The organism is Dysosmobacter sp. Phy (assembly GCF_054476235.1).
This window is the reverse complement of the sequence record NZ_CM136997.1, coordinates 2,698,898-3,142,411: the sequence shown is the minus strand read 5'-3', so window position 1 is coordinate 3,142,411 and position 443,514 is coordinate 2,698,898. Positions and strand designations below refer to the sequence as shown.

459 protein-coding genes, 3 tRNA genes, 4 pseudogenes and 1 other annotated feature (2 of these 467 only partly in view) are annotated in these 443,514 nt (G+C 62.2%); of the genes and pseudogenes, 343 read left to right on the top strand and 123 right to left on the bottom strand.

Annotation, left to right across the window (positions count from 1 at the left end):
* The 3 genes from ACVDHE_RS15720 to ACVDHE_RS15710 form a co-directional block, all read left to right on the top strand.
* Positions 1–283, top strand: the 3' portion of a protein-coding gene (locus ACVDHE_RS15720; protein ID WP_458885131.1) for an SRPBCC family protein. 113 nt of this gene lie to the left of the window's left edge; the window shows 283 of its 396 coding nt (coding positions 114–396); its start codon lies beyond the left edge, outside the window; it ends in the stop codon at positions 281–283.
* A 72-nt stretch (positions 284–355) separates the two neighbouring features.
* Positions 356–865: a helix-turn-helix domain-containing protein gene (locus ACVDHE_RS15715; RefSeq protein ID WP_458885130.1), complete on the top strand. Its 510-nt coding sequence runs from the start codon at positions 356–358 to the stop codon at positions 863–865.
* Positions 866–990: 125 nt separating this feature from the next.
* On the top strand, positions 991–1,848 hold the full coding sequence (locus tag ACVDHE_RS15710; protein ID WP_458885129.1) for an AraC family transcriptional regulator: 858 nt from the start codon (positions 991–993) through the stop codon (positions 1,846–1,848).
* An 84-nt stretch (positions 1,849–1,932) separates the two neighbouring features.
* Here ACVDHE_RS15710 and msrB read toward each other — a convergent pair whose 3' ends face one another.
* Both msrB and ACVDHE_RS15700 read right to left on the bottom strand, forming a co-directional pair.
* On the bottom strand, positions 1,933–2,898 hold the full coding sequence (gene msrB / locus ACVDHE_RS15705; protein ID WP_458886189.1) for a peptide-methionine (R)-S-oxide reductase MsrB: 966 nt from the start codon (positions 2,896–2,898) through the stop codon (positions 1,933–1,935).
* A 257-nt stretch (positions 2,899–3,155) separates the two neighbouring features.
* Positions 3,156–3,308, bottom strand: a complete 153-nt coding sequence (locus tag ACVDHE_RS15700) for a hypothetical protein (RefSeq protein WP_458885128.1) — start codon at positions 3,306–3,308, stop codon at positions 3,156–3,158.
* Between the two features lie 265 nt (positions 3,309–3,573).
* Here ACVDHE_RS15700 and ACVDHE_RS15695 point away from each other — a divergent pair, with 265 nt between their 5' ends.
* Entirely contained in the window at positions 3,574–4,224 is a 651-nt protein-coding gene (locus ACVDHE_RS15695; protein WP_325285255.1) for a Crp/Fnr family transcriptional regulator, read from the top strand.
* Positions 4,225–4,298: 74 nt separating this feature from the next.
* Positions 4,299–4,712 (top strand): DUF3788 domain-containing protein, encoded by a 414-nt coding sequence (locus ACVDHE_RS15690; protein ID WP_458885127.1) that lies wholly within the window; start codon positions 4,299–4,301, stop codon positions 4,710–4,712.
* Positions 4,713–4,832: 120 nt separating this feature from the next.
* Here ACVDHE_RS15690 and ACVDHE_RS15685 read toward each other — a convergent pair whose 3' ends face one another.
* Positions 4,833–5,591 (bottom strand): MerR family transcriptional regulator, encoded by a 759-nt coding sequence (locus ACVDHE_RS15685; protein WP_458885126.1) that lies wholly within the window; start codon positions 5,589–5,591, stop codon positions 4,833–4,835.
* Positions 5,592–5,881: 290 nt separating this feature from the next.
* On the opposite strand from ACVDHE_RS15685, the gene ACVDHE_RS15680 reads away from it, so the two are divergent.
* The 6 genes from ACVDHE_RS15680 (at position 5,882) to ACVDHE_RS15655 (ending at position 11,946) form a co-directional block, all read left to right on the top strand.
* Positions 5,882–6,565, top strand: a complete 684-nt coding sequence (locus tag ACVDHE_RS15680) for a response regulator transcription factor (protein ID WP_458885125.1) — start codon at positions 5,882–5,884, stop codon at positions 6,563–6,565.
* Complete coding sequence (locus ACVDHE_RS15675) at positions 6,562–7,464, top strand: sensor histidine kinase (protein WP_458885124.1); 903 nt, start codon at positions 6,562–6,564, stop codon at positions 7,462–7,464. Before ACVDHE_RS15680 ends, ACVDHE_RS15675 begins: the two co-directional genes overlap by 4 nt.
* A 27-nt stretch (positions 7,465–7,491) precedes the next feature.
* Entirely contained in the window at positions 7,492–8,223 is a 732-nt protein-coding gene (locus ACVDHE_RS15670) for a class I SAM-dependent methyltransferase (RefSeq protein ID WP_458885123.1), read from the top strand.
* Between the two features lie 120 nt (positions 8,224–8,343).
* Entirely contained in the window at positions 8,344–9,012 is a 669-nt protein-coding gene (locus ACVDHE_RS15665; protein ID WP_458885122.1) for an ABC transporter ATP-binding protein, read from the top strand.
* 13 nt (positions 9,013–9,025) lie between these two features.
* Positions 9,026–11,677 (top strand): ABC transporter permease, encoded by a 2,652-nt coding sequence (locus ACVDHE_RS15660; RefSeq protein ID WP_458885121.1) that lies wholly within the window; start codon positions 9,026–9,028, stop codon positions 11,675–11,677.
* A gap of 119 nt (positions 11,678–11,796) precedes the next feature.
* Entirely contained in the window at positions 11,797–11,946 is a 150-nt protein-coding gene (locus ACVDHE_RS15655; protein WP_458885120.1) for a hypothetical protein, read from the top strand.
* Between the two features lie 52 nt (positions 11,947–11,998).
* Here ACVDHE_RS15655 and ACVDHE_RS15650 read toward each other — a convergent pair whose 3' ends face one another.
* The gene (locus ACVDHE_RS15650; RefSeq protein WP_418724639.1) at positions 11,999–12,925 is read right to left on the bottom strand and encodes a DDE-type integrase/transposase/recombinase; all 927 of its coding nucleotides are present in this window, start codon (positions 12,923–12,925) and stop codon (positions 11,999–12,001) included.
* A 481-nt stretch (positions 12,926–13,406) separates the two neighbouring features.
* Between ACVDHE_RS15650 and ACVDHE_RS15645 the strand changes: the two genes are divergently transcribed.
* The 59 genes and pseudogenes from ACVDHE_RS15645 to ACVDHE_RS15355 all read left to right on the top strand — a co-directional run bounded on the left by ACVDHE_RS15645 (position 13,407) and on the right by ACVDHE_RS15355 (position 58,462).
* Entirely contained in the window at positions 13,407–14,522 is a 1,116-nt protein-coding gene (locus ACVDHE_RS15645; RefSeq protein WP_458885119.1) for a hypothetical protein, read from the top strand.
* Positions 14,523–14,536: 14 nt separating this feature from the next.
* Positions 14,537–16,195, top strand: a complete 1,659-nt coding sequence (locus tag ACVDHE_RS15640) for a DUF6138 family protein (protein ID WP_458885118.1) — start codon at positions 14,537–14,539, stop codon at positions 16,193–16,195.
* A gap of 10 nt (positions 16,196–16,205) precedes the next feature.
* Positions 16,206–17,048: a DUF2262 domain-containing protein gene (locus ACVDHE_RS15635; protein ID WP_458885117.1), complete on the top strand. Its 843-nt coding sequence runs from the start codon at positions 16,206–16,208 to the stop codon at positions 17,046–17,048.
* Between the two features lie 31 nt (positions 17,049–17,079).
* The gene (locus ACVDHE_RS15630; protein WP_071432798.1) at positions 17,080–17,358 is read left to right on the top strand and encodes a hypothetical protein; all 279 of its coding nucleotides are present in this window, start codon (positions 17,080–17,082) and stop codon (positions 17,356–17,358) included.
* A gap of 19 nt (positions 17,359–17,377) precedes the next feature.
* On the top strand, positions 17,378–17,611 hold the full coding sequence (locus ACVDHE_RS15625; protein ID WP_057571441.1) for an immunity 17 family protein: 234 nt from the start codon (positions 17,378–17,380) through the stop codon (positions 17,609–17,611).
* A 13-nt stretch (positions 17,612–17,624) separates the two neighbouring features.
* A complete protein-coding gene (locus ACVDHE_RS15620) occupies positions 17,625–17,837 on the top strand; it encodes a hypothetical protein (protein ID WP_055270385.1) in 213 nt (70 codons plus the stop codon).
* The gene (locus ACVDHE_RS15615) at positions 17,834–18,229 is read left to right on the top strand and encodes a hypothetical protein (RefSeq protein WP_458885116.1); all 396 of its coding nucleotides are present in this window, start codon (positions 17,834–17,836) and stop codon (positions 18,227–18,229) included. Before ACVDHE_RS15620 ends, ACVDHE_RS15615 begins: the two co-directional genes overlap by 4 nt.
* On the top strand, positions 18,220–18,807 hold the full coding sequence (locus tag ACVDHE_RS15610) for a hypothetical protein (protein ID WP_458885115.1): 588 nt from the start codon (positions 18,220–18,222) through the stop codon (positions 18,805–18,807). Before ACVDHE_RS15615 ends, ACVDHE_RS15610 begins: the two co-directional genes overlap by 10 nt.
* Positions 18,808–18,823: 16 nt before the next feature.
* Positions 18,824–19,903: an ankyrin repeat domain-containing protein gene (locus tag ACVDHE_RS15605; RefSeq protein WP_458885114.1), complete on the top strand. Its 1,080-nt coding sequence runs from the start codon at positions 18,824–18,826 to the stop codon at positions 19,901–19,903.
* A gap of 4 nt (positions 19,904–19,907) precedes the next feature.
* Positions 19,908–20,528 (top strand): hypothetical protein, encoded by a 621-nt coding sequence (locus ACVDHE_RS15600; RefSeq protein ID WP_458885113.1) that lies wholly within the window; start codon positions 19,908–19,910, stop codon positions 20,526–20,528.
* Between the two features lie 12 nt (positions 20,529–20,540).
* Positions 20,541–21,131 carry a hypothetical protein gene (locus ACVDHE_RS15595; RefSeq protein WP_458885112.1) on the top strand — a complete coding sequence of 197 codons (591 nt, stop codon included), beginning with the start codon at positions 20,541–20,543 and terminating at the stop codon, positions 21,129–21,131.
* Between the two features lie 14 nt (positions 21,132–21,145).
* Positions 21,146–21,985 carry a DUF2262 domain-containing protein gene (locus ACVDHE_RS15590; RefSeq protein WP_458885111.1) on the top strand — a complete coding sequence of 280 codons (840 nt, stop codon included), beginning with the start codon at positions 21,146–21,148 and terminating at the stop codon, positions 21,983–21,985.
* A gap of 10 nt (positions 21,986–21,995) precedes the next feature.
* Positions 21,996–22,358, top strand: a complete 363-nt coding sequence (locus ACVDHE_RS15585) for a hypothetical protein (RefSeq protein WP_117451378.1) — start codon at positions 21,996–21,998, stop codon at positions 22,356–22,358.
* A gap of 12 nt (positions 22,359–22,370) precedes the next feature.
* The gene (locus ACVDHE_RS15580; protein WP_458885110.1) at positions 22,371–22,874 is read left to right on the top strand and encodes a DUF2004 domain-containing protein; all 504 of its coding nucleotides are present in this window, start codon (positions 22,371–22,373) and stop codon (positions 22,872–22,874) included.
* Positions 22,875–22,890: 16 nt separating this feature from the next.
* A complete protein-coding gene (locus ACVDHE_RS15575) occupies positions 22,891–23,301 on the top strand; it encodes a hypothetical protein (RefSeq protein WP_458885109.1) in 411 nt (136 codons plus the stop codon).
* Between the two features lie 32 nt (positions 23,302–23,333).
* Complete coding sequence (locus ACVDHE_RS15570; protein ID WP_458885108.1) at positions 23,334–23,888, top strand: SUKH-3 domain-containing protein; 555 nt, start codon at positions 23,334–23,336, stop codon at positions 23,886–23,888.
* A complete protein-coding gene (locus ACVDHE_RS15565) occupies positions 23,885–24,889 on the top strand; it encodes a DKNYY domain-containing protein (RefSeq protein WP_458885107.1) in 1,005 nt (334 codons plus the stop codon). The genes ACVDHE_RS15570 and ACVDHE_RS15565 overlap by 4 nt, the downstream gene beginning before the upstream one ends.
* A gap of 16 nt (positions 24,890–24,905) precedes the next feature.
* Positions 24,906–25,451, top strand: a complete 546-nt coding sequence (locus ACVDHE_RS15560) for a hypothetical protein (RefSeq protein ID WP_458885106.1) — start codon at positions 24,906–24,908, stop codon at positions 25,449–25,451.
* A gap of 16 nt (positions 25,452–25,467) precedes the next feature.
* Positions 25,468–25,794 (top strand): DUF5713 family protein, encoded by a 327-nt coding sequence (locus ACVDHE_RS15555; protein WP_458885105.1) that lies wholly within the window; start codon positions 25,468–25,470, stop codon positions 25,792–25,794.
* A gap of 5 nt (positions 25,795–25,799) precedes the next feature.
* A complete protein-coding gene (locus tag ACVDHE_RS15550) occupies positions 25,800–26,147 on the top strand; it encodes a hypothetical protein (RefSeq protein ID WP_154041066.1) in 348 nt (115 codons plus the stop codon).
* Positions 26,148–26,183: 36 nt separating this feature from the next.
* Positions 26,184–27,464 carry a DUF4241 domain-containing protein gene (locus ACVDHE_RS15545; RefSeq protein ID WP_458885104.1) on the top strand — a complete coding sequence of 427 codons (1,281 nt, stop codon included), beginning with the start codon at positions 26,184–26,186 and terminating at the stop codon, positions 27,462–27,464.
* A gap of 14 nt (positions 27,465–27,478) precedes the next feature.
* Positions 27,479–28,438 carry an NTF2 fold immunity protein gene (locus ACVDHE_RS15540; protein ID WP_458885103.1) on the top strand — a complete coding sequence of 320 codons (960 nt, stop codon included), beginning with the start codon at positions 27,479–27,481 and terminating at the stop codon, positions 28,436–28,438.
* Positions 28,439–28,460: 22 nt separating this feature from the next.
* Positions 28,461–29,942: a hypothetical protein gene (locus tag ACVDHE_RS15535; RefSeq protein WP_458885102.1), complete on the top strand. Its 1,482-nt coding sequence runs from the start codon at positions 28,461–28,463 to the stop codon at positions 29,940–29,942.
* 12 nt (positions 29,943–29,954) lie between these two features.
* The gene (locus ACVDHE_RS15530; RefSeq protein WP_458885101.1) at positions 29,955–30,554 is read left to right on the top strand and encodes a hypothetical protein; all 600 of its coding nucleotides are present in this window, start codon (positions 29,955–29,957) and stop codon (positions 30,552–30,554) included.
* 10 nt (positions 30,555–30,564) lie between these two features.
* Positions 30,565–31,434 carry an NADAR family protein gene (locus ACVDHE_RS15525; protein ID WP_458885100.1) on the top strand — a complete coding sequence of 290 codons (870 nt, stop codon included), beginning with the start codon at positions 30,565–30,567 and terminating at the stop codon, positions 31,432–31,434.
* The gene (locus ACVDHE_RS15520) at positions 31,422–31,880 is read left to right on the top strand and encodes a C-GCAxxG-C-C family protein (protein WP_458885099.1); all 459 of its coding nucleotides are present in this window, start codon (positions 31,422–31,424) and stop codon (positions 31,878–31,880) included. The genes ACVDHE_RS15525 and ACVDHE_RS15520 overlap by 13 nt, the downstream gene beginning before the upstream one ends.
* A gap of 22 nt (positions 31,881–31,902) precedes the next feature.
* Entirely contained in the window at positions 31,903–32,199 is a 297-nt protein-coding gene (locus tag ACVDHE_RS15515; protein ID WP_458885098.1) for a DUF6881 domain-containing protein, read from the top strand.
* Between the two features lie 15 nt (positions 32,200–32,214).
* Entirely contained in the window at positions 32,215–33,165 is a 951-nt protein-coding gene (locus ACVDHE_RS15510) for a hypothetical protein (protein ID WP_458885097.1), read from the top strand.
* A 2-nt stretch (positions 33,166–33,167) separates the two neighbouring features.
* On the top strand, positions 33,168–33,857 hold the full coding sequence (locus ACVDHE_RS15505; protein WP_458885096.1) for a hypothetical protein: 690 nt from the start codon (positions 33,168–33,170) through the stop codon (positions 33,855–33,857).
* A gap of 9 nt (positions 33,858–33,866) precedes the next feature.
* Complete coding sequence (locus tag ACVDHE_RS15500; RefSeq protein WP_458885095.1) at positions 33,867–34,532, top strand: hypothetical protein; 666 nt, start codon at positions 33,867–33,869, stop codon at positions 34,530–34,532.
* Positions 34,529–35,497 carry a hypothetical protein gene (locus ACVDHE_RS15495; RefSeq protein WP_458885094.1) on the top strand — a complete coding sequence of 323 codons (969 nt, stop codon included), beginning with the start codon at positions 34,529–34,531 and terminating at the stop codon, positions 35,495–35,497. The genes ACVDHE_RS15500 and ACVDHE_RS15495 overlap by 4 nt, the downstream gene beginning before the upstream one ends.
* A gap of 16 nt (positions 35,498–35,513) precedes the next feature.
* Positions 35,514–36,083 (top strand): annotated as a pseudogene (locus ACVDHE_RS15490) (RNA 2'-phosphotransferase).
* A gap of 127 nt (positions 36,084–36,210) precedes the next feature.
* Positions 36,211–37,056 carry a hypothetical protein gene (locus ACVDHE_RS15485; RefSeq protein ID WP_458885093.1) on the top strand — a complete coding sequence of 282 codons (846 nt, stop codon included), beginning with the start codon at positions 36,211–36,213 and terminating at the stop codon, positions 37,054–37,056.
* A 25-nt stretch (positions 37,057–37,081) separates the two neighbouring features.
* Entirely contained in the window at positions 37,082–37,432 is a 351-nt protein-coding gene (locus tag ACVDHE_RS15480; RefSeq protein WP_213039045.1) for a DUF6547 family protein, read from the top strand.
* A 15-nt stretch (positions 37,433–37,447) separates the two neighbouring features.
* Positions 37,448–43,009 carry an immunity protein Imm33 domain-containing protein gene (locus ACVDHE_RS15475; RefSeq protein ID WP_458885092.1) on the top strand — a complete coding sequence of 1,854 codons (5,562 nt, stop codon included), beginning with the start codon at positions 37,448–37,450 and terminating at the stop codon, positions 43,007–43,009.
* Between the two features lie 15 nt (positions 43,010–43,024).
* Positions 43,025–43,888: a CbrC family protein gene (locus ACVDHE_RS15470; protein ID WP_458885091.1), complete on the top strand. Its 864-nt coding sequence runs from the start codon at positions 43,025–43,027 to the stop codon at positions 43,886–43,888.
* A gap of 19 nt (positions 43,889–43,907) precedes the next feature.
* Positions 43,908–45,017: a hypothetical protein gene (locus ACVDHE_RS15465; protein WP_458885090.1), complete on the top strand. Its 1,110-nt coding sequence runs from the start codon at positions 43,908–43,910 to the stop codon at positions 45,015–45,017.
* Between the two features lie 16 nt (positions 45,018–45,033).
* On the top strand, positions 45,034–45,468 hold the full coding sequence (locus tag ACVDHE_RS15460; RefSeq protein WP_458885089.1) for a hypothetical protein: 435 nt from the start codon (positions 45,034–45,036) through the stop codon (positions 45,466–45,468).
* Between the two features lie 25 nt (positions 45,469–45,493).
* The gene (locus ACVDHE_RS15455; protein ID WP_458885088.1) at positions 45,494–46,243 is read left to right on the top strand and encodes an SMI1/KNR4 family protein; all 750 of its coding nucleotides are present in this window, start codon (positions 45,494–45,496) and stop codon (positions 46,241–46,243) included.
* A 64-nt stretch (positions 46,244–46,307) separates the two neighbouring features.
* Positions 46,308–46,934 (top strand): hypothetical protein, encoded by a 627-nt coding sequence (locus ACVDHE_RS15450; RefSeq protein WP_458885087.1) that lies wholly within the window; start codon positions 46,308–46,310, stop codon positions 46,932–46,934.
* 22 nt (positions 46,935–46,956) lie between these two features.
* A complete protein-coding gene (locus ACVDHE_RS15445) occupies positions 46,957–47,529 on the top strand; it encodes a DUF4304 domain-containing protein (protein WP_458885086.1) in 573 nt (190 codons plus the stop codon).
* Positions 47,530–47,559: 30 nt separating this feature from the next.
* A complete protein-coding gene (locus ACVDHE_RS15440; protein ID WP_458885085.1) occupies positions 47,560–48,045 on the top strand; it encodes a DUF2262 domain-containing protein in 486 nt (161 codons plus the stop codon).
* Positions 48,046–48,119: 74 nt separating this feature from the next.
* Positions 48,120–48,635 carry an SF0329 family protein gene (locus tag ACVDHE_RS15435; RefSeq protein WP_458885084.1) on the top strand — a complete coding sequence of 172 codons (516 nt, stop codon included), beginning with the start codon at positions 48,120–48,122 and terminating at the stop codon, positions 48,633–48,635.
* Between the two features lie 18 nt (positions 48,636–48,653).
* On the top strand, positions 48,654–49,013 hold the full coding sequence (locus ACVDHE_RS15430; protein ID WP_458885083.1) for a hypothetical protein: 360 nt from the start codon (positions 48,654–48,656) through the stop codon (positions 49,011–49,013).
* Positions 49,014–49,048: 35 nt separating this feature from the next.
* A complete protein-coding gene (locus tag ACVDHE_RS15425) occupies positions 49,049–50,257 on the top strand; it encodes an RtcB family protein (RefSeq protein WP_458885082.1) in 1,209 nt (402 codons plus the stop codon).
* 36 nt (positions 50,258–50,293) lie between these two features.
* Entirely contained in the window at positions 50,294–50,629 is a 336-nt protein-coding gene (locus tag ACVDHE_RS15420; RefSeq protein WP_458885081.1) for a hypothetical protein, read from the top strand.
* Positions 50,630–50,641: 12 nt separating this feature from the next.
* Complete coding sequence (locus ACVDHE_RS15415; RefSeq protein WP_458885080.1) at positions 50,642–51,001, top strand: hypothetical protein; 360 nt, start codon at positions 50,642–50,644, stop codon at positions 50,999–51,001.
* A gap of 13 nt (positions 51,002–51,014) precedes the next feature.
* Positions 51,015–51,794 (top strand): hypothetical protein, encoded by a 780-nt coding sequence (locus tag ACVDHE_RS15410; RefSeq protein WP_458885079.1) that lies wholly within the window; start codon positions 51,015–51,017, stop codon positions 51,792–51,794.
* An 11-nt stretch (positions 51,795–51,805) separates the two neighbouring features.
* Complete coding sequence (locus tag ACVDHE_RS15405; RefSeq protein WP_458885078.1) at positions 51,806–52,519, top strand: hypothetical protein; 714 nt, start codon at positions 51,806–51,808, stop codon at positions 52,517–52,519.
* Positions 52,520–52,948: 429 nt separating this feature from the next.
* Positions 52,949–53,518, top strand: coding sequence for an SGNH/GDSL hydrolase family protein (locus ACVDHE_RS15400; protein WP_458885077.1), 570 nt, complete (start codon positions 52,949–52,951; stop codon positions 53,516–53,518).
* Positions 53,518–53,928 carry a peptide deformylase gene (locus ACVDHE_RS15395; RefSeq protein WP_458885076.1) on the top strand — a complete coding sequence of 137 codons (411 nt, stop codon included), beginning with the start codon at positions 53,518–53,520 and terminating at the stop codon, positions 53,926–53,928. The genes ACVDHE_RS15400 and ACVDHE_RS15395 overlap by 1 nt, the downstream gene beginning before the upstream one ends.
* Positions 53,925–54,239, top strand: a complete 315-nt coding sequence (locus tag ACVDHE_RS15390) for a TIGR04076 family protein (RefSeq protein WP_458885075.1) — start codon at positions 53,925–53,927, stop codon at positions 54,237–54,239. The genes ACVDHE_RS15395 and ACVDHE_RS15390 overlap by 4 nt, the downstream gene beginning before the upstream one ends.
* A 12-nt stretch (positions 54,240–54,251) precedes the next feature.
* Positions 54,252–54,965: an SDR family oxidoreductase gene (locus ACVDHE_RS15385; RefSeq protein ID WP_458885074.1), complete on the top strand. Its 714-nt coding sequence runs from the start codon at positions 54,252–54,254 to the stop codon at positions 54,963–54,965.
* The gene (locus tag ACVDHE_RS15380) at positions 54,962–55,414 is read left to right on the top strand and encodes a flavodoxin family protein (protein WP_458885073.1); all 453 of its coding nucleotides are present in this window, start codon (positions 54,962–54,964) and stop codon (positions 55,412–55,414) included. Before ACVDHE_RS15385 ends, ACVDHE_RS15380 begins: the two co-directional genes overlap by 4 nt.
* Positions 55,415–55,702: 288 nt before the next feature.
* Complete coding sequence (locus ACVDHE_RS15375; protein ID WP_458885072.1) at positions 55,703–56,161, top strand: metallophosphoesterase family protein; 459 nt, start codon at positions 55,703–55,705, stop codon at positions 56,159–56,161.
* The gene (locus ACVDHE_RS15370) at positions 56,161–56,676 is read left to right on the top strand and encodes a DUF6933 domain-containing protein (RefSeq protein WP_325285245.1); all 516 of its coding nucleotides are present in this window, start codon (positions 56,161–56,163) and stop codon (positions 56,674–56,676) included. The genes ACVDHE_RS15375 and ACVDHE_RS15370 overlap by 1 nt, the downstream gene beginning before the upstream one ends.
* Complete coding sequence (locus tag ACVDHE_RS15365) at positions 56,676–57,365, top strand: alpha/beta hydrolase (protein ID WP_458885071.1); 690 nt, start codon at positions 56,676–56,678, stop codon at positions 57,363–57,365. The genes ACVDHE_RS15370 and ACVDHE_RS15365 overlap by 1 nt, the downstream gene beginning before the upstream one ends.
* Positions 57,344–58,027: pseudogene (locus tag ACVDHE_RS15360) on the top strand (DUF5714 domain-containing protein); the annotation flags it as partial. The gene ACVDHE_RS15365 and the pseudogene ACVDHE_RS15360, both read left to right, overlap by 22 nt.
* Positions 58,019–58,462, top strand: coding sequence for an arsenate reductase ArsC (locus ACVDHE_RS15355; protein WP_458886188.1), 444 nt, complete (start codon positions 58,019–58,021; stop codon positions 58,460–58,462). The pseudogene ACVDHE_RS15360 and the gene ACVDHE_RS15355, both read left to right, overlap by 9 nt.
* Before the next feature lie 57 nt (positions 58,463–58,519).
* Here the strand turns inward: ACVDHE_RS15355 and ACVDHE_RS15350 are convergent, their stop codons facing one another.
* The 3 genes from ACVDHE_RS15350 to ACVDHE_RS15340 all read right to left on the bottom strand — a co-directional run bounded on the left by ACVDHE_RS15350 (position 58,520) and on the right by ACVDHE_RS15340 (position 59,925).
* Entirely contained in the window at positions 58,520–58,726 is a 207-nt protein-coding gene (locus tag ACVDHE_RS15350; protein ID WP_458885070.1) for a hypothetical protein, read from the bottom strand.
* A gap of 177 nt (positions 58,727–58,903) precedes the next feature.
* A complete protein-coding gene (locus ACVDHE_RS15345) occupies positions 58,904–59,389 on the bottom strand; it encodes a DUF7000 family protein (protein WP_458885069.1) in 486 nt (161 codons plus the stop codon).
* Positions 59,389–59,925, bottom strand: coding sequence for a pyridoxamine 5'-phosphate oxidase family protein (locus ACVDHE_RS15340; RefSeq protein WP_458885068.1), 537 nt, complete (start codon positions 59,923–59,925; stop codon positions 59,389–59,391). Before ACVDHE_RS15340 ends, ACVDHE_RS15345 begins: the two co-directional genes overlap by 1 nt.
* Before the next feature lie 154 nt (positions 59,926–60,079).
* On the opposite strand from ACVDHE_RS15340, the gene ACVDHE_RS15335 reads away from it, so the two are divergent.
* Complete coding sequence (locus tag ACVDHE_RS15335; protein ID WP_458885067.1) at positions 60,080–60,529, top strand: helix-turn-helix transcriptional regulator; 450 nt, start codon at positions 60,080–60,082, stop codon at positions 60,527–60,529.
* Between the two features lie 215 nt (positions 60,530–60,744).
* On the opposite strand, the gene ACVDHE_RS15330 is transcribed toward ACVDHE_RS15335, so the two are convergent.
* The 4 genes from ACVDHE_RS15330 to trxA form a co-directional block, all read right to left on the bottom strand.
* Positions 60,745–61,125 (bottom strand): DUF2200 domain-containing protein, encoded by a 381-nt coding sequence (locus ACVDHE_RS15330; RefSeq protein ID WP_458885066.1) that lies wholly within the window; start codon positions 61,123–61,125, stop codon positions 60,745–60,747.
* A gap of 379 nt (positions 61,126–61,504) precedes the next feature.
* Positions 61,505–61,720 (bottom strand): hypothetical protein, encoded by a 216-nt coding sequence (locus tag ACVDHE_RS15325; protein WP_213038816.1) that lies wholly within the window; start codon positions 61,718–61,720, stop codon positions 61,505–61,507.
* Between the two features lies 1 nt (position 61,721).
* Positions 61,722–62,651: a thioredoxin-disulfide reductase gene (trxB, locus tag ACVDHE_RS15320; RefSeq protein ID WP_458885065.1), complete on the bottom strand. Its 930-nt coding sequence runs from the start codon at positions 62,649–62,651 to the stop codon at positions 61,722–61,724.
* 13 nt (positions 62,652–62,664) lie between these two features.
* Positions 62,665–62,988: a thioredoxin gene (gene trxA / locus ACVDHE_RS15315; RefSeq protein WP_325285076.1), complete on the bottom strand. Its 324-nt coding sequence runs from the start codon at positions 62,986–62,988 to the stop codon at positions 62,665–62,667.
* A gap of 191 nt (positions 62,989–63,179) precedes the next feature.
* Here trxA and ACVDHE_RS15310 point away from each other — a divergent pair, with 191 nt between their 5' ends.
* Together ACVDHE_RS15310 and ACVDHE_RS15305 are read left to right on the top strand one after the other, a co-directional pair.
* Positions 63,180–63,737: a TetR/AcrR family transcriptional regulator gene (locus tag ACVDHE_RS15310; protein ID WP_458885064.1), complete on the top strand. Its 558-nt coding sequence runs from the start codon at positions 63,180–63,182 to the stop codon at positions 63,735–63,737.
* Positions 63,738–63,851: 114 nt separating this feature from the next.
* Positions 63,852–64,514 carry a hypothetical protein gene (locus ACVDHE_RS15305; protein ID WP_213038812.1) on the top strand — a complete coding sequence of 221 codons (663 nt, stop codon included), beginning with the start codon at positions 63,852–63,854 and terminating at the stop codon, positions 64,512–64,514.
* 282 nt (positions 64,515–64,796) lie between these two features.
* On the opposite strand, the gene ACVDHE_RS15300 is transcribed toward ACVDHE_RS15305, so the two are convergent.
* Positions 64,797–65,693, bottom strand: a complete 897-nt coding sequence (locus ACVDHE_RS15300) for a LysR family transcriptional regulator (protein WP_213039790.1) — start codon at positions 65,691–65,693, stop codon at positions 64,797–64,799.
* Positions 65,694–65,834: 141 nt separating this feature from the next.
* On the opposite strand from ACVDHE_RS15300, the gene ACVDHE_RS15295 reads away from it, so the two are divergent.
* Genes ACVDHE_RS15295 through ACVDHE_RS15275 form a run of 5 tightly spaced genes read left to right on the top strand, consistent with a single transcriptional unit; the run spans position 65,835 to position 69,467 of the window.
* On the top strand, positions 65,835–66,416 hold the full coding sequence (locus tag ACVDHE_RS15295) for a sugar O-acetyltransferase (protein ID WP_458885063.1): 582 nt from the start codon (positions 65,835–65,837) through the stop codon (positions 66,414–66,416).
* The gene (locus ACVDHE_RS15290) at positions 66,413–66,952 is read left to right on the top strand and encodes a flavodoxin family protein (protein ID WP_213038810.1); all 540 of its coding nucleotides are present in this window, start codon (positions 66,413–66,415) and stop codon (positions 66,950–66,952) included. The genes ACVDHE_RS15295 and ACVDHE_RS15290 overlap by 4 nt, the downstream gene beginning before the upstream one ends.
* Before the next feature lie 18 nt (positions 66,953–66,970).
* Positions 66,971–67,945, top strand: coding sequence for an alpha/beta hydrolase (locus tag ACVDHE_RS15285; protein ID WP_458885062.1), 975 nt, complete (start codon positions 66,971–66,973; stop codon positions 67,943–67,945).
* A gap of 23 nt (positions 67,946–67,968) precedes the next feature.
* Entirely contained in the window at positions 67,969–68,697 is a 729-nt protein-coding gene (locus ACVDHE_RS15280; protein WP_458885061.1) for a cyclophilin-like fold protein, read from the top strand.
* A gap of 14 nt (positions 68,698–68,711) precedes the next feature.
* Entirely contained in the window at positions 68,712–69,467 is a 756-nt protein-coding gene (locus ACVDHE_RS15275; protein WP_458885060.1) for a carboxymuconolactone decarboxylase family protein, read from the top strand.
* Positions 69,468–69,544: 77 nt separating this feature from the next.
* Here the strand turns inward: ACVDHE_RS15275 and nrdG are convergent, their stop codons facing one another.
* The 3 genes from nrdG to ACVDHE_RS15260 all read right to left on the bottom strand — a co-directional run bounded on the left by nrdG (position 69,545) and on the right by ACVDHE_RS15260 (position 73,284).
* Positions 69,545–70,078: an anaerobic ribonucleoside-triphosphate reductase activating protein gene (nrdG, locus tag ACVDHE_RS15270; RefSeq protein WP_325285072.1), complete on the bottom strand. Its 534-nt coding sequence runs from the start codon at positions 70,076–70,078 to the stop codon at positions 69,545–69,547.
* Between the two features lie 200 nt (positions 70,079–70,278).
* A complete protein-coding gene (nrdD, locus tag ACVDHE_RS15265) occupies positions 70,279–72,477 on the bottom strand; it encodes an anaerobic ribonucleoside-triphosphate reductase (protein ID WP_458885059.1) in 2,199 nt (732 codons plus the stop codon).
* A gap of 342 nt (positions 72,478–72,819) precedes the next feature.
* Positions 72,820–73,284 (bottom strand): helix-turn-helix domain-containing protein, encoded by a 465-nt coding sequence (locus ACVDHE_RS15260; RefSeq protein WP_213038805.1) that lies wholly within the window; start codon positions 73,282–73,284, stop codon positions 72,820–72,822.
* Positions 73,285–73,398: 114 nt separating this feature from the next.
* On the opposite strand from ACVDHE_RS15260, the gene ACVDHE_RS15255 reads away from it, so the two are divergent.
* The 3 genes from ACVDHE_RS15255 (at position 73,399) to ACVDHE_RS15245 (ending at position 75,629) form a co-directional block, all read left to right on the top strand.
* Positions 73,399–74,292: a TIGR01212 family radical SAM protein gene (locus ACVDHE_RS15255; RefSeq protein WP_458885058.1), complete on the top strand. Its 894-nt coding sequence runs from the start codon at positions 73,399–73,401 to the stop codon at positions 74,290–74,292.
* Positions 74,293–74,400: 108 nt separating this feature from the next.
* The gene (catA, locus tag ACVDHE_RS15250) at positions 74,401–75,054 is read left to right on the top strand and encodes a type A chloramphenicol O-acetyltransferase (protein ID WP_458885057.1); all 654 of its coding nucleotides are present in this window, start codon (positions 74,401–74,403) and stop codon (positions 75,052–75,054) included.
* A 191-nt stretch (positions 75,055–75,245) separates the two neighbouring features.
* Positions 75,246–75,629 (top strand): hypothetical protein, encoded by a 384-nt coding sequence (locus ACVDHE_RS15245; RefSeq protein ID WP_458885056.1) that lies wholly within the window; start codon positions 75,246–75,248, stop codon positions 75,627–75,629.
* Positions 75,630–75,867: 238 nt separating this feature from the next.
* Here ACVDHE_RS15245 and ACVDHE_RS15240 read toward each other — a convergent pair whose 3' ends face one another.
* From ACVDHE_RS15240 to ACVDHE_RS15225, 4 genes are all read right to left on the bottom strand, one after another.
* Entirely contained in the window at positions 75,868–77,829 is a 1,962-nt protein-coding gene (locus ACVDHE_RS15240) for an oleate hydratase (protein WP_458885055.1), read from the bottom strand.
* A gap of 146 nt (positions 77,830–77,975) precedes the next feature.
* The gene (locus ACVDHE_RS15235; RefSeq protein WP_458885054.1) at positions 77,976–78,536 is read right to left on the bottom strand and encodes a TetR/AcrR family transcriptional regulator; all 561 of its coding nucleotides are present in this window, start codon (positions 78,534–78,536) and stop codon (positions 77,976–77,978) included.
* A 70-nt stretch (positions 78,537–78,606) separates the two neighbouring features.
* Positions 78,607–79,416 carry a YcxB family protein gene (locus tag ACVDHE_RS15230; RefSeq protein WP_458885053.1) on the bottom strand — a complete coding sequence of 270 codons (810 nt, stop codon included), beginning with the start codon at positions 79,414–79,416 and terminating at the stop codon, positions 78,607–78,609.
* Positions 79,417–79,464: 48 nt separating this feature from the next.
* Entirely contained in the window at positions 79,465–80,022 is a 558-nt protein-coding gene (locus ACVDHE_RS15225) for a hypothetical protein (RefSeq protein ID WP_458885052.1), read from the bottom strand.
* Positions 80,023–80,446: 424 nt separating this feature from the next.
* Here ACVDHE_RS15225 and ACVDHE_RS15220 point away from each other — a divergent pair, with 424 nt between their 5' ends.
* Positions 80,447–80,932 (top strand): flavodoxin family protein, encoded by a 486-nt coding sequence (locus ACVDHE_RS15220; protein ID WP_325226014.1) that lies wholly within the window; start codon positions 80,447–80,449, stop codon positions 80,930–80,932.
* Positions 80,933–80,976: 44 nt separating this feature from the next.
* Here the strand turns inward: ACVDHE_RS15220 and ACVDHE_RS15215 are convergent, their stop codons facing one another.
* The 4 genes from ACVDHE_RS15215 to ACVDHE_RS15200 all read right to left on the bottom strand — a co-directional run bounded on the left by ACVDHE_RS15215 (position 80,977) and on the right by ACVDHE_RS15200 (position 83,743).
* The gene (locus ACVDHE_RS15215) at positions 80,977–81,780 is read right to left on the bottom strand and encodes an anti-sigma-I factor RsgI family protein (protein ID WP_458885051.1); all 804 of its coding nucleotides are present in this window, start codon (positions 81,778–81,780) and stop codon (positions 80,977–80,979) included.
* Positions 81,773–82,255 (bottom strand): RNA polymerase sigma factor, encoded by a 483-nt coding sequence (locus ACVDHE_RS15210; protein WP_213038797.1) that lies wholly within the window; start codon positions 82,253–82,255, stop codon positions 81,773–81,775. The genes ACVDHE_RS15215 and ACVDHE_RS15210 overlap by 8 nt, the downstream gene beginning before the upstream one ends.
* 21 nt (positions 82,256–82,276) lie before the next feature.
* Positions 82,277–82,687 carry a hypothetical protein gene (locus tag ACVDHE_RS15205; protein ID WP_458885050.1) on the bottom strand — a complete coding sequence of 137 codons (411 nt, stop codon included), beginning with the start codon at positions 82,685–82,687 and terminating at the stop codon, positions 82,277–82,279.
* A gap of 96 nt (positions 82,688–82,783) precedes the next feature.
* A complete protein-coding gene (locus ACVDHE_RS15200) occupies positions 82,784–83,743 on the bottom strand; it encodes a DUF3658 domain-containing protein (RefSeq protein WP_458885049.1) in 960 nt (319 codons plus the stop codon).
* A 127-nt stretch (positions 83,744–83,870) separates the two neighbouring features.
* Here ACVDHE_RS15200 and yaaA point away from each other — a divergent pair, with 127 nt between their 5' ends.
* Positions 83,871–84,629, top strand: coding sequence for a peroxide stress protein YaaA (gene yaaA, locus ACVDHE_RS15195; RefSeq protein ID WP_458885048.1), 759 nt, complete (start codon positions 83,871–83,873; stop codon positions 84,627–84,629).
* Positions 84,626–85,021, top strand: a complete 396-nt coding sequence (locus tag ACVDHE_RS15190) for a DUF5655 domain-containing protein (RefSeq protein ID WP_458885047.1) — start codon at positions 84,626–84,628, stop codon at positions 85,019–85,021. The genes yaaA and ACVDHE_RS15190 overlap by 4 nt, the downstream gene beginning before the upstream one ends.
* A 46-nt stretch (positions 85,022–85,067) precedes the next feature.
* Here the strand turns inward: ACVDHE_RS15190 and ACVDHE_RS15185 are convergent, their stop codons facing one another.
* On the bottom strand, positions 85,068–85,724 hold the full coding sequence (locus ACVDHE_RS15185) for a YczE/YyaS/YitT family protein (RefSeq protein WP_458885046.1): 657 nt from the start codon (positions 85,722–85,724) through the stop codon (positions 85,068–85,070).
* Positions 85,721–86,173: a MarR family winged helix-turn-helix transcriptional regulator gene (locus ACVDHE_RS15180; RefSeq protein ID WP_458885045.1), complete on the bottom strand. Its 453-nt coding sequence runs from the start codon at positions 86,171–86,173 to the stop codon at positions 85,721–85,723. The genes ACVDHE_RS15185 and ACVDHE_RS15180 overlap by 4 nt, the downstream gene beginning before the upstream one ends.
* 117 nt (positions 86,174–86,290) lie before the next feature.
* On the opposite strand from ACVDHE_RS15180, the gene ACVDHE_RS15175 reads away from it, so the two are divergent.
* Genes ACVDHE_RS15175 through ACVDHE_RS15160 form a run of 4 tightly spaced genes read left to right on the top strand, consistent with a single transcriptional unit; the run spans position 86,291 to position 88,590 of the window.
* Positions 86,291–86,509, top strand: coding sequence for a hypothetical protein (locus tag ACVDHE_RS15175; protein ID WP_458885044.1), 219 nt, complete (start codon positions 86,291–86,293; stop codon positions 86,507–86,509).
* Entirely contained in the window at positions 86,509–86,838 is a 330-nt protein-coding gene (cutA, locus tag ACVDHE_RS15170) for a divalent cation tolerance protein CutA (protein ID WP_325226036.1), read from the top strand. Before ACVDHE_RS15175 ends, cutA begins: the two co-directional genes overlap by 1 nt.
* A gap of 22 nt (positions 86,839–86,860) precedes the next feature.
* Positions 86,861–87,895 carry an alcohol dehydrogenase gene (locus tag ACVDHE_RS15165; RefSeq protein WP_458885043.1) on the top strand — a complete coding sequence of 345 codons (1,035 nt, stop codon included), beginning with the start codon at positions 86,861–86,863 and terminating at the stop codon, positions 87,893–87,895.
* Between the two features lie 32 nt (positions 87,896–87,927).
* On the top strand, positions 87,928–88,590 hold the full coding sequence (locus ACVDHE_RS15160; protein ID WP_458885042.1) for a metal-dependent hydrolase: 663 nt from the start codon (positions 87,928–87,930) through the stop codon (positions 88,588–88,590).
* Positions 88,591–88,648: 58 nt separating this feature from the next.
* On the opposite strand, the gene ACVDHE_RS15155 is transcribed toward ACVDHE_RS15160, so the two are convergent.
* A complete protein-coding gene (locus ACVDHE_RS15155; RefSeq protein ID WP_458885041.1) occupies positions 88,649–89,983 on the bottom strand; it encodes an acetyl-CoA hydrolase/transferase family protein in 1,335 nt (444 codons plus the stop codon).
* Positions 89,984–90,188: 205 nt separating this feature from the next.
* Between ACVDHE_RS15155 and cysK the strand changes: the two genes are divergently transcribed.
* Positions 90,189–91,118 carry a cysteine synthase A gene (gene cysK, locus ACVDHE_RS15150; RefSeq protein WP_458885040.1) on the top strand — a complete coding sequence of 310 codons (930 nt, stop codon included), beginning with the start codon at positions 90,189–90,191 and terminating at the stop codon, positions 91,116–91,118.
* Between the two features lie 71 nt (positions 91,119–91,189).
* On the opposite strand, the gene ACVDHE_RS15145 is transcribed toward cysK, so the two are convergent.
* Positions 91,190–91,984, bottom strand: a complete 795-nt coding sequence (locus tag ACVDHE_RS15145; protein ID WP_458885039.1) for a TIGR04255 family protein — start codon at positions 91,982–91,984, stop codon at positions 91,190–91,192.
* Between the two features lie 70 nt (positions 91,985–92,054).
* Entirely contained in the window at positions 92,055–92,852 is a 798-nt protein-coding gene (locus ACVDHE_RS15140) for a cell wall hydrolase (RefSeq protein WP_325226048.1), read from the bottom strand.
* Positions 92,853–93,042: 190 nt separating this feature from the next.
* On the opposite strand from ACVDHE_RS15140, the gene ACVDHE_RS15135 reads away from it, so the two are divergent.
* The 7 genes from ACVDHE_RS15135 to ACVDHE_RS15105 all read left to right on the top strand — a co-directional run bounded on the left by ACVDHE_RS15135 (position 93,043) and on the right by ACVDHE_RS15105 (position 99,401).
* Positions 93,043–93,378 carry a PadR family transcriptional regulator gene (locus ACVDHE_RS15135; RefSeq protein ID WP_213038782.1) on the top strand — a complete coding sequence of 112 codons (336 nt, stop codon included), beginning with the start codon at positions 93,043–93,045 and terminating at the stop codon, positions 93,376–93,378.
* On the top strand, positions 93,375–94,400 hold the full coding sequence (locus tag ACVDHE_RS15130; RefSeq protein ID WP_458885038.1) for a hypothetical protein: 1,026 nt from the start codon (positions 93,375–93,377) through the stop codon (positions 94,398–94,400). The genes ACVDHE_RS15135 and ACVDHE_RS15130 overlap by 4 nt, the downstream gene beginning before the upstream one ends.
* Positions 94,401–94,449: 49 nt before the next feature.
* Positions 94,450–95,583, top strand: coding sequence for a DUF2812 domain-containing protein (locus tag ACVDHE_RS15125; protein ID WP_458885037.1), 1,134 nt, complete (start codon positions 94,450–94,452; stop codon positions 95,581–95,583).
* A 17-nt stretch (positions 95,584–95,600) separates the two neighbouring features.
* Positions 95,601–96,734, top strand: a complete 1,134-nt coding sequence (locus ACVDHE_RS15120) for a DUF2812 domain-containing protein (RefSeq protein WP_458885036.1) — start codon at positions 95,601–95,603, stop codon at positions 96,732–96,734.
* Positions 96,735–96,750: 16 nt separating this feature from the next.
* The gene (locus ACVDHE_RS15115; protein WP_458885035.1) at positions 96,751–97,935 is read left to right on the top strand and encodes a DUF2812 domain-containing protein; all 1,185 of its coding nucleotides are present in this window, start codon (positions 96,751–96,753) and stop codon (positions 97,933–97,935) included.
* Entirely contained in the window at positions 97,932–99,134 is a 1,203-nt protein-coding gene (locus ACVDHE_RS15110; RefSeq protein ID WP_458885034.1) for a DUF2812 domain-containing protein, read from the top strand. The genes ACVDHE_RS15115 and ACVDHE_RS15110 overlap by 4 nt, the downstream gene beginning before the upstream one ends.
* A 63-nt stretch (positions 99,135–99,197) precedes the next feature.
* The gene (locus ACVDHE_RS15105) at positions 99,198–99,401 is read left to right on the top strand and encodes a DUF6774 domain-containing protein (protein ID WP_458885033.1); all 204 of its coding nucleotides are present in this window, start codon (positions 99,198–99,200) and stop codon (positions 99,399–99,401) included.
* Between the two features lie 77 nt (positions 99,402–99,478).
* On the opposite strand, the gene ACVDHE_RS15100 is transcribed toward ACVDHE_RS15105, so the two are convergent.
* The 3 genes from ACVDHE_RS15100 to ACVDHE_RS15090 form a co-directional block, all read right to left on the bottom strand.
* Complete coding sequence (locus ACVDHE_RS15100; protein WP_458885032.1) at positions 99,479–100,696, bottom strand: NADP-dependent isocitrate dehydrogenase; 1,218 nt, start codon at positions 100,694–100,696, stop codon at positions 99,479–99,481.
* A gap of 1 nt (position 100,697) precedes the next feature.
* Positions 100,698–102,938 (bottom strand): hydratase, encoded by a 2,241-nt coding sequence (locus ACVDHE_RS15095; RefSeq protein ID WP_458885031.1) that lies wholly within the window; start codon positions 102,936–102,938, stop codon positions 100,698–100,700.
* Between the two features lie 237 nt (positions 102,939–103,175).
* Positions 103,176–104,558 carry a sodium-dependent transporter gene (locus ACVDHE_RS15090; RefSeq protein ID WP_458885030.1) on the bottom strand — a complete coding sequence of 461 codons (1,383 nt, stop codon included), beginning with the start codon at positions 104,556–104,558 and terminating at the stop codon, positions 103,176–103,178.
* A 178-nt stretch (positions 104,559–104,736) separates the two neighbouring features.
* On the opposite strand from ACVDHE_RS15090, the gene ACVDHE_RS15085 reads away from it, so the two are divergent.
* Positions 104,737–105,270, top strand: coding sequence for a cysteine hydrolase family protein (locus ACVDHE_RS15085; protein ID WP_458885029.1), 534 nt, complete (start codon positions 104,737–104,739; stop codon positions 105,268–105,270).
* Positions 105,271–105,297: 27 nt separating this feature from the next.
* Here the strand turns inward: ACVDHE_RS15085 and ACVDHE_RS15080 are convergent, their stop codons facing one another.
* Complete coding sequence (locus tag ACVDHE_RS15080; RefSeq protein WP_418725074.1) at positions 105,298–105,555, bottom strand: helix-turn-helix domain-containing protein; 258 nt, start codon at positions 105,553–105,555, stop codon at positions 105,298–105,300.
* A gap of 92 nt (positions 105,556–105,647) precedes the next feature.
* Here ACVDHE_RS15080 and ACVDHE_RS15075 point away from each other — a divergent pair, with 92 nt between their 5' ends.
* Positions 105,648–105,893, top strand: a complete 246-nt coding sequence (locus ACVDHE_RS15075) for a hypothetical protein (RefSeq protein ID WP_458885028.1) — start codon at positions 105,648–105,650, stop codon at positions 105,891–105,893.
* A gap of 903 nt (positions 105,894–106,796) precedes the next feature.
* On the opposite strand, the gene ade is transcribed toward ACVDHE_RS15075, so the two are convergent.
* The gene (gene ade / locus ACVDHE_RS15070) at positions 106,797–108,521 is read right to left on the bottom strand and encodes an adenine deaminase (RefSeq protein ID WP_458885027.1); all 1,725 of its coding nucleotides are present in this window, start codon (positions 108,519–108,521) and stop codon (positions 106,797–106,799) included.
* Between the two features lie 229 nt (positions 108,522–108,750).
* Between ade and ACVDHE_RS15065 the strand changes: the two genes are divergently transcribed.
* Positions 108,751–108,918: a hypothetical protein gene (locus tag ACVDHE_RS15065; RefSeq protein ID WP_458885026.1), complete on the top strand. Its 168-nt coding sequence runs from the start codon at positions 108,751–108,753 to the stop codon at positions 108,916–108,918.
* A gap of 47 nt (positions 108,919–108,965) precedes the next feature.
* Here ACVDHE_RS15065 and ACVDHE_RS15060 read toward each other — a convergent pair whose 3' ends face one another.
* From ACVDHE_RS15060 to serC, 8 genes are all read right to left on the bottom strand, one after another.
* A complete protein-coding gene (locus ACVDHE_RS15060; RefSeq protein WP_458885025.1) occupies positions 108,966–110,519 on the bottom strand; it encodes a hypothetical protein in 1,554 nt (517 codons plus the stop codon).
* Entirely contained in the window at positions 110,516–111,079 is a 564-nt protein-coding gene (locus tag ACVDHE_RS15055; RefSeq protein WP_249539303.1) for an RNA polymerase sigma factor, read from the bottom strand. The genes ACVDHE_RS15060 and ACVDHE_RS15055 overlap by 4 nt, the downstream gene beginning before the upstream one ends.
* Before the next feature lie 140 nt (positions 111,080–111,219).
* Positions 111,220–112,722: a glycine betaine ABC transporter substrate-binding protein gene (locus ACVDHE_RS15050; protein ID WP_458885024.1), complete on the bottom strand. Its 1,503-nt coding sequence runs from the start codon at positions 112,720–112,722 to the stop codon at positions 111,220–111,222.
* Complete coding sequence (locus ACVDHE_RS15045) at positions 112,719–113,375, bottom strand: ABC transporter permease (RefSeq protein WP_249539302.1); 657 nt, start codon at positions 113,373–113,375, stop codon at positions 112,719–112,721. The genes ACVDHE_RS15050 and ACVDHE_RS15045 overlap by 4 nt, the downstream gene beginning before the upstream one ends.
* Positions 113,372–114,484, bottom strand: coding sequence for a betaine/proline/choline family ABC transporter ATP-binding protein (locus ACVDHE_RS15040; RefSeq protein ID WP_213038766.1), 1,113 nt, complete (start codon positions 114,482–114,484; stop codon positions 113,372–113,374). Before ACVDHE_RS15040 ends, ACVDHE_RS15045 begins: the two co-directional genes overlap by 4 nt.
* Positions 114,485–114,493: 9 nt before the next feature.
* Entirely contained in the window at positions 114,494–115,129 is a 636-nt protein-coding gene (locus tag ACVDHE_RS15035) for a TrkA C-terminal domain-containing protein (protein WP_213038765.1), read from the bottom strand.
* 249 nt (positions 115,130–115,378) lie between these two features.
* Positions 115,379–116,293: an NAD(P)-dependent oxidoreductase gene (locus ACVDHE_RS15030; protein WP_418725033.1), complete on the bottom strand. Its 915-nt coding sequence runs from the start codon at positions 116,291–116,293 to the stop codon at positions 115,379–115,381.
* 546 nt (positions 116,294–116,839) lie between these two features.
* Positions 116,840–117,928: a 3-phosphoserine/phosphohydroxythreonine transaminase gene (gene serC / locus ACVDHE_RS15025; protein ID WP_458885023.1), complete on the bottom strand. Its 1,089-nt coding sequence runs from the start codon at positions 117,926–117,928 to the stop codon at positions 116,840–116,842.
* A 312-nt stretch (positions 117,929–118,240) separates the two neighbouring features.
* Here serC and ACVDHE_RS15020 point away from each other — a divergent pair, with 312 nt between their 5' ends.
* The 3 genes from ACVDHE_RS15020 (at position 118,241) to ACVDHE_RS15010 (ending at position 120,714) form a co-directional block, all read left to right on the top strand.
* The gene (locus ACVDHE_RS15020) at positions 118,241–119,095 is read left to right on the top strand and encodes a hypothetical protein (protein ID WP_325224824.1); all 855 of its coding nucleotides are present in this window, start codon (positions 118,241–118,243) and stop codon (positions 119,093–119,095) included.
* Between the two features lie 13 nt (positions 119,096–119,108).
* Positions 119,109–120,410 (top strand): chloride channel protein, encoded by a 1,302-nt coding sequence (locus ACVDHE_RS15015; RefSeq protein ID WP_458885022.1) that lies wholly within the window; start codon positions 119,109–119,111, stop codon positions 120,408–120,410.
* A gap of 124 nt (positions 120,411–120,534) precedes the next feature.
* Positions 120,535–120,714 (top strand): DUF6774 domain-containing protein, encoded by a 180-nt coding sequence (locus ACVDHE_RS15010; protein ID WP_213038760.1) that lies wholly within the window; start codon positions 120,535–120,537, stop codon positions 120,712–120,714.
* Here the strand turns inward: ACVDHE_RS15010 and ACVDHE_RS15005 are convergent.
* Both ACVDHE_RS15005 and csaB read right to left on the bottom strand, forming a co-directional pair.
* The gene (locus ACVDHE_RS15005; protein ID WP_418725036.1) at positions 120,711–121,700 is read right to left on the bottom strand and encodes a D-isomer specific 2-hydroxyacid dehydrogenase family protein; all 990 of its coding nucleotides are present in this window, start codon (positions 121,698–121,700) and stop codon (positions 120,711–120,713) included. The genes ACVDHE_RS15010 and ACVDHE_RS15005 overlap by 4 nt on opposite strands.
* Positions 121,697–123,955 carry a polysaccharide pyruvyl transferase CsaB gene (csaB, locus tag ACVDHE_RS15000; protein WP_458885021.1) on the bottom strand — a complete coding sequence of 753 codons (2,259 nt, stop codon included), beginning with the start codon at positions 123,953–123,955 and terminating at the stop codon, positions 121,697–121,699. Before csaB ends, ACVDHE_RS15005 begins: the two co-directional genes overlap by 4 nt.
* 124 nt (positions 123,956–124,079) lie before the next feature.
* Here csaB and ACVDHE_RS14995 point away from each other — a divergent pair, with 124 nt between their 5' ends.
* Entirely contained in the window at positions 124,080–124,583 is a 504-nt protein-coding gene (locus ACVDHE_RS14995; RefSeq protein ID WP_458885020.1) for a DUF4330 domain-containing protein, read from the top strand.
* A gap of 116 nt (positions 124,584–124,699) precedes the next feature.
* Here the strand turns inward: ACVDHE_RS14995 and ACVDHE_RS14990 are convergent, their stop codons facing one another.
* Both ACVDHE_RS14990 and hydA read right to left on the bottom strand, forming a co-directional pair.
* A complete protein-coding gene (locus tag ACVDHE_RS14990) occupies positions 124,700–125,653 on the bottom strand; it encodes an NAD(P)-dependent oxidoreductase (protein WP_204832415.1) in 954 nt (317 codons plus the stop codon).
* A gap of 10 nt (positions 125,654–125,663) precedes the next feature.
* Positions 125,664–127,037, bottom strand: a complete 1,374-nt coding sequence (hydA, locus tag ACVDHE_RS14985; RefSeq protein WP_418726026.1) for a dihydropyrimidinase — start codon at positions 127,035–127,037, stop codon at positions 125,664–125,666.
* A 270-nt stretch (positions 127,038–127,307) separates the two neighbouring features.
* Here hydA and ACVDHE_RS14980 point away from each other — a divergent pair, with 270 nt between their 5' ends.
* Positions 127,308–129,458, top strand: coding sequence for a 5'-nucleotidase C-terminal domain-containing protein (locus ACVDHE_RS14980; protein ID WP_458885019.1), 2,151 nt, complete (start codon positions 127,308–127,310; stop codon positions 129,456–129,458).
* Positions 129,459–129,618: 160 nt separating this feature from the next.
* Here the strand turns inward: ACVDHE_RS14980 and proC are convergent, their stop codons facing one another.
* From proC to ACVDHE_RS14955, 5 genes are read right to left on the bottom strand one after another with little or no spacing between them, the layout of a single operon-like run.
* The gene (gene proC, locus ACVDHE_RS14975; RefSeq protein ID WP_458885018.1) at positions 129,619–130,413 is read right to left on the bottom strand and encodes a pyrroline-5-carboxylate reductase; all 795 of its coding nucleotides are present in this window, start codon (positions 130,411–130,413) and stop codon (positions 129,619–129,621) included.
* 37 nt (positions 130,414–130,450) lie between these two features.
* On the bottom strand, positions 130,451–130,795 hold the full coding sequence (locus ACVDHE_RS14970) for a hypothetical protein (protein WP_458885017.1): 345 nt from the start codon (positions 130,793–130,795) through the stop codon (positions 130,451–130,453).
* Between the two features lie 22 nt (positions 130,796–130,817).
* Complete coding sequence (locus tag ACVDHE_RS14965; RefSeq protein WP_458885016.1) at positions 130,818–132,065, bottom strand: glutamate-5-semialdehyde dehydrogenase; 1,248 nt, start codon at positions 132,063–132,065, stop codon at positions 130,818–130,820.
* A 51-nt stretch (positions 132,066–132,116) separates the two neighbouring features.
* Positions 132,117–132,923 (bottom strand): glutamate 5-kinase, encoded by an 807-nt coding sequence (gene proB / locus ACVDHE_RS14960; RefSeq protein ID WP_213038752.1) that lies wholly within the window; start codon positions 132,921–132,923, stop codon positions 132,117–132,119.
* A 2-nt stretch (positions 132,924–132,925) separates the two neighbouring features.
* Positions 132,926–133,525: a hypothetical protein gene (locus ACVDHE_RS14955; protein ID WP_458885015.1), complete on the bottom strand. Its 600-nt coding sequence runs from the start codon at positions 133,523–133,525 to the stop codon at positions 132,926–132,928.
* Between the two features lie 142 nt (positions 133,526–133,667).
* Here ACVDHE_RS14955 and ACVDHE_RS14950 point away from each other — a divergent pair, with 142 nt between their 5' ends.
* From ACVDHE_RS14950 to ACVDHE_RS14940, 3 genes are all read left to right on the top strand, one after another.
* Complete coding sequence (locus ACVDHE_RS14950; protein WP_418726032.1) at positions 133,668–134,384, top strand: ClpP family protease; 717 nt, start codon at positions 133,668–133,670, stop codon at positions 134,382–134,384.
* A 113-nt stretch (positions 134,385–134,497) separates the two neighbouring features.
* Positions 134,498–135,019, top strand: coding sequence for a hypothetical protein (locus ACVDHE_RS14945; RefSeq protein ID WP_458885014.1), 522 nt, complete (start codon positions 134,498–134,500; stop codon positions 135,017–135,019).
* Positions 135,016–135,213 (top strand): helix-turn-helix transcriptional regulator, encoded by a 198-nt coding sequence (locus tag ACVDHE_RS14940; RefSeq protein WP_213038749.1) that lies wholly within the window; start codon positions 135,016–135,018, stop codon positions 135,211–135,213. The genes ACVDHE_RS14945 and ACVDHE_RS14940 overlap by 4 nt, the downstream gene beginning before the upstream one ends.
* A 39-nt stretch (positions 135,214–135,252) precedes the next feature.
* Here the strand turns inward: ACVDHE_RS14940 and ACVDHE_RS14935 are convergent, their stop codons facing one another.
* The 3 genes from ACVDHE_RS14935 to ACVDHE_RS14925 all read right to left on the bottom strand — a co-directional run bounded on the left by ACVDHE_RS14935 (position 135,253) and on the right by ACVDHE_RS14925 (position 136,864).
* The gene (locus ACVDHE_RS14935; RefSeq protein WP_213038748.1) at positions 135,253–135,453 is read right to left on the bottom strand and encodes a sulfurtransferase TusA family protein; all 201 of its coding nucleotides are present in this window, start codon (positions 135,451–135,453) and stop codon (positions 135,253–135,255) included.
* A gap of 1 nt (position 135,454) precedes the next feature.
* Entirely contained in the window at positions 135,455–136,561 is a 1,107-nt protein-coding gene (gene yedE, locus ACVDHE_RS14930; RefSeq protein WP_458885013.1) for a YedE family putative selenium transporter, read from the bottom strand.
* Between the two features lie 66 nt (positions 136,562–136,627).
* Positions 136,628–136,864, bottom strand: coding sequence for a DUF3343 domain-containing protein (locus ACVDHE_RS14925; RefSeq protein ID WP_325227529.1), 237 nt, complete (start codon positions 136,862–136,864; stop codon positions 136,628–136,630).
* 555 nt (positions 136,865–137,419) lie between these two features.
* On the opposite strand from ACVDHE_RS14925, the gene ACVDHE_RS14920 reads away from it, so the two are divergent.
* The 29 genes from ACVDHE_RS14920 to ACVDHE_RS14780 all read left to right on the top strand — a co-directional run bounded on the left by ACVDHE_RS14920 (position 137,420) and on the right by ACVDHE_RS14780 (position 167,498).
* Positions 137,420–137,851 carry a flavodoxin gene (locus ACVDHE_RS14920; protein ID WP_458885012.1) on the top strand — a complete coding sequence of 144 codons (432 nt, stop codon included), beginning with the start codon at positions 137,420–137,422 and terminating at the stop codon, positions 137,849–137,851.
* A gap of 216 nt (positions 137,852–138,067) precedes the next feature.
* Complete coding sequence (gene smc, locus ACVDHE_RS14915; protein WP_458885011.1) at positions 138,068–141,634, top strand: chromosome segregation protein SMC; 3,567 nt, start codon at positions 138,068–138,070, stop codon at positions 141,632–141,634.
* 42 nt (positions 141,635–141,676) lie between these two features.
* Positions 141,677–141,835, top strand: coding sequence for a hypothetical protein (locus ACVDHE_RS14910; RefSeq protein WP_325284732.1), 159 nt, complete (start codon positions 141,677–141,679; stop codon positions 141,833–141,835).
* A 13-nt stretch (positions 141,836–141,848) separates the two neighbouring features.
* On the top strand, positions 141,849–142,067 hold the full coding sequence (locus ACVDHE_RS14905) for a hypothetical protein (protein WP_458885010.1): 219 nt from the start codon (positions 141,849–141,851) through the stop codon (positions 142,065–142,067).
* Positions 142,068–142,125: 58 nt separating this feature from the next.
* Positions 142,126–142,377, top strand: a complete 252-nt coding sequence (locus ACVDHE_RS14900; protein ID WP_458885009.1) for a hypothetical protein — start codon at positions 142,126–142,128, stop codon at positions 142,375–142,377.
* 21 nt (positions 142,378–142,398) lie between these two features.
* Positions 142,399–143,271, top strand: a complete 873-nt coding sequence (gene ftsY / locus ACVDHE_RS14895) for a signal recognition particle-docking protein FtsY (protein ID WP_213038741.1) — start codon at positions 142,399–142,401, stop codon at positions 143,269–143,271.
* Positions 143,268–143,525, top strand: coding sequence for a PF20097 family protein (locus ACVDHE_RS14890; protein ID WP_325284731.1), 258 nt, complete (start codon positions 143,268–143,270; stop codon positions 143,523–143,525). The genes ftsY and ACVDHE_RS14890 overlap by 4 nt, the downstream gene beginning before the upstream one ends.
* Before the next feature lie 71 nt (positions 143,526–143,596).
* Positions 143,597–144,325: a ribonuclease PH gene (gene rph / locus ACVDHE_RS14885; RefSeq protein ID WP_213038739.1), complete on the top strand. Its 729-nt coding sequence runs from the start codon at positions 143,597–143,599 to the stop codon at positions 144,323–144,325.
* The gene (locus ACVDHE_RS14880; protein ID WP_458885008.1) at positions 144,322–144,912 is read left to right on the top strand and encodes an XTP/dITP diphosphatase; all 591 of its coding nucleotides are present in this window, start codon (positions 144,322–144,324) and stop codon (positions 144,910–144,912) included. Before rph ends, ACVDHE_RS14880 begins: the two co-directional genes overlap by 4 nt.
* A 50-nt stretch (positions 144,913–144,962) precedes the next feature.
* Positions 144,963–145,292 (top strand): ribosome assembly RNA-binding protein YhbY, encoded by a 330-nt coding sequence (gene yhbY / locus ACVDHE_RS14875; protein WP_213038737.1) that lies wholly within the window; start codon positions 144,963–144,965, stop codon positions 145,290–145,292.
* Between the two features lie 33 nt (positions 145,293–145,325).
* Positions 145,326–146,516: a nicotinate (nicotinamide) nucleotide adenylyltransferase gene (gene nadD / locus ACVDHE_RS14870; protein WP_458885007.1), complete on the top strand. Its 1,191-nt coding sequence runs from the start codon at positions 145,326–145,328 to the stop codon at positions 146,514–146,516.
* Between the two features lie 8 nt (positions 146,517–146,524).
* Complete coding sequence (locus ACVDHE_RS14865; RefSeq protein WP_458885006.1) at positions 146,525–148,144, top strand: LCP family protein; 1,620 nt, start codon at positions 146,525–146,527, stop codon at positions 148,142–148,144.
* Positions 148,145–148,168: 24 nt separating this feature from the next.
* Entirely contained in the window at positions 148,169–149,833 is a 1,665-nt protein-coding gene (locus ACVDHE_RS14860; protein WP_458885005.1) for an LCP family protein, read from the top strand.
* A gap of 29 nt (positions 149,834–149,862) precedes the next feature.
* Positions 149,863–150,225, top strand: a complete 363-nt coding sequence (rsfS, locus tag ACVDHE_RS14855) for a ribosome silencing factor (RefSeq protein WP_213038733.1) — start codon at positions 149,863–149,865, stop codon at positions 150,223–150,225.
* A 159-nt stretch (positions 150,226–150,384) separates the two neighbouring features.
* The gene (locus ACVDHE_RS14850) at positions 150,385–150,723 is read left to right on the top strand and encodes a helix-turn-helix transcriptional regulator (RefSeq protein ID WP_458885004.1); all 339 of its coding nucleotides are present in this window, start codon (positions 150,385–150,387) and stop codon (positions 150,721–150,723) included.
* Between the two features lie 62 nt (positions 150,724–150,785).
* Positions 150,786–151,013, top strand: a binding site (T-box leader).
* A gap of 70 nt (positions 151,014–151,083) precedes the next feature.
* Positions 151,084–153,510 carry a leucine--tRNA ligase gene (leuS, locus tag ACVDHE_RS14845; RefSeq protein ID WP_458885003.1) on the top strand — a complete coding sequence of 809 codons (2,427 nt, stop codon included), beginning with the start codon at positions 151,084–151,086 and terminating at the stop codon, positions 153,508–153,510.
* Between the two features lie 159 nt (positions 153,511–153,669).
* Positions 153,670–153,852, top strand: a complete 183-nt coding sequence (gene rpsU, locus ACVDHE_RS14840) for a 30S ribosomal protein S21 (protein ID WP_213038730.1) — start codon at positions 153,670–153,672, stop codon at positions 153,850–153,852.
* A gap of 173 nt (positions 153,853–154,025) precedes the next feature.
* The gene (locus ACVDHE_RS14835) at positions 154,026–154,424 is read left to right on the top strand and encodes a GntR family transcriptional regulator (RefSeq protein WP_213038729.1); all 399 of its coding nucleotides are present in this window, start codon (positions 154,026–154,028) and stop codon (positions 154,422–154,424) included.
* On the top strand, positions 154,421–155,137 hold the full coding sequence (locus tag ACVDHE_RS14830; RefSeq protein WP_458885002.1) for a hypothetical protein: 717 nt from the start codon (positions 154,421–154,423) through the stop codon (positions 155,135–155,137). The genes ACVDHE_RS14835 and ACVDHE_RS14830 overlap by 4 nt, the downstream gene beginning before the upstream one ends.
* Positions 155,124–155,630 (top strand): hypothetical protein, encoded by a 507-nt coding sequence (locus ACVDHE_RS14825; RefSeq protein ID WP_213038727.1) that lies wholly within the window; start codon positions 155,124–155,126, stop codon positions 155,628–155,630. Before ACVDHE_RS14830 ends, ACVDHE_RS14825 begins: the two co-directional genes overlap by 14 nt.
* Positions 155,627–156,352 carry an ABC transporter ATP-binding protein gene (locus ACVDHE_RS14820; protein ID WP_325227165.1) on the top strand — a complete coding sequence of 242 codons (726 nt, stop codon included), beginning with the start codon at positions 155,627–155,629 and terminating at the stop codon, positions 156,350–156,352. Before ACVDHE_RS14825 ends, ACVDHE_RS14820 begins: the two co-directional genes overlap by 4 nt.
* Before the next feature lie 11 nt (positions 156,353–156,363).
* Positions 156,364–157,746 carry a hypothetical protein gene (locus ACVDHE_RS14815; RefSeq protein ID WP_458885001.1) on the top strand — a complete coding sequence of 461 codons (1,383 nt, stop codon included), beginning with the start codon at positions 156,364–156,366 and terminating at the stop codon, positions 157,744–157,746.
* 184 nt (positions 157,747–157,930) lie between these two features.
* Positions 157,931–159,646, top strand: coding sequence for an ABC transporter ATP-binding protein (locus ACVDHE_RS14810; protein ID WP_458885000.1), 1,716 nt, complete (start codon positions 157,931–157,933; stop codon positions 159,644–159,646).
* A complete protein-coding gene (locus ACVDHE_RS14805) occupies positions 159,643–161,379 on the top strand; it encodes an ABC transporter ATP-binding protein (protein ID WP_458884999.1) in 1,737 nt (578 codons plus the stop codon). Before ACVDHE_RS14810 ends, ACVDHE_RS14805 begins: the two co-directional genes overlap by 4 nt.
* A gap of 325 nt (positions 161,380–161,704) precedes the next feature.
* Positions 161,705–163,540 carry an ABC transporter permease gene (locus ACVDHE_RS14800; RefSeq protein WP_458884998.1) on the top strand — a complete coding sequence of 612 codons (1,836 nt, stop codon included), beginning with the start codon at positions 161,705–161,707 and terminating at the stop codon, positions 163,538–163,540.
* Positions 163,541–163,598: 58 nt separating this feature from the next.
* A complete protein-coding gene (locus ACVDHE_RS14795; RefSeq protein ID WP_458884997.1) occupies positions 163,599–164,720 on the top strand; it encodes an ABC transporter ATP-binding protein in 1,122 nt (373 codons plus the stop codon).
* Between the two features lie 69 nt (positions 164,721–164,789).
* Complete coding sequence (locus ACVDHE_RS14790; RefSeq protein ID WP_458884996.1) at positions 164,790–166,088, top strand: hypothetical protein; 1,299 nt, start codon at positions 164,790–164,792, stop codon at positions 166,086–166,088.
* A gap of 91 nt (positions 166,089–166,179) precedes the next feature.
* Positions 166,180–166,731, top strand: a complete 552-nt coding sequence (locus tag ACVDHE_RS14785) for a hypothetical protein (protein ID WP_213038720.1) — start codon at positions 166,180–166,182, stop codon at positions 166,729–166,731.
* Positions 166,728–167,498, top strand: coding sequence for an HAD family hydrolase (locus ACVDHE_RS14780; protein WP_458884995.1), 771 nt, complete (start codon positions 166,728–166,730; stop codon positions 167,496–167,498). Before ACVDHE_RS14785 ends, ACVDHE_RS14780 begins: the two co-directional genes overlap by 4 nt.
* 163 nt (positions 167,499–167,661) lie before the next feature.
* Here the strand turns inward: ACVDHE_RS14780 and ACVDHE_RS14775 are convergent, their stop codons facing one another.
* The 4 genes from ACVDHE_RS14775 to ACVDHE_RS14760 form a co-directional block, all read right to left on the bottom strand.
* Positions 167,662–169,230, bottom strand: a complete 1,569-nt coding sequence (locus ACVDHE_RS14775) for an alkaline phosphatase family protein (RefSeq protein WP_458884994.1) — start codon at positions 169,228–169,230, stop codon at positions 167,662–167,664.
* Between the two features lie 39 nt (positions 169,231–169,269).
* Positions 169,270–170,046: an HAD family hydrolase gene (locus ACVDHE_RS14770; protein ID WP_458884993.1), complete on the bottom strand. Its 777-nt coding sequence runs from the start codon at positions 170,044–170,046 to the stop codon at positions 169,270–169,272.
* A gap of 156 nt (positions 170,047–170,202) precedes the next feature.
* Positions 170,203–170,940 carry an HAD family hydrolase gene (locus ACVDHE_RS14765; RefSeq protein ID WP_213038716.1) on the bottom strand — a complete coding sequence of 246 codons (738 nt, stop codon included), beginning with the start codon at positions 170,938–170,940 and terminating at the stop codon, positions 170,203–170,205.
* A 14-nt stretch (positions 170,941–170,954) separates the two neighbouring features.
* Positions 170,955–171,689, bottom strand: coding sequence for an HAD family hydrolase (locus ACVDHE_RS14760; RefSeq protein ID WP_458884992.1), 735 nt, complete (start codon positions 171,687–171,689; stop codon positions 170,955–170,957).
* A gap of 486 nt (positions 171,690–172,175) precedes the next feature.
* On the opposite strand from ACVDHE_RS14760, the gene ACVDHE_RS14755 reads away from it, so the two are divergent.
* Positions 172,176–173,180 carry a LacI family DNA-binding transcriptional regulator gene (locus ACVDHE_RS14755; RefSeq protein WP_458884991.1) on the top strand — a complete coding sequence of 335 codons (1,005 nt, stop codon included), beginning with the start codon at positions 172,176–172,178 and terminating at the stop codon, positions 173,178–173,180.
* Between the two features lie 94 nt (positions 173,181–173,274).
* Here ACVDHE_RS14755 and ACVDHE_RS14750 read toward each other — a convergent pair whose 3' ends face one another.
* The 6 genes from ACVDHE_RS14750 to ACVDHE_RS14725 all read right to left on the bottom strand — a co-directional run bounded on the left by ACVDHE_RS14750 (position 173,275) and on the right by ACVDHE_RS14725 (position 179,472).
* Positions 173,275–173,874, bottom strand: coding sequence for a DUF47 domain-containing protein (locus ACVDHE_RS14750; protein WP_458884990.1), 600 nt, complete (start codon positions 173,872–173,874; stop codon positions 173,275–173,277).
* Positions 173,875–173,893: 19 nt separating this feature from the next.
* Positions 173,894–174,913: an inorganic phosphate transporter gene (locus ACVDHE_RS14745; RefSeq protein WP_458884989.1), complete on the bottom strand. Its 1,020-nt coding sequence runs from the start codon at positions 174,911–174,913 to the stop codon at positions 173,894–173,896.
* A 331-nt stretch (positions 174,914–175,244) separates the two neighbouring features.
* The gene (locus ACVDHE_RS14740) at positions 175,245–176,966 is read right to left on the bottom strand and encodes a vWA domain-containing protein (protein WP_458884988.1); all 1,722 of its coding nucleotides are present in this window, start codon (positions 176,964–176,966) and stop codon (positions 175,245–175,247) included.
* A gap of 1 nt (position 176,967) precedes the next feature.
* Positions 176,968–177,888, bottom strand: coding sequence for an AAA family ATPase (locus tag ACVDHE_RS14735; RefSeq protein ID WP_442873626.1), 921 nt, complete (start codon positions 177,886–177,888; stop codon positions 176,968–176,970).
* 103 nt (positions 177,889–177,991) lie between these two features.
* Positions 177,992–179,017, bottom strand: a complete 1,026-nt coding sequence (locus ACVDHE_RS14730; RefSeq protein WP_458884987.1) for a hypothetical protein — start codon at positions 179,015–179,017, stop codon at positions 177,992–177,994.
* On the bottom strand, positions 179,014–179,472 hold the full coding sequence (locus ACVDHE_RS14725; protein WP_213038709.1) for an RNA polymerase sigma factor: 459 nt from the start codon (positions 179,470–179,472) through the stop codon (positions 179,014–179,016). The genes ACVDHE_RS14730 and ACVDHE_RS14725 overlap by 4 nt, the downstream gene beginning before the upstream one ends.
* A gap of 174 nt (positions 179,473–179,646) precedes the next feature.
* Between ACVDHE_RS14725 and ACVDHE_RS14720 the strand changes: the two genes are divergently transcribed.
* On the top strand, positions 179,647–180,537 hold the full coding sequence (locus tag ACVDHE_RS14720; RefSeq protein WP_458884986.1) for a helix-turn-helix domain-containing protein: 891 nt from the start codon (positions 179,647–179,649) through the stop codon (positions 180,535–180,537).
* Positions 180,538–180,596: 59 nt separating this feature from the next.
* Here ACVDHE_RS14720 and ygfK read toward each other — a convergent pair whose 3' ends face one another.
* From ygfK to ssnA, 3 genes are read right to left on the bottom strand one after another with little or no spacing between them, the layout of a single operon-like run.
* Entirely contained in the window at positions 180,597–183,548 is a 2,952-nt protein-coding gene (ygfK, locus tag ACVDHE_RS14715) for a putative selenate reductase subunit YgfK (RefSeq protein WP_458884985.1), read from the bottom strand.
* A 37-nt stretch (positions 183,549–183,585) separates the two neighbouring features.
* Positions 183,586–184,053 carry a nucleoside deaminase gene (locus tag ACVDHE_RS14710; RefSeq protein WP_458884984.1) on the bottom strand — a complete coding sequence of 156 codons (468 nt, stop codon included), beginning with the start codon at positions 184,051–184,053 and terminating at the stop codon, positions 183,586–183,588.
* Position 184,054: 1 nt separating this feature from the next.
* Positions 184,055–185,398, bottom strand: a complete 1,344-nt coding sequence (ssnA, locus tag ACVDHE_RS14705; protein WP_213038705.1) for a putative aminohydrolase SsnA — start codon at positions 185,396–185,398, stop codon at positions 184,055–184,057.
* A gap of 311 nt (positions 185,399–185,709) precedes the next feature.
* Here ssnA and ACVDHE_RS14700 point away from each other — a divergent pair, with 311 nt between their 5' ends.
* The 3 genes from ACVDHE_RS14700 (at position 185,710) to trhA (ending at position 189,277) form a co-directional block, all read left to right on the top strand.
* Positions 185,710–186,888 (top strand): immunoglobulin-like domain-containing protein, encoded by a 1,179-nt coding sequence (locus ACVDHE_RS14700; RefSeq protein ID WP_458884983.1) that lies wholly within the window; start codon positions 185,710–185,712, stop codon positions 186,886–186,888.
* Positions 186,889–187,037: 149 nt separating this feature from the next.
* Positions 187,038–188,441 carry an alanine/glycine:cation symporter family protein gene (locus ACVDHE_RS14695; RefSeq protein WP_458884982.1) on the top strand — a complete coding sequence of 468 codons (1,404 nt, stop codon included), beginning with the start codon at positions 187,038–187,040 and terminating at the stop codon, positions 188,439–188,441.
* A 176-nt stretch (positions 188,442–188,617) separates the two neighbouring features.
* Positions 188,618–189,277 carry a PAQR family membrane homeostasis protein TrhA gene (gene trhA, locus ACVDHE_RS14690; RefSeq protein ID WP_458884981.1) on the top strand — a complete coding sequence of 220 codons (660 nt, stop codon included), beginning with the start codon at positions 188,618–188,620 and terminating at the stop codon, positions 189,275–189,277.
* 48 nt (positions 189,278–189,325) lie between these two features.
* Here the strand turns inward: trhA and ACVDHE_RS14685 are convergent, their stop codons facing one another.
* The gene (locus tag ACVDHE_RS14685; RefSeq protein WP_204833294.1) at positions 189,326–189,511 is read right to left on the bottom strand and encodes a type II toxin-antitoxin system antitoxin; all 186 of its coding nucleotides are present in this window, start codon (positions 189,509–189,511) and stop codon (positions 189,326–189,328) included.
* Between the two features lie 135 nt (positions 189,512–189,646).
* Here ACVDHE_RS14685 and ACVDHE_RS14680 point away from each other — a divergent pair, with 135 nt between their 5' ends.
* On the top strand, positions 189,647–189,850 hold the full coding sequence (locus tag ACVDHE_RS14680) for a hypothetical protein (RefSeq protein ID WP_204801660.1): 204 nt from the start codon (positions 189,647–189,649) through the stop codon (positions 189,848–189,850).
* Between the two features lie 80 nt (positions 189,851–189,930).
* On the opposite strand, the gene ACVDHE_RS14675 is transcribed toward ACVDHE_RS14680, so the two are convergent.
* The 4 genes from ACVDHE_RS14675 to tsaE are packed head-to-tail and all read right to left on the bottom strand — an operon-like array spanning position 189,931 to position 192,337.
* Positions 189,931–190,500 carry a hypothetical protein gene (locus tag ACVDHE_RS14675; RefSeq protein WP_418725077.1) on the bottom strand — a complete coding sequence of 190 codons (570 nt, stop codon included), beginning with the start codon at positions 190,498–190,500 and terminating at the stop codon, positions 189,931–189,933.
* Between the two features lie 42 nt (positions 190,501–190,542).
* Positions 190,543–191,175 carry a uracil phosphoribosyltransferase gene (gene upp / locus ACVDHE_RS14670; protein ID WP_213038701.1) on the bottom strand — a complete coding sequence of 211 codons (633 nt, stop codon included), beginning with the start codon at positions 191,173–191,175 and terminating at the stop codon, positions 190,543–190,545.
* A 38-nt stretch (positions 191,176–191,213) separates the two neighbouring features.
* Positions 191,214–191,909 (bottom strand): tRNA (adenosine(37)-N6)-threonylcarbamoyltransferase complex dimerization subunit type 1 TsaB, encoded by a 696-nt coding sequence (tsaB, locus tag ACVDHE_RS14665; RefSeq protein WP_458884980.1) that lies wholly within the window; start codon positions 191,907–191,909, stop codon positions 191,214–191,216.
* The gene (tsaE, locus tag ACVDHE_RS14660) at positions 191,906–192,337 is read right to left on the bottom strand and encodes a tRNA (adenosine(37)-N6)-threonylcarbamoyltransferase complex ATPase subunit type 1 TsaE (protein WP_213038699.1); all 432 of its coding nucleotides are present in this window, start codon (positions 192,335–192,337) and stop codon (positions 191,906–191,908) included. Before tsaE ends, tsaB begins: the two co-directional genes overlap by 4 nt.
* Positions 192,338–192,492: 155 nt before the next feature.
* On the opposite strand from tsaE, the gene ACVDHE_RS14655 reads away from it, so the two are divergent.
* The 16 genes from ACVDHE_RS14655 (at position 192,493) to ACVDHE_RS14580 (ending at position 210,591) form a co-directional block, all read left to right on the top strand.
* Positions 192,493–193,671: an FtsW/RodA/SpoVE family cell cycle protein gene (locus tag ACVDHE_RS14655; RefSeq protein WP_213038698.1), complete on the top strand. Its 1,179-nt coding sequence runs from the start codon at positions 192,493–192,495 to the stop codon at positions 193,669–193,671.
* 119 nt (positions 193,672–193,790) lie between these two features.
* Positions 193,791–194,771 carry an Ig-like domain-containing protein gene (locus ACVDHE_RS14650; protein ID WP_458884979.1) on the top strand — a complete coding sequence of 327 codons (981 nt, stop codon included), beginning with the start codon at positions 193,791–193,793 and terminating at the stop codon, positions 194,769–194,771.
* Positions 194,772–194,990: 219 nt separating this feature from the next.
* On the top strand, positions 194,991–196,046 hold the full coding sequence (locus tag ACVDHE_RS14645) for a D-alanine--D-alanine ligase family protein (RefSeq protein ID WP_213038696.1): 1,056 nt from the start codon (positions 194,991–194,993) through the stop codon (positions 196,044–196,046).
* Positions 196,047–196,050: 4 nt separating this feature from the next.
* A complete protein-coding gene (locus ACVDHE_RS14640) occupies positions 196,051–197,424 on the top strand; it encodes a UDP-N-acetylmuramoyl-tripeptide--D-alanyl-D-alanine ligase (protein WP_418725714.1) in 1,374 nt (457 codons plus the stop codon).
* Positions 197,417–199,318: a ribosomal protection-like ABC-F family protein gene (gene abc-f / locus ACVDHE_RS14635; protein WP_458884978.1), complete on the top strand. Its 1,902-nt coding sequence runs from the start codon at positions 197,417–197,419 to the stop codon at positions 199,316–199,318. Before ACVDHE_RS14640 ends, abc-f begins: the two co-directional genes overlap by 8 nt.
* A 10-nt stretch (positions 199,319–199,328) precedes the next feature.
* Positions 199,329–200,126: a YdcF family protein gene (locus ACVDHE_RS14630; RefSeq protein WP_458884977.1), complete on the top strand. Its 798-nt coding sequence runs from the start codon at positions 199,329–199,331 to the stop codon at positions 200,124–200,126.
* A 24-nt stretch (positions 200,127–200,150) separates the two neighbouring features.
* Positions 200,151–200,642, top strand: a complete 492-nt coding sequence (locus tag ACVDHE_RS14625) for a flavodoxin family protein (RefSeq protein WP_458884976.1) — start codon at positions 200,151–200,153, stop codon at positions 200,640–200,642.
* Positions 200,643–200,683: 41 nt separating this feature from the next.
* Positions 200,684–201,751 carry a peptide chain release factor 1 gene (gene prfA, locus ACVDHE_RS14620; protein WP_458884975.1) on the top strand — a complete coding sequence of 356 codons (1,068 nt, stop codon included), beginning with the start codon at positions 200,684–200,686 and terminating at the stop codon, positions 201,749–201,751.
* Positions 201,752–201,814: 63 nt separating this feature from the next.
* Positions 201,815–203,485 (top strand): L-threonylcarbamoyladenylate synthase, encoded by a 1,671-nt coding sequence (locus tag ACVDHE_RS14615; protein WP_213038690.1) that lies wholly within the window; start codon positions 201,815–201,817, stop codon positions 203,483–203,485.
* The gene (locus tag ACVDHE_RS14610; RefSeq protein WP_458884974.1) at positions 203,472–204,878 is read left to right on the top strand and encodes an aminopeptidase; all 1,407 of its coding nucleotides are present in this window, start codon (positions 203,472–203,474) and stop codon (positions 204,876–204,878) included. Before ACVDHE_RS14615 ends, ACVDHE_RS14610 begins: the two co-directional genes overlap by 14 nt.
* 215 nt (positions 204,879–205,093) lie before the next feature.
* The gene (locus ACVDHE_RS14605) at positions 205,094–205,534 is read left to right on the top strand and encodes an ACT domain-containing protein (protein WP_213038688.1); all 441 of its coding nucleotides are present in this window, start codon (positions 205,094–205,096) and stop codon (positions 205,532–205,534) included.
* A gap of 18 nt (positions 205,535–205,552) precedes the next feature.
* Complete coding sequence (locus ACVDHE_RS14600) at positions 205,553–206,746, top strand: homoserine dehydrogenase (protein WP_458884973.1); 1,194 nt, start codon at positions 205,553–205,555, stop codon at positions 206,744–206,746.
* A 72-nt stretch (positions 206,747–206,818) separates the two neighbouring features.
* Positions 206,819–208,030, top strand: a complete 1,212-nt coding sequence (locus tag ACVDHE_RS14595; RefSeq protein WP_213038686.1) for an aspartate kinase — start codon at positions 206,819–206,821, stop codon at positions 208,028–208,030.
* 107 nt (positions 208,031–208,137) lie between these two features.
* Positions 208,138–208,614: a hypothetical protein gene (locus ACVDHE_RS14590; RefSeq protein WP_418724890.1), complete on the top strand. Its 477-nt coding sequence runs from the start codon at positions 208,138–208,140 to the stop codon at positions 208,612–208,614.
* Between the two features lie 93 nt (positions 208,615–208,707).
* Positions 208,708–208,977: an ACT domain-containing protein gene (locus ACVDHE_RS14585; RefSeq protein WP_213038684.1), complete on the top strand. Its 270-nt coding sequence runs from the start codon at positions 208,708–208,710 to the stop codon at positions 208,975–208,977.
* Positions 208,978–209,235: 258 nt separating this feature from the next.
* On the top strand, positions 209,236–210,591 hold the full coding sequence (locus tag ACVDHE_RS14580; RefSeq protein ID WP_418724895.1) for a PFL family protein: 1,356 nt from the start codon (positions 209,236–209,238) through the stop codon (positions 210,589–210,591).
* A 124-nt stretch (positions 210,592–210,715) separates the two neighbouring features.
* Here ACVDHE_RS14580 and ACVDHE_RS14575 read toward each other — a convergent pair whose 3' ends face one another.
* A complete protein-coding gene (locus tag ACVDHE_RS14575; RefSeq protein WP_458884972.1) occupies positions 210,716–211,327 on the bottom strand; it encodes an epoxyqueuosine reductase QueH in 612 nt (203 codons plus the stop codon).
* Between the two features lie 179 nt (positions 211,328–211,506).
* Between ACVDHE_RS14575 and ACVDHE_RS14570 the strand changes: the two genes are divergently transcribed.
* The 8 genes from ACVDHE_RS14570 (at position 211,507) to ACVDHE_RS14535 (ending at position 220,588) form a co-directional block, all read left to right on the top strand.
* Positions 211,507–214,446 carry an acyl-CoA dehydratase activase gene (locus ACVDHE_RS14570; protein WP_458884971.1) on the top strand — a complete coding sequence of 980 codons (2,940 nt, stop codon included), beginning with the start codon at positions 211,507–211,509 and terminating at the stop codon, positions 214,444–214,446.
* 9 nt (positions 214,447–214,455) lie between these two features.
* Positions 214,456–215,793, top strand: coding sequence for a 2-hydroxyglutaryl-CoA dehydratase (locus tag ACVDHE_RS14565; protein WP_458886187.1), 1,338 nt, complete (start codon positions 214,456–214,458; stop codon positions 215,791–215,793).
* Positions 215,790–216,371, top strand: coding sequence for a flavodoxin family protein (locus ACVDHE_RS14560; protein ID WP_458884970.1), 582 nt, complete (start codon positions 215,790–215,792; stop codon positions 216,369–216,371). The genes ACVDHE_RS14565 and ACVDHE_RS14560 overlap by 4 nt, the downstream gene beginning before the upstream one ends.
* 176 nt (positions 216,372–216,547) lie before the next feature.
* A complete protein-coding gene (locus tag ACVDHE_RS14555) occupies positions 216,548–217,411 on the top strand; it encodes a class I SAM-dependent methyltransferase (RefSeq protein ID WP_213038681.1) in 864 nt (287 codons plus the stop codon).
* A 4-nt stretch (positions 217,412–217,415) separates the two neighbouring features.
* Positions 217,416–218,021, top strand: a complete 606-nt coding sequence (locus ACVDHE_RS14550; protein WP_458884969.1) for a VanZ family protein — start codon at positions 217,416–217,418, stop codon at positions 218,019–218,021.
* A gap of 7 nt (positions 218,022–218,028) precedes the next feature.
* Positions 218,029–218,871: an energy-coupling factor transporter ATPase gene (locus tag ACVDHE_RS14545; RefSeq protein ID WP_418724886.1), complete on the top strand. Its 843-nt coding sequence runs from the start codon at positions 218,029–218,031 to the stop codon at positions 218,869–218,871.
* Positions 218,872–218,921: 50 nt separating this feature from the next.
* Positions 218,922–219,788 carry an energy-coupling factor transporter ATPase gene (locus tag ACVDHE_RS14540; RefSeq protein WP_458884968.1) on the top strand — a complete coding sequence of 289 codons (867 nt, stop codon included), beginning with the start codon at positions 218,922–218,924 and terminating at the stop codon, positions 219,786–219,788.
* The gene (locus tag ACVDHE_RS14535) at positions 219,782–220,588 is read left to right on the top strand and encodes an energy-coupling factor transporter transmembrane component T family protein (protein ID WP_458884967.1); all 807 of its coding nucleotides are present in this window, start codon (positions 219,782–219,784) and stop codon (positions 220,586–220,588) included. Before ACVDHE_RS14540 ends, ACVDHE_RS14535 begins: the two co-directional genes overlap by 7 nt.
* A 7-nt stretch (positions 220,589–220,595) precedes the next feature.
* On the opposite strand, the gene ACVDHE_RS14530 is transcribed toward ACVDHE_RS14535, so the two are convergent.
* On the bottom strand, positions 220,596–220,841 hold the full coding sequence (locus ACVDHE_RS14530; protein WP_458884966.1) for a hypothetical protein: 246 nt from the start codon (positions 220,839–220,841) through the stop codon (positions 220,596–220,598).
* An 86-nt stretch (positions 220,842–220,927) separates the two neighbouring features.
* On the opposite strand from ACVDHE_RS14530, the gene ACVDHE_RS14525 reads away from it, so the two are divergent.
* The 8 genes from ACVDHE_RS14525 to ACVDHE_RS14490 all read left to right on the top strand — a co-directional run bounded on the left by ACVDHE_RS14525 (position 220,928) and on the right by ACVDHE_RS14490 (position 229,703).
* Complete coding sequence (locus tag ACVDHE_RS14525) at positions 220,928–221,233, top strand: helix-turn-helix domain-containing protein (RefSeq protein WP_325285343.1); 306 nt, start codon at positions 220,928–220,930, stop codon at positions 221,231–221,233.
* Positions 221,234–222,104: 871 nt separating this feature from the next.
* Positions 222,105–222,860, top strand: coding sequence for a tRNA pseudouridine(38-40) synthase TruA (gene truA, locus ACVDHE_RS14520; protein WP_458884965.1), 756 nt, complete (start codon positions 222,105–222,107; stop codon positions 222,858–222,860).
* Positions 222,853–224,037, top strand: a complete 1,185-nt coding sequence (locus ACVDHE_RS14515) for a DUF5711 family protein (RefSeq protein WP_458884964.1) — start codon at positions 222,853–222,855, stop codon at positions 224,035–224,037. The genes truA and ACVDHE_RS14515 overlap by 8 nt, the downstream gene beginning before the upstream one ends.
* 44 nt (positions 224,038–224,081) lie before the next feature.
* Positions 224,082–224,792, top strand: a complete 711-nt coding sequence (locus ACVDHE_RS14510) for a CvpA family protein (protein ID WP_458884963.1) — start codon at positions 224,082–224,084, stop codon at positions 224,790–224,792.
* A 69-nt stretch (positions 224,793–224,861) separates the two neighbouring features.
* Entirely contained in the window at positions 224,862–227,180 is a 2,319-nt protein-coding gene (locus ACVDHE_RS14505) for an ATP-dependent Clp protease ATP-binding subunit (RefSeq protein ID WP_458884962.1), read from the top strand.
* Between the two features lie 20 nt (positions 227,181–227,200).
* Positions 227,201–227,425: a hypothetical protein gene (locus tag ACVDHE_RS14500; protein ID WP_418724949.1), complete on the top strand. Its 225-nt coding sequence runs from the start codon at positions 227,201–227,203 to the stop codon at positions 227,423–227,425.
* A 61-nt stretch (positions 227,426–227,486) separates the two neighbouring features.
* A complete protein-coding gene (locus ACVDHE_RS14495; RefSeq protein WP_458884961.1) occupies positions 227,487–228,308 on the top strand; it encodes an EFR1 family ferrodoxin in 822 nt (273 codons plus the stop codon).
* A 24-nt stretch (positions 228,309–228,332) separates the two neighbouring features.
* Positions 228,333–229,703, top strand: a complete 1,371-nt coding sequence (locus ACVDHE_RS14490; protein WP_458884960.1) for an esterase/lipase family protein — start codon at positions 228,333–228,335, stop codon at positions 229,701–229,703.
* A 149-nt stretch (positions 229,704–229,852) separates the two neighbouring features.
* On the opposite strand, the gene ACVDHE_RS14485 is transcribed toward ACVDHE_RS14490, so the two are convergent.
* Positions 229,853–230,995 carry a D-alanyl-D-alanine carboxypeptidase family protein gene (locus tag ACVDHE_RS14485; protein ID WP_458884959.1) on the bottom strand — a complete coding sequence of 381 codons (1,143 nt, stop codon included), beginning with the start codon at positions 230,993–230,995 and terminating at the stop codon, positions 229,853–229,855.
* A 180-nt stretch (positions 230,996–231,175) separates the two neighbouring features.
* Between ACVDHE_RS14485 and ACVDHE_RS14480 the strand changes: the two genes are divergently transcribed.
* Complete coding sequence (locus ACVDHE_RS14480) at positions 231,176–232,243, top strand: hypothetical protein (protein ID WP_458884958.1); 1,068 nt, start codon at positions 231,176–231,178, stop codon at positions 232,241–232,243.
* Positions 232,244–232,298: 55 nt separating this feature from the next.
* Positions 232,299–232,934 carry a CatA-like O-acetyltransferase gene (locus ACVDHE_RS14475; protein WP_458884957.1) on the top strand — a complete coding sequence of 212 codons (636 nt, stop codon included), beginning with the start codon at positions 232,299–232,301 and terminating at the stop codon, positions 232,932–232,934.
* Positions 232,935–232,984: 50 nt separating this feature from the next.
* Here the strand turns inward: ACVDHE_RS14475 and ACVDHE_RS14470 are convergent, their stop codons facing one another.
* Both ACVDHE_RS14470 and ACVDHE_RS14465 read right to left on the bottom strand, forming a co-directional pair.
* On the bottom strand, positions 232,985–233,878 hold the full coding sequence (locus tag ACVDHE_RS14470) for a C40 family peptidase (RefSeq protein WP_213038667.1): 894 nt from the start codon (positions 233,876–233,878) through the stop codon (positions 232,985–232,987).
* 56 nt (positions 233,879–233,934) lie between these two features.
* Positions 233,935–234,237 carry a hypothetical protein gene (locus ACVDHE_RS14465; protein ID WP_213038666.1) on the bottom strand — a complete coding sequence of 101 codons (303 nt, stop codon included), beginning with the start codon at positions 234,235–234,237 and terminating at the stop codon, positions 233,935–233,937.
* A 246-nt stretch (positions 234,238–234,483) separates the two neighbouring features.
* Between ACVDHE_RS14465 and ACVDHE_RS14460 the strand changes: the two genes are divergently transcribed.
* The 4 genes from ACVDHE_RS14460 to ACVDHE_RS14445 all read left to right on the top strand — a co-directional run bounded on the left by ACVDHE_RS14460 (position 234,484) and on the right by ACVDHE_RS14445 (position 236,932).
* A complete protein-coding gene (locus ACVDHE_RS14460) occupies positions 234,484–235,512 on the top strand; it encodes a linear amide C-N hydrolase (RefSeq protein WP_458884956.1) in 1,029 nt (342 codons plus the stop codon).
* A gap of 42 nt (positions 235,513–235,554) precedes the next feature.
* Positions 235,555–236,640 carry an endonuclease/exonuclease/phosphatase family protein gene (locus ACVDHE_RS14455; protein WP_458884955.1) on the top strand — a complete coding sequence of 362 codons (1,086 nt, stop codon included), beginning with the start codon at positions 235,555–235,557 and terminating at the stop codon, positions 236,638–236,640.
* Positions 236,641–236,758: 118 nt separating this feature from the next.
* Positions 236,759–236,834, top strand: a tRNA-Ala gene (locus ACVDHE_RS14450).
* Positions 236,835–236,856: 22 nt separating this feature from the next.
* Positions 236,857–236,932 (top strand) — tRNA-Ala (locus ACVDHE_RS14445).
* A gap of 97 nt (positions 236,933–237,029) precedes the next feature.
* Here the strand turns inward: ACVDHE_RS14445 and ACVDHE_RS14440 are convergent.
* Both ACVDHE_RS14440 and ACVDHE_RS14435 read right to left on the bottom strand, forming a co-directional pair.
* Positions 237,030–237,584 carry a DJ-1 family glyoxalase III gene (locus ACVDHE_RS14440; protein ID WP_418724958.1) on the bottom strand — a complete coding sequence of 185 codons (555 nt, stop codon included), beginning with the start codon at positions 237,582–237,584 and terminating at the stop codon, positions 237,030–237,032.
* Positions 237,585–237,621: 37 nt separating this feature from the next.
* Positions 237,622–238,194 (bottom strand): putative ABC transporter permease, encoded by a 573-nt coding sequence (locus ACVDHE_RS14435; protein ID WP_458884954.1) that lies wholly within the window; start codon positions 238,192–238,194, stop codon positions 237,622–237,624.
* Positions 238,195–238,324: 130 nt separating this feature from the next.
* Between ACVDHE_RS14435 and ACVDHE_RS14430 the strand changes: the two genes are divergently transcribed.
* The 4 genes from ACVDHE_RS14430 to ACVDHE_RS14415 all read left to right on the top strand — a co-directional run bounded on the left by ACVDHE_RS14430 (position 238,325) and on the right by ACVDHE_RS14415 (position 243,129).
* Positions 238,325–239,305 carry a helix-turn-helix domain-containing protein gene (locus tag ACVDHE_RS14430; RefSeq protein ID WP_458884953.1) on the top strand — a complete coding sequence of 327 codons (981 nt, stop codon included), beginning with the start codon at positions 238,325–238,327 and terminating at the stop codon, positions 239,303–239,305.
* Positions 239,306–239,474: 169 nt separating this feature from the next.
* Positions 239,475–239,876 carry a Mini-ribonuclease 3 gene (locus ACVDHE_RS14425; protein WP_213038660.1) on the top strand — a complete coding sequence of 134 codons (402 nt, stop codon included), beginning with the start codon at positions 239,475–239,477 and terminating at the stop codon, positions 239,874–239,876.
* Between the two features lie 4 nt (positions 239,877–239,880).
* Positions 239,881–241,620 carry an Rqc2 family fibronectin-binding protein gene (locus ACVDHE_RS14420; protein ID WP_325224329.1) on the top strand — a complete coding sequence of 580 codons (1,740 nt, stop codon included), beginning with the start codon at positions 239,881–239,883 and terminating at the stop codon, positions 241,618–241,620.
* Positions 241,621–241,824: 204 nt separating this feature from the next.
* Positions 241,825–243,129: a cation:proton antiporter gene (locus ACVDHE_RS14415; protein WP_213038658.1), complete on the top strand. Its 1,305-nt coding sequence runs from the start codon at positions 241,825–241,827 to the stop codon at positions 243,127–243,129.
* Between the two features lie 54 nt (positions 243,130–243,183).
* Here the strand turns inward: ACVDHE_RS14415 and ACVDHE_RS14410 are convergent, their stop codons facing one another.
* A complete protein-coding gene (locus ACVDHE_RS14410; RefSeq protein WP_213038657.1) occupies positions 243,184–243,402 on the bottom strand; it encodes a DUF378 domain-containing protein in 219 nt (72 codons plus the stop codon).
* Between the two features lie 223 nt (positions 243,403–243,625).
* Here ACVDHE_RS14410 and thrH point away from each other — a divergent pair, with 223 nt between their 5' ends.
* From thrH to spoIIR, 5 genes are all read left to right on the top strand, one after another.
* Positions 243,626–244,225 (top strand): bifunctional phosphoserine phosphatase/homoserine phosphotransferase ThrH, encoded by a 600-nt coding sequence (gene thrH / locus ACVDHE_RS14405; RefSeq protein WP_213038656.1) that lies wholly within the window; start codon positions 243,626–243,628, stop codon positions 244,223–244,225.
* A 21-nt stretch (positions 244,226–244,246) separates the two neighbouring features.
* Positions 244,247–244,390: a hypothetical protein gene (locus ACVDHE_RS14400; protein ID WP_213038655.1), complete on the top strand. Its 144-nt coding sequence runs from the start codon at positions 244,247–244,249 to the stop codon at positions 244,388–244,390.
* An 18-nt stretch (positions 244,391–244,408) separates the two neighbouring features.
* Positions 244,409–245,689 (top strand): DUF1015 domain-containing protein, encoded by a 1,281-nt coding sequence (locus ACVDHE_RS14395; protein ID WP_213038654.1) that lies wholly within the window; start codon positions 244,409–244,411, stop codon positions 245,687–245,689.
* 137 nt (positions 245,690–245,826) lie between these two features.
* Positions 245,827–246,705, top strand: a complete 879-nt coding sequence (ispE, locus tag ACVDHE_RS14390) for a 4-(cytidine 5'-diphospho)-2-C-methyl-D-erythritol kinase (RefSeq protein ID WP_458884952.1) — start codon at positions 245,827–245,829, stop codon at positions 246,703–246,705.
* A 72-nt stretch (positions 246,706–246,777) separates the two neighbouring features.
* Positions 246,778–247,416, top strand: coding sequence for a stage II sporulation protein R (gene spoIIR / locus ACVDHE_RS14385; protein WP_325224339.1), 639 nt, complete (start codon positions 246,778–246,780; stop codon positions 247,414–247,416).
* Positions 247,417–247,611: 195 nt separating this feature from the next.
* On the opposite strand, the gene ACVDHE_RS14380 is transcribed toward spoIIR, so the two are convergent.
* Positions 247,612–248,220 carry a DUF1643 domain-containing protein gene (locus ACVDHE_RS14380; RefSeq protein ID WP_325285212.1) on the bottom strand — a complete coding sequence of 203 codons (609 nt, stop codon included), beginning with the start codon at positions 248,218–248,220 and terminating at the stop codon, positions 247,612–247,614.
* A gap of 169 nt (positions 248,221–248,389) precedes the next feature.
* Here ACVDHE_RS14380 and ACVDHE_RS14375 point away from each other — a divergent pair, with 169 nt between their 5' ends.
* Positions 248,390–251,719: a PD-(D/E)XK nuclease family protein gene (locus ACVDHE_RS14375; protein ID WP_458884951.1), complete on the top strand. Its 3,330-nt coding sequence runs from the start codon at positions 248,390–248,392 to the stop codon at positions 251,717–251,719.
* A gap of 45 nt (positions 251,720–251,764) precedes the next feature.
* On the top strand, positions 251,765–255,325 hold the full coding sequence (gene addA / locus ACVDHE_RS14370) for a helicase-exonuclease AddAB subunit AddA (protein WP_458884950.1): 3,561 nt from the start codon (positions 251,765–251,767) through the stop codon (positions 255,323–255,325).
* Positions 255,326–255,398: 73 nt separating this feature from the next.
* Here addA and ACVDHE_RS14365 read toward each other — a convergent pair whose 3' ends face one another.
* Entirely contained in the window at positions 255,399–257,342 is a 1,944-nt protein-coding gene (locus tag ACVDHE_RS14365; protein WP_458884949.1) for an EAL domain-containing protein, read from the bottom strand.
* A gap of 240 nt (positions 257,343–257,582) precedes the next feature.
* Here ACVDHE_RS14365 and rpmE point away from each other — a divergent pair, with 240 nt between their 5' ends.
* The 4 genes from rpmE to ACVDHE_RS14345 all read left to right on the top strand — a co-directional run bounded on the left by rpmE (position 257,583) and on the right by ACVDHE_RS14345 (position 260,419).
* Positions 257,583–257,786 carry a 50S ribosomal protein L31 gene (gene rpmE / locus ACVDHE_RS14360; RefSeq protein ID WP_021748737.1) on the top strand — a complete coding sequence of 68 codons (204 nt, stop codon included), beginning with the start codon at positions 257,583–257,585 and terminating at the stop codon, positions 257,784–257,786.
* A 153-nt stretch (positions 257,787–257,939) separates the two neighbouring features.
* Positions 257,940–258,455 (top strand): flavin reductase family protein, encoded by a 516-nt coding sequence (locus tag ACVDHE_RS14355; protein WP_213038647.1) that lies wholly within the window; start codon positions 257,940–257,942, stop codon positions 258,453–258,455.
* 22 nt (positions 258,456–258,477) lie between these two features.
* Positions 258,478–259,755 (top strand): GTPase HflX, encoded by a 1,278-nt coding sequence (hflX, locus tag ACVDHE_RS14350; RefSeq protein WP_213038646.1) that lies wholly within the window; start codon positions 258,478–258,480, stop codon positions 259,753–259,755.
* 25 nt (positions 259,756–259,780) lie between these two features.
* A complete protein-coding gene (locus tag ACVDHE_RS14345; RefSeq protein WP_458884948.1) occupies positions 259,781–260,419 on the top strand; it encodes a YigZ family protein in 639 nt (212 codons plus the stop codon).
* A gap of 48 nt (positions 260,420–260,467) precedes the next feature.
* On the opposite strand, the gene ACVDHE_RS14340 is transcribed toward ACVDHE_RS14345, so the two are convergent.
* Positions 260,468–260,686 (bottom strand): heavy-metal-associated domain-containing protein, encoded by a 219-nt coding sequence (locus ACVDHE_RS14340; protein WP_213038644.1) that lies wholly within the window; start codon positions 260,684–260,686, stop codon positions 260,468–260,470.
* Positions 260,687–260,781: 95 nt separating this feature from the next.
* Between ACVDHE_RS14340 and ACVDHE_RS14335 the strand changes: the two genes are divergently transcribed.
* On the top strand, positions 260,782–261,243 hold the full coding sequence (locus ACVDHE_RS14335; protein ID WP_458884947.1) for a putative ABC transporter permease: 462 nt from the start codon (positions 260,782–260,784) through the stop codon (positions 261,241–261,243).
* A 53-nt stretch (positions 261,244–261,296) separates the two neighbouring features.
* Here the strand turns inward: ACVDHE_RS14335 and ACVDHE_RS14330 are convergent, their stop codons facing one another.
* On the bottom strand, positions 261,297–263,162 hold the full coding sequence (locus ACVDHE_RS14330; RefSeq protein WP_458884946.1) for a sigma 54-interacting transcriptional regulator: 1,866 nt from the start codon (positions 263,160–263,162) through the stop codon (positions 261,297–261,299).
* Between the two features lie 208 nt (positions 263,163–263,370).
* Here ACVDHE_RS14330 and ACVDHE_RS14325 point away from each other — a divergent pair, with 208 nt between their 5' ends.
* The 6 genes from ACVDHE_RS14325 (at position 263,371) to ACVDHE_RS14300 (ending at position 268,440) form a co-directional block, all read left to right on the top strand.
* Positions 263,371–263,565, top strand: coding sequence for a hypothetical protein (locus ACVDHE_RS14325; RefSeq protein ID WP_458884945.1), 195 nt, complete (start codon positions 263,371–263,373; stop codon positions 263,563–263,565).
* A 153-nt stretch (positions 263,566–263,718) separates the two neighbouring features.
* Entirely contained in the window at positions 263,719–264,762 is a 1,044-nt protein-coding gene (locus tag ACVDHE_RS14320) for a tripartite tricarboxylate transporter substrate binding protein (RefSeq protein ID WP_418724970.1), read from the top strand.
* A 106-nt stretch (positions 264,763–264,868) separates the two neighbouring features.
* Positions 264,869–265,354, top strand: a complete 486-nt coding sequence (locus tag ACVDHE_RS14315; protein ID WP_458884944.1) for a tripartite tricarboxylate transporter TctB family protein — start codon at positions 264,869–264,871, stop codon at positions 265,352–265,354.
* Positions 265,355–265,372: 18 nt separating this feature from the next.
* Positions 265,373–266,890 (top strand): tripartite tricarboxylate transporter permease, encoded by a 1,518-nt coding sequence (locus ACVDHE_RS14310; protein WP_249539298.1) that lies wholly within the window; start codon positions 265,373–265,375, stop codon positions 266,888–266,890.
* A gap of 13 nt (positions 266,891–266,903) precedes the next feature.
* Entirely contained in the window at positions 266,904–267,707 is an 804-nt protein-coding gene (locus tag ACVDHE_RS14305; protein ID WP_213038638.1) for an HpcH/HpaI aldolase family protein, read from the top strand.
* Position 267,708: 1 nt separating this feature from the next.
* Positions 267,709–268,440, top strand: a complete 732-nt coding sequence (locus ACVDHE_RS14300) for an RraA family protein (protein WP_213038637.1) — start codon at positions 267,709–267,711, stop codon at positions 268,438–268,440.
* A gap of 196 nt (positions 268,441–268,636) precedes the next feature.
* On the opposite strand, the gene ACVDHE_RS14295 is transcribed toward ACVDHE_RS14300, so the two are convergent.
* From ACVDHE_RS14295 to ACVDHE_RS14270, 6 genes are all read right to left on the bottom strand, one after another.
* Positions 268,637–269,689 (bottom strand): BMP family protein, encoded by a 1,053-nt coding sequence (locus ACVDHE_RS14295; protein WP_458884943.1) that lies wholly within the window; start codon positions 269,687–269,689, stop codon positions 268,637–268,639.
* Between the two features lie 80 nt (positions 269,690–269,769).
* The gene (locus ACVDHE_RS14290; protein WP_213038635.1) at positions 269,770–270,702 is read right to left on the bottom strand and encodes an ABC transporter permease; all 933 of its coding nucleotides are present in this window, start codon (positions 270,700–270,702) and stop codon (positions 269,770–269,772) included.
* Positions 270,699–271,760 carry an ABC transporter permease gene (locus ACVDHE_RS14285; protein ID WP_213038634.1) on the bottom strand — a complete coding sequence of 354 codons (1,062 nt, stop codon included), beginning with the start codon at positions 271,758–271,760 and terminating at the stop codon, positions 270,699–270,701. Before ACVDHE_RS14285 ends, ACVDHE_RS14290 begins: the two co-directional genes overlap by 4 nt.
* Before the next feature lie 16 nt (positions 271,761–271,776).
* Positions 271,777–273,285, bottom strand: a complete 1,509-nt coding sequence (locus ACVDHE_RS14280; RefSeq protein WP_458884942.1) for an ABC transporter ATP-binding protein — start codon at positions 273,283–273,285, stop codon at positions 271,777–271,779.
* Positions 273,286–273,299: 14 nt separating this feature from the next.
* Complete coding sequence (locus ACVDHE_RS14275; RefSeq protein ID WP_418724975.1) at positions 273,300–274,127, bottom strand: response regulator; 828 nt, start codon at positions 274,125–274,127, stop codon at positions 273,300–273,302.
* A gap of 62 nt (positions 274,128–274,189) precedes the next feature.
* The gene (locus ACVDHE_RS14270; RefSeq protein ID WP_458884941.1) at positions 274,190–275,719 is read right to left on the bottom strand and encodes a histidine kinase; all 1,530 of its coding nucleotides are present in this window, start codon (positions 275,717–275,719) and stop codon (positions 274,190–274,192) included.
* A gap of 173 nt (positions 275,720–275,892) precedes the next feature.
* On the opposite strand from ACVDHE_RS14270, the gene ACVDHE_RS14265 reads away from it, so the two are divergent.
* Positions 275,893–276,363 carry an RNA polymerase sigma factor gene (locus ACVDHE_RS14265; RefSeq protein WP_325227240.1) on the top strand — a complete coding sequence of 157 codons (471 nt, stop codon included), beginning with the start codon at positions 275,893–275,895 and terminating at the stop codon, positions 276,361–276,363.
* A gap of 3 nt (positions 276,364–276,366) precedes the next feature.
* On the top strand, positions 276,367–277,542 hold the full coding sequence (locus tag ACVDHE_RS14260) for a hypothetical protein (RefSeq protein ID WP_213038630.1): 1,176 nt from the start codon (positions 276,367–276,369) through the stop codon (positions 277,540–277,542).
* 52 nt (positions 277,543–277,594) lie between these two features.
* Here the strand turns inward: ACVDHE_RS14260 and ACVDHE_RS14255 are convergent, their stop codons facing one another.
* From ACVDHE_RS14255 to ACVDHE_RS14245, 3 genes are all read right to left on the bottom strand, one after another.
* On the bottom strand, positions 277,595–279,070 hold the full coding sequence (locus tag ACVDHE_RS14255) for a M56 family metallopeptidase (RefSeq protein WP_458884940.1): 1,476 nt from the start codon (positions 279,068–279,070) through the stop codon (positions 277,595–277,597).
* A gap of 66 nt (positions 279,071–279,136) precedes the next feature.
* Positions 279,137–280,660 (bottom strand): M56 family metallopeptidase, encoded by a 1,524-nt coding sequence (locus ACVDHE_RS14250; protein ID WP_458884939.1) that lies wholly within the window; start codon positions 280,658–280,660, stop codon positions 279,137–279,139.
* Positions 280,657–281,034, bottom strand: coding sequence for a BlaI/MecI/CopY family transcriptional regulator (locus ACVDHE_RS14245; protein WP_418726090.1), 378 nt, complete (start codon positions 281,032–281,034; stop codon positions 280,657–280,659). Before ACVDHE_RS14245 ends, ACVDHE_RS14250 begins: the two co-directional genes overlap by 4 nt.
* Before the next feature lie 142 nt (positions 281,035–281,176).
* Between ACVDHE_RS14245 and ACVDHE_RS14240 the strand changes: the two genes are divergently transcribed.
* From ACVDHE_RS14240 to ACVDHE_RS14200, 9 genes are all read left to right on the top strand, one after another.
* Positions 281,177–281,851, top strand: a complete 675-nt coding sequence (locus ACVDHE_RS14240; RefSeq protein ID WP_458884938.1) for a response regulator transcription factor — start codon at positions 281,177–281,179, stop codon at positions 281,849–281,851.
* The gene (locus ACVDHE_RS14235) at positions 281,848–283,086 is read left to right on the top strand and encodes a sensor histidine kinase (protein ID WP_458884937.1); all 1,239 of its coding nucleotides are present in this window, start codon (positions 281,848–281,850) and stop codon (positions 283,084–283,086) included. Before ACVDHE_RS14240 ends, ACVDHE_RS14235 begins: the two co-directional genes overlap by 4 nt.
* Positions 283,087–283,197: 111 nt before the next feature.
* Positions 283,198–283,869 carry a polyphosphate polymerase domain-containing protein gene (locus tag ACVDHE_RS14230; RefSeq protein ID WP_458884936.1) on the top strand — a complete coding sequence of 224 codons (672 nt, stop codon included), beginning with the start codon at positions 283,198–283,200 and terminating at the stop codon, positions 283,867–283,869.
* Between the two features lie 38 nt (positions 283,870–283,907).
* Positions 283,908–284,579 (top strand): DUF4956 domain-containing protein, encoded by a 672-nt coding sequence (locus ACVDHE_RS14225; protein WP_458884935.1) that lies wholly within the window; start codon positions 283,908–283,910, stop codon positions 284,577–284,579.
* A gap of 12 nt (positions 284,580–284,591) precedes the next feature.
* Positions 284,592–286,757, top strand: coding sequence for a CotH kinase family protein (locus ACVDHE_RS14220; protein ID WP_458884934.1), 2,166 nt, complete (start codon positions 284,592–284,594; stop codon positions 286,755–286,757).
* A gap of 234 nt (positions 286,758–286,991) precedes the next feature.
* Positions 286,992–289,163: a YcdB/YcdC domain-containing protein gene (locus tag ACVDHE_RS14215; RefSeq protein ID WP_458884933.1), complete on the top strand. Its 2,172-nt coding sequence runs from the start codon at positions 286,992–286,994 to the stop codon at positions 289,161–289,163.
* A 279-nt stretch (positions 289,164–289,442) separates the two neighbouring features.
* The gene (locus tag ACVDHE_RS14210) at positions 289,443–290,063 is read left to right on the top strand and encodes a TetR/AcrR family transcriptional regulator (RefSeq protein WP_213038624.1); all 621 of its coding nucleotides are present in this window, start codon (positions 289,443–289,445) and stop codon (positions 290,061–290,063) included.
* 158 nt (positions 290,064–290,221) lie between these two features.
* The gene (locus ACVDHE_RS14205) at positions 290,222–290,707 is read left to right on the top strand and encodes a hypothetical protein (protein WP_213038623.1); all 486 of its coding nucleotides are present in this window, start codon (positions 290,222–290,224) and stop codon (positions 290,705–290,707) included.
* Complete coding sequence (locus tag ACVDHE_RS14200) at positions 290,694–290,912, top strand: hypothetical protein (RefSeq protein ID WP_458884932.1); 219 nt, start codon at positions 290,694–290,696, stop codon at positions 290,910–290,912. The genes ACVDHE_RS14205 and ACVDHE_RS14200 overlap by 14 nt, the downstream gene beginning before the upstream one ends.
* 91 nt (positions 290,913–291,003) lie before the next feature.
* Here ACVDHE_RS14200 and ACVDHE_RS14195 read toward each other — a convergent pair whose 3' ends face one another.
* Together ACVDHE_RS14195 and ACVDHE_RS14190 are read right to left on the bottom strand one after the other, a co-directional pair.
* Complete coding sequence (locus ACVDHE_RS14195; RefSeq protein WP_458884931.1) at positions 291,004–292,266, bottom strand: CapA family protein; 1,263 nt, start codon at positions 292,264–292,266, stop codon at positions 291,004–291,006.
* A 249-nt stretch (positions 292,267–292,515) separates the two neighbouring features.
* Positions 292,516–292,851, bottom strand: a complete 336-nt coding sequence (locus ACVDHE_RS14190; protein WP_418725325.1) for an LptM family lipoprotein — start codon at positions 292,849–292,851, stop codon at positions 292,516–292,518.
* 477 nt (positions 292,852–293,328) lie between these two features.
* Here ACVDHE_RS14190 and ACVDHE_RS14185 point away from each other — a divergent pair, with 477 nt between their 5' ends.
* Positions 293,329–293,856, top strand: coding sequence for a hypothetical protein (locus ACVDHE_RS14185; protein ID WP_458884930.1), 528 nt, complete (start codon positions 293,329–293,331; stop codon positions 293,854–293,856).
* Between the two features lie 404 nt (positions 293,857–294,260).
* On the opposite strand, the gene ACVDHE_RS14180 is transcribed toward ACVDHE_RS14185, so the two are convergent.
* Together ACVDHE_RS14180 and ACVDHE_RS14175 are read right to left on the bottom strand one after the other, a co-directional pair.
* Positions 294,261–294,704 (bottom strand): hypothetical protein, encoded by a 444-nt coding sequence (locus tag ACVDHE_RS14180; RefSeq protein WP_458884929.1) that lies wholly within the window; start codon positions 294,702–294,704, stop codon positions 294,261–294,263.
* A complete protein-coding gene (locus tag ACVDHE_RS14175) occupies positions 294,697–296,220 on the bottom strand; it encodes a Y-family DNA polymerase (protein WP_458884928.1) in 1,524 nt (507 codons plus the stop codon). The genes ACVDHE_RS14180 and ACVDHE_RS14175 overlap by 8 nt, the downstream gene beginning before the upstream one ends.
* Positions 296,221–296,335: 115 nt before the next feature.
* On the opposite strand from ACVDHE_RS14175, the gene ACVDHE_RS14170 reads away from it, so the two are divergent.
* Positions 296,336–297,547, top strand: a complete 1,212-nt coding sequence (locus ACVDHE_RS14170; RefSeq protein ID WP_458884927.1) for an antirestriction protein ArdA — start codon at positions 296,336–296,338, stop codon at positions 297,545–297,547.
* Between the two features lie 193 nt (positions 297,548–297,740).
* Here ACVDHE_RS14170 and ACVDHE_RS14165 read toward each other — a convergent pair whose 3' ends face one another.
* Positions 297,741–298,970 (bottom strand): hypothetical protein, encoded by a 1,230-nt coding sequence (locus ACVDHE_RS14165; RefSeq protein ID WP_458884926.1) that lies wholly within the window; start codon positions 298,968–298,970, stop codon positions 297,741–297,743.
* Between the two features lie 230 nt (positions 298,971–299,200).
* On the opposite strand from ACVDHE_RS14165, the gene ACVDHE_RS14160 reads away from it, so the two are divergent.
* The 22 genes and pseudogenes from ACVDHE_RS14160 to ACVDHE_RS14055 all read left to right on the top strand — a co-directional run.
* Positions 299,201–300,250 carry a hypothetical protein gene (locus ACVDHE_RS14160; RefSeq protein WP_458884925.1) on the top strand — a complete coding sequence of 350 codons (1,050 nt, stop codon included), beginning with the start codon at positions 299,201–299,203 and terminating at the stop codon, positions 300,248–300,250.
* Positions 300,247–301,230 carry a DUF4314 domain-containing protein gene (locus ACVDHE_RS14155; protein ID WP_458884924.1) on the top strand — a complete coding sequence of 328 codons (984 nt, stop codon included), beginning with the start codon at positions 300,247–300,249 and terminating at the stop codon, positions 301,228–301,230. Before ACVDHE_RS14160 ends, ACVDHE_RS14155 begins: the two co-directional genes overlap by 4 nt.
* 34 nt (positions 301,231–301,264) lie before the next feature.
* Complete coding sequence (locus tag ACVDHE_RS14150; RefSeq protein ID WP_458884923.1) at positions 301,265–302,455, top strand: antirestriction protein ArdA; 1,191 nt, start codon at positions 301,265–301,267, stop codon at positions 302,453–302,455.
* Positions 302,456–302,458: 3 nt separating this feature from the next.
* Positions 302,459–303,559, top strand: coding sequence for a hypothetical protein (locus ACVDHE_RS14145; RefSeq protein ID WP_458884922.1), 1,101 nt, complete (start codon positions 302,459–302,461; stop codon positions 303,557–303,559).
* Positions 303,560–303,584: 25 nt separating this feature from the next.
* Positions 303,585–304,055, top strand: a complete 471-nt coding sequence (locus tag ACVDHE_RS14140; RefSeq protein ID WP_458884921.1) for a DUF4313 domain-containing protein — start codon at positions 303,585–303,587, stop codon at positions 304,053–304,055.
* 124 nt (positions 304,056–304,179) lie between these two features.
* Positions 304,180–304,491 (top strand): hypothetical protein, encoded by a 312-nt coding sequence (locus tag ACVDHE_RS14135; protein WP_458884920.1) that lies wholly within the window; start codon positions 304,180–304,182, stop codon positions 304,489–304,491.
* A complete protein-coding gene (locus ACVDHE_RS14130; protein WP_458884919.1) occupies positions 304,472–305,464 on the top strand; it encodes a DNA adenine methylase in 993 nt (330 codons plus the stop codon). The genes ACVDHE_RS14135 and ACVDHE_RS14130 overlap by 20 nt, the downstream gene beginning before the upstream one ends.
* Positions 305,465–305,527: 63 nt before the next feature.
* Positions 305,528–305,905 (top strand): hypothetical protein, encoded by a 378-nt coding sequence (locus ACVDHE_RS14125; protein ID WP_458884918.1) that lies wholly within the window; start codon positions 305,528–305,530, stop codon positions 305,903–305,905.
* A complete protein-coding gene (locus ACVDHE_RS14120; RefSeq protein WP_458884917.1) occupies positions 305,895–306,683 on the top strand; it encodes a DUF3849 domain-containing protein in 789 nt (262 codons plus the stop codon). Before ACVDHE_RS14125 ends, ACVDHE_RS14120 begins: the two co-directional genes overlap by 11 nt.
* An 8-nt stretch (positions 306,684–306,691) precedes the next feature.
* Complete coding sequence (locus ACVDHE_RS14115) at positions 306,692–307,330, top strand: hypothetical protein (RefSeq protein ID WP_458884916.1); 639 nt, start codon at positions 306,692–306,694, stop codon at positions 307,328–307,330.
* Between the two features lie 3 nt (positions 307,331–307,333).
* On the top strand, positions 307,334–307,690 hold the full coding sequence (locus ACVDHE_RS14110) for a septation protein SpoVG family protein (protein WP_458884915.1): 357 nt from the start codon (positions 307,334–307,336) through the stop codon (positions 307,688–307,690).
* Between the two features lie 9 nt (positions 307,691–307,699).
* Positions 307,700–308,611, top strand: a complete 912-nt coding sequence (locus ACVDHE_RS14105; RefSeq protein WP_458884914.1) for a cell wall anchor protein — start codon at positions 307,700–307,702, stop codon at positions 308,609–308,611.
* A 73-nt stretch (positions 308,612–308,684) separates the two neighbouring features.
* On the top strand, positions 308,685–309,485 hold the full coding sequence (locus ACVDHE_RS14100; protein WP_458884913.1) for a class D sortase: 801 nt from the start codon (positions 308,685–308,687) through the stop codon (positions 309,483–309,485).
* Positions 309,486–309,581: 96 nt separating this feature from the next.
* On the top strand, positions 309,582–309,875 hold the full coding sequence (locus tag ACVDHE_RS14095) for a hypothetical protein (protein WP_458884912.1): 294 nt from the start codon (positions 309,582–309,584) through the stop codon (positions 309,873–309,875).
* A 3-nt stretch (positions 309,876–309,878) separates the two neighbouring features.
* Positions 309,879–310,652, top strand: coding sequence for a CAP domain-containing protein (locus ACVDHE_RS14090; protein ID WP_458884911.1), 774 nt, complete (start codon positions 309,879–309,881; stop codon positions 310,650–310,652).
* A gap of 69 nt (positions 310,653–310,721) precedes the next feature.
* Entirely contained in the window at positions 310,722–311,048 is a 327-nt protein-coding gene (locus ACVDHE_RS14085) for a nucleotidyltransferase family protein (RefSeq protein ID WP_458884910.1), read from the top strand.
* A 22-nt stretch (positions 311,049–311,070) separates the two neighbouring features.
* Positions 311,071–311,385, top strand: a complete 315-nt coding sequence (locus tag ACVDHE_RS14080) for a HepT-like ribonuclease domain-containing protein (protein WP_458884909.1) — start codon at positions 311,071–311,073, stop codon at positions 311,383–311,385.
* A 301-nt stretch (positions 311,386–311,686) separates the two neighbouring features.
* Positions 311,687–316,402, top strand: coding sequence for an MSCRAMM family protein (locus ACVDHE_RS14075; protein WP_458884908.1), 4,716 nt, complete (start codon positions 311,687–311,689; stop codon positions 316,400–316,402).
* Positions 316,403–316,461: 59 nt separating this feature from the next.
* Positions 316,462–316,797 (top strand): DUF3852 domain-containing protein, encoded by a 336-nt coding sequence (locus ACVDHE_RS14070; protein WP_458884907.1) that lies wholly within the window; start codon positions 316,462–316,464, stop codon positions 316,795–316,797.
* 14 nt (positions 316,798–316,811) lie between these two features.
* Positions 316,812–317,219: a hypothetical protein gene (locus tag ACVDHE_RS14065; protein ID WP_458884906.1), complete on the top strand. Its 408-nt coding sequence runs from the start codon at positions 316,812–316,814 to the stop codon at positions 317,217–317,219.
* 113 nt (positions 317,220–317,332) lie between these two features.
* Positions 317,333–318,202: a conjugal transfer protein TrbL family protein gene (locus tag ACVDHE_RS14060; RefSeq protein WP_458884905.1), complete on the top strand. Its 870-nt coding sequence runs from the start codon at positions 317,333–317,335 to the stop codon at positions 318,200–318,202.
* Positions 318,202–318,876, top strand: a pseudogene (locus ACVDHE_RS14055) (DNA cytosine methyltransferase); the annotation flags it as partial. The gene ACVDHE_RS14060 and the pseudogene ACVDHE_RS14055, both read left to right, overlap by 1 nt.
* A 445-nt stretch (positions 318,877–319,321) precedes the next feature.
* Here the strand turns inward: ACVDHE_RS14055 and ACVDHE_RS14050 are convergent.
* Positions 319,322–320,560 carry an IS110 family RNA-guided transposase gene (locus ACVDHE_RS14050; protein ID WP_458884520.1) on the bottom strand — a complete coding sequence of 413 codons (1,239 nt, stop codon included), beginning with the start codon at positions 320,558–320,560 and terminating at the stop codon, positions 319,322–319,324.
* 783 nt (positions 320,561–321,343) lie between these two features.
* Here ACVDHE_RS14050 and ACVDHE_RS14045 point away from each other — a divergent pair.
* The 13 genes from ACVDHE_RS14045 (at position 321,344) to ACVDHE_RS13985 (ending at position 334,332) form a co-directional block, all read left to right on the top strand.
* Positions 321,344–321,553 carry a helix-turn-helix domain-containing protein gene (locus tag ACVDHE_RS14045; RefSeq protein WP_458884904.1) on the top strand — a complete coding sequence of 70 codons (210 nt, stop codon included), beginning with the start codon at positions 321,344–321,346 and terminating at the stop codon, positions 321,551–321,553.
* A 314-nt stretch (positions 321,554–321,867) separates the two neighbouring features.
* Positions 321,868–323,466 carry a hypothetical protein gene (locus ACVDHE_RS14040; RefSeq protein WP_458884903.1) on the top strand — a complete coding sequence of 533 codons (1,599 nt, stop codon included), beginning with the start codon at positions 321,868–321,870 and terminating at the stop codon, positions 323,464–323,466.
* 93 nt (positions 323,467–323,559) lie between these two features.
* Positions 323,560–324,291, top strand: a complete 732-nt coding sequence (deoD, locus tag ACVDHE_RS14035; protein WP_458884902.1) for a purine-nucleoside phosphorylase — start codon at positions 323,560–323,562, stop codon at positions 324,289–324,291.
* 47 nt (positions 324,292–324,338) lie between these two features.
* Positions 324,339–325,427 carry a tetratricopeptide repeat protein gene (locus ACVDHE_RS14030; RefSeq protein ID WP_458884901.1) on the top strand — a complete coding sequence of 363 codons (1,089 nt, stop codon included), beginning with the start codon at positions 324,339–324,341 and terminating at the stop codon, positions 325,425–325,427.
* Positions 325,428–325,516: 89 nt separating this feature from the next.
* A complete protein-coding gene (locus ACVDHE_RS14025) occupies positions 325,517–326,275 on the top strand; it encodes a DeoR/GlpR family DNA-binding transcription regulator (protein WP_458884900.1) in 759 nt (252 codons plus the stop codon).
* Between the two features lie 331 nt (positions 326,276–326,606).
* The gene (locus ACVDHE_RS14020) at positions 326,607–327,527 is read left to right on the top strand and encodes a nucleoside hydrolase (protein WP_458884899.1); all 921 of its coding nucleotides are present in this window, start codon (positions 326,607–326,609) and stop codon (positions 327,525–327,527) included.
* Positions 327,528–327,547: 20 nt separating this feature from the next.
* On the top strand, positions 327,548–328,459 hold the full coding sequence (locus ACVDHE_RS14015) for a carbohydrate ABC transporter permease (protein ID WP_458884898.1): 912 nt from the start codon (positions 327,548–327,550) through the stop codon (positions 328,457–328,459).
* A 98-nt stretch (positions 328,460–328,557) separates the two neighbouring features.
* Entirely contained in the window at positions 328,558–329,289 is a 732-nt protein-coding gene (locus tag ACVDHE_RS14010) for a carbohydrate ABC transporter permease (protein ID WP_458884897.1), read from the top strand.
* A gap of 52 nt (positions 329,290–329,341) precedes the next feature.
* Positions 329,342–330,709: an extracellular solute-binding protein gene (locus tag ACVDHE_RS14005; RefSeq protein WP_458884896.1), complete on the top strand. Its 1,368-nt coding sequence runs from the start codon at positions 329,342–329,344 to the stop codon at positions 330,707–330,709.
* A 69-nt stretch (positions 330,710–330,778) separates the two neighbouring features.
* Entirely contained in the window at positions 330,779–331,570 is a 792-nt protein-coding gene (locus ACVDHE_RS14000; protein WP_458884895.1) for an HAD family hydrolase, read from the top strand.
* 6 nt (positions 331,571–331,576) lie between these two features.
* The gene (locus tag ACVDHE_RS13995; protein ID WP_458884894.1) at positions 331,577–332,449 is read left to right on the top strand and encodes a sugar phosphate isomerase/epimerase family protein; all 873 of its coding nucleotides are present in this window, start codon (positions 331,577–331,579) and stop codon (positions 332,447–332,449) included.
* 430 nt (positions 332,450–332,879) lie between these two features.
* Positions 332,880–333,092 carry a helix-turn-helix domain-containing protein gene (locus tag ACVDHE_RS13990; RefSeq protein WP_458884893.1) on the top strand — a complete coding sequence of 71 codons (213 nt, stop codon included), beginning with the start codon at positions 332,880–332,882 and terminating at the stop codon, positions 333,090–333,092.
* 19 nt (positions 333,093–333,111) lie between these two features.
* Positions 333,112–334,332, top strand: coding sequence for a tyrosine-type recombinase/integrase (locus ACVDHE_RS13985; protein ID WP_458884892.1), 1,221 nt, complete (start codon positions 333,112–333,114; stop codon positions 334,330–334,332).
* A 131-nt stretch (positions 334,333–334,463) separates the two neighbouring features.
* Here ACVDHE_RS13985 and ACVDHE_RS13980 read toward each other — a convergent pair.
* A tRNA-Arg gene (locus ACVDHE_RS13980) sits at positions 334,464–334,540 on the bottom strand.
* Positions 334,541–334,692: 152 nt separating this feature from the next.
* Between ACVDHE_RS13980 and ACVDHE_RS13975 the strand changes: the two genes are divergently transcribed.
* The 11 genes from ACVDHE_RS13975 to ACVDHE_RS13925 all read left to right on the top strand — a co-directional run bounded on the left by ACVDHE_RS13975 (position 334,693) and on the right by ACVDHE_RS13925 (position 346,216).
* Positions 334,693–335,307 carry a hypothetical protein gene (locus ACVDHE_RS13975; protein WP_418726093.1) on the top strand — a complete coding sequence of 205 codons (615 nt, stop codon included), beginning with the start codon at positions 334,693–334,695 and terminating at the stop codon, positions 335,305–335,307.
* A 457-nt stretch (positions 335,308–335,764) separates the two neighbouring features.
* Positions 335,765–336,079, top strand: coding sequence for a hypothetical protein (locus tag ACVDHE_RS13970; protein WP_458884891.1), 315 nt, complete (start codon positions 335,765–335,767; stop codon positions 336,077–336,079).
* 1 nt (position 336,080) lies between these two features.
* The gene (locus ACVDHE_RS13965) at positions 336,081–338,006 is read left to right on the top strand and encodes a V-type ATP synthase subunit I (protein WP_458884890.1); all 1,926 of its coding nucleotides are present in this window, start codon (positions 336,081–336,083) and stop codon (positions 338,004–338,006) included.
* Positions 338,007–338,020: 14 nt separating this feature from the next.
* Positions 338,021–338,515, top strand: coding sequence for a V-type ATP synthase subunit K (locus tag ACVDHE_RS13960; RefSeq protein WP_213038616.1), 495 nt, complete (start codon positions 338,021–338,023; stop codon positions 338,513–338,515).
* 25 nt (positions 338,516–338,540) lie between these two features.
* Entirely contained in the window at positions 338,541–339,134 is a 594-nt protein-coding gene (locus tag ACVDHE_RS13955) for a V-type ATP synthase subunit E (RefSeq protein WP_458884889.1), read from the top strand.
* 15 nt (positions 339,135–339,149) lie between these two features.
* The gene (locus ACVDHE_RS13950) at positions 339,150–340,154 is read left to right on the top strand and encodes a V-type ATPase subunit (protein ID WP_458884888.1); all 1,005 of its coding nucleotides are present in this window, start codon (positions 339,150–339,152) and stop codon (positions 340,152–340,154) included.
* 15 nt (positions 340,155–340,169) lie between these two features.
* Complete coding sequence (locus tag ACVDHE_RS13945) at positions 340,170–340,487, top strand: V-type ATP synthase subunit F (protein ID WP_325227218.1); 318 nt, start codon at positions 340,170–340,172, stop codon at positions 340,485–340,487.
* 451 nt (positions 340,488–340,938) lie between these two features.
* Complete coding sequence (locus tag ACVDHE_RS13940; RefSeq protein ID WP_458884887.1) at positions 340,939–342,711, top strand: V-type ATP synthase subunit A; 1,773 nt, start codon at positions 340,939–340,941, stop codon at positions 342,709–342,711.
* Positions 342,708–344,096, top strand: a complete 1,389-nt coding sequence (locus ACVDHE_RS13935) for a V-type ATP synthase subunit B (RefSeq protein WP_213038611.1) — start codon at positions 342,708–342,710, stop codon at positions 344,094–344,096. Before ACVDHE_RS13940 ends, ACVDHE_RS13935 begins: the two co-directional genes overlap by 4 nt.
* A 13-nt stretch (positions 344,097–344,109) precedes the next feature.
* The gene (locus ACVDHE_RS13930; protein WP_213038610.1) at positions 344,110–344,811 is read left to right on the top strand and encodes a V-type ATP synthase subunit D; all 702 of its coding nucleotides are present in this window, start codon (positions 344,110–344,112) and stop codon (positions 344,809–344,811) included.
* 199 nt (positions 344,812–345,010) lie between these two features.
* Entirely contained in the window at positions 345,011–346,216 is a 1,206-nt protein-coding gene (locus tag ACVDHE_RS13925) for an FprA family A-type flavoprotein (RefSeq protein ID WP_418726070.1), read from the top strand.
* A 146-nt stretch (positions 346,217–346,362) separates the two neighbouring features.
* On the opposite strand, the gene asnA is transcribed toward ACVDHE_RS13925, so the two are convergent.
* The 3 genes from asnA to ACVDHE_RS13910 form a co-directional block, all read right to left on the bottom strand.
* Positions 346,363–347,370 (bottom strand): aspartate--ammonia ligase, encoded by a 1,008-nt coding sequence (gene asnA / locus ACVDHE_RS13920; protein ID WP_213038608.1) that lies wholly within the window; start codon positions 347,368–347,370, stop codon positions 346,363–346,365.
* 36 nt (positions 347,371–347,406) lie between these two features.
* Positions 347,407–348,897 (bottom strand): glutamate--tRNA ligase, encoded by a 1,491-nt coding sequence (gene gltX, locus ACVDHE_RS13915; RefSeq protein WP_458884886.1) that lies wholly within the window; start codon positions 348,895–348,897, stop codon positions 347,407–347,409.
* 202 nt (positions 348,898–349,099) lie between these two features.
* Complete coding sequence (locus ACVDHE_RS13910) at positions 349,100–350,026, bottom strand: DDE-type integrase/transposase/recombinase (protein ID WP_418724639.1); 927 nt, start codon at positions 350,024–350,026, stop codon at positions 349,100–349,102.
* A gap of 238 nt (positions 350,027–350,264) precedes the next feature.
* Here ACVDHE_RS13910 and trpS point away from each other — a divergent pair, with 238 nt between their 5' ends.
* The 4 genes from trpS to ACVDHE_RS13890 are packed head-to-tail and all read left to right on the top strand — an operon-like array spanning position 350,265 to position 354,378.
* On the top strand, positions 350,265–351,272 hold the full coding sequence (gene trpS, locus ACVDHE_RS13905) for a tryptophan--tRNA ligase (protein ID WP_458884885.1): 1,008 nt from the start codon (positions 350,265–350,267) through the stop codon (positions 351,270–351,272).
* Positions 351,273–351,285: 13 nt separating this feature from the next.
* Positions 351,286–352,446, top strand: coding sequence for an MraY family glycosyltransferase (locus ACVDHE_RS13900; protein WP_418726066.1), 1,161 nt, complete (start codon positions 351,286–351,288; stop codon positions 352,444–352,446).
* The gene (wecB, locus tag ACVDHE_RS13895) at positions 352,446–353,588 is read left to right on the top strand and encodes a non-hydrolyzing UDP-N-acetylglucosamine 2-epimerase (protein WP_325224417.1); all 1,143 of its coding nucleotides are present in this window, start codon (positions 352,446–352,448) and stop codon (positions 353,586–353,588) included. Before ACVDHE_RS13900 ends, wecB begins: the two co-directional genes overlap by 1 nt.
* Before the next feature lie 37 nt (positions 353,589–353,625).
* Positions 353,626–354,378, top strand: coding sequence for a hypothetical protein (locus ACVDHE_RS13890; RefSeq protein ID WP_458884884.1), 753 nt, complete (start codon positions 353,626–353,628; stop codon positions 354,376–354,378).
* Between the two features lie 37 nt (positions 354,379–354,415).
* Here ACVDHE_RS13890 and ACVDHE_RS13885 read toward each other — a convergent pair whose 3' ends face one another.
* From ACVDHE_RS13885 to nth, 4 genes are all read right to left on the bottom strand, one after another.
* A complete protein-coding gene (locus ACVDHE_RS13885; RefSeq protein ID WP_458884883.1) occupies positions 354,416–354,838 on the bottom strand; it encodes a hypothetical protein in 423 nt (140 codons plus the stop codon).
* Positions 354,839–354,841: 3 nt separating this feature from the next.
* Entirely contained in the window at positions 354,842–355,264 is a 423-nt protein-coding gene (locus ACVDHE_RS13880) for a hypothetical protein (protein WP_458884881.1), read from the bottom strand.
* A gap of 22 nt (positions 355,265–355,286) precedes the next feature.
* Complete coding sequence (locus tag ACVDHE_RS13875; RefSeq protein ID WP_418725262.1) at positions 355,287–355,547, bottom strand: hypothetical protein; 261 nt, start codon at positions 355,545–355,547, stop codon at positions 355,287–355,289.
* 121 nt (positions 355,548–355,668) lie between these two features.
* The gene (nth, locus tag ACVDHE_RS13870; RefSeq protein ID WP_213038586.1) at positions 355,669–356,316 is read right to left on the bottom strand and encodes an endonuclease III; all 648 of its coding nucleotides are present in this window, start codon (positions 356,314–356,316) and stop codon (positions 355,669–355,671) included.
* A gap of 178 nt (positions 356,317–356,494) precedes the next feature.
* Between nth and ACVDHE_RS13865 the strand changes: the two genes are divergently transcribed.
* Positions 356,495–357,763 (top strand): replication-associated recombination protein A, encoded by a 1,269-nt coding sequence (locus tag ACVDHE_RS13865; protein WP_325224380.1) that lies wholly within the window; start codon positions 356,495–356,497, stop codon positions 357,761–357,763.
* On the opposite strand, the gene ACVDHE_RS13860 is transcribed toward ACVDHE_RS13865, so the two are convergent.
* Positions 357,744–358,679, bottom strand: a complete 936-nt coding sequence (locus ACVDHE_RS13860; RefSeq protein WP_458884879.1) for a S1 RNA-binding domain-containing protein — start codon at positions 358,677–358,679, stop codon at positions 357,744–357,746. The two genes, ACVDHE_RS13865 and ACVDHE_RS13860, sit on opposite strands and share 20 nt — an antisense overlap.
* Before the next feature lie 90 nt (positions 358,680–358,769).
* On the opposite strand from ACVDHE_RS13860, the gene ACVDHE_RS13855 reads away from it, so the two are divergent.
* The 5 genes and pseudogenes from ACVDHE_RS13855 to ACVDHE_RS13835 all read left to right on the top strand — a co-directional run bounded on the left by ACVDHE_RS13855 (position 358,770) and on the right by ACVDHE_RS13835 (position 363,993).
* Positions 358,770–358,961, top strand: coding sequence for a DUF951 domain-containing protein (locus tag ACVDHE_RS13855; RefSeq protein WP_325224375.1), 192 nt, complete (start codon positions 358,770–358,772; stop codon positions 358,959–358,961).
* Positions 358,962–359,052: 91 nt separating this feature from the next.
* A pseudogene (locus ACVDHE_RS13850) lies at positions 359,053–360,012 on the top strand (sigma-E processing peptidase SpoIIGA); the annotation flags it as partial.
* Positions 360,013–360,079: 67 nt separating this feature from the next.
* Entirely contained in the window at positions 360,080–360,784 is a 705-nt protein-coding gene (sigE, locus tag ACVDHE_RS13845) for an RNA polymerase sporulation sigma factor SigE (protein WP_213038580.1), read from the top strand.
* 87 nt (positions 360,785–360,871) lie between these two features.
* Complete coding sequence (locus ACVDHE_RS13840; RefSeq protein WP_458884878.1) at positions 360,872–363,328, top strand: ATP-dependent helicase; 2,457 nt, start codon at positions 360,872–360,874, stop codon at positions 363,326–363,328.
* Positions 363,329–363,330: 2 nt separating this feature from the next.
* Positions 363,331–363,993, top strand: coding sequence for a nucleotidyltransferase domain-containing protein (locus tag ACVDHE_RS13835; RefSeq protein WP_458884877.1), 663 nt, complete (start codon positions 363,331–363,333; stop codon positions 363,991–363,993).
* Positions 363,994–364,422: 429 nt separating this feature from the next.
* Here ACVDHE_RS13835 and ACVDHE_RS13830 read toward each other — a convergent pair whose 3' ends face one another.
* The 4 genes from ACVDHE_RS13830 to ACVDHE_RS13815 are packed head-to-tail and all read right to left on the bottom strand — an operon-like array spanning position 364,423 to position 367,129.
* Entirely contained in the window at positions 364,423–365,193 is a 771-nt protein-coding gene (locus ACVDHE_RS13830; RefSeq protein ID WP_458884876.1) for an HpcH/HpaI aldolase family protein, read from the bottom strand.
* A gap of 35 nt (positions 365,194–365,228) precedes the next feature.
* Complete coding sequence (locus ACVDHE_RS13825; RefSeq protein WP_458884875.1) at positions 365,229–365,843, bottom strand: pentapeptide repeat-containing protein; 615 nt, start codon at positions 365,841–365,843, stop codon at positions 365,229–365,231.
* Positions 365,840–366,505, bottom strand: coding sequence for an HAD family hydrolase (locus ACVDHE_RS13820; protein ID WP_325224359.1), 666 nt, complete (start codon positions 366,503–366,505; stop codon positions 365,840–365,842). The genes ACVDHE_RS13825 and ACVDHE_RS13820 overlap by 4 nt, the downstream gene beginning before the upstream one ends.
* Positions 366,506–366,508: 3 nt before the next feature.
* A complete protein-coding gene (locus ACVDHE_RS13815; protein ID WP_325224357.1) occupies positions 366,509–367,129 on the bottom strand; it encodes a DNA-3-methyladenine glycosylase in 621 nt (206 codons plus the stop codon).
* Positions 367,130–367,241: 112 nt separating this feature from the next.
* Here ACVDHE_RS13815 and ACVDHE_RS13810 point away from each other — a divergent pair, with 112 nt between their 5' ends.
* Genes ACVDHE_RS13810 through ACVDHE_RS13800 form a run of 3 tightly spaced genes read left to right on the top strand, consistent with a single transcriptional unit; the run spans position 367,242 to position 369,601 of the window.
* Positions 367,242–368,153 carry a DMT family transporter gene (locus ACVDHE_RS13810; protein ID WP_458884874.1) on the top strand — a complete coding sequence of 304 codons (912 nt, stop codon included), beginning with the start codon at positions 367,242–367,244 and terminating at the stop codon, positions 368,151–368,153.
* 42 nt (positions 368,154–368,195) lie between these two features.
* Entirely contained in the window at positions 368,196–368,939 is a 744-nt protein-coding gene (locus ACVDHE_RS13805; RefSeq protein ID WP_458884873.1) for a WecB/TagA/CpsF family glycosyltransferase, read from the top strand.
* Entirely contained in the window at positions 368,936–369,601 is a 666-nt protein-coding gene (locus tag ACVDHE_RS13800) for a dTMP kinase (protein ID WP_213038572.1), read from the top strand. The genes ACVDHE_RS13805 and ACVDHE_RS13800 overlap by 4 nt, the downstream gene beginning before the upstream one ends.
* Positions 369,602–369,665: 64 nt before the next feature.
* Here ACVDHE_RS13800 and ACVDHE_RS13795 read toward each other — a convergent pair whose 3' ends face one another.
* Positions 369,666–369,842: a hypothetical protein gene (locus ACVDHE_RS13795; RefSeq protein WP_213039950.1), complete on the bottom strand. Its 177-nt coding sequence runs from the start codon at positions 369,840–369,842 to the stop codon at positions 369,666–369,668.
* A gap of 117 nt (positions 369,843–369,959) precedes the next feature.
* On the opposite strand from ACVDHE_RS13795, the gene mltG reads away from it, so the two are divergent.
* The 5 genes from mltG to ACVDHE_RS13770 all read left to right on the top strand — a co-directional run bounded on the left by mltG (position 369,960) and on the right by ACVDHE_RS13770 (position 375,457).
* Positions 369,960–371,105 (top strand): endolytic transglycosylase MltG, encoded by a 1,146-nt coding sequence (mltG, locus tag ACVDHE_RS13790; protein ID WP_213038571.1) that lies wholly within the window; start codon positions 369,960–369,962, stop codon positions 371,103–371,105.
* Entirely contained in the window at positions 371,095–372,324 is a 1,230-nt protein-coding gene (locus ACVDHE_RS13785; protein WP_213038570.1) for a peptidase U32 family protein, read from the top strand. Before mltG ends, ACVDHE_RS13785 begins: the two co-directional genes overlap by 11 nt.
* Before the next feature lie 33 nt (positions 372,325–372,357).
* Positions 372,358–373,755 carry an NAD(P)/FAD-dependent oxidoreductase gene (locus ACVDHE_RS13780; RefSeq protein ID WP_213038569.1) on the top strand — a complete coding sequence of 466 codons (1,398 nt, stop codon included), beginning with the start codon at positions 372,358–372,360 and terminating at the stop codon, positions 373,753–373,755.
* A gap of 165 nt (positions 373,756–373,920) precedes the next feature.
* On the top strand, positions 373,921–374,391 hold the full coding sequence (locus ACVDHE_RS13775) for an RNA polymerase sigma factor (RefSeq protein WP_213038568.1): 471 nt from the start codon (positions 373,921–373,923) through the stop codon (positions 374,389–374,391).
* Positions 374,366–375,457: a hypothetical protein gene (locus ACVDHE_RS13770; RefSeq protein ID WP_458884872.1), complete on the top strand. Its 1,092-nt coding sequence runs from the start codon at positions 374,366–374,368 to the stop codon at positions 375,455–375,457. Before ACVDHE_RS13775 ends, ACVDHE_RS13770 begins: the two co-directional genes overlap by 26 nt.
* Positions 375,458–375,543: 86 nt before the next feature.
* Here ACVDHE_RS13770 and ACVDHE_RS13765 read toward each other — a convergent pair whose 3' ends face one another.
* Positions 375,544–376,077: a DUF5662 family protein gene (locus tag ACVDHE_RS13765; protein WP_458884871.1), complete on the bottom strand. Its 534-nt coding sequence runs from the start codon at positions 376,075–376,077 to the stop codon at positions 375,544–375,546.
* Between the two features lie 125 nt (positions 376,078–376,202).
* Here ACVDHE_RS13765 and ACVDHE_RS13760 point away from each other — a divergent pair, with 125 nt between their 5' ends.
* From ACVDHE_RS13760 to ACVDHE_RS13705, 12 genes are all read left to right on the top strand, one after another.
* Complete coding sequence (locus ACVDHE_RS13760) at positions 376,203–376,646, top strand: hypothetical protein (RefSeq protein ID WP_458884870.1); 444 nt, start codon at positions 376,203–376,205, stop codon at positions 376,644–376,646.
* A 26-nt stretch (positions 376,647–376,672) separates the two neighbouring features.
* Positions 376,673–376,858, top strand: a complete 186-nt coding sequence (locus ACVDHE_RS13755) for a hypothetical protein (RefSeq protein ID WP_213038564.1) — start codon at positions 376,673–376,675, stop codon at positions 376,856–376,858.
* Between the two features lie 399 nt (positions 376,859–377,257).
* A complete protein-coding gene (gene alaS / locus ACVDHE_RS13750; protein WP_458884869.1) occupies positions 377,258–379,903 on the top strand; it encodes an alanine--tRNA ligase in 2,646 nt (881 codons plus the stop codon).
* 75 nt (positions 379,904–379,978) lie between these two features.
* Positions 379,979–380,113 carry a hypothetical protein gene (locus ACVDHE_RS13745; protein WP_325225314.1) on the top strand — a complete coding sequence of 45 codons (135 nt, stop codon included), beginning with the start codon at positions 379,979–379,981 and terminating at the stop codon, positions 380,111–380,113.
* Positions 380,114–380,154: 41 nt separating this feature from the next.
* On the top strand, positions 380,155–380,328 hold the full coding sequence (locus ACVDHE_RS13740; RefSeq protein ID WP_213038560.1) for a DUF4250 domain-containing protein: 174 nt from the start codon (positions 380,155–380,157) through the stop codon (positions 380,326–380,328).
* Between the two features lie 26 nt (positions 380,329–380,354).
* A complete protein-coding gene (locus ACVDHE_RS13735) occupies positions 380,355–380,693 on the top strand; it encodes a histidine triad nucleotide-binding protein (protein WP_213038558.1) in 339 nt (112 codons plus the stop codon).
* 1,153 nt (positions 380,694–381,846) lie between these two features.
* A complete protein-coding gene (locus ACVDHE_RS13730) occupies positions 381,847–382,074 on the top strand; it encodes a helix-turn-helix domain-containing protein (protein WP_213038556.1) in 228 nt (75 codons plus the stop codon).
* Positions 382,071–384,344 carry a DNA internalization-related competence protein ComEC/Rec2 gene (locus ACVDHE_RS13725; RefSeq protein WP_458884868.1) on the top strand — a complete coding sequence of 758 codons (2,274 nt, stop codon included), beginning with the start codon at positions 382,071–382,073 and terminating at the stop codon, positions 384,342–384,344. The genes ACVDHE_RS13730 and ACVDHE_RS13725 overlap by 4 nt, the downstream gene beginning before the upstream one ends.
* A complete protein-coding gene (gene holA / locus ACVDHE_RS13720; RefSeq protein ID WP_458884867.1) occupies positions 384,334–385,389 on the top strand; it encodes a DNA polymerase III subunit delta in 1,056 nt (351 codons plus the stop codon). The genes ACVDHE_RS13725 and holA overlap by 11 nt, the downstream gene beginning before the upstream one ends.
* A complete protein-coding gene (locus ACVDHE_RS13715) occupies positions 385,386–385,997 on the top strand; it encodes a toprim domain-containing protein (RefSeq protein ID WP_458884866.1) in 612 nt (203 codons plus the stop codon). The genes holA and ACVDHE_RS13715 overlap by 4 nt, the downstream gene beginning before the upstream one ends.
* Positions 385,998–386,098: 101 nt before the next feature.
* Positions 386,099–386,347, top strand: a complete 249-nt coding sequence (locus ACVDHE_RS13710) for a DUF6514 family protein (RefSeq protein WP_213038552.1) — start codon at positions 386,099–386,101, stop codon at positions 386,345–386,347.
* An 83-nt stretch (positions 386,348–386,430) separates the two neighbouring features.
* On the top strand, positions 386,431–388,134 hold the full coding sequence (locus ACVDHE_RS13705; protein ID WP_325225325.1) for a glutamine--tRNA ligase/YqeY domain fusion protein: 1,704 nt from the start codon (positions 386,431–386,433) through the stop codon (positions 388,132–388,134).
* 43 nt (positions 388,135–388,177) lie between these two features.
* On the opposite strand, the gene ACVDHE_RS13700 is transcribed toward ACVDHE_RS13705, so the two are convergent.
* Positions 388,178–388,588 (bottom strand): PaaI family thioesterase, encoded by a 411-nt coding sequence (locus tag ACVDHE_RS13700; protein WP_458884865.1) that lies wholly within the window; start codon positions 388,586–388,588, stop codon positions 388,178–388,180.
* A gap of 127 nt (positions 388,589–388,715) precedes the next feature.
* Positions 388,716–389,486, bottom strand: a complete 771-nt coding sequence (sigG, locus tag ACVDHE_RS13695; RefSeq protein ID WP_325225327.1) for an RNA polymerase sporulation sigma factor SigG — start codon at positions 389,484–389,486, stop codon at positions 388,716–388,718.
* Between the two features lie 159 nt (positions 389,487–389,645).
* Here sigG and ACVDHE_RS13690 point away from each other — a divergent pair, with 159 nt between their 5' ends.
* From ACVDHE_RS13690 to ACVDHE_RS13480, 43 genes are all read left to right on the top strand, one after another.
* Positions 389,646–389,930: a YlmC/YmxH family sporulation protein gene (locus ACVDHE_RS13690; RefSeq protein ID WP_213038548.1), complete on the top strand. Its 285-nt coding sequence runs from the start codon at positions 389,646–389,648 to the stop codon at positions 389,928–389,930.
* A gap of 271 nt (positions 389,931–390,201) precedes the next feature.
* Positions 390,202–390,939, top strand: a complete 738-nt coding sequence (gene rpsB, locus ACVDHE_RS13685) for a 30S ribosomal protein S2 (protein WP_325284951.1) — start codon at positions 390,202–390,204, stop codon at positions 390,937–390,939.
* Positions 390,940–390,996: 57 nt separating this feature from the next.
* Positions 390,997–391,914 (top strand): translation elongation factor Ts, encoded by a 918-nt coding sequence (gene tsf, locus ACVDHE_RS13680; protein ID WP_325227571.1) that lies wholly within the window; start codon positions 390,997–390,999, stop codon positions 391,912–391,914.
* Positions 391,915–392,180: 266 nt separating this feature from the next.
* On the top strand, positions 392,181–393,290 hold the full coding sequence (locus tag ACVDHE_RS13675) for an S-layer homology domain-containing protein (protein ID WP_458884864.1): 1,110 nt from the start codon (positions 392,181–392,183) through the stop codon (positions 393,288–393,290).
* 174 nt (positions 393,291–393,464) lie between these two features.
* Positions 393,465–394,127, top strand: a complete 663-nt coding sequence (locus tag ACVDHE_RS13670) for a site-2 protease family protein (RefSeq protein ID WP_213038544.1) — start codon at positions 393,465–393,467, stop codon at positions 394,125–394,127.
* 10 nt (positions 394,128–394,137) lie between these two features.
* Positions 394,138–394,920, top strand: coding sequence for a segregation and condensation protein A (locus ACVDHE_RS13665; protein ID WP_213039774.1), 783 nt, complete (start codon positions 394,138–394,140; stop codon positions 394,918–394,920).
* 25 nt (positions 394,921–394,945) lie between these two features.
* Positions 394,946–395,587: an SMC-Scp complex subunit ScpB gene (scpB, locus tag ACVDHE_RS13660; protein ID WP_249539375.1), complete on the top strand. Its 642-nt coding sequence runs from the start codon at positions 394,946–394,948 to the stop codon at positions 395,585–395,587.
* 34 nt (positions 395,588–395,621) lie between these two features.
* Positions 395,622–396,290 (top strand): DUF2953 domain-containing protein, encoded by a 669-nt coding sequence (locus tag ACVDHE_RS13655; RefSeq protein ID WP_458884863.1) that lies wholly within the window; start codon positions 395,622–395,624, stop codon positions 396,288–396,290.
* Positions 396,291–396,317: 27 nt separating this feature from the next.
* Positions 396,318–396,713, top strand: coding sequence for a GerW family sporulation protein (gene ytfJ, locus ACVDHE_RS13650; RefSeq protein ID WP_213038541.1), 396 nt, complete (start codon positions 396,318–396,320; stop codon positions 396,711–396,713).
* Between the two features lie 128 nt (positions 396,714–396,841).
* The gene (locus tag ACVDHE_RS13645; protein ID WP_458886186.1) at positions 396,842–397,858 is read left to right on the top strand and encodes a D-alanyl-D-alanine carboxypeptidase family protein; all 1,017 of its coding nucleotides are present in this window, start codon (positions 396,842–396,844) and stop codon (positions 397,856–397,858) included.
* 19 nt (positions 397,859–397,877) lie between these two features.
* The gene (locus ACVDHE_RS13640; RefSeq protein WP_458884862.1) at positions 397,878–398,585 is read left to right on the top strand and encodes a pseudouridine synthase; all 708 of its coding nucleotides are present in this window, start codon (positions 397,878–397,880) and stop codon (positions 398,583–398,585) included.
* Positions 398,586–398,757: 172 nt separating this feature from the next.
* Positions 398,758–399,624: a MurR/RpiR family transcriptional regulator gene (locus tag ACVDHE_RS13635; RefSeq protein ID WP_418724910.1), complete on the top strand. Its 867-nt coding sequence runs from the start codon at positions 398,758–398,760 to the stop codon at positions 399,622–399,624.
* Positions 399,617–400,846, top strand: coding sequence for a BaiN/RdsA family NAD(P)/FAD-dependent oxidoreductase (locus tag ACVDHE_RS13630; protein ID WP_458884861.1), 1,230 nt, complete (start codon positions 399,617–399,619; stop codon positions 400,844–400,846). Before ACVDHE_RS13635 ends, ACVDHE_RS13630 begins: the two co-directional genes overlap by 8 nt.
* Positions 400,847–400,863: 17 nt before the next feature.
* Positions 400,864–401,544, top strand: coding sequence for a (d)CMP kinase (gene cmk, locus ACVDHE_RS13625; protein WP_325227589.1), 681 nt, complete (start codon positions 400,864–400,866; stop codon positions 401,542–401,544).
* Positions 401,514–402,188, top strand: coding sequence for a lysophospholipid acyltransferase family protein (locus ACVDHE_RS13620; RefSeq protein ID WP_249539294.1), 675 nt, complete (start codon positions 401,514–401,516; stop codon positions 402,186–402,188). Before cmk ends, ACVDHE_RS13620 begins: the two co-directional genes overlap by 31 nt.
* The gene (locus ACVDHE_RS13615; RefSeq protein ID WP_458884860.1) at positions 402,179–404,137 is read left to right on the top strand and encodes a bifunctional 4-hydroxy-3-methylbut-2-enyl diphosphate reductase/30S ribosomal protein S1; all 1,959 of its coding nucleotides are present in this window, start codon (positions 402,179–402,181) and stop codon (positions 404,135–404,137) included. Before ACVDHE_RS13620 ends, ACVDHE_RS13615 begins: the two co-directional genes overlap by 10 nt.
* Positions 404,138–404,499: 362 nt before the next feature.
* Positions 404,500–405,846 carry a butyryl-CoA:acetate CoA-transferase gene (locus ACVDHE_RS13610; RefSeq protein ID WP_418724913.1) on the top strand — a complete coding sequence of 449 codons (1,347 nt, stop codon included), beginning with the start codon at positions 404,500–404,502 and terminating at the stop codon, positions 405,844–405,846.
* A gap of 175 nt (positions 405,847–406,021) precedes the next feature.
* Positions 406,022–406,516: a CarD family transcriptional regulator gene (locus tag ACVDHE_RS13605; RefSeq protein ID WP_325227596.1), complete on the top strand. Its 495-nt coding sequence runs from the start codon at positions 406,022–406,024 to the stop codon at positions 406,514–406,516.
* A 22-nt stretch (positions 406,517–406,538) separates the two neighbouring features.
* The gene (gene ispD, locus ACVDHE_RS13600; protein ID WP_325227598.1) at positions 406,539–407,267 is read left to right on the top strand and encodes a 2-C-methyl-D-erythritol 4-phosphate cytidylyltransferase; all 729 of its coding nucleotides are present in this window, start codon (positions 406,539–406,541) and stop codon (positions 407,265–407,267) included.
* Entirely contained in the window at positions 407,264–407,749 is a 486-nt protein-coding gene (gene ispF / locus ACVDHE_RS13595) for a 2-C-methyl-D-erythritol 2,4-cyclodiphosphate synthase (RefSeq protein ID WP_213038531.1), read from the top strand. The genes ispD and ispF overlap by 4 nt, the downstream gene beginning before the upstream one ends.
* A gap of 740 nt (positions 407,750–408,489) precedes the next feature.
* Positions 408,490–408,741, top strand: coding sequence for a DUF3343 domain-containing protein (locus ACVDHE_RS13590; protein ID WP_213038530.1), 252 nt, complete (start codon positions 408,490–408,492; stop codon positions 408,739–408,741).
* Positions 408,738–409,862, top strand: a complete 1,125-nt coding sequence (locus ACVDHE_RS13585) for an aminotransferase class V-fold PLP-dependent enzyme (RefSeq protein ID WP_458884859.1) — start codon at positions 408,738–408,740, stop codon at positions 409,860–409,862. The genes ACVDHE_RS13590 and ACVDHE_RS13585 overlap by 4 nt, the downstream gene beginning before the upstream one ends.
* A gap of 110 nt (positions 409,863–409,972) precedes the next feature.
* Complete coding sequence (gene cdaA, locus ACVDHE_RS13580) at positions 409,973–410,884, top strand: diadenylate cyclase CdaA (RefSeq protein ID WP_249539293.1); 912 nt, start codon at positions 409,973–409,975, stop codon at positions 410,882–410,884.
* A complete protein-coding gene (locus ACVDHE_RS13575) occupies positions 410,871–412,193 on the top strand; it encodes a CdaR family protein (RefSeq protein ID WP_458884858.1) in 1,323 nt (440 codons plus the stop codon). The genes cdaA and ACVDHE_RS13575 overlap by 14 nt, the downstream gene beginning before the upstream one ends.
* Before the next feature lie 16 nt (positions 412,194–412,209).
* A complete protein-coding gene (locus ACVDHE_RS13570; protein WP_458884857.1) occupies positions 412,210–412,617 on the top strand; it encodes a SoxR reducing system RseC family protein in 408 nt (135 codons plus the stop codon).
* Complete coding sequence (locus ACVDHE_RS13565) at positions 412,617–413,522, top strand: DUF5685 family protein (RefSeq protein WP_325227607.1); 906 nt, start codon at positions 412,617–412,619, stop codon at positions 413,520–413,522. The genes ACVDHE_RS13570 and ACVDHE_RS13565 overlap by 1 nt, the downstream gene beginning before the upstream one ends.
* A complete protein-coding gene (locus ACVDHE_RS13560) occupies positions 413,519–414,157 on the top strand; it encodes a DnaJ domain-containing protein (protein WP_458884856.1) in 639 nt (212 codons plus the stop codon). Before ACVDHE_RS13565 ends, ACVDHE_RS13560 begins: the two co-directional genes overlap by 4 nt.
* Positions 414,158–414,181: 24 nt before the next feature.
* A complete protein-coding gene (locus ACVDHE_RS13555; protein WP_213038524.1) occupies positions 414,182–415,063 on the top strand; it encodes a YicC/YloC family endoribonuclease in 882 nt (293 codons plus the stop codon).
* A 7-nt stretch (positions 415,064–415,070) separates the two neighbouring features.
* Positions 415,071–415,328: a DUF370 domain-containing protein gene (locus ACVDHE_RS13550; RefSeq protein ID WP_213038523.1), complete on the top strand. Its 258-nt coding sequence runs from the start codon at positions 415,071–415,073 to the stop codon at positions 415,326–415,328.
* A gap of 4 nt (positions 415,329–415,332) precedes the next feature.
* On the top strand, positions 415,333–415,929 hold the full coding sequence (gene gmk, locus ACVDHE_RS13545) for a guanylate kinase (protein ID WP_325227613.1): 597 nt from the start codon (positions 415,333–415,335) through the stop codon (positions 415,927–415,929).
* An 87-nt stretch (positions 415,930–416,016) separates the two neighbouring features.
* Positions 416,017–416,214: a DNA-directed RNA polymerase subunit omega gene (gene rpoZ, locus ACVDHE_RS13540; RefSeq protein ID WP_249539292.1), complete on the top strand. Its 198-nt coding sequence runs from the start codon at positions 416,017–416,019 to the stop codon at positions 416,212–416,214.
* A 20-nt stretch (positions 416,215–416,234) separates the two neighbouring features.
* Positions 416,235–418,667 (top strand): replication restart helicase PriA, encoded by a 2,433-nt coding sequence (priA, locus tag ACVDHE_RS13535; protein ID WP_458884855.1) that lies wholly within the window; start codon positions 416,235–416,237, stop codon positions 418,665–418,667.
* Positions 418,668–418,736: 69 nt separating this feature from the next.
* The gene (gene def, locus ACVDHE_RS13530; protein ID WP_325227619.1) at positions 418,737–419,237 is read left to right on the top strand and encodes a peptide deformylase; all 501 of its coding nucleotides are present in this window, start codon (positions 418,737–418,739) and stop codon (positions 419,235–419,237) included.
* Positions 419,238–419,241: 4 nt separating this feature from the next.
* Positions 419,242–420,156, top strand: coding sequence for a methionyl-tRNA formyltransferase (gene fmt, locus ACVDHE_RS13525; RefSeq protein ID WP_458884854.1), 915 nt, complete (start codon positions 419,242–419,244; stop codon positions 420,154–420,156).
* Positions 420,157–420,246: 90 nt separating this feature from the next.
* Entirely contained in the window at positions 420,247–420,993 is a 747-nt protein-coding gene (locus ACVDHE_RS13520) for a zinc metallopeptidase (protein ID WP_458884853.1), read from the top strand.
* Positions 420,990–422,312, top strand: a complete 1,323-nt coding sequence (rsmB, locus tag ACVDHE_RS13515) for a 16S rRNA (cytosine(967)-C(5))-methyltransferase RsmB (RefSeq protein WP_458884852.1) — start codon at positions 420,990–420,992, stop codon at positions 422,310–422,312. The genes ACVDHE_RS13520 and rsmB overlap by 4 nt, the downstream gene beginning before the upstream one ends.
* A gap of 13 nt (positions 422,313–422,325) precedes the next feature.
* Positions 422,326–423,369 carry a 23S rRNA (adenine(2503)-C(2))-methyltransferase RlmN gene (gene rlmN / locus ACVDHE_RS13510; RefSeq protein WP_458884851.1) on the top strand — a complete coding sequence of 348 codons (1,044 nt, stop codon included), beginning with the start codon at positions 422,326–422,328 and terminating at the stop codon, positions 423,367–423,369.
* On the top strand, positions 423,366–424,112 hold the full coding sequence (locus ACVDHE_RS13505) for a Stp1/IreP family PP2C-type Ser/Thr phosphatase (protein ID WP_249539291.1): 747 nt from the start codon (positions 423,366–423,368) through the stop codon (positions 424,110–424,112). Before rlmN ends, ACVDHE_RS13505 begins: the two co-directional genes overlap by 4 nt.
* A gap of 12 nt (positions 424,113–424,124) precedes the next feature.
* Positions 424,125–426,125, top strand: a complete 2,001-nt coding sequence (gene pknB / locus ACVDHE_RS13500; RefSeq protein ID WP_458884850.1) for a Stk1 family PASTA domain-containing Ser/Thr kinase — start codon at positions 424,125–424,127, stop codon at positions 426,123–426,125.
* Positions 426,118–427,005 carry a ribosome small subunit-dependent GTPase A gene (gene rsgA, locus ACVDHE_RS13495; RefSeq protein ID WP_325227634.1) on the top strand — a complete coding sequence of 296 codons (888 nt, stop codon included), beginning with the start codon at positions 426,118–426,120 and terminating at the stop codon, positions 427,003–427,005. The genes pknB and rsgA overlap by 8 nt, the downstream gene beginning before the upstream one ends.
* Positions 427,006–427,165: 160 nt before the next feature.
* Positions 427,166–427,294 carry a hypothetical protein gene (locus ACVDHE_RS13490; RefSeq protein WP_256439421.1) on the top strand — a complete coding sequence of 43 codons (129 nt, stop codon included), beginning with the start codon at positions 427,166–427,168 and terminating at the stop codon, positions 427,292–427,294.
* Positions 427,291–427,383 carry a stage V sporulation protein SpoVM gene (gene spoVM / locus ACVDHE_RS13485; RefSeq protein ID WP_458884849.1) on the top strand — a complete coding sequence of 31 codons (93 nt, stop codon included), beginning with the start codon at positions 427,291–427,293 and terminating at the stop codon, positions 427,381–427,383. Before ACVDHE_RS13490 ends, spoVM begins: the two co-directional genes overlap by 4 nt.
* Positions 427,384–427,492: 109 nt before the next feature.
* A complete protein-coding gene (locus tag ACVDHE_RS13480) occupies positions 427,493–429,031 on the top strand; it encodes a DUF3794 domain-containing protein (RefSeq protein ID WP_458884848.1) in 1,539 nt (512 codons plus the stop codon).
* Positions 429,032–430,185: 1,154 nt separating this feature from the next.
* Here ACVDHE_RS13480 and ACVDHE_RS13475 read toward each other — a convergent pair.
* The 3 genes from ACVDHE_RS13475 to ACVDHE_RS13465 all read right to left on the bottom strand — a co-directional run bounded on the left by ACVDHE_RS13475 (position 430,186) and on the right by ACVDHE_RS13465 (position 432,707).
* Complete coding sequence (locus ACVDHE_RS13475) at positions 430,186–430,974, bottom strand: amino acid ABC transporter ATP-binding protein (protein WP_458884847.1); 789 nt, start codon at positions 430,972–430,974, stop codon at positions 430,186–430,188.
* A gap of 12 nt (positions 430,975–430,986) precedes the next feature.
* Positions 430,987–431,739, bottom strand: coding sequence for an amino acid ABC transporter permease (locus ACVDHE_RS13470; protein ID WP_213038510.1), 753 nt, complete (start codon positions 431,737–431,739; stop codon positions 430,987–430,989).
* Positions 431,740–431,837: 98 nt separating this feature from the next.
* Entirely contained in the window at positions 431,838–432,707 is an 870-nt protein-coding gene (locus ACVDHE_RS13465) for a transporter substrate-binding domain-containing protein (RefSeq protein ID WP_213038509.1), read from the bottom strand.
* 226 nt (positions 432,708–432,933) lie between these two features.
* Here ACVDHE_RS13465 and spoIVA point away from each other — a divergent pair, with 226 nt between their 5' ends.
* The gene (spoIVA, locus tag ACVDHE_RS13460; RefSeq protein WP_458884846.1) at positions 432,934–434,409 is read left to right on the top strand and encodes a stage IV sporulation protein A; all 1,476 of its coding nucleotides are present in this window, start codon (positions 432,934–432,936) and stop codon (positions 434,407–434,409) included.
* A 43-nt stretch (positions 434,410–434,452) separates the two neighbouring features.
* On the opposite strand, the gene ACVDHE_RS13455 is transcribed toward spoIVA, so the two are convergent.
* Both ACVDHE_RS13455 and ACVDHE_RS13450 read right to left on the bottom strand, forming a co-directional pair.
* Positions 434,453–434,791 (bottom strand): CPCC family cysteine-rich protein, encoded by a 339-nt coding sequence (locus ACVDHE_RS13455; RefSeq protein ID WP_458886185.1) that lies wholly within the window; start codon positions 434,789–434,791, stop codon positions 434,453–434,455.
* Positions 434,792–434,891: 100 nt separating this feature from the next.
* The gene (locus ACVDHE_RS13450) at positions 434,892–435,485 is read right to left on the bottom strand and encodes a methylated-DNA--[protein]-cysteine S-methyltransferase (protein ID WP_458884845.1); all 594 of its coding nucleotides are present in this window, start codon (positions 435,483–435,485) and stop codon (positions 434,892–434,894) included.
* A 132-nt stretch (positions 435,486–435,617) separates the two neighbouring features.
* On the opposite strand from ACVDHE_RS13450, the gene ACVDHE_RS13445 reads away from it, so the two are divergent.
* Both ACVDHE_RS13445 and ACVDHE_RS13440 read left to right on the top strand, forming a co-directional pair.
* Entirely contained in the window at positions 435,618–436,388 is a 771-nt protein-coding gene (locus ACVDHE_RS13445; RefSeq protein ID WP_213038506.1) for a type III pantothenate kinase, read from the top strand.
* 15 nt (positions 436,389–436,403) lie between these two features.
* Positions 436,404–436,562: a hypothetical protein gene (locus tag ACVDHE_RS13440; RefSeq protein WP_458884844.1), complete on the top strand. Its 159-nt coding sequence runs from the start codon at positions 436,404–436,406 to the stop codon at positions 436,560–436,562.
* 50 nt (positions 436,563–436,612) lie between these two features.
* Here ACVDHE_RS13440 and ACVDHE_RS13435 read toward each other — a convergent pair whose 3' ends face one another.
* Entirely contained in the window at positions 436,613–437,851 is a 1,239-nt protein-coding gene (locus tag ACVDHE_RS13435) for a 6-phosphofructokinase (RefSeq protein ID WP_213038504.1), read from the bottom strand.
* A gap of 202 nt (positions 437,852–438,053) precedes the next feature.
* On the opposite strand from ACVDHE_RS13435, the gene fba reads away from it, so the two are divergent.
* From fba to ACVDHE_RS13420, 3 genes are all read left to right on the top strand, one after another.
* Positions 438,054–439,022, top strand: coding sequence for a class II fructose-1,6-bisphosphate aldolase (gene fba, locus ACVDHE_RS13430; RefSeq protein WP_213038503.1), 969 nt, complete (start codon positions 438,054–438,056; stop codon positions 439,020–439,022).
* 184 nt (positions 439,023–439,206) lie between these two features.
* On the top strand, positions 439,207–439,842 hold the full coding sequence (locus tag ACVDHE_RS13425; protein WP_458884843.1) for a helix-turn-helix domain-containing protein: 636 nt from the start codon (positions 439,207–439,209) through the stop codon (positions 439,840–439,842).
* A gap of 377 nt (positions 439,843–440,219) precedes the next feature.
* Positions 440,220–440,369, top strand: a complete 150-nt coding sequence (locus ACVDHE_RS13420; RefSeq protein ID WP_458884842.1) for an N-acetylmuramoyl-L-alanine amidase — start codon at positions 440,220–440,222, stop codon at positions 440,367–440,369.
* Between the two features lie 100 nt (positions 440,370–440,469).
* Here the strand turns inward: ACVDHE_RS13420 and ACVDHE_RS13415 are convergent, their stop codons facing one another.
* On the bottom strand, positions 440,470–441,096 hold the full coding sequence (locus tag ACVDHE_RS13415; protein WP_325227654.1) for a flavodoxin family protein: 627 nt from the start codon (positions 441,094–441,096) through the stop codon (positions 440,470–440,472).
* Between the two features lie 224 nt (positions 441,097–441,320).
* Here ACVDHE_RS13415 and ACVDHE_RS13410 point away from each other — a divergent pair, with 224 nt between their 5' ends.
* The 3 genes from ACVDHE_RS13410 to ACVDHE_RS13400 are packed head-to-tail and all read left to right on the top strand — an operon-like array spanning position 441,321 to position 442,796.
* Complete coding sequence (locus ACVDHE_RS13410) at positions 441,321–441,626, top strand: STAS domain-containing protein (RefSeq protein WP_325227656.1); 306 nt, start codon at positions 441,321–441,323, stop codon at positions 441,624–441,626.
* Between the two features lie 19 nt (positions 441,627–441,645).
* A complete protein-coding gene (spoIIAB, locus tag ACVDHE_RS13405) occupies positions 441,646–442,095 on the top strand; it encodes an anti-sigma F factor (RefSeq protein WP_213038499.1) in 450 nt (149 codons plus the stop codon).
* Complete coding sequence (locus ACVDHE_RS13400) at positions 442,092–442,796, top strand: sigma-70 family RNA polymerase sigma factor (RefSeq protein ID WP_213038498.1); 705 nt, start codon at positions 442,092–442,094, stop codon at positions 442,794–442,796. Before spoIIAB ends, ACVDHE_RS13400 begins: the two co-directional genes overlap by 4 nt.
* Here ACVDHE_RS13400 and ACVDHE_RS13395 read toward each other — a convergent pair.
* A protein-coding gene (locus tag ACVDHE_RS13395) for a TIGR03915 family putative DNA repair protein (protein ID WP_458884841.1) crosses the window boundary here: on the bottom strand, positions 442,684–443,514 show its 3' portion. Its footprint extends 27 nt past the window's final position; 831 of the gene's 858 nt are visible here — the last part of the coding sequence; its start codon lies off the right edge, out of view; its stop codon occupies positions 442,684–442,686. The genes ACVDHE_RS13400 and ACVDHE_RS13395 overlap by 113 nt on opposite strands.

The following is a 443,514-nucleotide window of genomic DNA, read 5'->3' as shown; positions in this document are numbered from 1 at the left end:
GTTGGATGAAGCCCACTTTGTGGAGCACACCAAGAGCGGCTATGCCACACATTTTGCTGTCACGGCCTGTGAGCCTTTCCGCCGCTGGGCCTTCACCATGGAGAACAGCAACATGTCCGGCTCCTGGGAAGGCATCTTTGAGTCGGCGGAGGGCGGCACCCGGCTCCACTGCACCGAAACTGTCCATGCCAAGAACTGGTGGATGCGCCCCTTCGTCCCCGGCTATCTGAGGCGGCAGCAGAGGTTATATCTGGACGATCTGCGGAAAGAACTGCTGAAATGAGCCGTGTTACTCTGCGTTGCTTGCGGCAACGGGCCGCTTTCCCTACAATGGGGCCGAAAGGAGTGATCCCTCATGTTAAGCGAAAACATCAAAGCCATCCGGAAATCCAAGGGTCTTTCTCAGCAGGAGCTGGCGGTCAAGGTGAACGTGGTGCGGCAGACCGTCTCCAAATGGGAGCAGGGTCTGTCCGTCCCGGACTCCGATCTGCTCATCGCCCTGTCGGAGGCTCTGGAAACACCCGTCAGCACCCTGCTGGGGGAGACGGTGACAGAGACAGAGGTGGATACCGTCAAATCCCTCTCGGAAAAGCTGGAGGTCATCAATTTGCAGCTGGCCCGGAGAAAGGCTATGCGGCGTTCGGCCCTCCACTGGGGGCTCATCGCGGTGTGCGTGGGTATTCTGGCCGTCGCCGCAGTCCTGACGGTGGTGAACAGCCCCTACCTGGGCTGGGATTACAGCGCCCCGGAGACCGCCGTCATAGCCGTGGCCGTCCATGCCTTTGAATGGGCCTTTGTCCGCCTGGCGCCCTTTGCTCTGATCGCGGCGCTGGTGGGCGTGTTCCTGACACGGAAAAAGGCATAGGACATGTTTTGGGAGCGTGCAAAGCTGAACAGTGCGATCCGTACCACCAGACAAATATGAGCATGGAAAATCGGGCAGAGTCCGTTGCTTTCCGATATGCTGAATCCAGAAGGACGGTGTGACCATTGGATTGGGTAACAAGCATTCATCAGGCGATCCAGTATATCGAGGAACATCTCCGGGAGGAGCTGACCATCCGGGAAATTGCGCAGCAGGCGGCTTTATCCCCCTTTTACTTTCAGAAGGGCTTTGCTATGCTGTGCGGCATGACAGTGGGCGACTACATTCGCCAGCGCCGGCTCTCCGCCGCCGGGCTGGAGGTCCTCGCGATGGACCGGAAGATCATCGACATCGCACTGGAGTTTGGCTACGATTCGCCGGACAGCTTCACCAAAGCCTTTACCCGCTTCCATGGTCTCACACCTGCCGCACTGCGAAAAAGCGGAGGCGCGGTCCGTTCCTTTGCTCCGCTTCGGATCAAAGTGACATTGGAAGGTGGTCAAAGCATGGATTGTAAGATTATGAAAAAAGAGGCATTTACGGTACTCTGCCGGGCAAAAACCTTCAAGTATGAGGATGCGGTGGTCCAGGTCCCCCAGTTCTGGACAGAGCATTTCAGCACAGGCGGAGGCAAGGTGGTGTGCGGCATGTACGGCATCAACCTGGACGAGAGCATGGGCGGCAATGAGTTTGAATATCTCATCGCCGACAACTACGATCCCGCCAGGGAAATCCCGGACGGCTTCACCACCCGTACCATCCCGGCACACACCTGGGCGGTTTTCCCCTGCACCGGCCGGATGCCTCAGGCGCTCCAGGGACTGAACCAGCAGATCTTTTCCCAGTGGCTGCCCACGAACCCCGACTATAAGATCGCGGCCGGTATCAATGTGGAGCTGTACAGCGATGCCAGCAAATTTGAAAACGGAACCCAGGACCAGGACTACTACTGTGAGATCTGGATCCCGGTGGAAAAGAAGTAACTTCCTGCGAAACACAAGTTTATCCACTCTGACGAGAAACCCGGCATATGCTTGACGCACATGCCGGGTTTCTCATAAAGCAGCCTATTTTTTAAATAAATCCAACAGATACCCGTAGCCCTCAGCCTCCATTTTGGCGTAGGGGATGAAGCGCAGGGAGGCGCTGTTGATGCAGTAGCGCACGCCGTTGGGAGACTCCGGGTCGCCGGTGAACACATGGCCCAGGTGAGAGTCCCCGGCCCGGCTCCGGACCTCAGTGCGGTGCATCCCGTGGCTGTCGTCCGGGAGCTCCACCACGGCGGGCTGCTCGATGGGCTTGGAAAAGGCGGGCCAGCCGCAGCCGCTCTCGAATTTATCCGTGGAGGAGAACAGCGGCTCGCCGGTAACCACATCCACATAGATGCCCTTCTCAAACTGGTCCCAAAACTCGTTGGCAAAGGGCCGCTCCGTGCCGCTGCCCTGCGTGACGCGGTACTGCTCGGCGGTCAGCTTGTCCCGGATGGCCCCCGCCGCGGGTTTGCGGTAGTCGCCGGGGTCGATGCGCAGCTGGGAGAAGAGCTTCATCTCCTCCAGGGGGATGTGGCAGTAGCCGCCGGGGTTCTTGGCCAGATAGTCCTGGTGGTAGTCCTCCGCCGGGTAGAAATTCACCAGCGGGCCGATCTCCACGAAAAACGCCCGGCTGCGGCTGCGCTCCATGTCCGCGATGCGCTCCACCGTCTCCCTGGCCGCGTCGTTGGTGTAGTAGACGCCGGTTTGGTACTGGCTGCCGATGTCGTTGCCCTGACGGTTTTCCACCGTGGGGTCGATGACGTAGAAGTAAGCCAGCAGCAAAGCGTCCAGACTGACCTGTTCCGGGTCGTACTCCACCCGCACCGTCTCCCGGAAGGCAGTGTTTCCGGCGCACACCGCAGAATAGTTGGCGTCGGCCTGACCGGTGCCGTTGGCGTAGCCGCTCTGGGCGTCGATCACGCCGGGGATGGACTGCATAAGGGCCTCGATGCCCCAGAAGCAGCCTCCTGCCAGATAAATGACGTTTTCCGCCGTATCCATGAAAAACTCCTCCTCTTCAGACTGTATGGAAGGGTGCTCGATTTGCGCGGTTTGATCGGCTCCTGTCTCCGGCGGCCCGCCGGGGGCGGTGGTGCAGCCGCTCAGCAGCAGCGCCGAAACGGTCAGAAGAGAGAACCATTTTCTGCCCATGCTTCTATGACCTCCTGAAAAAGCGCCGGACCCGGATCGTTCCCGGGTCCGGCGCGCTGCAAAGCCTTGATTGTGTCTGCTTTCGGGGTGACGGCAGGCCCGGGAGCTCATCCCTTCCGATAGCCGCACTTGGGGCTCACGCCGTTCTCGTTCAGTGCGATGCCGCACAGGGGGCAGCGGTCGATCTGACTGTGGGTCTCGAACTCCGCCGAGGCCGCGTTGACGCCGCTGGTGAAGGTGATCTTGGAGATGCTTCTCATATGAAAAACCTCCTTGCAAGATGATGAACAGTGCCAAGTGCCGGTCTCTATGGAAAGCCGCCGCGGCGCTGCGCCGGGCTCGATACATTATATTTATGATACGGAAACGGTGGGATTTTGTCTGTGATGTGATCACTCTGGGGGAGATCCCGCAAAAAAAATCTGCCGGACGGGGACGGCAAACATTTGTGAACTCCCGCTTCAACGCGGTTGACAGTCGCTGCGCTTGTCCCGTATACTGAGGACACTGTGAGGAGGACGCAGCATGAGTTTTCAGACCTACTTCCCCATCTGGGACCAACTTCAACCCCACCAGCAGAGGCGTCTCCTGGCCTCCCTGACCAATCAGGCCGTGGAGCGGGGTACGCTCCTGCGGGGCGGCAGTACGGACTGCACTGGGGTTTTGCTGATCCGGACCGGACAGCTGCGGGCCTTTGTCTACTCGGAAGAGGGGCGGGAGATCACCATTTATCGCCTGTTTGAGGGGGATTTGTGCCTGTTCTGCGCTCCCTGCCTCATCCGCTCTATCCAGTTTGATGTGACCATTCAGGCGGAAAAGGACACCGAGTTCTGGAGCATCCCGTCGGGAGTCTACCAGCAGCTCATGTCTGAGTCCACAGCGGTGTCCAATTACACCAACGAGCTGGTGGCCAGTCGGTTTTCTGAGGTCATGAGCCGGATGGAGCAGTTTATGTGGAAGAGTATGGACAAACGGGTGGCCGCCTTTTTGCTGCAGGAGGCCGCCATTGAGGGGGCCTGCGAGTTGCGGATCACCCACGAGACCATCGCCAACCACCTGGGCTCCCACCGGGAGGTGATCACCCGCACCCTGCGGGAGTTCCAGAGCGCGGGCTTGGTGAAACTGTCCCGGGGCATGGTAGCCATCCTGGACAAGGAAAAGCTGGAGACTCTGTGAACATAACCGCCGCAGGCATCTAAGGAAACCATCCTGAGGCGTTTCCTGGCAACCGCAGGGAGGAGGTGAGTGCCGTGCTTGATATGGTTCCGAATGCGGAGCAGATGATAACTTTGGTGGGAGAACCTTTATATGAGATTTGGACCCGGTTATGTGCTCTGATTGACGCATCATATAGCATGGAGCGTCTGTGGAGCAGCGGTGGAAAAGCCTGGGTCTACGAGTACAAATACCGGCGGGGCGGCAAGACTTTGTGCGCGCTGTACGCGAGAGAAAACTGCATCGGATTCATGATCATCCTGGGAAAAGACGAGCGTTTGAAATTTGAAACAAACAAAGCACAGTACTCCAAAGAAGTACAGAGGATTTACGACGAGGCAAAGACTTATCATGATGGGAAGTGGCTGATGTTCCAGCCGACGGACACCTCATTGTTTGAAGAGTTTATGAGCCTGCTGTCCATCAAAAGAAAACCGAACAGAAAATAAAAAGGGCTGCTTGGGAGGCCGGGGAGACGGGACTGAGGGCTTTTCCACTCAAGTGGAACTGCATAATCGGCTGAAATCAGAACAAACAGGCCCCGGCTTTTGCCGGGGCCTGTTTGTTCTCTATTTTGCCCAGTGAACCACAGCATCCCGCAGGAAACGGGCGCAGCCGGGAAGGCGCTTATCGTAGTAGGCGGTAAACCGCTCGTCCATCACATAGAGCTCCGCAATCCCCCGGTGCCTAGCCGGGTCGTATCGGTTTCCGGTGAGTGTGAGCCACCGGCGGTGGAGGGCACAGATTTCCTTGCCCTCCTGGCTCTCCGGAGAGAGGCCGGCTTGGACGGCGGCCTCCAGCCGCTCCTGGATCTCCCGGCCCAGGTCCGTCCACTCCTGATATTGTTCCCGGGTCAGGTTCATCACTGCGGCGTTGGCCTCGTCCACCTCTTGATCGCCGTACTTGGCGCGGATCTCCGCTCCATAAACTTCCTCGTTATGGGCTACTGCCCGCTGCTTGAACGCCTCAAATTTCTGCTCGTCGCTCATGATCTCGTTCCTTTCTTCCGCTCCGATGGTGTCTCTCACCGACCGGATGAGCTGTTCCAGCCGCTCCCGCTCCGCCTCCAGCGCGGCCAGGTGACTGCGCAGAGCGGCCAGACGGTCAAAGGAGGGATCGTCCAGACATTTCTTGATCCGCGCCAGCTCCACCCCGAGGGTCCGGTAATAGAGAATATCCTGCAGCCGGTCCACCTCCGCCTTGCCATAGTAGCGGTAGCCGCTCTCCGCCACCCGGCTGGGCTTCAGCAGGCCGATCTGGTCGTACCAGCGCAGGGTGCGGGTGGTCACCCCGGACAGGCGCGACAGCTCCTGAATGGAATATTCCATAGACATCCCTCCCTGAAAATAGGATATCAGTTGACGCAGCGTCAGAGTCAAGGGGGAATTTCGCGCTTGAAAGAGCCTCTGCCGCACCGGCTTTTCCGGGGTTCATCCCGAATGAGGACCGGCCCGGAAAGCGCGCTTTTTCTCGCTGCCGGCCGCGGCAGGAAGATTTTATCACGGCTCCTCGTGTCCGGCAACCGATTCCCATATGCCAAAGCCGAAACGTGTGCTATAATAAACAATCAAAACTCCCTTGCGCTGCAAGCGGAAACAACAAACGATGGGGAGCGAGTATGAAACGGATTTTTCTTTTGGAAGACGATAAGACCCTGGGGCGGGGGATCGCCATGGCTCTGACTGGGGCGGAGGCGTCTGTCGTCTGCCGGCCCAGCCTGGAAAAGGCCCGGGAGGCGCTGGAGCAAGAGCGGTTCGAGCTACTGATCCTGGACGTCAATCTTCCCGACGGCAGCGGGCTGGACCTTCTGCGCCAGGTGCGGGCGGAGGGCAATGCCGCGCCGGTGATCCTGCTCACCGCCAATGATCTGGAGCTGGATGAGGTGACCGGTCTGGAGGCCGGGGCGGACGACTATATCACCAAGCCCTTCTCTCTGGCCGTACTCCGGGCCCGGGTGAACGCACAGCTCCGACGGGGTGCGCCCAAGGCATCCTCTGCGCTGTCCGTTGGCCCCTTTATCTTCGATTTTGTCCGGATGGACTTTCGCCGTAACGGCAGGCCCGTAGAGCTGTCAAAGACTGAGCAGAGGCTGCTGCGGGTGCTGGTGGAGAATCGGGGCCATGCCGTGCCCCGGGCCGTGCTGGTGGACCGGGTATGGACGGACGGCGCGGAATTCGTGGAGGAAAACGCCCTGTCCGTCACAGTCAAGCGGCTGCGGAGCAAACTGGAGGCCGATCCCGCCAGGCCGGAATATCTGAAAACGGTGTACGGCATCGGCTACACCTGGGAGGCGGCGCCATGACGGGACAGATCATAGCGGGAGGGGCCCTTCTGCTGGCCCTGGCCGTGGTCGGCTATGACCGCTGGCGGACTGTCCGCACCATCCGGCGTCTGGACGACATGCTCACTGCGGCCTTGGACGGCAGCTTTTCCGAAAAGACCTTTGACGAAAGCCGCCTCTCCGCGCTGGAGAGCCGATTGGCCCGGTACCTGACGGCCAGCGCCCTGTCCGAGCGAAATGTGCGGGAGCAAAAGGATCAAATCAGCGCCCTCATTTCCGACATCTCCCACCAGACCAAGACCCCGGTGTCCAATCTCCAGCTTTATGCCCAGCTGCTCTCGGAGCAGCCTCTCACCCCCCAGGGAAAGGACTGCGCCGCTGCCATCTCCGCCCAGGCGGACAAGCTCCAGACCCTCATCGAGGCTCTGGTCAAGACCTCCAGGTTGGAGACCGGAATTCTGGCCCTCCACCCTCAGCCCGGGGGGCTTTCCGCAGTGGTGGAGCGCTCTGCCGCCCAGTATGCGCCCAAAGCCACAGAAAAAGGCATCACTCTGACTGTCCGGCAGACAGAAGGCTTCGCCGTCTTTGATGCCAAGTGGACGGAGGAGGCGGTGTGCAATCTGCTGGACAACGCCGTCAAGTACACCCCGTCCGGCGGGGCCGTGACGGTGGAGGTCAAAAACTATGAGCTGTTCTCCGCCGTCCGGGTGAGCGATACCGGCCCGGGCATTTCCGAGGCGGAGCAGGCCAAAATTTTCGGACGGTTTTACCGCGCCCAGGGAGCCTGGCAAACCGAGGGCGTAGGCATCGGTCTCTACCTCACCCGGCAGATTGCGGAAAAACAGGGGGGCTACGTGAAGGCGGAGAGCATGCCCGGGGTGGGAAGCGCATTTTCGCTCTATATTCCCCGGGAGGCATAGGATCACAGCGCGCAGGAGGATTATACCGTGAGAAATGAATATGAAAATGAGGCGTTTTTCCAGCAATATGCCCAGATGTCCCGCAGCCGGGAGGGACTTTCCGCAGCAGGGGAGTGGCATCAGCTCAAGCCCCTTTTCCCCCCGCTGGAGGGAAAGTCTGTGCTGGATCTGGGCTGCGGCTACGGGTGGCACTGCCGGTTTGCTGTGGAGCAGGGGGCCCGGAAGGTGCTGGGCCTTGATTTAAGTCAAAAAATGATTGAGGAAGCCAAACGACGCAACCGTGGGGAAGGCATCCTCTACCGGGTGTGTGGGATCGAGGAATATGAGTATCCGGAGGCCGCATGGGACTGCGTGGTCTCCAATCTGGCGCTGCACTATATCGAGGACCTGAGCGCCATTTTTGAAAATGTTCATCGGACGCTGAAGAAAAACGGAATCTTTCTCATCAACATCGAGCATCCGGTCTTTACCTCCGGCGTGGGACAGGATTGGGCCTATAGTGCGGACGGAAAACCGTTATATTGGCCCATCGACCAGTATTTTATACCCGGGGAGCGCCTTACTCACTTCCTGGGCTGCGAGGTCCGCAAACAGCACCATACGCTTACCCAGATCCTGATGGGGCTGCTACGCAGCGGCTTTGTACTGGAAGCCGTGGAAGAGGCAAAGCCTTCTGAGGAAATGCTGGATATTCCCGGCATGCGGGACGAGCTGCGCCGTCCCATGATGCTGCTGGTGCGGGCAAAAGCGGTGCATTGACGGAGCCGGACCGGACTTCTTTCAAAACTGTCACATTCTTGAAAGGACCAGGACAGATTCTCATGTTAAAGTCTGTATTGTCAAAAGACGGTACAGACTTTTTCTTTGGAGGAACATCGTATGACGATTCTTGAGACCCGTGATCTGAAAAAATATTACGGCGCCGGGGATACCCAGGTAAAGGCCCTGGACGGCGTGGATCTGAGCGTGGAGCAGGGGGAGTTTGTGGCCATTGTGGGCACCTCCGGCTCCGGCAAGTCCACGCTGCTCCATATGCTGGGCGGGCTGGACCGGCCCACCTCCGGCACCGTCACCGTGGACGGCAAGGATATCTTCGCCCTGAAGGACGAGGCCCTGACCATTTTCCGCCGCCGCAAAGTCGGCTTTGTGTTCCAGTCCTACAACCTGGTGCCGGTGCTCAGCGTGTGGGAGAACATCGTTCTGCCCATTCAGCTGGACGGGGCCAGAGTGGACGAGGCCTATGTGCAGGAGGTCATTGCCGCTCTGGGCTTGGAGAAGAAGCTCCGGAGCCTGCCGGGCCAGCTCTCCGGCGGTCAGCAGCAGCGGGTTGCCATCGCACGGGCCCTGGCAACGAAACCCGCCATCCTCCTGGCCGACGAGCCCACCGGCAACCTGGACAGCCGGACCAGCCAGGATGTGCTGGGGCTCATGAAAGTGACGGGGCAGAAGTTTGCCCAGACCATGGTGATGATTACCCACAACGAGGAGATCGCCCAGATGGCCGACCGCATCGTCCGCATCGAGGACGGGCGGATCGTGGCGCGGTAAGGGGGCGAAGGACATGAACGTCTCCAACCGGGGCTGCATCCGCCGCCTGAGCCTGCGCACCCTTCTCGCCAGCCGCACCCGGAACATCGTGGCGGTGCTGGCCATCGCCCTGACGGCGGTGCTCTTCACCTCTCTTTTTACCATCGCCCTCTCCATCAATGAGGGCATCCAGCAGAACAACTTCCGTCAGGCCGGAGGGTGGGCCCACGGTACGTTCAAATATCTGACGGAGGAGCAGTTTGAGGAGTTGAAGGACGATCCTCTCATCGACCAGTGGGGCCTGCGCCGTTTTTTAGGTGTGCCCACAGAGGTTCCCTTCAACAAATCTCATGTGGAGATCGGCTACTCCGATGCGAATGAGGCCCACTGGAGCTACTGCGATCCGGTGGAAGGCCGTCTGCCCCAGGAGGGCACCGACGAGGCGGCCACCGACACCCATGTGCTGGCGCTGCTGGGAGTGGAGCCGGTACTCGGCGCAGAATTCACCGTTACCTTTGATGTGGATGGCCATACCACCACCCAGACCTTTACCTTGAGCGGGTGGTGGGAGTACGACGAGGCCATCGTGGCCAACCACATCCTGATCCCTGAGAGCCGGGTGGATGCGGTGCTGGCCGAGGTGGGCGTCACCCCGCCAGGCAGCGACGGCATGACCGGCAGCTGGAATTTGGACGTGATGCTGAAAAACGGCGCCCGCTCCATTGCCAAGGACCTCGATCAAATTTTGGAAAACCACGGCTATCAGAGCGAGATCGCCGGGGAGTACATTGCTCTGGGTGTCAACTGGGGCTACACCGGGGCACAGCTCTCGGACAAGCTGGACCCTGCCGTGGCGGCTATCATCGTGGGAGTGCTGCTCCTCATCCTGCTCACCGGGTATCTCATCATCTACAATGTGTTCCAGATCTCCGTGGCGGGGGATATCCGCTTCTACGGCCTGCTGAAAACCATTGGCACCACGCCCCGGCAGCTCCGGCGGATCATCCGCAACCAGGCCCTGCTCCTCTCCCTCGTCGGCATCCCTGTCGGTCTGCTGTTGGGCTGGCTGCTGGGGGGTGTGCTCACGCCGGTCATTACCGCACAGCTCAACGCCGTGACCACGGTGGTCTCTGTCAGCCCGCTTCTCTTTGCGGGGGCGGCCGTCTTTGCCCTGGTGACGGTGCTCATTTCCTGCCGCCGTCCCGGCCGCCTGGCGGGCAAGGTGTCCCCGGTGGAGGCGGTGCGCTACACCGAGGGCAAGGCCCTAAACCGGAAAGAGAAGCGCCGTGGCAAGGACGTGTCCCTGCTGTCTTTGGCTGCGGCCAATCTGGGCCGCAGCCGGGGAAAGACTTTTCTCACGGTGCTGTCCCTGACCCTGGCCGTGGTGCTGCTGACTGCAACGGTGACCTTTGCGGGCGGCTTTGATATGGACAAATATGTGGCTAACTTCACCGCCAGCGACTTTATCCTGGCCGACGCGGGCCAGTTCCAGACCGGCGGAGATTCGTTTAACGACGAGATGGGAGTACCGGAGGAGGTGATCGACGCCGTAAGTGCCCAGAGCGGCATTACGGAGAGCGCCCGCATTTATGGCAAAACCGGCCCGGCGCTGGAGTTTGTCACTGAGAAATACTACCGCTCCGTGCAGAGCCGCTGGAATACCCCGGAGCAGCTGGACAGCATGGTGGCCTTCATGGACCGCAATGAGGACGGCCTGCTGGCCGATCGGGTACAGCTCTACGGCATGGAGTCCTTCGCGCTCAGTCATCTGACGGTGCTGGAAGGGGATCTTTCAAAACTGGGCGATCCTGACGGGAATTATGTCGCCGCTGTATACAGCGACGATGACTATGGAAATCCGGATATGGACAGCCATTGGGCCCGGCTGGGCGATACGGTGACCATCCGATATGTGGAGGAGAGCGAATACTACAATCCCATCACCGGGGAAGTGTTCGGCTCCTTTGAGAATGTGCCGGAAGGCGTCCCTTACACGGACCGGGCAGTCAAGTACCGGGACGTGGACTACACCGTGGCGGCCCTGGTGATGGTGCCCTACGCCTTCTCCTACCGCTACTATGGCGCCGACGAGTTCGTCATGGGAGCGGAGACCTTCCTCCGGGACACCGGGACCGATTCCGTCATGTACTACGCCTTCGACACTACGGAGGAGGCCAACGCCGCTATGGAGGCATTCCTCAAGGACTACACGGGGAATGTGGTCCCCCAGTTTGACTACGAGAGCAAGACCATCTATGCCGGGGAGTTTGAGAGCACCCGACAGATGTTCCTGCTGCTGGGCGGCGCTCTGAGCTTCATCGTGGGTCTGGTGGGGGTGCTGAACTTCTTCAACGCCATCCTCACCGGCATCACCGCCCGCCGCCGGGAGCTGGCGGTGCTCCAGTCCATCGGCATGACGGGGCGGCAGCTGCGGACCATGCTGGCCCTGGAGGGACTGTTCTATACCCTGGGCGCCGCCCTCCTGGCTCTGGCGCTGATCGTGGTCACGGCCCCCTTTGTGGGCCCCGGCCTCAACAGACTGATCTGGTTTTTCACATACCGCTTTACCGTCTGGCCCATCGCTGTGGTGCTGCCCCTGTTCGGGGCGCTGGGTATTCTCATCCCGCTGTTCAGCTGCCGTGCGGCCCAGCGCCATTCCGTGGTGGAGCGCCTGCGGCAGGAATAAAGCGCAGAGCCAAAGACAACAGCCATTCGCAGGCGGCAGCTGCTTGCGGATGGCTGGTTCTATTGTGCCCGCCTTGCGTTATCCCGCAGGGCTTGGCTGCGGAGCGACAGACGGTTCGGATGTTCCTGGAAAAGGAACTTGAACATGGCTGCGGAGAAAATGCACATTGCTTAAATAAACAGAATTCAGGAGTGGGAACAAAGAAGAAAGCCTCAAAACTCAGGGGAGTGGGCGGTCAGGCCAATGTGGAAGGGGGAAAACGGTCGTGATCAGCGGACTATCTGCGGGAAGTAGCTTTGCCGAGGGAAATTTGTAGGTTTGTCAAACATATTGGACGGCGAACTCTAAGGGGGAACACCAGTTGAGGGGCCTCATGGGGAAGTTGTTGGAGCGGCGGTTGTGAACGGCGAGCTGCTTTGCGAAGTCATCCAGGGAATAAAAGCTGTGGCAGGAATAGAAGCGTTTCTGGTCCTCACGGTGGCTGCGCTCCACCTTGCCGTTGTGGCGTGGGGTATAGGGACGGATGAGCTTGTGGCGGATGCCAAGCTCGGCGGCAGTTTTCTCAAATAGGGAAGGGCTGTCTTGTCTACCTGTGAGGAAGCGGTTGGTAAACTCTGGGCCATTGTCGGTCTGGACGCATTCCACCCGGATGCCCCGGCGGGCATACCAGCGGACCAGCTTTCTTAGAAAATCAGCGGAGGAAAAGGTGGACTGCTCGGGATAGGCGGCCAGGAAGCGCAGACGGGTAAACTCGTCAATAGCGGTGTACTGGAACAGGCGCAGCTCCGGGTCGGCGACGCAGCGGCGGGGCACCACCTTCACATCCACCTGGACACGCTGGCCGGGATAGGTCATCTGCTGGTAGGGCTTTGGCTTGTATGCTTTCTTCTTCTCGGCCGCAGGAAACAACCCCAGCTTGCGCATGACACGGAACAGGCTCTCCGGGCGGCGGGTATAGCCCCGCTGCCGCAACCGGTGCCACAGCTCCACCATGCCAAGGTTGGGATTCCTGCGGCGCAGGTCCCGGATCAGCTTCAGCTCCGCCTGTGTGTGCTGGTTGGGATGGTGGTGGGGCCGCCGGGACTGGCAGGCCAGGGATCCCGGTGTACCATCCCAGCGGTTCTTCCAGAAGTAGATGTACGACCGGCTTTTGTTGTACTTCCGGCTGGCTTTAGCTACTCCATATTTCTCCGCGTACTTCATCAGGGATTGCCTGTATGCCATGTCCTGTGTTATACTCTTGCTCATGAAGGATATGGCCCCCTCTCGTTCAGTTGTTGTCTGCAACTCCAACTTTAACCGATGAGGCCTTATCCTTCATCCTTTTTTATTCACTTGTCCAATATGTATTGTAGTCCTACAGGGAAGTAGCTTTGCCGAGGGAAATTTTAGTTGATAATTCCTATGGAATTAGGTATGATAGAAGAGAACGATTCGATCCTGTTAATGGAAAGAGGGGTCGCCAAGCTTACATGTATCACATTACTGAAAGTGTACGTTGTACATGTTGAAGTAGATGGGATACAGCCAGAAGATTTTTGGAGATGTACAGCAATCAATTAGGAATTACTTTGTTTTTATATAAAAAATGGATTTTATCTGAGGAGGAGACCACATCTGGCAGTGGATGTGGCTTCTTTCTCGCGGACTTTTCACGCCTTGCGTCAGCCTGTCCAAGTGACAGGGTGCCGCAGGGCGTTTTTCTATCTTTGGAAAGGAGCCATAGAATATGAGCCTGCAATACACCTGCCCTGGCTGTGGGACCCCCTTGGGCTATGAGGGATTGTGCTGGAAATGTAAATCTGAACAGGAGCGGAAGGCTGCTCTTGCCTGGACACCGGAACAAATCACAGAGAAGCAGAGAAACCTGATACAGAACATCCAGAGGCTGGCTGATATGGAGGACCCGGAGTTTACCGACTTCTGGCAGCTGCTGGGGTACCGGGATGCCATCGCCCCGGAGATCCAGCGGGCGGCACTGGCCGCAGAGGTGTTCTGGCCCTGTGAGATCTATTTCCATGCTCCCGCCGATGTGCGGGATGGCCTGATTTATGCGCTGTTGTCCGCGGAAGATTCCTGCGAGGCCTCCAACCTGATGAGCTGCCTTGCTATGCAGGGAGATGACAAGGCAATGGAGACTCTGCTGGAGTTGGAGAGAAATCCCCGGCCCTGGCGCAAGGGCCTCTATGTGGACCCATCCAGCTATGCGCAGATCGGAGGCTGGACCTTTGACAAGGAGGGCCAGAGAATCCAATTGGGCTTTGACACCTGCTTTTCCTTGGTCAAAAGAACCACCGGCGAGAAATCTCGCGTCCGCATTGGCCGGGCACGGGAGGACACCTGCCCCCACTGCGGCGGACGCATGGTGGATATACTGGTATTGGACGGCCGGGATGAGCGGCTGAAGTTCCTGGGGCTGGACGGTATCCTGACCGCCGCCTGCTGCCCCAGCTGCGTGGGATTCCTCAAAGGCCCCGCCTTCAACCGGTTCACTCTGGATGGCGGCGTGGAGGTCTTCCCCTCCGAACTCTTTGACGGAGCGGAGAAGACGGATTGCTATGTCAGTCCCGAGGACTACAAGGCCCTCACGGAAAATCCCTTTGTGCTGGGCAAGATGCCTGTGCCCCTGTTTTACGGCGCGGCCTGTCAGGATGTGAACACCATCGGCGGCTTTGCCAACTGGGTACAGGACGCGGAATACACCGCCTGCCCCCACTGCGGAAAGCCCATGAAATACCTGGCTCAGATCCAGTGGGATACGGTGTTTGACTGCGCGGAGGGCACGCTCTACATCGAGTTCTGCCCGGACTGCCAGATTGTATCCATGCAGCACCAGCAGACCTGAGAGGAGACCTTACCATGAGTTTGCCAAAGCGTGACGGCGTGCATGACCGCTACTATCTGATCCATAAGCCGGATACTTCCCCGGAGGTGCTGGCGGAGGCGGATCTCTGCATTCAGGATGTGCTCAGCGGCCCCGCCCGTGAAAATCACTCCGCCTACCCGACCGTGGTGCGAAATCATAACGGGACACCGTTTCTTCCGAATCAGCTGCTGGAGCGGTATCTGACCGGGCTGCCTTTGAAGGGATTTCCCTATGAGGAAGCGGTTATATTCTGCGACGCCATGCGGCGGCTGGTGGGCTGGCAGGAGATCCGCTATGCGTTGGAGAAGTACATAGAAAAGCAGGTGCAGGAACGCTACTTCCTTGTAGGAGAGCGTGAAGATGGGTTTACCGTCTTTCCACCCTGCACAGTGCGGCCGGAATTGCAAACGGAAGATGTAGACGAAGGGCTGCTGCGATTTGCCTGCTATGTGGCGGTCTGCCATACAGTGTATGGGCAGAGTTTTGAATCCCTCACCACCGAACACATCCTCGGCCTGGTTTCCCAGATCCGTCCTGACATGGTAAAGGAACTGAAAACCAATGGCAGCGGCAAATTGCCACCTAATATCCAAAAGCGGAAAACAAAGCACCTGACCGCCTCGGCCAACGACGCTTTCGCCACCATCCGTATCACCGCGAGGGACTGCACCGAGGGGTGCTGTGATGAGGCGCTGAGCTACCTGGTGGAGGTGCTGGAGCAGCCGGAGTTCCCCCGCAGCTACTCCATCGAGTTTCGCGGACCGGAGAAGATCTACCTGCCCATCCCAGGGCTGCCAAAGAAGGGCGTCCATCAGCTCTTTGCCTGTGCAGTGCGGTACCCCCGACTCCATGTCCGAATGGAGAATTATGCTCGGCTGGCCATGCAGGAGGACGAGTGGTACAACAACCTCTCTGATGAGTCCTGCGCTATGCCTGGCACCTTTGCCGTGTTCGCCCTGGGACTGGAAGGGCCGAAGTGGTGGCGGCTGGTGTGCGATTACCTGGATCGCTGTGATGACGAGCACTCCTCTTTACAGGAAAAGTATATTCACGCCTTTTTTAAGAAGTACGGGTTTACTGCTCAGTCCCTGCCGGTGCTGGTCCACGGTGTCCAGTCCATGCAAAATCTGAAGCCCGCAAAGGAGTTCCGCACTCTGATCGCCAATGAGGAGAGCCTGGATGCGCTACTGGAGATCAAGGGGCATCTGGAATATTACCTGGCTGTGTTCGCTCTGGGGTTGGAAGGGCCGAAGTGGTGGCGGCTGGTGTGTGATTATATGGATCGCTGCGATGACGAGCACTCCTCGCTGCAGGAAAAGTTTATTCACACCTTTTTCAAGCAGTACGGGTTTACTGCCCAGTCCCTGCCGGTGCTGGTCCACGGTGTCCAGTCCATGCAGAATCTGGAGCCCGCAAAGGAGTTCTGCACTTTGATCGCCAACAAGGAGAGTCTGGATGCTCAGCTGGAAATCAAAGGGCAACTGGAATATTACCTGTCGGAAGAATCCGGCAGCAACAAAAGGGCGCTGGCCTACCTGTGGCGTGATGTGCTCTGGGCCATCTGGGGCAAAGACTCCGAAAACGGCGGCAGCAAGGTCATCAAGACGGCGCCCAAGGAACTGAAAGAGAAGTACCAGCAAGTATTTGCATAAGGAGAACGCCATGAAAAAGAGAACGGTCAAGGACTTTATTGCCCTGTACGCCCCGGAAGATGAGGAAAAACTGGTACTGATTCAGGACGGTGTCAGCGCGGACAAAACCTTTCTGGATACCTACTGGGCGGCGCATACCCATGCCCTCGCCATGGCGGATGTCCAGACCGGACAGGCAATCTCCGGTCGATGCTACCTGAGCTGGCCGCTGACGGACAAGGAGCGGGAAGCCGGCGAATATTCCAAGCGGTTTGCCAAGGGCCAGATCTACCGGATCAAAGCCCACGGCTGGAAAGGTGATGCCCTCTACGAACCTCAGTGGTATGTCACTGAGGTACTGGAGGAAGGCGTACCCTGTCCGGCACTGGAGGAGATTTGGGCGGAATACACAAAGCCCATTCTTCTGGAGGACGAAGTGCTGGGAACCCTCACGCTGGATCGTGAGATGAGCATATTCGAGGGGACCTGTAAGTGGATGGGAAAAGAAGTCCGGATCTCGTTGGATGTGGAGATTGAAAAGAAAGCGTCCTGGACCCGTGTCACCAATGTGATGAAGAAACTGGTGGCAGACCAGGAAACCTGGGATAAGTCCCTGCGAGCGATGGCTGCCCAGAAGCTCACCGCTCAGGCCAACGAATGGCTGGCGGACAATGACCAGGCCGACCGTGACCCGGAAAAAGACCCCATCACTGAGGATGAGTTTGCCCGGCGCATCCTCCTCACCGAGTTTACAGTATCTCCCGGCGGCCGTTTTACCGCCTGGTATGAGGACGACGATATGTTCTGGGGCCATGTGATCACTGTGGATGGAACACTGAAAAAAGGCCCTGTTGACGCTGATATACAGGGCTGACAACAACCGTTTACAGGAGGAGGCATCAATTATGTGCGAGCACTGCCGAAACATTCAAACATGGAGAAAATTTGATGCCCCCAAGGACTACCTGGCCTGTATTGCCTATATCCAGCAGTTGGTGGAACAAGGCGAATTTGAACTGATAGCAGAGGAATCCACCTGTCCGCTGGAGAAGGTAAAGACTGAGGATGGATGGACAGACGAAATTATGGCTCACATGATTAGGTGCAAGCACTGCGGCCAGATCTTCACCTGCGTAGTCAACACATGGCGAGGCAGTGGACACTTCAAAAAAGGCAAAGGATGACTGGAAGGAGGAAACCTAAATGAACAGCGAGCAGATCACAGCTTTTTTGCAGGAACATTGGTATATTGCCTCAGTGATCATTGGGGGCGTGATTTTGATTGGAGCGATCCGCAACTGGAACTGGCTTTGCGACCCCACCGGGACACGGGATGCCTACCGCCACAGCAGAGGATACCGGCGGGTGGTTTTCTTCCTGCTTGGTGTCCTTCTGATCGTGGTGAGCATCTGGGGATTTGTGCTGAAATTGCAATAAAAGGAGCGATCCCATGACCCAAGAAGAACAGATCCGCCTCTATCGGCTGATGGAAAAGCTCAACTGGTTTTTCCACCAAGAGATGCACTACCTGGATCGGGAGACGGCAGAAAAGACTGCACGAGAGTGTTACCCGGAGATTCGGGATTTTACATACGACATTTTATGGAACGACCTGCCCAAAGAGGTCCAGGAGCAGCTCATGGACGAGGAGGAATCCCTGTGAGTACGCTGATTTGCTCTTTTGATGGCCTGCACGACAACAGAGTCCTTCGCTACTGCGCTGACTTTGAAGCCCACACCCTGCACATGGATACCCAGACCGAGACCGGAGAGAAAGTATCCGTTCGCTTTACCGGCCTGCTGGCCCACTGGTTTGAAAATGTGGTCCAGGACAACATCCTCTTCGGCATGGATGAGATCACCGTGGACGGTTTTTTTGAACAGTACAAAGACCTGCTGGGCGGGACCAGTTCTTATGGCTTTCCCGCCTGCTGCAGCATCGAGGAACTGCGAAAGCGCATGGACCGGGAGCACATCCGGGTATTTGTCATCGACTCTTCCCTTGGACTGTGTGGATTTGTACTGGCTCAGGAGGTGGAACTGCAATGTCCATAACTGCCTATAAAGTGGAAGCCGTCGGTCATGACCGAACCGGCGAAGACTATGGCTATGTAAATATCATGTACCGCTATGGCAACAAGCAGTCCTGTCCTCGGCTGGATCAATGTGAAAAGATAGAGGTCATGTGGGCGGATGAGAGCGTCTACGGGCCGCCTGCCCCTGGCAGCAAGGTGGGCGACTTTATAAAGACATGGCTGATGGGCTCCTGGGACTGCGGAGTATTTACCCACCGGGAGATTGCCCAGCGGCTCATGGATACCTTCACCGGTCTGCAGCTCAAGGAACTGGCGTGGTTTGAGAACCCCAGAGAAAAGACTCTGAAAAATGGTAAGCCGCGTGCGCGCCGGGCCAAGTGGCTGCCGGAGCGAGAGGTTGATCTGGTGTATCTCTACTCCGACTACTATATTGACGCAAGAGAACCTGCTTCTGCCCAAACCGACTTCTTCACCGTCACAAGGATGGATGCCTGGGGCGTGAGCACCTGGTTCATGTGTACCCCGGAGGCCGCCGGGAAACTGATTGCTATGGATTACGACAATCTGGCCGTCAAGGAAACCACCATTGTAGGATAGAGAAAGTAGGTGCCTTATGTACCAAATTGCATATATTGGCCGCTGGGAGACCCTCCCGGAAACGGCTGCCGCCATCTGTGACCATGATACTCCCAAGCTGGAGGCGCTGCTCCAGGGCGGTCTGGATTTGGATGTTCCCATCCAACTCAGCGAATACATCAAGCTGATGCCATTGGAGATCGCGGTTTTTCAGAATGATGTGCCCATGATCCACTTCCTGCTGGAGCATGGAGCTGATCCCGGTTTGGCAGAGGAACAGCCCCTGCTGCTCACCGCCGCCCGCTGTTGCGGGCCGGAGGTGGTGACGCTCTTTGCTGGACAGGCCGCAAAACTCAGCCCGAAGCAAAAAGAGCGGGCCTTTCAGGAAGTGCGCTGGGGGCAGCGAGCGGAGAATATCCAGGTGCTGGAGCAAGCCGGGATCACAGTGGACAAGTTTGGCGGCGAGGCATTCCGGGCGGCGGTGTCCGATGGACAGGCCGAGCTTGCCAAACTGCTGCTGGAAAAAGGGGCGGACATCAATTACCACAAGCCGGACATGGTGTTCCCTTACGCCTCCACCCCTGTCACCGAGGCCGCCCGCTCAAACAATTTCCCCATGGTGCGCTGGCTGGTGGAACAGGGGGCGGACATCACCCTTGCTGACAAATATGGCGACCGGCCTTACACCGTGGCGGTGCAGAACAAGAATCAGGAGCTGGCCGACTACCTGAAAGCCCTGGAACCGGAGGAATGGCACAACGAGCAGGAGAAGCTCCGGCAGCTCATGCCCTACAAGCTGCCTGCCAAGCTGGTGGAATACTTGAAGACCGGCCCCCTGCGGCTGGAGTTCCCGGATCAGGAATGGGTGAAGTGGGTGGAGCTCTACTCCTTCATGGATGTGCAGGAGATGACCTGGAAACGGAAGAAGCTGCTCTCCCTGATGGTGCAGATGGACAACTACAGCGACTATCTGCTGCTGTGGAGCCCCAGGGACAAGAAGCTATGGTATCTGGACATCGAGCATGAGGAATTCCACCCTCTGGCCAAATGGGATGACTTCATCGCAGATCCCGGCCGGTATCTGAACGGGATGATTGAGGGCGAGTTTGAGGAGTAAAGCCATGACATCAATAGACTTTCTGAACAAGGTACATAAAAGCCTGGACTCGCAGGAATATAGCCTCTCTTATTCTCCAGCCAAGTCCAAGAATTATATGCTGTACTGCAATGGCAACTTCATCGGCGGCCTGTTCGATGAGGAACTGTGCTTCGTCTACGCCGACAGCGTGAGTGAGCTGTTGGGACAGCCGGAACCCGTCTATCGCGGATACTCCAGCACCGCCCAGCACAGGATGCTGGTGATCCCGGAGGAACACTGGGCGAAGGCGCTGAAACTGCTCTATGCTGAGAAATTTGACTGGAGCCGTTTGGTGTACGACATCACATACACCAGCATTGGTGCGGCTGTGGTGGAGGACTTCTACGACGAGAATGTGGTATTCCTGCGCTTCTGCTTTGAAAAGGAACTGCTGAAAAAGAACCCTCTGGACCGGCAGGGCCGTATCCTGCGGATGGTCTATCTCAATCAGGATCTGACAACAACGGGCAAATATCTTTTCCCCAGACTGATACAGAAGTTCCTTGGTTTTACAGATCGAGGCGGGAAAAGCAGTCTGGAAACCATGCTGAAACGGTGGTACACTGCGCTGGAGAAGGAGTACCGCAGCCAAACAGCAGGATAAGGAGGCGGCAACATGACAGAGAAGAACAGAACCTACATCACCCATCTCAAGGTCGCTGATGTCCCGTGGCACCGGCTCACCACCGCCTATGGCCGGGGGACGGATTTTCCCGCACACCTGACAGTGCTGGAGCAGATGCGTGATTTGGCGTCCGTCAAAAAGTCCCTCTACGAGCTCACCACTAACATGGAGCACCAGAGTACCCTTTGGCACGCCACCCCCTTTGGCATGGTGTTCCTGAACCGGATTCTGGAGAAAGCCCTCGCAGAGAGCGGGCAGAACCCCGCAGCCCATTTCCTGGCTGGGGAACTGCTGGACTTCTTTGCCTGCATCCTCCAGTGTTTCCATGATGGAGATAAGATGGAACACGCCGAGGCGCTGCCGCTGTTCTCCGATCTGCTGAAGGAAGAATACCTGTGGTCGGAGGAATACGACGAGGAAGAAGATGAGATGCGCTACGAGGAGGACGAGGTCTTCCCCGATGACCTGTTCTACAGCTTCTATTACTACTCCTGGCAAGCGGTGAAAGCCTACCAGGATGTATTAGAGCAAGTCCCGGCAGAGTTTGCCAAGCCCGCTGCCGAGGTGCTGGAACTGCTGTAAAGGAGGCTACACCGATGTTTGAAGAATTCTATGAGATGTACGAGCCCGAGGAGCAGGAAGTGGTCGCTCTGATCAATCGCTGCATTGGGGGCGGATTTAACTGGAAAGGCAACTTTTGGGAAATGACCGTTGTGACGCTGGGTATCATGTTCTGTGACACCGGCAAGGTCAGCACCAAAGAGGAGCGACTGGATTGGCCGGTCACCGAGGAGGAACGCAATAGCGACAAGGGCTGGGGTCGCTTTGGCAAGGAGCAGATCTGTCGCCTGAAGATCCGCCGGATGAAAGAAGAACGGGCAAAAGATCTGGTGGTGCGCCCCTGGTGTATCTCCGAGATAGTCAATGCCCATGAGGACTGCCCGGAACTTCAGGCCGTTCTGGACGAGTACCACAAGCCGGTGGTGATCCAGGACCAGGTGCTGGGAGAACTGACACTGGACAAGGACTATGATACCTTCGAGGGCGAAATCCAGTGGTGCGGAAAGGATGTGAGCCTTTCTCTGGAGGTCAATGCTGAGAGCAAGCCATCCTGGACCCGTGCCCGCAGCGCCGCCAAGAAGCTGCTGGCCGACTGTGAAACCTGGGACAAAGCCATGCGGGAGCTTGCAGCAAAGAACCTGACCGAACTGGCTAACAACTGGCTTTCCCAGGATGAGGAAAACTCCCGCGATCCGGAAACAGACCCCATCACAGAGGAAGAACTCACCCGGCGGATCAGCCTGACGAGCCTGTCCGTCACCTCCGGCGGCAGTTTCACCGCCTGGTTTGACTGCGACGAGATGTTCACCGACCATGCGGTGACGGTCTACGGCTCCTTGAAAAAGGGCCTCAAAACTGCCAATATTGAGGGGTAAGGAGACGCCTATGAAACTGCATGAGTACTGGCTTGGGCTGCATCCCCTTGATTGGGAATTTTGCTTTATGCCAGTGCAAACCTATAAAAACTTCATCACAGAGCAGTATCATAAAAACCCCGCTTTTTACAATATATCAGCGGGTTCTATTGAGAAGGTATTGGCACACATTGACGCCATTTTATCTGCGGCCATGGAGGATTGGAATAAGACCACGAACCATGCTGCCCTGCGTTGCCCCCCAATGATTTTTCCTCTCCCAAGGGGACAGGAGAGCAATGTAGCGGATTTTGCTGTCATTCTCAAAATGGATAATGACGGAGACACCGTAGTCTATTCGCCAATTCCATTACCCCATTTGGAAAACCAATAAGGAGGTGCAGAGATGAAACTGAACTGTAAACGCATTGATTTTACATATACCCCCGGCGAGGAGATCTTCGCCTTTCCCGATGAATCGGGACTACCCTTTATCTTCGATGTAGAGGAAGAACTGACCGGCGATCCTGCTGCCATGGATGCGGTGGGAAAAATGCTGGATGAGGCGGAAAAATTGGCGGAGAAGGCCAAAGCCGCCATCAAAGCAGCGCTGGCGGACGAGGACAGCCGCTACCATAGCGTTGTGACATTTTTTATGGAGTTCCACCGGGACGATGTAGGCCCGGATATTGCGGTGGAACTTTTTCCGGGAACCGACCCATCCAAGCTGTCCTTTGCCGAGATGGTGGACTTTTTGAAGCTCAAGCGGTTCGGCAGTCTGGTGGATGACGAGATGGATCAACAAGTTTTCATTATGGATCTGTCCTTCAACCCGGAGATCACCGACGAGTTGATGGTAATCTACTTTGACTTAAACCAGGAGATTTTCTGTATTACCCATGAAAGCTGATGAAAGAGAATTGCCTATGGAAAAAGCGACTGCTGTTAATACCTGCTTAGGTGTTTTGAAGGGACGGGACTGCATCTATCTGGATCAGGTGAAACAGGATGCTCTGAACAATCTGACCTTTACGGGGGACATCAATGGCCATCTAATCTCCCAGTGCAGGGACGAAAAAGACTGGTTTCCCTATACACTCACCTTCCGGCAGGTGCTGGCCTATTTTATCTGTGAATTGGACACCTATGAAAATATGGCTGGGACGGAGTATCTGGATGGCAGTTCCTTCGATTTAATTGAGGACAGCACCTGGCTGAAGTCTCTGCCAGTGCGGGAGGACTTTGACAAAGGCATCTATCGGCACTACCGGCTGTTTACATATGATGATGTTTACAACATCATTGCGGTTTCCTATGAGTTTGTGGCAGAGTTGTAAATGTCTGAAATCTGGTAATGGAGGTAACCACCATGATCAAAGAACGCATCCCCATTTCCGGCGATCTTAAAAGCAAGGTCAAGCAGCTGATGGAGTACGCCGGATGGCAGGAAGGGCGAAAAGTGGACATCTCCATTGCGGAAAAGTATTACGCCGAGCATGGTGCCCCGATGATGAAGTCCACCCAGCGGTTTTACCGCAAGTATTTCGGCCTGTGCTGTGAGTGGTATCTGGAGCAGAAAAAACTGAACTGGGCGGCTGACTTCCAATTCGCTTTGTTCCCTTACCTGGTCAACGGGATCAAAAACCATTTGGAAGAAGCCTATTTTCGGGATATGTCCGGCTGTGAACTGGCAGAGGTAGAACAGGCTGCCGGTGAAAAATGCCAGCCTATCGGTCATATCGGCTACTACTACCCGGCGGAGGTTTGGATCTCCGAGTACGGGAAACTGTATGCGAAATATGAGTACCAGGATGAGATTGAGTGCTTTCCAGATGTGTTTGCCCTGATAGAGCGGGATCTGCGGCAGTGTAAATTTGATTCCGCTGCCATGAAAACGGTTGAGGCACTGGACGGAAAACTATGAAACATGACTTTACTATTTGGCGCAATCAAATATTGGAGAATCCGCGGGACATTTCACCGCTGAAATTTGGTATGTCACAGGATGAGGTGATAGAAATTTTCGGGAATCCCGATGCCGTTTCCACCATGAGAAGCGACGGGAAACCTTTGATCCTCAAATATCATGACATTGAACTGCATTTCGATAGAAAGGCCCCTCATGGGCTCTACTTAGTTTATAGCGACGACGAAATCGAGCTGAGCATAACAGATCATCACGACGAACTGCTGTGGCCGATCACAAACACAGAGCCGGTGGACAACGAATTTTTTCTTCGGGATGGAGCCGTTTATTTCTCTGGTCTATATGAAAACGGCTTATTGAAGGGTGTTGCGCCCAAAGACTTCTGCTGCTGGCATTACTGGGGCAAATCCTCTACGGCCTGCTTTCTCGGCGGGATTCGCCTGCGTGGAGCAGACCCGGCATCGTTTCGGGTGTTAAACTATGCCTACGCGATGGACAAAACAGCCGTCTACACTACCAGCGGGAGAATCCCAGATGTAGAGCTGACAACCTTCCAGGTGTTGGACAATGGCCAGAACGATTCGGGCGCGCCACAGGGATATGCAAAGGACAGCCGGCAGGTCTACTTCCACAACGGAGACGGCAAGGTGAAGATCATCAAAGGCGCGGAAGTTTCCTCTTTCCGCTCGTTGGGCGACACCTATTTTGCCAGGGATGAGAAACGAATCTATGCTTACGGTAAGCAGCTTCCCAAGGCGGATCTGCCCTCATGGGAATTGCTCAGTCACTGGTATTCCCGCGATGCCAGGCGGGTGTACTACCTCAACCGGGAGATTAAGGGGGCGGATCGGGACAGTTTTGCGGTATGCACCCCGCTGGACACACCTCCACTTGCTGACCACCTGGCCCGTGACAAGGACCATTTTTACCAAAACGATGAGATGATTGAAGAACCGCTGTGGCTGGAAAGGCTGCATGAGTTAAAACCAGAACAGTAGACGGAGGAAAACGGCTATGGATTATTTGAAAGCACTGCGTGATGACCCTGATCTGGCAGAGGAGTTTGATTCCCTATTTGACTTCTTCCTGCTGGATGAGTTGTCCCCGAGGGATGAGGCGGATGGTCGAGCAACCTTCACACTGCCCGGTATGGCTTTTGCCAGAGATGGCTCCGGTGGAGAATACCACCTGTTGGAAGATGGCTCCATCGGTTATTACAGCAGCGAAGGTGAGGCAGGCCGTCTGGCTGAGAGCATGGATGACCTTTTTTCACTGATCGTGAGCTGTATCTGCTGGCACGACTGCTGTGACGCAAAGGAGTATGCGGACTCCAAAACACTGGAGGAATACGGGCAGAGGCAGCGCAACATCAACTTGGAAGATATGGATATGGACAGCTGGCGGCGGGTAGCTGATGCTCTCGGCATCCCTATCGATGAGCCGCTGGCCCCTGTTCTGGAGCGGTTCCGCAAAGCGACGCAGCGCCAGCCCCTGTATCAGTGTGTGTTCCATGAGGATGACGGAAGCCTGACCGAATCCTACGGCCTGATGTTTGAATGAGAAAGGAGCAATCCCTATGAAAACCTTTGACCCGAATTACAAGCTACTGGACGAGATGTACCGGGACGAATACTATCCCGATTTCCTGGTGGACAAGGTAAAAGACGAGCTCCAGAAGGTCATCGACCTGCTGGAGGGCGGCGAGACTGACACCGAGGTGGTGCAGGAGACCCTGGATGAGGCGGTCTGCGGCATCAATGATCTCCAGGAGGAATTTGACGAGCACGACAGCGAGATCGAAACGGTGGCCCGGGATTGTATTGGTGTCACTGTGGCCTACATTCTGGAGTGGTTCGGCATTCCGATTGATATTGAGGAGGCCATCCGAGAAAGGGACTGGTGAAAACAATGTCCATTGAAAATATGTTTGGCGACCTGGATAAGATCGACATTCTGGCAGAAACCAAAGCCGGAGAAGTGGTGATGGTTTTGGTCTGCAACGGCTTTATTGACGGCTCCCCGGAAACGCAGAAGGCCCTGCTCGACAAGATGGAGGGCTATCTGAACCACACCCAGAGTGAGGAGTTTCAAAAGGAATATGGTGGCTGGCCCGTGATCTTGCGTGTGACCCTTGGCCGGGAGCCGGATGAGCACATCCTGGCTCTGCTCAGCAAGTGCCCTGCTTGGGCGGCGGACTATGGTGTAAAACTGGAAATTGAAATTGGAGGAAAACAGGTACGCATTGTAGAGAGCTGACTTATCCTCAAACCAAATCAACAGGAGGAAACTACCATGCCGACTGCCGAGTGGCTGAACAAATACGAATCCATCAAGGAAAAACTCTCCTGCAAAGCTGACTTAGACGCTCATTTCACAGAGAAAGTGATTGGGAATAGGGAAGTGGCTGTGCTGGACATTGGTGCCGTCCATTTCCCCACCGGGACGATTTTCGCCTGCGATCCGCTGGTGGAGCTGGAGGACACGCCGCCCTTTATACAGACCATTCCTGCCGGGACTTATCCGGTAAAGATCTGCGTGGTGCCCAGTGAGAAATACGGCGACCGCTACGCCTGCGTCAAGGTGGAGATCAGCCGGGAAAGGCCTGTCCGCTATGAGCTGGGCATGACCGGCAAAGAGGATCTGGACGAGGAACTGGGCGAGGACGATTATTTTGGCTTTGGCGTAGACGCCGGAATGGGCTGCATTGCGGACATCCAGACCCAGACAGTCTTCAAGACCTACTGGGCCAAGCGGCTGGAGGAAGATCCGGACATCAACCCCTACAACGACCTGTTCTGCGATCTTCTGGAAGAAAACGCCAAAGTCCACCCCAAATATCAGGGGGACTGCGGCGACTGGCTCAACTGGACGGTGCCTGACACGGACTGCAATCTGCCCATCTTCGCCTCCGGCTGGGGGGACGGCTACTATCCGGTCTACTTCGGCTATGACGCAAAGGGCAAAATCTGCGCCGTGTATCTGCGCTTCATCGACATTGAACCCAGCTACCAGGAGCAGGATGATGATGCCCCCACAGCTGAAAAGATGGAGGAGGCCTATCAAAAAGCCGAGGAGGAGCGCCGGGCCAGATGGGCGGCACGGAAGCCCTACTGGGCCCATGTGGCGCCGCTCCCTCCGCAGGACAAAGAGAAGCTGGAGGAAACCGTCCGCTCCATGAAACGGCGGTTGCACCTTCCCGCCGATGCCGACGGAAAAACCATCGCGGCTCGGCTGGACGAGTATCTGCGTCCCTATATCGGTAAGGGGAAATACCCCTGGTTCCGGTACGAGGATTTGTCAGACTTTGCTCTCCAGTTGGGCTACCTCTACGGCGAGGCATTTCGGTTGGCCTACGGCTGGCAGTGGGTGGAGATTGGGCAGGGAGAGGATGAGACTTCGGCGGGGCTAATTTCCCCCAACGAGCATTACAGCATCTTCCCCTTTAATCAAATGTACAAGGTGCTGACCGGGCAGTATGAGAATACCATTGTCTCTTTGTTTGACTGGTGCCGGGATCTGGATGAATATGAAAGCGACACCAAATATGCCCTGGTGACCGTAGTGGATGAGTAAGGAGGAAAGCAGCGATGGAATGGCCGAAACGGGCGCGGACGGCGAACTGGGAGAGCGGTGTCCTGACCTTAGACGAAGAAAAGCAATTTGAAATCCCGGTGCTGACCGCAGAGATCATGGAGCAGCTGGCCGGTTACACCCTGGTGGGCTTTCATGTGAAAGGCTATCCGGTGACAGATGAACTGCTTGTCCCCTTTGCCGGACATAAAAGCATGGCCAACTTCGGCGTGGAGGACGGTGCGCTCACTGACGCCTGTTTCCCCGTTTTTTCCGCTATGCCCAAGTTGCGCTATCTGCTGCTGACCGGGAACGCCGGGATCGACGGAAGTGGCCTGTCCGCCCTGCGAAGCGGTAAACTGGACCTGTTGGCCCTTGACCACACCGGGCTGGATGATGCCGGCCTGTTCCAAGCAGCCTCCATCCCCAAGCTCTCTCATATCTGGATCGACCACACTGCTGTTACTTACGAGGGACTGCTGGCCATCGCCGGCAACAACTACATCCTTCCGGTGGCCCATGTGCAATTCGCCAAGGAGCAGATGGAACACTTCTCCCAGCTCCAGCGGGAAAAGGCCAAAAAGCCCGTCCAGCTGGACGACCAGGCGGCGGCGGAATGCCGCGGGGTGTTGTCCGCTTTCTTTGCGGAAATGACGGAATGGGAGCAGTACATGGAGCAGGCCGGGTTTGAAGATGGCGAGGCTGTGCCCCGCCTGCTGGTGATCTGGGAGAAGTATGTGAGCGAAAAGCCCCGCCCGGGCTACCGGCCCCTGGGTCTCTCATACAGCGCCCAGGGCACCTACAACGGGGAAGAATTCCTTGACGCGGAGCAGATTACCAAAAACAAGCTCTACATCTACACCAGGGAGAAAAACACCGGCTTTGACCGCCGCTTCCTCATGAAGCGTGTGGGCGAGGGCTGGAGGATCGACGCGGTGCAGGAGCGGCTGGATGGCTGGCAGCGTACGGGACTATAAGGTATCAGAAGGAGGCGCAGGTATGAAAGCACAAGCCGGAGAGGTCTATACGGTCTACAACCAATACCTGAAACGCTACACCGCCTGCCAGGTGGCCTATATTGCGCCGCCGGACACGGTGAGCAAAGAATCTTGTGCAGTGGTCCTCTCTCTGGATTGGGTGGGCGACGCCCCTCTGACTGCAGAGGAACTGCCCCATCTCCGCCCGCTCTACAAGGACTTCATGTACTGGCCCCGCGACCTCCACCTGCTGCGGGTGCCGTTGGAGGTCCCGCCCCAGTATAAACTGGTGGGTACACTTCCGCCCTTCACCGACCAGTCCTGCCGCTCCTATGGCGGCTGGAGTGACGGCTATGATATGTATCTCCAGATCCGGTGGCAGGCCATTCCGGAGGAACGGCGGCGGGCCTTCAAGGAGGCCATGGAGAGCGACGGGGTGACGGAGATCGGCGGCATCCCGGTGAAGGTCAACAGCCATCGGGTGATGGACCAGTACGCACCATTCGATTCGGCGCTGGAACTAAAGGCTCTGCCCTGCCTCTCCGAACTCATCTGCGAGCGGTGGCACCCGGATCTGCTGGAGTTTTTGCGGGATAACCCCTTTGTTGATGAAGTGACTTTGCTGAACCACGGTCAGAGGACACTTGATCTGCGGGACACCAGCATTAGAAAGCTGATGCTGGACATGACCGGGCTGGAGGAGCTATGGCTGTGTGAGGGAACGGAGCAGCTCCTGTTCCAGAACAAGGGGCCGGACGCCTGTACCATCCATGCCCCCGAAGATGGCAGCGGCCTGACCCTCCAATTTATCGGGGAATACTGCCCGCACACGGAACTGCCGAACCTACGGGGGCTGCATGGCATCGAGCTGAAGGACTTTGATCTGACCGGGCTGGCTGCTGTCCATCCCCACCTGAAGGAACTGCGGCTCTGGGGCGCGCCGGGAAACCTGGGGAACTTCTCCGCCGTGGGAGGGTTCCGGGAACTGACGAACCTCTCCACCTTCGACCTGTTCGGCTTCGGCGCAGCTGACATCCCCACCCCGGAGCAGGTGCCGGAGCTTCGCTGGTTCTGGATGACCAGCCTGCCGGAGACGGCGGCAAAAGCGGCAAAGCAGCTCTGGAAAAGCAAGCCGGGAATGGATCTGTGGATCACTAAGGCCCGGAAACCAGAGTGGCTGGCGCAAAACCTGGACAATCCTTTCCGGGGCTGGGATGGTGCGGAGCATATCCCTGCCGCCGCTGCGAAAAAGGCAGCCGGTCAATACCGCAAGACTCGTTCCCAGCTGATGAAGCTGGCCGCTGAACCGGGCGAGGGCGCCCAGGTCCAGTCACTGGATGCGGTGGCAGCCTATACCCAGACCTTCAACAAGATGGGCTTTATCGAAACCGAGGAACGGGATGAAATCTACATGGCCCTGCGGGGTATCCTGGATGCCCTGCCGGGTGATACGCTCCAGAAAGATGCCCTGATTGAGAAGTTTGATGAGCTTCGTGATTTTTGAGGATGTGAGTTTATGCGCCGAGTGGCTGATGAACCCTATTTTACCCACAGTGCCTACAGCGCCTTCACCACCGGCATCCAGGTAAAATGCCCCAAGTGCCATGGCGCGGGTGCGGTGACAGCGGACAATGATAACGCCTATTTCCGCTGCCTGAGCTGCGGCCACCGGATGACGCTGGATCGGACGGTCTACCGCTATGATGTGCATAACCAATGCAGAAACTGCGGCAGGTACTATCGGGTGGATATTGAAGATGGGGCAAGGCAGCACTTTCCTGTTCTCCATGTGGCCTGCCCCTATTGCGGGGCAACCATGCCGGGCGAGGTACACAAGACGGCGGAGGCCTTCTCCTATGGTGCGGAGATTCAGGGCGGACGAGAACCTTATTTTGGCCTGGAACTGTGGTTTTTGACCTCATTCCAGGGCAAGCCAGTCTGGGCCCTCAACCGGGAACACCTTGCCTATCTGATCGGCTATCTCAGCGCTGACCTGCGGGAAAAGCCATCGGGAAGCCCGAAAAAGACCCAGGCCGACCATCTCCCTACCTTCATGAAAACCGCAAAGAACCGGGAGCGGATCGTGAAGCTGCTGAAGAAGCTGCAAGAGAAATGAGGAAAACAATATGGCTCTACAAGATAAGAAAATAATGCCTCCCCCTTGGCTGGCCCACCGGGAGATCGAGCGATACTCCATTGGCTGGCGCATGGGCTATGGGGAGGATTACATAGACCGGTTTGGTACCTGGCTGGACACCCTCTCCCCGGAGGAGCAGACGGAATACCGCATTCTCTTTCCCGAGCCGGTGACCTGGAAGGGCTGGTGGGACAACGAGGACACGGGCGAGGTGCTGGCGCACGGTGACTTCCTGGTGGAGGCGTGGCAGCCGGAGGGCCAGCCCAAGTACACCCGCCAGTGGCTCCAGCAGGAGTTTGCCGCAGGGAGAACGCAAGAGCTGTGCCTGTTCTGGGGCCACCAGCCATCCCAGGACGGCCAGCTGACGAAAAGCTGTCTCAGCCAGTGGTGGATGGAGGACTTCTATACGACGGCTGACTCCTACCTCTACACGGAGCAGTATATGATGGCGGGCAAAGCCCAGCTGTTTGGAGATCAGGAGACCCGAAAGGAGATCCTGGCGTGCAGCGCCCCCAAGCAGATCAAAGCCCTGGGCCGCAAGGTGCGGGGTTTCGACCAGAAGGTATGGGACAGGTTCAAATACGCCATTGTGCTGAATGGAAACTGGTGCAAATTCAGCCAGAACCGGGAGCTGCGGGAGTTTCTTCTCTCCACCGGGGACAGTGTGCTGGTGGAGGCCAGCCCCTACGATGCCATCTGGGGCATCCGCCTTTCGGCCAGCGCCCCGGAGGCCCAGGACCCAGCAAAGTGGCGGGGAGAGAACCTGCTGGGCTTTGCGCTGATGGAGGTGCGGGACGAGCTGCGCCGGGTGACACAGAATGAAATGCTTTGTGATTGGAGTACAGTATGGGAACGATGAAACTCTATGAACTGGTGAACCACTACCATGTGGGCACCGAGCTGACCTGTGCCGAGGCCATGTTTCTGGCCTGCAATGAATATTACCACCTGAATTTGTCCGAGGAGACCCGGAAAATGTTCTCCGTCATGGGCCTTGGGATGCAGACCGAGCAGTCCTGCTGCGGCGCCTTCACCGTGGCGGTGGGGATCATCGGCCTGATGACCGCAAAAGAAGGCCAGACCGATGTGAGCAACATGGAGGGCTACCAGATGATTGCCGAATTGACGGAGTTTATGCTGGGTTTCTATGGAACGCTCCACTGCGTCGCGCTGCAAAGGCTGGAGATCGCAGGCTATGAAAATCCCTGCCACGCCATCGTGGAGGCGCTGGCCAAAAAGCTGGAGGAACTGCTGGCGGGCCGAAGGATCTTCCGTCCGGCAAATGCGGGACAGTTCGGTTCATAAAATCTCAAGGAGTGGTATCGGGATGGAGTACATCAAGCTCTTTTGGGAGGGTGCGCCGGAGGGAGAACCAACCGTCATCCTCTATGAAGTGGATACCGCAAATGAGCGGCTGGCCCTCCGCTCCATCGACATCTTTGCGGATGGCCGCACCCGCAACATCCCTAACCTTTACGAGGGCGCCATCGAGGTCACACCGATCCCCACCGTGGAGGAATTGAACGCCAGTGTCTGGGGCGGGGAATTCCACGCCTGCTTGATGGGGAAAGCGGAATTCGAGGCCGTCTGGGAAACTCACACCTATGATGGAGCGTTAAAGTAGCCAGGAGGAGACACTATGAACAAACCTATAAAAGCCAAAAATCTACCGCTGTTCTCCATCATTGACCTGGACCAGCTGCGCCGGGAAAACCATCTGGAGGGCACAGAAGTGACAGACTTTTTCACGGCAAGTGATGGAAAAGTCTATCTTCTTATGGAACAGCCGTCCGAAACACAGGGTAAGGACTGGCTCAGCACTCCTTCCACCTATACCGCGGTGGAAATTCAGCTGGATTGGGCGGAACAGCGGGTGCAGAAAACGACGCTGTTTCCTCTTGGCCTTTTGAAGTTCCAGTTCCATTATTTGCGGCCCGCAGGTGATCACTTCCTCCTGCTGGGGGCAAGATGCGCCTATCGGGAAAACGGCCCAGACCAGAACGCCTGGATCGTCAGCCGGGACGGAGCTGTGCTGTCCCGTTTCTGCCTGGGGGATGGCATTCAAGACTGTGTGGTAAAAAAAGATGGCACCATCATTACCAGCTACTTTGACGAAGGTGTATTTGGTAATTACGGTTGGGATGAACCTCTGGGTGCTTGCGGCCTGATTGCATGGACATCGGAGGGAACTCCTCTCTGGAAGAATGAGAAGTATTCCATCTATGACTGCTATGCTATCAGCCTGGACGAAGAAGAAAACCTGTGGTTCTATTATTACGATGAATTCCGGCTGGTGCGGACGAACTTCAAAGAGGACGCTGTGTTTGAACTGCCAATCGAAGGAAGCGGAGCTTTTTCTGTTGCCCCGTCCGGCAATGCCTTCCTGTTTCAAGGCGGATACCAGCAACGGGACAAATTCTACTTCCTTGCCGCTCATGGTGATCACCTTGGGCAAAAACAGGAGGCTATTCCCACCTGTGACGGAAACAAGGTCGCTGTGGAGCAGTGCAGCCTGCTTCGCAGCCAGATGCTGTTCCTCGGAAAAAACGGTGTTCTCTATGGCGGGGTACTTGGTAAAAGCGAGGAATGACAATGGTTGAGATCAATCGTGTCTGGCTCAATGTGGATACAGACACCAACAAAATCACACTATTCGGCCGCCCCCGTGTATCCATCCGTGTGGATGAGTACATTTGGAGTTTGATCGAAGAACATATCGTGAAGCCCCATAAGCTCATGCGCAGCGAAAAGCATAGGTATCTGCTGAAAATTGCCTTTGGCCGATTTGATCCGGTGCGGCACCGATATTATCCGCTTTCCCCGTACAACGGGCAGCTTCGGGAAGGCGTCAAGCCGGACAGCGCAAACGGATGGTATCCCCGTGAGGACTTTGTAGACTCTGAGGAACGCGCCACCTGGTTCTCTCCCGATAAAATCTGGACAAACTGCGGCAACAAGGTTCTGGATGTGAATGTTGATGCCGCCAATGTGAGCGAGAGCATCACCCCCAGAGAATACGCAGACTTGCTGTTCGATGGGATTGGGGCAGCACTGGTGTTTAACTTCAAAAGGCTCAAGCGCGAGGAGCTTGATGGGCTGAAACCCAAGATCGACTGGAGCATGGTAGAGAGTTTTCCCTTTCCCGCACCCTTTGAGGAGCAACGGTACATTGGGGACGAGGGCAAAATTCATGTGTATTCCTGGGATGGCCGGCAGGAAACGAACCTTGTAGGCCCTTATTCTGTGCGGGATTTATATCTGGACCATTTCGGAAAATTGTGAGGTGAGCACATGGCAAAGGGCATTCGTGAACGCCTACTGGAGCAGGCAATAAAGTTCCATCAATGGCAGGAAGCCACTTATCCCGGCAAAACCAGCGAGGAACTCGGCGGTGTGTGGGAAGTCGATTATCCATACTGGAATGATACTTACAGTGCCTTTTGCCATGTGTTGACCCAAATGGATGCAGAAACGGCAGACAGCGTCCTACTGGATGAGATGGTCTATCTGATCGCCAGGGACAACGAAGCGGAGGGGTTTATACAGGAGACCACTTCCCATCCCCAATGGTTCGAGTGCCTCTGCCGCAGGGCCGCAGCCTCCAATGAGAGTGAGGCCAAGTGGCAGTTTGCCGCTTATCTGCCAGAATGTCCGTGCAGCCAGGAAGTCAAAGACATGATCCTGGACTTCGCAAAGGACCCCAATGAATATGTGAGCCGGCGGGCGCTTTTGGCGATGCCCGCTCTGCGCCCTGACTGTGTGGAACAGTTCGCTCCGCTGTTCTGGGAGCGGAACTGTTATTCCCTCGAATTACAGGAATACCAGCGGATCGCGGTTCTGGTCTCGCTGGATGCCATCCATTCCGGCCTGCTTCCACAATACTTGGAGCAGGCCAAGCAGGATGGCCGGCGCTATCTGCTGGGACACGCAGAAAGGATCGAAGGAGGACTACTGTGAACGAAAATTTATTCCGCACCCAATTCGATCAACTGGAAACCACCGAGAAACAGGCGCTGATGGAAAGCCTTGCTGCTCGTTATAATATGACTTTTCTCGGTCTACATACCTTTGACCACTGGGGCCAGAACTGTACCACCGGCATATTCGAGAAAGATGGCCGGGAGTTTGTCTTTGTTCCCGGCGATACTGTCACCCTGGGCTGGGAACGGTTCGCCGTTGGGCTGGATCAGGACAGCCGAGAGGAACTGGACGATCTGTTTCAGGAATGGGAGATGGAACAGGACCCTGAGGAGATGATTCGGGAAAGCATGGCTCCTGTTCGGCAGGCAGCCATTGGCCCCATGCTGGTGGGCCGGGAACTGGAGGAACTGTGCTGGGAGCCGGTCACAATGGACGATCCCAGATTGACCGCCCATCCTGACTGGCTGAAGAAGTTCCGAGATTTTGCCTGGAGCGACCTTGACAGCCTTACCTTGCACAAGTCAACACGCATTGAGCGGACGGAAAAGGGCTTTCAGATCTGTATCTATAACCGCACTGATTACGATGAACTCCTTGCTGGGCTGGAAAAGCAGGGTCTTTCGCTGCCTACGGCGGACGAGTGGTCCTATCTGTGCGGCGGCGGGTGCCGCACCCTGTTCCCCTGGGGGGATGGAATGGACTACTCCATGCACCTGCACCACTTCGAAAGCCCAGAGGATGAGGACAAGCCCTTCGATATGGAGGAGCCTAACTTCTTCGGAGTGTCCATCGCCTATGATCCCTATATGCGGGAGGTCGTGAAGGCCGAGCAGTTTACCACTTGCGGCGGTGATGGCGGGCGCAGCATCTGCGGCGGACTTGGGATCTTCCTCGGTTTCCTGCCCTGTTCGCCGCACTGCAAGCCGGAAGTGCAGGAGGACAAGGAACTGAACGGCGACTATGACTTCTACCGGCCCATTATTCGTGTGGAATCAATTTGAGAATGCGGAGGGCAACATGAGAGAAACAACACCCGATCTCACAAGGATCAGTAAGTATATCAGCTTGATCCTTCGGCACAAGCCGGAGGTCATTGGAATCCAGTTGGATGCCCACGGCTGGGCGGATGTCAATGCGCTGCTGGCGGGTATCAGCAGGAAATACCCCATCAACCGGGACATTCTGGAGGAAATCGTGCGGAGTGATGAAAAGCAGCGATATTCCTTCAGCCAGGACGGGACAAAAATCCGGGCCAACTAGGGGCACTCTGTCCAGGTGGATGTGGAACTCCCCGTGACTGAACCACCGGAGACGCTGTACCACGGAACGGCTCAGCGGTTTGCCGCCTCCATCGAGGCCCAGGGACTGCTCCCCCAGAGCCGCCTGTATGTTCATCTTTCACCGGATCAGGAAACAGCGGAGAAAGTTGGACGCCGGCATGGAGAACCTGTGATCTACCTGGTGGATGCCGGCCAGATGCACCGGGACGGATATCTCTTTTATTTGTCCGCCAATGGAGTCTGGCTGACAAAGGCGGTTCCTGCGACCTACCTGAAACGTTTGGAAGATGGATTGAAACAGCATTGACCTATCCCACCGTTATGGTTGTAGAAAGTAATTTGTAGCCGGAGGGAGAAGGAAAGCCTGGACACCCGGCTGTGGGGCCGGTGTGGAACCTACTACTTACAGAAAAAAGACTGAAGGAGGCGTCAACATGGATGTCGTGAAACTTCCCAAGAAAGTCCGCATGGTCTGCTATGAGATCATGGATGGCAAAGAAGCCTTGGACACGCTGGAATTCTTTGCCGATAAATACCCCCATCAGGTTGCGGCGGTCAAGGCCGAGGTCGCCTATTTCAACCTGGACTATGAAAAGGCGCTGGCTTTGGATCTGACCATCCTTCCCTGGCTGGAGGAGTGGTATTACAGCAATGTGAGCGATGAACACATGATCGCCATGACGGTGGCTGCCATCCAGCTCCACCGGGAGCAGGAGCTGATTGCGGCGCTGACGAAGGAACAGGCGCGCATCCGGGCTGAGAATGGCCTCCCCCAGCGGGATCGTTTCTGTGACATCCTGATGGGCTACCTCAAGCGGGGCGTTATGCCCTTTGCGGACAACGACAAGAACTACCCCTACCATGAACCGGAGGAGCCGCAGACGAAGGAGCAGCTCTGGGCAAAGCTGGTGGAACAGAATAAAAAGCTCTCGCCGGACGATCCCGATGCCAGGCGGAAGCTCTATAACCACTGCTGTATGTTCGGAACCGCCAGGGATGCCGTAGATCTCTTTGAGGAGATCCAGGGCGTGCCCATGGCTGACTCCTCCTATCGGGACGCAATCGCCCGTTATCTCTATCTGGGGCAGCGGGAAAAGGCGCTGCAGACAGCGGAGCGGTTGGCAACATCGCGGCTGTGGGCGGTTGCCGGTCCGACGCAGGTGCGTCCCATGTCTTTCTTTGAGGACCCGAACCTGCGGGAGTTTTTGCTGGAGCCGGAATCCCTCCGGCGCATCCGCGAGGCTGCCTTCATTGATGACGGGAGTTTGATTCGAAAGTAAATCGCTTGGAATTGGAGGATCTGCCATGAGCAAGGAACTGGAACTGTATAAAGCATTCATTGACGGCCTTGTGGAGCGGAAAGACAGCATGACGGCCCTGTGGGTCAAAGGTGATGGCTTTCCCAAGACGGAGGACAACAAGGCGAAGAATGATCTTCTCGCCACACTGACACCGGAGCAGAAAGATGTGCTGGCCGAGATGCTTCAGGACGAACATATTGCGGGTATCCACGATACCCTTGCATATATCAATGAGATGATGGATCTGGAGGGGCTGGAGCTTCATCAGGACGGTGAATCCTATCCCAACGACTATTTTGAGAGCCTGCACTATGACTTCATCAGCCGTTGTGACGGAGATGAGTGGCCGGAATAAAAGGAGGCGTGACAGATGTATATCAAAAAATACTGGGGCAACTTTATCGGAGGCTCGGACGACAGCCTGAACCTTGTGGCCTTTTTAGAAGACCAGAAGAAAGAGGAAATCCCCCTCAGCGAAATCTTCACCAAGATCGGTCTGGACAAGCAGAACTGGGACTTCCGCCAGACCGTGGAGTATCTGGAGTTTACACACTCCGATGGCGTGGAGATGGACTTCCACTTCGCCATTGATGTGGTCACCGACCTGGCCGCCATTCTGCTGGAGTGCAGCGTCAGCGGCAGTGTGAACCTCCAGGATCTGGACGAGTACAACACCCCCTCCCGCCGCATCCGCATCACCGCCACGCCAGAGGAGCATGACGCCATGAACAAGGCCCTGACGGATTTTGCGCAGAACCCGCTGGAATATGACCTCAGTGAGATGATGAACGACGAGGAGATCCAGGAGATGGCTCGGGATGTGGAGGCGCTGCGGAAGGAACTGTACGAGGCCGCTGGCCGCAACCGGGACTTTCATGTGAAGGCAGAGGACATGAAGAATCTGCTCCCCGACTGGGAGGAAGCCAGTGGCTGCATCGCCACCAACCGCATCACGGTGGAGGGCTGCAAGGTTGGCTACTGCTACCGGGAGAAGGCGGACGGCGACTGGGACAGCGGCTGGCGCTTCACCGCCGGTGATGAGAGTGACGAGTACATGGACGACCCCAACAACGCCGGGATCTACGGCCTCAACACCATCTGCAACGACGATCCCGACATCATCCCTCTGCTGAACACCCCCGCCCCCTGCGCCTTTGAGCGGGATGAAAATGGCGTGTTCCAGCAGATCAAAGACTGGAAACCGGATGAGGACGAGGAGGACCCGGATATGGATATTTTGAAGCAGTGCCAGAAGTGGCATGAGGAGAACAAACACCAGAAGATCATTGAAGCACTGGAGGGCATTGAGGAGCGCACTCCGGAAATGGACAGCCAGCTTGCAAGGGCGTACAACAATGAGGCAGATCACAGAACGCCGGAAGGCAGAGCTATGCTCAAAAAGGCCATCGCTCTCTTGAAACCTCATGAGGAATACTTTGAGGGAGACTACTACTGGAACTTTCGCATGGGCTATTCCTATTACTATCTGGATCAGGAGGGCAGGGCTCTTCGTTACTTTGAAAAGGCATTGGAGGCCCGCCCCGACGACGAGGACACCATGCAGCTGATCGACGGGTGCAAGAAGGGCATCTCCCTGCCGCAGTTCTCGGAGTGCTTCCGGGAGCGGACAGAGGACTGGTGGGAAACCTTTGCCGAGATGGAAGCAGAATTGCGCCAGATGATGGACGAGGACAAAGACCACACCCGCGGCGCAGAACTCGTGGCCCAAATGCAGGAAACCCTGAATCTGGTTTTTGATGAAATCTCTTTCGAGATGGGCTTCAATGGCAAAAAGCATGATTTGATTCTCACTCCGGAGGGCGACAAGGTCAAGCTCTTTGAGCTGATTTACTTCCAGAAGCATGCCCCCAAGGAGGTGCTGGAGCACTGGAACATCCTGGTGGGCCGTCAGCCCCTCCCGAACATCGGCCTGCGTACCGAGGATGGATGGAATATCTCTGGGGATGATGTGCAGATCTGGCTGGAGGAGCAGGGCGAAAACAGCTTTGCCATCTCCGCCTACTGCGAAAAGCTGCTGCCCATGCTCCGGGAGGCGGAAGGCCGAGTCTGGTGGATGCTCACCACCCTTACTGACCAAGTGCTGGGCGAGATCTCCCACATGTGGTACATTGATGACTTCAATGTGCTGGAGGAGCCCAAGGCGGAGCAGTCCTTCCTCCTGTCCCAGTTGCCCGATATGCTGAAGGAAAAGGGAGCGAACCTCTCCACCGATCCAAATGCCTATCTGAACAGCTACCTTGGCTACGAAATGAAACCCAATGAAGACCCGGAAGCCGACTGGCGGCTGGATGTGATGGCCGGCTCCACCAACTGCGTGCCTCTCATCAACGGCTATCTGAATGCCGACAATGACTTTATGGACGATCTCCATGCCGACGGAGCGGTGGCCGGCTTCTTCTGCTATTCCCTGGATACCCTGCGGGAGAAGGAAGGAACCCAGAAGATTTTCGACTTCCGGGACAAGCTGGAGGAAGTGTTCACCACTGGCGATGGCCCTGAGATCCTCACCCTCACCGGCGGAGCCACCGGCCTTTTCTGCGGCTATGTGGATTTCATTGCCTGGGACATCCAGACGGCGCTCCAGATGGCCAAGAAATTCTTCGAGGACAGCGACATCCCCTGGGCCACTTTCCACACCTTCCGCCGGGAGGCAGGCACAGTGAACCTGAAAACGCCGTCCGAGGAGGAGCAGGCCCCTGAGCTGGACGAGACGCTGACGGGCATGGACTATATCTCTTACACCCCGCAGAACGAAGAAGCATTTTTCCAGCAGCTGGAGCAGTGGAACGACGAGGACGAGTACACCCGCTGCATCCAGGCATTGAATGCCATCCCGGAGGACTGGCGGAACTACCGCACTTCCTACGCTCTGGCACGGGCGTTGGAGAACTATGCCATCATTGGGGACCACGACGAGGGTACCCCTAACTATAAGGGAGATAAGGCCCTGCGCCGAGCCATTGATGTGCTGAAGTCTGTCCGGGAAGAGGGCCAGGACAAGGCGGAATGGAACATGCGCATGGCCTATGGCTATCAGTATCTCTATGGTCAGGAGGAAAAGGCCATCCCCTACGCCCAGCGGTGGGCGGAGCTGGATCCCGAGGACGAGGACGCCCCGGCGGTGATTCAGGAGTGCCAGAAGGAGATCGCAAAGCGGGCCGAGGCAGAGGCCGAGGACGAAAGTGACCACACAGGCGTCTTCACCGGCTTTGTGCTGCTGTCCAAGGCAGAATGGGATAAAGAGCAGTTCATCCGGGACATGAAAGAAAAGTGGGACATTGCCGTGGATGAATACGACGAGAGCAAGGAGAAGGACGACGACGCGCTGGTGTTTGAGGTGGGCGACATGCTGGCCGCTGTCAGCCTGGCGACCTACCCCATCCCTAATGGCGAGGCCGAGGGCAATGCGGAAAACAACTATATGTGGCAGGATGCGGTCAAGGTTGCCAAGGAGCATTGTGCCCACTTGATGGTAGCAGTGCTGGGCAAAGAGGAGGATCTGCTGGAAAAGGGCAAGCTGTTCACCAAGGTGGTGGCCGCCTGCTGCCGCCAGGAATATGCCACCGGCATCTACACCAGCGGCGTGGTGTTTGAACCCCGGTTCTATGAGGGCTTTGCCGAGCAGATGTGCGAGGACGAGTTGCCCATCTTTAACTGGGTCTGGTTCGGCCTCTGGCGGGATGAGAATGGCATGAACGGCTATACCTATGGTCTGGAATCGTTTGGTAAGGAAGAGATGGAGGTGCTGGGCACCGATGCCAAGCCGAGCGATCTGCGGGATTTTTTGGCCAGCCTTGTGTCCTATGTACTGGAGAATGATGTGGAACTGCTCGATGGGGAAACCATCGGTTTTGCGGCAGATGATAAGCACACCATCACCCGCAGTCCCGGCGTCGGACTGCCGGAGGAGCAGCTGACCCTGAAAATCTCCTGGGCGTCATCGGACGGTGACCCAGACGGCGAAGCGCCCGAGGATGAAGAAACCGGTGTTCCCGAGGTCTACACTCAGGAGGAGATGGAAGCCGTCGAGGGACACATCCAGCAGTATTACGGCAAGTTCGAGAATGTGTTCCATGAGCTTTCTTCCCCGGACATCCATGTGGACATCTGCGTTGTTCCGCCCTCCGAGGAGCGGAACTACTACACCCTGGTCACCATGGGCATGGGCGCCCACCGGATGAATGTGCCGGAGGAGCTGGCCGAATATAAGCTGGAGCGGGCGGAGCTGGCTATTGCGCTGCCGGGAAACTGGAAGCTCAAGCATGAGGATTTGAAGAATGAGCGGTGGTATTGGCCTATCCGACTGCTGAAAACCCTGGCCCGCCTGCCCATTGCCAGCGATACTTGGCTGGGCTTCGGCCATACCATGGACAATGAGGAGGACTTTGCAAAGGGCACAAAGCTGTGCGCCGCCATTCTGACCGGCCCCCAGGACACCGAAGATGGCAGCGATGTCTGCATCCTGCCGAGTGGCGAGGAGGTCAACTTCTATCAGGTGATCCCTCTCTACCGGGATGAATTGGAATATAAGCTGGCCCATGACGCGGACGCCCTGCTGGACAAAATGAACGGCATCAGCTTTGTGGTGGAGCCTGATCGTCAGGATGCTATCACTCGTGGCACTCTTTCCAATGATGATTTTGACGGTGAGATGGACGATGTCTCCTATCATATCGAGAGCATTGAGGAGAAGGGGCTGCCCATTGACCCCATAAATGCTTATAACCTCTTTGCCATTTACCTGCGCTGGTGCATAGAGCATGATCTGATGGGCGAGGACTTTCTGAACGAATACGGCGAAGTGGCCAAACAGGTCAAAGCCGACCCTGCCAGTGTGGATCTGCGGGCGTTTATTCGGGACAAACTGAACGGGCAGATTATGGTTCCGGTGTTCAATAAGATTGGGCGAGCATTTACTTCTTACTACTATGGCGAACCTGACAGTCCCAATTTCCCTCGTGACATTGAAAACTATGCCTTGGAATATCTCGGCCCAGAAAAGTATTACTCCGATGAGTTCCAGTTTAAGGCCCCACTGTTCATCCCCTTTGACGAGGACTACTACCAGGCCATGGCAAAGGTGATCGAGGAACGCTTCATCAACTGGCAGGGACAGGACTTCGACGAGGACACGCTGGAACCCTCCGAACTGGCTGAGGCGTTGATGGAGTATCTGGACTGCGAGTGTATCTATTTCCCCTCCATGAAGGACGATGATCCCATCATGTCGGCATACAGCTATGCCAAACGGGAAAGTGTCAAAGAAGGCTTTGTGCCAGTGCTCATCAAGGCGGATGACGAAACCCTGTGGGAGTGCCTCATTATGAATTCCGACCCGGACAGTGATGGTGAGGACGACTATGCTTTCGACCCGGACAAGGTAGCCGACTACCGGAAGAAGATACTGTCTGCACCTGTCAAGGACAGCAAGGCGGTCCTTGAGGCACTGATCGGCCAGCGCAAGGAAGAAGCCGAGGATGACGATATGGACTGGGATGAGGAAATCCTGGGCGAGATGGAGGGCGGAGAACCCAACGACCGCTTCTCCAGCTACTGGGATGATGATACGGAGATGACCTATCCGCTCATTCTGGCAAAAATTCCGGTGAAGAACCCCTGGGAGATCTTCGCATACCTGCCCTTCGGAAACTGGAATGACTGCCCCGACACACCGAACCTGATGGCGGCGGCCAAATACTGGTTCGAGCAGTATGGCGCGATGCCTGCTGCCATGAGCCACGACGAACTGGAGTTCCTGCTTCCGGCCCCCGTCCCCAAGGAGAAGGCCATGGATGCGGCGGTGGAGCTGTACGGCTTCTGCCCAGATTTGGATCGGGACGAGGATGGAAGCATTGGCGCTTTGGCAGATGCCCTGTGGCAGTCCACCGTCTGGTATCTCTGGTGGGATTGATGGGAGATTGTGACCATGAACGAATACCTGAAGGAATATATTGAACTCCAAAAGCAGTTTCGAGAGACAAAAGGAAATCCAGACAGTGTCCGCGCTCTCTATACCTTCAAGGAAAAACTGGAGCAGTCGGAAGACAAGCAGGCCAAGGAAGTGCTGGTGGATGTGTATGATCTGCTGGACTTCAAGAAGGATGCCTACGAACTGCTCTGCCAAATCGGAAATCGTTCCGATAAAAAAACACTCAAGCGGCTGGGCACGCTGAAGGAATATGCGGAAAACTGGGGCAATCATTATGCTCTCCCCAAGCCCAAAACGCTGGAGGAAAAGCAGAAAGAGAAGGAGCGGCAGGCTCAGCTGGGCCTGCCCACCTTCCGGTATCACCCCAATCCGCTGGAAACCGGCGCTTTTGAGGAGTCCGCGGATGGCGTTGCCTGCGACTGCTGCGGCAAGACGACCCATATTTTCTATACAGGCCCCTTTTACGCTGTGGAGGATATTGAGTGTCTGTGCCCGGAGTGTATCTCCAGCGGCGAGGCGGCCCGGAAATATGACGGCAGCTTCCAGGACGATTGCTCCGTGGACGATGGCGTGGAGGACCCGGCCCGACTGGACGAGCTGATCCACCGCACGCCTGGCTACTGTGGCTGGCAGCAGGAATACTGGCGCGCCCACTGCGGCGACTACTGCGCCTATCTGGGCCATGTGGGTGCCAGAGAACTGCGGGCGCTGGGTGTGCTGGAGGATGTGCTGGACGATCCAATGTGGGATGACGAACATAAGGAAATGATCCAGGAATCCGTCAATGGCGGGCATCTGCAATGCTATCTGTTCCAGTGCCTCCACTGCGGGAAGCACCTGGTTTGGATGGATTTTGATTGATAAGGAGGTGCCTGCACCAATGGAAAAAACCTTCCTCAACCCTACTACAAATAAGCAGTGGCGGATTGAAATTGACGGACATACCATCCGAACCTGCTTGAATGGCGGGAAGGTCAAGGAGATCCTGTGCGACTCCGCCTTCCAGGTCAAGAGCAAGGCGGCCAGCGCCATGATGGGCCAGATGCGGAAAGGATTTGTCTATCAGAATCCGGATGCCGCTGTCGGGCAGGCACGGTGCCACCGGTTTGTCGGTAAGGATAGTAACGGCTTTATGCCCCTGGCTGCCGTCCTCACACGGGACGACTTCTTCCTGACGAGGGTGGTCGGAGATTTTGAAGACGAGACCCTCTATCACTTCGATGGCAGCGGGGAGATCCTTGAAACAGTCTCTCTGGGTGCCAAGCGGATGACCTATGAGCAGGTCCTCTGCCCCAATGATACTCTGTTGCTGAACAACAGCTATCTCCTCCAGCAGTTCTCACTCCGCACTCATGAGATCACGCCCTTTGCCAACAAGAAAAACAGCATGAAGGCCATGCTGGATGCCGGCGGGGACCTGGCCCTGTGGTACACGGGCGAGGAGATCGTCGCCTTTGACTTTGGCGGCAACACAGAGATATGGCGGGAAACGGTAAAATGCAAGAAGTCTAAGAATCCGAATTTTGCCTATTACTGCTTCGGGATGCTCTCTCCCCGGCAGAGCAAAGCGGCCTACCGCGTCACCGAGGGTGAGTATGTGCTGGTCGATTTGAAGTCCGCCCAAAAAACAGTGATTCCCAATGAGGGCTGGCATCCATTCTTCTCTCCGGATGACCAGTGCTTCTCGGTGGGCGGCAAGTTCTATCTGACCCAGACCGGAGAGGAGATGGCCAATCCGTTCCCGTTTTCTGTCCGGCAGGGGCTGAGTTTTTCGGATACCTGTATGGTGCGGACAAGGGGCAGCCTGATGGCTGTTCAGCAGGATCGTGGCAGCTCCCCCATAGAGGTATGGGATACCGGCAGCGGCCAACTGCTGGCCACCATTGATGATCCCTTTGTGGTGCGGCAGGTGAATTTTGCCTTTACCAAGAGCGGGCTTGTCCTGCACACTGATTATGGGGCCATGAGCATCTATTCCTGCGCCCTCTGAAACGGAGAAGTGACCTATGGATCATGAGAGGAAAGAGCTATTGGCTCAGAAAAAAGCGCAGCTCAAGAAAAGGCAGAAAAGAGCAGAGATACAGCAATACAAGGACCGTCTTACAAAAAGCATTGAACATTTTTCTCAAAAATACCGATACGCGGATGAAGCTGAAGCACTCAAAATTGAAACCTTTATCTTAAAACTCAATTTTGAGCAGCCTGGGCAGCTGGCAGTCCAAGAAGTTTGCCCATATCCCCATGGAAATGTCTACTTGTGCTTTTTAATGGGAACAGACGCCTTATTTGAGATTTATGTATTTGGCAAATATCCTGACATCATGAGCGATCATGATGCATGGGAAGTTTTCAGTCCATACCTGTTGCTTGTGGACGAGGATTTTATTCATTACACTTATATCAACGATAATGGCGAAGTCTTGGAATCACGAGTATCGTGATGGTGGAGAAAGAGCGTGGACACCTATGAACAAAGAATCATTGATAGAAAAACTCCTGGACTTGGCTGAGGGACGGGAAACACCTGAAACCTGGCAGAACTGGTGGGACGAACATGAGACGGAGTTGGAAGCCCTGCTGAGTCGGGGTGAATTTCTGAAACTGAAGCCCTGCCGACACGGTTTTCAGTGGGTCCCGGTGTTTGGCAGCCAAAAGGGAGCCATCGCCATTCTGGAAAAGAGCGGCTTAGCATTTGAAGCCAGCAATCTCTACCAGGAGCGGTATCTGGCGGAGCTGGACGCTTTCTGCAAGGAACAGGAGCGGGTGCAGCGGGAAAAGCAAGCGAAATTCAAGGCCGACAACCCGGAGATATTTCGACGCTACCCCAAGTTCTCCAAGGCGCTGGCAAAGGTGCTGGACACCTCTGATGAGATCAAGCCCGCCGCCACGGAGGAGCAGATCGGGAATCAAGAAAGCGTGCTGGACTTCACGCTCCCGTCCCAGGTGCGGGAGTTTTTCCTGCTGACCGCAGGCATCAATGTATCCACAGGCGTGATCCTTACCCTTTCCGGGATGTTTGATCTGACCATTTATGGAGAGCGGTATTGTGTGCTGGGCGAGTTCTGGAAAGAAGCGGATGGCGACCAGCTCCTGCTCCGCCCCGGAGAGGAAACCATCTGGTACTACGCCCATGAGCAGGACAAGGTAAAGCGCCTCTGCAATGATATGACAGAACTGCTGGAGAAGAAATTGGCGAGGTATCTCAATGAGCACTGAAAACATCGCCCATGAAAAGCGCTATCGGGACTGACGGGCGCAGCATGATGCCATGTTTGCACCGGTGAACCGATCTCCTCAGCAAGACGAGCAGTTTCCGCTGACGGACGGATATTCCATCCGCTCCAAAGCCTACATCTATGACGGCGATCTGCATCTCTGCGGCAGCGAGAGCGAACTGCTGGACAATGAGGGCAAGGTGCGATATGCTTGGCGTAATCTGGACACGGATGGTGAATTCTGCTCCCTGTTTCGCCACCACAACGGAAAGCACTATCTGATTTTCCGCACAGAACTGTATGGATACAGCGTTCTGGAGGTGGAGAGCGGACAGGAGATGCACTATGTCCCTGCCTGTGTCCACCCGGAGGAGGGCCAGAAAGCCGAAGAAGTGTTCATCTGGACCGGCGCAGACTATGACCCCCATACGGATCTGCTGGCTGTTATCGGCTGTATCTGGGCCTGCCCCTACTCCACTATCGTGCTGGACTTTTCCTGCCCACTCCAGCCCCAGCCCCCGGAGCGTTGGCTGGATCTGCGGCACATCGTTGACCCGGACGACACCCGATTTGACGATATCGAGTTTGTCCACTGGGAAAGCGACAGCCTGCTTCTTCGATGCTGCAACACAGAGGATGGCCAATGGAAAGAAGTTCGAGTGCCAGTGGAGCAGCTGAGGGCTGAACTATAAATGCGTGAAGGAAGGTGGCAGTATGGAGAAGAAGGATTTCCCCAAGGGAACCAAGGCCCGCGAGATCTTTGTCTATACCTGTGAGCGGATCGCGGAGCCCTTGATCCCGCTGGGCTACAAATACCGCAAGAGCAAAAATGACATCTGCAAAAAAGACGGCATCTTTGTGTTCTCCTTTTACTTTTCCCCCTCCATCCGCTTTGGCTCCACCACTTTTACTGCCTTCTTCGATGTGAGTTCCCCGGTGATTGCCCAGTGGCGCAGTGAGCAGGAAGGGACGGAGGATACCTATGATGGTATCGTGGGCACCTCCATCGCCCGACTGACCCGCCGGTATGATGACTTCCCCCGCTATGAGGTATCTACTCTGTTGGAGCGGGAACGCTCCATCCAGGAGATTTCCGGGCAGATCCAGGACTATGCACTGCCGTTCTTTGCCCGGTTTTCCAATCTGCCCAAGCTGCTGGACGATGTGGAACGGGAAGGATTCTTTCCCCATCGGAAGGGGTTCGATGTCCCAAAGCGGAATCGGGAGTTCATCGAATGTTTCCGGGAGTATCTCCAAAAGCAGCAAGCGAATGGGTTATCCTACTGAGCAATCAATAGGAATCTTTGGAGGTGTATTATGGGACTGTTTTTGAAGAAAAGGGTCGAAATGCCGGATAATATGATTTTGGGAAATACGGAATTTGTATTTGATCGCAAACTCGGCTTTCATGTTGGAGAATGGACCGTATGGGATAGAAAGACTAAAATTCTCCTTGAGTTTCAGAGCACAGAGGGAAATATAGGCGATATCGTTTTGGAAAAGGTAAATTGGGTCAATGACCATAAAGATACCATTATCCGAGCATTTTTGGATGAGAACGATGACTGCATAGACGTCGTGAATGAAATGATCGAAGATGGAACGCTGGAAGCGGATGGGAAGATTTCAGAAGATGAGTTTGTAAAAGCACTGTTTGTAAACAATGTAACGGTATTTGTAAATGGAAGTGAAACTGGCTTTTACATCGATTTGGATGCGGAACCCGACTATTTCATGGGACATTTAGTTTGTATCGAGGTCGACTGCAAATATAAAATTGAAGTCGGCGGATTCAACGGATAACACTTCAAACACAAAAGGCAAATTCTGCGGAAGAGGCAACGCCCGCAGCGGCATCAGAAAGGAGACAAGTACCTATGTCAACCTGGAGCGGAATCCGGAACAAATTGGAGAATGACTACCTGTGCCCGGCGCTCCGGGGCCACATCCAGTATTTTGCCACCAGTTACAGCAAAAGCGCTGACCATGAGGGCCGAGCAGCCATTCGCATGGACGGTGTGGAAGTACTGCGGAGCAACTACTACATCTATTTTGAGAATGTGTGGACGAAATTTCATCACCTGCGGTCCACAACGCTGAAAGATTGCGACTCTGCAAAAGAGGCCATCAACCAGGCTCATGCCTTTGCGCTGGAGCAGGGCACCTTTGACCAAAAGGTGTTCTATGAGGCGTTTGGTATCTTTGACAACCAGAGCATCGAGAAAAGCCTTGTCAGCGAGAATCCTCTTGTCCGCATCTTTGCTCTCCTGGATCGAAGGCTGGGAAAGCGCCGCCTGCTGGCTTTGGAGGAATCCATGGAGCAGGAGCTGGACTGGGTGCGGGCCTTCTATGTGATCCGGATGCAGGCAGAAGGGCTGATAGATAAAGAATAACATTCAGGAGGAATTGCCATGTCACAGATCGCATCCTTTTATCTTCTCAAAGACGGCCGGCGGCAGGAACTGTCCAACGGCGACTGCTCCGGCGCGGTCTATATGGCCATCTGGGACTGGTGTGAGAGCGAGCTGGATCTGGATGTCCGTTTTCCTGCTCCCCAGACGGAGGACACCCTGGACTGTGCTCTGCTGGAGGGAGAGTTAGCGTCTAAACTGCTGGCAGCTCTGCGGGAGCAGGACCTCCCGGAACTGGCCGACGAAATTGCCCCGGACTGGGATTTGCCCACCGAGGCAGTACAAAGCGGACTTGAAACGCTGCGCTCCCATTTGGAACTGGTGCAGGACGACGCGGCCCTGCTGTACGAAATGACTTGACAGAGCCATGCCCCATAGAATATTGCGAGGAAACCATGATCGAAATTAAAGGAAAATACAACGAGGCCAGGATCTTCACCGATGTGGTGGACAGCGCCTCCATCGCACAGGTACAAGAGCTGTGCAATCAGGAATTCACGGCGGGCAGCCGTATCCGGCTCATGCCCGACATTCACGCCGGCAAGGGCTGCACCATCGGTACCACCATGGCCATTACCGATAAGGTGGTGCCCAATCTGGTGGGAGTGGACATCGGTTGCGGCATGGAGACCGTCCGCATCCGGGAAAACCGGCTGGAGCTTCAGAAGTTGGACAAGCTGATCTATGAGAAGATCCCCTCCGGCTTCTCCATACGGGATAAGGCCCACCGCTATCTCGATGAGATCGACCTGAGCGAACTGTGCTGCGCCCGCCATGTGGATCTCCTCCGGGCAGAAAAAAGCATCGGCACTCTGGGTGGCGGGAACCACTTCATTGAGGTGGACAAGGACGACGAAGGGAATCTCTATATTGTGGTCCACTCTGGCAGCCGTCATCTGGGCGTGGAGGTGGCCGGCTACTATCAGGAGGCGGGCTACAAGGTGCTCAACCGTACCGACGATGCCTCCCTGCAGGCCCTGGTGGCTCAGATGAAGGCGGAGGGTCGGGAGAAGGAAATCCAGAAAGAACTGAAGAAGCTGAAAAACCTCAAACAGACCAGTATCCCCAAGGCTCTCGCTTATGTCTCCGGAGAACTGTTTGAGCAGTATATCCACGACATGAAGATCGTCCAGCACTTCGCCATGCTCAACCGGCAAGCTATGATGGACGAGATCGTCAAAGGCATGAAGCTCCATGTGGAGGAGCAATTCACCACCATCCACAACTATATCGATACCGACGCCATGATCCTGCGGAAAGGGGCTGTGTCCGCCAAGGAGGGCGAGCAGCTGCTCATCCCCATCAATATGCGGGACGGGAGCCTGCTCTGTGTGGGCAAGGGCAATGAGGACTGGAACTGTTCTGCTCCCCACGGCGCCGGCCGCCTGATGAGCCGGGCGGATGCCAAACAGTCCTTCACGGTGTCTGAATTCAAAAAGCAGATGGCAGAGGTCTACACCACCTCGGTGAGCAAGGCCACCCTGGATGAGTGCCCTATGGCCTATAAGGGGATGCAGGATATTCTGGACAACATCGGCCCCACGGCGGAGGTGAGGAGGATCATCCGCCCCATCTACAACTTTAAGGCCGGGGATGAGGATTAAAAAACGGAAAGAAATGGCATGGTGAGAGATGGACTTGTGTTCAAAGATGAGGATGGTCAGGTCATATTCAACCAGTACAGCTTCTGCGAATTGGTGAAGCACCTGCTGGTGGAACTGGTGGGGATTTCCTATGAGGAAGCCTCCCAGACAGTGGAACGCACACCGCTGGCAGCGCCAGTGTCCAATGTCATGGAAGTGGCGGTATTCAGCCATGACCTGCCTTATTACTGGGCTATGTTTTTCTACTATGGGGACGGTTACTGGTGGGAAAAGGGTATTCCAGCGCAGCCAGAGGATATGGATGCCTATGAATCTTTGGAAAAGAAAATTATGGAGAAATATGACTTAAAGGAACCCTTTGAGTGGGAATAAGAGGTGAAATTTATGCGGGAGAAGCAAATGTATGAGCTGCTTGATAAACTTAGCCAAATCAATTATGAAGAACTCGATATAGACAATTTCTTAGATCAAAGAGACAGTGATCCTTTTGATAGCGAATGGGTCAGGATTTATCAGGCTCTCGAAGAACTGAAAAAGGGAAAAACGGTTGCTGATACCCGAGAAATAGAGAAGAAAGCATACATCACCGTCTACGAAAGATCGGAGAATGATGAGTTGGCAGGGTACATCTCTGACGACTTTGGACTGATTGCAGATAGCAAACGGCTGAACTACTCGGACGAATGGCTGGAGAAGCTGATTTCCTGCTATGAAAATGCAAGGATACCCTGCGGGGAACTTTGAGGGAGGCAAAGCTATGGGACTTGATATCTATGCCGGAACTTTGACCCGGTACTATTCTCACAACTGGAAAACTGTTGTTCAGCAGTGGGCGGAGGAAAACGGATACGCTTTTAACCGGATCACGCCGGATGGAGAACCTGCTGATAACGAGGAAGAACTGTCCCCGGCTGAGGTCCAGGCGGCGGTGGAGAACTGGCGGGATCAGATCTTGAGCGCCATTTCTCAGCCGGGCCAGCCCCCCTATACTCCCTGGCCGGAGGATAGTGAGAAGCCCTATTACACCGACAAGCCGGATTGGGATGCCTTCGGCGCTATGCTGCTGGTGGCCGCCTGCCATACATACAATGAGCCGGTGCCTTCCACTGTGGAGAAGGACTGGAACTTCGGGGAGCATCCTTTGGTCGCCCGCCTTGCATCGGACGAGGAGCGAGTGTGGTCCCTGTTCCGCGGAGCCACCTGGTGGCTGCCTCTGGCGGACGCTTTCTTCTTTCAGGCACCGCTTCCCACCGATAACACCGCCGCCATCAGCACGGTGGGCGGACTGAGAAAGGAGCTGGAGAAGCTAAACCAGCTGGCGTGGCAGGCCGATGAGGATACCATCCTTGGTTGGGCGGATACGGAAGGATACCCGGTAGACGGAACCATCGATGCAGATGGACAGTACAGCAAGGCGGACATCCCAGAACACACCCAGTATGACACCCAATCCCTGGCCAAGTTTGCCTTCTCCATGTTCTGGCGGGCCATGCGGTTTGCCGAGGAACAGCGGGTGCCCATCCTGCTGGATTACTAAGGAGGTCTTTTATGGGATACGATGTGAGTTTTCACCCAATTTCTCCGAAAGAAATAGGGGAATGGTATGTTACTCCGCTTACCTGGATACAGCGGGGGCAGGAGGAAAAGGTGCTGGCCCTTGCCGCGCAGCATGGAATGGAGGATTTCTACGCGGAAAAATATCTGGACACCCTGCGGGTCGGGGCGGAGACAGAGCCCGATGAGTTGTTTGATAAGAGCCATGGCTTTTACATTGCAGTGATCCAAGGCTTCTTTCGGGACTACTATTACACCAGAGGAAGCAGCTTTTCCTTTCTGGCAGGAGAGAAGCCGGAATATACCCGGTACTTTACCCCTTGGGCGCAGGTGATCCCAACCGCCTTGACCAATCCGGCGAAAAATCAAATTATCGAAAATTACTGCTCGGGTGTATATTTGTCGCCAGATCAGGTTTTACAGCTTCTCCGGGATCTGGAGCAGGAACCAAAGGTGCTGGAAGATCTGGAGAGAGTTTGGAGCGGTGGGCAGTTTGCTGTGCTGAAAAAGGCTCTTACCGCTGCGGCGGAATTGGGTGTCGGCCTGCTGGAAGCCACTGAGGTGGTGGAGCCCAACCCTATCCGCCCCAATGAGAGTACAAGTTATTCCAACCTATACCACTGCGACCGGGATGGGGTGTATCTCTATATTGACATGGCTATGAAACAAATTGCCCAAGCGATGGAGAGAGATCAGGACGAACCGTGAGACCAGAGAATTGATTGGGAATGGGACAGGCAGCACCTTTGTTTCCGTGCCCTGTGTTTGGCGAATAACTATGGAGCAAAAGCGCCCGGCAGATAGATGTATTTCAGGAAGCCATGGACTGCCTGCGGGATGGCCTTCCGAAAAACCTGGATGGCACAAAACCGGCGATTCCTGCCTTGCTCAGATTCAGTTCCGGGTGCCAGCAGAAAAGATTTCAAGAATACAGTACCTGCGGCGATGAAGCGCGGCGTCAGACTGGCAGCCGGTACCTGCCGAGACAATGAGACGGTGGGTTTTCCGGCCTTGCGGGCTGACAGTCCAATAAGGTACCGCACATGTCCTCCTTGTCTGCGGGCGAGGCCTTCAGGCCGGGACGGTAACTGCTGCAGCCTCGCCGGTTGAATCGTTTTCCGGGAAGGAGCCCCAATTATGCGCATTCTCATGCTGGGAAACAGCTTAACCTTTACAAATGATATGCCCCGGGTACTGGCCCGGCTGACTGGAGCAGAGGTGGTCCTCCACACCCGGGGAGGAGCACGTCTGTCGGAGCACTTGAATCCGGGAACAAAACTGGGCGCCCGGACACAGGCAGCACTGCGAAATGGAGACTGGGACTATGTGGTGCTCCAGGAGATGAGCCACGGACCCATCACGTCCCCCGCAAGCTTTTTTTCCAGCGTGGAGCGGCTGAGTGACCAAGCCCGGGAGAGTGGGGCTGTTCCCGTCCTCTACGCCACCTGGGCGTACCGGAAGGGGAGCTCCAAGCTGGCTGCCAAGGGCTGGGATTATGATGAGATGGCCCGCGGGATATCAGAAGCTTATCACCGGGCAGCAAAGAAGAGCCGTACACTCATTGCCGATGTGGGGTGGAGGTTCTACCAACTGTCCAATACACAGGAGCTCTATGCTTCCGACGGCGTTCATCCCAACGATCAGGGTTCCCGCATCGCCGCAGAGACCATTGCAGCTGCAATTCAAACGGATAAGGAGAGACAGTGATGATCCGAGATATCTGTAAAGATGAGGCCTTTCTTGGCCAAAAGGCGGAGCCTGCCACGCCAGAAGACCTTCCGATCGCCGCCGACCTGCTGGAGACACTGGAACACCACAAAAACAGGTGCGTGGGCATGGCGGCCAATATGATCGGCGTCAACAAGCGCATCATCGCCTTCGACAATGAGGGAACTTTTCTTGTCATGTTCAACCCGGAGATCGTCAAGAAATCCGGACCTTATGAAGCGGAGGAAGGCTGCCTCTCTCTTGCCGGGGTCCGGCGGGCCAGGCGGTGGAAGTCCGTTAAAGTGCGTTGGATGAATGAAAAATTTCAGGAGAGAGTCAAGACTTTTACGGGCTGGACAGCGCAGATCATCCAGCACGAGATCGATCACTGCGAGGGGGTCATTATATGAAAAAGTGTAAGATCACCGTCATGCGCATTACCCGGTATGAGGATCTGATGGCCCGGTATGAAAACCCCATCTCCCATGCCTGCGATATGGAGGAGGGGCGGGTTTTCATCGCCAACGGCTGGGAAAAACCGGAGGGCTTCTGCCAGAGCGCCTGGGACACCCTCTCGCCCTTTGTGCTGGCCCTGAGCCATGGGGGATCGGATTTCTACGACGGCTGGATGAAAGATCCCAGGTCTGCCATGCTCTCCTGCAACGACGGCTTCCGCCCGGTGAGTTTCCTGGTGGAGGCTTTGGACGAGAACGCGGAATGAGGGGGAAGCGCTATGTTTGAAAATAAAGTCGCCGTGGTTACCGGCGGTGCCAGGGGCATTGGAAAGGCCATCGCGGAGGAATTCCGAAAAGCCGGAGCACAGGTCTGCATCATCGACCTGCTCCCGAATGATTATTTTGTGGGCGATCTGGCCGACCAGGCGGTGCTGGAGGACTTTGCGGCCAGGGTCGTCGCCGACTATGGCCGCGTGGACTATCTCATCAACAACGCCCTGCCCCTGATGAAGGGGATCGACCGGTGTACCTATGAGGAATTCAATTACGCCCTGCGGGTGGGGGTCACCGCGCCCTTTTACCTTGCCAAGCTGTTTGCACCCCACTTTGCGCCCGGGGCAGCCATTGTGAATATCTCCTCCTCCCGGGACCGGATGAGCCAGCCCCAGACTGAGAGCTACACCGCGGCCAAGGGCGGCATCTCCGCCCTGACCCATGCCCTGGCGGTGAGCCTCGCGGGAAAGGTGCGGGTCAATTCCATCTCCCCCGGCTGGATCGACACCGACTATACCGTCTACCACGGTCCCGACGCCGTCCAGCAGCCGGCCGGCCGGGTGGGCAATCCTCTGGACATCGCCCATATGGTGCTCTACCTCTGCTCGGACAAGGCGGGCTTCATTACCGGAGAGAACATTTGTATTGACGGCGGTATGACCCGGCAGATGATCTACCACAACGATTTCGGCTGGACGCTGGAGGAGAGCGGGCGATGAAAACAGCAATTTGCTATTACTCCCGCCACCACGGCAACACCCGGAAGGTGCTGGAGGCCATGGCCGGCGAGGGAGGAGCGGAGCTGATCGATGTGACTGCCCGCCGGGCCGTGCGGCTGGAAGAATACGACTGCATCGGATTTGCCTCCGGCATCTATTACGGAACATTCCAGGAAGGGGTCCTCCGGTTTGCCCGTCAGTATCTGCCGGAGGGGAAGGATGTATTTTTCGTCTGTACCTACGGCGTGTATCGTCGCGGCTATTCATCGGCCATAGGTCGGATCGCCCTGGAAAAGGGCTGCCGGGTCCTGGGGACATTCGGCTGCCGTGGTTTTGACACCTTCGGCCCCTTCCGGCTGGTGGGCGGCATTGCCAAGGGCCGCCCCAATGAGCGGGACCTGGACAAAGCCCGCAGCTTCTTCCGTCAAATACAAAACCGCCTGAGCTGACGCCCGGGCGGTTTCCTTCTTTGCTGCCCGGAGGACTGCGACCCCCGCCGGGAGCGGGCATGGCCGGGCATAGCCCTCTGCAAACAGCGCATCCATCCCATGCCCTCTGGACAGCTGGCGGAGCGTCAAAGCCGGGGGAGCAAATATGGCTCTTTCAGAAGACTGGCAAATCTGGTATACTAAGGCGATAGAAACGGAGACTCATTCGCTTGTGCCGGGGCGCAGCGCCGCCTGCCTGGCCGGGAACCTCTCCGGCAGCCATATCGAGCCTTGAAGGGAGGCACCTGTATGAAACTTGCGATTTTATCCGATACCCACGGCCTTCTGCGGCCTGAGGTGGCGGAGAAGCTGAAAACCGCCGATGCCATCCTCCACGGCGGCGATATCAACAAACAGAGCATTGTGGACGAGCTGCGGAGATACGCGCCCCTCTATATGGTCCGCGGCAACAACGATAAGGAGTGGGCGCAGGCCATTCCCCATGATCTTACGCTCACCCTGGAGGGCGTGACCTTTGCCATGGTCCATAACAAGAAGGAGCTTCCGGCAGATCTTGAAGGCGTGAATGTGGTGGTATTTGGCCATTCTCACAAGTATGTGCAGGAGGAAAAGGGCGGCATTTTGTGGCTGAATCCCGGCTCCTGCGGCCCCCGGCGGTTTCACCAGGAGATCACCATGATGATGGCCGAACTGGAGGATGGGAAGATTCAGGTGGAGAAAGTCACCATTCCCCATGCGGTGAAGTGATGGAACTGGGACTGACCTTTCCCCTGCAGCGGTTTGTAAAAGTGAAAGCGCCGCCCTGCGGCGCGGAGGCGGACCGCCGCCTGTGCTGGGATCTTCATGTGATCTGCCTGCGGGGACGCAAATGCCTGCTGGCCGTCCACTGCCGCAGCCGGTATGCCTTTGTGCGCTATGATGTGCCGCCGCTCCAGTGGGCAGATATTCCGGGGCTGTTCCGGGAGGGGCTGAGAGACAGTCTCACCGCCTCCGGATTTTCTGAAGATCAGATCAGGGGGTACCTGCGTCGGGCGGAGGATATTCATATCACCTGTACCCACGGACGCCGGGAGGTGGCCTACCTCAACCGGGCGTGGGAGGATGTGCTGGCGCTGGATCTGTGCCTGGATACCACCGGCCAGCCTCAGCCTCTGCTGGATCACGCCGTCAACACCCGCCCCAGCCGGTGCGCGGGCTTCGATGGACTGGGACTTGCCCTGGAGCGGATGGCCGTGACGCTGGAGGAAGGAGCGATACCGTGATGAAAATACAGCAGTTTTCGATCGGTGCGGTTCCCGCAGTCCTGTACGGGGAGCCCGCAGAGCGGGGATATCTCTTCCTCCACGGGCAGATGGGCTGCAAGGAGGAGGCGGAGGCCTTTGCCCGGGCGGCTTGTCCACGGGGATACCAGGTGCTGTCCATCGACCTGCCCGGCCATGGGGAGCGCCAGGGCCGGGGAGAGGAGCTGCTCCCCTGGACGGCGGTGCCGGACATCCGGGCGGCGCTGGACTGGGCGGAGCGCCGCTGGGGGACCATCTCTCTCCGGGCCAACAGCATCGGGGCGTATTTCGCTATGCTGGCCGCCGGCAGGCCGGAGCGGGCCCTGCTGGTCTCCCCGGTCCTGGATATGGAGGGCCTGATCCTGACCATGATGGGCTGGGCCGGCGTGACGGAGGAGCAGCTGCGGGAGCGGGGGGAGATCCCCACCGCCTTCGGCCAGACCCTGTCCTGGAAGTACCTGTGCTGGGTGCGGGAGCATCCGCCCAGCCGCTGGACTTGCCCGGTGCGGATTTTGTACGGAAGCGAGGACAACATGACGCCCCGCCGGACGGCGGAGGCATACGCCCGGCAGCACGGCGCCAAACTCACCGTGCTGGAGGGCGGAGAACACTGGTTTCACACGCCGGAGCAGCTGGCCGCGCTGCGGCAATGGGAGGAGTTGGAACTTTGAGCACGGAAGAGTGTCTGATCTGTAAAGCGCCTCTGGAGTACCTGACCCGGGATGAGATCATGGAGTGCGCCATCTGTCACAAAAAAGAACCCAGCAAGACCCGCTGCGTCAACGGCCACTATGTCTGCAACGACTGTCATACCCAGGGAATGGACAGTATCTTCGGCCTGTGCCTGTCCGAGACCTCCGCCGACCCCATTGCCACCCTCCGACGGATGATGGACCTGCCCTTTTGCCATATGCACGGGCCGGAGCATCATGTAATGGTGGGAGCGGCCCTGCTCACTGCATACCGGAACGCCGGCGGCCGGCTGGAACTGGGAGAGGCGCTTCGGGAGATGTACAGCCGGGGCAAGGCTGTTCCGGGCGGCGTCTGCGGGTTTTGGGGAGCCTGCGGGGCCGGAATCAGCGCGGGGCAGTACCTGGCCATTGTCACGCAGTCCACGCCTCTGGCCCGAGAGCCCTGGGGGCTGAGCAATCAGATGACCGCCCGGGCGCTGGAGAGCATCGGCAAGGCGGGCGGGCCCCGGTGCTGCAAGCGGGACTCCTTTTTGGCCATCCTGGCCGCCGTGGACTTTACCCGTGAGCATCTGGGAGTGGAAATGGAGCGGTCTGTCCCTGTCTGTCCATACAGCGGCCGGAACGACCAATGTATCGGTAAACGCTGCCCCTTTTCGGCCGCTGCGCACAAAAGGCCCAAGGTGGCCTTCGTCTGTGTCCACAACTCCTGCCGCAGTCAGATGGCGGAGGCCTTGGGCAAGCAGCTGGCCGGGGATGTATTTGAGAGCTTTTCGGCCGGAACGAGCCCCGCTGCCCGGATCAACCCCGATGCCGTGCGTCTGATGAAGCGGGTCTACGGCATCGACATGGAGCAGACCCAGCACAGTAAGGCCCTCTCTTCTTTGCCGGAGGTGGATATCGTGGTTACCATGGGCTGCCATGTCCAGTGCCCGACGCTGCCTTGTGCGTACCGTGAGGACTGGGGACTGGAGGATCCCAGCGGCAGGGAGGACGAAGAATTTCTCGCTGTCATGGAACAGATCGAGGAAAAGGTACTTGATCTGAAACAGCGCGTCCAGGCAGGCGAACTGGGATAAGGCGGGATCAACAATGCCCGGAGCTTCTGAATTTTCAGAAGCTCCGGGCATTGTTCCTCACTCTGCTGCGTGCATCAGCTCTCTTTCGATGAGGGAGACGGCAATGGTAAGGGCATTGATGCGGCGCTTGGCTAAGGTGATTTGTGATTTATAGCGGGCAGGGGAGGCTTTCCCCTCCAGGGTCCTCACGGTTTCCTGCAGTTTATGCAGCGTGGAATCGATCTGCCGCTTGGCCTCCAGCAGCTCTTCCGTGGAATAGGTCATGTACTGCCTCCTGAAAAGCGATGTTGCTTATTCTGCTGTGTTCGGAGCCCGAATCCGGCTTCGCCCCGGGAAGGGACAAGTTGTGCGCCGGGGAACAGCCAGCCGCGCTGAGTGCGCCGTTCGGCTCCTTATCCTGAGATATCCGGCTCTGCTCGGCCGGTATATGGACTGGCTCTCCTATAAGGTGCCGCCTTGGGACGAAAGGAATTCCGTCAGATCTTTCACGGCTTTCCTGATTGCCGCTGCGGTGCCTTTCCCGTTGGTGAGATCGGTTTGCACCGGCAGGCGTATCAGGTACTCTGTTCGTCCCGGATCGGCAGAAGCCTCCATGGGCGGCGGACAGGCGTTCAGCCGGTTTGCCCATTGGCGCTGGATGCTTCGGTTTGACCCGGAGAGCCAAACCTCCAGCTGAAAGGACTTATGGATGAATGCAACCACCAGTTTCCATCCCTTTTCTTTCAATGCCGGACTGGTGAGGGAAAAGTAGGCGTATTCCATAGCGTTTTCACAAATGCCGCTTTGAAAGCGGAAGTCTGGCAGCTGCCGCTCCAGTTCGCTGCGCAGGTAACGAAACAGCCGGACAAATTCCTGATAGGACTGCTGCAGGGGAGTGGTATTCAAAAGCGTGCGATAAGTTTCCAGCAGAGAACTGTCAAATGTCATCAGAAATCCTCCTGCAATGGCATTTCCTCAAACAGCAGCGTTTGACGCGGGCTGCAACCGAACTTTTTGAAATCAGAGAACAGGCAGTCGATGCGGACGGGGCGGATACGGATGAGGTGCATAGGGCTGGGCAGCTTGCGCAGGATTTCCAGTGAGATCTTTTTTCGGGCGGCATGAGCGTTATAAGCCGCACTGAATGGCGCCACCAGTTCCGCCAGACCCATGACCTGCATTCCGCGGAGGCTGCCGCCGCTTTTGTAGCTGTCGTAGATCGCAAGGCACACATGGGGATTGCTCCGAAGGCCGATGAACTTCCGCCCGCCCTCGCTGAACATCCAGAAGCAGCCGTCATGCCAGCTGTATTCGATGGGGGTGCAGCGCACATAGTCTCCGGCTCCGGTGGCCAGAGCGCAGGTGTTGTTGGCCTGGATGTATGTCTCCGCCATGGCCCACAGCCTGCTCCGCTCCAGCCTGATGCTGGAAGCGTCTTTTTCATCCCAGTAGCAGGCGGCGGCCTGATACTCTCTGTCTGTCATGCAGACACCTCCCGGCTTGTTTTCTCCAGTATAGCACATCGCCCTGGAAAATGGCAGGAAAGCGGGCGAAAGCGCCTGGTTTTCCTGGTGGATTTTTTGCGGACCGGACAGTATACTTTAATGCAGAAATTGCGGATATAGGGAGGAAACCACCGTGAGTTTAGGAAGCAGTTTATATCAGGCCCGGAAAAAGAGCGGGCTTTCACAGGAAAATGTGGCCGAAAAGCTGGGGGTCAGCCGCCAGACGATTACAAAATGGGAGACCGGCGAGACCCTGCCCGACATACGCCAGTCCAAGGGCTTGGCCGTGCTGTATCATGTGAGTCTGGATGAACTGATCGAGTATGACTTTGACGAGCAGCAGGCCCGGCAGATGGTGGAAAGTGTCAGCGACGAAGCCCAGGCGCGGATTGACTGGAACAAGGTGTGGAGCAAGAAATATCCGGTGCTGGCCGTATATCATCAGAACGTGCGCCTGCAGGATTATGCGCCGCAGCTGCGGGAGATGCTCACGCGGCTGCAAGTGGAGTACGGCTACAATTCAACCGACGCCGTTCTGGTGCTCAAGGACATCTTGGCCCGGGTATGGAAAGGACAGCTGTAAAAGCAGCAACGAGAACACGCGGCGTTCGCTCCGGCGTGGCAGCAAAATCGTCCGCGCATAAGACCGCTGTGGGCCGGAAGGAAGGCCGGTCCGGCCGAGCGTTCTGACGCAATCATTCCCCATACCGTGCCGGGGTGTTTTGCCAGCACGGTATGGGGGATCTTGCATATATTCGGCTGACTGGCGGACGGCAGATGCGCCGCTTGTGCGAGGGGTTATCCCAGAACGTTTCCGGAGGAGGCTCCTGCCTTTTTCAAAATCGTTTCTATGGATTTTCCCTTGGCCAGTTCGTCCACCAGCTTGTCCAAATACCGGATTTCCCGCATCAGCGGATCCTGGATCTGCTCGATCCGGACACCGCAGATCGACCCGGTGATGTGGATGCGGGCAGGGTTCATGGCGGGGGCTGTGCGGAAAAAGTCCCCATAACTGATGCTGGACTGCTCCAGCCGTACGATGTCTGCTGGCGAGTATCCGGTGAGCCAAGTGGTGATCTGGTCCACTTCTTGCCGGGCGCGGCCTTTTTTTGCGGCTTTGGCCACCAGCAGGGGATACAGTTTGGAAAAGGGCATCTCGGTCACGTCGGCGCGGGCCATGATATCGACCTCCCAAAAGAGTTTGATTAAAGAGAAGCAGGATGTGCGGGCAGGGACTCTGCGGCTTGGGGGGGGCGGCGCAATACTTGCAGTGATCTTCGCCCTGCCGGTGCAGAGGAAGGGAGACCTGGCTTCGTGAACCGCTCCCGGGCTCTGTGAAAGCTGGAGAAGACGGAACATCTGCGCAGATCATGGATGTTGACAGTCAGGGAGACAAGCCCTCCGTGCTGGCAGGCCTTGCGCTGTCATCCTACCATAAACGGCATTTGCTGGCAATCGCAGGGACCGCGGCGGAGAAAGCGTGCCGGAAAGTTCAAAGCAAAACAGGAGGGGACGGCTGCAGATGAGTGCCTGCAGCCGTCCCCTCCCTAAAAATTGCCTATCGCTTGCAGCTTTCTCTGCAGCTGCATGATCCCAATGCGCCGGAGAGCAGCCAGCCAATGAGAGCCATGTACCCCATGGAAGTGAAAGGACTGGAAGTAATAAAACAGGTCCCGGTGGAGCAGCCTGCCAGAGCATAATAGCCCAGGCCCGCCAGCGCACCGCCCAGGGTAAACAGGACCGGCCGCAGCCATTTCCACGCGCGCTTTTTCATCTCATACACCTCCTGCCAGAAATTCCTCCGCCATATGGACGGCTGTGGCTCCGTCCGCTACCGCCGTTACCACCTGGCGCAGAGGCTTTGTCCGGATATCCCCCACAGCATAGACGCCGGGAAGGGTGGTTTTGGTCGTCTCATCCGCCACGATATAACCGTTTTTGTCCAGTTCCAGCTGACCTCGCACCAGCTCGGTAGAAGGCTTTCTGCCTACGCTGATGAACACGCCGTCGCAGGGAACCGCCGTCACAACACCGGTGTTTATATCCTTCAGCTTCACACCGGTTAGCCTGTCCTCGTGGAGCAGTTCCGTGACGACGCTGTTCCAGCGGAACTCTATATTTGCAGCCTCCATCAGCGGCTGATGGTAGATTTTGGTGGCCCGCAGGGTATCCCGGCGGTGGACCAGAATCACCTTTTCAGCAATACGGCTGAGCAGCAGGGCATCCGCGGCCGCGGAGTTGCCGCCGCCCACGACCACCACCGTCTTGCCCTTGAAGCGCATCCCGTCGCAGGCGGCGCAGTACGCCACACCCCGGCCGGTGAGCGCCGCCTCGCCTGCAAGGCCCAGCTCTCTGGGGCTGGCGCCGGTGGCAAGCACAACGGTCCTGCCGTAAAAAGTGCCTTCGCTGGTTTTCAGGACCTTTGGATCAGCGGCAAGATCCATGTATTCCGCCTGAGCATAGGCGCTTTGCGCACCGAAGCGCTCTGCCTGCCGCTGCATCTTTTCCGCCAGGGTGAAGCCGTCGATCCCGTCCTCAAAGCCCGGGTAGTTGTCGATCTCCTCGGTCAGGGCCATCTGCCCGCCCGCTGAGAGCTTCTCCAGCACCAGGGTATCCAGTCCGGCACGGGCGGCGTAAAGAGCCGCCGTGTAGCCGCCTGGGCCGCCGCCCACCACGATCATATCATAGACATGCCGTTCCTGCATGGATATCCCCTCCTTATTTTGCCAAAGTGTCTTGAATAAATTGCTCGATGGCCGCCTTGGACCCGGGATTGACAACGGAGCCCGCGGCTTTCCCGTTTTTGTAGAGGATCAGCGTGGGGATCACCTCCACCTGCTCCGCCTGAGCAAGCTGAGCTTCTTCATCGATGTTGACCTTGGCCGCCACAAGCTGGTCGCCGTACTCCTCTGCGATTTTCTCGTAGGCTGGGCCGATCCGGCGGCAATAGCCGCACCAGGGAGCCCAGAAATCCACCAGGACGGGCCTGTCCCCGCCAATTGCCTGTTGAAACTGTTCCTTGTTCATATTAATAGCCGCCATATGGGTCAGCTCCTTTCCTTTGTTTGGCCTTAGTATACCCGGAAATCCGACCGGTTTCTGTGATAACGTCACACAGGACGGTTTGTTTTGTAAGAGTAGAGCGGGCGCTATGTCCGCAAAAAGAAGAAAGAGACTTGACAAAGGTGCTGGAATCCCTATAATGAACAATGTTCATATTGGGGGGCGGTGCGATGAATACTGCTGTTACATCCAAAGAGGAGATTTTGAAAATCAGCCGGGAGCTGATCCGGCGGGAGGGCTGGTCCGCGGTCAATATCCGCTCGGTTGCAGCCGCCTGCGGCGTATCGGTTGGTTCCGTTTATAACTATTTTGACTCCAAGGCCGCTTTGGTCGGGGCCGTTGTGGAAAGTGTCTGGGAGGAGATCTTCCATCGCCCGGAGGGGCGGGGTGTGTTCCAGGATACACAGGCCTGTATCATCTGGCTGTACGGCCGGATGGAGTATGGGTGCAAACAGTATCCGGGATTTTTCTCGCTTCACGCGCTGGCCTTTATGGGAGAGGACAAGTCCGACGGCAGGCGGAGGATGGAGCGGACCCGGCGGCATATTTTGCAGGGGCTGAGCTCCGTCCTCCAAAGGGATGCACGGGTCCGGCCGGATGCCTTTTCCGGGCAGCTTACGGCAGAGAAATTTGCGGACCTTCTGTTTTCTCTGATGCTGTCCGCATTGCTGCGGCAGGACTGTGATCCAACAGCTGTGCTGGAGATCGTGCGAAGGACCCTCTATTGAAATTCCCGCACGGTGGCGGGAATTTGCTGCCCGGGAAACTGAACGGCGTTTATTGCGGGGGCGGCCGTGCAAGCCGCGGCCGCCGGAAGCAAGATTGAAAAAGGAGAGCAGACTATGCAGGCTATGATGGAGACAACCTTTGATGCTGTTTATCTGACCACGGTCATTGCCGTCGGAATTGTGATGCTCCGGAACTGCAGGGGAAACCGCCAGTTCCGCTTGTTCGGGCTCATGGCGGTGGTATTGGGACTGGGCGATGCGTTCCACCTGGTTCCCCGGGCGGTGGCGCTGTGCACCTCCGGCCTTGCTGATTACACCGCCGCCTTGGGCTTGGGAAAGTGGATCACCTCTGTCACCATGACGGTTTTTTATGTGCTGCTGTACTATGTGTGGCGCCAGCGATACCGGATCAAGGGGCGGAGCGGACTGACCGCTGCGGTGTATGTCCTGGCCGGAGTGCGGGTGGCGCTGTGCATGATGCCGCAGAATCAGTGGCTCAGCGCCGACGCGCCGCTCTCCTGGGGCATCTGGCGCAACATCCCCTTCGCCCTGTTGGGGCTTGTGGTGATTGTGCTGTTTTACCGCAGCGCCAGAGCGCACGGGGATCGGGCATTTCGCTGGATGTGGCTGACCATCGTCTTGAGCTTTGGCTTTTATATCCCGGTGGTGCTGTGGGCGGACAGTGTGCCCATGATCGGGATGCTGATGATTCCCAAGACCTGCGCCTATGTCTGGACGGTGCTGATCGGCTATTTTGCCATGAGGCAGGAGTGCTGATAGGCCGGAGCGGAAAAGGAAAAACAACCAAACGGGGCTGACGCTGCTTGGCAGTGTCAGCCCCGTTTCATGAACTCCCGCGATCTCTGCCGCCTGCCAATCCATCCTGCTGCATCTGGCCGGGGTTGACCGCAGGAGCTTCTGCCGCATACTCGCGGGGGTGGTGTCGGTCCGGCTGCAAGGCGCCCGGTCCGGTCAAGATCCCAAATAGGGAGATCTGAAAGGGCCGGCCAGACCCGGCATATGGATTGCCGTTGGAGCGCCCTTTCCGGCACGACGGGGTCATTCTCCCGATATACCGGACGCATACAGATTTTCCTGAAGCTGATCCAGGAACAGCTCCATTGCTCTGGAAAAGCGCTGCGATCGCTTCCACACCAGATACATCCCAAGTTCCAGCCTGGGTTTCAGCGGGCGAAAGCACAGGCCGCTTCCCGAGGTGTTCACCAGCTTGTCCAGCGTAAAGGCGTAGCCCATTCCCTCGTCCACCATCAAGGAGGCATTGTAGATCAGATTATAGGTGGCTACGGTGTGAAGCTGCGCCGGTTCCCTCCGGAGCCAGCGGTACAGCTCGCTCTTGTTGTCGATCTGCCGGGAGAGGATCAGGGGCTTGTCCCACAGATCAGCGGGGGAGACAGCCGCCTTCTCCGCCAGAGGACTGCTGCGCTGCATCAATACGCCCCAGGTATCCTTCATGGGCAGTTCCATATAGAGATACTTGCTTTTGTCGAAGTCCCCCAGAAGGATTCCGAAGTCCAGCAGGCCTTTATCCAGACGCTCGCACACGTCCACGGCGTCACCGCTGACGATATGAAAGACAACGCCTGGATGGAGCGATTGAAGCTGAAAAGAGGCTTTGGCGATTTCCCGGACTCCGTCGGTCTCGCCGGTTCCGATATAGATATCGCCGCTTACCGTTTTGTTGGACTGGGTGATCTCGTTCTCGGTCCGTCCCACCAGGTCCAGGATCTCCTCCGCCCGCTTTCGCAGCAGCATTCCCTCCTCTGTCAGCGTGATCTTCCGGCTGCCCCGGATCATCAGCTGCTTGCCCAATTCCTCTTCCAGCTCCCGGAGCTGGCGGGAGAGGGTGGGCTGTGTCAGGTGCAAAGAGTGAGCCGCTGCTGAGATATTCTGTTCTTTCGCCACGGCGAGAAAATATTGCAATACTCTCAATTCCATCATGGTTACCTCCCGTTGACCTCTATTATAGCGGACAATAAATATAGACAGCAAGCATGATTTGAAATTCATTATAGGCATTTGTTATTGTACGCGGGGGGTGCTAAAATAAGATTACCAATATGAAAGTGAGAGTAAAGAATGGATTTGGAAGGATTCTTGAAGCATTTGGACAGCGGGCGGCCGGTCGGGGGCGGCAGTGAAACCCACCTGTTTATGCATGGCGTCAGTCAGGAGGCACTGAAGATCACAGCGCAGATCAACGGCAGCTATCATGAGCCGCAGGAACTGCGGGCGCTTTTTTCCCGTCTGACGGGCCGGCCGGTGGACGAGAGCTTCGGCTTGTTTCCGCCCTTTTACACGGACTGCGGGAAGAACATCCATGTGGGGAAAAACGTATTCATCAACATGGGATGTAAATTTCAAGACCAGGGCGGCATCTTCATCGGGGACGGTGTCCTGATCGGCCACAACGTGGTGCTGGCCACATTGAATCACGCCAAATCCCCCTGTGACCGCAGCACCATGCTGCCCGCGCCCATCCATATCGGGAAGAACGTGTGGATCGGGGCCAATGCGACTGTCCTGCCCGGCGTGACCATCGGTGACGGCGCCATCGTGGCGGCTGGCGCAGTGGTGAACAGGGATGTCCCGGAGAATACCGTCGTGGGCGGCATGCCCGCGAAAGTCATAAAACATCTATCTGAGGAGGATCTGCAATGAGCAAGAAGGTTTTGGTGATTTCCACCAGCCCGCGAAAGGGCGGCAACTCGGACACCTTGGCGGACGAATTCGCCCGCGGAGCCCGGGAGGCCGGGAATCAAGTGGAAAAGATATTCTTGGCTGACAAGACCATCGGTTTTTGCAAAGGATGCCTGACCTGTGTAAAGACCCAGCGCTGTATCATCCGCGACGACGCGGAGTCGGTGGTTCAAGAGATGAAGACAGCCGACGTGATTGCTTTTGCAACTCCCGTCTACTATTACGGCATGTGCGGCCAGATGAAAACCATGCTGGACCGCTCCAACCCGCTGTTTTCCGCCGATTACCGGTTCCGTGATATTTACCTTCTGGCTGCCGCCGCGGAAGAGAATGAACACACTGTGGACGGGACGGTCACCGGCCTCATGGGGTGGATCGACTGTTTTGAAAAGGCGCGTCTGGCCGGAACGGCTTTTGCCGGCGGCGTGACCTCCGTGGGGCAGATCCAGGGCCGCCCTGCGCTGAAAAAGGCCTATGAAATGGGGAAGAGCGTTTGATCATAAGGAGGAACAGATTTGAAAGCGAGATACAACGGCTATTCCTTCCCGCTGCGGGACACCGTGACCCGGGAGAAGGTGCGTTTCCACAACCGCTATGGCATTGAGCTGGTGGGCGACCTGTACCTGCCCAGGGACGCGTCTGGAACGCTGGCCGCCGTGGCGGTCTGCGGTCCCTTCGGCGCCGTGAAGGAGCAGTGCTCCGGCCTGTACGCCGAGGAGCTTGCCTCCCGGGGCTTTGCCGCATTGGCCTTCGACCCCTCCTTCACCGGGGAGAGCGGCGGACCGGTGCGGAATGTGGCCTCCCCCGACATCAACACGGAGGACTTCTCCGCTGCGGTGGACTTCCTCTCCACCCGGGACTTTGCGGACCCGGAGCGGGTGGGCATCCTGGGGATCTGCGGATGGGGCGGCATGGCCCTGAACGCTGCCGCCATGGACACCCGTATCAAGGCCACCGTCACCTCCACTATGTACGACATGACCCGGGTGAACGCCAGAGGATACTTCGATGCCGCCGACAGCGCCGATGCCCGCTATGAGACGAAGAAGGCTCTTGGGGCTCAGCGGACGGCGGACTACAAGAGCGGCACTTACGCCCGCTCCGGCGGCGTGGCGGACCCGCTGCCGGAGGACGCCCCCTTCTTCGTGAAGGACTACTATGACTACTACAAGACGGAGCGAGGCTACACGGAACGGTCGCTCAACTCCAACGACGGCTGGAATGTGACGTCGGCCCTGTCGTTCCTGAATATGCCAATTTTACAATATAGCGATGAGATCCGCAGCGCCGTACTGATGATCCACGGGGAGAAGGCCCACTCCTGCTATTTCAGCCGGGACGCCTACGCTGATATGGTCAAGGACAGCCCCTACGCCGGAAACAAGGAACTGCTGATCATCCCCGGTGCGGTCCACACCGACCTCTACGACCGGAGGGATATCATCCCGTTTGACAAGATCTGGGAATTTTTCCAAACTCACCTGAAGTGAATGTCCCGCGGAAGGAGAATTGCATGGCCAGAATTTTTTTCGTATTCCTTGCGCTCATGTGCCTCAGCGCCTGCGGTGGCGGACGGACCGAAGACGGCGCGCCGCCGCAGGAGATCCCGCTGGAACAGGACTACAACCCCTCTGAGCAGGATGTCCAGACCTTGGAAGAGGAGGAAGCGCCCTCCGGACTGGAGGCATCGGAGGCGGAGCCGGGGCAAAAGGAACTGCCGGTGACGGCGGAACCTGCGGGACAAGCCGCCGGCGGATCAGCTGCGTCAGATGGAGGGGAGGACAGCGGTCCGGAGCAGGCTGTCCCGTCCGCTCCCGGCGAGACAGCGCCCTCCCTGTCGGAGGACCTGTCCGGAAACGCGGAACCGGAGGGGACGAAAAACGGTCAGACGGAGCGCGCTTTGAAGATCACTGTTGGCAGCCATGAGCTGCTTGCCGCCTTTGCAGACAACAGTTCCGCTGCGGCTTTCAGAGAACTCCTTGCCCAGGGACCGCTGACCGTGGAGATGGAGGACTACGGCGGATTTGAGAAGGTGGGCCCTCTGGGGACGACACTGGAGCGGAACGATGCACGGATCACAACGGAGCCTGGCGATGTGATCCTCTACCAGGGCGATCAGGTCACCATTTATTACGGCACCAACACCTGGAACTTCACCAGACTGGCCAGGATCGACGATCCCTCCGACCTGCAGGAAAAGCTGGGGGAGGGGACGGTTGCCGTTACGTTTTCCCTTGAATAGGAGGTAATTTCCATATGGCAGTAAAACAGACGGCGGGCAGGGATGCTCTGGGGGAGTTCGCCCCCAAGTTCGCTCAGCTCAATGACGATGTGCTCTTCGGGGAGGTCTGGAGCCGGGAGGCGCAGCTCTCCCTCCGGGACCGGTCCTTGGTCACGGTGGTGGCTCTCATGGCCCAGGGGCTGGTGGACAGCTCCTTCCAGTACCACCTGGCCACCGCTCGGAAAAACGGCATTACCCGGCAGGAGATCGCGGAGATCCTGACCCACGCGGCCTTCTACGCAGGGTGGCCCAAGGCCTGGGCGGCCTTCCGTATGGCCAAGGAGGTCTGGGCCGACGAGGACGCTGGCATCGATGGCAGGGCGCAGCACCAGCGGGAGATGGTCTTTCCCATCGGGGAGCCCAACGATGGCTTTGCCCGGTATTATGTGGGTCGGAGCTATCTGCAGCCTCTCTCCACCAGCCAGGTGGGGGCTTATAATGTGACCTTTGAGCCGGGCTGCCGCAACAACTGGCACATCCACCACGCCCGCAAGGGCGGCGGTCAGATCCTTTTGTGCGTGGCCGGCCGGGGCTGGTATCAGGAGTGGGGCAAGGAGGCCCGGGCGCTGCGCCCGGGAGACGTGGTCAATATCCCGCCGGAGGTGAAGCACTGGCACGGCGCCGCGGCCGACAGCTGGTTCTCTCACCTGGCCCTGGAGGTGCCCGGCGAGGGCTGCTCCAACGAGTGGCTGGAAGCGGTTTCCGACGGAGTGTACGGCAAACTGGACTGAGGCCTCCGCAGCATGGCGGATCACTGTGACATCAAAGAAAAGCAGCCCGTGGACCGAGAGGTCCACGGGCCGTTTTTTTATCCTTGTTCCCGGTCTGGCAGAAATTGCAGGGTCCCGGACGCCCGGGTGGCGTTCAGATCAAGAAGGCGCTGGTTGGAGCTGCCCCGAAACCGCAGGGAGATGTCCTTCAGTTCCTCCACGAACCGGCCGTCCACCAGCACATCCAGAAGGGAGAGCATCTCATCCGTCACCTCGCAGCGGGGGTGCGTCCCCTCTGTGGTCAGTTCCTCGTAGGTGAAGCCGCTGAACCCCCAGATGGTTTTGGCCGGATAGGCCGCCCGGACCCGCCGAAGGAAAGGGACCAGTGCCCGCTGGTTCTCCGGCTCGAAGGGCTCGCCCCCCAGCAGCGTCAAGCCGCTGATGTAGCCGGGGGAGAGCAGATCCAGCAAATGTGCCTCTGTCTCCGCCGTGAAGGGCTGTCCGTAGCAGAAGTCCCAGGTCTGGGGCTGGAAGCAGTTTTTGCAGCGGTTGGTACACCCGGAGACGAACAGTGTCACCCGGACGCCCTCGCCGTTGGCGATATCGCAGTTTTTGATCTCTCCGTAATACATGGTGATCCTCCCAACCTTCCGTTGGTATCGCAATGGATTCCCCTCCGGGTGAGGCAAATGCCGGGGACGCGCATTTCAATCGCTTTTTCCCGGGGACATGTGCCTCGGAAAAAACACCGCTCGGTCTGCAAGGGTGCGAGCGCAGCGAGTGCGCGCGGCAGACCGCCTGACTCGCTCAAAAGGCAGCGCCTTTTGAGCGATCAAAGGTGCAGCACCCGGTCCCGGATCTCCTGGGTCCGGCCCTGGTTCCAGAACTGGGTCCCGATGTAGCCGCAGGTCCGCCGGGCCACGTTCATCTTGTCCTGGTCCGTGTTGCCGCACTTGGGGCACTTCCAGACCAGCTTTCCGTTTTCCTCCGCGATCCGGATCTCGCCGTCCCAGCCGCACACCTGGCAGTAGTCGCTCTTGGTATTGAGTTCTGCGTAGATGATGTTGTCGTAGATGAACTGCATCACCGCCAGCACAGCCTCCAGGTTGTTCTGCATATCCGGCACCTCCACGTAGCTGATGGCACCGCCGGGGGAGAGGTGCTGGAACTGGGCCTCGAACTTGAGCTTGTCGAAGGCGTTGATCTCCTCGGTGACGTGGACGTGGTAGCTGTTGGTGATGTAGCTCTTGTCGGTGATGCCCTCGATCACGCCGAAGCGGCGCTGGAGGCTCTTGGCGAACTTGTAGGTGGTGGACTCCAGCGGTGTGCCGTAAAGGGAGAAGTCAATGTCGCTCTCGGCCTTCCACTTCCGGCAGGCCTCGTTCATGTGCTCCATGACGGCGAGGGCAAAGGGCGTGGCCTCGGGGTCGGTGTGGCTCCTGCCGGTCATGTATTTCACGCACTCATAGAGCCCCGCATAACCCAGGGAGATGGTGGAGTAGCCGTGGTAGAGCAGCTCGTCGATGGTTTCGCCCTTTTTCAGGCGGGCGCAGGCGCCGTACTGCCACAAAATGGGGGCAACGTCCGAGAGGGTCCCCTTGAGCCGCTCGTGGCGGCACAGCAGCGCCCGGTGGCACAGCTCCAGCCGCTCGTCGAAGATGGACCAGAATTTGTCCATATCCCCGCCGGAGCTGAGGGCCACATCGGGCAGGTTGATGGTCACCACGCCCTGGTTGAACCGGCCGTAGTACTTGTGCTTGCCGGGCTCGTAGTTGCCGGCGTTGGCGATGTTGCCGATGCCGGCGTCAGTGAAGCGGTCCGGGGTCAGGAAGGACCGGCAGCCCATGCAGGTGTACACGTCGCCCTTGAGCTCCAGCATCTTCTTGGCGGAGATGTAGTCGGGCACCATCCGCCGGGCGGTGCACTTGGCGGCCAGCTTGGTGAGATACCAGTAGGGGGCGTCCTCGGTGATGTTGTCCTCCTCCAGCACGTAGATGAGCTTGGGGAAGGCGGGGGTGATCCACACGCCGGCCTCGTTCTTCACGCCCTGGTAGCGCTGCTCCAGGGTCTCCTCGATGATGAGGGCCAGGTCCTTTCGCTCCTGGTCATTTTTGGCCTCGCCCAGGTACATGAACACGGTGACGAAGGGTGCCTGTCCGTTGGTGGTCAGCAGCGTCAGCACCTGGTACTGGATGGTCTGCACGCCGCGGCGCACCTCGTCCCGCAGCCGGGACTCCACCAGCTCCCGGAGCTTGTCCTCCCCGGGGTCCACGCCGATGGCGGCCATCTCCTGCTCCACCACCTTGCGGATCTTCTGGCGGCTCACATCCACGAAGGGAGCCAGATGAGCCAGGGAGATGGACTGCCCGCCGTATTGGTTGGAGGCCACCTGGGCGATGATCTGGGTGGCGATGTTGCAGGCGGTGGAAAAGCTGTGAGGCCGCTCGATGAGGGTCCCGGTGATGACGGTGCCGTTTTGCAGCATGTCCTCCAGGTTCACCAGGTCGCAGTTGTGCATGTGCTGGGCGTAATAGTCGGAGTCGTGGAAGTGGATGATGCCCTCCTTGTGGGCCTCCACGATGTCCGCCGGCAGCAGCAGCCGCTCACTCAGGTCCCGGGAGACCTCGCCGGCCATGTAGTCCCGCTGGGTGGAGTTGACCACCGGGTTCTTGTTGGAGTTCTCCTGCTTGGCCTCCTCGTTGCAGCACTCGATGAGGCTGAGGATCTTCTCATCGGTGGTGTTGCTGCGGCGGACCAGGGAGCGGGTATAGCGGTAGGTGACGTAGTTCTTGGCCACCTCGTAGGCGCCGTGGGCCATGATCTGGTACTCCACCAGGTCCTGGATCTCCTCCACGGAGGGAGAGCGGTTCATTTTCAGGCAGCTGAGTTCCACGAACTCTGCGATCCGCCGGATCTGCATGGGGGTCATGCGGGCGTCCTCCGTGACGCTCTCGTTGGCCTTGGTAATGGCGGCCACGATCTTTTCAATATCAAACACGACCTCTGTTCCGTTGCGCTTGATGACTTTCATGCTGGTTCCCTCCGTCATTCTCTCTGCGGCGAGCCGCACAATATATCTGATGTGTTTCCCATTATAATGCACAAGATATGGTGTCCGCAGTGGCATTTGCCACCATTCAAAAAAATGGGGGCGGGCTGTGGAGCACCGCACGCAAGGCATTATTTTGCCAAAAGATCCGGCGAATGTCCATTGGGATTTTACACAGAAACGCCCCGTTGTTTTTGCTGCCGCTTTTCTTTGGTATGGACCTCTTTCCTTTCCGGCTGCAGCGGAGTACAATGGGGGTACAGGGAGGGGGTGTCCGTCCGGCAAAAAAGGAGCCGGAGGACGGCAGTCCTCCGGCCCGGGGCCTCAGCGGCGGTTCAGTTCCTTTCGCACGGCTGCGGCAATCAGCGACTGCCCCTCGGGGGAGCGCAGCGCCTGGACCACCGCGTCATGGACCATGTCCTGGAAGGCCTTGCTCTTCAGCAGCGCCGAGAACACGGCCCCCTCGCCCTGGCCGCCGGAGGAGGCGGTCACCACAGGCCGCTCCGGTGCGGGCCGCGTGGGGCGGACCGGCTGGGCCGGCTCGTCGGAGAAGGAGTTATTGAGCCAGTTTTCCATCTGGGTGCGGTCGTCGCTCTCCCCTCTGAGATAAAAGACCGACACGCCGAAAAAGGACGCCAGCTTCTGCTGCTGGTCCTGTGTGGGCGTCTGACGGCCGGTTTCAAACTTTTCCGTGGCGTTTCTGGGCAGGCCCAGCGCGGCGGAGAGCGCCGGCCGGCTCAGGCCCTTTTCGGTGCGGAGCGCCTCGATGCGCTGTGCCATTGTGACCATAGGATCGACCTCCTGTGATAGATGCGGCCCTGGGGCCGCGCTGGGATCATTATACGCCAAAGCACCGCCTCAAAAAAGAGGCAGTTCGAAATTTTCCGCCGGGAGGCACCGACCATGTACTGGAACAGTCTCAACGAGGATCTGCGGCGCCGGTACGGCCGCAAGGTCTATAAGCTGGCCCTCTCCTCCGGCTGCTCCTGCCCCAACCGGGACGGGACGCTGGATACCCGGGGCTGTATCTTCTGCGACGGCGCAGGCGCTTTCGCCGAGACCGGGGACATCCCGGCTCAGCTGACGGCGGCCCGCCGCCGGGTGGCGGCCAAGGCGGGGAAGGCCTCCCTTTTTATTGCCTACTTCCAGTCCTTCACCAACACCTATGCTCCGGCGGAGCGGCTGCGGGGGCTGTACACCGCCGCCATGGCGCCGGAGGATATCGTGGCGCTGTCCATCGCCACAAGACCGGACTGCCTGCCGCCGGAGGTGCTGGAGCTGCTGCGGGAGCTGAACCGGATCAAGCCCGTTTGGGTGGAGCTGGGCCTCCAGACCATCCACCCACAAAGCGCCGCCTACATCCGCCGGGGCTACGACCTGCCGGTGTTCGACCGGGCAGTCCGGGAATTGAAGGCGGCGGGGATCACCGTGGTGGTCCATCAGATCCTGGGCCTGCCGGGGGAGACGGAGGAGATGATGGCCGCCACCGCCCGGTACATTGGCGCATCAGGGGCCGATGGTATCAAGTTCCACCTGCTGCATGTGCTGCGGGGCACGGACCTGGCCGCGGACTGGGCGGCAGGGCGAGTTGCCTGCCTGGATTTGGAGGCCTATATCGCGGCCCTGGAAGCGTGCCTGCGGAGCATCCCCCGGGAGATGGTGGTCCACCGGCTCACCGGGGACGGCGCCAAGCGGGATCTGCTCTCACCCCTTTGGAGCGGCGACAAGAAACGGGTGCTGAACGCCATCCGCAATGCTTTTTTGCGGGACGATCTGGAACAGGGGAGCGCGCTGTGACGGCGGTTGCTCCCGAAACGGGGAAATGCTATGCTGAGCCTGTCCCGCTGCACGGACCTCACGGCTGCGGGAGGAGAGAGCCGGACAGACAAAGAGAGGAGAGAACCTATGATGTTTACCAGGATCGACCGGGAGACATGGCCGCGGAGAGAATACTTTACACATTATTTCACCCAGGTGCCCTGCACATACAGCGCCACGTTCCAGCTGGATATCACCGGGCTGCGGGAGAGCGGCAGGCCGCTGTATCCGACTCTGCTGCATGCCATCTCCACGGCGGTGAACCGGCACCAGGAGTTCCGCATGGCCTGCAATGGGGCCGGGGAGGTGGGCTATTACGATGTGGTCCACCCCTGCTATACCATATTCCACAAAGACTCCGAGACCTTTTCCAACCTGTGGACCGAATATAACCCGGACCGGGAGGCCTTCTGCGCGGCGTACCAAAGGGACCTGGCCGCCTGGGGAGACCGTCCGGGCCTGGTGGCCCGGCCCGATCCGCCGGAGAATACATTCCCGGTGTCCATGGTGCCCTGGGCGAGCTTTGAGGCGTTCCATCTGAACCTGCAAAAGGGCTATGACTACCTGCCGCCTATCTTTACCATGGGCCGCTTCCATGAGGAAGGCGGAAAGGTTCTGCTGCCGCTGGCGGTGCAGGTGCACCATGCTGTATGCGACGGGTTTCATCTGTGCCGGCTGGTGAACGAGGTGCAGGCGCTGCTGCGCGGGGGAGGCGGCAAGCCAAGCGAGCTTCACGGCTGAAAAGCCGGCGTCCCGCATGGTTTCAAGAATAGGAGGACACAGTTTATCGGACAGCGGTCCGCGGCAGATCATTCTGGAAAACCGATGATTTGTTGCATTTGCAAGTTCATTTTCTCCTGAATCCTGTATGATAAAGTTATCCGATACAACCTGAGGGAAATCTCTCAAATCAGAGCACAGGAGGCGAGGCAATGAAAATGCAGTCCATTTGCCCGGACATCGTACTGGAGGATCCCCAGGAAGATTACAAGACCGCTGTGCGGGTGGAGCAGTACCGGGTGAGCAGGCAGGCAATTTACTTTGCTGCTTTTCCCGGTACCAGATATTTGCCTTTCCGGGCTGTACGGCAGGCCTGGGCGCAGAAGGCGGGCCTTCCCCTGACCGGCTGCTGCGGCAAGGAATTGCAGATTGTGGCCCTGAGAATGAAATACAAGGGCGATTTTTACCACACGTTTACCTTTGAAAAGCAAAAGGCGGCAGAGCAGGTGCTTGCGCTGCTGGCGGACAGCTGTCCGGATGTGGTGCTGGAACCGGAACGGCCAGCGCGAAAAGTCTGCGAGGCCGCGGATGGATAACGTGTACTGCGCGCTTCCTGCCGGTTCCGGCAGGAAGTGCGTTTTTGACAGTGCGCGGGGAATGGCGGCAGCTCTGCTTCGGAGCGGCTGAGCGGGGTGGCGCGCTGCGCAGTTCGCCGGAGACGGTGCGGTCGGGATGGGGAACCGGCTGTCGGGAAGGGGCGGCTTGAAGAAAAAAGACGCCCGCTGAGTGTGTGTCTCAGCGGGCGTGTTTGTCTGGTTCGGGCGTCGGGACCGGTCACTGCGCTTCGTCCCGAAGGATATTGTGGCGGCGCAGCAGCTGTTCGATTACCGTACCGCGAATGAATCTGAGAGCCGGCTTTTTCAGAAGGTTCAGCGGGCCGGGCAGCTCCATCTCCAGGGGGGATCTGCCGTCCAAGAGGCAGACGGAGCTGTCCAGCAGGGCCCGCACGTCGTATACGCTGCCCCACACCTCCGGCACGCCACGGTCCACGCCCAGCAGACCGTAGACGGCCTCCATGGCGGTGCGGACTGAGTACTCGGTGGTGAATACGGTGTCCCGGGGCGTTTCGGCGAACTGTCCGAGGAAGGCGAAGTTCACGCAGCCATCGGGGATCACATCGGGGCGGTCGCCCTTGGCCCGGGGCATGAAGAAGGCAGTGATATAGGGCATCATGGTGGGGACGCATACGGCGCTGCGTGCAGCCAATTCCGGAATGAGCCCCACGGGTACACCCAGGTGATAGAGCCACTCCTCCGTGATCTCCCTGCCGGTGCAGGCCTTCATGGGCTTTTTTACATAGTTGCCCGGCACATCAGTGAACAGACCGTAAACCCAGACGCATACCTTTTCGGGGGACTGCTCCTTGAACTGGCCCTGGCGGTTGATGGTCCAGCTCAGTAGCCATTTGGAATCCTGACAGCTGACAATGCCGCCGGTGACCACCTTGCCGGTGCGGGGATCCCGTTGGCAGATGTTTTTGATATAGGGCAGGATCTTGTCGTCCAGCGTGGTGATGGTGGCGGATTCCCAGTTGGTTTTGGCGATGTCGGAGCAGAATTTCTCGGGATGGCCGAAGGCCGGGTCCTGTCTGGCGATGTTCTTCCACAGGCTCCAGCAGCCGCTGGTGCGGACCTCCGCGTCCCCGTTGGGGGCGTGATCATGGTCACCGTAGATGGTTCCCTCGGTACAGGAGCCGTTGGTGACAAAGACCAGGTCGTTTTCGCTGAGTACGATGCCCTGCTCCACGCCATGGACCCGACATTCGATGGCCGTGGCCACCTTTCTGTCTTTCTGAATGTCAAAGAGAACGTTGGTCACCTCCACGCCGAACCGGAAATCCACCCCGGCGTCCTCCAGATATTTCTTCATGGGCAGGATCAGGGACTCATACTGGTTGTAGCGGGTAAATTTCAGGGCGCTGAAGTCAGGCAGTCCGGCAATGTGGTGAATGAAGCGCTGAAAGTACAGCTTCATCTCCAGAGCGGAGTGCCAGTTCTCAAAGGCAAACATGGTCCGCCAGTAGAGCCAGAAGGTGGAGGAGAACACCTCTTCGTCAAAGACGTCCTCGATGGTCTTGTCATACAGGTCCTCGTCCGGCGTCAGGAAGAGCTTCACGATCTCCAGGCAGCCCTTCTGAGTGAGGTTGAATTTTCCGTCTGTATGGGCGTCCTGGCCCCGGTCGACCGTGGCGCGGCAGAGGGAGTAATTGGGGTCATGCTTGTTGAGCCAGTAGAACTCATCCAGTACAGAGGCACCGGGCTTTTCCAGAGAGGGGATGGAGCGGAACAGGTCCCACAGGCACTCAAAATGGTCCTCCATCTCCCGGCCGCCCCGCATGATATAGCCCCGGGTGGGGTCGCAGATGCCGTCGCAGGCGCCGCCGGCGATATCCATGGCCTCCAGAATGTGGATATGGGAGCCGGGCATCTGCCCGTCCCGAACCAGGAAGCAGGCTGCCGCCAGAGCCGCCAGGCCGCTGCCTACGATATAGGCGCTCTTTTCTTCCACCCCTGCGGGTTTCTCCGGCCGGGCGAAGGCCTCGTAATTGCCGCTGGTATAGTAGATGCCCTTGGCATTTTTTTCGTGCCGGCCCAGCTCCGTATTGCGATAGACGCTGGGAGCGGGCGTGCAGGCTGCCTTTCTGGCGTCTGCCATCTTCTTCGCGGCCACGACCGCCGCGCCGGCGCCGGCCAGGCCCGCTGCCGCAGCGGTCCATTTCCCCAAATTCTTATCCATTAGGATTGCCACCTTTCCGTTTTGGCCGCCGTACCGGCGGCCGTTTCTGTGTTGGTCATAGCCTACCCCCTTTTTGCCGTTGTTTCCATTTACAAACCGGGGCAGGTGATCAAATTTTGATCACCTGCCCCGATTTGTAAAGCGTTTTACCTGTTTGCTGCAAAGTTCTGGATGGAATTGGAAACGGTTCCCTGCATGGTGGTGCAGACCTTCCGGACAATGAGCTGGTAGTCGCCGCTCATGCCCTGCTTGATCCAGTCTAGCATGACGCCCACGAAGCTGTATTTATAGAAGTCTGCGATGAATGCCTTGTCCTCCTCGCTGATCTCCGCGTCCCGGCTCTTTTCCTCTACCACGCCCCGGATCAGGCCGTAGGTCAGCTGATAGAGAAAGCGCTCCATCTGGTCATGGCTGATGCAGCGGTAGGCGTTGAGGATAAAGGGCTTATTTTCCAGCACCGCCTCAAAGATCTGTGCCAGGCCCTCCTGCCAGGTGTCGCAGGTCTTTTTCCCCTGGAGGGCCGCTGCGGCGTCCTCTGCACAGGCCCACTCCACCAGGTCATAAATATCCTTGAAATGATAGTAGAACGCCATGCGGCTGATGCCGCATGTCTCAGTGAGGTCCCGGATGGTGATTTTGTCCAGGGGCTTTTTCAGCATCATTTCTTTCAAAGCGGCCTCCAGGGCCTGCTTGGTGGTGTTGGACATCGGCGTCGCTCCTTTTGAACAGGCCGTCCTTATGATACGGGGACTGCCGGTATTTTCACGCGGATGAGGTTTATTTCTGGGTGGTGCGGCGGGGACCGGCTTTTGGGCTGCGGGCCGTGTCTGCGCGGTTTTTCGCCTGCACCCGAACGGCGGCGCATTGTGCCTGCTCGCTGAGAAATTCCAGCAGTTCAGGGATGGAGCCGGTCTGCAGGTCCTTCTTCTGGAGAATGGTCACTGCATTTTGATAGACCGGCAGAAGCAGATCCTTTGTTTCGAGAACCAGCTCGAAGTCGGCATAAGGGATCGTCTGCGGCTCCTGGCCGTCCCCCTCCTGGAAGATGACCATGCCCGCCGGAGAAAAGGAGACCGTTGCCTGCGCCGGAACAGCAGCTTCCAGCAGCTTCTGTGCTGCCCGGTCAAAGGCATTCCGCCGTTTCCACGGCATCAGCGCAGCGGCTCCCACAGCGCCGCAGAGAATGGCCGGCAGCAGGAACCGGCCGCATCCGGCCCAGTTTCCAAGGGCGCATAAAAGGAGCAGAAGGCTCAGCACTGCGCTGAGGATACCCAGCAGATGGCGGGCGATCCGCCACAGAATTCCCAAGCTGAACCCAAAGCAGGCAGTGCCCACCAGCAAGGGCAGCGGCAGGGCACCGGGATCCATAAGGCCCGGAAGCAGCAAAAACAGTCCCAGAGCTCCGTTCACCAGCCCCAGGATCAGACGCAGCTTTTCCCGGTGCTGGAGCTTTTCGGAGGATGCCTGTCCCACCCGGTTGAGCCGGTCTGTCAGGGCCCAGATCCGGGGGCACCTCTGCCGGGAGAGCAGCTCTGTCCGCTTTTCCAGGGCACGGCGTACCTGGGGCTTCAGGTAACGGGCGTTCATCGTCGTCAGACGGAAAGAAAAAGTGGGTTCCACACAGCATCTCCTATCTTAAAACTGAGCTGCACTGTTAGATTCCCAACTGGTCAGTGCTTCCTGACGGGTGGGTATACAGGCAACCCTGGCGGTAAAGCTCCGGCCGAACAGGACCTGCGACAGCCGCGCCGTCCAGGTTTCCAGGAGCTCCGGCATGAGAGGACGGACCTCAGACAGAAAAACCGCGGCGTAATAGGGCGCGGCGGCCGGTGCTTTCAAATCCAGCAGCCCGCGCTCTGTGGTCAGAGGCTGCGTGCAGAAGGCCAGATCCGGAGTAAAATCCGGATAGTACAGTGCGCCCACGAAAAAGTCGGCTTTTCCCAAGGCCAGATCTTCTGCTCGCTGGAGAAATAACGTATGGCTAGGATCATCCGATGCCAGGAGGTCACCGGCCCAGAGGGCTTCCCGAAGGCCGGCCAGATTATAGAATTCAAAATGAAAAAATGTCACATTGCCCGCTTCGTCGTCGGTCAGACTGAATTCCACAGCGCGAAGGCCGTCGGGGACCGCTGTTCCGCATCCATAGACCTCCCACCAGTAGTTCCAATGCCGAATATGGATGTACTTTTGCATGACGCCTCCTCCACATGATTAAAATGAAATTTGGCGGTATTCTATCACAGGGGCTGAGCGGCATGATGAATTTTTCTTGAATTTTTTCCCGTGCTGCGGTGCCGGGCGGCAGGATAAAAGCAGCTCCCGGCGGTTGCCAAGACCCACTTTCATATGTGCGAGAAGGTTTGGTATCTTCCCAAAAGCAGGCACGGCCGGGGATATGCCTGCTCTGGTTGTACCGGCACAGGGGATAGGCGGGGCCATAGAGCAGGTGCGGCAATTCCGGAGTGAACTGCGCCTCGGCGATCTCTCTTTTGGCATCTGGGATGGCGGTTGATGCAGCGGCAGAGGGGGCCTTTGGATACCTTCCTGAGGGATAGGCGGTTGCAGCGGCGGGGCAATGGTGGTATGCTGGAGAAAACGGAAAAAGGAGGCCCCTCTTATGAAGTGCAGCGTCGTGTATCATTCCAAGTCCGGCAATACGAAGGCCATGGCGGAGATCGTGGCCGACGGGATGCGCCAGGTGGAGGGCGCGGAGGTCCGGGTATTCTCCATCGACGCCGTGGAGGCGGACTGGCTGCGGGAGAGCGTCTGCCTGGTGGCGGGCAGCCCCACCTACTACGCCAGCATCAGCGGCGAGATGAAGCTGTTTCTGGAGACCCTGGGCAAGTACGGCGTGGCCGGGAAGCTGGGCGGCGCCTTCGCCACCGCCAACTACATCCACGGCGGCGCCGAACTGGCCATGCAGACCATCCTGGATCACATGCTGGTCTATGGGATGCTGGCCTATTCCGGCGGCGGCTCCCAGGGCAAGCCGGTGATCCACCTGGGGCCCCAGGCGGTGGCCGGCCGGCTGGAGGAGACGGAGGAGACCTTCCGGCTCTATGGGCAGCGCATGGCCGCCAAGGCGGCGGAGCTCTTCGGCTGAGAACAGAGAGAAGCGGAGGACCCGAAACCGGGTCCTCCGCTGATTCATTCGCTGTGGTGGCCGCGCCCATGTCCGGCGCCGTGGCCGCTTCCGGCCTGTCCGGCACTCTGGCCGCTGCCCTGGCCCGGCTGACCGCCACCCTGTCCGGGCCCGGCCTGCTGACCGGAGGAACTCTCCGTGCCGCTCTCCAGCTCCGCCAGCCAGCTGCGCAGCTGGCTCATGGTCCGGTCCCGCACGTCCTCCGCGGTGATCTCCGGGTCCAGGGCCTGGAGGGCCAGCAGCATCTGGTACTTGCCGCAGGTAAGGCCCTGGTCGTGGGCCGCCTTCGCGGTCTCCAGGTCGGCGGCGCGGCAGTCGGCGGCGCCCCGGTCCGCCGCGCAGGCGGACACCTGGGCCAGCATCTCCGCCGTCCGGGCCTCGTCGGCCCCGGCCACGGTGATGGACAGGTCCTCATCCCGGGAGAGGCACGCGGCGATGACGTCGCTGTCCAGCACCTGCGCCAGGGCCTCCTGGTAGTCCAGGAAGCGCACGTGCAGAGTCTGGGCCAGGGCGTCGCCGTCGTCGTTGCGGCCGTCCAGGGCGATCACCCGGTCGAACCGGTTCACCGTCAGCTCCAGGGAGGGGTTCACATCCACGCTGATGTAGGCCGCCGGGGTGAAGCAGAGCCAGAGGATCCCCAGGGTCAGCAGCAGGCAGGCGGCGCAGGCCGCCGTGACCAGCAGAGGCCGCCGCCGGGCAGGGACCTTCTGCCAGCCGCCGGTCTGCCGGACCAGATAGGCCAGGGTCCGCTGCTTCAGGTCCTCCTCCGCCCGCACCTGGGCAAAGGCCTCCCGCATCCGCTCATCCATGGTCCTCACCTCCCAGCGTCTTTCGCAGCATCTCCCGGGAGCGGTTCAGCAGCGTGTAGACGGTGTTGACGTTTTTGCCCAGCAGGCGCCCGATCTCCGGCGCGGTGTAGCCCTCGTAGTAGTGGAGATACACCGCGTCCCGGCAGGCCTCCGGCAGGGCCAGCACCGCCTCCCACACCTCCCGGTGCTCCGGCACCAGGGCGGCGGGCACCGGCTCCAGAGCCTCCAGCGGCACCGTGCGGCTGCGGAAGAAGCTCTTGAGCAGGTCCCGGCAGGCGTTGAGGGTCACCCGGATGAACCAGGCCCGCTCGTGTTCCTCCGACTGAAACACAGTGGTGCTGAGGACATATTTCAGGAACACCGTCTGGAAGATGTCCTCGGTGTCGGCCTGGTTTTTCAGGTGGATCATGCACAGCCGCCGCACGGTGTCGGCGTGCCGCTCCATGGCCCGGACCGCCTCCTGTTCGCTCCGCATGGACTTGCCCCTCGTTTCCTGTCAGTGGTTCCGGCAGCCTCCCCGGCCGTGGCCGCCGCGGTGGGACCCCAGTCCCGTGCCGTAGTTGTCGCACACCCCGTCGCCATTGGCGTCGGTGAAGCCGGCGCGGCGGGTGCCGCAGTTGCCGCAGACGCCGTCGCCGTCAGCGCCCACGAAGCCGGCGCAGCGGGTGCCGTGGTTGTCGCAGATGCCGTCGCCGTCGGCGTCTATGAAGCTGGCGCAGCGGGTGCCGTGGTTGTCGCAGATGCCGTCACCGTCAGCGTCCGCGAAGTTGACGCAGTAGTTGCCGCAGCTGCCGCTGCCGTCGGTGCACCGCAGGCCCTGCCCGCGATGGCCCGCCGCCAGGGCGCCTGTGACGCACAGGGAGGCCACCAGCGCCGCGGCGGCCAGTCCCATCCAGATCTTTTTCATCCGTTGATCCCTCCTGTCGTAGTTGGGAGGCCGGAGAGGGCCTCACTGAGAATACGACTGAGGAGGCCCGTTCCGTTCAGCCGCCGGAAATTTTTTTCAGACGGCCTCCGGCGTCCGGAAGGCGGCGGTTTTCCGCAGGAGGCGGTGATAGGCGGGGCCGCCCTCCGGAGCCTCCGTCACCGCCTCCAGTTCGCCGTTTTTCAGCAGTTCCTCCATCCGCAGGGCCAGCCAGCAGTCGGAGATCCCCGGCAGATACTTCCCCAGGGCCAGGCCGATGGCACGGGCCTGGTGGAACTCCTCCGGCTGCTCCGCCAGTACACGGCGGAGGGCGTGGTCATAAAAGTCCTCGGGCACGGTGCGCAGATACCCGTTGACCACCGCCCGCAGGGGACCGTTCTCCTGCCGCAGCGCCTCCCACTCCCGAGCCAGGGCGGACCGCAGGACGGGCCCGGCCTCCCGCTGGCGGGAGATATAGGCGCCGAACCGCTCCGGCTCCATCTCTCCCCAGCTGATGTACCGGACCACAGTGCCGTCGCTTCGCTCCTCCCACCGGGGCAGGTCCACCAGGTGGACCGGCGCCTGGATCCCCCGGCGCTGGAGCTCCCAACACAGCCAGCTGAGGCCGCACCGCTCGTCGGGCTGATCGCTGTACCACACCCGCAGGGACTCCCCCTGCTCCAGCTGCGCCAGCAGGGAGCGGAATCCCTCCGCCGCGTGGTCCATCAGCTCCTCCGCGATCTGTCTGCCGGGGGCCGCCGCTCCATAGAGCTGGGTCAGGACATTCGTTCGCTCCGGCCCCAGAGGCTCTCCGGCGATGTCTCCCACACTGAGGACCAGGGGGAAGCCGAACACGATTCCGCCGTCCAGATGGACGGCCTCCGCCTGACGGCGCCGGGCCTCCAGTTCCGCCTGACGCCGGGCGGCCCGCAGCTGTGCCCGGGTGAGGCGGGAGCCGTCCTCATGGATGGCGATAAAGGCACCGGCGCAGCTGACGGAGCGGCTCTGGGCCATCCGCAGTCCGCCCTCGGCGCTCTCACTGAACGCGATCTCCAGCATGATGCAGCCTCCTTACAAAAATACTGTACCCATCTTACCACGGTGACCGGCCTCCCGCAAGCGCTCCGCCGTTGACGGCGGGCGGCGGAATGGGGTATCATGGGGAAAAACGAGAGGAGGCGGCGCCGTGCGCATCATCATCTCCCCCGCCAAGAAGATGGTGGAGGATCCGGACACCTTCCTGCCGGAGGGCCTGCCCGCATTCCTGCCGGAGGCGGAGCGGCTGCTCTCCGCCCTGCGGACTCTGACGCCCCGGGAGCTGAAGCGGCTCTGGGCCTGTAACGACGCCATCGCCGCCCTGAACGTGGAGCGGCTTTCTCATATGGACCTGCGCCGGGCCCGGACCCCGGCATTGCTGGCCTACGAGGGCATCCAGTACCGCTACCTGGCGCCCGGCGTGCTGGAGGAGGGGGCGCTTCAATACGCAGCGGCGCATCTGCGGATCGTCTCCGGCCTCTACGGGCTGCTGCGGCCCTTCGACGCTGTGACGCCCTACCGCCTGGAGATGCAGGCCAGGCTGGCCGTGGATGGACACCGGGACCTCTACGGCTTCTGGGGCGGCCGCCTGGGGGAGGCTCTGGGGGCGGAGACGGACACGGTCATCGACTTGGCCTCCAAAGAGTACAGCCGGGCGGTGCTGCCCCACCTGCCCCCTGCGACCCGGGTGGTGACCTGCGTGTTCGGGGAAGAAAAGGAAGGCCGGGTGGTGAAAAAGGGAACCTTGTGCAAGATGGCCCGGGGAGAGATGGTCCGCTATATGGCGCAGCGGCGCATCCGGCGGCCGGAGGAGCTGACCGCCTTCGCCGCCCTGGGCTACCGGTATGACCCGGCCCGCTCCAGCGCGGACCGGCTGGTATTTTTGCGGGAACGGGAGGACGAAAAATGAACGTTTCAGACCACTATTTCGCGGATGTGCTGATGTTTTTCGACGGAAAGCCCCTGGAGCTGTCGCTGTATCAGGCCCTGTTCCGGCAGCTGGAGGCCCTCTTTCCCGATGGCTCCGTCCGGGTCCAGAAGAGCCAGATCAGCTTTTACGGCCGGCACCTGTACGGCGCGGCGTCATTGCCCGTCCGGCGGCGGAAGGACTGGCCGGAGCACTGCCTGGTGGTGACGCTGGGCCTGAACCGGCGGCTGGACTCCCCCCGGGTGGCCGTGGCGGTGGAGCCGTACCCCGGCCGCTGGACCCATCACTTCCTGCTGACGGAGGAGGACCAGATCGACGGTGAGCTTCTGGGATGGTTCCGGGAGGCCTGGGACTTCGCCGAGAGCAAACGGTAATAAGAGGAGCGGGGCACCCATCGGGCGCCCCGCTTGTTTGTTCCGATCACGCGAAGAGCGTTTTCCCCAGACGGCCCAGGGGCTTGTTCAGCTGGCGGGCGATGGTTCCCACGCACAGGGCCGCCGCCACGGTGCCCTCCCGAACGCCCTGGAGCTGGCCCAGGAAGATGAGGGACAGGAGGCAGGCCGTCAGTACTAGGCTCACGTCAAAGGTCACCTTCATGGTGCCGAATTTCACCGGCAGCACCTGGCAAAGTGCCAGCACCGTGCCCTCACCGGCCAGGGGCGCAACCCCAGCGGTGACCTCGAAGCTGACGCCCACGGCTACCAGAGCAACGCCCAACAGGCACACCAGCCACTGCTGCCAGTAGGCGCCGCACTGGACCGCTCCGGTGGCCCACATGGCCGCATCGGTCAGCCAGCCGAACACCAGTGCCACCGGCAGCTGCAAAAGCTGCACGGGGTCATAGCGCTGACGCAGAAGCAGAATCTGCGCCAGGATCATGAGACAGTGCATGACAATGGTGGCGGACCCCACGCTCAGAGGGGAAAACAGACTGCATACATAGGGCACGCTGGAGATAGGGGAGGTGCCCAGATTTGCCCGGATGGACAGCGCTACCCCCAGAGACATGATGGCCAGGCCCGCCGCCAGAAAGAGCCAGCGCTTGAGGGTGACAGTGGGTTTTTGGATCTGATTCATGCCTGCGCCTCCTCCGGAAGAGCGGCGCAGACCTTTTCCAGCAGCGCCGTCAGTTGAGCGATCTCCTCCGCCGTCAGCAGGGAGGCGGCCTGGGTGTCCGCCCGGTCGAACAGGGCGGACACGGCCTCCGCCGCCGCCTCTCCGGGAGGGGTCAGGGAGACATACAGCGCCCTCCGGTCCCCGGACTTCTGCCGCCGCTCCACCAGCCCCGCCTCCTCCATCCGGGAGAGGATGCTGCCCACGGTGGCGGGCTCAATGCGGCAGTAGTCAGCGATGGCGCGCTGGTTCTGTTCTCCGCGGAGATGCAGATATTCCAGCACTTTGGGCTGGCCGGGCGAGAGCCCGAGGCCTGCCGCCTCATCCAGGATCCGGCGGTTGAGCAGGGAGTGGGCGCGCATCAGAAGATAGTGCAGGGTCTCCATGGATTTCCCCCAATAGTAAGAATTCATATAATAACGATGCTTATTATATGACGGGGCGCGCGGCTTGTCAATCCCCGGAGAGTGGTTGCAAACGGCGCCCAGTCTGGTACAATAGAGCCAGAACGAGAAAAAGGGGGGAGCGGCATGGCCCGCATCACGGAATTTCCCGCCCCGAACGGGGGAGAGCGGCAGGCGCTGCTGGAGGAACTGGATCAGGTGCGGCAGGAGATCGCGGCGCTGGACCTGGAGGAGCCGGAGGACATGGACAGCGAGGAGTACGAGGCCTGGGGCGACCGTCACGAGGAACTGGAGGACCGGGCCGACGATCTGATGGAGGCCCTGGAGGCGCTGGGGGAGCTGTGATGAACGAGCGCTACTGCAAGCTGGAGATCTTTATTCCCGAGAGCCATCTGGAGGTCTTGGCGGAGGCGCTGCGGGCGGTGGACGCCGGCCACATCGGCCGGTACGACGGCTGCTTTTCCTACGCCCCCGTCACCGGCTGCTGGCGGCCCCTGCCGGGCTCCGCGCCGTATCTGGGCCAGGAGGGAGAGCTGAGCCGGGAGCCGGAGGTGAAGGTGGAAGTCACCTGCCTCCGCTCCCGGGCGGCGGAGACCGTGGCGGCGGTGAAGCGGGTCCACCCCTATGAGGAGCCGGTCATCAACGTGATCCCCCTGCTGGGGATCGGACTGTAAAAAAAGACGGGAGGTGCCGGATATGTTGGCCTATACGTATGTGGAGCGGGGGAAATTTGCCCTCCTGGAAAAGCCGAAGCCGGTGCTGCTGGCAGGCCGGGACGCCCTGGTGCGGGTGACCCTGGCCAGCATCTGCACCAGCGACCTGCACATCAAACACGGCTCCGTGCCCCGGGCGGTGCCCGGGATCACCGTGGGCCATGAAATGGTGGGTGTGGTGGAGGAAGTGGGGCCCGGCGTGAAGAATCTGCGGCCCGGGGACCGGGTGGCGGTGAATGTGGAGACCTTCTGCGGAGAGTGCTTTTTCTGCCGCCATGGCTGGGTCAACAACTGCACGGACCCCAGCGGCGGCTGGGCCCTGGGCTGCCGTATCGACGGAGGCCAGGCGGAGTACGTCCGGGTGCCCTATGCCGACCAGGGCCTGACGAAGATTCCGGCGGACGTCACCGACGCCCAGGCCCTGTTCGTGGGGGACATCCTGGCCACCGGCTGGTGGGCGGCGGACATCGCGGAGATCAAGCCGGGGGACACGGTGCTGATTCTGGGCGCCGGGCCCACAGGCCTGTGTACCCTCCAGTGCGTGCTGCTGAAGGAACCGGGACAGGTGGTGGTCTGTGAAAAGGACCCGGCCCGCCGGGCCTTCGTGGAGGCCCATTACCCCGGCGTCACCGCGGTGGGGCCGGAGGATGCGGAGGCGGTGGTCCGCGCCCGCAGCGCCCACGGCGGCGCCGACGCGGTGCTGGAGGTGGCCGGCGGGGAGGAGACCTTCCGCCTGGCCTGGCAGTGCGCCCGGCCCAACGCCGTGGTGGTGGTCGTGGCCCTGTACGACCGAGCCCAGACCCTGCCCCTGCCGGAGATGTACGGCAAGAACCTGACCTTCAAGACCGGCGGCGTGGACGGCTGCCGCTGCGGCGAGATCCTGGACCGCATCGCCGCGGGAAAGCTGGACACCACGCCCCTCATCACCCACACCTATCCCCTGAAAGAGATCGAGGCGGCCTACGACCTCTTTGAAAACCGCCGGGATGGCGTCATCAAGGTAGCTGTAATACCCTGATGGGGAACCTATTAGATGAAAGGAGAACAGATATGAAGATCCAGTTTCTGGGACACGCCTGTTTTTTGCTGGATGACGGCAGCTGTAAGGCGCTGGTGGACCCCTTCCTGACCGGCAACCCCTTGGCGGCGGTTTCCGCCGACGCGGTGGAGGCGGACATGATTTTTGTCACCCACGGTCACGGAGACCACGTGGGAGACGCGGTGGACATCGCCCGGCGCACCGGCGCCCAGATTTGCTGCTCCGTGGATCTGGCGGAGGCGGTGTTCGGTCCTGCCGGTGTGCCGGCGGTGGCCGGGAATTTGGGAGGCTGGATCAAGACGTCCTTTGGCCGTGTGAAGCTGACTCCTGCTATCCACGGCAGCGGCGTGCCGGGAGGCCTGGCCTGTGGCTTTCTCTTTGAGATGGGCGGGAAGAAGATCTATCATGCCGGCGACACCGCCCTGACCTGCGACATGACGCTGCTGGCGGCAGAGCAGGTGGACGTGGCGCTGCTGCCCATCGGGGACTTCTACACGATGGGTCCCCAGGACGCCCTGCGGGCGGTGGAGATGATCCGCCCGGCGCTGACCATCCCCATGCACTTCAACACCATGCCGCCCATCGTCCAGGACGGCGCCGCCTTCGCTGCGGCGTCCGCGGCCGCCGGCTTCCCGGCCAGGGTCCTGGCGCCCGGCGAGACGCTGGAGCTGTAAAACCAAACTACTATACAGTAAAGAGCTGCAGGGCATTGGCCCTGCGGCTCTTTACGTATCAGCGCTTGTTGGACCGGCGCCAGATCTTCTGCCGTTCCGCCGCGGCGGTCAGCTCCTCCCGGAAATCCGGGTGGGCGATGGAGATCAGCAGCTCCGCCCGCTCCCAGGTGGACCGGCCCGCCAGATTGACGGCGCCGAACTCGGTGACGATATAATAGGCCTGGCTCCGGGGGTCTGTGACGATGTCGCCTTCAAAGTGGGGCAGGATGCGGGAGCGGCGGACCCCCGCCTTGTCCACAAAGGAGGACGTCATGCAGATGAAGGCCTTGCCCCCCTTTGCGTCCGCCGCGCCGGTCAGGTAGTCCAGCTGGCCGCCGGTGCCGCTGATGTGCCGCAGCCCCGCGCTCTCGGCGCAGACCTGGCCGTAGAGGTCGGCGGAAATGCAGCTGTTGATGGACACCATGTTCTCCAGCTGCGCGATGGTGGCCGGGGCGTTGATGTACTCCAGGGGCGCCGCCGTCACGGCCGGGTTCCGGTCCACCCAGTCGTACAGCGCCCGTGACCCGAACACGATGCCGGTGAGACCCTTTCGTGGATGGAGGGCGCAGCGGGCATTGGTCAGCTTTCCGGCTTCATACAGCCGGAAGTAGGCATCGCCGCACAGCTCCGTGTGCATGGTCAGATCCTTCACGTCGGATTGGGCCAGCAATGACCCCACCACGTTGGGCATGGCCCCGATGCCCAGCTGCAGGGCCGCCCCGTCCCGGACATAGGGCACCAGCAGCTCCGCGATGCGGCGGTCCTCCTCTGTGGCCTCCGCCACCGGGAACTCCGGCAGGGGATCGTGGGGACCCTCCACGATGTAGTCCACCTCCGAGAGGTGAATGGACTCGTCGAAGCCGCCGTAGATGTAAGGCAGGTGCTCGTTGACCTCCAGGATCACGATATCGGCCTTGTCCAGGATCCCCCGGGCCACGCCCGTGGCGCAGGAGAGGTTGAACCAGCCGTGTTTATCCATGGGCGGCACGCACATCATGGCCACGTTCACCGTGAGAAAATGGCGGTAGTAGGGCACCACGTTCCGGAAGATCATGGGGATGTAGCTGCAAAGCCCCCGGTCGCTGAGCCTGCGCTCATAGCCGGAGCAGTGCCAGGAGTTGTAGCAGAAATGCTCTCTTGTGGGGTCGCACTCCACGATCTGAAGCGGCCCGAACAGGAGGTTTCCCCGGACCTTCACGTCTGTCAGCTCGTCCCGGCGCTTTGCCAAGGCGGCGTCCAGCAGGGGCGGGAAGCAGACGTTGGTGGTGTAGTCCACCCAGTCCCCGCTTTTGACGGCCTTCACCGCCTCCTCCGGCGTCCGCAGCTTTGTCTGGTATTCCTGATAGAGACTCATGACGGCTCCTTTCCATCCGGTCCGTCCGGACTGATCAGATAGGGGAAGCTTCCGGATAATTTGTATCTGCCGCAAAAGACCGGAAAACCAGCTTGCGAAAAGACCTTCCGAGGCGGAAAACCAGCGCATGCCGCCCCGGTGCCATTTGACGGCAAGATGCCGGCGGGTGTATGATACGGCTATCTTGAACAGGGAGGTCCTCCTTATGAACACCGTTTCCAGCGTCACCGGCCTCATCGGCCGCACGCCGCTTTTGGAGCTGCGCCGGTACAGCGCCGCTCACGATCTGCCCGCCGTGCTCCTGGCCAAGCTGGAGTGCATGAATCCCGCCGGCAGCGCCAAGGACCGGGTGGCGGCCCGGATGATCGCCCAGGCGGAGGCGGAGGGCTGCCTGGCCCCCGGCGGCACCATCATTGAGCCCACCTCCGGCAACACCGGCATCGGCCTGGCCGCCGTGGGCGCCGCCAAGGGCTACCGGGTGATTTTGACCATGCCGGATACCATGAGCGTGGAGCGGCGGAGCCTGATCGCCGCCTACGGCGCGGAGATCGTCCTGACGCCGGGGGCGGAGGGCATGTCCGGTGCCGTGACCAAGGCGGAGGAGCTGCGCCGGACCATCCCTGGCAGCATCATCGCCGGGCAGTTCGACAACCCCGCCAACCCGGCGGCCCACTTCGACACCACCGGCCCGGAGATCTGGGCCGACACCGACGGCACCGTGGACATCTTCGTGGCGGGCATCGGTACCGGCGGCACCATCAGCGGCGTGGGCCGGTATCTCAAGGAGCGCAAGCCCGGCGTGCGGGTCGTGGGCGTGGAGCCCGCCTCCTCACCTCTGCTGACGCAGGGCCATGCGGGGCCCCACGGCCTCCAGGGCATCGGCGCCAACTTCGTGCCCGGGAACCTGGACCGGTCCGTGGTGGACGAGATCCTGACCGCCACGGAGGCCGACGCCTACGCCGCCGGACGGGCCCTGGCCCGGACCGAGGGCGTGCTGGCCGGCATCACCTCCGGCGCCGCGCTGTGGGCGGCGGGAGAGCTGGCCCGGCGGCCGGAGAACTGGGGCAAGGTGATCGTGGCCCTGCTGCCGGACAGCGGCGAGCGGTATCTGTCCACCCCGCTGTTCCGGGACTGAGCGGGCGGCATTGAAAAGAGAAGCGGAGGGGCCTGACCGGCCCCTCCGCCTGTTTTTGCGGGACGATGCCCTTATTCCGGGTCCATGGCATCCCGCAGAGTGTCCGTGAGGGCGCCTTCAAAGATGCGGCCGGCGTGGCCGTGGAGGGTCTCCAGCGCGGCGGCGGCCAGGGTGCAGGGGGTGTTCCCAGCCATGAACAGATCCATGTCGAAGATGAACTTCACCTCCGGGTCCTGGACGGCGCCGGGGGCGTTGTTTTTGATCCGGCCGGGACCGGCGTGGATCTTGGCCTGGCAGCTGGAGTCCAGCTTGACCGTCACATCGCTGGCGCAGTTGAGGAACCGCTCCTCGTCCACGTCGCCCTCCCGCAGGGGGGCGGTGTAGGCCGGGGCGATCAGCTCCACCCAGTTCCGACCCTCCAGGCCCAGACGGGCCCGGGAGATGATGTTCAGATACCGCAGCCCCACCCGCTGGAAATAGGCGGGCTTGTACAGCCGGATGAAGGCCGCCAGGGGCTTGTCCAGCTGACGGGCAAAGGCCTCCCAGCCGGGATAGCGGAGGGTGGACAGGGCGATGAAGTCCCGGGTCACGTTCAGCTTCCACTGGCCGTCGGCGGAGAGGAAGTGGTAGTTGGCCACAGGGGGCTGCTGCTGGATTTTCAGATTGGGCCCGCCCAAACCGGTGATCTGGGGCGGTGCGGCATCCTCCCGGCGGGCGTACTGGGGAAACTCCGCCCGGATGGCCTCCTGAAAGTCGGCCGGTTCCGTGGTGTTGATGGAGAGAATAGAGGGAAAGCGCAGCTGGCAGATGACCTCATGGGTCGGTGCGGCCCGGTAGTGAGTCCGGGGATGATCGGAAAACAGCATAGAGTATGCTCCTTTTCAAATTCATGTCTCTATTGTATGCCCCGGGCCGGAAAAAGTCAATCATCCCGCCTCACAGGTAAAAACGGTGACAGCCGATGGTCATGAGATAGGTGCGGTTTGCGTTGATCCACACGCCCTGGGACAGGGCCGGGGCATAGAAGTACAGCGCGCTGCCTGCGGTGTTCTCTCCGTTCAGCGTGCGCCTGGCGGCCTCCACGGAGGCCGCCGTGGGGGTGAGGAACACGGAGCCGTTGGCCACCGGCGTGAACTGCACGTCGTGCTTGCGGTCGAAGATCACGGCGGGGATGGTGTCGGGGAACTCCTCCGCCGCCACCCGGTTCAGCACCACGTTGCCCACGGCGATCTGGCCCTCCATGGCCTCGCCCCGGCTTTCGGCGCTGATGATGCGGCTGAGCCAGTACAGGTCCGCAGCGTCGTGCTGTGCGTCCGGGGAGGTGACGGCGGCGCCGCCGAGATACCGGTCCCAGCTGGTGCTGCCGCCGCAGAGGTCCGCCACCAGCCGCACCGGCACATAGGTCCGGCCCCGTTCCACAAAGACCTTGCCGCTGTATGTAGCGCCGCCGGCGGTGATGGTGTCGGCGTCCGGGTCTGCGGTCAGGCGCAGATCCTCCGACTGGGCCACGGCCACCTGTTCGGCGCTGTCCCAGGAGATCTCCCAGCCGCCGAAGGCGTCCAGCAGGCTCCGCAGAGGTGCGTAGGTGACGCCGTCGGTGAGATAGTTGACGGTGGGCAGCACCGTGCCGTCCACCTGTACCGGCACCATCCGGGCGGCGGAGGCCCGGCCCGGCAGGGCTGCCCAGGTCAGGGCGCAGGCGGCCATGAGGCCACAGAGTGTTGTCCGTTTCATGTCGGTCACGTCCTTTCGCATAGGGGTTTGTATATCAGCATACAGGACGCCTCCCTGTGGCGGCAACCCTCAAATCCTGTCAGCGCTGGAAGAAAAACGGGGAACGGCAGGGCCCGTATTGACAATATCGTGTGACGATATTATACTGAGAACAGGAAGAATATCGTGTTACGATATCGGGGGTGAGAACATGGCCAAGGAACCGCTGAAGGTGCTGACGGAGAGCATGTTTTACGTGCTGCTGTCCCTGCTGCGGCAGGAGCGCTGCGGCGCGGAGATCGTGCAGTTCGTGGACGACATCACCGCCGGGAGGGTGCCTCTGGGACCCGGGACGCTGTATACGATCCTGGCCAAGTTCCAGGAGGAGCGGCTCATCGAGGAGACGGCGGTGGAGGGCCGCAAGCGGACCTACGCCCTGACGGACCGGGGCCGGGCCCTGTTCCGCCAGGAGCTGAGCCGGCTGAAGATGTGCGTGGCCGACGGCGAGCGGGAGGAAGCAGCCGGCGGAAAGGAGGGGGGCCGATGAAGCGGAAGTGGACGCCGTACCCGGCGAACATCTGGGACGTGGAGGCGGTGGAGCGGTGGCTGGAGGACGAGGCCGCCCGGGGCTGGCGGCTGGACGGGTCCCGGCAGTGGGGCGGCGGGCTGGTGCGCCTTCTGCGGACGGAGCCGGCGGTCTGCCGGGTGCGGGTACAGCCGGTGGGGTTCGTCAGCCAGGAGGCCTGGCAGGAGCGGCTGGAGACCTTCCGGGAACTGGGCTGGACCTTCGGCGCCACGTTCGACTGGCATTTTCATATGGCGGCGTTCTACTGTGACGACCCCGCCGTCCCGGAACTGGACACGGATATGGAGGTCTGGGCCATGGTTTGGCGGAAGGCCTTTGTCTGGGGGCTGTGGGAGAGCGTCGGCCTGGGTGCCCTGGGCCTGGCGCTGCTGGCCAGCATGGTGCTGCTGGGCTGGGAGTTCACGGTGACGGAGCCGCTGGTGCTCCTGGCGGTCCAGGCTCTGGGCGGCGCGGGACTGACGCTGTGGGCGGCGCTGTCGGTGCCGAAGCTCCTGCGGCTGCGGCGGCAGGCGTCGGCGGGCCTTCGGGAACCGCCCGGAGGAAGCTGGCGGCGGGCCGCCCGGTGGGGGCGGGTGTTCGCCGTCGTACTGGTCCTGAGCGCACCGCTGATCAATCTGGGCAATCTGTTCCATCAGGCGGAGAAGTGGGACATGTGGGCAACGCTGCCTGCGCTGACAGTCCAGGCTGCGGATGGTGAGGACTGGGACATCGACCTTCGGGTGGGGGTCTCGCTTCCCCAAATCTGCGGATCACCTGGCGGGAGGGGGAGACCACCTATACCGCCGTCTGCTGGCAGGCCCGCTGGGAGCCGCTGGCGGAGGCAATCCGGCATCTGCAAATGGCGGAGACAGAGGGCGCCTGGCAGACGGAGGCGGGAATGGACCATCTGTCCGAGGGGCAGATCCGGGCCGCCCTGCTCCTCCGTGGAAACACCGTGGCTTACGCGGAGGCCGCGGGGCCCGGCGCCGATGACGGGGCCGTGACGGACTACGCCCTCCAGATGGCGGATTATGCCGAAAGGCGGGGAGAGCCATGAAAGAGCAAAAGCGGTTTTTGATGCCGGATACCAGCTGGGATACCGGAGCCATGGAGGCCTGGCTGGAGGAGATGTTTGCCCGGGGATGGCATCTGACGGAGTGCGGCTTCCGGTTCGCCACATTCCGGCGGGGGGAGCCCATCCGGGTCCGCTGCCGGATGATGCCCGCCGCCAGGGAGACCCTGGAGGCCCGGCAGGAGCGGGAGGAGGTTTATACCCAACTGGGCTGGGACTATCTCGCCAACCAGGCGGACCGCTATCACATCTATCTCTGCCGGGACCCTGCCGCCCCGGAGTTGGAGACGGACCCGGTGGCCGCTGCCTGGGACCGGGACCGGCTGCTGCGGAAGGGGCGGCGGGACCTGCTCCTGGCCTGGCTGGCCCTGGCGGCGGTGGCTGCTTTTGCAGTCTATCGGATCGCAAGCTCCGAGAAGCCGGTGGAGACGGCCATCCGGGGCGTGGGGATCAGCGCGCCCCTCAGCGCGGTGCTGCTGGTCTGGGCGGTGTGGGAGACGGTGGATACCCTCCGCCGCGTCCGCCTGCTCCGCCGCCAGATGGCGGCGGGACTGCCCCAGTCCCACACCGGCGACTGGCGGCGGGCGCGCCGTCGGGCGGGGATGGTCCTGGGGGCAATGCTCCTGATGGACCTCCTGGTCATCGGCTATCCGTTTTTGCGGCTGGGCACCAGCTGGGGAGAGGGACTGGATGAGCTGACCCATCCCGTGCCCTGCCTCATGGGCTGGCAGCTGGACGAGACCCTGACGGAGGCGGACCGGACCTCCGGCACCTGCCTGATGAACCCGACCTTTTTGAACCCCGGCCACTACGACGTCTGGGATCGCTACACCGGGGAGCGGAGCGTCATCAACCAGTGCGACATTTTGCTGCTTTCCTGTCTGGCGGAGCCGCTGTACCGGGAGTGGCAGACGAGGATCCCCGTCTTCGCGGAGGCGGAGCTGACAGAGCTGGACCACCCCGGCTTTGACGGCGTGAGCTTGGCCCGATCCGGGGAGAACACCTACCTGCTGCTGTGGCAGGACAAAATCGTGCTGTATGTGGGCGCCTTCGGCGTGGCGGGCGCAGAGGCACATCTGGACGACTACGCGGCGTTGCTGAGGGAATTCCAGTAGAGGGGGAGGAAAGGCGCATGAAGCAAACGCGGAGATTCCTCATGCCGGTGGAGGGCTGGGACCCGGGCGCCATGGAGGAATGGCTGGTGTATCAGGCGGCCCGGGGCTGGATGCCGGTGTCCTTCGGCGTATGGTACGCCAAGTTCCGGAGAAGTCAGCCCCGGACCTGCCGGGCGCGGCTGGAGCCGCTCCGGGAGGAGGACAATCAGGCCCAGGCGGCCCGGAAGGAGCTCTATGAGGACCTGGGCTGGACCTCTCCGGCGGATATGACGGACTACCTGGTCTGGTACTGTGCCGACCCCGATGCGCCGGAGCTCTACACCGACCCCGAGAGCTTGTTCTGGGCCTGGAAGAAGCAGCTGTGCCGGGACCGGTGGAATGCCGGGGGGACCCTGGTCCTGCTGGGGATCCAGATGCTGGCAGCAATGGCGGTTTTGATGTGGAGTGCGGGGAGAAATTGGGTGGACCTGCTGGTCCACTATCTGGATCTGCCCTGGCTCTTCGTGCTGGCGGCGGTGCCCTTCTTCCTGTGCATGATGGCACTGCGGCTGCGGGGGACCATCCGCACCGGCCGGCGGCTGAAACGGGACGGAACGCTGCCCCACACGGGCCCCTGGCGGAAGAACCGCCGGCGGACGGCGCTGTTGGTGGGAGGTACTTGGATCTTTCTCGTCATGCTGGTGCTGGCGGTGCTGCTGCCTAAGGTCACGGCCCGCAGCATCGACCTGGATGCGCCGGGGGAGCCGCTGCCCTGCGTGTCCTTGTCCGCCCTGGACGCCGCTGCCGGGAGCGGGGCGGAGCGGAGCTCCGTCCAGATCAAGAGCACTTTCCTGGCGCCAGAGTATGTGCAGATCATGGAATCCGCCGGGGAGGTCCGGGTGAATACCCGTTTCGACCGCCTGCGGTTTGCCTCTCTGGCCCGGGCCCTCTATGGCGAGCAGCTGGCGTATGCCCGGAAGAGCAATCCCCGGGGCGCCTGGTCGGTGCTGGACCGCCCGGGGTTTGATCGCCTGGCGCTGATGACGGAGGAGGACCGGTCGGTCCTGGTGGCCTGCCGGGACCGGACGGTGCTGTATGTGTATGCGGATGGGATCGACGATCTCTCGGCCCATCTGGACGACTATGCTGCCATTCTGGAAGAGTTCCAATAGAAAGGGAGGGGCCACCGTGAAGCGAACGATTTTCGACTGGCTGCCGTTTTTGAAGCGTTGGAAAGAGAACTTCTGGGACGCTCTGGCCCCTGCCATGGGCTTTGACACCCCTGCCGTCCAGGCGTGGCTGGAGGACCGGGCGGCCCAGGGGCTGTTCCTGGACCGGTACGGATGGCTGTGCGATTTCACGCCGGGGGAGCCGAAGGCGGTCCGCTACCGGCTGGAGCCCCTGGCCCGGCGGGAGAAGGCCCCGGACCGGCACCGGCGGGAGCTGTTTGCGGACCTGGGCTGGCAGTACGTCTGCACCGTGAGAAAAAGCTGGCACATCTGGCGCTGTGACGACCCGTCGGCCTCGGAGCTGTTCACGGACCCGGAGACCGAGGGCGACGCCTACCGCTATCTGCTGCGGCGGGAGCGCAGGAACATGCGGTGGCTGTGGGCCGCTGCCGCTGCCATCCTGGCCCTGGTGGTTTGGGACTTCTGCTCCGGCCCGCACCTGCTGAGAGCTGCGGACCACTGGTCCACCTGGTGGATCACCGTTGTAGAGTGGCTGAACGTTGCCGCCCTGATCCCAGTGGGCATCTATGCCGAGCGGGTATTCCGCCGGTATATCCGGGCGCTGAAGCTGGGCCTGCCCCAGCCCCACCGGGGGCCCTACCGCCGGGCCCGGGCCATGTCCATGGTGCTGGTGGTGTTCTGGTCGGTGTTGATTTTGACACGTGTGGCCTCCATCCTCCAGCCCTCCTCCCATCCCCTGGAGCCGGTGGAGACCTTCGACCGGCCGGTGCCCTGCGTGACGTTGTCGGAACTGGGAGACGCGCCGGCCAACCGGACGCCGGAGGCCCTGCGGATCCAGAACTTTACCGCCCGGGAATCCTGGTGGGTCAGCGAAGGGGGGAGCAGAGGCAGCGACCCCGTCTTTGTCCTGGCCAAGTACTACCGGATGTGGCTGCCCTTCCAGGCGGAGCGGATGGCGAAGGCCTGGGTGGAGGAATCGGCGACGTGGAAGGGGGAACTGGAGGCGCTTTTTCTCCCGGACCTGGATGGGGCCTGGCGGTTCCGTTTCGATGACGGCACGCAGCTGCTGCTGGTCCGCCGGGGGGCGCAGCTGATGGAATACCAGTACGACGGGGAACTGGACCTCGGCGGAAAGCTGGAGGTGTTTGCCGCCGCCCTGGAGCGGTTTGAGGAGACTGTATGACAGAGGAGCGCTTCGTGAAAGACGCGGAATACAAGGAGCTGCGGCCCGCCAACGTCTACGACGTGGCCGCCAACGAGTCCTGGCTGGAGGATATGGCAAAACAGGGCTACCGCCTCAAAGGCATGACCGGCTGGAGCGGTATCTTTGAAAAGACGGATCCCTTTGCCTGCCGGTATCGGATGCAGCCTCTGGCGAAAAAGGAGAAGCGCCCGCCGGAAGAAACGGTAGAGGGATACCGGGAGCTGGACTGGGAGTACGCCGGGACCATCCCAGGAGCCTTCCACGTCTGGCGATGCGAGGACCCGGATGCCCCGGAACTGGACACGGACCCGGTGGTCCAGGGAATGGGGTACAGATACCTGAAGCGGAGGATGCTGCGGGACAGTGTGCTGTGCGGCCTGCTGGCCGCGGCGGTATTTGCTCTGTGGGCGCTGATTCCGGCGGCGTTCGAATCCCCGGTGCTGGACATGGTAGAGACGTACGCCCCGGGGCGGCTGCTTGCGGGCACGGCGGCGTCGGTGCTGCTTCTGGTGCTGCTGTTTTGCCAGGTCCGCAGTATGCGCCGCCTGCTGCGCTCCCTGAATGCCGGCATCCCCTTGGATCGTCCCCGGCCCTACCGGCGGCAGAAGTGGCTGGCCCGGGGGCTGATGGCGGCGCTGATCTGCATGTATGCCGTGTCGATCCTGGGCGGCCTCCGGAACAACAGCGGCGGCAGCCTGGCTGGCGGCTGGCATGCTTATGATGCCCACGGCGTGCCCGCGCCGGAGGTGGTGTATGTGGACCCCCGGGTTCTGGAAGAGACGGTGGGGGATCCCCTCTATATGGATGTGAGGACCAAGGTCCACGAACTGGCGCCCCGCATTTTCTGGGCCACGGAGGCCGTGGCTCTGCCGGACGGCGGTCAGGCTGTGGCAGGGACCGCCTGCTACCGCCTTTTGACAGCGGGACTTGCCCGGCGGCTGGCGGAAGAGCTGACTGCCTTGGCCCCGGCGGCTGTCTCCCCTCCCCGGGAGGCATCTTCCGATGGTACATCAACGCCGGTGGAGACGGAGGAACTGGACGGCTTCTGGTGGTGGCTGTCGGATGAAAACACCCAGTGCGCCGTGGCCCGGCTGGGGCGGCAGGTGCTGTTCGTCCGGTACCGGGGCGCCGCCGACCTGCGCGGGGAGGCCGCGTATCTGGCCTCCCTGCTGACCTGAGAAAACAGGGTGAAAGAACCGCCTCTCCGCCTCATAGAATAGAGGCGGAGAGGGGGGAGCGCCATGGACGCCTTTGAGCAGAGCGCCGGTGCGTATGCCGCCGCTGCGGCCATCGCCAAGTGTGCCCGGAGCCGGGAGGAACTGGTGCGCCTGGCCCTGCTGTTTACCCAGCTGGGGACCACGCTCTCCGCCATTGCCGCCCTCCAGGCCCTGGACGCGGGCACCGCCGCCGGGGACACCCAGGCGGCGGACCTGAGTGCCCTGTGACTTGGCAGGCCGCGTTTATGCGCATGAAAAAACAGCCCGCGCATCCATTGGATGCGCGGGCTGTTTGATCGATACGGTCACGCCAGCTTTTCCGCCAGTCTCCCGGCGATGGCGTTCAAAAATTCCTTGCTGGTGACGGCGGTGGCGGCAAAGCCCGGCTCCACCAGGCCCACCAGGTCCTTTGTCATGACCCCGGCGTTGAGGGTGTCGTAGCAGGCCTCTTCCAGCTTCTCGCCGAAGCGTACCAGCTCCGGCAGACCGTCCAGCTCACCCCGGCGCTTGAGGGCGCCGGACCAGGCGAAGATGGTGGCCATGGGGTTGGTGGAGGTCTCCTCACCCTTGAGGTACTTGTAGTAGTGGCGGGTGACGGTGCCGTGGGCCGCCTCGAACTCCATGGTCCCGTCGGGCGCCACCAGCACGGAGGTCATCATGGCAAGAGAGCCAAAGGCGGTGGACACCATGTCGCTCATGACGTCGCCGTCGTAGTTCTTGCAGGCCCAGATGTAGCCGCCCTCGCTGCGGATGACCCGGGCCACGGCGTCGTCGATGAGGGTGTAGAAGTAGGTGAGGCCCAGCTTCTCGAATTCCGCCTTGTAGCGGGCCTCGTACTCCTCCTCGAAGATCTTCTTGAACTCCCCGTCGTAGACCTTGGCGATGGTGTCCTTGGTGGAAAACCACAGGTCCTGCCGGGTGTCGATGGCGTACTGGAAGCAGGCTTGGGCGAAGGAGCGGATGGACTTGTCCTTGTTGTGGGCGCCCTGCCACACGGCGGGGCCGTCCACCTTCTGGACGGACACGGTGTGCTCCGCTCCGGAGGCGCCCCGGAAGGTCATGACGCACTCGCCCGGCTCGTCGGTGCGGAAGTCCACGCTCTTGTACACGTCGCCGTAGGCGTGACGGGCGATGGTGATGGGGCGCTTCCAGTTCTTCACCACCGGCTGGATGGCGTCGATGAGGATGGGAGCGCGGAACACGGTGCCGTCCAGGATGGAGCGGATGGTGCCGTTGGGGCTCTTCCACATCTCGGTGAGCTCCGGATACTCCTCCATGCGCTGCCGGTTGGGTGTAATGGTCGCGCACTTGACAGCCACACCCAGGCGGCGGGTGGCGTTGGCGGCGTCCACAGTGACCTGATCCTTCGTCTCATTGCGGTGCAGGAGGCCCAGGTCATAGTACTCGGTCTTGAGGCCCACGAAGGGCTCGATCAGCGTCTCCTTGATCCAGCCCCAGAGGATGCGGGTCATCTCGTCCCCGTCCATCTCCACGATGGGGGTGGTCATTTTGATTTTTTCCATCTCAATCAGCCCTCTTTGCGTAGTAATTCATCAAACACCCGTCCAGGATGATCTCCTTCTCATCCTCCGTCAGACCCTTCACGTGGAGCGTCAGGTCCGCCACGGACCCGTCGGCGCGGATGACCTTGGCGGGGATGTCCTCCTGCCCGGCGGCGATGGCCGCCCGGATGCCGGGGACGAACACGCAGTCGCCCGCCTCATAGGGGAATTCCGCGCCCTGGTCCAGGGTGAAGGGCAGGATGCCCCAGTTGATGCAGTTGGAGCGGTAGCGCTTGGTGGCAAACTCATAGCAGATGTTGGCAAAGCCGCCCAGCACCTTCTGGCAGCTGGTCGCCTGCTCCCGGGCGGAGCCGTCGCCGGGCTTGTTGGCGAATACGCAGGAGCCGAACTGGGTATTGCTCAGCAGGGCCGCGCCGTCGCCTACCTTGTCCAGAATGGCTTTCAGCACCTCCGGGGCCCTGCCGGCCAGGCGCTCCGCCTCCAGGGCGGCGGCCGCCTTGGCCCGGCCCACGTAGGCGGGCTCCCGGCGGGAGAGAGTGAACTCCGCCAGCCGCAGGGGGTTGGAGCGGTAGCTGCTGGTCTCGCCGGAGGGGATCAGCTCGTCGGTGGTGGTCACCGGGTCCCGCAGCACCGCCGCCAGCTCCACCAGCAGGTTCTCGGACAGGGGCTGCATCTTCGGCCAGTCGGTGATGTTGGGGCCCATGACCAGCTCCACGCTGGGGTCGGCCTTGCCGAAGCCGTAGTAGAGGCGCTTGTCGTAGACCTCCTTGGCGAAGCGGTAGGGATGGCGGACCGTCTCATAGTCGATGTCGGTGGCGGCGGTGATCTTGCCGCCGCTCCGGGCCGTGGCCGCGATGGACCGGGCGTCCATCAGGCAGACCCCGGCGAACTGCCCCTCGGCGGGCTTGGAGCCCTCCCGGTTGGGGAAGTTGCGGGTGGTGTGCCGCAGGGACAGGCCGTTGTTGGCGGGCACGTCTCCCGCACCGAAGCAGGGTCCGCAGAAGCTGGGCTTGATGACGGCCCCGGTTTCCAGCAGGTCCGCCGTGGCCCCCATCCGGGTCAGCTCCAGGCTGACGGGCACGCTGGTGGGGTACACGTCCAGGGTGAAGGCGCCGTTGCCGGTGGAGCCGCCCCGGAGGATGTCCGCCGCCTCGGCGATATTGTCAAAGAGACCACCGGCGCAGCCGGCGATGACACCCTGGTCGGCCCAGACGCCGCCATCGTGGATCTTGCAGCAAAGCTGGGGATCGGCCTTGGGGTAGCGCTTGCGGGCGTCCGCCTCCACTGCCGCCAGAATGTCGGCGGCGTTGGCCTGGAACTCGTGGATGGTCCAGGCGTTGGAGGGGTGGAAGGGCAGGGCGATCATGGGCTCCACGGCGGAGAGGTCGATCTCGATGTACCGGTCGTAGTACGCGCCGTCCTGGGGGGCCAGGGGCTTGTAGTCCTCCGGCCGCTGATGGATCTTGTAGAAGTCCTCGGTCTCGCCGTCGGTGATCCAGATGGAGGAAAGGCACGTGGTCTCCGTGGTCATCACGTCGATGCCGTTGCGGAAGTCGATGGGGAGGCTTGCAACGCCCGGACCGGCGAACTCCAGCACCCGGTTGTTGACGAAGCCGCTTTCAAAGGTGGCCTTCACCAGGGCGATGGCCACGTCGTGAGGGCCCACGCCCCGCTTCGGCGCGCCGGTGAGCCACACCAGCACCACCTCCGGGTAGGGCAGGTCCCAGGTATTTTTCAGCAGCTGCTTGGCAAGCTCCGGGCCGCCCTCGCCCACGGCCATGGTGCCCAGGGCGCCGTACCGGGTGTGGGAGTCGGAGCCCAGGATCATCCTGCCGCAGCCGGCCATCTGCTCCCTTGCATAGGAGTGGATGACGGACTGGTTGGCCGGGACGTAGATGCCGCCGTATTTTTTCGCGGCGGAGAGGCCGAACACATGGTCGTCCTCGTTGATGGTGCCGCCCACGGCGCAGAGGCTGTTGTGGCAGTTGGTCAGGGCGTAGGGCACCGGGAACTCCTTCATGCCGGAGGCCCGGGCCTGCTGGATGATGCCCACATAGGTGATGTCGTGGGAGATCAGGGCGTCGAATTTGATCTGGAGATGCGCTGGGTCGCCGGAGACGCTGTGGCCCTGGAGGATGGACCAGGCCATGGTCCGCCGGCGGCCCTGGTCGGGGGTGACGCCGGCACTGCTTTGAAGAGCGCCGCCTGACAGGAACACGCCGTTGTCATGCAAAGTGATCATGGGAGAGACCTCCTGTGTCCTGCGGAAGAACCGCGTTGTTTCCGTATCAATATAGCACAAAGCCGCCCGGTTGAAAAGAGCCGTTTTGCAGGAAAAGGCGTGCCGTCCTGCAAAAATGACGAACCGATCAGAAAAAAGAGCGGTCAGCCGGTAGGCTGACCGCTCTGGGGCGAATGGATCTGACACGCAGGAGTTGAAACGGCGCGCCTCGAAAGCCGCCGGAAGCATCGTGCCTCCTCAGCCTGCAGGCTTGACGATGATCAGGCCCTGAATCAAAATTACCAGGATGATCACCGGCAGGATGAACTGGAAGTAGGGCTTGAAGGCCCGGGACATCTTCAGCCCGGTACCGGTGTTGACCTCGGCCAGGTACTTGTCGAAGCCCCAGCCCCACTTGCTGACGCAGAACAGCAGATATACCAGAGAGCCCAGGGGCAGCAGCAGGTTGCTGACGATGAAGTCCTCCACGTCCAGGATCTGGCCGCCGCTGGTGGCGTTGGGCAGTACCACGGAGAAGTACCAGGAGCTGTAACCCAGGATGCAGGGCATGCTGGCGATCAGGATGAACACGCAGCAGACGATGGTGGCCTTCTTCCGGGACCAGCGGAAGCTGTCGATGCAGGTGGCCATGATGTTCTCAAACACCGCCAGCACCGTGGTAAAGCTGGCAAAGGTCATGAACAGGAAGAACAGCGCGCCCCAGATCCGGCCGCCGGCCATGTTGACGAACACCCGGGGCAGGGTCATGAAAATCAGGGCGGGGCCGCTGTTGGCCTCCACGCCGAAGCTGAAGCAGGCGGGGAAGATGATCATGCCGGACATGAAGGCCACGAAGGTGTCCAGGCAGCAGATGCGGACCGCCTCTCCGGTGAGGGAGTGCTCCTTGGACATGTAGCTGCCGAAGATTTCCATGGCGGCGATGCCCAGGCTCAGGGTGAAGAAGGACTGGTTCATGGCGCCGGTGATGACCTTGCTGAGGCCGGCCTCAGAAGCCCGCTGGAAGTCCGGCAGCAGGTAGAACTTTACACCCTCCGCGGCGCCGTCCAGGGTCAGGCTGTGGACCGCCAGCACCACGATCAGAGCCAGCAGCGCCAGCATCATCCACTTGCTGATCCGCTCCAGGCCCTTCTGGAGGCCGAACGAGCAGACCAAAAAGCCCGCCAGCACGATGATGACCATAAAGACCGTCATCTCACCGGGGTTGGCCAGCATGGCGGAGAACACGCCGTCGATGGCGTCGTTGGGCATTCCCTCAAAGGCGCCGGTGGTGAACTTGTAGAAATAGTCCAGCATCCAGCCGGCCACGGTGGTGTAGTACATCATCAGCAGGCAGCAGCCGATCAGGCAGAACCAGCCGTGGATGTGCCACTTGCTGCCCTTGGGTTCCAGAGCCTTGTAGGCGTCAATGGCGCTCTTGCGGCTGGCCCGGCCCACTGCCAGCTCCATGGTCAGTACGGGCACGCCCATGATGACCAGAAACAGCAGATAGAACAGCACGAACACGCCGCCGCCGTAAATGCCGGTCACATAGGGGAATTTCCACACGTTGCCGATGCCGATGGCGCAGCCCGCGCTCACCAGCAGGAATCCCAGACGGGATTGGAAGTTTTCACGCTTCATTGAATTGTATCTCCCTCTCTCATTTCACAGACCGAAGGCAGAGCCTTCGGACAATACCCAATATGGTAGCTGACTGCTGTGGAAAAGTCAACCACTCCGGCAAAAAAAGGGGAACAGACTGGAAAGAGGAATGAAAGACTGATATAATGGAGAAAATTCACAAACCGGGAGGCACGGTATGGATATTTTGATCGTAGTGGATATGCAGAACGACTTTGTCTCCGGTGCCCTGGGGACCCAGGAGGCCTTTGACATCGTGCCGTATGTGGTTGGCAGGGTGGCGGAGGGCGCTGCCCGGGGGGAGGAGATTCTCTTCACCCGGGATACCCACAGTCCCGATTATATGGACACCCAGGAGGGGAGACATTTGCCGGTGCCCCACTGCATCCGGGGCAGCGAGGGCTGGGAGATCATCCCCCAATTACAGCCGGACACCGTGGGCCGCACCGTCATCGACAAGCCCACCTTCGGCAGCCGGGCCCTGGGGGAGGAAATGGCCCGGCTGAACGAGCGGGAGCCGGTGGGGAAGATCACCCTCATCGGCGTGTGCACGGACATCTGCGTGCTCTCCAACGCCCTGCTGGCCAAGGCGTTTTTGCCGGAGGCGGAGGTCGTGGTGGAGGCGGCCTGCTGCGCCGGTGTCACGCCGGAGGCCCACCGCACGGCCCTGGAGGCCATGAAGCCCTGCCAGATCACCGTAAAAGAGGAATGAAAAAAGCCGCCCGTTCGGGCGGCTTTTTCATTCAGTTTGGCTGTAAAAATCGGCCAGCAGGTCCCTTTCCGAGACGTTCAGCACCCGGCAGAGACAGGCCAGCTCATAGTCCTTGACGAACCGCTCATTGCGTTCGATCTTGCTGATGAGACGTTGGTTGATATCCACGCCCAGCAGCTGCATCTGAGCCGCCAGGGCCTCCTGAGAGAGTCCCTGGGCCTTGCGCAGTTGGCGCAGGCGGTCAGCGATCAGATTGGAATTTTCATTGAAATAGGACTTGTTCATGTTTTACTCCGTCTCGAAGTATTTTCTTGACTGTAACATGAGTATTGTCCTATAATTAGTTCGTCTTATTCTAAAAAAGAGGGGAGATCTGTATGGAGCAGGAATTGCAGATGCTGGCCAAGCTGCTGATCGAGCGGGGGGCGGCGGTGCGCATCGACTGCGGGGGCGTGGATCTGAACGCGCTGATGGAGAGCCGGTACCGGCAGGCCCTGGCGGAGATCCGGGCGGTGCTGGACGACGGGACCCTGGACGACCCGGCGTGCTTCCGGCGGATCGAACAGATCGTGGAGATTTTCGAGGACCTGGGCCCGGGCGGCGGCAGCCGCCACGATTTTTGAGGCCGCCAAAAAAGGCTTCCCCCTGGGGGAAGCTGGCACGCAGCGCGCCTGATGAGGGCTTGGGGCGGAGATCCTGCGGGGGCTGCGCCCAGCTGTCGGAATGTGGCTCTGCCGCAGGGATCCGCCCCTCATTTTCTTTTCGCCTTGCCGAAAAGACTGCGCACGCAGGCGCGTGTCGGAGGCCAACCGCCGCTGGCGGCAGCTCTTAGGCCGGAGACAAACGGGCCGCGGCCGGTCCAAAAGAAAAGGCGCTGGGACGAACAGGCGGGACGCCTGTTCGTGGGTGCGAGAGTTGTGCGAATCGGTGTGACGGGACCGCCGACACCCACCGCACCGATTCGCACGACCTCTGTCATACGAAAGGGCGGCCCATGTGGGCTACCCTTTCGTCAAAGCGATTTTCTCTTCCACCGGCCGCGGCGCAGAAGGTGAATTGCCCCAAAGGGGCTAGAGAAGCCCCTCTGGAGGGTTCTCTTTTGTCAAGTCAAAAGAGAATGGGGGCGGATTCTCCGGGAGTCTCCCGGTGTTCATCCCGACCCGGTCATGGGCCGGTTCCCCTTTCGGCTTTGTTCTCCCAGCAGGAGGTACCCTCCGCAACCACTGCGCTTCGTTGCCGAGCGGCGGGCCCGGTTTTGCGCCGAGGCGGGTAACGAGCTGATGTGCCCTCGGGCCGTTTCTTCTCGGAGAGGGCCGTTCTCCGTGAGCACCCGTCTGCGTTGCCGAGCGGCAGGCCCGGTTTTGCGCCGGGGCAGGTAACGAGCTGATGTGCCCTCGGGCCGTTTCTTCCCGGAGAGGGCCGTTCCCCGTGAGCACCCACCTGCGTTGCCGAGCGGCAGGCCCGGTCTTGCGCCGGGACGGGTAACGAGCTGAAATTCTTTTGATTCATTTCTTTTAAGAAAAGAATTACACGTAGCTTTGGGTGGTGACGTCAAAGACGCCGCGGGTGGTGATGCGCAGGGAGGGGATCACCGGCAGGGCCATGAAGCTGAGGGTCATGAAGGGGTCGATGCCGGGGTTGACGCCCAGGGCGTGGGCGGCGGCCTTGGCAGCCTCCAGCTTTTCGTTGACCGTCACCAGAGGCTCGTCACTCATGATGCCGGCGATGGACAGAGGCACCTCCGCCTTGGGGGCGCCATTGTCCCAGACCACGATGCCGCCGTTCAGTTCCACCACCCGGTTGACAGCGGCGGCCATATCGGCCTCGCTGGTGCCCACCACGATGATGTTGTGAGAGTCATGGGAGACAGAGGTGGCCACGGCGCCGGACTTAAGGCCGTAGCCCTGGATGAAGCCGATGCCGATGTGGTGGGTGTTCTTGTGGCGCTCCACTACAGCGATCTTCAGCACGTCGTACTCCACGTCGATACGGTCGGAGTATCCGGCATCCACGGTGGTGATCTCGCCGTCTACCATGCCGATGATGCCCCGGGGCCGCCGCTCGGTGAAGTCCTCCGCCGTCAGCGTTTCCACATGGAAGGTGTTGTGGGAGCGCTCCACCAGATAGGGCTCGATGGGCGGGACGGGGAAGTCCTTCACCACGCCGTTTTCCACCAGCAGCTCGCCCTTCTTAAAGACCTTTTCGATGTGGAAGTCCTGGAAGTTATCGATGATGACGAAATCGCCCAGATAGCCGGGGGCGATGGCGCCGCGGTTATTGAGAAGGAAGTACCGAGCGGCATTGTGGCAGGCCACCTTCACGGCGGTGATAGGGTCTGCACCCAGGGCGATGGCCCTTTTCACCATGTAGTCGATATGGCCCTTTTCCAGCAGGTCGCTGGGGTGCTTGTCGTCCGAGCAGAACATACACCGTTCGGAGTACTTGTCGCACAGCAGGGGCATCAGCGCATCCAGGTTCTGGGCGGCGGTGCCCTCCCGGATCATGATGAACTGGCCCCGCTCCAGCTTGGCAATGGCGTCATTCAGATCGTGGCACTCGTGGTCAGAGTAGACGCCGGCGGCGATGTAGGCGTTGAGGTCGTTGCCCACCAGGTCCGGGGCGTGGCCGTCGATCTTCTTGTGGTGGGCCTGGGCCGCGACGATCTTCTCCACCGGCTGGTCGTCTCCGGCAATGATGCCCACGAAGTTCATCATCTCCGCCAGACCCTGGACCCGGGGATGATCGTAGAAGGAGTCGAGGCTCCGGTAGTCCAGAATGGCGCCGGACTCGTCCAGCGGCGTGGCCGGGACGCAGGAGGGCAGCATGAACCGCACGTCCACCGGCAGGTCTTCCGTGGCCTGGAGCATGTACTCGATGCCGTCGGTGCCCATGACGTTGGCGATCTCATGGGGGTCCGTCACCACGGTGGTGGTGCCGTGAGGCAGCACCGCCTTGACGAACTCCTTGGGACTGACAAGGGCGCTCTCCAGGTGGATGTGGGCGTCCAGAAATCCCGGCAGAACGATCTTGCCGGTGCAGTCCACTTCCACCTCGCCGCTGTATTGGCCCATGCCTACAATGAGCCCTTCCGCCACGGCGATGTCGGCGGTGCACAGCTGGTTAGCGAACACGTTGACGTAAGTGGCGTTTTTCAGCACCAGATCCGCTTTCTCCCGGCCGGCGGCTGCGTTGATGATACGGCGCTTTTTCAGCAGCTTCCGGTTGATCTTGCCCGCGTAACTCTCAGACATAGAACCACTCCTTCTATTGAATTTTTTTGATATTATTTTACCTTATGTCAGACATAACTTAAAATAATATCATATGTTGTTAGGCAAAGTATACGCCAAAAGCGGCCGTTTGTCCACAGAAAACGGAAGAAAATTTCCGGCGGCCTTGCGGCGGTGCGGAGCGGGTGCTATGATGAGGGAAACGAGGGGCGTCGGAGTGCCGCGGCCCCTGGGAAAGGCGGCGGTCCCTATGAGGAAACTGGCCGGATTTCTGCTGGCGGCGGTGCTGCTGGCGCTGCCGGTCCGGGCGGCGGAGCCCGCCGCACCGGAGAGCAGCCCCGCCGCCTCACTGGCGGCCGTGATTACCTCCGCTGCGGCTCTGGCCCTGGTCGGTTGGCTGCGGAGCCGGAGGCACTGACAAAACACACAGCGCCCGCGGCGTATGCCGCGGGCGCTGCGCTGTGTTCAGCTGTCCAGAGGCCGGACCTCCAGGCCGTATCGGGGCTGGCCCGGATCCAGAAGGGCCGTTCCGCCGCTGTCAAATCCAAAGTCCTCCGCGGTGATCTCCACGCCGTCGGTGTTGACCACGGCGACGGACTGACCGGTGAAGATGAGGCTGGAACCGGCGGTGGTCAGGACCTCAAAGCCCTGGAGGCCCTCCCGGCCCGTGCCGGAGCCGCCGAAGTCATAGCCGGGCCGCTTCCAGAAGGAGGCGGTCACCTCTGCGCTGCCGCCCGCCGGGACGGTGACCGGCACCGCCAGATACACCACCCGGTCCACGGTCAGGGCCTCGCCCAGCAGATCGTCCAGCCGCCCGTCGGCATAGCGGTCCATGGGCGCATCGGACAGAGGGCCGTATACCGTCAGCAGCTCCGCCGCCGCTTTGACATACGGCTCCAGCATGGCGCCGGCCGCGATCTCCCGTTCCTCCAGTTCCTTCCGGCACAGCGCCCCAAGGGCCTCGCCCAGGGTGGTCTCCCGCCGGACCACGGTGCAGTTCGCTCCGGTGAGGGCCGGGGCGTCCGGACCATAATCGGCCAGCAGAGCATAGTCGATATCCGCCCCCAGCACGATCAGGGTGGGGCTGCCCCAGCGGTCCGGGTCGATCCGCTGCCCGTGCTGCCGCCAGGTGCCGCCGTCGTCCCAGTTGGAGGCGCTGAAATCATAGCTAAGAATGGTGGTGGCCGCCGGGTCGAAGGTGCAGGAGACCACCAGCTCCGGCCGCTCCTCCTCTCCGGTGAGGGTCACGTCGGAGAAGTCATAGACGGTCACCGGGGTGCCCAGGTCCGGCGCTCCGGACAGGGCGTCGGTCAGGTAGTCCCCGTTGGACACCAGGGCGGCGTAGTCCTCCCAGCTGTTCGGGCCTGCCAGGTTGTGGGTGGAGCCGTTCCGGTCGTTTTCGTCGCCGAAGGCGCCCGCGTAGCCCCCGGCGTACAGAGTGTACGATGCCGCCGCGCCGCTCACGGTCAGCTGCGGCGCCGATTCGGACAGGCCCGCGAGGCTGCCGGTGACCGGGTACAGGGCCGTGACGGTCACATCGTCCGCCGTGGGGTTGGTCAGCACATAGCGGTCCGTCACTCCGGCGCCCCACTGGCTGCTGGCGCCGTCGGCGTGGGTGCCCGGAGCGAAGTCAAGGGTGAGGGTCCGCTCCGCCGTCAGGCCCGTATCGGGCTCCAGGGTGGTCAGGGGCAGCACCGGTCCGGCATAGGAGAAAAATCTTCCGCCGGGGGCCTGGGGAAGGGAGCCGCCGTCCGACCCGTCGCTTCCCGTGGCGGCACTTTCCTGCTCCTCGGCGGTGCCGGCGGTATCTTCGGTAGTGGCGGTGTCTGAGCCGCCCATGCCCAGGAAGCGCACGGACCAGAACAGCGCGCCGCAGACCAGGACGCAGCAGGCGGCAACGGCCGCGTACCGGCGCCAGACGGCCCGCTGCTGTCTGCGGGCGGCGGAGGGATCCATGGCCTCGTCGATCAGCGCCGGGTCCACCAGACCCAGGATGGAGAAGAGATGTTCCGCTCTCATATGGCCACGCCCTCCTTTTCCAGACAGGTCCGCAGGGCGCTGCGGGTGCGGAACAGGGCGGACTTCACCTTGCCGGTTCCGCAGTCCAGCGCGGCGGCGATCTCCTCAATGGACTCGCCATACCAGTACCGCCGCAGAAATGCCCGGCGGTTGAAGGCAGACTGCTGCCGGAGAAAGCGGCTGATGAGGTCCGCGATCTCCTGGTCCTCCAGGTGCCGCTGGGCCCGGTCGGCGTCGGGCAGGCACACGTCCAGCTCCCCCAGCAGCAGGGAGAAGTCGTCTCCGCCCCGGCGCTGCGCCCGATCCCGTTTCCAGCGGTCCAGGCTCAGGTTCCGGGTGATCCGCCCCAGCCACGCCCGGAAGGCCCCGGGCCGGGCCGGGGGAATGGCGTTCCAGGTTCGAAGGTAGGTGTCGTTGACGCACTCCTCCGCGTCGCCGTGGCTGCGCAGAATGTTCCAGGCCACGGTCCGCAAAAAGGCGCCGTATTTTCCCGCGGTCTCGCCGATGGCCCGCTGGTCCCGGACCCAGTACAGGTCGATGATCTCGCTGTCCTCCATCATGGACGCGCCCCCTCTCCGGTGAATGGGCGGCGGATGGCCGCCTCTTTGCTGAACAAGACGGCAAAACCGCCGCCGTGGTTTCGCGGATAAAAAAGTTTCCGGGGAAAAACCGTTTCCCCGGAAACCATGGTATCAGATTTTCACGCGCTCAGCAACCCAAGGCTGACCAGGAACTCCCGGGCCACCTCGTCCACGGTGCGGCCCAGAACGTCCACCTGGTACGTCAGCTCCGCCATCTGGTCGGTGGAGATCTGTCCGCTCAGCTGTTCCAGGATGTCCTCCAGCTCCGGATGTTCTTCCAGAATGTCGCCCCGGACCACGAACACGCCGAAGTAGTCGGGGAAGAAGCTCTTGTCGTCCTCCAGGACCTTGAGCCCCACCTTGCGGTTGAGGCCGTCGGTGGTGTAGACCACGGCCACGTCGAAGGTGCCGTTTTCAATGGCGGCGTACTTGAGGCCCATGTCCACGGGCCGGTAGTCCTTGAACTGCAGTCCGTAGAACTCCACGAAGGGATTGAACTTCATGCTGCCCTCCAGGGTGAAGAACTCCTGTTCGGCGCCGAAGGTCAGCTGATCTGCAATGGGGATGAGGTCGCTGATGGTCGCGAGGCCGTACTCCTCCGCCAGGGTCTCGGGCACGCCGATGGCGTAGGTGTTCTCAAAGCCCAGCTTGCCCAGCACATGGAGGTCATAGTCCGCCAGGGCCTTTTCCTTCACGTAGTCGTAGATGGTCATGCCCTCCGGCACGTCGGGGGTGTCCTGGTGGAAGAAGGTGGTCAGGAGCGTCCCGTCGTAGGAGATCATCAGGTCGCAGGTGTGGCCGTCGTCCTTCAGGGCGTTCCAGTTGTTCACCTGGGACATCTGGTCCTGGATGGTGACGGTCAGGTCGGTCTGGTCCTCCACCAGCATCTTCACCATGTGGTGCATCAGCTGGGTCTCGGAGTAGTCGCCGTCGTAGAGCATGATGTCGCCGGTGGAGCCGCGGCCGTAGGGCAGCAGCAGGCAGAAGGCCAGCAGGATGGCCGCCACGGGGATCCACATAATCTTGGACCCGCCCCGGGATTTGCGCATCTGTCCTTCGAACCAGCTCATGATCAGATCCAGCACCACGGCGATCACCATGAGCACACCGGTGGCCAGGGCGATCATGCCCATGTCGGAGATGCGGATGGCCTGGGTGATGACGCCGCCCAGGCCGCCGCCGCCCACGAAGGCCGCGAACACGGCGGTGCCGATGGCGTTGACCACGGCGATGCGGATGCCGGTGAACACGGTGGGGAAGGCCAGGGGGAACTCCACCATCAAAATGCGGTAGGCCTTGCTCATGCCCATGCCCCGGGCCGCCTCCTTGACGCCCGGATCCACCTCCTGGAGCCCAAGACAGGTGTTCTGGACGATGGGCAGCAGGGAATAGAGGGTGATGCCGATGATGACGGTGGCCTTGCCGGGGTCCAGCACCACCATGATGATGCCAAGTAGAGCCAGGGAGGGGATGGTCTGGAGCAGGTCCACGATCCGCAGTATCACGGGCCGGATCCGGCGGGACACATAGGCCCAGATGCCCAAGGGCAGACCCACGGCGATGGACAGCAGGCTGGCAGCCAGCACGATGAACAGGTGCTCAAAAATGACGTCCCAGCTCATTTGCCCGCCCCCTTCCGCAGCCCTCTGGGGGTGACCTTCTTCTGGAGCAGGTCGATGACCGCGCCGAAGAGGATGGCCAGGATGGCCGCCGGGATGGCGCCCAGCAGGATGAGGGTGTTGTTATTGGAGGAGGTGCCCTGGTAGACGAAGTCGCCCAGGCCGCCCAGGCTGATCATGGAGGCCAGCACCGCCCAGGAGACGGTGTAGATAGCGGCCATGCGCACGCCGGCCACGATCACCGGCATGGCCAGGGGCAGCTCCACCCGCACCAGGGTCTGGAAGCGGGACATGCCGCAGCCCTTGGCCGCCTCGATGTACTTTCCCTCCACCTCCAGGATGCCGGTGTAGGTGTTTTTCAGGATCGGGAACATGGCGTACACGCTGAGGGCCACGATGACCGTTGGGTAGATGTTGCCCCACCAGATGAAGAGGACGCCGATGAACACCAGGCCGGGGATGGTCTGGAAGATGGACAGCACCGGGATGATGAAGCCGGACAGCCACCGGGGGATCCGGGACAGCAGGATCCCCAGCACCAGTCCCACCGCAAAGCCGATGACCACGGATACCAGCACATAGGCCGTGTGCTGGCAGATGGCCGTGCCCAGCTTGGCGCCGTAGTCGTGGAAGAGGGTCTGCAGTGTTCCCATCATTTGGCATCCCCCCACAGGTTCTCCGCCACAGAGCGGGCCACGCTGGTCTTGGTGACGATGCCGGCGATGGTGTCGTCGGCGTTGAGGACCACCACGTAGCTGGCGCCGGAGTCCAGCAGGTAGTCGAAGGACTCCTTGGCCTCGTCGCCCACCCGGGCGGTGCGGGCGGTCTGGCGGATCAGGGGCTCGATGTTGTTGAGTTCCCGGCCCCAGTGGCGGATGTCGCCGATGGACACGGTGCCCAGATACCGCTTGTTCTCGTCGGTGACCAGCAGGGTATCCACGCTGCTGCGGGCCATGCGCTCTGCGCACTCCAGCACGCCCCGGTCCTTCTTCACGCTCAGCACGTTGGTGCGCATGAAGCTCTCCACCTTGGAGGGGGCGGGGCTCTCGGAGGAGTGCTTGCCCAGGAAGTTGCGGACCAGGTCGTTGGCCGGGTGCTCCAGCATCTCCTCCGGAGAGGCCATCTGGACCACCTGGCCCTGGTCCATGAAGATGATGATGTCTGCCAGCTTCAGCGCCTCGCCCATGTCGTGGCTGACAAAGACGATGGTTTTGCCCAGCTTCTGCTGGATGCTCTTCACCTCGTCCTGAAGGACCTCGCGGGTCATGGGGTCCAGGGCGGAGAAGGGCTCATCCATCAGCACGATGGGGGGAGAGGCCGCCAGGGCCCGCAGCACGCCGATGCGCTGCTGCTGGCCGCCGGAGAGCTCGGAAGGGTACTTGTTGGCGGACTGCTCCATGCCCACCATCTTCAAAAGGTCCTGAACGATCTCGTCGCACTTGGCCTTGTCGTATTTCAGCAGCTTCGGCACCACGCAGATGTTCTGGGCCACGGTCATGTTGGGGAACAGGCCGATCTGCTGGATCACGTAGCCGATGTGGCGGCGCAGCGTCACCTTGTCCTGGCCGTGGATGTCCTGGCCGTCGATGAGGATGGTGCCGCTGTCCGGCTCGATCAGGCGGTTGATGGTCTTGAGGGTGGTGGTCTTTCCGCAGCCGGAGGGACCGATCAGAATGACGAACTGCCCGTCGGGGATGGTGAAGGTCAGGTCCTTCAAAATGGGTGTTTTCCCATAGCTTTTGTTTACGTGCTCAAATTGGATCATGGCGTTTCTTCACTCCTTTACTTGCGCCTGCACCAGGCGGTGCGCCGCCTCCGCGGCGGCGGGACTTCCCACCAGGACGATCACGTCGCCGCCGTACAGCTCCGCGTAGGGTCCGGGGGAGAGGATCACGGTCTGGCCCCGGCGGATGGCCACGATGGTGCCGCCGGTGGACTGCCAGAATTTCAATGCGCCGATGCTCTTGCCGGTCAGGGGAGACCCCTGGGGCACCGGTACCTCGTAGTTGGGGAGCGGTTCCCCGGCGGCGGAGAAGGTGTCCTGGCTCTTGACCAGGGCGGCGGCGGTCTCGCCCATGCGGCGGTTGACCTCCGCGGACTGAGCGATCAGCTCCCGCAGCTGCATCCGCAGGGCGTGGATGTCGGCATCCTCCGCGAAGTTGGCAATGTAGCGGCGGGCGCTGTCGGCGGAGAGGACCACCGCTCCGCTCTGGGGCCGCACCTCTACCACCTTCATGTCCGCCAGCAGCCGCAGTGCCCGGCGGATGGTCTCCGGGGAGACGTTGTACTCCGAGGCCATGACCGACCGGCCGTAGATGCGGCTGCCCTCCGCCAGCTCGCCTCTGGCGATGCGCCCGGCCAGGTCCAGCGCGATCTGGAGGTACTGGGCCGGAACGACAGATTGTTTCATAGAGGGTATCACCTTCTTCTCCGGTTTGTATGAACGTATTTAATTATACACTGACAACTTTGGATTGTAAATAGGTATGTCAGTTAAATTTTCGTAAATCACAAACTTTGTATATGCCGCAAAGAGAAAAAGATCCGGTTTTTGATGAAAACCGCAAGAAAATGTGGAAGCTGAGCGTCGGGAGAGGTTGCCCTCTGACAACAAAAGACCGCCCCGGACTTTCGTCCGGGGCGGTTCGGGAGTTCGGCGTTATGCCTCGAAGTGCTCGATGATATCCACCAGCTCTGCGCCGATGCGTTTTTGCGCCTCCTTGGTGCCCGCGCCGATATGGGGCGTGCAGGAGACGGCCGGATGCTGTGCCAGGCCCCAGTTGGGGTCCTTCTCGCTCATCCATACGTCCAGGCCCGCGGCCTTGACCTTGCCGCTGTTCAGCGCGTCCAGCAGGGCAGCCTCGTCCACGTTGGCGCCCCGGGAGACGTTGACGATCACCACGCCGTCCTTCATCTTGGCCAGGGATTCCGCGTCCACGATAGGCTTGCCGCTGCCCGGGGCACAGAGGACGATCACATCGGACTGGGCAAAGACCTCATCGGGGGAGACAAAGTGCATGGTGTCGCACTCGCAGCCCTCCGGCTTATGCCGGTTGACATAAGACAGGACGTTCATGCCCAGAGCCTGGGCCTTCTGGCCCACCAGACTGCCGATGCGGCCGTAGCCTACGACGCCCATGGTCTTGCCCGAGAGCTCAAAGCCCTTGGAGTAGGCCTTTTTCTCCCACTTGTTCTCCCGCATGGTGTGACCGGCGATGGAGATGTTGCGGGCGCAGGAGAACAGCAGCGCCAGGGCCAGCTCCGCCACCGCGTTGGAGGAAGCGCGGGGGGTATTGCGGACCTGGATGCCCGCCGCCTCGGCGTAGGGCACGGCGATGTTGTCCACGCCGACGCCGGCGCGGATGATGAGCTTCAGGCGGCCGCCCTTGGCGGCGTCGATCTGGGGTTCCTTGATTTTGGTGGCGCTGCGGATGATGACCGCGTCAAAGTCCCGCAGGGCGGTGCCAAGAGAGTCCGGTTCGTAGAACTGCTCCACGACCTCATATCCGTCCCTGCGCAGCTGCTCCATGGCGCCGGCATCCATTCCGTCTGTGACCAAAACTCGCATTGCCATATGTGTTCATGCCCCTTTCTTGTATGTCCGGCACACCCCAGGGGTGCCATCGTCGCGGCCGGAGGACGGGAGTCCAGACGCCCATTGGGGGACAGGCGTATCCGGCGAAATCGGAAGGGGGAGGGGAAAACGAAGCTTTCCCCGGTTCTTCTGCCGGTGGGAAAGAAGAACGCGAAGTCATTTTCGGCAGGGCGTGTACCTGCCGAAAATACCCCGACCTGTGCGCCGGGGGGCGCACTCACCAGTGACGGGTGTCACTGGTGGGGGGGATCTAAAGGGGGGACGCAGTCCCCACTTTAAAGCGCAGCTTAGCAGGGCGTGTACCTGCCGAAAATACCCCGACCTGTGCGCCCGTGGGGCGCACTCACCAGTGACCGGCGTCACCGGCGGGGGGATCTAAAGGGGGGACGCAGTCCCCACTTTAAAGCGCAGCTTAGCAGGGCGTGTACCTGCCGGAAATACCCCGACCTGTGCGCCCGTGGGGCGCACTCACCAGTGACCGGCGTCACCGGCGGGGGGATCTAAAGGGAGGACGCAGTCCCCTCTTTATGCGTGTTCTGCCTCGTACTTCTTCAGGAATTCCACCAGGGCCTCCACGCCCTCCTTGGGCATGGCGTTGTAGATGGACGCCCGCAGGCCGCCCACGCTCTTGTGGCCCTTGAGGTTGTCGAAGCCCGCGGCCTTGGTGGCGGCCACCACGTCGGCGTCCTGCTCCTTGGACGGAGACACGAAGGGCACGTTCATCAAAGAGCGGTCCTCCTTCACCACGGCGCCGGTGAAGAACTTGCTCTGGTCCAGGAAGTCGTACAGAACCGCGGCCTTTTCTTCGTTGCGCTTGTTCATGGCCTCCAGGCCGCCGTTATCCAGCAGGTACTTGAATACCTTGCCGCAGCAGTAAATGGCCCAGCAGTTGGGGGTGTTGTACAGGGAGTCGGCATCGGCGTGGGTCTTATAGTTGAGGTAGGTGGGAACGAACTTGGGCAGGTCGTCCCGCAGCAGGTCCTCGCGGATGATGACCACGGCCATGCCAGCGGGGCCCACGTTCTTCTGCACGCCGGCCCAGATCAGGCCGTACTTGCTCACATCGCAGGGACGGGAGAGGAACATGGAGGACTGGTCCGCCACCAGAATCTTGCCCTTGGTGTTGGGCAGGTGATAGTAGGTGGTGCCGTTGATGGTCTCGTTCTCGCAGATGTAGACGTAATCCGCATTGTCAGGAATGTCCAGATCGGAGCAGTCGGGGATGTAGGAGAAGTTCTTGTCGGCGGAGGAGGCCACGATCTTCACCTCGCCGTACTTCTGAGCCTCCTTGATGGCCTTCTTGGACCAGGCGCCGGTCTCCACATAGCAGGCCACGCCGTTCTTCATCAGGTTCATGGGCACCATGGCGAACTGGACGGTGCCGCCGCCCTGGACGAAGAGGACCTTGTAGTTGTCGGGGATGTTCATGAGCTTCCGGAGGTCCGCCTCGGCCTCCTCGATGATCTGCTGGAACACCTTGGACCGGTGGCTCATCTCCATGACGCACATGCCGCTGCCGCGATAGTTCATCATCTCGGCGGCGATCTCCTCCAGCACCGGCTCCGGCATCATGGCGGGACCGGCGGAGAAATTGTAGGTTCTGCCGTACTTCATATCTGTTTCCTCCAAACAATCGTTGATTTTTCGGCACTCTCTTGGCAAAAATGCCTGTTCAGCTTCAGTATAACACAGAATTCAAAATAATCAACAAAAAAGAAGTGGACCTTTTTCGGAAAGCCCGTCCCAGTCTATGCGGGCCGGTGGGGAGACATGACTTGATCCGGAATGTGGCGGACGAGCGCACCACCGGAAATCGGGGCTTTTGACCGGACACCGTTGCAAAAACATGCCGTGTGCGGTATAATCTAAACGTGTATATGTGTGGGCCGGCAGGCCCGTAGTTTAGGAAAGAACGAGGAAAACGCCATGAGACCGGATGGAACCCGGATGAAGGGTCTTTCGCCTATCGTACAGGCACTGCCCTATATCATGCCCCGCCGTTTTGACGCCCAGAATTGGGCCAGTGACACTGTGGACGAGGACCTCATCAAGTCCTACATCCGCCGCAAGCGGCGGGAGGGGATGTCTGTGACCCATATGAGCGTGCTGGTGGCGGCCTACTATAAGGCGGCGCTGGAGAACCCCAAGGTCAACTGCTTCGTCATGAACCGGAAGATCTACAAGCGCAACCACTTCTGCTTCAGCTTCGTGATCCTCAAGACCCGGGCCGACGGCACGCCGGACGAGACCACCCTGAAGATCTTCCTGGAGCCGGAGGATACGGTGTTCACCATCAGCCGCAAGATCAAGGAGCACATCGACCGCAACAGCGTGGTAACCCATAACAATAGTACGGACAAATTTGCAAACTTCGCCTTTGCCGTGCCGGGCCTGGCCCGGTTCGTGTTCTGGCTGGCATACCACCTGGATCTCCACGGGCTGCTGCCCCGGAAGATCATCGACCTGAGCCCCTTCCACACCAGCCTGTTCATCACCAACCTGGCCTCCATCAACACCAGCTACATCTTCCACCACTGCTACGAGTTCGGCACCACCAGCGTGTTCGTGTGCATGGGCAAGCCGGTGCCGGATCCCATGGCGGCCCCGGGCAGCCGGAAAAAGCAGATGCCCTTGGGCGTGGTCATGGACGAGCGGATCGCCACGGGTATCGAGTACTCACGGTTCTTCGCGGCCTTCAGCCGCTATCTGAAGGACCCGGAGTCCCTGGAGACCCGGCTGGACGGCCGGGGGGAAGAGCCGCTGCTGGCGGCCCGGGCCTGAGGCGGAGGGCGCTATGCTGGAAGGATACTGGAAACGGCTGCTGGCCCTGCTGGCCCACATCGGACTGTACGCGCGGGCGCTTGCAAAGTGGCTGCTGCTGGCCGCCGTCACCGGCTGCTGCTGCGGCGTGGTGGGGGCCCTGTTCCACATCGGTGTACATGAGGCCACTGCGCTGCGGGAGGATCATCCCTGGCTGCTCTGGTGCCTGCCCCTGGCGGGCCTTGCGATCGTGGGCCTGTACAAGCTGACAAAGACCGAGGGCCAGGGCACCAATGACATCATCGACGCCGTCCACCATGGAAAGGGCCTGCGGATCTGGCTGCTGCCCGCCATCTTCTTCAGCACGGTGCTGACCCACCTGTGCGGCGGTTCCGCCGGACGGGAGGGTGCCGCGCTGCAGATGGGCGGCACCATCGGTTATTACACCGGCCATCTGTTCGGCCTGGACGACCGGGATATGCGCACCGCTACCATGACCGGCATGGCGGCCTTCTTTGCCGCCCTGTTCGGCACACCTCTGACCGCCACCATCTTCGCCATCGTGGTCATCAGCATCGGCGTCATGTACCACGCCGCGCTGATCCCCTGTCTGACGGCTTCGCTGGTGGCCTACTGGATCTCCGTGGAGATGGGGGTGGAGCCCACCCGCTTTGCGGTGCAGGCGCCGGAGCTGGCGGGCGGCACGCTGCTGCGGGTGGCGGTGCTGGGCGCCGGATGCGCCCTGGTGTCGGTGATCTTCTGCGGCGCCGTCCACGGGGCGGAGCGTCAGCTCAAGCGGCGGATACCGAACCCCTGGCTGCGGGCGGTGGCCGGCGGCTGCGCCATCGTTGCCCTGACCTATCTCTGCGGCACCACCGACTACAACGGCGCCGGCATGGAGGTCATCACCGCCGCTGTGGAGCAGGGGAGCGCCCATCCTGTGGCTTTTTTGCTGAAGATCCTGTTCACGGCCATCACCCTGGGCGCCGGCTTCAAGGGCGGCGAGGTGGTGCCCTCCTTCTTCGTGGGGGCTACCTTTGGCTGTGTGGCTGGGCCTCTGCTGGGCCTGTCGGCGGAGTTTGCCGCCGCGGTGGGACTGGTGGCGGTGTTCTGCGCGGCGGTCAACTGCCCCATGGCCTCCATCTTTTTGTCGGTGGAGCTGTTCGGAGACGGCGGCCTTTTGTACTTTGCCCTGGCCTGCGGCGTCAGCTACATGCTCTCCGGCTACAACGGCCTCTACTCCAGCCAGACCATCCTCTACTCCAAGCTGAAAGCCCGGTATATCAATGTCCAAACCAATGCCCACCACGCAGGCGAGGACAACGAGATCTTATGAGGGTTTCCTGTATGAATGTATAAAAGAGCCCGGCGGGCGCCTTCTGGCGCTCCGCCGGGCTTTTTGCAGGATGGAGGGGCTGAACGCGGCCCATTGCTCATAAGGTGGCAGGGGAGGGATGGAGATGCGCCTTAATGACTGTGACCCGGCGGCCCTGACCACGGCGGTCAATACCCTGGCGGTGGCCATTGCGGCCCGTCTGGAGGATGAGGACCTGAGTCTGACAGCAGCCATTTTGACCCAGCTGGGGGACACCCTGGCCACCATCGCTGTTCAGCGCAGCCGCTGCGGCGATACCCGTTAGCGCCCCGTCAGCTCCGTGGGGCAGATTTCGCCCCGGGCCATCTGGCACAGTCCCTCGATGCCGCAGCGGACCATGCTGGATACGGCGGCGTCGGTGTAGAAGGCCATGTGCTGGGTCATGATGACGTTGCGGAACTGGTGGAGATAGAACCAGTTGCGGTTGGACAGGATGTCCACCCGGTGGTCGGCGTGGATGATGCCCTCGTCGCCCTCGGCGGTGTCCATGCCCAACGCGCCGATCTTTTCGGTCTCGATGCCCTCGATCAGGGCTTCGATGTCCGCCAGCTCGCCCCGGGAGCAGTTGACGATCACCACGCCGTCCTTCATCCTGGCGATGGCGGCCCGGTCGATGATGTGGCGGTTGGACTCCAGCAGAGGCATGTGGAGGGAGATCACGTCGGACTGGGCCAGCAGGGTCTCAAAGTCCACATAGGTCACCAGCGGCTCCACCGCCGGGTTTTGCCGCAGGTCATAGGCCAGGATCCGGCAGCCGAAGCCGGAGAGGTTTCGGATCACCTGGGCGCCGATGCGGCCGGTGCCGATGATACCGATGGTCAAGTCTTTCATCTCCCGGCCCTGGAGACCCGTCAGGGAGAAGTCGTTGACCTGTCCCCGCCACAGGGCCTGCTTGTAGTGGCGCAGGCACATGAGGATCATCATGACCGTGAAGTCCGCCACGCCGTTGGGGGCGTAGCTGGCGTTGCACACCCGGATGCCGGTGGCGCGGGCGTGGTCCAGGTCGATGTGGTCGTAGCCGATGGTACGGGTGGAGAGGTACTCCACGCCCAGGGCCTTGTAGGCGTCCAGCAGGGGGGCGTCGATGCGGCCCTGGCCCAGGATGGACACGCCCTCGCAGCCCGCCGCCAGGGCGGCGTTTTCCACGGTGGGCACCTCCTCGCTGAGGATCAGCTCCACCCCCAGCGCCCGGCTCTGCCGCTCCAGCTCTGCCCGCTCGTCGGCGCGGACCTCATATACCATGATCTTCATTTGCTTCCCTCATTCTTTTTCTCAGTTTCCGGCAGGCCCAGCAGCCGCCGGGCCGTGCGCACATTGCCCCGCTCCATCTCCTGAAGCCGGGCCACCGCCGCGGCCTGAGTGCCGGGGTCCCTGGCCTGGGCGACGCAGCGATCGATCATATGCCGCAGGTCCGCCTCGGTCAGATCCTGCAGATCCACAAACAGCTCCTGGCCGATGTAGCGCAGGAAAGCGGAGACCTTTGGATCGTACACCACGCCCGCCAGGGGGATGCCCTGCCCGGCGGAGAAGATCAGGGCATGAAGGCGCATGGACACCACCAGTTCCATCCGGCTCAGAGCGCCGATGATGGTGCCGGCGCCGCCGGCGTCGTCCAGGAAGTAGTGTGGCACGGACAGCCCCCGGGCGGCCATCTGCCCGGCGCCGGGGTCCAGATGCTTTTCCACAGCGGCGAACACCGGGGTCAGGCCGTAGGTCCAGTAGGCGTACTCCGCCGCCGCGCCGAAGAGGGGCGCCTTCTCCTCGAAGCCCTTCCACCGCCGCAGGGCGAAGCAGATATACTTTCCGTGGGGCGGGATGCCGGCGCGCAGCAATACGCTGTCGATCTCGTCCTCCGGGGCCTTGGAGAGGGTCAGGGCCGGGTCTGCCGTCAGCAAGATCTCCGGCTCGGTGACGCCCATGGCCCGCAGCTCCGCCAGGGAGTCCGGCTCCCGCAGGGTGATGACGTCCACATAGCGGTTGAGGATCTTGGCGGCCAGGCGGCGGTGGCTGTCCCTGGTAACGGGGCCGATGCCGCAGCCGTACATCTGCACCTTGCAGCCGGCCCGCTTGGCGGCGGAGATGTTGTGGAGATAGAACCACAGGGACCGGCGGGAGGTCACGTCCTGGATGAGGCTGCCGCCGCCGTTGATATACAGCTTTGCCTGGTGCATGGCCATGAGCCACGCCGGCAGGTTGGACCGGTGGATTGCCCGGACCCGGTAGGTCAGGCGGGTGCTCTTGGGGTCCTTGCTGAGGACCGTCATGGGCATATCCGGGTCAATGGCGCGCATCTCCTGGAGAATGGCCTCCAGAATGGCGTCGTCGCCGGCGTTGCCCCGGCCGTAGGCGCCGCAGATCACCACGCCGTCCCGGGCCGCGGCGGGGCGGCGGTGGCGGCGGAGGATCTCCCGGTAGATGTGGAGCTGGGTGTCCACGGTGTGCTGGATGGAGAACTGGGTGGAGGCCTTCTGATAGAGCTTCTCACCCAGCTGCCGGCGCAGAGCATCGTCCCGGCCCAGCTCCGCCAGCCGGCGGCCCAGCTCCTGCCAGTCGCCGGGAGTGAACAGGTAGCCGTTGACCCCCTGGTCGATCAGACAGGGGATGCCGCCCACGGCGGTGGCCACCGTGGCCAGGTGGAACCGGGCGCCTTCGGTCAGAGCGTAGGGGAAGGTCTCGGACAGGCTGGTCAGGGCGTTGACGTCCAGAGCGGCGTAGAACCGGTCCATGCCGCCGCTGATCCAGCCGGCAAAGGTCACCTGCTTGGCTACGCCCAGCTCCGCGGCCAGGGCGGTGAGCTTCTCCTTTTCCTCGCCGTCGCCGGCGATGACCAGACGCAGCCGGGGACACTCCTTGTAGGCGGCGGCAAAGCCCCGCACCAGGGTGGACATGTCCTTCACCGGATTGAGCCGGGCGGCGATGCCCACCACCACGGAGTCCTCATCCACGTCGGCTCCCAGCTGCCGCAGATAGGTCAAGCGGTCCCCCTGGTCGGGGGCAGGGGTGAAATCGATTCCGTTGTAGATGGCGTAAAACCGATCCGCCGGAAAGCCCCGGGAGATCAGCAGGTCCACCATGGCGTCGGACACGCCGATGCGGTAGTCCAGCCGGTGCAGCGCCCAGGCGTTGATGGTGCCGAAGATCAGGTGGCTCAGAGGACGGCCCATGTAGTCCAGACGATAGTCGCTGTGAACGGTGGTCACCACCGGCACTCCCGTGGTCCGGCGCAGCAGAGCGCCGATCATGTTGGCCCGGGAGCCGTGGCAGTGGATCAGCTCATAGCCGCCCTGACGGATATAAGCGGTCAGCTGGCGGCGGGTCCGCAGCACGTTGTTGCCCTCGCAGATCATGGTGGGGATGCCCATGTCCCGGGCCTCCTGGGCGAAGGGCCCCTCCCGGAAGCAGACCAGCTGGGCGTGGATCTGTTGATTCAGGTTTTGCAGCAGGCTCAGCACGTGGGTCTTGGCCCCGCCGGAGTCGCCGCCGCTGATGAGATGAATGACGTTCATGAGATGCCTTTCTTTCGTTTGGGACTTGTGAAACAGCGGAAAATATTATACAATACCTCTCGGAGCTTGTCCATAAGACAGTCCGCTAAAATCCGGGGCCCCAGGGCCCTTTACGGAGGATACCATGGAACAAAAAGCAAAACGCATCGGAAAATTCAACGTAATCGATATCATCGCCGTGCTCCTGATTCTGGCGGTGCTGGCCTTCGCCGGATGGAAGCTGCTCAGCCGCACCGGCGCGGCGGAACAGGCCGAGGAGAATGCAGTGAAGGTCACCTATGTGGTCAAATGCGAGGGCGTGCCCGCTGAGCTGTATGAGACCTGCCGGAGCCACCTGCCCTCCCCGCTGATGGCCTCCGGCGCCCTGGTGGGCGGCCAGATCGAGAGCGTGGAGAAGGAGCCCTACTACGTGCTGGGGCCCGACGGGCAGTGGATCGAGGATCCGGAGCATGTGACGCTGCTCTTCACCGCCACCACGGAGACCGCTGCCGGCGAGGTGATGACCACTAAGGTGGGGGACCAGGAGGTCCGGATCGGCAAGACGGATTACATTCTGAAGAGCGAGTACATCGAGTTCTCTGACGGCACCATCGTGGATGTCCAGTGGGAGGAGCCTGCAGAGGGCTGAAAACACATCAACAGCAGAACAGGCGCCCGCCTCATTTTCAATGAGACGGGCGCCTATTTGATCGGCAGCGGGCAAAGTCCCTTTTGCACGCAGGGACCGCCAGTCTGCGGAGGGGCTTATCTCCAGCCGGTCCAGGCGTCCGGGTTCAGCAGGTTCTCCGGCAGTTCTCCCCGCCAGGCCCGCTGAAGGTTGCCGGCAAAAAAGGCGCAGCGCCGCTCATGCAATTTGACACCGTCGGGGTACCCCGCCGTATGCGGCGTGAGGATCACGTTGGGGAAGTCCCTCAGCCGGCTGGCTTGGGAAAGCGGCTCTTCCTCATAGACATCCAGGCATGCGCCGGCGATCTGATGGGCGTCTAAAGCCTCGACCAGGTCCGCCTCGTGGACGACCGAGCCCCGGGCTGTGTTGACCAGGATGGCGGAGGGCTTCATCCGCTGGAACGCCTGCCGGCCAATCATATGACGGGTCTCCGGCGTGGCCGGCACGTGGAGGGACACCACGTCGCTGCGGGCCAGCAGCGCTTCCAGACCGACGTTTTCCACACCTTGGATGGACTTTGGATGGCGGCTGTGCCCCAGTACGTTCATGCCGAAGGCCCGGCACAGGGCGGACACCCGCTGCCCGATGGCCCCGAGGCCGATGATGCCCACAGTCTTTCCGCAAAGCTCTCCGCCGGAATAGCGCAGCTCCCGGCTGTGCCGATGGGCCTTCAGAAACGTGTCCAGATAGACGATGCTTTTGTACCATCCCAGGATCAGCGCCATGGTGTGCTCCGCCACCGCGGCCGCATTGACGCCGGCAGCACTGCACACGAGGATCCCTCGCCTCGTGCACTCAGCGAGGTCCACATTGTCATACCCGGCCCCGGTCTGGATCATCCGCATCTTCGGGGCCCTGTCCAACAGGGCGGCATTGATCGGGAGGTGTTCCGGGATGAGCGCCTCCGCGTCTCGCAAGCCGGGGCCGGCCAGGTCCGGCCCGGCGAAAACCACCCTCCAGACCGGAGGGAAGAAGGCCCGGATCCGGGCCTCTGTGTCCGCGGGAAAGCGCCCGATGATGACCAGATTCATGGCCGTGTGCTCACAGGGAATTCTTGCCCCGGACCATGTATTTGCCCGCAGGCTCCTGGGCCAGGACCTTCCCGTCCTCCACAGACAGCGTGCCCCGCAGCCACACCTGGCGGATACCGCCGGCGGTGACGAAGCCCTCGTAGGGGTTGTAGTCCACGTTGGCAACGCAGTCCTCCGCCCGGATCACATGGCTGGCGCCGGGATCATAGACCACGATGTCGGCGTCGGCGCCCTGGCGCAGCACGCCCTTGCGGGGGAACAGGCCGTACAGCTTGGCGGGGTTCTCACTGAGCAGCTGGCACATTTTGGCGGCGCTGATGCGGCGCTTGGCCACGCCGTAGGAAAAGATCAGCTCGCCCCGGGTCTCCACGCCGGGAAGACCGCCGGGGATTTTGGTGAAGTCCTCCCGCCCCATGTCCTTCTGGGCCAGGGTGAAGGAGCAGTGGTCGGTGGAGATGGTTTGGATCTCGCCCCGGCGCAGGGCCTTCCACAGCTGCTCCTGCTCTGCCTTGTCCCGGATGGGCGGCGCGCAGACATACCGGGCTGCGGAGGAGTAGTCCTCGTTGAAATATACGGACTCGTCCAGCAGCAGGTACTGGGGACAGGTCTCCACATAGACCTTCTGCCCCCGCTTCCGGGCGGCGGCCACCTCCCGCAGGGCCTCCCGGTTGGTCAGGTGCACGATGACCACCGGGCAGTCCGCCGCCTGGGCGATGCGCAGCAGGCGGCTCACGGCCTCCGCCTCCAGATAGGGCGGGCGGGTCAGGGGATGGGAGGCAGGGCCCAGCTCCCCGGCGGCCTTGCGCTCGGCGACACGGCCGTCGATGACGCCGGCATTCTCGCAGTGGAACCCGGCGATGCCGCCCAGGGTCCTGAGCTCTTTCAGCGCCCAGTACACGTCCCGGTCCCCGATCATCATGGCGGGGTAGGTCAGATACATCTTGAACGAGGAGATGCCCTGGGCGAACATGTCCGGCAGCTCCGCCCGGATGCCCTCGTTCCAGTCGTCGATGGTCATGTGGAAGCCGTAGTCGCAGAAGGTCCGGCCGTCGGCCTTGCGGTGCCACAGGTCCAGACCGTAGTGCAGGGACTCTCCCTTGTTGGGGCAGGCGAAGTCAATCACCGTGGTGGTGCCGCCCCGCAGGGCCGCCCGGCTGCCGGTGTAGAAATCGTCGGCGGTGGTGGTGCCCGCCACATCCAGGTCGAAGTGGGTGTGGGCATCGATGAAGCCGGGGAAGAGCAGGCAGCCGCTCACATCCACGGTCTGGTCTGCGTCGGTGAGGTCCCGCCCCACCCGCAGGATCTTCTCACCCTCCATCAGCACGTCGGCCCGCTTCTGGCCGGAGCCGGAGACCACCGTGCCGCCTTTGAGCAATGTCCGCATAAAAACCTCCCTTTCTGGGCCGGAGGACCGGCCGCTGGTCATTTTTACTTAGTATACCACCGGCACCGTCGGATTACCAGAGGCGGCGGGGGAAAATGCGGCTGCATGGATAATACAAAAAACTTTATGTAATTCTGTAAATTTTGCTCATAAAAAATGGGGGAATTTTGCAGATTTCTGACTTTCCGTTTTTGGAGAATGTGCTATACTGAAAACATATCCGAACTGCATGGAATTCGCAGCGAATGAGTTTGAAGGAGGAATACGGAAATGAGAAGAAAGATCCTGTCCCTGCTTCTGGCTGTGGCCATGGTGTTCTCTCTGGCTGTCACCGCTCATGCGGAAGAGACGGAAGAGAAAACCATGGACGGTCAGATCGTCATTCTGCACACCAATGACGTTCACGGCGCCATCGCCGGCTATGCCAAGGTGGCGGCGCTGAAGGATGCCTATGAGGCCAAGGGCGCCTATGTCCTGCTGATGGACGCCGGCGACTTCATCCAGGGCGATCCCACCGTCAGCGTGTCGGAGGGCGCCACCGCCGTGGAATTGATGAACATGGCGGGCTACGATGTGGTCAGCATGGGCAACCATGAGTTCGACTACGGCTATGAGAACATGAAGACCCTGGCCGCCGCGGCCGAGTTCCCCATCGTGGATGCCAACGTTCTCTACAACGGCAAGGTGGCCTTTGAGGACAATGTGGTGTTCACCGCTCCCGACGGGACCAAGATCGGCGTGTTCGGTCTGGACACCCCGGAAACCGCCACCAAGGCCCATCCCGCCAAGATCCAGGGCGTGACCTTCCTGGCCGAGGACAAGCTGTTTGACTGCGCCAAGAAGCAGGTGGCTGCTCTGGAGGCCGAGGGCTGCGATTACATCGTGTGCCTTGGCCATCTGGGCATTGACGACGAGTCCACCGGCAACCGCTCCATCGACCTTTTGAAGAAGGTCAGCGGCATTGACGTGTTCATCGACGGCCACTCTCACTCCACCCTGGGCGAGGTCACCGCCGCGGCCGAGGCCGCCGGTATCGCCGGCACCGCCGTCACCTCCACCGGCACCAAGCTGGAGAACGTGGGTGTGGTGACCATCAACGGCGAGTCCATCAGCGCCACCGTTACCGCTCTGGCCGACCTGACCGCCGAGGACGCCGACATCGCCGCCCGGGCCGCCGCCATCCAGAAGGAGATCGACGACGATTACGGCACCGTGTTCGCCAAGACCGAGGTTGCTCTCAACGGCGAAAAGGACCCCGGCAACCGCACTGAGGAGACCAATCTGGGCGATCTGATCTGCGACGCTCTGGTCTGGGGCGCCAAGAAGAACGGCGAGACTGTGGACGCGGCCGTTACCAATGGCGGCGGCATCCGTGCCAGCATCGCCGCCGGCAATATTACCAAGAAGGATATCAATACCGTGCTGCCCTTCGGCAATACCCTGGGCATCGTCAAGGTTACCGGCGCCGAGCTGCTGGAGGCCCTGGAGGCATCCACCTATTGCACCCCCGCTGCCATCGGCGGCTTCCCACAGGTCAGCGGCATCGAGTTCACTGTGGATACCACCGTGGCCTATGACCAGGGCGACCTGTATCCCGGCTCCACCTATTACGGACCCAAGAGCATCCAGCGTGTGACCATCGAGACCGTGGGTGGCAAGGCCTTCGATCCCAAGGCCACTTATTCCATCGCCACCAACGATTTTCTGGCCGCCGGCGGTGATACCTACTACGCCTTTGCCGCTGCCTCCGTGAATTACGACCTGGGCATTCCCATGGACGAGGTGGTCATGGACTACATCACCACCGAGCTCAAGGGTGTTGTCACTGCTGAGGCCTACGGCGAGCCCGCCGGCCGCATTACTGTGGAGCTGCCCTTCGAGAACCCCTTCGCCGACGTGGCGGAGACCTCCGCTTACTATGACGGCATTCTGTGGGCCGTGGAAGAGGGCATCACCACCGGCCGCACAGAGACCACCTTTGTCCCCGGTGAGAACTGCACCGAGGCCAACATTCTGACCTTCCTGTGGCGTGCCAACGGCGAGCCTGCCGCCGAAACCACCGAGAATCCCTTCGGCGAAGCTGTCAGCGCCGACGCTTACTACTACAAGGCCGCCCTGTGGGCTTTCGAGAAGAAGATGATCGACGAGACCTTCGTCCCCAACACGGCCTGCACGCGTGCCCAGGCGGTGTACTTCATGTGGATGGCTGCCGGCTCTCCCGACGACGCCGCTGCCGCTTCCTTCACCGATGTGGCTGCTGATGCCGACTATGCCGCCGCGGTGAACTGGGCCGTGGCCCAGGAGGTCACCAAGGGCACCGGCGACGGCACCACCTTCTCTCCCGAGAATGTGTGCACCCGCGGCCAGATCGTGACCTTCCTGTACCGCGCGGACAGCACCGCCGAGGAAGCTGCCGCCTGAGCGTGTATTCCAAAGCAGACTGACAAAAGAGGCGCTGCGTATGCAGCGCCTCTTTTTCTTTGCCCGAAGCGGGGTCATAGAGAGGAGTGCTTCCGTGCAGAGCCACCGCGCGCCCCCCTGCAAAACAGCGGACCGTTCCGTCGGGACGGTCCGCTGCTGCTCATTTCATTTGTGCGCTTTTTTCATAGGCGGCGATCACCGCGTCTATGACCGCGCCCCGGAACCCGGCCTTTTCCAGCGTCCGCACACCCTGGATGGTGGCGCCGCTGGGAGAGCATACCGCGTCCTTCAGGGCGCCGGGGTGCGTGCCCGTGGCCAGCATCAGCTTGGCTGCGCCGATCAGGGTCTGGGCGGCGCACTCCATGGCCATGGGGCGGCTGAGACCGCAGGCCACGCCGCCGTCGGCCATGGCCTCCATGAAGAGGTCCACAAAGGCCGGGCCGCAGCCTGCCACGGCGCTGCCGGCGTCCATCAGATGGTCGTCCAGGGGCAGCAGCCGCCCGGCGCCGGACATGGCCTCCAGGAAGGCTGCCAGTTCTTCCTCCGTCACACCGTCGCAGGTGTAGAAGATCACGCCCTCGCCCACGGCGGAGGGGGTGTTGGGCATGATGCGGATGACGGGCCAGTCGCCGCAGCCCCGCTGCCGCAGATCTGGGATGGTCAGGGCTGCCGCCATGGACACCAGCACGAACCGGTCTTTCCGGGCCGCCAGCACCGGGCCGATCTCCTCCATGAGGCCCGCCACCATATAGGGCTTCACGCCCAGGAAGAGGAACTCCGCCTGCTCTGCCGCCGCGGCGTTGTCCACGGCCCGGCACCCCAGCTCCGCGGCCAGCGCCTCCGCCTTGGCCGCCGTGCGGTTGGCCAGGAGAATGTTTTCGCCCGGGAGTTTCTTCCGGGCCGCCCTGGCCAGGGCACCGCCCATGTTGCCGGTGCCGATGAATCCGAATGTCATATTGCTCCCCGCTTTCTCGATGATGATGTGCCGTCCCTCAGACGGCGGGACCCGCCGGCGGGTCCTGGGGCGGCTGCTTCCGCTCCGCCTGCCGGGCGGCCTTTTCCCGCCGCAGCTTCCGTCGGCTCAGCGCCGCTGCCGCCAGGCCCCACACCGCCGCGGCGGCGTAGATCCCGCAGGGGAGATACAGCTGCACGGCCGCTTTTCCGGCGTCCGGACCGCCGGAGGCGCGCACCGTCAGGATGAAGAACACCATGGACGCCACGGCGGCCGCCGCTGTGAGAACTCCCAGCAGCAGCTTCAGATGCCCCGCCTTTCGGGTCAGCATCAGCAGCAACAGCAGCAGCGCGATGACGCTGAGCGCGGCCGTTTGAAATACCATATCCTCTCCCCCTTTTCCGGCGTCAGCGCACCTGGCCCTCGCCGTAGATCACGTATTTGCAGCTGGTCAGCTCCTCCAGACCCATGGGGCCCCGGGCGTGCATCTTCTGGGTGGAGATGCCGATCTCCGCGCCCAGGCCGAACTCGCCGCCGTCGGTAAAGCGGGTGGAGGCGTTGACATACACCGCCGCCGCGTCCACTGCGTCCAGGAACCGCTGGGCCTTGAAGTAGTTCTTCGTGATGATGGCCTCGGAGTGCTGGGTGCCGTGGGCGTTGATGAAATCGATGGCCTCCTCCATGCCGCCCACGGTCCTGGCGGCCAGGATGTAGTCGTCGTACTCCGCGTCCCAGTCGCTCTCCTGGGCAGGCAGCGCCCGGGTGCCCAGCAGCGCCAGGGCCTCTTGGTCCGCTCGCAGCTCCACGCCCTTCTCGTCCAGCAGGGGGAGGGCCCGCTTCCAGAAGTCCGCCGCCACGTCCCGGTGGACCAGGACGCACTCCGCCGCGTTGCACACCGAGGGCCGGGAGCACTTGGCGTTATAGAGGATTTTCGCCGCCATGTCCAGATCCGCCTCGTCGTCCACATACACGTGGCACACGCCCTCTCCCGTGCGGATCACCGGCACGCTGGCCTCCTTTGCCACCGCCCGGATGAGGCCCGCGCCGCCCCGGGGGATCAGCACGTCCACGTATCCGTCCAGGTGCATCAGCTCATTGGCGGTGTCGTGGGAGGTGTCCTGCACCAGGGAGATGCAGTCGGCGGGGAGGCCCGCCTGCTCCAGGGCCTGGCGCATCAGCTCCGTGACGCAGCGGTTGGACCGGATGGCCTCCCTGCCGCCCCGGAGGATGCACACGTTCCCGGATTTGAGGCACAGCGCCGCCGCGTCCACGGTGACATTGGGCCGGGCCTCGAAGATGATGGCGATGACGCCCAGGGGCACCCGCCGCCGGCCGATGATGAGGCCGTTGGGCCGGGTCTCCATCTTGTCCACCTTGCCGATGGGGTCCGGCAGAGCCGCTACCTGCCGCACGCCGTCCACGATGCCGGCGATCCGTTCGGCGTTCAGCGTCAGCCGGTCCAGCATGGCCGGGCGCATCCCGGCCTCCTTCGCGGCGGCCACGTCGGCAGCGTTGGCGGAGAGCCACTCGTCCTGCCGTTCCGTCAGAATATTGGCGATGGCCTCCAGGGCGGCGTTCTTCTTCGCCGTCCCGGCGGTGGAGAGGGTATAGGACGCGGCCTTTGCCGCCGCACCCTGCTTTTGCAGATCCGTCATATCAATGCACCCCTTTTGAGTTTGAGAGTGAAAAGTTGGGAGGAGCTCTCTTTATGCTTCGCGTTTGGCGATGAACCGGGTCCCGATGTCCTGTCCCTCCACGATGCCGTAGAGGTCCTCCATCCGCTTGCCGTTGGTGATGACCATGTCGCACCCGGCCTCCATGGCCCGGCGGGCGGCGGAGAGCTTGGTGGCCATGCCGCCGGTGCCCCGCCAGCTGCCGGCGCCGCCGGCCATGTCCAGGATCTCCGGCGTCAGGGCCTCCACCCGATGGAGCAGCTTCGCGCCGGGATGGGTCTTGGGGTCGGCGTCGTAGAGGCCGTCAATGTCGCTGAGCAGCACCAGCAGGTCCGCCCGGCACAGGGCCGCCACGATGGCGGAGAGGGTGTCGTTGTCGCCCAGGACCTTGTGGCGGCCGGTCTCGATCTCGGCGGAGGAGACGGAGTCGTTCTCGTTGACCACCGGGATGACCCCCATCTCCAGCAGGGCGGAGAAGGTGCTGCGCAGGTGCTCCGCCCGGTCCGGGTCCTCCACGTCGTCGCCGGTCAGCAGGATCTGGGCCACGGAGCGGTTGTACTCGGAGAAGAGCTTGTCGTAAATGTGCATCATCCGGCACTGGCCCACGGCGGCGGCCGCCTGCTTCATCCGCAGTTCCTTGGGCCGCTCGGCCAGCCCCAGCTTGGCGGTGCCCACGGCGATGGCGCCGGAGGTCACCAGGATCACGTCGTTCCCGGCGCCGTGCAGGTCCGCCAGGGTCCGGACCAGGTGCTCCATGCTCCGAAGGTCCAGTGCCCCGGACTCATGGGTGAGGGTGGAGGTGCCCACCTTCACCACGATGCGCTGTTTCGTCTGTTCCAATGTTAGGTTCCTCCTTGGGTGGTTGTCGGTATCAAGTCGCCGATGCCCAGCAGGTCCAGGGCATCCTGATAGTCTCCGGAGAGGATGTTCTCCTCCAGCCGGGTCAGGGTGTCCTTACAGGAAAGACCAGTCACTGCATCCCAAAGGGGGCGGCAGACGGTCTCGATCTCAGTCAGGGCCTCCGCGTCGGCGCAGCCGGCGCCCAGCAGCGCCGGTTCCCAGGACGCCAAATAGACCTTGGCATTGGGATATTGGCGGGACCCGGGCAGCTCCGCCATGTCCGCGATGGCGACGGCTTTTGCCCGCAGAAAGGCCAGGTCCGATGAGATGACATGATTTTCCGACGGGTCCTCCGCAGGCTTCCCGGCCGCCTCGGCCTGCTCGGCTTCTCGTGTGATCCGCTTCACATCGTTGGAGAATATCTTCATCTGGCGGCTGAAATTGGAGAGAGCGGCCTGGATTTCCTCTTCCTTCTCCGTGCGCTCCAGCGCTGCCTGCATGCTCATGCCCGCCCCAAAGGACAGCGCCAGGACCAGACAGGCAATCAGGATCCGGGGCCAATGGACCCGGAGGGCGGAAAGTGTTTGACGGATTTTCTCCACAAGATGCACCTCCCGTTTTGCGGTCTGGGCATTTTAAAATTGGATTGTTTTATCATATCACAGGAACGGGAAAAAAGAAAGTCCGAGGGGTGCGTAGTTTTCGCCAAAAACGCAGATGCTACGGGAGAAAGCGAGGGATCCTATGAGCGAACAGACCAAAGCGTGCAGCGCCGCCGGGGAAAACGACGAAAACACCGGCGGCCTGGCCCAGCAGATCGTGGACTTCGGCTCCGCCCTGACCCGTACGCCCCACGGCAGCGTCTACTGCCTCACCATCATCGGCCAGATCGAGGGCCACAGCAACGCCCCGGACCAGACCAAGACCACCAAGTATGAGCACGTCCTGCCCCTCCTTGCCAAGCTGGAGGAGGCGGAGGAGGTAGACGGCGTGCTGTTCCTCCTCAACACCGTGGGCGGCGACGTGGAGGCGGGCCTTGCCATCGCCGAGCTGATCGCGGGCATGACGAAGCCCACCGTCTCCATCGTCCTGGGCGGCAGCCACTCCATCGGTGTGCCGCTGGCGGTGGCGGCCCGGCGGAGCTTCGCCGTGCCCTCCGCCGCCATGACCATCCACCCGGTCCGCATGAGCGGCACCGTCATTGCAGCCCCCCAGACGTACAGCTACTTCCAGCGGCTCCAGGAGCGGATCGTGGCCTTCGTCTCCGGCCACAGCCACATCTCCGCCGAGGACTTCCAGACCCTCATGCTCCGCAAGGACGACATGGCCGCCGACGTGGGCAGCGTCCTCTACGGGGAGGAGGCGGTGCGGGTTGGCCTCATCGATGAGGTGGGAGGGCTCTCCGACGGCCTCCAGTGCCTCTACCGCCAGATCGAACAGTACCGGGGGACCGGGGACTGACCAACTGCCGCAGCAAGGGCTGCGGCAGTTCTTCACGACAAAAAGTAAAATATAGTTGACAAAAAGTAAAGAGAATGGTAACATGGTCCCATCCAGGAACAGGAGGGATCGCCATGAACGGAATGACGGCGGAGACGCTGATGGGCGCACTGGTGGGGCTGGCGGTGGCCGCTGTCCTGATCGGCGTTCTCATCCGAGCCAAGGTGCTGGACATGACTTTTGACGAGCGGCAGGAGCGGGCCCGGGGCACGGCCTATAAATACGCTTTCATCGCCACCCTTGTGACCGCGGCGCTGTACGGGGCTTCGGAGCTGCTGGTGGGCCGCTGGTGCGACGCCATGACCGGGGCGGTGCTGTGCTTCTGCGTGGGCGGCGGCGTCTTTGCCTCCACCTGTATCGTCAAAGGGGCCTATGTCAGCCTGCGGGAAAAGCCCCGGCAGATTTTGATGACTCTGATCGCCGCCGCGGCGACGAACCTCATCTGCGGCATGGGGAACCTGGTCCGTGGCGGACTGGTGGAGGAGGGCGTCCTCACCTTCCGCGCGACGAATCTCCTGCTGGGGGCGCTGTGTCTGGTGATCCTGGCGGTGTACCTGATCCACGGGACCGGACGCGACGAGGAGGACGGGGAATGAAGAACCTCCGCCTGAAATCCGCCCGGGCCGCCAGGGACCTGAGCCAGCAGCAGCTGGCGGAGGCGGTGGGGGTCTCCCGCCAGACCATCAATGCCATTGAGAAGGGGGACTACAACCCCACCATCAAGCTGTGCCTGGCCATCTGCCGCGTGCTGGGCAAGACCCTGGACGAGCTCTTCTGGGAGGAAGCGTAAAAAAACACGGGAGACGGACCGGTCCGTCTCCCGTGTTTCTCATTTCGTCAGCGTCAGCTTGAAGTCGGGGCCCTCCGGAGCCTCCGTCACCTGATAGCCCTGGGATTTGGCGAAGCGGGTGACGTTCTCCACCGCCGCCCGGGCGTCGCAGAGCACCTCCACGCTGGCGGGGCCGTCTTTCAGGGCCTTCTGGACCATCAGCACCGGGGTGGGGCAGATGTAACCGCGGGTATCGATCATGTCATGCGTCCTCCTTTCCGGGAAGATGGGTAAGGGTCACGGCCAGCAGCACGATGAAGCCCAGCACCACGGCCACCATGCCGGCGGTGCCGATGCCGCCCACCACGTAAGTACCGTCCTCGGCCACGGAGTCGGCGTTGCCGGCCAGACCGAAGTTGTGGGCCAGGGCGGCGCCCACCACCATGCCCAGCACGGTGACGGCGGAGTCGCCGTTGCCCTCGCCGGCCAGGATCAGCTGCCGCAGGGGGCAGCCGCCCAGCAGCACGGAGCCCCAGCCCGCCAGGGCCATGCCCAGGAAGGACCACAGGTACTGGCTGTGGGCGATGGGCTGGGACACGGCGCCCAGGTTGTACTTGTGCAGGATCAGGTTGCCGATGGTCACCGTGGCCCAGATGGCCACGAAGCCCGCCAGCAGCCGGAAATCATGGACCATGACGGCGTCCCGGATGCCGCCGGCCATGCACAGGCGGCTCCGCTGGGCCAGCACGCCCACCACGCCGCCGGCGACCAGGGAGATCAGCCAGAAGGCGTGCTGGGAGCCGGGGCCCTCCTCAGAGAAGTGCAGCAGGGAGGGGAAGGCCAGCAGCAGAACCAGGCCGATCACCAGGATCAGGGGCAGGGCCATGCCCTCGCCGGAGCGGACGGGATAGGCCCGGCCCAGGGAGAAGCCCTTGCGCAGGCACACCACGCCCACGCCGATGCCGGCGATGAAGCCCAGCAGGCCCGCCACGGCGGTCAGGTCGCCGCCGCCCAGGCGGATCACCATGCGCAGGGGGCAGCCCAGGAACACCAGGGCGCCGATCATCACGAACAATCCCAGCAGGAAGCGGCAGGCGGGGGAGGACCCGGCCTTGGCCCGGAACTCCTTGGCGGCCACGGCCGCCAACAGGGTGCCCAGGACGATGCCCACGATCTCCGGGCGGAAATACTGGACCTTGGCGGCGCTGTGCAGGCCCAGGGCACCGGCGATGTCCCGCTCGAAGCAGGCGATGCAGAAGCCCATGTTGGCGGGGTTGCCGCAGGCGGTCAGCACCAGGGCCGCCACGCCCACCACCACGCCGGTCAGCAGCAGCGGACCATAGTCCCGCAGCCAGGAATTCTCTCTCATTCCACAACACACTCCTTATACTCACTGTTTTTTCAAAAGAATAACGACGGGCGTAAAAAACCATCCTCACACCGTCAGATGGTGAAATCCGGCGGGCTCCACGCCGCTCTCTGCCAGCAGCTGCCGCAGCGATTCCTCCAGCTCCGGCGGCGCCGACCAGGCCAGGCCGCAGTCGGACGTGACGCTGCGGGGCACGGAGATCAGCTTTCCATCCAGTCCCCGGCGGCGGCAGACTGTCTCGGTGGCAATGGCCTCCGCCGTGGTGTGGAAGGAGACGATCAGCCGCGGCTGTTTTGGTCGCACCGGTATTCCCTCCCTTTGTCGTTATTTTTTTGAAAGTATAACACAGGGGGGAGCAAAAGGCGAGATCTATTTTGAGTATCACGCAGCGGCGCCATGAATCCGGACTTTGCGGCGGCAGGAAAGCGGGCAGCAAAAAAACGCAGAAAGGGGATTGACAAGCGGCAGTGGCTGTGATATATTGTGCACATGGTTAGTTAAAACTAACTATCGCGGCGGGCAACGGCCCGCCAACTTCAAAAGCGGTGGTTAGAAAAGACTAACTAATGTGTATGGAACCTGCCGACGGACCGGAATCCGAGCCGGTGCAGGCGCTCTCCGTGCCGCCGGGAAGGCGGGGCAGCTCGCGGGGAGGACGCGCCGGCGGCCGCTTTATGGCCATGGAGTCAGCACCTCCCATGGAGACCGGCAGACCGGACGACGGGACCAGGACAGGCGACCACCTGTTTCCGGGCAGGACGGCCCCCTTCGATCCTCGGGGGCCGTCCGACCGGCCAAAGGGCACCTTCCGCCATAAAGGCGGATGCACATATCACAACGCGGAAAGGAATGGACCTGATGAAAAAGATCGCCATTGTATATTGGAGCGGCACCGGCAACACGGAGGCCATGGCCGCCTGCATCGCCGAGGGCATCCGGGAATCCGGCGCTGAGGCGGAGCTGATGGGCCCCGGGGAGTTCTCTGCCTCCCGCTTTGCTGAGTTCTCCGCTGTGGCCTTCGGCTGCCCCGCCATGGGCAGTGAGCAGCTGGAGGAGATGGAATTTGAGCCCATGTTCGCGGGGCTGGAGAGTGCCCTGGGCGGCAAGCGGATCGCCCTTTTCGGCTCCTACTCCTGGGCCGACGGCCAGTGGATGCGGGACTGGTGTGCCCGCAGCGACGACGCAGGCGCCATCCTTCTGGACGAGAAGGGGCTGATCTGCTATGAGGCCCCGGACGCCGACGGCCAGGAGGCCTGCCGCGCCCTTGGCCGGCGTCTTGCCGCCTGGTGAGTGCTGCCTCCCCTCTCTGTTTTCCTTCGATACCAGATCTCCTTTTTCCCCTCATAGCCCCCGTGCCGCAAGGCACGGGGGCGCTCCTTTTTTTCGGGAGGATGTGTTTGTTTCGCGAGAAAAATCCCGTTTCTTCATGGAAAAATCCTTGAAAAGGGTGGGGTTGTCTGATATAGTATCTTAGTTATCGTATGTAGATTCGTAAGAGGTGAGACCGTGTACTTAAAAGCATTGGAGATCCAGGGGTTCAAGTCCTTTCCCGACAAGACCGTGCTGAACTTCGGCGAGGACATCACCGCCATCGTGGGCCCCAACGGCTCCGGCAAATCCAACATCTCCGACGCCATCCGCTGGGTCATGGGCGAGCAGAGCGCCAAGGGCCTCCGGGGCGCCAAGATGGAGGATGTCATCTTCGGCGGCACCGAGAAGCGCGCACAGGTGGGTTTCGCCCAGGTGACTCTGGTCATCGACAACACTGAACACATCTTCCCCACCATGGAGGAGTCGGAGGTGGCCGTCACCCGCCGCTATTACCGCAGCGGTGAGAGCGAATACTATATCAATCGCCAGTCCGTCCGGCTCAAGGATGTGACGGAGCTGTTCATGGACACCGGCATGGGCAAGGAGGGCTACTCCATCATCGGCCAGGGCAAGATCGACGAGATCCTCTCCGCCAAGAGCGGCGAGCGCCGGGAGATCTTCGAGGAGGCCGCCGGCATCGCCAAGTTCCGCCACCGCAAGGAGGACGCCGAGCGGAAGCTGGAGCGGACGGAGGAGAACCTGGTCCGCATCAACGACAAGATCTCCGAGCTGGAGCTCCAGGTGGACCCCCTGCGGGACCAGGCGGAGAAGGCCAAGAAGTACCTGATCCTGCGGGACGAGCTGCGCCTGCTGGAGATCTCTCTGTGGCTGGAGAACCTGGATGCCCTGAAGGCCGGCCGGCGGAAGCTGGAGGCCGATTTCCACGCCGCCGAGGCGGAGCGGGATCAGGCCCGCGCGGCTCTGGACGCCCTCTACGCCGAGGGGGAGCAGTACGGCGCGCGGATGCAGGAGAAGGACATGGAGGCCGAGCGGCTCCGGGCCCAGGTCTCCCAGCTGGAGACCCAGGCCAAGGAGCAGGAGAGCGCCGCCGCCGTGCTGGAGGGCACCATCGCCCACAACCGGGAGACCATCCAGCGGGTGAGCAGCGAGATGACCGAGAGCGACACCCGGGCGGGGAGTCTCGCCGCCCAGGCCGCGGAGCAGAAGGAGCACGCGGCGGAGCTGGAGGGCCGTATCGCGGAGGAAAATACCGCCCTGGAGGCCCTGCTGGAGAAGGCCCGGTCCGCCGCCGAGCGGGCGGACGGCCGCCAGAGCGAGGCCGAGGCCCTGCGGGGCCGGGAGGCCATGGCTGCCGCCGCTGCCGCCGACGCCCGGGCAGAGGCCGCCGCCGCGGACGCGGAGAGCGTCCAGATCCGGGAGCGCAGCGCCGCCGCCGAGGCCGACCGGGCTGCCGCCGGGGAGCGCCTGACAGAGGCGGAGCGGGAGTCCCGGGACAACCGCCGCCGTCTGGAGGACGCCCGGGACGAGGCCGCCGCCGCGGCCAACATCATCGCCGGCCACAGCCTGCGGATGGAGGAGCGGCGGAAGAAGGCCGCCGCAGCCGGGGAGAAGAAGGTCCAGCTGACCATGGACGTGGGCGCCCTGGACAACCGCATCCGCCTCCTGACGGAGATGGAGAAGGAGTACGAGGGCTTTTCCAAGGCCGTGAAGCTGGTCTGCCAGGCCCAGAGCAGCCTCCGGGGCATCCACGGCCCCGTGGCGGGCCTCATGCGGACCGAGGGCAAATACTCCCTGGCCATCGAGATCGCCCTGGGGGCGGGTTTGCAGAACATCGTGGTGGACCGGGAGGAGGACGCCAAGGCCGCCATCAACTTCCTCAAGCAGCGGGACGGCGGCCGCGCCACCTTCCTGCCGCTGACCGCCATCCGGGGCGAGGAGCTGCGGGAAAGGGGCGTGGAGAGCGAGTTCGGCTTCGTGGGCCTTGCCTCCCGGCTGGTGACCTTCGACCCGAAATATCAGAACATCTTCCACAGCCTCCTGGGCCGGACCGTCATCGTGGAGGACCTGGACTGCGGTATCGCCATGGCCCGGAAGTACCGCAACGCCTTCCGGATCGTGACATTGGACGGCCAGGTCATCAACCGGGGCGGCTCCATGACCGGCGGCTCCGCCAGCCGCAGCGCCGGCGTGCTGAGCCGGGCCGCGGAGCTTGAGAAGCTCCAGGGCCGCAGCGCCGCCATGCACCGCCAGCTGGCGGAGGCCCAGAAGGAGCAGGAGGCCGCCCAGCGGGAGCTGGACGCCGCCCAGTACGAACTGGAGACGGCGGAGGCCCAGCGCCGCCAGGCCGAGGACGAGGTGCTGCGGCTGGAGGGCACGCAGAACCACTTTGACATCCTCCTGCGCTCCCTGCGGGAGAGCCTGGAGAATCTGGAGGGCGAGCTGGAGAGCCTGACCGGCCGCCTGAGTGACAACGCCCGCCGCCGGGAGGCCGCGGAGCAGGCCGTGGCGGAGCAGGAGGCCCTGGCCGCCGGGTACCGCGCCCAGGCGGAGGAGGCCCTCTCCGGCCAGTCGGAGCTGCTGGAGCACTCCAACGCCCTGGCGGAGGAGATCAGCGCCGCCAAGAGCCGCCTGGCTGCCCTGGGCGCCGAGCGGGAGGCCGCCGCAGACCGGGCCGCGGAGCTGCGGCGCCTGGCGGAGGACCTGACCGGCGGCCGGGCCCAGAAGGAGGCCATGGTGGAGCAGTGCCACCAGACCATCCGGGACGCCCAGGCGGAGATCGCCCGCCTGCGGGAGGAGTCCGCCGCACTGGCACAGCAGAGCGACGACCTGCGCCGGCGCCTGACGGAGCTGAACCAGGAGAAGATCGCCCTGGAGGCCGAGCGCACCGCCAAGAATAAGGCCGGCCAGGAGATGAACGAGAACCTGCTGAACCTGGAGCGGTCCGCCTCCAAGCTGGAGCAGCGGCTGGCAACCTCCGCCATGGAGGAAAAGCAGATCCTGGACAAGCTGTGGGAGCACTATGAGCTCAGCCACTCCGCCGCCCAGGAGGTCCGGGTGGAGCTGGAGAGCGTGCCCAAGGCCTCCCGCCGGATCGGTGAGCTGAAACGGGACATCGGCGCCCTGGGCGCCATCAACATCGGCGCCATCGACGAGTTCGACCGGGTCAACACCCGCTACACCTACCTCACGGAGCAGCGCAACGACGTGGAGAAGGCCAAGGAGGAGCTGGGCGGCATCATCGAGGAGATCACCCGCCAGATGACGGAGATCTTCGCCCAGCAGTTCAAGCTCCTGGCGGAGAGCTTCCAGACCACCTTTGTGGAGCTCTTCGGCGGCGGCCGGGCCACGCTGGAGCTGGAGGACGAGAACGACATCTTAGGCTGCGGCATTGAGATCAAGGCCCAGCCGCCGGGAAAAACTCTTAAGACCATCTCCCTGCTCTCCGGCGGCGAGAAGGCCTTTGTGGCTATCGCGCTGTACTTCGCTATTTTGAAAGTCCACCCCACGCCTTTCTGCGTCATGGACGAGATCGAGGCGGCGCTGGACGACGCGAACGTCACCCGCTACGCCCGCTACATGCGGACCCTGGCGGGGCGGACCCAGTTCATCGTCATCACCCACCGCCGTGGCACCATGGAGGAGGCGGATGTCCTCTACGGCGTCACCATGCAGGAACAGGGCATCTCCAAGATCCTGACCATCAACATGAACGACCTGGCGAAGGAACTGAAGATCCAATAAGCATGGTGACGTCAGGGTTCCTGCCGAAACCCAGCGGTTTCGGTGGGAAGCGGAGGAGCAAGGGAGCGGCCGGAGGTTTCGCCTTGGGCGGAAACGGAGGACAGCGGACTTTGCGACGACGCCGCCATGCAGGAGCAGGGCATCTCCAAGATCCTGACCATCAACATGAACGACCTGGCGAAGGAACTGAAGATCCAGTAAGGAGCGATAAGCGATGAAAACCAAACACAAACAGGTCCTCATCATCTGTGTGGGCCTTCTGGCGGGACTGTTGCTGTTCCGGGGCGGGACCATGACCTACGCGGGCCTTGTGATCTTCCTCCTGGACCTGGGCCTGGTGCGGCTGCTGCTGCGCTGCCCCCACTGCAAGCGGTGGGTTCAGGAGTTCAGCACCGGCAAGACCTGCCCCTACTGCGGGAAGAAGCTGGAGTGAGCGCTCCGCCGACTGCGGAGGCCGGCGGGAGAGTTGAAGGTATGAGGAGGTCGATCCTGTGACGCTGCGCAGATGGATGATCCTGAGCATCGCGCTGATGCTCTCCGGGTTCGTGATGCTGAGCCTCAGCAGGACGGCAGATGTACCGGCGGCGGGCGCGGCAGGAGGCGTTTTACTGGCGGCGGGTCTTGTGACCGAGCTGCTGAAGATCCGCTGCCCGGCCTGCGGCGCGCACGTGCGGGGCTTTTTCGGCGAATACTGCAAATACTGCGGAGAGAAGCTGGACTGGGACAAGCCGCCCCGGTCCTGATCTCCGGTTTGGGAGGACGCTATGGGCTTTTTTGACAAACTGAAAAAAATCACCACCAATCTCTTCTCCGGCTTCACCGAGGCCGACGAGGCCTTCTTCGAGGAACTGGAGGAGACGCTGATCCTGGCGGACCTGGGGATGGACACCGCCCTGGACGCCGTGGAGAAGCTGCGCACCAGGGTCCGCAAGGAGAAACTCCAGGACCAGGAGGACGTGAAGGCGGCTCTGCGGGAGATCCTGGCGGAGGAGATGAACGTGGGCGACATGGCCCTGAACACCTCCACCACCCCCTCCGTGGTGCTGTTCATCGGCGTCAACGGCGTGGGCAAGACCACCTCCATCGGCAAGCTGGCCCATCAGCTCAAAAGCGAGGGCAAGCGGGTGCTTCTGTGCGCGGCGGACACCTTCCGCGCCGCCGCCGCCGACCAGCTGGAGATCTGGGCGGAGCGGGCCGGCTGCGAGCTGGTGCGCCAGCACGAGGGCGCCGACCCCGGAGCCGTGCTGTTCGACGCCCTCCAGGCCGCCAAGGCCCGGCATGTGGACGTGGTGCTGTGCGACACCGCCGGGCGGCTGCACAATAAGGCCAACCTCATGGCGGAGCTTGCCAAGCTGTCCAAGATCATCGACCGGGAGTGCCCCGGCGCCGCCCGGGAGACGCTGCTGGTGCTGGACGCCACCACCGGTCAGAACGGCCTCATCCAGGCCCGGACCTTCAAGGAGACCGCGGGCCTCACGGGCATCGTACTGACCAAGCTGGACGGCACCGCCAAGGGCGGCATCGTCGTCGCCATCGCCCGGGAGCTGGGCGTGCCGGTGAAGTTCGCCGGCGTGGGCGAGGGCATCGGGGACCTGCGCCCCTTCGACCCCAAGGCCTACGTGGAGGCCATCATATGAGCCGGATGTGTTCAGACTGCGGGCAGGCAATGGTGAGCGGTTTTTTGCAGACTGGCGGGGGAACGGCCGCCTTTGTACGGGAGCCGCGTGTGCTGCTGCTCAAAGAGGACGAAGGCGATTTCCGCCTGCCGGTCTCCCGTTTGAGCAAGACCTGTCCGGCGTGGTACTGTCCACGGTGCAGACAGATGACCGTCTCCCTGAAGCAGGAGCCCGGCGGCGCAGAGTTGGAGCGGGCTGCGCGGGGAGATTTGTAAACGAGAGATAGCCGGGCTCGGGTTTGACGGGTTTGATCCGGCTCTGGACCGTAAAGAAAGAGGAAGCTAAAATGATAAAACGACAGGACGGGCGGGCATTCGACCAGCTGCGCCCCATCAAGATCACCACGGATTTCGTCAAATTCGCCGAGGGCAGCTGCCTGATCCAGTGCGGCGACACCATGGTTCTCTGCTGCGCCAGCGTGGAGGACCGCACCCCGCCCCACGTGCCGGAGGGCTCCGGTTGGGTGACGGCGGAGTACTCCATGCTGCCCCGGGCCAACCGGGAGCGCAGCAAGCGGGACGTTGCCAAATTGAAGCTCAGCCCCCGCAGCGCCGAGATCCAGCGGCTGGTGGGCCGCTCCCTCCGGGCCGCTGTGGATATGGACAAGCTGGGCGAGCACACCATCACCATCGACTGCGACGTGCTCCAGGGCGACGGCGGCACCCGCACCGCCTCCGTCACCGGCGGTTTCATCGCCCTCAGCCTGGCCTGCCGGAAGATGGTGGAGGAGGGCGTTCTGGCCTCCAGCCCTATCCGGCACTTCGTCACCGGCGTCAGTGCCGGCATCGTGGACGAGCAGCCCATGCTGGACCTCCAGTACAGCGAGGACAGCCGGGCGCAGGTGGACCTCAACTGCGTCATGAACGAGTTGGGGGAGATCATCGAGCTCCAGGGCACCGGCGAGGGCCGTGCCTTCACCCCTGCCGAGCAGCAGGAGCTGGTGCGGCTGTGTGCCAAGGGCAACCGGGAGCTGCTGGAGCTCCAGCGCCGGGCGCTGAAAGGAGAGAACGGATGAAATTCATTCTGGCTACCCACAACCCCGGCAAGCTCCGGGAGATGTCCGATTTTTTGTCCCACCTGGGGGTGGAGGTGGTGAGCCCCGCCGACATGGGGATCACCGTGGAGGTGGAGGAGACCGGCACCACCTTCGCCGAGAACGCCATGCTCAAGGCCAAGGCCATCTGTGCCGCCTCGGGCCTTCCCGCCATTGCCGACGACTCCGGATTGTGCGTGGACGCCCTGAACGGCGGCCCCGGGGTCTACTCCGCCCGCTACGGCGGAGAGGGCCTGGACGACCGGGGGCGCTACATGCTGCTGCTCAACTCCCTGCGGGGCCAGACTACCCGGGCGGCCCACTTCGCCTGCGCCATCGCCTGCGCCTTCCCCGACGGAAAGACGCTGACGGCGGAGGGCCGCTGTGACGGTGCCATCGCCTTCGCTCCTCTGGGCGAGGGGGGGTTCGGCTACGACCCGGTGTTCCTGGTGCCGGAGAAGGGCAAGACCTTCGGCCAGCTGACGGCGGAGGAGAAGAGCGCCATTTCTCACCGGGGCAGGGCCCTGCGGGATTTTTCCGCGAAACTGGAAACCTATTTGAAGAAATAAGCGTCTAAATATAATAACCGCCGGAGTTTTCCCGGCATAAAGGAGCACACATGGAACTGACAAGCAAACAGCGGGCCCAGCTGAGGGGCCTGGCTAACTCCATCGACACCATCCTCCACATCGGCAAGGACGGCATCGGAGAAAACCTCATCAAGCAGGCGGACGACGCCCTGGAGGCCCGGGAGCTGGTGAAGGGGAAGGTGCTGGACAACAACATCGAATACGATGCCCGCACTGCCGCGGAGGCTCTGGCCCAGGCTACCCGCTCCGAGGTGGTGCAGGTGATCGGCACGAAGTTCGTGCTGTACCGGGAGAGCCACTCCAAGCCCAAGGAAAAGCGCATCCAGCTGGTGAAGCCGGCCAAAAAGCCCCGGGTATAAGGGGTCCATCGGAGAGAAAAAAGGGGATCGAGCATGAAAATCGGTGTCTACGGCGGGACCTTCAACCCGCCCCACCTGGGCCATCTGACCGCGGCCCGGGCGGTGTTTGATCTGCTGAAACTGGACAAGCTGCTGCTGGTGCCTGCGGGACTGCCGCCCCACAAGGCCCTGCCCGCGGGGAGCCCCACGGCGGAGCGGCGGCTGGAGATGACCCGACTGGCGGCGGAGCAGCTGGGCCTGGGGGACCGGGTGCAGGTCCTGGACCTGGAGCTGCGGCGCCAGGGGAAGAGCTACACCGCCGACACCCTGTCCCAGATCAGGGAGCTGTATCCGGAGGCGGAGTTGTGGCTGCTGATGGGGACGGACATGTTCCTGACCCTCCAGACCTGGCACGAGCCGGAGGCCATCTTCGCTCAGGCGGGCATTGCCGCCTTCGGCCGCACGGAGGAGGACACGGAGGAACTGTTCTCCGTCCAGCGGGAGTATTTGTACCGGACCTACCCGGATGCCCGGATCTTCACCCTGACCATTCCCGGCGTGGTGGACATCTCCTCCACGGAGCTGCGGGAGCAGCTGTCGGCGGACCGGGGGGCCAATCTGCTGGCGCCTGCGGTGTATGGATACATTTTAAGAGAGGGCCTCTACGGCGCCGGGGCGGATTTGAAGCACCTGCCCCTTTCCAAGCTGCGGCCCGTGGCCCTGAGCTACCTAAAGCACAAGCGCATCCCCCATGTGCTGGGCACGGAGCAGGAGGCCATCCGTCTGGCAGAGCGGTACGGCGCGGACGTGGAGAAAGCCCGGGTGGGCGCCCTGCTTCACGACTGCACCAAGAAGCTGGACATGGAGGCACAGCTGGCCCTGTGTCGGCACTACGGCATCCAACTGGACGAACTGGAGCAAAAGGCGCTGAAGCTGCTCCACGCCAAGACCGGCGCCGCCATCGCCCGGGACGTGTTCGGCGTGGACGAGGAGATTTACAGTGCCATTTTGTGGCATACAACAGGCCATGCCAACATGACGCTGCTGGAAAAGATCCTGTATCTGGCAGACTATATCGAGCCCTCCCGGGATTTCCCGGGGGTGGACAAATTACGTGCTGTGTGTTATAAAAACCTGGATGCGGGCCTGTTGATGGGTCTGGAAATGACCATCGGAGAGATGAACGCAATGGGGAACCCTGTGCACCACGCCACCATTGAGGCGCGGGACGCATTGAAAGGATAGACAAAACTGTGGAAAAAGAGACTGGAAAGCATTTGGCGGGCGGAAGAAAGCAGCCCCGTGGGAGAAAGAGCAAGGAAAAACGGCCGAAAAAGCCCAGCCGCCTCACCCGGCAGCAGAAGCTGCTGATCGCCCTGGCGGTGGTGCTGGCCCTGGTGGTGGTCATCGTGGCCGCCTGGAAGAGCCTGTTCATCCGGCCGGATCTGAGCACCAAGCCCTCCGCCGACAGCGAGGAGACGGAGGAGATCGACTGGGGCGAGGGCGTCCGCCCCCGCGGCGGCGGGGAGCGGAAGAGCAAGGACTACTGGACCGTGCTGATCCTGGGGCGGGACACGGGAGGCGGCGGCAACACGGACACCATGCTGCTGGCCAGCTACGACGTGACCAACCAGAAAGCCACGGTGATGTCCATCCCCCGGGACACCATGGTCAACATCCCCTATGACATCAAGCGCATCAACGCCGTGTACAACTACGGCGGCAAGGGGGAAAAGGGCATCCAGTACCTTTATAAGGAGATCTCCCAGCTGGTGGGCTTTGAGCCGGACTACCAGGTCGTGGTTGAATGGGAGGCTGTTGGGCAGATCGTGGATGCTATGGACGGCGTCTGGTTCGATGTGCCCCGAAATATGAACTATGATGATCCCCTTCAAAATCTCCACATCCACCAGGAGAAAGGCTACCGCCTTCTCTCCGGCGACGATGCCATGCAGGTGCTCCGCTACCGCCACGACAACGATATGCACTATGGCTACCCCGACGGAGACCTGGGCCGCATCAAGACCCAGCAGGCGTTCCTCCAGGCCATGGTGGAGCAGCTCCTGAAGGTGAAAAATGTCACCAAGATCAACGAGTTCATCAAGGTGTTCCAGGATAACGTGGAGACAGACCTGAGCTTCCAGAATATCCTGTGGTTTGCCCAGGCGGCGGTGTTCGGCGGCCTGAGCATCGACAATGTGAACTTCGTCACCATGCCCAATAAGAATGTCTCCTGCTGGAGCCGCAGCTACCACAGCTACCAGTCTTACGTGACTCCCATTGCCAATGAGCTGCTGGATCTGGTCAACAATGAGCTCAGTCCCTATGTGGAGCAGTTCACCCTCAGCGACCTGGACATCATGTCGGTGAATTCCGATGGGTCCGTCAGTTCCTCCACCGGCTATGTGGAGGACAGTAAGGCGGCCTCTCCGCCGGTTACCTCCAGCGGCAGCGGCGGCGGATCCACCACTGCGAAGCCGGAGGAGAACCAGCCGGTGACCGACGAAAACGGCAACATCCTGGATCCCGAGACCGGAGAGATCATTGGAAATGTCAATGACGGGACCACCACGGACCCGGGCACCGGCGGGACTACGACGGACCCCGGCACCGGCGGGACCACCACGGATCCGGGCACCGGCGGGACTACGACGGATCCCGGCACCGGCGGGACTACCACGGACCCCGGCACCGGCGGGAGCACGACGGATCCCGGCACCGGTGGGACTACCACAGACCCGGGCACCGGCGGGAGCACGACGGATCCCGGCACCGGCGGGACTACGACGGATCCCGGTGCCGGCGGGACCACCACCGATCCCGGTACCGGAGACAGTGGATTTGTGATCATCGACCCCGCACCCGCGGCATAATAGAGAGAAAAGGAGGCGGCGCCTATGCAAAAAGATGGCGACCCCGGCCGGCAGCCCGGAAAGCGACTGGCTTCCGGCAAGCAGGATAAGCCCCCCAAGGAACCTAAACCCAAAAAGCCCGGCCGGCTCACCCGACAGCAAAAGTTCCTGATCGCCCTGGCGGCGGTGCTGGCCGTGGGTGTGGTGGGCGTTGCCGCCTGGCAGAGTCTCTTTGTCCGGCCGGATCTCAGCGCGGAAAAGGAGCCTCCCGTCACCGTGGACCCGGACACCGGGGAGACGGAGGAGGTTGAGGAGATCGACTGGGGCGAGGGGACCCGCCCCCGCAGCGAGGGTGAGCGCAAGAGTGAAGATTATTACACGGTGCTGATCCTGGGCCGGGATACCGGCGGCGGCGGAAACACCGACACCATGCTGCTGGCCAGCTACGATGTGACCAATCAGAAAGCCACGGTCATGTCCATCCCCCGGGACACCATGGTCAACGTGCCCTGGGACATCAAGAAGATCAACTCTGTCTATAATTATTACGGCGGGGGAGACCGGGGCATTCAGTACCTCTATAAGGAGATCTCCCAGCTGGTGGGCTTTGAGCCGGACTTCCAGGTGATCGTGGAGTGGGAGGCCGTGGGCGAGATCGTGGATGCCATGGGCGGCGTGTGGTTCGACGTGCCCCGGAACATGGACTACGAGGACCCCTATCAGGATCTGTCCATCCATCTCAAAAAGGGCTATCAGCTGCTGGACGGAGAACAGGCCATGGGCGTGGTCCGTTTCCGGGACGGCGCCAACGGCTACAAAGACGGCGACATCGGCCGCATCGGCACCCAGCAGGCGTTTTTGAAGGCGGTGCTGGAGCAGCTTTTGAAGCTGGAGAATATCACCAAGATCAACCAGCTGGTGGAGGTGTTCCAGAAGAACGTCACCACAGATCTGAGCCTCCAGAACATCTTCTGGTTTGCCAAGTCGGCCATTCAGGGTGGGCTGAAGGTGGAGAACGTGAACTTCGTCACCATGCCCGGCAACTACAACGCTTACGCGTACAGCCGTTCCGTCAGCAAAATGCTGGGTAAGTATTCCGTCCAATCCTATGTGACGCCCTACCCCAACGAGCTGCTGGAACTGGTCAATAATGAGCTCAGCCCCTATGTGGAGGTATTCACCAAGAGCGATCTGGACATCATGACGGTGAATTCCAACGGCTCTGTCAGTTCCTCTACCGGCCACGTGGAAGACAGCCAGGCCACCAACACCACGGCCTACTGGAAGTCCCTCTGGGAGCCGAAAGAGGAGGAAAAGCCAGAGGAGCCTGTGACGGATGAAAACGGCAACCTTCTGGATCCGGAGACCGGTGAGATCATCGGGAATGTCAACGGCGGCACCTCTGATGGCTCCGGCACGGGGGCCGTTACAGACCCCGGCACCGGAGGAACCACGCCTGGCTCCGGAGAGAGCACCGGCCCTGAGACGGGCAACTGGCCTCTGGACCCGGTGACAGGGGAACCCCTCCCGCCGGAGATGGTATATCCGGAGGACGGGACGACTGCGGATCTCGGAACCGGAGACGGCACGGATGCGGTGCCCGGCGCGGACGGTGAGACCGCCGCAGGCCCCGGAACAGACGGCACCACGGCGGACCCCGGCACATCTGACGGTGGATTTTCCATCATCGGGCCGCCACCGGCGGCATAACGGTTGAAAGTATAGAAAGGAAGAAGCCCATGACACCGAGAGAACTGGCCATTTTGGCTGCGAAAGCCCTGGACGAGAAGAAGGGCAAGGAGATCAGTGCCATTGAAATTACAGAGCAGACCACCCTGGCGGACTTTTTCGTTATCGCCACCGGTTCCTCCAACACCCAGATCAACGCTCTGTGCGACGCGGTGGAAAAGACGTTGAAGGAGCAGGCGGGAGAGGATCCCCTGCGCCGGGAGGGTTACCGGGACGGCACCTGGGTCCTGCTGGACTACGGCTGCGTGGTGGTCCACGTGTTCTCCCCTGAGGCCCGGGAGTTCTACTCCCTGGAACGGCTGTGGCACGACGGCAAGCCGGTGGATTTGAGCGGCGTGCTGACCCCCGACTGAAAAGCAGGCGCCCCGGCGGTGAGCCGGGGCGCTTTTGACTGAAAAGGCGGCCACGAGGGCGTATTTTGCGCGGAGCGACTGAAAGTTGCGCCATAGCTGGTGGAGGCAACCGCCCGCTTCCGGTAGGATGGGGCCAACTTCAAAAGGAGGTTCACAGATATGGCGAATACGATATTCTTTGCGGCGGTGGGGCTGGGGCTCCTGTCCCTCTGGATCTGGCTGCTGTCCCTGGTGATCCGGGCCCTGCGCAAGTATATCCGCTCCGGCGGCGTCCGCCGGGAAAAGGAGGAGGCCTGCCGCTCCCTGGGAGAGGCGCTGAAAAAGCACCGGATGGAGCGGAACATGACTCAGGAATTCGTGGCGGAGGCCCTGGGCGTCAGCCGCCAGGCGGTCAGCAAGTGGGAGACCGGCGCGGCGGACCCCAGCACCTCCAATCTGCTGGCCCTGGCCAAGCTCTTCGGCATCCCGGCGGAGGAGCTGCTGCGGGAGATCGGGTGAAAGAAGGGGAGTTTCCAAGGTCCCACTTGACAAAACGGAAAAAGCCTCATAAAATGGATGCGTTAACGACTTTGAAGGGAAGAAAGACGGAATTTCCCGCCTCCAGAGAGCCGGCGGACGCTGCGAGCCGGTGGGGGAGTTCCGTGGATGACTGCTCCCGGAGTTGCCTGCCTGAACGGGAAGTAGGGCGGGACGGCGGGCCCGTTACAGCCCAGGCCCTATGGGCCACCGAGGGCCGTCTGGCAACAGACGGCTGAAGCAGGGTGGTATCGCGTTTCGACGCCCCTGACCAAGTGCGGTCAGGGGTGTGTTTTTTTGCCCACACCGCAAAAACCATTCACAGGAATGAGGAGAGAGTATATGAAGTACGATTTTACCGCCATTGAGAAAAAGTGGCAGCAGAAGTGGCTGGAGGAGAAGCCCTTCACCGCCGTCACCGGGGACACCACCCGGGAGAAGTTCTTCGGCCTGATCGAGTTCCCCTACCCCTCCGGCCAGGGTCTCCACGTGGGCCATGCCCGGCCCTTCACCGCCATGGACATCATCTGCCGGAAAAAGCGGATGCAGGGCTACAACGTCCTGTTCCCCATCGGCTATGACGCCTTCGGCCTGCCTACGGAGAACTATGCCGTCCAGCACCACATCCACCCCGCCAAGGTGACCCACGACAACGTGGAGAACTTTGAAAAGCAGCTGCATATGCTGGGCTACTCCTTCGACTGGGACCGGACCGTCAACACTACCGACCCCGACTACTACAAGTGGACCCAGTGGATCTTCCTGCAGATGTTCAAGAAGGGCCTGGCCTACAAGGCCTCCATGCCCGTCAACTGGTGCACCAGCTGCAAGATCGTCCTGGCCAACGAGGAAGTGGTGGAGGGCGTGTGCGAGCGCTGCGGCGGCGAGGTCATCCGCAAGGAGAAGAGCCAGTGGATGCTGGCCATCACCAAGTACGCCGACCGCCTGATCGACGACCTGGACGACGTGGACTTCATCAACCGCGTCAAGATCCAGCAGCGCAACTGGATCGGCCGGTCCGAGGGCACTGAGGTGGACTTCACCGCCACCAACGGCGACAAGCTGACCGTCTACACCACCCGCTGCGATACGCTCTTCGGCGTGACCTATATGGTCATCTCCCCGGAGCACCCCTACCTCCAGCAGTGGAAGGACCAGATCCGGAACTGGGACGCCGTGTCCGCCTATATCGACGAGGCCGCCCACAAGTCCGACTTTGAGCGCGGGGAGCTGAACAAGGAAAAGACCGGCGTCCGCCTGGAGGGCATCGAGGCCGTCAACCCCGCCAGCGGCAAGCAGGTGCCCCTGTTCGTCTCCGACTACGTCCTTATGGGCTACGGCACCGGCATCGTCATGGGCGTGCCCGGCCACGACCAGCGCGACTGGGAGTTCGCCACCAAGTTCGGCCTGCCCATCATCGAGGTGGTCAAGGGCGGCGACATCACCAAGGAGGCCTTCACCCTCAAGGACGACACCGGCATCATGGTCAACTCCGGCTTCCTGGATGGCATGACCGTCAAGGAGGCCATCCCCGCCATGAAGAAGTGGGTCACGGAGCAGGGCATCGGCCATCCCAAGACCAACTTCAAGCTGCGCGACTGGGTGTTCAGCCGCCAGCGCTACTGGGGCGAGCCCATCCCCCTGGTGAACTGCCCCAAGTGCGGCTGGGTGCCCCTGCCGGAGGATCAGCTGCCCCTGCTGCTGCCGGAGGTGGACTCCTACGAGGTCACCGACACCGGCGAGTCTCCGCTGTCCAAGATGACCGACTGGGTCAACACCACCTGCCCCCAGTGCGGCGGCCCCGCCCAGCGGGAGACCGACACCATGCCCCAGTGGGCCGGCTCCAGCTGGTACTTCCTGCGGTATATGGACCCCCACAACGACAAGGCTCTGGCCAGCAAGGAGGCACTGGACTACTGGTCTCCCGTGGACTGGTACAACGGCGGCATGGAGCACACCACGCTGCACCTGCTGTACAGCCGCTTCTGGCACAAGTTCCTCTATGACATCGGCGTGGTGCCCACCAAGGAGCCCTATGCCAAGCGCACCAGCCACGGTATGATCCTGGGCGAGGGCGGTGAGAAGATGTCCAAGTCCCGCGGCAACGTGGTCAACCCCAACGACATCGTGGACCAGTACGGTGCCGACACCATGCGCCTGTATATCATGTTCATCGGCGACTTCGAGAAGGCCGCCACCTGGTCCAACGACGCGGTGAAGGGCTCCAAGCGCTTCCTGGACCGCGTGTGGAACCTGGCAGAGGCCGCCTCCGACAGCTACGACGTCACTCCCGCCAACGAGGCCATCATCCACAAGACCATCAAGAAGGTCACCGAGGACATCGACTCCCTGAAGATGAACACCGCCATCGCCGCCATGATGACCATGGTCAACGAGCTGGGCGCCAACGGCTGCACCCGGGGCGATGTGAAGTATCTGCTGCTGCTGCTCAACCCCTTCGCCCCCCACATTACCGAGGAGCTGTGGGAGATGCTGGGCTTTGCCAGCCAGACCGGCAAGATGTGCTGCCAGGCCCAGTGGCCCGTCTATGACGAGAGCAAGACCGTGGCCTCTACCGTGGACATGGCCGTCCAGGTGAACGGCAAGCTCAAGGGCACCATCACCATGCCCGCCGGCAGCGACGAGGCCGCCGTGGTGGCCGCCGCCATGGCTGTGGAGAAGGTCCAGAAGGCCACCGAGGGCATGAAGATCGTCAAGACCATCCTGGTCAAGGACCGTCTGGTGAACCTGATCGTCAAGCCCCAGTAAAGAGCCGCGGGCGGACGGACACGGGGATTCCGCAAATTTTCAACAAAATCCCTTGACAACGGCCGGCAAGGTCCGTATAATAGCTTTGTTAAAGCCATAGATTATGGCCCTTAAAGTATCCTGGATTGAGCCGGATACCTCGGAGGGAGGGAAATATAGATGTCTGAGATCCACGTGCGGGAAAACGAGTCCATCGACAGCGCGCTCAAGCGTTTCAAGCGCAGCTGCGCCAAGGCTGGCGTGATTGCTGAGGTCCGTAAGAGAGAGCACTATGAGAGCCCCAGCGTCAAGCGCCGGAAGAAGTCTGAGGCCGCTCGCAAGAACAAGAAGCGCTTCTACTAAGAACCGAAAAAACACCGTGCCGTTTGGCACGGTGTTTTTTTGCGCCCCGGACCGCCGGAAAAAAGCGATCCGGGGCAGTTTGTTTGGTTGACAGCAAACCGTATCATTGCTATAATACAGTTAGAAAGTGTACTACTTAAATAATACGGTTTTGAAAAGGGCGGTGAGACAGCGTGATCTTTGACGGCTTCGTGCCGGTGGAGGGCAGTCCTCTGTACCGGCAGATCATCCGCCACATCCAGCGGGGACTGGCGGCGGGCACCATCCGCTTCGGGGACGAACTGCCTTCCCGCCGCACGCTGTCGGCCCTGCTGGGGGTGAACCCCAACACCGTTCAGAAGGCCTACCGGATCCTGGAGGAGGAGGGGATCATCGCCTCCCACACCGGCGCCAAGAGCCTGGTGACGGCAGACGGAGAGACCGTGGAGCGGGTCCGCCGGGAACTGCTGGCGGAGGAGGCCGGGACCCTGGTCCGGGCCATGCGGCAGATGGGGGTCTCCCGTGAGGAGGCCCTGGCGGAGATTCGGCGGCTGTGGGACGCGCCGGAGACAGGAGAGGAGGCGGAACCATGAGACGGTATTGGTCGGTGATGCTGCTGGGCGCCCGGGGCGTGTGCGGAAAGCTGCTGGCGCTGCTGGCGGTCCTGGCAGCGTCGGAGGCGGTACTGGTGGCGCTGCGGGGTCTGCCTGCCGCCTGCCTGAGCAACCTGCTGCAAGGCAGCTGCCTGTCCTACGCTTTCCGGGCGGCGCTGCTGGCCCTGGCGGTGATCTGCTGCCTCTGGGGCAGCGATCTGCTGGGCGGCGTCCGCTGCCGGTACACGCTGGAGCGGCTGCGGGTGGGGGAGCTGACCGTGGTGGTGCTGTGGGGCCTTTGTTACGCCCTGGCCTTTCTGGTCCTGATGGGGTTCCAGCTGGTCTGCCTGTTGGCGGTGAGCCGGTGGTATCTGGCGGCAGGCAGCGGCACGGCCGGCCCGCAGTCCCTGTTTCTGGCCGCCTACGCCGACCCGCTGTTCCACGCCCTGCTGCCCCTGGAGGACTGGGGCCTTTACGTCCGCAACGGGATGTACGCCCTGTCTCTGGGCCTGTGCTGCTCCATGTGGTCCTTCTGGAGCCGCCGGAGCGGCTGGGGATGGGCCCTGTACGGCGTCGCCGCCCTGGCGGTGATCACCTTCCCCTCCGGGATCGGCAGTGAGAGCGGGGGACTGGTACTGGGTCTGGTGGCGCTGGCCGTTGCCCTGGGAGCGCTGGTGCCGGTGTGGAAGGAGGTGCGCCATGGCGAGGATTGACTGGAGAAACTGGGCGCCGCCGGGACGGGACGCCCGGGGAGAGGCTGTGAATGCCCTTGGTTGTCTGGCTATGGTCACGCTGCTGGCGTGGATCCTGTTTGCGATCCGCTATATGAGCGCCTGGGAGCGGCTGTTCCTCTGGGAAAACGGCGCCCGGGTCCTGCGAACCGGGGTGAAGATGCAGGATCTCCGTGAGATCATCGGCGTTATCCCCCTGGTCTTTTGGATACAGATCGGCTTGGCGGCGGTCACGGCGGCCCGCCATTACGCGGACCACTACCGGGAGGGGAGCCGGCCGGTGTACCTGATGCGGCGTCTGCCGGACCGGTGGGAGTACCACCGCCGGTGCCTGGCCATCCCGGCGGCCACAGTCGCTGCCACAGCGGTGCTGCTGGCGGGGTCTCTGGCGCTGTTCTATGGGGCCTATATGCTGTTCACCCCGGCGGCGTGCGTCGTCCCGGGGCAATGGGCGGAGATTTGGAGGGTGCTATGATCGAATTGAAGGAAGTCGTCAAAAGCTACGGCGCCAAGCGGGCCCTGGACGGCGTGTCCCTGACGATCCCACAGGGGGAGATCGTGGGACTGTTCGGAGAGAACGGCGCCGGCAAGACCACCCTGCTCAAGTGCATGCTGGGCCTGCTGCGCCATCGGGGGACCGTCATGCTGGACGGCGAACCCATCACCGGGAAGAACATCGCCCGGCTGTCCTTTGCCACCTGCGAGCACTCCTTTTTCCCCGGGCTGACCGCGGAGAACCACCGGGTATTCTATCAGGCGCACTTCCCGGCCTTCCGGGACAAGCGGTTCCGGGCGCTGATGGAGTTTTTCGAGCTGCCCTCCGGCAAGCTCCTGCGGCACTTCTCCACCGGCCAGAAGAACCAGTTCGAGGTCATTCTGGCCCTGAGCCAGGGGGCCGACTACATCCTCATGGACGAGCCCTTCGCCGGAAACGACGTGTTCAACCGGGAGGACTTCTACAAGGTGCTGTTGGGCATCCTGGAGCCCACGGAGACGGTGATCCTCTCCACCCACCTGCTGGAGGAGGTCCAGAACTTCATCGGGCGGGCGGTGCTGATCCGCCGGGGGAAGATCGTGGGGGACACCAGCATGGAGGCCCTGGAGGACTCCGGCCGGGATCTGATGACCTATGTGAAGGAGACGTACCACTACCGGCCCGACCGGGTGAGCCGTGCCCTGTCGGACCTGACGGAGTGAGGGAGGCAGCCATGCGGATCCGATTTTGTATACTGGCGGTGCTGGCGGCCCTGTCCGTGGGCGTCACCGCCTGGGCCCACGGAGCCGTTTACGCCCGGCGGGAGGCGGTGACGGCGGAGCGGCAGGTGCTTGCGGGGGACCCTGCCCGGGCGGAGGGCGTGACGCTGGAGGTGCGGACCACCCTGGACCGGCACCTGTTCTGGGAGACGGAGATCACTGCCGGCGCGGAGACCGTCAGTGACACGGCGTACACCTTCAGCTACCGGGAGCGGCTGCCTGAAAGCCTCCGGCAGCCGGACGGGATCTATCTGGACATCTGGGGCAATTTCGGCCCGACGGGCCGGGATGACGAGGTCGAGGATCAGACCGGGATGGAGAAGCCGTTCAACGACGTGGCCTCACGCTGTCCCGCCGGGACCACGGACTACACGGAGACCGTGCATCTGCGGGACTACTATGAGACGTATCCCCTCTTTCTACAGGACAGCATCGTCGATCTGCTGCCGGCGGCGGAGTCGTACAGCTTTGTGATCGAGGAGGGGGCGGAGTGGCCGGAGCAGCAGCTCCAGGAGCTGATGCGGACGTACTTTCCCATTCCGGTGCCGGAGGATGCCCTGCTGACGATCAGCATTGGCAAGGACGCCAAGGGGAACGTACAGAGCTGCGGCAGCGCTGGCTTCGAACAGCTCCCCGACCTCACCACATTCTCCGTGGTCCGGGAGGGCGGCGTCTACTTCCTCCTCAGCGGAAGCCAGGGAGAGACGCCTCTGGACACCAGTTTGTTCCCCCTGGGCTACGGGGTCTATTTCCTTCCCGTGGAACTGGAGAGCGCCGGAGAGGACTATGGGAAGGACACCTATGTGGTCCGGCTGGGCGACCCGGTCCGGGTCTGCCCCGTGGACCCGGCGGCCGCCGCCCAGGTCAGCCTCTGGGGCGGCGAGGAGGGCGAACTGTTCCTCTTCACCCGGCAGGAGGGCACCCTGACCCTGACGGTGCTGGACGGGACGGGCGCCGTCCTGGCGGATTTTCCGGTGCTGGAGGGGGCGGAGACGGGACCGGACCGGGTCTGGATCCGGGAGGACTACCTGGTGGTGAAGGCGGGAGACCGCTTCCGGGTGGTGGAGACGGCGGACCAGACCTTCCGGCCGGACCTGGAGGGCAGCTTCCGGCAGCTGCAGGAGGCGGGGCTCGACTTCACTTACGGAGAGACCACCATGGACTACGACGGGGAGCGTCTGGCCCTCGCTGGGCAGATCGGCTGGAGCTGCGCCAGCTTCCTGGCGCTGTACGGCGGGGATGGACTGGAATATCTGGGCACTTACACCCTCAGCCAGGACCGGGAAAACAGCTGTTGGATGGAGGAGACGGACCCGCTGACCGTCCGCCTGCCATAGGCGGAAAACAACCCAGAAGGCGGCTCCGGCGCAAGCCGGGGCCGCCTTTTTGCGCCGTCCCCCGGAGAAAGACGCTCCAAAAGTTTCCTTGTGATTTGCAACAAAATGCGAATTGATTTCCGGATGCTGTATGGTATGCTTATATAAAATGGCGTAAACGTTTGAGAAAGAATGGGATGCTGCCGTGAAAGTGGTTTTGGGGTATCTGAAGCCCTATACGGGCCGGGTGGCCGTGGGGGTCACCATCAAGTTCACCGCCGCGATCTTAGAGCTGGTGCTGCCGCTGCTGCTGGCCGCGGTCATCGATGACCTGGTGCCTGCCCGGGATCTGCCGGCCATCTGGCGGACCGGCGCTCTGATGGGCGTGCTGGCCTTTGCTGCCGCCGCCTGCAACATCACCGCCAACCGCATGGCCGCCTGGGTCTCCATGGAGGTGACCCGGGAGCTGCGCCGGGATCTGTACCGCCGGGTACAGGCCCTTTCCTGCGCCCAGATGGACCGCTTCTCCGCCTCCTCCATGGTGTCCCGGCTGACCAACGACACCTACAACGTCCACCAGATGTTCGACAAGGTCCAGCGGGGCGGCATCCGGGCGCCCATGCTGGTGCTGGGCGGACTGGTGCTGACCTTCCTCCAGCAGCCGGTGCTGGCCCTGGTCCAGCTGGCGGTGAGCCTGCTGACCTTCCTGACCATCACCCTGGTGACCCGCCAGGGCATCCCCTTCTACACCCAGGCCCAGCAGGCGGTGGACACGGTGGTCCGCATCCTGCGGGAGAATGCCTCCGGCGTCCGGGTCATCAAGGCCCTGGCCTGCCAGGGCCGAGAGCGGGAGCGGTTCGAGACCGCCAACCATGCCTCCCGCCGGGCGGAGGAGCAGGCTGGCTGGGTCATGGCCATGACCAATCCCATCACGGACTTCCTGCTGAATACGGGACTGACGCTGGTGGTGCTGGTGGGCGCTTTGTGGGTGGATGCCGGACGGATGCAGCGGGGCCAGATCGTGGCCTTTTTGACCTATTTCACCCTGATCCAGAGCGCCACGCTGGGCATCGCCAAGGTCTTTGTGCGCATCAGCAAGGGCGCCGCCTCCGCCCGCCGGATCCGGGAGATCCTCCAGGCCCCTCTGGAACAGACGGTGGAGCCTGCGGAGGCGGAGGAGGTGCGGCCCGGCATCCTGGGCATGGAGAACGCCACCTTCTCCTACCTGGGCGTGGAGCCGGACCTGGAGCAGGCGTCCTTCACCCTGGAGAAGGGACAGATGCTGGGCATCCTGGGGCCCACCGGCAGCGGCAAGACCACCCTGATCTCTCTGCTGCTGCGGCTGTACGACGCCGACGGCGGCGTGGTCTGGGTCGGCGGAAAGGATGTCCGGACCCAGGAACGCCGGGAATTGCAGACGCGCTTCGGCGTGGTGTTCCAGGGGGACACCCTGATCGCCGGCAGCGTGTATGAGAACATCTCCTTCCTGCGGGGCCTCAGCCGGGAGGCGGTGGAGGCCGCGGCCCGCACCGCCCAGGCCTGGGAGTTCATCGAGACGCTGCCCCAGGGGCTGGACACCCGCGTGGACCTGCGGGGCGCCAACCTCTCCGGCGGCCAGCGGCAGCGGCTGCTGATTGCCCGGGCCCTGGCGGGTGATCCGGAGATTCTGATTCTGGACAGCGCCGACAGCGCCCTGGACTACCGGACGGCGGCGGCCCTGCGGGCGGCGCTGCGCCGGGACATGCCGGGCGTGACGCTGGTGGTGATCTCCGAGCGGGTCTCCTCCGTCCGGGAGGCGGACCGCATCCTAGTGCTGGAGAGCGGACGCATCGACGCCCAGGGCAGCCACCGTGAGCTGCTGGAGACCTGCGCGCGCTACCGCCAGATGGCGGAGCTGCAGATGGGGGAGGGAGCGGTATGAAAAAGCATCTGCTGCTGCGGCTGGGCCGCTTTCTGCGCCCCTACCTTCTGACCCTTGCGGGCATCACGGTGCTGATGGTGTGCGCCAACCTGCTGACGCTGACGGTGCCGCTGCTGTCCGGCTGGGCGCTGGACGCCGTGGGTACGGAGCCGGGAGGCGTGGACTTTCCCACTGTGCTGCGCAACTGCGCCGGGATGCTGGTCTGCTGCGCCCTGGCGGCGGGGCTGAACTATCTGGTCTCCGCCAAGCTGATCCAGGTGGGCCAGGCCGTGTCCTACGACCTGCGGAAGGCCGCCTTCCACCGGATGAGCGAGCTGCCGGTCCAGTATTTCGACACCCATCCCGCCGGGGATCTCATCAGCCGCATCTGCTACGATGTAGACACGGTCAACGCCACCCTCTCCACAGACCTTTTGCAGATCTGCACCAGCCTGCTGACGGTGGCTGGGTCCTTTGTGATGCTTCTGGTGCTCTCGCCCCGGCTGGCGGTGGTGTTCTTCGTGACGGTGCCGCTGTCCGCAGTGCTGACCCGGCTCCAGATGCGGCGGATCCACCCCCTGTTCCGGCTGCGGTCCAGGGAGTTGGGCGCGCTCAATGGCTTTGCTGAGGAGCGCATCGGCCGCCAGCGGGCCATCCGCACCTACGGCGTGGAGGCCGAGGACCTGCGTCAGTTCGAGGAACGCAACGACGAGGCCTCCCGGGCCTACTACCGGGCGGACTGTGCCAGCGCCTCCCTGGGCCCCTCCGTCAACTTCATCAACAACCTGTCCCTGGCGGCCATCAGTGTGTTCGGCGGACTGCTGTTCATCGGAGGGGGCATCTCCATCGGCAGCCTCACTTCCTTTGTGCTGTACTCCCGGAAGTTCTCCGGTCCCATCCGGGAGGCCGCCAACCTGCTCAGCGACCTCCAGGCCTCCGTGGCGGCGGCGGAGCGGGTGCTGGACCTGCTGGACCAGGAGCCGGAGCCGGCGGATCCGCCGGGGGCCCTGGACCCGGCGCATCTGGAGGGAGCCATCTCCTTCCGGCATGTGGAGTTCGGCTACGACCCGGACCGGCCGGTGCTGCGGGATTTCACCGCCGACGTCCCTGCCGGCAGCATGGTGGCGGTGGTGGGCACCACCGGGGCGGGCAAGACCACCCTGGTGTCGCTGCTGCTGCGATTCTACCAGCGGCAGGGAGGCGACATCACCGTGGACGGCCGGCCGCTGGAATCCTACGCCCGGGACGGCCTGCGCCGTCGCCTGGCCATGGTGCTCCAGGACACCTGGCTCTTCGGCGGCACCATTGCCGAGAACATCGCCTACGGCACGCCGGGCGCCACCCGGGAGCAGATCGTGGAGGCTGCCAAGGCCGCCTGTATCCATCGGTTTCTCATGTCCCTGCCGGACGGCTACGACACCGTCCTCACCGACGAGGGTGCCGGCATCTCCAAGGGCCAGCGGCAGCTGCTGGCCATCGCCCGGTGCTTCCTCTCCAACGCCGATGTGGTCATTATGGACGAGGCTACCTCCGACGTGGACACGGAGACGGAGGAGCAGATCCGCGCCGCGCTGGAGCGGCTGCGGCAGGGGAGAACCTGCTTTGTCATCGCCCACCGGCTGGTGACGGTCCGCAAGGCGGATCAGATCCTGGTGCTGGACGGCGGCCGCGTGGCGGAGCAGGGGACCCATGATCAGCTGCTGAAGCAGGGAGGAATTTACGCAAAGCTGTATAAAGCGCAGTTTTCATCGTAATTTTTCACGAAAACGTATTCGATTTTGACAAAGTTTACAAGTGAAGTGAAAATTGAACTCAAAAAAAGTGCATAAAAAGCGTAGAACTCATTTATGCTTTTTATATGAAAATTGTTAAAATCCATAAAAATTTTGTAAACAAAATAGCAAAAATACGAATTGACAAATCCTTGAAAAGAATTGATAATAGTTGTAGAAGGAGCGCAAACGTTTGCGAATATGGTTTTTCTGCAAACGGGGACGCAAAATTTGAAAAATGGATGTGAGAGAAGCAAGGAGAAAAAACCGGTCGGCAATCCGACAGCTATCAGAAAGAGGTGTTATCGTGTCAAAGAAAGCCCTCCCCCGTAAGCCGCTGACAAAGAAGCGGCTGAAAAATCTGATCTTGAATGTGGTCACAAACCCGTTCAACATGGTCGTGCTGGTGAGTCTGGTGATCTTGTTCTGCCTGATCATCATTCCTCTGCTGACCATGATCTCCACCACCTTCACCGCGGCGCAGGCCGAAGTTATGCGGCGAAGAATCGAAGACGCTCAGGTGGGCGACTTCACCCTCTATTATTGGACCTATATGCTGGCCAGCAGCATGTCCAAGTCGGTCCTGTGGGAGCCCCTGCGCAACTCGCTGCTGATCGGTGCGTGCGTGGTGGTCATCTCCGTGCCGCTGGGCTCCGTGCTGGCGTGGCTGATGGTCCGCACCGACATCCCCGGCAAGAAGGTCCTGAGCATGCTGGTGATCATCCCCTACATGATCCCCTCCTGGACCAAGGCTCTGAGCTGGCTGGCTGTGTTCCGCAACGCTACCTCCGGTGCCAACGGGTTCCTGGCCGGTATGGGACTCCCCATCCCTGACTGGCTGGCCTACGGCCCCATTGCCATCATCCTCTGCATGTCCATGCACTATTACGCATTTTCCTATATCATGGTTTCCGGCGCCCTTCGTTCCATCAACTCCGAATTGGAGGAGATGGGTGAGATCCAGGGTGCCAGCAAGCCCCAGATCCTGCGCCACATCACCCTGCCGCTGATCATGCCCTCCATCCTGTCGGCCATGATCATGACCATCAGCAAATCCATCGGTACATACGGTGTTGCGGCCAACCTGGGCAACCGCATCGGCTTCTACACCCTGGCCACCAAGATGCGCGTGTTCATCGACCAGGGGCCCCAGGGCGTCGGCTATGCCATGAGCCTGGTGCTGGTGGGCCTGGCCGCGGCCATCATCTTCTCCAACCAGAGAGTGGTGGGTGTCCGCAAGTCCTATGCCACCGTGGGCGGCAAGGGCGGCCGTCATACTCTGATGCCTTTGGGCAAGGCCAAGAAGCCCCTGATGGCGTTCCTGGTCGTGTTCCTGTTCCTGGCTATGGTAATGCCCATGTTCGTGCTGATCATGGAGACCTTCCAGATCACCACCGGCAACGGCTATGGCCTCGACAACCTGACCCTCTACAACTGGATCGGCACCGTGGACCAGGCGGAGAAGTATACCAACACCCCGGGCATCTTCCGCAACAAGGACTTCCTCAACGCCCTGTGGAACACCGTGCGCCTGACCCTGATCGCCTCCATCATCACCGCTATCTGCGGCCAGTTCCTGGGCTATATCAGCTCCCGCGGCCGCGGCAAGTGGTACGGCAACCTGACGGAGCAGCTGGTGTTCGTGCCCTACCTGATGAGCGGCATCGCGTTCTCCACCATGTATTTCGCCATGTTCTCCGTGCCTCATCTGGGCGGCTTGATTCCCTCCCTGTATGGTACCTTTACCCTGATCGTTCTGACCTCGGTGGTCAAACACTTCCCCTTCGCCAGTAAATCCGGTACGGCCAACATGCTGACCATCAGCGTGGAGCTGGAAGAGGCGGCAGATATTGCCGGCGCCAGCTTCTGGAAGCGGATGGCCTCCATCATCGTGCCGCTGGCGAAGAACGGCTTCATCTCCGGCTTCATGCTGACCTTCATCTCCATCGCCAAGGAGCTGGACCTGATCATCATCATGATGACTCCCACCACCCGGACCATGTCCTATCTGGCCTTCACGTATTCCCAGGATGGCTACAACCAGATGGCAGACGCCATCTCCGTGGTCGTGCTGCTGTTCATCCTGGTGTGCTACATCATCGCCAACAGGTTCGGCGCCGATATCGGCAAGAGCTGGGGCTGATCCCAGGAACCGGACCCTGACCGTTTTATGACAGAACAGAAAGGATAAGGCGAACCATATGAGTCGTATTGAATTAAAGCATATTGATAAATTTTATGGCGATAACCACGTTCTGCGGGACATCAACCTGACCATTGAGGACGGCGACTTCATGACCCTGCTGGGCCCCTCCGGCTGCGGCAAGACCACCACGCTGCGCGTGGTGTCCGGCCTGGAGCGTCCCCAGAACGGCACCATGACCATCGACGGCGTGGAGATGATCAACGCCGATGACGCCTACTATGCCGAGCCCAGCAAGCGTGGACTGAACCTGGTGTTCCAGTCCTACGCCCTGTGGCCCCACATGACCGTTTACAACAACATCGCCTTCGGCCTGAAGATTCAGAAGATGGCCAAGGATGAAATCGACAAGCGGGTCATGAGCGCCCTGAAGATGATGCGGATCGAGCAGTACAAGGACCGCTATCCCACTGAGCTGTCCGGCGGCCAGCAGCAGCGCGTGGCCATCGCCCGCGCCGTGGCCTCCAGCCCCAAGCTGCTGCTGCTGGATGAGCCCCTGTCCAACCTGGACGCCAAGCTCCGTCTGGACATGCGCGCCGAGCTGCAGCGCCTGCACAAGGAGCTGGGCACCACCATCATCTACGTCACCCACGACCAGGTCGAGGCCCTGACCATGTCCACCAAGATCGCCCTGTTCAAGGAAGGCGCTCTGAACCAGGTGGCAACGCCTCTGGAGCTGTACAACAACCCCATCGACCTGGAGGCTGCCGACTTCATCGGCAACCCCCGCATCAACCTGCTGGATGGCAAGGCCGAGATGAAGAACGGCCAGCTGGTGGTCAAGAGCGATCTGGGCGGCCACACCTTCCCGGGTAAGGATCTGACCGACGAGGAGTTCCCCAAGAGCGGCGAGTTCGACTGCGTGCTGGCCATCCGGCCTGAACAGGTCATCATCTCCCGGGAGCCGGTGGACGGCGCCATTCCCGTCACTGTCTACGCCAGCCAGCCCGCTGGTTCCGAGACCATCGTTACGCTGGTGGCCGGACAGGATGAATTCCTGTCCAAGGAGATCGGCCAGGCTCACTACGAGTTGGATCAGAAAGTCTGGGCCATCATTGACCAGGACAAGATCAACATTTACAACAAGGCAACCACCCGTCTCATTAAGCGCGCGGTGTGACCGCGAGTTTATAGATCGCGAGTTTCAGCCAGACACCCAACAACAAATATGCGAAAGGAGCACATTGAGATGAAGATGAAGAAACTCTTTGCGTTGCTGCTGACAGCGGCTATGGTTCTGAGCCTGGTTGCCTGCGGCGGAGGGAACGACACTGCTGCCGGTACTGGCGACGGCGGCGAGGATGCTGCGGCGTCCGAGCTGACCCTGGGTTATGATTTTGCCACGGATACCGAGCATTTCGGTCCTGTTTACGACGAGTGGAGCGACTTGACTGACGACGAGCTCTACGCCAAGGCCCAGGAAGAGGGCGGCACCATCACCGTTTATGCCACCTCTTCCAAGATGCTGAAGGTTGTCGAGCCCTTCCTGGAGGACTATCCCGGTCTGGACGTGGACGTCATGGACCTGGACTCTGACGAGGTGCTGAGCAAGGCCGAGATGGAGCATGACAGCGGCAACATCACCGCCGACGTGCTGCAGACCAAGGACGTCAACGGCGCCGTGTTCTATGAGCACTATCAGACCGGCATCTTCGAGCCCTACTATCCCTCCGATATCTGCTCTCACATCGACGAGGACCTGCTGAAGTACAGCCTGCCTCTGTACAGCTCTCAGTCCTTCTGGTATTATAATACCGCCGCGTTCCCCGATGGCCAGCCCATTACCAGCTGGTGGAACATCATTGAGAAGAACGACGACGGCAGCCAGAAGTATCAGATCTTCTGCAAGGAGATCGGCACTGAGACCGCGTACCTGTCCCTGTTTGCCAGCTTCATCGTCAACGCCGACCAGATGGAGCAGGCCTATGAGGATACCTACGGCGAGCCTCTGGAGTATACCTACGACGCCTCTGATTTCGCCTTCGAGGTGCCTGAGAACAACGCCGGCGTGGAGTACATGTGGCGGTTCAGCCAGCTGAAGATGACCTTCATCGACGACGGCGATGAGCTGGCCCTGGCCGTTCACAACTCCACCGCTGACAAACCCGCCCTGGCCCTGGCCTCCGCCGGCAAGATCGAGAACCGTGATGCGTCCGGCTACGACATCGCTTGGTGCATCGGCTTGACTCCCTATACTGCTCTGCTCAACTGCGAGTCCCTGTTTGTGGCCGCCGGCTGCGACAACCCTGCCGGTGCCCGCCTGTTCATCCGCTACGTCCTGGGCGGCGCTGACGGTACTGCTGCCGGTTATGAACCCTTCCAGAAGGAAGGCAACTGGCCCGTCCGTGACGATATGACCAACGACAAGAACCCCGCTCAGCTGGATGAGCTGGGTGCCATTGAAAACGACTTCGGCGCGATCTATTCCATCTTTGCCGACTGCCAGGACATGTGGACTTACTGGCTGAACCAGAATCCCAATATGTAATTCGTCCCACGGCGGCTGCTGTGTGACCAAGGAAACTGCGGGGGCGGGCATACGCCCGCCCCCGCACAGTCAATAGAAGGAGGCGACCGCCGTGCAGAATCGAAAACTGGAACAGCTGCGGCAGGAGGAGCGAAACAGAGTCTGGAAGGAGCGAGGAGACCGCTTTTGGGGTGCGTTCCTGTTCACCAAGGACGGCAAAGTGAAAAGTACGCTGCTGTTGTATTCCTTCTGCCTGAGCATGGTGTTTGTGGTGATTTACGCCGCAGCCTATGTGAGCTTGATCAACCTCCTTCATCCGATGCTGGAAGGGGCCCCTACGGCATGGATTAACTTCGTGGAGGCGGCCGTACCTACCCTGGTGGGGACGGCTGTGTGTTGTTTTGCCTGGTTCCTCCCGGAAAAGCGGATGCTTCTGTCTGCTTACCTGTGGCTGGCGGCACTGGCTGTTGCGTGTCTCGTGGCTATGCTAATCATCCTGGGCGGAGATTTCCAGGCGCAAATGCTGTTCCTGCAGTTCTTTGGGCTGTTCGTACCGGCACCCATCCTCCTGGGAGGGGGACTGTCGCTGTGGCTGTACCGCCGGTATCAGCGGCGCAGGCCCATCCTTGACAACAGGAGAATCGAAAGGACTGTGAGACAATGATCAACACCGTATTGTTTGATATGGGAGGGACCCTGGAGGATATCTACTCCGACGCGGCGAGCAAGATGGCCGCGGCCCAGGGCGTCCTCCGGATCCTGCGCAGCCACGGTGTGGACGTCCGGGTGGACGAGGACACCGCTCTCCGGATGCTGACCGAGGGCTGGAACCGGTACGCCGCGTACCGCAATCCCTCTCAGCGGGAGCTGAAGCCGGAGGAGATCTGGGGCGATTATGTGCTGACGGACTTCGGCCTGGATTTCGAGACGGTCCAGCCCTTCGCAGAGGAGTTGGCCCATATGTGGGAAGTGACCCACTATTACCGGAGCCTGCGGCCCCGGGTCAAGGAGATGCTGGAGGGATTGAAGGGCCTGGGCATGAAGCTGGGCGTCATCAGCAACACCGCCAGCTTGTATCAGGTCTACGAGATCCTGAAGGAATACGGTATCCGGGAGTATTTCCAGGATGTGACCCTCTCCTCCGTGACCGGCTACCGTAAGCCTGACCCCAACATCTTCAAGGTCTCCCTGTACCAGGTCCAGTCCGACCCGGCGGAGTGCGCCTATGTGGGCGACACCTTCTCCCGGGATGTGATCGGCCCCCAGAACATGGGCTTTGGGATGACCTTCCACATCCACTCCTTCCTGACGGCTTCCCGGGATACGGACATCCCCGACACGGTGAAGCCCACCTATTCCATCCAGGACATCTATGAGGTCTATACCATCCTGCGGGATCTCAAGCAAGGAGAGGGTGTCCGCCCGGCCTGATGCGAGCAGGCGGCCTTTGAATCTGAATGATCTGCGGGAGCCGGCAGTGCCGGCTCCCGCTTTCCGCTGTCCGGAGAAAAAACGGGAACAGCAGAGCCCCGGAGGAGCTGTGGCTCCTCCGGGGCTCTGCTGTGTTCAGGAAGGGAAGGAAACTATCCATTCATTATGCGTACTGCGTGCCGGTGCCGTCCACCATGGCGTCGTAGCCCCGCTTGACCTTGTCGTAATTCTTGTCCCGGTCCAGGACCACGCCGCGGCCGGCGCCGTCCACCACCAGGCCCAGGCCGATCTCCTCCAGCTTCTGGTCCAGTTCGCCCAGCAACTTGGGAGCGGAGCCGGGCTCCGTGGAGCGGCCGTCGAAGATGATGTGGAAGTAGACCTGCTCCAGGCCCTGCTCCTTGGCCATGGCGCAGATGGACAGGGGATAGTCGATGCAGCCGTGGGAGGACTTGTAAGTGAGATAAGCCAGCAGATGCAGGGAGGAGTGGTTCTTCTTCACGTGCTCCACGGCCTCCAGGAACACCGGGTTGCGCTGGAAGCTGCCGTCCTTGACAGCGGCGTCCAGGCGGACGTCGTCCTGCATGACGCAGCGGCCGGCGCCCAGGTTGGAGTGGCCCGCCTCGGAGTTGCCGGCCTTTCCGGCGCCCAGGCCCACGTGCTCACCGGAGGCGTGCAGCTTGGACCAGGACTGACCCGCCAGCAGGCTGTCCCAGTAGGGTGTGTCGGAGATGTGGATGGCGTCGCCCTCGTCGCCGGGGCCCAGGCCCCAGCCGTCGCAGATGATGAGGAGCATCTTGCGGTCCTTGCCCCAGTCACGGCCCTCCGCCAGGGACTTGCCGGTCATGACAGCAGGCTGGGGGATGCCCATGACGTCCAGCACCGTGGGGGCCACGTCGCTGAGGGCGCCGTCCCGCAGCTGGATGGGCGTGGGATCGGCGGGGTCCATCATGACGAAGGCCACCAGGTTGGTGGTGTGGGCGCCGTCGGACTTGCCTGCGGCAGTATAGAGCTTTTCGATGTTGCCGTGATCGGCGGTGACAGCCACCACATAGCCCTTGGACAGGGCGTCGCCCACCACCTTTTCCAGGGCCCGGCTCACATGGGCGCAGGCCTCCAGCTTGGCGGCGGTGTTCTGGGTGTGGCCGATGACATCGCCGTTGGCGAAGTTGGTGACGATGAAGTCGTACTTGCCCAGGGCGTCGGTCAGGGTGTCGGTGACCTTGGGCAGGGACAGCTCCGGCTGCTGGTCAAAGTCGATGCCCTTGGGGGAAGGGATGCAGATGTCGTCCTCGCCGGGGAAGGGATTGTTCTCGCCGCCGTTGAAGAAGAAGGTCACATGGGCGAACTTCTCGGACTCGGCGCAGTGAAGCTGGGTCTTGCCGGCCTCGGAGAGGACCTGGGCCAGGGGCTTTTCCACGTGCTCCGGTGCAAAGGCGATGGGCAGGTCCTTGAACTTGTCGTGATACAGGGTCAGAATGGAGAAATCCAGGTTGTTGAGCTTGTGGATGTCCACGGCGCTGAAGTCCTTGTCGGTGAACATCTCCGTCAACTCGATCTCCCGCTCGCCCCGGCGGCAGCAGAAGATGACAGCGTCGTTGTCCTGGATGCGGCCCACAGGGACGCCGTTCTCCGTCAGGACCATGGGCTCCAGATGATAGTCGTCCTGGCCCAGTTCATATGCCCGCTTGACGGCCTCCGCCAGCTGGGCGCCGCCATGGTTGATCTGAGACATGGGTGTACCTCCTTGATATAGATGTGAAGTCAAAGGGCTTTACTGCCCGTCGGTGGGAAGGACCAGCTTGTCGACGGCCACATGGCCCCGGGCGGGGAAGATGTCCAGCAGCTGCGGGAAGGTGTAGACCTTGACGTCGGGCATGTTTTCCTCCGTCAGCTTCAGGGGCTTCTTGGGGTCGTACTGCACCGTCACGGTCATGCCGAAGGCGCAGGCCTTGGCGCCCACGATGTCCCGGTTCAGGTTGTCGCCCACGTAGCAGCAGTTTTCCGGCTGGGCCTGGACCTCGTCCATGGCATAGTAGTAGATGGCGGGCCCGGGCTTGCGGACGTAGGTGATGGAGGACTGCTGGACGGTCTTGAAGTAGGGCCGCAGGCCGTCGGCGTCCAGCCACTCGTCCACCTCCCGGCGGCCCACCAGGTCAGAGATGATGCCCAGGGTGTAGCCTCTGGCGCACAGCTCCTTCACGGTTTCTGCGCCGCCGTCCACCACGGTGCGGATGCCCTTGGTCTGGCGGTACTGATAGGTCAGCTCCCCGGCGTTTTTCAAGATCAGGTCCCGGTCGCAGTCGTAGGCCAGCCAGCGGGTCCAAAGGACCTCCTCCGGCGCCTCGCACATGAATTTCAGGGCCCACTCCCGGTACTTGTCGTAGCGCTTGTCGATCACGGTGTCGAACCAGGCGCAGGGGTCCTCTACCTGCACGCCGCACAGCTCCGCGATTTTAGTCTTGGCGGCGGCCAGATAGGCGGGGTCCTCCTTGATGACCCGGAAGGTGCCGCCCAGGTCGAAAAAGATAAAGCGGATATCAGTATTCATAGCTCCAGCCTCCTTTGCTGATGCCGTCCCTTTGCGGCGGGCGGCAGGCCGGGCTCCCTCCGGCAGGGAGGGGCAAAAGATCGCGGTTTCAGAAACCAAGAAGCGCTGAAAGCTTGCTCAGCCTGCCGAAAAAGCGTTTCGGCAGGCTGAACCGTCTCAGTTCAAGGCGGGCAGAAGATCCAGGATCTCCCGGAAATCGGAGATCACCGCGTCGGGGCGGACGGGTCCGCCGACATCCACCGGATGCTTCTTCTCGGGCGAGCGGAAGATGATGTTGCAGCCCACACCGGCCTCCACGGCGCCGGTCAGGTCCCGCTTGACATTGTCGGCCACGGACACGCAGTCCGCCAGATCCACGCCCAGCTCCCGGGAAGCGATGCGGTAGATCTCGGCGCCCGGCTTGCGCAGATGGCACACGGAGGAGAGAACCACGCTGGAGAAGTACTGGTCCAGACCGTCCTCCTCCAGCCAGTCGGGCACCTCGTTCTCGCCGATCAGGTTGGAGATGATGCCCAGGCGGTAACCCCGCTCATGGAGGGTACGGAGGACCTCCTCACCGCCGTCCACTACCACCCGGCGGCCCTTGGTCTGCCGGTACTGGAAGGACAGCTCGTGACAGACCTGGGCGATGCGGACCGGGTCATAGTCCGGAAGCAGCCACTTGCACCACAGCTCCTCGTCGCCGGACTCCTTGAATTCGCCCAGCGCCCACTTGCGGTAGGGCTCGTAGCGCTCCTCCACCAGCTGGTAGAACTCCTCATAGGGCAGGTCCGTGCCGGCGATCTCCGCCATTTTGCGGCGGGCGTGGCGCATGTAGGGCTCGTCGTTGAGGGCGATGCGCAGCGTGCCGCCCAGGTCAAAAAATACCGCCTTGTAACGCTTCTTCAGTTCCATATCAGGACGCCTCCTCAATTTCTGGCAGGAAAGATATCCAGCAGCTGGCGCAGACTGGTGATCACATGGTCGGGGGTGAACTCCTTACCGGTGGCCTTCTCCATGTTCAGAGTATCCGGCTCATCGATGCGGATCATCATGGCGAAGCCCGCGGCCTGGGTGCCCTCCACGTCACGGACCGGGTTATCGCCCACATAGGCGCACTGGGCCTCGGGGGAGCCGATACAGCGGCAGGCCAGGTGATAGATGGCCGGATCCGGCTTGCGCAGGCGGACCTTGGAGGAGAGGATGGTGGTTTTGAAGCACTGGGCCACGCCGTCGGCGGCCATCCAGTCGGGGATCTCGGTCTCGGTGACGGTGTTGGCGATGATGCCCAGGGTGTAGCCTCTGGCGCACAGCTCCTTCAGGGTCGCCACGGCGTCGGGCCGGGCCACCCGGCGGCCATCGTGGTCCCGCCACAGGCGGGTCAGCCGGGGCGCGTTGGCGAAGATCATGTTGGTGTCGTAGTCCGGCAGCATGTACTGGGTCCACAGCTCGCCCTCGGAGGCGTCCAGCAGTGTGGACTTGGATAGCTTGCGGTAGGCATTCCACCGCTCCTCCAACTTGGCGAAGAGCTCGTCGTGGGTCTCCTTGGTCTGGATCAGCTCCATCAGGTCCGCTTCCGCCTTGTCGATGAACGCCTGGTCCTTCAGAACGATACGAAGGGTATTGCCAACGTCAAAAAAGATGGTCGTGATATCGGGTGTCATGACAGTCTCCTCCTATTTTGATATTTGAGCGGCGGTCCAGACCTCCGGTCCGCGCTCCATGAGCAGCCCACGCCCCGGCGGGCAGGCCGCCGCGGCGCAGGAGTGTGCAGGATGTCTCCGGAGGGGATGGCAGGTGCCGCCGCGGAAAGAAGGAGCCGCCGGTTGCAGACCTTGGGGAGGGTCCGCACGGGCGTTCCGGGATAGCACTTTCCGGAGAGCTTGCAAACGTTTGCGCTCTTTACAACTTCATTTTAGGCTAAACTGCCCCGCTTTGTCAATATAGCAAATGCCAAAGTGTGAGAGCATTTTTCGGTTTTATGACCAATAGTTCAAAAAAAGCAGAATGATGTTGACATTGACAGAGAAATTATATATGCTTTTGTATAGAAAAAACGTAAAAGAGCGGTTTCGGACCTGGCTGAAGAAAACAGCTGGAAACGTTTGCGGCCGATTGCACCGCAGCCGCTTCGAAAAGGACGATGGGCGATGAAAAGTGTGACTTTGAAGGACGTGGCCAGGGCTGCCGGAGTTTCCTATGCCACGGTATCCAGGGCGCTGTCCGGCAGTTCGCAGATCGGAAGTGATACCCGGGAACGAATCATCAAGCTGTGCGATGAGATGGGCTATACCACCAACTATGTGGCCCGGTCCATGGTGATGAAGAAAACGGACCTGATCGGCCTGGTAGTCCCGTCCATCGACAGTGAATTCATGTCTCAGTTGGCCCACTATGCGGAGATGAGCGCCCGTACCCACGGATACAACATCATGCTGTGCAACTCCGGTCCGGATCTCAAACAGGAAAAGACGGTGGTGAAGCTGCTGCTGGGCCGGAAGGTGGACGGCATCCTGATCGTGCCCCAGAGCCCCAAGACCTACGAGAACATCCAGGCCTATACCGACCAGGTCCCTACAGTGTTTCTCAGCGAGAGCCTGCGGGACCAGCCCCAAAGTTATGTATCCGTGGACAATAGTCTTGGCACCTTTCTTGGGATGGAATACCTCTATTCCCTGGGGCATCGGGATATTCTGTACTTTGGCCGCCGCCACTCCACCACGCATCAGCTGCGGGCGGAAGGGTATATCCGCGCCTGTCAGGAGATGGGACTCAAGCAGCGGTTTTTCAACAGCGAGTATTCCCGTTCCTCGATCGAAAATGGCTATCAAATGGCCAAGGAGCTGTTCTCCCAACCCATTGACTATACCGCCATTTTTGCCTCCACAGATTCCAACGCCCTGGGCCTTCTGAAGGCTGCGGACGAGCTGCATATTGCCATTCCTGAGCGGCTGAGCCTGATTGGCTTCGATAATATTCCCGCCACGGCTTTGCCCCGGATTGATTTGACCACCATTGAGCAGCCCATGCGGGCCATGGCGGTTCAGGCGGTGGATATGCTGCTGGACAAAATCGAGCGGGGGACCCAGGGATATGTCCATCAGATTATGACACCCAGTCTTGTCAAACGGGGCACCTGCCGCTCGCTGCAGTAAAAATTTCTTCATAATATCGCAAAAAAGCACCGCTTACGCGGTGCTTTTTTGCGGCGGCAGAGCCGTCGGGGTTAGGAGAAAAGAAATGGAAGAATCAAAGTTTCACAATGATATCCAGCAGGATATCGGCGCTGGCGTCGCCCTTGTCGGAGGCGTGGTTGAGGTGGCTGTATATCTCCCGGTATTTCAGGATGCGGCGGAAATCGTCCCCGGCAAACAGCTCCGTCATGGATTTGTGGAACTGGACGTTAAGCGTGTTTTCCAACTTCTTGACCCGGGTGGCTTCCTGGTAGACTTTGGCGTGGTCCTTCTCCAGATTCTGCACGCACAGCAGAAGTCCATCCGCCATCTGCAGCAGGGTATTGGACATGGTGATCAGGTGTTCGTCAGGCGGAATCTCATAGATCCGCAATTCCTTCACCGTGGTCCAGGCGTAGTCGGCCAGATCGTCGGCGGAGGAGGACAGCCGGAACAGGTCCTCCCGGTCGATGGGGGTGATGAAGGTGCGATTGATGTCCTCAACCAGCTCCCGGCGAATGGCATCGGCTTCTTTCTCCTTCACTTTCACGAAGTCGCCGTTTTCCTGAGTGGGGTCCTCACAATAGCGGCACAGAGCCGCCACTGCGTCCCGGATGACGGTGACCTGCTGGATCAGCAGATGATAAAAGTTGAGACCTTCTTTCCGTTTGAACATACGGGGAGACCTCCTTCGATCAGTAAATCACAGAGAACAGGAAAAACAGTAACGCGCCCAGAGAGCCGGCGATGGGGATAGTGATGAACCAGGACAGCAGGATCTTGCCGGCCACGTTCCAGCGGACGGCCTTGTAGCGCTCCGCCGCGCCCACGCCCATGATGGAGGAGGAGACGATCTGGCTGGCGGATACCGGCGCGCCCAGCAGGGAGGAGGTCAGGATTACGGTACCGGCCGTCAGCTGCGAGGCAAAGGAGTGGATGGGCTGGACCTTATAGATACCGGTGCCCACCGTCTTAATGATCTTGAAACCGCCGAAGGCGATTCCGCAGGACAGGCACAGAGCCGCACAGACAATGGCCCAAATGGGAATACTGGCCTCCGCACCGCCGTAGATCCCCATGAGGATCAGCACGATGCCGATGGATTTTTGAGAGTCGTTGAAGGAGTGGTTAAAGGCCAGAAAGGTCATGTTCAGCCACTGTGCGTATGTAAAGAATTTGTTGACGCCAACTCCCGCGTGAAGGGTCAGGGCCAGCAGCAGCTTCAAAATCAAAAACCCCAGCACGAAGCTGACCGCAGGGGTCAGGAAGATCATCAGAACGACCTTCCCCCAGAAATAGGACCATGAGATGGCGCCGGTGCCGAAAGCGGCGATACCGGCGCCCACCACACCGCCGATCAGCGCGTGGGATGAGGACGCGGGGATGCCGAAGCGCCAGGTGGTCAGATTCCAGAGGATCGCCGCCAGGATGCCCGCCGTGATGAATGCCAGGGCGGTGTCTCTGCTGCCGGCGTCGGTGTAGAAGGCTTTGCCCACCAGTTTCTGAATGGTGTTGGAGACACTGGAGCCGACAACCAGAATGGCAAAGGGAGAGAGAAATTCCACCACTGCGGCCCAGGCCAGAGCGGGGTTAGGGCGCATGGAGCGGCTTGCGATCAGCGTGGCCACCACATTGCAGCCGTCATGGAATCCGTTGACATAGGTAAAGACGAAAATCATTCCGGTCAGCAGAATAAAGGAGATCTCCGACGGCACGGTAGGCACTTCCTTTCCCGCAAATAGCGCAAACGATTTCAAATTTATTTTAGGGATCTGCCTTGCGTTTACTTATTTTATTATGAATATTAGTGTGAATTATGTCAATATGAACTTGAAATTATATGGCAACTTTTACAAAAGCGTCAACTAATAAAGGCGGGCGCTGTAAAAATTTACGATATAAAACTCAAACGTTTGTATTATTAACGGATGCTTAGCAGCAATTGGGCAACCAGCTTTCCCCAATTCAAAATGGATTTTAGGTCTGAGAGGGAACGGCAGGATGCAAACAAAAATGCCCCCGGCAGCGGAAGCTGCCGGGGGACCGTTACAGACTGCGGATCTGGTTCTGAATCAGAGTGCCCACCGTGTCGGCGAACTGATCCAGGGAGCGGATGCGGGCGAAGTCCCTGCCGTAGATGGTGTGGGCGGCGGGGATGTCCCCGTCATCTCCGGTGAATACGCACAGAACGGAGATGTCCCGGTGCAGCAGGGAACGGACCTCGGCGGCGGTGTTGGTGACGCCGGCGCTGTCGCAGTAGTCGGCGTCGCCCTCCGGCAGCTTCAGCTTGCGGATGTCATGGGGCTTGGCGTCGGACAGGAGGATCACCATGCGGTGCTCGCAGGGGGAGTCCTCCATCTCCTTGCCAAGGATCCGGATGGCCAGGCCGTCCCGATTGCAGCCGGTGGTGAAGTAGCGGAAGATCCGCTCGTTTTTATCGGTTTCCCGGTAGTCCCGGTAGCGGGTCAGGATCGTGTAGCCGCTGAGGGAGCAGAAGGCGGATACCCGCACCGGGATGCCGCAGCGGGTCAGGCTCTCGGCGATCATGTAGCCCTGGGCCGCCACGATCTGCTGGCGGTTGACCTGGGAGTTGGAGGCGTCCAGCAGGATGTCCACACTGAGATCACCGGGGTCGGTCCGCAGCACCCGGGTAAAGACCTTGTCATCATCCAAGTATAGCCCCCGCCACAGCCGTCCGGCGTCCAGGGTCCCGGTGGCGGAGCGGACCGTCACCGGCTCCAGATGGGTCAGCAGGGCGTTGTAGATCCGGGCGGTGAGCCGGTTGACGCTGTTGCGGTTGCGGACAATATCGGCGTAGTAGAAGGCGCGGTTCTTCTCCATCTGCTTCAGCGCGGCCTTGCGCTGAGCGCCCACATAGCCCTTGGTGCCCTTTTCCAGGACGTTGCTGCCCCGGGAGTAATACAGGTGACAGCCGCTGTGCTCGTCTATGCACAGCTCCTGCTCCAGCAGCTTGGTTTTCTGCTCGTCGTACAGAGGCTGGCCGAAGTAGGTGCGGATGTATTTTTTCAGAGCGTTCTGGTCCGTGGAGGACAGGCCCGACCAGTTGAGATAGGTCTGGATCTCCTGGGTGTCGCCGGCGTTCTCCTCCGCCAGGTGCTCGCCGTAGCCGAAGCCAAACTGCCGCACCGGGGTCAGCTGGCTCTTGGCGGCCTCCCGCCGCCCGAAGAGGAAGTGATGGCGGCGCTTTTTCCGGGCCGCTTCCTCCTCCTTGGCCGCGCCGGGGACGAAGCCGAAGTAGTCCCGCAGAAAGCCCAGTGCCCGGTCCGCCAGGGCGTCGCCGTCCTCGTCACCGGGGAACTCCAGGGCGTTGAGGATCTCCAGCTCCCGGTCGCCCAGCCGGGGCTCCTCTCCCAGGACTCGCTGGAAGTGGGCCCGTTCCACCGTGGCCAGCAGCCAGTCGTCCTGCTCCGTCACCTTCAGGCCCAGCACCTCCCGGGCGTGGCGCCGCCGCAGATAGGGCAGGGCGGGGCGGTTGGGAGCCTCCCGGGCAAAGGCGGCGTTCTCCAGGCCCAGCCAAACCAGCTGCTCGTACAGTCCCTCTTTCTCACACCCGTGGAAGGCGGCGAACAGCCGCTCCATGGCCTCCGCCCCGTAGTTCTTCCGGACGGCGCCGATGATGCTGTTCCAGTACAGGTCCGCCCGGCCCTCCCGGTCATAGGCCTTGAAGTCCGGCTCGTAGCCATACTCCTCGGCGGCGTTCCAGATCAGGTTCCTGGCCCGCCGCTTTTCGCTGTCCCGAATGTCCATGTCAGTTGAACACGTCCTTGGCAGAGAGGTCGTCAGGCAGGCGGGTGCGGATCACATCCTGGACCAGCTGGCGCTCAAAGTCGTCGAAGGACTTGTTCACCAGGCCCAGCTCCAGCGCCCGGCCGGCGGTGAGGCCCGCGGCCATGAGGTGCACGGAGGCCATGAGGCCCCGCAGATCCAGGGGTTTGGTGGACAGCTCGCCGCCGTCGCACTTCTTCTGGATGTCCCGGAACAGCCCGGCAAATTGCAGGGCATAGTCGCTCTTGAGTCGGGGGAACTCCCGGGTCAGCAGCTTCTGGAGGCCGTCCTCCGAGATGGCGGGCATATCGATCACCACGAAGCGGGAGGTCAGGGCCTCGTTGAGCTCCCGGGTGCCGGCGTAGCCGTAATTCATGGTGGCGATGAAGCGGGTGGCGTCGTGAAGGGGGATACGGTCGTAGCCGGGCATATCGATGCTGCGGCGGAAGTCCAAAGTGGCGTGGAGCACCGCCAGGGACTCGTTCTTGGCCATGTTGATCTCATCCAGGACGCCGAAGCCGCCCTTTTCCGCGCACTGGTAGATGGGGCCCTTGCGCAGCTTCACCTGGCCGGCCTCGAAGGTGTCGGTGCCCAGTAGGGTGGCGGCGTCGGTGTTGATGTACAGGGACACGTCCCAGCTGGGGCGGCCGAAGGCGGCGGCCAGGTTTTCGGCCAGCACGTTCTTGCCGGTGGCCTTGGGGCCCACCAGCAGCAGGTTTTCCCCGCACAGCAGCGCGGTGATGGCCTCCTCCCAGATGTCCTTGCCGTAATAGAGATACCGAGGATCCGGCACCCGGCGCCGCAGGCTTTCCTCCGGCGGGAACTGGGCCCGGAAGGCCGCCACCTGCTCGATGAGCCCGGCGTCCACACCCTCATTTTTCAAAAATTCCAGCATATCCAGCATGATGGATACCTCCGTTGTTCGTACTGCCTAACATCATACCACCATTCCGGAAAATGGCAAGCGCCCGGAGAAACTCTCCGGGCGCTTTTTTTGTTAAAAACTGTTAAGATTTATCCTCCAGGGGAAAGGTCACCTGCCAGAGGCCCTCGGTCAGGGCGGAGGCGGTATGGAAGTCGCCGCGGAGGGTGTACTGCGCCAGTTCTTCCGGTGAAACGTCAAAGATAAACTGGGTGTAATCCTGCCGCTGCACCTGACTGGGAGCTGCGAAAGAAGCGCTGTACAGAGGCTCCAGCCGGGTGCCGTCCTCCGCTTCCAGCCACAGCCAGGCGTGGTTGTCCAGCCGGGCAGCATTGCCCCGGCACAGCTGAACGTGGAACTGCCCTTGAGAATATCCGGCGGCGGTGATGGTCAGACCCGGGGCGGGCTCCGCCAGCGCCGGGCCCGGAAGCAGCATGGGCGCGCTGTCCGTCATACCCGCCTCGCCGCTTCCGCCGGTGCAGAAATAGGCATTCTCCGGTCCGCCCACGGGGACCGTCTCCGCCTCCGCAGTGAACGCTGCAAGTTCCAGTTCCACCGCCGCGTTTTCCAGGGTCTCCTTCCCGGCCAGCAGCTGCCGGACCGAGAAGGTCATTTTTTCGCCGGTGGGAATGGGGGATCCATCCAGGGTCTGAACGGTGCAGAGAAAGGTGATCGTACCGGTCTCCGGGTCCCAGCTCAGGCGCTCGCACCGGCCGCTCTGGTCAAAGGGCAGGTGAAAGGACCAGCTGTCGAAGAGGTCCGTGGTCTCGTCCACGGGTCCGCCGGTGAGAGTGATATACGCCTGGGCTGTGTCGCCCTCCACCCGGACGGCGGCCACCTCTATGGTGACGCCCCGGTCGGTACAGCTCTTTTGCACCGGCTGGAAAAACTGTGCCATGGCAGGAGAGAGCTGATAGAGCAGCTCGTAGCCTCCCTCCGTCCGCACTGCCAGAGCGGGGGTGACCAGGAGCAAAGCGGCGGCCAGAGCCGCCGCGGCCGCCCGCCGCCAGGGACGGCGGCGCCGCTGCACCTTCGCCAGGGTCCGCTCCACCAGGGCGGGGGAGGGGAGGAGCGGCTCATTCATGTGGGTATAGACTTCTGAAAAATTCATGGTTCCTCCTTCAGCAGACGGCCCAGCTTCTGCCGGGCCCGGGTCAGCTGGCTGCGGACGGTGGCGCCGTTCCGGCCCAACAGCCGGGCGATCTCTTCCGTCCGGTAGCCCTCGTAGTAGTAGAGGTGCAGCAGCGTCCGGTCCCCTGGCGGCAGAGCCGCCAGGGCCTCCGCCACTGCGGACGCCTCCGGCCCCGGGCAGGCGTATACGTCCTCCAGCGGTATGCTGCGTTTTCGCCAGGGGGAGGCCAGCAGGCTCTTGCAGCGGTTGACGGTGACCCGCAGCAGCCAGGCCTTTTCGTGGGTCTCGCTCTCAAAGTCCGGGGCGGCGCGGTGGTAGCGGAGAAAGACCTCCTGGAACACGTCGTCGGCGTCGCTGCGGCTGCCGGTGACGGCGCAGGCCAGGCGGTAGACCGCAGGGCCCCAGCGGTCCACCGCGCCGGTGGTATCGGGCATGTGATCACATCCTTCTGTGGAGAATACCCCGGAGAGGCGGAAAATGCTGCAAGAGGGGACAGAAAATTTCAGAAAGAGCGGCGATGTTGCGTTTGGTTGCGGCCGTGTCAGGACCGCGCGGTGGACTTTCCCGGCGGTTTCTGCTAGGATGGGAGGCGAAAAGGAGGATACGACATGACGTTTTCCGAGAAGCTGATCCGCCTGCGCAAGCGGGAGGGATTGAGCCAGGAGGCCCTGGCGGAGGCGCTGGGCGTGAGCCGCCAGGCGGTGAGCCGCTGGGAGCAGGGGACCGCCCTGCCGGATGGGGCCAAGCTCCTGCCCTGCGCCCGGTACTTCGGCGTCAGCGTGGACTGGCTGCTGGATGAGACACAAGGTTGGGAGGCCCAGGCGGGCCCGGCCCCGGCCGCCGCGGGAAAGGCCCGGTCCCTGGCCTGGATCATCGGCGGAGGTGCGTTGGCGGGGCTGTCCCTGCTGGGACTGCTGCTGATGGGCATTCTCAGCTCCGTGTTCCCGGCGGTGTACACCGAGGCCCCCCTGGGGGCGGCCTGGGTCCGGTCCTACGCGGGCCTGTCTGGATTCCTGAAGGTCCACCGTCTGGAGTGGCTGTTTGCCCTGTGTCTGGTGACGGCGGCGGTGGGACTGTGGATGATCCTGCGGTCCCGGCTGCGGCGGGCTGTGGAAAAGAACCCGGTTTTACAGAGCAATCTCACGCTGCTGCCGATTGCCGCCCAGGCGGGGCTGGTGTACAGCACTGCCCAGTGCCTGTGGTGGATGCGTCAGGGGCGGGAGGACTACCGGGGCGCCCTCTGGTTTTCCCTGGTGCCGCTGGTGCTGGCCTCTGCCTGGATGGCCCGGAACTTGCTGCGGGAGAAGGACCCGGTCCGGCGGCGGAAAAACGGCTGGATCGAGCTGGGTTACTGCATGGGGCAGCTGTGCATCGGATTGCTGACGGCGGATGGGGGCATTGGCCTGGTTGGGCTGGCGTTGAATCTGATCCTGTGCCTGTTCTACGTCCAGTGGGTCAATCCCCGGTACATGGGCCGCCGCTTCGGCAGGAAAAAATAGACGCCGGCAGACAGAAAAGGTCCGGGGCCGCAGCGGCCCCGGACCTTTTTGGCGGGTTATCAGCCAAGCAGATAGTTGTACTTGGTCAGCACAGTGTAGATGAACACCTCGATGTCGGCGGGGAGATCGTTCTTGCTGTCGAGGTCCGCCTCGAACACCTTGCCCTCCAGCCGGACCAGGACCTTCTTGCCGCCCAGGGGCAGGAAGCCGGAGTTGTTCACGCTCTCGTCGAAGCCGGCGCGGTCGTGGAACAGGGTGAACTTGTCACGATAGGGAGCGGAGTCGTAGGGACAGAAAATGGCACAGTTGCCGCACTCGTTGCACATCCGGTCCACGTGGAGGATCTGATGGCGGCCGTCCGGCAGCTCGACGACCACGTTGGCCCGGTTGGGGCACACGTCGGCGCAGACCTGGCACACCACGTTGCAGGTGAGGCACCGGTCGCCCTCGCACTTGGCGGACTCGCACAGGATGCCCTTCTTGGCGATGGCCTCGGCCCGGGTGGCCACGGCCTTGGCGGGGATGGCGAACTTGTGGGCCTCACCGATGACGGCGTTGGCGAAGTACTGGGCGTCGGCGATGCCCTCCACCACGGTGGCGGGGCCCCGCATGGCGTCACCGCCGGCGTAGACGCCTTCAATGTTGGTCTTGAAGGCGGGGATGCCCTTGGCGTCCACCTCGATGCCGTTCTTCGTAAAGATCTCGCTGTCCACCTTCTCGCCCACGGCGGAGACCACGGTGTCGCAGGGGATCTCCACCATCTCGCCGGTGGGGACGGGCTTGCGGCGGCCCTTTTCATCGGGATCGCCCAGCTTCATCTTCTCGCAGACCAGCTTGCCGTCGCCCTGCTTCACGGGGGCCACCAGCTCCAGGAACTCCACGCCGTCGGCGATGGCCAGCTCCAGCTCCTCGGCGTCGGCGGGCATGTACTTCTTGGTGCGGCGGTAGACCAGGGTGGAGGAAGCGGCACCGGCCCGCAGGGCGGCCCGGGCGGCGTCCATGGCAGTGTTGCCGCCGCCGACCACGGCCACGTGGCCCAGAGGCACTTCCTTGCCGGCCTTCATGTCCTTCAGCCAGCCGATGACGGGCACCACGTTGCCGGGGATGTCCAGCTTGCCAGCCTTCCAGGCGCCCACGGCGAAGAAGATATGGGTGTAGCCCATGGCCTTCAGCTCGGCCACGGAGGGGGCCTCAGTGTTCAGCTTGACCTCGGCGCCCATCTTCTCCATCAATGCCACGTCCTTGTCGATGGCCGCGTCGGAGATGCGCCAGGCGGGGATCACCTGCCGGACCACGCCGCCCAGGGCGGAGGAGCGCTCGAAGATGGTGACGGGGATGCCGGCCCGGCCCACGAAGTAGGCTGCCGCCATACCGGTGGGGCCGCCGCCGATGACGGCCACCTTGGCGGAGGTCGCCGCGGGAGCGGGTGCCTTGATCTTGGCCATGTAGGCGTCGTAGCCGCGCTCGGCGGCCACCAGCTTGGTACTCCGGATGTTTACCGGCTGGTCGTAGTAGTTGCGCATGCACTTGGTCATGCAGTTGTGGGCGCAGATGGTGCCGGTAACGAAGGGCAGCGGGTTCTTCTCGGTGATCAGGCGCAGGGCGGAGGCGTACTCGCCCTTGCGGCAGAGCTCAATATACTCCGGGATGTCCTGGCCGATGGGGCAGCCGCCCTTGCAGGGCGCGGTGAAGCAGTCCATCAGGGGGACCTTTTCGTAGAGCTTGCGGCGGGGCAGGGGCTTGATGGCCTTGACATGGTACTTGTCGGACCGGGCCGCCAGGCTCAGAGCCTCGATGGCGGTCACGTCCACGCCGGTGAAGGGCTTGAAGTCCATGGCATCCAGCTTGTCGCCGATCTGGGTGAAGCGCTGGTAGCCGCCGGGCTTGAGCTCTGTGGTGGCCATGGTGATGGGCCAAATGCCGCAGGCGAAGAGCTTGTCGATGTTGAAGGCGTCGGCGCCGCCGGCGTAGGAAAGGCGCAGCTTGCCGCCGAACTCCTTGGCCATCATGGCGGCCATGGTGGTGGTCAGCGGGAACAGGGACTTGCCCGCCATGTACATCTCCTCGCTGGGCAGCTCCCCGGCCTTCACGTCCACGGGGAAGGTGTTGGAGAGCTTCAATCCGAATTCCAGACCGTGCTGGTCGGCCAGAGCCTGGAGCCGGTGGAACATGGGCACGGCGTCGCTGTACTGCAGGTCCTCCTTGAAGTGGTGGTCGTCAAAGGCGATGTAGTCGTAGCCCATGCCGTCCAGAATGGACCGGGCGGTCTCATAGCCCAGGATGGTGGGGTTGCACTTGACGAAGGTGTGCAGGTGCTTCTTCTCGATCAGGTAGCTGGCGATGCGCTCGATCTCGTCCGGCGGGCAGCCGTGGAGGGTGGAGACGGTGACGGACCCGGAGACGTGGGGGGTGATGGTGTCGATGAAGTCGGCCTCGCCGGGGAAGAACTCCTTCAGAACGGCGATGCACTCCTGGAAGATGGGGGTCTGGGAGGCATCCACCATGCCGTTGAGGAAGGTGTCCACCTTCTCGCCCTGGATGCCCGCCAGGTCGTAGCCCACGGACATGTTGAACACGAACCCGTTGGGGTCGCCCAGACCGTACACCTTGGCCATGATCTTGCAGGCGCACCAGGCCTTCACATACTCCTCAAAGGCCTGGGGCACGTACAGCTCCGTGGACCACTCGCAGTTGTAGCACTCGTCCTCCGCCAGGATGCAGGGGCGGTTGACGCAGGCGGACAGCTCCGCGCCGTCCATCTTCTGGACGGTTTTCAGCTCAAAGAACCGGGCACCGCCGAAGTAGCTGGCGATGATGTTCTGAGCCAGCTGGGTGTTGGGGCCGGCGGCGGGGCCGAAGGCGGTCTCGATGGTCTCGCCGAAGATGGGCAGCTTCTTCACGCCGGCCTTGTAGGGCTTGTGGACGCCGAAGACGGAGCCGTCACGCTGGTACTCGGCGGTGACCCAGGTCATCAGTTCCCGGAAGGGAATGGGGATCATCAGTTCAGACATACGCTTTTTTCCTCCTCAAATCCTAAAAAGAAATCACTTATCCCTTTTGATGGTTCTCGAAATAGGCCCGGAGCACCTCCAGGCTCTCCTCCCGCAGCACACCGGCCGTGACGGCGGGGCGGTGGAGGGAGTTGCGGAACACCATGTCGCTGCACGCGCTGCCGGTCTTGCCCAGCAGGGCGCCCAGGTCGGTGTCGCTGGCGCCGTAGACCAACCGTCCCAGCTTTGCCCATACCAGAGCGCCGCTGCACATGAAGCAGGGTTCGCAGCTGGAGTACAGGGTATAACCGCTTAGATCGGTGATATGAGTCTCGGCGAAGAACCGGCGCAGAAGCCCGGCCTCGGCGTGGAAGGTGGGGTCAGCGGCGGTGTAGATCTGATTTTCATTGGTATAGACGATCTCGCCGTCCTTTACCAGCACCGCGCCAAAGGGCTCGTTGCCGTGCTCCACCGCCAGGGCGGACAGGCGGATGGCCTCCGCCATGAACTGTTCGTCCCGGGTCATCTCAGTACTCGCAGTGGTTCAGCTTGCCCCAGAGCTTCTTGGAGGTTTCCAGGATCTTGGCGTTGACGGCCTCCTCGTCGATCTCGGTGAGGACGCGGTCCTTCATCAGGATCTTGCCGTTGATCATGGTGGTCTGGCACTGGCGGCCGGTCATGCCGAAGAGCATGTGGCCGTCGATGTTGGCGTCGGAGAAGGGGGTGAAGGGCTTGTAGTCCATGACGATGACGTCCGCCGCCGCGCCGGGGGCCAGGATGCCCAGGGTGGGGAAGCCGGTGCGCGCCGCCATCTTGGCGTTGTTCTTGAAGAGCATGTCCGTCACCTCGCACCAGCCCACATTGGGCATGCAGGCGTTGTGACGCTGGATGGTCAGGGCCACCTTGATGCTCTCCAGCATGTCGTTGGTGTAGGCGTCGGTACCCAGGCCCACCAGAATGCCCTTCTTGTAGAGCTGGAGGATGGGGGAGCAGCCCACGGCGTTGCCCATGTTGGACTCGGGGTTGTTGACGCACATGGTGTCCGTGGCCTTGATGATGTCCATTTCGGCGGTGTTCACGTGGATGCAGTGGCCCAGAATGGTCTTTTCGCCCAGGATGCCGTGGTCCTGGAGCCGCTGGACGGGACGGCGGCCGTAGTTCTGGAGGCTGTCGTACACGTCGTTCATGCCCTCGGAGACATGGATGTGGTAGCCCACCCGACCGTTGTTGGCGGCCTGCATCCGGTCGAAGGTCTTGTCGGAGATGGTGAACAGGGCGTGGCCGCCGAACATGGCCTTGAGCATGTCGGAGGGATTCTTCTCGCAGTAGTCGATGAAGTCCTTGTTCTCCTGGACGGACTGGATGGACTTCTCCTCGCCGTCCCGGTCGCTGACCTCGTAGCAAAGGCAGGCACGCATGCCGAACTCCTTGGTGACCTCGGCGATCTTCATCAGGGAGCCGGGGATCTCGCAGAAGGAGGCGTGATGGTCGAAGATGGTGGTGACGCCCTGCTTGATGGAGTCGATCACCAGGGCCTGGGCGCTGGCGCGGGTGGCCTCCAGATCCAGGTTCCGGTCGATGTACCACCACTGGCCGTCCAGCACCTCGTAGAAGTTGGTGGGGTTGTAGCCGTTGATGGAAAGGCCCCGGGCCAGGGCGGAGTAGATGTGGGTATGGGCGTTGATGAGGCCCGGCATGATGACGCCGCCCTTGGCGTCCACGAATTCCGCCTGGGGGTATTTGGCCTTGAGGTCGGCGGTGGTGCCGACTTCCACGATTTTGCCGCCGTCCGTGACCACGCCGCCGTCGGGGTAGTAGCCGGTGCCGTTGGGGTCTCTGGTAATGACTTTGCCGTTTGCCAGTAAGATCATAAAGTTGTACCTCCTTCAAAATTCCCTCGGTGAAATGTAAACTGAATAAAAGAAAAAGGCGCTTCGATCCCGTGCTTGGGTCGAAACACCTATCAAAAAAAGCGGAATGATAGGTGTCAGCCCGTGCGCGCAGCACTTCGTTGCAGCTATCATTCTTCCCTTATGCTTGTATTTTACCGGAGAACAGGCTAAAATGCAAGAAGGCGAGCTAAAAATTTTTTAGGCATATTTTGTGTAGTTTGCCGGAAATGTATGGAACCTTTTGCAAAAAGGTTCGTCTATATCCATAGAAAAAACGGGAGGTGGCCCCCTTGAAACGGACATATCTTTGGATGCTGGCGGCGGTTTTGCTGCTCAGCGGCTGCGGCGGAGGACAAACGGCGGAACAGGCGGAGGAGCCGGAGCAGACCGCTCCGGCAGAGGAGTTGGGGCCAGCCCCGGAGGGGCTGACTATGGAGCTGGAGCACGACGTCTACGATCCGTCCCTGACCAGCTATACCTATTTCATTCACAATGACACCGATCAGCCCACAGGGGTGTTCGGCGCCTCATACGCCATCCAGAGAAAAGACGGCGGCTGGACGGATCTGACCATGAAGGACGGCGTGGGCTGGGACGATATCGGCTACACGCTGGAGCCGGGCCAGACCATGGCCTTGAGCTGCGGCTTCTGGCTCTATGAGGAGGCGCCCGCCGCCGGGGAGTACCGGCTGGTGAAGGAGGTGGACGGCGCCCTGCTGACCGCGGAATTCTCCTTGGGGGAGAGTCCCTACACAGCCCAGACCCCTTACGGCTTCGGCCCCCTGGAGGATCTGCCGGAGCGGTACGGCGCCGCCGACGCCGCCGGGACCGGCGCGGTGATCTTCACCGACGCGGGCACGGAAAACGCGGAGGCGGTGGGAACGTTCCTGGAGAAGGCATCCCTGGGGATCCCCTGCCAGCTGAGGACCGTCCAGGACCACGGAGAGAGCACCCCTATGGTCATCGATGTGATCTGCGAAAACGACGGTTTCCTCTGGCGGATGCGCAGCGGCGGCACGGAGGTGGCGGAGCGGCGGCTTTCCTACATCGTCACTGACGGCACGGACCTCTATCTCTCCGACGGCGCCGACTGGGACGCCGGGGAGCGGTACGGTGACCAGCGGGTCTTTCTGGTGCCGCCCCTCCAGGGGACGGAATGGGTGCCCGATGTGGAGGCCATGACGGCGGACCGCCTGGCGTGGAACGCCACCCGCTACCAGTTCCAGTCCGCCGACGGGGTCTGGTGCGCCGCCCTGTGGGAGGAGCCCACGGCCTTTTCCGTCAGCTGGCAGAAGCCCGGCGAGGGCTCCGGCAGCAGTACCTACGACCTTGCGGACTGGGATGGCCTGGAGACTGCCATCACCGGCCTCGCCTGGCGGGAGGACGGCAAGCTGACTTTGAAATGCGAGACCGCCGACGGCGGCACCAGCCGCCTGACCTTCGACCCGGAGACGGAGACACTGACGTAAAAAGGCGCGCGAGATTGAGCACGGCAAAAAACAGGGACCGGAGAACCGGTTCCTGTTTTTTGCATAGCGCAAAATATAAATTGACAAAAACAAGGACCTTCTGGTATCCTGAAAAACGAATTTTCAGAAAAAGAACGGAGAATCGATCCATGCTGGGAACCTTGATCGGCACCCTGAGCGACTGGCTCTATACCTACCTTCTGGTGATCCTGCTGATCGCGGCGGGACTGTATTTTACCCTGCGGACGAAGTTCGTGCAGCTGCGGCTGTTCCGGGAGTCCATCCGGGTGGTGGGAGAGCGGCCCCGGGAGGCGGGCGCCGTGTCCTCCTTCCAGGCCCTGATGGTCTCCACCGCCTCCCGGGTGGGCACCGGCAACATCGTGGGCATCTCCACGGCCATCTGCTGCGGAGGCGCCGGGGCGGTGTTCTGGATGTGGGTCATCGCCCTGGTGGGCGGCGCCACGGCCTTCGTGGAGTCTACCCTGGCCCAGATCTACAAGCGCCGGGCCCCGGACGGCAGCTGCTACGGCGGCCCTGCCTACTACATCGAGGCGGCTCTGCGTAGCCGTCCCCTGGCGGTGGTATTTGCCGTGACGCTGGTGCTGACCTATGCCGGCGGCTTCAACATGCTGGCGTCCTACAACCTCCAGTCCACCTTCTCTGCCTATGATTTCTACGATCCCGCCGTCACTCCCTGGGTCATCGGTGCCGTGCTGGCGGCGGTGGTGGGCTACTGCGTCATGGGCGGCGGAAAACGCATCATCCGCTTCACCTCCACCCTGGTGCCGGTCATGGGCGGGCTGTACGTGCTGGCGGCCGTGGTGGTGATCGCCATGAACTGGCGGCTCCTGCCCCAGGTGTTCGGCGCCATCTTCTCCGGCGCCTTTGATTTCCGGGCCATTTTTGGCGGCTTCACCGGCTCCGCCGTCATGTACGGCATCAAGCGGGGCCTCTTCTCCAACGAGGCCGGCGTGGGCTCCGCCCCCAACGCCGCCGCCTCCGCCGAGGTCAGCCATCCCGTGAAGCAGGGGCTGGTCCAGATGCTCTCCGTGTTCATCGACACCCTGCTGGTCTGCTCCGCCACGGCCTTCATGCTGCTGTGCTCCGGCGTGGAACCGGCAGAGGCCCTCAAGGGCGCGCCCTATGTGCAGCTGGCCCTGGAGAATGAGTTCGGCGCCGCCGGGCCCATCTTTATCACGGCGGCCATGGTGCTCTTTGCCTTCACCACCCTGATCGGCAACCTCTACTATGTGGACAACTGCCTGAGCTACATCGTGGGCAAGATCCCGGCCAGGGAGTTCATGGTCCTCTTCCGGATCGACGCCATGGCATTGATTTTTCTGGGCTCCGGCATGGAGATCAACCTGGTGTGGAACCTGGCGGACGTGCTGATGGGCGTCATGGCCCTGATCAACCTGCCGGTGATCGTGCTGCTGTTCCCGCCGGTACGGGCGGCCCTGGCGGATTACACCGCCCAGCGCCGGACCGGAAAGGACCCGGCCTTCCGGGCGGAGACTGCGGGCCTGGGCGGAAAGACAGAGTGCTGGAATTGAAAAAAGACAGCGGAGGACATCTGTCCTCCGCTGTCTTTTTTTGCTCCCACGCATAATTTTTGAGTTGCGCGCATAAACTACTTGCAATTATTAAATATATCGCGTAATATAATATTAAAAAACATATTACATAATATGGATGTCTATTACATATGCCTGGAATAGGAGACTTGACGATGCGAAAATTATTTGCTCATGCACAGGACCCTGTCAGCTGCTGGACCCACGCCGCCGGAGCGGCGGCAGCACTGGGGGGCGGGCTGTGGCTGCTGCTGCGGGGACTGCGGCTCCATACGCCGGGGGTGGCTCTGGGGGCGGCCTTGTGTTTCTGTGCGTCCATGGTGGCGCTATACACCGCCAGCGCTGTTTACCATTACTATCCCGGCGATGTCACCAGCGGCGGCGTGAAGAAGCTGCTGCGGAAGATGGACCACGGTATGATCTATGTGCTCATCGCCGGCAGCTACACGCCTTTCTGCCTGGTGCTGCTGCCCCAGCCCAAGGGGACCCGGTTCTGCCTGATCCTCTGGGGCGTGGCGCTGGCGGGGGTGCTGGCCAAGATGCTGTGGATCAACGCCCCCCGGATGCTGTCCACGGCGGTGTACCTCATCATGGGGTGGTCCGTGGTGTTCGTGGCAAGGGACTTCGCCGCCCTGGGCCAGCCCTGCCTGACACTGGTGGCCATCGGCGGCATCTGCTACTCCGTGGGGGCGGTGTTCTACGCCGTCAAAAAGCCCAACATCTCAGCGGAGTGGACCTTCCACGAGCTGTTCCACCTGCTGATCCTGGCGGGGTCCTTCTTCCACTACCTGGCGGTGTACCTGTACGTGCTGTAAACAAAAAGTGAAAGTCCCCCGGAGGATTCCGGGGGACTTGTCTTTGTCTCAATCTTCGGGATCGCCCAGGGGAATGGGGCCGTGCTGGCGCTCGAAATCCTCAATATACCGGCGCAGAAGGTACAATACCTCTCCATTGCAGCTGCGGCCGTCATATTGGGCCACATAGCGGAGCTTATAGTGGGTCTGGGCATCAATCCGCAGGCCCAGGTGTTTGGTGTCGCTTTTTGCCATTCGTGTACTCCCTCGCCTCACTGTGGATTTGTGAGTTGATTTTAAGTTCATTTTGAGATATAATGTGCAAAATGGACTTGAAATAAGTACACAAAATTTTGGAGATATCCACATTGGCCAAAAGGAGGATACGAGATGGAGTATTATCCGGACACCCGGCAGGGCTATCAGCAGATCTGCTGCCGGATGGCACGTGCCATCAGCCGCGGCGTGGAGCTGCTGGACCAGGGCCGCTGCCGGGAGGCCCGGGACCTGCTGGCCCGGACCCGGGAAGAGGTGGACCGGCTGATCGAGAGCCCCCGGGCCGTGACGCTCCATCTGGAAGAGGCGGACAGCTGAAAGAGAACAGAAGACCCGCCCGGCGGAAGGTTCCGCCGGGCGGGTCTTTGAAATCTTCAGGATCAGGACATTGGCAGAGTTCACCGCAGGCTCCCGTCCGGCATCAGCAGGTTGTACGACTCCAGCAGGGCCTTGGCCTCGTCCAGAGACTCCGCCGGGGCCACATAGACGGAGGAGCCGGCTACATAGGTTGACGTTCCGTCGTCCTCGCCGGGGACCCGCTCAAAGGGGAACAGGAAGAACTGCGTATATTCCCGGTCTGTGTACAGCTCCCCGAAAGGCGTGTGGGCGGGGAACTTTCCGTATTCGAGCAAGCCCCGGTTGAGACCGCCATCCTCGCGGGCCATGGTCAGCCAGGCCTTGCTGGCTTCCTCAGAGGTGAAGGGCTGGTCCTCCAGCTCCAGATAGCCGCTGAAGCTGTCATCCTGCCCCCACTGCTTCACCAGTTCCCCGTGGAAATGCAGGGTGGTGTTCACGGCGGTGGTCTCGCCGTCCTCCCACAGGACGGCTGGAAGCGTCACATCCACCTGGGACCGGAATTTCACCATGCGGGCGATGACCAGAGCGGCGCAGAGGATCAGCGCCAGGCAGATCACCGTCGTGACCCGGCTGGGGCCGTGCCGTTTGGCGGTCGTCTGTTCCGTGTTCATGGTACGCTCCTTTCCGCCGGCTGTGCCGGCGACCCATAGGCCTTATTTTGTTCCGAAGATCCGGTCGCCGGCGTCTCCCAGGCCGGGGACGATATAGCCGTGCTCGTTGAGATGGTCGTCCACGGCGCCGCAGTAGATGTCCACGTCCGGGTGGGACTTCTGGAGCCGCTCAATGCCCTCCGGTGCGGCCAGCAGCACCATGAGCTTGATGTTCTTGCAGCCCCGCTTCTTCATCTCATCGATGGCAGCCTCGGCGCTGCCGCCGGTGGCCAGCATGGGGTCCACGATCAGGATGTCCCGGTCGGCGATGTCCTTGGGCATCTTGCAGAAATAGACGTGGGGCTCCAGGGTCTCCTCGTCCCGGTACATGCCGATGTGGCCCACCCGGGCGGAGGGCACCATCCGCAGCACGCCGTCCACCAGGCCCAGGCCTGCCCGCAGGATGGGGACGATGGCGAACTTTTTGCCCTTGAGGGTGGGAGCGGTGGTCTTGCAGATGGGGGTCTCCACCTCTTTTTCCGTCAGAGGCAGGTCACGGGTGGCCTCGTAGGTGATCAGCATGCCGATCTCGCTGACCAGCTCCCGGAAATCCTTGACGCTGGTGTTCTTGTCCCGCATGATGGTCAGCTTGTGCGCCACCAGGGGATGGTCCATCACATGTACTTTCCCGTTCATAAATGCGCTCCTTTATCTCAAAAAAATTGAAAACAAGATCACTGCCGGTCCCGCAGGGGCAGCGCCTGGGGCGGCCGCAGATACACCGGCGCCAGGGCCTGGGGATCGATCAGTCCGCCCCGCAGGGCAGCCTCTCCGGCGCACAGGGCCACGGACACGGCATTCTGCATAATGAGCTGGGGCGGTGCGGCCACGCATGGGATGTCCCGCTCCGCCAGTGCCTTGAGGCACAGGGGGGCGCCGTCTCCCAGCACGATCCGGGGGCCCTCCATGGCAGAGACCTCCTCCGCCAGGTCGGCAAGGCCGATGGCCCGGTCCTCGGTCAGCCGTTCCGGAGAGCCGGTACCGCGGGAGCGGAAGAGGGCGTTGTAGACCTGATTGCGCCGGGCGTCCATGGCGCAGATGACGAGCCCCTCCATGTGGGCTACGTTCCGTGCCATGGCCTCCAGGGTGGAGACGGCCACAGTGGGCTTCTCCGCGGCAAAGGCCAGCCCCTTGGCGGCCGCTACGCCGATGCGGATGCCGGTAAAGGACCCGGGACCCACGGACACGGCGATGGCGTCGCAGTCCCGGACCGTCAGGCCGGTGTTTTTCAAAATACCCTCCACAATGGGCATCAGGGTGCGGCTGTGGGTCAGGCCGGTGTCCTGATAGCCGCTGCAAAGGACCTTGCCGTCCTCCGTCACGGCGGCGGAGACCGCCTTGGCAGAGGTCTCCAGAGCCAGGATCTTCATGGCAGCTCCACTCCTTCGATGGTGATGTCCCGGGCGGCGTCATCCTCCGGGCTCCGGGCGATGGTGACGAACACCGTCTCCGGCGGCAGGGCCGCCTCCGCCAGCTCGCTCCACTCCACGGCGCAAACGCCGCCCCGGTCCAGGTAGTCCTCCCAGCCGATGTCGAACAGAGCGTCGGCCCCCTCCAGGCGGTACATATCAAAGTGGAACAGGGGCAGACGGCCCCCCTCGTACTCGTTGACGATGGTGAAGGTGGGGCTGGTGACCCGGCCCTTGTACCCAAGACCACGGGCCAGGCCCCGGGTGAAGGCGGTCTTGCCCATGCCCAGGCCCCCCCGGTAGGCCACCACCGCGCCTGGGGACAGCACGGCGGCCAGACGGGCGCCCAGGGCCTCGGTCTCCGCCTCGCAGCGGGTGTGGAATTCCATGATCTCCGCCTCCTTTCACGGGTGTTTCCCAAAAATCAACTTAGTATATCATATTTTGAACGGAGTGTAAAAAGATTTTTGCATCGTTTACACCCCCGCCGGTTTGTGGTATACTCCAACTGACAAATTTTGCCCCGAAGAGAGGAAAACACCCCATGTGGAACCGACTGAAAGCCATTCTCGCGGACTTTTTCCAGCAGGCCGATCTGGTGTTGCTGGGGCTTTGCTGCGCCGCTACGGTGTTCGGCATGGTGCTCATTGCCAGCGCCACCCACTATATGGACGCGGCGAAGATGCTGCGGTACGTGGGCGTCCAGGGCGTGGCCATGCTGCTGGGCTTTTGCGTCTACGTATTCATGTCCATGGTGGACATCGAGATCGTGCTGAAAAAATGGAAGTGGCTGGTGCTGTTCAACCTGGTGTTCATCGGACTGCTGAAGACCCCCTTCGGCGTGGGGGGTGCCAGTACCGGCAACCAGGCCTGGCTGAAGTTTCCCGGCATCCCCTTCCAGATCGGACCGGCGGAGGTGGTGAAGATCACCTTCACCCTGCTGCTGGCCAAGCAGCTGGCCTGGCTTCGGGAGGAGAAGCGGGACCTGCGGTCCTTTCCGGCTGCCGCCCAGGTGGCGGGTCATACCCTGGCGCTGATGGGCTGGTATGTGGTGATCTCCGGCGACATGGGCAATGCCCTGACCTTTTTTTTCATCTTTTTGTGCATGGCCTTTGCCGCAGGCTTCGCCCTGCGGTGGTTCGCCCTGCTGTTCGCGGGCTGCGGGATCGGTTTCGCGGCGGCGTGGGTGCTGGAGCTGATCCCCGGGTATATGATGGACCGGTTCCGGGTCCTGTTTGACCATTCCTATGACGCCCTGGATACCGGCTGGCAGCAGACCCGCAGCCTCATGGCCATCGGCTCCGGCGGCCTGTTTGGCCAGGGATACATGAACGGCACCCAGACCCAGAGCAGCTTTCCTCAGTCCCTGCCCAACCGCTGGACGGACTTCATCTTCTCCGTCTGCGGAGAGGAGCTGGGCCTGGTGGGATGTCTTGCGGTGATCACGCTGCTGGCGGTCATCATTTTCCGGGTACTGCGGGTGGCAAGGAACGCCCAGACGCCCTTCCACTGCTATATCTGCGTGGGTATGGCGGCCATGCTGATCTACCAGACCGTTGTCAACATCGGCATGTGCCTGTTCGTCATGCCCACCATCGGCGTGACGCTGCCCTTTTTCAGCTACGGCGGGTCCTCGGTGCTGACGCTGTTTGCGGCCATGGGCGTGGTATCCGGCATCAAGAAGCGCTCACCGGCCCTGTGGCGGCCGAGGCGCCAGCGCTGACACGGTGAAAAAAAGAGGAAACGGAGGCCGGGGATGACCCCGGCCTCCGCGCATATTTCGCAGCCTCTGGGCGGAGACTAGTCCTGTCACGATTTTATGGACAGGAGGTTCGATCAGCTTTGAAACACAATCTGCTCAAACGCATCCCCGTACTGGCCCTGGCGGCGGCGCTGACCCTGACGGTGGGGACCCAGGCTCTGTTCGGTCTGGGCAAAAAGGACACGCAGCCCCAGGAGGGGGCGCCGGAGGTCCGGGATCTGGAGATCGCCACCTACCGGGACATCCCCTATGAGGCCCAGTTCCTGGCCTCCGGCGGAGAGGGAGAGACCCTGACCTTCGCCGTGGCGGACCAGCCCCGAAAGGGCACCGTGGTGGTGGAGGGGGACCGCTTCACCTACGCCCCCGATGAGGGTGTCACCGGCTCCGACAGCTTCACCTACACCGCCGCCGACGCCGAGGGCCGGGTCTCCGCCCCGGCCACGGTGACCGTGGAGATCCAAAAGCCCCGCTCCGGCGTCACCTATGCCGACACCGCCGGCACCGCCGCGGCGGCCGCCCAGGACCTGGCGGAGGCTGGGATCTTTACCGGCGTGAAGATCGGGGACCAGTACTACTTTGAGCCGGACAAGACCGTCACCCGAGGGGAGTTCCTGGCCATGGTGCTGGAGACCACGGGCCGGGAGGTGACGGCCGTCACCATGACCGGCTTCTCTGACGACGACGCCATCCCCACCTGGGCCAAGGCCTACGCCGCCGCCGGCGTGGCGGAGGGCATCGTCCAGGGCGTGTCCACAGCGGACGGCGCCGCCTTCCGGGGGGAGGACCCCATCACCTTCAACGAGGCCGCTACGGTCCTCAACCGCGCGCTGGACGTGGCGGATGTGGAGCTGGACGTGTGGTACGCGGACCGGGAGGCGGTGCCCTCCTGGGCGGCCCAGGCGGTGGGCAACATGGAGGCTGTCAGTGTCCTCTCCGCCGGCAGCTTCGGCAGCGACGGCCTGGACAGCGCCATCACCCGGGCGGACGCGGCACAGATGCTCTCCGCCGCCGCCACGCTGCTGGAGGGAGACTCCTCCGGCCCTCTGGATTGGCTGGGCTGACCGGAAAATACGCGCAGAAAGGGGCCGCCTTCGGGCGGCCCTTTTTCCGCCTCACACGTTGGGGAAAGCGACGGACTCCCATGGTCTTCCGCTTGCTGTACTGGCGTTTTTTGCGGTTGTATTCACAGGCGCTTTGTGCTAAACTAAATAGAATTCAAATAGTATAATGCTATCAGTATGGGCTGACGCCCTGCTGCTGCGGAAGGATATGAGAGAGCTATGAAAATTGTTGTGCTGGCCGGCGGCATCTCCACCGAGCGGGAGGTGTCCCTGGTGTCGGGTACCGGTGTGTGCCGGGCTCTGCGGAAAAACGGACACCGGGCCATCCTGGTGGATCTGTTCCTGGGGCTGGAGCAGGTCCCGGCGGATCTGGACACCTTGTTTGACGCGCCGGACGGCCTGTGCGCCGACGTCCGTGTCCGCGCCCAGGCGCCGGATCTGGAGGCAGTGCGCCGCAGCCGCCCGGACCAGAGCCCCAGCCACATCGGTCCTCACGTGCTGGAGGTGTGCGCCGCGGCGGACATCGTGTTCCTGGGCCTCCACGGCATGGACGGGGAGGACGGCCGCATCCAGGCCGCCCTGGACCTGCTGGGCGTGCCCTATACCGGCTCCGGCCATCTGGCCTCCGCTGCTGCCATGGACAAGGCCGTGGCCAAGCGGCTCATGGACGCCGCCGGCATCCCCACGCCCAAGTGGCGCCTGCTGGAGTACGGCCCTGAGGAGGCGGAGAGCCTGGCAGCGGAGCTGCCTATGCCCTGCGTGGTCAAGACCATCGGAGGCGGCTCGTCCCTGGGCGTGTACTTACCGGAGGACCGGGCGCAGCTGCGCACCGCGCTGAACGAGGTGCTGGGCTTCGGCGGAAAGGTCCTGGCGGAGGAGCGGATCTACGGCCGGGAGCTGACCGTGGCCGTGCTGGGCGATCAGTGGCTGCCGGCGGTGGAGACTGTGCCCGCCGGAAAGGAGTTCGACTACGCCGCCAAGTACCAGGCCGGCGCCGCTTTAGAGACCTGTCCTGCCCAGGTGCCGCCGGAGGTCATGGAGGCCGCCGGTGACCTGGCATTGCGGGTGCACCGCTGCCTGGGGCTGGAGGTTTACTCCCGCACTGACATGATTCTGGACGAGAGCGGGAAGCTGTGGGTGCTGGAGGCCAACTCCCTGCCGGGCATGACCCCCACCAGCTTTGTCCCCAAGGAGGCCGCTGCTGTTGGCATCAGCTATGAGCAGCTGTGCCAGCGCATCGTGGACCTGTCCATGCAGATCAAGAGGAGAGGGTGAGCGTATGCAGCCTATGACCGTACAGGAGATCGCCGCCGCCGTGGAGGGCCGGTGGCTCAACCCGGCGCCGGAGGTGCCGCAGGTGCGGGCCGTGTGTACCGACAGCCGGAAGGTCCTCAAGGACAGTCTGTTCCTGCCCTGGGTGGGGGAGCGGTTCGACGGCCACGACTTCATCGACGCCGCGCTGGATGCCGGCGCCGCCGGATGCCTGTGCGCCCGGGTGCCCGAGCGGCTGCGGGCGGATAAGTTTTATATCCAGGTGGCGGATACGCGCCTGGCCCTGCGGGCCCTGGCCTCCGCCTACCGGGACCGGTTCCCCATCCCCTTTGTGCAGATCACCGGCTCCGTGGGAAAGACCACCACCAAGGAGATGATCGCCGCCGTATTGGGGGCGAAGCTCCGGGTGCTGAAAACGCCGGAGAACTTCAACAACGACATCGGCACCCCCCTGACCCTGCTGGGCCTGACGGCGGAGCATCAGGCGGCGGTGATCGAGACCGGCATGAACCACTTCGGGGAGATCCGGTATCTGGGCGAGATGGTGCGGCCTGACATCGCCGTCATCTCCAACATCGGAGACGCCCACATCGAAAATCTGGGCAGCCGCCAGGGGATCCTGGAGGCCAAGTGCGAGATCTTTGAAAATCTCCGGCCCGGAGGGCTGGCCGTTCTCAATGGAGACGACGCCCTGCTGCGGGGCCTGGAGCTGCCCTTCCGCGTGCTGCGCTGCGGCCAGACCCCGGACTGCGACGTGCGGATCACGGAGATCGCGGACCACGGCGTGGCGGGCATCACCTGCACCGTCACCACTCCCCGGGACCGCTATGCTCTGACCATTCCCGCTCCCGGCGAGCACATGGCCTACTCCGCCTCCATGGCGGTAGCCATTGCCGAGGAGCTGGGGCTGAGCCGGGAGGAGATTGTCCGGGGCGTGGCGTCCTATGAGAGCGCCGGGTCCCGGATGCGGGTGATCCGCCTGCCGGGCAACCGGCTGATCCTGGACGACTGCTACAATGCCAATCCCCAGTCTGTCACCGCGGCACTGGAGATCCTTGCCAAGACCGAGTGTGACCGGAAGGTGGCCGTGCTGGGCGATATGGGCGAGTTGGGGAACCTGACTGCCCAGGCCCACTACAACATGGGGGCTCTCGCGGCCATGCTGGGCATTGACTTTGTGGCCGCCATCGGGGAAAAGGCCGCCAAGATCGCCGACGGCGCCGCCCAGAGCGGCGGCACCACGCTGCATTTCGCTACCAAGGAGGAGGCCGTCCACGAGCTGACGCGCCAGCTGGAGGAGAACACCGCCATGCTGATCAAGGCGTCTCATGCCATGCACTTCGAGAAGCTGGTGGAGCGGCTGCGAAAGACGTATGATTGAGATACAGGTAAACGGCCTGGTCAAGTCCTTTGAGGTGGGCCACAACGTGCTGGACGGCCTGACCTTCCAGATCGACCAGGGCGAGCGGGTGGGCCTGCTGGGCCGCAACGGCGCCGGCAAGACCACCTTGTTCAAGGTCCTCACCGGGGAGCTGGAGAGCGACGAGGGCACCGTCACCATCGGCCAGGGCCGCCGGGTGGGACTGATCTCTCAGATCCCGGTGTATCCGGCCGGCTACACGGTGGAGGATGTGCTGCGCTCCGCCTTTTCCCGGTTGGAGAGCCTGGCGGAGGAGATGCGCTCTCTGGAGCGGCGCATGGCGGCGGGGGAGAGCGATGCGGCCCTCCTGCGGCGCTACGGCGCCCTGGGCGAGCGGTTCGAGGCCTTCGGCGGGTACGATACCGACGTGGCGGTCAACAAGATCGCAAACGGATTGTCCATTCCCGCGCAGATGCGCCAGCAGCTCTTCGACAGCCTCTCCGGCGGGGAAAAGACCCGGGTGAACCTGGGACGGCTGATCCTGGAGGACACGGACATCCTCCTGCTGGACGAGCCCACCAACCACCTGGACCTCCACGCCACCGAGTGGCTGGAGGAGTACATCCGCACCTTCCGGGGCACGGTGGTCACCATCTCCCACGACCGCTATTTTCTCGACCGCACCGTCACCCGGGTCATCGAGATCCAGGACGGCAGAGCGGAGTTTTACAGCGGCAATTACAGCTTTTACGCCGTGGAGAAGGAGCGCCGCTACCAGGAGCGGATGAAGCAGTACGAGAAGGAGCAGGCCAAGATCGCCCAGCTGGAAAAGGCGGCGGAGCAGCTGCGCCTCTGGGCCTTCCAGGGCATGGACAAGACCTACCGCCGGGCCATCTCCATGGAACGGCGCATCGAGCGGATGCGGACCACCTCCAAGCCCACCAAGGCCCGGAAGATGGACGCCCGCTTCAACGCCGCCGAGTTCCACGGCGACGAGGTGCTCTCCATCCGGAACCTCTCCAAGGGCTTCGGGGACAAGCGTCTTTTCGACGGCATCACCCTCCGGGTGGAGGGCGGCGAGCGCATCGGCCTCATTGGGGACAACGGCACCGGCAAGTCCACCCTCATCAAGATGATCGTGGGGGAGCTGTACCCCGACGACGGCCGCATCCGCACCGGCCCCCAGGTGAAGGAGGCGTATCTGCCCCAGGTGGTGGAGTTCGACCACCCGGACTGGAACCTGGTGGAGAACATGATGGCCGCCAAGCGGGGCCTCTCCGCCCAGTCGGCCCGGAACCGGCTGGCGGCCTATGACTTCCGGGGAGAGGATGTGATGAAGCCCGTCTCCGTCCTCTCCGGCGGTGAGCAGAGCCGCCTGCGGCTGTGCATGCTGATGGACGACGAGATCAACTTTTTGATCCTGGACGAGCCCACCAACCATCTGGACATCGACTCCCGGGAGTGGATCGAGGAGGCGGTGGAGGCTTACGACGGCACACTGCTCTTCGTCTCCCACGACCGGTATTTCATCAACCGCTTCGCCACCCGCATCTGGGAGGTCTCCGGCGGCACCATCACCGACTATCCCATGGGCTTTGCCCAATACCGGCAGGTGAAAGCCCAGGAGGAGGCGGAAAAGCAGGAGGCAGCAAAGCCTGTAAAGGAAAAGACCGTCACAGAGCGGCCCCAGCGGGGCAACAAGGCCCAGCAGGCCGCCCGGCGGCAGCTGACCATCTGCGAGCGGGACATCGCCAAGGCGGAGGAGCGGATCGCCGCCCTGGAGGCGGACATGGAGGCCGCCGCCTGCGACTATGAGAAGCTGAACGAACTGGTACAAGAGAAAGAGGCGGCTCAGACGGAGCTGGACGCCCTGTACGAAAGGTGGGAGCAGCTCAGTGAGGAGGCAGAGGGGTAAAGCCAGACCCTTGTACAGATATGACCGTTACAAGGGCGCCCGGCGCCAGCGGGGCCAGACTGTCCTGACCGCCGCGGCGGTGTGCGCCGCGGTGGGGCTCGCCCTGGTGCTGCTGCGCGGCCTGGGTATCCGGTTTTCCGGCTTCCTGCTGCTGGCCTTGGCGGCGGCGCTGACGGCAGGGGAGTATCTCCGGCGCTGGGCCCGCCGGTCCAGAGCCGGCCGGCGGTGCCAGCTGGTCTTCCGGGCCGCCTTGGCGCTGGTGCTGATCCCCCTGGCGCTGATCGAGATCTTTGTGATCCATGAGGGGTGCAAGGCCCCGCCGGAGGAGAGCGCCGGCGCGGTGATCGTCCTGGGCGCCGGGGTCAACGGCACTGAGCCGTCGCTGTCCCTCAGGACCCGGCTGGATGCGGCACTGGACTATCTCACGGCCCACCCGGATATCCCGGCGGTTTTGACCGGCGGCCGGGGCTACGGGGAGGAGATCTCCGAGGCGCAGTGTATGTACGACTACCTGGCGGCCCGGGGCGTGGCGGCGGAGCGGCTCATTCTGGAGGAATCCGCCTCCAATACAGCGGAGAATTTCGCCCTCTCCAGGCCCCTTTTGGAGGAGGCGGGGGTGGACCCGGCCGCGGATACGGTGGCGGTGGTCACCAATGACTTCCACCTGGCCCGGGCGGGGCTTCTGGCCGCCCGGAACGGCTACGGCGACACTGTGGGCGTGGGCGCGGCGCTGCCCTGGGCCCACCTGGAGATCAACTACTACCTGCGGGAGGCCTTCGCCATGGTGAAGAGCTTCCTGCTGGACTGAGCGTTTCATTATGTGGAGGAACCCATGAAAGACATCTTATGTATCTATTACTCCCGGACGGGGAACACCAAGAAGGCCATGGAGGAGATTGCCGAGGCTCTGGACGCGGAGCTGCTGGAACTGCGGGACGGCGTGGACCGCGGCGGCCTGCGGGGCTGGATCCGCTGCGGCCGGGACGCCATGCGCCGGACCACGGAGCCGCTGCTGTCCTTCCAGACCGGGCAGGGACTGCCCAAATACCGGCTGGTGATTTTGGGCACGCCGGTGTGGGCCGGGCGGTGCAGCGCCGTCATGCGGGCGTTTTTGAAGGCCCACGGGAAGAAGCTGCCACAGACGGCCTATGTCATCACCCGCAGCAGCAAGAACAAATACGAGGAAGTCTACCGCCAGATGGACCAGTATGTGCCTGCCGGCCACACGGCAGCGGTATCTCTGCGCAGCGGAGACGTGGGAAGCGCTTTCTGGCAGGAGGAGTTTTTACGTCAGGTCCGGGAGCTGCTGGCGGCGGAGCGGTAGACCGCGCCTTTTTGTGAAATCCACAGGAGAGGAGCGGTCCCATGCTGGAAAAAGTGAAGGCCATTGCCCTGCGCTGTGAGGACCTGGAGGCCCAGCTGGCAGATCCGGCGGTCTACGGCGACGCAGAGAAACTACGGACCGTCACCCGGGAGCTGAAGGAGCTGACGCCGGTGGCGGAGGCCTGGAGGGCTTGGTGCCGGGCGAAGTCCGACCGGGACGGGGCAGAGGAGATGCTTGCCGACCCGGACCTGCGGGAGATGGCAAAAGCGGAGTTCGCCGCCGCCCAGGAGGAGCTGGGGCGGCTGGAGGAGCAGCTGCGGCTTTTGCTGCTGCCGAAGGACCCGGACGACGACCGGGGCGTGCTGCTGGAGATCCGGGCGGGCACCGGCGGGGAGGAGGCGGCTCTGTTCGCCGCGGACCTCCTGCGGATGTACACCATGTATGTCCAGCGCCGGGGCTGGAGCGCGGAGGTCATGAGCCGCAGCGACACAGAGTTGGGCGGCGTCAAGGAGTGCAGTCTGATGATCGAGGGCCAGGGCGCCTGGTCCCGGCTGAAGTTCGAGTCCGGTGTCCACCGGGTCCAGCGGGTGCCGGTGACGGAGAGCAGCGGCCGCATCCAGACCAGCGCCGCCACCGTAGCGGTGCTGCGGGAGGCGGAGGAGGTGGATGTTGCCATCGACCCCAAGGACCTGCAGATCGATACCTACCGCTCCTCCGGCGCCGGAGGCCAGCATGTCAACAAGACCGAGTCCGCCATCCGTATCACCCATCTGCCCACGGGGCTGGTGGTGGAGTGCCAGGACGAGCGGAGCCAGTACAAGAACAAGGACAAGGCCATGAAGGTCCTGCGCTCCCGGCTCTACGACCTGGAGCGGCAGAAGCAGGCCGAGGCCACCGCCGCCGAGCGCCGCAGCCAGGTGGGCAGCGGCGACCGCAGCCAGCGGGTGCGGACCTACAACTTCCCCCAGGGCCGGGTGACGGACCACCGCATCGGACTGACGCTCTACAAACTGGACGCCTTCATGGACGGCGATCTGGAGGAGCTGATCGAGGCCCTGGTCACCGCCGACCGGGCGGAGCGGCTGCAAAGCGGCGCCGGGGTGGAATGAGAACGCGTTGAAAAGACCGGAGGCGCGCAGCCGCCGGAGTTCAGAGAGATAGAGGCGAAGCATATGCACACATTGTATTTTGACCTGCGGGACACCAAGGGCCAGCAGAAGGCCATCGACGACAAGATCTACTCCGCGGCGAAGATCCTGCGGGAGGGCGGCCTCCTGGGTATCCCCACGGAGACGGTGTACGGTCTGGGGGCCAACGCCCTGGACGCCGATGCGGTCCGCCGCATCTTCGAGGCAAAGGGCCGTCCCCAGGACAACCCCCTCATCATCCACGTCACCGGCCAGCAGTGGCTGGCCCGCTATTGCAGCGACGTGCCGCCCCTGGCCTATGTGCTGGCCAGGAAGTTCTGGCCCGGCCCGCTGACCATGATCCTCAAGCGCAAGCCCATCATCCCGGATCAGACCACCGCCGGATTGGACACCGTGGGCGTCCGCTGCCCCAACCACCCCGTGACCCTGGCCATCATCCGGGAGGCAGGGGTGCCCATTGCGGCTCCCAGCGCCAATACCTCCGGCCGGCCCAGCTGCACCACCGCCCAGGACGTGCTGGAGGATATGGACGGCAAGATCGCCGGCGTGGTGGACGGCGGACCCTGTTCCGTGGGTGTGGAGTCCACGATCCTGGATCTGACCTGCGATCCGCCCCGGCTGCTGCGCCCCGGCGGACTGCCTCTGGAGGAGCTGGAGCGTCTCATCGGCAAGATCGAGGTGGACAAGGCCGTCACCGGCACCCTGGCGGAGGGGGAGAAGCCCCGGGCTCCGGGCATGAAGTACCGCCACTACGCCCCCAAGGCGCCGGTCACCGTGGTCACCGGCAAGCCGGAGAAGTCTGCCCAGGTCATTGCCCAGCGGGTGGGCCCCACCTCCGGCGTCATCTGCTTCGACGAGTACGCTCACCTCTTCCCGGACCAGGTGGTCCAGACACTGGGCGCCTCTGCCGACAAGCTGTCCCAGGCCCAGCGGGTCTTTGACGCTCTGCGCTTCTTCGACGGCTCCGCCGTCACGGAGATCTACGCCCAATGCCCTGACAACCGCGGGCTGGGCCTTGCCATCGGCAACCGGCTGAAAAAGGCCGCCGGCTTCCACGTGCTGGAGGCGGAGGCGGAGCCGGTGGTGCTGGGCCTCACCGGCGGCACCGGCGCCGGAAAGACCAGCGCTCTGCGGGCCCTGGAGTCCCTGGGCGCGGTGACCATTGACTGCGACGCCCTGTATCATCAGATGCTGGATGCGGACCAGGACCTGCGCCAGGAGATCGGCAACGCCTTCCCAGGCGTGTTTGCCGCCGACGGCCGGCTGGACCGCCAGCGCCTGGGCCAGGAGGTCTTTGCCAGCAAGGAGCGGCTGGAGCGGCTCAACGCCATCGTGTTCCGCTATATGGAGCCGGAACTGCGCCAGCGGCTGGCGGACAATGCCGGCGGCCTGGTGGCCATCGACGCCATCAGCCTGCTGGAGGGCGGCCTGGACCGGCTGTGCGACCGGACCATCGCCCTGACGGCGCCGCTGGAGCTGCGGGTCCGGCGGATCATGGCCCGGGACAACATCTCCGAGCAATACGCCCGGCTGCGGATCTCCGCCCAGAAGCCCGACGAATACTACCGGGAGCGGTGCGATCTGGAGCTGAACAACGCCGCCGACAGCGCCGAGGCCTTCGAGGCGGAGGCGAAGCGCTTCTTCGCGCGGCTGATCGAGACCATCAAGGAGGAAAAAGCCCATGGAAAAGAGTGAGTACAAGCAGCTGAAGGAGCAGCTGCTTTCCAAGCGGAAGAACGGCTATGACCGCGCGCCGGAGGCGGAGCGGGCGGCTATGGAGGCATACTGCGCTGATTACAAGGCCTTTCTGGACGCCGGCAAGACCGAGCGGCTGTGCGCCGCGGAGGTGATCCGCCTGGCAGAGCAGGCCGGCTACCGCCCCTATGAGCGGGGCCAGGCCCTGGCCCCCGGCGACAAGGTGTACCGCTGCAACCGGGGCAAGGCGGTGATGCTGGCCCGCATCGGCAAGGCACCCCTGAGCCAGGGCGTGCAGATCGCCGCGGCCCACATCGACGCCCCCCGTCTGGACCTCAAGCCCAACCCCCTCTATGAGGACGGGGAGCTGGCCTATTTCAAGACCCACTACTACGGCGGTATCCGCAAGTACCAGTGGGTCACCGTGCCCCTGGAGCTCCACGGCGTGGTGGCCCTGGCGGATGGCACCAGTGTCCGCGTCCGCATCGGCGCGGACCCCGGCGATCCCCGGCTGGTCATCACGGATCTGCTGCCCCACCTGGGCATGGAGCAGAACAAGAAGCCCCTGGGCGAGGCGGTGCCCGGCGAGACGCTGAACCTGCTGCTGGGCAGCCGCCCCATCGGGGACAGCGAGGAGTCCGGCCGGGTGAAGCTGGCGGTGATGCAGCTGCTCAACGAGAAGTACGGCATCACCGAGGACGACTTCACCTCCGCGGAGCTGGAGGCGGTGCCGGCGGTGACCGCCTGCGACATCGGCCTGGACCGCAGCATGATCGGCGCCTACGGCCACGACGACCGGGTGTGCGGCTACGCCGCCCTGCGGGCCCTGCTGGACCTGGAGGAGACCCCGGCGCGCACCGCCGTGTGCGTCCTGGCGGACAAGGAGGAGATCGGCTCCGACGGCGTGACGGGCATGCAGTCCGCCGCTTTCGACACCTTCATGGAGGACTTGTGCGAGGCCCAGGGCGCGGCCCTGCGCAGCTGCTACGAGGGCTCCTTCTGCCTCAGCGCCGACGTGACCGCCGCCTTCGATCCCAACTTCGCCGAGGTCTTTGAAAAGCGCAACGCCGCCTACCTCAACTACGGCATCGGCCTTTGCAAGTACACCGGCGCCCGGGGCAAGTCCGGCGCCTCCGACGCCGACGCCGAGACCGTGGCCTACGTCCGGGGGCTCTTCGACCGCTCCGGCGTGATCTGGCAGATCGCAGAGCTGGGCAAGGTGGACGCCGGCGGCGGCGGCACCGTGGCCATGTATATGGCCAACCGCAACATCACCACTCTGGACGCCGGCGTTCCGGTGCTGAGCATGCACGCGCCCTTCGAGGTGGTGTCCAAGCTGGACTGCTACGAGACCTACAAGGGGATGGCCGCCGTCTACCGGGCGGAGCGCTGATCACCCCTCAAAGACAGACTGTGGACCTGTGGGAGACTGCCCATTTTCGGGCAGTCTCCCATTTTCCCGGCATTTTGCCCACCATGGGCGGACAGAGCCCTGGGGATATTCCCCGTTTTCCCCAAAAGATTTTTCGACGTTTCGGTTGCATCAGCGACAAAAGTATGTTAAGATGGTCGACGTTGAAAGACATTTGACCATGGGAGGCGGACGAAATGGCGAGAGAGATCCGATATTACATCGTGGCGGCAGAGGCCCTGCCGGAGATTTTTGTAAAGGTGGCGGAGGCCAAGCGGATGATGCAGACCGGCGAGGCGGCCACTGTGGGTGCTGCCACCCGGATGGCGGGCATCAGCCGCAGCGCGTTCTACAAGTATAAGGACTCGGTCCAGCCCTTCAACGACATGAAGTCAGAGCATATCATCACCTTCTACGGGATGCTCAAGGACAACACCGGCGTTCTCAGCCGGGTGCTGTCGGTATTTGCCACCTCCGGTGCCAACATCCTGACCATCAACCAGTCCATTCCCACCAACGGCTGCGCCGCCGTCACCATCTCCGCCGAAACCAGCGGCATGGCCGAGACGCTGGAGCAGCTGCTCTCGGACGTGGCCGCAGTGGAGGGCGTGGTGAAGTTTGAGGTTCTGGCGGGATAAACCGGAAGGAGAACGGCGATGATACAGATTGCGATTATGGGCCTTGGCACCGTGGGAACGGGCGTTGCCAAGGTGGTGGCGGAAAATGCCAAGCAGATCGAGCGGAAGCTGGGAGAGCCCCTTCAGGTCAAGACCATCCTGGTCCGGCATTTCCAGGACGGGCCCTACCGCCAGCTGATGACAGATGATTTCAAGCGTATCGAGGAGGACGACTCCATCCGGGTGGTGGTGGAGACCATCGGCGGTGTGGAGGCGGCCTATGAGTACACCAAGCGGGCATTGAACGCCGGCAAGCACGTGGTCACCGCCAACAAGCAGCTGGTGGCGGAAAAGGGCGCGGAGCTGCTGGCGCTGGCCCGGAAGAAAAACGTCAACTACCTCTTCGAGGCCAGCGTGGGCGGCGGCATCCCGGTGCTGCACCCGCTGACCCAGTGTATGGCGGCCAACCGCATCGATGAGATCTACGGCATTTTGAACGGCACCAGCAACTATATCCTCACCCGCATGGTCCGCACCGGTGCCTTTTTCTCCGATGCCCTGCGGGAGGCCCAGGCCAAGGGCTATGCCGAGGCGGACCCCACTGCCGACGTGGAGGGCATCGATGCCGGCCGCAAGATCTGCATTCTGGCGGACCTGGCCTTCGGCAGCCAGGTGGATCCTGCTGCAGTGCCTATGGAGGGTATCTCCAAGCTGTCCCTGCGGGATGTGCGCATCGCCCAGCGGGCCGGCTACCGGGTGAAGCTTCTGGGCCGGTGCCTGCGGCTGCCGGGCGGCGGACGTACCGCCTATGTGGCGCCCCACTTGATTCCGGAGGAGCACCCCCTGGCCAATGTGGAGGATGTGTACAACGCCGTGGTGGTCAAGGGCAATGCCACCGGCGAGGTCATGTTCTACGGCCGCGGTGCCGGAGAACTGCCCACCGCCTCCGCCTGCGTGGCGGACGTGATGGAGGCCCTCCAGGCCAGTCCCCGCCGGGAGGAGATCGGCTGGGAGGCCAATCCCGCCGGGTTCCGCGACCCCATGGAGCTCCACACCCGGTACTATTTCCGTATTGAGGGCAGCCTCACCGACGCCGCCATGGCCTTCGGTCAGGTGGAGGTTCTCAGTGAGGACGGCGAGACCGCCTTCCTGACGGACTCCGTCAGCGGCGAGGACGCCGCCCGCCGGGCCAAGTCCCTGAACGTGCTGGCCTGCATGCGGGTGCTGGGCTGATTCCCAAACCGCCGCCGGGTGTGTATACTGGTGTAGCGGCGGCAAACAATTTCAGGTAAAAGAGGAAACGCTATGAGCTTGATCGTACAGAAATTCGGCGGCAGCAGCGTGAAGGATGCCCAGCGCATCCGGAATGTGGCCGGCATCATCGCAGAAACTTACCTCAAGGGCAACGATGTGATCGTGGTCCTTTCCGCCCAGGGCGATACCACCGATGATCTCATTGCCAAGGCGGAGGAGATCAACCCCAACGCCTCCAAGCGGGAGATGGATATGCTGCTGTCCACCGGCGAGCAGATCTCCGTGGCCCTGTGCGCCATGGCGCTGGAGTCCATGGGGCTGCCCTGCGTGTCTCTGGCGGCGTGGCAGGTGGGGATCCAGTCCACCTCCGTCCACTCCGATGCCCGCATCAAGAAAATCGATTCCGAGCGCATCCAGTCGGAGCTGGACCAGCACCGGATCGTGCTGGTGACCGGGTTCCAGGGCGTGGACCGCAACGGCGACGTCACCACCCTGGGCCGCGGCGGGTCCGATACCAGCGCCGTGGCGCTGGCGGCGGCCTTCCGGGCGGATTTGTGCCAGATCTACACCGATGTGGACGGCGTCTACACCACCGATCCCCGCATCGTTCCCAACGCCCGCAAGCTGGACGAGATCACCTATGACGAGATGCTGGAGCTGGCCAGCCAGGGCGCCCAGGTCCTCCACAACCGCAGCGTGGAGCTGGCCAAGAAGTTCAGAGTGAATTTGGAAGTCGTATCCAGCCTGGAGCGCAAGCCGGGTACGAAAGTGAAGGAGGTCACCAAAGTGGAAAAAACCAATATCGCCGGTGTCGCCAAGGACACCAGCATCGCCCGCGTGGCGCTGATCGGACTGCAGCACAACCCCGGCGTCGCCTTCCAGGTCTTTGACCTTTTGAGCAAGCACAACATCAACGTGGACGTCATTTTGCAGTCCATTGGCCGCGAGGAGACCAAGGACATCACCTTCACCGTACATAAGAAGGACCTGGCCGAGGCCGAGCAGATCCTGGGCGAGCACAAGGAAGCTCTGCGCTTCGACCACATTGAGACCGACGAACAGATCGGCAAGGTCTCCATCGTGGGCGCCGGGCTCATGAGCAACTGCGGCGTGGCCGCCAAGATGTTTGAGGCCCTGTACGAGGCGGGCATCAACATCCAGATGATCAACACCTCCGAGATCCGGGTCTCCGTGCTGCTGGACGAGGAGGATGTGAACAAGGCCGTCAAGGCCATCCACGCCAAGTTCTTTGACGAGATCTGAGGACCGGCGTCTGCCGATCCGGAGGACCGGGCCCGCGGGCCCGGTCCTGTTTGTCCTTCGGTCTTTCCGCCTCCGCTGCTGCATACGGTGGAGAGAGGTGAGAGACCATGAGAGATACGATCGATCGGGTGGCACTGCGGTATCTGGCCGCGGTGCTGCTGGGACTGGTGCTTCTGCTGCTCCACGGCACGGTCCGGAGCGGTCCGGCGGCGGTGCTGGTGCCTCAGCGGGCAAGTCCCTGGGAACTGAGCAAGCTGGTATTCTGGCCCATGCTGGGGGTCTGCTTTCTGACTTGCCGCCTGGGGCGGGCGCCGGGACCTGTGGTCCGGGATTTGCCGGCGGCTGTGCTGGCGAGCCTGGGAGCCGCGGCGCTGAATGGGGCGATATTGGCCGCCGGCGGCAGCGGCCGTCTGTGCCTTGCGGTCTGGGCGGGCGCCCTGGCGGCAGGGATCGCCTTCGGCCCCGATGGTGCCCGGAGCCCCCGGATCTGGCTGGCTCTGTGTGGGCTGCTGGCGGCCTGCTATGTCCTGCTGACCTTCCTGGTCCCGCCGTGGGGATTGTTCCAGGGCCTGGCGGCGGGTTGACGATTTACAAGCCGCCGGAGCTATGCTATAATACTTTGGTATGCTGCGAAAGAGAGGCCGGTCCGGCGGACCGGCCCACAAGGAGGAGACACTATGAACGCCATCGTCACCGTTGTGGGGCAGGACAAGGTGGGCATCATTGCCGCCGTCTGCGCCCTGCTGGCCGAGAACAACGTCAACATTCTGGACATCACCCAGACCATTTTGCAGGGGTCCTTCACCATGGTCATGGCCGTGGATGTCAGCAAGGCCCGCACCTCCGTGGGCGAGCTGCGGGGGCTGCTGGAGGCTCTGGGGGAGAAGATGGAGATCTCCATCCGCATCCAGCGGGAGGAGATCTTCGACGCCATGCACAGAGTGTGAAAGTACGGGGGAGCAGGCTCCCCCCGCAGGCCCCCCACCACCAGTGACATCGGTCACTGGTGAACGCCGCCCAGGGCGGCTGGGTCAAGGTATTTTCGGCAGGCGCATGTCCTGCCGAAAATGATTGAAATTCCTTGATTTGCTTTTTGGCAAATCAACCGGGGAAAATCGCAGGTTTTCCCCTGGCCCCCTTTCCTGGGCGGCAGTTCCCAGGAAGCGGGATCTTTAAGAATAACGATACTGTGGAGAACCATTATGCTGAATCAGAAGGAAATTTTATCCACCATTGAGATGATCGACCAGCAGCACCTGGACATCCGCACCATCACCATGGGCATCTCCCTGCTCAGCTGCTGCGACCCGGACCCGGGGCGCGCCTGTGAAAAGATCTACGACAAGATCGCCCGCTGCGCGGAGAACCTGGTCCGCACCGGCGAGGACATTGAGCGGGAGTTCGGTATCCCCATCGTCAACAAGCGGATCTCCGTGACCCCCATCGCCCTGGTGGCCGCCGCCAGCGAGGCGGAGGACTACGTGCCCTTCGCCCTGGCTCTGGACCGGGCGGCCAAGACCTGCGGCGTCAACTTCATCGGCGGCTACTCCGCCCTGGTGCAGAAGGGCATGACCCGCGCCGACGAGAAGCTGATCCGCTCCATTCCGGAGGCGCTGTCCCGGACGGAGCTGGTGTGCTCCTCCGTCAACGTGGGCTCCACCCGGGCGGGCATCAATATGGATGCCGTCAGCCTCATGGGCCGCATCATCAAGGACACCGCCGCCGCTACCGCCGACCGGGACGGGCTGGGCTGCGCCAAGCTGGTGGTGTTCTGCAACGCCGTGGAGGACAACCCCTTCATGGCCGGCGCCTTCCACGGCGTGGGCGAGGCGGAGAAGGTCATCAACGTGGGCGTCTCCGGCCCCGGCGTGGTCCACCACGCCCTCAAGTCGGTGAAGGGGCAGCCCTTCGATGTGGTGGCCGAGACGGTGAAGAAAACGGCGTTCCGGGTGACCCGCATGGGCCAGCTGGTGGCACGGGAGGCCAGCGCCCGGCTGGACACCCCCTTCGGCATCGTGGACCTTTCCCTGGCGCCCACCCCGGCCATCGGGGACAGCGTGGCCCGGATCCTGGAGGAGATGGGCCTGGAGGTCTGCGGCACCCACGGCACCACCGCCGCCCTGGCCCTGCTGAACGACGCGGTGAAGAAGGGCGGCGTCATGGCGTCCTCTTCCGTGGGCGGCCTCTCCGGTGCCTTTATCCCCGTCAGTGAGGACGAGGGCATGATCGCCGCCGCCCGCGGCGGCACCCTCTGCCTGGACAAGCTGGAGGCCATGACCTGCGTGTGCTCCGTGGGCCTGGACATGATCGCCGTGCCCGGCGACACGCCGGCGGAGACCATCTCCGCTATCATTGCCGACGAGGCCGCCATCGGCATGGTCAACAACAAGACCACCGCCGTGCGGCTTCTGCCGGCCCCCGGCAAGGACGTGGGGGACACCATCGAGATGGGCGGACTACTGGGCTCCGCCCCGGTCATGCCGGTCCACCGGGAGTCCAGCGCGGACTTCATCGCCCGGGGCGGCCGCATCCCGGCCCCGCTCCACAGCCTGAAAAACTGAGACCATACAAAAGAGGACTGCCTGCAGGCAGTCCTCTTTGCTGTGTTTTGTACCGATCATCTTCCTGTCGGGGCCGATGGTCCCGAAACAGTGGACAGCAGGGGAGGGCGGCGGTATGCTCTGCTCAGCCCTCGGCAAATTTCGCCTTGTCCCGGTCGATCTGCTTCTGGTAGCGGTCCGCCTCGGAAAAGACGCAGCCGCAGTACTTCTGCATGTAGAACCCCAGCTCCCGGGCCCGCTGGTTCCCGGCGCGGAAGTTGGGCCGGAAGTCCCGGTACAGGAAGGTCACGCCGTGGCGGGCCGCGGCGGCCTCGGCGGCGGCCCGGATGGCCTCGTGATTTTGATAGGTGCTGGCGAGCAATGTGGAGGTGAAGGCCGCAAAGCCATGCTCCGCGGCGTACTTTGCCGCGCCCTCCAATCGGTGGCCGTAGCAGTAGGCGCAGCGGGCGTCGATGTTGCCGGCGACGTGCTCTACGAACTGCCGCAGGCCGTAGTCCTCCCACACCCGCACCTCCATGCCGATGGTGGGGGCATACTCCAGCAGGCAGTCCCGCCGGGCCTGGTACTCCTTCCAGGGATGGATGTTGGGGTTGTACCACAGGGCCACCGGCTCGATGCCCTCGGCGCGCAGGGGGTCGATGCAGCTTAAAGAGCAGGGGGCACAGCAGCTGTGCAGCAGCACACGGTCCATGGAATTCGCCTCGCTTTTTGAAAAGTCCTGTTCAGTATAGCACATTTCCGGGAAAAGTCCAGAGGCGGGAAAAATAGGAATCTTAACGAATTCTTCACACTTGCTGGTGATTTTTCCAGTTGAACATCCTGTCGAAAAAGAGTATCATATCAACTAATGTGGAATCGTGCGGTTACGCGGTGAAATTCCCGGCGTAACCGTTTACCTGTAAGGAGGCAGTAACCTTGAAAGTGGGACTTGACGTGGGCTCCACCACCATCAAATGCGTGGTGCTGGACGACGCGGACCATCTGATTTACAGTACATACGAGCGGCATTTCAGCCACATCCTGGAAAAATCCGAAGAGCTGCTGCGCCGGGTGGCGGAGCAGTATGTCCCCGGCGGGAAGGCAGAATTCGCCATCTCCGGCTCCGCCGGCATGGGCATGGCGGAGAGCGTGGAGGTGCCCTTCGTCCAGGAGGTGTTTGCCACCCGGGTGGCGGCCACCCGCCTGACCCCCGGCACCGACTGCATCATCGAGCTGGGCGGGGAGGACGCCAAGATCCTCTTCCTGACCGGCGGCATGGAAGTGCGGATGAACGGCTCCTGCGCCGGCGGCACCGGCGCCTTCATTGACCAGATGGCGACGCTGCTGAAGATGACCGCCGACGAGATGGACGCCGCCGCCCAGAAGGCGGAAAAGACGTATACCATCGCCTCCCGCTGCGGCGTGTTCGCCAAGAGCGACGTGCAGCCCCTCATCAACCAGGGCGCCCGGGCCGAGGACATCTCCGCCAGCATCTACCAAGCGGTGGTGAACCAGACCATCGCGGGCCTGGCCCAGGGCCGTCCCATCAAGGGGAACGTCTTGTATCTGGGCGGTCCCCTGACCTTCTCCCGGTGCCTGCGGGAGAGCTTTGACAAGACCCTGGGCGTCACAGGCCTGTGCCCGGAGAACAGCCTTCTGTTCGTGGCCCTGGGCGCCGCCTTTTACTCCGACAGGACCTTCGATCTTCCGGAGGTGGCGGATCGGCTTCAGGAGCACGGCGCCTCCGAGACCTACCGCTCCCAGCCGGCATTGTTCTCCTCTCAGGAGGAGTATGAGGCCTTCCGGGCCCGGCATGCCAAGGCCACGGTGCCCCGGGTGCCCTTCGGCGCGGACTACGCCGCCCCGGTCCACATCGGCATCGACTCCGGCTCCACCACCGTCAAGATGGTGGTCATGGACCAGGACGCCCGCATCCTCTTCACCGACTACCGGCCGAACCTCGGCAACCCCGTGCCGCTGATCCGGGAGGTGCTCCAGAAGCTCTACGACGAGCACCCGGCCCTCCATGTGGCCTCCGTCACCACCACCGGCTACGGCGAGGACCTGGCCAAGGCCGCCTTCCACGCCGACTACGGCGTGGTGGAGACCGTGGCTCACTTCACCGCCGCCCGGCACTTCCTGCCCAACGTCGACTTCATCATCGACATCGGCGGCCAGGACATGAAGTGCTTCAAGATCGACCAGGGAGCCATCAGCAACATTTTCCTCAACGAGGCCTGTTCCTCCGGCTGCGGCAGCTTCCTCCAGACCTTTGCCCAGGCTCTGGGCTACGATGTGAAGGAGTTTGCCAAGCTGGGATTGTTCGCCGAGCGGCCCGTGGACCTGGGCAGCCGGTGCACGGTGTTCATGAACTCCTCCGTCAAGCAGGCCCAGAAGGACGGGGCCACCATCGAGAACATCTCCGCGGGCCTCTCCATCTCCGTGGTGAAGAACGCCATCTACAAGGTGATCCGGGCCTCCTCTCCCGAGGAACTGGGCCGGAACATCGTGGTCCAGGGCGGCACCTTCTACAACGAGGCGGTGCTGCGTGCCTTTGAGAAGGAGATGGGGGTGGAGGTCATCCGCCCGGACATTGCCGGCCTCATGGGCGCCTTCGGCGCCGCCCTGTATGGCCGGGGCAAGTCCTCTTCCGGTCAGACCAGCTCTCTGCTGGACCGGCAGGCGCTGGCGGATTTCCGCCAGGGGACGGAGAGCCGCCTGTGCGGCCTGTGCGGCAACAACTGCCAGCTGACCGTCAGCACCTTCTCCGACGGGTCCACCTTCATCAGCGGCAACCGCTGCGACCGGCCCGTGACCGGCAAGGCCGACACCGGCGAGCGGAACCTCTACGCCTATAAGCGCAAGCTGATCCTGAGCTACAAGCCCGTCCCCGGCAAGCGGGGCAAGATCGGGCTGCCCCTGTGCCTGAACTTCTGGGAGCTGCTGCCCTTCTGGCACACCTTCTTCACCAAGCTGGGCTTTGCCGTGTACCACAGCCCCCTCTCCAGCCGGGATCTGTACCTCAAGGGCCAGGGCACCATCCCCAGCGACACCGCCTGCTTCCCGGCCAAGCTGGCCCACGGCCACATTCAGTTCCTCTCCAAGCTGGGGCTGGACGCCATTTTCTACCCCTGCATGACCTACAATATTGACGAGGGCCTGGGCGACAACCACTACAACTGCCCCGTGGTGGCCTACTATCCGGAGGTCATCGCCGGCAACTGCCCGGAGATCAAGGACACCAAGTTCATCTACGACTATGTGGGCCTCCACCGGCCCAAGGACTTCACCAAGAAGATCTTCACCATCCTGCGCAAGTATTTCCCGGACATCACCAAGGGGGAGATCAAGGAGGCCGCCGACGCCGCCTATGCCGAGTATGCCCACCACATGGCCCAGATCCGCAAGGAGGGTGAGCGCATCATCGACCAGGCCCGGGCGGAGGGCCGCCGCATCATCGTGCTGGCGGGCCGTCCCTACCACGTGGACCCGGAGGTGAACCACGGCATCGACACCCTCATCACCCGGGCGGGCGCCGCCGTGGTGACCGAGGACTCCATCTCCAACCGGGTGGAGAAATTCCCCACCACGGTGCTGAACCAGTGGACCTACCACTCCCGCCTGTACGCCGCCGCCCGGTACTGCTGCGACCAGAAGGATTGCGATCTGGTGCACCTGGTCTCCTTCGGCTGCGGCGTGGACGCCATCACCTCCGACGAGACCCGGGAGATCCTCCAGGCGGGAGGAAAGCTGTACACCCAGCTGAAGATCGACGAAATCACCAACCTGGGCGCGGTGCGCATCCGGCTGCGGAGCCTGTTCGCGGCTCTGGACGAGCAGGATGAAAAGCGCCGTGCGGAAGGAAAGGAGGCCTGAGCCATGGAACTGGAATTTCAGAATTACCCCAAGTTTACCCCGGAGATGAAAAAGACCCATAAAATCCTGATCCCCAACATGGCTCCGGTGCAGTTCCGCATCCTGGCCGCCGTCATGGAGCAGGCGGGCTACACCTGCGAGCTGCTGGAAAACTGCGGCAGCCAGGTCTGTGAGCTGGGACTCAAGTACGTCCACAACGACACCTGCTATCCGGCCCTGCTGGTCATCGGCCAGTTCCTGGACGCCCTGGGCTCCGGGAAGTACGACCTGGACCACACCGCCCTCATCATCACCCAGACCGGCGGCGGCTGCCGGGCCTCCAACTACATCCACCTGCTGCGCAAGGCCCTGGTCAAGGCCGGGTATCCCCAGGTGCCGGTGGTGAGCCTGAACTTCTCGGGCCTCGAGAAGGACTCCGGCTTTCCCATGACGGTGCCCCTGATGCGCAAGCTCCTGGCCTGCATCTACTACGGCGACCTGCTGGTGACGCTGAAGGCCCAGACGGAGCCCTACGAGACCCACAAGGGCGACGCGGCTGCCTGTCAAGAGAAATGGCTTGACACCATCTGCGGCTGGGTGCTTCAGGACAAGGGCTGGTCCGGCCGGGAGATCAAGGCCGCCATGCCGAAGATCGCCGCGGACTTCGCCGCCATCCCCGTCCACCGGGTGCCCAAGGTCAAGGTGGGCGTGGTGGGGGAGATCTACGTGAAGTACTCCCCTCTGGGCAACAACGACCTGGAGAAGTTCCTGGCCAGCCAGGACTGCGAGGTGAACCTGCCGGGCCTCATGGGCTTCGTGCAGTACTGCGCCTACAACCCCTCGGAGACTGCCCGGCTCTACGGCGGCTCCTTCCTGGAAAAGCATGTGTCCGACGTGATCCTCCAGTACATCGCCGGCATGGAGAAGGTCCTCATCAAGGTCCTCAAGGACAACGGCTATCACGCGCCCCTGCCCTTCAACGAACTGGTGAAGCTGACCGACGGCATCATCTCCACCGGCGACAAGATGGGCGAGGGCTGGCTTTTGACCGCCGAGATGATCGAGCTGGTCCGGGCCGGGTACGAGAACATCGTCTGCGCCCAGCCCTTCGGCTGCCTGCCTAACCACATCTGCGGCAAGGGCATGATCAACAAGATCCGGGAGCTGTACCCCCAGGCCAACATCACTCCCATCGACTACGACCCCAGCGCCACCCGCGTCAACCAGGAAAACCGCATCAAGCTGATGCTGGCGGTGGCCCGGGAGCGTCTGGCGGGCCGGGAGGCGCCGTCCCTGCCTGACGAGGAGGACGGCGCGGCCTGCGGCAGCTGCGCTTCCTGCACCGCCTGCGGCGGCGAGACCCTGTGAAGCGCGTTCTGATCCTCATGGGCAGCCCCCGGAAGGCGGGAAACACCGCCGCGCTGCTGGCGCCCTTCTGCGAGGCGCTGGAGCAGGGCGGCGCGGAGACGGAGACGGTGTGGCTCTATGACCGGGAGATCAGGCCCTGCCGGGCCTGCCGGATCTGCCAGCGGGACTGGACGGTGTTCGGCTGTCCCCAGGGGGACGACGTTCAGGACCCCTTTGACCGGGTGCTGGCGGCGGATCTGATCGTGCTGGCCACGCCCATCTATTCCTGGTACTGCACGGCGCCCATGAAGGCCCTGCTGGACCGGCTGGTGTACGGCATGAACAAGTTCTACGGCGAGACCCGGGGCCCCTCCCTGTGGGAGGGGAAGGCCGTGGCCTTGCTGCTGACTTGCGGCTACCGCCCGGAGAAGGGCTGTGACCTCTTTGAGACGGGGATGCGGCGCTACTGCGCCCACTCCCGCCTGCGGTATCTGGGCAGCCACGCCGAGCGGCACCTGGGCTATGACGTGCCCTTTATGGACGAGGAAAAAACAGAGCGGGTCCGGGCCTTTGCCGGGACGCTGCTGGAGAGAATATGACCGAGGCCCCGGCGCGCGCTGCGCCGGGGCTGTTTTTTCCCGGGAACGCCGGGTTTCGCCTCTCTTCGACAGCCGAAAGGAATTGACGAACCGGCGGGGAAAGAGGTATAATAACATGATTTGCTATGGACATGCCTCCTCCGCTTGGGCGGAGGCGGAAGGGAAGGAGCGGCGATATGTGGATTGCGGATCAATGGCAGGACTATGAGCTGCTGGACTGCGGCGGCGGCGAGAAGCTGGAGCGGTGGGACGATCAGCTGCTGGTGCGGCCGGACCCCCAGGCCATCTGGGAGAGCCCCCGGCGCAACCCCGCCTGGCGCAAGGCGGACGGCCGGTATCTCCGCAGCCAGACCGGCGGCGGACACTGGGAGAAGAAGGCCCTGCCGGAGAGCTGGAAGATCCATTACGGGGAGCTGACCTTCCAGGTCAAGCCCATGAATTTCAAGCACACGGGCCTCTTCCCGGAGCAGGCGGTCAACTGGGACTTCGCCATGGAGAAGATCCGCTCCGCCGGGCGGCCCATCCGCGTGCTGAACCTCTTCGCCTACACCGGCGGCGCCACGGTGGCCTGCGCCAAGGCAGGGGCCAGCGTGTGCCATGTGGACGCGGCCAAGGGCATGGTGGCCTGGGCCAAGGACAACGCCAAGCTGTCCGGCCTTTCCGACGCCCCCATCCGCTGGATCGTGGACGACTGCGCCAAGTTCGTGGAGCGGGAGATCCGCCGGGGCAAGACCTACGACGCCATCATCATGGACCCGCCCAGCTACGGCCGGGGCCCCGGCGGCGAGGTGTGGAAGCTGGAGGAGAACCTGTATCCCTTCGTGAAGCTGTGCGCTGGGGTGCTGTCGGACAAGCCGCTGTTCGTCATCATCAACTCCTACACCACGGGTCTGGCCCCGTCGGTGCTGGGCTACCTGCTGCACCTGCTGGTGGCGGAGAAGTACGGTGGCCGCTGCACCTGGGATGAGCTGGGCCTTCCGGTGACGGAGACCGGCCTGGCCCTGCCCTGCGGCGCCACGGGCCGCTGGTGCAGCGAATAAGGCCATGGGAAGGACCGCAGCGTATCTGCTGACCCTGTTGGCCGGCGGCTGCGCCGCCCTCACGGTGTACGGCTGCCTGCTGCCCTGGCGGCGACGGAGACTGCGCCGCGCCGGGCTGGTGAGCCCGCCCCTCCGGGAGGGGGCCGTGGCCCTGTTCTGGATGTTCTGCGGCGGCATGGCGGCCCTGACCCTGACGCCCCGGTGGGTGGTGTGGTCCCTGGTGGACCTGCTCCACGGATACACCTGGAACACGGGCGGCGACCCCTTTTTTGAACTGGGCACCGTGAGCCTGGTGCCCTTTCGGACCTTCGCCGCCGACGCCCACTCCCTGTACATCCTGGCGGGCAATGTGGTGATGTTCCTGCCCTTCGGCTTTTTTGCCGCCCTGCTGTGGCGGGGATACACCTGGAGGCGGGCCCTGGCCACCGGATTGTGCGTTACCGGCGCCGTGGAGTGCTGGCAGCTGCTGGTGGGGCGGGCCTTTGACATTGACGATCTGATGCTGAACACCCTGGGGGTCCTGGCGGGCTTTGGGCTGCTGCGGCTGCTGGAGCACGGGGCCCCGCGGGTCCCGGGGCGGTTCCGCGTGAGGAAACTGCAAGAGAAGTGAGAGAACGATGCCGACGATCATTCAAACGGAAAATCTGACCTACGCCTATCCGGCGGAGGAGGACCAGAAGCCCCTCCTGGCCCTGGCGGGCGTGGATGTGTCCATTGAGAAGGGCACCTTCGTGGTGGTCCTGGGCCACAACGGCTCCGGTAAGTCCACCCTGGCCAAGACCTTCAACGGCGTGCTGCTGCCCGCCGGGGGCAAGGTGTACGTGGAGGGCATGGACACCACCGACGAGAAGCTGCTGCTGGCCATCCGCCGCACCGTGGGCATGGTGTTCCAGAACCCGGACAACCAGATCGTAGCCAACGTGGTGGAGGAGGATGTGGCCTTCGCCCCGGAGAACCTGGGCGTCCCGTCGGAGGAGATCCGCCGCCGGGTGGACGAGGCTCTGGCGGCGGTGGGCATGAGCGAGTTCGTCCGCCACGCCCCCCATCTGCTCTCCGGCGGCCAAAAGCAGCGCATCGCCATCGCCGGAGTGCTGGCTATGGAGCCGGCGTGCATCGTCCTGGACGAGGCCACCGCCATGCTGGACCCGGTGGGGCGGCGGGAGGTGCTGACCACCATCCACCGGCTCAACCGTGAGAAGGGCATCACCGTGGTGCTCATCACCCACCACATGAACGAGGCGGAGGAGGCGGACCGCCTTCTGGTCATGGACGACGGGAAGCTGGTCATGGACGGGAGCCCCCAGGAGGTCTTTACCCAGGTGGGCAAGCTCCGGTCCATGGGCCTCACGGTGCCGGACACCGTGGACCTGCTGGACCGGCTGCGCCGGGACGGCCTGGACGTGCCCCTGACGGCCCTGACGGTGGAGGCGTGCGCCGACGCCATCGCCGCCGCGCTGTGAATACGGAACAACGGGCCCGGTTCCGGGCCTGCGGAAGGAACGAGAGCAAATTGGAACCGATCCTGCAAGTACAACATCTGACCCATACCTACGGGGTGGGCACGCCCTTTCAGCGCAGCGCGGTGGAGGACGTGTCCTTCGACGTGTATCCCGGGGAGTTCGTGGGCATCATCGGCCACACCGGCTCCGGCAAGTCCACCCTGATCCAGCACCTGAACGGATTGCTCAAGCCCACCTCCGGTCAGATCCTTCTGAACGGGAAGGACATCTGGGCGGAGCCCAAGAAGATCCGGGACGTGCGGTTCCAGGTGGGCCTGGTGTTCCAGTACCCGGAGTACCAGCTCTTCGAGGAGACGGTCTACAAGGATATCGCCTTCGGTCCGGCCAACATGGGCCGCACCGGGGAGGAGCTGGACCGCTGTGTCCGGGAGAGTGCCCGCATCGTGGGCATCCGGGACGACCAGCTGGACAAGTCTCCCTTTGAGCTCTCCGGCGGCCAGAAGCGCCGGGTGGCCCTGGCGGGCGTTCTGGCTATGGAGCCCCAGGTGCTGATCCTGGACGAGCCCACGGCCGGCCTGGACCCCGCTGGCCGGGAGAACCTGATGGCCAACATCCGGGACTATCACCGAAACCGCGGCCTCACCATTTTGCTGGTCAGCCACAGCATGGACGAGATCGCCCAGAACGTGGACCGCATCCTGGTGCTCAAGTCCTCCCATGTGCTCATGGGCGGCACCCCCCGGGAGGTCTTTGCCCGGGGCGAGGAGCTGCTGGAGGCCGGTCTGGATGTGCCCCAGGTGACGAGAGTTGCCATGGCCCTCCGGGACCGGGGGCTTCCCATCGACCCGGCGGTGTACACCGTGGAGGAGCTGGAGCGGGCCATTCAGGCGCTGCGGAAGGGGGGAGCCCCATGCTGAAGGATATCACCCTGGGCCAGTATTTCCCGGGGGACACCGTGGCGCACCGGCTGGACGCCCGGACCAAGATCCTGCTGGTGATGCTGTACATCATCGCCCTGTTCTGCGCCAAGAGCTTTACGGCCTACGCCCTGCTGGCCGCCGTACTGGCGGTGTGCGTCCGGGTGTCCCGGGTGGGACTGCGGTCCCTGGTGCGGGGCCTCAAGCCGGTGCTGTTCATCATCGTCTTTACGGGCCTTTTGAACCTGTTTTTCACCCCCGGCGAGCGCTATGTGCTGGAGTGGGGGTTCCTGCGCGTTTCCGACACGGGTCTGCGCAACGCCGTTTTCATGGTCCTTCGGATCATGCTGCTCATCATGGGCACCTTCCTCATGACCTACACCACTAGCCCCATCAGCCTCACCGACGGGTTGGAGCGGCTGCTGAACTGGATGAAGCGCCTGCGTGTGCCGGTCCACGAGCTGGCCATGATGATGTCCATTGCCCTGCGGTTCATCCCCACGCTGATCGAGGAGACGGACAAGATCATGTCCGCCCAGAAGGCCCGGGGCGCGGATTTTGAAAGCGGCGGCCTCATCCAGAAGGCCAAGGCCCTGATCCCCATTCTGGTGCCCCTGTTCATCAGCGCCTTCCGCCGGGCCGACGAGCTGGCCACGGCCATGGAGTGCCGCTGCTACCACGGCGGCGAGGGCCGCACCAAGCTCCGGGTGCTGCGGTACGAGGCCCGGGACTACGTGGCCCTGACCGCCGGCGCCGTGATCCTGGCGGCGGTGATCGTCATGCGGAACCTGGGGATCTGAGTACGGCTCAGGCTTTGGGCCCGGGGCGGGAGCGCTCCGTGAGGGAGAACCCCAGGTGGAGGCCGATGGCGAAGGCCGCCGTGGACCAGCGGAAGTAATAGCCGGACAGCAGGTCGCAGACCTCGACTTTCGTGTCCCGGTCCATAGGGAGCTTGTCCAGCGCTTCCATCATTTCTACATCCTCGCGGAGATCGTGCTTGCGCATGATGTGTTCGCCGTAAGTTTCGAACAGTTCTTCCAGAATGCGGGTCATAAAGGGTCCTCCTTTGGCGGGAAAGTTGTCCCAGCATTGAATTGGTGGTATCGTTTTTTTAAGATTAGCTATTGTCAGCATAACACGTGAATTCACGTAAATCAACAGGAAGAACGAGAATTCACGCAAATTGTGCGAGTGTACAAGAAGGAGGGCGGTCCATCGTGGATAATGCACGTTCTGCCGCACAGATTAAAGCGCGCTGCAAGGAAAAAGGGATCGCTGTCAGTGCGCTTTTAGAAACGTGCGGTGTTCGGAAGAGCTTGATCTACGACATGGAAAAGCGGGACTGGACACCGTCTGCTGAGATCATGGAAAAAATCGCCGACTATCTGGACTGCTCCGTGGACTATCTGCTGGGGCGGACGGAGAACCCGGCGGTCAACCGCTGACCTGCCGACCCGGGAGCACCTGTAGGGGCGGATGGAGGATCCACCCATCGACTTCTCAAAGCCTTCCCATGGGGGAAGGTGGCCGCCGCAGGCGGCCGGATGAGGGACCCGGCCTGATTGAGACCTTCGTCAGGCGCTTTTCCCGGCGGGCCGGGAGGGGACCGGAAGTTTTCCGGGGAATCCGCCCCCCTTTTCTTTTGTCTTGATAAAAGAAAACGGCCGCGGCCGGTCAAAAAGCCGTTTGGCGGCAAAACACCCCTCCGGGGCTTATTTGCCGGAGAGCGGGGGTCGGGCGAATCGGCCTGCCCTGGTCCGGAGTCCCCGTCGTCCTTGCGCCGCATACGGTTCCACGAAGAACTGCGCCCCCGCATAACCGTTGCGGCGGAAGGAGGGGGACGGTAAACGAATCGACCAGCTTCTCTTTCCGCTGCCGCTCACCCGGCGTTGGTCGTGAGCCCGGCAGCGGGCGCCCCTACGGTTGGGGGAGTAAGCTACCAGCAACCGCTGGGCCAGCGCGTAACGCGCGGAGATAGAAGTACAGGTAAATCCGACGACCACCCCGATCATCCGCCGCACGGTCTATGCGCCTCCAGGGTCTTTCGACCGCCAGGGAAAGGCGCAAGGTCGACGGGGCCGTCGATGCCCCCCAGACCGATTGGCACGACCCCCGTCTCAGCCAAACCTTGCGCTGGGCGCAAGGTTTGGATCCCGACGTCTTTTCTTTTGACTGGCGCAGCGTGAAGAAAACTTGCCGGGGGCAAGTTTTTAGCGTAGCCCCGGCCGAACTTATTTCGTCCGGGGGGAACTACGCTGGTGCTGTAAATGGGGGGTGCATCTTCCACCGGAGAAGCTCCACGAAAAGGAGGCCCACATGCGCAACATCGCCTTAAAACTGATGTACAACGGCACCGCCTACCACGGCTGGCAGACCCAGAAGAACGCTGTTACCGTCTGCGAGACATTGGAGAAGGCCATCGAGAAGATCACCGGCGCGCCGGTGCACCTGACCGGCTGCGGCCGCACCGACGCCGGCGTCCACGCCGAGCGCTATGTGGCGAACTTCCGCACCGACAGCCGCATTCCCCTGGACCGGCTGCCCTTTGCCATCAACACCCACACCCCCGAGGACATCGCCGTGAAGGAGGCCTTGGAGGTGGCGGAGGATTTCAACGCCATCGGCTCCTGCATCAAGAAGGAGTACACCTACCGGATCTACAACTCCCGGTTCAAGAACCCGTTTTATGTCAACCGAGCATATTTCTATCCCAAGCGCCTGGACGAGGAATTCCTCAACCGGGCGGCCCACCAGTTCGTGGGCACCCACGACTTCGCGGCGGTGCGGTCCGTGGGCACGGAGACCCGGTCCACCGTCCGCACCATCTACCGGTGTGACGTGACCCGGAACGGTGATCTGCTGGAGCTGAAGGTATGCGCCGACGGCTTTTTGTATAACATGGTACGGGCCATCACCGGCACGGTCCTCTACGCGGCGGAGGGAAAATTCGCCCCGGAGGACATCCCCGCCATCCTGGAAAGCAGGGATCGGACCGCCGCCGGGCCCACGGCGCCGCCGGGGGGACTGTACCTGACGAGACTTTGGTATGAGGATGAGCGGCTCAATGGATAACAAGACCCACGACATCTGGAATGACGACGACGGCGCGGAGGAGCGCCCCCGGAAGAAGCGGCACCGCCTGCGGCGGTTCCTGCTGTTCTTCCTGGCGCTGGTGGTTGTGCTGGCGGTGGTGCTGCTGGCCGCCTGGCGGGACGGTACCGGCTTTGACGCCCTGCAGCGCTACTTCTCCTACGGCTCTGCCGATCAGGAGACCAGCTATACCTATGACGCCGCTTCCAGCAACCGCTTCGCGGTGCTGGGGGACCGGCTGGTGGTGCTGTCGGATACCGCTCTGCGGCTGCTGGCCCCGGGCGGGGAGGAGATCTGGTCTGTCCAGGTAAAGATGAACGCGCCCTTTTTGTCTACCGGCGGCGGCCGTGCCGTGGCCTATGATGTGGGCGGCACGGAGCTGTACGTACTGGACGAAAACGGGCTTGTGAAGGAGTTTACCGCCGACGCGGACCACGCCTTTCTGGCGGCCACTCTCAACGCCGAGGGCTGGCTGGCGGTGACGGCGGAGAAGCGGGGCGACAAGGGCGCTGTCACCGTCTACAACGACCAGCTGAGCGACCCGGTGTTCCAGTTCAACTCCTCCGACCGCTTCGTCACCGACGGCTACGTCACCGACGACTGCAAGCGCCTGGCGGCAGTGACTCTGGGACAGGAGAACGGCGTATTCGTCAGCAACATCGTGCTCTATGACCTCAACGCCAAGGACCCTGTGGGGGACTACGACGTGTCCGACGGCCTGGTGCTGGCCATCGGCCAGCAGGACGATCTGCTGGTGACAGTGACGGACACCTGCCTGGCCCTGACGGACCGGGACGGCGAGGACCAGGTCCGCTATGACTACGGCGGTGCCTATCTGCGGGAGTACGCCCTGGAGGGCGACGGCTTCACGGCCCTGCTGCTGAACCGGTACAAGTCCGGCAGTGTGGGCACTCTGGTGACTGTGGACGAGGAGGGGCAGGAGATCGCCTCTCTGGAGGTGCGGGAGGAAGTCCTGGGCCTCTCCGCCGCGGGCCGGTATCTGGGCGTGCTGTATCTGGACCGGCTGGTGATCTACAACCAGGACCTCCAGGAGTACGCCGTCCTCAACGGCATCAGCTATGCCAAGACGGTGCTGATGCGCCAGGACGGGACCGCCCTGCTGGTGGGTTCCCAGAAAGCGGAATTATTCCTGCCCTGAGAGGGGAATTCACAAAAGGTTTACACGGCGAAAGGTAGGCAAGCATGACCACACCTGTTATAATAGATGCGATCGCGGCGGCGGTCCTTTTGGGTTTTGCCATCTGGGGCGCCCAGAGAGGGTTGTTTCGGTCCCTGACGGGGCTGCTGTCGGTCATCGTGGCCCTGGTGGGCGCGGGCCTGATTGCCGGCGCCCTGGCGGCGCCTGCCGCCCGGCTGGCCGGTCCCCTGGTGGAGGAACACATCCGCGGTCAGGTGGACGAGGCCATGGAGGTCCAGTCCTCCCAGCAGGTGGAGATGCCGGAGCTGGAGACGGAGGAGGACGACGGTTTTGCCATCGAGGACCTGCTGGCCCTGATGGGGCTGGACGAGGACGTGCGGGAATCCCTGCTGGGAGACATCCAGGAAAAGGCCGTGGACACCGGCGTGAACGTGGCCACCGCCATCGTGGAGAGCGTGGTCCAGTCGCTGCTGTACGGCGTGCTGTTCCTGCTGTCCTTCCTGGCGCTGATGCTGCTGCTGAAGCTGGCGGTGGGTGCCATGGATCTGGTGCTGAAGCTGCCGGGCCTGCACCTGCTCAACTCCCTGGGCGGCGCCGTCATCGGCTTGGCCGAGGGGGCTCTGCTGGCCTTCCTGGCCATCTGGATCGCACGGCGCCTGGGCATCTCCTTCGAAACGGAGACGGTGGCCCAGACCCATATTCTGCACTTTTTCACGACCAACACGCCTCTGAGCGCGCTGTCGTTTCTGCGGTGATGCACCGCACCGCCTCCCAGGGAGGCATGGAATATCACAAGAAGCGCCCGCTGGCGCATGGAGGTTACAATGCAGCCGACACTTTGTTCAAGATGTAAGAAAAACGTGGCCGTGGTCTTTATCTCCCGGTTGGAGGGGGACCGGACCATCAACGAGGGCCTGTGCCTGAAGTGCGCCAAGGAGCGGGGACTGCCCCAGGTGGACGAGATGATGAAGCGCATGGGCATCTCCGACGAGGACCTGGACACCCTCAACAGCGAGATGCTCCAGGCCATGAGCGGCGTGGAGAATATCGAGGACCTGCCCGGCCCCGAGGAGGGGGACGAGGAGGAAGAGGACGGCAAGACCGCCACCTTCCCGTTCCTCAACCGCCTGTTCTCCGGGTCCGACGCCCCCCGGGGCGATGCCGCGCCGGAGGGCGACCAGGGCCGCGGCCGGGAGAAGGAGCGCAAGGAGCCCAAGAACGGCAAGCGGAAGTACCTGGAGAACTACTGCATCTCCCTGACCCAAAAGGCCCAGGAGGGCAAGCTGGACCCGGTCATCGGCCGGGCGGAGGAGATCGAGCGGGTGGTCCAGATCCTCAACCGCCGCCAGAAGAACAACCCCTGCCTGATCGGCGAGCCCGGTGTGGGCAAGACCGCCATCGCCGAGGGCCTGGCCCAGCGGATCGCCAAAGGCGATGTGCCCTTCAAGCTGCGGGAGAAGGAGGTCTACCTCCTGGACCTGACGGCCCTGGTGGCCGGCACCCAGTTCCGGGGGCAGTTCGAGTCCCGGATGAAGGGTTTGATCGACGAGGTCAAGCGCCTGGGCAACATCATTTTGATGATCGACGAGGTCCACAACATCGTGGGCGCTGGTGACGCCGAGGGCAGCATGAACGCTGCCAATATCTTGAAGCCCGCCCTCTCCCGGGGTGAGATCCAGGTCATCGGCGCCACTACCTTCAATGAGTACCGCAAGTCCATTGAAAAGGACACCGCCCTGGAGCGTCGGTTCCAGCCGGTGACGGTCAACGAGCCCTCCATCGAGGACTCCATCCAGATCCTCAAGGGCCTGGCCCCCAACTACGAGAAGTACCACGGCGTGAAGATCTCCGAGGGGATCCTCCGCCAGGCGGTGGTGCTCTCCGAGCGGTATATCACCGACCGCTTCCTGCCGGACAAGGCCATCGACCTCATCGACGAGGCCTGCTCCGACCTGAATTTGAAGGACCCGGACATCTCCCGGCGCATGCAGATCCAGCGGGAGTTGGACGACTACGAGAAAGAGCGCACCATGCTGGAGGAGAAGGAGGAGAAGGCCGAGGGCGACTATGCCCGGATGGCCGAGCTGAAGAGCCGGGAGCTGCAGCTGACCACGGAGCTCAACGCCCTGCTGGAAAAGGGCGACCCCCAGCTCAGCATGGAGAACGTGGCCCACGTGATCGAGCTTTGGACCAAGATCCCCGCCGCCAAGATCCGGGAGCAGGAGTTCCAGCGCCTGAGCAAGCTGGAAGAGCGGCTCAAAACCCACATCGTGGGCCAGGACGAGGCCATCTCCGCTGTGTCCGCCGCCGTGCGCCGCAACCGGGTGGGTATCTCTCCCAAGCACAAGCCCGTCAGCTTCATCTTCGTGGGCTCCACAGGCGTTGGTAAGACGGAGCTGGTCAAGCAGCTGGCCACGGACCTGTTCAACACCCCCGACGCCCTGATCCGCCTGGACATGTCGGAGTTCATGGAAAAGCACTCCGTCTCCCGGATCGTGGGTTCGCCCCCGGGTTATGTGGGCTATGACGAGGCCGGTCAGCTGACGGAGAAGATCCGCCGCAAGCCCTACGCCGTGGTCCTCTTCGACGAGATCGAAAAGGCCCATCCCGACGTTCTGAACGTCCTCCTTCAGATCCTGGACGACGGTGAGATCACTGACGCCCACGGCCGGAAGGTGAACTTTGAAAACACCATCATCGTCATGACCTCCAACGCCGGCAGCGCCAACAACGACAGCGGCACCGTGGGCTTCGGCCGGTCCGTCAGCGAGCAGGACGCCGACAAGGCCATGAAGGCATTGCAGCAGTTCCTGCGGCCGGAGTTCATCAACCGGGTGGACGCGGTCATCACCTTCAACCGCCTCAGCCGTGAGAACTTCCAGGCCATTGCCCGGATCATGCTGGGTGAGCTGGCCGGGTCCCTGAAGGACAAGGGTATCGCCTTCACCTACGACGACGCTCTGGTGGAGCTGCTGACGGAGAAGTCCTACTCCCTGACCTATGGCGCCCGGAACCTGCGCCGCACCATCCAGAAGGAGCTGGAGGACCCCATGGCCACCCGGATCATCGACAGTTACGAGACCCCCATCACCCAGATCAAGGCCACGGCGGAGGACGGACAGGTGAAGCTGTACACCCTGTAAGGGCAAAAGGAGAGAGAAGCATGGCATCTTTGGGAAAACTGTTCCGGCGGGACATGGACCCCCGCTGCGCATACTGTGACAGAGGCCAGCAGATCAACGAGCGGGAGGTGGCCTGCGTGAAGCGGGGCATCGTCCCGGCGGAGAGCCACTGCCGGTCCTTCCGGTACGATCCGCTCAAGCGGGTGCCGCCCCGCCCGGCGGCCCTGGATACGGAGAAACTGAACGAGGCGGACTTTTCGCTGTAAGCACCAACAGGCACCCCGCGCGGGGTGCCTGTTTCCACAGAGGAGAAAAAGGAGGAGCCCTATGGATGTGAAGAAGGTCTGGACGCTGTATTTCAGCGCCACCGGCAACACCGACAAGACGGCAAACACCATCGCCGACGCCCTGGCCCGCCGGCTGGAGGTCCCGGCGGAGCGGATCTCCTTTACCCGGCCGGGAGAGCGCGAAAAGGAGTATTCCTTTACAGAAGGGGACCTGGTCGTCGTGGCCTCGCCCACCTACGCAGGGAAGCTGCCCAACAAGATCCTGCCGGATTTCCAGGGAAAACTCCACGGCTGCGGCGCTCTGGCGGTTGCCGTGGTGACCTTTGGCAACCGCAGCTACGACAACGCTCTGGCGGAGCTGTGCGCCGTACTGGAGGGGGACGGCTTCCACACCGTGGCCGGCGCGGCCTTCGCCTGCCGCCACGCTTTCACAGATGCCCTGGCCGACGGACGCCCCGACTGGGACGACAAGCGGGCCATGGAGACCTTTGCCGGACAGATCGCTGACAAGGTAAAGAACTTGACAGAACTGCCCGCCCCGGTGGCGGTGCCCGGGGACGCTGCGGCCCCCTACTATGTGCCCAAGGGCACCGATGGCCAGCCCGCCAAGTTCCTCAAGGCCAAGCCCCAGACGGACCTGGGCAAGTGCACCGATTGCGGTGCCTGCGCCCGCTTCTGTCCCATGGGGGCCATCGACCCGGAGCACCCGGCCCTGGTCCCAGGTACCTGCATCAAGTGCCACGCCTGCGTCCGCAAGTGCACCAAGCACGCCAAGTACTTTGATGACCCGGCGTTCCTGAGCCACGTGGCCATGCTGGAGCAGAATTTCACGGAGCCCAAGGAGAACGCATTCTTTTTGTGACAGAGACAAAGAGGAGGGGGAGAGATGAGAAAATGGCTGCGCCGGGGGCTCTGGACCCTGGTGATTCTGACCGCCTCCAATCTGGTGGCGGTGCTCTGCTCGCTACCGCTGTATTACCAAGTGACTGGGGGCTGCTTTTTGCTGGCAAGCCTGATCCTTCTGGCGTTGCTGACGCTGGTCCTGGTGCGTCCCTTGGGGCGGTCGCCGCTGCCTACCCGTCGGATCCGGCAGCTGGCCGCCGGAGTGGAGCTGCTGCGGTTGTTCCTGATGACGGCCACGGCGGACCTGGTCACCACGCTGTGGTTTTTCTGCCTGCTGACCCCGTGGGCGGGCGTGGACGGGATCGTCTGGCTGGGCATCACTGCCCATGTGCTCCTGGTGGTGGCAGTGGAGGCGGCCGTCTTTTGGGCCGGCATGATAAGAGTTTACATAACTTCTGTTCAACTGGGCCTGAAGCACCGCGTCCTGGCCGCCCTGTGCGGCTGGATCCCGCTGGTCAACATCTGGTATCTCTGCAAGATCATCCGCATCGCCTCTGATGAGGTGGAGTTTGAGACGGTGAAATGGGAGATCGACGCCGCCCGGGCGGAGAGTGAGATCTGCAAGACGAGATACCCCCTCCTGATGGTCCACGGGGTGTTCTTTCGGGACTTTCGTTATGTCAACTATTGGGGCCGCATCCCCAGAGAGCTGACCCGCAATGGCGCCACAGTCTACTACGGCGGGCAGCAGTCTGCTGCGGCGGTGGAGGACAGCGGGAAGGAGCTGGCCGCCCGCATCCGCCGGATCGTGGAGGAGACCGGATGCGGCAAGGTGAATATCATCGCCCACTCCAAGGGAGGGCTGGACAGCCGGGCGGCCATCGCCCACTGCGGCATGGCGCCCTATGTGGCCACCCTCACCACCATCAACACCCCCCACCGGGGCTGCGTCTTTGCGGAGTACCTGCTGGACAAGATCCCCCAGGCTATGCGCCAACGCATCGCGGACACCTATAACGCCACTCTAAAGCGTCTCGGCGACGAAAATCCGGACTTTCTGGCGGCGGTGACGGATCTGACCGCCTCTGCCTGCGAAGAGCGGAACGCCGTCACCCCCGACGATCCCGGCGTGGTGTATGAGAGTGTCATGTCCTACTGCGAGAAGGCCCAGCATGGCAAGTTTCCTCTGAACATGACCCACCCCATCGTCCGGTATTTCGACGGCCGCAACGATGGCCTGGTGGCGGTGGACTCTGCCAAGTGGGGCAGCCGCTTCACGCTGCTGGAGCCCTCGGGGAAGCGGGGCATCTCCCACGGGGACGTGGTGGATCTGAACCGGGAGAACATCCCCGGCTTCGATGTGCGGGAATTTTATGTCAATCTCGTGGCCGATCTGAAGCGGCGCGGGTTCTGAGAAAGACCGGGCAGATGGTAAAGCGGCGTCCCCAACAGGGGACGCCGCTTTTCTGCGCGCCGGAAGGCGCGCTTCGCCGCCCGGACAGGAGAGGACCGGGGAGACGGCAGAGATCTCACCGGCCCTGTGCCTGGATGGTTTCCATAATATCAAAGCGGCGTCCCGTTTTGGGACGCCGCTTCAGCTGCATCGGTTTCCGCGCTCTCCGCGCAGTAGGTCTTGTACAGTTCCGCGTGGTCGTAGATGGCCCGCCAGGAGCTGTACGCGTCGGCGGTGACGCAGAGGTACTGGTGGCCGTCCGGAGCCTGGGCCCAGCTGGCGGCGCAGTTGCCGGACTGGACCACATAGCCGGTCTTGGCGCCCATGACGGTCAGTCCGCCGGTGTCCTTGTCCTCGATCCGCCGCAGGAACCAGTTGGAGAGGACCTGTCCCTCCGGATGGTCCGTGGTGGGGGCGGTCTCGTAGGTATGGGCGCCCAGCACCTCCCGGCACAGATCGTTGCCCATGGCGGCCTCCAGAATGGCGGCCATGTCGGAGACGGTGCAGGCGTGGGCCTCGTCAAACAGTCCCACACAGTTGGTGAAGTGGGCGGTGTCGGAGAGGCCCAGCTCCTCCAGCTTGTCATTCATCATTTCCACAAAGGCCTTGTGAGATCCGGCCACATAGGTGGCAAGGCCCACGGCCGCGTCGGCGCCGGAGGGGAGGATGGTGCCATAGAACAGCTCCCGGACAGTGACGGTCTCGTCCACCATCAGCCCAACCACGCTGCACCCGTTGACATAGCAGTAGTCGGTGATCTCCCGGGTCATGGTGAAGGTGTCGTCCAGATCGGCTTCCTCGATGGCCTCGGCGGCCACCAGGACGGTCAGGATCTTGGTCATGGAGGCGGGATAGATCACCGTGTCCGCGCCCTTTTCCGCTAGGATCTCATGGCTGTCCAGGTCGATCAGCACCGCGTAGACGCTGGGCAGCTCCTCGCCCAGCTGAACGGTGCCATCGGTGGCGGTATAGCCGGAGGGGGCCTGCGGTTCCTCTGCCACAGGCGGCTCGGCGGAAAAACTCTCTTCGGCCGCCAGATCAATACCGGCCACTTCCTCTTCCTCCGGGGTGTGGCCGGCCTTGCTGCCCAGCAGCAGGCTCACAGCCAGCACCGCCACCAGGGCACAGGGTAGGAAGATCTGCAGCTGTCGCCGCCGCCGGGCCCGCAGCTTGGCCTTTCGGGCCTCCTGCCGCGCCCGTCGGCGGGCAGCCCGCTCTTCTTCAGTGAATACAGAGGTATATTGCTCATCCATGGCAAGGCTCCTGTCCTGGGATATGATCGTTTCCATTATAGCAGAAACTGTCGAAAAATACAGAGGCAATTTCCTTCCGGCGGGCTTTTTTTGCGGCTTTCCGGAAATTCCCAACATTCCGCTGTCGGGTCAAGTCCTTTTCGCATAGCCTGAGGTAAGATCAGACTTGGAGGGGAGCGTATGGCTCTGGTAACGAATTTCTTTCTGGGCGCCAACAGCGGCGAGGGCTTTCAGAATCTTTTTTCCCAGATCACGGATCTGGAGGATACCTATGACCTGATGGTGCTCAAGGGCGGCCCCGGTGTGGGGAAGAACACCTTCATGCGGGAGATTGGCCGCGCCATGGAGGCGGCAGGGACGCCGGTGGAGTACCTGTGGTGCTCTGGGGACCCGGACTCTCTGGACGGCGTTGTGCTGCCGGATCTGCGGTGCGCCGTGGTGGACGGCACCAGCCCCCATGTGGTGGAGCCCCGGTATCCGGCAGCAGTGGACCGGTATGTGGACCTGGGCAGGTTTTACGATCTGACCGCCGCCAAGGCCGCGGCCGGAGAGGTGAAGACCCATACCCACGCTTATCAGGCGGCCTATGTCCGGGCCTACCGGAACCTGAAAGCCGCCCGGCAGGTGGAGCTGGACGCCTTTGCTGCGGTGCGCCGCGGCTTTGACGCCGACCGTGCCCGCCGTCGGGTGGAGGGGATTCTCTCCCGGGAGCTGCGGCAGAAGGGGGAGCAGAGCGGCCGCACGGTCCGCCGCTTTCTGGGCAGCGTCACCTGGCAGGGCTATGTCTGGCGCTTTGACAGCGTGGATGCCCTGTGCTCCCGGGTCTATGAGTTTGCCGACAGCGCGGAGCTGGCGGGTGAGCTCTTTACGCAGATCCGCGCCCGGGCGGCGGAGCGGGGGTGGGACACCATCGCCTGCTGCGCCCCGGAGGAGCCGGAGCGGATCGAGCACCTGCTGATCCCGGGGCTGGGCCTGGGCTTTATCACCTCCCGGCCGGGCATGGAGTACGGGCGGCGCCCCTACCGCCGGGTGCGGCTGGACGCCATGGCGGAGCAGCGGGAGGGCCGCGCTCGGCTGCGCTTCCAGACCCGCATGGCGGCACTGCTGCGGGAGGAAGGCATCGCTGCCCTCCGGGAGGCCAAGGCCTCCCACGATGCCCTGGAGGCTGTCTACAACCCCTATGTGGACTTTGACGGGGTGCGGACCCTGGCGGCCCTGGAGGCGGGGCGCCTGCTGAGCTGGCTGTGAGGGGTTTCCCTCCGGCTCCGGCTGTGGTATAATCCCTGCAAAGTGAGGTAGGCCCATGGCGTGGAAATTTGTGGATATGGAGCGGGACCCCCGCCGGGAGCAGTTTGCGTACTTCCGGGATTTTGCCAACCCGTACCTGGGTGTCACGGCGGAGGTGGATGTGACGGAGGTGCTGGACTGGACCCGGCGGACGGGGACCAGCTTTTTCCTGGCGGTGCTGTACGCCGCCGTCCGGGCGGCCAACGCCGTGCCGGAGCTGCGGCGCCGCCTCCGGGGCGGGGAAGTGGTGGAGTACGACCAGTGTCCCTCCTCCCACACGGTGGCCCTGCCGGACGGCAGCTACTGCTACTGCCGCCTGACGGCGGACCGGCCGCTGATGGAATTTTTGCCCTATGCGGCGGCGGAGCAGGCCCGGGCCGCCGCGGAGCCCACTCTGGAGGACGGGGCGGAGAGTGAGAGCCTGCTGTTCGTCTCCTGCCTTCCCTGGCTGCGCTACACGGCCCTGACTCAGCCCACGCCCGCCCCGGCGGATAGCAATCCCCGGATCACCTGGGGGCGGTACGGCCTCCGGGAGGGGCGGACGGTGCTGCCGGTGACGCTGCTGGTCCACCACGCCCTGGCGGACGGGCGTCATGTGGCCCGGTTCTACGAGGAGTTGGAAAGAGAGCTGGCCCGGATCCCACGGCAATAAGAAAACAGCGGCACGCGTATGACGCGTGCCGCTGTTGGTTTGCAGTTGGATCAGACGTGGATACCGCCCACGAAGTATGTATTGTAATAACCGCTGGTCAGATCGCTGATGATCACGCCGCCGCTGGAAGAAGAGGAGGAGTGGATGAACTGACCGTTACCGATGTAGATGCCGGCGTGAGAGCAGGCCTTGCCGGCGTTGCGGGCGGGATCGTTGAAGAACACCAGGTCGCCGGGCTGCAGGGCGCTGATGCCCCAGATCCGGGTACCCAGACCGCTCTGCCACTGGCCAGTGGCGGTGTGGGGCAGGGAGTAGCCGTACTGTTTGTAGATGTACATGGTGAAGCCGGAGCAGTCAAAGCCGCTGGGGGAGGCGCCGCCGTAGACATAGCGCACGCCCAGATACTGCTTAGCGGTGGCCACGATATCGCTGTTGTCAGAAGCAGACTCCGTCAGGTCCAGGAAATCGCTGCGGATGTAGCCTTCGGTGCCGTATTCGCAGGTGACGTCGTACCAGCCGTCCACCAGGGCATTAACGGTGACAATGGTGCCCTCGTCCACGGTGGCGAGAGAACTGCTCTCAGTAGAGGGATCAGAGCGGACATTGACGCCGCTGGCGTTGACCCGGCCGTAGGTGGTGAAGATATTGTCCTGATCCACAGTCAGGTAGTCACCGGAGACATAGCCGGTATTGCCGTTATAGCTGATCTTGTACCAGCCGTCGATGCTGTCGTCCAGAATGGCAACCGCCACACTCTTGTCCAGAGTGGTGACGATGGAGGAATCCGTAGAGGCCTCTGCCCGCATTCTCAGGGAAGAACCGGTGGTGCAGCCCGCTCCGATGGCGATTTCACCTTCCGCTGCCAGGGCGGTGGCGCCCAGCAGAAATACGGATAAACCGGAGATCAGAGCAACTTTGACTGCCTTACCTGCAAAATGTGTCATGGGGGTGTACGCTTCCTTTCGTCGTTCTTTTGTATCGCGTGGGGAAGTGGGGCCGCTTACTTACCGGCCAGAGCACGGTCCAGCCAGACGGCGGCCACGTCCATGGCGGCATACAGGCTGTCTTTTTCGCTTTTTTTGACCACCCGGTCCCGGGACTTCAAGTCCGGATCCGTCAGCTGCAGCTGAACGGAGACCTTGGTGGCCACCTCCAGATCCTGTTCCTTCTTGGTGTCCAGAATCTGCATCATGATGATATATTTCTCAGCCATCGTCCCGTAGTAGATCAGGTTTTCGACCCGGCGGAGAGGATGGCCCTTGTACATCAGACCTTCCGCTTTCGCGGACTTGGTTTCTGCCATGGAAACACTCCTTCAAAAAGTTTGTAACCGAATTGTAACAGAATTTTTCCGTTTTGTCAACAATGGGTAACAGGCGATGACGAAAAAACTTCCGCTCCACCGAAAAACCTTGAAATTTCAGTGGGTTGTATCAATGAAAAGGTTACGAAAAAGGAAAAAAGCGGCATAGCGGCAGTTTGAAAATAACCTGAATCGGGAAAGGTGAGAGAAAAGCCTCCGGGCCGGTCCCGGGGAGAGGAGGAGCCGATGAAACGATCACAAGAGATGGGATGCAGCTGCCTTTCCTGGGCAGCGGAGGAGGGCGGACCCCTGTGGGGGCGGAACTTCGATCTGAACTGTCTGCCTCCGGATACCCAGGTGACCTTTCTGCCGCCGGGGACGGTCTATGGCGGCGCTCTGACGGCCCGCTGGGGCGCCGTGGGCGTGGGGACCCTGGCGGTGCCGGGGATGCCCATGCTGTACGAGGGGGTCAACCAGATGGGCCTCATGGGCGGCCAGCTGAACTACCGGGGCTTTGCCCATTATCCGGAGACGGTCCGGCCCGGTACCGTTCCGCTGCCGCCGGGTGGAGCGGTGTACCATCTGCTGGCCCGGTGCGCCAGCGTGGCGGAGGTGGTGGAGGTACTGGAACGGGAGGTGACCATCGCCGCCCTGCCGCTGCTGGGGGCGGTGCCCACGGTCCACTGGGCCTTCACCGACGGGACCGGGGAGAGCGTGGTCATCGAGCCGGAGGCGGAGGGGCTGCGGATCTGCCGGGACGCCCTGGGAGTTATGACCAACAGCCCCGGCTATCCCTGGCAGCGGACGAATCTGCTCAACTACGCTGCCGTCCGGGACCTGGACCGGGGGCCCGCGGCGCTGGCGGAGGATCTGGTGCCCTGCTTCTCCGGCACCGGCGGCCAGGGTCTGCCCGGGGACTGGAGTTCGCCCTCCCGGTTCGTGCGGCTGGCCTTCCTGCGGCGCTACGCCCAGCCCGGCCGCACCGAGGCCGAGGGGATCGCCCGACTGCTGCGGCTGCTGCAATCCGCCGCCTTCCCTCTGGGCGCGGTGCGGTTGGAGGAGGACCCGCCCTGGGAGTACACCCTTTATACCGCCGCGGCCTGCGCCCGGTCCCGGCGGTTCTACTGGACCACCTATCACAGTCAGCGGGTGCGGTATGTGGATCTGCCCCGGCTGGTGGAGCGGGGTGTCCTGGCCCGGTTCCCCCTGGAGGCGGAGCCGGACTTTCTGGATATCACGGAAGCGCCTCTTGCATTCCCGTCTGACCGGGTGTAGAATTCCATGGTGCAGATACAAGTATAATGTGAGGTGTGTTCGGTGAAGAGAAGGGGACTGTGGTGGAAAATTCCGACGGCGGCGCTGGCACTGGTGCTGGCGGCGGTGCTGGGTTATCTCTGCTACGCCCTTCTGACCTATTACCGGGTGGAGGACTGGCAGACCCTGACCGTCAACGGCCAGGGCGGCGGCCCGGCGGAGACGGACCGGAGCTACAAGCTGCTGTCCTACAACATCGGCTTCGGGGCGTACAGCCCGGACTACGGCTTTTTCATGGACGGCGGGGACTACTCCCGGGCGTTTTCCGAGGAGGCCGCCCGGGCCAATGTGACCGGCGCCCTGGAGACGGCGGCGGGCCAGGCCCCGGACTTCGTCTTTTTGCAGGAGGTGGACGCCGACGCCACCCGCAGCTACCATGTGGACGAGCAGCAGATGGCGGCGGAGGCCCTGGGCGGAGACATGGCCTGGGTCACCGCCCAGAACTATGACTCCCCGTACCTGCTCTGGCCTCTGACCTGCCCCCACGGGGCGTCTCGCTCCGGCATCATGACCTTTTCGGCCTGCGAGGTCACCGGCTCCGTCCGCCGGACCCTGCCGGTGGAGACGGGGCTGACCCGGTATCTGGATCTGGACCGGTGCTACACGGTCACCCGGGTGCCGGTGGCGGATGGACGGGAGCTGTGCCTCTACAATGTGCATCTGTCGGCCTACACCTCCGACGGCACCGTGGCCACGGAGCAGGTGAAGCTGCTGGCAGCGGACATGGCGGCGGAGTACGCCGCCGGGAATTACGCCGTCTGCGGCGGCGACTTCAACAAGGACCTGTGGGAGGACTCCGCCGCGGTGTTCGGCGTGGCGGGGGAGGGCCAGACCTGGGCCCAGCCCTTCCCGGAGGAGCTGCTGAGCGGCGGCATCCGCCTGGAGGTGCCGGACGCCGGCGCGGCGAATCCGGTCCCCAGCTGCCGCAACGCCGACGGGCCCTATGTGCCCGGTGAGAGCTTCGTGCTGACGGTGGACGGCTTCCTGGTCTCCGAAAACGTGACGGTGGAGGCCGCCTCGGTGGTGGACACCGGCTTCGCCTGGTCGGACCACAATCCGGTCCTGCTGACCTTCCGGCTGGAGCCGTGACCGGCTTTTCAAAAGTTTTGCGAAAAATGAAAATTGGGTGTTGACATTTCGGGATCATCTTGCTATACTAGTCCATGTTCTGAGCGCGGGAAACCAAGAAAACCGCCGGAACGCATATGGGGGTATAGCTCAGCTGGGAGAGCGCTTGAATGGCATTCAAGAGGTCAGCGGTTCGATCCCGCTTATCTCCACCAACGAAAACTGAATATGGAATGTGGGGGTATAGCTCAGCTGGGAGAGCGCTTGAATGGCATTCAAGAGGTCAGCGGTTCGATCCCGCTTATCTCCACCAACAAAAGGCACACGGTTTCGTGTGCCTTTTGTTTTTTCCGGATACATTATATAAATAACATCCCCGCCGCCCATTCCGGCGGCGGGGATGTGCGGTTTCAGCAGTCCGGGTGCTGGATGCGCTCCTTGACGGTCTGGGCCTCCTCCGGGCTCACCAGCAGCCGCACCAGCTCCAGTCCCAGGTCGATGGCGAAGCCCAGGCCCCGGCTGGTGGTGAAGGGGCCGTCGGTGACCACGCCCTCCATGGTCCAGGTGCCGCAGGGCACCTTGTCCCGCCAGGTGGGATAGCTGGTGGCGGTGCGCCCGGTCAGCAGCCCCAGGCCGCCCAGGACGCTGGGCGCGGCGCAGATGGCGGCGATCCGGTCGCCCCGGGCGGCGGAATCTTTCAGCAGGGCGGCGAGACCTTCGTGGGCCGTCAGGTTTTCCACGCCCTTGCCGCCGCCGGGCAGGAACAGCGTGTCGCCGGGCAGGACCTCTGTCTCCTCAAAGAGCCGGTCCGCCAGGACTGTGATGTTGTGGGAGCCGGTGACCTCCCGGCGGCCCATGATGGACACCGTCTCCACATGAATGCCGCCCCGGCGGGCGATGTCCACCACCGCCAGGCACTCCACCTCTTCCATTCCGTCCGCCAGGAAGGCGTACAGTTTGCTCATGATCGTTCCTCTTTATCTTTTTATAATATCTTTTCTCTCAAAGCAGGGTTCTTGCCGCAGTGACCGCGCAGTCCAGGGCGAACAGCGCCGCCAGGACCCGGAACGCCCTGGTCCGCAGCCGGGGGCTCATGGCGCCCACCAGCTTTTCAAAGAGGGGCTGCAATACCAGCAGAAAGAGCAGTCCGCCCAGACCGAAGCGGACGGAGGGGGACAGAGCGATGCGGCCCTGGAAGTTGATGCCGTAGTTCACATAGGTCTGCCAGGGCCAGGCGCCGGTCAGGGCCTCCAGAATGTAGCTGGTGACCAGCTCGATGGCGGTAGCCACCGCCATGCAGCCTACGAACAGTGCCAGCGGCCGCACCACCCAGCGCAGCAGCACGCCGCCCTCCTTTTTCAAAAGCCAGCCGAAGCACAGCAAAAAGGCCAGCGCCCCCACGCCGTAGACCGGGCAGTAGGGACCCAGCAGCACGCCCCGGTCAGAGTAGCCCCAGCGGTAGACCACCACCTCCAAAAACACCTCATAGGCCCAGCCGATGACGGAGTACAGCAGGAAATACAGAAACAGCGCCTGAACAGCCTCCTGTCGGGACTGGGGCTCGAATCGTCTCATGAAAAATTCTCCCTTCCTTGTCGTGGCACCATTCTACCATGCCGGCGCCGGATGCGCAAGGCTCGTTCTACCGGAAGTAGATTGCCTTTTCGGGCCGGAACCGGTATGATGAGGGCAAGAGGTGAGGACGATGCGGGAGGAACGGGAGACCGTGGGCGCCCTGATCCGCCGGGCACGGCAGGACAGGGGCTTGACCCAGCGGCAGCTGGCGGAGCGGCTCCATGTGACGGACAAGTCCGTCAGCAAGTGGGAGCGGGACGTGTGCCGGCCGGACGTGGCACTGCTGGAGCCCCTGGCCGAGGCTCTGGGCCTGGGCGTTTTGCAGCTGGTGACCGGCCAGGCGGCGCCGGAGGCGGAGGATGCCGCCCGGCGGCTGGCGGATACCTCCGTAAAGGAGATCCGCCGCAAGGCCCGACGGGTGAGCGCCCGCTGGCTGGCGGTCCTGGGCGCGGCCCTGGTCCTGGCGGTCTGGGCACTGGCCTCCATGGGTTACCGCTTCACCGCCGAGGCCGCCGCCCGGCAGGGACTGTTCTCCGGCCGGGAGACGGCCCAGGTGCTGCTGGAGCAGCCCCTGGGCGGCTATCAGCTCTTTTTGTTCTCCGACGGGGACAGCGGCACCTACCGGACGACGCTCACGGAGCGGTGGGGTCCCCTGTGGCGGCCCCTGGGCGTGGAGGTCCGGGCGGAGACCACGGGGCAGGCCATGGAGGGCCTGGGCGGGCTGACGCTGAACGACGACTGGGGCTGTACGCTCTTCCGCTGCGACGACCCGGCGGTGGAGACCGTGGAGGTGTATCTCACCTCCGATCGCAAAAATAACGTCACCCGGAAGGCCGAGACCGGAGAGATCCAGCTCCTCGTGTGGACGGCGGATCTGAACCGGGAGATCTGGCCGGACGAAGAGGGCGTGGAGGGACAGCGGACCGTCTCCTTCACACCCACTGCCGTGGCCTTGGATGGGGCGGGGAACGTCCTCTGGCATCTGGATATGCCCATGATCGGAGACAGGGTCTACGCCAGCCTCTACCGCTGGTGGCCGGGCCCGGAGGGGGAGTGGCCGGGCTTCGAGGAGGCTCTGGCGCAGCAGGAGGCGTCGTCCGGCCCCTTCTGAAGAACATACGAACGCATGGCGGGACCGCAAATGGGCGGTCCCGCCGCCTTTTGGGTGACAAATCCCGCGGAATGTGGTACAATATCACGAGCCGCTTCGCGGGCGGCGGATCAAGCGCAAGACCGGCGGCCCGGACCGGGCGGCGCCGGAAGGATAAGGAGAGGACCCCATGAACGATTATTTCCAGCCCCAGCTGACGGAGGACCAGCTCCGTGCCATCAGCTCCATCGGCCTTGCCCATATGGGAGACGCGGTGTTTGAGATTTTGGTGCGTGCCTGGCTGTGCGCCCATGGCAAGGCAACGGGCAAGGGCCTTCACCAGGCCACCGTGGCCCTGGTGCGGGCGGAGTCCCAGGCGGAGCGGGCGGAGCGGATCCTGCCCCTTCTGACCGAGGAGGAACAGGCGGTGTTCCGCCGGGGCCGCAACGCCCAGGTCCACACCATCCCGCCCCATGCCAGCCGGGCCCAATACGCCCAGGCCACGGCTCTGGAGGCGTTGCTGGGCTGGCTGTACCTGCGGGGACAGCGCCAGCGGATCAACGAGCTGTTCTGCGCGATGATGGAGGAGTAAGACCATGCCTTTGGATGCAATCTGTTTACAGGCGGTGGTGCAGGAGCTGCGGCCGCTGCTGATCGGGCAGCGGATCGACAAGGTCCAGATGCCCACCCGGGACCAGGCGGTGCTGACGCTGCGGGCCGGGCGGCTGCTGCTCAATGCCGGAGCCGGGGCGCCCCGGCTCCAGATGACGGCCCTGGCCCGGGAGAACCCGGCGGAGCCGCCCATGTTCTGCATGCTCCTGCGCAAGCATCTGGTGGGCGCCCGGGTGGCGGACATCACTCAGCCGCCGCTGGAGCGGCTGGTGCGGCTGGAGCTGGACAGCGCCGACGATTTCGGCCGCCCCGGCCACCGGACGCTGGTGCTGGAGGCCATGGGCCGCCGGTCCAACCTGATCCTGCTGGACGAGGAGGGCCGGGTCATCGACTGCCTGCGGCGGGTGGACGCGGAGATGTCCGCCGCCCGGCAGGTGCTGCCGGGCCTTTTCTACCTGCCGCCGGCCTCCCAGGGCCGCCTGCCGGTGACGGAGGAGACGGAGGCGGGGTTCCGGGAGAAGCTGGACGCCGCTCCGCCGGAGCAGAAGATCGACGCCTTTTTGCTGGACAGCTACTTCGGCGTCTCGCCCTTAATTGCCCGGGAACTGGCTTTCCTGGCCGCCGGGGAGACCGACGGGCGCCTCTTCGGCCTGGGGCCGGAGGGAGAGGCGCGGCTGTGGGCAGAGCTGGAACGGCTCGTGGCGGACATCCGGGAAAACCGCTTCACGCCGGTGGGACTGAAGCGGAACGGGGAGCCCCTGGACTACTCCTACCGGTCCATCCGCCAGTACGGCGATGCCGCGGAGCAGGTGACCTATCCCAGTTTTTCAGACCTGATGGACGACTTCTATGCCCAGCGGGAGCGGGCGGAACGGCTGCGCCAGCGGGGCGCGGACCTGACCCGGGCCGCCTCCACCGCCCGGGACCGGCTGCGGCGAAAGCTGGCCGCCCAGGAGAAGGAGTATGCCCAGACCCAGGAGCGGGACCAGCTGCGGCTGTACGGCGAGCTGATCACCGCCAACCTCTACCGCATGGAGCGGGGACAGCGGACGCTGGAGGCGGAGAACTACTACGATCCCCAGGGCGGCACCGTGACCGTGCCCCTGGACCCGCTGCTGACGCCCCAGCAGAACGCCGCCAAGTACTATAAGCGCTACAACAAGGCCAAGACCGCGGAGCGATACCTCCGGGAGCAGATGGACATTGCACGGCGGGACCTGGAGTATCTGGGCAGCGTGCTGGAGGAGCTGGAGCGGGCGGAGAGCGACCAGGACTTCTCCGACATCCGGGAGGAGCTGCGCCAGGCGGGCTTTTTGCGCAAGCAGGGGAAGAAGCAGATCTCCCGCCCGGCCCGGCCCCTGGAGTTCCGCACCTCCGCGGGGCTGCGGGTCCTGGTGGGCCGCAGCAACCGACAGAACGACCGCCTGACCCACGACGCGGACCGCCGGGACCTGTGGTTCCACACCCAGAAGATCCACGGCGCCCATGTGATCCTCTGCACCGGCGCTCAGGAGGCGGACGAGGCCTCCATCCGGGAGGCGGCAGGGCTTGCCGCCTGGTATTCCCAGGCAAAGCACAGCGCCAACGTCCCTGTGGACTGCACGGCGGTGAAGAACGTGAAAAAGCCCGCCGGTGCCCGGCCGGGCATGGTGACCTACACCAATTTCCGCACCGTGTACGTGACGCCGGAGGAGGCGGAGGTTCGCCGTCTGAGCCAACTATAAAAAATTTATAAAGTTTCTGTAAAAAAAGCAGGCTGTATTGTGCAATACAGCCTGCTTTTTTCTCCTTTCCGCTCGAAAGGCGGGGCTCTTTTTGTGATAAATGACGCTTGTAAATTCCCGGAAAAGGTTTAAAATGAAGGCTCATATAGAAGGAAGCAAACGCTTGCGAAAACCGGCGGCTGCCGGAGAAGAGAGGAGCTTACCATGTCATATCACTATTTGCTGGACCTGGCGCTGATTCTGGCCAGCACCAAGGTGCTGGGAATTGTGACCCGGAAATTTCAGATGCCACAGGTGGTGGGCGCACTGCTGGCGGGCCTGATCCTGGGCCCCGCCATGCTGAACGTCCTGACGGAGACGGAGTTCCTGACCCAGCTGAGCGAACTGGGCGTTATCGTATTGATGTTCTCCGCCGGCATGGGCACTGACATACAGGAACTCAAGCACAGCGGCGGCGCGGGCTTTCTGGTGGCGCTGCTGGGCGTACTGGTGCCCCTGGTCATGGGTACGGGTCTGGCCTGGGCTGCCGGACAGGGCGGACTAGTGCCGGACGGCGGCTTCCTGGAGGATGTATTCGTGGGCACCATCCTGACCGCCACCTCTGTCAGCATCACTGTGGAGACGCTGAAAGAGCTGGGCAAGCTGGATACCAAGGTGGGCAACACCATCCTGGCGGCGGCACTGATCGACGACGTTCTGGGCCTGATCGCTCTGACCATTGTCAGCAGCGTGGCCGGCGGAGACGAGAGCATTTTGCTGGTGCTGGGAAAGATCGTGCTGTTCTTCCTGTTCTCCGGTGTAGTGGGCTTTGCGGCCAATCGCCTGTTCCGCTGGATGATGGCTCTGGAGCACCAGCGCAATCTGCGGCGGTATCCGGTGTTGGCTTTCGTGCTGTGTCTGCTGATGGCCTACTGTGCCGAGCACTTCTTTGGCGTGGCGGACATCACCGGCGCCTATATCGCGGGCCTGGTGATCTCCTGCACCCCCAAGGCCGACTACATCCAGTCCAAGTATGAGCCTCTGAGCTACCTGCTGCTGACACCGGTGTTCTTTGCCTGCATCGGCATCAATGCCCGGGTGGACGGCATGGACGGTCCGCTGGTACTGTTTGCCGCGGCGCTGCTGGTGGTGTCCGTGATCTCCAAGCTGGTGGGCTGCGGCTTGGGCGCCAGGCTCTGCCGATTTACCGGCCGGGAGAGTCTCCAGGTGGGCGTTGGCATGGTATGCCGGGGTGAAGTGGCACTGATCGTGGCCAACCGGGGACTGTCCCTGGGGGTACTGTCGGCTACCATGATGACGCCGGTTATCATCACGGTCATTGGCGGCACGATTTTGACGCCGGTGCTGCTGAAGCTGGTGTTCCGCAGTGAGAAGGAGACGCAGGCTCAGCAGACCAGACTGATTGACCACTATGATAAGATGCGGCAGCTGGATCTGGTATCGGAGCAGCTGCTGGATCGTGACCGGGCACTGATGGACCAGGGAGAGGAACAGCAGGAGCGGAAATAACGCAGAGGGGGGACCGAAACTCGGTCCCCCCTCTTTCTATGCGGTTGGATGTGCTCAGGCGGTATGGGCGTGCCCTGTCTCCTCGCCGCTGCGGAACAGCAGTGTGATGCACCACAGGCCCGCCAGACCCACCAGGGCATAGATCACCCGGGAGAGGACCGCCATCTGGCCGCCGAAAAGGAAGGCCACCGTATCAAAGCCAAACAGGCCGATGCCGCCCCAGTTCAGAGCGCCGATGATGGCCAGTGTCAGCGCGATCTTGTCGATTACCATGCGTTTTACCTCCAATCTTGCCTTTCGGTAAGGATTTGCCCATAGTGTGCCCAACCGAAAAACGGAGTATGCAGCGCCGGCGCCAACGGCAAAATTTATAAATCTCGTTGAAATGAAGGGACGGGATATTGTATAATCAGCGTAACGGCGGAGCCTGTGGACGGTATCCATTGGATAGCCGGTGCCGCAGCTGCGCAAATCACAGACACATAAAGGAGACACTATGAATATTGTATGCTTGGACATGGAGGGCGTCCTGGTTCCGGAGATCTGGATCGCCTTCGCGGAGGCCAGCGGGATCCCCGAGCTGCGCCGCACCACCCGGGACGAGCCCGACTACGATAAGCTGATGCGCTGGCGCCTGGGCATTTTAAAAGAGCACGGTCTGGGCCTGAAGGAGATCCAGGCCACCATCGCCAAGATCGATCCCCTGCCCGGCGCCAAGGAGTTTCTGGACGAACTGCGCTCCGTCACCCAGGTCATCATCCTCAGCGACACCTTTGAGGAGTTTGCCAAGCCCCTGATGGAGAAGCTGGGTTGGCCCACCATTTTCTGCAATTCTTTGGAGGTGGCCCCCGACGGGGAGATCACCGGCTTCAAAATGCGCTGCCAGCAGTCCAAGCTGACCACGGTGAAGGCCTTGCAGTCCATTGGCTACGAGACCATCGCCGCAGGCGACAGCTACAACGATCTGGGCATGATCCAGGCCAGCAAGGCTGGATTCCTGTTCAAGAGCACGGAGAAGATCAAGGCCGACCACCCTGAGCTGCCCGCCTACGAGGAGTTCGGCGAGTTCCTGGCTGCCATCAAGGCCGCGCTGTAACAGTGAAAAAAGGCGGATGCCATGGAGGGATGGTTTTGGCCTGCTGTAACGGAACTGTTCGGAAAGCCGATTTTCTGCCTCTATACGCTGCCGGCCATCCTCTGCGGCCTGGGCGTCCTCGCATATATTATTATCAAGACCATTCAGGAATTTCGAAAAAAATAACAGAAAGGGAGATGCCGCATGAATCCGACCTTTGAGAAGCTGGGCTTCTATCCCGCCGACATCCTGCTGCCCAAGGAGGCGGATATGACCAAGTGGGCTGTGGTGGCCTGCGACCAGTTCACCTCCCAGCCGGAGTACTGGGAGGCCGTGGATAAGACCGTGGGCGGCGCGCCCTCCACGCTGCGGCTGATCCTGCCGGAGGCCAAGCTGAACGGCCCCAACGTGGACGGCGACATCGCCGCCATCAACGCCGCCATGCAGGACTACCTGGATAAGGGTGTGTTCAAGACATTGTCCGAATCCCTCATCTACATTGAGCGCACCCAGTCCGACGGCAAGGTCCGCCACGGCCTCATCGGCATGGTGGATCTGGACCAGTACGACTTCACCCCCGGCTCCGGCGCCCTGATCCGGGCCACCGAGGGCACCGTCCTCTCCCGCATCCCGCCCCGGGTGAAGGTGCGGCAGGACGCCCCCATCGAGCTGCCCCATGTGATGCTGCTGATCGACGACCCGGACCGCACCGTCATTGAGCCCCTGACTGCCGCCAGCGGCGCCATGGAGGCACTGTACGACTTCGACCTCCAGCAGGGCGGCGGCCATTTGAAGGGCTGGAAGCTGACGGACGCCCAGATGGACGCCGCGGCGGCGGCCCTGGAGGGCCTCTGCGCCGAGAGCGAGATGGAGAAGAAGTACGGCATGAAGGGCGTTGCCCCGCTGCTCTTTGCCGTGGGCGACGGCAACCACTCCCTGGCTACCGCCAAGCAGTGCTATGAGAACCTGAAAAAGGTCACCCCGGAGAGCGAGTGGGCCAGCCTGCCCGCCCGGTACGCCCTGGTGGAGGTGGTCAACAACCACGACGACGCCCTCCAGTTCGAGCCCATTCACCGGGTCCTCTTCGACGTGGACCGGGAGGCCTTTATGGCCGCGTTCCGAGCCGCCTATCCCAACGCCCACGAGGGCAGGGGCGAGGGCCACGTCATCGAGGTGGTCTGGGAGGGCCACGACGGTTTCATCACCGTGCCGGATCCCAAGGTCCAGCTGGCGGTGGGCACTCTCCAGGCCGTCATCGACGATTATCTCAAGGCCCACGGCGGCGAGGTGGACTACATCCACGGCGACGAGGTCACCAAGGATCTCGGCTCCAAGCCCGGCAACATGGGCTTCCTGCTGCCCGCCATGGGCAAGGAGCAGCTGTTCAAGACCGTCATGGCCGACGGCGTGCTGCCCCGCAAGACCTTCTCCATGGGCCACGCTCAGGACAAGCGCTACTACGTGGAGGCCCGGAAAATCAAGTGAAGTGCAGTCCCCGCGACTGCTGCGGCACCGTGAGCTTCGGTTCGCGGTGCCGCTTTTTTCCGCTGCCGGGCTTTTCCCGCGGCGGCGGACGTGCTATACTGAGCAAAAACACGGGCCGCAGCCCGGAGGAGGAGCCTATGCGGACGCTTTCCCTGACAGCTTACGCCAAAGTGAACCTGGCCCTGGATATCCTGGGCCGCCGGGACGATGGCTACCACACCATGCGCATGGTGATGCAGGCCGTCTCCCTTGGGGATACCGTCACCGTCACGGAGACGGCGGGGGGCTTTGCCCTGCTGGCGGAGGGCCTGGAGCTGCCGCCGGACCGCAAGACCATGGAGCAGCAGGCGGCGGAGGCATTTTTCGCCGCCCTGGGCCGCCCGGTGCCGGGGCTGGAGGTGCGCCTTGAAAAAAAGGTGCCCGCCTACGCAGGCCTTGGCGGCGGCAGTGCCGACGTGGCGGCGGTGCTGCGATGCCTGCGGCGGCTGTACTGCCCGGAGATGCCGCTATCAGAGCTGGAGGCCGTGGGGGCCCGGGTGGGCAGCGACGTGCCCTTCTGCCTCCGGGGCGGCACGTGCCTGGCGGAGGGCAGGGGGGAGGTCCTGACGGACCTGCCGCCGCTGCCGCCGTGCGAGATCGTGCTGTGCAAGCCGGACTTCGGTCTGCCCACTCCGGCCCTCTTTGCCCGGGTGGACGGCGGCGACCTGGGTCGGCGCCCCGACGTGGACGGCATGGCCGCCGCTCTGGCCCGGGGGGACCTGGACGCTGTGGCTGCCCGGCTGGGCAACGTTTTTGAGACGGTGCTGACCGGGGAGGAGGGCGCCGCCGTGGCGGATATCCGCCGGACGCTGCTGGACTGCGGCGCCCTGGGCACCGTGATGAGCGGCTCGGGCCCCACGGTGTTCGGCCTCTTTCGGGACGCCGCGGCGGCCCGGGAGGCGGCGCGGACCCTCTCGGAGCGGTACGCCCAGACGTATCTGGCCCGGCCGGTACAAAAATTTCCAGAAACGGTATAAAATCCGCGCCCTCTGTCCATCCTTGTGACAAGGATCCCCTGCGGGACCTACATAGCAAAGGATGGATACCGTATGAAAACGAAACAGCAGCCTGCCGGGCGGAAACTGCACCGGCTGGAGATCGCCCTTTTGATCGGCCTGGCCGCGGCCCTGACCTGGGGGGCCTGGAGCCTCAGCACCCAGCGGGAGCTGGCGGACCGGGTGGTGCGGCTCCACGTGCTGGCCAACTCCGACTCGGAGGAGGACCAGGCGCTGAAGCTGACCGTCCGGGACCGGATCTTGGAGGTGGCGGAGCCGGTGCTGGAGGTCTCCGCCGACCGGGAGGAGGCCAGAGCTGCCCTGGAGGCGGCACTTCCGCAGCTGGAGCAAACGGCGGAGGAGACCATCGCCGCCGCCGGGTATGACTACGCCGTCACCGCCAGTCTGGAGGAGACGGAGTTTCCCACCCGGGAGTACGACGGCTTTTCCCTGCCCGCCGGAGAGTATCTGGCGCTGCGGGTGGTCATCGGCGCCGGGGAGGGGCAGAACTGGTGGTGCGTGGTGTTCCCGCCCCTGTGCGCCGCGGCGTCGGAGGACGTGCCGGCGGTGGCCGTGGCGGCGGGTCTAAGCGAGGACCAGGTGTCCCTTATCACGGAGGCCGACCAGGGCTACGTGCTGAAATTCAAGGCGGTAGAGCTGTGGAGCGCTCTGCGGCAGAAGCTGGAGGGCTGACCGCCCCGAACCAAAAGAGGGCAGACCCAAACGGGTCTGCCCTTTTTGCGTTCTCAGGCGGCCAGATAGAACCACAGGGGGATGGACAGGATCAAAATGACACCGCACAGCGTCACGGTGATGACGAAGGCCAGGGGATGGCGGGTTTTGAAGTCGTTCATGAGACACCTCTCCTTCGATGATATGTAGATGCGATCACCGGGCCAGGTAGGCGCCGATATCGAAGTCCAGCAGTTTCGTGTCCCCTTTGAGATACAGGGGGTGGTGGGGCTGCCCGGATTTGAGCAGAGGTCCGGCGGTGAACCAACGGGCGCCGGCGGCGCGGCCGTCGGCGGCGAAATCCCGCATACAGTCCATGAGATAGTCCCGCTTTAAAATAATGTTGCCCCAGGCGGCCCACACTGCCGGACGCTCCGACAGGGACAGCAGATACCGGAAGGCCCTGCGGTTCTCGGCGTGAAGGACCGGGTTCAGCGTGGGCTCCATATCGTCGGGCCGGGTGGCCCGCTGGGCATAGACGTTGAACATCAGGAAGCTGTCGTACCCGTTGGCCAGGGCGATCCGCTGGGCGGACTGGAGGGTGGGGTCCAGGGCGTCCGGCGCGGCGGTGGAGGGGTTGATGCCCACGCAGATCAGGGGCTTTTCTCCCCGGGTGCCCAGGATGTAGCGGTACTCGGAGTAGCGGTTGGGCACGTAGAGCCAGCGGCTTACGTCGTAGTCGGGACTGGGCTGTAAGGCTGCGGAAAGGGCCTGGTCAAAGGGCTCCAGCTCCAGATCGCCGGTGGGTCCCTGGGGAATGTGCATGGGAGGTCCTCCTCTCCGGCGGGGGCGCCCGCCGCGTTTTCCCCATTGTACCATACCGCCGCCCGCCGCGCACCCCTTTTTTCGACGCCGGACAAAAAAGAGGGTGCAGGGCAGGGCCGGATATGCTACAATATCCTCTGAACAAAACCGACGGAAGGGAGGGCTCGCCGTGCTGACCATTCTCATGGGCCGGGCCAAGACGGGAAAATCGGACTGGGTCCTGGAGCGTATCCGCGCCCAGGGGGACCGGGGCCGCCAGATCCTGCTGGTGCCGGAGCACGCCTCCCACCAGGCGGAGGTGGACCTGTGCCGCTTCTGCGGCGATACCGCTAGCCGCCACGCCGAGGTCCTCAGCTTCCGCCGTCTGAGCGAGCGGGTGCTCTCCGTTACCGGCGGCGCCGCCCAGGTGACGCTGGACGCCGGCGGCAAGCTGCTGACGCTGCAAAAGGCTCTGGGCGAGGTGGCGCCGGAGCTGCGGGTCTACCGCCGCCCCTCCCGGAAGGCCGCCTTTTTGCAGCAGCTGCTGGACCTGTTCGATGAGCTGCGCTGCTATGAGGTGGATCCCGCCGCCCTGGACGCCCAGGCCCGGGAGATGGAGAGCGGCGCCACCCGGGATAAGCTCCTGGACCTGAGCCTGCTGTACGCCGCCTACGAGGCCCGGCTCCTGCGGCCGGGCCTGGACGCCCGGGACCGGATGAGCAAGCTCTGTGACCACCTGGAGGCGTCCGCCTACGCCGTGGGGAAGGACGTCTACCTGGACGGCTTCACCTACTTCACCGCCCAGGAGCGGCGGGTGCTGGAGATCCTGCTGCGGCAGGCCAGGAGCGTCACTGTGACCCTGCTGGGGGAGCCGGACAGCCGCGAGGAGATGTTCGAGGCCTCCCTGCGCACCAAAGAGCAGCTGGTGCGCCTGGCCCAGCGGGCCGGGCGGCCCTGGGAGGCGGTCACGCTCACCGGCGGGGATGACACGCCCCTGGGCCACCTGGAGCGGTATTTTTTCGGGACCTTGGCCCCTTACGGGGGAGACCTGGGCGGCGCCGTCCGCATCCGGGAGGCGGACACCGCCTTCTCTGAGGTGGAGCAGACAGCGGCGGACATCCGGCGCCTCACGGCGGCGGGGAAGTGCCGCTACCGGGACATCACCGTGGCCGCCGCCTCCATGGGGGATTACGAGGGCATCATCCAGGCGGTGTTCCCCCGGTACGGCATCCCCGTGTACCTCAGCCGCCGCAGCGACATGCTGGAAAAGCCGGTGTGGAGTTTGGTGACCGGGGTGCTCTCGTCCCTGGAGAACGGCTTTGAGTACGAGGATATGTTCCGCTGGCTGAAAACGGGCCTGGCGGGATTGACGGCCGAGGAGTGCGACCTGCTGGAAAACTACGTCCTCAAGTGGGAGATCCACGGCCGGATGTGGCTGCGGGACGTGGACTGGACCGACAACCCCGACGGCTACGGCGCCCCCTGGGACGAGCGGCGCCAGGCCCGGCTGGATGCGGTCAACGATCTGCGCCGCCGGGTGCGGGAGCCCCTGGAGCGGCTTTGGAACGGTCTGAAAGCCGGAGAGACGGCGGGGGAGAAAGTCAATTCCCTTTACAGCTTTTTGGAGGAGCTGGGGCTGCAATCGGCCCTGGAGGCACAGATGCGCGCCCAGGCTGACGCGGGCCGGATGCAGGAGGCGGAGGAGACCGCCCAGCTGTGGGAGATCCTCTGCGGCATCCTGGACCAGTTCGTGGAGATCCTGGGGGACGAGCCCATGAAGCTGGAAGAGTTCAGCCGGCTGCTGCGGCAGGTGGCCTCCCAGTACAGCGTGGGGACCATCCCGGTGTCGCTGGATCAGGTCAGTGTCAGCGGCATCGACCGCAATGACCGCCACACCGCCAAGTACCTGTTTCTCCTGGGGGCCAACGACCATGTACTGCCCGCGGCGGGCCAGAGCGGCGGCATCCTCAACGAGGACGACCGGGAGGCCCTGGCCCTGCGGGGCATTCGGCTGGCCCCCAGCGGCATGGATCAGATGGGCATTCAGCTGCAAAACCTCTACGCCGCCCTGGCCCAGCCCACCCGGGGCCTGACGGTCAGCTACCCGGTCAGCGACGTGACCGGGGCGGAGCTGCGCCCGGCCTTCGTGGTGGAGCGGCTGCGGGCGCTGTTCCCCGGCCTGGCGGTCGAGCGGGAAAGTGCTGAGAAGGAGTATCGCTTTACAGCGATTCAGCCTGCGCTGGAGGCTGCCGGGACCGACCCCGGCGGCCCCCTGTGGCGGCACTTTGCGGAGGACCCGGATTGCGCAGAGCGGCTGGCGGCCATGGAGCGGGCGGCCTCCGCCCGCCGGGGGAAGCTCTCCCGGGCGGCGGTCCAGACCCTCTACGGCAGCCGTATCAGCATGACCGCCTCCCGGGCGGAGCGGCTGCGCAGCTGCCACTTCGCCTACTTCATGGAGTACGGTCTCCGGGCAAAGCCCCGCCGGACGGCAGCCTTCGACGCCCCCCAGATCGGCACGTTCCTCCACTACCTGCTGGAGAACGTCACCCGGGACGTGCTGGCCATGGGCGGCTTTGCCGCTGTGGAGGAGGAGACCCTCCACGCCCTGACGCAGCAGTACATCGACTGCTACGCCCGGGAGGAGCTGCAGGGCCTTGACGGCCGGACCGCCCGGTTCCGCTATCTCTTCGCCCGGCTGCGGAATACCGCCTTTGCCATCGTGGACCAGATCGCCCGGGAGATGCGCTGTTCGGACTTCGTGCCCCTGGCCTTTGAGCTGAGCTTCGGAGACCAGGGAGAGCTGCCGGCGGTGACCATCAGCGAGCCCGACGGGGAGCTGCGGATCGGCGGCAAGGTGGACCGGGTGGACGGCTGGGAAAAGGACGGAAAGCTGTATCTCCGGGTGGTGGACTACAAGTCCGGCCGGAAGGCCTTCGACCTCTCCGCCGTGAAGATGGGCCTGGACATCCAGATGCTGCTGTACCTCTTTGCCCTGGAAAAGGAGGGCAAGGCCCGGTTCGGCCGGGACATCGAGCCCGCCGGCGTGCTGTACTTCCCGGCCCGGGACGAGCTGCTTCCGGCGGAGCGGAACATCACGCCGGAGCAGCTCCAGAGTGAGCGGGACAAGCAGCTGCGCCGCACGGGACTGCTCCTGGCGGAACCGGAGGTGCTCCAGGCCATGGAGCACGAGGCATTGACCCAGCCCCGGTATCTCCCCGTGCGGGTGAGCCGGGACGGGGCGCTGGGCGGCAGCCTGGCCTCCGCGGCTCAGCTGGGGAAGCTGGGACAGTATGTGGAAAAGCTGGTGGGGCAGATCGGACGGGAGGTCCGGGAGGGAAACATCGACGCGGACCCCTGCTGCCGCAGCGAGGAGGACAGCTACTGCCGCTTCTGCGACTGGGCGTCGGCCTGCCACTTCCAGGACGGCCGGGACCGGGACCGCCTGCGGTGGATTTTGCCGGTGAAGCCGGAGGAGTTCTGGCAGGCCGTGGAAGAGGAGACGGCGCCGGAGGTGCCGTGACGGCGGAGGGACTATGCCGGCACAACGAGGAGAGGAGGAGGTCCCATGGCAAAGGTGAAACTGACCGACCAGCAGCGCGCCGCGGTGGAGGACCGGGGCGGAGCGCTGCTGGTGTCCGCCGCCGCCGGCTCCGGCAAGACCAAGGTTCTGGTGGAGCGGCTGTTCCGGTATGTGACGGAGGAGCGCCGGAACCTGGACGACTTCCTCATCATCACCTACACCCGGGCCGCCGCGGCGGAGCTGCGGAGCAAGATCGCCGCGGAACTGAACAAGCGCCTGGGGGAGGACCCCGGCGACGGACGCCTCCGGCGGCAGCTGATGCGGGTGTACCAGGCGGACATCAAGACCGTGGACGCCTTCTGCACGGCGCTGCTGCGGGAGAATACCCACCTGCTGGCCCGGGAGGAGGACCGCCACGCCCTGACGCCGGACTTCCGGGTCCTGGACGAGGCCGATGCGGACCTGCTCCGCCGCCGGTGCCTGGGCCGGGAGCTGGAGGAGTTTTATGGAAACCTGGATGAGGGCGGCGCGGCGTTGGCGGACACTCTGGGCGCCGGCCGGGACGACAGCCGCCTGGAGGAGCTGGTGCTGGAGCTGTATGGAAAGCTCCAGAGCCACGCCTCCCCGGAGGGATGGCTGGAGAAGAGCCGGGCGGCCTGGGCGGACCTGCCCGCCGGGTTCGACGGAACGCCTTACGCCGCGGAGCTCCTGGCCCAGGTGCGCCGCCGGGCGGCCCACTGGGCGGCGCTGCTGCGGTCCGGCGCGGACCGGACGGCGGGGGATGAGGCACTGGAGCGGGGCTACGGGGAGAAGTTCTCCGTGGCCGCGGAGTGCTTCGACGCCCTGGCCGGGGCGGAGACCTGGGAGGCAGCCCGGGCGGCCAACGCCGCCGTGACCTTCCCCCGGCTGACCACCCCCAAGGGCCGCAAGGACGATGCGGACGTGGCGGCCCTCAAGCAGATCTGGGAGAACTGCAAGGCGGGCTGGAAGAAGCTGGGGGAGCCCCTGGGCGTCAGCGGGGAGGAGGCCATGGAGGACCTGCGGGCGGTGGCTCCGGCCATGGTGGCCCTGCTGGACCTGACGGCGCGCTTTGCCGAGCGTTACCGGCAGGAGAAGCTGCGGATGAACGCCGCGGACTTCTCCGACCAGGAGCACCTGGCCCTGGGCCTCCTGGTGGGCCCCGACGGGACCCCCACGGAGCTGGGCCGCCAGGTGGCGGACCGGTACGCGGAGATCCTGGTAGACGAGTACCAGGACACCAACGAGGTGCAAAACGCCATCTTCCGGGCCGTGTCCCGGGAGGGGAAGAACCTCTTCACCGTGGGCGACGTGAAGCAGAGCATCTACCGCTTCCGCCTGGCGGACCCCACCATCTTTCTGGACAAGTACAGCCGCTACAAGACCCGGGGCGAGGCCGCCGAGGGCGAGCCAAGGAAGCTGCTGCTGACGAAGAACTTCCGCTCCCGGCAGGAGGTGCTGGACGGGGCCAACTTCGTCTTTTCCAACATCCTCTCTCCCCAGATGGGGGAGATGGCCTACGGCGACGACGAGTCCCTCCACTTCGGCGCAGAATACTATCCGGCCGCGGAGGGCTGCGAGACGGAGTTCCACCTGATCGCCGCCCAGCCCCGGGGGGCGGCGGAGGAGCGGCCCGTCCGCAAGCTCACCGCCGAGGCCCGCTTCGTGGCGGCGCGGATCCGCCGCCTGCTGGACGAGCCCTTCCTGGTCACCGGAGGGGACGGCGCCCGCCGCCCCTGCCGGCCGGAGGACGTGGTGATCCTGCTGCGCTCTCCCGGCAGCCGGGGCGCGGCCTACGCCCAGGCCCTGGCGGAGCAGGACATCCCCTGCGCCTTCCAGGAGAGCGGGGACTTCTTTGAGACCATGGAGATCTCTGTCATGCTGGCGCTGCTGGAGATCGTGGACAATCCCCGTCAGGACGTGCCCCTCATCTCCGTGCTGCGCTCGCCGGTGTTCGGCTTCACCCCCGACCGGCTGGCCGAGATCCGGGGCAGAGACCGGACCGGGGACTTCTACGACGCGGTCCGCGCCGACGGCGGGGAGGACTGCCAATTTTTCCTGGCCGCGCTGGAGGACCTGCGCCAGGCGGCCCGGGACCTGAGCGTCCACCAGCTGATCTGGACCATCTACGACCGTCTCAACGTCCTGGGCGTGTTCGGCGCCATGGACGACGGACCCCAGCGCCGGGAGAACCTGATCGCCCTGAGCGGTCAGGCGGAGCGGTTTGAGGCGGGGGGCTGCAAGGGCCTGTTCGCCTTCGTGACGGAGCTGCGGCGGCTGCTGGACCAGGGCCAGATACCGCCCACCAAGGGGCCCTCCGCGGTCTCCGGCGTGCGGCTCATGAGCATCCACAAGTCCAAGGGCCTGGAGTTCCCGGTGGTGATCCTGGCGGACCTGGACCACGCCTTCTCCCGGCAGGACTTTGATACGGCGGTGCTGGTGCACCCGACCCTGGGCCTGGGGCCCCGGCGGGTGGACCTGGAGCGGCGCATCCAGTATCCCACCCTGGCCCGCCTGGCCCTCCAGGAGAAGCTGCGGCGGGAGAACCTGGCGGAGGAGCAGCGGATCCTGTACGTGGCCATGACCCGGCCCCAGGAGAAGCTGATCCTGGTGGACGCGGTGTACCACGCCGGGACCCGGCTGAAAAAGCTCTGCGCCGTGGCCGGCTGTCCGGCGCTGCCGGAGGCGGTGGCGGAGGGCCGCAGTATGGGGGACTGGGTCCTGCTGCCCCTGCTGTGCCGCCCGGAGGCCGCGCCCCTGCGGGCCCTGGCGGAGCTGGAGCCGGAGAGACTGTACGTCGGGGAGGACCGGCCCTGGCAGGTTTTTGTTCACGACGCCGCCGATTACGCCGCCCGCCCGGCCCCGCCGGAGAGGGCGGCGGGGGAGACGGCGGAGGAGGTCTCCTTCGATCCGGCCCTGCTGGACTTCGTCTATCCCTTCCAGCGGGAGACCGCGCTGCCCGCCAAGGTCACGGCAACCCAGCTCAAGGGCCGGGAGCTGGACCAGGAGATCGCGGAAAACGCCGCCCACACGCCCTATCTGCGTCCGCTGCGCCAGCCCCTGTTCCGGCAGGAGCGCCGGGGCCTGACGGCGGCGGAGCGGGGCACCGCCACCCACCTGGCGCTGCAATACCTGGACTTCAAAAACCCCGACGCGGCGGGGCAGATCGAGGACCTGCGCCGCCGGGGGCTGCTGACCGACCAGCAGGCCGCCGCCGTGGATCCTGGGCAGCTGGTCCGCTTCCTGGAGAGCCCCCTGGCGGAGGAGATCCGCCGGGGTGGAAACCTCCTGCGGGAGTATCGCTTCACGCTGCTGATGGACGCGCGGGACTACGACGGCGCGGCTGCCGGCGGGGACCGGATGCTGCTCCAGGGCGTGGTAGACTGCTGCTTCGAGACGGCGGAGGGGCTGACGGTGGTGGATTTCAAGACCGACCATGTCCGCACGCCGGAGGAGGTCGCCCAGCGGGCGGCCCACTACCGGCCCCAGCTGGAGGCGTACAGCGGCGCTCTGGAGCGGGTGCTGGAAAAAAAGGTGGCCCGCCGGGTGCTGTACTTCCTGACCCCCGGCGAGACCGTGGAGGTCTGAGAGGCTCTTCCCGAAAAAAAGCCGCCGGAGCGTTTCGCTCCGGCGGCTTGATCGATTTTTGAAGGAGGCGGCATCACATCTCAGACGCTGCATCCTGGTCCCGGAAGAATTCTGCCAGGGCCTCCTGGGGCATGGGGCAGGCATAGTAGAATCCCTGGATCATGTCGGCGTTCTGTTCCGCCAGGTATTCGGCCTGCTCAGCGGTCTCCACGCCCTCCACGATCAGCGTCTTGTCCAGCCGGTGGAACAGCGTCAGCAGCGTCTCCGCCATCAGGCGGGAGCGCTGGTCTCCGGGCAGCCGGCGGATCAGGCTCCGGTCCAGCTTGATGCAGTCCAGCGGATAGTCCAGCACGCTGGAGAGGTTGGAATAGCCCACACCGAAATCGTCCATGTAGATCTCAAACCCCGCGGACTTCAGCGCTGCCAGCTGCCGCCGGGCGTGGCGGGCGTCGTGGAGCAGGAACCGCTCCGTGATCTCCAGCTTCACCCGGTCCGGCGTCAGGGCGTAGGCGTCCAGGATGGACAGCAGCCGGTGGGACAGGTCCTCGTCCAGCAGCTGCTGCATGGAGAGGTTCACAGTCACCGCCTTGAGCTGCGGAACGGTGCCGCCGCTGAGCAGGCGGCAGACCTCGTCCAGCACCAGCCACGTCAGATCGCCGATCATGCCGGTCTCCTCCGCCAGAGGAACAATGGTGTCCGGCGGGATGATGGTGCCCTCCTGGTCCATCAGACGCAGCAGGGCCTCCGCACTGCAAAAGCGATGCTCCCGGCAATTGTAAATGGGCTGATACCACACCCGGAACCGCCGCTCCTGGATGGATCGGCGCAGGGTTCCGATCAGACCCTGCTTGTGCCGCAGGCTGCGGGCGACCTGCTCGTCGAACCGGACGATGCCCCGGTCGGCCTTGGCCAGGGACAGGGCGTATTCCAGCTGCTCCAGCACTTGTTCGGCGGAGCTGCCAGGCTGATCTCCACAGCACAGGTCCGTCATGCAGAAATCAGACCGGCAGACCAGATCCCCCAGGACCCAGGGCTCCTGAAACCGGCAGCGCACGGCCTCCAGATCCCGGTCGGCCTGCTGCTGGGAGGTCCAGGGCAGCACCAGGGCAAAGGTGGTATTCCCCGGCCGGAAGGCCCGGCCCTGGGGAGAGAGACGCTCCAGATACTGGGCTGCCTCATACAGAACGGCGTCACCCACGGCGTGGCCGTGCTGGAGATTGATGTCCGACAGGGACAGCAGCGACACCATGATCACCTGGATGGACTGGCGTCCCGCGATCCGCAGGGATAGTTCCGTGAGGAAATTGTTGTGGCTGCGGACGCCGGTGAGACTGTCATGGTCGTTGGTGTGGCTCTGGAAGGCGATGAAGAGGATCAAAATAGCGGCGGCGCTGAGTGTGCCGTTGAGCAGGATCTCCGGGTAGCACAGCTGGAACAACGAGAGCGCAAGAATGAAGGGCAGCAGGCTGCGCATGACGTACACCATGTGGGTGGAGACGCTGCTGCGGTTGCGGAAGAAGCAGATTGCCAGCACCAGCAGTTCCAGAAAGAGAAAGCCGTAGCCGATCTGGTTCAGGGGACCCCGCTGGTAGTAGCCGTTTTCGTCAAAGTAGAACAGCAGGCCGGTGAAGGGCGTGGCCAGCGACAGGGCTGCAAAGGCTGCCGTCAGGGCCATCAGGACCCGCCGGGCGGAGCGCAGGCACCGGGAGCTGTACACATGTTCCAAAATCAGTATCAGCAGGAAATAGGCGAACAGGGAGCACATGGCGGCGCTGAGCAGGAAATACAGGGTGTTGAGGGCCATGTTCACCCACAGAGGGACCGCGTCCGGCCGGGCCAGAGTGAACACACACAGGATGTTCAGCAGGATGGAAGCCCCGGAAGAGAGGAGGCAGAATAAAAACAGCCTCCGCTTGCGGGTGAAGGCCACTTTCCGCTCGTAGCAGTAGTAGCGGACAAAGATGATGCCCAAAATGAACAGCGAAAAGAATTCCGCCAGCAAGGACCAACGGATCACAGCGCACACCTTCTTTTTTGGGAAATTATACAATATTATATCATAATACCGCACGGAACGTTGCATTTCAAGGAAAGAAACGCAAAAAAGCAAAAAGAATGCTACCGGGAGACAAAAAAATCTGAAAATTCTGTGAAAAATGCTTGCATTTCAAAGGGGACTGTGGTAAACTAAAGTTCGCTTTTGTGAGGTGAAAGCTTCCCAAGGGTAGTCTGGAAGAGAAAGAGGTGAACGAGAGCAATGAAGGAAGGAATCCATCCCAATTATCAGCAGACTACGATTACTTGCGCCTGCGGTAATGTGATTGAGACAGGTTCTACCAAGAAGGATATCAAGGTGGAAGTCTGCTCTAAGTGTCACCCCTTCTTCACGGGCAAGCAGAAGCTAGTGGATACCGGCGGACGCGTGGCCAAGTTCAACAAGAAGTTCGGCCTGGACAAGTAAGTCTGACACATCGAAAAGGGTCTGCTGCGTTTGTCAGCAGACCCTTTTTTTACTCCGTGGAAAACTTTACTTTTCCCGGCAAAGCGCATATACTAATGCAATGCATATGATTATCGCGACCATCTGCCAGGATCCGGAAAGGAGCGTTTTTTTATGAATCTGCATCCCGTGGAGCTGCAAACCCTGACGCCGGAGGTGCTGCGGGTATTCGGCGCCCAGCCGCCCCTGCTGACCGCCGGGGATAAGAGCGGCTGCAACACCATGACCATCGGCTGGTGCCAGATGGGCCAGCTGTGGAGCCTTCCGGTATGCACCGTGTACGTACGGCCGGAGCGGCACACCTTCTCCTTCATGGAGAGCAGCGACTATTTCACTGTCTCTGTCCTGCCGAAGGAACTGAAGCAGACCACCGCTTTCTGCGGCAGCCACAGCGGCCGGGATACCGACAAGATCGCCGCCTGCGGTCTGACGGTCCGCTACGGTGCCGGAGACGCCCCCTTCTTTGACGAGGCGGAGTGGGTCCTGGTGTGCCGGAAGCTCTATGTCCAGGACATGGACCCCGCCTGCGTCCTGCCGTCGGCGGAGGGGACCATCCTGCCCTACTATGGCGCCAAGGGCGGCTGGCACCGCATCTACACCGGACAGGTGGTGGAGGCCTACGCCCGGTAATTACCCAAAGGAAAGGGAATCGATGGAAAAAACGGAAACAATCAGAGACAAAGTGCTGCTGGTGGGCCTGAGCTCACCGGTGCTGAAAAAAGAGGAGAATGCCGACGAAGCCACACTGGAGGAGCTCAGCGCCCTGGTGGAGACCGCCGGGGCGGAGACCGTGGGCATGATGCTGCAAAACCGCCCCGCGCCGGACCCCCGCACCTTCATCGGCGAGGGCAAGGTGGCGGAGGCCAAGCTCTACTGTGAGAATACCGGCGCCACCATGGTGATCTTCGACAACGACCTGTCCCCCTCCCAGATGCGGGTGCTGACCCAGCTGCTGGGGGTCCAGGTCCTGGACCGGTGCGCCCTGATCCTGGACATTTTCGCCCAGCGGGCCCGGACCAAGGAGGGCCGCCTCCAGGTGGAGCTGGCTCAGTATCAGTATCTGCTGCCGCGCCTGACCGGCATGTGGACCCACCTGGAGCGCCAGGCGGGCACCAGCGGCAAGGGGCCCATCGGCTCCAAGGGCCCCGGCGAGACCCAGCTGGAGACGGACCGGCGCCACATCCACCGCAAGATCGACAAGCTCAAGGCGGACCTGGAGGAGGTGCGCCGGGTCCGGGGGACCCAGCGCCAGCGGCGGCAGAAGAACGAGATCCCGGTGGTGGCCATCGTGGGCTACACCAACGCGGGCAAGTCCACCCTGCTCAACCACCTGACCGGGGCGGACATCCCCGCCAACAACCGCCTGTTCGACACTCTGGACACCACCAGCCGCCTGCTGACCGTCTCCGACACGCTGGACGTGGTGATTTCCGATACCGTGGGCTTCATCCGCAAGCTGCCCCACCAGCTGGTGGAGGCCTTCAAGGCCACGCTGGAGGAGCTGGAATACGCGGACCTGCTGCTCCACGTCATTGACGTGTCCAATCCCGAGTGGCAGCAGCAGTCCCAGGTGGTGGAGAACCTGATTTTGGAGCTGGGCGCCGGGGAGCTGCCCCGGATCGACGTGTTCAACAAGTGTGACCAGCTCCCGCCGGGGGAGATCATGCCCCACGGCGAGGACATCGTGTCCATCTCCGCCCGCACCGGCGCTGGGGTGGATACGCTGCTGAAGAAGATTGCCGACCGGCTGGACAGCGGCAGCCGCCGCTGCGTGCTGCACCTGCCCTACGACAAGGGCGGCTTGCTGGATATGCTCTACCGGGAGGCCAAGGTGGAGTCCGTGGAGTACGGCGCCACCATCGACGTGACGGCGGTCTGCACGCCAAAGGTCCTGGGCCGGGTAGCGACCTACGCGGAGCCGCCCCAGTGACGGACATAGAAGAGGAGGACGGGCCGTGAGCGAGATTTGGGTGCCCTTTGATAACGCGGAGAGCGAGTTTGTGGAGAAGCGATCCCGCTTCATCGGACGGGTCTTTCATGTGGAGAGCGAGGCCGAGGCCCGCGCCCGGATCGAGGAGACGAAAAAGCGCCACTACGACGCCCGGCACAACTGCTGGTGCTACCTGCTGCGGCAGGGGAACACCGTCCGCTACTCCGATGACGGGGAACCCCAGGGCACAGCGGGCCAGCCCATGCTGAACGTGTTCCAGCGCCTGGGCGTCACGGACGTGTGCTGCGTGGTGACCCGGTACTTCGGCGGGATCCTGCTGGGGGCCGGGGGATTGACCCGGGCCTATTCCAAAGGGGCGCACGACGCCCTGGCCGCCGCCGGCATCTGCCGGCTGAGCCTTTGGACGCTGTGGACCGTGCCTTGCACCTATCCGCTGCTGGAGCGGGTGAAGCTGGAGATCGCCGAGCGCGGCGGCGTCATCCGGAACACGGAGTACGCCGCGGACATCCGATTGACCGCCGCCTTTCCCGAGGGCGGGGCGGAGATGTTTTCCGTCCGGCTGACAGAGCTGTCCGCCGGTGCTCTTTTCATGGAGGAGGCCGGCGAGGAGCTGCTGCCGGGCCCCCGCCGGGAGATCAGCTGAAAAACAAAGACCCGGGAGAACACTTGGTTCTCCCGGGTCCTTTTCGCCTCAGTCCGTGGCCCGCAGCTGATAGCCCAGCTCCTGGACCTTCTGCCGGATCTCGGACTGCCGGACACCGGTGGAATCGTAATCCACCGCCAGGCATCCGCCGGGGCTGACGCTGACGGAGGTCACCCCCGGCAGGCCGTCCAGCTCCCGTTTGATCCGCTTCACATCGTGGGCCCCGGTGGGGTCCTCCAGAGAAAAATACGTGCTCAGATGTGCCATATGCATGCCTCCTCCCGCCATAGCTTGCCCGGCGGAGGCGGGATTTATCGCTGGGCATAATCCGCGCCTGCTGGGACATACAATAGGGATATTGTATGATATCGGGAGGGATGGACGTGGAGCGGCTGCGCAATGCGGGACGGGAAGTCCTGCTGTTTTTGATGGGCGGCATGGGGTATTTCTGCCTGGAGCTGCTCTGGCGAGGCTGGAGCCACTGGACCATGGTGCTGGTGGGAGGACTGTGCTTCATCGGCGTGGGGCGCATCAACGAGGTGCTGGACTGGGACACGCCCCTGGTGCTCCAGGCGCTGATCGGCGCCGCGGTCATCACGGTCGTGGAGTTTGCCAGCGGGTGCGTGCTGAATCTGTGGCTGGGGCTGAACATCTGGGATTACAGCGATCTGCCGCTGAATGTGCTGGGGCAGGTGTGCCTGCTCTACGCGGTACTGTGGTATTTCCTGGCCCTGCCGGTGATCGTGGTGGACGACTATCTGCGCTGGCGGCTGTGCGGCGGCAGTTGGCCCCGCTACCGGCTGTTCCGAAGGAAACCGGCCTGAGAGACAGCCAAGCGCGGCGAAACTCTTTGGTTTCGCCGCGCTTGCAGCATGGATCATTTGCCGGTCTGCGATTTCTGAGAAGCAGGATCCTCCATTTGCTTGAGCAGGCGCCACAGGGTCACCCGGCTGATACCGAGCTCGGCCGCGGCGCGCGTCTTGTTGCCGTGACTGGCTTCCAGTGCCGAAAGCACGCGCTCCCGATCGCAGATCGGAGCGGGGGCTTGTCCGCCGCTTTCAGCCTGACTGATTTTTTTGCCGCCCAGCAGATGGACAAGCAGTTCGGAAGGAGAGGTGCCGGGTTGGAAGAGAACGGCGAACCGCTCGCAGAAATTTCGCAGTTCCCGGACGTTTCCGTACCAGGGCTGTGCCTGCAAAAGCGCGTAATCCGCCGGGGTCAGGTGAATCTCTGTGTGGAAGCCCTCCCGCTGCCGGAATTTTCGGATAAAGCTGTCCACCAGAGGCGGGATATCCTCCTTTCGCTCCCGCAGAGGAGGAATATTCAGCTGGAGCACATAGAGCCGGTAGTACAGATCCTGCCGGAATTTTCCCGCACGCACCAGATCTTCCAGATTTTTGTTGGTGGCTGCGATGACCCGGATGTCGATGGGGATGATCCGGCTGTCGCCCAGCCGCATGATCTCACGCTCCTGCAGGACTCGCAGGAGCCGCCCCTGGAGCCCCAGCGGAATCTCGGAGATTTCGTCCAGGAAGATCGTTCCCTTGTGCGCAATCTCGAACAGGCCTGCCTTTCCGCCCTTGGCGGCGCCGGTGAAAGCGCCCTCCACATAGCCGAACAGCTCGCTTTCCAATAGATTTTCCGGTAGGGCGGCACAGTTGAGGGCCACAAAATTGTTTTGAGAGCGGCGGCTGGCGGCATGGATGCTCTGGCTGACCAGCTCCTTCCCGGTTCCGGATTCTCCGACGATCACGATGTTGGAATCCGTTCTGGCGAAGGCCTTGGCCTCCTGCACGCACTCCAGCATTCTGGGGGCGCGGATGATCATTTGATCAAAACTGTATTTGGCACTGTGTCCCTTGTGGTGCAGGGTCATGCGGAGCTTGTCCTCAGTGGTCTGGATCTGCGAGGCGTTGAGGACTGTCACCACACTGCCGACGACGGCGCCGTGCATCAGCAATTCGACCTTCTTTACCGAAAGGTGCGTATTTTTATAGGGGATGATCTCGTCATATTCGCCGGAGAGCGAGAGGATCCTGTTCAGCGCAGGGGAGGAGAGCACCTCGGCGGCTTTCCGGCCCAGATAGTGTTCCCTGGTGGAGAGCTGCAGGATGCGGATGGCGGCGGCGTTCAGAAAGGAGACGCAGCCGTTTCGATCAATGGCAAACAGCCCTTCGTACGCGTTATCCAGCAGGGTCTGGAGGCTCAGAGCTTTCTCCCGCTCCGCAAGGCTGATCTTTGCAACCTGCTTGGCCTCTGCGATGGCATTCCAGAAGGTATCCCGACCGGAGAGGATCTGCATGGAGGGAATCCCCAGCTCCCGTGCCCGCTGACAGCCGATCTTTCCGCCGATGATCACCCGTTTTCCATCCCGGACCGCCCGCTCCACAGTCTGCCGGACCTCCTGATATGTGTTTTCTTTTAGTGTGTACGGGGTCACATTGACGCTGAGCTGCTCGCCAAGCTGCTCCACGCCCATGACCATGTTCTGGGTGCCCAGGATCGCGGCTGGCACGCCGCTGTAATTGTGGCGCAGGCGAAGCAGCATTTCCACGATATCCGAGCCGCTGACGATCAGTTCCACAAGCGGCACGGGGAAGGACCGCTTGCACAGGTCCAGATAGGTGCCGCCCCGGGCGATCATAACGTCGCACTCCGGCGTGTTGGTCAGGACTTCGTCTGTGGCTGCGGCGACGATCGTCTCCAGGAGGTAGTGCGTGTTGTCCTGCACCTGCCGTTTCATATAAGCAGTGTGTTCTTGAAAAACCTCCTGAGCCAAGGGCTCTGCCTCAGGGTAGGGAAGCGCGATGCCAATTCGAATCAAGGAAAGACCTCCTTTTGCCGCCGGGGGTTCATGGCGTGCACAATAGACTTGCTGCGACGGGAAGCTGCTGCGATATACTATAACAGAGATGTTTCAGTTTTACAAGGAAACGTTTCGGTGAAACAGTTTGTTAACGCTTGAAAAGGAAGGGGAAAGGTGGACTTTTCAAAGAAAAAAGAGAGGATCCGCGGGAACATATGAAGAAATCAGCTGGAGAGAAGAGATTGTTTCTGCGGCTGCTGAAACAAATTCAAAGGATGTAGTGAAAAATCTGACAAATTTGAAACAAGGTTTTTGGAGGCCTTCTTGGGAAGATGGATAAAATATTAACATTCTTTTTTGTAAAATGACGAAAAAAGCGAAGAAAAATTAGATATTATGAAAATGGCACGAAAAATGCTTATATATCCTGGCAGCTGTATCGGGTTCCTACGGACCCAAATCACAGTGCTGATTTACGAAGGAGGAAGATTCAATGAAAAAAACGAAGAAACTGCTTGCCCTGCTGCTGGCGCTGCTGCTCACCGGTTCTCTGCTGACGGCCTGCGGCGGTTCTGAGGATGAGGTTCAGGAGGACGCTCAGGATCAGACCACAGAGGATACCCAGTCCGGCGACAGCACCGAGACCGATTGGCCCACCAAGCCCATTCAGATGATCGTGCCCTTTGACGCCGGCGGCGACACGGACTTCAACGCCCGGCAATATGCAAAGTATCTGGAAGAGGAACTGGGCCAGCCTGTGGCGGTGAGCAATGTGGTGGGCAACAGCGGCATGCTGGCTGCCAAGGAGGTCTATGATGCGGACGCCGACGGTTATACCATCCTGTTCACCCATTCCTCCATTAACGTCAACACTGCCGCCGGTACTTCCGATATCGGCATTGAGGATTTTGAAATGGTGCGCGTCTGCGGCCGTCCTGCCGTGGAGGCCATTGCCGTCCGCAGCGACTCTCCCTATGAGACCCTGGACGATCTGGTGGCCGCTATCAAGGAAAATCCCGGCGACTTCATCGTGCCCGCTTCTATCGGCGCCACCTCTCACTATGCCTGCCTGCTGATGGAGAAGGCCTGCGGCGTGGAGCTGAACATCGTCAACTCCGGCGCCTCCAGTGACCGTACTGCCGGCCTGAAAGGCGGGAATTTCGAGTTCATCATCAATCCCTACGGCACCATGAAGTCCTTCATCGACAGCGGCGACTTCCGGATCCTGGCCACTGTGGGCGAGGAGCGCAGCTCTCAGTTCCCCGACATCCCCACCGCCAAGGAGCTGGGTTATGAGGACCTGGTTTCCGTGAACGCCTATTATATCCTGGTTCCCAAGGGTACTCCCGAGGCCATCATTGAAAAGCTGGGCGCTGCCATTGACGATATTTCCAACAACAATGAGGAGTACGCCACCGCCATTGCCGAGGCGTATTATCAGGACACCTTCCTGCTCAACCGCGAGGACTCCGTGGCTTACGCGCAGGATGAGCTGGCCCGTTTCATGGAGATGTCCGCGGAACTGAAGGGCGAATAAGCCGGCGCTCTGTAAAAATCAAAAGTTAACCATCAACCACAAAACTCCGCAGACGAGTGGACGAGCTCGCCTGCGGAATATTAGAGAAGAGAGGAGATGAAGCACGATGTTCCGTTATCGCCGCACCATTATGTCAGCCGGTGTCCTTGCGGTGTCGCTGTTTTATTTTATATATGCGCTGCTGTGCATCGAGTCGCGCCATGTGCGGGGTGTGCCGGATTCCGGGTTTATTCCGCGGATTGTGGGCGGTCTGCTGGTCATTCTGAGTGTCATCATGACGGTATCTGACTTCCGCAGGAACCGGAGGGAGCCGGACGAAGCCTCCAGCACGGAGAAAAAAGAGAACAGGAACGTCCTGGGCACCGCTGTGCTCCTGCTGGTCTACATTTGCCTGATCGAGCCCCTGGGCTTTTTGATCGCATCCGTCCTGTATCTGTTTGCGCAGTTCCTGTACCTCACGGAAGTGAGCAATCTTCGCCGTCCAAAGACGTATGTTTTGTATTTCGTGATTGCCCTGGTGGTATCCACCGGGATCTACTACCTGTTCCTGAACGTGTTCCACCTGATCCTGCCGGCAGGTATTTTGAAGTGAAGAGGGAGGTCGCAGTAAATGAGTATGATCCTTGAAGGTCTCCAGATGATCTTCACCCCCGGCTGCCTGCTGATCATGGCACTGGGCGTGGCCATCGGCATTATTTTCGGCGCGATCCCCGGCCTGTCCGCTACAATGGCCATTGCGCTGTTTCTGCCCATTACCTTTGAGATGGACGCTGCCCACGGCATCGCGCTGCTGCTGGCGCTGTATGTAGGCGGTATTTCCGGCGGACTGATTTCCGCCATATTGATCAACATTCCCGGCACGGCCGCCTCCATCGCCACCACCTGGGACGGACATCCCATGGCGTTGAAGGGCGAGGCGCCCAAGGCACTGGGCGTCGGCATCGTGTTCTCCTTCTTGGGGACGCTGTTCGGCGTCGTGCTGCTGATGGCCATTGCTCAGCCGATCGCTGATTTTGCCGTGACGTTCAGCCCCATGGAGTACTTTGCCATCGGCCTGTTTTCCATGACCATGGTCATCGGACTGTCCGGTGATTCCATTGTCCGCGGCTGCATCGCCGGATTGTTCGGCGTGGCACTGGGAACGGTGGGCCTGGCCCCCATCGACTCCGTCAAGCGGTATACTTTCGGAATTTACGACATGCAGTCCGGCTTTGATCTGCTGCCGGTGCTGATCGGCCTGTATGCGGTGACGGAGATCTTCATGCTCTCCAAGCACCGGGGCGAGGCGGCAGCGGACATGAGCGGCGAGGTGGATAAGAAGTCCCTGAAGATCAAGGGCTTCGGCTTTTCCATCAAGGAATTCAAGTCCCAGCTCGGAAATCTGGTCCGCTCCTCCGTGATCGGAGCCGCCGTTGGCATCCTGCCCGGCATCGGCGGCAGTGCCGCCAATGTTCTGGCCTACTCCGCTTCCAAGAGCGCCTCCAAGCACCCGGAGAAATACGGCACCGGCATCATCGACGGTATCGTCGCCTCGGAGACCTCCAACAACGCCTCCATCGGCGGCGCCATGGTCCCGCTCCTGACGCTGGGCATCCCCGGCGACACCAATACGGCCATGCTGCTGGGCGGCCTGATCGTTCAGGGTCTCGCCCCGGGACCCATGCTCTTCTCCACCAACGGCAGCTTTGTCTACGCCATCTACATCGCTCTGCTGCTGGCCAGCTTTGTCATGCTGATCGAGGAGTTTTTCGGTCTGCGGCTGTTCGTGAAGCTGCTGAACATCCCCAAGCACATTCTGCTGCCGGTGATTTTTGTGATGTGCGTGGTGGGCGCCTTTGCCACCAACAACCGCATGTTCGATGTATTCAGCATTTTTATCTTCGGCGCCATCGGCTATATCTTCAATATGGTGAAGCTGCCTCTGCCTCCCGTCATCCTGGGCTTCATCATGGGACCCATCGTGGAGGAGAAGCTGCGTTCCGGACTGATGTATACCAACGGCAACTTCTTCGCGTTCTTCCAGCGTCCTGTGACCGCCTGCTTCATGATCCTCACGATCCTGGTCCTTGTGTGGTGGGGGGTCAAGTATGTGCGGAAGATGCGCAGCAGCCGGAAAACGACAGCCTGAGAGGGGGATGCAGATGTACAACGCACATAAGATCACGGATAAAGTTGCCCAGGGAAAAATTGCCCTGGGATCCCACGTGGGCTTCGACAGTCCCTTTATCACCGAGATGATTGCCGGCTGCGGTTTTGATTTCATCTGGATCGATGGAGAGCACAGCGCCATTGACCGCAAGGACATCCAAAACCACCTGATGGCCTGCCGGGCCGCCGGAGCCGCCGGCATCGTGCGGGTCCCCTGGAATGACCCGGTCATCATCAAGGCGGTTCTGGATATGGGCGCCGACGGCATCGTGGTGCCCATGGTCTGCTCCTTGGAGGAGGCCAGACAGGCCGCCGCCGCCACCCACTATCCCCCCTACGGCATCCGCGGCATGGGTCCCAGGCGGGCCGTCAACTACGGCATCTGGGATAAGCAGGACTACGTGGACAACACCGACAAGTACGTCCTTACCATCGTGCAGATCGAGCATATCGACGTGGTGAAGGATCTGCCGGAAATTGCAAAGCTGCCCGGAATCAGCGGCTTTGTGGTGGGGCCCAACGACTTCTGCATGAGCATGAATACCCCGGAGCGGACCTACACCGTCAATGACCCGGAGGTCCGGGAGCAGTTCGACAAAATCGGTGAGGCCCTGGCTGGGAGCGGAAAGCTCTTTGGCGTCTCCGGTGCCTGCAGCGAGAGCTTCGTCCGGGACTGGGTCCGCAGGGGCGTCAACTACATCGCTATGAATTTTGACTTCAACTACATCGTCAGCGGCGCGCAGGGCGTCTTGCAGACTTCCCGCAGTGTGCTGGAAGCGATGGGAAAGGCATATTGAGATGAAATTGCTGACACGTGAGCAGCTGGAGGCGCTGTCGAGATTCGACACGCCGACCATCTGCAACGCTATCGAGGGCTTCGGCGTCCGGGGGCGGACGGAAGGCTTCACCCGGCCGGAGCTGCGGCTGCGTTCCGCCATGAGCGACAAGCCCATGGTGGGCTACGCCCGGACCGGTGTGATTTCGGCCCGGCATCCGGCCCGCCCGGAACACGCTGAGGTCATGGAAGCGTATTACCGTCAATACGAGGGATTCGATCTGCCCATGGTGGCCGCTATCCAGGATCTGGACCGGGTGCCTGTGGGTTCCTTCTGGGGCGATGTGCAGGCGACTGTCCACCGGGCCCTGGGCTGCATCGGCGTCATTACGGACGGCGGTGTGCGGGATATCGAAGAAGTCCGGAAGGTCGGCTTTTACATGTTCTCCAAAGAGGTCCTGATCTCCCACGCTTACATCCATATGGTGGAGGCCGGGACCGAGGTGGATATCTGCGGCATGACCGTGCGGCCCGGCGACCTCATCCATGCCGACCATCACGGAGCCATCGTGATCCCGGAGGAGATCGCCGGGGAGGTGGCGGAGGCCTGCGTCCGGGCAATGGATGCGGAAAATGCCCTGCTGGAGCCCTGCCGCGAGGCCATCGCCCGCGGCCAGCGGGTCACCGCCAGGGAGATCATGGTCTGGCGCAATGAGATGCAGCGCCGCCGGGCCTCCATTGCCGGCCGGAACTGACATGCTGCCAAGGCGCTGAAGTGCCTACCTGGGACGAGGCCTGCGTTTTTCCGCAGGCCTCGCCTTGTAAAGTAGAGGAATCCATAAGCTGAGCGGCGTTCCCCGTTCAGACGGGAAGCAGAAGAAGAGACACGGCCTTGGCCGTGTCTCTTTCTTCACAAGGGATGAGCGGTGCTTTCCGGATGCGGTCCACCGATCACTGCATGAAGGTGCCTTCCACCATCTGGTCGATGTAGGCCAGATACTGGTCCTGGACCTCCGCGGGGACCAGGTCGCTGAGGCCGCCGGCGGACAGAACGCCGTTCTGCATGGTGCCGTAGATGACCTCTCCGCCGAAGGTGCCGCTCTGCACGGCCTCCATGCAAAGTCCCACCAGAGAGGCGTTGTCGGTGACCTGGCTGCAGATGATGCACTCGTTCTGACCCAGCAGATCGGAGGGCTGGGCGATGTCGAAGATCTTCACGGAGCCGCTGGCGGCGTTGGCCTCGTCGATGGCCTGCCGGGCGCCGGAGTCCACGGCGGAGGCGTCGCCGAAGAACACGTCGGCGCCCTCGTCGATCATAGCCTTGGCGAACTCAATGCCCTTGTCGGAGGCGGAGAAGTCGCCGGAGTAGACGATGTCCAGGGTGCTGACGGTCTTGCCGGCCTGCTCGCCCACATAGGCGGCCGCCTCGGCATAGCCGTTGTACTTGCCCACGGTGGTGTCCAGCTCCATGCCGCCGATGAAGGCGATGGTGCCGGTCTCGGTCATGAGGCCCGCCAGAGCGCCGGCGATCCAGCCGACCTGCTGGGCGTCGGGCAGCAGGGAGGTGACGTTGCCGTTGACGGCCTGCTCAGGGGTGCCGGTGCCGCCGTTGAGCAGGGCGAAGGCCACATCCGGATACTCCTCGGCGGCCTGGAGAACAGCGTCGGTGTACTGGTTGCCGGGGGCGTAGATCAGGTCATAGCCCAGGTCGCAGTAGGTGACGATGGTCTCATAGTAGGCGGACTGGGCGATCATGTCGGAGACCTCGGTGGCCCAGCCGTGCTCAGCGGCAGCGTCCACCATAGCGTTGTAGCAGGACATGCCCCACCCGCCGTCGGAGATGCTGGAGTCGCAGATCATGGCCACCTTGTATTCTTTGTCTCCGCCAGACTCCTCGGTCTGGGCGCCGCCGTCATCGGCGGCCATGTCGCCGCCACCGCCGCCGCAGGCGGCCAGGGACAGGACCATCGCCAGGGATAAGAGCAGAGCAAACAGTTTTTTCATCATTCTTTCCTCCAATTCTTGTGATCCGTGGTTTGTGGTGCGTTCTATGCTCTAACAGCCGCGCAGGCGGCGGTTATTCCTCACTGATCCTCCCGCAGGTAGGGCTTGCCGGCGCCCTTGGGACCGGCCTTCTTCATGCCGATCAGGGCCAGCACCACCACCGTGGCGATGTAGGGGATCATCTGGAAGAACTGATAGGGGATGCCGAAGCTGCCCACCTGGAGGCGGATCTGCAGCGCGTCGCAGAAGCCGAAGAACAAACACGCCAGCAGCACGCCGGCGCCGGTCCAGCGGCCGAAGATCACCGCCGCCAGGGCGATGAACCCCCGCCCGGCCACGTTGCCGTCCACATAGGTGTTGGAGTAGCAGGTGGTGAGGTAGGCGCCGCCGATGCCGGCCAGGGCGCCGCAGATCACGCAGGCGGCGTACTTCACGCCGATCACGTTGATGCCCAGGGTGGCCGCGGCCTTGGGATACTCGCCCACGGCCTTGTAGTTGAGGCCGGACTTGGTCTTGTTGAAGTAGATGGCGGTGAAGATCACCAGACCGTAGGCCAGATACACCATGGGGGGCTGATCCAGCAGGAGCTTGAGCAGGAAGTTGTCGGTGCTGATGCCCAGGGTGGCGGAGAGGTTGTTCATCAGCGTCACCTGCACCAGGGTGCTGCCGGCGCCGAAGTAGACCCGGTAGATGAAGGCCGCCAGGGCCGGGGCGAAGATGTTGATGGCCATGCCGTAGACGATCTGCTCAGCGCAAAGCGTTACGGTGGCATAGGCAAAGACCAAGTTCACCAGGATGCCCACCGCCGCGCCGGCCGCCACACCCAGCATGGGGCTGCCGGTGATGAGGCTCACCAAAAAGCCCGCCAGGGAGCCGATGGCGGCCAGACCCTCCAGGCCGATGTGGACCAGGCCTGCCCGCTGGGAGTACAGCTCCGCCAGGGACAGGAAGATCAGGGGCGTGGCCATGCGGATGCTGGCCAGCAGCAGATTGGAGATGAATTCCCAACTCATGACGTAGCGGCCTCCTTTCTGGTAAAGAGGCGGTCAATGGCCGCCTTGAACTGGGGCAGCTTCACCATGGCGAGGCCCGCCACGGTGAACACGATCACCAGGGCCTGGATGATGTCCGAGACGCTGGTGGGCACGCCGGTGGCCGCCTGCATGGTGGTGGAGCCCACCCGCAGCGCCGCGAAGAAGATGGCCACCAGGATGGTCGCCAGGGGGTGGAGCTGGGCGATCAGGGCCATGGCCACGCCGTCGAAGCCGTAGCCGGAGGCGAAGCCGTTGATGAGCCGGTACTGGGTGCCCAGCAGCTCCGCGCTGCCGCCCAGGCCCGCGATGACGCCGGAGACCACGAAGCTGAAGAGGATGTACCGCTTGACCGCGAAGCCGTTGAACTCCGCCGCCGTCATGTTCAGTCCCACCGCCCGCAGCTGGAAGCCCTTGGAGGTGTAGAACAGGAAGTAGTAGACCAGAAGGCCCGCCGCGATGGCGATGACGAAGGCCGTGGTGGCCCGCAGGCCGAACAGGCGGCTGAGCTTGGTGGCGTCCGGGACGGACATGGTCTGGGGCACGCTGCCCTCCCGCAGCCAGTTGGTGTACACCACGCCCATGAACAGGGTGGCCACGTAGTTGAGCATGATGGAGATGATCATTTCGTTCTGGCCCCGGTAGACCTTGAGAAGGCCCGGGATCAGCGCCCACAGACCGCCGGCAACAGCCCCGGCGATCAGGCACAGGATGATGGCGGGGAGGCCCTCGATCCCGCTCTGGGTGGCCACATAGCAGCAGACCACGGAGCCGATGATGAACTGGCCCTCGCCGCCCAGGTTGAACACGCCGCAGCGGTAGGCAAAGCAGGCGCAAAGGCCCGTAAAGATCAGGGGCGTTGCCCGGGACAGCGTGGTGCCCACGTTGCGCAAGTTGCCGAAGGCACCGGTCCACAGGGACTGCAGCGCCGTCAGGGGATTGGCGCCCAGGAAGGCCATGACCGCGCAGCCGATGGCGAAGGCCAGCAGCACGGAGACCACCGGCACCAGCACGCAGATCAGCTTGTTGCTGTTTTTCATATCCGTGTCTCCCTCCTCACTTGCCGGCCATGGCCAGACTGATGTCCTGGATGGGCGGTTCCTTGCCGGAAAAGACACCCATCACCTGTCCCTCGAACATGACCACGATCCGGTCGGAGACCTCCAGGATCTCGTCGAAGTCGGCGGAGATCAGCAGCACGCCGCAGCCCTTTTCACGGGCCTCGATCATGGTGTCGTGGACGAAGCGGGTGGCGCCGATGTCCAGACCCCGGGTGGGGTGGACCGCCACCAGCAGGTCCGGGTGGCCCTCCAGCTCCCGGGCCAGGATGACCTTCTGCTGGTTGCCGCCGGAGAGGTTCCGGGTCTCCTGGTCCACGGAGGTGCAGCGGATGTCGTATTTCTCCCGCATCTTCTCCGCATACTCCCGGATGGCCCGCTTTTTCAGCCGGAAGCCCCAGGCGGAGGAGAACTGGGGGGTGTCCGTGGATTTGAGGACGATGTTCTCCTGGATGGACATGCTGCCGATGAGGCCCATCTTGTTCCGGTCTTCGGGGATGTGAGACACGCTCTCCAGAATAAAGCCGTTGGGGGTGAACTGGGCCACCCGGGACCCCTTCAGGTCCACGTGGCCGGCGTCCGGCGTCAGCACGCCGGTGACCACCTGGGCCAGCTGGCTCTGGCCGTTGCCGTCCACGCCGGCGATGCCCACGATCTCGCCCCGGCCCACGGTCAGGGACACGCCGCTGAGGCCGTTGTGCTTGGACTCCTTGTGGTAGTCCACCTTCTCCAGGGACACCACCGGCTCTCCCGGGGCGGTGATCTTCTCGTAGTGGGAGGGGGTCAGCTCCCGGCCGATCATCAGGTTGGCCAGCTCCTCGCCGTTGGTGTCGTCCCGGTTCAGGGTGCAAACGGTCCGGCCTGCCCGGAGAATAGTGATCCGGTCGGAGATCCGCATGACCTCCCGCATCTTGTGGCTGATGAAGATGATGCTCTTGCCCTCGCCGGTGAGCTTGCGCATGATGTCGAACAGGCCCTCCACCTCGATGTCCGTCAGGGCGGCGGAGGGTTCGTCCAGGATCAGCAGCTCCGCACCCCGGTACAGGGCCTTGAGGATCTCCACCCGCTGCTGGGCGCCCACGGCGATCTCCGTGATGGGTTTGTCCAGTTCCACGTCCAGGCCGTACCGGGCGGAGAGCTCCAGGATCTCCTTTTTCCGGGCCTCCCGGTCGATAAAGATCCCCTTCGTGTTCCGGTCGCCCAGGATGATGTTCTCAAAGACCGTCATGGCCTCCACCAGCATGAAATGCTGATGGACCATGCCGATGCCCAGCTTCACCGCCTGGGCGGGGGAGTCGATGCGGACCTTTTTGGCGTCTAAGTAGATGGCGCCCTCTGTGGGCTGGTACAGCCCGATGAGGACGTTCATCAGCGTGGACTTGCCGGCGCCGTTCTCGCCCAGCAGGGTGTGGACCTCGCCCCGCCGGACGGTGAGGTCGATCTCCCTGTTGGCGTAGAAGTCGCCGAACCGTTTGCTGACGTGCTCCATTCTCAGGAATTCATCCAACGTCCATCCCTCCTTCATGGGTGCTCATCCCGCCGGGACAGGCGGGCGAGCATCAGTTGCTTTTTCTCCTGCAAGGTGTAGATCATGGGCTCCGCCCAGGAGTACTGCCGCAGAAAATCCCCCTGGAAATGGCAGATGGCGTCCTCGTCCCCCTCCAGAAAGCGCTGGTAGTCGGAGTCCACCAGCTCCAGCCGCAGCTGAAGGCTCCCCCTGGCCCGGAGGATCAGCTCCTCCGCGGCGCAGTCCCGGAGCGTGTCCGTCAGCTCCTTGATGGTGCGGCGGTAGCCGGTGCTGTCGGCTCCGGCGGCCTCCTCGCCCCAGAGGCACTCCACGATCTCGTGAATGGACACGGGACAGCCCTGCCGGTACAGGCACAGGGCCATCAGCTCCTTGGCCTTGGCGGAGCGGAAACGGACCGGCTCCCCGTCCACCAGCATATCGAAGGAGCCGAAGGTGCGGAAGAAAAACCGCTTGCTCTGCCGCCGGCGCAGGAGCTTGGCCCGCTCCATGACGTCGGCGATGTCCTCCCGGTCAAAGGGCTTGAAGATCATGTAGTCCGCCTTCATCCGCAGGGCGTCCACGGCGAACTTGGGATGGGCCGTGGCAAAGACGATGATGATGTCGCCCCGGATCTGCCGCAGGCGCTGGGCCAGCTCCATGCCGTTCATGCCGGGCATGTCGATGTCCAGCAGAGCAAAGTCCACCACATGGCCGGCGGCATAGGCGATGGCCTGGTCGGGGTCCGTGAATTTGCCCACGATCTCAAAGTCGGGCATGTCGGCGCATTTCAGCTCGAACAGCTGCAGGTCCAGCAGCATGTCGTCCACCAGGATGGTCTTCAAAGCGCCTCACCTCCCTTTTCTATGTAGATTATACCAAATGAAGCGTACGGGAACCGTACGCTTCATTGTGGATATTGTATAGAATTTGTCAAAAATTGATCTGCACTCTTCTGATAGGACAGCACCACCCGCGTGCCCTGTCCCGGGGCGCTTTCGATCTCGATGCCGCAGCCGGGGAAACGGCTGAGCCGGCGGCGCACATTGCCAAGGCCGATGGAGCCTGCCTCCGTAGCCGCGGTGGGGTCGAAGCCCGGGCCGTCGTCGGCCACGGTGACGCGCCAGTGGGTCGGCGTCTCGTCCAGGGTGAGAGTGACGGTGCCGCCGCCCACCTTGGGCTTGATGCCGTGGAGGATGGCGTTCTCCACCACCGGCTGGATGGTCAGCACCGGCAGGGGGAAGTCCGCTTCCGGCGGCACATGGTAGACCATGGTCAGCCGCTTGCCCAGCTGGGCTTGGTTGATGTCGGCATAGGCCCGCACCGCCCGCAGTTCCTCCCGGAAGGAGCCCATGCCCCCGGCGGCGGTGGCCGCGTCCAGGGTGAAGCGCAGATATCGCGCGAAATCCCCGGCCATTTTGTAGGCGGCGTCGGGCTGCAGGACGATCAGGGCCTGGAGAGAGTTGAGGGTGTGGTAGAAGAAATGGGACCGGATCTGGCTGAGGAGCATATCGGTCTGCTCGTGCTCCAGCTGGGTCTGGAGCTGGAGGATCTCCCGCCGGGCAGCCTCGGCCCGCATCAGCCGTACACGTTCCAGGTTGTAAGTGCCCGCTGCGGCCAGCAGGCTCAGCAGCAGTCCGATGGTCAGGTACAGCCACAGACTGGGCCGGGCATACCAGGGCCGCAGGGGAGAGAGGGTGATGGTCCAGTCGGCGTTGAACAGCTCCTGCCGGAGCGTCACCGACTGCCATCCGCTCCGGGGCGCCGTCTCCGACATCAAAATGGTCTGCCGCTCCCCGGTGTCCGGATTGATCCGCCAGACCTCGCAGGCAAAGCCCTGGTCGCTGACCCGCTCCACCGGGCTGCCGGAGAGGACCTCCGGGAAGTCCAGCGTCACGGAGACGATGCCCCAGAAGGTCCGCTGTCCGGCGGCATCCTCCAGATATACCGGCAGCCGCCCGGCGATGCCCAGGCCTCCCTGAACCAGCTCGAAGGGACCGGCGATATAGAGCTCGCCCTTTTCCATGGCGGCCCGGGCCTCCAGATTTCCCGCGCCCTCCTCGTTCATATCCAGGCCCATGGCGCTCTCGTTGCCAGCCAGGGGATAGATCGCCTCCACCACGCCGCCGGGAGCGAAGAGCACGTTCCGCACGAACCGCTCCCGCAGCAGAATGGGAGCGACCTTTTCAAAGCCCTGGTAAGAGCCGCCGGTCTGGATCAGATAGGCCTCCAGCACCCGGGTCTTTCCCATTTCGGAGAGCAGCGTCTCATAGGTCTCCGAGCCGATGGACTGGGCGATATGGGACATGCGGTCCCGGTCCTGCTGGATGGCGCCGTATTCCATGTACGCGGTCAGCAGCAGCGCCGCTGCCAGCACCAGGGCGAACACGCCGCCGGCGTGGACCCACAGCCGGTGTTCGTTTTTTCGATCCTCCATGGCGGCGCCTCCCTTCCGCCTCCAGCATACGGTATTTTTTGCCGTTTGTAAAGCCGGAGAGAGCGCCGGGAGCCGGAAGAAAATTTTCTGCGGAAAATGAGACGTTCGGCTGGAAAACCCGGTATTATAGGTGAAAGGCCTTTCCGGGAAAAACAAGAACAGGAGACATGCCCATGCTGACGGAAGCGGAATTCAACGAAGCCGCTGAGCGGTATTTGAATATGGTGTACCGCATTGCCCTGAACTGGTTCGGCAACGTCCCCGACGCGGAGGACGCCGCCCAGGAGGTGATGCTGCGGCTGTGGAGGAGCGGTCCGCCGCCGGGGGAGGAGGAGCGGCTGCGATACTGGCTGGCCCGGGTCAGCGTCAATGTCTGCAAGGATCTCTCCCGCACGCCCTGGCGGCTCCACACCGTTTCTCTGGAGGAAGCGGCGGAGCCTCTGGCGCCGGAACCGGAGGACCGGCAGGTGCTGGAAGAGGTCCTGCGCCTGCCGAAGAAATACCGCGTCCCCCTGTACCTCCACCACTACGAGGGTTACTCGGCGGCGGAGGTGGGGGCCATGCTGGGCTTGAATGTCTCCACCGTCCGGACCCGGCTGGACCGGGCCCGGCGGAAGCTGAGACAACAGTTGGAGGAGGGCTGAACCATGCGGACGAAGTATCAGCGGGCCTTTGACCATGTGGCCGCCTCCCACCGGCTGAAGGAGGAGGTACGAAATATGACGAAGCAGGAGCGGCGCGCGCTGCACCGGCAAGTGCCCAAGACCCTGCTGGCGGCGGTCCTGGTGGTGCTGCTGCTGGCCGGGACGGCGCTGGCCGTCAGCACCCCGGGCATCCAGGACTGGTTCCGCCAGTACTGGCAGGAGGCCACCGGCCAGACGAAGATGGATAAGGGCCAGGCCGCCGCCGTGGACGGCCTGACCCAGAGCGTGGGCAGCCAGGCCGCCGGGCAGGAGCGGGAGGAGGATGTCATCGTGGAGCTCCCCGGGGCGGTCGGGGAGGAGACGGCCCCCGCAGCGGGGCCGGAGAGCGGAACGTCATCTCCGGCATCCCGGGAGGAGAATGCCGCCGGCCCGGAGGATACGGCACAATCCCCGGCCGCCGAAGCGGCGGCCGCGGCGTCGGAGGTCACGGTGACGGTGGATTCCGTCACTGCCGGAAAGTCAAATCTGTGGATCCTGCTCCATGTGAGCGGCGATTACCAGCCGGGAAAGCACTACTCCTTCTGGTCCGGATGGCTGGAGGGCGCGCCTGAAAAGAGCTTTGAGGAAGTAGGGATCGTGGTCAGCACCGGGATCATTTTCTCCCGGGACAACACACGGGTCCGGGAGGACGGCAGTCTGGAGATGCTGGTGCGCTATGAGAGCCCGGACCCCACCGCGGACCTGACGGAGAGCCGGGACATGACATTGGAGCTGGAGGACCTGAGAGCAGACGGGGAGGTGCTGGTGAAGGGCCGCTGGGAGGTGCCCATCTCCCTGTCGGCCACGGAGACCCAGCCGCCCCTGGTGCTGGAGAACGTGACGCTGCCGCTGACGGAGGACGGCGTCACCCGGCAGGTGACCTATCAGAAGGTGGAGGTCACCTCCACCGGCGTGCAGCTGACCTGCGCGCCCCAGGACTGGAAAAACGCTCTGGCGTTCTATGATATGGTCCTGGTACTGAAGGACGGTTCGGAGGTCGCTACTGAGGGCGGCCGCGCCAACTGGGTGGGCGAGGCCGATGTCAGCCCTTATGTGGGCAGCTTCGCCTGGAAGATGCCGGTGGACCTGGACCAGGCCGCCGCCCTCCGGTTCAGGGAGACGACAGTGCCTTTGGCCTGAGAAGCGAGAAGCAGCGGGACGGAATGCTCCGTCCCGCTGCTTTGCTGCGGGGTCACTCTGAAAACGTCAGGAGCTGCGCCAGGGCTTCCAGGTCCGCTCCCTGGGGCAGATAGTAGTCGCCCTCAGACTGCAGAGACGGACGACCCATGGGGATCACCGACAGAGATTTCTCCCGGACCACGATCCAGACCGTGCCCTCCGGGCCCTCGAAGCAGACCTCCAGCAGGGGGCGGATGCCGGAGAAGGTGTACTTCCCGGCAAGGGCCTCCAGCTTCAGATCGCCCAGCCTGGAGGCCAGGGCCTCCGGGTCGGTGCAGCGGCAGGGCACGGTCCGCATCTCCGTGTGCCACTGGACCGTGCGGAGTGTATATGCCTCCTGACCGTCGGGAAAGAACACCTCCGCGCCCCGGACAGGATCGTAGGCCAGGGCCGTGAGGCTGCTGGTCATCAGCAGGGCAAACATCAGCACGCCGGCCAGCAGGGCGCCGCCGTGGCGGCGGGGCGGATGGACCACGGACCGCAGCCGGTAGCGCAGGGTCTTGGCCGAGGCGGAGAGACAGGTGGTGAAGCCCCGGCCGTTCCCGGCGGCGGAGAGCAGCAGCTCCGCGTACCGGCGGCGGGCGCCGTCGCCGGCGTCCAGCAGCACCGTTTCGTCGCAGCTGAGCTCCAGGTCCTGGGCGCTGCGCTCCTTTGCCAGCCACATCAGGGGGTTGAACCAGCACATGGCGGTGCAGAACACCAGAAAGAACTTGGCGGCGCTGTCCGTCCGGCTGATGTGGATGATCTCGTGGCGCAGGATCAGCCGCAGGTCCTCCGCCGTGTACGTCCGCTCCGGCAGCACCACCCGGATGGACCGGGAGAAGAGACCGACGCTCAGCGGCGTGGACACGGCCGGGGAGACCAGCAGGGGGAGGCGGATCTTTTTCCATCCGGCGCTTTGCTGTTCTTCCTGCCACAGTGCCAGATCGTCCGGGTCCTCCACCGGCCGGGCGCTTTTGAGCAATGCGCGGCGGAAGCGCAGATGGTCCGCGATCTTCCACCCCAGCACAGCGCAGAAGCCTGCGGCCCACACCGCCCCGACCCAGATCACCGGCACCGGCAGGGACACCACCCACCGCGGCTCCGACCGCTCCATGCAGGGGTAGGCGGTGAGGTACAGGTAGGTGGGCAGCAGCCACAGTGCGGCGCAGGTCCGGGCGCTGATGCGTCTGCGCAGCAGCGGCAGTGCCGGCAGCAAAAGGGCGTCATAGACGCAGATGCTCAGGAAAATGGGAAAGCAGAGCGACAGCAGGGCTCGCGCCGCCCGCTCCGGGCCGTAGGTCAGACAGAGGAGGATGGCCGTAAAAGCCACATAGAGCGGCAGCACCCAGCCCGCAAGATACGGCAGATACCGCTGGCGGGGCTTTTTGCCGGGCGCGTCCGTTTCCGCCTGCTCCCCCGCGCGGAGGAAGGCCCAGACCGTTGCCCCGGCAAAGAGCAGAGATACCAGTACCCGGGCCGCAGTCTCCGTGTAGAGTTCCGAATTCATGAGACGTTCCTTTCCGGGAGCGGCTGTCTTGCCGCCGCCCTCTTGTGAGGATGGATGTACGGGCGCTCAGCCGGGGGCCGCCTCCAGCAGGGAAAAGACCGCTGTCCAGTCCGCGGGCTCCCTGAGATGGTAGACCCGGTCGGAGAGGACGGGGGCGCTGGCGGCGTCGGGGAAGAGCTCCAGATAGTGGTCCTCCAGCACGGCGGTGTAGGACCCGCCGGGCCCGGCGTATTCCACGATCAGACCGCCGTCCTTCCCTCTGGGGAGACCCAGGGAACGAGTGGCGTAATTGCCGTCCAGCTCACCCAGCTCCAGATCCCCCAGAAGCCCGGTCAGGGCGGCGCCGTCGGCGCAGGTGTACTCCGTGCTCTCCCAGTCCTCCCGCCAGGCGACGCGCTGGACAGTGTAGTCCTCCGGACGGCCGGTGGGGAAGAGCAGTTCCCGCCCGGCGCCGCTGTCTGCGACCAGGGCGGGCCAGCCGCCGGTGGACAGCAGGGCGAAGATCAAAACGCCCACCAGGGCCGCTGCGGACCGCCGCTCCGCGGCCGGATGCAGTACAGACCGCAGCCGGTAGCGCAGGGACCGGGCCGAGGCGGAGAGGCAGGTGGAGAAGCCCCGGCCGTCCCCGGCGGCGGAGAGCAGCAGCTCCGCGTAGCGGCGGCGGGTGCCCTCGTCCGCGTCCAGCAGCACCGTCTCGTCGCAGCCCAGCTCAATGTCCTGGGCGCTGCGGTCCATGGCCAGCCACGTCAGGGGGTTGAACCAGCACAGGGCGGTGCAGAACACCAGGAAGAACTTGGTCATATTGTCCCGGCGGGAGATATGGACCAGCTCGTGCCGCAGCACCAGCTCCAGCTCCTCCGCCGTGTACGCCCGCTCCGGCAGCACCACCCGGAGGGCCCCGGGAAAGAGGCCGATGCTCAACGGCGTGGCCGCGGCGGGGGAGACTACCAGCCGGTAAGGCGCCGACGGAAAGCCGGCATCCGTCTGGACTTTCCGCCACAGGGCCAGCCATTCCGGATCTTCTGCGGGGCGTGCCCAGCGCAGCAGGGCGCGGCGGAAGCGCAGGTGACCGGCGATCTTCCCCACAAGAACGGCGCAGAACCCGGCGGCCCACAGGGCGCAGGCTGCCTGCACGGCCATGACGGGCAGATGCACCACCCAGCGGGGCCGGTCCAGCTTCATCTGGTTCAGGTTGGCCAGGAGGACCAGATAGTTGGGCAGCAGCCACAGCACGGCGCAGGTCCGGGCGCTGACGTACCGCCGCAGAAGAGGCAGGGCCGTCAGCAGCAGAGCGTCATAGACGCAGACGCTGACCAGTACGGAGAACAGCACGGACAGCACGTGCCGGAAGGACAGCAGGCCGAAGCAGGGCAGCAGCGCGAAAATCAGCATCAGCGGCGGAAGCCAGAAGGTAGCCAGGTAGGGGATGTGCCGTCGCCTCCCGTCCAGGGGCGTTCCGTCACCGTCCCGAAAGCTCTTTTCGCTGACGGCCGCGGCCACTGCCACTGCCGCCACCAGGCAGAAGATCTCCCGCTTGGTGAGGAGGGAACTGGCGGACATGGTCCGTGCCAGCATCTCATCCACGCTCATAGGGCGTCCCCCTCCAGCAGGTCCCGTAGCTGCTCCAGCTCCTCCCGGCTCAGCCCGCTGTCGCACAGGGCGGCGGCGAAGGTGGATACGCTGCCGCCGCAGAGTCCCCGGAAAAAGGCGCCGCTCTGGGCGGCCAGGTAGTCCGACCGGGACACCAGGGGCCGGTACACTCTCCTCCGGCCGGCTCTCTCCGCGGTCACAAAGCCCTTTTCCCCCAGCCGGGTCAGGATGGTCAGCACCGTGGTGGGCGCCATGGGGTGGGAGGCGCGCAGGCGCTCCTCCAGGTCTGCGGCGGCCGCAGGGGCCTCGCAGGCCCACAGGGCCTGCATCACTTCCAGCTCTCCGTCCGGCAGACGGCGGATGGTCGGAGTCATGGGATCACTCCTCTACATTTGTAGTATATTAATATTCTACACTTGTAGAACATAACTGTCAACAGAATTTTCCCGCGCCCCGGGCAGTTTCTAAGGTTCGGTTAAGCTGCGGGCGGTATCCTCTCCGAAAAGAGGTGTGTGTATGAAGCTGCTGTATGCGGAGGATGAGGCGGCCATGTCCGAGGCCGTGGTGGACATTCTGACCTATCACAACTACATGGTGGACGCCGTGGCCGACGGGGCGGACGCCCTGGCCTATGCCCGCCTGGAGCACTATGACGGCATCATCCTGGACATCATGATGCCGAAGCTCAGCGGGCTGGAGGTCCTGCGGCAGCTGCGCGCCGAGGGGTGCCGCACGCCCATTTTGCTGCTGACGGCCAAGGGGGAGATCGAGGACCAGGTCCAGGGCCTGGACCTGGGGGCGGATGACTACCTGCCCAAGCCCTTTTCCATGGAGCTGCTGCTGGCCCGGGTCCGGGCCATGCTGCGCCGCCGGGGGGAGTTCACCCCCAACGTCCTGCGGCGGGGCAGCATCACGCTGAACCAGCAGACCTACGAGCTCTCCGGCGGCGGCCAGACGTTTGTCCTGCCAAAGCTGGAGTATCGGCTGATGGAACTGCTGATGCTGAACAAGGATGTGTACCTGTCCTCAGAGGAGCTGCTGGTAAAGGTGTGGGGGTACGACACCGAGGCGGAACTGGGGACAGTGTGGGTCTACATCTCCTATCTGCGCAAGCGCTTGGCAGCGCTGAACGCCGACGTGACCATCGCCGCCAGGCGGAATGTGGGCTACCGGCTGGAGGTGGCGGAATGATCCCGACCCTCCAGAAAAAATTTGTGATGACCGCTATGGCGGCCATCACGGTTCTGATTGTGTTTATGCTGGGCGCCATCAATATTGCCAATATGGTCATCGTGGGCGGGCAGATCGACCGGACGCTGCGGGTGGTGGCGGAGCACGAGGGGGGGAGCGGACTGCTGCCCCGGCCGGACACCAGTATGCCCCGGCCCTTCATGGACCCGCCGAAAAACGACTACGACACGTTCCTGTCCTCCAATTTCTTCGTGGTCCGGTTCGACCGCAGCGGCGCAGTCCTCTCCGTGGATGTGAGCCGCACCTCCGCCGTGACGGAGGCGGAGGCGGAGGAGATGGCCTGCCGGATCTATGAGAGCGGGGACGAGAGCGGACGGACCGGCCGCTTCCGCTATCTGCTGGGGGAGAGCCGGTCCGGCCGGGGCAGCGCCCTGGTATTCCTGGACACCTCCGTGGAAAACCTCTCCTACCTGCGGGTGCTGCTGCTCTCCGGCGCGGCGGGTCTTGCCTGCTGGGGGGTCATGCTGCTGCTGGTGATCTTCCTGTCCCGCCGGGCCATCCGGCCCATCGTGGAGAATATGGAAAAGCAAAAGCAGTTCGTCACCAACGCCGGACACGAGATCAAAACGCCCCTGGCCATCATCCAGCCCAACACCGAGGCGCTGGAGCTGTTCCAGGGGGAGAGCAAGTGGAGCCGCAACATCAAGGACCAGACCCTCCGCCTCAGCGGTCTTATGGGGAACCTCCTGGCCCTGGCCCGGATGGACGAGGGGACCGGACAGGCCCATCCCACCGACGTGGATCTCACCGGCCTGACGGAGGCGGCGCTGCGTGGCTTTGCCCAGCCCATGGAGGCCCGGGGACTGACCCTGTGGGCAGACATCCAGGCGGACGTTGTGCTGCGGGCGGACCCGGCCCAGATGGAGCAGCTGCTCTCCTTGCTGCTGGACAATGCCGTGAAGTATGCCGACCAGGGCGGCACCGTCTGGGTCAGCCTGGCCCGACTGGAGAAAAAGGTCCGGCTCAGCGTGCAGAACACCTGCGAAACGCTTCCCCAGGTTCCGGCGGAGAAGCTCTTCGACCGCTTCTATCGGGCGGATGCGGCCCGGACGCAGAAAAACGGCGGATACGGCATCGGTCTGGCGGTGGCCCGCTCCATCGCCCAGGCGAACGGGGGAACGCTCCGGGCCGAGTATCTCCCGCCGGACCGGGTGGACTTCACCGCCTGCTTTTAACAGCCTGGAACAGGCGCCGCTCTCGCGGCGCCTGTTTTTTTCGGGCTCTAAACTTCGGCTAAGGTACGCGCGGTATCCTGTTCACACAACCATCAAAGAGGAGGTCGAACCATGGAGTTTCGCCATGAGTGGAAGCATGAGATCGGCTACGCCGACCTCGTGGCGCTCCGCTCCCGGCTGGCGGCGGTCATGGAGCGGGATGCGCACAGCAGTCACGGCCGGTATCAGATCCGCAGCCTGTATTTTGACAACCTGGCCGACAAGGCCCTGCGGGAAAAGCTCGACGGCGTGGACCGCCGGGAGAAGTTCCGGGTGCGCTATTACAATCAGGACACGTCCTTTATCCTGCTGGAGAAAAAGTGTAAAGTGAATGGGCTTTGCGGAAAGCTCCAGGCGGAGCTGACGCCCCGGGAGGTTCGGGCCATCGCCCGCGGCGACAGCCGCCCGCTGGCGGACAGCGCCGCGCCCCTGGTGCGGGAGCTGGCGCGGAAGATGGACACCCAGGGCCTGCGGCCCAGGACCATCGTGGACTACACCCGGGAGCCCTTCGTCTACGCCCCCGGAAACGTCCGGGTGACGCTGGACTACGGCATCCGCACCGGTATGGCCTGTACGGATTTTCTGGACCCGGACTGCGTCACGATCCCCGCGGGGGACGCGCCGGTGATCCTGGAGGTGAAGTGGGACGCCTTTTTGCCCTCTGTGATCCGGGATATCGTCCAGGTGCCCCGCACCCACTCTGCCGCCTTTTCCAAATATGCCGCCTGCCGGACCTACGGCTGAGCGGACCAAAAACATCAAAAAGAAGGAGCTTTTCTCACATGACTTTTCAGGTCATTTTTAAATCCAGCTTTCTGGAGAACGTCGCCAGCATCTCCATTTTTGACATGGTGCTGGCCATGGTGCTGGCCTTTGCCATCGGCATGTTCATCTTCCTCATCTACAAAAAGACCTTCGCCGGCGTCATGTACTCCTCCACCTTCGGCGTGACATTGGTGGCGCTGACCATGATTTCCACGCTGGTGATCCTGGCGGTGACGTCCAACGTGGTGCTGTCCCTGGGCATGGTGGGCGCATTGTCCATCGTCCGGTTCCGCACCGCCATCAAGGAGCCTCTGGACATCGCCTTTTTGTTTTGGTCCATCGCCGTGGGCATCGTGCTGGCGGCGGGGATGATCCCGCTGGCGGTGTTCGGCAGCGTGGCCATCGGCGTATTTTTGCTGATCTTCGCCAATAAGAAGTCCCACGTGAACCCCTACATCGTGGTGATCCGCTGCGCCGACCACGACAGCGAGGCGGCCGCCACGGAGTTTTTGCGCAAGCAGGTCCAGCGGCTGGTGGTCAAGAGCAAGACCGTCCAGAAGGGCTCCGTGGAACTGAACGCGGAGGTCCGCATGAGGGACGACAACACCGACTTCATCAACATCCTCTCGGAGATGACCGGCGTTACCAGCGCCGTCCTGGTCAGCTACAACGGGGACTATATGGGATAATGGGGAACTGCCATGTCAACCCACAGATCGATCGACAAAATCTGCAGCACCGCCATGGCGCTGGCGCTGCTGCTGACGCTGGTCCTGATGAACGGCTCCGCCTTGGGTATCCAGACCGCGGACACCGTCATGGACTATGAGGACCGGCTCTTTGACACCTCCGCCGTCCACACCATCGACATTCAAATGGACGACTGGGAGGGATTTCTCGCCGGCTGTACCGACGAGGAGTACGTCCTGTGCGACCTGGTGATCGACGGGGAGAGCTTCAGCAACGTAGCCATCCGGGCCAAGGGCAACACCTCATTGACCCAGGTGGCCAGCTACGGCAACGACCGGTACAGCTTCAAGGTGGAGTTCGACCACTACGACGGCTCCATCAGCTATCACGGCCTGGATAAGCTGAGCCTCAACAACATCATCCAGGACAACACCTACATGAAGGACTACCTGACCTATCAGATGATGGGGTACTTCGGTGTGAATGCGCCCCTTTGCAGCTATGCCTACCTCACCGTCAACGGCGAGGACTGGGGGCTGTATCTGGCGGTGGAGGGTGTGGAGGAATCCTTCCTGGAGCGCAATTACGGCGGCGGCTACAGCGAACTCTACAAGCCCGACAGCATGAGCATGGGCGGCGGCCGGGGCAACGGCGGCTTTGACCTGGCCGACTGGATGGCCGACCGGGAGACCGACGGCAGGGAGGACGCCTTCGACCCGGAGACCTTCTTCCAGGAGATGGAGGACATGGGCTTCCCCGGTATGGACGGCGGAATGCCGGAGCCGCCCGGGGACGGCACCTTTGCCGGCGCCCCGGAGATGCCGGACGGGGAGTTCCCGGAGGCTGCGGAAGCTGCGCCGGAGGGCGGCGCCTCCGGCGATGTGACCGCCGGAGACCAGAGCGCGGGCACCCCGGAGGACGCCGGAGACGCAGAAGGGCAGACCCGGGAGGATACCGGCAAGTCCGACGGACGGCAGTTCGGCGGTATGGGCGGCGGCATGATGGGCAGCGACGACGTGTCCCTGGTCTACACCGACGACGACTATGACAGCTATGCCAACATCTTCGACAACGCCAAGACCGACATCACCGACGCCGACAAGGACCGGCTCATCGCGGCGCTGAAGCAGCTCAACGAGGGGACGGACATTGAGACAGTTGTGGATGTGGACCAGGTGATCCGCTATTTCGTGGTCCACAATTTCGTCTGCAACTTTGACAGCTACACCGGCTCCACGATTCACAACTACTACCTCTACGAGGAGGACGGCCTCCTGTCCATGATCCCCTGGGACTATAACCTGGCCTTCGGCGGCTTCCAGGGAGGCGGCGACGCCACGTCCATGGTGAACTACCCCATCGACACGCCGGTCTCCGGCGGCACGGTGGAATCCCGGCCCATGCTGGCCTGGATCTTTGCCGACGAGGAATATACGGCCCTGTACCATCAGTATTTCTCAGAGTTTATCGCCCAGTATTTCGAAAGCGGCTATTTTGAGCAGATGATGGCCGAGACCAAGGCCCTGATCGCCCCCTATGTGGAGCAGGATCCCACCAAATTCTGTACCTACGAGGAATTTGAGACCGGCATCGACACGCTGGAGCGGTTCTGTCTGCTGCGGGCGCAGAGCGTCCGTGGACAGCTGGAGGGGACCATCCCCTCCACCGATGAGGGCCAGACGGAGGACGGCAGCGCCCTGGTGGATGCCTCCTCTATCACGATCTCCGACATGGGCTCCATGAACAACGGCGGCATGGGCGGCGGTATAGGCATCCGGGATCGCGGTCAGACGGGGGAGGGAGATCTCTCTGCTTCCACGGGCGTGTCGGAGAAGCAGGAGGGATCCCAGCCGGACGCCGGAGAGTCATCGGCGGACAGTCCGCAGGGTGCGGATGGCGCGGCGGTTTCTGAAGAAGGACCCTCTGCACCGGAGCAGCAGGGCCCCCCGGGTGACGTTCCCCCCATGGACATGGCAGGAGAACGGCCCTCCGCCGCCTCCTCTGCCGGAGACAGTCCGCAGGGTCACCCGACGGACAGGAACTCTGCAATGACCTTCCCGGGGAATGCCGCTGTGTCGGGAGTGACAAGTTCTGAAGCTTTACTGCTCTTGGGCGCCAGCGCGGTAGTTCTTCTGATCGGCCTGCTGATCGCGGTCTTTTACCGAAAGCGCGCCTGACGATCTTTTTGATACCACTCCGCCGCGCTTTGATCCCCTCATCCCGGCGCGGCAAAAACTCTCCGGGAAAAACCGCCCCACCGGGCGGTTTTTCCCGTTTTCAGCCATGACTGAGCGGCTGGGGAAATTTTCTTTTTGTCGGTGGAACCTTTTGACATTTTTTTCGTCTGACCTTATAGTGGATCGTATGGAGAAACCCTACGGATACCAGCCGAAGAGAATGGAGGTACGACGATGAAGAAGCTGCTCTCCCTGCTGCTCAGCATTCTGCTGCTCACCGGCGCGGCCCTGCCCTGGGCCCAGGCCGCAGGCGGGACTGACGGAGATCTGGACCGGGTCACCCGGTCGGTGAAGTCCGCTCTGGACCTGGATACCGACGGCTACACCGATTTCAGAGGCAATTACGAAGAGGGAGAACTGGCCCCGCTCTGGAACCTCTACTGGAGCGGAGACGCCGGGTCCCTGTCGGTCAGCGCCCTGACTGACGGAACGATCACCGACTACTATGTGACGAACAGCGAACCATCCTCTGGTCCGGACCAGGGCGTTCCAGGCTTCCCCAAGGGGGACGCCGACCAGGCGTCCGCCGCGGCCAACGCCTTTTTGAAACGGGTACTGGGGGCGGGTGAGTCCGTGGAGCTGAAGGAGCCCTCCGGGATGGACAGCCTGGACAGCACCACCTACCGCTTCTCCGGCACCATTTTGTTAAACGGCCTGCCCTCGCCTCTGACCTGCTCCGTCACAGTCCGGGCGGCGGACAATGTGGTCACCCGCTTCCGCCGGGATGTGCCGGAGACCGCCTTCCTGGGAACCATCCCCTCTGCCGACGCCAGCGTCACCCGGGCGGCTGCGGAACAGGCCCTTCGCTCGGAGCAGTCCCTGCGGCTGGAGTACATCCTGCCGGATGAGGACAGCACCACCGCCGTGCTGTGCTACCTGCCTGACAGCGTCCACACCTTCTATGTGGATGCCAAGACCGGGAAGCTGGTAGACCTGACTGCTCTGGAGCAGGATATGTACAAATCCGGTGCCGGCGCCGCGGCGGGAGATACCGCTGCTGAGACGGAGGCCGCGGAGAACGGCCTGTCCCAGGCCGAGCAGGAGGGCATCCGGCAGCTGGAGGGCGTCCAGTCCTCCGAGGCGCTGGACAAAGCCCTGCGGGCCGTACCGGAATACGGCCTGAGCCGCTATGCCCTGGCCTCTGCCCGTTACTCCGTGGGACAGACAGCGGAGGACGGCGAGGCCCCGGTGACCTGCGTTCTCCGGTACAGCCGGACCAGCGGGGAGGACGTACTGGCCCGCACCTTCACCGTGGACGCCCGGACCGGCCAGGTCCAGACCCTCTATTCCTCCATGCCCTGGGACAGTGAGCAGAAGGCTGCCGTCAGCCAGACGAAGGCCCAGTCCGCGGCGGAGGCGTTTTTGAAGGCCTATTACGGTGACCGCTATACCCACCTGGACCTCTATGAGATGCCCGGCGAAGAGGCCGTGCCCATGGACAGCGGGGCGAGCGTCTCCAGCTACACCTTCCGCTTTGCCCGGAAGGAAAACGGCTACTTCTTCCCGGAGCAGTATTACATCGTCCGCATCGACGCCTCCGACGGTTCGGTGTGCGGCTTCAGCTTCCAGTATGACGAGGCCGTCTCCTTCGACACGCCCGAGGGCGTGCTCTCCGCTCAGGCGGCCATGGACGCCTGGATGGACACCTATGAGGTGACCCTGGGCTATCTGCTGGTGCCCCAGAAGCTGACGGGGTCCGATGAGGTGACCCGGCGGCTCCAGCAGATGGGCCTGACCTCCTATTACTACCTGAAGCTGGGATACAGCCTGGAGCGGGAGGAGACCTGCCGGGGCATCGACGCCAAGAGCGGCCAGGTGGTCCTGTACAGCTGGCAGAGCGACGACGGGGACCTCACGTACGGCGATCTTGTGGGCAGCTGGGCGCAAAGCGACATCCAGCGCCTGGCCCGTTACGGTGTGGGCTATCTGGGCGACGCGTTCCAGCCCGGCAAGGCCCTGACCCAGTGGGATCTGGTGTGCCTTCTGTACAGCCTGGACCGGATGGCCCTGGACCCCGCCCAGGCCACGGAGCAGGAGCGGGACGAGGCCTATGCCGCCGCTTATGCCCGGGGTACGCTGACCCGGTCAGAGCGCAATGACAGCGCGGTCCTCACCCGGAGCCAGCTGGTGCGCTGCCTGCTGGACAGCGCCGGATACGGCGCCGTTGCCCAGCTCAAGGGCATCTTCACCTGCGCCTACCCGGACCGGTCCTCCATCCCGGCGGACGAGCTGGGCTATGCGGCCCTGGCCCAGGGGCTGGAACTGGTGCAGGGCCGCTACAACGGCCGGGGCACCGCCACCCGGGCCCAGGCGGCGGTCATGCTCTGCCGCCTGATGGACCGGTAAACCGGCGTGCTGCCTGGCGGCCGAGCTGAAAAAGAGAAGACGGGAGTGCCGGATGCCCGGCGCGCCCTGGCCCGGGCAGTGAGCGCCTGCGGATCAAGCGGCATTGATGAGACCTGCAAAACAGTGCCGCAGAAAGCCCGTGTCCCTTTGGGGCACGGGCTTTCTGTGCGGCTGACGCAGGGACGGAGCACAAGGCTTTTTTACTTGTGCTTGCCGGAGAAATGTGATAAAATAAAAACGGTTTTATTAAATTGTCTTTATTTGAGAGGGGGGATTGCCATGCCGAAGGTCGCATACTCAGAGGAAGAGCGGGAGAAGATCCGCGCCGCCCTGATCTCTGTCGGACTGTCGCTGATGGCCGTACAGGGAATCCGCCACACCACGGTGGAGCAGATCTACAAAAAGGTAGGAATTTCCCGCACCTTTTTCTATACCTTCTTTCCCGCTAAGGAGGACCTGATCGTGGAGGCCCTGTACCTCCAGCAGCCCAAGATCCTGTCCTATGCCCGCCGGTTGATGGAGGACCCTTCCCTGAGCTGGCGGGAGGGGGTCCGCCGCTTTTTTGAGGCTTGCTGCGACGGAGAGCGCAACGGCATCGCTGTGCTGACCGTGGAGGAGCAGCAGCGTATTTTCCGCCGCCTGTCGCCGGAGAGCTATCGGATCTTCCGGGAAAAACAATTTCAGCTCTTTGGGGAGATCCTGCGGTGTTTTGGTATCTGCGCCGATAAAAAGCGGATCCAGCTGCTCACCAATCTGAGCCTGTCCGTCATGGTGATCCGCCGGGCGGTGCCGGATACGCTGCCTCTGCTGGTGCCGGAGGCTGCCGACGAGACCGCCGCCATCCAGATTGAGGGCATCGTGGACTATCTGGAGCGGGTCCGGAAGCAGGATCCCTTGTGACGGTGGAGCACTGTTCCGCCCGTGCCCTTGGGCCGGGCGGATACTGTACCCCAAAATAAAGATAAAATGTTTTTATTATCTTTAAAAATGGAATGATGCCGCCGGGCAGCATCTGCCGCCCGGCCGGATCAGAATAAAAATAAGCAGGAGGAACTACCATGGGATTGTTCGGAAAACTGTTCAAGGGGCCTGAGGTGGATCAGGAGAAAAGCAGCGCCAACGCCAAAAGGATGCGGGTGCTGTTTGACCAGGTGGTGGAAAACGGCGGCGATTACAAGCTGATCTTCGGCTACACCGAGGACGTGGGCTGGTTCAACTACGGCTTCGTCCACGGCAGCAAAACCAAGATCGGCAATCTGATCGTGGGCTGGAACGAGGCCAGCGAGACCATCGTGGTGGTCCCCACAGTACCCGATCTCTCCGGCTGCGGCGATCCCACCTACTACCGCCGCTCCGAGATCCTCAAGGCCTACCGCAACAAATATCCAACAGACGCCTTTATCATCTATCCGGACCGGAAGGGCTACATCGGCATCAACGCCTACGACTGGCTGGACGATGAGAAGCTGTATGTCTATGTGTCCCAGGAGGCAGAGCTGGCGGCCTTTACCGATTTCTTCATGAATCGGTTTGCCAAGAAGTGAGGCGGAGATGTCCCTGGGAGCGATCCTGGCGTTTTTGGCGGTCCTGGTGGTCGTTTTTCTGTGGGGGAACCTGTGGTTCCATCTGGTGGAGGGACTGCTGGGCAGGCTCCGCCGCCTGCTTCCCGACCGGCGGCCGCCCTCCGGCTGGCACCCGTATCCGACAGAGGAGGTCCCGGAGGAGCGGCGGGCGGATGACGGACCGTGAGGCCCTGCCGGAAAAGGCGCGGGAAAAGGCCTGTGTTCTTGTGGAACACAGGCCTTTTTGTCTGTCTCTCCGGGATCGGGGAGCGCCGCACTCAGGCGGTTTCAGCCGCAGCGCCCGCCTGGGCGGCCACCGGCACGGCCTCCGCCGTCTGTCCGGTGCCTTGGCTGGGAGTCTGTTCCGGCGTCTGGACCACCGGAGGACGAAAGCTGCCGTCCAGCTTGCTTCGGACCCGGGCAGCCTCCTTGCTGTCCGCTTCATAGGGAGTGGGCTGGTAGTCGTTGCGGTCGGAGCGGCTGCTGACCCGGCAGGGCACGGCGGTCACGTCCGCCACTTCCGCTGTGCCGTCCTCCCGCAGCTGTACGGCAATCTGGACTACGGCAGTGTCCTTGTCGGAGGGGTTGCGGTTGCCGCCGAAGCAGAAGTTCCCCATGCTGTACAGGATGACACTCTCGCCCCACCGCTCCATGGGCTGGAGCACGTGGGGATGGCTGTTGTAGACGATGTGGGCGCCGCACTCGGCGGCATAGCGGCAGATCTCCTTCTGCCAGGCGGTGGGGGAGTAGGAGCCCTCTGTGCCCATGTGGAAGGCGGCGATGATGATCTGGGCCCCCTGGGCCCGCAGGTCCTCGACAGCCTGCCGGACCTCCGCCTTCCCGATATGATAGGCGGTGTAGACGCCGATGGTCAGCCCCCGGTCCGTGGTGCAGAGGAAGGTCTCCTTGTCGCCTCCGGCGGCGATGCCCAGGTCTGAGAGCACCTGCCGTGTGTCGGCCAGGCCGGTCTTTCCGTAATCCCCGCTGTGGTTGTTGGCCAGCGTCACCGCGTCGATGCCGCCCTCCAGGAGGATCTGTCCGTAGGCGGGCGGTCCCCGGAAGCGGTACTCCTTTTCCACGGGAACGTTGTAGTCCGTCAGGGCCCCTTCCAGATTGACGAAGGTGAAGTCGTCCCGGATAAACAGATCCCGCACACCGGCAAAGGGGTAGGCGTAGTCAGTGCCCACCACCGCCGGAAAGGTGCCGCTTTTTCCCCAGCTGGTATGCTCCACGCCAAGGGTGCAGTCCCCGGCAAAGCTCAGGAGAAATGTATCGTCATCCGGGGCCTCTGCGGGGAGCTCTTCAGAGAGTTCCTGGGTGGGCGGAGACTGCTCCGGGAGGGCGCTCGTATCGCTGCCGGAGGAGTCCGGCGCTCCGGACGGGACCATGCGCTGCCAGCACAGCGCGCCGCCGGTCAGCAGGGCGGCACACAGCACGAGAAGCCCCAGAACGCGGGGCGCCCTGCGGCGCTTTTGGGCGCAAAGCCGCTTTCCGCCCCGGGACTTTGCCAGGCGCTTGCCGCCGCCGCTGTACAGGCTCATGGAATCCCTCCTTGCGTGATGCTCACTTTTTGCCATTGTAACGCCATACAGGCAGAAGTCAACAACAATATAGTGACAAATTCGACAAAACCGGCTGCTTTTTGGCCTTTGGCGGGACTTTCAATGGAAGAGCGTGGGCCGGGCTGCTGCAGAGCGGCCGCAAGAGGAACCGCCGCAGACGTTGGAGCGTCTGCGGCGGCCTGATAAGCGCAAAGACAGTATCGTTTCCGGACTGGAGAATCGCGGCGTTTATCCCACTTTTTCCACGGCGATGGCGACGGGGGAGGGATTTTCGCTGTCCAGCGTGCCGGTGTAGGTGATGTTTACACTGTCGCCCTCTTCCAGACTGGCCTTGTCAACATCCTCACCAATGTCAAAGATATGGTATTCTGCATTGTCATCCAACAGAACCAGATAGTCGTCCAGCCGGTTGATAACGCCGCTGATGGTCTGCGTGTCCTCTGCGCTGTCCTCAACAGGTGCTTCGGTGGTATCCTGCTGCTTGCCCGCATCCTTTTGGCCGCAGGCCGTCAGCATGGACAGAGCACAGGTAAGCGTCAGTATGAAGATCAGAAACTTTTTCATGATGGATCGTCCTTTCCTACTTGTTTGCCAGCAGGATCTTCCCAATGGACCAGGCGTTTTCCTCTCTCCCTGCCGTTGCGGGATCTTTGCTGTTTCCTCCTCCTTACCCGGCAGTGCCCCGATTGTATCAGCCATCAGGCCTGCAAAAAACTACAATCCGGAAACAAATATTTTCGGAAAATGACAAAACATTTTTACAAAAGGGAGGAGAGGGCGCTTGCCGGAAAACAAAAAAGACGTGGTCGCAAAGCAAGCTTTGCGACCACGTGGTACGCCCTGAGGGATTCGAACCCCCGGCCTTCTGGTCCGTAGCTAACTTCGGATTTTCCGACCGCATTAAATGTGTCCATTTCTTATGGTTATAATCTGATTAGATAACTTTTTAATCCAATATATCCGAGGGAGTCCAACGGTTAATGGGTCATGTAATGGGTCAAAATACTATCCCGATGCGGACAATTTGCAAAGGAGGAAATAATGAATCCTATTTTATTTTCCGGAAACCAAGAGGTCAGGATTGATGCAGTGAATCTGGAAAAAGCGAATCTCTCTGAGCACGATACTCTTGAATTACATTTGTTCGATTCTGCTGCTGTTGTCATTCCTAGAGAAATGACGGGCAAAGAATTAATCCAGGCTAGCCGATCTTTACAACGAATGGCCTCCGAATTGCTAATGGCCATTGTGAAGTCATGTGCTTCATGCGACAGTTGTGGACGAGAAGACCCGTGTGAGTTGATGACCGACTCGATCATGCCGGATGTGGCTGTCCCATATGTAGAGCTGATCGAAGCGGGGATTGATCCTGATAGCAAATTGAGTTGCGAGGCAGATCCGGAGAATCACAGGATACTTGTATATGAAACGGAAGAGGGATTTGATCTCTCAGACGTCGATCCTGACATCCTAGAAATTTTCAGAGGATGTGGAATCTGTCTCCAGAATTTAGATGAAAAATTAAAGAAGAGCATCGTTATTTATAACGGTGATTGTGACTCAAAGTAAATTCTGTTCGCTATCTTTGAGAAGACCTTCTTGATATCTTATCGATCGAGTTTCTATTAAGCAAAGAATATGCGGTTTTAAAGGGCCTCTTAAGGATTAAATCCAAAAGCGGGGTGTAAAGTGAATATGAAATCGAGATCCGAATCGCAGGGTAATGACCCTGCTTTTTTTGCCCCTAATATAAGGGAAAAGAAGAAAAAACGTGGGCACTTTTCTAGGTACCATAGGCGCAAACCCAAAGAGACGCCATCACTTCAGATTCAACAGCCGATCAACAAACGATTCAGAAAGTGTAAAGGGTGTCCATATCCAAGCCATGGGTTCTTGTGTTGGGGAAGTGATGGAAGATGTCTGCGCAATTTCCTGCAAGAATCCAATTCAAAAAATAGGGAGTGAGTGCAACCTCATAATTCACTATTTCTGAATAAATCAACATAAGAAAAGCAAGATCCTTCAAGTGAAATAATTTCGTTGACAGGAATCCGAACACCGTCCATCATGACCAGAAGGTTTTCGTTGAGGAGGAATTTTCGAACAATACCGTTTGTGGTCCTGTATGCGCCGCCGGCCTTTCGGTTATCCGGCTGAAAATATGTGATCGTCACCTCCGGGCGTTGAGGCAACAGCTCCAGAAGCAGCCGGAGTTTTTCGTTGAGCTCCGCCTTGACGGATTCGTCCAATTCCACCTTCTGGTCCGTGAGACGAGCTGTCTCCCGGATGAGGGCATCGTAGCCGACCAGGGCGGCAAAGGGAGCGAATTGCGCCGCCCGGTTTTGCATGGGCATCGCCGGCTGAACAGTGGAAGTATGGTGCGGCAGGTTCAATATATCATCATATGCGCTACTCATGGTGCCCTCCCACCTGGCGGTTCCGTTCTATGGCGGTGGCGCCATCCTCCAGATTCATCCCTTTGAGGATGGCGTTCTTTCCATACTTTTTCTTGATGTCAAGCATAGCGGCCTGGATCTTTTTCTCCCTGTCCAGAGCGGCCTCCCGGCGCCTGCTCGCCTCCGCCGCAGGACCGAAGTTCGAAAACAGGTCCAGCTGCTCACAGCTGCAGTCATCTCCTATACTGTCGACAGGCAGCACCCGGACCGCGGTGAGGTTGAGGCGCCGAATCAGCAAACCCTGGTCCACGATCCGGTCAAAAAGGCCGGAAGCCGCGCCGATGAGCACTTTTGCAGAGGAGGTCATCTCTTCCAGATTGGCGGTCCCATGGGCATGCTTGGGGATCTCCCGCCCATAAGGATCTCTGGTGACGGCCCCATGGTACCGCTTCCGGCGTTCCGGGTCCTGCAGGTTTTCCCGGTCATATCCCACGGTCAAGGTCAGCTGCTTCGTCACCAGCCCCTTATCCACCAAGTCCAGAGCAAGCTGGTCTGCCATTTCGCACACGACCAGTCTGGCCTTGGCAAAGGAATACGGCTCATGCAGCACCTGGCCGGAACCGAGGCTGTTGAACTCCGGTTTGTATGCCTTGATGTCCGCAATGGTACAGGGCTCCCAGCCCCAGGCATGGTCGATCAGCAGCTCCGCATTGACTCCAAAGAGTTGGTACAGCAGTTTTTCGTTGTAGTAATCCGTTGGTTTCCCGACAGAGCAGCGGGCGATATCGCCCATGGTGTGCAGGCCGTGGGCCTCCAGCTTTTTCGCATATCCGCGCCCTATCATCCAGATGTCAGTCAGGGGACGGTGATCCCAGAGCAGCCGCCGGTACGATTGCTCATTCAAAGATGCGATCCGAACACCGTTTTCATCCGGCTTGATCCGTTTTGCCACGATGTCCATGGCGACTTTGCAGAGATAGAGGTTCGGACCGATCCCGGCTGTTGCGGTGATCCCTGTGGTTTTCAGGACATCCTGAATCATTCGTTCAGCGATGCCCCTGGGAGAAAGGCCATAGGTACTCAAATAGTTGGTGACATCCATAAACACCTCGTCAATGGAGTAGGGATGGATATCCTCCGGTGCGATGTATTTGAGATAGACCTCGAAGACGCGGGCGCTGTAGTCCATGTAGAGTTTCATGCGCGGCGGCGCCACCAGATAGTCCAGCGCCAGTTCCGGGTGAGCCTTCAACTCCGGATCGTTGGTGGATGAGCCGGAAAAAGCGCGGCCGGGTGCTTTCCGCAGCCGCTCCGCATTCACCTGCTTTACCCGCTCCACGACCTCAAAAAGACGTGCCCGGCCGGAAATGCCGTAGGCCTTGAGGGATGGAGTCACCGCAAGGCAGATGGTCTTTTCCGTGCGGGAGAGATCCGCCACAACGAGGTTGGTGGTGAGGGGATCGAGGCCCCGTTCCACGCACTCGACGGAGGCGTAAAAAGACTTCAAGTCAATCGCAAGATATGCCTTATCAGCCACGAATCATCCCTCCTTTTCTTCCTCTGCTGTTCTGCCGCTATTGTATCATAGAACAAGTGTTCTATTCAAGGGGGAAGAATCGGAAAAGTATGTAGAAAATTCAGGAGGAAAAAGAATGATACAAACCATCGTCAGCAACGCAAGCGCCCCGGAATACGGACAGGCCACCATTTCCTTCCCAATCAGGGAGGAGGACTATCCCAGCGTGGTCAATATGCTCCAGCGCATGGGGCTGGGAGATCCGCTGGAGCGGGACTGCCGGGTGGACGAGGTCATCGGAGACTGGCCGATCCTCAAGCGGCTGGAGAAGGTGGCAATCAATCTCGATGAGATGGACTACCTCGCCAAGCGGTTGAACAGCTTTGACACGCAGGAAAAGGCTAAATTCCAGGCGGCTGCTGTCAGGTTCGGCCTTTTCGATATGAGTCATCTGATCGACCTGACGTTTTGCTGCCAGGAGACAACGGTGATCACCGACTTCTCTGATTTGGAGAAAGTCGGCCGCCGTCATTATCTGGACGTGAACGGCGGCTCCGCCTCCCGTGAAGAACTGGAGAATGTGGACGGGTATGAAACCGCACTGCTGCTGATCGGCGACGGTGACGGCACCATCACGCCGTATGGCGTGATCTACGACAACGGGATGCAGCTCCGCCCTGTCTATGACGGCCAGAACTTCCCGCTGTATCAGGATAGGGACAGTGTCTTTCTGCTCGGTCTGAGCCACAAATCGGAATTGAGCATGAACAGCGCCACCACATGGGTCTTTCTGCCCGCCAGTGCACACCGGCTGGGGAGAGCCCTTGAAAGGAGCGGGTTTGAAGGCACGGATGACCTCCATATCCGTCTTTCGGAAAGCATGGCTCCCAACGAAATTGATTCCCGACTGGACGTGGAGCATGAGTCTCTGAATGATTTGAATCAGCTGGCAAGCGCCATCGCGCTGCTGGATGAAGCCCAGAGGGTAAAGCTTGGAGCAGTTGTGCAGATGGCAAATCCGCAGTCGGCGACGGAGATGGCAGCTCTGGCGCAAAACCTAGGTCTATTCGATTTTGTCCCCGGCATCCATTCTCCGAGAGAATATGGCGAGTTCATGATCCGGGAGTCCGGCCACTTCGACCTGGACGATGATCTGGCGCCTTTTATCGACTATGAAGCATACGGACAAAAGCAGATCAACGCTGAAGGCGGCGTTTTCAATGATCAGGGCTATATCGCTTTTCGAGGAGAAAATAGGGGAGACAATATAATAAAAGAGTTGATGAAACAAGCCTCAGCAGAACTACAAGGGCATCTACAAACACGTTTACATTTCAAAGGCCGCTAAAATATAAAAAGATGTCCTATAGAATCAAGAGAATTCTGTAGGACACCTTTTACTTGCTGATGATTGGGGAATTCAGTTTTGACGTAATGCCAGGATGCGTAAGTATTTCTCTAGAGATGATTATTTTGATTGCCACATATTTCTGATGCAGGCACTGAGTGGATAGATTACTATATTGTTCCCTTCTTGCTTTTTATATGGAGGACCCTGCGGTCCAATTCAAGTTCACAGCAGATGTAAATCCGAATTCTTTTAAAATTTCCTGTATGCGATCTGTACTTATAGGTTCCTCCCAGTAACACGAGTCTCTCGACGAAACACTGTTTTTAAACGGTCCTTGGTAGAAGGAATAGGAAGCTCCTATTTCCAGCTTTCCAATCATCCAGGCAGTCCCTGTTTGATCGTTGAATTGCCCATCTTTAAAATTACCTACATAAAGGGTACGAACAGTCCCATCCTGAAAGAACTTCACAAAATATGCATCGCCTGAATCATCATTGTATTGTCCATCAGAAATTTCTCCGCAGTAATAACCCTCTAATGTAGAGGTGATTTGAGCAGAAAATTCATCAACGTTGAGAATATCATCGGGCTCCACATTATCCAGACTAAAGGACTTTGTATAATCATCAGAACGAAAATAACGATACGTTTCGCCAGTGCTGAAGCCATCTTCGACTTTCCGCTCTGAGATGACCCATACATCTTCTCCACTCGTCACAGTATCAGGGAATGCTTGCTTACAGGAGAGGAGGGTCCCGCCGTCATACATGGCATCTGTGATTAGCTGCAAGACATTTCCGTCATAAATGTTGACGATACATCTTCCGTCCCAATTCCCTGCAGAGTCTAACTGGCCGTAGAAGTATACTTCATTCCCATTTTCCGTATAGGGAAGCAGGAGCGGCTGTTCCGCTACCTCAGCGGCCGTATATTCCCGCTCAGGATTACTGGCGCTATAGACTACATAACTCATGGCACTGATCTGAGGGGATTCACTGGAGTATGGAGCATCTACGCCATCGTAGGTACTGGTAATTGCACTAGCGAAAAAAACTGTGGGACGGTAATCAAAAACTTTCACACTAAGTGCCGTAATGATCTCCTTGACAGATGACATGTCATCGGAAAAAGAGTCCATGTCCTGAGACACTTGCTGGATTTCTTCACGGAAAGAAGATTCCAAAGAGCTAATTTGAGTATTTTGAGCATCGATTTTATCGGTTAGATAATCGATGTCATTTCGCAAGGTATTGATATAACGTACAACACCCACGAGGCAGCCTAATATTGTCAGGATGCCCGCCACGAGACCAACCAATTTCGATATATCTGGAGTTGTGCTAAGGCCACCCTTTTTCTTTTTGTTCATATACCATTCACTTCCAAAGTGATTCCAAAGAATACTTTTTTCTGCCATCATCTTACAAGATTCTCCTCATAATGTCAATTACGTACATTTAATTCGCAAATGAACAAGGGTGGCCTGGTCTCAGTTTATCAGTACAAGTGAAAAAATTTTACTGAATTATGATGGAAAATATTGGACCATATGAGCAAGGAACAATAAGTTAACAAGAACATTTACTAGCTATTCCAGTGTCTTAATGGTATGTTGTGGACTTACCAAGAAAGGAAAAGGAGATGAAAGGAATGAAACAGAAGCCTGCCCAGCAGAGCAAACTGAATATTCAGCTGAGGCCCGCTTCCGTTGAGGAGGCGGGCCTTTTCTACTCCCAGATGGAAGAAGGCGGAGATCAGGCGCTCGGCACTGTGGGCCACCTGCGGATGGACTTCGGGCAAGGCGGCGGGGAATTCTGGACCTCGTGGTGGGGACGTGGTGACGAGCAGCTGAAGACCCCGGAGTTTCAGAAGGAGCTCCGGCAGGTCGTGGACGAACTGCAGCGCAGCGGTCCTCTGAAGGATCTGAAATCCATGCGGGCCTATTGCGGCAGCCACGGTGGTGCCATCGTAGACGGGGGCTCCACCCACGGCTACATTGCGGAAACGGAGCACTACCGCTACTGCCTCCGCTGTACCCCGCTGCCGGGCCATTATCAGGGCTATCTGTACTGCTATGACCTCCGCCAGCAGCGACTGACGCAAAAAGAGGCTCTGGTGGGCCGGGTGACCTACGCCGGCGGCGAGGAGCGGACCTTTACGGATGCGCAGAAATACCTGGACACCATTCGGGAGGAGCTTCCGTATCAGGCCACCACCGGCTTTCGCTATGAGACGCTGACGGACGATCCTGCGGTGCGGAAAGCGGCGGACGATCTCCTGCTGGACTTTGCCGGAGAGGAAAATCCCCGGCGGGCCTGCAATTACGGCATGACGGAGGCTGGGAAGCAGGCGCTCCGGGAAGCCGCCGATCCCGACCGCCCCCACACCTATGCCTGGTTCGTGATGACGGATTGCAATACGCCGGATGAGCAGATCCACCGGGATCTGACGCTGGAGGATGCGGTCCGCCTCTATCGGGACAGCACCCGGCCGGAGAAGCGGTTGGGCGTTACCAAGGACGGGATCGCCACAGTGGACTTCCTGCGGGAAAAGGATGGCGAGCAGGTCTTTTTCCAGGACCACAGGCGAATGGACAGCTTCCGCGACGACCCGGTGATCTTTGAGGCGGTGCAGCTGATCCACCGTGAGCTGGAGTGGAGCGCCCCCGTGCAGGGCATGAAGATGGGAGGTCTGAAATGATCCAAAAGGAGTGGCTGGAGTTTCTGCGGGAGCAGTATCCCGCCGGATACCGGGTCCGGCTCAGTAAGATGCGGAACAATCCGGCACCGATTGCTCCCGGCAGTATGGGGACCCTGGACTACATTGACGATGCCGGCCAATTCCATATCAATTGGGACGACGGCAGGACGCTGGCTCTGGAGATCGGCGCGGATCGTTTCCGTATCCTGCCTCCGGAGGCCCGGACCGTCAAATTCTACATGCCTCTGGTGGCAGAATACTTCGGATATGACGAGTGGGGCGACCGTGAGGAGTACGGGACCGACCTGGGTGGCAGAGATCTGCGGAGTTATGAGGGGGCGATTCGAACAGCCCTGGTGGACAACCGAAAGCCGGAGGAAGCAGACCGCGGGATGATGCACTGGTATGACGAGCAGGACGGTGTCAACGATAAGGTCCAGTCTGCGACCTTCGATGTGGAAAACCGGGACGGTCAGCTCTGGGGCATTGCAGAGTGCAAAGTAATTGGAACCCTGACGCCGGAGGAGAAGGAAAAACTGGCAGATTTCATCACCGGACAGGCTTCGGACGGCTGGGGCGAGGGCTTTGAGCAGAGAGAGATCGAGGTGAACGACGGCGTCCTGAATGTACATCTCTGGAACAACGGAAATTGGACGATCCTGACAGAGGAAGAAAAATTCAGCCCCGATTCCCTCACCCGGCTCCCTGACCTGTGCTGGTCCGTCCTGCCGGGGGAAGGGACGCTGATCTGCATCAAGAAGGGCGTAAAAGGGTACTTCCCCAGCAAGTGGTGCACCGGCGACAGGGCCCAGAACCGCTATGTGGCGGACTACAACAACCGGCGGCGGGGCATCACCCCGGCTCAGGAGCAGGCAATGCTGGCCGGCAGTGTGCACGGCTGGGACATCCCCATGGCCGACCCTGTGGTCCAGGAGCGGATCTTGGGTGCGAAAAATAACCTTGAAATGAAGGGACCGTGAGTCCCTCAACAAGCTGAAAAGGAGGAAATCTGAATTGAGTGAGAAAGTATTTGGCGTGTATCTGGCCAAAGAGGACCCGGAAAGCGACGCCTATGCCAGACTGGGTCTTCCTGCCCAGCCCTGGGAGCTGCTGGATGCCATGGACAAGCTGCACTTGCAGGAGGGCGACCGCCTCTACCTGGAGATCGACGACTACTATGACTTCGAGGAACTGGCGACGGTCTTGCAGGACCGGGAGGACAGCCTCGCGGAGCTGAATGATCTGGCAGAGCGGCTCACCCGGCTCAATGATGTTCACCGCACGGCCCTGCAGGGCCTGATCCAAATGGAAACCGCCAAAGGCGGAGGCGGGATCAGCGTCACCCGGCTCCGGGACCTGACCGAGAGCGCGGACTGCTGCCATGTCGTGCCGGAGGCCCTCAATGACAGCCAGCTGGGTAGGTTTTATGCCGAAAACGGCTTTGTGCCGGAGGTGGAGGGGATCTCGGACACCGTGTTCGAGCTGCTGGACTTCACGGCTATCGGCCTGCGGGCCCGGAAAGATGAGGGCGGCGTCTTCACGCGAAAGGGATATGTCCTCCAGAACAGCGATCTCATGCAGGCACCTTCGGTACCGGGAGAGATCGCGGAGCCGGACTACATGGTCCTGCTGGAAGTGGCCGGGAGGCAGGGGGATGGACCCGTCCGGGACGGTTCCGGTCCGGTCCTGGTCAAGCTGCCGGCGGCGCCGGAGGAGCTGGAAGCTGTGGCCCAGCGCCTAGATGCGGTATCCTCACAGGAGTTGTGGTGGCGCTGCATCGACTGTGTGATCCCGGAGATGCGGGATGCGGTCTCCGCAGCCGGTACGATCAGAGATGTCAACCGCTTCGCGCAGACGGCGGGTGCCATGTCCCAGGAGCAGCGGAAAGTGTACAAGGCTGTGCTGGAGGGCCTGCGGTGCCGCGGTCTCGCTTCCGCAGCTGCTCAGGCAGACACACTGGATGCGTATCTTTTGAGGGAGGATATCTATTCACCCTCCGGACTTGCGAAGGAGAAGATCCGGTCCATCATGGATAAAACCATGGTGGAGCATGTCCTGACGAACCTGAACCTGTATCGTTACGGAGAAACCCTGATGGCAGCGGAGCACTGCACCCAGACCGGCTATGGCCTGCTCCAGCGCCGGGACGGTCAGGAGTTCCGTATCCAGGACAAACATATCGGAATGATGGAAATGAGGCGATGAAAAATGAACCAAAAGCAAGAGGCCCTCCTGGGCCTTCCCCTGACCAATGCGGAGAGGGAGTGGCTGACAGGCCGGCTGGAGATGCTCTCCGTAAAAGAAAGTTACCAGTTGTCCGCGGCGCTCATGCGGTCCGGGAGGCTGCAGGAACTGATGGGAAAAGACCGTGAGGAGCTGCAAGCCACCGTGCTGCGGATGAAGCCGGACGTAGCCGTGGAGGCGATCAACTGCCTGATGACGCTGCACGACTACGAGGTCTGCCATCCGGCGGGCAGCTATGAAGCCCTGGGGCACTTCTTCCTGCAATATGAAAGCGGCGTCCCCAAGGAGGCCCTGCCCTTCGTGGACCTGGCCCAGCTGGGCAGGCGCTATGAGGATCTCCATCCGGGACTCTTTATCGGCGGCAGCTATGTGATCTATCCCACCAAGGAACCGGAGCAGCCCTATACCGGCCACAACCTGGCGGAGCTGGATGATTCGGACTGGAGCGTCCGGCTGAAGATCGCCTCCCTTGAAAAGCCGGAGGGGGTCTGGGTCCGGCTGCCGGACTACTCCCTGGTGAATGATGATAAGGCGGATGAAGTGGAACTGGCCCTTCTGGAGTTGAAGGTCGATACCATTCAGGAGTGTACGCTGCTGGATGCCCGCTGTGTCCTCCCAGAAGTGAAGGACTTGGTAAGCGAATACCGAGAAGTGGCGGATCTTATCTATGACGGGAACGACCTGGGCTTCCTGCTGGACGAGCAGGGCCAGGGGCTGCCGCATTTCAGCGAGAAGCTCCATGCGGCTCTGTCCTATGAAAAATGCACCCGCCTGGGCGCGGCACTGGACATCGCACAGAACCTCCGGTGCTATGACTTCGTGCCGAAGGAGGAGGTAGAGTCCTTCGCCGGAAAGTACCTGGAATCCAGGGGGATCGAAGAAGGACACGTGAGCCTGATCTCCGAGTGCATGGATCGGGAGAGCTACGGGAGATACCTGCTGGCCCAGCAGGGTTACCAGCAGCATGCGGCCAGCGGCAGCTTCATCCGCCGGAATCAGCTGGACTTCTGCTATGAGCGCAGCCAGCCGCCGGCGCCGCAGGCGCAGTTTGAGATGAGGCGCTGACCGGAAAAGCAGAGGAGGAATCATAATGCCTACATTCCGGATTACGGACTGTTTCGGAGAACAGGTCACCTTGCAGCCCCGGCTGGGCCTGTACTCCGTCACGGATTTTATGGGTCAGGAAATGCCGGGGCTGGCCATCATCCTGGACCGGCTGGGCAGTACGCCGGAGGAGACGGAGCAGTATGCCGTGCTGACGACTTCCTTTGGAGAGTTCATCAGCATCAAGGACTGCGCGTACATCGACACCAACAACTGCTATTTTGCCCCGGAACTGCTGGAACAGGGGATCGCAGAGAATACCGGCCTGACCAAAAGAAGCGGATTCTGTGAGTACCCGCTGTGGCACTTCAAGGAGGATTTCCTCCGAGAGATCGGCGGAGACGCCTACGAGAAGTACTCCAGATCCTTTCATTCCTATATGCAAAAGGGTCCGTTTGGGGGGCCTGGACCTGTGGAAGAACCGAAAAGTCAGATGGGAGGGATGAGGATGAAGTAAGCAGTAAGACACCTTTAAAACAGTAAATTCAAGATCAGGGGCCGTTTTCCCGAGCGGGACAGCGGCCCCCTCTTTTTTTGTGCCCTTTTTCGGGAAAACGAGTCCCGGAAAGGGGATTCAATAGATGGAAGAAATGCTGCTGAATTATTTGAAAGTGGCTTGCAGAGGGAGGGAATTTTGTGCCAGCAGCACAGAATTAGGGCGGGCCATTGGCGTAGGAAGAAAGACGGTACAAAAGCTTGTGAGTCGGCTGCGGCGAAAGAAAATTCCGATTTGCAGTACCAGCAACGGCTACTTCTATGCGAAGACCGCTCAGGACATTATCAGAACAATCGAACTGCTCCAGAGGATGATCGATGGGCTGCAGGCCGACATTCAAAGCTTGAAAGCCTGTCTTGCTGTGTGCTTCTTCATAGATGGTGGACGCGATGGCTAAGCCGCCTTTTCCGTGGGTCGGGAGCAAGCGAAAGCTGCTCCAATACATCTACCAGCTGATTCCGTCAGACATAAGAAACTTCGTAGAGCCGTTTGGCGGAAGTGCTGCAGTCACTTTGGGGATGCGTTCCAGCTCTAAGCGGAGAGACGTTTACAATGACCTCAACCGTAATCTGACGAACTTCTTTATGTGCCTGCGGGATAAGACAAATGTCCTGCTGCGGGAACTGAAGTTTCTTCCGATCCATTCGAGATTCCTGTTTGAAGTGTATAAGCTGTTTCTGGCACATGAAGAAATTCACTGGAAGGTCTATGAAAAGAACATCCGCGAGGAACTTCAAGTTCTGGAGGACCGAACCTGCTTTACAGAAGAACAGGCGGAGGAGCTTCGCCCGATTTATGCTCAAAAGCTGGAAAACTTCGATGTGGAACGCGCAGCGATGTTTTACAAATGCGTTCGCGGCAGCTATAGCGCAACCGTATCCTCTTTCGGGTCAAAAGCACTGCGGCTCTATAATTTCCTGTATCTGCTGAAGCCAGCGGCGAAGCGACTGGAAGATGTTGTGATCGAGAATAAAAATGCCATCACTCTGATCAAGGACGAGAAGCGTCCGGGAACATTCTTTTATTGCGACCCACCGTACTTTGATGCTGAGGATCAGTATGAGGTCAAAATGGACAAGCGGTTCCATGTCCGCCTCTGGATGGCATTGGACAGCAGTAAGGGGCGATTCCTGCTCTCCTACAATGACTGTTCCTTTATTCGCCAGCTCTATAAAAATTATTATATTCTGGCCCTGACCCGGAACAACCCGCTTTCCCATCAGCCTGATGCCACCTACGAGGAGCTGTTCATCACCAACTATGACCCAACGCCCTACCTCAATGTCCAATTGAGCTTCTTTGAGCGGATAACCAGGTCGAAAGGTGAATTGGTTCTGATCCATACTCCGGAAAACCGGAAGGCAGCATAGGCCGTGGGACAAGAACCTGCCGCAGCAAGACATAATACTTTAATTTATAGGAGGAACACCATTATGCAAAATATTCTGCTCATCCGTAAGACTGGTGATGAGAAACAAATTCTTCCCGGTGCAGTCATGAAGATGGGCGGTCTGGACCAGGCGGAATGTCTGCTCATTCATGCCGAGGCGGGCCACATTTTAATCAGCAATGCTGATCTTACCCCCAGAGAAAAAATGCGTCTGATCACTTATCTTTATGATGACATTGATGATTTGTGCCAGCAGCTGGTCGAGGCCAGCAACAAGGTCAGCGGGGAATTCCATTTGAAGTATGATCCGCTGTGCGAAGTCGATGAGGGCGTTGTGGAAGATCTGATTTGCATGGGGGCTGATGAAGACTGCCTGCGTATCTTGCTGATGAAAGAGGCGGAAAAGCAGGATGAAAAATGATACGTACCTCTACAGAGGAAGCCTGGAGTATGCCCGGCGGAATAATGAGGTATCCCTCTGGCGGGCCAGCCACCGGGCGAACATCGCCTGCAAAAAGGCGATTGAGGAAAGTATCCGCCAGGGTTTTGACGGGATGCACCTTCAGGAAGGCTGCATTCAGGGCGTTCTGGAGGAATACGGCTTCAAGCGTGTCAATTGGGTGCTGGCCAACACCGTCCGGGAAAAGCTCTGGGACGGCCGGTTCAGCCGGGACAACAAGGAGTGGGCGTGCTGCCAGATGATCCCGCCTGATCCGGAGCATAACTGCGAATTCGTTGTAGAAAGCCATCCGGCGGTGCTGGATGGCTTTTTGAATGAAGTCCGGACAGCGTTCCGCAATCTGAACCTTTTCGGGCCGGAGCACTGCTGCCCGGATTCCCGTGCCGCGCTGGACTACGAGGGAAAGGTGCTGGTCCTCAGCGCCGATGCCTTAAAAGAGTCCTGCTGGTCTCAAGAGAACCAGCTCTGGTATGCCCACGACGGATTTGGCTGCCATCCCCATGCCATTGGGCGGTCCATCCGCTGTATCTGCTTGGGAGACGGCGAGGAGACGCGCTGGAACCGTTCGGATTTCACCGGCATTCTCAAGGATGAGTTTCTGCCGGACTGGGCCGCCGGGAAGCTGAAAGAGCTTATTGGGCAGAAAAATCCGGATTTGCAGAAAACGATAGAGATCACTGATAAGGAACAGGGCCTTTCCAAAGGGCCTACGCTTCCTGATCACCGAACCATGAAATGAGGTGTATGATGAGCATTTCCTATTACACCATGGCTGATGCCGGAAGAAGAAAGCCTCCTTGTGCAAAGCAGAGTGTGGTAGAGCGGTTCCATAACCTGAGCGACGCATTGGCGCGATATCGTGAACTGCCGGCAACAGGTGAAAAGACTCTGGGACTGGCCGACGGTATCCGAGCACTGGAATTGGTGCGCTGCGTACCGCTGTTTCCCACCGACCGGGAAGGGGAAAGCATTCTCTCATCTGATCCGCGGAAACACCCATTTTGGGCCAAACGGACAGAAGCGATCCTGGCGATGGAGACATGTAAGCGGATGCTGAAGCTTCGGTACATGACCCAGGGGCGCATCCGTGTCCCGATCCCCGATACACAGGAATTACCGAAGGAATTGAAGGGCAAGCGGTTATGGATGAAGGAGCCCCATGACGATCCGAAGACTGCAATCCAAAGAGTCAGAGTAATCGGTAAGGGACTCATGCTGCCGGGAGTTCTGCTTGAGGAAGTCAACCCGCCTCATCTGGTCTTTGAGTATTGGGTCGATCTGGTCGACTCGGAAGGCGCATACGACTACCGCCCCATGCAGCCCTGGATGTTTGACCTGCTGGCCCAGCAGACAATGGCGCAGATGAAAGATGAAAAGGAGGAATGACCCATGAACCGGAACCCCCAGAAAGAGGCAGCTCCCAATTACGAGCAGCTCCCCATGCAGCTCCATGTCAAAATCTACCTCTCTAAGAAGGAGGGCGGCCCCCTGGCCTATGCTTCTGTCAATCTGAACGGCTGCTTTGCCGTACAGGGCATTCAGATCCGGGACAGCAAGAACGGCCCCTTTGTTTCCATGCCCAGCCGGAAGGTGGGTACGAAATACATGGATTACTGCTTCCCCTGTACCTCCGAGTTCAAGAAGACATTTGACGAAACTGTTCTGGAAGCCTATCGCATGGAGATGCATCAGACCCAGAAGCAGCAGAATGGCCCCACGATGGGCGGAATGAAAATGAAGGGGTGAAAACACATCATGAAGAAACTGTTTACCATCTGCGCCGCGGTACTGTGCCTGACCGCCGCATTGACGCCGGCGGCCATGGCCGCTGAAGCCCCGGAGGTCCAGGTATGCTATCCCACCTCCGTCACCCGGAGCGAGGACGGCAGCGAGATCCGCAAGGTCTATGACCTGTCCCCGGAGGACGATCCCGCGGGGATCTCCCGCTCGGATTTCGAGCAGGACGGCTATCACTATACCCTGACAGATCTGCTCAAACAGGAGCTCCCGGAGCATGAGGAGCGCCAGCACACGGAGACGGTCTCCCTCCAGAGCGACAAGAAAGACATGGAGTCCGTGCTGGCCCTGCTGCCCCAGGAGAAGGAGTTCATCACTGACGACGGACTGATCGGCACGCTGGAGCTGCAGCTGGATACCGTTCAGGTGGAGGTGGCCGGATACGGCAGCTCCACCAAGAAGGTGTCCGCTACCCGCTCTTATCCCAATCTGGTCAATCAGGATACCGCCAATATCCCCAAGACCATCACGGACAATGGCCGCACGCTGACGCTGGAGACGCTCCAGTGGCAGACGGACAACACCGCCTCTCTGGATGGTTACGCCCTGGGCGACCGGTTCACCGCTGTGGCCACCTATACCGGCAGCGCCACCAGCAGCTATGTGACCGGCTACACAGTGACCGCGGACTACACCGGCACCGTCAGCCACATCGCGCTGGACCGTGTGCGGTATGTGGCCATCTTCGAGGGCACTCCCATCCAGCCCCTGACGGGAACTGAGGACAGCAGCTCCGGCCAATTCAACTGGGGCGCCCTGCTGCTGCCGTTCGGGATCGTGGCGGCAGTCGGCGCGGGGATCGGCGCGGCAGTCTTTTTCCGCCGGCGCAGCGAAGTGGTGGAGGTCGAGAGCGACGAGAAGTCCCAGTGAGTGAAAAGCCAAATACCTTCACATATTGCGCACCGAATCAATGCGTTCCAAAGGGGAACGGAAAGGAGTCATTATGAAGAAAGCACTGAGCGTCCTGCTCTTTGTGTGCCTGATGGCGGGCCTGACCATCCAGGCCGGGGCTCTGGAATACACCATCGACGCCCCCGGCGACCCTGACTACGGCAAGCCTACGTCCATCGAGCCTGTGATTACGGCAGACGGCGGCGCCGCAGTCAACGAGGACCGCAGCAAGAATGCGGCGCTGATCCCGCCGGCCTTCGGCAGCCCCAGCGCCTATACCCTCAACACCGGCACCTATCTCACGCCCAACCTGGCCCCCGGCGGCATGGCGGCCACCGGCGCGGTCATCAACGGCGGCGCCGCGGCGGTCGTCACCCCTGGGACCCCCGTCACCAGTTCGCCTCCCTCCACCGGCAGCTCTTCGTCCTCCGGCACCGTCGGCTACACCGAGGTGACGGAGGATCTCTATTATTCCGGCGGATATCTCGCCACGCTGAAGATCCCTGCCCTTGACCTCTCGGTGAAGGTCTACCAGGGAACAGACAGCGCAACACTCCGCAAGGGTGTTGGGCACTTCGAGGAAACTTCTGCTTGGAGCGGAAATACGGCGTTGGCATCACACAACAGAGGCGAAAATGACTATTTTGGAGAGATCCACACCCTGGATATCGGGGACAAGATCCAGTACACCACGAAGCTGGGCACCCGGACCTATCGGGTGACTTCCGTGGAGAAGATCTCCGAGACGGACCGAAGCGGCCTCACGCCGACCACGGAAAACTGTCTGACCCTCTATACCTGCGTTCGCGACCAGAGCGCATACCGCTGGTGTGTCCGGGCGGTGGAGGTGTGATGTTCAAACTGCTTCATTTTCGGGCATTGTTTTTCCACAATCATCAATGGCTTTCCTCCTCATTCTTCGATATGATGAAAGGACAAAAGGACCGTCATGACGGTCCGAGAATTCCTTGACATCCACCCCGATGCGGACCTGGATCTGCGGACTCCGGCTGGCCGGATCTACCTGGATGCCGCTGGCCGGAGACGGCTGGAGAGCGGCAGATCGGTGATCGCTGACAGCGGAAGCCCCAAAACAGCCGTGTATGTGCGGGCGGGCGAATTGCTGGAACAGGTGGTCTGCTCCGCCTATCAAACTCATGGCCTGTGGCGGGTGTCCGCTACAAAAGATCACCGCGTTGGGAAAGCGGCCAAGTACTGGCCCAAACTCAAGATGAGGAGGTAAGCGATGAAAAACAGAGGGAAAAACATTGGACTGCTGCTGACAGGCATGGCGGTGGGCGCGGCCCTGTGCGGCGGCGCCTATGCCGCGGGGATCGTGGCCCAGCCCACCTGGCAGCCCATCTTCGTGGATGGACAGCAGGTGGAGATGGAGGCGTACAACATCAACGGCAATAACTATGTCAAGCTCCGGGACATCGGCAAGGAGGTGGGATTCAACGTCTACTGGCAGGACGGCGTCCAGGTGGACAGCGATGCGGACTATACCGGCGAGCCGCCGGCAGCCACGGCGCCGACTGTATCTGACGCTATATCTTCAGACACGAAGGATCTGGATGCGGTGAAACAGGAGATCGTGGATCTCACCAATGCGCTCCGAAAGGAGCATGGCCTGGATGCGCTGGGAACCAGCGACCTCCTGATGCGGGCCGCACAGGTCCGGGCGGAGGAAATGGCTGCTACAGGAAACTATTCTCATGTAAGACCTGACGGAAGGAAATATTACACGGTGACAGACTGCAGCCAGACCACGGAAAACATTCATCGAATCAATCAGGAATGGCTGAAGACCACCGGAAAAACCCTTGCCGAAGCAGCAGTGGATGATTGGGCTGCCTCACAGGGACATCTGGACCACATGATGAGCAAAACGGTGTATATGGTAGGAGTCGGAATTGCCGAAGGAACAAATGCCGCAGGAGAACCGTGCTGGTATTGTGTGCAGGAGTTCTGTCCCAACGGCTACGCAGTTTCCTGGGTAGACGATCCGGCGCTCTCCTGATCGAATGGCGGAAAAACATAGACAGCGGACTGATTGGCGGGTATAATAATAAAAAGGAGGTGGTCATAGGTGGTCTATCATATCGATCAGATCCGTGAGATCGTTGCACCGATTGCAATCAAATATCACCTCAAAGCGGTGTACCTCTTTGGGTCCTACGCCAGAGGCTCTGCTACGGAGAGCAGCGATATTGATTTGCTGATCGACACCTCCGGTACCGAGCTGAAAAGCCTGTTTGCCTTGGGCGCTCTTTACTGTGATCTTGAAAAGGCGTTAAATAAGCCCATTGATCTCATTACGGTCAGTTCTCTGGAACAAAAGACCCGGATGCAGGGTGACCTGCAATTCCGGGAGGCCATCAAGCAGGAAAGGGTGAGTATTTTTGCTGCAGCCTGACTTACAGCGTATCCAGCATATTTTGGATTACTGCAATGCGATTGAAAAGACCGTCCAGCGATATGGAAATAGCTTTGAGATATTTGATCAGGATGAGGATTTCCAACGTTCGGTATCATTCAGTATTCTGCAAATCGGAGAGTTGAGCGGCGGCCTGTCTGAAGATTATCGGAAGAAAACCAGCAGCCGCATCCAATGGGGTCCGATCAAAGGAATGCGGAACATGGTAGCACACAGTTACGGCAGCATGGACCGTCAAGTCATTTGGGAAACGGCGAACATGGACATTCCAACATTAAAGCAGTTTTGTGAGGAACAGCTTGAAGAAAATGTCTGAAGAACAAAAAAGGTCATGACGCATCGGACCAGTATATGGGAAGCGGAGATATCCCGTCTCAATGGCGGATATTTCGATTCGCCGGAACAGGTGCGCTGGCGGGTATTCACCTTCGAATTGATCGTGTAAAATGCTTTTGATCCTGTGCGGAATGCATAGGAACTCAGACCGTCCTTGGAAGGACGGTCTGCTTTTTTATCCCAAAATCACACTCGAAATTATATATAGGCCGTGAAAGAAGGAGGATCGCAACGGCCTTTCGAGTGGACTGCTCTTTCTTTCACGCGCGGAAAGGGCAGTTATGAAAAAGAAACTCGTATCCCTTTTCCTGACACTGCTGACTGTTTTTTCGCTGTTCCCGACAGCGGCTTTCGCGGCAGTGTCCACCGGCGTGGGGATCACGCCGGTGACGGACAACAACCTGTGGACGACCCGCCTGACGGCGTCCGGCCAGACATACAGCTACCGGCCGCCTACCGCGGCAGGCAGACAGCTCTACTGTATGGACCTGGGCTATTCCTATCATTACGGAACGGAGTCCTTCCTCCAGTCCTATACCTATCGGGCAGCCACCGGCACGGATGCGGACGCGCTCTGGAATGAGATCGTCGCCAAGACCGGCCTGGGAGAGATGGACGTGGCCACGCAGGAAAATGTCAAGTGGATGATGTCCTACATCGCGGACTACACCGGCGAGATCCCCGGCAGCCTGTTCATGGCCTTGCAGACGTATATCTGGGACAACCAGAGCGACAAGTCCGCTGGCGGAGATCCCTCCGGCGACATCGATGCCGGCGGCTTCGCCAATCAGGATACCTATGACCAGTACGTGGAGTATTATAACTGGCTCCTGGGGCAGAAAGCCAACGAGGATGCAGAGCTGCAGGCACAGGTAGAGGAATACGCAGCCCAGGGCCTTCAGGCATCCATCGTGGAGGACGACAGCTCCAAGTGGGCGGTGCTGGCAACCTCCAGCGTCTCCGGCCGGCAGGCGTTCGCAGCTTATCACTCCACAAGAAAGATTGTAACGAATGAGCTGCCTCAGCCCGGTGACCCGGATGAACCCTCCGTAGCCGGCGACGGCGACATCACTTTCCGAAAGGTTGCCGCGGGGACCGACAGAGGTCTGGACGGCGCTGTCTATAACATCTATCGGGACGGCCAGATCGTCGGCAGCGATGTGACATCCAATGGGGGCATCATTGAAGTCAACGATGTCACCGAAGGCCTGTGGACCTTCGTGGAGCGAGAAGCTCCGGCAGGTTTCGCCCTGGACCCTACGCCCCACAGCGTGTATGTGGATGTTACCGACGGGGACAGGCAGTATACGGTGACCGCAGAGGAGGCAGAACTCCCGAATTTGAAAATCATCAAGACAGATGCGCTTCTTGGCACACCGATCCCTAATACGGTCATTTCCGTGAAATCCGTTACCGGCAATTATTCCACCTCTGTGTCTACCGGAACGGATGGAACGGCCACGCTGGAATCTCTCCCCGCCGGTGTTTACGTTCTGCGTGAGGAGTCGGTTCCGTCGCCTTACGTCCTCTGTCACACTGAGCAGACTGTGGCGCTTCGGCCTGGAAAGACCACGGAAGCCCGCTTCCAGGACTATCAAAAGCCAGGCTTGGAAATCCTGAAGAAAAATATTGCCGATAACAGCCCCATCGAGGGGGTGACCTACAAAATCGAACAGATCGACGGCGACTACTCCACCTCCGCCACAACGGACGAGCAGGGCCGCATCTTCCTGGAACTGCCCGTGGGCAGCTATGAGATCACGGAAGTGAACGTGCCCTCCAATGTGATCCTCTGTGATATCCCCCAGACCATTTCCCTTGAAGCGGGCGGAACACAGACGGTCACATTCTTTAATGCGGTAAAGCCTTCCCTCACCATTTTGAAGCGGAATTCTGTGACGACCGATCCTCTCGAAAACACCCGCTTTCACATCTACTATGGAAGCGACAGCACACAGACCGGCGAGATCAATGATCTGGGCACCTACTATACGGACTCTGACGGAAAGATCGTTCTCACCGATATCAACAGAGGATGGTATAAGGTGGTGGAGGAGGAGCCAAGCACAGGCTTCTCCATCCAGGGCGACGGCGTTTACGAGTTCTATCTGGAGGGCGGCGCCAGCAAGGAGTTGATTGTAGATAACGTGCCCCTGTCGGCATTGGTGGTATACAAATACGATTCGAAGACTGGCCTCGGTCTCGAAGGGGCGCGTTTCGAACTGCGTTACCTCAGCGGCGAGACATCCGGCACCGGCGGCACGGTGATCGGGACCTACACCACGTCGGCCAATGGCTCATTCACTGTCACGGGGCTTCGTGAGGGCACTTATATCTGCCAGGAGCTGGAGAGCCCGGACGGCCATATCATTGACTCCGAACCTCAAACCGTCTATATTTCTGGAAAAGATCAGGACGTGGTGACGCTGCGGTTCGGCAACGCGCCCCTGGGCTCCCTGCTGATCACAAAGATCAGTGACGACGACAAGCGTGAGCCGCTTTCTGACGTGGAATTCCTGGTGACAGACAGCGCCGGAAATTACCTTGGCAATAACAACGGAAAGTATACCACCAATAGCGCAGGTGAGATCCTGATCGACAGCATCACTCCAGGGACCACAGTGGTAGCGCGCGAGATCAGGGCCAAAACAGGCTACTTGCTGGACGGCACCCCGCAGTCGGCACTCATTAAGAGCGGAGAAACCGCTCGTCTGGAGTTTCGGAATGCTCCTGCCGGCACGCTGATCATTCAGAAGAACAGCAGCGGTGAAGGCCATGAGCCGCTGGAGGGTGTCGAGTTCAAGGTAACCTATGCAGACGGCAGCTTCGTGCCGAATGAGTATGGGCAGCTTTCCTCCAACGGCCTCTACTACACAGATAAAAACGGCCAGATCAAGATCAACGGTGTGGTAGGTACCCTGGTGGTTACAGAGACCGCCTCCATTCCAGGCTATACCGTCGATGAGGCTACCCGGTCCCAGACGGTCGTCGTACATCCCAACGACACGCAGACACTGTATTTTTACAACACTTCGACCACGACTCTGGTCCTCCAGAAGTTCATCGAAGGGACGAAAAACGAACCCCTGTCCGGCGTGGAATTCCTGGTGACGGATTCGTCCGGCGCAGCGGTTGGCCCCAATAACGGCGTCTATACCTCTGGGGCGGATGGGAGAGTGGTCATCACCGATCTCACTCCCGGCACTACCGTCACCGCGCGTGAGACAAAGACAGTAGAGGGATATGTGTTGGACGGAACGCCCCAGAGCATTCTCATCAAGAAGGGCGAGGTCCAGACCCTGACCTTCTGGAACAAGCCTGCCGGGACACTCGTGATCAGAAAGCTGGACTCGGTGACAAAGGAGCCTCTGGCCGGTGTGGAGTTTGAGCTGACCTATGCCGACGGCGGCTATGTGGATGACGCCAACGGACACCTGTCCAGTCTGGGCCTTTACACGACGGATTCCAACGGTGAGATCCGTATTTCCGGGATCACCGGGACAATCGTAGTGAAGGAGACCAAGACGATTGAGGGATATACCATTGATCCGGCCTCCCGGATGCAGACGGTGACCGTCAATCCCGAGGACACCCAGACGCTGACATTTTATAATGACCCCATCGGCGGAGTGGAAATCATCAAGGTCAACGCCAGTAATACCACCGAGCGCATCCCGAATGTGACCTTTGAAATTCGGAAGGTGGATGACGAGCTGGTCGACACGGTTACCACTGATGAAAATGGCCGCACCTTTGTATCCCTGGAAGATGGGGCATATTACGCCGTTGAAATTGAGGCAGCAAAGGGTTTCAAGCTCGATGATACGCCGCACTACTTTGAAGTGGAGAACGGAAAAACAGCGACTGTCAGGATTAGCAATCAGGCCATGTCCGGAATCATGATCCATAAAACGGACAGTGCCACGGGCGAGGGCCTCTATGGGGTCACATTCCTTCTGTATGATGATACGAATACCCCCATCGGCCAGTACACCAGTGATGACCGGGGCTACGTCTACATCGAGAACCTGGAGAGTGGCCGCTACTACCTGCGGGAGCTGGAAAATGAGGGCTATGTGCCGGACACCGAGCGGAAAACCGTCTATGTAAAGTCCGGTGAGACGACGCTGGTGGAGTGGGAGAATACCCCCATCACCGGCCAGATCCAGATCACCAAGACCTCGGAAGACTACAACAGCATGAACGGCTGGCCCGCTGGGACGCCGATCCCCAACACGGAATTCGAGATCTACAACTACCGGACCGGGAATCTGGTGGATACCATCGTGACTGACAAAAACGGAGTCGCGGTCACCAAGCCCCTGCATTTGGGCCGGTACAAGATCGTGGAATCCCGCTCTGCGGATTTTTACGGCCTGGACAAGACTCCCATTGAGGTGGAGATCGAGTTCGCGGGGCAGATCGTCAAGGCAGCCATGACCAACAAGAGCCTCTACACCAACGTGTCCATCAAGAAGACCGGATATGTGGAGGCGGTCCCCGGTCAGACGCTGCGCTACGATTTCTCCGGCATCGCCAACAACTCCACCACGGCCCTGGAGTCTTTCTACTGGAGGGACACCCTGCCGACCTTCGCGGCGCTGGACAAGATCGTGACGGGTACCTACAACGTGCCCGGAAATTACAAGATCGTCTATAAGACCAACTACAGCGGCGACAGCTGGCGGGTGCTGGCGGATAGCCTCAGCACCCAGCAGAACTACGTGCTGGACGCCTCTCCCGCGGTCCTGGGCCTCGGCTCCGGCGAGCGGGTGACGGAGTTCATGGTGTCCTTCGGCATCGTGCCCTCCAACTTCCGGCAGGTGGAGGCGCCGGTGGTGTACTGCACCGCCAGCAAGTGGCTGACCGGCGGCAGCCAGGTGGTCAACCAGGCGGACGTCGGCGGCGTCCATAACGGACAGTGGATCATGGCCACCTCCCGATGGGTGACTACGATCTACAAAGCCTCCCAGCCTCTGCCCCGGACCGGATATTAAAAGCTGTATGACACAGAGCGCCGCCCGTTTGGGCGGCGCTCTCCCGTGTGGAGGTAGTTATGAAAATCAAAAAAATGCTGTTTCTTGCCGCGGCGGTACTCCTTCTGGCCTGCGTTTGCAGCTCCGCCGCCTTTGCAGCAGAGGGCGATGTGGCAGGCGCGATTGAGGAGACGTGGGATGCGGCGTCTGACCAGATCAAGACTGTGGTCGATAATGTGGTGTTTCCCGCCCTGGACATGATCCTGGCGATTGCGTTTTTTGTCAAGCTGGGAAGCGCGTATTTTGACTACCGGAAAGGCCACCAATTCGAATGGGCGGGGCCTGCGATCCTCCTCGCGTGCCTGATCTTCTGCCTGACGGCGCCCAACTATATCTGGGGCATCGTGGGTATGTGATTGGGAGGCGCACGATGACAAATCAGGAATTTCGCCTTAAGATGCGGGATCTCCTGCCCGGCTGCTCCGAGCCGGCCATGGAGTCCTGGACGAAATATGCCCGTCATTTGGACACTGAAGACATGATTTTCGAGGCGGATTTTTACGATGAGATCTATGTCAATTTGTCACTGATCAAGCAGTACCAGGGCGAACAGATCGCACGGGAGCTGTTTGACTATGGCGAGAAATTCACGTTCAATTCATTCGAATTGCGCGGCGCAGCCGCGAAGCTGACCGAAGGCTGGTCCCTGGAGGAGATCAGCGAACATGCCGTGGAATTCGGCTGCGACGCGACAGAGGAGGAGTTTCAGGAGTCCAGAGCTGCGCTCAAGGCATTCCGGGACCGCGAACATGGTTTCCCGGAAATGAGAATGAAATAAACAACAGGGGCCGCACGATCCTGCGGCCCCTGTGTCGTATGGATGGTGCGCCCCATCTGAGAGTGAGGTGACACCGGAAGTTGTTCATTTGGGATTTTGTGGCCGCCACCGTCATGGATAACATGATGGATTGGTTTTACGGTCAGATCGTCGGCTTCCTCGGAAATTTTTTCTCCCAGATGGGAAATATGGGAGTGGAGCTATTCGATTTGGCCTGGGTCCAGGCCATTGTCCTGTTTTTCTCCCGTCTGGCCTGGGCCTTGTTCGGTGTGAGCGTCGTTGTCTCGTGCTTTCAGTTCGGTATCATGTATGTCAGCGGCGGGCGGGGGAATCTCCAGCAGACTGCGCTGAGTATCATCAAAGGCTTTCTGGCGGTATCCCTTTTTACGGTTGCCCCAGTCCGCCTTTATACGCTCTCCGTCTCGCTGCAAGGCACCTTTTCCGCCGGGATCACGGGCTACGGCACCAGCATCGGTGAGGTGGGGCAGGAGATCGTGGAAGAACTCAGTGAGATCGACACCCTCTCCGAGATGCTGGACAACACCTATTTCGGCCTGGGTGTTCTGACCAGCTCCTTCATGATCCTGTTCTGCATCGTCATGATGACATACGCAGTGGTGAAAGTATTCTTCTCCAATCTCAAGCGTGGTGGAATTCTCTTGATCCAGATTGCCGTGGGGAGCCTTTATATGTTCTCCATCCCGCGAGGCTACACGGACGGATTCGTGCAGTGGATCAAACAGGTCATCGGCCTGTGCCTGACGGCATTTCTCCAATCCACCATCCTGGTGGCGGGGCTGATGGTATTCAGGGACAATGCCTTGCTGGGCCTGGGCCTGATGCTGTCAGCCGGCGAGGTACCCCGTATCGCGGGCACATTTGGACTGGACACCACGACTCACGCCAACATCATGTCCGCGGTCTATACAGCGCAGACGGCGGTCAACGCCACCAGGATGGTCGCACAGGCGGTGGCGCACTGATGCAGAACAGAGTCATCACCATGGGGAGCCTGTTTGACGGGATCGGCGGATTCCCTCTGGCGGCAGCCAGAGCTGACATCAAGCCTGTCTGGTCCAGCGAGATCGAACCGTTCCCACTGGCAGTCACCGCGCGCCGGTTCCCCAGCATGGTCAATAAAGGCGACATTACGAAGCTGAATGGTAAACTGCTGTTTCCCGTGGATATCGTCTGCGGAGGCAGCCCCTGCCAGGATCTCTCGGTTGCCGGAGCGAGAGCCGGATTATCCGGCGCCCGCTCCGGCCTTTTCATGGAACAAATCCGCGTCATCAAGGAGATGCGCGCAGCAGATCGGGAGCGCGGCCGAACCGGAACACAGATCCGTCCACGCTTCATGCTCTGGGAGAACGTCCCCGGAGCATTCAGCAGCGGGGACCCGAAAGGTGAGGACTTTCGCATCGTGCTGGAGGAGATCATGCGCATTCATCTCAGCGAAGCTGAAATGCCCGGTTTCTTTCCCTATTCCTGGCCTGATGTGGGATCGTTGGGATTTGACTTTTCAATGGGATTAGGCTACCCCATATCTTTTGCATGGCGCTGTCTGGACGCACAATACTGGGGCGTTGCCCAGCGGAGAAAGCGCATTTTCCTGGCTGTTGACTTTGCGGGATACACCGCGCCGCTTCTCATGTTTGATGTCCTGAATGAATTCCAAGCTCGGGAAAAAAGCAAAGTGGAGGAGGTTGATTCAAAATGAGTTATTACAGCGATCCAGATGGCCAACTGACACTTTTAGAACTGAGTGGACCTGGAGACGCCCCTATTCCTCCGAGACGGAGACCAAGACCCAAACCTGAAGCTGATCTGATTGCAATCCCCTTTTTGTACTTGGACCTTTCGCCGGACCATGTCAATCTGTTCGGAAAGCACTATTGGGAAATCTGCTCCCCCTATCGGGAGGGAAAGCCGCCCCTCAACACCGGGCCTGCTCCCAGGAAGCCGATCCGAACGTTTGCTACGAAAATAAGTAGCGAGGGTGTGAACCTTGACAAACAGGCTTTCAACGCCTCATGAAAAACCATCGCAGCACAAAAAGCGGCAGGCCAAAACCTGTCGCCGGCCGAAGTATGGAGCAGTGGGACTCAGCCTGGTGCCACCACAAAGTACCCCAGCTTTTGCAGTTCGTTCACCATACGGCTGGCCCGTTTGCGCTCACTTTGTTTTCTGCGGATCTCAAAACAGTCTTCGTTGTATGGAGAACCTGTCTTCAACATCGTGTAAATCAGCGCCAGCAGTTTGCGAGCCAAAGCAATCGTTGCACGTTTAGCGCCCTTCCGCTGTTTTATCCTCCAGTACCAACCGGAGAGGTACAAGCTTCGTTTTCCGGAGATGACCCATCCCACCTCGCAGAGCATACTCTTCAGATACGGATTACCTTTGTTAATGTGAGCACTCTTGCGTTTTCCGGCACTCTCGTTGTTACCGGGACTCAAACCGGCCCAGGAGCATATATGCTGTGAATCCGGAAAGGCACTCATATCGGTACCAATCTCCGCGATAATGGCCGCTGCCGCAGTTACATCAATGCCCGGTATGGAGCACAGGAGGCTCAATGCCTCTTCGTGCTTTGTGATCTCTTTCGTAATAGCGTCCTCCACAGTATGGCGGTGCTGTTCAAGCGCTTCCAAGTGCCCAAATATCATGCGAAGAAAGTCGCGCTGGTGCTCCGAAAGCGAACCGTTCAAGGCAATCAGTATTTCGTCGATACGTTTCCGGGTCTGCGTTTTCAGGCACCGGTCCAGAGCTTCCCGCGAAATATTTCCGTATTCCATGAGATGACGGATGATGTTTCGCCCGGAAGCGCCAAATGCGTCCGCCAGAAACGCTGTGAAGCGGAAACCGGAGCTTTGCAGAAATTTATCGATGCGATTCTTTTGGGCGGTAATGTCGCGAACGATGCTCTTACGATACCGGGTCAGATGCCGCAGTTCCCGGAAGGTCTTATCTGGGATAAAACTTCCCTTTAGTAATCCGGCACGGAGCAATGTGGCGATCCATTGCGCGTCCCTCATATCCGTTTTGCGCCCAGGCACATTCTTCATGTGGCGGGCATTCACGACCAGAATGCTGATCTGCCCATCAAAACATGGCTCCAGCATTTCGTAAATAGGCTGCCAGTAGATCCCGGTACTCTCCATAGCGACATAGCGGCACTCTGCTTCCAACACCCAATCCCGCAGTTTCCGCATTTCCGGGATAAGTGTGCTGAAGGAGCGAATCTCGATTTCCGGATCGGTGCCCAGCTCACCTTTGGCAAGACAGGCAACAATAACGTCACGATGAATATCCAGTCCCATGGCGCAGGTCAATATGTCTTGCATCAAATCCCTCCCTGAATTATGCAGGCTGGGAATTGCCCGGGTGGGTTATCCGAACTTTGCTACTCGTGCTCTTCACTTACGTGACGCAACATACTGCTGTTCTCTTGGGCAACTCGTCCACGTTGAACAAACGGGGTGAAAATCCACCAAGGTGCAACCGGACTACGCCTGCTGTTTTCAGTTTAGCAAATCCTTCGGTTAACGCACAGACTATATTTTCATTCTCAGCTGTGATGGCATTTCATGAGGCGTTGAAAATTTCATATCCGATAACGAACTAACGTCAGCTTATGGGCTCCCTGACGAGGGGGGGCAGCGATGCGGCGGGTGCGCGAGGACCACCTGTAGAATTTGCAGAAAGTTTCTTTTTCTCTGTGAATCTATAAAAGACAACGGCCTTGAAAGGTGCAGAGCGGGTCCACCCAGCCAAAAACAGCCTTGGCAAGCTGTTTTGCAATGATCCCATAAGCCTATAATGGTACTCTGTGTCCAGTCATTTTGATGGGCATCTCGGAGCGATCCTCGGAGGGGTTAGATTCCCGGAGGGCGGCGCCAGCCGCCGGTTCGTATATCGCCCACAGCTCGGGGAGTAGTGTCGAATAGAGCTGAAGATACCTAGCATGACACATTCAGGCAATGCTTGTTTCAGTGAGTAGAATAATACTCAAAAATTCTATTGACATTGGCTGAGTGATTTCCAAGGGGGCGAGGTGCATGGATGCCTTGCCCCCTTGGAATAGGCATACATTGAAATAACGTATTGAAAGAAAGGAGCTGGGGAGCTTGTCAATTCAATGTTTCAAATCTATCGATGAATTGCCGATTATGCTGACGATCCCGCAAGTGGCTATGGCTCTCAGTATTTCGCGCTCCGGTGCATATGAACTCGCCCATCAAAAAAGATTTCCGGCCATGCAGGTTGACAGCCGTATTGTCGTTCCTAAAGAAAGGCTCCTCTCCTGGATTGAAGAAAGAGTATCGCAGGGGATTTAAAGCAAGCAAATGAACAGAACAAATTGTATACTGGTATTTTTCAACCCTTTGCACAAAAACTATGCATATTATCAGTAAGATTATCTAAAAAATTTCTAAAACAAATCTAATTATTGATTTAGTGTTTTGTATAGTATATTATTAACCAAAATAAGTTGCAATAAACAACTTATTGCGATAGAGTGGTTACAAATTTGGAAACTAGCACATTTTGTAACAACAGAGGAGATGATTCCAATGGTTTAAGCAAAAAATCGGTCAGATTAATAATTCGGAATAATTCGGAAAATACATGACGTAAGGAGAGATAGGGTATGAAACAACGTCAAAGGATTGCGGCTTTAACCCTGGTTTCCGTTTTCCTGATTTCCATGCTATCTCCAGTTTATGCTGCAACTCTGCCAACACTGGAGACCTATTCCCCTCAGCCTGTATATCAAGATGTAAATGAACTTCAATCGACCGAATTAACATCGTTGGATCCTCAACGAGCAGCTCCTCAAGCAACATTTTCTATTGTCTATCCAAGTAATGATCAGGGGACAATTTCTCCGGGAAGAGACTTCTATGTAATAGGAACAATTTCGAACGGTAGTACGATACCGTCAAACAGCAAACTTAAAGTTACTTTACTCAAAAACAATCAAATCCAACAGGAAGTTATTGCTGAATCAAAAGATAATTATAATGGGCTTTGGATGAATTATCCGAAGCTTACAACGTACTCTTCCTCGTTTAACAATCAATGCGCGATGCCGGACTTGGTCTATATCGCTGGCGAGGCACCAGGATCGGATGGAATTCCTCCTAGCTTTAAAGACGCTTGGAGAAAGTGCTATTATACAGATAAGTTCTTTGCTGCACTTTTTATAAGCGGTACTAATAATACATTAGACTTAAATAATAAGAGACAGGATGGAACTCAAATCCCTGAATTGACTAGTGGTACCTATACGGTTCGCGTTACTTTAGTGGATTCCACAGGAACGTCTTATAACATGGTTTCTAAGACAATTTCTGTTCAGCACTCTTCTAAAATCATTCTTTCAAGATTTTCGCCGGATGAGCATAATCAGAGGGTGACACAGTATGCTAATGAAAACGGCGTGCATATTTTGCTTGACCCTTTTCCGGGCTATTGGTCGAAGTCCTTGCTGCCTGAAATTAGAAGTAATGGCGGAGACTTTTTTGGAGAAATTAAACCTCGCTGGAGGACGGCTGATGCCCAAGAATATGTCACAAGTACTTCTCATTTTTTCATGTATAATGTAACCCCAACAAGTGCGACATATAATGTTGAGATAGGAAAACTTCAAAGTTTGCAAAGAATTCAGTCAATGACTAGGCTTTACTACAAATATGGTGAGCCAAGTCTCCCTAATATGACCCCAACTTCTAGTCCTTTGGTTACAATGCCAAGTAGTGATAAAGTTGCAATTACACGAGTAGATTATCAAAATACAGCAGGAGCGACAGATGTCGATAATGTTCTAAATACTTCGACGCTTTCAAGTGCAGTTCACAACATTATGCCAGCTTCTACAGCATCTGTAAAACGAGACCGACAGTTTTCTGTTTATGGCGTATGCTCTCCCATTCAAAACTCTTCTTCAGATATTGTTTATGACTCTTCTGAGCGCACGTACACCATTAATAATGTAATTAACAAAGCGGTGTACACCTTCAAGAATTCGAGTGGACAAACGCTTGATACATTCACCAAACAGATTACTGGTCTTGCAAGGACATTCGGAAGCGGTAACGCACAAAACTCGGTACTCGAATTTAGACATGTATTTTCATTGAATCAACAAAAGTATTCTGTCGGTTCAACTTATTCCGTCAATGTTGAGTTTTTTGATAGCCACAATACTTCAATTATCACAAAAACGTTTAATATCCTTGTTCAGTAATTATATACAGTAATATTGACTGGGGGCACTTTTTGCTGATATGCTATCAAAAAGTGCCCCCAGCCATTGGAAAAATACGTGGAGGTTGTTATAATGATAAAAGAATCCCCCTCCGCCTCCATCGCGGCGGAAGATGGTCTCATCGCTAAGGCGGTGCTGATGCCCGGCGACCCCCTGCGGGCCAAATACGTGGCGGAGCACTATCTGGAAAATCCCGTGTGTTTCAACACGGTCCGGAACATGCTGGGCTACACCGGCACTTACAAGGGCAAGAAGATCTCCGTCATGGGTCACGGCATGGGCGTGCCCTCCGTGGGCATTTACAGCTATGAGCTCTACCAGTTCTTCGGCGTGGACACCATTATCCGCATCGGCTCCGCCGGTGGCATCGGGGACAACGTGAAGGTTCGGGACGTGGTGATCGCCCTGGGCGCCTCCACCAACTCCCACTTCGCCGACCAGTACCGCTTCCCGGGCCAGCTGTGCGCCACCGCGGACTACGGCCTGCTGAAGGACGCCGTGGCGGCGGCGGAGAAACTGGGCGTCCGGGCGGACGTGGGCCAGGTGTTCACCGCTGACCAGTTCTACAACGACAACGCCGAGGCCGGGGAGATGTACCGCAAGTTCGGCATCCTGGCGCTGGAGATGGAGGCGGCGGGCCTTTACTGGATCGCCCAGCGGCTGGGCAAGCGGGCGTTGGCCATCCTGACCATCTCCGACCACATCTTCACCGGCGAGTCCCTCTCCGCCCGGGAGCGGCAGGACTCCTTCCACGAGATGATGAAGATTGCCTTGGATACCGCCTGGAATGCAGTTGAAAGCTGAAAACTGATATTAGAAGAGAGAAAGCCTGCCTGAAAGGTGGATTAAACATGACAGATGATATTGTATCTAGGGTTCTTTCGAAAGGTGAAAGTTTGATTGGACAAAAAGACTTTTCAGGCGCTAAAAAAATATACGAAAGCCTTTTAGAAAAGGCTGATAATAACACAAGCCTTATCATTCACGAAGTCTTGGCCAAGATTGGTTATGCATCTAAGCAATATGACTTGGCGCTTCAGCATCTAGATTGCCTAATTGACCGTTTCTCACAAAACTCAGATTATTATAATGGAAAGGCAGTTGTTTTAGATTTACAAGGAAAGGAAGAAGCAGAATACTTTTATCAGAAGGCATTGAGTATTTCTAATACAACGACAGATGGCTTTTTTAACATAGGAATTTTTGCCAACAAAGACAAGACTGAAGATGTTGTTTGCTTCATAAAAAAAGCCGTTGAATGTTGTAATCGGAATAACATTAGCAAGGAACTATGGTTTAGTTTTGCGCTTTCCCTGATTACTCGGAGGCATTACTTCGAAGCTATCAAATATTTAACTGTAGCAGAAGAATTAGGGTTTCAAAGAGCGGAACTTTATTTTTGTTTTGGCCTTGTGGAAATACAAGAAAATAGATTTGAAGATGCAATTCTCCATCTTAATAAGGCAATTGAAATAAGACCCCATTATATCACTGCGCTATGTGAACGAGCATTTCTGTATGGCAATACAGGAAACTTTAAAGAAGCGATTGCTGATTACAGTTTAGCAATTAAATTGGAAGATTCAAATGTTGATGCATGGTGTAATCGTGGCCTAGTCTATGTAAAGAGTGGAAAATTTCAAGAAGCAATTGAGGATTATAACCGAGCAATCGAACTACAAAACGATTATATTTTAGCGTACCTGAATCGTGCACATGCCTATGCTTTCCTCGGTAAGTATGGAGCAGCGTCATGCGATATTGATAGGGCTTTGAGATTAGCTCCTGATAATGATGATATATATCTGAGCAAAGGAATAATTGACGCAAATTGGGGGCGAATTGACGATGCATTGGTAGACTTTCAAAACGCTTTGACGCTCAATCCGTCAAATCATCTTGCAGCAAAATATTATTGTGATTTACTATCAAAAATATAAGGATATTTTGATTAATACTTTTCTTTGCGCATACCAGATAATAAGTAAGAATGATATGGAGGGGTGCTGCTTTGGCTCGGACTGGCGACATGGAGAATCGACATAAAAAAATATTAAATATGCTTGCTTATGAGTCCGCTGCGTCAGTTGCGCAGCTTTCGGCAGCGCTAGGAGTAACAAAAGAAACTATAAGGAAAGATTTAGCCCAATTATGTGATAGCGGGAAAATTACGCGGATCCATGGCGGAGCAGCTCTTTCCGATTCTATCCCATTTCAAGTTCGGAAAACAATCGCAGAAGATGAAAAAAAATGTATTGCAATTGCTGCATGCGATATGATACGCGATAACGAGTCTATCATTATAGAAAGTAGCACCACTAACGTTCTTCTAAGTGCGGAACTTTTAAAAAATCCAGAAAAACTCCAAACCCTTACAATCATTACGAATTCGATCAGAATTGCCTTGCTACTTGAATTAGGGGAAAAGTGTGAAAAACTATATTTGCTTGGTGGGCAGACTGATGCAGAAGAGGGGAATAGTTTTGGAGTTCAAACTATCGAAGCGCTAAAGCATTTTCATGCAGATAAAGCGTTTCTTAGTGCTGCTGCGTTTGATAATCAGTTAAATGTTACAGCATATAAGGAGCATGATATGCTGTTTCAGCGGCAAGCGATGTTATGCGCTCAGGAAACATATATCTTGGTGAATAAAAAGAAAATTCCGTCTACAGCGTTGTTTCATGTTTGTAAGATTGAGGATGTGACAGGAATCATTACGGATGCGATTTTTCCCGAAGAACAGTTAGAAAAATTAAACAAATCGAAGACCATTGTTATATCAGCTTAATTCATGAAAATGATGAGTTGAATTTAGATTTACAAAAGGCAAGGAGGACAACCTCCTTGCCTTTTTGCACAATGAAATATTATAGTGGTGGTGCAACTTGTAAGAAAAAATTGGTTTTCCAAATTTAATGGTTGAAAATACTTGTTACATAATATATTATAGAACAAAATCAAAATGAAATATACAGCAAAAATTGTGCAATATACTATATTTAATAAATGAAAAATTGATTATACAAAAGAATTAAATGCTAAAACAAAAAATATTAATGGGGGAGTACAACTTGAAACATCTGCGGCCCTACTTGTTTACTGATAACAATCCCAATACTATGGATGACTACGCTACTTCCATCCTGCGGTTGAAGCGTCCGGAGGAGCCAGTAGATGTTGTCCTGGATACGGATATGTACAACGAGGTGGACGATCAGTATGCCCTGGCCTACCTTCTTCAATATGCGGACCGGCTTCGGCTGCAGGCTATACTAGCGGCGCCTTTTCATAACCATCATTCGGATGGGCCAGAGGACGGTATGGAGCGCAGCTATCAGGAGATCTTCAATGTCCTGGATCTGCTGGACCGGAAACAGTACGGCCCGCAGGTGTTCCGCGGCGCGGCGCGCTTTCTGGAAAGCGAGACGGTGCCGGTGAATTCCGAGGCAGTGCAGCAGCTCATCCGATTGTCTGAGGGATACTCGCCTAGGCGCCCCCTCTATGTGATCGCCATTGCCGCCTGCACCAACATCGCATCGGCGCTGCTGTTGTGCCCCCAGCTGAAAGACCGCATTTTCGTGGTCTGGGTCGGCGGTATGGGCTTTGACTGGCACGATAACCGCTCCTTCAATGCCGGTCAGGATCTGGCGGCGTCGAGGGTGCTGCTGAACAGCGGAGTGCCTCTGGTACTGATCCCGGGCAGAGGGGTCCTGGACCACTTTACCACCACGGAACCGGAGCTGGAATATTGGCTCCGGGGAAAAAACCGCTTCTGTGACTACATCATCGACAAGACCGCGCACGAAGCCCGGCGCTGCGGCGGGGAGCGGTGCTGGAGCCGCCCCATCTCCGACGTGGCGGCGGTTGCGTGGCTGCTGGACGGTGCGTTCATGCTTGACCGGCTCGAACACAGCCCGGTGATGAGTTATGATTATCTGTACAGTGAGGACAAACGCCGCCATTTTATTCGGTATGTATACAGCATCAATCGTGACAAACTCATGGGCGACCTATTTGAAAAACTGTCCCGATACAACTGATTGGCGGGAAAGGAGAGAGCATGAGAAAACTATCAGCAAAGGGTGACCGTCCCATGCGGCTGGGGCGGCGGATCGAGCCCTATCTGTATCTGATCCCGGCATTCGTCTTCCTGATCACCTTTACTTATTATCCGTTTATCAAAAACGTGGTCCTCAGCTTCTTCACCGTGAACAAATACCGGGAAGTCCGGGAGTTTGCCGGGCTGGCCAACTACGTGCGGGTACTGACGGACGAGAAGTTCCTCCAGGCCATCGGAAATACGCTTGTGTATGTCCTGGCCACCGTCCCCGTCAGCATCGTCATCGGCTTCTTCCTGGCACTGCTGGCCCGGAAGCGGTCCCGGCTCTCCCCCGCCTACGAGGCCATGTACGCGCTGTCCATGGCGGTCTCGGCCTCCGTCATCGCCATGGTGTTCCAGTTCGTATACAACCCCTCCATGGGCATTTTGAATAAGCTCTTCCACACCAATATCTCCTGGCTGACCGACACCCGGACGGCGCTGCTGAGCCTGATCGTCATTCAGATCTGGGCCAACATCGGCTATAACTTCATCTTCCTGCTGGCGGGCCTCCGGGGTGTCAGCGAGGAGGTCCTGGAAAGCGCCCAGATCGACGGTGCCGTAGGGCGGAAGCTGCTGATAAAGGTGATCGTCCCCATGGTCTCTCCCACCCTGTTCTTCCTGCTGGTCAAGGACATCGCATACGCCATGACCACGTGCAGCTTCACGCTGATCCTGTCCTATCCCGTGTTCCACAGCGGCGGCCCCAACGGCACCACGGAGACGATCATGTCCTATATTTACGGCAAGGGTATCGCCGGAACCAATTATAACGCCGCCTTTGCCGCCACCATGGTCGGATTTCTCCTATCCTCTGTTCTGATGGCGCTGAGTCTGCTGTTGGAAAGGAAGAAGGTGAACTACGACACATGAAACCGAAAGCGCTTGCCAAGATTCTTGGGGCCGTCCTTCGGCTTTTTGTCGGCCTCCTGCTCGTTGCGCCGATTCTCTATGCGCTTTTTATCTCCTTCATGGAACCGGCGGAGATCCTGACGAAGGAGCTTCATATCTTCCCCAATAGCTTCCGGTACATTGACAACTACCTGATCGTTTTCACGCATACAAAGGTCTTCCGCTTCATGCTGAACTCCTTCATTGTGGCCTTTGTTTCCAGTTTGGTCCGTATCGTTCTGGCCAGCCTCGCCGCTTTTTCCTTCACGTTTTTTGAATACCCAGGCAAGCGGCTTCTTTTTTATCTTGTTGTAGGCAGCATGGTGATCCCGGCTGATGTGCTGATCGTCCAGAACTACTTCACCACCGCGGAACTGGGCCTCATCAACACCTATACCGGTATGATGGTGGTGTTCTTCATCTCCGCCATGAACATCTTCATCATGCGGCAGAACTTCATGTCCTATTCCCGCACCCTGCGGGATGCGGCTCTGGTGGATGGCTGCGGCAATTTCCGGTTCTACGCCAGGATCCTCATGCCCTCCAGCATGCCGGTGGTTGCCACCGTTTTCATCTCTTCGTTTGTGGGCACCTGGAACACCTATCTGTGGCCTTTGCTGGTGACGAATGTGGACGAGATGCGGACAGCCCAGGTAGCTGTCACCATGCTGAACGTCAATGAGGGCAGCAGCTACGGTCCGGGGGCTGTCATGGCGGCGGCCATCACAATCCTGGTGCCGTCCGTTCTGATCTTCTTGATATTCCAGAAGAAAGTCGTTGGCGGCATGATGGCAGGCTCTGTCAAGGGATGAGGCTTGTAATCGAACTGACAATCGTATATCAAATATTTAAAGGAGGATTCTCATGAAAAAGCGTACTCAAAAGCTGGTAGCACTGCTTATTAGCCTGGTATTAGTGGCATGTATGACTGCCTGCAATTCCAGCAAACAGCCTTCCTCCAGCGGCGGGGACGATTCGGACGGGAAACCGGTGACCGTGGTGTTCTGGCACAGTTTCTCCGGGGCCACCGGCGAAGCGCTGGAGAAGATCATCGACGCCTACAACAACGGTCCTGGAAAGGAAAAGCAGATCTCCGTGGATCTGGTCTACCAGGGCTATGACGGAACGGACAAGGTCATTCTGGCTTATCAGACCAAGGACACCGCCAATGCGCCGGATATCAACGTGGGTCTGACCTCCACCATCCCCTCCATGATGGAGATGGACTGGACCGTGCCCGCAGAGACGTTCCTGAGCGGAGGCGACAGCGAGATCACCAAGGACACCTTCTATTCCGCACTGCAAAGAAGCTGCACCTATCAGGATGAGATAGTGGGCATCCCCTTTGCAAACTCCATTCCGCTCCTGTACTACAACACGGCCATGCTGGAGGAGGCCGGCTTCACTGAGCCGCCCCAGACCATGGACGAACTGATCGAGTACACCAAGGCCCTGACGGTCAAGGACGGCGGCACCGTGACCCGCTACGGTCTGAACATGCAGACCAAGCGCTATCAACTGGTGGAGTTCTGCGTCAGCCAAGATGAAAACGCCTTCTTCGGCGACAACGAGGGCGGCCGGTCCGCCCCCATGACCAGAATCGTCGCCGGCGAGGACGGCACCCTGAAGGCGTATCTGGAAAAGCTCCAGGCCCTGCTGGAGACCGGCGGCTACAAGTACATTGAGGACAACATCAACGAGGAATTCGCCCAGGGGCTGTCCGCCATGGTGATCATGTCCTCCTCCCGCCTGGGGACCATGGACAGCCTGATGCCCGGCCAGTACATGACGGCCTTCCTGCCTAAGGTCGGCGCCGATGACAACGGCGGCGCGGCGGTGGGCGGCAGCTGCCTGAATATCTTCGACCGCGGGGACGAGGCCCGGCTCAACGCTGCCTGGGACGTGATCGAATACCTGGTCTCCCCGGAGAATCAGGCCGCCTTCTCCATGGCCTCCGGCTATATCCCTGTGAACATCGCCTGTGAGGATCTGCCCGAAATGCAGGCCTACTACGAGGAGCACCCCCAGTACAAGGTGGCCCTGGACCAGATGAAGGCCGCCAGCCCCAACGCCCAGGAGCCTCTGGACCTGACCTACAACGAGATCAACGGCATTGTTACTGACGTTATGCTGGAGTTCTGCCAGGGAAACCTGACGGTGGATGAGACAGTGGAACAGATCGTCTCCCAGTGCAACGCCTCGCTGGACGAGTATCACGCCGCCAACGGCTAAGGCTGCGGGACGGGGCGGCAGGTATCTGCCGCCCCGGTTCCCATACTTCAATCAGAATTGAGGTGCTTCATGTCTCCCATCAAACTGGTCGTAACAGACCTGGACAACACCCTGCTTTCGCCGGACCGAACCATCTCCGACCGGGCGGTGGCTACCATGGATGCCATACGAAAAAAGGGTGTCCATTTCACTTTCATTACCGGCAGACCTCCCTACGCCGTGGAGCGCTTTGCCCAGCGAATGAAGCTTACGGATCCCATTGTCTGCTGCAACGGGGCTGTGATTGTGCAGGGGAATACAGTTCTTCTGCGCAGATCCTTTCCCCTGAGGCCGCTACGCTCTTTGATGGAACAGGGCGCGGCCCTGGGCCTCACGGTCCTGCTCTACGCCGGTGGCACAGAATATGCTCTCTCTGACACAGACTGGGTACGATCCCGGCGGGCGGCGGGAAAAGTCTTCCCCCTGTATTCATTCTCCTTCTCCGGTCCGGGCAGCGCCGAAAAAGTCAACTTGATGGCAGACGGACAGGACACGGCGTTTCTTGAACTCCTTCCACATGTCAAGGCCCTTATGGACCGCTATTCCATCTCCCTCTACAGTAGCAGTGGTTGCGAGATTGTGGCCTCTGGCGTCAATAAAGGGTCCGGGCTTCTTGAACTGTGCACTATTCTCGGTCTCTCTCCTTCGGAAACGCTGGCTGTAGGAGATGATGCCAATGACCACGAACTGTTGCGGACTGCAGGAATCGGCGCCGCAGTGGCTAATGCGGTAGATTCTGTGAAACGCTGCGCCGACTACTGCTGCATTGCGTCCTACACCGACGGAGTAGTCGAAGCAGTGGAACGGTTCTGTGGGAGGTGAGGGACGGTGTATGTTTCCACTTCCACAAATATCCTGTGCGAGCGGATAGGTCAACCACCGGTTCCTGTAGAAGAAAGCATCCGTATCTGCGCAGAGGCGGGATTTAACTATTTGGATTTCGGCTTTGCAGAACTTGGCTTTTTTTCTCAGGAATTTCGTAGCAATGGCTGGCGCGAAAAAATCCGGCGCTGCGCGGAACTGGCCCGGGAGCGGGGAATCACCTTTGTTCAAGGTCACGGCAGTCTGCTGGACTTCTGCAATCCGGGAGAGGACTATGCGTTCCGACTGGAACTACTGAAACGCAGTTTTTACGGTGCCCAGATGCTGGAGATCCCCTGGCTGGTAGTGCATCCGTCCTGCAGGATGGCAGATGGTGTGCCGGAAGCGGACACTCATGAGAAAAACGTGGCGTTTTTCTCCGCCCTTTCGGATTTCGCTGCGCCGCTGGGCGTGGGCATTGCCATCGAGAACATGTGGTCTGGGGCGAACCCCCGGGGCAGGCCTTACGCTGTGGAGGCGGAGGAATTGCTTCGGCTGGTCCGGGACGTGGACCGTCCCAACGTGGGGGTGTGCTGGGACATCGAGCACGCCAGCGTGGAACAACTCCCGCAGGGGGACTCTATCCGCCTGCTGGGCACTCACATTAAGGCCACCCACATTTCCGACGATACAGGACCAACTAATATTCATATTCTTCCCTACACGGGTAATCTCCATTGGGAGGAAGTTTTGCAGGCTTTTAGAGATATCCAATACGACGGACCATTTTCCTTGGAAGTCCAGCACTATCTCTTGCGGATGCCACCGGAACTGTGGATAGAGGCCGTTCATTTTGCCAGAAAAATCTGCGAGAATATGGTGAGATTATATCTCGGATGAGCATAATAACAATTAACAAATGCGTTTAAATGTAAGTTGTGGCTTGTTTTTCTGGTGGTTGACAAAAAAGCTAGAGTTAAAATTGGTCGAGCTCATAAACCATCTGCTATGTAATTCGAGACATTATATTCAGAGCCTTACGGATAGCTTACAGCTGTTCGTAAGGCTCCTACTCTATCCACTGCTATAAGTGAAAAGAGCAGTCAATGCCTTGCTGAATAATATGCTCCCGGTTCATATGTTAACCTTTTCTCTGTTTATCAAAATAATTATAGTGATTTATCAAAAGTAAGGAAATGTCCGCGAAATGATTCTCAAAGAATTTGACATTGTCTGAGTGTTTTCTACGGGGGCGAGGTATAGTATGCCTTGCCCCCTTGGAACAGGAATACAGTTAAAATATCGTATTTTAAGAAAGGAGCTTGGGAGCTTGTCAAATCAATGCTTCAAATCAATCGATGAATTACCGATTATGCTGACGATCCCGCAAGTGGCTATGGCCCTCAGTATCTCCCGCTCCAGTGCGTATGAGCTCGCCCATCAAAAAAGATTTCCTGCCATGCAGGTCGGCAGTCGTATTGTCGTTCCCAAAGAAAGGCTCATCTCCTGGATTGATGAAAGAGTTTCCCAAGGGATTATTTAGCGATTAGGGGGATTCGGTCATGACGAGGAGAAGAGCACGTGGAGAAGGGAGCATCCGAAAACGCAAAGATGGGAGATGGGAAGGGCGCTATACAATCGGTAGAGATGATGAAACTGGTAAATTCATATACCGGAGCGTTCTAGCAAAGACACAAATCGAATGTAAAAAGAAACTGCACGAAGCCATGCAGGTACAGCAAGAAGATCCTCGCTCACATGAGAAGAAGGTCCTTGTGGACAAAGTAAGCGAGATGGAACCGCAACATGCTTTAGGGCAAGTCAACGAAAAGAACAAAACGTATACAGTTGGTGAGTGGCTCGGGGTGTGGTATGAGATTTACTCAAAACCAAACCTCCGTAAAAGCACTCAGATTCAATACAAATATTTTCTGATGGATATTGTATCCCCCAGAATTGGACAAATACCTATCGAGAATCTGACAGGCCTTCAGCTTCAACGGCTCTATCAGGATCTTCGTAAAGACGGAAAAATTCGAAAACCGGGAAACTTTGATCCAGGGTTAAGTGCTAAGACTGTAAGAAGTATTCATATGCTGCTGCATTGCTTTTTTAATCAGGCAGTAAAGGAGGGACTCATCCCAAAGAATCCGACCGATGATTGCAAACCACCCAAAGTTGAACGAAGGGAGATGAGAGTGATCCAGCCGGATCAAATTTCATCTTATCTCCGTGCAGCAGCTAATCATAATGTTTTGCCAATGTTTTATCTGGAATTGACTAGCGGCTTGCGTAAAGGAGAATTGCTTGCCCTGCTCTGGAGCGATTTGGATGTAAAGCAATGTAGCATTTCAATTACGAAGACAATGTCCAGGAGAGAAGGTACAGTAGAGGTATCTCCGCCAAAAACAAAAAACTCCATCCGCCGAATAGTGATTTCAGAACAGACTGTGGAGTTATTGCTGGAGGAACACAGCCAGCATCCCCAAAATCCATATATGTTTCCGTCCCCTGTGACTGGCATGATGTATGATCCAGATGCAGTCGGAAGGATACACAAAAAACTGTTAAAGGAAGCTGGTTTAGAAGACTGTCGATTTCATGATCTGCGGCATACATTCGCAACATTGGCCCTGCAAAATGGGGTAGACATCAAAACGCTGTCGGGAATTCTGGGCCATACTTCCTCCGGATTTACTCTTGACACATACACACATGTCACACCCAAAATGCAGCAGGACGCAGCAAATAAAATAGATCAGTTCATGAAAATGAATATGTAAAAAAACAGGCAAAAATGTCCAATATTTCCGATTGGATTTTTCGGTTAATGGGTCATATAATGGGTCAAAAAAATGACAACCTCAAAAAAGTACAAAAAAGCCGCCGATTTCCAAGAAATCAGCGGCTTTTTTGGTACGCCCTGAGGGATTCGAACCCCCGGCCTTCTGGTCCGTAGCCAGACGCTCTATCCAGCTGAGCTAAGGGCGCGTGTCTCACAGACAGCTTAATTATACTAGCACACTACTTTTGAAAATGCAAGAGTTTTTTTGCATTTTTTTTGGCTTTTTTTCAAACCCTTGTCAATGATGCGGCTTTGTGCTAAAGTACAGATTGTATCGATACAGGAAAGCGGTGGGTTTATGGAAAACAACACCTTTAAGAGCGTTGCCTTTGGCGGGTTTGACAAGCAGGACGTCATCCGCTACATTGAACAGTCCTCCCGGGAGGCTGCGGAGCTCCAGGAGCGGCTCCAGCAGGAACTCGACGGCCTGCGTGCCAAGGTTCAGGCATTGGAGACCCAGGCTGCGGATCAGGAGCGCCGGGCGGGGGAGGCGGAGGACCGCTGCCGGGAGCTGGAGCGGCGTCTGAACCGGGAGCAGAGCGCCCGGCAGGCATTGGAGCAGGAACGGGACCGCCTCCAGACCCTGGCCGACGAGGCCCAGCGCCTGCGGCCGGAGGCTCAGGCATACGCTCAGTTCCGGGACCGGGTTGGAGATATCGAGTGTGAGGCCCACCAGCGTGCAGCCGCTTTGGAAAGTGCCACTCTGACCAAGCTGCGGCAGGCGTCTGGTACTTTCCAGACACAGTACCAGACGGCCATGGGCGTGTTTGAGACCGCGGCCGCCCACGTCAATGCCGAGCTGCGTAAAATTGAGGTGACGCTCTCCCAGCTGCCCCGGGCCATGGATCGGACCGGCTTGGAGCTCAAGGAACTGGAGCAGATGCTTGAGCCAGTGTCCACCGGGAACAAGTGAATGAGAATAAGGCAACGGGGCCGGGTGAACCACCTGGCCCCGCTGTGCTTTTTTCTCCGAAAAATGAAAAAAAGTAAGGTAAAACAAAAAATTTTGGCCTTCGCTGCATAGGGGTGGACAAGCCTGTTAAAAATAAAACAAAAAGGAAACTTTTGATAGTATCGCACACGTTTGCATTAATTTACGCACACGTTTGCGTTCAATCGACAAAAAATCTTACCCGATCTTTGTGCAAAAAGAAGAAACCGGGTCCATCCGGCAAAATTTCCTTGCAAAGGAAGGGAGCCTGCCCTATACTGAATTCAATTAATTAAATCTTAACAGTGGGTCAGTGCGCCGCAGGGGCGGGGAGAAGCGCGGCGCAGCCGGCCGCAGGCGGCCGGCACAAGCGTATACCAATGGCAGAAGATCCGCCCGGAACCCCCTATCTTTATTTACGGAGAGAAGGTGAAAATGGATGTCCCTGGAAGTCATTGAGAAAGTCACACAGGTGGAGACCGAGACCCGGGAGCGCAAGTCTGCCGCGGAAGCGGAGGCGAAAAAGATCATTGCCGACGCGGAGCGGGAGGGGCTTGCGCTCTTGCAGCAGGTGCGCGCCAAGGCCGCTGAGACCGGCGCCGCCCAGCTCAAGCAGGCGGAGGCGAGAGCAGCGGAGCGTTCCGCCAAAATCGCCGCCGACGCGGAGGCGGAGGCGGCCGCACTGCGGACGCAGGCCGGCAAGCATCTGGAGGAGGCAGCCGAGTTTATTGTCGGAAGGGTTGTGAATCACTGAGATGGCCATTGTAAAAATGAAAAAGCTCCGGGTCATCGCCATGGCCGACCGACGGGAGGAACTGCTCCGGGAGCTGCTGCGGCTGGGGTGCCTTGAGATCAGCGAGCCGGATGAAAAGCTGTCCGCCCCGGCCTGGTCCGCTCTGATGCAGCGGGAGAGCTCCGGCCTCTCTGCCACCAAGGTGGAGATCGGAGACGTGAACACCGCCCTGGCGGCCATCAAGCGCTATGCCCAGCTGAAGGAGGGCGTATTCATCAAGCGCCACCCCATCTCCGAAAAGGAGTTTTTGGGCAGCGGCACGGTGGAGCAGGCCCAGACGGTCAGCCGGGAAGTGGGGCAGCAGCTCCAGACGCTGACCCGCCTTCAAGGCGAGGAGAGCCGTCTGCTGTCCCGCCAGGCGGGGCTGGAGCCCTGGCGGGCTCTGGACATGCCCCTGGAACTCCAGGGCAGTGAACACGCCGTGTTCCGCCTGATGGTGTGTCCCGGATCCACGGATATGACCGCCGTGCAGACGGCCCTGGCGGACACCGCCGCCCAGATGCTGGAGATCAGCGCCGACAAGCAGCAGCGCTACTGCCTGCTGATCTGCCATAAGGCGGAGGAGGAGCAGGCGCTGGAGCAGCTGCGGCCCTTCGGGTTCAGCGCCACCGCCTTTCAGGGCCTCACCGGTACGCCGGAGGAGAACCTGCGGCAGCTGGATGGCGAGATCGCGGAGAACCGGAAGCAGCAGGAGGCGGCCACCGCGGCCATCGTGTCCCAGGCCGGCGCCCGGGACGCCCTGCGTGTCTATGTGGACCGGCTGGCGGCCGAGGCGGCCAAGGACCAGAACAGCGAGCGGCTGCTGACCGACGGCACCATCCTCTTTTTCGAGGGTTGGGCCCCGGCGGAAAAGCTCAGCCAGGTGGGCGCCCTGCTGGACAAGCTGGGCTGCGCCTGGGAGGCGTCGGACCCCACGGAGGACGAGATCTCCAAGGTGCCGGTGCAGCTGAAAAACAACGCGCTGACCCGGCCGCTGAACATGGTGACGGAGATGTACTCGCTCCCCGCCTATGACAATGTGGACCCCAACCCGCTGATGGCGCCGTTCTTCATTCTGTTCTACGGCATCATGATGGCGGATATGGGCTACGGATTGCTGATGATCCTGGCCTCGGTGCTGGTGACGAAGAAATATCACCCCAAGGGCACCATGGGCCACCTGTTCTCCCTGATGGGCCTGTGCGGCGTCAGCACCTTCATCATGGGTGCTGTCACCGGCGGCTTCTTCGGAGACTTCCTGACCCAGGTGGTGCTGCTGACCACCGGCAAGGACTTCGCCCTGCCGGCCCTGTTCACCCCGCTGAACGACACGCTGATGATCCTGGTGGGCGCCATGTGTCTGGGTTTCGTCCAGATCGTCACGGGCATGGTGATCAGCATGGTCCAGAAGTTCAAAAAGGGACAGGTCGTGGACGCCGTGTGGGAGGAGATCACCTGGTTCGTGGTCTTTGCCGGCGGCGGACTGCTGGCCCTGGGCGTGACCCCCATCGTGCTGTACGTGGGCCTCGCCATGGTGCTGCTGGGCCCCATCATTACCGGAAAAGGCCTGGGGAAGATCACCGGCATCTTCGGCTCCCTGTACAACCACATCACCGGGTACTTTGGCGACATCCTGTCCTATTCCCGTCTGATGGCTCTGATGCTGGCCGGCAGTGTCATCGCCCAGGTGTTCAACACCCTGGGCGCCATCCCCGGCAACATCGTCGTCTTTATCATCATCTCCATGGCGGGCAACGCCCTGAACTTCGCCCTGAACCTGCTGGGCTGCTATGTCCACGATCTGCGCCTGCAGTGCCTGGAGTATTTCGGTAAGTTCTACGAGGACGGCGGCAAGCCGTTCCGGCCCCTGGCGATCAACACAAAATTTGTCGATATTCAAAACGACTGAGGAGGAAAAATATTATGAGCGGTTTCTTTGATGCATTCGGCGGTCTGGCTCTGGCGCTGCTGGGCGCCGGTCTCGCGGCGGCTCTGTCCGGCGTTGGCTCTGCAAAGGGTACCGGCATCGCCGGTGAAGCCGGCACGGGCCTTCTGTGCCAAGACCCCTCCAAGTTCGGTAAGGTCATGATCCTGCAGGTCATCCCCGGCACCCAGGGCCTGTACGGCCTGGTGGTGTGGTTCTTCGCCATTTTCCGCATGGGGCTGCTGGGCGGCGACGGCCTGCCTGATCTGACCGTGCAGCAGGGCCTGCAGTACTTCGTGGCGTGCCTGCCCATGGCGTTGGGCGGCCTGCTCTCCGCCATTGCCCAGGGCCGCGTGGCCGCCGGCTCCATCAACATCCTGGCCAAGAAGCCCGACGACTGGTCCAAGGGCATGGTGCTGTGCATCACCGTGGAGTTCTACGCCATCCTGTCTCTGCTGGCTTCCATGCTGATGATCATCAATATCAGCAAGTAAGCGCCGGAAGAAAGGCGAATTGCTTATGAACGGAATCGAAAAAATCACGGCGCGGATCAACGCGGACGCCCAGGCGGAGATCGACCGGATCCTCGCCCAGGCAAGGGAGGAGGCCGCCCGCATCACCGAGCGGTACAAGACCCAGGCGGACGCTGAGGCCGCCGCCCTGGCTGCCCGCAGTGAAAAAGCTGCCGCGGAGCGGGAAGAGCGTCTGGTCAGCGTGGCCCAGATGGAAGCCCGGAAGGTGGGCCTGGCCGCCAAGCAGGAAATGGTGGAGAAGGTCTATGAGCGGGCCCTGGAGAAGCTGCGGACCATGCCCCAGGAGCAGTACACAGCCGTTCTGGCAGCGCTGCTGATCCAGGCCTCCGCCACCGGCACCGAGGAGGCCATCTTCTCTCCGGAGGACCGGGACAAGGCCGGCAAGGCCGCCGTGGCCAAGGCCAACGAGCAGCTGCCCAAGGGCGGCCTGACCGTCTCCCAGGAGACCCGGAACATTGCCGGCGGCTTTATTCTCAAGGACAACAACGTGGAGGTCAACTGCACCTTCGATACCCTGGTGCGCCTGCAGAAGGCGGAGACCGCGGGAGCGGTGGCAAAGAAGCTGTTCCCGGACACCTGACAAGGAGGAAGTGTCTTGGCGAAAAAAATCAAGGACACCGATTACCTGGTGATCTCCGCCCGCGTCAAGGCCATGGAGACCGGGCTGCTGACCCGGGAGCGGATGGAACAGATCCTGGAGGCCAAAACCGACGAGGAGGCCGCCAAGATCCTCCAGGAGTGCGGCTACGGTGAGCTGGACGCCGCCGATCCCGAGGCCATGGACGCGGCGCTCTCCGCCGCCCGGGAGGCCACTCTCTCCGATGTCATGGACGGCGCTCCGGAGCCCAGGTATATCGAGCTGTTCAAACTGAAATACGACTATCACAATGTCAAGGCCCTGCTGAAGGCCGAGGCCATGGGCACCAGCGCCGACCGGATGCTGATGGACATGGGCCGGGTGAGCACGGCGGTGCTGAAGGAGGCGGTCCGCTCCGGTGAACTGGACAGCCTGCCTCCCATGCTGGCCTCGGCGGTGGCGGAGGCCCGGGAGATCCTGGACACAACCCGCGACCCCCAGCTCAGCGACATCGCCCTGGACCGCTGGACCTACGCTGACATGGCGGCCCTGGCGGAGGAGGTCAACAGCGATTTCCTCCGGGGCTATGTGGCCGTTCAGATCGACGCCGCCAACCTCCGCGCCCTGGTGCGGACGGTCCGCATGGGCAAGAGCCCGGAGTTCCTCCGGGGCGTGCTCATGGAGGGCGGTGAGGTGGCGGCCGACGCCATTTTGACCCTCAGCGCCAACCGCGGCAGCGGCATGAACGAGGTCTACGGACCCACCCGGTTCGCCGCCGCGGCGGAGGCCGGGGCCGAGGCCCTGCGGGGCGGTCCTCTGACGGAATTTGAAAAGCTGTGCGACGACGCGGTGGGCGACTATCTCGCCGGCGCCCAGTACGTGCCCTTCGGCGAGGCGCCGCTGGTCGGCTACCTGGCCGCCCGGGAGACGGAGTACACCAACCTGCGGATCCTCCTGATGGGGCGCGGCGCGGGGCTCCCGGCGGACGTGATCCGCTCCCGGCTCCGGGCCAGCTATGTGTAAGGCGGGGTGAGAAGTATGGCGACAACGTATCAGATCGCAGCCGTGGGAGACTGGGAGTCCGTCATGGGCTTCCGTGCCCTGGGGCTGGACACCTACCCCGTCACCTCCGTGGAGGAGGCCCGGGAGCAGATCCGGGAGCTGGCCAAGACCAACTGCGCGGTGATCTACCTGACGGAGCAGCTGGCCAAGGACATGGAGGACGTGATCTCCCACTACAAGGATGAGATCCGCCCCGCCATCATCCTGATCCCCGGCCGGGAGGGCTCTCTCGGCATCGGCAAGGCCAACATCCAGCGGGCCATCGAGCGGGCGGTAGGCGCGGACATCCTCTGAGACGTCAAGGGGGAGCAGGCTCCCCCTTGAGGACCCCCACCACCAGTCTGCGGACTGGTGTGTGCGCCCCGGGGGCGCACGGGGCGCGGAATTTTCGCCACGCCGCAGCGTGAAGAAAATATGCCGGTGGTATATTTTCAGCGGAGACCGCAGCGGCTGTGCCGCGAGGAGACGCACTTGCTGTCGCGGCGAAAATGATTTGATTTTTTGATTTGCCGAAGGCAAATCAACCGGGGAAAACGGCGAAGCGCCGCCGGCGGCGGATGAAGCGAGCCGTTTTCGAGGCAGCGGCGCGATCGGCGGCCCCAACGGGGCCGGGGATCGCAGCGCCGCAACGGTGGAGACCCTTTGGTTTCCCCTGGCCCCCTTCCGCTGGGCGCGGAGCGGGGGAGGGGGAGGACCGGTTTCCCAATTCTTTCTGGCGAATCTATCCTGAAAGAAGGTATTTGTATTGAGCGGTAAAGTTGTGAAAGTATCCGGACCGCTGGTCGTGGCCACGGGCCTGAAGGACGCCAATATGTCCGACGTGGTCCGTGTGGGCCCCCAGCGGCTGATCGGCGAGATCCTGACCATGAAGGGCGACTCCGCCTCCATCCAGGTCTACGAGGAGACCTCCGGCCTGGGACCCGGCGCCGTGGTGGAGACCACCGGCGCCCCCATGAGCGTGGAGCTGGGCCCCGGCATGATCGAGGGCATCTATGACGGCATCCAGCGCCCCCTGGAGAAGATCGTGGAGAAGGTGGGTGCCTGCATCACCCGCGGCGTGGAAGTTCCCGCCCTGGACCAGGAGAAGAAGTGGGAGTTCACCGCCACTGCCGCCGTGGGCGACAAGGTGACGGGCGGCGACATCATCGGCACCGTCCCCGAGACGCCGGTGGTGCTCCACAAGATCATGGTGCCTCCCACCCTGAGCGGCACCATCAAGAGCATCCAGAGCGGCTCCTTCAACGTGCGGGAGACCGTGGCGGTGCTGACTACCGACGACGGCAAGGACGTGCCCCTGACCATGAGCCAGAAGTGGCCCGTCCGCGTGGGCCGTCCCTACAAGCACAAGTATCCCCCCAAGCGGCCCCTGTGCTCCGGCCAGCGGATCATCGACACCATGTTCCCCATCGCCAAGGGCGGCACTGCCGCCGTGCCGGGCCCCTTCGGCTCCGGCAAGACCGTGGTGCAGCACCAGCTGGCCAAGTGGTCCGACGTGGACATCGTGATCTACATCGGCTGCGGCGAGCGCGGCAATGAGATGACCGACGTTCTGCGCGAGTTCCCGGAGCTGAAGGACCCCCGCACCGGCGAGTCGCTGATGAAGCGGACCGTGCTGATCGCCAACACCTCCGATATGCCCGTGGCCGCCCGTGAGGCCTCCGTCTACACCGGCATCACCATTGCGGAGTACTTCCGAGATATGGGCTATGACGTGGCCGTCATCGCCGACTCCACCTCCCGCTGGGCCGAGGCCCTGCGCGAGATGTCCGGCCGTCTGGAGGAGATGCCCGGCGAGGAGGGCTACCCCGCGTACCTGGCCTCCCGTCTGGCCCAGTTCTACGAGCGCGCCGGCTCCGTGGAGTGCATCGGCACCGACGAGCGCCGGGGCAGCCTGACCGCCGTTGGCGCCGTGTCGCCTCCCGGCGGCGACCTCTCTGAGCCCGTCTCCCAGGCTACCATGCGGATCGTCAAGGTGTTCTGGGCCCTGGACTCCTCTCTGGCCTACAAGCGCCACTTCCCGGCCATCAACTGGCTGAACTCCTACTCTCTGTACCTGGACTCCCTGAAGCCCTGGTTTGACGAGAATCTGGGCGAGGCCTTCATGGCCAACCGCGGCCGCGCCATGAGCATCCTGCAGAACGAGGCCAGCCTCAACGAGATCGTCCAGCTGGTGGGCAAGGACGCCCTGTCTCCCGCCGACCAGCTGACCCTGGAGGTGGCCCGGATGGTCCGCGAGGACTTCCTGCAGCAAAACGCCTTCACCGATATCGACGGCTTCTCCAGTTACGACCGGCAGGAGAAGCTGCTGGCAATGATCCTGCGCTACGAGACGCTGTGCCGGGACGCCATCGCCAAGGGCGCCGCCGTCATGAAGCTCTTCGACATCCCTGCCCGTGAGAAGATCGGCCGCGCCAAGAGCGTGCCCGTGGAGGAGTACGAGCAGGCCTACGCCCAGATCCAGGCCGAGATGGAGCAGCAGATCGCCGATGTGATCGCTCAGGGAGGTGACGAGTTATGATCCGTGAATACAGAACCGTAGAGGAGATCGTCAGTCCTCTGATGATGGTCCGCATGGTGGAGAACGTCACCTACGACGAGCTGGTCGAGGTGGAGCTCCACGACGGATCCATCCGCCGGGGCAAGGTGCTGGAGGTCAACGGCGACACCGCTGTGGTCCAGCTGTTCGAGTCTGCCGCCGGCATCAACCTGGCCGACGCCAAGGTCCGCTTCCTGGGCCACCCGCTGCAGCTGGGCGTGTCCGGCGACATGCTGGGCCGCGTGTTCAACGGCATGGGCCAGCCCATCGACGGCGGCCCCGACATCCTGCCCGAGGAGTACCGGGACATCAACGGCCTGCCCATGAACCCGGCCGCCCGTGACTACCCCAACGAGTTCATCCAGACCGGCGTCAGTACCATCGACGGTCTGAACACCCTGGTCCGCGGCCAGAAGCTGCCCATTTTCTCCGGCTCCGGCCTGCCCCACGCCAATCTGGCGGCCCAGATCGCCCGCCAGGCCAAGGTGCTGGGGGACGACGCCTCCAACTTCGCCGTGGTGTTCGCCGCCATCGGCATCACCTTCGAGGAGTCGGAGTTCTTCGTCAGCGAGTTCCGCCGCACCGGCGCCATCGACCGTACCGTCCTGTTCTCGAACCTTGCCAATGACCCGGCCGTCGAGCGTATTTCTACCCCTCGTATGGCCCTGACCGCCGCCGAGTATCTGGCCTTTGAGAAGGGCATGCACGTGCTGGTCATCATGACCGACATCACCAACTACGCCGAGGCCCTGCGCGAGGTCTCCGCCGCCAAGAAGGAGGTCCCGGGCCGCCGCGGCTTCCCCGGCTACCTGTACACCGACTTGGCCACGCTCTATGAGCGCGCCGGCCGCCGGCTGGGCAACCCCGGCTCCATCACCCTGATCCCCATTCTGACCATGCCCGAGGACGACAAGACCCACCCCATCCCCGACCTGACCGGCTATATCACCGAGGGCCAGATCATCCTCTCCCGCGCACTGTACCGCCAGGGCATTCACCCGCCGGTGGACGTGCTGCCCAGCCTGAGCCGTCTGAAGGACAAGGGCGTCGGCAAGGGCAAGACCCGGGAGGACCACGCCGACACCATGAACCAGCTCTTCGCCGCCTACTCCACCGGTAAGGACAACAAGGAGCTGATGAGCATTCTGGGCGAGGCCGCCCTGACCCCCACGGACCTGCTGTACGCCAAATTCGCCGACGAGTTTGAGCGCCGCTACGTCAACCAGGGCTACGAGGAGAACCGCTCCATCGAAGAGACACTGAACCTGGGCTGGGAGCTCCTCAGCATCCTGCCCAAGGCGGAGCTGAAGCGGATCAAGCCGGAACTGATCGAGAGATACTGGCCGAAAAAAGACGAGCAGAAGTAAGGAGGGGTGAGCCATGGCGAATATCACGGTAAGCCCTACCCGTATGGAGCTCACCCGCCTCAAGGGCAAGCTGCGCACGGCCCAGCGGGGCCACAAGCTGCTCAAGGACAAGCGGGATGAGCTGATGAAGCAGTTCCTGGACACCGTCCGGGAGGTCCGCGCCCTCCGCGCCGAGGTGGAGGAGGAACTGATGAAGGTCCACAACTCCTTCACCGTGGCCTCCGCCCTCATGAGCTCCGAGGCTCTGGAGCAGGCCCTGCTCTATCCCAAGCAGAGCGTGGAGCTGACCCAGACCACCCAGAACATCATGTCCGTCAACGTGCCGGTGTATCACTTCCAGACCAAGACCAAGTCGGATTCTGACATCTACCCCTACGGCTTCGCGGCTACCTCCGGCGAGCTGGACGCCGCCGTGGACGCCCTGGGGAAGGTGTTCCAGAAGATGCTGAAGCTGGCGGAGATCGAGAAGTCCGCCCAGCTGATGGCGGAGGAGATCGAAAAGACCCGCCGCCGGGTCAACGCGCTGGAGTACGTGATGATCCCCGACACCCAGGATGCCATCCGGTATATCACCATGAAACTGGATGAGAACGACCGCGCCACCACCACCCGGCTGATGAAAGTCAAGGATATGCTCCTCAAGGAGGCTATCGAGGAGCGCCGGGAGGCCAGCGAGGAGGCGGTCAAAGCCTTCGGCGGAGCCCAGGAGGTCTGATCCTCCCGGCGCGCGCCGTTCCGCAAAGACCCAGAGACGGGGTCCCGGCAGGGACCCCGTTTTTCCCTGCCTCTTTCCCGCAAACTGGGGAGATGGAGATAAAGAAGTCTTGACGAAACAGAAAAACCGGTGTAGTGTATTTCTGTTAGGCAACAACGCATTTGCGCGTGATTTCCGCTGAAAAGGAGAGAAAACGACCATGTACTGCGTACAGAATATCCATGAGGACCTGCTGTGGCTGGGCGCTTCCGACCGGCGTCTGGCCAAGTTCGAGAATGTGTTCCCCATTCCCCGGGGCGTCAGCTACAACAGCTACCTGGTGCTGGACGAAAAGACCGTCCTGCTGGATACCGCCGACCAGGCGGTGGGCGAGCGGTTCTTTGAGAACCTGTGCTTTGCTCTGGCGGGCCGGGAACTGGACTATGTGGTTGTAAACCATATGGAGCCGGACCACTGCGCTACCCTGGAGCAGCTGCTGTGCCGGTTCCCCAGCGCCCAGGTTGTGGGCAATGCCAAGACCATCACCATGATCGGCCAGTTCTTCGACTGCGATCTGACCGGCCGCACCGTCGTGGTGAAGGAGGGGGACACCCTCACCACCGGCCGCCACACCTTCACCTTCCTGATGGCCCCCATGGTCCACTGGCCGGAGGTTATGGTGACCTATGACACCACCGACAAGACCCTGTTCTCCGCCGACGCCTTCGGCACCTTCGGCGCCCTCAACGGCAACATCTTCGCCGACGAGGTGAACTTCGAGCGGGACTGGCTGGACGATGCCCGCCGGTATTACACCAACATCGTGGGCAAGTATGGCGCCCAGGTCCAGGCCCTGCTGAAGCGGGCCGCCGGTGTGGAGATCCAGTGCCTGTGCCCGCTGCACGGCCCTATCTGGCGTGAGAACATCCAGTGGTTCGTGGACAAGTACCAGACCTGGAGCACCTACGCTCCCGAGGACCGGGCCGTGGCCATCTTCTCCGGCTCCATCTACGGCCATACGGAGAACGCCGCCGACATCCTGGCCTGCCGTCTGGCCCAGAAGGGCGTGAAGAACATCGCCCTGTACGACGTGTCCCACACGGATGTGTCCTATCTCGTCAGCGAGGCCTTCCGGTGCAGCCACCTGGTGTTTGCCTCCGCCACCTATAACGGCGAGATCTACACCCCCATGGAGGACTTCATCCGGGATCTGAAGTCCCACGGCCTGCGGGAGCGGTCCGTGGCTCTGATCGAGAATGGCACCTGGGCGGCCCAGTCCGCCCGGCTGATGACCGGCATCCTGGACACCATGAAGGACATGCGGGTCATGGAGGGCACCGTGACGCTGAAATCCTCCGTGAAGGAGGCCCAGCGCCGCAGCCTGGAGGCCCTGGCCGACAAGATCGCCGAGGAGCTGCTCCACTGAGCGTACATCCAAAAATGCCCCCGCCGGTCTCCCGGCGGGGGCAATGTTTTTCCGGGAGACGGCGGGGAGCGGAAGGGCAGAAAAGGCGCCTGACGTGAAAGCGTCAGGCGCCTTTGATCTCGGATTTTCTGTGATGGAAAATACCTTTACAGCAGCGTGATCCCAGCCTGCTCGCAGGCTTCCATGGTCTCTTTGTCCCACAGGCTGGCCTGGACCTCACCGATGTGGCAGGTGCCGATCAGCAGCATGCACAGACGGGACTGGCCGATGCCGCCGCCGATGGACTGGGGCAGCTCGCCGTTCAGGAGCATCTGGTGGAAGGGGAGCTTCCGGCGCTCGTCGCAGCCGGCCTCGGTCAGCTGGCGGTCCAGGGCGGCCTCGTCCACCCGGATGCCCATGGAGGAGATCTCAAAGCTCCGCTGGAGGACGGGGTTCCACATGAGGATGTCGCCGTTGAGGGTCCAGTCGTCGTAGTCCGGGGCACGGCCGTCGTGGGGCTTGCCGGAGCGGAGCTTGCCGCCGATCTGCATGAGGAACACGGTGTGGTGCTTGCGGCAGATCTCGGTCTCCCGCTCGCTGGGGGTCAGGTCGGGGAAGCGGTCCTCCAGCTCCTGAGTGGTGATGAAGTACACGTCCCGGTCCGGCTTGAAGGTCAGGACGGGGAAGGCGTTGCGCAGCGCGGCGGAGGTGTCGCAGATGGCGCCCACGATGTCCCGCACGGTCTCCCGCAGATAGATGTGGTTGCGGTTCTGGGGGTCGATGTGCTTCTCCCAGTCCCACTGGTCCACGTAGATGGAGTGGAGGTTGTCCACCTCCTCGTCCCGGCGGATGGCGTTCATATCGGTGTAGAGGCCGGTGCCCAGCTTGAACTCGTACCGCTTGAGGGCCAGCCGCTTCCACTTGGCCAGGGAGTGGACTACCTGGCCGTCGGTGCCCACGTCGGGCACGTCGAAGGTGACAGGGCGCTCCACGCCGTTGAGGTCGTCGTTGAGGCCGGTCTTGCCGTCCACGAACAGGGGGGCGGAGACCCGGTGCAGGTTCAGCCGCACGGTCAGGCTGTGCTGGAACTCCTGGTGGATCAGCTCGATGGCCCGCTGGAGCTCGTTGTTGGTCAGGGGCATCCGGTAACCGGCGGGAATGGTGATCTTGCTCATAGATGGAGGGTCCTTTCTGAATGTGGTTTGATGGGCTCAGGCGCCCAGCTTTTCAAGGCCCAGCCGCAGGCGGCGCAGGACCTCTTCCTTTCCGAGGATGTGGCAGATCTCCACGGCGCCGCCGGGAGTCACCTGCTTGCCGGCGGCGGCGATCCGCACGGGCCACATGAGGGTGGCGTTCTTCACGCCCATGGACTCGGCCAGGGCGATCAGGCAGTCATGGACGGCGTCCTGGGTCCAGTCGGACAGGGCCTCCAGGGCGGGGATGGCGGCTTGGAGCATCCGGGCGGAGACCTCGGCGTCGGTCTTGGACTTCTTGTTGGTGAAGAGGGCCGCGTCATAGTCCGGCAGGGCGTCGAAGAAGTCCACCTTCTCGGGGATCTCTGTCAGCTTTTCGCACCGGGCCTGGAGCAGGGCCGCCACAGCGGCGGCGTCGATGGCGGGGTTCTTTACGCTCTCACGGATATAGGGCTCCGCTACCTTGGCAAAGGCCTCCGGCGCCAGGGCGCGGAGATAGGTTGCGTTGAAGTAGGTGAGCTTGTCCATGTCGAAGATGGCCGGGGACTTGGAGATGCCGGCGATGTCGAAGGCCTTCACCAGCTCATCCAGGGAGAAGATCTCCTGCTCGCCAAGCTCCCCCTTGGGGGCCCAGCCCAGCAGGGCCACGTAGTTGAGGATGGCGTCGGTCAGGTAACCCTGGTCCCGCAGGTCCTCGTAGGAGGGGTCGCCGTGGCGCTTGCTCATCTTGTTGTGCTGGTCCCGCATGACGGGGGAGCAGTGTACGTAGGTGGGGATGTCCCAGCCAAAGGCCTCGTAGAGGAGGTTGTACTTGGGGGCGGAGGAGAGGTACTCGCTGCCCCGGACCACGTGGGTGATGCCCATGAGGTGGTCGTCGATGACGTTGGCGAAGTTGTAGGTAGGCAGGCCGTCCCGCTTCAGCAGCACCTGGTCGTCCAGGGTCTTGTTCTCCACGGTGATGTCCCCGAAGGACACGTCGTGGAAGGTGGTGGTGCCCTCGTGGGGGATCCGCTGGCGGATGACCCAGGGCTTGCCGGCGGCCAGGTTGGCCTGGATCTCCTCGGGGCTTAAGTCCCGGCAGGGGTCGTCGCCCCGGGAGAAGTCGCCGCTGTCCTCCTCGGACTCGGTCTTTTCGCAGAAGCAGTAGTAGGCCGCGCCCTTCTCCACCAGGAGCTTGGCGTAGGGCAGATACAGGTCCCGGCGCTCCGACTGGATATAGGGGCCCACGGGGCCGCCCACATCGGGGCCCTCGTCGTGGGTCAGGCCGCACTCGGCCATGGTGCGGTAGATGACGTCGGTGGCGCCTTCCACCAGGCGGCCCTGGTCGGTGTCCTCGATGCGCAGGATGAAGGTGCCGCCGGCGTGCCGGGCGATCAGCCAGGTGTACAGGGCGGTGCGCAGATTGCCCACGTGCATATAGCCGGTGGGGGAGGGGGCGAAGCGGGTGCGGACCTTCCCCTTGGGGATGCGGGCTTCCATCTGGTCAAAAAAAGCGGTGTCCATTGCCATGAATGTACCTCCGATCAAAAAATTCACGCAAAACAACAACCTACATTATCTATGGATTTCCCTGGAATGTCAAGGCTGATGCGCGGGTTTTTCCGAGATCGCCCTGGGATTTTTGCGGCTTACCAGAGATTTCGGCGGGATGGGCGCAGAGGCCTCCGCACCGAAGCACTCCACATGCGGATGTGCGTTTTATGTAGGTTTGTCAAACATATTGGACGGCGAACTCTAAGGGGGAACACCAGTTGAGGGGCCTCATGGGGAAGTTGTTGGAGCGGCGGTTGTGAACGGCGAGCTGCTTTGCGAAGTCATCCAGGGAATAAAAGCTGTGGCAGGAATAGAAGCGTTTCTGGTCCTCACGGTGGCTGCGCTCCACCTTGCCGTTGTGGCGTGGGGTATAGGGACGGATGAGCTTGTGGCGGATGCCAAGCTCGGCGGCAGTTTTCTCAAATAGGGAAGGGCTGTCTTGTCTACCTGTGAGGAAGCGGTTGGTAAACTCTGGGCCATTGTCGGTCTGGACGCATTCCACCCGGATGCCCCGGCGGGCATACCAGCGGACCAGCTTTCTTAGAAAATCAGCGGAGGAAAAGGTGGACTGCTCGGGATAGGCGGCCAGGAAGCGCAGACGGGTAAACTCGTCAATAGCGGTGTACTGGAACAGGCGCAGCTCCGGGTCGGCGACGCAGCGGCGGGGCACCACCTTCACATCCACCTGGACACGCTGGCCGGGATAGGTCATCTGCTGGTAGGGCTTTGGCTTGTATGCTTTCTTCTTCTCGGCCGCAGGAAACAACCCCAGCTTGCGCATGACACGGAACAGGCTCTCCGGGCGGCGGGTATAGCCCCGCTGCCGCAACCGGTGCCACAGCTCCACCATGCCAAGGTTGGGATTCCTGCGGCGCAGGTCCCGGATCAGCTTCAGCTCCGCCTGTGTGTGCTGGTTGGGATGGTGGTGGGGCCGCCGGGACTGGCAGGCCAGGGATCCCGGTGTACCATCCCAGCGGTTCTTCCAGAAGTAGATGTACGACCGGCTTTTGTTGTACTTCCGGCTGGCTTTAGCTACTCCATATTTCTCCGCGTACTTCATCAGGGATTGCCTGTATGCCATGTCCTGTGTTATACTCTTGCTCATGAAGGATATGGCCCCCTCTCGTTCAGTTGTTGTCTGCAACTCCAACTTTAACCGATGAGGCCTTATCCTTCATCCTTTTTTATTCACTTGTCCAATATGTATTGTAGTCCTACACACTCCACATGCGGATGTGCGTTTTATCCGTTGCACTTTTTCAGGCTTTGTGATATACTATATTAGTTAAATTGCGCCCTGGCAAAGGACGCTTTCAATAGAAAGATTTGAGGTGTTCCGACTTATGGAAAATGAAGTGCAGAAAAAGCGTATTTTGAGCGGCATTCAGCCCTCCGGCGACCTGACCCTGGGCTCCTATCTGGGGGCCATCAAGAACTGGGCGGCCCTGGCCGATCAGTACGACTGCTACTATATGCTGGCGGACATGCACACCATCACCGTCCGGCAGGACCCGGCGGCGCTGCGCCGTCACACCCTGACCCAGGTGGCGGCCTACATTGCCAGCGGCCTGGACCCGGAGAAGAACGTGCTCTTCGTCCAGTCCCACGTGCCCGCCCACGCCCAGCTGGGCTGGGTGCTGGACTGCTACACCATGTTCGGTGAGCTCAGCCGCATGACCCAGTTTAAGGACAAGTCCGCCAAGAACGCCGACAACATCAATGCGGGTCTTTTCACCTATCCGGCTCTGATGGCCGCCGATATCCTGCTCTACCAGGCGGACCTGGTGCCCGTGGGCGGCGATCAGAAGCAGCACGTGGAGATCTGCCGGGACATCGCCAACCGCTTCAATGGCATCTACGGCGACGTGTTCAAGATCCCCGAGCCCTACATTCCCCAGGTGGGCGCCCGGGTCATGAGTCTCACCAGCCCCGAGAGCAAGATGAGCAAGTCCGACAAGGACCCGGGCGGCTGCGTCTATATGCTGGAAAAGCCCGAGGATATCCTGCGCAAGTTCAAGAAGGCTGTGACGGACTCCGACGCCTGCGTCCGCTACGACAAGGAGACCAAGCCCGGCGTGTCCAACCTCATGCAGATCTACTCCGTAGCCACCGGCCGCACCTTCGAGGAGATCGAGGCGGAGTTCGCCGGCCGCGGCTACGGCGACTTCAAGAAGGCCGTGGGCGAGGCCGTGGTGGAGCTGCTGCGGCCCATCCGGGAGGAGACGGAGCGCCTGCTGGCGGACAAGGGCTATCTCGAGAGCGTGTACCGCGCCGGCGCCGAGAAGGCCGCCTATGTAGCGGGCCGCACCCTCTCCAAGGTCTATAAAAAAGTGGGCTTCCTGCCCCGCTGACGGAGGTCGCGCAATGGAGTTTGAGAGCGGTCTGATCGTCCTGGTGCTGCTGGCGCTGCTGGTGGCGGGGATGGTCAGCTTCCTGACCACCCCGGTGGTCAAGACCTTCGCCTATAAAGTGGGCGCCATCGACGTGCCCAAGGACGAGCGGCGGATGCACAAGGTGCCCATCCCCCGGCTGGGGGGCCTGGCCATCTTCATCGGCTTCATGGTGAGCATCCTGCTCTTCGTCCCTATCACTCCGGAGATGAAGAGCATCTTGCTGGGTGCCGTGGTCATCGTGGTGCTGGGCGTGGTGGACGACATCATGGCCCTGCCGGCGCTGCTGAAATTCGTGGTGCAGATCGTGGCGGCCCTGATCCCCGCCACCCACGGGGTGGTGATCCAGGCCTTTTCCAACCCCAACGTCTTTTCGGACAACCTGTACTGGGTGCTGGGCTGGATGTCGGTGCCGGTGACGGTGCTGTGGATCGTGGCCATCACCAACTCCGTGAACCTGATCGACGGGCTGGACGGCCTCGCCAACGGCGTGTCCGCCATCTCCGCCACCACCATGCTGGTCATCGCCCTGGTGACGGCCCAGAACCAGGTGGCCATCGCCCTGGCGGCCCTGGTGGGCGCGTGCGTGGGGTTCATGCCCTACAACATGAACCCCGCCAAGATGTTCATGGGCGACACCGGCGCTACCTTCCTGGGCTTCATCCTGGCCACCATGTCCATTCAGGGCCTGTTCAAGTATTACGCCGTCATCACCTTCGTGGTGCCGTTCCTGATCCTGGGCCTGCCCATCTTCGACACCAGTTTCGCCTTCATCCGCCGCATCGCCCACGGCCAGAGCCCCATGCACGCCGACCGGGGCCACATCCACCACCGGCTCATCGACATGGGCCTCAACCAGAAGCAGGCGGTGGCCACGCTGTATGTGATCTCCGCCATCCTGGGCCTTAGCGCCGTGGTGCTGACCACCGGCGGGGAGGAGAAGGCCATGCTGCTGTTCGCGGCCCTTTGCATCGTGGCGGCGGTGGCCGCCCGGGTGGTGTTCCCCAAGGAGGTCCGGGAGGAGCTCCACGAGGAACTGGAGGAGCTGCGGGAGCACGGCCACCACGACCACCATCACAGTGAGCATCCGTCCGCTCCGGAGCAGACGCCCGGCGGGGACGGCAAGGAGGAATAATGGAAAAGCTGCGTATCATGAGCGTGTTCGGCACCCGGCCGGAGGCCATCAAGATGTGCCCCCTGGTGAAGGAACTGGCGTCCCGGCCGGAGATCGAGAGCCTTTGCTGCGTCACCGCCCAGCACCGCCAGATGCTGGACAGCGTGCTGGAGGTCTTTGACCTGAAGCCCGACTGGGACCTGGACATCATGACCCCCCGGCAGACCCTGTCCACCATCACCAGCAAGTGCCTCACCGGCATGGACGAGGCCATCGACACGCTGAAGCCGGATATGATCCTGGTCCACGGGGACACCTCCACCACCTTTGCCGGGGCCCTGTCGGCCTTCTATCACCAGGTGCCGGTGGGCCATGTGGAGGCGGGTCTCAGGACCTACGACAAATACTCCCCCTTCCCGGAGGAGATGAACCGCAAGCTGGTCAGCGCCATCGCGGACCTCTACTTCTGCCCAACGGTCAACAATAAAAACAACCTCCTCAAGGAGGGCATCACCCAGGGGCTCTTCGTTACCGGCAACACGGTGATCGACGCCCTCAAGACCACGGTCCGGGACGATTATGTCTTTGCAACGGACGAGCTGAACAAGCTGCCCTACGGGGAGAAGAAGATCATTCTCGTCACCTGCCACCGGCGGGAGAACTACGGCGAGCCCATGAAAAACATCATGCTGGCCCTGCGGCAGATCGCCGAGGAGGACCCCGAGGTGGAGCTGGTGTATCCCGTCCACCTGAGCCCCGTGGTCCGGGAGGCGGTGGACACGTATCTGCGCGGCGCGCCCCGGGTCCACCTGATCGACCCCCTGCCCGCCGACGAGATGCACAACCTCATGGCCCGGTCCTACCTGGTGCTGACGGACTCCGGCGGCCTCCAGGAGGAGGCGCCCGCCCTGGGCAAGCCCGTGCTGGTCATGCGCCGGGAGACGGAGCGGCCGGAGGCCGTGGAGGCCGGGACCGTGAAGCTCTGCGGCGTGGTCCAGGACGACATCGTCACCATGGCCCAGCGGCTGATCCGGGACGAGGCGGCGTACGGCCGCATGGCCCACGCGGTCAACCCCTACGGCGACGGCAACGCCTGCCGCCGCATCGCCGACGCGGTGCTGTGGCACTTTGGGCGGGGAGAGCGCCCCGCTGATTTTCAGTAACGCCCCCCCGCCGGGGGCGGCCAGGGAGGAGGACACCATGGACAAGCGCCGGATGAACCATATCGCCGTGGGCTTCATCGTGGTCATGGCCCTGGTGATCGCCGTGATGTTCGGCAACAACCTCCGCCGCCCGCCGCAGGTGGTGCTTCCGGATACCTCAGCTACCGGCGACCAGTCGGACCAGGCAGAGGATGACGCCGGCACGCTGTCGCTGGTGCAGGTGACGCCGGAGACAGTCCAAACTGCCATTGCGACTCTTTCCAGGCCGGATCAGTACCGCCGCACCATCACCATCGAACAGTTCTGGGACGGCGGCAGCGGCACCTATGAGGTCAGCGTTCTGGTGTACGGCCCGTGGACCCGGACGGACCGGACCCTGCCGGACGGCCGGGCGCGTCATACCATCACTGACGGTAAGACCACCTATATCTGGTATGACGGCGACAGCGCGGTGCACAGCGGACCTTCCGCCGGCATCACCGCCGACAACGAGCAGACCATCCCCACCTACGAGGACGTACTGGACCTGCCCAAGGAGATCATCGTACAGGCGGATTACCGCACCATCTCCGATGCGAACTGCATCTACGTGGAGACCCGGGAGGGGCAGGACGGCGTCCTGCGGTACTGGGTCAGCGTGGAGACGGGGCTGCTGGCGGCGGCGGAGCGGCTGGTGGACGGGGAGACCGTCTACCGCATGGGGGCGCTGACGGTGGACCTGACCGCCCCCGCAGCGGCGGATCTGACCCTGCCGGACGGCACGGTGTTGGTGCCGGAACTGGCGGAATGAACGGAAAAAGCGGAGGCGTGCGCCTCCGCTTTTTCATTTACAGGATCAGCAGCAGGCCCAGAGCCACCAGCAGTTCCTCGTCGGCGTCCTCCCGGAACAAGAAGAACAGCAAACCCAGGAGCAGCAGGTCCCCGGTGTCCACGCTGTCCAGGTGCCACTGGTCCAGGAAGTGCCGGAGAAAGCCGGTCAGGCCGTCGCCCCGGCCGCCGGAGGGCGGTGGCGGACCGTAGAAGGGCGGGGCCTCCCAGGTGTGCTCCCGGTGTGTCTCGCCGTGCTGCTCCCCGCCGCGGTCCTGCTGCCCGGAAGAAGGAGGCGGCCTCCGCTCCCCGGCCCCGGCGCCGGGCGGGGGGTCCTGTCCGCCGCCGGAGGGCGGCGGAGCCTGGCCGGGCCGGCGGGCGGGCTCCTCCTCCGGGATCCGGGTATAGGAGCCGTCATCGTTGCGCATATACCGGTTATACATCCCTCAAGACCCCTCCCATCCGGCCAGGAATTTCTTGCCCAGATGGAACAGCCTCGCCAACTGGAGGGCCCGCTCCACCTTCTCCTGCCGCTCTGGCTTCAGGTAGGGCCGCAGGGCGTAGACCAGCGTGCGGGCGTTGGAGTCCTGCTGGCTGCCCAGCTCCTGGACCAGGGGCAGCAGCCGCATCAGCAGCTTAGGGTCCAGGCCGCCGGTGAGGCCCGACAGCAGATCGCCGCCGCCGTTTTCCGGCGGCGGTCCCTGATGGTGCCGGTCCTGGGACGCCTGCCGCGTCTGCGGCGGAGACTGGGGCGGTTCGGTCTCGCCGCCCCCGGTCTCGCCGGAGAGGGACTGGGCCAGCCGCATGATCTGTGCCATGCTGTCGGGGTTGGACAGCAGTTCGTTGAGCTTGTCGTCGAATTCGGCCATGCCCGGCCCCCTTTCTCTCAGGTCACTTCTGCTTCATGCTGCGGTTGATCCGCTGGACCAGCTCCGCCCCGGCGGGGCTCTGCATCACCTGGTTCATCATCCGCATGATCTCCGCAGGGTTGCCCTTGGCGGCGGACTGGGCCGCCCGCTGGAGGGACGCTCCCTGATCTCCCGCGGAGAGCATCTGCATCAGAGCCTGGCCGTCCCGGGACTGCATCAGGGACTGCAGCATGGCGGGATTGGCTTTGAGCTGCTGGATCATTCGCTTGGTCTGTTCGTCCATAGTGCCTCCTTACGCCTCACGGCTGTTGAGTTCCATCACAGTATATGAGGCGGGGCCGGGAAATGTGCCCCGGAAAGAAAAAAACGCCCCGCGCCGTACAGACGCGGAGCAGGGAAGGAGTTTATTTTTTCCGGGCGGCGGCCTTGGCCGTGTCGCAGTCCTTGGCCAGGGGGCAGCCCTCGCACTGGGGGGACCGGGCGGTGCAGGTGTCCCGGCCGAAGAGGACCAGCCGGTGGCAGAAGTTGTTGGACTCCTTGGGCGGGATGCTCTGGCGCAGCTGCCGCTCCACCTGGAGGGGATCCTTGGACCCATCGGTGATGCCCAGCCGCCCGGTGATGCGGATGCAGTGGGTGTCGCAGACATAGCCCTCCTGGCCGAACACGTCCCCCAGGATGAGGTTGGCGGTCTTGCGGCCCACGCCGGGCAGAGCCGTCAGCTCCTCCATGGTGCCTGGGACCTTGCCGCCGTGCTTTTCGATCAGCTGCTGCGCGCAGGCTACGATATCCCGGGCCTTGCCGTTATAGAAGCCGCAGGAGTGGATGTACTCGCCCACCTCCTTGGGATCGGCTTCGGCGAAGCTCTCCAGGGTGGGGAAGCGTTCGTACAGGGCCGGGGTCACCTTGTTGACCCGCTCGTCGGTACACTGGGCGGAGAGCCGCACGGCGAAGAGCAGTTCGTAGTCCTTTTCGTATTGCAAAGAGCAAAGGGCGTCGGGATAGATCCCTTTCAGCGTCTCGATGATCCGCTTCACGGCGGCTTTGGATTTCATGGCAGTCACCTCGCTTGACACGATACCACAAAATCCGACGGAAAACCAGAGGAATTTGCAACACTTTTCCGCCCTTTCCCAGGAAAAGGCGGAAAAGTTTGGGCCAGGCGGTGGAAATCCGGGCAGCGCTGTGCTATAATGCCTATCTGGAATTTTTACGGAGAAGGGAGGCGGCGCCATGCAGCGGCCCCTGGCGGACGAGATCCGTCCGAAAACCCTGGACGAGGTGGTGGGGCAGAAGCACCTCCTGGCCCCCGGCGCGGTGCTGCGGCGGCTGATCGAGAGCGGCGCGGAGGCCAACATGGTCTTTTATGGCCCCTCCGGCACCGGCAAGACCACCATCGCCAACATCATCGCCCAGCGGACCCACAAGACGTTGTACCGGCTCAACGCCACCACCGCCTCGCTGCAGGACGTGAAGGACATCATCGCCGACGTGGGGACGCTGATGGCCCCCGGCGGCATCCTGCTGTATCTGGACGAGATCCAGTACTTCAACAAGAAGCAGCAGCAGAGCCTGCTGGAGTTCATGGAGAACGGGTCGCTGACCCTGATCGCCTCCACTACGGAAAACCCCTATTTCTACGTCTACGGCGCCCTGCTCTCCCGCAGCACGGTGTTTGAGTTCAAGGCCGTGCCGCCGGAGGAGGCGGAGGGCGCCGTGCGCCGGGCGTTGGACATCGAGCGGGAGCGGGCGGCCCTGCCCCTGACCTGGGAGGAGGGGGTGCCCCGGCAGATCGCCACCGCCTGCGGCGGCGACGTGCGCAAGGCCATCAACGCCGTGGAGCTGCTCTGCCAGGCGGCGCAGCCCCGGGACGGGCAGATTATGCTGACAAGTGGGGACGCTTCACAGCTGGCACAGCGCAGCGCTATGCGCTATGACAAGGGCGGCGACGCCATGTACGACCTGGCCTCCGCACTGATGAAGTCCCTGCGGGGCAGCGACCCGGACGCGGCGCTGCACTATCTGGCCCGCTTTCTGGAGGCCGGGGACCTGGTGACCCCCTGCCGGCGGCTGCTGTGCTCCGCCAGCGAGGATATCGGCATGGCGTACCCCCAGGCGGTGAGCATCGTGAAGGCCTGCGTGGACACGGCCATGCAGCTGGGCCTTCCCGAGGCGCAGCTGCCCCTGGCCCAGGCGGCGATCCTGCTGGCCACGGCCCCCAAGTCCAACAGTGTGGTGGAGGGAATCTCCGCCGCCTGGGCGGACGTGAAGGCGGGCCGCACCGGGGACGTGCCCCGGGAACTGCAGAACGTCCACGCCGACTCCACCGGCATGGAGCGAGAACAGGGCTACCGCTACCCCCACAGCTACCCCGGCCACTGGGTGCGCCAGCAGTACCTGCCCGACGCCCTGAAAAGCGTGAAATACTACCGTTACGGCGACAACAAGACCGAGCAGGCCGCCAAGGTTTACTGGGAGAAGATCAAGGGTCCGGAGACGTGAACACCGTCTCCACCGGATCCTTCTCGTAGCCCGGCGGGGAGTAGACCCACCGCTCCAGCACCCCGTCGGTGATCTGGTAGCGGGGAGGCTCCGGCTCCCGGGGCGGCGGCAGGGTCTCGATGACCTGGAGCTTGATCTTCATGCGCTCGGGCCGGATGCTCTTGATGAACACGGAGACGCCGTCGCCCACCCGAAGGCCCTCCCGGCTGTCGGCCAGGCCCGAGAGGTTGGGGGCCAGTTCCACGAAGCTGCCGTAGTCCTTGACGCTGCGGACCACGCCCCGGACCGTCTCACCGGTGCGGAAGCGGCTGGCGTTTTCCATCCAGGTGCCCAGCAGCTCCCGGTGGGTCATGGTGAACCGGCGGCGCTGGCGGTCCACGGACTTCACCGCCGCCAGGATCTTCTGGCCCGGCCGGAACCGCTGGTCCGGGTGGGGGATGCGGGAGACGGAGATGTACTCGATGGGCAGCATGGCGATGACGCCGCAGCCGATGTCCAGAAAGGCGCCGAAGGACTCCAGCCGGGTCACCACGGCGGTGACCACGCTGCCGGGGACCAGGTGCTCCAGGAAGTCGTCCAGGGCCTGCTCCTGGACGAGACGGCGGCTGAGCAGGGCCACCGGCGCGCCCTTTTCGTCGGCGCGGATGGCCGTGACACAAAAGCAGGTGGGCTTTCCCACCCGGCTCAGCACCGCGATGTCCCGCTCCGCCCCGCTGATCCAGGGGGAGAGGACCTCCTCCCGGGGCATGAGGCCCCGGACGCCGCCCAAGGTGAAGTGGAGGGCGTGAGCGGTGTCGCACCGGTCCGCCGCGGCCTCCAGGACCGTACCGGCGTCCATGGCCTCCTGGAGGGCGGGGAGGGTCCAGGGCCCTTGGGGGCGCAGGCCTTCCGGCGGGAATCGTCTGTTTTCCGGCATGAGCGATCGCATCCTTCTGCCGCGGAGGCGGCGTGTTATGATGATGTTACTATATGCGGCCCCGGCGGCCCGCTTGACAGGAGGCGTAAAATGGACCTGCACCTGCATGACAAAGTGGAATTGAAGAAGCCCCACCCCTGCGGCTCCACCCAGTGGGAGATTTTGCGGGTGGGCATGGACATCAAGCTCCGGTGCCTTGGCTGCGGCCACGAGCTGATGCTGCCCCGCAGCAAGGCAGAGAAGAGCATCCGGAAGATCCTGACGGAGGAGGGACGGACATGAACAGAGGAACGAGAACGGTGGCGCTGGTGCTGGTGGTGGTCCTGGTGATCTCTCTGCTGGCATCCCTGGTGCTGCCGTATCTGGCAATGGGGTGAGCGCACGGATCCGCCGCGGGTTTTCGCGGCGGATTTTTTCTGCCCCGAGGGCAGACCCGGGAAATCGGGCCCGCCTCCTTTTTGCGACCGCTTTTCCCAGTCCGCTGTCCTATAATGGTCCCCGTGACCGGAAAGGGGGCGGCGCCGTGACGACCGTGTACGTGGACAGTGTCTTTGTGCTCAATGCCCTGATGGACTATCTGCTGCTCCTGTGCACCGGGCGGCTGGCGGGGGTGCCCCTGCGGCGGGGGCGCTACGCTCTGGCTGCGGTGCTGGGCGGGGCCTACGCCGTGGCGGTGTTCCTGCCGGGGTGCGGCTTCCTCGCGCTCCTGCCGGCCAAAGCGGCGGCAGGGGTGGTCCTGGCGGTGGCGGCCTTCGGCGGCGAGGCGCGGCTGGGGCGGCTGATGCTGCTGTTTTTTGCCGTGTCCTGCGCTATGGCCGGGTGTGTCCTGGGCCTGGGACTGCTAGCGGGGGGCGGCGTACCGGTGGCACGGGGCGTCTTTTATACCGACGTCTCCGCCAAGGTGCTGCTGATCGCCGCGGCGGCCGCCTATCTGGTGCTGACGGTGGTGTTCCGGGCGGCGGCCCGCCACGGCCTTGGCGGGCATCTGGTGCCGGTCCGGGTGTGCCTGGAGGGACGGACCGCCGCTCTGACGGCCCTGCTGGACACCGGCAGCGCCCTGCGGGACCCGCTGTCCGGCGCACCGGTGCTGGTGGTGTCCCCGGGGGCGTTGGACGGCGCGCTGCCGCCGCCGGTGCGGCGCCTTCTGACGCCGGCGCTGCTGCGCTTTCCGCCGGACCTGTTGGAGCCGCTGGAACAGGCGGCGCCGGCGCTGCGATGGCGGCTCGTGCCCTACCGGGCGGTGGGCGTGCCGGAGGGGCTGCTGCTGGCGGTGCGCAGCGACTGGACGGAGATCGGCGGAGAGCGGCACCCGGGGCTGACGGTGGCATTTTCCCCCACGGCCCTGGGGCCGGGATATGCCGCCCTGTGGGGCGGCGAGGCAGGCAAAAGGAGAGTGGGACATGAGACAATGGAGGATGATCGCAAGGCGGCTTTTGGAGCGGCTGGGGCTGCTGGCGGAGCACGGGGTCCACTACATCGGCGGCAGCGACACCCTGCCGCCGCCCCTGCCCCGGGAGCGGGAGGCGGAGCTGCTGGCCCGGCTGGACCAGGAGGACGCCCGCAAGGAGCTGATCGAACATAATCTGCGGCTGGTGGTGTACATCGCCCGGCGGTTTGAAAATACCGGCGTCGGCATCGAGGACCTCATTTCCATCGGGACCATCGGCCTCATCAAGGCCGTGGGCACCTACCGCTCCGACAAGAACATCAAGCTGGCCACCTACGCCTCCCGGTGCATCGAAAACGAGATTTTGATGTACTTGCGAAAAAACGCCGGGCGGAAGGGAGAGGTCTCCTTCGACGAGCCGCTGAACACCGACTGGGACGGCAACGAGCTGCTGCTCTCCGACGTGCTGGGCACCGAGGCGGACGTGGTCATGCGGCCCATCGAGGAGGACGTGGACCGCTCACTCCTGGCGGCGGCCATCAGCGTGCTCTCTCCCCGGGAAAAGGAGATCATCACGCTGCGCTTCGGCCTGGGCGGCGGCCGGGAGCAGACCCAGAAGGAGGTGGCGGACCGGCTGGGCATCTCCCAGAGCTACATCTCGCGCCTGGAAAAGCGCATCATCAACCGGCTGAAAAAGGAGATCCTGCGGCTGAGCTGAGCACCGCCGGTCAGGGCCGACGCCCCTTGACCGGCGGCGCTTTTTGTCATAGAATGGTCTGCGAGACTATGAGGACAGGTGGACCCTATGACTGATTTTGAACAGCGTTACATCGCCGCCCGCAAGGCCGTCATCGCCCGGGACCTGCGGCGGCTGAACCCCATGCAGCGCCAGGCCGCCATGACGACCGAGGGGCCGCTGCTGCTGCTGGCCGGCGCCGGCAGCGGCAAGACCACGGTGCTGATCCAGCGGGTGTATAATCTCCTGACCTACGGCCGGGGCAGCGACACCGACGAGGTCCCTGGCTGGGCCACGGAGGAGGATTTGCGTTTCCTGGAGACCCTGCCGGACCAGCCGGACGAGGAGCAGTACCGCCGGGCGGTGCGCCTTTGCGCCGTGGACGTGCCAAAGCCCTGGGAGATCATCGCCATCACCTTTACCAACAAGGCCGCCGGGGAGCTGAAAGAGCGCCTGTCCGTCCGGCTGGGCCCGGCGGCGGAGGACGTGTGGGCCTCCACCTTCCACTCCGCCTGTGTGCGCATCCTGCGGCGGGACATCGACCGCATCGGCTTCGGCAAGGACTTCACCATCTACGATACCGACGACTCCAAGCGGGTGGTGCGGGACATCCTCAAGGAGATGAACCTGGACGAGAAAAAACTCCAGCCCCGCAAAGCCTTGGCGGTCATCAGCGCCTCCAAGGACCGTTACGAGAGTCCGGAGGACTTTGCCAGGGCCCATTCCAATGAGGCCGACTGGGAAATGAACCGCATTGCCAAGGTCTACGCCGCCTACGCCAAAAAGCTCCGCGCTGCCAACGCGTTGGACTTCGACGACATCATCTACCATACCGTCACCCTCCTGCGCCAGGAGCGGTCGGTCCTGGAGTACTACCAGCGCAAGTTCCGCTACGTGCTGGTGGACGAGTACCAGGACACCAACCATCTCCAGTACCTGCTCACCAGCCTCCTGGCGGGAGGGTACAAGAACCTCTGCGTGGTGGGCGACGACGACCAGTCCATCTACCGTTTCCGGGGCGCCAACATCGAGAATATTCTCAGCTTTGAAAAGCAGTACAAGAACGCCCGGACCATCCGCCTGGAGCAGAACTACCGCTCCACCCAGAACATCCTGGACGCCGCCAACGCCGTGATCCAAAACAATACCGGCCGCAAGGGCAAGACCCTCTGGACCGACAACGGCGCCGGGGAGACGGTCACCGTCAAGACCACCTTCAACGAGAGCGACGAGGCGGGCTTCGTGGCCGGGGACATCCTCACGGGGCTGAATCGGGGGCGGAAGTTCTCCGACTGCGTGGTCCTCTACCGGATGAACGCCCAATCCAACGCTCTGGAATACGCCATGAAGCGCAACGGCATCCCCTACAAGGTGGTGGGGGGTATGAAGTTCTTCGACCGGGCGGAGGTGAAGGACATGCTGTCCTACCTCTGCGTCCTCAACAACCCCCTGGACGACCTGCGCCTGCGGCGGATCATCAACGTCCCCGCCCGGGGCATCGGCAACACCACCCTGGATAAAGTGGCGCTTCTCGCCGAGAGCCAGGGGGCGTCCCTCTACGAGATCATCCGCAACGCCGACCTGTTCCCGGAGCTCAAGAGCGCCGCTTCCAAGCTGCTGAAATTTGCGGACCTGATCGACGGCCTTCGCCGGGCCGGGGGAGAGCTGGCCCTGCCGGAGTTCTACGACGCCGTCTGCGACCAGACCGGGTACATCCGTGCCCTGGAGGAGAAGAACGACCTGGAGAGCCGGGGCCGCATCGAGAACGTCCAGGAATTGAAATCCAACATCCTGGGCTTCCTGGAGCGGGATCCGGAGGACGCCACCCTCTCGGGCTTCCTCAACGAGATCGCCCTGTACACGGACCTGGACGGCGTGGAGGCCGGGGAGGAGTCTGTCACCCTCATGACCATCCACGCCGCCAAGGGCCTGGAGTTCCCCTGGGTCTACGTGGTGGGCATGGAGGAGGGGATCTTCCCCGGCTCCTCCGCCCAGTACGACGAGGAGGAGCTGGAGGAGGAGCGGCGCCTTTGCTACGTGGCCATGACCCGGGCCAAGGAGAAGCTGACACTGACCAACGCCCGCCAGCGGATGCTCTACGGCCGCACCAGCCCCAACCGGCCCTCCCGGTTTTTGGAGGAGATCCCGGAGGAGAACCTCCGCTGGCTCAGCAAGCCGGAGCCCCGTGCCGCCCGGCGGGACGACCTGGACACCGCCCCCTGGGGCGACAGTTTCGGCGCGGCCCCGGCCCGGTCCGCTCCGGTGCGGACTTACGGCGCCGCCAAGCCCCGGGAGCCGGTCCGCAAGCCCCTGGCCTCCGCCTCCGGACGGACGGCGGGAAGCACGGCGGGGCTTTTGCAGCTGGCAGTGGGGGACACCGTGGAGCACAACGCCTTCGGCCGGGGCACCGTCACCGCCGTCCAGCCCATGTCCGGCGACGCCATGGTGACCGTGCAGTTTGAAAAAGAGGACAAGCCCAAACGGCTGATGCTGAAATTCGCCGGCAGCCACATGAAGAAGCTGTGACCATGGATATGACGAAGTGGATGGCGGCGTATGAGGCCGCCATGCTGGTGGCATTCGGGGACCGGGTGCGGTACATCGGCCTCCAGGGCAGCCGCGGCAGGGAAGAGGCCTGGCCGGACAGTGACATCGACGTCGTGCTGATTTTGGACGAACTGACCCCGGCGGACCTGGAGACGTACCGCGCCGCCGCGGCGGCTCTGCCGGAGCGGGACAAACTCTGCGGCTTCATGTCCGGAGCGGCGGAGCTGGCCGCCTGGGACCGGGGGGAGCTGTTCCAGTTCCGCCGCGACACCACAGATCACTATGGCCGTCTCTCCGATCTGCTGCCGCCGGAGGAGCCCGGCGACGCCCGCCGGGCGCTTCATACCGCCGCCTGCGGCATCTATCACCTCTGCTGCCACAACGGCCTCCACGGCCGGGATCTGGCCGCGGCGGAGGGGGCCTGCAAGGGGGCGGTGTTCGCCCTCCAGGCTAGGGCGTATCTGGAGACGGGGACCTTTTACCGCCGCCACCGGGACCTGGGGAAGGCCCTGACCGGGGCGGACCTGGCGGTGTTCCGGGCGGCGGAGGCCGTCCGGCAGGGGGAGCATCCCCTGAACCTGGACGCCCTGACGGCCCTGCTGCTGGAGTGGAGCGGCGATCTGATCCGCCGGCGGGAGGACTGAACGGCGCCCCGTCTCCGCCAGCAGCAGCGGACAGAGAAGCGGGCAGGTTCGATATCCACCCCGCCCAATCTGCCGAGCCCGCTTTTCGGAGACGCAGTTCTCCGGCCGCCGGGGCCCGGCGCGGGGTCGACGGGCCATTGATGCCCGCCGGACCGGTTTGCGTGATCTCCGTACTTACGAACAGGAGGACCGGAAGGTCCTCCTGCTCGTTTCAGAGTTTTTTTCTTCCGCCGGGTGCGGTGCATTCTCTTTTGTCAGGTCAAAAGAGAATGGGATACATCCCCCGCGGGGACCTAGCCTCCCGGCAGATGGGAGCGGCCCGCAAAAACTCCCACTCCCGGCCCGCCAAGAAAAGAGGTCCTGCATCCTGGGCGCAGAAAAGAGAGCAGACACCATCAGGTGTCTGCTCTCTTTCGCCTCCGGCAGATCTCAGCCCCGGACTGCCTCCGCCATGGCCCGGTAGCTCTGGATCAATGCCAGCACGTCCAGCCCCAGGGCGGCGCTGTCAAAGCCCGCGGCCAGCCGCTTCCTGGCGGTTTCCACGTCGCCGCAGAAGATCATGGCCAGCTTCCCGGCGGCCTTGCAGGCGGCCACCACCCTCGCCAGCGCCTCCCGCATTTGGGGCGCATCCAGTTCCATAGGGCAGCCCAGGGCGATGGACAGGTCCAGGGGACCCACGAAAATGCCGTCCACGCCCTCCATGGCGGCGATGGTCTCGATGTTCGCCAGGCACCCGGCGGTCTCGCACTGGGGGATCAGCAGGGTCTCACGGTTGCTGCGGTCCATGTAGACCGCGGCCCCGGCCAGGGAGGCCTCGTCACAGCCCCACAGGCCGTCCCGGGTGGGGCAGAAGCCCCGGCCTCCCACAGGGGGGAATTTGGCGAAGCGGACCAGCCGCTCCACCTCCTCCACGGTTTCCACCGCCGGGACGATGAGCCCCTTGGCCCCCAGGTCCAGGGGGTGCAGCACTGCCTCCCGGGTGACGGAGTGGATGCGGACCAGGGCGTCCAGCCCCGCGGCGCCAGCGGCAGTGATGCACTCCGCCATGGTCTCCGGGTTCAGAACGCAGTGCTCCGTATCCAGAATCACGAAGTCCAGCCCGGCAGTGCCCAGGGCCTCCACGGCCACGGAGCTGCGCAGGTGGGTGAAGGTGCCGACAGAGGGCTGTCTCACCCGGTATTTTTCCAAAACGCGGTTCATGCAGATCGCTTCCTTTCTCATGATGTCAGGTTCGGCTACGGTTTTACTTCGATGCCCAGGATCCGGGCCACCACCGCCGCCTGGGAGGCATGGATGGCGGCGCCCTTGAGCTCGGCGCAGGTCTCTGACAGCACGATGCCTTCCAGTGTGCAGGTGGTCAGGTCCACGCCGGCAAGAACAGTGCGGAACAGCTCCGCCCGGGTCAGGTCGGTCTGCTCCAGCGTCACCTTGGAAAGACGCAGCTCCGACAGGATGGCCTCTGTGAAGTTACATTCCTTCACAGCTAACCGGTCCCAGCGGCCGCCTGTAAACGGAACGGACCGGAACAGGCACTGCTCCAGGACTGTGTCCTTGAGACGGCTGCGGCGGAAATCCGCCCCGTCGGCCTTGCAGCCGCTCAGGCGGCAATCCCGCCAGAAGGAGCCCGGCAGGCGGCAGCCGGAGAAGTCACAGTTCTCCAGGCGGCAGCCGAAAAAGGCGGCGCCGGAAAAGTCACAGCGGATGAAGCGGCACTTGCGCAGCGCCGCGTCGTGGAATTCCAGGTCGGAAAGGTCCAGCCCCTCCGCCGTCTCCTGGGTGAGCGTCAGCCCGGCGGGGAGACGGCTTTCCTCCTCCCGGGTCCGGGCCAGCAATTCTGTAAAGTCGCTCATGACCGCCGCCTCCGTTGTTCCTCCCGCTGCTCCGGCATCCACAAAAGCTCCTGGAAGCTCTTGATATACACGTCGCAAAAGCCCCGCATGGCTTCCTCGTCCCGGGCGAAGAAGGGATCGTACACGCCCACCACCCGCATCTTCGCCGCCCGGGCGCCCCGGCAGGCGGAGAGGCTGTCGTCAAACACGGTGCACGCCTCCGGCTCCACGCCGGCGGCTTTGGCCGCCGCCAGCCAGATGGCGGGTTCCTTTTTCTCCAGGCCCAGGTCGTGGGCGAAGGTGACGCGGTCGAAGTACTTCATCAGGTCCAGCCGCTCCAGGGCGGTGCGGCAGTGCTCCGGCACGCTGGAGGTCACCACCGCCATGGACCGGCCCTCCGCCCGGCACTGCTTCAGGTACGCCCGGACGCCGGGCTTCACCGCCACATGGGCGTAGGCGTCCTTGGCCAGGTCCATCCACTCGGCGATGATGTCCTCGCAGGACTCGCTGAGATGGCAGTACTCCCTGGTGAATTTGGCTGCCAGGGGCAGGATCGTGTGGGCCACGCCCTCGTAGTAGGCGTGGGTGTAGGGAAGGCCCCGGCGGGCCAGGAAGGTCCGGTCCACATCCTTCCACACGCCGTTGGAGTCGATCAGCGTCCCGTCCATATCAAATAGCAGCAAGGCTCACTCCTCCTTTTCCAGCCAGAAGCGCCAGGGGAAGTCCCGGGCCTCCTCCGCGTAGTCCACCCCGATCCGGGGCCCGCAGCGCATCCGCTCCCTGACCGGCGCCGGAGCAGGGAGGCCCAGGTCCTCCGGGCCGTCGCAGACGAACAGTTCATCGTCCGTCACCAGGTCCAGGCCGTTCTGCGCTCGGGTAAGGGACAGCCCTTTGCAGAGTTTGCCGGGACCATTGAGAAAATTCTTCCTCCGATAGGCGGTCAGGGGCTTGTCCCCGAAGCGCAGACGCCGGATGGTCTCTACTCCCGCCAGGGGCTCCCCGGCGCGGATCAGCACCGCGGCGGGCTCGCCCTCCGGCTCCGTGACGAAGTTCAGGCAGTGGTACATCCCGTAGATGAAGTAGATATAGGCGGTGCCTGCCTGGCGGAAGAGGGTGTCGGTCCGGGCAGTACGGCGGTAGCCAAAGGCGTGGCAGGCCTTGTCGCAGCGGCCGATGTAGCCCTCCGTCTCCGTGATCCGCACCGCCAGCAGCTCCCCGTCCAGCCGGCGGACCAGACACTTTCCCAGCAGCGCCTGCGCCGCGGAGAGGGTGTCCTGGAGATAGAATTCCCTGCAAAGCCTTGCCATTTTCTCACCTCGGTGTTAAAATACGACCCGTCGTGCCCGTTCGTCCCCGCAGGGGACGGAAGGGCGGAACGATGCTTTATTTTACCATGGAACGAGTATGGGAGCAAGAGCGATGAAAAGCAATCAAATCCGTCAGAATGTCTTTCCGGTGCTGGCCGCTTTGATCTGGGGCACGGCCTTTGTGGCCCAGAGCGTCAGTGCGGACTATGTGGAGCCCTTCACCTTCAACGCCGTCCGGGCGGCCGTGGCCTTTGTATTTTTGCTGATTCTCAGCGTGGTGTTCCGACGCCTGCGGCGGCGGGACTTCGCCGGCAGCGCCGCGCCCCGGCCCCACGCCCGGCGGGATCTGGTGCTGGGAAGCCTGTGCTGCGGCGCGGCGCTGACCCTGGCGACCAATCTCCAGCAGAAGGGGCTGGAGACCACCACCTCCGGCAAGGCCGGGTTCATCACGGCGCTGTACATCGTCATCGTACCGGTGGCGGGGCTGCTGTTCCGCCGCCGTGTGCCCCGGGCCGTGTGGCTGGGCGTGGTGCTGGCAGTGGCGGGGCTGTACTGTCTGTGCATCAACGAGGGCTTCACGGTCAGCAGCGGCGACATCTATATCCTGCTGTGCGCCGTGTGCTTCTCCGCCCACATTCTGGTCATCGACCACTTCACCCAGAAGGTGGACGGCGTGGACATGTCCTGCGGGCAGTTCCTGGTGGTGACGGTGCTGTCGGTCATCGGGATGCTGGCCACGGAGCACCCCAGCCTGTCCGCCATCCTCCGCTGTGCGGGTCCCATTTTGTATGTGGGCGTGTTTTCCAGCGGCGTGGCCTATACTCTTCAGATCCTGGCGCAGAAGGACTCCAACCCCACGGTGGTGTCGCTGCTTTTAAGCCTGGAGTCCGTGTTCGCCACGGTGGCCGGAGCGCTGATCCTGGGAGACCGGATGAGCGGAAAGGAGTACTTCGGCTGCGTGCTGATGCTGGCGGCGGTGGTGCTGGCCCAGCTGCCGGAGCGGAAGAAACCGGCGGCGATTTGACATTGGACAAAGGTTTTTCATTGTGTTATACTATAAAACTGTATGAGTATGCTGCGAGGTGATTCCATGCGGATCGACGTTCTGGGCGTGGGCTTTGACAATGTGACCATGGCGGAGGCCGTGGATCGGGCCTGCGCCATGCTGGACCAGCCGGGGCCCCACTATGTGGTGACGCCCAACCCGGAGATCGTGGAGGTCTGCCGGGCCGACGGGGCGGCCGCGGCCGCCGTCAACGGCGCGGATCTGGTGCTGGCGGACGGCATCGGCGTCATCAAGGGAGCCGCCATGCTGGGTACGCCCTTGAAAGAAAGAACGCCCGGGATTGAATTTGCCGGGCATTTGATGGGGAAACTGGCAGAGAGGGGCAAGTCCCTGTACCTGCTGGGAGCCAAGCCTGGCGTGGCGGAGCTGGCGGCAAAGCGGCTGACGGCGCAGTATCCGGGATTGACCATCGCCGGTACCCGCGACGGCTACTTCAAGGAGGACGGCCCGGTGGCGGAGGAGATCCGCCGCAGCGGGGCCGACTGCGTGTTTGTCTGCCTGGGCGCGCCCAAGCAGGAGAAGTGGATGGCTGCCAACGGTGAGGCCACCGGGGCGGCGCTGCTGTGCGGCCTGGGCGGCAGCTTGGACGTGTTCGCCGGTGTAGTGGCCCGGGCCCCCAAGTTCTGGTCCGACCACGGGCTGGAGTGGTTCTACCGCCTGTGCAAGGAGCCCCGGCGGATTGGCCGGATGATGAAGCTGCCGCTGTTTCTGGTCCATGTGCGGCAGGAGAGGAGACGCAAATGAGGGGCAAGCTGATCGTGCTGGAGGGGACCGACGGCTCCGGCAAGGCCACACAGGCCTGTCTGCTGGCGCAGCATCTGGCGCGGGAGGGCCGCGCCTTCCGGGAGATCGACTTTCCCCGGTACGGCAATCCCTTCGCCGAGCCGGCCAAGCTGTACCTGGACGGCGCCCTGGGCGCCCACGCCGGGGACGTGAACGCCTACGCCGCGTCGGTGCTGTTCGCCGTGGACCGCTTCGCCTCCTACAAGGAGGACTGGGGCGGCGCCTACGAGGCCGGGGAGCTGATCCTGGCCAACCGCTACACCACCTCCAACGCCGTCCATCAGGCCTCCAAGCTGCCGGCGGGGGAGCGGGAGGCATATCTGCGCTGGCTGTTCGACCTGGAGTATCACCGCATGGGCCTTCCGGCGCCGGATCTGGTGATCTACCTGGATCTGCCCACGGAGCTGTCCGAGGCCATGCTCCGCAAGCGCCAGCAGGCCACCGGCACCCATGCCGACATCCATGAGCAGGATGAGGACTACCTCCGCGCCTGCCGGGACAATGCCCGTTCCATCGCCCGACAGCTGGGCTGGACCGTGGTCCGCTGCGACCGGGATGGCACCGTCCGCCCGCCGGAGGACATCCACCGGGAGATCTGGGACCTGGTGGGAATGCTTCCGTGAGGCCTGTCCCAATACGGGACAGGGAAGAGCGGGGCGTTTCCGCCCCGTTTCCGCCCCGCCCGGCTTAGCAGCAGGTGTTGCAGCCGTCATTGCAGCCGCACCCGCAGTTTCCGCCGCAGCTGCTGCCGCCCATGGAGCCGCCGCAGCAGCAGCAAACCACGATGAGGATGAGGATGATCCACAGGCAGGAGTTGTTGTTTCCGTTGTTGAAGCACATGTCTGTCACCTCGCTTTGAGACATTCTATGCGCCGTTGGCTCCGGGAGAGCCTGGCCATTGAAAAATTTCCCCCGCTGGGGAAAAACACAGGGATTTCTGGCCGCTTCGGTCCGCCGGAGCGGGAAGAACAGGAGGTTCATATGTCTGATTTCAAAAAGGGTGATACCGCCAGCTGGGACAGCGAGCAGGTCCGCCGGAGCCAGCCGGCGCCCAAACGGACGGCTCGTCCCCGGAAACGGCGGCGCCGCCGCATCAACCCCTTCGTCTATATCCTGTTGGTCCTGCTGATCTCCGCTCTGCTGGCGGGGGTGGGCTGGCTGCTGGCCTGTGATCTGTGCGCCTTCAACCGGGGTGCCATTGAGGAGGTGACTGTGGAAGTGACCGCCGAGGACTCCATGGGCGACGTGGCGGATAAGCTCCAGGAGGCCGGGCTGATCAAGTACAAGTGGTTTTTCCGCATTTTTGCCGCCTTCTCCGGCGCCGATGAAAAAATCGGCATCGGCACCTATACGCTCAACACCGACATGGACTACCGGGCGCTGATCGTGGGGATGCACAGCTCCTCCGGCAACCTCAACGCCGAGACCGTCACCGTTACCATCCCCGAGGGCTACACGGTCCGCCAGACCATCGCGCTGCTGGCGGAGAAGGGTGTCAACACCGAGGAGGCCCTGACCGAGGCCGCCCAGACCGCCACCTTCGACTACGATTTCATCGACAACAACAGCGAGGACCTCTCCAGGCTGGAGGGCTACCTCTTCCCGGACACCTATGAGTTCTATGTGGGGCACAACGCCAAGGACGCCCTGAACAAGCTGATCTCCAACTTTGTCAGCCGTCTGGGCAGCGACGGCATGGAGCAGGTGGAGGCCTCCAAGTATTCCCTGGAGGAGATCATCACCATCGCCTCGTTGATCGAGGAGGAGACCGACGGCTCCGACCAGGCCAACATCGCTTCGGTCATCTACAACCGTCTGAACAACACCTCCTATGAGACCGCTGGCCTGCTGCAGATCGACGCGTCGCTGCTCTACGCCCTGCCGGATCACGAGGGGGCCATCACCAACGAGGACAAGGCCGTGGACTCCCCCTACAACCTCTACAAGAACAAGGGCCTGCCGCCCACGCCCATCTCCAACCCGGGCCTGGCTTCCATCCAGGCTGCCCTGGACCCGGCTGAGACCAATTACTACTACTACGCCCTGGGCACCGACGGCAAGCACCACTTCTCCACCACGCTGGCAGAGCACAACGCCTTCCTTGCCAGCGGCCAGTATGCCGGGTAAGCGGCGCCCGCCGGAGCTGCTGGCTCCGGCGGGCGATATGGAGCGGCTGGAGATGGCCGTCCGCTACGGCGCCGACGCGGTGTATCTGGCCGGGCAGAGCTACGGTATGCGGGCCTTCGCCGGGAACTTCACCGACGAGGAGCTCCGCACCGCCGTCGCCCTGGCCCACAGCCACGGCGTGAAGGTCCACTGCACCATCAACACCATGCCCCGCTGCGACGAGGTGGAGGGCCTTCCGGCCCACCTGGAGCTGCTCAACGACGCCGGGGTGGACGCGGTGATCGTGGCGGACCTGGGCGCCTTCACCCTGGCGGGGAAGTACGCCCCCCGCTGTGCCCGGCACATCTCCACCCAGGCCAGCATCTGCAACCCCGTCACCGCCCGGGCCTGGTACGACCTGGGCGCCTCCCGGGTGATCCTGGCCCGGGAACTGAGCCTGGAGGAGATCCGCACCATCCGGGACAGGACGCCGGAAGAACTGGAGATCGAGGCCTTCGTCCACGGCGCCATGTGCGTCAGCTACTCCGGCCGGTGCCTGCTCTCCAACTACATGACCGGCCGGGACTCCAGCCGCGGCGCCTGCGCCCAGCCCTGCCGCTACCACTACGCCCTGATGGAGGAAAAGCGCCCCGGCGAGTACTTCCCCATCGAGGAGGACGGCCAGGGCAGCTACATCTTAAACTCCCGGGACATGTGCATGATCGACCACCTGGACGATCTCATGGACGCGGGGCTCACCAGCCTGAAGATCGAGGGCCGGGCCAAGTCCGCCTACTACGCCGCCATCGTGACCGGCGCCTACCGCCACTGCCTGGATGCCGCGGCAGCGGGGGAGCCCCTGGACGGCGTCTGGCGGGACGAGGTGGAGCATGTGAGCCATCGGCCCTACTCCACCGGCTTCTACTACGGCCCGCCGGGCCAGTACTACGACACCTCCCGGTATATCAGGCAGTGGCAGGTGATCGCCCTGGTCACGGACTGCGACGGCGAGGGCAACGCCACACTGTCCCTGCGCAACAAGTTCCGCGCGGGAGACACGGTGGAGGTGGTGGGACCAGACACGCGGCCCTTTGCCCTGACGGTGCCGGAGATGACTGACGCCGACGGCGCCCCCCTGACCGAGCCCCGGACCCCGGGCTCCGTCTTTCATATGAAACTGCCCCGGCCGGTGCCGGCCTGGTCGCTGCTGCGGCGCCAGGCGGACCTGTCGGCGAAATAAAGAGGAAAACGAGAGAAAAAGGAGAACGTCCCTATGAACGCAGATGTTGTCATCGTCGGCGCCGGCCCCGCCGGTATCTTCACCGCCCTGGAGATGATCAAGAAAGGCAGCCGCCAGAAGATCGTTATGGTGGAGAAGGGACAGCCGGTGGAAAAGCGCCACTGTCCCAAGGATAAGACCCGCAAATGCATGAACTGCAAGCCCTACTGCCACATCACCACCGGCTTTTCCGGCGCCGGCGCCTTCTCCGACGGCAAGCTGTCCCTGAGCTACGAGGTGGGCGGCGACCTGCCTACCCTGATCGGCGAGGACCTGGCCCAGGAGACCATCCATTACGCCGACCAGATCTACCTGGAGTTCGGCGCGGACACCCACATCGAGGGTCTGGAGCATGAGGCCGAGCGCAAGGAGATCCGCAAGCGGGCCATCCAGGCGGGCCTCAAGCTGGTGGACTGTCCCATCCGCCACATGGGCACTGAGAAGGCCCAGGCCATCTACCTGGGCATCGAGCGGTTCCTCCAGGAAAACGGCGTGGAGATGTACTTCGGCTATGAGTGCAGCAACATCATTCTGGAAAATGACGTCTGCAAGGGCGTGGCCATCTCCAACGGCAAAACCGACCTGGAGATCTACGCCAAGCACACCGTGGTGGCCACCGGCCGCCGGGGCGCCGACTGGCTGGAAAAGCTCTGCGCCGAGCACGGCATCGCCCACGCCCCCGGCACCGTGGACATCGGCGTGCGTGTGGAGGTGCGCAACGAGGTCATGGAGCTGGTGAACCGGGTGCTGTATGAGTCCAAGCTGGTAGGCTATCCCAAGCCCTTCAAGAACAAGGTCCGCACCTTCTGCCAGAATCCCGGCGGCTTCGTCAGCCAGGAGAACTACGACAACGACCTGGCGGTGGTCAACGGCCACTCCTACAAGGACCTCAAGAGCGACAACACCAACCTCTCCATCCTCTGCTCCCACAACTTCTCCGTGCCCTTTAACCAGCCCATCGCCTACGCCCAGAAGGTAGGCGAGCTGACCAACATGCTGGCCAACGGCCAGATCCTGGTCCAGCGTTTCGGCGACATTCTGGACGGCAAGCGCACCTGGCAGAAGGAGCTGGCCCAGTCCAATATCCGGCCCACCCTGCCGGATGCCGTGGCCGGCGACATCACCGCCGCCATGCCCTACCGGGCCATGATGAACATTATCAACTTCATCCAGGCCATGGACTACGTGGTGCCTGGCTTCGCCTCCACAGAGACGCTGCTGTACTCTCCCGAGCTGAAGTTCTACTCCAACCGGGTGAAGATGGACACCGACTTCAACACCAGCCTCCAGGGTCTCCACTGCCTGGGCGACAGCTCCGGCTGGACCCGAGGGCTGATGATGGCCTCCGTCATGGGCACTCTCATGGGCCGCAAGATCGCCCAGGAGGGCTGATCTCCCAAGCCACGCCAAAGCCGCCGGGAAATATTCCCGGCGGCTTTTTTTCATCCTGCCGCCAGATTGGCCGGGGCTTTGTCGTTTTATCAGTGAACGGCGCCGCGAGAGGAGTGGATACCAACGGAAGTCATCACATACACAAGAGAACAGGCGGAGGCGGCGGTGGACCGCTGGTCGGACACGGTGCTGCGCTTGGCGTACACCTGGACCGGCAGCATCCACGACGCCCAGGATATCTGCCAGACGGTGCTTTTGAAGCTGCTGACCAGCCCCCGCCGCTTTGATGAGGAGCGGCTGGAGCGGGCCTGGGTGCTGCGGGTGGCGGTCAACTGCTGCAAGGACTGGCGCAAGTCCGCCTGGCAGCGCCGCCGGGCGCCCATGGAGGCCGCGGCAGACGCCGCCGTCTACTTGCCGGAGCCGGGGGAGAGCCCGGTGCTGGAGGCGGTGCAGGCCCTGCCGGAGAAGTACCGCCGGGCCGTCTACCTGCGCTATTACGAGGAATATACCGTGGAGGAGATCGCGGCGCTGATGGGGTGTGCCCCCAGACAGGTCAGCACCTACCTCTACCGGGGCAAGGCCAAGCTGAAAACGATGCTGGGAGGCAGTTATGGAACAGAATGTCTATCGGAGTGAACTGGACCGCCTGCGCTTTACGGAGCAGGGCAGAGCGGAACTGACCGACGCCCTCATGGCGGAGCAGGCGGCTCCCCGCCGTTCTCCCTGGGTGAAGCGGGGCATGGCGGCGGTGCTGGCCGCAGTGCTGTTGGTGGGTACTGCGGCGGCGGTGACGTTTCCTCTGTGGGAGGCGTATTTCGGCCCTATGGACCAGGGACAGCAGGCGGTGGTGGAGGCCCTCAGCGGGACGCTGCCCGCCGCCGTCACCAGCAACGGCGCCACCATGACGCCTCTGGCGGCCTTCGGCGGCCAGGGGGCGCTGTACCTGATGCTGGAGGTGGAGGCCCCGGAGGGGACCGTGCTGCCCGCGCTGGAGGGCGACGCGGTCTACTGGCTCTCCAGCAATGACGATCCGGAGACCCATCGGATGCGGCTGGAGACGGCGGAGGGCCGGGAGGTGGAGGACCTCTCCTACTTCATCGGCGTCACCTGCCTGGAAGACGGCGATCCCACCGACAACAAGATCGCCCTGGTGGTGGACGTCACCGCCGACGGGGACCTGGCGGGACTGACGCTCCGCATCCCGGGCCTTTGGAAGTGGGAGATCGGAGATAAGAGCATCTTCGCCCCCATCTTCACCGGTGACTTCGCCTTCCCCATCTCGGAGGATATGGGAGAGGAGAGCGTGGTGACGCTGGGTGTGGCCGGCGTCACCGCCCAGACCTCCTGGGGCCCCATCACCATGGAGACGCTGGAGATCTCGCCTCTGGGGGCCCGGTGGACCTACCGCATCGACGAGGCCACCGCTCAAGCCGCCCAGGAGGCGGAGCAGGCGGCCATGGGGGAGCCTCCGGCTGTGACGGCGGTGGACGAGGACGGCGCCGCCACGGCGGCGCGGCTGACGATCACGCCCAGCGCGCCGCTGTCGCTGGTGCTGAAGGACGGCACGGAGATATCGGTGGCCGGCGGCTTCCTGGGGGAGGAGGGGGGCCTGCAGGTGTGCTCCGGCAGCTTCCCGGCTCCCATGGACCTGTCTGTGGCGGACCATCTGCTGTGGGGCGAGACCAGGATCCCGCTGAACTGAACGCTTGTGGCAGGAACCGCCCCAAAAGAGAAAAGCAGGAGGACCCTGAGGTCCTCCTGCTTTTCTTATCCGGTACCGCAAGGGCCTTACGGCCTGCCCAACACCTCTTTTCGGATGTAATCGAAGGCGGCGTCCTCGCCCTCGTCACGGAGCTTCACCAGCATGGTTTCCAGCAGCGCCGCCGTCTCCGGGGCGATGAGGATGCGCTTTTGCATGGACCGCTGGAAGAACTTATAGGGGTCGCCTGGGTCAAAGTCCTTGCCCCGGTACACCCGGCTGGCCGCCAGCCGGTCGCAGAACATCTCCGCCACGTACCGCTTCGGCATCTCCACGCCGGTGATGCCCTCGCCCTTGAGGCTGTAATCGGTCCAGTACTCGAAGTGGTGGCGGTTGCGGCCCTTGTGGTGGAGCCAGGCGGCGCTGTATCCGAAAGCCCGGCGCTGGGCGTCGTTGGGGCTGTGGTCCCCCTGGAAGTACTTCACTCCGGCCCAGAACTCCATCGGGGAGTATTTGGACAGGTCGTGGGTCAGCCCCTGCCAGTAAAGCCCCAGGCGGAAGCAGTACTTCCGCACCAGCGCGCGGTGGCGGTGGACCGTCCGCAGATGGCCCCAGAAGTTCATGGCCCTCACCTCCGATGGGATCTCTCAATGTAACAGTATAGCACACCGCAGCGAAAATGACGAGCAAAATTTTACGCATGGAACGGCCTTCGGACGCAGACACTAGGCCGGAGAGGTGTGTTATCATGGAGGGGATCATTTGGCACTGTCCCGCGCTTTGGCGGCCGCTGCTGCCGCCCCGGGCCCTGGCGGCGGAGTCGGCCCGGGACCTGACGCTGCGCCGCTGGAGCGTGCTTGCCCTGACGGAGCGGGGCTGCGGAGACCTGGAGCGGGCGGACTGCGGTGTGCTGCTGGTGCCGGGGGACCGGGCGGAGGCGGTGCTGGCCCGCGTCCGGGCGGAGACGGTGGTGACCTGCGGCCTGTCCCAGCGGGACAGCTTGACGCTGTCCAGCCTCAGCGAGCCGGTGGTCTGCCTTCAGCGAGCCCTGCTGCGGCCCGACGGCGGCACCGTGGAGCCCCAGGAGTTTCCGCTGCCGCCGGACCTGCCCGCCCCGGCGGAGGCGCTGCTGCCCCTTTTTGGACTGCGGCTGTTGCAGATGTCACTGACAGAGCCGCCTTTTTCATGGTAAAATGATCCAAAAGGAGGGCGTATGGTATGGCATGGTATCAGTGGCTGATCCTGGCGATCGTGCTGGGCGGGACCTTCTGGGTATGGCGGACGCTGATGGGCAGCGGCGTGATGCACTGCGTGGGCTGCGGCCAGTGCGCCGTTACGGGCCGGTGCGTCCTGCGCCGGAGAAACGGCGGGAAACCGGGGGAAACGGACCGGAAACCGTCTTGACAAACGGAGAAAAAAGGATATAATAAGTGCGTTCACCTGATAAATGCCAGGACGAAGCCAGCCGCAGGAGACCGGCGTCAGCGAGAGGGGAGACGGTGCAAGCCCCTTGCCAAGGCCTTGCGGCAGCCACTTCGGAGCGGCCCGCGACGAGCGGGACGGCTCATCCCCGTTACCGGATGGCTAAGACGCCCCCGTCAGGGGGATAATTAGGGTGGTACCGTGGAAGCCTTGCGCCTCCGCCCCTAAACCGGGGCGGGGGCTTTTTGCTGTGCGGCGCACAGCAAAAAGCCTTGACTTTGATCGTGCAGGGAACCCCTCCTGGGTTCCCCGCACACACCCTTCCTTCCCGTCGCGGAAGAATTCCCGAATGCGATCTCATCATTTTTAGGAGGAAACGATATGTCACATCCCTACCACGGGCTGAACGAACTGCGGGAGATGTTCCTCAGCTACTTTGAGAGCAAGGGCCACCTGCGTCTGCCCAGCTTTTCCCTGATCCCCCCGGCCAACGACAAGTCCCTGCTGCTGATCAACTCCGGCATGGCCCCCATGAAAACCTGGTTCACCGGGGAGGAGGAGCCCCCCCGCCACCGGGTGTGCACCTGCCAGAAGTGCATCCGCACCGGCGACATCGAGAATATCGGCAAGACCGACCGCCACGGCACCTACTTTGAGATGCTGGGAAACTTCTCCTTCGGCGACTACTTCAAGAAGGAGGCCATCCCCTTCTGCTGGGAGTTTTTGACCAAGGTGGTGGGCCTGGAGGAGGACCGCCTGTATCCCTCTATCTATCTGGATGACGACGAGGCCTTCGAGATCTGGAACAAGGACATCGGCATCCCCGCCGAGCGGATCTTCCGCTTCGGCAAGGAGGACAACTTCTGGGAGCACGGCTCCGGCCCCTGCGGCCCCTGCTCCGAGGTGTACTATGACCGCGGCCCCGAGCACGGCTGCGGCAAGCCCGGCTGCACCGTGGGCTGCGACTGCGACCGGTATATCGAGGTGTGGAACAACGTCTTTTCCCAGTTCGACAACGACGGCCAGGGCAACTACTCCGAGCTCAAGCAGAAGAACATCGACACCGGCATGGGCCTGGAGCGCCTGGCCTGCGTGTGCCAGAACGTGAACTCCCTGTTCGATGTGGACACCGTCATGAACATCACCAACAAAGTCAGCGAGATCACCGGCGCCCACTATGGTGAGTCCCACGCCAAGGACGTCTCCCTCCGGGTCATCACCGACCACATCCGCTCGGCCGTGTTCATGATCTGCGACGGCGTCCTGCCCTCCAACGAGGGCCGGGGCTACGTGCTGCGCCGCCTGCTGCGCCGGGCTGCCCGCCACGGCAAGCTCCTGGGCATCAACCACGCCTTCCTCTACGAGGTGGTGGACACCGTCATCCATGAGAACGAGTGCGCCTATCCCGACCTGCGGGAGAAGCAGGCTTATATCACCAAGGTCATCCGCACCGAGGAGGAGAACTTTGCCCGCACCATCGACGGCGGCATGAAGATCTACGACGAGATGCTCGCCGCCCACAAGGCGGCGGGGGAGACCGTGTTCTCCGGCGCCGACGCCTTCAAGCTCTACGATACCTACGGCTTCCCCGTGGACCTGACCGTGGAGATGGCCCAGGAGGCCGGCATGAGCGTGGACCGCGACGGCTTCGACAAAATGATGGAGGAGCAGCGCGTCCGCGCCCGGAAGGCCCGGGAGGCCCTGGGCGACCTGGGCTGGGCCGGCATCGAGTTCGGCAAGGAGATGCCCGCCACCACCTTCCTGGGCTACGATCACGACGAGGCCCAGGGCAAGGTCCTGGCCATCGTGGCCGAGGGCGAGCTGCGGGACGAGGTGGCCGCCGGTGCCGAGGCCACGCTGGTCCTGGACCAGACCCCCTTCTACGCCGAAATGGGCGGCCAGGTGGCCGACCACGGCGTGATCCGCTGCGACGGCGGCGTGCTGGAGGTGAAGGACGTCCAGAAGAACAAGGGCGGCAAGTTCCTCCACAGCGGTCTTGTGACCGAGGGTGTGCTGAAGGTGGGCGACACCGTCACCGCCACCATCGACACCGAGCGCCGCAAGGCCATCCGCCGGGCCCACAGCGCCACCCACCTGCTGGACGCCGTGCTGAAGAAGGTCCTGGGCGACCACGTGCACCAGGCGGGCTCCCTGGTGGAGCCGGACCGTCTGCGCTTTGACTTCACCCACTTCGAGGCCATCACCCCCGAGCAGCTGACGGAGATCGACCGCCTGGTCAACGATGCCATCCTGGAGGGCTACTCCGTGGTCACCGAGGAGCTGCCCATCGACGAGGCCAAGGCCAAGGGCGCCGTGGCCGTGTTCGGCGAGAAGTACGGCGAGACCGTCCGCGTGGTGGAGATGGGCGACTTCTCCATGGAGCTGTGCGGCGGCACCCACCTGGACAACACCGCCAAGGCCGGCACCTTCCGCGTCAAGTCCGAGGGTTCCATCGCCTCCGGCGTCCGCCGGATCGAGGCCACCGTGGGCAAGCTGAGCCTGGAGGTCATGAACCACAACCAGGAGCTGCTGTTCCGGGCGGCCCAGGTGTTCAAGACCAGCCCCGGCGAGCTGGCCGCCAAGGCCGAGCAGCAGGCCGCGGAGCTGAAGTCCACCCGTCAGGCCCTGGAGAAGTTCAAGGCCGAGGCGTCTCTGGGCGAGGCCCGTCAGTTCCTGACCGCCGCCAAGGACGTGGGCGGCCTCAAAGTCCTGACCGTCCACCGGGACGGCATGGACGCGGGTGCCCTGCGCCAGATGGGCGACTTCCTGCGGGACAAGGAGGCCGGCGTGGTGGCCGTGCTGTCCTCCGTCAACGGCGGCAAGATCACCTTCCTGGCCGTCTGCGGCAAGGAGGCCGTGGCCCGGGGCGTCAAGGCCGGCGACCTGGTCAAGACCGTCTGCGCCGTCTGCGGCGGCAAGGGAGGCGGCAAGCCCGACAGCGCCATGGGCGGCGGATCTGACCTCCTCAAGCTGGACGACGCGCTGGCAGTCGTGGACGACTTTGTGGCGGAGAAGCTGGGCATCTGAGCGACGCAGGATTCCAGGCTGTATCGCGGCGTCCAGCTTGCGGGGCCCCCGCCGGAGCCCAGCGAAGCGGGTCCGGTGGGGAGAGGAGGAGCAAGGGAGCGGGCACAGGTCTCGCCGCAGGCGGGACCGGAGCAGAGCGGACTTTGCTCCGACGAGGACGACGCGCTGGCTGCTGTGGACGATTTCGTGGCGGAGAAGCTGGGCATCTGAAAGCCTGAACAGGAAAAATCCTTTACAGAAAGAGAACGGCTATGTTACCCAATGACCCCTGTATTCTTCTGAGTTATGTAAACACAAAACTCCGGGACCAGTACCCCAGCCTGGCGGCCCTGTGCGCCGATCTGGACGCCGACGAGGCGGATCTGTGCCGGGCCCTGGCGGGACTGGACTACCGGTACGATCCGGTGTATAATCAGTTCATCTGAACGTCCCAACGAAGGAGGTTTGTACAATGTCCGATTGCTTATTCTGCAAGATCATTGCCGGGGAGATCCCCAGCAGCAAGGTCTACGAGGACGAGGTCTGCTTCGCCTTTAACGACATCGCCCCCCAGGCGCCCACCCATTTCCTGGTGATCCCCAAGGCCCACATCGGCTCCGTGTCTGAGGTAACGGCGGACAACAGCGCCGTGGTGGCCCACATCTTCGAGGTCATCGCCAAGCTGGCCAAGGAGCAGGGGATGGAGAGCTACCGGGTGGTCTCCAACATCGGTGAGCAGGCCGGGCAGAGCGTGTTCCACCTGCATTTCCACGTGCTCAGCGGTCGGGATATGACCTGGCCTCCGGGCTGACCGGCTGCGCTTTGGCCGGAGGGGCTCCGGGGGGCGCAGGCTTCCTGCGGGGAATCCGCCCCCATTTTCTTTTCGAGGCATCGAAAAGAAAACGGCCGCGGGCGGTCAAAAGAAAAGATGCTGTAACGAAAGGGCGGCCCATCCGGGCCGCCCTTTCGTGAGTGCGGGAGTCGTGCGAATCGGTCCGGCGGGTGTCGATGGCCCCGTCGACCTTGCGCTATCCCTCGGTGGACGAAGAGCCTGGTCTCCGCATAACGCCCCTGGGAGGGCAACGGGGCGGGAAACGAATGGACCAGCGCCGCTTTCCGCTGCCGCTCACCTGGCATTTGATGAGAGGCGGGCAGTACGCTGCGGTGGGATGTATGGGGCCCGCCCTGCCGGTGCCGGGGATGCGCAGTTGGCTGCCCAGTTTGCCGTAGGGGCGGATTTCCATATCCGCCTGCCGCTCAGGCTTTTTACCGGCACCGGGCCAGCGGCAGCGCAGTTCCAGGCATGGAGCCGCTTCCGGTGCTCTCCGTGAGCACTCAGGCAGCGGCAGCGGAAAGAGACGCAGGCCAAATCGACAAGCACCCGCGTCCTACCGCCGCAGGGTCCATACGGCAGCAGAAGCCTTCAACCGTCAGGGAAAGACGCAAGGCCGGCGGGACCGCCGGGCCAGCGCGTAGCAAAGCGGAACGCGCGGAAAGAGGGGCAGAGGCAAGTGCGATTTTCCACCCCGTCCCTCTGCCGCAGTCGTTATGCGGGGACCAGGCTTTTCGATTGCCAGAGTAAGGCGCAGGGGCGACGGGGCCATCAACGCCCGCCGCACCGCTTCGCACGACCCCCGTATTCCGGCAAAACGCCCCAGCCGGGGTATTTTGCCGCCCCGGCGGTTTTCTTTTGACTGGCGCAGCGTGAAGAAAACTTGCCGGGGGCAAGTTTTTAGCGCAGCCCCGGCCGAACTTATTTCGGCCGGGGGGAACCACGCTGGTGCTGTAAATGGGGGCGGGTCCCCCGCGGGGATCCCGCGGCCTCCCGCCCGGCGTGAGGACCACGCATGAAAATACATGGCATTTATCACTCCCATATGCTATGATGTATAATGTGAATCCGTATGGATGAAAATGCAGCAGAAGAATGTTGCCGTTTGGTAGCATTTTTCTGAGGTGATACCATGCATTTTCAGCGACTGGAGGATTTGCGCGTCGATCACGACAAGACGCAGATCGAGATTGCGGAATACCTGAATATGGGCCGCAATGTATACTGGCGCTATGAAAAGGGGATCCGGGAGATCCCCACCTGGGCAGTAATCAAGCTGGCCGACTTCTACAACGTCAGCACCGACTATCTCCTGGGCCGCACCGACGACCCCACGCCGCCCATTAAAAACCATCCATGAGAAAACTGGCCCTGTTCGCCGGGGCCTTCGCCCTGGGCATCTTTCTGGCGCAGTACCTGCCGGGCACGGCGTGGCAGATCCCTGCCGCGGCGGGCTGCTTTGCTGCGGCCCTTTTGGCCCTGGCTCTGCCGTCGCCGAGCCGCAGGCGGGGCCTGATCGCCCTGTGCGCCCTGTCCATGGCCTTTGGGTGGAACTGGCTGTACATCCGGCAGGTCCAGGCGCCTCTGGAGGCCCTGGCCGGGACGGAGCAGGTGGTGACCATGACCCTCTGCGACTACGCCGTCCCCACAGACTACGGCGCCAAGGTCACGGTGCGCCTGGCAGGGTATCCCCTGGGCCGGGCCGTCTACTATGGCGACGAGACGCTGCTGGACCTCCGGCCGGGCCAGACCGTGACGGATCTGGCGGCGCTCAGCAGCGCCGCCCGGATCCGGGACGACGACATCACCACGTTTACCTCCAAGGGCGTGTTCCTGCTGGCCTACAACCGGGGCGAGCCGGAGGTGGGGGAGGGATCCATGGACTCGCCCCGGTGGTGGCCCGTCCGGGCCGGGGAGGCATTGCGGCGGCAGATCTCGGCCCTCTGGGGCCAGGGAGACACCGGCGCCTTCCTCACCGCCATCCTCACCGGGGACAAAAGCGGTCTCTCCGAGGCGGCGTCCTCGGACCTGTCGGAGGCGGGGCTGTACCACATCCTGGCAGTGTCTGGCCTTCACTGCGGCTTCCTTCTGGCCCTGGGGGAGCTGCTGGTGGGACGGCACCGGCGGCGGCTCCTGGCCGCCGTGACCCTTCCGGCGCTGGTGTTCTACGCCCTGCTGACCGGGGCCAGCCCTTCGGTGGTCCGGGCCTGCGTGATGCTGAGCCTGCTGGTGGCGGCACCGCTGTTCCGCCGGGAGGGGGATGGGATCACGTCACTGTGCGCCGCCCTGATGGGTATTTTGTTGGTGAACCCCTTTGCGGCGGCCTCCATCAGCCTCCAGTTGTCCTTTGCCGCCATGGCGGGCATCCTGGCGGTGACCGGGCGGCTGTACCGGCTGCTGCTGGGCGGAAAGAGGCGCGGCAGAGTGTTTCGCTTCACGGCGGCCAGCTTTTCGGCCTCCCTGGGCGCGCTGATGTTCACGGTGCCCCTCAGCGCCGGGTATTTCGGCTATCTGGTGCTGGTGTCGCCTTTGAGCAACCTCCTGTGCCTCTGGGCCGCCAGCCTGGTGTTCATCATGGGACTGACAGCGGCGGTGCTGGCCTTCGTCTGTCCCGCGGCCGCGGCGATTTTGGCACTGGCGCCCCGGGTGCTGGTGTGGTATATTCTCTCCGTGGCCCGCTTTCTGGCGGGGCTGCCGTACCACGCGCTGTATCTGGCGAACCCCTACCTCAAATACTGGCTGGGGTACGTGTATGTACTCTTCGGCGCCGCCTGGGCCATGCGGTCCGGGCCGAAGCGCCGGTACGCGGCAGCCGCCGCCCTGGCGGCGGTGTCCCTGGCGGCCACGGTGAAGCTGGGGGAGGCCTCCTACCACGTCAACGATCTGGAGGCACTGGTGCTGGACGTGGGGCAGGGGCAGAGCGTGCTGCTGGCCTCGGAGGGGATGTACGCCCTAGCGGACTGCGGCAGCAGCAACAGCTGGTACAGCGCCGGCGGCATCGCCGGGGACTATCTGGCCTCCATGGGCTGCCGGAAGCTGGACTATCTGCTGCTGACCCACTATGACGCCGACCACGTGAACGGCCTCGAGGAGCTGCTGTCCCGGGTGGCGGTGGACACGCTGTACCTGCCGGACACGGAGGACGACAGCGGCACCCGGACCTGGGCGGAGGCCCTGGCGGCGGAACACGGCACCGCGGTCCGCTATGTGACGGCGGCGCAGACGCTGCCCCTGGGCGCGGCGGAGCTGACGGTGTATCCGCCTGTGGGGACCGGGGAGGACGACAACGAGCGGGGCCTTTCCCTGCGGGCGGACTGCGGGGACTTTGCACTGCTGCTCACCGGTGATATGAGCGCCGCCGCGGAGCAGCGGCTGGCGGAGGCGTACGATCTCTCCGGCACCGATGTGCTGGTGGCGGGCCATCACGGGTCCAAATATTCCACCTCCGCAGAACTGCTGGAGGCGGCGCAGCCGGAGGTGGCGGTCATCAGCGTGGGCGGCAACAGCTACGGACACCCCAGCACCGAGGCCCTGCGGCGGCTGACCGCGGCGGGAGCCGCCATCTGCCGCACGGACCTGCAGGGCACGGTCCGGATATCCTGGAATCGAGGAGACGACCATGGCTTATAAAAAGAGGGAGAGCGGGTCCAGCCCGGCTTTCCAGAAACTGAAGCAGGACCTGGCGGAGGGCGACGCCGCCAGCGCCTATATTTTCTACGGGGAGGAGAGCTACCTGCGGGCGCACTATCTGCGCCGGCTGCGGGAGGTGCTGATCCCCGCCGGGGCGGAGGAGTTCAACTACCACGCCCTGGAGGGCAAGGACCTGACGGTCCAGCAGCTGAGCGAAATGGCGGAGGCCATGCCCATGATGGCCCAGCGGACCATGATCGCCGTGACGGACATGGACCTGTTCAAGCTGGGCAAGGAGCAGCGGGAGCAGCTGGAGGAATTCCTCAGCGACGTGCCGCCCTACTGCTGCGTGGTGTTCGTGTACGACACCGTGGCCTACAAGCCCGACCGGACCATGAAGCACCTGTGCAAGGCCATCGCTGACCACGTCCAGGCGGTGGAGTTCCGGGCGGCGGAGAGCGGGGACCTGCTGGCCTGGATCGCCCGGCGGTTCCGGGCCCTGGACAAGGAGATCGACCGCCAGACGGCGGAGTATCTGGTGTTCCTGTGCGGCGGGCTCATGACGGGCCTGGTGCCGGAGATCGCCAAGATCGCCGCCTACGCCAAGGGAAAGGCCGTCACTCAGGCGGACGTGGACGCGGTGGCGGACCCGGTGCTGTCGGCGGAGGTGTTCAAGCTGTCCGACGCGGTGATCGGCCGGGACTTCGACAAGGCCGCGCAGATCCTGGGGGACCTTTTGAAAATGCAGACGGAGCCCATTTTGATCCTGGCTACCCTGGGTGGGCAGCTGCGGCGGCTGTACACCGCGCGCCTTGCCATCGACGGCGGCAAGGACCGGGCGTGGCTGATGGAGCTCTGGGGCATGAAGTCCGACTACCAGGCCAAGCTCCTGCTGGGCGCCGCCCGCCGGACCACCACCGCCTGGTGCGCCGACGCAGTGAAGATGTGCCAGGTGCTGGACAAGCGCATGAAGAGCGAGAAGGGCCTGGACGGCGTGGGCGAGCTGAAGCTGCTGCTGGTGCGGCTGGGGGCGGTGCGCACATGAGGAAGATCCGGGAAGTGATCGTGGTGGAGGGCCGCTACGACAAGAACACCCTCTCCCAGGTGGTGGACGCCACGGTGGTGACCCTGGGGGGCTTCTCCGTGTTCAACGATAGGGAGAAGCTGGCCTTTCTCCGGCGGCTGGCCCTGGAGCGGGGCCTCATCGTCCTGACCGACAGCGACGGCGCCGGGTTCGTGCTGCGCAACTACCTCAAGGGCGCGCTGCCGAAGGACCGGGTGAAGCAGGCCTACATCCCCGACGTGGCCGGGAAGGAGCGCCGTAAACGCCGCCCCGGCAAGGAGGGGAAGCTGGGTGTGGAGGGCATGCGGCCCGAGGTGCTGCTGGAGGCCCTGCGCCGCTGCGGCGCCACCTTTGAGGACGAGGCGGCGGAGCAGACGCCGCCGGAGCCGCCCATCACCAAGGCGGACCTCTTCGCCCTGGGTCTCACCGGCGGCACGGACAGCGGCGAGCGGCGCCGGGCCCTGCTGCGGCGGCTGGAGCTGCCGGAGCACCTGACTGCCAACGGATTGTTGGAGGCGCTGAACCTGCTCTACGGCCGCTCCGCCTTCCTGGCGCTGATGGCCGTGAAGGACTCTGCGGACGGAATATAATTTCCGATAATCGAACAAATTCGACAAAATCCCCCAAGGTCCCGGTGGTATGCTCTGCCCTGTGTGTATCTGCCTGCAAGGCGAACAGGGGAGGAGACGACATGCGGAGCGTGTACATGGGAGACTGCCGCCTGGGCGGCGGGACGGTGCGCTACCACCTGCTGGTGGAGGAGGTGGAGGGCCTGGGGGAGAACTACGGTGTACAGCTGGAGGGCTTCGGCCAGATGGAGGCCATCAGCGGCGTCACGGTGAGCCAGAGCCGGGCCCTGGCCCTGCTGGAGAAGCTGCGCCGGTGCGCCGTGACCCCGACGGGGCTGCGGGACGTGGTGGAGGACTGGCTGCTGTCGTGAGCGGTCCCTCTTGCAATTTGCGACGGGAGCCGGTATAATAAAACGACTACGACCAAATCTCAACAGGAAGGGATTGACAGCGCATGGCGGAGGACCGCACCATCGCCCCGGAGGAGACTCCGGAGGGCGGACGCAACTTCATCCATACCTTTATCGAGGAGGACATCGGCCCCGGCGGACAGTATGAGGGCATGACCGTCCACACCCGTTTCCCGCCGGAGCCCAACGGCTACCTGCACATCGGCCACTGCAAGGCCCTAACCATCGATTTTGGCACCGCTGAGAAATACGGCGGTCTTTGCAACCTGCGGATGGACGACACGAACCCCACCAAGGAGGACGAGGAGTTCGTGGAGGCCATTCAGGAGGACATCCACTGGCTGGGCTTTGACTGGGGGGACCGGTTCTATTACGCCTCCGACTATTTCGAGCAGATGTACCAGTATGCCGAAGAACTGATCCGCAAGGGACTGGCCTATGTCTGCCAGCTCTCCCCCGAGGAGTTCAAGGCCAACCGCGGCACCATCGGCGTGCCCGCTACCTCCCCCTATCGGGACCGGCCCGTGGAGGAGTCGCTGGACCTGTTCCGCCGGATGCGGGCCGGGGAGTTCCCGGAGGGCGCCATGACCCTGCGGGCCAAGATCGACCTGAACAGCGGCAATTTCAACATGCGGGACCCGGTGCTCTACCGGATCAATTACCTGCCCCACCACCGGCAGGGGACCAAGTGGTGCATCTATCCCATGTACGACTTTGCCCATCCCATCGAGGACGCTCTGGAGGGGATCACCCACTCTCTTTGTTCCCTGGAATTTGAAAACCACCGCCCCCTGTATGACTGGGTGGTGAGCAATCTCTCCATCCCCTATCACAAGCCCCGTCAGATCGAGTTCTCCCGGCTGGGGCTGGACCACACGGTCATGAGTAAGCGCAAGCTCCGCCGCCTGGTGGAGGACGGCGTGGTCTCCGGCTGGGACGACCCCCGGATGCCCACCCTCTGCGGCCTGCGCCGCCGGGGCTACACGCCCCGTTCCATCCGGAATTTCTGTGAGCAGGCGGGCGTCACCAAGTCCAGCAACGTGGTGGAGTACGCCTTCCTGGAGCATTGCCTGCGGGAGGATCTGAACGCCACCGCCCGGCGTGTGATGGCCGTTACCCGGCCCATCAAGCTCACCATCACCAACTACCCCGAGGGAAAGACGGAGACCGTCACCGTGGAGAATAACCCCGTGGATCCGGAGGCCGGTACCCGGGAGGTGGCCTTCTCCGGTCACCTGTGGATCGAGGCCGATGACTTTCTGGAGACCCCGGTGCCCAAGTACAAGCGCCTGTTCCCCGGCGGGCCGGAGTGCCGCCTCAAGGGCGCGTACCTCATCACCTGCACCGGCTGCGTCAAGGATGAGGACGGCAATGTGACCGAGGTCCTGGCAACCTACGATCCTGAAAGCCGCGGCGGCGATCCCGCCGACGGCCGCAAGGTCAAGGGAGCGACGCTCCACTGGGTGGACGCCGCCACCGCCGTGGACGCGGAGGTCCGGCTGTACGACAACCTGTTCACCGATCCGGACCCGGACGGGGCGGACAAGGACTTTATGGAGTGTCTGAACCCCAACTCCTTGGAAGTCCTCTCCGGCTGCAAGGTGGAGGCCTGTCTGGCTGATGCCGTGGCTCCCGCCAGCTTCCAGTTCATGCGGCTGGGCTATTTCTGCCTGGACAGCAAGGACTCCTCTCCGGAGCACCTGGTGTTCAACCGCAGCGTCAGCCTCAAGGACGGGTTCAAGAAGTGATAAAAAACGCGGAGCGCACAGCGCTCCGCGTTCTTTTGTCCGCTTACAGCTCGATCTCCCGGTCCAGTTTATAGAAGGTGAAGGTCCCGGTGCCCAGCAGGGTGCCCTCCTGGTTGGTGATGCGCACGCCGTAGACACAGAGGGTCCGGCCGCCCTTGACCTCCGCAGCCACAGCGGTCAGCGTGTCCCCGGCGCGGCCGCTGCGGAGGAAGTCGTAGCTTGCGTTGACGGTGACGGCGTAGTAGCCGTGGGAGGCCATGGCGGAGCCGCAGGCGGTATCCGCCATGGAGAAGTACACACCGCCGTGGGGCACGCCCACGGGATTGAAGTGCTTATCCTCCAGGCGCAGCGACACCCGGGCGGTGCCTTGGCCGATCTCCTCCACCCGGATACCCAGCAGGGCGGCGTATGGATTGTTGGAGTTGCGGAATTCTTTCAATTTTTCCAGGTCCATCAAAACGCTCCTTTGCAGTTTGCTGTCTCAATTCATGCTCAGTGTACTACAAAGGAGCGGGAGAGGTCAAATGGTTCCTGCGGGCGGGAGCCGGGCCGTACAGGCGCAAAGCCCCTTCGGACCGGCCTCAAAGGTGCTTCTTGATGGTGTTGATGGCGCCCTTTTCCAGGCGGCTCACCTGGGCCTGGGAGATGCCCACCTCGGCGCTGACCTCCATCTGGGTCTTGCCCTCGTAGAAGCGCAGGGAGAGGATGCGCCGCTCCCGGTCGTCCAGCTTTTTCAGCGCCTCCTTCAGAGCGATCAGGTCCGTCCAGTTCTCATCGTTGTTGCGGTTGTCGCTGACCTGGTCCATCACGCAGATGGCGTCGCCGCCGTCGGAGTACACCGGCTCGTAGAGGGACACCGGGTCCACGATGGCATCCATGGCGAACACCACCTCCTCCCGGGGGATGTTCAGCTCCTTGGCGATCTGCTCCACGGTGGGCTCCCGCTGGTTCTCCGTGAGGAAGCGGTCCCGGACCTGGAGGATGCGGTAGGCGGTGTCCCGCATGGAGCGGGAGACCCGGATGGCGCTGTTGTCCCGGAGATACCGGCGGATCTCACCGATGATCATGGGCACGCCGTAGGTGGAAAAGCGCACCGGCTGGCTGATGTCAAAGTTGTCGATGGCCTTGATGAGCCCCACGCAGCCCACCTGGAACAGATCGTCGGCGTTCTCACCCCGGCTGGAAAACCGCTGGATCACCGACAGCACCAGCCGGAGGTTCCCCTCGATCAGCTCCTGCCGGGCGCTCTGATCCCCTTCTTTTACCCGGCGCAGCAGCGCCATGGTCTCGTCGTTTTTCAGCACTTTCAGCTTTGCGGTGTTGACTCCGGCGATCTCCACTTTTCCCTGCATCAATTCGCGGCCTCCTCAGCACCTGAGACTTTACTGGTGAGTATGGGCCGCGGCGCGGTTTCCTATACTGGGAGCTTTTGTCACATTCCGGGACAAGGGGCGCGGTACTGGGACGGCCCCGCCGCCGCATATCCATGGAGAAGGGAAGGGGGTGCGGCGATGCAGTGCAGACTCCGGGACCTCCGCTGCAAGGAGGTCATCAACATCTGCGACGGCTGCCGCCTTGGGTGCGTGTCGGACGTGGAGGTACGGGTGCCGGAGGGCCAGGTAGTGGCTGTGGTGGTCTACGGCCCCTGCCGCTTTTTCGGCCTCTTCGGCCCCAGGGAGGAGTATTACATCCCCTGGGAGTGCATCCAGCGGATCGGGGACGACATCATCCTCATCGACAAGCCCATCCAGCGGGGGCCGCCGCCTCCGCCGGAGCGCCGCAGGCGGCGGTTTTAGGGAGGCGGGACAGGGAGGACCGGAGTGCGCTCCGGTCCTTTTCCGCGCTCGCCGCCGATCCCTGGCCGCAGGGGCGGGAAAAACGCCGTTTTATCCAGGATTTTTTACAAGAGTTTTGGGAAAAAATACTTGCATCCGGTCCATCCTTGTGGTATTATATTTCAGCATTCCGCATAGCCGCGGACTCTCTGTCTGTGCCCCGACCGGGTTGGCAGAGGGGAGGAAACGGCTAGAGGTAACAACTAAATCAGATTTGGAGGAACAAAACACTATGGCAAATTCTAGCGTCGTATCCATGAAGGCCCTGCTGGAGGCGGGCGTCCACTTCGGTCACCAGACCCGTCGTTGGAACCCCAAGATGGCTCCCTATATCTACACCGAGCGCAACGGCATCTACATTGTCGACCTGCAGAAGACCGTCCGCAAGCTGGAGGAGGCCTACAACTTCGTCCGTCAGTTGTCTGAGAGCGGCCAGTCCCTGCTGTTCGTGGGCACCAAGAAGCAGGCCCAGGACGCCATCCGCGAGGAGGCCACCCGCTGCGGCCAGTACTTCGTCAACGCCCGCTGGCTGGGCGGCATGATGACCAACTTCAAGACCATGCGCACCCGCGTGGACCGCCTGAACCAGCTCAAGACCATGCAGACCGACGGCACCTTCGACATGCTGCCCAAGAAGGAAGTCATGAAGCACCTGGGCGAGATTGCCAAGCTGGAGAAGTACCTGGGCGGCGTGAAGGACATGAAGAAGCTGCCCGGCGCCCTGTTCATCGTGGACACCCGCAAGGAGCGCAACGCCATCGCCGAGGCCCACAAGCTGGGCATTCCCGTGGTCGCCATCGCCGACACCAACTGCGATCCCGACGAGATCGATTATGTGATCCCCGGCAACGATGACGCCATCCGCGCCATCAAGCTGATCTCTTCCATCATGGCCAACGCCGTGCTGGAGGGCAAGCAGGGCGAGCAGACCGAGGAGGCCGCCGAGGCCGCCGCTGAGGACGCTCAGTAAGCAAGACGCTTTCATCAGGCGCGGACGCCTGACACCAAATATATGGAGGAATCGAAAATGGCTTTTACTGCCGCAGATGTGAAGAACCTGCGCGAGATGACCGGCGTGGGCATGATGGACTGCAAGAAGGCTCTGACCGCCTCCGACGGCGATATGGACAAGGCGATCGAGTGGCTGCGTGAGAAGGGCATGGCCGCCTCCGCCAAGAAGGCCGGCCGCATCGCTGCCGAGGGCATGGCTTACGCCACCGTGGTGGACGGCGTGGGCGTCGTGGTCGAGGTCAACGCCGAGACCGACTTCGTGGGCAAGAACGAGAAGTTCGTGGACTTCGTCAAGGGCGTGGCCGCCACCGTGGCCAAGGCCAACCCCGCCGACCTGGACGCTCTGATGGAGTGCAAGTACGACGGCACCGACCTGACCGTCACCCAGCAGCAGCAGGAGATGGTCCTGGTCATCGGCGAGAACATCAAGGTCCGCCGTTTTGCCCGCTTCGCTGACGGCATCTCCGTTCCCTATGTCCACGCCGGCGGCAAGATCGGCGTGCTGGTGAACCTGACCACCGACCTCTCTGCCGACAAGGTGGAGGAGATCGGCAAGGATGTCGCCATGCAGATCGCCGCTCTGAATCCCCGTTTCTGGGACAAGAGCCAGGTGGGCCAGGACGTTCTGGACGAGGAGAAGAAGATCATGATGGTCCAGATGGAGAACGACCCCAAGATGGCCGGCAAGCCCGAGGCCGTTCGCGAGAAGATCGTCATGGGCAAGCTGAACAAGTTCTATGCCGAGAACTGCCTGCTGCAGCAGGAGTTCGTCAAGGACAACTCCATGACCGTGGAGAAGTATATCGCCTCCGCCGCCAAGGCGCTGGGCGGCAGCGTCGCCTTCAAGGACGCCGTCCGCTTCGAGAAGGGCGAGGGCATCGAGAAGAAGCAGGAGAACTTCGCCGAGGAGATCGCCTCCATGGTGAAGGGCTGAGCCTCTCATACAGAACCGACAGGAGCGGGTGCGAAAGCGCCCGCTCCGTTTCCTTCTTCTCGATGCCCGCCTGCAGATCTCGGGGCAGCGGACGGATCCACCCCGCAGGGAGCCTGCGCCCGCCCGTCCCGCCGGACGCAAAGAGCAATACCCGGACCATCCTTCCGGAAAGCGAAACTTCCCATTGACAACATCTTCCAGTCTGCTACAATGGAGCCAGATCCCGGACAGGCTCTGTCCGGAGCACGAATGTGAGGGGGAATTTCATGAAAAAGTTTGTCTCTTTGCTGCTGGCGGCTGTGCTGGCGGCGTCTTTGGGCGTCACGGCCCTGGCGGCAGGGGGGAGCCTGAAAAAGGTCAACACCTACACGCCGGGCCAGTTCACTGACGTGACCGCCGATCTCTGGTGCGCCGCCAACGTCCAGGTCGCCTATGAGTACGGCATCATGGGCGGCAAGACCGCCACCTACTTTGACACGGAGAGCAATCTCACCGTGGCCCAGGCCATCGTCATGGCCTGCCGTCTCCACAGCGGCTATGTGGGCGACGGGGCGGAGTTTGCCGCCGCCGATCCCTGGTATCAGTCCTATCTGACCTACGCGGCGGACAACGGCATCCTCTGGAAGTACGATGCCTACGATGTGCCCGTGAGCCGGGCGGCCTTTGCCATGATCCTGGGCAGCGCCCTGCCGGACGAGGCCCTGCCGGTCATCAGCGACATCGAGGACGGCGCCATCCCCGACGTGCCGGAGGAGGCGGGCTACGCTGAGGCGGTGTACCGGCTCTACGATGCCGGCGTCCTCACCGGAAACGACGCCCTCGGTACCTTCACGCCCTTCAGCTACATCACCCGGGGCGCCGCGGCGGCCATCATCGGCCGCATGGCGGACCCGACCCTGCGCAAGGCCATCACTCTGGAGAAGGCGCCCTTCCAGCCGGTGGCGGTGAACAAGCTGCAAAACCTGACCAGCCTGAAAAAGAAGTGCACCGATGCGGAATTCCTGGCGGCCTACAATGCGGCGGTGGAGCTGGTGACGCCGCTGGCGGACCTGCCCCGGGAGGACCAGCTCTACGGAATCGCCGTAGCGCTGCGGCAGATGGTGGACAGCGGAAAGGTATCCTATACCACCTCCACGGCCCACTACAACGATCCCTACGGCTACTTCGTGGCGGGTGTGTCCTCCTGTGCAGGCTGCACCCGGGCCACGGGGCTGTGCCTGAACGTCCTGGGCATCTCCTACGAGCACGTCAACGAGAACCAGTGGAGCCACCAGTGGTGCCGGGTCAAAATGGACGACGGGTCCTACTGGATCTGCGACGCCTACGGCCTCTACTGCGGGCCGGAGCCGGCGCCCTATCAGCACCCCTATTTTTGAGGGGTTTTTTCGGGATTTTGATAAGCAAGAGTATGGAGAGAACAGGGCTGCCGGTAACGGCAGCCCTGTCTCTTTCGGGACTTCACAGTCAGAAATCCGGGGATTTTCCTTGTATTGCAGGGGAGAAGCTGGTATAATAACCGTATCTTTTAGGCTATGATGACAGGAGCTGCCATGTCGCATTATTTACATCAACTGTTCCAGGCCCTGGACTTTTCCTCTATGTGGGACGCGGTCTTGCGGGTGGCCGCGGTTTTTCTTTGTCTGACGGTCCATGAGACCTGCCACGGCCTGGCGGCCCTGGCTCTGGGGGATCCCACTGCCAAGAGCCGCCACCGGATCAGCCTGAACCCGCTGCGCCATATCGACTGGTTCGGCCTGCTGTTCATGTTCATGGCGGGCTTCGGCTGGGCCAAGCCCGTTCCGGTGGACCCCCGTTACTTCAAGCACCCCAAGCGGGGTATGGCGCTGACCGCCCTGGCGGGGCCCGTCAGCAATCTGCTGCTGGCGTTTTTGGCTCTTCTGGCCGCAAAAGCGGTCTACCTTTACTCTCCGGACACCGCAGGCTGGAACCAGCTGCTGCAATTTCTGCTGTACACCCTGGCGCCGCTTTCCATCGGCCTGGGGGTGTTCAACCTGATCCCCATTCCGCCTCTGGACGGGTCCAAGGTGCTGGGGGCGCTGCTGCCGGACCGGCTGTACTGGGTCCAGCTGCGCTACGAGCGGTACGGCTTCGCGTTGCTGCTGGTGCTGTCCTTCCTGGGCGTGGGAGGCGGCATCATCAGCCGGGGCATGATGGCGGTTTACGGCGTGTTCGTCACGCTGATCTTTGGCTGAGGTGACTGGATTGGAAAACCCCGTATTCAAACTGGAAAAAGTGGTCCGGGGCCGGGAAGAGGAGATGCAGGACTTTGAGGGCCCCCTGGATCTGATTTTGTTCCTGTTGGGCAAGAACAAAATGGAGATCCAGGACATCTCCATCTCCCTGATCTGCGACCAGTACCTCCAATGGCTGGAGCAGCGGCAGAAGATGGACCTGGAGGTGGCCAGCGAATTCGTCACCATGGCCTCCCATCTGGTGTACATCAAGACGCGGATGCTCCTCTCCATTGAGGACCAGGAGGCCCAGAGCGAAATGGACGCCCTGATCCAGTCCCTGGAGGAGCGCCGCCGCAGCGAGAGCTACGGCCGCATCAAGGCCATGGCCGCGCGCCTGGCTCCCATGGGGGAGTTTGGCCGCAACATCCTCACCCGGGACCCCGAGCCGGTGGAGCGGGGCAAGATCTATGAATACCACCAGCAGCCGGCGGACCTGGTGCTGGCCATGGCGGAGATCCAGAACCGGGCGGAGCGGCGCCTGCCGCCGCCCCAGTCCGCCTTCCAGGCCATCGTCCGCCACGAGCCCTATCCCGTGGAGAGCAAGGCGAAAGAGATCCTGCAAAGGCTCAAACGCCACGGCGTCACCCGCTTTTTGCTGCTGTTCCGGGGCAACCGGAGCCGTAGCGAGGTAGTGGCCACCTTCCTGGCGGTGCTGGAGCTGTGCCGGGCCCACGTGCTGCACCTGGCCGGGTCCGAGACGGACTGTACCGTCCGCCAGGCCGGCGATGCGCCCGAGGACCTGAAATTCTGACGAGGAGGGGAGACGCCCCGTGGAAATGAGAGAAGTGGAGTCCGCCATCGAGGGCATCCTGTTTGCCTCCGGCGAGCCGGTACAGACGGACCGGGTCTGCGTGGCCCTGGACCTGGACCGGCCCACGGTGGAGCAGGTGCTCCAGAAGCTGATGGACACCTATGCCTACGAGCGCCGCGGGCTGCGCCTGGTGCGGATGGAGGACAGCTGGCAGATGTGCTCGGCCCCGGACTACGCCGACGTGATCCGCAAGGCCTTTGAGATCCGCAAGCCCGCCCGGCTGAGCCAGCCGGCGCTGGAGGTGCTGACCATCATCGCCTACTACCAGCCTACCACCCGGGCCTACGTGGACCAGATCCGGGGCGTGGACAGCGCGTATACCATCGGACTGCTGCTGGAGCGCAAGCTCATCGAGGAGTGCGGCAGACTCCAGGTGCCGGGCCGGCCCCACCTGTACCGGACCACCCGGAACTTCCTGCGGGCCTTCCATTTGAACAGCCTGGACGACCTGCCGGAGATGCCGGACCTGGGCGGCGAGGGACAGATGCGCATTAGCGAAAACGGCGAGATCGTGGACCCCGCCGAGCTGGCGGAGATCACCGGCGCCGATACGCCGGAGACCGCGGGTCCCGCCGCAGAGGAGACCGGAGAGCCGGAGCTGCCCTGAGCGGCGGCACGGCGGATGGAAAGGAGGCGCCGCTGTGATTTGGCTGTGGATTTTGGGCATCCTGATCGTACTGGCGGTGCTGATCTGCCGTACCCGGATCGGCGTCCGGGTGCGCTTCGGGGAGGCGCCGCCGGCAGCGGTGCTGACCTTGGGCCCCTTCCGCATTCCTCTGACCGGGGAGCCGGAAAAAGAACCCCGTCAAAAGCCCCAGCAGGCAAAAAAGCGGGAGAAACATCCGAAAAAATCGGAAAAAGAGGAGAAAAAGCCCGCCTTTCCCAAGGTGACGGCGGCGGACGTAAAAGAGGCGGCGCAGACCATGTGGCCGCCGCTGAAAAAGGCCCTGGGCCGCACCCGGCGCAGCGTCCGCCTGGACCCCATGACGGTCTCCGTCACCATCGGCGCCGCGGAGGACCCCGCCGCCGGGGCGGAAGTCTACGGCTGGGCCAGCGGGGCCATGTACAATATCATGCCCGCCCTGGAGGAGCTGGTCCGCGTCCCGGACCCCAGCGTCCACATCGGACTGGATTTCGACAGCCCCGCCACCCGCTGGGCCGGTGAGATCGGCGCCTCGGTGCGGATCGGGACGGCGGTGGCCGTGGCCTTCGGCGTGGCCGTTCCGGCCCTGCGGTGGCTGTCGGCCCTGAAGAAGAAACAGACGCCCGCTGAGGAAAAGCGGGAACGTGCGCATACCGATGCCGCCTGAGCGCGGCGCAAGAAAGGATGGTTTTAAATGGACAATATGGAAAAAAAGGCCCCTCTCAACGATCTGATGCGCTCCACCATGGAGAAGATCCATGAGATGGTGGACACCAACACCATCGTCGGCCAGCCCATCACCACGCCGGACGGCGTGACGTTGATCCCCATTTCCAAGGTCAGCTTCGGCTTCGGCAGCGGCGGCGCGGACTACGGCAAGGTCCAGCCCAAGGACTTCGGCGGCGCCGCCGGCGCGGGCGTGAAGATCGATCCGGTGGCCTTCCTGGTCATCAAGGAGGGCACCACCCGGGTGCTGCCGGTGGCGGTGCCTGCGTCCACCACCCTGGACCGTGTGGTGGAGATGGTGCCGGACCTGATGGAGAAAGTGGAAAAATATTTCGACAAAAAGAAGGAAGATCAGACCTGCTGACGGGGGTATACTACCATCACTGATTTTGCGCGAGGTGATGGCGTTTGCGTACCCCTTTCCGACGGTGGGCGGCCTGCCTGACGGCAGTGCTTGTCCTGTGCAGTATATTTCCTTGTCAGTCCTTGGCGGTGAGCACTTCCGCCTCGTCCGCGATCCTGATGGACGTGGACAGCGGCCGGGTGCTCTACGAGCACAACGCCGACGCGAAAATGCTCATCGCCTCCACCACCAAGATCCTCACGGCCCTGGTGGCCATCGAGGAGGGGGAGCTGAGCGACACGGTGACGGTGAGCCGGGCGGCCGCCTGGACCGAGGGCTCGTCCATGTACCTCAAGGAGGGGGAGGAGCTGACGCTGGAGACGCTGCTCTACGGCCTTCTGCTGTGCTCAGGGAACGACGCGGCGGTGGCCATCGCGGAGCACATCGCCGGCAGCGAGGCGGGCTTTGCCCGGCTCATGAACGAAAAGGCGGAGGAGCTGGGCATGACCGGCTCCTCCTTCGCCAACCCCAACGGCCTGGACGACGAGCTGCACTACTCCACCGCCCGGGATATGGCGCGCCTGGCCTGCGCGGCGGTGGAGAATGAGACCCTGGTCCGCATCGCCTCCACCAAAAGCGTCACCATCGGCGGACGGACCATGTCCAACCACAACAAGCTGCTGAACCTGGTGGAGGGCTGCATCGGCCTCAAGACCGGCTACACCCAGGCGGCGGGCCGGACCCTGGTCAGCTGCGCGGAGCGGTCGGGCCAGCGGCTGGTGGCGGTGACGCTTCAGGACGGCAACGACTGGGCGGACCACGAGGCCCTGCTGGAGTACGGCTTTTCCGCCTACCCGGCCTGCCGGGCCGCCGTGCCGGGCCAGATCCTGGACACGGCGCCGGTGCTGGGCGGCGCGGCGGACACGGTGCCCCTGGCCGCGGCGGCGGGCTTTGCCTGGCCCTTGGCGGAGGGGGAGACCCTGGAGACGGAGCTGGCGCTGACCGGCCCTCTGACGGCCCCGGTGACCGCCGGGACGGCGGCGGGGGAGGCGGTGTTCTCCGTGAACGGCAAAGAGGTGGGCCGGGTGGCCCTGGTGTGTGGGGCCGATGTGCCTCCGGCCGTGGAGAGCGCCATGGCGCTGCTGCGGCGGGGCTTCCCCCAGTGACAGAGAAAGAGAGAAAACGATGGAAGAACGGCTGCAAAAGCTGCTCTCCGCCGCCGGGGTCTGCTCCCGGCGGGCGGCGGAGGACTACCTCAACGCCGGACGGGTGACGGTCAACGGCGAGACCGCCCGGCTGGGCCAGAAGGCGGACCCGGACCGGGACGAGATCTGCGTGGACGGCGCGCCCTTGCGGCGGCCGGAGCAGATGGTCTACCTGATGTTGAACAAGCCCAGAGGGTATGTCACCACCCTCTCCGACGAGCAGGGCCGGCCAACGGTGGCGGAGCTGACGGCGAATGTGGGTGTCCGGGTGTACCCGGTGGGGCGGCTGGACCTGGACTCCGAGGGACTGCTGCTGCTGACCAACGACGGCGCCCTGACGGCCCGGCTGCTGCACCCCAGCCACGAGGTGAACAAGACCTACCACGTCCAGGTCTACGGCCCGGTGGCCGGGGCGGCGGAAAAACTTGCCGCCATCCGGGACCTGCGGGGGGAGCCCATCCGCCCGGCCCGGGTGAAATGCCTGTGGCAGGGGGAGCGGACGGCGGAGCTGGAGATCACCATTCACGAGGGGAAAAACCGGCAGATCCGGCGGATGTGCGCCCGGTGCGGCCTGGGGGTCAAGCGGCTGCGCCGGGTCCGGGAGCACACCCTGACCCTGGGAGACCTGCCGCCGGGGAAGTGGCGGTACTTAACGGAAGAGGAGATCGCGGAGCTGAAGGGCCTGTGAAGGCCCTCCGGCTCCGTTGCTTTTCACGGCCGCAGAGGACATTTTGCAGGAGCGTGAAAGAAATCCTGCAAAACAGGGTTTGAATTCACGGGGATTTGTGGTACAATACGCTGGAACGGCCGCGCCCGGCGCGGCACCCCCGGAACGGGGTCAGGAGACGGAGGATGGGACCGTGGCAAAGAGTATCTTACATATCATCGAGAGCGGCATGCGGGGCTTTTCCAAGGGCCAGAAGCGCATCGCCGAATACATCCTGCAAAATTACGACAAGGCGGCCTTCATGACCGCCAGCAAGCTGGGCCGTCTGGTGGGCGTCAGCGAGTCCACGGTGGTCCGCTTCGCCTCGGAGCTGGGCTACGACGGCTATCCCAGCATGCAGCGGGCTCTCCAGGAGATGATCCGCTCCCGGCTGACCTCCACCCAGCGGATCCAGGCCGCCGGGGACCTGTTCAGCAACCAGAACATCCTGTCCGCAGTCATCCAGTCCGACATGGACAAGCTCCGGGTGGTCACCGACGAGGCCGACCGGGCGGAGTTCGACCGGGTGGTGGACCGGATCATGGCCGCCCGCCACATCTACATCCTGGGCGTGCGCTCGTCCACCTTCGTGGCGGGCTATCTGAACTTCTACCTCCACCTGCTCTTCGAGAATGTCACCCTGGTCCAGTCCAACGCCGCCGGGGAGATCTTCGAGCAGCTGTTCCGGGTGGGGCCGGAGGATGTGATGATCGCCATCAGTTTCCCCCGGTACTCCAAGGTGACCATGAACACCGTGAAATTTGCAAAGGACCGGGGCGCCTCCGTCATCGCCGTCACCGACAACGAGCTCTCCCCGGTGTACCAGATGGCGGACGACGCCCTGCTGGCCCCCAGCGAGATGATCTCCTTCGTGGACTCCATGGTGGCGCCCATGTCCCTGATCAACGCGCTGCTCATCGCCATCGGCTACCGGATGCGCTCCGACGTGTCCCGCACCTTCGCGGATCTGGAGGACATCTGGAACGAGTACGGCGTGTTTGGGAAGATGGACGATGAGTAAGCGGATCGTGGTGATCGGCGGCGGAGCCGCCGGGATGATGGCCGCCATCTGCGCGGCGGAGAGCGGCGCCGCCGTGACGCTGCTGGAGCCCAACGAGCGGCTGGGCAAGAAGTTGAACATCACCGGCAAGGGCCGGTGCAATATCACCAACAATGCAGACCTTGAGACGCTGCTGGCCAACGTCCCCCGGAACGGCAAGTTCCTGTACAGCGCCTTTTCCCGGTTCGACGGCCGGGCCGCCATGGCTTTTTTCGAGGAGCTGGGCGTGCCCGTCAAGACCGAGCGGGGCAACCGGGTGTTCCCGGTCAGCGACCGGGCCTTCGACGTCAGCGGCGCTCTGGAGCGGCGGCTGCGGCGGCTGCGCGTGCAGCTGGTCCGGGACCGGGCGGCGGGCCTGACCACAGCGGACGGCGCCGTCACCGGCGTGACGGGGGAGAAGGGGACGTATCCGGCCCAGGCCGTGATCCTGGCCACCGGCGGCGTCAGCTATCCTGCCACCGGCTCCACCGGCGACGGCCACCGTCTGGCGGCCCAGGCCGGTCATACGGTGACGGAGCTGCGGGGCTCCCTGGTGCCGCTTCTGGCGCCGGACTGCGCGCCCCTTCAGGGCCTGAGCCTTCGAAACGTGGGACTGACGGTCTACGAGAACAACAAAAAGCTCTACACGGACTTCGGGGAGCTGCTCTTCACCCACTTCGGCCTCAGCGGGCCGTTGATCCTCTCCGCCTCGGCCCATATGCGTCACTTCGGCAAAAAAGCCTACCGGCTGGAGATCGACCTCAAGCCCGCCCTGGACGAGTCCACACTGGATAAGCGCCTGGTGTCGGACTTCACCAAATACGCCAACCACGACTTCTGCAACGCATTGAACGACCTGCTGCCCCAGAAGCTGATCGGCGCGGTGGTGGAGCGCAGCGGCATCCCTTCCCATCAGAAGGTCCACGACCTCAAGCGGGAGCAGCGGCAGGCTTTGCTGCGCCTGCTCAAGCACTTCACCGTGGAGGTCCAGGGCCCCTGCCCGGTGGAGCAGGCCATCGTCACCTCCGGCGGCGTGAAGGTGTCGGAGATCGACCCGAAAACCATGGAGTCAAAGATTGTAAAGGGATTATACTTTGCAGGTGAGCTGATCGACGTGGACGCCTACACCGGTGGCTTCAACCTGCAGATCGCCTGGGCCACGGGCCGGGCGGCCGGCCGCGCCGCGGCGGGCACAGAAGAATGAAGGAGAGAACGCAGACTATGAGCGAGATCATCAGCGTGGCCATTGACGGCCCCTCCGGCGCAGGGAAGAGCACCCTGGCCCGGGCGGCGGCCGGGCGGCTGGGATATGTATATGTGGACACCGGCGCCATCTACCGGACCATCGGCTACCACATTTTGAAAGCGGGCATCGATCCGAAAAACGGCGCCGCCGTGGCGGCGGAGCTGCCGGAGCTGCGGGTGGAGATGCGCTACGGGGCCGACGGGCTCCAGCGGATGTATCTGAACGGGGAGGACGTGACCGACGCCATCCGCCTGCCGGAGGTGTCCCGGTACGCCTCCGACGTGTCGGCCCACCCGGCGGTGCGGGACTACCTCCTGGAGATGCAGCGGCAGCTGGCCCGGGAGCACAGCGTCATCATGGACGGCCGGGACATCGGCACCGTGGTGCTGCCGGAGGCGGCGGTAAAGGTGTTCCTCACCGCCTCGGCGGAGGCCCGGGCACAGCGCCGGGTCCGGGAGCTGGAGCAGCGGGGAACCCCGCAGCCCTATGCGCAGGTCCTGGAGGAGATCCGCCAGCGGGACTACAACGACACCCATCGGGCCGCGGCGCCCCTGCGCCAGGCGGAGGACGCCGTGGTGCTGGACACCACGGAGCTGAATTTTCAAGAGAGCGAGGAGGCGCTGCTGTGCATCATACGGAAGAAACTGGAGAAGTGAAGAAAAAGCCCCTCAGCGCGCTGTTCCACGCGGCGTATTACGTGGTGGGCTTTTTGCTGGATATCCTGCATCCTGTCCGCGTGGAGGGACTGGAGGACCTGCCTGACGGCGGCGTGCTGCTGTGCCCCAACCACTCCAGCAACTGGGACCCGGTGCTGGTGGCGCTGAAGCTGCCGGTCAACTACCGGCTGCACATCATGGCCAAGGAGCAGCTGTTCCGCAACCGGTTCATCGGCTGGATACTGCGGCAGGTGGGCGCTTTCCCAGTCAAGCGGGGCGGCACGGACATCGAGTCGGTCCGCACCGCCATCCAGTCCATCCGCTCCGGAGACAATCTGCTGATCTTCCCGGAGGGGACCGTGATCCGAAAGGGTCTTGGAACTGTGGACGGCAAGCCCGCCCGGGCCAAGAGCGGCGTGGCGGTGATCGGCGTCCGCGCCGGCGCCACCATGGTGCCGGTATTCGTAGATGGAAAGAAGCGCCCCTTCCACCGCACCCGCATCATCTTCGGCAAGCCCTACACGCCGGTCTACTCCGGCCGTCACGGCACGGCGGAGGAGATGCAGCGGGCCGCCGATGAGATCCTGGCCGCCGCCTATGCCCTGGGCGGCCAGAGCGTGGGAGGTGAGCCCCTGTGTCCGTGATCCTGGCCAAGAGCGCGGGCTTTTGCTACGGCGTGCGCCGGGCGGTGGCCCTGACGGAGGAGACCGCGGCGGAAAGCGGCGGGTGCTGGATGCTGGGGGACCTGATCCACAACACCGCCGTGGTGGAGGATCTGCGCCGCCGGGGCGTCCGCAAGACGGACCGGCCGGAGGAGATCCCCGCCGGGGAGACGGTGGTGCTGCGCTCCCACGGGGAGCGGCGCAGCGTGCTGGAGGAGATGGAGGCCCGGGGCGTCCGGACCGTCAGCGCCACCTGCCCCAACGTGGTGCGCATCCAGCGGCTGGTGGCTCAGGCGGAGGCCGAGGGCCGGCAGGCCGCCGTCATCGGAGATCCCAACCATCCGGAGGTCCAGGGCGTTGCCAGCTGGGGCCGGGACACGGTGGTGTTTGACGGGCCCGAGGCAGTAAAAATGTGGCTGGCCGCCGATCCGAAAAACCGGGAAATCCCTCTGACGGTAGTGGTTCAGACCACCTGCATTCGTGAACTTTTTGAAACTTCCTGCAAAATCCTAAAAAAAGAGTGTACAAACGTAAAAATTTTTGATACAATATGCAATGCTACGCATCAGCGTCAGTCGGAAGCGGCCGAAATCGCCGCCAGGGCGGACGTGATGGTTGTGGTGGGAGACCGTAAAAGCGCCAACACCAAACATTTGACGGAAATTTGCATGATGAGATGCCCAAGCGTCGTTCAGATCGAACGCGCGGACGAGCTCTCGCCGGATTTGTTCAATGGTTGCTCTGTTGCGGGTCTTACGGCCGGCGCATCCACGCCTGCGGGCATCATTAAGGAGGTATATGCAGCCATGAGTGAAGAAATCAAAGCGGCCGAGGGCAAAGAGGAGTCCTTCGAGGAATTACTGAATCAGTCTTTCAAAACTTTAAATAACGGTGACCGGGTGACCGGCATTGTCACGGCCATCACCCCCACCGAGGTCCAGGTGGATGTGGGTGCCAAGCAGGCCGCTTACATCAAGCTCAGCGAACTGAGCGACGATCCCAGCGTCAAGCCTGAGGATCTGGTCCACGTGGGCGACGAGATCGAGACCTGGGTCGTCCGCGTCAACGACGTGGAGGGCTACGCTGAACTGTCCAAGAAGCGTCTGGACGCCGCCAAGGTCTGGGAGAACATCGAGCAGGCCGTGGAGGACAAGACCGTCCTGGAGGGCACTGTCACCGAGGAGAACAAGGGCGGCATCGTGGTGTCCGTCAAGGGCGTGCGGGTGTTCGTTCCCGCCTCCCAGAGCGGCCAGCCCCGCGGCGCGGATCTGTCCGCCATGAAGGGCCAGAAGGTCCAGCTGCGCATCACTGAGGTCAACCGCGCCCGCCGCCGGGTCGTCGGCTCCATCCGCTCCGTGTCCGAGGAGGCCCGCAAGGCCGCTCAGGCCGAGCTGTGGGCCAACATCGAGGTCGGCAAGCACTACACCGGCACCGTCAAGTCCATGACCAGCTACGGCGTGTTCGTGGACATCGGCGGCGTGGACGGCATGGTACATATCTCCGAGCTGAGCTGGAGCCGCATCAAGACCCCCTCTGAGGTCTGCAAGGTGGGCGACACGCTGGAGGTCTATGTCATCTCCTTCGACCCCGAGAAGCACAAGATCTCCCTGGGCGTCAAGGACCACAGCGTGGATCCCTGGCAGGTGTTCATGGACAAGTACTCCGTGGGCGACGTGGCCAACGTGCGCATCGTCAAGCTGATGACCTTCGGCGCCTTCGCCGAGGTCGTGCCCGGTGTGGACGGCCTGATCCACATTTCCCAGATCGCCGATCGCCGCATCGACAAGCCTGAGGACGTGCTGTCCGAGGGTCAGATGGTGGACGTGAAGATCACCGCCGTGGACGAGGAGAAGAAGAAGATCTCCCTGTCCATCCGTGCTCTGTTGAGCCCCGCCGCCGATGAGGCCGACGAGGCCCCCGTGGAGGAGTAATCCAATCAAACCGCCAAGGGCGGGCCCGTTGTCCGGGCCCGCCTTTTTCCGCGCTGCGGCGCGGACGCCCGCTCCGCCGCGCCCTGCGGTCAGGGAGGAGGGGCGCGGCGCCCCGGAGGAAGGCGGCGCGGGGACGCTCGGGAAAGCGCCCCGGCCGGAGGACCGCCGGAATGGCGGAAACTGGGCGGAGTCGCAAATTTTTCAAAAACTTGTGATTTTTTTCACGTTTGCCATTGCAAAGGCTGACGCACTATGTTATAATCCTGACGATGTGAAATCTGACCACGCAACAGACATCATACAACTTTGCCATACAACGCCCCGGCGCAGCGGGGCACGAATTTGATTGGGAGGAAATCAAGATGAACTATCAGGAGGCTTACCGGCAGAAGCTGGCCACCGCCGATGAGGCGGTGAAGGTCGTCAAGTCCGGAGACTGGCTGGACTATGGCTGGAGCGTATGTTCCGCCAATGCGCTGGACGTGGCTTTGGCCAAACGGATGGGGGAGCTGACGGACATCAACATCCGCGGCGGCATCCTGACCCACCGCCCCGCTATTTTTGACGTGCCGAACGCCGCCGACCACTTTGCCTGGAACTCCTGGCACATGAGCGGTATCGAGCGCAAGGCTGTGGCGGAGGGCTTCTCCTATTATATCCCTCTGCGCTATTCCGAGCTGCCCGGCTACTACCGCAACTGCATCAAGACCCTGGATGTGGCCATGTTCCAGGTGGCCCCCATGGACGAGCACGGCTGGTTCAACTTCGGCCCCGGCGGCTCTCACCTCAAGGCCGTGTGCGAGTGCGCCAAGACCGTCATCGTGGAGGTCAACAAGAACATGCCCGTATGCCTGGGCGGCTTTGAAAACTGCGTCCACATCGACGACGTGACCATGATCGTGGAGGGCGAGAATCCTCCCATGGAGGTCCTGGGCGGCTCCGGCGAGGCCAGCGAGACCGACCTGGCCGTGGCCAACCTGGTGGTGCCCGAGATCCCCAACGGCGCCTGCCTGCAGCTGGGCATCGGCTCCATGCCCAGCGCTATCGGCAAGATGATCGCCGAGAGCGACCTGAAGGACCTGGGCGTGCACACCGAGATGTACGTGGACGCCTTCGTGGATATGTCCATGGCCGGCCGCATCACCGGCGCCTGCAAGCCCTTTGACCGGGGCCGTCAGACCTACGCCTTCGCCGCCGGCACCCAGAAGCTCTATGACTTCCTCAACAACAACCCCGAGTGCATGGCCGCCCCCGTCAGCTATGTCAACGACATCGCCCGGGTGTCCCAGATCGACAACTTCATCTCCATCAACGGCGCTGTGGACGTGGACCTGTACGGCCAGGTCAGCTCCGAGTCCTCTGGCATTCACCACATCTCCGGTGCCGGCGGCCAGCAGGACTTCGTCATGGGCGCATATCTGGCCAAGGGCGGCAAGAGCTTTATCTGCTGCTCCTCCGCCTACATGGACAAGAAGACCGGCCAGCTCAAGTCCCGCATCCGTCCCACGCTGCTGGAGGGCTCCGTGGTCACCGCCACCCGCACCAACCTCCACTATGTGGTCACCGAGTACGGCAAGTTCAACGCCAAGGGCAAGTCCACCTGGGAGCGGGCCGAGGGCCTCATCGCCATCGCCCATCCCCAGTTCCGCGAGGAACTGATCGCGCAGGCGGAGAAAATGCACATCTGGCGCCGCTCCAACAAGCGCTGATTCCAATTTTTCAGGGCGTCCGGCTCATGCCGGACGCCTTTTTTACCGCCTGAAAGGCCGGAAGGATGGGGAAACCGGCTTGCCAAGCGATGGAAAAGCCGGTATAATAAACTAGATGGAGTATGAGCGGACAGACGGGCGGGGCGCCCGGGAGGCGCCCAAGGAGGGAGCTTCTATGTTCAGCGTAGGGGACCAGGTGGTACATCCCATGCACGGCGCCGGCGTCATTGACAGCATCGTCCGGGAGAAGGTGGCCGGTGTGACACAGGACTACTATGTCTTCAAGATGCCCGTGGGCGGGCTGCTGCTGAAGATCCCCATTGCCAGTACTCAGGCTGTCGGCCTGCGGTCCGTGATCTCCCGTCCGGAGGCGGAGCGGCTGATTGGTGCGCTGCCGGCTCTGGAGGTGGAGCACAACGGCAACTGGAACAAGCGCTACCGGGAGAACATGGTCCGTATGAAGAGCGGCGACCTCTACGAGGTGGCCCGGGTCATCAAGTGCCTCATGACCCGGGACAGCCGCCGCGGCCTTTCCACCGGGGAGCGGAAGATGCTCCACACCGCCCGGCAGATCCTGCTGTCAGAGCTGGTGCTGTCCGAGGAGGCCGGATACGCGGAGGTGGAGGCCCGGGTGGACCGAGCCATCCTCAGTTCCATCCAGGCCCAGTGAGCAACTACAGGGAGGGTAAGCGATGATCCCCTTTTTCAAACGCGCCCGGGAGGCGAGGCGGCCCCGCTGCGCCGCGCTGGTGGCTGCCGCCGGCAGTGCCAGCCGGATGGGCGGCGTGGATAAGCAGCTGACGGAGCTGGACGGCGTGCCGGTGCTGGTGCGGACCCTGCTGGCCCTGGAGAACGCCCGCCGGGTGGACACCATCGTGGTGGCCGCCCGGGAGGACCAGCTGGTAGAGATCTCCCGGCTTTGCAGGGAATACGGCATCACCAAGTGCGCCAAGGTGGTCCGGGGCGGAGAGAACCGGGTCCACTCGGTTCTGCTGGCGGCTCTGGAGGCCGGCGACGCGGAGCTGCTGGCGGTCCAGGACGGGGCCCGGCCCCTGACCACGCCGCAGCTGATCGACGAAGTCATCGCCCTGGCGGAGCGCTGCGGCGCGGCGGCCCCGGCGGTGCCGGTGAAAGACACGGTCAAGCAGGTCCGGAGCGACGGCGCCGTGGAGCGGACTCTGGACCGGTCGGCCCTGCGGGCGGTCCAGACGCCCCAGGTGTTCCAGGCGGACCTGCTGAAGGCGGCGCTTCAGTCGGCTCTGGAGAGCGGCGCGGCGGTCACCGACGACTGCGGCGCCGTGGAGCGGCTGGGCAAGACCGTGTACCTCACCGAGGGAGACGAGACCAATCTGAAGATCACCACCCCTGCGGATCTGATCCTGGCGGAGGCCCTGCTGCGGGCCAGAGAGGAGCGGCTATGACCAATCTGCGCATCGGACACGGCTATGACGTCCACCGGCTGACAGAGGGCCGGAAGCTGATCTTGGGCGGGGTGGAGATCCCGTACCGCCTGGGCCTGCTGGGTCACTCCGACGCCGACGTGCTGATCCACGCCGTCATGGACGCCCTGACCGGCGCGGCCCGGCTGGGGGACATCGGCAAGCTCTTCCCCGACACGGACCCGCAGTACGCGGGCATCTCCAGTCTGAAGCTGCTCTCCGAGGTGGGGCGGCTCCTGGGTGAGAGGGGCTACGCCGTGGTGAACATCGACGCCACGCTTCTGGCCCAGGCCCCCAAGGTGGGCCCCTACCGCCGGGAGATGGAAGCGAACATGGCGGCGGCCCTGGGCGTGGAGCCGGAGCGGATCAACGTCAAGGCCACCACCGAGGAGGGCCTGGGCTTCACAGGCGACGGCTCCGGCATGGCGGCCCATGCGGTGGCGCTGCTGGAGAAAAACGCATAGGATGAGGAGACACCGGGGAGGACGTGCCGCTGGCACGGCCTCCCCGGTGCGCGGCAGGGGCAGCGGGCCCCGCCGGGGCGCGGCTGATGAGGGGACGGATCACGCAAGTTCGCCGGCAGGCGGCCCCTCATCCGTCATTTGCTCCGCAAATGCCACCTTCCCCCCATGGTGGAAGGCTTTGGGGCGCGGCAGTTCCGGGAGGGCCTGTACAGCGGGCGGATCTTTCATCAGCCCCTACCGCCAGGAGGGAAAGCCTGCGGCAACCGCCAGGGCAGCGCGTAACGCGCGGAGATCGGAGTACCGGCAAACCCGATGACCACCTAGTCTATCCGCCCGGAGTTGTTATGCGGGGACGCAGTTCTTCGAGGGAGCGGTCCGGCGCAGGGACGACGGGGTCATCGATGTCCGCCGGACCGATTCGCACGCCCCCGTCCCACGGGCAGGCAGGACGCCTGTCCGTCCCAGCGGTTTTCTTTTGGACCGGCGCAGCGTGAAGAAAACTTGCCGGGGGCAAGTTTTTAGCGTAGCCCCGGCCGAACTTATTTCGGCCGGGGGGAACTACGCTGGTGCTGTAAATGGGGGGCGGATCCCCCTCGGGAAGCCCGCCCAGCCGGGGCAAATGAACAGCTCCATCCAGGCCTGCCGGGACAACCTGATAGCTCCCGGTCCGCCCGCTGACGCGCCCCCACACGCACCTTCCGCACGCTCCCCCATACAATGGGGAGAGAGGAGGAGTGTCTGTGGAGCACTATTTGATTATCGCCCGCTCCGTCACCTACGCCCAGCGGATGCAGCGGGCTCTGAGCCGCTCGGGCATCCGGTGCCGGATCTTCCGGGCCCCCAGGGACCTGACGGACCTGGGCTGCGCCTATGCCGTGGAGATCGCCGCAGGCGATCTGTCCGCGGCACTGCCGGTCCTTCACGGGGAAGCGCTGAACCCCGTTCAAATATTCCTGTCCCAGCGGGGTACCTTTCGGGAGGTGACCCCATGATCTATTTTGACAGCGCGGCCACCACGTTTCAAAAGCCCCGGACCGTGTCCGGGGCCATGACGGACGCCCTGGCCACCATGAGTTCTCCCGGCCGGGGCGGCTATGGCGCCGCTATGGCCGCGGCGGACGCCGCCTTCGCCTGCCGGTCGGAGCTGGCAGAGCTGTACTACCTGGAGAGCCCGGAGCAGGTGGTGTTCACCATGAACGCCACCCACGCACTGAACATCGCCATCAAGTCCCTGGTGCCGGTGGGGGGGCGGGCCGTGATCTCCGGATATGAGCACAATGCCGTCACCCGCCCTCTGGCGGCCCTGCGGGCGGAGACGGCGGTGGCCGCCGGGCCCCTGTTCGACCCCGGGGCCGTGGAGGCCGCCTTCGCCCGGGCCGTCACATCCCAGACCGACGCGGTGATCTGTTCCCACGTCTCCAACGTCTTTGGCTTCATCCAGCCGGTGGAGGCCATCGCCGCACTGTGCCGCAGCCGCGGGATCCCCTTTGTCATCGACGCCTCCCAGTCTGCCGGAGTGCTGCCGCTGGACATGGCGGCCCTGGGGGCCGCCTTCATCGCCATGCCCGGCCACAAGGGGCTCTACGGCCCCCAGGGCACCGGTGTGCTGCTGTGCGGAAAGGACGTGGAGACTGCCACGCTGCTGGAGGGCGGCACCGGCAGCATGTCCCTCCAGCAGGCCATGCCGGACTTCCTGCCCGACCGGCTGGAGGCCGGGACCCACAACATGCCCGGCATAGCCGGGCTCCTGGCCGGGGTTCGGTTTGTCCGCAGCCGGGGGGAGGGCGCCATCTGCCGCCATGAGCGGCTGCTGGCTCTGGCGGCGGCGGAGGGACTGCGGCGGCTGCCCGGCGTCCGCGTCTATGCCCGGCCCGACCTGGCGGATCAGACCGGCGTGGTCTCCTTCACGGCAGAGGGGCAAGAGCCGGAAAGCCTGGCCGCGGCTCTGGCGGAGCGGGACATCGCCGTGCGGGCGGGGCTCCACTGCGCGCCCCTGGCCCACCGGACCGCCGGCACCGTGGATACGGGCACGGTCCGTGCCAGCTTTTCCCATTGGAACACCCCGGAGGAGGTGGGCCGATTCCTGTCCGCCATGGGGGATATCCTCCGTTGATTTTCTGAACAGACCGTGAATTTTCGCCCCGTTCGCCTTGCAATCCACAGGTATATTTTATATAATACAATGTATTGTATTCATGGCCTGAAAGGGATGATGACGTCAACATGCGACCCACGATCACCTTCGCGGAGCTGTCGGCGGAATTGGCAGAGCTGCCGATCCGCATTGGGCGGTATCTGCTGACCGTACAGGTCACCGACATTCTGGACATCGCCATCCTGGTGTTCGTCCTGTATAAAATTCTGGCCCTGATGCGCACCACCCGGGCTGCCAGCCTGCTCAAGGGCCTGTTCGTGTTCTTCGCGGCGCTGCTGCTTTCCTATGTGCTGCAGCTCAACAGCATCTACTATCTGATGAGCCGCATGGTCCAGGTGGGCGTGCTGGCCCTCATCATCCTCTTCCAGCCGGAGATCCGCCGGATCCTGGAGGAGATGGGCTCCCGCCGCTTCATCGGCTTTTTCAGCCATATGGAGGGCGGCAGCACCATGGAGCAGACCATCGGCCAGACGGTGCTGGCCTGCACGGAGATGTCCCAGACCCGCACCGGCGCCCTGATCGTGTTCGAGCGGGAGATTCTGCTGGACGACATGGTCCGCAGCGGCACCATGCTGGACGCCGCCGTGTCCAGCGAGCTGCTGAAGAACATCTTTTTCGTCAAGGCTCCCATGCACGACGGCGCCGTCATCATCCGCCACGGGCGGATGCTGGGGGCCGGCTGCATGCTGCCCCTGAGCAAAAATGTGAACCTCAGCCGGGACCTGGGCATGCGGCACCGGGCCGGCATCGGTATGAGCGAGAACTCCGACGCGGTGGTGGTCATCGTGTCGGAGGAGACCGGCTCCATCTCCGTGGCCATCGGCGGGATGCTCAAGCGGCACCTCAAGCCGGAGACCCTGGAGAACCTCCTGCGGAACGAGCTGCTCCCGCAGGAGGAGTCCGACGGGGACAAGCAGCGCTTCGGCCTGGCCCGGCTGCTGCGCACCGGAAAAGGAGGTGGCGGCAATGACGGAACGTAACAAGAAGATGGACAAGCAGAAGATCATCTTTTTGGTCCTGTCGTGCCTGGTCGCCGTGACGCTGTGGATTTTCGTGGATGTGACCGGCGGGGAACTGGTGGAGATCGAGATCAAGGATATCCCCATCGAATACCTCAGCACCGACACGGTCCTTGCCCAGCGGGGACTGATGCTGCTGGAAGAGGGCACCACCCAGACTGTGGATGTGAAGCTGGTCGCCACCCGCTGGAACAGCACCAGTCTGGACCGCTCTGCCGTCCGGGCCTCCGCGGATCTGATCGACGTGACGGAGACCGGCACCCAGCGGGTCACCATCAGTATCTTTTACAATAATGAAGCCGAGGGCATCACCAAGAAATCCACCTCTCCCTCCATGGCCACCGTCAACATCGGGGAGCTCTACCACAAGGAGGTGGAGGTCCGCTGCGAGCGGGTGGGCACTGTGGCCGAGGGCTACTCCGCCGGTGAACTGCAGCTGTCTCCCTCTGTGGTAGAGATCCGGGGCCAGCAGGAGGACATCGATCCGGTCAGCTACGTCAAGGTGGTCCTGAACTATGACAACGCCACCTCTACCGTCACCGAGGATCTGGAGTTCCAGTACTACGATGAAAACGACCAGCTCCTCTCCGGCGAGGGCATCCATCCCACTGTGGACACCATCACGGCCACGCTGCCGGTGAATGTCGCCAAGGAGCTGACGCTGACCATGGACTTCCTGGAGTCCCCCGGCGCCCGTCTGCGGAACGTGGAGTACAACATCGAGCCCAGGAGCATCCTGGTCTCCGGCGACGCGGACTTGCTGCGGGACGTGGAGACCATCGTGCTGGACGAGTTCGACCTGGCCTCCCTGGACGACAACACCCGGTACAGCTACACCATCCCGCTGCCGGAGGGCTGCGAGAACCTCAGCGGCGTCACAAAGGCCACGCTGACCATCTCCTTCAAGGACATGAAGAGCGTACCGCTGACCACCACCCGCATCCAGTGTGAGAACGTACCGGCCGGAAAGACCGCCAGCATCCTCACAGAGCAGCTGACGGTGATCATCTTCGGCACCAGCGCCGACGTGGACGCCGTCACCGGCGACGATCTGGTGGCTGTGGCGGATCTGACGGATTTCAGTGCCGCCGCCGGGACCTACACCGTGCCCGTGACCATCCGGTCGGAGAAGGGGGACCTGGGCGTCAGCGGGACGTATCAGATCCGCGTCACCCTGCGGGACGGGCAGGAGGAGACGCCGGACCAGGAGGAACCGCCGGAGGAGGAGACCCCCTCCGGCGGGGAGACCGGAGAGCCCTCCCCAACATAAAGGAGAACGAAGAAACATGACCCAAATCGCAACAGTAGAACGTCTCTTGGCCGGGGATTACGCCGTGATCTCCGTACCACGGAAGTCCGCCTGCGGGCACGACTGCGAGGAGTGCGCCGGCTGCGGCGTCACCGGCGCCGCCGTGCAGGCCCGGGCGGCCAACCCCATCGGGGCCAAGCCCGGGCAGAAGGTGGTGGTCCAGAGCGACACCCAGAAGATGCTGGGCATCGTGGCCCTGGTGTACCTGACGCCGGTGGTACTGTTCCTGGTGGGATACTTCGCCACCATCGCTGTGGCCAGCGCACCCATCCGCTACCTGGTTGGCGGTATCGGCTTTGTTCTGGGCATCCTGATCGCCGTGGCCTACGACCGCCGGCTGCGCAGGCAGGGCGGCCTCCGCTTCACCATCGTCCGGCTGTTCTGATGGTCGGCTATGTGCGTCCGCCTCTGGGGGAGCTGCCCCAGGCGGAGACGGAGCGGTTCCGCCGGGCCTACTGCGGCCTCTGCCATACCCTGGGCCGGCGGTACGGCCTGACGGAGCGGTTTATCCTGAACTACGATTTCACCTACCTTGCCATCCTTCTCTCGGACCGGGAGGAGGGGGCGCCGGAGCGGTCCCGGTGCCCGGTGAGCCCCCTGCGCCCCAGGGAGTTCCAGCCTGAGACACCGGCCCTGGCTCTGGCCGCGGACGAGAGCGTGATCCTGGCCTGGTGGCAGGCCCGGGACGGCGTGGCGGACCACGGCGCACTCAAGGGACTGCCGTACCGGGCTGGCGGCGCCGCTTTGCACCGGGCCTACCGCCGGGCGGCGGAGCGCCGTCCCCGGTTCGACCAGGCCGTGCGGCGTCAGCTGGAGATCCTCTCACGGCTGGAGGCGGAGAACTGCCCGGCCCTGGACCCGCCGGCAGACGCCTTTGCAGCGCTGCTCTCCGGTGCCGCAGCGGAGGTGGATGATCCCATTCGCCGCCGGGTGCTGGAGCAGATCCTCTACCACCTGGGCCGCTGGGTATACCTGGTGGACGCGGCGGACGATCTGAAAAAAGACGCCGCCTCCGGGAATTATAACCCCGTGGCACTGCGCTACGGCCTGAGAGACGGCGTCTGGACGGCGGAGGCCCGGCAGGCGTTTTCCGCCACACTGGACCACTCCATCCGCATGATGACCACCGCCTATGAGCTCTGGGACTTCGGCGTATGGTCGCCCCTGCTGGAGGCCACCTTCTACGGCAGCCTCTTCCAGGTGGGCCGGGCGGTGCTGGACGGCACCTTCCGGGCGGCGGTCCGGGGCAGATACAAAGAGAAACACAAGAATGTTGAGGAAACCACATGAACGATCCCTACAAGATCCTGGGTGTGCCGGAGACGGCCACGGATGCGGAAGTGAAAAAGGCCTATCTGAATCTGGCCAGAAAGTACCATCCGGACAATTATCATGACAATCCCCTGGCGGACCTGGCTCAGGAGAAGATGAAGGAGATCAACGCCGCTTACGAGCAGATCACCAAGGAACGGGGCAGCAAGGGCGGCGGGTCGTCCTCCTCGTCGGCCTCCGGCTACGGCGGCAGCTATGGCGGATACGGGGGATACTCCGGCTCCTACGCGGGCTCCAGCTCCGTATTGCAGCAGGTGCGCATCGCCATTTCCACCGGCGATCTGACCCGGGCGGAGGCGCTGCTGGCCAATTACAGCGACCACAACGCCGAGTGGAACTTTCTGCGGGGGGCCGTGTGCTACCGCCGGGGCTGGATGGACGAGGCCCACCGGTATTACCAGACCGCCTGCCAGATGGACCCGGGCAACGCCGAATACCGCCGGGCCCTGGAGTTCATGGACCACGCCGGAGAGACCACCTACCACCCGGAGGGGCGCCCCTTCGGAACCGATATGTGCACGGCCAACCCCTGTCTGACGCTGTGCTGTGCCTATACCCTGTGCAACGGCGGCGGCTACTACTTCTGCTGCTGAGCCAGGTGAAAGGGAGGAAGAACCATGATCAAAAGCATGACCGGCTACGGCCGGGCCCGGCAGACTCTCAACAAGCGGGACATCACCGTGGAGGTCCGCTCCGTCAACAACCGGTATCTGGACTGCACGGTGAAAATGCCCCGGATGTACGCCTTCGCCGAGGACGCGGTGAAGCAGACCGTGCAGAAAAGCGTCTCCCGTGGCAAGGTGGACGTGTTCGTCACTGTGGACGCCTCTGCCGCGGATGTGGCAAAGGTCACGGTGAACCGGGAGCTGGCGGCTCAGTACGCCGCCGCCTTGGGAGAGCTGGCGGAGGTCTGCGGCCCCACGGCCTATAAGGTGACGCCGGAGACCCTGGCCCGCTTTCCCGATGTGCTGACCGTCACCAAGGCCGACGAGGATCTGGAGACCGTCAGCGCCGATCTCTGCGCCGTACTGGAGGAAGCCCTGGCCGCCTATCACGCCATGCGTGCCGTGGAGGGACAGAAGCTGGCCGAGGACATCGCAAACCGCCTGGACGCCATCGAGGCCTATACCGCCCAGGTGGAGGAGCGGTCCCCCCAGACCGTGGCGGAGTACCGGGCCAAGCTCACCGCCCGGATGCAGGAGGTGCTGCAAAGCGCCACCGTGGACCCCCAGCGCATCCTGACCGAGGCCGCCATCTACGCCGACAAGGTGGCCGTGGACGAGGAGACCGTGCGCCTGCGGAGCCACGTGGCCCAGCTGCGCACCATGCTCCAGAGCGACGAGCCCATGGGCCGGAAGATGGACTTCCTGATCCAGGAGGTCAACCGCGAGTCCAACACCATCGGCTCCAAATGCTCGGACGTGGCCATCGCCCAGGTGGTGGTGGGCCTCAAGGCCGAGGTGGAGAAGATGCGCGAGCAGGTCCAGAATGTGGAGTGAGGCGGCCATGAAGCTCATCAACATCGGCTTCGGCAGCCTGGTCTCCGCCCAGCGGGTCATCGCCGTGGTGGGGCCGGACTCGGCGCCCATCAAGCGCATGATCCAGGAGTCCCGGGAGCGGGGCATGCTGATCGACGCCACCTACGGCCGCAAGACCGCCTCCATCTTCATCATGGACAGCGACCATGTGATCTTATCGGCCCTGCCGCCGGAGCGGTTCGGCCAGCGGCTCCAGGGAGAGCCAGCTACTGAGGAAAGGGATTGAAACCATGCGAAAAGGCAAGACGTTCATCATTTCCGGCCCCTCCGGCGTGGGCAAGAGCACGGTGCTCGCCGCCCTGCTGGAATCCCGGAAAAACCTGTACTTCTCTGTCTCCGCCACCACCCGCGACCCCCGGCCCGGCGAGCTGGACGGCGTCCACTACCACTTCATGGACGTGGACTCCTTCCGCAAGTGGATCGCCAAGGAGCAGTTCCTGGAGTACGCCGAGTATGTGGGCAACTTCTACGGAACGCCCAAGCGCTATGTGGACGAGGCCATGGAGCAGGGCAAGGACGTGATTTTGGACATCGAGGTCCAGGGTGCCATCCAGGTCACCAGCAAGCGGCCCGACGCGGTGCGTATCTTCATCGCCCCGCCCAGCTGGTCGGAGCTGGAGCGGCGCCTCACCGAGCGGGGCACCGACAGCCCGGAAAAGATCCAAAAGCGGCTTCTGCGGGCCAAGGTGGAATTCCAGACGGCCCACACCTACGATTACTTCGTCATCAATGACACGGTGGAGAACGCCGTGGGCGAGCTCAACGCCATCATGACGGCGGAGCACTGCAAGCCCCGGGAGCGGATGGAGATCATCAACGGCCGCTGAGGCCCGTTTTCCCCGGTTTTCCCATACAAAATTTGACCGCCTGAACAGGCAGAATGGATGTGTTGTGTTATGATGCTGTATCCCGCTATGAACAAACTGACCTCTTATGTGCCCAACCGCTACATGCTGGTGAATGTGGTGGCCCGCCGGGCCCGCCAGATCGCCGACGCCGCCGAGGCGGCCGAGGAGCATCTGGAGGAAAAGCCCGTCACCATGGCCATCAACGAGGTGGCTGAGGGCCGGCTGGACGCCAGGGGCATGGATCTGACCATCCGGGAGGACTGAGACACGGAGGAGGGCGAGGCATGGAGACCGCTGTCATCGTAAAGGTCGCGGTCAGCGCCGCGCCCTATTCCATTGATAAGCCCTATGACTATCTGGTGCCGGAGCCGTGGCTGGAAGCGGCCCTGCCCGGCGCCCGGGTCACGGTCCCCTTCGGCCGGGGCAACCGCACAAGCGAGGGGCTGATCCTGGCCCGGGGCGAGGGGGAGAAGATCCCCGGCCTCAAGCCCCTGACGGCGGTACTGGACCCTGAGCCGGTGCTGGACGCGGACGGCATCGCCCTGGCGCTGTGGCTGCGGGGCCGGTACTTCTGCACGGTATTCGAGGCGGCCAGGACGCTGCTGCCGGCGGGGCTGTGGTTCCGCCTTCGGGAGATCTGGCAGCTGACAGAGCCTGTTTCGGAAGAAGGGCTGTCCCCGGCGGCCCGGGCGGTCCTGGAGGCGCTCCGCGCCGCCGGCGGCCGGGCGGAGCAGGCGGCTTTGGAAGCGGCCTGCGGAAGCGGCGCGGGCAACCTGCTGCGGGCACTGGAGAAGGAGGGGGCTGTGGTCCACGAGACCGACGCCCGCCGCAAGGCCGGAGACCGGATGCGGTTCATGGCCGGCCTGGCGGCGGACGCCGGAGAGGCCCTGGACCAGCTGGCCCACCGCCGGGCACCGGTTCGCCGGGCGGTGGTGGAGCTGCTCTCCGCCTCCGGGCCCATCCCCGCTGCCGACGTATGCTATTTCACCGGCGCCGCCATGTCCACGCTGCGGGCCATGGAGCGGGCCGGCCTCGTGACCCTGACGGCGGAGGAGGAGCTGCGGGTTCCCACGGACACCGCGGCGCCGGAGCCCCCCGCCGTGCTGACGACGGAGCAGGCCGCCGCCTATGCGGCCATCCGTGCCCTGGCGGACACGGGCAGGCCGGAGGCGGTCCTTTTGCAGGGCGTCACCGGCAGCGGCAAGACCCTGGTGTATCTGCACCTGGTGGCCGATGCCCTGGAACGGGGGCGCACCGCGCTGGTGCTGGTGCCGGAGATCGTGCTGACGCCCCAGATGATGCGCCGCTTCTCCGCCCGGTTCGGAGACACCGTGGCCATGATCCACAGTGCCCTGCGGGTGACGGAGCGGTACGACCAGTGGAAGCGCATCCGCCGGGGGGAGGTCAAGGTGGTGCTGGGCACCCGCTCAGCGGTGTTCGCGCCGCTGAAAAACCTGGGCCTCGTTATTCTGGACGAGGAGCAGGAGAGCGGCTACCAGTCGGAAAACGCCCCCCGCTACCACGCCCGGGACGTAGCCAAGTACCTCTGCGGCCGGGACAAGGCCGTGCTGGTGCTGGGCTCCGCCACCCCGTCGGTGGAGACCGCCTGGGCGGCGGAGCAGGGCGTGTATCACCGGGTGGAGCTGACGGAGCGCTACAACCGCCGTCCGCTGCCGGAGGTGGTCATCGCCGACCTGCGCCAGGAGATCCGCAATGGCAACAGCGGCTCCATCGGCGCGGTGCTGCGGCGGGAGCTGGCGGAGAACCTGGACCGGGGCGAGCAGAGCATTTTGTTTCTCAACCGCCGGGGCAGCAGCCGCATGCTCCTTTGCGGAGAGTGCGGCGAGGTACCCCAGTGTCCCCGGTGCAGCGTGCCCCTGACGTATCACTCCGCCAACGGGCGGCTCATGTGCCACCACTGCGGCCACTCTGAGCGCTCGCCGGAGCGGTGTCCGGTGTGCGGAGGTCTTTTGAAGCACGTGGGCAGCGGCACTCAGAAGGTGGAGGAGGAGCTGCGGCAGCTGTTTCCCGGGACGGAGGTCCTGCGGCTGGACGCGGACACCGCCGCCTCCGGCCACGAGCCCATCCTGCGGCGGTTCCGGGAGGACCGGGTGCCCATCCTGCTGGGCACCCAGATGGTGGCCAAGGGCCTGGACTTCCCCGGCGTGACGTTGGTGGGTGTGCTGGCGGCGGACCTGAGCCTGTACGTGGACAACTACCGCGCCGCCGAGCGGACCTTCAGCCTGCTGACCCAGGTGGTGGGCCGGGCCGGCCGGGGCGGCAGCCGGGGCCGGGCGGTCATCCAGACCTACGCGCCGGAAAACGACGTGATCCGCTGCGCCGCCCGGCAGGACTATCAGAGCTTTTACCAGGGCGAGATCCGGATGCGGCGGCTGCGCCGCTGCCCGCCCTTTGCAGATCTCTTCACCTTCACCGTCTCCGGCCCCGAGGAGGGCGCGGTGCTCCGCGCCGCCGCCCGGGTGCGGCAGGCCCTGGACGGGCTGTGCGCCGCGCCGGACATGGCGGATACGGAGGCCCTGGGCCCCGCTCCGGCACCGGTGGTGAAGCTGAACAACCGCTATCGGTATCACTGCCTGCTGGTGGGCCGGAACGACGCCGCTGCCAGGGCCCACATCCGTGCCCTGCTGCGGGACTTCGCCGCCGACCGGGCCAACCGGGGCATCCATTTGTTTGTGGAGTGCAACAGCATGGAATAATATACGGCGGGGCGCCGCGGGCGTCCCGGGGCCGGAGACGGCCCATGGATCAAGGGAGGTTTCAGACATATGGCTTTGCGGAAAATCGTGGAACAGGGTGAGGAGTGCCTGGAGAAGGTCTGCCGCCCGGTGACGGAGTTCAACCCCCGGCTGCACGCGCTGCTGGACGATCTGATCGAGACGCTCTCCGACGCCAACGGCGCCGGACTGGCTGCGCCCCAGGTGGGGGTGCTGCGGCGGGTGTGCGTGGTGCTGGACGAGGGCTCCGAGGAGTATATCGAGCTGGTGAACCCGGAGATCGTGGCCACCAGCGGGGAGCAGACCGGCCTGGAGGGCTGCCTTAGCGTGCCCGGCAAGTGGGGCATCGTCACCCGGCCCAACGTGGTCCGGGTCCGGGCCCAGGACCGCTACGGCCGCCCCTTCGAGGTGGAGGGCGAGGGCCTTACCGCCCGGGCCTTCTGCCACGAGATCGAGCATCTGGACGGCCACCTGTTCGTGGAGCACGTGGACCACTTCCTCTCCGACCAGGAGCTGCGGGAGTATCTGGAGCGGGAAGAAGAGGGGGAGTGAACCCATGCGCATCCTGTTTATGGGCACGCCGGAGTTTGCCGTAGCCTCCCTGCGCCGCCTGGTGGAGGCGGGGCACACCATCTGCGGCGTGCTGACCCAGCCGGACAAACCCCGGAACCGGGGCCATAAGGTGACCTTCTCTCCTGTGAAGGAGTACGCCTTGTCAGTCGGCCTGGACGTGTACCAGCCCGTCACGCTGCGGGACGAGGCCGCGTTGGAGCTGGTGAAGGGCCTGGCGCCGGAGCTGACGGTGGTGGCGGCCTACGGAAAGCTGCTGCCGGAGGCGATCCTGACCGTGCCGCCCCTGGGATCCATCAACGTCCACTCCTCGCTCCTGCCCAAGTACCGGGGCGCGGCCCCCATCAACTGGGCCATTTTGAACGGGGAGGAGACCACCGGCGTCTCCATCATGTATATGGCGAAAGCCCTGGACGCCGGAGACGTCATTTTGCAAAAGTCCACCCCCATCGGCCCCGATGAGGACGCCCCGGCCCTGACGGCGCGCCTTGCCCAGCTGGGGGCGGAGGCCCTCAGCGAGACGGTGGCCGCCCTGGCGGCGGGCACCGCGGCCCGGACGCCCCAGAACGAGGCGGAGATGACCTATGCGCCCATGCTGGGCCGGGAGCTCTCTGCCATGGACTGGACCCGGAGCGCGGCGGCCATCAGCTGCCAGGTCCGCGGGCTGATCCCCTGGCCCTGCGCCCAGGCGGAGATCGCCGGGACGCGGTTCAAGGTCTACCGCACCGCACCGGGCGGCGCCACGGACAAGGCCCCCGGCACGCTGCTCTCCGCCGGAAAGCAGGGCATCGAGGTGGCCTGCGGCGACGGGCGGAGCCTGTACCTGACGGAGATCCAGGCCGAGGGCGGCAAGCGCATGAGCGCCGCCGCGTATCTCCTGGGCCACCCCATGGAGGTCTGACATCGCTGTTTGATAAAAGGGCGGTCCTTTTGTCACAGTAGGGATGATCGGGGCTCCGCTCCGGAATTTTTCAAACTGCGAGGTTTTTCCATGCCTTATTCTTACGGCTATTACAGCTACGGCGAGTTTCTCGCCAACAATATCTATTTCCTGCTGCTGATCCCTGTTCTCATCCTGTCCGTCTGGGCCCAGTTCCAGGTGTCCGGCAACTTCCGCCGGTACAGTCAGGTGATGAACCGCCGGCGCCTCACCGGCGCCCAGACGGCGGAGGCGGTGCTCCGGGCCAACGGCGTCGCCGGCGTGCCCGTCCGGCCCTGCCGGGGCCACCTCAGCGACCACTACGATCCCCGGGACAACACCATCTACCTCTCCGAGGACGTCTACGGCGCCGCCACGGTGGCAGCGGTGGGCGTGGCCGCCCACGAGGCGGGCCACGCGGTCCAGTACGCGGTGGGCTACGGCCCCGTGCGGCTGCGCACCGCCATCATCCCCGCCACCCAGCTGGGCTCCCGGTTCTCTTTCATCCTGCTGTTCGTGGGTCTGTTCCTGTACAGCCAGTCTCTGTTTCTGGCGGGCATCATTTTGTTCTCTCTCACCACCTTCTTCCAGCTGGTGACGCTGCCGGTGGAGTTCAACGCCTCCCGCCGGGCCCTGGAGACCATCGAGGGCACGGGGATGCTGGACGGGGACGAGTACTACGGCGCCCGCAAGGTGCTGCGGGCGGCGGCGCTGACGTATGTGGCCGCGCTGCTGATGAGCCTTTTGCAGCTGCTGCGGTTCGTACTGATCTTCCTCGGCCGCAGCGGCGGCCGGAGTGGAGACGGAGGTCGCCGATGAGCGCCCGCAGGACTGCCCTGGAGGTGCTGCGCCGCTGCCGCACCAACCAGGCCTGGGCCGACGCGGCCCTGGGCCCCGCCCTCCGGCGGGACGGCCTCACCGGCGCCGACGCCGCCCTGTGCAGCCGCCTGGTCTACGGTGTGCTGCAAAACCAGGCCCTGCTGGACTTTTACCTCGCCGCCTGGTGCTCCCAGAAGCCGGAGCACCTCCAGCCGCCCCTCCAGGACATCCTTCGCCTGGGGCTGTACCAGATCCTGTTTCTGGACAAGATCCCCGTCAGCGCCGCGGTGAACGAGTCCGTGGAGCTGGCGAAATCCTGCGGCCGCGGCGCCGCCGCCGGGCTGGTCAACGCCGTGCTGCGGCGGGCGGGCCGGGAGCGGGAGGCCCTGCCGCCCATCCCGGACAAGGACCCGGTGAAGTATCTCTCCACCCGGTACAGTCACCCCAGGTGGCTGGTGAAGCGGCTGATGCTGCTTCTGGGCAGGGAGGAGGCGGAGGCCTTCCTGGCCGCCGACAACACCCCGCCGCCCCTGACCGTCCAGGTCAACCCCCTCCGCACCACCGCGGAGGACCTGACAGCGGCCCTGACCGCCCTGGGCGTCACGGTGCGGCCCCACGCCTGGGTGCCGGGCTGCCTGGAACTGACCGGCGCCGGGGACCTGACGGCCCTGGAACCCTTCCGAAACGGAGACTTCCTGGTCCAGGACGCCGCCGCGGCGCTGGTGGCCCGGATCGCGGGGGTACAGCCCGGGGACCGGGTGCTGGACGTGTGCGCCGCCCCCGGCGGCAAGTCCTTCTCCGCCGCCTTCGCCATGGACAATCAGGGGAGCATCCGCTCCTGCGACCTCCACGAGAATAAGTTGAAGCGCATCCGGGAGGGCGCGGCGCGGCTCGGCATCTCCTGCATCGAGACCGCCTCCGCCGACGGACAGGTGTTCCGCCCGGAGTGGGAGGGGGCCTTTGACACCGTCCTGGTGGACGCGCCCTGCTCGGGCCTCGGCATCATCCGCAAGAAGCCCGACGCCCGGTACAAGCGGGCGGAGGACCTGTTCACCCTGCCCGTCGTCCAGGACGCCATTCTCCGCAACGCCGCCCGGTACGTCCGGCCCGGCGGAACTTTGGTCTACTCCACCTGCACCATTTTGCCGGAGGAGAACCAGCAGGTGACGGGGGCGTTTCTGGCGGAGACGCCGGACTTTTCCCTGTCGCCCTTCGACCTGCCGGACCCCGCGGGGACCACGGAGGGGGAGATCACCCTCTGGCCCCACCGCCACGGCACCGACGGGTTCTACATCTGCCGCATGACGCGGCGCCCTTGAGAGGCGTTTTGCTATGACCGATTTGAAATCCATGACGGAGGCGGAGGTGACCGACACCCTCCGCGCCATGGGCGAGCCCGCCTTCCGGGGCAAGCAGGTGTTCTCCTGGCTCCACCGGGGCGCCGCCTCCTATGACGACATGACCAACCTGCCCAAGGCCCTGCGGGAGAAGCTGGCGGCGGAGCATCCCTTCACGGTGCCCGCCGTGGAGCGCAAACAGGTCTCCGCCCAGGACGGCACCATCAAGTACCTCTGGCGCCTGGGGGACGGCAACTGCGTGGAGTCCGTCCTCATGCGCTACCACCACGGCAACACCGTGTGCATCTCCTCCCAGGTGGGCTGCCGCATGGGCTGCGCCTTCTGCGCCTCCACCATCGCCGGCAAGGTCCGGGACCTGACGGCGGCAGAGATGCTGGACCAGGTGCTCTTCACCCAGACCGACTCCGGGGCGGAGGTGAGCAACATCGTCCTCATGGGCATCGGAGAGCCTTTGGACAACTTCGAGGGCGTCCTGCGCTTTCTGGAGCTGGTGAACCATCCGGACAGCATGAACATCGGGATGCGGCACATCTCCCTCTCCACCTGCGGGCTGGTGCCGGGCATCCGGCGCCTTTCAGAGCTGGGTTTGCAGCTGACGCTGTCCGTCTCCCTCCACGCGCCGGACAGTGAGACCCGCTCGAAGATCATGCCGGTGAACCGGGCCTACGACGTGGAGGAGCTGTTCGCCGCCTGCCATGACTATTTCAAAAAGACCGGCCGCCGCATCTCCTTCGAGTACGCCATGATCGACGGCGTCAACGACCACGACTGGCAGGCGGACCTGATCGTCAAGAAGCTCCGGGGCATGCCGGGGCATGTGAACCTGATCCCCCTCAACGAGGTGGCGGAGAGCCCCTTCAAGCCCTCCCGCCGGATCGCGGCCTTCCAGAAGCGTCTGGAGAGCCAGGGCGTCACCGCCACCGTGCGGCGGAGCCTGGGGGGAGACATCGACGCCTCCTGCGGACAGCTCCGCAGGAAGGCCATGCTGGAAGATGAGAAAGGGGAGTGTTCCCAATGAGCCTGATGCAAGTTTGGGGCCTGACTGACACCGGCCTGGTCCGCAAGGAGAACCAGGACGCCTACGCCGCCGACCAGGTGGACGGCCACACCGTCTGCGTGGTGTGCGACGGCATGGGCGGCGCCGCCGGCGGCCAGGAGGCCAGCCATATCGCCGTTGCCACCTTTATGGAGGCCGTCCGCCGCACCCTGCGCCCGGAGATGACGCCGGAGCAGCTGCGGGAGCTGTCGGCCTGCGCGGTGGCCCAGGCCAATCGGGCCGTGCGGGAAGCCGCCGCGGCCAGCGAGGAGCGGCGCAACATGGGCACTACCCTGGTCTCTGCCGTGTCCTATGACGGCGGCGTCGTCATTACCAACGTGGGAGACAGCCGGGCCTATCACATCACCGCCGAGGGCATCACCCGGGTCACCAAGGACCACTCCCTGGTGGAGAGCATGGTGGACCGGGGCGACATCACCGCCGAGGAGGCCCGCCGCCATCCCAACCGCAACCTCATCACCCGGGCCCTGGGTCCGGACGTGTCCGCCGACAGCGATGGGTACATCTGCCCCATGGCGCCGGGGGACTACCTGCTGCTGTGCACCGACGGACTGGTGGACACGGTGACGGACCAGGAGATGCTCTTCGAGGTCATCCACGGCGAGGGCCCCGACTCCTGCCTGGACCGGCTGCTGGCCATCTCCAAGAGCCGCGGCGCATCGGACAACGTCACCGCTGTGCTGATGCTGATGCGGAAACAGTAAGGGGGGCACACCATGGACCAGTACATTGGAAAAATGCTGGACAACCGCTATGAGATCCTGGAGCGCATCGGCACCGGGGGCATGGCGGTGGTCTACAAGGCCAAGTGCCACCGGCTCAACCGGCTGGTGGCGGTGAAGATCCTCAAGAGCGACCTGGCTCAGGACGAGGACTTCCGCCGCCGCTTCAACGCCGAGTCCCAGGCCGTCGCCCAGCTGTCCCATCCCAACATCGTCTCCGTGTATGACGTGTCCCGGGGCGGGGACACGGAGTATATCGTCATGGAGCTGATCGACGGCATCACCCTCAAGCAGTACATGGAGAAGCGGGGCCGCCTGAACTGGCGGGAGTCCCTGCACTTCATCACCCAGATCATGCGGGGCCTGAGCCACGCCCACAGCCGGGGCATCGTCCACCGGGACATCAAGCCCCAGAACGTCATGGTATTGCGGGACGGCAGCGTGAAGGTGGCCGACTTCGGCATCGCGTGCCTGGAAAACGCCGCCCAGACCCTGACCCAGGAGGCCCTGGGCTCCGTCCACTATATCTCCCCCGAGCAGGCCCGGGGCGACCGCACCGACGCCCGCAGCGACATCTACTCCGCCGGCGTGGTGCTCTATGAGATGCTCACCGGCCGGCTGCCCTTCGAGGGGGACAGCGCTGTGTCCGTTGCCATCCAGCACCTGAGCTCCGTGCCTCTGGCCCCCCGGGAGATCGACCCGGACATTCCGGAGCAGCTGGAGCTGATCTGCATGAAGGCCATGGCTCCGGATCTGGAGCGGCGGTATCCTTCGGCCGAGGCCATGATCGCCGACCTGGAGGCCTTCCGCAAGAACCCCGGCGTCAATCTGGACTTTGAGCTCAGCGACCTGCGCCCGGAGGAGAGCGACGAGCCCACCATGCTGCTGCGCACAACCGGCAGCCACCGGTCCCCGAGCCCCGAGCGGGATCGCCGGGACCGGTATGAGGCCGACCGCCGGGACCGGTACGAGGAGGAGCGGCGTCCCAAGCGCCGCAAGGCGGCGGCCGGACGGATCGCCCTTCTGAGCGCCGGTACGCTGGCGGCATTGGCAGTGGTGTTCTTCCTGTTCCGGGCCATCTTCGCCTCCTTCCTGACGCCATCTGCCTCCGGACAGACCTATATCGTGCCGGATGTGGCCAACTTGACGGTGGAGGAGGCCCGGCGGCTGGATCAGGTGGCTGACGGCACCTTCAAGATCGTGGAGAAGGGCAGCGAAGCCAGCGACGTGGCGGAGGGACTCATCATCCGCCAGGACCCGGAAGAGACCAAGCAGGTCAAGGGTGAGCTCCCCATTACCATCGAGGTCTGGACCAGCGCCGGAGAGGACGTGGGTACCATGCGGGACGTCACCGGCAAGACCTATGCCGAGGCCAAGGTGGAGCTGGATGACCTCATCAAGCAGTATGATCTGACCTTTGATCTCAAGGAGGAGAGCAGCGAGGAAGTGCCCGAGAGCAAAATCATCTCCACAGACCCCGCGTCGGGCGAGGCGCTGCACCAGGGCGATGTCATTGAGCTGGTCATCAGCAAGGGCATGCCTCTGGTGCCCCTGGTCAACTTCGTGGGCAGCGACCTGGACTGGGCGCTGAATCAGCTGAGCACCCTGGGCCTGGAGAAAGGCGAGATCACCTATGAGCCCAGCGACCTGCCGGAGGGACAGATCATCTCCGTTGATCCGGCGGATTCCGAGGTCCCCAAGGGCACTAAGATCAACTTTGTGGTGAGCCAGGGTCCGGGCAGCAGCGCCGGCGGAGAGACCGGCCAGGAGGAGGGCGCCGACATGCTCTATGTGCCGCTGCCCGCTACCACCGGTACCGGTCATTTGCAGATCGTGGTCAATGATACGGTCTGGTTTGACGCTGACATCAACTACGCCAACTATGGCGGCACCTATGGCCAACTCATCACCGGCACCGGCACTGCCAACGCCGTGGTCTATATCGACGGCGCCTATTACAACACCTACCCCCTGACCTTTACCACCGATGGCTGAGGGGCGGGTGATCAAGGCCCTCAGCGGCTTCTACTACGTGGATACCGGCAGTGAACTGCTCACATGCCGGGCCCGTGGGAAATTCCGCAAGGAGGGCGTCAGCCCCCTGGTGGGGGACAGGGTCACCGTCCGGGAACTGGGCGGCGGCGAGGGCTTTCTGGAGACCATCCAGCCCCGCCGGAACGCCTTTGCCCGGCCCGCCGTGGCCAACGTGGACCAGCTGGTGGTCATCGCCTCCGGCGCCATCCCCAAAACCGACCCGTTCCTCATCGACCGGGTGGCCGCCATCGCCGCTCTGAAGGACTGCGGCGTGGTGGTGGTGCTGAACAAGTGCGACCTGGACAGCGCCGACGATCTCTACCGCATCTATGCCGCCTCCGGCTTCCCAACGGTCCGCGTCAGCGCCGAGACCGGGGAGGGATTGGAGGAGCTGGTGCCTCTGATCTCTGACAAGTTTTCTGCCTTTACAGGAAACTCCGGCGTAGGGAAGTCCAGCATTTTAAACGCCCTGGAGCCGGACTTCCACCTCCAGGTGGGGGATGTGAGCCAGGCCCTGGGCCGGGGCCGCCACACCACCCGGCACGTGGAGCTGTTCCGCCTCAAATGCGGGGCGGAGGTGGTGGACTCCCCGGGCTTCTCCTCCTTCGAGACGGAGGAGCTGAACCTGGAGTGGAAGGAGCGCCTGCCGGAGACCTTCGTGGAGTTCCGGCCCTATCTGGACCGGTGCCGCTTCACCGGGTGCAGCCACACCAAGGAGGCCGGCTGCGCCGTGCTGGCGGCCCTGGCGGAGGGAAAGATCCAGCCCAGCCGCCACCAGAGCTACCTGCGGCTGTACGAGGAACTCAAGCCCCTCAAAGCCTGGCAGGAGAAGAAAAAATGACGAACGCGCCCGGAGCGGACCGCTCCGGGCGTGTTTTATTATCCCTCCGCGCCGGGACCGCTTCCCCGGCTCACGCCCCGTCACCACCTGCCGCGCCGCCGCATATCCTGGGAACAGAGAAAGGGGTGTGAGCCGTATGTTTCGTGGAGGAGGCTGCTGGATGATGGGCGTGTGTGCCGTGGCCCTGGGGGCCGGGATCCTGATCGCCGCCATCTTCCCCGTGGGGGCGCTGCTGTTTCTGGTGGCGCTGCTGCTGATCGGGTGCGGCTGCGCCTGCTGCCGGCGATGAGAGGAGGGGAAGGTATGCGCATCGTGGTCTGGAAATCCCCGAAGATGCTGGGGGGCATCCTGCGGAAGCTGTTCCGGGTGCAGGCATAAGACAGCCGGTCCGCTCATAGGATACTGGCAGAATGACGTCCCGGCGCGGCGCAGTCCCCGGCGGACTGGCCCGGAGCCGGAGGCGACTGCCGGGAAAGGATGGGCGACCATGGAACTGGAACTGAAAAAGAAATGCTTCGACGCCTATGAGACAGGCGGTGAACTGACCGTGACCCAGGAGGAGACCGCCGAGACCATCGTGCCGGACTACTGCCCGGACATCGCGCGGATCATCGAGACAGAGGGAAAAATCTACATCCACAATCGCGAACTCCGGGACGGCCGGGCGGAAATCACCGGCACTGTGCGGGTGACGGTGCTCTATACCCCTGACGGGGAGAGCGGCATCCGCACCCTGGAGTTCGCCATGCCCTTCACCGCCGAGAGCGACGGCCGGGGGCTCACTGACTGCGCGGCGGTGCTGGCGGAGACGGAGCCGGAATTCCTGGAGACCCGGATGCTGAACCCCCGGAAGGTGTTCACCCACTGCAAGCTGGTGACCCGGATGACCGGCTGGCGCCGGACGCCGGTGGCGGTGTGCGCCGACGTGGAGGCCCCGGAGGAGCTGCGGGTGGAAAAGCGCCTGGAGCGGCAGCATGCCGTGGTGCTGACCCATGTGGCCGAGAAGGACTTCACCTTCTCCGACACTCTCACCCTCTCCCCGGGCCGGGAGGGGGCGGCGGAGATCCTCACCAGCCGGGCCGCCGGCACCGTCACCGAGGCCAAGGTGGTGGGCAGCAAGCTGATCTTCAAGGGCGTGTTCACCGCCTCGCTGCTCTACCGCGCCAACGACGGCAAGTGCGCCGCCTTCAGCGGAGAGCTGCCTTTCTCCCAGGTCATGGAGGTGGACGGCGCCGCCGAGGGCACCGAGGCCGCGGTGCGGCTCCAGGTGACCGGGGCGGATATGCAGATCGACGGCGGCGACGCCGAGGGCCGGGACATCGCCGTGACGCTGTATCTTCACGCCGCGGCTCTGCTGCGGCAGGAGCGGGACATCAGCCTGCTCAGCGACCTCTACTCCACAGCCTACAACCTCAGCTACGAGGCCTCGCCCCTGACCCTGACAGGCTTCTCCCAGAGCCTCAGCCGCCGCCAGACGGTGCGGGAGGTGCTGGAGATCGGTGTGGTGGCCGACTCCATCCTGGCCCTCTCCGCCGTCTGCGGGGCGGTGTCCGTCAGCAGGGAGGGGGGCACCGCGGTGCTGCGGACCGGAGCCACCGTCCGGGCGCTGTATCTGGACGAGGGCGGCGCGCCGCTGGTGGCGGAGCGATGCGTAGACGTCAGCTGCCAGCTGGAGCTGCCGGAGGACTGCCACGTCACCGCCCGGGCCGTCTGTCCCGAGGAGATCCAGGGCAGCCTGGGGGACCGGGGGATCGAGGTCCGGTTCCCGGTGGAGTTCCAGGCAGAGGCCTCCGCCCAGGTGAAGAAGGTTTGCATCACCGCCGCCCGGGTCAATACGGACGCCCCCAAGGACCTGGCCGGGGCGCCGTCGCTGGTGCTGCGGTGCCTGGGGCGGCAGGAGACGGCCTGGGATCTGGCAAAGCGCCACAACACCACCATTTCCGCCATTCTCTCCGCCAACCAGCTGGAATCGGAGGGGGACATCGCCGCCGAGGCGCTGCTGCTGATCCCCCGAAAGCGGGCGTAAGAGACGGGGCCCGGCTGAGCCTTCCACCAATGGGGGAATGTGGTCTGCGCAGCGGACCGGATGAGGGGAGTGGGGAGGTCGGAGTTGTACCAGCGTATCCTGCGGCGTTCCCTCCGGAGGATGGCGAAGGTTTTAGGAGGGACCGCCCTCCGGAGGCGCGGCTTTGCCGGAGGGATCCGCCCCCCATTTTCTCTTTTTGCAAAAAGAGAAAACGGGCTGCGGCCGGTCCAAAAGAGAAAAACGCTTTTGACGAAAGGGCGGCCCGAATGGGCCGCCCTTTCGTGATGCGTGGGTCGTGCGAATCGGTGCGGCGGGTGTTGATGGCCCCGCCGTCCCTGCGCCTTACCCCGGCGCTTGGAGAGCCTGGTTCCCGCATAACGACCGCGGCGGAGGGACGGGGAGGTGAACGAATAGACCAGCGCCGCTTTCCGCTGCCGCTCACCAGGCATTTGATGGGAGCTGGCAGCACGCTGCGGCGGGACATGGGTTCCACCTGCTGATGTCGTTGCCTCGCACTCGACCACTCCATTTTACCGTAGGGGTGGATGGAGGATCCGTCCGCCGCTCAGGTTCTCGCCTAGCACTGGGCCAGCGGCAGCGAAAAGAGAAGCAAACCAAGTCGACAAGCACCCACGTTCCACCGCCGCAGGGTCTATGCGGAGACAGGGTATTTCGATTGCCGGAGCATAGCGCAGGGTCGACGGGGCCATCAACACCCGCCGGACCGATTCGCCCGACCCCCGTATTCCGGCAAATAAGCCCCGGAGGGGGCGTTTTGCCGCTCCGGCGCCGGCTGCGGCGCCCCGCCCGGCCCGCCGGGTAAGGGCAGCGCCTGCCGACACCCTCCCAGTCCCTGGTCCCCTCATCCGTCCGGCCTTCGGCCGTCCACCTTCCCCCAAGGGGGAAGGCAATTTGCCGGGGATCACAGCGGCATTTCCGGCAGGGGAGAGGCTACGCAGGGCGCCCCGGACAGGGTCCCCTCATCCGCCGCAGTGTGTGCGCCGGGTACATGCTCCCAAGGGGGAAGGCTCTCCGCCAGGGCTCATGTTCCGACAAACCTGCTCACCGTCCTTGCCGGAGGAACCAGCCCGGTCCTGTCTGCAAAAAAAAGAGCGGGGCATTTGCCCCGCTCCTTCCGCGTCCGTATAAGGCCCTCAGGCGCTCTCCCCGTACCGGGAGAGGAACTGCCGCGTCCGCTCCTCCTTCGGGTTCTCGATGACCTCCCGGGCGGGGCCCTGCTCCACGATGACGCCGCCGTCCATGAAGATCACGTCGTCGGCCACGTCCCGGGCAAAGGCCATCTCATGGGTGACGATGATCATGGTGGTCCGCTGCTCCGCCAGGGAGCGGATGACCTTCAGCACCTCGCCGGTGAGCTCCGGGTCCAGGGCGCTGGTGGGCTCGTCGAAGCACAGGATGTCCGGGTGCAGGGCCAGGGCCCGGGCGATGGCCACCCGCTGCTGCTGGCCGCCGGAGAGCTGGCTGGGGTAGTGGTCGGCCCGGTCGGAGAGGCCCATTTTCGCCAGCAGCTCCCGGCCCTCGGCCTGGATCTCGTCCAGGATGGCCCTTTTGTTCTCCTTGAAGTCCGGCCGCTCCTGGCTGAGGAGCTCCTTGGCCAGGGTGACGTTCTTCAGCGCCGTGTACTGGGGGAAGAGGTTGAAGGACTGGAACACCATGCCGAAGTGGAGCCGCTTCTTGCGGACCTCGCTCTCCCGCTGGGTGGCGGGGTCGGCGGCGTCGAAGATCACGGAGCCATTCACCGCGATGGTGCCCGCATCGGGCTTTTCCAGAAAGTTCAGGCACCGCAGCAGCGTGGTCTTGCCGGAGCCGGAGGAGCCGATGATGGCCAGGGCCTGGCCCTGCTCCAGATCGAAGCTGATGTCCTCCAGGACCCGGGTGGCGCCGAAATGCTTTTCAATGTTATGTACTTCCAAAACTGCCATATGGGGTCCTCCTTACTGAAAGAAGGCCAGCTTTTGTTCCAGCTTGCCTAAGAGCACGGTGACGATGCCGCTGAAGATCAGGTAATAGACTGCCGTGAAGAACAGGGGCCAGGTGAGGCCCGCGATGTTGGAGTTGCCCTTCATGAAGGACTCGCCCATCCAGATGACCTCCTGCAAGGCGATGACCCGGGCCAGGGAGGTATCCTTGACCAGGGTGATGACCTCGTTGGACATGGGGGGCACGATGCGCTTGATCATTTGTAAGAGGGTGATGTGCCGGAAGATCTGGCTCTTGGTCATGCCCAGCACCTGGCCGGCCTCCTGCTGGCCCCGGGGCACGCCCTGAATACCGCCCCGGTAGATCTCGGAGAAGTAGCAGGCGTAGTTGATGATAAAGGCCACGCACACGGCCGTCATCCGTCCGCTCTCACCGCTGGGCCACCGGAACCAGTCCTTCATGCCCGGCACATAGAACAGGGCGATGATCTGGAGCACCAGAGGCGTGCCCCGGATGATCCATACCAGCAGGCGGCACACCAGGCTGATGGGTCGGAGCCCCAGCAGGCTCCTGAGCAGGGGAGACATGTTGGGACGGCGCAGGGACCCCAGCGGCGCCCAACGGCTCATGGAGCCGAAGCTGATGACAAGGCCCAGGGGCAGCGCGCCGATCAGGGTGATGAAGAACAGCTGCAGCGTCTTGAGGAAGCCGCTGTTCAGGGCCGACAGGACCGTTTGGAAGGTGCTGGAAGTGAAAAATTCGATCATGGTATCGTCCTCTCCGGGTGATGATGGTAGGGCAAAAGCCGCCGAAAGGCAGAGCGCGCTTGCGGCGCGCTCTGCCTTGGGTGCGTATCAGGGAGCGGTCACTCCAGGATCGCGGCGTCCTGCAGGCCGTAGGTGGTGGCCACCTCCAGCACGGTGCCGTCGGCGATCTTCTCCGCCCAGAAGGTATTGAAGGCGTCCACCAGGTCGGAGCCCAGCCGGAAGCCCACGCCGTACTCCTCAGAGGGCAGGTCCTGGGCGTCGTTGAGGTTGAGGCTGTAAGTGAGGTCGGCGTAGCTGGTGCCCTCGCCGGTCATCTCGGCGGCCATGAGCACATCGATGACGGCGGCGTCGGAGGTGCCGGCGGCCACTTCCATCAGGGCGTTGGCCTGGGCCTGGACCGGCACGGTGGCGGCGCCCAGGGCCTCGGCGGCGTCCTCACCGGCGGAGCCGGACTCCACGGCGATGTTCAGGCCCTCCAGAGAGGTTAGGCCCTCGAAATCGGCGGCCCGATCAGCGGAATAGACCAGGGTCTGATAGTTGGTGCAGTAGGGGGTGGAGGTGCCCATGGCGGCCGTGACCTCGTCGGTCAGGGTCATGCCGTTCCACACGCAGTCGATGGCCTTGGAGTTCAGCTCCTCCACCTTGTAATCCCAGGTGATCTCCTGGAACTCCACGTCCACGCCCAGGCTCTCGGCAAAGGCCTTGGCCATATCGGCGTCGAAGCCGATCCACTCGTCGCTGCCCTCGGCCTTGTAGTCCATGGGGGCGAAGTAGGTGATGCCCACCACCAGGGTGCCCTTGTCCTGGACATAGGCCAGATCGCTCTCAGTGGTCTCGGCGGCGTCGGCGGTCTCCTCGGTCTGGGTGTCATCGGCGGCGGTATCCTCCGCGGCGTCGTTGCCGCCGCAGGCGGCCAGGGACAGCGTCATGGCCAGAGCCAGCAGCAGGGCCCAAAATTTCTTGTTCATAGCGTTCCAATCCTCCAAATTTCCCGGACGTCAGTCCGTCCGTTTCATTACGTTAGCAGTTTACCATACTAAATTGTCCCTGTAAAGCCGGAAATTCCGACAAGAACGGAGAAGTAGAACAACCAGATTTGTGCAAAACCTCCAAAGCGAGACGGGCCGTCATACTTTGCCGGGGCGGGACATAGAGTTAGAACATGAATATGGAGCGGAAAAAGGACGGGATGCTATGAACGCCAGTATCTATCACAATATCGCCACCCGCACCGCCGGAGATATCTATATCGGTGTGGTGGGCCCGGTGCGCACGGGGAAATCCACCTTCATCAAGCGCTTTATGGAGACCCAGGTGATCCCCAACATCGAAAACGTCTACCGCAAGGAGCGGGCCCGGGATGAGCTGCCCCAGAGCGGCTCCGGCCGCACGGTCATGACGGCGGAGCCCAAGTTCGTCCCCGAGGAGGCGGCCCAGATCCTCTTGCCGGACGGCGGCTCCTTCTCCGTGCGGCTGATCGACTGCGTGGGCTACATGGTCAAGGGCGCCATGGGCCAGTTCGAGGGCGACGCCCCCCGGATGGTCACCACCCCCTGGTACGATCACGAGATCCCCATGACCGAGGCGGCGGAGGTAGGCACCCGGAAGGTGATCGCCGAGCACTCCACCATCGGCATCGTTGTCACCACCGACGGCTCCATCGCCGACATCCCCCGGGAGGACTACCTGGAGGCGGAGGAGCGGGTGATCCGGGAATTGCAGGAGCTGGGGAAGCCCTTCATCGTCCTGGTCAACGCCGCGGACCCGGCGGGCAGCCGGGCCCAGGCCATCGCCAAGGACATCGCCTCCCGCTACCAGGTCAACGCCATGGCGGTCAACTGCCTGGAACTGAGTGAGGAGGACGTGGCGGGCATCCTCAAGGCGGTGCTCTACGAGTTCCCCATGCAGGAGCTGGACCTGTTCCTGCCCCCCTGGGTGGACGCCCTGTCGGACCAGCACCCCATCAAGGCGGAGCTGTACGAGGCGGTGCGCCAGGGCACGGCGCAGCTGCGCCACATCCGGGAGGTGGAGGGGGTGGTGGCCTCCCTGGGGCAGTGCGCCCACATCAGCGAGGCCAAGGTCACCGCCATGGACCTGGGCACCGGCGTGGCCAAGGCGGTACTGGCCCTGCCCCGGGAGCTGTTCTACCAGACCCTATCGGAGCAGTCCGGCTTCACCGTGGCCGACGACGGGGACCTCATGTGCCTGCTGACGAAGCTGGCGGCGGTGAAGGCCGCCTACGACAAGGTGGAGGGGGCATTGAAGGACGTGCGGGAGACCGGCTACGGCATCGTGGTCCCCGGCATCGACGAGCTGACGCTGGAGGAGCCGGAGATCATGAAGCAGGGCGGCCGGTACGGCGTGCGTCTCAAGGCCAGCGCCCCCAGCATCCACATGATCCGGGCGGACATCGAGACGGCGGTGGCCCCCATCGTGGGCAACGAGAAGCAGTCCGAGGACATGGTCAACTACCTGCTCCAGGAGTTCGAGGGGGACACCAGCAAGATCTGGCAGTCCAACATCTTCGGCCGCAGCTTCCACGAGCTGGTCAGCGAGGACCTGCAGGCAAAGCTCAAGCGGATGCCGGAGGACGCCCGGAAAAAGCTCCGGGAGACGCTGGAGCGGATCATCAACGAGGGCAGCGGCGGGCTCATCTGCATCATTTTATAAGGGAAAACGGGACGCCGGAAACCGGCGTCCCGTTTTTCTCCGGTCAGGACAGCTCCTCCGGCCGGGGCGGACGGACATGGGGCAGCAGGCGGGCCTCACAGGCGTCGAAGGCGCAGTAATTGGCCCGGCCCTGCTCCAGCGTCAGGCCGTGGTTGCAGTCGCTGGGCTCCGTGTCAGAGCCCGTGAACACGTCGTTCTCCCAAAAGCACACCGGGCAGATATGGGCGAGGGCCTGCTCCGGCGGGACGGGAAGGGTGCGGCAGCCGCAGCAGGGGCAGCGGTATCTGCCGGGAGGCTCCGGAGGAGCGGCCTCCGGAGCCGGAGAACCAGCGGCGTTGTTGACGGCCTCGTGGTTGCTTTTGTTCCTGCCATGTGGTAAGATGGGGGCGAGATAGGCGGCAGGTCTCTACCTCGCCCCGTCTTTCGTGTCAGGCTCCCGTGCTCGTTAGGCTTTGGGGAGCCTGACTTTTTACTTTAACGCCTCAATCTTCTTTCGGATGATTTCGGCGGCCTCTGCGGCAGTGGTTGGCAGGAAGGTAGGTCCAGCCGCCGTCCCCTGCCGCGCCGCCCTTTGCCGGGAGAGCGGACAGGTCCGCCCCCTCCAGCTCCAGCAGAAAGCGCTTGCGCTCCACGCCGCCGGCGTAGCCGGTGAGGCTGCCGTCGGCCCCTACCACGCGGTGACAGGGGATCAGGATGGAGATGGGGTTGCGGCCCACGGCGGCGCCCACCGCCCGGGGCGCGCCGCCAAGGCCCCGGCGGCGCAGTTCCGCCGCCAGCTCGCCGTAGGTCCGGGTCCGGCCCCAGGGGATCTCGGTGAGCAGAGCCCACACCGAGCGCTGGAAATCGGTCCCGGCAGGGGCCAGCGGCGGCAGCGGCGGCAGGGAAGCGCCGGAGAAATAGGCGGTCAGATACGCCTCCGCCTGGCGGAATACCGGCAGGTCTTTTTCCTTTACATCCGTTGGCAGTCCGGCGCAGAAGTATTTCTGACCCTCCAGCCACAGCCCCGTCAGGGCCTGTCCGTCGCTGGAGAGGGTCAGTTTTCCCACCGGGGAGGGAAGGGTGGTCACATAGGTCATGGCAGCCGCCTCCTGGATCGGTTTTCTCCATTATACCCCGTCGGGTCTCCCGGCGCAAGGCACCTCTTGCGCCGGAGGGCGAGACGTGATACCATAGAGAAAACGACGAACCGAGAGAAAGGAGCGCGCGCCATGCTGCTTGCCATCGACGTGGGCAATTCCACCACCTCCGTGGGCCTGTTCGGCCGGGACGGGGAACTGCGGTTCCTGGCCTCCCTGGACACCGACAGCCGCAAGACCGCCGACCAAATCAGCATTGACCTGATGAACCTGTTCACCCTGTACCACTTTGATTATCACCAGGTCACCGGGGCGATTTTGTGCAGCGTGGTGCCGCCGCTGAACTTCATGATGGAAAAGGCTCTGACCCGGCTGCTGGGGCGGCCGCCCATGGTGGTGGGCCCCGGGGTCCGGACGGGGCTCAACATCCGCCTGACCGTCCAGAGCCAGGTGGGCGCCGACATCGTGGCCAACGCCGTGGCGGCTCTGGAGAAGTTCCAGCCCCCCATCGTCACCGTGGACATGGGCACCGCCACCACCATCGGCGTCATCTCCGAGGGGCGCAACTACGAGGGCGGCATGCTGCTGCCGGGCGTGGGCGTGTCCCTGGACGCCCTGAGCCGCCGGGCGGCCCAGCTGCCCGCCATCTCCCTCCAGCACCCCAAGGCCTTGATCGGAAAGACCACGGAGGAGTGCATGCGCGCCGGCATCGTCTACGGCACCGCCGGCATGCTGGACGGCATCGTGGACCGGATCCGGGACCAGTTCCCGGGGAAGTTCGTGACGGTGGTGGCCACCGGCGGCAACGCCCCGGTGATCGTGAAATACTGCCGCAACCAGATCGTCTACGACAAGTACCTGTTGATGGAGGGCCTGTGGACCATCTATCAGAAGAACAAGTGAGAAAGCGTGACCGGCATGACGATGTTTGCGGTGGTGTTCTGGACCCTGGCGGCGGGCCTGGCGGGCTTCGCCCTGGACTGCTTCGTCGGCGGGGGGAGCTCCTTTGGCGTGATCTTTGCCGTGGCGGTGGCCGCGGGATTCATCTGTACGTTCCTGGACCGCCGGGAGCAATAAAAAAGAGCCGAAGCGGAGTTTCCGCTTCGGCTCTTTTCGTCGGGGGATGCTTACTTCGCCAGGACCTTCTTCAGCTTGGCGAAGCGGGGGAGGGAGTCCTCCTTGGGCAGCTTGGGCTCGCCCTGGATCAGGGGCAGGACATAGTCAATGAAGGGTTTCTCCACGCCGTTGTGAGCGGCGTTGATCCACTCCAGGGGCACCTTCTTCTCGGTGTTGGCCACGTCGGTCAGGCCCAGCAGCTTCGTCTTGCAGACGTACTGGCCGTTCTCGTAGCTGCGCTCGAAGCCCACCATCTTGTCGGTGATGCCGGCCACGGCGTTCTCCACGGCGGCCTTGCCGGACATGAAGCTCTCCTCGATGTCGGTCTCGGAGGCCAGGTGCGCGCCGCAGCGCTGCAGCAGGCTCAGCTCGATGCCGCGGACCTTGGCGCCGGTGCGCTCCTTGACCACCTGGGCCAGCATGGCGGCAAGGCCGCCCAGCTGGGCGTGACCGAAGCCGTCGGTGGCAGAGGTCTTGGCCTCGGAGACGAAGGAGCCGTCGGCGTAGTGGATGCCCTCGGAGACGGCCACCATGCAGTTGCCCTTCTCCTTGTAGATGCGCTCCACGTCGGCGAGGAACTGGTCCATGTCGAAGTCCACCTCGGGCAGGTACACCAGATCGGGACCGGCGCCGTAGGCGGTGGCCAGGGCGGCGGCGCCGGCCAGCCAGCCGGCGTGGCGGCCCATGATCTCAATGATGCAGACCATGCCGGTATCGTACACACGGGCGTCCTGATAGACCTCCATGCAGCTGGTGGCGATATACTTGGCGGCGGAGGCGAAGCCGGGGCAGTGGTCGGTGCCGAAGAGGTCGTTGTCGATGGTCTTGGGCACGCCCATCACGCGGCACTCATAGCCCACCTTCTGCATGTACTTGCTGATCTTGTTGCAGGTGTCCATGGAGTCGTTGCCGCCGTTGTAGAAGAAGTAGCGCACGTCGTACTTCTTGAAGATCTCCAGGATGCGCTTGTAGTCGGTGTCGTCCACGTCGGGATCGGCCATCTTGTAGCGGCAGGAGCCCAGAGCGGAGGAGGGCGTGTACTTCAGCAGCTCCAGCTCCTTGGGATCCTCCTTGCTCATGTCGAACAGCCGGTCGTTCAGCACGCCCTTGATGCCGTGCTCGGCGCCGTAGACGGCGGTGATGTTGGGGTTGTTCAGGGCGGTGGAGATGACGCCGTAGGCACTGGCGTTGATGACGGAGGTGGGGCCTCCGGACTGGCCGAAGATGCAGGCGCCTTTCAGTTCACTCATGGGAAATCCTCCTCTTATAAACGTTTTTCTTATCATATCATTCAAAAAAAGAATTGTAAATACTTGCAATTTATTTTTTATGTGATATTATCTAAGAAGAAAATCGTTTTCGTCCAGTTGAATCACCGGATTTCACAATTACCCTTCCAGGGCTGTGAGCCGGTGGCGGCGGGGCGGAACAAATTGAACAGGAGATGATCATATGCCACTGGTTACTTCCACCGAAATGTTCAAGAAGGCTTATGACGGCGGCTATGCCGTGGGTGCCTTCAACGTCAACAACATGGAGATCGTGCAGGGCATCACCGAGGCCGCCCGCGAGGTCAACGCCCCCCTGATCCTGCAGGTGTCCAAGGGCGCCCGCGCCTATGCCAACCACACCTATCTTGTGAAGCTGGTGGAGGCCGCTGCCATCGAGTGCCCCAACATTCCCATCGTGCTGCATCTGGACCACGGCCCGGATTTTGAGACCTGCAAGAGCTGCATCGACGGCGGCTTCACCTCCGTCATGATCGACGCCTCCTCCAAGCCCTTCGCCGAGAACATCGAGATCACCAAGAAGGTCGTCGAGTACGCCCATGACCACGGCGTGGTGGTCGAGGCCGAGCTGGGCGCCCTGGCCGGCATCGAGGACGACGTCAACGTCTCCGCCGAGGCCTCTCACTATACCAAGCCCGAAGAGGTGGAGGAGTTCGTCTCCAAGACCGGCTGCGACTCCCTGGCCATCGCCATCGGCACCAGCCACGGCGCCTACAAGTTCACCGCCGCTCAGTGCACCCGCAATGAGAAGGGCGAGCTGGTCCCGCCCCCGCTGCGCTTCGACATCCTGGACGAGGTCGTCAAGCGTCTGCCCGGCTTCCCCATCGTGCTCCACGGCTCTTCCTCCGTGCCCCAGAACTTTGTGAAGATGATCAACGAGAACGGCGGCAAGATGCCCGACGCCGTTGGCATCCCCGAGGAGCAGCTGCGCCAGGCCGCCAAGAGCGCCGTCTGCAAGATCAACATCGACTCCGACCTGCGTCTGGCCATGACCGGCACCATCCGGGAGTTCTTCAACGAGCATCCCGACAAGTTCGATCCCCGCGAGTACCTCAAGCCCGCCCGCGCCGCCATCAAGGAGCTGGTGAAGCACAAGCTCATCAACGTCCTGGGCTGCGACGGCAAGGCCTGATTCTCCTGAACAAAGCGATTTAAGCAGCGAGAGGGTGCGAAAGCGCCCTCTCGTTTTTTGTCCGGCGAAAACCGCCCATTTTGCTAAATTCCACGTTCAGTTGCGGCGGTTCCACCCAAATGCGGTGGCGTTTTCCGGAGGAATCTGGTAGGATAGGCCCATCAAACACAGGGAGGACGCAACCATGACATTCGGAGAAAAGCTGCACCGCCTGCGCAGGGAACGCGGCCTCAGCCAGGAGGCCCTGGCGGCGGAGCTGGGGGTGAGCCGGCAGGCCGTCTCCCGCTGGGAGCTGGGGGAGGTGGTGCCGGACACTGCCAACGTGCTGGCGGTGAGCCGGATCTTCGGCGTGTCCACGGACTACCTGCTGCTGGACGAGTGCGACCGCGAGGGCCAGACCCCGGCGGCAAAAAGCGCCGAGCGCAGCCTCAGGGAGCGGCAGGCGGCGGTGGGACAGGGCTTCTGCGCCCGGGTGCTGTGGCTGGCACTGATCTCTCTGTTCCACCAGTACCGGCTGGACGCGGCCGGGGGCGGGGAACCGCCGGTGCCCATGTGGTGGCTGCTGGCGGCGGAGCTGGCGGCGGCGGTGTGGCTGGGGCGGCTGAACTGGCGCTACGGCGCGAAGGAGGGCGGCCGCTTCCGGGACCTGGTGGTGCCGGACCTGCTGGCGTTCACCTGCGCCTTCGGGTTGCCCTATGGCCTGGAGTGGGTGCCGGGCCGGTGGGGGATCCTCCTGGGGCAGCTGGCCGCCATTCTCCTTCTGGTGCAAAGCATCAAGACTTTACGGCTCCACTACGGCCTGCCCTGGGGGAAATCATAAGGCGCGGCACCGCGCTCCAAACATCCATTCCCCAACAAGCGGGGACTGGGGCAGCGGCGGCTTCCGCCGCGCAGCGTCCGGGGCGCGGCATCACGGCATCCGCAGCGCACAGGGCGGCTCCGCCTCGGGTCCCAGTGGCCGGAGCCGCGCAGGAATGCGCCGGGCGCATCCCAGGGACCGGTGCCGGCCGGAGATCGCCTGATCCGCATGGCCGCTGAGTATCCGCCCAGGCGGTCCAGGACTGCACTCCCTGTTTTTTGATAGATGTTCTCTTTAGATATGCGAACACCCCCTGTACAGGTCTGTTCTCCTGTACAGGGGGTGTTTTTTTCGTTTGTTCGGTTTAGGCCAAGAGCCCGGCGGCCATTGGCGCGTCGGTGTACCTGATGAAGCACATCACAGCCCCCGGCGTGCTGGTGGAGTGCGGCTTTCTCACCAACAAGGCCGAGGCGGCAAAGCTGAAAACGCCGGAGCACCAGCTGCGCCTGGCCTCCGCCATCACAGCGGGACTGCTGGGCGCAGAGTAACGGGCCGGCCTCCTGGGAAGAAGGCGGCACACAGCGCGGCTGATGAGAGGACGGCGTACGGAGTCCCGCTCCTGCGGGGACATTGCCGTTTTCCGGCCGCTCAGCGGATGAAGTTGGTCCGGGCGCCCAGTTCCGGCCGGGGCGGACAGACACCGGCTGCCCGTCCCGCCTCGATGCAGCGCAGCAGCCAGGCCATGTTGGCCGCCAGGTTCCGCAGGGTCTGGAGGCCCTCCTCATCCCGGGCCACCTCCTCCGCCTGCATGCCGTGGACCATGGTCCAGTAGGTGGAGGCCACCACCGGCATCTGAGAGATGGTGAAATATTTTTGCAGCACGTCCAGGGTGGCGCAGGTGCCGGCCCGCCGGGCGGAGGCCACTGCCGCCGCGGGCTTGTGAGCGAAGGCGTCCTTGCCGGCGTAGAAGGCCCGGTCCAGTACGGAGAGGATCAGCCCCGTGGGGTGGGCGTAGTAGACCGGGGAGCCGAACACGAAGCCGTCCGCCTCCCGGGCTTTTTCGATCAGGATGTTGACGATGTCCCCGTCAAAGGCGCACCGGCCCGGCGCCTTCTTGCAGGCGCCGCAGGCGGCGCAGTCCCGCACCGGCCCCGCGCCAAGGTGGAGGATCTCCGCCTCCAGCCCCCGCTCCTCCAGAGCGCCGGCCACCGTCCGCAGCGCCGCATCCGTGCAGCCCCGGGGGTGGGGACTGCCGTTGATCAAAAGGACCTTCATAAAAATACCGCTCCTTTACCGCTGTCATTTCATCTGGGATGGCTCCATCATAACACCGTCCGGGCGGGGGAGGCAAGGCGGCAGTGAAGATTTTCAAAAAATGGCGGACAGCGGAAGAAATCCGACAAAAAAGCGGGGGACAAGTCCCTATAATGGAGGGGAAAACCGCGCCCCGAGGGGCAATTTCAGCCTTTGCCGCGTCTGGCGGCGGATTGGAGGAACTCATGGAACTGAACGCCAAAAGCGTGGACCGCAAGCTCTTGCTGGAGCTGAGCGGCGAGGTGGACCACCACGGCGCCAGGGACGCCATCCGGCAGCTGGAGCTGGCGGTGGACGCGGCCCTGCCGCGGCAGCTGGTGCTGGACATGGCCGGCGTCACCTTTATGGACAGCTCCGGCATCGCGCTGATCCTGCGGGCCCAGCAGCGGATGCAGCTGCTGGACGGCAGCCTGCTGGTGTGCAACGTGCCGTCCCAGGCCCGCCGGGTCCTGGACGCCGCCGGCATCGGCCGGCTGGTGACCATTCGATGAAACAGGAGGGATACATACCATGAAGATCAAAGCCAACAACGAAGTGACGCTGCAATTTCCCAGCCGCAGCGCCAACGAGGGCTTCGCCCGGGCGGCGGCCGCCTGCTTCGCCGCCCAGATGGACCCCACCCTCAACGAGCTGGAGGACATCAAGACCGCCGTCAGCGAGGCGGTGACCAACGCCATCGTCCACGCCTATCCGGAGGCCATCGGCCAGGTGCAGGTGAAGCTGCGGATCTGCCCGGACAACGTGCTGGAGATCACGGTCCGGGACCACGGCCGGGGCATCCCCGACGTGGAGAAGGCCCGCCAGCCCATGTTCACCACCGGCGGCGAGGAGCGCAGCGGTATGGGCTTCACCATCATGGAGAGCTTCATGGACCGCCTGACGGTCCGGTCCGTGCCGGGCCGGGGCACCACGGTGGTCATGCGCAAGCATCTGGCGCCCCGGATGAAAGCGGTGCGATGAGCGCCGCACTGGAGCTGCTGCGGGCGGCCCAGGAGGGAGACCGGGACGCCTGCGAGCAGGCGGTCATCGAGAACAACGGCCTGATCTGGAGCGTGGTGCGCCGGTACTACGGCCGGGGCGTGGACCCGGAGGACCTGTACCAGCTGGGGTGCCTGGGATTTTTAAAGGCGGTCCAGGGCTTCGACTTCGACTATGGCACCTGCTTCTCCACCTACGCCGTGCCCAAGATCGCCGGGGAGATCCGGCGCTTTCTCCGGGATGACGGCGCCATCAAAGTGGGGCGGAGCCTGCGGGAGCAAGCGCAGACGCTTTACACTGTCCGCCAGCGGCTGCGGCAGCAGCTGGGCCGGGAACCGGTCCTCAGCGAGCTGTCGGAGGCCACAGGCTGGACGGCGGAGGAGATCGCCCAGGTGGATCTGGCCACGGACGCGCCGGACTCCCTCCAGCGGGAGACCGCCGACGGGCTGACCCTGGAGGGGACCCTGGGTACCGAGGCCCCGGAGGAGAGCCTGGTGGAGCGGATCGCATTGCGGGAGGCCATCGACCACCTGCCGGAGCGGGAGCGGATGACCATTCTGCTGCGGTATTTCAAGGGGCTGACCCAGGACCAGACGGCCCGGATCCTGGGGGTGTCCCAGGTGCAGGTATCCCGGCTGGAGCGCCGGGGGCTGAAACGGCTGCGGGAGAGCTTCGGGCCGTGAAGTGCTCCGGGCCCTGGAACTCCGTCATGGTGCCCCAGTAGCGCTGGGGCATCTGGGTCCGGCGGCAGCGGGGATTGTACCGCTCCCGGATAGCCACGGTGTCGTAAAACCGCTTCCAGAGGAGACGGTACCGGGCCTCCGCCTCCTCCGGCGGCGCCATCCGGAAGTGGGCCAGGGGCCGGATCTCCGCCCGGCCGGCGGCGTAGAGCAGCACCTCGTGGTGGGTGCGGTCGTAGAGGAAGAACTTCTCCTCCCGGTAGCGGGCGCAGAAGTGGCCGCGCAGCAGGGGCAGCACCCTGTTTTTCGGCGCGATCTCCCCGCCCAGGACGCCGCCCAGCTCGGAGAAGCGGACGAAGCCCTTTAAAAGGTGGGCCTCGCTGGCAAGATGCCGCACCGCCTGCCGCAGAGGAAGCAGCTCCGGGTCCGCCAGGTCCCGCAGAAAGCCGGGGCCCTCCTCCAGCAGCCGCCGCACCATGCGGTAGAGGTGCATCTCCCGGTCCGGAAGGCAGGTGAGAAAGCCCCGCCGCAGCAGGTCCAGGGCCTCAGGGGAGCACTTGGCGATCCGCCGCAGCACCCGGGCGGCGTGGGCCGGATCCGTCTCCACGGTCCGCACGGGAAAGAGCGTGATGGCAGGGTCCTCACCGCCGACGATGGCGGTGAGGACCTCCTTTTGCGCATAGCTCTCAAAGACGCAGCAGAGGAAGCCCTCGAAGCTGCC

Bases quoted from the DNA above. Each gene is read 5' to 3' on its own strand.
- ACVDHE_RS15715 (WP_458885130.1), top strand. From the start codon at position 356: ATGTTAAGCGAAAACATCAAAGCCATCCGGAAATCCAAGGGTCTTTCT.
- msrB (WP_458886189.1), bottom strand. From the start codon at position 2,898: ATGGATACGGCGGAAAACGTCATTTATCTGGCAGGAGGCTGCTTCTGG.
- ACVDHE_RS15700 (WP_458885128.1), bottom strand. From the start codon at position 3,308: ATGAGAAGCATCTCCAAGATCACCTTCACCAGCGGCGTCAACGCGGCC.
- ACVDHE_RS15695 (WP_325285255.1), top strand. From the start codon at position 3,574: ATGAGTTTTCAGACCTACTTCCCCATCTGGGACCAACTTCAACCCCAC.
- ACVDHE_RS15685 (WP_458885126.1), bottom strand. From the start codon at position 5,591: ATGGAATATTCCATTCAGGAGCTGTCGCGCCTGTCCGGGGTGACCACC.
- ACVDHE_RS15680 (WP_458885125.1), top strand. From the start codon at position 5,882: ATGAAACGGATTTTTCTTTTGGAAGACGATAAGACCCTGGGGCGGGGG.
- ACVDHE_RS15675 (WP_458885124.1), top strand. From the start codon at position 6,562: ATGACGGGACAGATCATAGCGGGAGGGGCCCTTCTGCTGGCCCTGGCC.
- ACVDHE_RS15665 (WP_458885122.1), top strand. From the start codon at position 8,344: ATGACGATTCTTGAGACCCGTGATCTGAAAAAATATTACGGCGCCGGG.
- ACVDHE_RS15660 (WP_458885121.1), top strand. From the start codon at position 9,026: ATGAACGTCTCCAACCGGGGCTGCATCCGCCGCCTGAGCCTGCGCACC.
- ACVDHE_RS15655 (WP_458885120.1), top strand. From the start codon at position 11,797: ATGTTCCTGGAAAAGGAACTTGAACATGGCTGCGGAGAAAATGCACAT.
- ACVDHE_RS15650 (WP_418724639.1), bottom strand. From the start codon at position 12,925: ATGAGCAAGAGTATAACACAGGACATGGCATACAGGCAATCCCTGATG.
- ACVDHE_RS15645 (WP_458885119.1), top strand. From the start codon at position 13,407: ATGAGCCTGCAATACACCTGCCCTGGCTGTGGGACCCCCTTGGGCTAT.
- ACVDHE_RS15640 (WP_458885118.1), top strand. From the start codon at position 14,537: ATGAGTTTGCCAAAGCGTGACGGCGTGCATGACCGCTACTATCTGATC.
- ACVDHE_RS15635 (WP_458885117.1), top strand. From the start codon at position 16,206: ATGAAAAAGAGAACGGTCAAGGACTTTATTGCCCTGTACGCCCCGGAA.
- ACVDHE_RS15630 (WP_071432798.1), top strand. From the start codon at position 17,080: ATGTGCGAGCACTGCCGAAACATTCAAACATGGAGAAAATTTGATGCC.
- ACVDHE_RS15625 (WP_057571441.1), top strand. From the start codon at position 17,378: ATGAACAGCGAGCAGATCACAGCTTTTTTGCAGGAACATTGGTATATT.
- ACVDHE_RS15620 (WP_055270385.1), top strand. From the start codon at position 17,625: ATGACCCAAGAAGAACAGATCCGCCTCTATCGGCTGATGGAAAAGCTC.
- ACVDHE_RS15610 (WP_458885115.1), top strand. From the start codon at position 18,220: ATGTCCATAACTGCCTATAAAGTGGAAGCCGTCGGTCATGACCGAACC.
- ACVDHE_RS15605 (WP_458885114.1), top strand. From the start codon at position 18,824: ATGTACCAAATTGCATATATTGGCCGCTGGGAGACCCTCCCGGAAACG.
- ACVDHE_RS15600 (WP_458885113.1), top strand. From the start codon at position 19,908: ATGACATCAATAGACTTTCTGAACAAGGTACATAAAAGCCTGGACTCG.
- ACVDHE_RS15595 (WP_458885112.1), top strand. From the start codon at position 20,541: ATGACAGAGAAGAACAGAACCTACATCACCCATCTCAAGGTCGCTGAT.
- ACVDHE_RS15590 (WP_458885111.1), top strand. From the start codon at position 21,146: ATGTTTGAAGAATTCTATGAGATGTACGAGCCCGAGGAGCAGGAAGTG.
- ACVDHE_RS15585 (WP_117451378.1), top strand. From the start codon at position 21,996: ATGAAACTGCATGAGTACTGGCTTGGGCTGCATCCCCTTGATTGGGAA.
- ACVDHE_RS15580 (WP_458885110.1), top strand. From the start codon at position 22,371: ATGAAACTGAACTGTAAACGCATTGATTTTACATATACCCCCGGCGAG.
- ACVDHE_RS15575 (WP_458885109.1), top strand. From the start codon at position 22,891: ATGGAAAAAGCGACTGCTGTTAATACCTGCTTAGGTGTTTTGAAGGGA.
- ACVDHE_RS15570 (WP_458885108.1), top strand. From the start codon at position 23,334: ATGATCAAAGAACGCATCCCCATTTCCGGCGATCTTAAAAGCAAGGTC.
- ACVDHE_RS15565 (WP_458885107.1), top strand. From the start codon at position 23,885: ATGAAACATGACTTTACTATTTGGCGCAATCAAATATTGGAGAATCCG.
- ACVDHE_RS15560 (WP_458885106.1), top strand. From the start codon at position 24,906: ATGGATTATTTGAAAGCACTGCGTGATGACCCTGATCTGGCAGAGGAG.
- ACVDHE_RS15555 (WP_458885105.1), top strand. From the start codon at position 25,468: ATGAAAACCTTTGACCCGAATTACAAGCTACTGGACGAGATGTACCGG.
- ACVDHE_RS15550 (WP_154041066.1), top strand. From the start codon at position 25,800: ATGTCCATTGAAAATATGTTTGGCGACCTGGATAAGATCGACATTCTG.
- ACVDHE_RS15545 (WP_458885104.1), top strand. From the start codon at position 26,184: ATGCCGACTGCCGAGTGGCTGAACAAATACGAATCCATCAAGGAAAAA.
- ACVDHE_RS15540 (WP_458885103.1), top strand. From the start codon at position 27,479: ATGGAATGGCCGAAACGGGCGCGGACGGCGAACTGGGAGAGCGGTGTC.
- ACVDHE_RS15535 (WP_458885102.1), top strand. From the start codon at position 28,461: ATGAAAGCACAAGCCGGAGAGGTCTATACGGTCTACAACCAATACCTG.
- ACVDHE_RS15530 (WP_458885101.1), top strand. From the start codon at position 29,955: ATGCGCCGAGTGGCTGATGAACCCTATTTTACCCACAGTGCCTACAGC.
- ACVDHE_RS15525 (WP_458885100.1), top strand. From the start codon at position 30,565: ATGGCTCTACAAGATAAGAAAATAATGCCTCCCCCTTGGCTGGCCCAC.
- ACVDHE_RS15520 (WP_458885099.1), top strand. From the start codon at position 31,422: ATGGGAACGATGAAACTCTATGAACTGGTGAACCACTACCATGTGGGC.
- ACVDHE_RS15515 (WP_458885098.1), top strand. From the start codon at position 31,903: ATGGAGTACATCAAGCTCTTTTGGGAGGGTGCGCCGGAGGGAGAACCA.
- ACVDHE_RS15510 (WP_458885097.1), top strand. From the start codon at position 32,215: ATGAACAAACCTATAAAAGCCAAAAATCTACCGCTGTTCTCCATCATT.
- ACVDHE_RS15505 (WP_458885096.1), top strand. From the start codon at position 33,168: ATGGTTGAGATCAATCGTGTCTGGCTCAATGTGGATACAGACACCAAC.
- ACVDHE_RS15500 (WP_458885095.1), top strand. From the start codon at position 33,867: ATGGCAAAGGGCATTCGTGAACGCCTACTGGAGCAGGCAATAAAGTTC.
- ACVDHE_RS15485 (WP_458885093.1), top strand. From the start codon at position 36,211: ATGGATGTCGTGAAACTTCCCAAGAAAGTCCGCATGGTCTGCTATGAG.
- ACVDHE_RS15480 (WP_213039045.1), top strand. From the start codon at position 37,082: ATGAGCAAGGAACTGGAACTGTATAAAGCATTCATTGACGGCCTTGTG.
- ACVDHE_RS15475 (WP_458885092.1), top strand. From the start codon at position 37,448: ATGTATATCAAAAAATACTGGGGCAACTTTATCGGAGGCTCGGACGAC.
- ACVDHE_RS15470 (WP_458885091.1), top strand. From the start codon at position 43,025: ATGAACGAATACCTGAAGGAATATATTGAACTCCAAAAGCAGTTTCGA.
- ACVDHE_RS15465 (WP_458885090.1), top strand. From the start codon at position 43,908: ATGGAAAAAACCTTCCTCAACCCTACTACAAATAAGCAGTGGCGGATT.
- ACVDHE_RS15460 (WP_458885089.1), top strand. From the start codon at position 45,034: ATGGATCATGAGAGGAAAGAGCTATTGGCTCAGAAAAAAGCGCAGCTC.
- ACVDHE_RS15455 (WP_458885088.1), top strand. From the start codon at position 45,494: ATGAACAAAGAATCATTGATAGAAAAACTCCTGGACTTGGCTGAGGGA.
- ACVDHE_RS15445 (WP_458885086.1), top strand. From the start codon at position 46,957: ATGGAGAAGAAGGATTTCCCCAAGGGAACCAAGGCCCGCGAGATCTTT.
- ACVDHE_RS15440 (WP_458885085.1), top strand. From the start codon at position 47,560: ATGGGACTGTTTTTGAAGAAAAGGGTCGAAATGCCGGATAATATGATT.
- ACVDHE_RS15435 (WP_458885084.1), top strand. From the start codon at position 48,120: ATGTCAACCTGGAGCGGAATCCGGAACAAATTGGAGAATGACTACCTG.
- ACVDHE_RS15430 (WP_458885083.1), top strand. From the start codon at position 48,654: ATGTCACAGATCGCATCCTTTTATCTTCTCAAAGACGGCCGGCGGCAG.
- ACVDHE_RS15425 (WP_458885082.1), top strand. From the start codon at position 49,049: ATGATCGAAATTAAAGGAAAATACAACGAGGCCAGGATCTTCACCGAT.
- ACVDHE_RS15415 (WP_458885080.1), top strand. From the start codon at position 50,642: ATGCGGGAGAAGCAAATGTATGAGCTGCTTGATAAACTTAGCCAAATC.
- ACVDHE_RS15410 (WP_458885079.1), top strand. From the start codon at position 51,015: ATGGGACTTGATATCTATGCCGGAACTTTGACCCGGTACTATTCTCAC.
- ACVDHE_RS15405 (WP_458885078.1), top strand. From the start codon at position 51,806: ATGGGATACGATGTGAGTTTTCACCCAATTTCTCCGAAAGAAATAGGG.
- ACVDHE_RS15400 (WP_458885077.1), top strand. From the start codon at position 52,949: ATGCGCATTCTCATGCTGGGAAACAGCTTAACCTTTACAAATGATATG.
- ACVDHE_RS15395 (WP_458885076.1), top strand. From the start codon at position 53,518: ATGATCCGAGATATCTGTAAAGATGAGGCCTTTCTTGGCCAAAAGGCG.
- ACVDHE_RS15390 (WP_458885075.1), top strand. From the start codon at position 53,925: ATGAAAAAGTGTAAGATCACCGTCATGCGCATTACCCGGTATGAGGAT.
- ACVDHE_RS15385 (WP_458885074.1), top strand. From the start codon at position 54,252: ATGTTTGAAAATAAAGTCGCCGTGGTTACCGGCGGTGCCAGGGGCATT.
- ACVDHE_RS15380 (WP_458885073.1), top strand. From the start codon at position 54,962: ATGAAAACAGCAATTTGCTATTACTCCCGCCACCACGGCAACACCCGG.
- ACVDHE_RS15375 (WP_458885072.1), top strand. From the start codon at position 55,703: ATGAAACTTGCGATTTTATCCGATACCCACGGCCTTCTGCGGCCTGAG.
- ACVDHE_RS15370 (WP_325285245.1), top strand. From the start codon at position 56,161: ATGGAACTGGGACTGACCTTTCCCCTGCAGCGGTTTGTAAAAGTGAAA.
- ACVDHE_RS15365 (WP_458885071.1), top strand. From the start codon at position 56,676: ATGAAAATACAGCAGTTTTCGATCGGTGCGGTTCCCGCAGTCCTGTAC.
- ACVDHE_RS15350 (WP_458885070.1), bottom strand. From the start codon at position 58,726: ATGACCTATTCCACGGAAGAGCTGCTGGAGGCCAAGCGGCAGATCGAT.
- ACVDHE_RS15345 (WP_458885069.1), bottom strand. From the start codon at position 59,389: ATGACATTTGACAGTTCTCTGCTGGAAACTTATCGCACGCTTTTGAAT.
- ACVDHE_RS15340 (WP_458885068.1), bottom strand. From the start codon at position 59,925: ATGACAGACAGAGAGTATCAGGCCGCCGCCTGCTACTGGGATGAAAAA.
- ACVDHE_RS15330 (WP_458885066.1), bottom strand. From the start codon at position 61,125: ATGGCCCGCGCCGACGTGACCGAGATGCCCTTTTCCAAACTGTATCCC.
- ACVDHE_RS15325 (WP_213038816.1), bottom strand. From the start codon at position 61,720: ATGAAAAAGCGCGCGTGGAAATGGCTGCGGCCGGTCCTGTTTACCCTG.
- trxB (WP_458885065.1), bottom strand. From the start codon at position 62,651: ATGCAGGAACGGCATGTCTATGATATGATCGTGGTGGGCGGCGGCCCA.
- trxA (WP_325285076.1), bottom strand. From the start codon at position 62,988: ATGGCGGCTATTAATATGAACAAGGAACAGTTTCAACAGGCAATTGGC.
- ACVDHE_RS15310 (WP_458885064.1), top strand. From the start codon at position 63,180: ATGAATACTGCTGTTACATCCAAAGAGGAGATTTTGAAAATCAGCCGG.
- ACVDHE_RS15305 (WP_213038812.1), top strand. From the start codon at position 63,852: ATGCAGGCTATGATGGAGACAACCTTTGATGCTGTTTATCTGACCACG.
- ACVDHE_RS15300 (WP_213039790.1), bottom strand. From the start codon at position 65,693: ATGGAATTGAGAGTATTGCAATATTTTCTCGCCGTGGCGAAAGAACAG.
- ACVDHE_RS15295 (WP_458885063.1), top strand. From the start codon at position 65,835: ATGGATTTGGAAGGATTCTTGAAGCATTTGGACAGCGGGCGGCCGGTC.
- ACVDHE_RS15290 (WP_213038810.1), top strand. From the start codon at position 66,413: ATGAGCAAGAAGGTTTTGGTGATTTCCACCAGCCCGCGAAAGGGCGGC.
- ACVDHE_RS15280 (WP_458885061.1), top strand. From the start codon at position 67,969: ATGGCCAGAATTTTTTTCGTATTCCTTGCGCTCATGTGCCTCAGCGCC.
- ACVDHE_RS15275 (WP_458885060.1), top strand. From the start codon at position 68,712: ATGGCAGTAAAACAGACGGCGGGCAGGGATGCTCTGGGGGAGTTCGCC.
- nrdG (WP_325285072.1), bottom strand. From the start codon at position 70,078: ATGTATTACGGAGAGATCAAAAACTGCGATATCGCCAACGGCGAGGGC.
- nrdD (WP_458885059.1), bottom strand. From the start codon at position 72,477: ATGAAAGTCATCAAGCGCAACGGAACAGAGGTCGTGTTTGATATTGAA.
- ACVDHE_RS15260 (WP_213038805.1), bottom strand. From the start codon at position 73,284: ATGGTCACAATGGCACAGCGCATCGAGGCGCTCCGCACCGAAAAGGGC.
- ACVDHE_RS15255 (WP_458885058.1), top strand. From the start codon at position 73,399: ATGTACTGGAACAGTCTCAACGAGGATCTGCGGCGCCGGTACGGCCGC.
- catA (WP_458885057.1), top strand. From the start codon at position 74,401: ATGATGTTTACCAGGATCGACCGGGAGACATGGCCGCGGAGAGAATAC.
- ACVDHE_RS15245 (WP_458885056.1), top strand. From the start codon at position 75,246: ATGAAAATGCAGTCCATTTGCCCGGACATCGTACTGGAGGATCCCCAG.
- ACVDHE_RS15240 (WP_458885055.1), bottom strand. From the start codon at position 77,829: ATGGATAAGAATTTGGGGAAATGGACCGCTGCGGCAGCGGGCCTGGCC.
- ACVDHE_RS15235 (WP_458885054.1), bottom strand. From the start codon at position 78,536: ATGTCCAACACCACCAAGCAGGCCCTGGAGGCCGCTTTGAAAGAAATG.
- ACVDHE_RS15230 (WP_458885053.1), bottom strand. From the start codon at position 79,416: ATGAACGCCCGTTACCTGAAGCCCCAGGTACGCCGTGCCCTGGAAAAG.
- ACVDHE_RS15225 (WP_458885052.1), bottom strand. From the start codon at position 80,022: ATGCAAAAGTACATCCATATTCGGCATTGGAACTACTGGTGGGAGGTC.
- ACVDHE_RS15220 (WP_325226014.1), top strand. From the start codon at position 80,447: ATGAAGTGCAGCGTCGTGTATCATTCCAAGTCCGGCAATACGAAGGCC.
- ACVDHE_RS15215 (WP_458885051.1), bottom strand. From the start codon at position 81,780: ATGGATGAGCGGATGCGGGAGGCCTTTGCCCAGGTGCGGGCGGAGGAG.
- ACVDHE_RS15210 (WP_213038797.1), bottom strand. From the start codon at position 82,255: ATGCGGAGCGAACAGGAGGCGGTCCGGGCCATGGAGCGGCACGCCGAC.
- ACVDHE_RS15205 (WP_458885050.1), bottom strand. From the start codon at position 82,687: ATGAAAAAGATCTGGATGGGACTGGCCGCCGCGGCGCTGGTGGCCTCC.
- ACVDHE_RS15200 (WP_458885049.1), bottom strand. From the start codon at position 83,743: ATGCTGGAGATCGCGTTCAGTGAGAGCGCCGAGGGCGGACTGCGGATG.
- ACVDHE_RS15190 (WP_458885047.1), top strand. From the start codon at position 84,626: ATGAACGTTTCAGACCACTATTTCGCGGATGTGCTGATGTTTTTCGAC.
- ACVDHE_RS15185 (WP_458885046.1), bottom strand. From the start codon at position 85,724: ATGAATCAGATCCAAAAACCCACTGTCACCCTCAAGCGCTGGCTCTTT.
- ACVDHE_RS15180 (WP_458885045.1), bottom strand. From the start codon at position 86,173: ATGAATTCTTACTATTGGGGGAAATCCATGGAGACCCTGCACTATCTT.
- ACVDHE_RS15175 (WP_458885044.1), top strand. From the start codon at position 86,291: ATGGCCCGCATCACGGAATTTCCCGCCCCGAACGGGGGAGAGCGGCAG.
- cutA (WP_325226036.1), top strand. From the start codon at position 86,509: ATGAACGAGCGCTACTGCAAGCTGGAGATCTTTATTCCCGAGAGCCAT.
- ACVDHE_RS15165 (WP_458885043.1), top strand. From the start codon at position 86,861: ATGTTGGCCTATACGTATGTGGAGCGGGGGAAATTTGCCCTCCTGGAA.
- ACVDHE_RS15160 (WP_458885042.1), top strand. From the start codon at position 87,928: ATGAAGATCCAGTTTCTGGGACACGCCTGTTTTTTGCTGGATGACGGC.
- ACVDHE_RS15155 (WP_458885041.1), bottom strand. From the start codon at position 89,983: ATGAGTCTCTATCAGGAATACCAGACAAAGCTGCGGACGCCGGAGGAG.
- cysK (WP_458885040.1), top strand. From the start codon at position 90,189: ATGAACACCGTTTCCAGCGTCACCGGCCTCATCGGCCGCACGCCGCTT.
- ACVDHE_RS15145 (WP_458885039.1), bottom strand. From the start codon at position 91,984: ATGCTGTTTTCCGATCATCCCCGGACTCACTACCGGGCCGCACCGACC.
- ACVDHE_RS15140 (WP_325226048.1), bottom strand. From the start codon at position 92,852: ATGAAACGGACAACACTCTGTGGCCTCATGGCCGCCTGCGCCCTGACC.
- ACVDHE_RS15135 (WP_213038782.1), top strand. From the start codon at position 93,043: ATGGCCAAGGAACCGCTGAAGGTGCTGACGGAGAGCATGTTTTACGTG.
- ACVDHE_RS15130 (WP_458885038.1), top strand. From the start codon at position 93,375: ATGAAGCGGAAGTGGACGCCGTACCCGGCGAACATCTGGGACGTGGAG.
- ACVDHE_RS15125 (WP_458885037.1), top strand. From the start codon at position 94,450: ATGAAAGAGCAAAAGCGGTTTTTGATGCCGGATACCAGCTGGGATACC.
- ACVDHE_RS15120 (WP_458885036.1), top strand. From the start codon at position 95,601: ATGAAGCAAACGCGGAGATTCCTCATGCCGGTGGAGGGCTGGGACCCG.
- ACVDHE_RS15110 (WP_458885034.1), top strand. From the start codon at position 97,932: ATGACAGAGGAGCGCTTCGTGAAAGACGCGGAATACAAGGAGCTGCGG.
- ACVDHE_RS15105 (WP_458885033.1), top strand. From the start codon at position 99,198: ATGGACGCCTTTGAGCAGAGCGCCGGTGCGTATGCCGCCGCTGCGGCC.
- ACVDHE_RS15100 (WP_458885032.1), bottom strand. From the start codon at position 100,696: ATGGAAAAAATCAAAATGACCACCCCCATCGTGGAGATGGACGGGGAC.
- ACVDHE_RS15095 (WP_458885031.1), bottom strand. From the start codon at position 102,938: ATGATCACTTTGCATGACAACGGCGTGTTCCTGTCAGGCGGCGCTCTT.
- ACVDHE_RS15090 (WP_458885030.1), bottom strand. From the start codon at position 104,558: ATGAAGCGTGAAAACTTCCAATCCCGTCTGGGATTCCTGCTGGTGAGC.
- ACVDHE_RS15085 (WP_458885029.1), top strand. From the start codon at position 104,737: ATGGATATTTTGATCGTAGTGGATATGCAGAACGACTTTGTCTCCGGT.
- ACVDHE_RS15080 (WP_418725074.1), bottom strand. From the start codon at position 105,555: ATGAACAAGTCCTATTTCAATGAAAATTCCAATCTGATCGCTGACCGC.
- ACVDHE_RS15075 (WP_458885028.1), top strand. From the start codon at position 105,648: ATGGAGCAGGAATTGCAGATGCTGGCCAAGCTGCTGATCGAGCGGGGG.
- ade (WP_458885027.1), bottom strand. From the start codon at position 108,521: ATGTCTGAGAGTTACGCGGGCAAGATCAACCGGAAGCTGCTGAAAAAG.
- ACVDHE_RS15065 (WP_458885026.1), top strand. From the start codon at position 108,751: ATGAGGAAACTGGCCGGATTTCTGCTGGCGGCGGTGCTGCTGGCGCTG.
- ACVDHE_RS15060 (WP_458885025.1), bottom strand. From the start codon at position 110,519: ATGAGAGCGGAACATCTCTTCTCCATCCTGGGTCTGGTGGACCCGGCG.
- ACVDHE_RS15055 (WP_249539303.1), bottom strand. From the start codon at position 111,079: ATGATGGAGGACAGCGAGATCATCGACCTGTACTGGGTCCGGGACCAG.
- ACVDHE_RS15050 (WP_458885024.1), bottom strand. From the start codon at position 112,722: ATGAGCTGGGACGTCATTTTTGAGCACCTGTTCATCGTGCTGGCTGCC.
- ACVDHE_RS15045 (WP_249539302.1), bottom strand. From the start codon at position 113,375: ATGATGGGAACACTGCAGACCCTCTTCCACGACTACGGCGCCAAGCTG.
- ACVDHE_RS15040 (WP_213038766.1), bottom strand. From the start codon at position 114,484: ATGATCCAATTTGAGCACGTAAACAAAAGCTATGGGAAAACACCCATT.
- ACVDHE_RS15035 (WP_213038765.1), bottom strand. From the start codon at position 115,129: ATGAAACAATCTGTCGTTCCGGCCCAGTACCTCCAGATCGCGCTGGAC.
- ACVDHE_RS15030 (WP_418725033.1), bottom strand. From the start codon at position 116,293: ATGGCAATGCGAGTTTTGGTCACAGACGGAATGGATGCCGGCGCCATG.
- serC (WP_458885023.1), bottom strand. From the start codon at position 117,928: ATGAAGTACGGCAGAACCTACAATTTCTCCGCCGGTCCCGCCATGATG.
- ACVDHE_RS15020 (WP_325224824.1), top strand. From the start codon at position 118,241: ATGAGACCGGATGGAACCCGGATGAAGGGTCTTTCGCCTATCGTACAG.
- ACVDHE_RS15015 (WP_458885022.1), top strand. From the start codon at position 119,109: ATGCTGGAAGGATACTGGAAACGGCTGCTGGCCCTGCTGGCCCACATC.
- ACVDHE_RS15010 (WP_213038760.1), top strand. From the start codon at position 120,535: ATGCGCCTTAATGACTGTGACCCGGCGGCCCTGACCACGGCGGTCAAT.
- ACVDHE_RS15005 (WP_418725036.1), bottom strand. From the start codon at position 121,700: ATGAAGATCATGGTATATGAGGTCCGCGCCGACGAGCGGGCAGAGCTG.
- csaB (WP_458885021.1), bottom strand. From the start codon at position 123,955: ATGAACGTCATTCATCTCATCAGCGGCGGCGACTCCGGCGGGGCCAAG.
- ACVDHE_RS14995 (WP_458885020.1), top strand. From the start codon at position 124,080: ATGGAACAAAAAGCAAAACGCATCGGAAAATTCAACGTAATCGATATC.
- ACVDHE_RS14990 (WP_204832415.1), bottom strand. From the start codon at position 125,653: ATGAATCTGGTCATCATCGGGCGCTTTCCCGCGGACACAGAGGCCCGG.
- hydA (WP_418726026.1), bottom strand. From the start codon at position 127,037: ATGCGGACATTGCTCAAAGGCGGCACGGTGGTCTCCGGCTCCGGCCAG.
- ACVDHE_RS14980 (WP_458885019.1), top strand. From the start codon at position 127,308: ATGAGAAGAAAGATCCTGTCCCTGCTTCTGGCTGTGGCCATGGTGTTC.
- proC (WP_458885018.1), bottom strand. From the start codon at position 130,413: ATGACATTCGGATTCATCGGCACCGGCAACATGGGCGGTGCCCTGGCC.
- ACVDHE_RS14970 (WP_458885017.1), bottom strand. From the start codon at position 130,795: ATGGTATTTCAAACGGCCGCGCTCAGCGTCATCGCGCTGCTGCTGTTG.
- ACVDHE_RS14965 (WP_458885016.1), bottom strand. From the start codon at position 132,065: ATGACGGATCTGCAAAAGCAGGGTGCGGCGGCAAAGGCCGCGTCCTAT.
- ACVDHE_RS14950 (WP_418726032.1), top strand. From the start codon at position 133,668: ATGAGCGAACAGACCAAAGCGTGCAGCGCCGCCGGGGAAAACGACGAA.
- ACVDHE_RS14945 (WP_458885014.1), top strand. From the start codon at position 134,498: ATGAACGGAATGACGGCGGAGACGCTGATGGGCGCACTGGTGGGGCTG.
- ACVDHE_RS14940 (WP_213038749.1), top strand. From the start codon at position 135,016: ATGAAGAACCTCCGCCTGAAATCCGCCCGGGCCGCCAGGGACCTGAGC.
- ACVDHE_RS14935 (WP_213038748.1), bottom strand. From the start codon at position 135,453: ATGATCGATACCCGCGGTTACATCTGCCCCACCCCGGTGCTGATGGTC.
- yedE (WP_458885013.1), bottom strand. From the start codon at position 136,561: ATGAGAGAGAATTCCTGGCTGCGGGACTATGGTCCGCTGCTGCTGACC.
- ACVDHE_RS14920 (WP_458885012.1), top strand. From the start codon at position 137,420: ATGAAAAAGATCGCCATTGTATATTGGAGCGGCACCGGCAACACGGAG.
- ACVDHE_RS14905 (WP_458885010.1), top strand. From the start codon at position 141,849: ATGAAAACCAAACACAAACAGGTCCTCATCATCTGTGTGGGCCTTCTG.
- ftsY (WP_213038741.1), top strand. From the start codon at position 142,399: ATGGGCTTTTTTGACAAACTGAAAAAAATCACCACCAATCTCTTCTCC.
- ACVDHE_RS14890 (WP_325284731.1), top strand. From the start codon at position 143,268: ATGAGCCGGATGTGTTCAGACTGCGGGCAGGCAATGGTGAGCGGTTTT.
- rph (WP_213038739.1), top strand. From the start codon at position 143,597: ATGATAAAACGACAGGACGGGCGGGCATTCGACCAGCTGCGCCCCATC.
- ACVDHE_RS14880 (WP_458885008.1), top strand. From the start codon at position 144,322: ATGAAATTCATTCTGGCTACCCACAACCCCGGCAAGCTCCGGGAGATG.
- yhbY (WP_213038737.1), top strand. From the start codon at position 144,963: ATGGAACTGACAAGCAAACAGCGGGCCCAGCTGAGGGGCCTGGCTAAC.
- nadD (WP_458885007.1), top strand. From the start codon at position 145,326: ATGAAAATCGGTGTCTACGGCGGGACCTTCAACCCGCCCCACCTGGGC.
- ACVDHE_RS14860 (WP_458885005.1), top strand. From the start codon at position 148,169: ATGCAAAAAGATGGCGACCCCGGCCGGCAGCCCGGAAAGCGACTGGCT.
- rsfS (WP_213038733.1), top strand. From the start codon at position 149,863: ATGACACCGAGAGAACTGGCCATTTTGGCTGCGAAAGCCCTGGACGAG.
- ACVDHE_RS14850 (WP_458885004.1), top strand. From the start codon at position 150,385: ATGGCGAATACGATATTCTTTGCGGCGGTGGGGCTGGGGCTCCTGTCC.
- leuS (WP_458885003.1), top strand. From the start codon at position 151,084: ATGAAGTACGATTTTACCGCCATTGAGAAAAAGTGGCAGCAGAAGTGG.
- rpsU (WP_213038730.1), top strand. From the start codon at position 153,670: ATGTCTGAGATCCACGTGCGGGAAAACGAGTCCATCGACAGCGCGCTC.
- ACVDHE_RS14830 (WP_458885002.1), top strand. From the start codon at position 154,421: ATGAGACGGTATTGGTCGGTGATGCTGCTGGGCGCCCGGGGCGTGTGC.
- ACVDHE_RS14825 (WP_213038727.1), top strand. From the start codon at position 155,124: ATGGCGAGGATTGACTGGAGAAACTGGGCGCCGCCGGGACGGGACGCC.
- ACVDHE_RS14820 (WP_325227165.1), top strand. From the start codon at position 155,627: ATGATCGAATTGAAGGAAGTCGTCAAAAGCTACGGCGCCAAGCGGGCC.
- ACVDHE_RS14815 (WP_458885001.1), top strand. From the start codon at position 156,364: ATGCGGATCCGATTTTGTATACTGGCGGTGCTGGCGGCCCTGTCCGTG.
- ACVDHE_RS14805 (WP_458884999.1), top strand. From the start codon at position 159,643: ATGAAAAAGCATCTGCTGCTGCGGCTGGGCCGCTTTCTGCGCCCCTAC.
- ACVDHE_RS14795 (WP_458884997.1), top strand. From the start codon at position 163,599: ATGAGTCGTATTGAATTAAAGCATATTGATAAATTTTATGGCGATAAC.
- ACVDHE_RS14790 (WP_458884996.1), top strand. From the start codon at position 164,790: ATGAAGATGAAGAAACTCTTTGCGTTGCTGCTGACAGCGGCTATGGTT.
- ACVDHE_RS14780 (WP_458884995.1), top strand. From the start codon at position 166,728: ATGATCAACACCGTATTGTTTGATATGGGAGGGACCCTGGAGGATATC.
- ACVDHE_RS14775 (WP_458884994.1), bottom strand. From the start codon at position 169,230: ATGTCTCAGATCAACCATGGCGGCGCCCAGCTGGCGGAGGCCGTCAAG.
- ACVDHE_RS14770 (WP_458884993.1), bottom strand. From the start codon at position 170,046: ATGAATACTGATATCCGCTTTATCTTTTTCGACCTGGGCGGCACCTTC.
- ACVDHE_RS14765 (WP_213038716.1), bottom strand. From the start codon at position 170,940: ATGGAACTGAAGAAGCGTTACAAGGCGGTATTTTTTGACCTGGGCGGC.
- ACVDHE_RS14760 (WP_458884992.1), bottom strand. From the start codon at position 171,689: ATGACACCCGATATCACGACCATCTTTTTTGACGTTGGCAATACCCTT.
- ACVDHE_RS14755 (WP_458884991.1), top strand. From the start codon at position 172,176: ATGAAAAGTGTGACTTTGAAGGACGTGGCCAGGGCTGCCGGAGTTTCC.
- ACVDHE_RS14750 (WP_458884990.1), bottom strand. From the start codon at position 173,874: ATGTTCAAACGGAAAGAAGGTCTCAACTTTTATCATCTGCTGATCCAG.
- ACVDHE_RS14740 (WP_458884988.1), bottom strand. From the start codon at position 176,966: ATGGACATTCGGGACAGCGAAAAGCGGCGGGCCAGGAACCTGATCTGG.
- ACVDHE_RS14735 (WP_442873626.1), bottom strand. From the start codon at position 177,888: ATGCTGGATATGCTGGAATTTTTGAAAAATGAGGGTGTGGACGCCGGG.
- ACVDHE_RS14730 (WP_458884987.1), bottom strand. From the start codon at position 179,017: ATGAATTTTTCAGAAGTCTATACCCACATGAATGAGCCGCTCCTCCCC.
- ACVDHE_RS14725 (WP_213038709.1), bottom strand. From the start codon at position 179,472: ATGCCCGATACCACCGGCGCGGTGGACCGCTGGGGCCCTGCGGTCTAC.
- ACVDHE_RS14720 (WP_458884986.1), top strand. From the start codon at position 179,647: ATGACGTTTTCCGAGAAGCTGATCCGCCTGCGCAAGCGGGAGGGATTG.
- ygfK (WP_458884985.1), bottom strand. From the start codon at position 183,548: ATGTCTGAACTGATGATCCCCATTCCCTTCCGGGAACTGATGACCTGG.
- ACVDHE_RS14710 (WP_458884984.1), bottom strand. From the start codon at position 184,053: ATGACCCGGGACGAACAGTTCATGGCGGAGGCCATCCGCCTGTCCGCC.
- ssnA (WP_213038705.1), bottom strand. From the start codon at position 185,398: ATGATCTTACTGGCAAACGGCAAAGTCATTACCAGAGACCCCAACGGC.
- ACVDHE_RS14695 (WP_458884982.1), top strand. From the start codon at position 187,038: ATGCTGGGAACCTTGATCGGCACCCTGAGCGACTGGCTCTATACCTAC.
- trhA (WP_458884981.1), top strand. From the start codon at position 188,618: ATGCGAAAATTATTTGCTCATGCACAGGACCCTGTCAGCTGCTGGACC.
- ACVDHE_RS14685 (WP_204833294.1), bottom strand. From the start codon at position 189,511: ATGGCAAAAAGCGACACCAAACACCTGGGCCTGCGGATTGATGCCCAG.
- ACVDHE_RS14680 (WP_204801660.1), top strand. From the start codon at position 189,647: ATGGAGTATTATCCGGACACCCGGCAGGGCTATCAGCAGATCTGCTGC.
- ACVDHE_RS14675 (WP_418725077.1), bottom strand. From the start codon at position 190,500: ATGAACACGGAACAGACGACCGCCAAACGGCACGGCCCCAGCCGGGTC.
- upp (WP_213038701.1), bottom strand. From the start codon at position 191,175: ATGAACGGGAAAGTACATGTGATGGACCATCCCCTGGTGGCGCACAAG.
- tsaB (WP_458884980.1), bottom strand. From the start codon at position 191,909: ATGAAGATCCTGGCTCTGGAGACCTCTGCCAAGGCGGTCTCCGCCGCC.
- tsaE (WP_213038699.1), bottom strand. From the start codon at position 192,337: ATGGAATTCCACACCCGCTGCGAGGCGGAGACCGAGGCCCTGGGCGCC.
- ACVDHE_RS14655 (WP_213038698.1), top strand. From the start codon at position 192,493: ATGTGGAACCGACTGAAAGCCATTCTCGCGGACTTTTTCCAGCAGGCC.
- ACVDHE_RS14645 (WP_213038696.1), top strand. From the start codon at position 194,991: ATGAAAATTGTTGTGCTGGCCGGCGGCATCTCCACCGAGCGGGAGGTG.
- ACVDHE_RS14640 (WP_418725714.1), top strand. From the start codon at position 196,051: ATGCAGCCTATGACCGTACAGGAGATCGCCGCCGCCGTGGAGGGCCGG.
- abc-f (WP_458884978.1), top strand. From the start codon at position 197,417: ATGATTGAGATACAGGTAAACGGCCTGGTCAAGTCCTTTGAGGTGGGC.
- ACVDHE_RS14625 (WP_458884976.1), top strand. From the start codon at position 200,151: ATGAAAGACATCTTATGTATCTATTACTCCCGGACGGGGAACACCAAG.
- prfA (WP_458884975.1), top strand. From the start codon at position 200,684: ATGCTGGAAAAAGTGAAGGCCATTGCCCTGCGCTGTGAGGACCTGGAG.
- ACVDHE_RS14615 (WP_213038690.1), top strand. From the start codon at position 201,815: ATGCACACATTGTATTTTGACCTGCGGGACACCAAGGGCCAGCAGAAG.
- ACVDHE_RS14610 (WP_458884974.1), top strand. From the start codon at position 203,472: ATGGAAAAGAGTGAGTACAAGCAGCTGAAGGAGCAGCTGCTTTCCAAG.
- ACVDHE_RS14605 (WP_213038688.1), top strand. From the start codon at position 205,094: ATGGCGAGAGAGATCCGATATTACATCGTGGCGGCAGAGGCCCTGCCG.
- ACVDHE_RS14600 (WP_458884973.1), top strand. From the start codon at position 205,553: ATGATACAGATTGCGATTATGGGCCTTGGCACCGTGGGAACGGGCGTT.
- ACVDHE_RS14595 (WP_213038686.1), top strand. From the start codon at position 206,819: ATGAGCTTGATCGTACAGAAATTCGGCGGCAGCAGCGTGAAGGATGCC.
- ACVDHE_RS14590 (WP_418724890.1), top strand. From the start codon at position 208,138: ATGAGAGATACGATCGATCGGGTGGCACTGCGGTATCTGGCCGCGGTG.
- ACVDHE_RS14585 (WP_213038684.1), top strand. From the start codon at position 208,708: ATGAACGCCATCGTCACCGTTGTGGGGCAGGACAAGGTGGGCATCATT.
- ACVDHE_RS14575 (WP_458884972.1), bottom strand. From the start codon at position 211,327: ATGTGCTATACTGAACAGGACTTTTCAAAAAGCGAGGCGAATTCCATG.
- ACVDHE_RS14555 (WP_213038681.1), top strand. From the start codon at position 216,548: ATGTGGATTGCGGATCAATGGCAGGACTATGAGCTGCTGGACTGCGGC.
- ACVDHE_RS14550 (WP_458884969.1), top strand. From the start codon at position 217,416: ATGGGAAGGACCGCAGCGTATCTGCTGACCCTGTTGGCCGGCGGCTGC.
- ACVDHE_RS14545 (WP_418724886.1), top strand. From the start codon at position 218,029: ATGCCGACGATCATTCAAACGGAAAATCTGACCTACGCCTATCCGGCG.
- ACVDHE_RS14535 (WP_458884967.1), top strand. From the start codon at position 219,782: ATGCTGAAGGATATCACCCTGGGCCAGTATTTCCCGGGGGACACCGTG.
- ACVDHE_RS14530 (WP_458884966.1), bottom strand. From the start codon at position 220,841: ATGACCCGCATTCTGGAAGAACTGTTCGAAACTTACGGCGAACACATC.
- truA (WP_458884965.1), top strand. From the start codon at position 222,105: ATGCGCAACATCGCCTTAAAACTGATGTACAACGGCACCGCCTACCAC.
- ACVDHE_RS14515 (WP_458884964.1), top strand. From the start codon at position 222,853: ATGGATAACAAGACCCACGACATCTGGAATGACGACGACGGCGCGGAG.
- ACVDHE_RS14510 (WP_458884963.1), top strand. From the start codon at position 224,082: ATGACCACACCTGTTATAATAGATGCGATCGCGGCGGCGGTCCTTTTG.
- ACVDHE_RS14505 (WP_458884962.1), top strand. From the start codon at position 224,862: ATGCAGCCGACACTTTGTTCAAGATGTAAGAAAAACGTGGCCGTGGTC.
- ACVDHE_RS14500 (WP_418724949.1), top strand. From the start codon at position 227,201: ATGGCATCTTTGGGAAAACTGTTCCGGCGGGACATGGACCCCCGCTGC.
- ACVDHE_RS14495 (WP_458884961.1), top strand. From the start codon at position 227,487: ATGGATGTGAAGAAGGTCTGGACGCTGTATTTCAGCGCCACCGGCAAC.
- ACVDHE_RS14490 (WP_458884960.1), top strand. From the start codon at position 228,333: ATGAGAAAATGGCTGCGCCGGGGGCTCTGGACCCTGGTGATTCTGACC.
- ACVDHE_RS14485 (WP_458884959.1), bottom strand. From the start codon at position 230,995: ATGGATGAGCAATATACCTCTGTATTCACTGAAGAAGAGCGGGCTGCC.
- ACVDHE_RS14480 (WP_458884958.1), top strand. From the start codon at position 231,176: ATGGCTCTGGTAACGAATTTCTTTCTGGGCGCCAACAGCGGCGAGGGC.
- ACVDHE_RS14475 (WP_458884957.1), top strand. From the start codon at position 232,299: ATGGCGTGGAAATTTGTGGATATGGAGCGGGACCCCCGCCGGGAGCAG.
- ACVDHE_RS14470 (WP_213038667.1), bottom strand. From the start codon at position 233,878: ATGACACATTTTGCAGGTAAGGCAGTCAAAGTTGCTCTGATCTCCGGT.
- ACVDHE_RS14465 (WP_213038666.1), bottom strand. From the start codon at position 234,237: ATGGCAGAAACCAAGTCCGCGAAAGCGGAAGGTCTGATGTACAAGGGC.
- ACVDHE_RS14460 (WP_458884956.1), top strand. From the start codon at position 234,484: ATGAAACGATCACAAGAGATGGGATGCAGCTGCCTTTCCTGGGCAGCG.
- ACVDHE_RS14440 (WP_418724958.1), bottom strand. From the start codon at position 237,584: ATGAGCAAACTGTACGCCTTCCTGGCGGACGGAATGGAAGAGGTGGAG.
- ACVDHE_RS14435 (WP_458884954.1), bottom strand. From the start codon at position 238,194: ATGAGACGATTCGAGCCCCAGTCCCGACAGGAGGCTGTTCAGGCGCTG.
- ACVDHE_RS14430 (WP_458884953.1), top strand. From the start codon at position 238,325: ATGCGGGAGGAACGGGAGACCGTGGGCGCCCTGATCCGCCGGGCACGG.
- ACVDHE_RS14425 (WP_213038660.1), top strand. From the start codon at position 239,475: ATGAACGATTATTTCCAGCCCCAGCTGACGGAGGACCAGCTCCGTGCC.
- ACVDHE_RS14420 (WP_325224329.1), top strand. From the start codon at position 239,881: ATGCCTTTGGATGCAATCTGTTTACAGGCGGTGGTGCAGGAGCTGCGG.
- ACVDHE_RS14415 (WP_213038658.1), top strand. From the start codon at position 241,825: ATGTCATATCACTATTTGCTGGACCTGGCGCTGATTCTGGCCAGCACC.
- ACVDHE_RS14410 (WP_213038657.1), bottom strand. From the start codon at position 243,402: ATGGTAATCGACAAGATCGCGCTGACACTGGCCATCATCGGCGCTCTG.
- thrH (WP_213038656.1), top strand. From the start codon at position 243,626: ATGAATATTGTATGCTTGGACATGGAGGGCGTCCTGGTTCCGGAGATC.
- ACVDHE_RS14400 (WP_213038655.1), top strand. From the start codon at position 244,247: ATGGAGGGATGGTTTTGGCCTGCTGTAACGGAACTGTTCGGAAAGCCG.
- ACVDHE_RS14395 (WP_213038654.1), top strand. From the start codon at position 244,409: ATGAATCCGACCTTTGAGAAGCTGGGCTTCTATCCCGCCGACATCCTG.
- ispE (WP_458884952.1), top strand. From the start codon at position 245,827: ATGCGGACGCTTTCCCTGACAGCTTACGCCAAAGTGAACCTGGCCCTG.
- spoIIR (WP_325224339.1), top strand. From the start codon at position 246,778: ATGAAAACGAAACAGCAGCCTGCCGGGCGGAAACTGCACCGGCTGGAG.
- ACVDHE_RS14380 (WP_325285212.1), bottom strand. From the start codon at position 248,220: ATGCACATTCCCCAGGGACCCACCGGCGATCTGGAGCTGGAGCCCTTT.
- addA (WP_458884950.1), top strand. From the start codon at position 251,765: ATGGCAAAGGTGAAACTGACCGACCAGCAGCGCGCCGCGGTGGAGGAC.
- rpmE (WP_021748737.1), top strand. From the start codon at position 257,583: ATGAAGGAAGGAATCCATCCCAATTATCAGCAGACTACGATTACTTGC.
- ACVDHE_RS14355 (WP_213038647.1), top strand. From the start codon at position 257,940: ATGAATCTGCATCCCGTGGAGCTGCAAACCCTGACGCCGGAGGTGCTG.
- hflX (WP_213038646.1), top strand. From the start codon at position 258,478: ATGGAAAAAACGGAAACAATCAGAGACAAAGTGCTGCTGGTGGGCCTG.
- ACVDHE_RS14340 (WP_213038644.1), bottom strand. From the start codon at position 260,686: ATGGCACATCTGAGCACGTATTTTTCTCTGGAGGACCCCACCGGGGCC.
- ACVDHE_RS14335 (WP_458884947.1), top strand. From the start codon at position 260,782: ATGATATCGGGAGGGATGGACGTGGAGCGGCTGCGCAATGCGGGACGG.
- ACVDHE_RS14330 (WP_458884946.1), bottom strand. From the start codon at position 263,162: ATGAAACGGCAGGTGCAGGACAACACGCACTACCTCCTGGAGACGATC.
- ACVDHE_RS14320 (WP_418724970.1), top strand. From the start codon at position 263,719: ATGAAAAAAACGAAGAAACTGCTTGCCCTGCTGCTGGCGCTGCTGCTC.
- ACVDHE_RS14315 (WP_458884944.1), top strand. From the start codon at position 264,869: ATGTTCCGTTATCGCCGCACCATTATGTCAGCCGGTGTCCTTGCGGTG.
- ACVDHE_RS14310 (WP_249539298.1), top strand. From the start codon at position 265,373: ATGAGTATGATCCTTGAAGGTCTCCAGATGATCTTCACCCCCGGCTGC.
- ACVDHE_RS14305 (WP_213038638.1), top strand. From the start codon at position 266,904: ATGTACAACGCACATAAGATCACGGATAAAGTTGCCCAGGGAAAAATT.
- ACVDHE_RS14300 (WP_213038637.1), top strand. From the start codon at position 267,709: ATGAAATTGCTGACACGTGAGCAGCTGGAGGCGCTGTCGAGATTCGAC.
- ACVDHE_RS14295 (WP_458884943.1), bottom strand. From the start codon at position 269,689: ATGAAAAAACTGTTTGCTCTGCTCTTATCCCTGGCGATGGTCCTGTCC.
- ACVDHE_RS14290 (WP_213038635.1), bottom strand. From the start codon at position 270,702: ATGAGTTGGGAATTCATCTCCAATCTGCTGCTGGCCAGCATCCGCATG.
- ACVDHE_RS14285 (WP_213038634.1), bottom strand. From the start codon at position 271,760: ATGAAAAACAGCAACAAGCTGATCTGCGTGCTGGTGCCGGTGGTCTCC.
- ACVDHE_RS14270 (WP_458884941.1), bottom strand. From the start codon at position 275,719: ATGGAGGATCGAAAAAACGAACACCGGCTGTGGGTCCACGCCGGCGGC.
- ACVDHE_RS14265 (WP_325227240.1), top strand. From the start codon at position 275,893: ATGCTGACGGAAGCGGAATTCAACGAAGCCGCTGAGCGGTATTTGAAT.
- ACVDHE_RS14260 (WP_213038630.1), top strand. From the start codon at position 276,367: ATGCGGACGAAGTATCAGCGGGCCTTTGACCATGTGGCCGCCTCCCAC.
- ACVDHE_RS14255 (WP_458884940.1), bottom strand. From the start codon at position 279,070: ATGAATTCGGAACTCTACACGGAGACTGCGGCCCGGGTACTGGTATCT.
- ACVDHE_RS14250 (WP_458884939.1), bottom strand. From the start codon at position 280,660: ATGAGCGTGGATGAGATGCTGGCACGGACCATGTCCGCCAGTTCCCTC.
- ACVDHE_RS14245 (WP_418726090.1), bottom strand. From the start codon at position 281,034: ATGACTCCGACCATCCGCCGTCTGCCGGACGGAGAGCTGGAAGTGATG.
- ACVDHE_RS14240 (WP_458884938.1), top strand. From the start codon at position 281,177: ATGAAGCTGCTGTATGCGGAGGATGAGGCGGCCATGTCCGAGGCCGTG.
- ACVDHE_RS14235 (WP_458884937.1), top strand. From the start codon at position 281,848: ATGATCCCGACCCTCCAGAAAAAATTTGTGATGACCGCTATGGCGGCC.
- ACVDHE_RS14230 (WP_458884936.1), top strand. From the start codon at position 283,198: ATGGAGTTTCGCCATGAGTGGAAGCATGAGATCGGCTACGCCGACCTC.
- ACVDHE_RS14225 (WP_458884935.1), top strand. From the start codon at position 283,908: ATGACTTTTCAGGTCATTTTTAAATCCAGCTTTCTGGAGAACGTCGCC.
- ACVDHE_RS14220 (WP_458884934.1), top strand. From the start codon at position 284,592: ATGTCAACCCACAGATCGATCGACAAAATCTGCAGCACCGCCATGGCG.
- ACVDHE_RS14215 (WP_458884933.1), top strand. From the start codon at position 286,992: ATGAAGAAGCTGCTCTCCCTGCTGCTCAGCATTCTGCTGCTCACCGGC.
- ACVDHE_RS14210 (WP_213038624.1), top strand. From the start codon at position 289,443: ATGCCGAAGGTCGCATACTCAGAGGAAGAGCGGGAGAAGATCCGCGCC.
- ACVDHE_RS14205 (WP_213038623.1), top strand. From the start codon at position 290,222: ATGGGATTGTTCGGAAAACTGTTCAAGGGGCCTGAGGTGGATCAGGAG.
- ACVDHE_RS14195 (WP_458884931.1), bottom strand. From the start codon at position 292,266: ATGAGCCTGTACAGCGGCGGCGGCAAGCGCCTGGCAAAGTCCCGGGGC.
- ACVDHE_RS14190 (WP_418725325.1), bottom strand. From the start codon at position 292,851: ATGAAAAAGTTTCTGATCTTCATACTGACGCTTACCTGTGCTCTGTCC.
- ACVDHE_RS14185 (WP_458884930.1), top strand. From the start codon at position 293,329: ATGAATCCTATTTTATTTTCCGGAAACCAAGAGGTCAGGATTGATGCA.
- ACVDHE_RS14180 (WP_458884929.1), bottom strand. From the start codon at position 294,704: ATGAGTAGCGCATATGATGATATATTGAACCTGCCGCACCATACTTCC.
- ACVDHE_RS14170 (WP_458884927.1), top strand. From the start codon at position 296,336: ATGATACAAACCATCGTCAGCAACGCAAGCGCCCCGGAATACGGACAG.
- ACVDHE_RS14165 (WP_458884926.1), bottom strand. From the start codon at position 298,970: ATGATGGCAGAAAAAAGTATTCTTTGGAATCACTTTGGAAGTGAATGG.
- ACVDHE_RS14160 (WP_458884925.1), top strand. From the start codon at position 299,201: ATGAAACAGAAGCCTGCCCAGCAGAGCAAACTGAATATTCAGCTGAGG.
- ACVDHE_RS14155 (WP_458884924.1), top strand. From the start codon at position 300,247: ATGATCCAAAAGGAGTGGCTGGAGTTTCTGCGGGAGCAGTATCCCGCC.
- ACVDHE_RS14145 (WP_458884922.1), top strand. From the start codon at position 302,459: ATGAACCAAAAGCAAGAGGCCCTCCTGGGCCTTCCCCTGACCAATGCG.
- ACVDHE_RS14140 (WP_458884921.1), top strand. From the start codon at position 303,585: ATGCCTACATTCCGGATTACGGACTGTTTCGGAGAACAGGTCACCTTG.
- ACVDHE_RS14135 (WP_458884920.1), top strand. From the start codon at position 304,180: ATGGAAGAAATGCTGCTGAATTATTTGAAAGTGGCTTGCAGAGGGAGG.
- ACVDHE_RS14130 (WP_458884919.1), top strand. From the start codon at position 304,472: ATGGTGGACGCGATGGCTAAGCCGCCTTTTCCGTGGGTCGGGAGCAAG.
- ACVDHE_RS14125 (WP_458884918.1), top strand. From the start codon at position 305,528: ATGCAAAATATTCTGCTCATCCGTAAGACTGGTGATGAGAAACAAATT.
- ACVDHE_RS14120 (WP_458884917.1), top strand. From the start codon at position 305,895: ATGAAAAATGATACGTACCTCTACAGAGGAAGCCTGGAGTATGCCCGG.
- ACVDHE_RS14115 (WP_458884916.1), top strand. From the start codon at position 306,692: ATGAGCATTTCCTATTACACCATGGCTGATGCCGGAAGAAGAAAGCCT.
- ACVDHE_RS14110 (WP_458884915.1), top strand. From the start codon at position 307,334: ATGAACCGGAACCCCCAGAAAGAGGCAGCTCCCAATTACGAGCAGCTC.
- ACVDHE_RS14105 (WP_458884914.1), top strand. From the start codon at position 307,700: ATGAAGAAACTGTTTACCATCTGCGCCGCGGTACTGTGCCTGACCGCC.
- ACVDHE_RS14100 (WP_458884913.1), top strand. From the start codon at position 308,685: ATGAAGAAAGCACTGAGCGTCCTGCTCTTTGTGTGCCTGATGGCGGGC.
- ACVDHE_RS14095 (WP_458884912.1), top strand. From the start codon at position 309,582: ATGACGGTCCGAGAATTCCTTGACATCCACCCCGATGCGGACCTGGAT.
- ACVDHE_RS14090 (WP_458884911.1), top strand. From the start codon at position 309,879: ATGAAAAACAGAGGGAAAAACATTGGACTGCTGCTGACAGGCATGGCG.
- ACVDHE_RS14075 (WP_458884908.1), top strand. From the start codon at position 311,687: ATGAAAAAGAAACTCGTATCCCTTTTCCTGACACTGCTGACTGTTTTT.
- ACVDHE_RS14070 (WP_458884907.1), top strand. From the start codon at position 316,462: ATGAAAATCAAAAAAATGCTGTTTCTTGCCGCGGCGGTACTCCTTCTG.
- ACVDHE_RS14065 (WP_458884906.1), top strand. From the start codon at position 316,812: ATGACAAATCAGGAATTTCGCCTTAAGATGCGGGATCTCCTGCCCGGC.
- ACVDHE_RS14060 (WP_458884905.1), top strand. From the start codon at position 317,333: ATGGATAACATGATGGATTGGTTTTACGGTCAGATCGTCGGCTTCCTC.
- ACVDHE_RS14050 (WP_458884520.1), bottom strand. From the start codon at position 320,560: ATGCAAGACATATTGACCTGCGCCATGGGACTGGATATTCATCGTGAC.
- ACVDHE_RS14040 (WP_458884903.1), top strand. From the start codon at position 321,868: ATGAAACAACGTCAAAGGATTGCGGCTTTAACCCTGGTTTCCGTTTTC.
- deoD (WP_458884902.1), top strand. From the start codon at position 323,560: ATGATAAAAGAATCCCCCTCCGCCTCCATCGCGGCGGAAGATGGTCTC.
- ACVDHE_RS14030 (WP_458884901.1), top strand. From the start codon at position 324,339: ATGACAGATGATATTGTATCTAGGGTTCTTTCGAAAGGTGAAAGTTTG.
- ACVDHE_RS14025 (WP_458884900.1), top strand. From the start codon at position 325,517: ATGGAGAATCGACATAAAAAAATATTAAATATGCTTGCTTATGAGTCC.
- ACVDHE_RS14020 (WP_458884899.1), top strand. From the start codon at position 326,607: ATGGATGACTACGCTACTTCCATCCTGCGGTTGAAGCGTCCGGAGGAG.
- ACVDHE_RS14015 (WP_458884898.1), top strand. From the start codon at position 327,548: ATGAGAAAACTATCAGCAAAGGGTGACCGTCCCATGCGGCTGGGGCGG.
- ACVDHE_RS14010 (WP_458884897.1), top strand. From the start codon at position 328,558: ATGGAACCGGCGGAGATCCTGACGAAGGAGCTTCATATCTTCCCCAAT.
- ACVDHE_RS14005 (WP_458884896.1), top strand. From the start codon at position 329,342: ATGAAAAAGCGTACTCAAAAGCTGGTAGCACTGCTTATTAGCCTGGTA.
- ACVDHE_RS14000 (WP_458884895.1), top strand. From the start codon at position 330,779: ATGTCTCCCATCAAACTGGTCGTAACAGACCTGGACAACACCCTGCTT.
- ACVDHE_RS13985 (WP_458884892.1), top strand. From the start codon at position 333,112: ATGACGAGGAGAAGAGCACGTGGAGAAGGGAGCATCCGAAAACGCAAA.
- ACVDHE_RS13975 (WP_418726093.1), top strand. From the start codon at position 334,693: ATGGAAAACAACACCTTTAAGAGCGTTGCCTTTGGCGGGTTTGACAAG.
- ACVDHE_RS13970 (WP_458884891.1), top strand. From the start codon at position 335,765: ATGTCCCTGGAAGTCATTGAGAAAGTCACACAGGTGGAGACCGAGACC.
- ACVDHE_RS13965 (WP_458884890.1), top strand. From the start codon at position 336,081: ATGGCCATTGTAAAAATGAAAAAGCTCCGGGTCATCGCCATGGCCGAC.
- ACVDHE_RS13960 (WP_213038616.1), top strand. From the start codon at position 338,021: ATGAGCGGTTTCTTTGATGCATTCGGCGGTCTGGCTCTGGCGCTGCTG.
- ACVDHE_RS13955 (WP_458884889.1), top strand. From the start codon at position 338,541: ATGAACGGAATCGAAAAAATCACGGCGCGGATCAACGCGGACGCCCAG.
- ACVDHE_RS13945 (WP_325227218.1), top strand. From the start codon at position 340,170: ATGGCGACAACGTATCAGATCGCAGCCGTGGGAGACTGGGAGTCCGTC.
- ACVDHE_RS13935 (WP_213038611.1), top strand. From the start codon at position 342,708: ATGATCCGTGAATACAGAACCGTAGAGGAGATCGTCAGTCCTCTGATG.
- ACVDHE_RS13930 (WP_213038610.1), top strand. From the start codon at position 344,110: ATGGCGAATATCACGGTAAGCCCTACCCGTATGGAGCTCACCCGCCTC.
- ACVDHE_RS13925 (WP_418726070.1), top strand. From the start codon at position 345,011: ATGTACTGCGTACAGAATATCCATGAGGACCTGCTGTGGCTGGGCGCT.
- asnA (WP_213038608.1), bottom strand. From the start codon at position 347,370: ATGAGCAAGATCACCATTCCCGCCGGTTACCGGATGCCCCTGACCAAC.
- gltX (WP_458884886.1), bottom strand. From the start codon at position 348,897: ATGGCAATGGACACCGCTTTTTTTGACCAGATGGAAGCCCGCATCCCC.
- ACVDHE_RS13910 (WP_418724639.1), bottom strand. From the start codon at position 350,026: ATGAGCAAGAGTATAACACAGGACATGGCATACAGGCAATCCCTGATG.
- trpS (WP_458884885.1), top strand. From the start codon at position 350,265: ATGGAAAATGAAGTGCAGAAAAAGCGTATTTTGAGCGGCATTCAGCCC.
- ACVDHE_RS13900 (WP_418726066.1), top strand. From the start codon at position 351,286: ATGGAGTTTGAGAGCGGTCTGATCGTCCTGGTGCTGCTGGCGCTGCTG.
- wecB (WP_325224417.1), top strand. From the start codon at position 352,446: ATGGAAAAGCTGCGTATCATGAGCGTGTTCGGCACCCGGCCGGAGGCC.
- ACVDHE_RS13890 (WP_458884884.1), top strand. From the start codon at position 353,626: ATGGACAAGCGCCGGATGAACCATATCGCCGTGGGCTTCATCGTGGTC.
- ACVDHE_RS13885 (WP_458884883.1), bottom strand. From the start codon at position 354,838: ATGTATAACCGGTATATGCGCAACGATGACGGCTCCTATACCCGGATC.
- ACVDHE_RS13880 (WP_458884881.1), bottom strand. From the start codon at position 355,264: ATGGCCGAATTCGACGACAAGCTCAACGAACTGCTGTCCAACCCCGAC.
- ACVDHE_RS13875 (WP_418725262.1), bottom strand. From the start codon at position 355,547: ATGGACGAACAGACCAAGCGAATGATCCAGCAGCTCAAAGCCAATCCC.
- nth (WP_213038586.1), bottom strand. From the start codon at position 356,316: ATGAAATCCAAAGCCGCCGTGAAGCGGATCATCGAGACGCTGAAAGGG.
- ACVDHE_RS13865 (WP_325224380.1), top strand. From the start codon at position 356,495: ATGCAGCGGCCCCTGGCGGACGAGATCCGTCCGAAAACCCTGGACGAG.
- ACVDHE_RS13860 (WP_458884879.1), bottom strand. From the start codon at position 358,679: ATGCCGGAAAACAGACGATTCCCGCCGGAAGGCCTGCGCCCCCAAGGG.
- ACVDHE_RS13855 (WP_325224375.1), top strand. From the start codon at position 358,770: ATGGACCTGCACCTGCATGACAAAGTGGAATTGAAGAAGCCCCACCCC.
- sigE (WP_213038580.1), top strand. From the start codon at position 360,080: ATGAGACAATGGAGGATGATCGCAAGGCGGCTTTTGGAGCGGCTGGGG.
- ACVDHE_RS13840 (WP_458884878.1), top strand. From the start codon at position 360,872: ATGACTGATTTTGAACAGCGTTACATCGCCGCCCGCAAGGCCGTCATC.
- ACVDHE_RS13835 (WP_458884877.1), top strand. From the start codon at position 363,331: ATGGATATGACGAAGTGGATGGCGGCGTATGAGGCCGCCATGCTGGTG.
- ACVDHE_RS13830 (WP_458884876.1), bottom strand. From the start codon at position 365,193: ATGAACCGCGTTTTGGAAAAATACCGGGTGAGACAGCCCTCTGTCGGC.
- ACVDHE_RS13825 (WP_458884875.1), bottom strand. From the start codon at position 365,843: ATGAGCGACTTTACAGAATTGCTGGCCCGGACCCGGGAGGAGGAAAGC.
- ACVDHE_RS13815 (WP_325224357.1), bottom strand. From the start codon at position 367,129: ATGGCAAGGCTTTGCAGGGAATTCTATCTCCAGGACACCCTCTCCGCG.
- ACVDHE_RS13810 (WP_458884874.1), top strand. From the start codon at position 367,242: ATGAAAAGCAATCAAATCCGTCAGAATGTCTTTCCGGTGCTGGCCGCT.
- ACVDHE_RS13805 (WP_458884873.1), top strand. From the start codon at position 368,196: ATGAGTATGCTGCGAGGTGATTCCATGCGGATCGACGTTCTGGGCGTG.
- ACVDHE_RS13800 (WP_213038572.1), top strand. From the start codon at position 368,936: ATGAGGGGCAAGCTGATCGTGCTGGAGGGGACCGACGGCTCCGGCAAG.
- ACVDHE_RS13795 (WP_213039950.1), bottom strand. From the start codon at position 369,842: ATGTCTCAAAGCGAGGTGACAGACATGTGCTTCAACAACGGAAACAAC.
- mltG (WP_213038571.1), top strand. From the start codon at position 369,960: ATGTCTGATTTCAAAAAGGGTGATACCGCCAGCTGGGACAGCGAGCAG.
- ACVDHE_RS13785 (WP_213038570.1), top strand. From the start codon at position 371,095: ATGCCGGGTAAGCGGCGCCCGCCGGAGCTGCTGGCTCCGGCGGGCGAT.
- ACVDHE_RS13780 (WP_213038569.1), top strand. From the start codon at position 372,358: ATGAACGCAGATGTTGTCATCGTCGGCGCCGGCCCCGCCGGTATCTTC.
- ACVDHE_RS13770 (WP_458884872.1), top strand. From the start codon at position 374,366: ATGGAACAGAATGTCTATCGGAGTGAACTGGACCGCCTGCGCTTTACG.
- ACVDHE_RS13765 (WP_458884871.1), bottom strand. From the start codon at position 376,077: ATGAACTTCTGGGGCCATCTGCGGACGGTCCACCGCCACCGCGCGCTG.
- ACVDHE_RS13760 (WP_458884870.1), top strand. From the start codon at position 376,203: ATGGAGGGGATCATTTGGCACTGTCCCGCGCTTTGGCGGCCGCTGCTG.
- ACVDHE_RS13755 (WP_213038564.1), top strand. From the start codon at position 376,673: ATGGCATGGTATCAGTGGCTGATCCTGGCGATCGTGCTGGGCGGGACC.
- alaS (WP_458884869.1), top strand. From the start codon at position 377,258: ATGTCACATCCCTACCACGGGCTGAACGAACTGCGGGAGATGTTCCTC.
- ACVDHE_RS13740 (WP_213038560.1), top strand. From the start codon at position 380,155: ATGTTACCCAATGACCCCTGTATTCTTCTGAGTTATGTAAACACAAAA.
- ACVDHE_RS13735 (WP_213038558.1), top strand. From the start codon at position 380,355: ATGTCCGATTGCTTATTCTGCAAGATCATTGCCGGGGAGATCCCCAGC.
- ACVDHE_RS13730 (WP_213038556.1), top strand. From the start codon at position 381,847: ATGCATTTTCAGCGACTGGAGGATTTGCGCGTCGATCACGACAAGACG.
- ACVDHE_RS13725 (WP_458884868.1), top strand. From the start codon at position 382,071: ATGAGAAAACTGGCCCTGTTCGCCGGGGCCTTCGCCCTGGGCATCTTT.
- holA (WP_458884867.1), top strand. From the start codon at position 384,334: ATGGCTTATAAAAAGAGGGAGAGCGGGTCCAGCCCGGCTTTCCAGAAA.
- ACVDHE_RS13715 (WP_458884866.1), top strand. From the start codon at position 385,386: ATGAGGAAGATCCGGGAAGTGATCGTGGTGGAGGGCCGCTACGACAAG.
- ACVDHE_RS13710 (WP_213038552.1), top strand. From the start codon at position 386,099: ATGCGGAGCGTGTACATGGGAGACTGCCGCCTGGGCGGCGGGACGGTG.
- ACVDHE_RS13705 (WP_325225325.1), top strand. From the start codon at position 386,431: ATGGCGGAGGACCGCACCATCGCCCCGGAGGAGACTCCGGAGGGCGGA.
- ACVDHE_RS13700 (WP_458884865.1), bottom strand. From the start codon at position 388,588: ATGGACCTGGAAAAATTGAAAGAATTCCGCAACTCCAACAATCCATAC.
- sigG (WP_325225327.1), bottom strand. From the start codon at position 389,486: ATGCAGGGAAAAGTGGAGATCGCCGGAGTCAACACCGCAAAGCTGAAA.
- ACVDHE_RS13690 (WP_213038548.1), top strand. From the start codon at position 389,646: ATGCAGTGCAGACTCCGGGACCTCCGCTGCAAGGAGGTCATCAACATC.
- rpsB (WP_325284951.1), top strand. From the start codon at position 390,202: ATGGCAAATTCTAGCGTCGTATCCATGAAGGCCCTGCTGGAGGCGGGC.
- tsf (WP_325227571.1), top strand. From the start codon at position 390,997: ATGGCTTTTACTGCCGCAGATGTGAAGAACCTGCGCGAGATGACCGGC.
- ACVDHE_RS13675 (WP_458884864.1), top strand. From the start codon at position 392,181: ATGAAAAAGTTTGTCTCTTTGCTGCTGGCGGCTGTGCTGGCGGCGTCT.
- ACVDHE_RS13670 (WP_213038544.1), top strand. From the start codon at position 393,465: ATGTCGCATTATTTACATCAACTGTTCCAGGCCCTGGACTTTTCCTCT.
- scpB (WP_249539375.1), top strand. From the start codon at position 394,946: ATGAGAGAAGTGGAGTCCGCCATCGAGGGCATCCTGTTTGCCTCCGGC.
- ytfJ (WP_213038541.1), top strand. From the start codon at position 396,318: ATGGACAATATGGAAAAAAAGGCCCCTCTCAACGATCTGATGCGCTCC.
- ACVDHE_RS13640 (WP_458884862.1), top strand. From the start codon at position 397,878: ATGGAAGAACGGCTGCAAAAGCTGCTCTCCGCCGCCGGGGTCTGCTCC.
- ACVDHE_RS13630 (WP_458884861.1), top strand. From the start codon at position 399,617: ATGAGTAAGCGGATCGTGGTGATCGGCGGCGGAGCCGCCGGGATGATG.
- cmk (WP_325227589.1), top strand. From the start codon at position 400,864: ATGAGCGAGATCATCAGCGTGGCCATTGACGGCCCCTCCGGCGCAGGG.
- ACVDHE_RS13610 (WP_418724913.1), top strand. From the start codon at position 404,500: ATGAACTATCAGGAGGCTTACCGGCAGAAGCTGGCCACCGCCGATGAG.
- ACVDHE_RS13605 (WP_325227596.1), top strand. From the start codon at position 406,022: ATGTTCAGCGTAGGGGACCAGGTGGTACATCCCATGCACGGCGCCGGC.
- ispD (WP_325227598.1), top strand. From the start codon at position 406,539: ATGATCCCCTTTTTCAAACGCGCCCGGGAGGCGAGGCGGCCCCGCTGC.
- ispF (WP_213038531.1), top strand. From the start codon at position 407,264: ATGACCAATCTGCGCATCGGACACGGCTATGACGTCCACCGGCTGACA.
- ACVDHE_RS13585 (WP_458884859.1), top strand. From the start codon at position 408,738: ATGATCTATTTTGACAGCGCGGCCACCACGTTTCAAAAGCCCCGGACC.
- cdaA (WP_249539293.1), top strand. From the start codon at position 409,973: ATGCGACCCACGATCACCTTCGCGGAGCTGTCGGCGGAATTGGCAGAG.
- ACVDHE_RS13575 (WP_458884858.1), top strand. From the start codon at position 410,871: ATGACGGAACGTAACAAGAAGATGGACAAGCAGAAGATCATCTTTTTG.
- ACVDHE_RS13570 (WP_458884857.1), top strand. From the start codon at position 412,210: ATGACCCAAATCGCAACAGTAGAACGTCTCTTGGCCGGGGATTACGCC.
- ACVDHE_RS13565 (WP_325227607.1), top strand. From the start codon at position 412,617: ATGGTCGGCTATGTGCGTCCGCCTCTGGGGGAGCTGCCCCAGGCGGAG.
- ACVDHE_RS13560 (WP_458884856.1), top strand. From the start codon at position 413,519: ATGAACGATCCCTACAAGATCCTGGGTGTGCCGGAGACGGCCACGGAT.
- ACVDHE_RS13555 (WP_213038524.1), top strand. From the start codon at position 414,182: ATGATCAAAAGCATGACCGGCTACGGCCGGGCCCGGCAGACTCTCAAC.
- ACVDHE_RS13550 (WP_213038523.1), top strand. From the start codon at position 415,071: ATGAAGCTCATCAACATCGGCTTCGGCAGCCTGGTCTCCGCCCAGCGG.
- gmk (WP_325227613.1), top strand. From the start codon at position 415,333: ATGCGAAAAGGCAAGACGTTCATCATTTCCGGCCCCTCCGGCGTGGGC.
- rpoZ (WP_249539292.1), top strand. From the start codon at position 416,017: ATGAACAAACTGACCTCTTATGTGCCCAACCGCTACATGCTGGTGAAT.
- priA (WP_458884855.1), top strand. From the start codon at position 416,235: ATGGAGACCGCTGTCATCGTAAAGGTCGCGGTCAGCGCCGCGCCCTAT.
- def (WP_325227619.1), top strand. From the start codon at position 418,737: ATGGCTTTGCGGAAAATCGTGGAACAGGGTGAGGAGTGCCTGGAGAAG.
- fmt (WP_458884854.1), top strand. From the start codon at position 419,242: ATGCGCATCCTGTTTATGGGCACGCCGGAGTTTGCCGTAGCCTCCCTG.
- ACVDHE_RS13520 (WP_458884853.1), top strand. From the start codon at position 420,247: ATGCCTTATTCTTACGGCTATTACAGCTACGGCGAGTTTCTCGCCAAC.
- rsmB (WP_458884852.1), top strand. From the start codon at position 420,990: ATGAGCGCCCGCAGGACTGCCCTGGAGGTGCTGCGCCGCTGCCGCACC.
- rlmN (WP_458884851.1), top strand. From the start codon at position 422,326: ATGACCGATTTGAAATCCATGACGGAGGCGGAGGTGACCGACACCCTC.
- ACVDHE_RS13505 (WP_249539291.1), top strand. From the start codon at position 423,366: ATGAGCCTGATGCAAGTTTGGGGCCTGACTGACACCGGCCTGGTCCGC.
- pknB (WP_458884850.1), top strand. From the start codon at position 424,125: ATGGACCAGTACATTGGAAAAATGCTGGACAACCGCTATGAGATCCTG.
- rsgA (WP_325227634.1), top strand. From the start codon at position 426,118: ATGGCTGAGGGGCGGGTGATCAAGGCCCTCAGCGGCTTCTACTACGTG.
- ACVDHE_RS13490 (WP_256439421.1), top strand. From the start codon at position 427,166: ATGATGGGCGTGTGTGCCGTGGCCCTGGGGGCCGGGATCCTGATCGCC.
- spoVM (WP_458884849.1), top strand. From the start codon at position 427,291: ATGAGAGGAGGGGAAGGTATGCGCATCGTGGTCTGGAAATCCCCGAAG.
- ACVDHE_RS13480 (WP_458884848.1), top strand. From the start codon at position 427,493: ATGGAACTGGAACTGAAAAAGAAATGCTTCGACGCCTATGAGACAGGC.
- ACVDHE_RS13475 (WP_458884847.1), bottom strand. From the start codon at position 430,974: ATGGCAGTTTTGGAAGTACATAACATTGAAAAGCATTTCGGCGCCACC.
- ACVDHE_RS13470 (WP_213038510.1), bottom strand. From the start codon at position 431,739: ATGATCGAATTTTTCACTTCCAGCACCTTCCAAACGGTCCTGTCGGCC.
- ACVDHE_RS13465 (WP_213038509.1), bottom strand. From the start codon at position 432,707: ATGAACAAGAAATTTTGGGCCCTGCTGCTGGCTCTGGCCATGACGCTG.
- spoIVA (WP_458884846.1), top strand. From the start codon at position 432,934: ATGAACGCCAGTATCTATCACAATATCGCCACCCGCACCGCCGGAGAT.
- ACVDHE_RS13450 (WP_458884845.1), bottom strand. From the start codon at position 435,485: ATGACCTATGTGACCACCCTTCCCTCCCCGGTGGGAAAACTGACCCTC.
- ACVDHE_RS13445 (WP_213038506.1), top strand. From the start codon at position 435,618: ATGCTGCTTGCCATCGACGTGGGCAATTCCACCACCTCCGTGGGCCTG.
- ACVDHE_RS13440 (WP_458884844.1), top strand. From the start codon at position 436,404: ATGACGATGTTTGCGGTGGTGTTCTGGACCCTGGCGGCGGGCCTGGCG.
- ACVDHE_RS13435 (WP_213038504.1), bottom strand. From the start codon at position 437,851: ATGAGTGAACTGAAAGGCGCCTGCATCTTCGGCCAGTCCGGAGGCCCC.
- fba (WP_213038503.1), top strand. From the start codon at position 438,054: ATGCCACTGGTTACTTCCACCGAAATGTTCAAGAAGGCTTATGACGGC.
- ACVDHE_RS13425 (WP_458884843.1), top strand. From the start codon at position 439,207: ATGACATTCGGAGAAAAGCTGCACCGCCTGCGCAGGGAACGCGGCCTC.
- ACVDHE_RS13415 (WP_325227654.1), bottom strand. From the start codon at position 441,096: ATGAAGGTCCTTTTGATCAACGGCAGTCCCCACCCCCGGGGCTGCACG.
- ACVDHE_RS13410 (WP_325227656.1), top strand. From the start codon at position 441,321: ATGGAACTGAACGCCAAAAGCGTGGACCGCAAGCTCTTGCTGGAGCTG.
- spoIIAB (WP_213038499.1), top strand. From the start codon at position 441,646: ATGAAGATCAAAGCCAACAACGAAGTGACGCTGCAATTTCCCAGCCGC.
- ACVDHE_RS13400 (WP_213038498.1), top strand. From the start codon at position 442,092: ATGAGCGCCGCACTGGAGCTGCTGCGGGCGGCCCAGGAGGGAGACCGG.